Origin of the sequence: Enterococcus sp. AZ071, assembly GCF_050499065.1 — a bacterium.
GTDB lineage: Bacteria > Bacillota > Bacilli > Lactobacillales > Enterococcaceae > Enterococcus_A > Enterococcus_A ferrettii.
This window is the reverse complement of the sequence record NZ_JBIPAS010000001.1, coordinates 173014-634386: the sequence shown is the minus strand read 5'-3', so window position 1 is coordinate 634386 and position 461373 is coordinate 173014. Positions and strand designations below refer to the sequence as shown.

The following is a 461373-nucleotide window of genomic DNA, read 5'->3' as shown; positions in this document are numbered from 1 at the left end:
ACACAAGCGCTCGTAACCAAAAAGACGGCTGAATAGCCTAAAGAATGCGCTACAGTTGATCCAATCATCGGACCTAATACTTGTCCAAAATTGTTAAACATCTGATTATAGCTATATATACGGCTAACTCCTTCAGGTGGACTGATTTTGCCGATTAACGTATTAATAGACGGCATCAAAGCGCCTGTTGAGAATCCTAAGAAGAAACGAAGCACTCCTAATTGAAAGGGGGTTTTTACAAAAGCCATTGGAATAAAGCAGATGAAGGATAAAAACAACCCAAACAAAAGAATTTTATGATTTCCTATCTTGTCACCAATCTTACCTAGAGTCGGTGAAGAAATGACCGCTGAGACCCCTGCTGCCGAAATAATAAATCCACTAATCATCAACGCATTATTGCTGTTTCCACTTAATTGACGAATATATAGAGTTAAAATTGGGCTAATGCTTGTTGCTCCTAATTGTAGAATCAACGTACTTACAAACAAACCTACCAAGATTGACAGATAGTTTATTTTCTTCGTAAGTCCTCTCATACTGACCATATCCTGCTTTTCGATCGGCTGAAAATTTTCCTGGACCATAAAGATAGTTAAAATTGTACAGATCAACAAAATAATTCCAGTAATTATAAAAACGTTCTCTAAACCGAACCATTGAGCCAACACACCACCGATTGATGGTCCGATTAAATTGCCAGCAACTGCTCCCGTTGACAATGTTCCTAACGCCCATCCACTCTTTTCGCGAGGTGCCTGTGAAGCGATCATCGCAGTAGCATTGGGAATATAACCAGAAAGAACTCCTGTCATAAACCGCATGCCTAACAACCAATACACATTTGGAACAAACGCTAAAGATCCCATTGTGATAGTCATTCCAGCAGCTGCGCGAACCATCATTAGCTTTCTTCCTTTGCGATCAGCAAGATTACCCCAAATAGGTGAGACAATAGCTGCTGCAAAAGCCGTGACCGAAATTGCCAAACCAGCAAACATCTCTACTTGAGGTACCGGGGTTCCCATTTGTTCAATATATACCGGCAAGAAAGGCATGACCAAACTAAAACTTGCTCCTGTGAAGAAACAACCAATCCAGGATACGAACAGGTTTCTTCGCCAATTGATTTTCATTTTTTTCAGCTCTCTTTTTTACATTTTTCTTCAACTACTACTATAACAAAGATTGTCAAGCTTTGTAGTCATAAACAATTTTATCATTTACTAAATTTATTACTAGTTGGTTGCGTTTTTTATAAGATATGCTAGACTGAAACAAATTGAGACAAGGATGATTACTATGAAAAAGATGATTGCCATCGATCTGGATGGGACGACACTAAACGAAGAATCTAAAATATCTGAACGAACAGCAAAAACTTTAAAACGGGCAATGGAGGACGGCCATTCTGTCGTAATTGCTACAGGCAGACCTTACCGCATGAGTAGTGAATTTTATCGTGAACTGCAGCTAACTACACCGATGGTCAATTTTAATGGTGCCCTAGTTCATTTACCAGAAAAGCAATGGGATAATGAACTTGAAACTTCTTTTAACCGGAATATCGTCTTTGATATTATGCAAGAAAAGAAAAATTTGAAGCTGGACTTCATTGCAGCCGAAGACCGCAATACTTTCTTTATTGATGATTTGAATTTCTTTGACAAGCATATGTTTGCCAGTAAAGCAACAGCCGACAACTTGTTAACGACCGATTCATTAGTTAAAGATCCAACTTCTGTGATTGTACGCAGCCAGCCACAAAACTTAAAGAGTGTTGCCGAAGAACTAAAACAGCAATATGGCGCTTCTGTTGAAGTTAATACTTGGGGTGGACCTAACTCAATCTTAGAGATCGTGGCTAAAGGCATCCAAAAGGCTCACGGGTTAGCTCATATCGTTAAGGTTTTCGACATGAATAAAGAAGATATTATTGCATTCGGTGACGAACACAACGATGTGGATATGCTAGCTTACGCTGGCTGGGGGGTTGCTATGGCCAACGGAACTGAACAAGTGAAATCAGTGGCAAACGATATTACCGCCAAGCCAAACTCTGAGGATGGATTAGCTGATTACTTAGAAAAATATTTGGATCTATAAGTTGATGAATTTTTCGTCAGCTTTTTTCAGCAAAAAGACTTGTCATCTACAACTACAGAAGATGGCAAGTCTTTCTTTTAAAGTTCATCACAGATCAACGAATTTATCGTAAAACTCTTCCCCGAGTCACTCCTAACGCCTTTTTAGTCATTAGGATCCACAAGTGCTCAATAGCTATTATAGGTGTCATCATATTTTCCACAGCTATTTCTTTCGAATAATACTTTGTTAATAGCTGTTGCTTAATTTCTGCAAAAAAAGGAACCGTTTTTGAGTAAGAATCACAAAAAACTGGAACAGTGACAGGTATTAAATTACCTCAGCATTCCAGCTCTTTAGAAGATAAGATATAAGGAAGGTACGGGATTTGAACCCGTGCACCACATTACTGCGGCTCGCCGGATTTCGAGTCCGGTGCATTACCACTCTGCCAACCTTCCGCAAAATTCATCTTACCTTTTTTCTTTCAAAAGTCAAGCTTTTTTAGAGTTTATCTAAAACTGCTGTATCCTCTGTACTCAAAATACTGTCGATCGCACGATTAATTAGATGAACAATGTCTTCTTCAGTGGGTTCAATAATACCTGAAGACATCAACGTAGCAATCCCTGTAACAGTGATCCAAGTACCCACGTGTAAAGCATTAATATGCTCATCATCTAAGTTTTTATACTTCGGATGCTTTTTGATTAATTCATAGAAATATTTATAAGAAAAATCATGCATTTTTTGTCCGCCGCCGTATTCTTGTACGTATAAAGCATTGTATAAATTGCTTCTTTCTTTCGCAAAATACACATAATTTAATCCCAAATCAATGATTGTATCCCCAGTGCGCACTTCCGGGAAAATATCATAATACAAATGGTTGCAAATTTCATCCAGCAATGTATCCTTCAAATCTTGCATATTCTTGAATTCTAAATAAATTGGTTGTGTACTAATTCCCATCTTTTTAGCAATGTTCCGAGCAGTGAAACCAGAAAACCCCTCATTTTCCACAACTTCATAAGCAGCCTTTAGAATTTGATCCTTCGTGTACACTTTTCTTCTCATACTTTTTTCCTCCCAAGATGTTATTATTTTTCTTGTTAATTCATTTTAATCAAAAAGTGAACAGTTTTGCAACCCTAATATGTTACGTTATCTAAATTAGAGCAAAAATTCTTGAAAAACTTGTATTATTGCAGTGCAATTCCATATACTAACATCTGGAATCGTTTTATCACCCAGTGTTTTGATAACATGTGTTTTCCTAACACAGAAATACGTTATACTTAAAAGAAAAAAATTGCAAGAGTATTTTTTCAAAAGAAATGAATTTTTTTGTTCATCTGTTACTTTATCTCATATTATAGCAGGAAACCTTCGCTTTTTCTTGCCTATTTGACTTCTTTTTTTTAAGATGAGAGAGTTAATACTAAAAGGTGGTGTTTATTTGGCTCAACAAAGTTACGCTCAACTAGTCTTGATTACTTGCCTGAAGGCTGGGAAAATAATGATGGAATCGGGATCCGAGGTCTATCGGGTAGAAGACACTATGAAACGGATTGCGAAAAATGCAGGTCTTGAGGATATTCAAACCTATGTAACTGCTACAGGATTGATTGTCGGTTCACCCTCAGAAGAAAACAGTCAAGTTATTCAAATTACCCAACAATCCATCAATTTAGAAAAAGTTGCAGCTGTGAATCGTGGTTCTCGTTTATTTGCTGAAGGGCAACTGTCGCTTCCAGACTTTTATAATCATTTGAATGAGATTGATCATATTACTCCTGATTTCCCTTACACTTGGAAGATTTTAGCTTCCGGAGTTGTCAGCAGTACCTTAATGATTATTTTACGAGGCGACTGGCAGGATTTTATCGCTACATTTATCATCGGCATGCTGGGTTTTTCGGTCCATACCTTTTTTGGAAAAAAACTTGAAATGAAATTCCTAAATGACTTCTTAGCAGCTTTGCTAATCGGAGTTTTAGCTATCTGCTCCGTGCATTTATCACTAGCAAGAGAGATCAACAATATTATTATCGGCTCAATCATGCCACTAGTCCCTGGACTAGCAATCACTAACTCTTTTCGTGATATTATGGCTGGCCACTTAATTAGCGGAGTGGCTAGAGCTACTGAAGCCCTATTCGTTGCTGGAGCTATTGGCGGTGGAATTATTGTGGCATTCAATTTCTTTTAGGAGGAACCTAAATTGGTTTTTTTAATTAATTTTATTTTTAGTATGCTTAGCACGATTACTTTTGGTATCATAACTAACATTCCTCGTAAAGCCTTCATAACTTGCGGGCTAACTGGTGCGATGGGGTGGATGACTTTTTGGACTTGCCAAACGTACCTTGACCAAAATATTGGTTTCTCTAACTTTTTGGCTGCAATGGTGATTGGTTTAATGAGTATTTTTTTCTCTCGCAGAAAGCAAATGCCGGTAATCGTATTTAATATTCCCAGTTTGGTTCCTTTGGTACCCGGTGGGCCCGCTTATTTAGCGGTAAGAGAAATGATGGATCAGAATTTTGATGCTTCCATGCAATATATTGCGATCGTATTAGTAACTTCTGGAGCAATCGCTTTAGGATTTATGTTCACTAACGTAATTGAACGTTTCTTAAAACGGACGACGGCGACATTAAAACGTGATAGAAGACGTTAATGCTAAAGATACCCAAATACTGATATTTATTCCGCATTTGGGTAAGCATTTTACTATTACTTTTTCGCTATAAACACAGAACAAGCTGAATTTTGAACCATGTAATCGGCTTCCTCACCCAATAAACTTCTGTGCTTCTTTTTAATTGACGATCCACAAATTAATAAACACAAATTAATAAATCAGGCCGGTAGGTGGGCAGAACTTTTTTAATAATTACCTTTGTTGGGCCTCCCTCATCTACAAAGGCTTCTGGTGCAGGAAGTCCTTTCCCCTCTGCTTTTCGAACATCTTCTTTTGCAAGATTTATAGCCTTGTCTTTCTGCTTGCGCAATACATCTGGATTCAAATATTCGTAGACGTTTAACTGGTCAATTTCAAAAATGGTCGCTACCACTATTTAAGCATTTATCAGCTGAGCGAACTCAACTGCGTAGTTAAAAACTGCAATAGATGAAGAAGAATTACTAACAGCAACTAATATCTTCTGAAAATCCATTTACTTCATCTCCTTAATTAGTAGCTGTTAATGTACTGTAAATCAAAAACAAATTCAAAATGGTCAGGATTATTGTAATCACCCAAGCTAAATATTTTTCCCAACGTGGATTAACAAATTTACCCATCAAACGTTTATCACTTGTAAATAAAGTCAATGGAATAATTGAAATCGGCAAAGCAACGCTTAAAAAAACTTGAGTATATAACAATAGGTCCTCTACAGCATTCTCATTTCCGCCGTATAAGATGACACAGATAATTACTGGAATAATCGCTAGTAGACGAGTAACCACCCGACGCATCCATAAAGGCATCCTTAAGCGAATGAATCCTTCCATCACAATCTGTCCAGAAAGTGTCCCTGTAATAGTAGAATTTTGCCCGGAAGCCAATAGAGCAACAGCAAATAAGGTGCTTAGAAGTGGGCTTGCAATATTACTGACAATCTTCGGGTCTTTTAGTGCATCGTAGAGATCAACAAATTTGCCAAGATCACTGTTGCTTCCATAAAAAAGCGCTCCACCTAAGATCAACAATAAACAGTTAACAATAAAAGCAACACTCAATTGAATATTTGAATCCCACGTTGTAAATCGCACTGCCTCAGCTATTTCTTGCTCGTTTTCCCGATCAAAATCTCTAGATTGTGCAATAGATGAATGAAGATACAAATTGTGAGGCATAACAGTAGCTCCAACAATTCCTAATGCTAATAAAAGCATTGAACGGTCAGTAGTAATCTCAACCGTCGGAATAAATCCACTAAATACCTCTCCCCAGTAAGGATCTGCCAAAGCGACTTCATAGCCAAAAACGCAGAAAATAACCGTAATCAGCACAGCAACAATCGCTTCGATTTTACGAAAGCCTAATTTAGTCAGCAAAAGAAGCAGTAATACATCAAAGGTAGTGATAAGTACACCAATCAATAGTGGCAAACCAAACAACAGCTGCAAGGCCACCGCTCCGCCAATTACCTCAGCTATGTCAGTTGCCATAATTGCCATTTCATTGACTACCCACAATGCAAAGCCTAACCCTTTACTCGTTTTTGAACGAGTCATTTGAGCCAAATCTTTTCCTGTAACAATACCAAGCTTAGCAGCCATGCTTTGGAGAAGCATGGCAATTAAACTTGATAGCAAAACTACGCTCAACAGACTGTATTTATACTCTGCTCCGCCTGCGATTGAAGTGATCCAGTTCCCAGGATCCATGTACCCAACAGCGACTAAAGCTCCTGGACCACTATATAAGGCCATCTTCTTCCAGAAGCTAGCATCTTTGGGGATTTTTACCGTACCATTTATTTCTTCAAGGCTCACTCCATCTGATTCATGGATTAGACCTTTATTCTTATTCACAAAGAACCCCTCATTTCACTTAGCAATAATCATCCTTCACAATTAGGATAGCCTATAATAAAAAAAGTGTAAAATATTTTAAAGTTTCTATCTTTTTGTCAAAAATCCGACGCAAGACCTATGCAGAAGATTGAAATCTGTCATATACTCCATGTAAGATGATCAATACTAAGGAGATGAGTTAATGAGTATCGCACAGTCACGAAGATTGCTTAATGCAATTTCTTTTGCCGGGTTGGCCTTTTCTATTGGTTTAGCTATCTATTTTTACCATCTAGGTGTTTTCAAGGATATGAATTCCTTGCAAAGCTTAGTTGGCCAATCGGTAATCGTCGGACCGCTCCTTTTTATCTTAATTCAAATGATTCAAGTGATCATTCCTATTTTACCAGGTGGAATTAGTTTAGCTGCAGGGGTCTTGATTTTCGGACCATTTTGGGGCTTTGTATATAATTATGTTGGAATTTGCGCAGGTTCAATTGTACTTTTTCTTTTAGGAAGGCATTACGGCAGACCGCTCATTAGTCATCTAGTTAGTGATAAAGTTTATCAAAAGTACAGTCACTGGCTGGAAAATGATAAACGCTTTGAAAAACTCTTTGCTCTAGCCATTTTTTTACCCGTCGCACCCGATGACGCTCTGTGCTTGATGGCAAGTGTCACAAATATGTCTTTAAAAAAATATACCGCGATTATTTTAATTGCTAAACCAGCTTCGATTTTCTTATATAGTTTAGCTTTGCTTCACGGTGGCAGCTGGCTTACAGGATTGCTGACTCACTAATACAGTGAGTCTTTTTTTATGTCTGAATTAATTAACTAAAACAGATATTTCGCACAACGAACTTACCGTTATTCTTTAATCGTAAAAGTATAAAGAAACTGTTTTTCTATTTAAATAAACAAGGAAGCATCGTTTTGCTTCCTTGTTTATTTAAATGTTGAATTCAATCACAATTGTTTGTTTTTTAAGCTGGGTGATCCAGTTCTATCTGGTTAGAAATCTCCTCATATTTCACTAATAAGCGATTTTGTAATTCAATCACTTTCGCTCGATCAATGGGATCATAAGTTACCACATTAATCATCGCAGTGTTGATATACAGCTGTTCTACAACCCCTACTACTTCCTTTTCCAAACCAATTGCACGACATAAATAAGTTCTACCAATCTCAATATTTTCCATTTACATCCTCCTCTTCCCATGTTCTTATAATAACATAATCATTTTCTAATGAAAATGAAATTCGACTAATTTTTTCTAAAATATATTTTCCCACACTGTAAAATATTTGATATATAAAAACCAGGAAGATTAATTACGTTCGTTATTTATACAACAACAGAATAATAACTCTTGTTCATCATCCACTTATTTCATATAAGTATTCAGAAGATATGTATAAGCATATAGTATTGTAATTTTTATCAGATATCTTTTATCTTATAAAAAAGCACATTAAGTATCTTCTATAAACAGAAGGTACTTAATGTGCTTAATAATAAATATTATAGACGTTCGTTCAATTCTTTAGCTAAATCTTCAAAACCAGGTTTGCCAAGTAGTGCAAACATGTTTTTCTTGTAAGCTTCCACGCCTGGTTGGTCAAATGGATTAACACCTAATAGGTAACCAGAAACACCTACAGCAATTTCGAAGAAGTACATAGCATAACCTAAAGTATAAGCATCCATTGTTGGGATGTTTAATACTAAGTTTGGCACTCCTCCATCAGTATGAGCTAACAATGTTCCTTCGTAAGCTTTAGTGTTTACAAAGTCAACATTTTTACCTTCCAAGTAACCTAGTCCATCAAGATCAGACTCTTGGCTTGGAATTGAAACAGATTTGCGAGGTTTTTGTACCTTCACGATTGTTTCGAAGATATTCCGACGGCCTTCTTGGATATACTGACCAAACGAATGCAAATCAGTTGAGAAGTTAGCACTTGAAGGGTAAATACCTTTCAAGTCTTTCCCTTCTGATTCGCCATATAATTGTTTCCACCATTCATTGAAGTATTGCATGCCTGGTTCGTAATTTACTAAAATTTCGGTTACCTTACCTTTACGGTATAGCAAGTTACGCATTGCTGCATATTGGTAAGCTTCATTTTCTTCCAATTTGTCACTCGAATAAGCATCACGAGCATCGGCAGCCCCTTGCATCAAGGCATCAATGTCTGCGCCACTTGCAGCAATTGGCAATAAACCAACGGCAGTAAGAACAGAAAAACGTCCGCCAACATCATCAGGGATAACAAAAGTTTCCCAGCCAGCCGCATCTGCTTCAGTTTTAACAGCTCCACGAGCTTTATCAGTAGTAGCATAAATACGTTTGTTTGCTTCTTCTTCCCCGTATTTCTTCACTAACAGTTCTTTAAAAACACGGAAAGCAATTGCCGGTTCAGTTGTAGTACCAGATTTAGAAATGACATTGACTGAGAAATCACGGTCACCAATAACTTCAATTAAATCAGCAATGTAAGTTGAGCTGATTGAATTACCTGCGAAAAATACTTGTGGTGCCTTGCGGTCTTGTTTATCCAAAACGTTAAAGAATGATTGGTGTAAAAATTCGATTGCGGCACGAGCTCCTAAATAAGATCCTCCGATTCCGATAACAACCAGTACTTCAGAATCCGATTGAATTTTTTCTGCAGCTTTTTTGATGCGAGCAAATTCGGCCTTGTCGTAGTTAACTGGCAAATCGATCCAACCTAGATAATCGTTCCCAGCACCAGTTCCTTCACGTAATTCTTTGTGTGCTAAGGCAACCTGACCTTTGATATACTCCATTTCATGTTCATTGACAAATGGAGCGACTTTCGAATAATCGAAATGAATGTGTGACATGCTTTTTTCCTCCTTGAAAATCACTTCGTACAGGTTATACTTTACGTTTCTTTTGCTTTTTTTTCAAGCCTCAGCCATCAATTTTTGCGATTAAACCAAACCTTGAGCAATCATTGCGTCAGCAACCTTAGCAAAGCCAGCAATATTAGCGCCTGCAGCGTAGTTATCCTTTTCAGAATATTTTTCAGCTGTGTCACGACACGTTTCATAAATATTTTTCATGATTCCATCTAGTTTTTGATCTACTTCGTCTTTTGACCAAGCTAAACGTTGAGAGTTTTGACTCATTTCCAAAGCAGAAACGGCAACGCCACCAGCGTTAGCTGCTTTACCTGGTCCGTAAAGAACGCCTTTTTCATGGTAAACCTTCACTGCATCCATCGTACTTGGCATGTTAGCACCTTCAGCGACTACCTTTACACCGTTAGCCGCTAAACGTTCAGCCTTGGCTTGATCAATTTCATTTTGAGTTGCACATGGTAAAGCAATGTCTGCTGATTGCTCCAAATCCCAAACAGAGCCTTCATGGTATTCGGCATTGCTGCGCTCCTTCACATATTCAGTTAAACGGGCGCGACGAACTTCTTTAATGTCCTTCAGTAAATCAAGATCAATACCATCTTTATCATAAACATAACCGTTTGAATCAGAACAAGTAACTGCCTTGCCGCCAAGCTCATGGACTTTTTCAATTGCATAGATAGCTACATTTCCGCTACCGGAAACTAGAACCGTTTTTTCTTTGAAAGAATCGTTTCTATCTTCCAATAAATGCTTAACAAAGTAAACAGCACCGTAACCGGTAGCTTCAGTACGTCCTAAGCTACCGTTAAATCCTAATGGTTTACCAGTTAAAACGCCTGCATCGTATTCACGTAATCGTTTATATTGGCCAAATAAATAACCGATTTCACGACCGCCAACACCAATGTCTCCAGCAGGAACATCCAGATTAGGACCGATATGTTTAGATAATTCAGTCATAAAACTTTGGCAGAAACGCATAATTTCAGCATCTGATTTTTCTTTTGGATCAAAATCAGAGCCACCTTTACCGCCGCCGATTGGCAGGCCAGTTAAACTGTTTTTGAAAATTTGCTCAAAGCCTAAAAACTTCAAGATACTTAAATTCACGCTTGGGTGGAAACGTAAACCACCTTTATATGGTCCAATAGCAGAATTGAATTGAACACGGTAACCACGGTTAACGCGCCAATTTCCTTCATCGTCCTGCCAAGGTACACGAAATTGAATCATCCGCTCTGGTTCTGTGATGATTCCTAAAATATTATGCTCAATGTATTCAGGATGTTCTTCTAAAAAAGGCACAATTGTAGGCAAAAACTCTTCCACAGCTTGCAGAAATTCCGACTGATTTGGATCTTTTTCCTCTAGATACTGTTGAATCTGTTCGACATATTGCTTTGCTTCCATAAAACTCCTCCTCACATTTGATACTCATAGTTTACATCATTTTCTAATAGAAGTGTTGAAAAATTCATGATAAACTTTGCAACGAGGTGAAAAAAATGGAAAAACAAGTGGATGTAATCGTAGTCGGCGCAGGTCCGTCAGGTATGATGGCGGCTATTGCGGCGGCATCTAACGGCTCTAAGGTTGCGCTCTTCGATAAAAATAAACGGCTGGGAAAAAAATTGCTGATGACTGGCGGCGGTCGCTGCAATGTTACCAATAATCGTCCGGTTGAGGACTTAATTCGACATATTCCTGGAAATGGCCGTTTTCTTTACAGTACCTTTTCACAATTTGATAATGAGGATATTATGAGTTTTTTTGCTGAACGAGATATCCCTTTGAAGGAGGAGGATCATGGTCGGATTTTCCCAACAACCGATAAGTCAAAAACGATCGTAGACGGTCTAAGAAATGAATTGGAACAATTAGGCGTTACTATTATTTATCAGTCAACTGTTGAGAAGCTTATCCATGATCAGGAAAAAGTTACTGGTATCCGAACTTCTGATGGGGACTATTCGGCTAAAAGTGTAGTTTTAGCTACGGGCGGGTTAACTTACCCTTCTACGGGTGCTACGGGCGATGGCTACCGCTTGGCCAAACACGTGGGTCATCATGTGACTCCATTGTACCCAACGGAATCACCGGTTTTGTTAGATGAGGCTTTTATCCAGAAGAAGGAATTGCAAGGACTTTCCTTACGCGACATTGGTTTAAGTGTCCTGGATGAAAAAGGAAAGACCGTTACTTCCCATGAAATGGATGTATTATTTACCCATTTCGGCTTATCTGGTCCGGCAGCGTTGCGCTGTTCTAGTTTTATTAATCAACTGCTGAAGCAGCAGGATCGGGTTACCTTGACCCTCGACTGTTTCCCGAATACTAGTAAGCAAGAGTTAATTCAGCAATTAGAGAATCAGCTGCAGCCTTCAACCAGACAAGTGAAAAATGCGCTGAATGGCTTTTTACCAGAACGACTTCTGAAGTATTTCTTAGAAAAGTTAGACATTGACGATTTAGGTGCGAATCAAATGAAAAAAACAAAAGTGGAAGCTTTAGCGGAACTATGCAAGAACTGGAAATTATTAGCTAAAGGAACTTTTGGCCTAGAAAAATCTTTTGTTACTGGTGGTGGCGTTGACCTAAAGGAGATATCTCCAAAAACGATGGAGAGCAAAAAAATCACCGGTTTATTTATCGCTGGTGAATTACTAGATATTAACGGGTATACTGGCGGTTTCAACATAACCAGCGCTTTTTGTACTGGTTATGTCGCTGGAACCCATGCAGCCTACCACTCATTTGCTTAACTATTTACCAACGATGCGAACTGCCCTTTTGTCAATAGTAAAATTGATGAAGGGGACAGCTCCATCTGCAAGCCGCGACGACCAGCAGATACAGCAATTTTCGCAAAATCTTTTGCTGATTCGTCTAAAAAGGTTGGGAACAACTTTTTCATTCCAATTGGTGAACAGCCCCCACGAACATAACCAGTGGTTGCTTCTAACTCCTTTAGATGCAACATTTCAACTTTTTTATTACCGCTTACTTTGGCGATCTTTTTTAAATTCAGCTCATGGTTGCTGGGAATAACCGCTACCACTGGGCCAGTCTTATTCCCAACAGCTACCAGTGTTTTGAAAATTCGTTCTGGTTCTATCTCGACCTGCTCGCTCACATGCCCAGCTCCTAAATCATCTTCGCTCCACTGATATTCGTGTTCAACATACTCAAGCTTTTTTTTTTCAACTAAACGAATTGCATTGGTTTTCGTAATTTTTTTCTTTGCCATTTCTCCCACCTCATTAAATGCACATCAAAGAACCTCAGGTCAGATAATTAACAAAAAGAACGTCATGCTTATCGTACACAAAACGTCCTTAATTGATTAACTAAGTTCCTCTAATATTGCTACTAGTTTCTCTACCTCAATCTGCCCCTCTGCAGAAGAATGACCTGGAAGGCATCCATAAGTCATACAAGAACCGTCCAAATAACCTGCTAATCTTGAAAGCTTGCCCAGCTTACCAATCGATACTGTGATAGTTGGTAATGTTACAAAGGTTTGCGCCTTCATGGTCATTTCCATTAAACGAATGACATCCCCTTCGTTCTCTGGAACAACCACAATTTTAGCAATATCTGCTCCCCAATGCTCCATCATATTTAAGCGAAAAAGCAATACAGCATTTTCTGGAGTTCCTTCATAATTGTGATCACTCAAAATCACTTTAGTATCCAAAGCTTGCATCCATTTAATGAAAGTTGAGCCCAATTTATCGACATGACTTAACTCGATATCAGCAATGTCAATAGCTCGAGAAGAAACAGCGAATTCATTAATACGGCGATAATCTCGCAGAGTCAGCTCAACTTGTCCACCTTCTAGTTTAGTCCGCAGATTAAAGATTAGTGGAATCTCTCGTAGCTCATCACGTAAGGCCAGCAAAGTAATCAGTAATTCTTCATCATCTAAGAGATCTTTATAATAATCCGCCCGCCATTCAATCACATCTGCATATTTTTTTGCTAGGCTGGCCTGTTCCATAATTTCTTCAAAGGTAATACCAATCAGCGGTACACAAATTTTCGGTTTCCCCGCATCAAAGCGCATATTTCTCACTTGTACATCCATCATTGTCATCGTCTCCATCACCGTTTTTGAATTTCGTATACTAAGACTTTTAAATAATTGCTTTCGGCTAGCTGTTCAATTACAGGAAAATCCGCTGGCAAGCGATAGCTATCATTTAAGCTATAGCTGACTTTTTGGTCCTTAAGTACTTGCTCGATTGCTGTTTGAAATTTTTCAATGGCATAATTTGAAGCATTCGTAGAAGCAACAATTGTCCCCTTAGAAGATAAAATGTTTAAACTGCCTTCAATTAACCGTCCATAATCTTTTAACACAGAAAAAGTTTTCTTTTTATTTCTGGCAAAGCTTGGTGGGTCTAAAACAATCAGATCATATTTCAGATTCTTTCTGGCAGCATAGCGGAAATACTCGAATGTATCCATTACAACGATTCTGTTCTGTTCCAACGATAGGCCATTTACCTCAAACTGTTCCTTAGTTTTAGGCAGGCTGCGTTGAGCCAAATCAACACTAGTTGTTTCTACAGCACCACCATAAGCAGCAGCTACGGAGAAAGCTCCCGTGTAACTAAACATATTGAGCACTCTTTTTCCTAAAGCAGCACCTTCAGTTAAACGACCTCTAACCTCTTTTTGATCCAAAAATATTCCGGTCATATACCCCTCATCTAGATAGGTAGCATAACTAACACCATTTTCTAAAATTATCAAAGGTTCGTGAGGCTTTTCACCAGAAACCCAGTTACTTTCAGGCAACTCACTAGAGAAACGAATTTTCTCGACGATTCCTTTGGGGTGAAGTATCTTCTGCAAACAGTCCGTAAGCATCCGGCGAAAGTGATGAATGGTTTCGTTGTACCAAGAAACAACTAAATAACCATCGTAATAATCCACAGTTATTCCGCCCAAACCATCCCCTTCTCCATTAAACAAGCGAAAAGCGGTGGTATTATTATCCGATAAGAAAAACTGACGCTGGTCAATAGCCTTTTGAAACAGTTGATCAAAAAAGACCGGTTCCATTGATGCTTGCGAGCGATCTACTACCCAGCCAACACCCTTATTTTGTTTACCCAGGTATCCGGTTGCTATATATTTTCCTTGTTTATCGATAAACTCTACCCATTCTCTGGGTAGTTTTTCATCGTTTTTCTTCAAGTCTTCTTTTTGAATTAACGGAATTCCGCGGCGAATTTTCTTCGCTGCCTGATCTTTTATTTCTATGCGCACAATTAATCCCTGCTTTCTTACTTAATAGTATAGCAAAGAAATCGCTGTTGTTGTGCTTATAAAGTTTTTTTAAATATCATTTCTTCAGCTTTGGGAAAGATTGACGTACCCCCTTTGAGCAGGTAGAATGACAAGGAGTGAACATAATTCACATTCTGACACTTCTTCTATAGAAAGGAAGTCATTCATTGAAAAATTTAAAATCACCCACTTTTTTGAACAAGCGTCTCGGCTTTTACGCTTTATTAACATTTCTTCTGTGGGCGAAAAGCATCTTTGCTTACTTATTTGAATTTAACTTAGGAATTGAAAGTCTTCGTCAATACTTCATTTTATTTCTAAATCCAATCGCTACGACAATGTTCTTATTGTCGATTGCTTTATATGTTAGAAGACCTAAAGCAGCCTATCGAACCATGCTGTTCATCTATGCTTTAGCAACTATTCTGCTTTTCTCTAATGTTGTTTATTATCGAGAATTTACGGACTTTATTACAGTTAACACCCTGTTAGGTACAGGGAAAGTTGCCAGTGGTTTGGGAGAAAGTGCGATTCGCCTTTTCCGTCCTTATGACCTACTGTTTGTTCTGGATTTAATAGTTCTTCCATTTTTACTTTGGAAAAAAGTGATCAAACGAGAAGAACGCCCAGTTAGAGCAAGAATGGCCTTTGCTATGACAGCATTATCTGTAATGGTTTTCTCAGCTAACCTATTCCTAGCAGAAGCAGATCGTCCAGAATTGTTAACTCGGACCTTCTCACGGGATTACTTGATTAAATATTTAGGAGTTAACGCCTTCACAGCCTATGATGGCATTCAAACTTACAAGACTAATCAGGTTCGAGCAGAAGCCAGTCCCAATGATCTAACGGAAGTAGAAGCTTATGTAAAAGACCATTATGCTGCTCCTAACGATGACTTGTATGGTATTGCTAAGGATAAAAATGTTATTTATATCCATTTAGAAAGCTTGCAACAATTTCTAATTGATTACAAACTGACCGATGAAAATGGCCAAGAGCATGAAGTAACTCCATTTATTAATAGTATTTTCCATGAAAACAGCACCTTCAGCTTTGATAACTTTTTCCATCAAGTAAAAGCAGGAAAAACTTCTGATGCTGAAACTTTATTAGAAAATTCATTGTTCGGACTAAATCAAGGATCTTTATTTACCCAATTAGGGGGTAAAAATACCTTTCAGGCAGCTCCAGATATTTTAAAACAGGAAGCTGGCTATACCAGTGCCGCTTTCCACGGGAACTCTGGGAACTTCTGGAATCGTACAGAAACTTATAAACGTTTTGGCTATGACTACTTCTTTGATTCATCTTATTATGACGTCAATGAAGATAATTCATTTCAGTATGGTTTGCATGACAAACCTTTCTTCCAGCAATCAGTGAAGTACTTGGAACATTTGCAACAGCCTTTCTACTCTAAGTTTATTGCGGTATCTAACCACTATCCATATAGTGAATTTCAAAATGACGAAGCTGGTTTCCCCATGGCTAAAACGAGTGATGAAACCATTAACGGCTATTTTGCAACAGCAAATTACTTAGACAAAGCTGTTGAAGAATTTTTTAATTACTTAAAAGCTAGTGGATTGTATGATAATTCAGTTATCGTGATGTACGGTGACCACTACGGAATTTCGACTTCTAGAAATCCTGAATTGGCACCACTACTTGGAAAAACTAAAGAATCTTGGACGAACTTTGACAATGCACAAATGCAGCGAGTTCCTTATATGATTCATGTACCTGGACAAGAAAATGGTGGTATTAACCATACTTATGGTGGTGAGGTGGATGCCTTACCGACACTGTTGCATTTACTGGGAATTGATTCAAGCAAATACATTCAGCTGGGACAAGATTTATTATCACCGGAAAACGATCAGCTGGTTGCTTTCCGCAGCGGTGACTATGTAACACCAGACTATACTTACTATGGTGGCAGTCTTTACGATAACCACACTGGTTTTATGGTTACTGCCCCTGATGAAAACCTGCAAGCGAAGGCTGACGGTTGGAAGCAAGCTGTAAGTGATCAATTAAGCACCTCTGATGATATAAATAATGGGGATCTGTTACGCTTCTACACCGGAAGCGGCATGAAAACTATTGATCCAAGTGACTATGACTATAAAAATGGATTGCAACAGCTTCAGAAAACCGAAAGCAAACTGGGAGAGAAATCAACCAGTGTTTACAGTAGGTTAGGAACCTCAACCGAGGATATGTACAACACCCAAACCTACAAGCAGTACCACGGTACTGAAGAACCCGCTCCCACTCCTGTTCCAGAGTAATTTTAGGCCATCTAGTGAACTCACTAGATGGTTTCTTTATGTTTAGAAATAGCTGTTTCTTTCACGAACAAAAAAAGTACTGCTTTTTCTTAGAGACTTCATACTTCTTTCAAATTCACTTTCTATACTAGTAGTGTGAGGTGAGATGGATGAATTCCATACAAACAGCTTTGAGTGGTCTTACTAAAAGTAAAGTCTTCTTTTATTTTTCCTTTGCTTTTGCCAGCATTGCTCTATTTACGTTAACAACATTGCTTTTACTGTATTCAATGATTTCACAATTACATTCTAGTTTGATAACCTATGATATTCAATTTTTTACGTCCGGTGAGGTCCAAGAGATCCAGTCTTTTTATGTGAACTGGTTTATGTACAGCTGTCTTGGCATACTGATTGTCCTGTTTTTCAGCTTCATGTTTCTTTTACTTAAGCGAAAGAATGTTTTTAGCTACTTGACGTTGAACCCCCTTAGCTTTAGTCTTCGTCTGTTGTTTATTCTTTTGTTATCTTTTGTCTTTTTGATGGCTTTGTTTGTAGTGTTCGAATCAACTTATCAGCAATTTTTGCAACGCTTTTACCAGTACAGCTTAGATAAATTTAATGATCTGCCGAATTTTGTATTAAGCAATGGAGACAGTGGTTTTGCTTTTTCCGTTAGGTGGCCTCTTTCATTAGATATTTCTTCTAAAACTTTTTTCCAGCTGTTTATGAGTTCCTTAGTTAAAGCCGTTAGTCTGTTGGCCGTTTTAGTTCTCCCCATCAGTCTTTTCTTCCGATTATTGATCAAAAAACAGTCTCTTAGGAGTGTTCGCGAGTAAAACACGAACATTCTTATTTTTTTTATCCGTTTCATTCTACTTTCCATTGAATTACTAAGCCAGATTTCATATAATCGGAAAGTATTCATTATTACTAATTAATTTTAAGGAGCGTTTATTCTGATGGAAAAGTTTTTCAAGTTGAAGGAACACGGAACCACAGTTTCAACTGAGATAATGGCTGGAGTCACTACCTTCTTCGCCATGAGTTACATTTTATTTGTTAATCCTTCTATACTATCTGCCTCTGGTATGCCGTTTCAAGCGGTCTTCTTGGCAACAATTATTGCTTCAGTAATCGGTACTTTAGTTATGGGCTTATTCGCCAATGTTCCTTATGCGCAAGCGCCAGGAATGGGACTGAATGCTTTTTTTACTTATACAGTAGTATTCGGTTTGGGATATTCTTGGCAGCAGGCATTAGCGATGGTTTTTCTTTGCGGAATTATTAATATCCTAATTACCGTAACAAAGATTCGTAAACTGATTATTCACGCTATTCCAGAAAGCATGCAACATGCGATTGGTGGCGGGATTGGTATTTTTGTTGCTTATGTAGGAATTAAAAATGCTGGATTATTGGCTTTCTCAGCTGATTCAGCGACTATTACTAGTAGTGTAGTGGAAAATGGTAAAGCGACTAACGTTGCTATGAACAGCGGTGTTGTTCCCGCTTTGGCAAATTTCAATAATGCACCAATTATTTTAGCAGTGATTGGCTTAGTGCTGACCACGATCTTAGTAGTAAAAAACGTGCGGGGGGCAATCCTAATCGGAATTGTGACAACGACTGTGATTGGTATTCTGATGGGTGTTGTTCAATTAGGTTCAATTGATTTCCAAAGCAATTCATTAGGCAGCTCAATTCAGGAGCTGGGAACAACTTTTGGTGCGGCTTTTGGTTCTGAAGGAATGGGTTCTTTATTCTCGGATTCTTCCAAATTACCACAGGTATTAATGACTATCCTAGCCTTCAGCCTATCCGATACCTTCGATACAATCGGTACCTTTATTGGAACAGGACGTCGAACCGGGATTTTCTCTAAGGAAGATGAACTTGCTCTAGAAGCGGCGAATACGAAAGGTTTCAAAACCAAGATGGATCGTGCTTTATTTGCAGATGCAATTGCTACATCCATCGGCGCAATTTTCGGAACTTCTAATACCACAACTTATGTAGAATCAGCTGCCGGGATTGGTGCTGGCGGACGAACAGGTCTAACTTCAGTGGTAGTTGCTGTTTTCTTTGCTTTAAGTAGTTTATTCTCTCCACTGATTGCGATTGTTCCAAGTCAGGCAACTGCACCAGCTCTAATTTTGGTAGGGGTAATGATGATGGCCTCTTTTGCTGATATTAACTGGTTGGATTTGGAAGACGCTGTTCCTGCTTTCTTTGCAAGTATCTTTATGGGACTATGCTACAGCATTTCTTACGGGATTGCTGCTGGCTTTATCTTCTACGCTATTGTGAAAGTAGTTAAAGGCAAAGCCAATGAAGTTTCACCAGTATTATGGGTGGTAAATCTACTCTTCATTTTAAACTTTATCATTTTAGCAATTCTATAAAAAAAGCGGAGCAGCCATTATGGTCGCTCCGTTTCCTTTTGTGCTTCTACTTCCTCGTCGGGAAAACTAACAGTAAACGTTGTGCCCTTTTCAAGCTCACTTTCAACTTGAATACTTCCCTTATGCAGTCGAACCAGTTCTTGAACAATTGACAATCCTAGTCCAGATTCCCCATATTTCGTGTTCTTCCGAGAAGGATCTACCTTGTAGTAACGGTCCCAAATATTTTTGATCTGGTCCTCACTCATGCCAATTCCTGTATCCGATATTTGAACTACTGTCCTCTTCTCTTCTTTATGCACACCAATGGCAATCGTTCCATCAGTAGTAAACTGAATTGCATTTTGGATAATGTTCACCATGATTTGAATGAAGCGATCATAATCAGCGTAAACATCAATGGATTCATCTGTATTTAAAATTAATTGATCGCCAGAGGCTTTTGCTTTAGCCTCTAACTGAGTTAAGAGACCACGTAAAGCTTTTGTGGCATCGAACTTTTTAACGACCATGCTGATTTGGTTGGTTCGGATTTTTTCGTAATCTAGATTCTCATTCACTAAACGAATTAAACGTGCTGTTTCGTTCTGCATTAGACTAATCGCTTTACTTCGCTGGTCCTCTGGAATAGCGTTGTACTGCAATCCCTCCAGCAATCCATTGATGGTCGTTAGTGGTGTACGCATTTCATGAGCAGCATCCGCCATAAATTGGCGCCGACGCTCTTCCTGTCGTTCGATTTCCTCTTGCGATTCACTTAACGAGATAGCCATGCTGTTAAAATCAGCTGCTAAGTCATCAAACTCATCCTTACCATTATCAGGAATTGTTACATCAAAATCACCACTAGCAATTTTTTTTGTGGCTGAGCGCATCCGATTGATTCGTTTCACCTGTCGTGTTGCAAAAAAGTAACTAACAAAGATAGCTACTACCGAAGCCACAATAAAGCCTTTGAATAGATCGCTAGTGACTGATGCCACACTATCACTAACGTTTCCTGCTGGTTGTGTTACGATCAAAACACCGTAAAACTGTTTCTTTAAAAAGAAAGGAGCCATTGCATAGGAAGTCGATCTTTCGTTACCAAGAATATCCTTCGAACGAGTCATTTTTTGTTCTTCCCCTTTGCTCAAGGATTCCCATTGACTCTTTGTAATCAAGGTTTGTTCTGCAACCTTTGTATTACTAGGATATTGAATTATTTGGTCACTGCTAATAAATACAAATTTAACATTTTGTGGTTCCAGCATACTTTCGGTCAACGCAATAGCTGCCAAAAAAGCTTCATCCTGCGTTCGATAATAATAAGGATTATCTTCTAACAGACGGGATGTTGTTTCTTGAATCGAACGAGTATAGCCAATGAGTTGATTGTAATTACTTTCTTCCATCGAGTGCCGAGTAAACTGAGTAAAGGTAACTCCTAAAGTCAACAGTATTAACAAAATCAACCCACCAAAGGCTAACAGCTGTTGGTAGAGGTATTTCATTTATCGACTCCAGAGTCATCAAATTTATACCCGACCCCCCAAACAGTTTGGATCACCTGTGGTCCTACTTTTTCAATTTTTTGACGCAATTTTTTAATGTGGGCATCTACGGTTCGTTCGTCACCAAAGTATTGATAGTCCCAAACTAATTCCAGCAGTTGTTCACGAGTAAAAACCTGACGCGGCTTTTTCGCCATAGTGTACAGCAAATCAAACTCCTTAGGTGTTAAACCATCAATAGGTTGATTTTCTAAGTAAGCTTCCCGCGTTTTTAAATTCATCTTGAAATGCTGTGTTTGAATATCAAAGGTTCCTTCAGCAGCTCCCCCGTTTTGTTGTTCGTTCGCTAATTCACTACGACGGTGCAGAGCTTTGATTCGAGCAATTAACGTTAACGGTGAGAATGGCTTAGTCACATAATCGTCAGCTCCCATTTCCAAACCAATTACTTGATCACTTTCCGAATCTCTAGCGGTTAACATGATAATTGGAACGGTGCTTGAAAGTTTTCTAATTTCCCGGCCAACTTCCATGCCATCCATACTGGGCAGGTTCAAATCAAGTGTAATCATGTCCCATTTTTCCGGATCTTCCTTAAAAGCGTCCAGCCCTTCTTTACCATCATACTTGAATGTTGCCTCCCAACCTTCGTTTAAAAAGAACATTTGCATCATTTCTGATACAGATTCATTATCTTCAATCATCAGTATATTCATGTCATTTCCTCCAATGTCCGTATTTCTCTCTTAAATAGTATACTCTAAATCAGTCTTTTCAACCATTACCTTACCAGTATATTCAATAAGTATTTGTTTTTTCTTCAATAATTGCTAAGATAAGGGAAAAGGGATAAAGGGGATTTTTCATGTACGAAGGAATTGCTTTTTTTGATTTAGATGGTACGTTATTAGATGGCAAGTCGCAAATCACTCCTGAGATTAGTGAAGCGATGAGTCAATTAAAGCAAAACAATATTTTGCCAATTATCGCCACTGGTCGCAATGAGCGAGAAATCCAGAAGATTAAGCAGGCGGCTAACGTTTCCTCCTGCATCACAATGAACGGCATGCTGGTAAAAGTAGAAGAAACTATTGTTGAAGCCAATGAAATCGACTCCAATGATTGTGCGACTATGCTGGACTTTGCTCGCGAGTTGAAGGATGAGCTGGCCTTTCACTCAACTAATCAACTATTCATTTCTGGAGTAAATGATTATGTGAGAAAATCCTACAATTTTTTTCATTTAGATTTACCACCTGTTCACCCGACCGCTTATCACGAATATGTCACTCATATGATTCTGGTTTTATCCGAAGGCAATGATTCAATTTATCGGGAAGCTTTTCCAAAATATACTTTTTACCGGAATGGACCATTTTGTATTGATGTGGTGAATAAGGGTATTTCAAAAGGAACGGGTGTCCAATCGATTAAGAATTATTTGCAGCTTCAGGAAATTCCGACCTTTGCGTTTGGTGATGGTATCAACGATTTGGATTTATTAGACGCCTGTGATCACAAAATTGCAATGGGAAATGCCTTACCAGAAGTCATGGAACGGGCCGACTATATTACCGACAAAAATACCAATGGTGGAATTATCAAAGCTTTAAAGCATTATGATTTGATCTAAACATAAGGATCCCTTTTTGCTTTTTTACTACAAAAATGGTATACTCATTTTTGCAGTAAAATTCAATAAAGGGGACGTTACGGATTCGACAGGCATAGTTTGAGCCCGAATTGCGCTTCGTAGGTTACGTCTACGTAAAAACGTTACAGTTAAATATAACTGCTAAAAACAATAACAACTCTTACGCTTTAGCTGCCTAAAAACAGTTAGCGTAGATCCTCCCGGTATCGCCCATGTGCTCGGGTAAGGGTCTCAAAATTAGTGGGATACGTTTTAACTTTCCGTCTGTAAGTTAAAAAAGAGAACATCAGACTAGCAATGCCTGCGGCCTGTCATGCGGCAGAAGGCAACGCGAAATTTAAATAGTATGACTATGAGTGTAGATTTTTGGGTAGTCAATATGTTTGGACGCGGGTTCAACTCCCGCCGTCTCCATCGCTTTAAAAGCAAAATCCATTTGGGTTTTGCTTTTTTGCTTACTTAAAATCATGCCTCCGAAAAGTGTATTCACTAGTTTTATTACTCATTTTTTATTGTCCTCATTTCTCTCAGCGATTTTTAGTTTTTTTATTAAAACAGTAACTTCCACTAAATACTACCCTTTTTACAGTATCTAAAAACGGCAGGTAAACTCTTTCTTTCAAGTCTTGACTTGTCCTCAAGGTGAAGGTCTATACTTTGGATAGAACTTTTAAAAGAGGACATTATTTTATTGCACGGTGCTACCCTGGGTGGAACTGGCAAGTAGTGAGTATACCAGCACAGATTGTGCGTATCTACCAATCTGCTGCCGATAAATTCATAAAAAGGTTATTCTCACTGGATCTACCTCAGCCAAGTAATGCTAAAAGAACGAAAATTCCACCAGATATTGTCTGAAAGAGTAGAGTATCCAATAAACCTTTTTGATACAAACGAATGAATGCACTCTCCGCCACTGAAACTCATTACAATATTTAACTCGTTACACATTTTGGCTCGAATAAAATAAAGCTTCTGATTGTTTTCTTCCTAGTATATCTATATAGGGCCCAAAATTTTTCTATCCAAAGATACTAACCAGTTTTGACTAACAGGCAAAGCATTGACAGTTCACTTCCAACATTCTTTTTCTCCACGGTAAGACTTTACCTAGATGTTAAATCAATGCCCATTCACAAATTCAAGAAAATTGCATTTTTCAATTGACTTAACCTGAACTTTAAGTGTTAAAGTGACTTTATCCTATAGGATGACCCATGCTAAAGAAGGAAGAAATGCCCCATTCAATCAGAGAGTTGGCGAAAATTTTAGAGTCCAATGAGCAAAATTTGCATTTCTACGAAATAATCAAGACGGCTTTAGACACTACACTACGAATATTCGACTAGGGCTAGCATTTCTCTTGCTACTAAAGGGTTCGTTTCTGTCTATTTTGGAGCTGCAGCACTCTACTCAAAAAAGGAATCCCAACAAGATCTATTATTGCCATCCTGCTACATCCGTCAAGAGTGGTGATAGTTGCTTGCGTATTAGCAAGCAATAGTGCAAAAGCTGGAAGAATCCTAGCAATTACAAACTTAACTAGAAAAAGGAAATGAGGAGAACTATGAAAACTACTATTGATCAACAACACTTAACTGGAGAACGAGCATTATTTGGAAGTGATGGCCTGACCATTAAAAATTCTGTCTTTGAAGATGGTGAATCACCATTAAAAGAAAGTCGTAATCTTGATATTAGTGACAGCATTTTCCGCTGGAAATACCCTCTGTGGTATTGCGAAAATATTAACGTTACAGACACCACCCTTTTGGAAACGGCTCGCTCAGGAATTTGGTACACCAACAATATTGCAATTAAAGACAGCATAATCCAAGCACCAAAAACCTTTCGTCGGGGTCAGGACATCCAATTAACTAATGTGCATCTGCCTAAAGCGGAAGAAACCTTCTGGAACTGCGAAAACATTATCTTAAACAATGTACAGGCGGAAGGAAATTACTTTGCTATGAACAGCAAAAATATCACTGCTCACGATTTTTCTCTAAGTGGAAACTATGCCTTTGACGGAGCATCCAACCTTGAAATCTATCATTCCAAATTAATTTCAAAGGATGCCTTTTGGAATTGTCAGGATGTGACTGTCTATGATTCCGTGATCATTGGCGAATATTTAGGCTGGAATTCAACTAACCTGCGTTTTATTAACTGCTATATTGAGAGTGAACAAGGGCTATGCTACGTGGAAAATCTAGTGATTGAACATGGCAAAATCGTCAATACTGACTTAGCATTCGAGTATTCGACAATAGATGTCAAGATCTCCACTACCATTGACAGTGTAAAAAATCCGATTTCTGGCCATATCCAAGCCAAAAATATCGGTGAATTAATTATGGAAGCCAGTGAAATTAATCCAGAAAAAACTCGAATTTGCCTGACCGATGCCTGTACAAAAATACTGGCACTGGATGAACAAATCCGATAAATACAAAATAAAGGAGCGAAAATAACCGAGTGAACATTTTATCACGAATAAACGGTCCCCAAGAATTAAAAAACTTAAATCCGCAGGAGCTTGCAGCTTTAGCTGACGAACTTCGTGCAGCCGTCTTGAATCGAGTCAGCAAGGTTGGTGTTCATGTTGGTCCCAACCTCGGCATTACTGAACTGACTATCGCCTTTCATTACGTTTTTCAATCACCAGTGGACAAAATTATTTGGAATGTCTCCCACCAATCTTATCCTCATAAAATCCTTACTGGCGTAAAAGTGGCTATTTAGAGGATGATGCCTTTGATGACATCTCTGGGTATACATCTCAGAATGAAAGTGCTCATGATTTCTTTAAAATCGGTCACATTTCAACATCCATCCGCTTAGTACCTGGATTAGCCAAAGCGCGTGACTTGAAACAGAAAAAGAGGAATGTGATTGCTTTGGTTCTCTCTGCAGCGGTTTAGCCCTTAAAGTACTAAACAACAGATCGGAATTGAACTCTAACCTCATTATTACATTAAATGATAATGAAATGTCGATTGATGATAATTTTGGTGGACTGTACCGTACTCTAACTGAACTGCGGAAAACCAAGGGTAAGTCTTCCAAAAATTTATTTAAAGGTATAGGCTTTGATTACCAATATATAGAACAGGGCAATGATGTAGCTGCGATGATCAAAGCCTTTGAAGCAATCAAGGATATTGACCATCCTATTGTACTGCACGTTCATACAGAAAAAGGACATGGTTATTCGCCGGCTGTTGAAGAGAAAAGCTTGTTTCACTGGCGACCACCCTTCGATTTAGCAACCGGCGAAAGTTTGTCCCCTAACAATCAGCCAACATATAGTGAACTAATTGTTGAAACACTGCTGAAAAAAATAGACAGCGGTACTAAGAATTTAGTCGCAATTACTGCAGTAATTCCAGGGATGTTTGATTTGGCACCCCTTAAAACACAACAGCCAACTCATTATTTTGATATAGGGATTGCAGAAGGGCATTCAATTAGCTAAGTGTCAGCTGGATTAGCGAAAAATGGGCTTCGACCAGTATTGTTTCATTCTAGTTATTTCTCGCCGCGAGCTTACGATCAGCGGTCTCATGTCTTGACGGTTAACCAGCTGCCAGCAGTAATTATTGTAGGAAACGGACACCTAACAGAAAGTGATAGTACTGATCAAGGTATTTTAGATATTTCAATGATCAACAGCATACTAATATTAAATACTTGGCACCAAGCAGTAAAGAAGAATCATTGACAATACTCGATTGGTCCTTAATTCAAACACAAGGACCCGTAGTCATTCTCTTGCCGGCTGGACCGGTCGTTTCCCGACCAGCAGCCTATCAGGATCATTCTCAGCCTCACTATGAAATCTGTTATCAAGGACAATCGGCTGTCATTCTAGCCTTAGGGAATTTCAATTCCTTAGGAGAGGCGGTACGTCAGCAACTAGAAAGACACCTGGGAGTCTCCCCCCTTAGATCAATTCGCTGATGATTACAAAGCTAGACTAGGACTGTTTATCGTAGCTTAAGGCAAACCATTCAATTATTATTACTTTAGAAGATGACCGTTTAACCGGTGGATTTGGTGAAAAGGTAGCAGCTTATTATGGCGATTCTTCCATAAAGATTTCAAATTTTGGCGCTTTAAACGAGTTTACAGATAATGTAGTGCTGAATGAATGAGTGGAACGTTATCAGTTGCATCCAGAAGTAATTGTAGCAAAGGTACTAGATGCGATTAACTAGAAATTAGCAAAATAAAGCCGAATGACTGAACCTCTGCCTTAATCAATAGAGGTCTAGTCATTCGACTGTTTAATGATTGTTAAAGTAGTCTTCGGCACTTATCCAATTAGCTCATCGCTTCTTTTGTCGTCCAGTTTGGCAGCCGTTTTTCTGCTTCCTGGAACTTACCATTTTCATAATCTTCAATTTTACCGTTTAGCCGTTGAATTGTCGCACCAATTTCTTCGTACTTGGCTACTAGCTGATTTCGCTCTTCCTGTAGCAGGCGTTTACGTTCCTCCAAGGTAGCATCCCCCTGCTGATACAACGTTGTATATTCAATTAATGATTCTACCGAGAGTCCTGAGCTGCGCATGCACTTGATAAATTCAATCCAGTTCAAATCTTCTTGCTGAAAATCTCTAACCCCACCGTTTTTTCTAGTGACCGGAGGAATCAGCCCAACTCGTTCATAGTAACGTAACGTGACCGCTGTAACACCCATTAATTTCGCAGCTTCTGATATGTTCATCTGCTTCACCTCAAGCTCTTTCTACTTATACTATAGCATGTATTTTAACTTCTAACGACTTTCTCGACAGCTTCACTGACTTTTAAATCCCTGCACTCCGTGAAGAAGGCGGTCCAGGCCATCCTTCACTTTCTCTTTAGTTGTAGCATAATTTAATCGGATAAAGGCCTGACTATTCGCTCCAAAAATAGCACCAGCTGTCACATATAATCCGGTTTTTTTGCGAATAAATTGACATAATTCCTCGGCATTATCGGTCAGCTGCGAACAATCTAACCATGCCAGATATGTGGCTTCACTGGAAACCACCTTGATTTCTGGCAGCTGTTCGGTAACGAAAGCTTCGACTGATTGACGGTTTTCATAAAGATAGTGATTCAGCTCGGTGAGCCAAGTCTCCCCCTCATTAAACGCCGCTATCGCAGCCTGAATTGCAAAGCTGTTCGGTTCCGCTACTTCATCCGTATTGATTCCTCGACTAACTAGCTTGCGTAATTTTTCATTTTTCACGACAATTGCCGCTGTCTGCAGCCCCGCGATATTAAACGTCTTTGTGGGAGCGCAGCACATAATCACATTTTCTGTTACCTCAGCGGAAGCCGCATAAAAGGGATGATACTGTTTTCCTGGAAAGGTCAAATCACAATGGATTTCATCACTAATAATCACCACTCCATGCTTCAAGCACAATTGTCCCACCTTTTCTAAAACTGCTGGTTCCCAAATTTTCCCAATCGGATTATGAGGGTTGCAGAAAATCAGTAGCGATGTATTCTCGAGAGCCAGCTTGTTCTCCAAGTCGGCAAAATCAATAGCATATTGCCCTGCTTCATATTGTAAATCACTGGATAAAACAATGCGGTGATTATTAACAATCGAGTTATAAAAAATATTGTACACTGGTGAAAAAATCAGTACCTGATCACCGACCTTGGTCAATTTGCGCACAATAGAAGAAATCGCCGGAACTACACCTGTACAATACATAATCCATTCTTCTTGGAGCATAACACCGTGCCGCCGCTTCCACCAATTGGCAACCGCTCGGTTAAACGTCGGCGGTACCGTGTTGTAACCAAATACTCCATGGGCTGCTCGCTGATTAATCGCATCAATTACTGCTGGTGCTGTTTGAAAATCCATATCTGCTACCCACATCGGCAGTTCATCTTTTGCAATACCCCACTTATACGAATGGGTATCAAAACGATCAATTGCCTGATCAAAATTTGCCATAAAAAGCCTCCTTGTTCTCCGTGATTTCAGATCAAGTATAGACCTTAACCTTAACTTTAAGTCAAGGGAAAATAAAAAAGTTGTTTATCATTTTCAGACAAACAACCCATGTAATAGAAAGCTCTCGGTATTTCTATTTAATGTACGCCAAACACAACCCTCTACTTTTTTAACAAGACGGTTGTAAGGTGTTGGAACTATGGATACGAATTTCAGCTAGTAAAAAAATACCCACACAGTAATTAACACGCCTGAAAAATTTTTCATCGGTCAATCGCTGTCCCAGCATATTTCTAAGCCACAACATGTCGAAACGGTGATTACATGTCCAAATGATCGATTTTGGCTTAGCTTCTTCCACCGATCAATTGCAGAAATTTCCAGCTTAAGGGAAGACTTTGCAATTTTGCTCAGCTTCAGAGCGTCGCCTTTGTTCTGTTCATCATCAGCTTGAAGAAAACTCCCTTTTTGGACGCAACAAACTAACGATTCTTTTTGCCTCGTTTTTTCTTGCCTGATCCGGTATTTCTCAGCTGACTCTTCAAGCGTTCCAGCTGAGGACTGCTTTCCTTAGACGACGCACGCAAATCTTCGATGTTGAAATTCGTCAAGACCATTCCCTTTGGCAATTGAGAAGTGACAAAAGCTATCAGCTCCTGATCGCTCATCGCTGCTACCGTTTCTTCTGGCAGCAGGATTTCCATCAAACCTTGATCGCGCTCGCTTTTTGGCGGTGTGATCACTGGTCGATTCATAGATGTATGCTGGTTTAAAGTGATTTGTGATTGGATATTTTTAGGTTTTGCGGCTGCTAAGACTTCACTTAATTGCATCGCTTGGACTGCCGGGTTTAAAAGTATATTAGACGCTTGATGAACTGCTGATTTGCCAACTGTCTTTGGTACTTTTACAGCAGATTTAGCTGGGACAACTGGATTCAACACAGTCTTTAGCTTTTGATCAGATTTGGTCATTGCCGAAAAAGAGCATTGTTCTTGATCAATCATCGCTTCAAAAGATTTTTTAGGTACTTGAACCGAAGCAACCACGGATTGAGGCGATTTGGTTGTTGGTTTATTGGTTTGAACAGTCTCTACTGCTGGTTTAGCTGTAGTAACTGTTTCTTTGATAGTTTTCATTGTGGATTTAACTGGAGCTACCACCCTTTGAGCAGCTTTCCCCATTGAGGATTCCGCAGATTCAAGCGATTTGGTGGTTGTATTTGACGGAACAGATTGCTCCATTTGCATCGCTTTAAGATCAACTTTGCCTTTGCTGAAATCAAACAGTGGACGTTCAATGGTTTCAACGAATTTTGCGCTGATGACTTTGGTGAACAGACGAACACCATCTTTCTCAAATAAAGGCAAATTTGCCATCGCTTCTAAAGCAGCCCGAATTTCTGCTGCTGGTTTATTGGGATCAGGATTTTTAAAGGTCCAGTTCTGACGACTGCCATCACTATTTTCAAAAGTTGCTACTAAACTTAACATATCTCTTTTCTCTCTTTCACTCAGTTTTATGTTTGCGGTTTCATTTATTCACCAGAATCCTGCAAAAGTCAAAAACGGTATCTGGATATTTTGGGTTCTGATTTTTCATGTATCGACGCCTATAGAGTATCGAAACATGAAAAGGCTGTCAATAGTTTTTTTTCAAAGAAGAGAAGTAACCTGTGAAAAAAAGCGCCAGATTAGTTTTTGGAGAACGATAATTTTTTTCAAGTTCCGATAGAGTTTAACTCCTTGAAAGACGAAAATACCAAAAATTGTTAGGTACAAGGTCATATCTTTCATTTAATCTTGTACCTTGTATTTTCGCCTTCACCTGTAGGATCACCATGCTAATTATACAGATTGTTATTTTTCCACGTGTTTCCAATTTTTTCAATATTTCCAAAGTATAGTCTATCCCATTTACTTTAGACTATACTTGAAATTATTACCAACATTTCCCCACTTAAACTCTTCTTTATTACTCTGCTAACTCAACGGAGATTTCCACGCTGCACTGCCCCAAAGCCTGTGTTAAGTCAAGCAAATCATTCCTCGCAATTGTCAAGGACAGGACTGCTTTGAAGGCTTTCGCAGTTTCCATATTAACTAACATTTCGCGAAAAATTTACTTACCAACAATAATTAGTAAATGGTTCATAGCTGTTCCTTCCTCATTTTCGATTACTTGACTAGTCATCGCTGTTTCGGCACTAAAAGGAGTTTGAATTATTTGACTGAATTCTGCTTCTGTTTTCATGTTATAAACGTTATTTTCATAATTACTTTCCTGTGTGTTTCTACATCCGCTTAGCAGCAAAGTCAACAACAAAATCAATTCATTTACTTGTCTTATATCATTACTCTTAGTCTTAAAGTAAAGTTAATAGAAAAAACTTTTTCGATAAGAGTTTTTCATCTTTAGAAAACAAACCACAATAGAGGAAGAGGTGCCTCGTGACACTTCCTCCTCTACTCCAGTTTTTGTCGATCTCCCATTATATAATCTGCATCCTTTGCCAGTTGAAAGTTCCCTTCCAACCCCTTTGTTGCATAAATCTGATTGTCCTTGCTAACAAAAATGGCATCAGTATTCTCATCGGTTTCTTTTTCGACATAGTTCAGTCCTGCCTTGATACCTTTGCTATAAACTAATGTTGACAGAGCGTCCCCATCAATCGATTGGTTGGTGATAATCGACACACCGGCTAGGTCATTGTCGTAAGGATAGCCGGTAGTAGAATCAAAAATATGGTGATATATCTGATCGTCCATCTCCAGCTTGCGTTCGTAAATCCCTGATGTCACAATGGTTTGATTGGTGGTACGGAGGGTTCCAATTGTTACGCCCCGTGCCAAATTAGGGTCCTGAACCCCCACTGTCCAACGGCCATCCTCCTGATTAGGATTCTTCCCCAGCACATAAATATTGCCGCCTAAATCCAGAATAGCCGAGGTCACGCCTTCTTGCTTTAAGGTCTTCGCAACCTCATCAGTAATATATCCTTTGGCAATTGCCCCTAAATCAATTTGCATACCGGCTTCCTGCAGAAAAACAGTTTGTGCCTCATCAGAAAAGGTAACCTTGTGATAATCAACTTTTTTTACTGCCACCTCAATTTCTGACTGCTCTGGTTTGCGGGCATCTTCACGACCGATACACCATAATTGGGTAATAGCACCAATCGTATAATTGAACCCTCCCGCCGATTCTTCACTATACTCAGCTGCCTTCTTAATTAGTTGATAAGCATCTGATGAAACCTTGACCGGATGAATTCCAGCCTGTGCATTGATTTTTTCTATTTCCGAGGTATGTTCTTCTGAGTCAGTAGTCAGCTGCGCCTCCAATTGGTCAATCCGTTGAAAGGCTGGCTCCAGTGCAGCTTCTTTGTCTTCATCATAAATTCGAATCCGAATATACGTGCCTAGCGAAAAACTTTCCTTTGAATAAGGCTCTTCTCGCAAATCGTTTTGTCGACTGCAGCCAGCTAAAAAAAACATGCATAGCAATAGGCTGAGCAAACTGCTCCTTCTTTTCATTTCCTTCACCTTTTGTTTTCTATTCTCGTTTTACTTATGATACAGTAAAAGTATAACTTACTCTGAGAAGAAAAAGCAGCTTTTTACTTAGAAAAGGAGGCGACAGCCATCAAACTAAACCATTTTTTTGATAAAAGTTTATGGCGGCCCTGGGATAGCATTATCATCAGACTGCTGCTAGTCGGTTCTTTGCTTCCTTTATTGTTTTTTTCCATTTATCAAAAACAAGCCGCAGCCAATAGTCTGGAAGCTGTTCTGCGCATTGACGGTGAAGAGATTCGCCGCTTCGATCTGGTTGAGGATCAAAAGACGTTTACCTATCAATATGAGGACACAGATGGTGATTACAATATCATTGAAGTAACCGATCAGAAAATCCGAGTAAAAGAAGCCAGCTGCCGCGATCAAGTCTGTGTTCGTCGAGGATGGATTGAAAAAAAAGGGGAAACGATTGTCTGCCTGCCCCATAAACTAGTGATTGAAATTGTCTAGCAGAAAGGAGCTCAGCATGGCAAAAACTAAAAAAATGCTCTTTATTTCATTACTGGTAGCCCAAGGAGTTGTTTTAGGGCTACTGGAAAATATGCTTCCGTATCCCTTTGCTTTTGCACCAGGAGCTAAGCTGGGATTAGCCAATCTGATCACCGTCATCTCCTTATTTACCATGCGCAACCGAGACAGCTTTTTCTTGATTTGGTTGCGACTGCTGCTGACTACCTTGCTAGGAGGAACCGTTTCAACATTTCTTTACAGTGCCAGTGGGGCTATGCTCAGCTACGGTGGAATGTTAGGAGTAAAAAAGCTAGGGCCTCAACGAGTAAGCATTGTTGGGATTAGCGCTGCCGGCGGCTTTTTGCACAATATTGGACAGCTGATTGTTGCTGCTATGATTGCACAATCCTGGTCAGTCATGCTCTACCTGCCAATCCTCTTGTCTTTAGGTGTTTTATCCGGTATTTTTATTGGTATGGCCTCAAATTACTTGCTGCAACGGGTTAAAACCTTGCAGGAATTTCAATTGGCTTATGAACGAAGAAATCTTACCAAATAACATCAAAACATTAGAAAAAGAGAAAGAATCGGTGCTTTAAAGCAGGATTCTTTCTTTTTTTTAGTGCTTTCTATATCATTTCCCTTAATCATTATTTAAGCAAAATACGGTAATTGTTTTATTCTTTCCAAAACATTTGGCCGCTACTATGACAAATACTATTTTTTGAGTGGTCAAATGCTCAAGACTCAGAGGTGCCAATAACTAATGAAGGAGCATTGACCGATGGAACATGCTGTATCCCATAAATTTGATTTATCCGCCAACTTTCTTAAGTATCTGGCAATCGCTGCAATGTTTTTAGATCATTTCGCCAGTGTCTTTATTCCTAGCGACCAACCAATTTGGTTCGTTATGCGGGTTTTCGGTCGTTTGTGTGCGCCGATTATGTGTTACTTCGTGGCTGAAGGGGAGTTTTTTACCTCGAATCGAAAAAAATATTTACAACGCTTAGTTCTTTTTGCTTTGCTGGCACATTTTCCCTATGTCATTTATTTTAATCTACCGCTGTTCGACGCCACCAGCGTTTTGTGGGGATTAGCACTTGGATTAATGGCCTTAATTTTCGTCAAACACTCAGCAGCTAATCTCGGGATAAAGATTGCTTTTGTAGGATTATGCTGCTTGCTAGCTATTTGGGCGGATTGGAATTTCGTCTCTGTACTTTGGATTCTTGGCTTTGGACTATTTCGCGGCAACTTCAAAAAACAAATGCTCAGTTTTCTGTTGATAGGAATCGTCTTTCATTTATACCCACTGTTGCGGGATTACGGAACAGCTGATTTGTATCAAATCGGAATCGTACTGGCTATTCCGGTGCTGGCCTTATATCATGGAAGAAAAGGACGCGGCGGTAAATGGATGAAATGGGGCTTTTACTTGTTTTACCCAGGACATTTACTCCTGCTTGAGCTGCTAAAAATATTGATCAGATAGGAGTCAACATGAAATCAATTGCATTACTAGTTACTACTGGTGTTCTATTATTGACAATGGCCGGTTGCCAGCAAAACAACGAAACTTCTGAATCCGGCAGTAGTCAAACAACAGAAACAGCCGTCCCCTCTAAAGAGTCATCTTCAATTAGCCAAGAGACTGCTTCAACCGAGGAAACTCCGGAGCTTACGGGTGAAGTTTACCAGGGACAATACGAATTACCACTGCAGGGTGCAACCGGTTATGTGTCTATCACCCTTCCATTGAGAGAGGCCAATACTATTCAAAGCACTGAGCTAAGACGTTTAGAGCCAGGAACTGGTTTTACCATTTTAAAGGAAGAGAATGGCTGGCTGCAGGTAAACGTCGAGGGCCAAACGGGGTGGCTGGATAGTAATTATTGTATGGTGAATTTGCCGGATTTGATTCCTTCGATCCAATACAACATCACGAATAATACTAAATCATTATTCACTTCCTCTGGACACACTATTCCTAATGTTACTGGACAGGTGTTGTATGAAAGCCGAGATTTAAATGACCGGTTGGGTAAGGAAGAATACATTGTACCCGTCTTATACAATATGGCTGGAAAAATTATGCAAGCTCAAACAGCGGCCTTGTCGGAGGGTAATACCTTAGTCATTTATGAAGGTTTTCGCCCATTACCAGTACAGTTAAATGTTGCAAATCAGCTGATGCAGCTAGCACAAGCGACACCAGAAATTATGGCAGGTATCGCTTCACAGCCCTGGCAAATCGATTGGTTCATTTCTACTAAAGTGTCTAACCACCAAGTAGGCTATGCAATTGATGTAACGGTTGCCAAAATTGACACTTCCAAGCAGAAGAAAGTTGGCAAGTATTTAATCACGGAGGTAGAAAACTCCACTGAGTATCCGATGCACACAGCTATGCACGAATTGAGTACACAATCAGCTATCTACACTCAGCCGGTGGCCGCCAATGATCGCACCGCTTGGCAAAGTGCTGTTGCAAATCCTAATAACAGCGGCAATGTTGCCTTACTTCAGCACTACCTAATCACTATCGGCGGATTAACGCCATTGGCTTCGGAATGGTGGCATTTCAACGATCTTGATGCCTTAGATGTTTTACAAAATCAAAAAGGAAACGGCGATTTTGTATTGTCTTCTACCTACAGCGAAATACCCGAATAATCACTACAAGGAGATAAACCGGTTGGCTTATCTCCCTGTTTCTGTTGCATTAGACTACCTGTAATTCTGTTGTCGCCTTGGTCTCCGCCAACAAAATACGATCAATCAGCTCCATTACTCTGTGTACCTCATGATTTTTCACAATCGGTTCTGCTTGATGACGAACTACTTCATAAAAATTGTGATAAAAGGACACATATTCAGCTTTAGGCTTTGTAAACGGTAGCTTAATAGTTGAATCCTCAGAAGGTGGTGCCATGGTCTTCGTTAATCCGACACCAGCTTGAATCGGCTGCGGTGCGGATAAGATCTCATTTTTTGAAGCAACGACCATTTCGCCAGACAAATCCCAATCCTCAATTTTAGCCGTGCCTTCAGTTCCTTTCACATACCAACGCGGTAATTTTGTGTAGTTGGTGGTGCCTACCTCCACTACAGCCCGCAATCCATTTTCAAAAGTCAGGACACAGCTGAAGCCATCATCCACTTCATCACCTAAAATATAACTCAAATCAGTAGATACTTTTTGGATAGGATAATCTACTAAAAACAATAATTGGTCAAAAAGATGAACGCCCCAGTCCAACACCATTCCACCACCATGAGCCTTCAAGTGACGCCAATCACCTGGGATTCCATTGGCGCCCTGTACTCGCGATTCAATTTGGAAGATATCACCCATTTTCCGATTTTTGTAGAGCTCACGAATAATAAGAAAATCCGGGTCCCAGCGACGATTTTGATGCACCATAAAAACGCAATCGGTCTCATGGGCAACCGCCAGTATTTCATCAAACTCTTTTGTTGTCAACGTCACCGGTTTTTCACAAACCACATGTTTCCCAGCCTGTAAAGCCTGGATCGTTAATTCCTTATGCACATCATTGGGAGTGGCAATTAGTACTGCTTCAACTTGTTTATCTAATAATACTGCTTCATAACTAGGATAAAGTATATGCCCATTTTCTGCGGAAACAGCTTGACGTTCCTCGGACACATCATAGGTTCCGATCACTTGAACACGTTCTTGTTCTTTTGGCATGATAGTATGCACATGATAGCTGCCCATACCGCCATACCCGATAACCGCAAAATTGATTGGTTTCATTTATTTCCTCCCTATGCCCACCACATATCAGCTGGCTGATCCTTGATCATAATACCTTTTAGGTTTGTAACTGCTCGCGTTAGCCCTTCATCAATTGACATAATTGGGTCTTCATGCTCGATACTTAATACATAATCGTAGCCATACAAACGCAATGCCGAAATAATATCTGACCAAACCTTCAAGTCATGGCCACAACCAACAGTCCGGAAAGTCCACGCCCTAGTTTGTACATTGTTATATGGCTGCATATCTGTTAAACCGTACATATTGATATTGTCTTGATCCAAGTAGGTATCTTTGGCGTGGAAATGATGGATGGCGCCTTCTTTACCCAGAATTTTTACCGCGGCTACTGGATCAATCCCCTGCCACCACAAGTGACTCGGGTCTAAATTACAACCGATTGCTTTTCCGGTTGCTTCTCGCAGCTTCAACATCGTATAAGGCGTATGACATAAGAATCCACCATGCAATTCGATCCCTATTTTTACACCCGCAGCTTCAGCAATCGTATTGATTTCTTGCCAATAAGGAATTAGCTTTTGTTCCCATTGGTAATTGTAATTATCATTATAAGCAGTCGGCCACGGCAATACCGGCCAGTTTACCTGCGTGTCAGATGGATTGCCGCCGGAAACACCTGAGAAACCATTGACTACAGAAACATTCATTAAGCTTGCTAATTTAATTGTTTTGCGCAGTAGCTCATCGGCTTCCTGAGCCGTTTCTTTTACTGGTGAAATCGGATTGTGATGACAGCTTAAAGCAGAAATACTTAATCCTTTATCAGCTAATTTTGCCAAATACTCCTGACGCGCTTCCCTGCTGTTTAACAGCTTGTCAATATCCAAATGAGCATTTCCTGGCGATCCGCCTGTTCCGATCTCAACAGCCTGTAAACCTTGTTTAGCTACTGCATCAATCATTTCCTCAAAGCTTAAATTGTTAAATAGTGGGGTAAATACACCTAATTTCATCGCTTGTTCCTCCTATAAAAAGACTGGCTGACCAGTGGTTGATGATTCGTAAATGGCCTCTAATATTTCTGTTACGACTAGCGCCTGCTCCGGCTTCACTATCGGCTCTTGATCTTCTAAAATTGCAGTAATCCAAGACTGAGCCTCTGTCAACGCCGGGTCGTCTCCTTCACCATCGTAAAAATCGACACCGCCTGTTTCTAATTCGATTTTCTTTTCAAACAATAAACTATGATCTTCACCATTCAAGGTCAATCCAGCATTCATATCTGCTCCACCCTTAGTTCCGCAAAGTGTCGTCTTCGCTTCCTTCACACCTAAGCTGTTTAACGCCCAGCTGGATTCTAGGAAGATACTGGCCCCATTCTCCATCACAATAAAACCAAAAGCTGAATCCTCCACCTTGAACTTTTCCGGGTCCCATGATCCCCAGGCATTAGCCGCATTCTCCGTATCAGCTAGCTTATGATAAGCTTTGCCGACTACATATTTAGGCTGATAATTATTCATCATCCACAAAGTCAAATCTAATGCATGTGTACCAATATCAATTAATGGCCCACCTCCCTGCGCTTCTTCATCAAGGAAAACACCCCAAGTAGGAACTGCTCGGCGACGAATCGCATGCGCTTTACCAAAATATATATCTCCTAATGCACCTTCTTGACAAACCTCTTGCAAATATCGTGAATCTGTCCGGAAACGGTTTTGGTAGCCAATGGTCAATTTTTTGCCGGTTCTTTCAGCAGCTTCGATCATCTGCTTCGCCTCAGCCGAGGTTTTAGCCATGGGTTTCTCACACATTACATGACAATCTGCCTCTAAAGCAGCAATCGTTAATTCTGCATGAGAAGAGTTAGGGGTGCACACATGCACTACATCCAATGACAATTCTGCCAGCATTTCCTTGTAATCAGTAAAAACCTTAGCATCCTCGGTTCCAAAGATTACCTGTGCATTAACCGCACGTTCCAAAATAACATCGCAAAAAGCTACTAATTCGACTTCCTTAATTTGCTCTAAAGCCGGAAGATGCTTTCCTTTAGCAATTCCACCGCACCCGATAATTCCAATCTTCAGCTTCATAAATTCCTCCATATTCTTTATTTACCTATAGTATAGTGAAACCAATCTAGGATTTCTTCCTTTATTCCTAACCAAAAGTTCCCGAATTTTGCGTTTTTTTACTCGATGCTAAACATTTATAATTCTCTCAAAAAAAGTTAAGATAACAAAAAACCAGCATCCTCCGTGAGATACTGGAATGAAACTACTGATCTATTTGTTTCTGAAATTGCTTTGGCGAGATGCCAACCTGAGCTTTAAACACATGGTGAAATGTCTTTACACTGGCAAAACCTGATTGACTGGCAACTTCAGTTAAGGGCTGCTCGGAGGTGCCTAAGATGTATTTGGCAATATTAATTCGATATTCAGTCAAATACTGAATAAAAGAAGTCCCTACATGCTTTTTGAAAAAGCGAGAAAAGTACGAGGGGCTAAAGCCCACATAATTTGCGACCTCCTCCATGGTAATTGCCGTCAAAAAATTACTTTCCACATAGGTGAAAACTGAATTCAAGCAAGCCATCACTTCCTGATTTTTCATAGCTTGACGCGACTGGTTAACTGACTTTTCGATCGTCGGAAGCTTGTAAAAATATGCAATCAGTTGATTCAGCAAGCCAGCCATTTCATATTCAGTTCCTTCTTCCGTTTGAGTCGACCAATGAAACAGCTTCAGCAAAAGATCGGTGATCTTTTCTTTAATTGACTGTGGCCAGATCATGCTATAACTGGGAATGCTGCCAAATAAATCATACAAGGATCGGTTGGAGATCATCAGATTCTCTATGTTATGAAAGAGTTTTAAGTCAAATTGATAAACAATTCGCTCGCTATCAGGCGAAGCCAAAAAGAAGTGAGCCTCGCCACTAGGGAAAACATAGGCATCCCCTTCCTTCAGTTTAAGTACCTGCTCGTTGACACCCAAGTTGACCGTCCCCTTTAAGCAATAAATAATTTCGACTTCCTTGTGCCAATGAGGATAGGTAATATCCCAGCCATAGGAAATAAACGTACGAAAGGGAAACAGTGGATTTAGCTGCGGCGTTTCAATATATTTACTCATAGAACTCCTTGTTCTGCTTAAGGCATGGTAATAACTTCTTCGGTTTCTGTATCGAAAAAGTGTGATTTATTTAGATTGAAGGCCAACTGGATTTTTTGCCCTGGCTGATAGACCTCACGAGCATCTACTTTAGACACGAATTCTGTGTTTCCGCTCTTAGAATACAGCATGATTTCTGCTCCTAGCAGTTCAGATACTTCAATCTGCGCTTTTACTGTCGTTTCTGGTGAAGATTCCAAAACAATTTGTTCATTATGAATATCCTCCGGACGAATCCCTAAAATGACTTCTTTGCCTTCATAACCTTTTTGCAGCAATACTTTATTTTTTCCTTCTGGTACTTTCAATTCTAACCCTTGTCCATCACGAATAACACCCTTATTTAGAGTAACATGGAAGAAATTCATAGCCGGTGATCCAATAAAACCCGCTACAAAAACATTTCTAGGAGAATTGTAGACCTCTTTTGGTGAACCAATCTGCTGAATAAATCCATCCTTCATAATGACGATTCGATCTGCCATAGTCATTGCTTCTGTTTGGTCATGAGTGACATAAATTGTAGTAGTTTCCAAACGTTGATGCAGCTTGGCGATTTCCGCTCGCATCGCTACCCGTAATTTGGCATCTAGATTGGATAGAGGCTCATCCATTAGGAATACCTTCGCATCTCGTACAATTGCCCTGCCCAATGCGACCCGTTGTCGTTGTCCACCTGACATCGCGGCCGGCTTCCGATCCAAATACTCAGTTAAGCCTAAGATACTTGCAGCATTTTCTACTCGTTTTTGAATATCTTCCTTTTGGTATTTGCGTAATTTCAACCCAAAAGCCATGTTGTCAAAAACTGTCATATGAGGATACAATGCATAGTTCTGGAAAACCATAGCAATGTCTCGATCCTTTGGTGCCACATCATTCATCAGGACGCCACCAATCAATAATTCTCCTTCAGAAATATCCTCTAAGCCCGCAATCATTCGTAAGGTTGTCGATTTTCCACAACCAGAAGGGCCAACAAAGACAATAAACTCCTGATCCTTAATTTCAAGATTGAAATCCGTTACTGAATACTTGTCATTATTACCATATTTTTTATGCACACCTCTTAAAGCTATATCTACCATAAATGCACCTCTTTTATTTATTGTCGACTATTACTTGGTCATTTTCCACGATGCGAAAGTTCTTATTCTCTAAATTTGCTTCCAGACGGGCGGCTGTCTGCCCATCCTGACTGGTTCTAACAATGATAATCTCTTGTGCAGAAGGTGTTTCCACGTTAATTTCTCCTTCTAAGTCAAAAGCAGCTGAAGTATTTCTAAAACGTAGCAAGTCGAACAATGCCTGAACGACCGGACGCTGGACTTCTACTTCAATTTCTTCTATTGAATAGTAATGACGATTAATGTTGCGACCCTCTTGTGTTCGTTCTAAGAGTTCAATATCATTTCTACCAGCAAATAGACCTACATAATAAATTTGGGGAATTCCCGGAGCAAAACATTGGAGTGCTCTGGCTAACAAATAGCTGTTGTCATTGTCCCCTAGTGCACTGTAATAAGTGCTATTAATTTGATAAATATCCAAATTATTGTAGCTTTCAGAAGAGTAAATCTTCTTCACGTTGGCTCCAACTTTATATAGCTCTTCTGAAGTATAATTTAATTCTTCGTCAGTCAATAAATCCTTTGCATCCACTACTCCGATGCCATCGTGGGTATCTAAGGTAGTAAACTGTCTCATAGGACTCATACGCAACCAAGCTGCCAGCCGCTCGCTTTTCCCGCTGTATAAAGAATACAAGGTAAGCATCGGCAAAGCAAAATCGTACACATAATAATTATGATCAGAAATTTTCATTTGAATCGAGTAATGCTCATGGATTTCAGGCAGTAGCTCCACTTGATGTTCCGCTGCTTCTTCACGAATGTCATCTAATAATTGCCATATTTCCGGTTCTACAAAAAAATCATCGGTGTCCAGCTTTTTAATTGCATAAGCGAAGGCATCTAAACGGATCAGAGAACAGCCATGTTTAGCCATGTCCGCAATAGTTTCTCGAATAAAAGTTTTGGTTATTTCCTTAGTTACATCCAAATCTATTTGTTCTTCCCCAAAGGTATTCCAAACCTGTTCAGTTTCACCATCAGCAAAAGTTATCTTCTGAAAGGGCGCCTTATCCTTACGCTTATAAATCAAATCAATGTCTTCAGCCGTCGGACGATTCTTCGGGAAAAACTTATGAATGCGAATGAACATCTCTTTATAAAGAGAGTTCTCATGCTTTGCCTTGAAGTCTTGAAAGAACTTCGACTCCCGCGAGATATGATTGACCATAAAATCAAACATCAAATAATAACTTTCTCCTAGAGCTTCTACATCCTGCCAATTGCCAAAAGCAGCATCTACCACAGTATAGTCGCTGGGGGCAAAGCCACGGTCGCCAGTAGAGGGAAAGAAAGGCAGCAAATGTACACCACCAACGACTCCTGTTAACTGACTGTTTAGGATCTGTTTTAGCTCCTTTAAATTGCTGCCCATGCTGTCCGCATAGGTAATTAGCATTGCTTCATTTTTAACCTTCACATTCTCACTCCTTTTAAAAATTAGCTAACACGACGCTTTCGTACGGGCGCAAGTTAAGCTGAACTCCCACTTGGTATGGCTGATCGTAGTTCCCTAATAGATACTGATCAAATTCAGTTGAAATCTCAGTTGATTGAGATTGATTTGTATAGTTGATAGCTACAAGAACTTTTTTCCCATCTAGGATTCTTTGGTAGATGATCGTTCCATTCTCTTGCTCATTCGTTGGAAAAAACTTTCCATAAACCAATGTATCTTGATAACGGTTGTCTCTTCTCAATTGAATCAACTGACGATAGTAGTGAAAGACCGAATCAGCTTTGACTAATTCAGCTTCTGCATTGATCGTATGATAATTCGGATTCACCTTCATCCAAGTCTTTTCAGCTTGAGAGAAACCACTATTCTTTGAAGTATTCCACTGCATCGGAGTTCGGGAATTGTCGCGACTTCGGCGATTCATCGCAGCTAAGGCTTCCACGGGTGAAAAACCTGATAGAACCGCTCGACTGTATTGATCATGAGTTGCAATATCATCATATTCATCCATACTGTCCATTTGAATATTGGTCATACCCAACTCCTGCCCTTGATAGATAAACGGTGTCCCCCGCAGGAGCATGAACAAAGTTGCCAGCATTTTTTTGCTGTAGTCATTGATATCTGCAGCCGGAATATATTTATCAATTGAACGAGGCTGGTCGTGGTTTTCCAGGTAAAGAGCCCCCCAACCGTTTTCTTGAGTCACCAGCTGATTGGTAAAGATATGCTTTTTCATCAGCTCCCAGGTCCAGCCGCTGAACTTAAACCACTCACCTGTACTGGGTACATCAATATCGGTATAGCTGAAATCAAAAACCATCGAGAAAAATCCTTGCGATCCAATGTATTCCTTCAATCGCTCACTAGGAACATTAGCCTCAGCTACTGTCATGCTATTGTGAGGTCGGAAAGTTCGGTCATTCATTTCCTTCAACCAAACTTCAATCCCTGGTTGATTCAAAATCCAATGGCCAATAAAAACTAATCCATCTTCCCCATCTGGTTCAAAGAAGCCTTTTTCAATTCTCTTTTTGATATTTAAAATGGCATCAATCCGAAAACCACCCAGGCCTTTATCTAGCCAATAATTAATCATCTGATAAATTTCTTCCCTCACCTGTTGATTTTCCCAGTTTAAATCGGGCTGTTTCTTAGTAAAGGCATGTAAATAGTACATATTGTCTTCCTTGGGAACCGGCTCCCAGGCTGATTCACCAAAGTAGGTGCGCCAATTGTTTGGCGGCTGTCCATCAATCCCTTCACTAAAAATATAATAATCCCGATATTTACTCTCAGGATCCCGCAAGGCTTCTTGGAACCAAGCATGTTCATCAGAAGTATGGTTGACTACTAAATCCATTAAAACCTTCATACCTAGCATCTCAGCTTTTTCAAGTAACTCATCAAAATCTTTATTAGTTCCAAACATATTGTCAATGGTATAATAATCAGCAATGTCGTAGCCGCCATCATCCATTGGTGATTTATAAATTGGACAGATCCAGACTACATCAACACCAAGCTCCTTCAAGTAATCCAGCCGCCGGATAATTCCTTGGATATCTCCAATACCGTCACCGTCACTATCCTGAAAACTTTTGGGATATACTTGATAAACGACGGACTCTTTCCACCATTCCCTATTTTCCATTTACAGAACTCGCTTCTTCCAAAATAATTCCTTGGTAAGGTAATAATGTTAACTGTCCAGTTTGACAGTCAAGCTCAGCATAATTGTTTAATAAGACTTCAAACTCAGCATCGTAATCTACCGCTATAGTTTGATTTGTTAAGTTGCATAAAGCACTGATTGTTTGTTCCTCTAATTTTCTTTGATACGTAACTATTCCAGATGCCTCCACGAAACCAGGAACCGCTCTTCCATAAACAAGCAATTCTTGATAGGTCGGATTCTTTCGCAGCTGAATCATTTCTTTATAAAAGCTCAACAAGGAATGTGGATCCTCTTTTTGCTGCTGATAATTCAGTCCGGGATAATTTGGATTCACCGCAAACCATGGAATTCCTTTTGTAAAACCCGCATTAGTCTGAGAATTCCATTGCATTGGTGTCCGACTGTTTTCCCGATTTTCAATGTTTATTTGCGCTAAGGCTTCTGTTTCACTTAACCCATTTAATAGATAATCTTGATAGTTATTGTGAGTGGCCAAATCAATATATCCGTCGATGGTTTCCTTTGGATAATCCACCATTCCAATTTCCTGCCCCTGATAAATTACTGGAATTCCTCGCATAAAGAAGTAAAACATCCCTAATACAGAAGCACTATGGAAACCAATCTCTTCTTTTGGAATGAAACGATTCAATGCTCGCGGCAAATCATGATTTTCGATAAAGTTGGTAAAGAAGACTCGACCGTTGGCTAATTCCTGTTTTTTATATACTAGCGGTTTTAAAAATTCGATAAACTTCTCAGAATCATTGGCAAATTCCTTTCCTTGAATCGAGTACGCCGTGTGGTAAAAATCAAAGATCGAAGAAAAGTAGCCATTGTCGCCAAAGTATTCTTCCCATTTTTCCGGATCCACTACATCCATTTCAGCAATTGTCAAAATATCCTGCTTACTGAATACTCTGTCCCGTAATTCACCCAAAAATTCTCCAATTCCCAGAGCATCGCGGTAGTTTCCCCAAACCGTCACCAGTCCATCTGGTCCGTCAGAAGGTAAATTTTCTTCGTCATAAATTTTTTTAATGTGAGAAATCGCATCAACTCGGAAGCCTGCCAGCCCTTTTGTCAGCCAAAACTCGATAATTTCATAAAGCTCCTGCCGCAGCTCTGGATTTTCCCAATTTAAGTCTGGCTGATCAACTGTAAACAAATGCAGATAGTATTTATTGGTTCCAGGGATTTTTTCCCAAGCACTGCCGCCAAACATCGAACGCCAATTATTGGGCGGCTCTTCACCACGACCCTCCCGAATGACGTAGTAATCGGCATACTTACTGTCCAAATCTGCCATTGCTTGCTTAAACCATTCATGCTGAGAGGAAGTATGGTTAATTACTAAGTCCATTAAGACTTTAATTCCCCGCTTTTCCGCTTCTTGAATGAGCAATTCAAAATCCTCGTTTGTACCAAAGGAAGGATCTATTTGTAAATAATCGCTGATATCATAGCCATGATCAACCATCGGAGACAAATTAATTGGGCTGATCCAAATCACATTAATACCTAAGTCACTTAAATCATCTAAATGTTCAATCATCCCAGGGATATCGCCAATCCCATCGTTATTCGTATCTTGAAAACTCTTGGGATAAATTTGATATCCAATTGCTTCGTGCCACCATTTTTTATTTTGTACAACCATTTTTTTCCATCATCCTTTAACAGAACCACCAGTGATTCCTTCTACATAGTATTTTTGTAAGAATATAAACAAGAGTGTAATAGGGATTGCGATAATCACACAACCAGCCGTAAAGGCCATATACAGATTATCAGCGTTGTCCCGAGTCATCATTGAATACAGTCCAATCGCGACTGTGTATTTTTCTACTTTGTCTCCCATGATTACTTTGGCAAAAATAAAGTCCATCCAAGGCATCATGAAGGCCTGCAACGCTGTGTAAACGATGATCGGTTTAGAAAGTGGTATCGTTATCTTAGTAAAGATCTCGAATTTCGTTGCGCCATCAATCATAGCTGACTCATCTAGTGACGTCGGAATTGTGTCAAAAAAGCCTTTGGCTATATAAAAGGCTAATGCTGCTCCTGAAGAATAGATCAAAACTAATGCCAACAAACTTTGAGTCAGGTTCAGTGCCTTCAGAATGTAATAAACAGCAATCATACTCATGAAACCGGGAAACATGTTCAAAACCAACGCTACCTTCAAAAATTCTTTTCGCAAACGGAAACGTAAGCGAGACAGTACGTAGGCCATCGAAATTGTAATTGCCGTGCTTAGTAAACAAGAAGCAACTGCTACAATCAGTGTATTCCAAAACCATTTGAGGAAAGGATAACTGGAATTATTTGTGAATAAGAACTTGTAATGGTCCAGCGTAAATTGTTTGGGAATAATATACGAAACAAACTGGCCACCCTCTGCTCGAAACGAAGTTAAAAATATCCAAAGAATCGGGAAGACCCAGATTGCTGCCAAGAAAATCAGCGCTGCATAAATTACTATCTTTGAGCTTTTGCGATTTTTTTCCATTTAAAATGCCCCTTCTTTTTTGTATGATCCTGAGCGGGTGTACGCAAATAGTGAAAAGACTGCACTAAGCACAAACGTAATAATTCCGATAACAGAAGCAATGTTGTAGTCTGCCACCTCAACTGTCAGCTTATATAACCAAGTAACTAATAAATCAGTTTCTCCAGCATTATAGAAATCACTGTTTAATGGTCCACCACCTGTCAGCAGATAAATCACATTGAAATTATTTATGTTTCCAATAAACTGCTGAATCAGACTCGGTGCCATAACAAACAAAATTTGAGGAAAGGTTATATAACGAAAAACCTGAAGCTTATTTGCGCCATCCATGTGAGCTGCTTCAATTTGATCTTCTGGCAAATTCATGATGATCCCAGTAGTTACAAGCATGGACACAGGAATACCAATCCACATATTTACTACAATTACTGAGATTTTCGCTATCAATCCACTAGTTAGAAACGGAATCGGATGGTCAATCAGGTGAATCTGCTGCAAGAAGGCATTGATCGGTCCAGAAGCGTGCAGCATGTTTTGCATGATCAATAGTGAAATGAACTGTGGGACTGCCATTGTTAATACAAACAGAGTTCGAAAAACTTTTTTCCCTTTAATTCCTTTTGAATTAATCAACAAAGCCAACAGCACTCCGAAAAAGAAACTAGTTGCTGTGGCGCATAAGGCCCAAATTAACGTCCATCCCAGAAGTGGGAAAAAAGTTCCAGAAATACGGCCACTTAGGACATTACCAAAATTTGCCAAGCCTACCCAGTCAAATAAGCTTTTTGGCGGCAAATGATTATGATCATAACTGGTGAAAGCTAACGAGATCATATACATCAAAGGCAGCACAGTAAAAATAATTACGCCAACCATTGGTATAGACATCAACGTAAGATGGAAACGTTCATCTAGCAATGAACGTATATCCTGCATAAACGTAGGAATTGCTAAATCATGACTTCTTAAGTAGTAAAGTTGTTTCGTACTTTTTAAATTGGTTTTATACAATAGGATAAAAATGATAAGTGCAATAATTGTAGCAATTCCATAAATCAATAGCAGCATGGAATTATCGCCAGTCACTTGTACATTGATACCCAGTGTTTCATCAAATATCCAGCCTTGCTGGTTTGTCCCCAAAGTAATCAATCCATGAAGATTACTAATTCCCTTCATAAAAAACCAGACCAGAAAACCGATCTCACTAATTAGAAACAGCAGCCCTTTAATAATTTGTTTGTCGGCAAGATTTCCTGCCCCCATAATCACAAAGGCAACCTTCTCCCCCAGATTGCCATTAGAAAGAATTTGCTTGTAAGAGGTTTGCTGCAATGCTTTATTTTCTTCCATTTTTCCACCTCATTTTAATGATCGCAGGATACCTGCAAAAGCATCCTGCGAAGTGAATTAATCTTTAGTTGCAGATGTGTCATCAACTAATTGTGTCAATTTCTTTTCCATTTGATCCTCTGGAATTTTGCCTTTGTAGCTGTCACTTATAACTGATAAAGCACCTGGCCAAAAGCTGACCATTTCGGGAATTTTAGGCATCAATTCAGTAAATTCTGGCTGAGCCATTTTTACAACCGTACTTGCTAAAGGATCATTGACAACTTTTTCAGACTGCTGCAATTCCTTATTAGAAGGAATGGTATTCATTTTTTCGAAGGCTTGCTCCTGTGCAGTTTTGCTGGAAAGATAATTGGCTAATTCCATCGCTTCTAACGGATGCTTCGTATTCGCATTTACACTGTAAAGTTTCACTCCTAAGAAAGCTTTCATTTGAACGGTGCCATCGCCAAAATCATTCGTGGGATAAGTAGTAATTCCCATATTATCCCCTAAAATTTTTTCGATGTTCTCACGTCCCCACGGTCCACTAACCAAAGCCGCGATTGAACCGTTCTCCAGTTGACTCATTAAATCAGCATTGGCTTGAACAACATTCGGATTTTTGCCTTGAGCAGCAATCCATTTTAAGGTGTTAACGCCTTTAGCATCATTGAATGTGGTTCCTGAAGCATCTTCCCCATCTTCTCCATACAGCTTCGACCCATTTGATACAAAGAATGGAACGGCAAAGTAGTCCGCGCCAGCCTCCTCAAAATTTAATCCAATTTTTTCTTTAGCGACAATCCCTTCATAAGTTTTAACATCTTCTTCGGTTAATTTAGATTTATCGTAATAAAGCATCATGCTTTCTACCCCATAAGGATAGCCATATAGTTTGTCTTGATAAGTAGCACCGTTGACAGCCTGTTCAGTATTGTTTTTGTTTACATCATCTGCATACTTCGTGTTCTCATAAACCACCCCAGCATCTACTAGCTGACCAAGCTGATCATGAGGCATACTGAATACATCGGCAGCAGCATCCGGGTCCTTCTTAACGAATTCCTGAGCCTTTCCAGTGTCAGACTCAATCACATCAATCGTGTAGTCAATTCCATTGCTCGCTTTGTAATCCTTTACGACATCCTTATAGAAATCACCTGTACCAGGATCTACCCAGACCTTTAAGTTCACATCGTCTGAATCTGTTTGGCTGTTAGAGTTGTCTTCTCCTCCACCGCACCCTGTTAACAGTAACGCTGCAAAAATCGTAACAATACTTAAACCTACTTTTTTCTTCATGGCTATTCTCCTTTAATTTTAATAAATTGTGAAAACGATACCTCATCATTTAACAGCAACCAATAGAAGGCGTTTTCTTTATAGATCGAGTATATGTCAATCGTTTTCATATGTCAATCGTTTTCATAATATTTTTTTGTTGCTATATAGGCATTTTAGTCTATAATGAGTATAAGAATTCATAAAAAATAAGGAGTAAATTAGATGGCAAGTATCGAAGATGTAGCTAAAAAAGCCAAGGTTTCAGTCACCACTGTTTCTCGGGCTCTCAATAATCATCCCTATGTGTCAGACAAAACTAAAAAGAAAATTTATAAAGCCATGGAAGAGTTAAACTATTATCCAAATAACGTTGCTCAACAACTGAGAGGCAAAGGCTCTAAAATGATTGGTGTGATTATCTCATACATTACGAATCCTTTTTTTGCTTATTTGGTTGATGCGATTGAAACGACGGCTTTAGATTTGGGATATCACCTGGTAGTCATGCAAACCCGCGGCAATCCTACTATGGAAAAGTTTTATATCGAAATGGTTCAGAAGAAGCAGTTAGATGGCATAATCATGACCAATTTAGAAACTGCGACTAAAGAGGTAACCGCTTTAATTGAAGAAGGAAAAATTGTCCTATGCAATCGTTACATTGGCAACGAGAGATTACCCGTTATTCACATTGATGAAGCAGAAGCAAGCTACAAAGGAACCGACTATTTAATCAGACAAGGTCACAGAAAAATTGCTTTTTGTACTGGTAATGTGATGAATCCTCATGATCATCGCTTTAAGGGATACCTGCAAGCATTGCGAGATAACAACTTGACGTTTGATGAAAACTGGTTCTTCAATGATACTTTAGGCATTGAAGGCGGAAAAAAATTCCTGAGATGGTTGGTAGAACATCCGGAAACCGGAATAACTGCTGTTTTCTCTAATGGAGATGAAGTTGCGGCTGGAATTATTAGCGAAGCTCGCAAATATCAAGTTAATGTTCCTGAAGACTTAGCTGTTTTAGGCTTCGATGATCAACCAATGGCACTGTTAACCTCACCAGAAATCACAACAATTCGCCAGCCAATTAAAAAAATGGGTGAATACACGACGAAAGTCCTAATCGCTAAGATAGAAAAAAGGAAACTCTCTCTTATTGAGAAACCTGACCTAAAAACTGAATTAATCATTCGCGAATCCGTTTAGTATCAAACGTCACAATGAATTAAGCATTGCGGCGTTTTTTTATGTATTCAATCACATACTAGATGTTTAAGAAAATCAGTAACTTTTTTTTAACTGCAAAATTGTTCTACTTTACTAATTAAAGCAGAATATAACTTTCTATTCTCATTAGAAACCACAACTTTCTCAATCAACAGAACGATATTTAATAAAAAACTGTTCTCATTAAGCAAAAAAAATAACGTTGGGAAATGGTTTACAAAGCGGACTTCCTCCACTTTTTTTGAAAAGATTGAAAAAAAATTCAGATTTTTGATAATTATTCTTAATTAGGTCTGAGTTTTCTGGTATAATCTTCTTGAGAACGGTCACATTTATCTCTTGTTTGTAAAGAAGACAGGTTGATAAACGTCTCATCGTGCTCAAGGAATAGTTAAACCCGCGGTTTTAACCAACTGCACTTTATTGTCCGTCACTATTATTGTGAAAAAACAAGCAAAGATTCTATCTACTATTTGAAAGAGAGGTTTTTTGATGTCTAAAACAGTAATTATTGGAGCTAATCATGCAGGAATCGCTGCAGCAAACACGTTATTGGATACTTACAAAGATCAGGAAGTTGTGATGATTGACCGCAACACCAACTTAAGCTATTTAGGTTGCGGAACCGCACTTTGGGTGGGACGCCAAATCGATTCATATGAAGGGTTATTCTATACGAAAAAAGAGGATTTTGAAGCAAAGGGCGCTAAAATCTCTATGGAAACAACAGTTGATCGTATTGATTTCGCAAAAAAAGAAGTTTACGCGGTCAAAAAAGATGGCGAAAGCTATGTTGAATCCTACGACAAATTAATTCTTGCTACTGGTTCTGTACCTATTTCGCCAAACGTACCAGGTCGTGACTTGAGCAACATCCATTTCTTGAAACGATTCCAAGACGGCCAAGCCGTGGATGAAATCCTTTCTAAAGACACTATTGAAACAGTTGCTGTAATCGGTGCCGGCTACATTGGTGTCGAAATTGCTGAAGCAGCAAAACGGCGTGGTAAAAACGTACTATTGTTTGATGCTGCAGGACGTTCTCTGCCAAATTACTATGATAAATGGTTTACAGATGATATGGATAAAGTACTAGCTGATCATGGTATTGAATTGCACTTTAATGAGCTTGCTCGCGAATACAAAGGTCACGATACAGTTGAAGCCATTGTTACTGATAAAGGGGAATATCCAGTTGACTTAGTAATAAATGCGATCGGCTTCCTGCCAAACAATGCACTTGGTAAAGAACATTTAGAATTGTTTGCTAATGGTGCTTACTTGGTTGACCTGCATCAAAAGACCAGTGATGATTCAGTTTATGCTGTAGGAGACTGTGCAACAATTTACTCAAACGCATTGAAGAAAACCACTTATATTGCCTTAGCAACTAATGCCGTTCGTTCCGGAATTGTGGCAGCTCACAATATCGGTGGCACTCCTTTGGAATCGACCGGGGTTCAAGGTTCAAACGGTATCTCAATCTTTGGCTATAATATGGTATCAACTGGTCTTTCAGTGGAAGCTGCTGAGAAAAATGGTCTGAAAGTAAAATATACAGATTTCCAAGACTCTCAAAAACCTGGATTTATGAAAGAAAACGACGATGTGAAGATTCGTATCGTTTACGAAGAAGATTCTCGCCGGGTTGTGGGTGCACAATTAGCATCTACCACAGCAGAAATTGCTATGGGCATTCATATGTTCTCCCTAGCAATTGAAGAAGGCGTAACTATCGACAAAATGAAACTATTGGACATTTTCTTCTTGCCTCACTTCAACCAACCTTATAATTACATCACTATGGCGGCATTAAGCGCTGAATAATTTAAAAAGCGATCTGTTCAAATTTCGAACAGGTCGCTCTTTTTTTACTATTAAAATTATAGTGAAAAATGTAGATTAACTTTTTAACGATCAATAATTGTGGTGTAATCCATCTCCGTCGAAACTTCCATATAAGCTGGACGAATAATTTTTTGAACATTAATCAGCTCTTCTATTCGATGGGCAGACCAACCGACAATTCTGGCAATTGCAAACATTGGCGTGTACAATTCTTGAGGCAAATCTAACATGTGGTAAACAAATCCGCTAAAGAAGTCAATGTTAGCACTAACCCCCTTATATACTTTGCGTCGTTTAGAGATAACCTCTGGAGCTATTCGTTCCACTTTACGATAAAGATTGAAATCCGCTTCAGCACAGGCACCCTTCTCACTTGCCAGCTTTTCGACATAACGTTTAAAAATTTCGGCACGCGGATCAGACTCTGCGTAAATCGCATGCCCCATACCGTAAATCAATCCTTGTTTGTCAAAAGCTTTCTTACTCAAAATCTTTTCTAAGTAAGCAGCAATTTCTTCGTCGTCCTCAGGATCTTTAAGATTATCCTTCAAATCATCCATCATTTGCGTTACTTTGATATTCGCACCACCATGTTTAGGTCCTTTTAGCGAGCCTAAAGCTGCTGCTATGGTTGAATATGTATCCGTTCCACTTGAAGTAACTACCCGTGTTGTAAAGGTGGAGTTGTTACCGCCTCCGTGTTCCATATGTAGAACGAGTGCCATATCTAAAGTCTGTGCCTCTTGGAAGGTATACTTCTTATCCGGCCGCAACATTGTCAAAATTGCTTCCGCCGTGCTCAAAGATGCATCTGGGCGATGAATATACATACTTTCTCCTTTTGCATAATGATTGTAGGCATGATAAGAGTACACAGCAATCATCGGAAAGATACTAATTAATGACAGGCTTTGATCCAAAACATTTTCAATACTGATATCGTCCGTTTTATCGTCATAACATCCCAGTGTCAGGATACTGCGAGACATCATATTCATAATGTTGTGAGAAGGAGCCTTCATAATAACATCCCGTACAAAGTTTGTTGGAAGTGTTCGTCTTTTAGCAATTGTCTCAGTAAAGTCGTGTAGTTGTTTTTTGGTAGGAAGATCTCCAAATAATAACAGATAACTGACTTCTTCAAATCCTAGACGCTCTTCTGAAACAAACCCCTTCACCAAGTCGTTCACGTCAATCCCCCGGTAACGCAATTCCCCACGATTAGAAACCACTTGATCTCCTACCATTTTTTGGGGATGAATCGTCGATATATTGGTTAATCCAGCTAGCACACCTTTACCATCTAAGTCACGCAAACCCCTTTTCACATTATGTTTCGTGAACAAGGAAGCATCCAAATGATCCTTTTGACGGCATACCTCCGCCATTAACTCTAAATCTAACATGTTGATGTCCTCCTAACTTTCCACTTCTGGTGTTTTTCATTCAAGAAACATTATAACACCATTATTTTAAAATGAAATAGTTTTAATAAAGACATTTACTTTCTTTTTCTTTCTTCGTATAATATACCAACAAGCAAGTATCAATAACAGAAGGGAAGGATTATCAAAATGAACTGGACAAAGCAATTAACCATCAACAACGAACAATATACCTATCTTGATCTTTCATCGGTCGCTTCCTCCTATAGTAAGGAGCTATCAAATTATCCCTTTAGCATCCGTGTTTTGCTGGAGAGTTTAGCCCGTCATAAAGAACTGGAAGCCTTGGAAGAGCTGATTGAATACGATGCACAGAATCCTGAGGGAGTTATTCCTTTCCGACCATCACGTGTAATACTCCAGGATTTCACTGGCGTACCTGCCGTTGTTGATCTAGCAGCTATGCGGGATGCTGTGGTAAAGCTTGGCGGAAAAGCCGAGTATATCAATCCAGAAATTCCTGTGACTTTAGTCGTGGATCACTCGGTACAGGTTGATTGTGCCGGGACTCAAGACAGTTTAACCTACAATACCGAAAAAGAATTTGAACGGAACCATGAACGTTACCAATTTTTAAAATGGGCACAACAAGCCTTTGACAATTTCGATGTCGTTCCACCAGAAACCGGAATTATCCATCAAGTAAACTTAGAATTTCTTTCTGATGTCATCCTAAAACAATTAAAAGACGGACAAAACTGGCTATTTCCAGATTCATTAGAAGGAACAGACTCTCATACAACCATGATTAATGGATTAGGTGTACTAGGATGGGGAGTTGGCGGGATCGAAGCAGAAGCCGCTATCTTAGGTGAAGCATCTTTCTTTCCTACACCAGAAGTCATCGGAGTCCAACTAACTGGTGCTTTGTCACCAACAGCTACTGCTACTGATTTAGCTTTACACTTAACACAGCTGTTAAGAAGTGAAAAAGTAGTAGGTAAATTTGTAGAGTATTTCGGTGAGGGGTATCAAAAATTAAGTCTATCAGATCGAGCAACCATTGCTAACATGGCACCAGAATACGGTGCAACTTGTGGTTACTGTCCAATTGACCAAGAAACCTTAAATTATTTGCGGGTTACTGGACGAACACCTGATCAAATTAAACTAGTTGAAACCTACGCTAAGGAAAATCACCTATTCTATGATGGAACAGAAACACCCAGTTATACGCGAATTATTCAGCTGGACTTAGGCGAAATTAATTCCTCACTAGCGGGACCAAAACGTCCACAGGATCGAATTCCTCTAGGCCAAGTTGCAGAAAATTTTACTGCCTCTTTGACTAATCCAAGCGGTCCTCAAGGTTTTGGCTTGTCTAAGCATGAGATAAATAAAAAAGTGGCGGTTACCAACAAGGATGACAAACTGCAAACAGGCGACTTAGCTTTAGCTGCTATTACCAGCTGTACCAACACTAGTAATCCAAGTGTAATGGTCGCCGCTGGACTATTAGCTAAAAAAGCTGTTGAAAAGGGCCTTCAGGTTCCTTCAACCATCAAAACCTCCTTGGCACCAGGTTCAAAAATTGTAACCTCCTATTTGGAAAAAGGACAATTACTGGAGCCTTTGGCATCGTTAGGTTTTGATATTGTTGGTTACGGTTGTACTACCTGCATAGGGAACTCTGGTCCCCTATCTGACGAAATTGAACAAATCTTGAAGGAAAATGATTTAGTTGTATCAGCTGTTCTGTCAGGGAATCGTAACTTTGAAGGTAGAATTCATCCATTGATTAAAGCCAATTATCTAGCTTCGCCACCACTAGTTATCGCTTATGCTTTAGCTGGTACAGTAACAAAGGATTTAACTACTGAGCCGATTGCTGAGACAGCAGATGGTCCAGTTTACTTAGAGGATCTATGGCCAAGTAAAGAGGAAATTGATGCATATATTCATGCTCATCTAGATCCAGATGATTACCAAGCCGCTTACGAAGATGTGTATCAATCCAATGAACGCTGGAATCAAATCCAAACTTCAGAAGGCGCCACATATGGCTGGGATGAAGCATCAACTTATATTGCAAACCCGCCATTCTTTGAAACCCTTAGCAAGACTTTGGACGCTCCTCCTTCACTAACTGGATTAAAGGTTTTAGCAAAATTTGGAGACTCTGTAACGACCGACCATATTTCCCCAGCCGGAAATATTTCTCTTAATTCACCGGCCGGACAATACCTTAAGGACCGTGGATTGGCTTATAAGGACTATAATTCTTATGGTTCACGTCGTGGAAATCACGAAGTTATGATGCGAGGAACCTTCGGAAATATTCGCATTCAAAATCAGTTAACTCCTGATGTTACCGGTGGATACACACGTTCAGCATTAACAGGTGAAGAAATGAGTATTTACGATGCGGCCATGGACTATCAAAAAAATGGGATTGGCACAGTTATCTTGACTGGCAAAGACTACGGTATGGGCTCGTCTCGTGACTGGGCTGCCAAAGGAACTTCATTACTTGGTGTTAAAGCCGTTATTGCCGAAAGCTACGAAAGAATTCACCGTAGCAACTTGGTAATGATGGGCATTGTGCCTTTGGAATATCTAGAGGGGGAAACAGCAGAAACCTTAGGCTTAGACGGTTCGGAAACCTTTACCATTGATATGCCGGAAGAACCAGTTATTAATCAACTGGTGGACGTAACGGCGGAAAAAGATAAAACAATTACCTTTCAAGCGAAACTGCGTTTTGATTCCAAAGCAGATGTAGACTACTGGAAAAACCAAGGGATCTTGCCATTGGTTATTCGTAAAAAGATGAGTGAGGAGATAAAATAAATGACAAACACTCCAATTATTCCTTACATTGAAGGCGACGGTATTGGACCTGAAATCTGGGCGGCAACGCAAGCGGTTATAGATACCTCTTTAGAAATTTGCTATGGTTCAGATAAAAAAATTCAATGGTTAGAAGTTTTAGCTGGTGAAAAAGCCTTCAACCAAACCGGCGAATGGCTTCCTGATGCGACTGTTGCTGCAATTCAAGAACATAAATTAGCTATCAAAGGTCCTTTAACCACTCCAATTGGTGGTGGTATTCGTTCGCTAAATGTGGCATTGAGACAAACACTCGATTTGTATGCTTGTGTACGCCCCGTCCGCTATTTTAAAGGGGTTCCTTCTCCTTTAAAAGAACCTGAAAAAACTAATATGACTATTTTCCGTGAAAATACCGAGGACGTCTATGCGGGTATAGAATTTGCGTCCGGCTCGGACGAAGCAAAAAAATTACTCGCTTTCCTTAGAGACACTTTATCGGTCAACAAAATCCGATTTCCAGAAACCAGCTCCCTGGGAATTAAACCAATCTCAAAAGAAGGCAGTGAGCGATTGGTCAGTTCCGCAATGGATTATGCAGTGGAAAACAAACTGACTCGTCTGACTTTAGTACACAAGGGTAATATTATGAAATTTACTGAAGGCGGCTTTAAAGCTTGGGGATATGATTTACTGGAAAAAAAATATCCTCAAGCATTCACAATGAACCAATATAAAAAAATTGCTGCTGAGAATAGTGTTGAGGCAGCAGATGCTGCCTTAGCAGCAGCCAAAGAAGAAAAAAAAGTAATCGTGGATGATGTGATCGCAGATAATTTGCTGCAGCAAATTCTTTTGTACCCTGAGAAGTTTCAAGTGATTGCTACGACTAACCTAAATGGTGATTATATTTCGGATGCACTAGCAGCTCAAGTTGGCGGTATCGGCATCTCACCTGGTGCCAATATCAATTATCAATCTGGCCATGCAATTTTTGAAGCGACTCATGGTACAGCGCCTGATATTGCGGGCAAGGGCTATGCTAATCCTTGTTCGCTTTTGCTCTCAGCAACTATGCTTCTAGATCATTTAGGCTGGTACGAAGCAAGTCGAAAAATCACTGTGGCAATTGAAACAGCTCTTGAACAAAAAGTTGTTACTAAGGATTTTGCTCAGGCATTAAACATTCCAGAAGTTTCAACTAGTGAGTTTGCAAAAGAATTAATTAAACTGATGAAATAAAGAAATGACTCTTTAGGGATGTCCTAAGGAGTCATTTTTTAATGGGAACTTTTTGGGGTTCTCTACATGCTTTTGACTCCAATCATACCAGCCACCGTCAAATAGTCGTACTTTTTGCCACCCAAGCTCTTTAGCAATAAAGAAAGCCACCGACGCTCGCCAGCCGGTTCCGCAATAAAAAACCACTTCTTTTTCTCTAGTAATCCCATTTGCTTTCCAAGCTTTTGCAATGTCGACTAGAGGTTTAATTTTCTTTTCTAAAGTCAGTAAATCAGCGACATCATTCTTGCCACAACTTGCTTTAGCCCATACTGCTCCAGCTGGCTCACCCGCTTGCTCAATATATGCGTAGCAACTGGTAGTACCTTGATATTCTGTGAGACTTCTTACACTGGCTAAAACCAGCTCAGGGTTGTCTTTTTGGGCCTTCAGCAAATCCTCCGAAGTAGAAATAAGAATTTCTGACCTTTTAGGATCATGCAATCCAAACGAACTCGCTTTTTCGCAAGATGTCCAGTCGCTTTCCAATGGATAGTTTAACTTTTGCCAAGAAGCTAAGCCGTCCTCCAAGATTTTTATATCTGTAAGTCCCAGCCAATAAGCAATAAAAGCAATACGACAAGCAGCACTTAAACTAGATGAATAAATTAATAAAGAGGTGCTACTGGTGATCCCCTTATCACTCAACACACGCATACAGAATTCCGCCGATAAAATGTTCCAGCCGTTCTCCTCGGATTCAATTTCATTTGTATTTAGATAATAAGAACCTGGTAAATGGTCGAGTCCCGCTATCCGTGAGTGACTTCCCACCTCAAGAGCTTGATATCCCATCTGCAGCAGCTGGTAAGCCACGTTAGCATCAGTAAAAAAATGAGTATCAGATTTCGTTATTAACACCTCCTATTTTGATCATACCCCGCTTTTCTTTGTGGAGCAACTTGCTGAATCGTTTATTTTTTTTTACAATAGAGAGGGAGGAATAATTATGAACTATTACGATTCTATTAGCGACTTAATGTTAGATTTAAGAGGTGACCTAGATGAGATCGGAAACGAAGATATTTGGGTTTATTATGATGAAAAAGGCAATATAACAGATTATCGTTATAAAAATACGCCTGATGAAGCTAGACCAAAAGAGCGGGAAAATCAAGTAATCAAAGAAATGCCTGCACTAAAGCTTTTAAATGATTTGTCTATTTAAAAAAACGAGTGTTTCTGCTTGATAGTCAAGACTAGAAACACTCGTTTTGTGTCATCTATTTAACTGAAAAAACACTTAGAAGAGACAATTCCTGCTACTTCGTTGTATCTAATTAAAACTTTACCGTCAACCTCGTCAATTTTGTCTGCATCTAATCCGTAAAACCGCTCCACATTTACGATACAGCCTTCATCGGTCTTCTGTAAAACTTCCCCAATAATCGGGCGGGCAAAATCTTGTTTTCGACACTCATAATTTTCTCCAACAATAATCGCTTCTTTATTCATTTAATCACCTCAATGGACGTATTTACTACACATTAATAGTACCATTAATCTGATTAAAAGACTACATTAATCCTTTTTTTCCTCAAAAAGTGATTATATCTGAACATTACTCAACATTTTGCAGCAATAACGTGACGTATTGTTCTAAGTAAAACTGATCAATCTGATCATACATACCAATTTCCGAACTATCTAAATCCAAAACTCCAATCAGCTGGCTGCTTTTTTTCATGGGTACGACAATTTCCGATTTTGCTTTCGAATCACAAGCAATGTAATTGGGGTGATTAGTCACATCCTCAACAATCAGTGTTTGATTTTTTTCAGCAGCTTCTCCGCAAACACCTTTTCCTAACGGAATGTGTACACAAGATACACCTCCCTGAAAAGGGCCTAAAATGAGTTCACCATCTTTAAAAAGATAGTAACCGGAGAATATCGTATCTTTTAAAGTTAGTTTCAGCAAGGCTGAAGAATTGGCTAAATTAGCAATTAAATCTGTTTCTCCTTCCAGCAATGCTTTTTGCTGTTCTAGCATTAACTGATAGGCTGCTTCTTTTTCCTCTTGACTACTCCAAGTCATAAATAAATTCCTCCTTTTTCCTAACTTATATTTTACTGTAAGAACTACCATAACACCATTTATATAAATAGAACAATTTTCATTAATCTTCATAGAGTTCTAATAGCTTTATCATCAAACCAAAATAAAGTCAATAGGAATTTTACGCTTTTTCCTGAAATCCATATTTCAATTTCTTTACAAACTATACGGTTACATAAAAGTTTAATCTTTCTCAACTTTTTCTTCATATTTTCTTATATAATCAAAACGTTGATAATAATTAGAATCTATAAGTATAAGTGAGGAACGAAATGATCAAGTTGAAAAAATACACAGCACTAGCTTTATGTGCTGTCACTCTGGGTGCGCCATTGAGTGCGAGTGCAACTGAATTTGACCAAAAAATCGCCGATCAAGATAAAATAATTGAGGGCCTACAACAAACAGCGCAATCTGCTGAAGCACAAAAAGCAGCATTAGAGCAAGAAGTTGCAGCCGTTGAAAAAGAAGTCAAAGATGTGTTGACTAAAAAAACGCAAGAAGAACAAAAGTTAAGCGAATTAACTGCTAAGATTCAAGATCTTCAAGCAAAAATTCAAAAACGTGAATTACAGTTGAAAGAACAAGCAAGAAACGTTCAAACCAACAACAGTGCAGTAGCATTAGTAAATACTGTAATGGAAGCTAAATCGATTAGTGAAGCTGTTGAGAAAACCATGGCTGTATCCACTATTCTGTCTGCTAACAAAGAAGCTATGGAACAGCAAACCCGTGATAAAGCTGAGCTTGAAAAACTACAGCAAGAAGCACAACAACGTTTGGCAGTTGTTACTAAAAAAACAGAAGAACTAAAGGTGAAGCAAGAGCAACTAGTTGAAGCCAAGCTAGACCAACAAGTAAAAGTAAATGAGATCCAAGCAAGTATAGCTTCTGAAACAGCACAAAAGGATAAATTCCAGCAACAAAAGGAAGACGCTGAAAAGAAACGTCAAGAAGCATTAAAAGCTTTGGAAGAACAAAAGAAAAAAGAAGCCGAAGCTCGTGAAAAAGCGCAAGCTGAAGCTGAAAAGCAAGCAAAAATTGCCGCTGAACAAGCTCAAAAAGCTTTGGAAGAAGCGGCAGCTGAACAGGCGGCGGCTGAGAATGCGCAGCAAAAATCGCAAGCTGAAATTGCAGCCTTGGAAGCAAAACAACAAGAAGAACAAGCTAAGCAACAGGCTCAGCAAGTTCAAACTGTTACAAATCCCGAAGCGGCTCAAGTGCCCTCAGCTCCAACTAATGAAACAAGCACTCCTGCTACTAATAGTGGCGGCTGGGCTTCTCCACTTTCAATTGGTTTAGTTGTAACTAGTCCGTTCGGTCCACGAGTTGATCCTACTGGCTTGTCCGGTTCACAACATGATGGCATCGATTTTGCTGGCGCTGCGGGTACATCCATCCATGCAGCAAAAGCTGGAACAGTTGTCGAGGCTGGTTTCCATTGGTCAGCTGGTAACTATGTTATCATTCAACATTCTGATGGCTACTATTCATACTACATGCATATGATTTCTACACCGAACTGCAGTGTCGGTCAGCAAGTAAGCCAAGGCCAAGTTATTGGCGGTATGGGAACTACTGGTAACTCAACTGGTGTTCATTTACACTTCGGTGTATCTACAGCTGTTTGGTCTGGATTTGTTAATCCAGCACCACTGTTAGGCATATAATTCAAAAGCCATCCAACATTGGATGGCTTTTTTTATTCTGCCTCAGCGATATCCTTTGCAATTTCGTCACTATTGATCTTGTGTTCTAAGAATTCCTTGTTGTGGATCGGAAAATGTTGACGAAATTCTTCAATTTCCATCCATTCAGCAGTACCCTCTTTCAAGATATAATCCATTACATGTCCACCAAAAGTTCGATCCTTACTAATGAAATGTAAATGAAAGCCTGCTTGGGCAGCTCCTTGGAACAATTCAGGAGTAAAAAGACCAACGATTGTTCCCTCAACCTTTTCCTCAGAAAACTCTGGTTGGTTGCGCGCTGCCTCAACAAATTTTGGATAAGGTTTTTCTTGTTTAGGAGAGACTCTCACATGCATAGAAGAAAAGACACCTGAAATTTTCACTGCTGCAAAAAGATTATTACTCATTTTCGCTAACAATCGATTAATCATTTCTTCCGCTTTCATTGGTCTGTCAATTACTACTTTTTGAAGAGAATTAAATTCTGTAACTGCTGCATAAGGTGTCCATTCATTGCCAGTCAGAATAGTAACATTTCCTGATTCGTTGACATGATACATCGTATGGTCCAAAATAATTACTTCCCCATTTGAACCTGACAAAGTGCCTAAACCAAAATCACCGTATTTGCCTAATTCACCGATCTTCTCAGTACCATCCATTAGATCACTCATGAGTGCGCCTAGAGTGCCATGTTGATATAAGTAACTCATTCTCCCCACCCCTTAATAAAATTGATCAGGTAATACAATTTTACCCAATTCCTTATTGTCTCGATAATCAATTGGAATATCAATAATCACAGGACCTTCTGTTTCCATGCCTTCTGTTAAGGCAAATTCTAATTCTTTTGGGTTCGTCGCTCTTAATCCTTTTGCTCCAAAGGCTTCAGCGTATTTTACAAAATCAACCGGACCAAAGCTAACTCCTGCTGAGCGATTGTACTTCAGCTCTTCTTGAAAACCGACCATATTGTAGCTGCCGTCATTCCAAACTAAATGCACAATTTTTTGTTTTAAGCGGACCGCGGTTTCTAGCTCTTGTCCTGAGAATAAAAATCCACCATCGCCGGATACTGAAATAATTTGAGTATTTGGACGAACAAGGCCAGATGCAATTGCCCCACCTAACGTCTGCATTCCGTTACTGAACAACAAATGACGTGGTTCATAGCTTCTAAAATGACGAGCCATCCAAATATAATGACTCCCTACATCCACTGTTACCGTCATCTCATCTGTTACTTTTTTCTGCAAGGTATGAATCACATCTAAGGGATGAATTCGACCATTTACTCCGTTCGTGACAGGCTCACTAATTTCTTTTATTTTTTCGTGCAGTGTTGCTAAGTACTTTAGCGCATCTTCAGGCAGCTGATACCCTTTAAGTACAGCTTTTAATGAACCGATATTAATAGCAATGTCACCAATTAATTCTTCCTCCGGCTGCAAATAAGGATCAATCTCAGCCGAAACCTCATCCAACACAGTAATCCGAGCATCCTTTTCTGCATTCCAATTTCGCGCTTCATACTCGATCGGATCGTAACCCACTGCTATAACCAAATCACTGCGTTTTAACAGCATATCCCCTGGCTGATTTCGGAACAAGCCTACTCGACCGAAAAAATGCTTCTCCAGCTTGCGTGAGATTATCCCCGCCCCTTGGAATGTTTCTACAACTGGCAATTCGGTTTCCTCAATTAACTCCCGAATTGCTTCAGTTGGTGCTTCTGCTGAAGCTCGCATGCCTACTAACAACACAGGCAGCTTCGCTTGATTAATTTTATCAGCTAAAATTTGGATGTCTTTTTGAGCTGCTCCTCCTAATTTAGGAACGGATAAAGGGCCAATTACCTCGCCCGCTACTTGACCGTCTGTTACATCTTGAGGAATTGACAAAAAGCTTGCACCCATTTTAGCTGTTTTAGCCATTCGGTAAGCATTCGCAATATTTTCAGAAATTGTTTCAGGGTCTTGAATTTCAGTACTAAATTTCGTAATCGGACTAAACAAAGCCGCATTGTTCATACTTTGGTGAGTTAACTTAGACAAATCAGATCGTTTCACTTGTCCAGCAATAGCTAGGACAGGATCACTTTCAGCTGTCGCAGTTACCAGTCCAGTAGCAAGATTGCTTGCACCTGGTCCACTGGTAGCAATTACCACACCTGGCTCACCAGTCAGTCTACCAATAGCCTGTGCCATAAAAGCCGCATTTTGTTCATGTCTTGCAATGATTAGTTTCGGGCCTTTATCCTCTAACGCATCAAATACACCATCAATTTTAGCACCAGGAATTCCAAATACAAATGGTACTTGATGGTTAATCAAACTCTCTATAATAACTTTTGATCCTTTTTTACTCACTGTTATACACCTTCTGCTTTTCTGTATTACCAACAACAAGAAATATAGCACCGATATCTGATTTTATCAAACAAGTAACACTTTTATAAACTGTATTACAATAAACTTTTATTTTAGAAAAAACTCAAGTGAAATTTCTTTCACCTGAGTTTTTTCTACTATGCTTCAAAATTGAATTCCCGCGACCAATCAAATGATCCTGAATCTTCGTAGCTTTGCGGCCAATGAGAACACCATTCAGGACTACGATAACTCGTGACAATTTCAGAGCTGGGTGTGTAGGGTTTGATATCCAACAGTGGACTACTATCCTCGGCATCCAAATAATCCAAAGTAATAATTCCTTTTTCCTGATCGAATGCAATAATTCCAGCAACTGAAACTGCGATTGGGTTAGGTCTGACAGGTCCTCTTGTAGCAAATATACCCAATGTTTCAGGACCATTAACATAAGGTTTTTCTATTAACCGTTCTTCTCTAAGCTCTGGAACATCCAGCTGATCAAACCAGTATAGAATCATAACATGACTGAATTCACTCAGTCCAGTTAAACCAGCCCTCATTTCCTCCTCCAGTACCAGTGTGGTCTCTCCTGCTTGTTGCGCTACTTTGCCAATTGCCTGTAATTTCATTTTGACATCCCTCCTGTAATAAGAGGATAATCCCTCACGTAGTGTGAGAGTCAAGGGCAATTAACGGAATTTGCAATTCGGTGATATATTCTTCTGAATCCTCGGTTTCATCAGGGCCAATATGACAAACTTGGCGTGTTGTCTTGATCATTTGATATTCTGGATGTTGGTCTAACCAACAAGCAAAGCTTTGATAAACAATTGGTAATTGATGATAATTTCCTTTAACAATAATGCTAGCAGCCAAAGGTATTTTGGGCATTAAGTAGCTTACCAGTGGTGAAGATACCGGAACAATCTCCTTGGTTTTCAAAACTATTTCAATATCATTGTTCTGCTCTTTGTATTCCTGATCATAGAAAATTGTAGTACTTCCCATGTCCTCCAGAGCAACAGCAAGCTTTTGCTGAGCCATTTCTTCATAAAAATCGCGCCAAAGCTGACCTTCGTGATAAAAGCTTGGAATAACTTTACGCAAGCCAATTACCGGAAAGCCGGGGATTCCACATAGCCTTATCGGATAGGAAACTGGTTTATCAATTTGATCAACTTTCCGTTGGATCGCTTCAACCCGAAGCTGATCTTGAGCAATTTCTGCTTCAATCTCCATCTGCTTACTTAACAATTGCTTCTTTAAAACGATTGATTCCGCTGACAAAAGTTCCTTTATCTCCTGCAAAGAAAATTTCAATTCTTTCAATAATAAGATGGTATGCAGTTGTCCAAGCTGTCTTACCGAATAATAGCGATACCTAGATTCTTGATCAATTTTTTTAGGCCGTAAAAGTCCGATGTCATCGTAATACCTCAACATGCGAATTGAAACGTGGCCTAATTGAGAAAATTCTCCAATTTTTAGCATAGCTTTCCTCCTCCAACTTCTTCATTATACTGGTACTTTTCCTTGTTGTCAGGAGGATTTTGTGGGATAATCAAAGAGAACAAATGTTCTGGAACAAGGAGGGCTCTTATGCACTATTCCAGCTATAAAACGATTCTTTCCCCAAATAATAATATGAATCTTTTTCGCGGCTGTACGCATGGTTGTATTTATTGTGACAGCCGAAGCGACTGCTATCAGATCAATCATCCTTTTGAAGACATTGAAGTAAAAGAGGATGCCCTTGAAATTTTAGAAAGGCAATTGATGCGAAAACGCAAACCTTGTATGGTCACTACTGGCGCTATGACTGATCCTTACATTCAACTGGAAGAACGTTTGAACATCACGCGAGATTCACTAGCTCTACTTAATAAGTATGGCTTTGGCGTCTCGATTCAAACAAAATCGACGCGTATCTTAAGAGACCTCGATCTGCTAAAACAAATTAACAAAAAAACTAAGGCTGTCGTACAAATGACATTGACTACTTATGATGAAGAACTTTGCAAAATTCTGGAGCCTTATGTTTCTACCACTTATGAACGGTTCGAAACACTGCAGGTATTCCAAAAGGAGCAAATTCCGACAATTGTCTGGTTATCCCCAGTTCTACCCTTTATTAACGATAGTGAAGAGAATCTGGCTGGGGTACTTAATTATTGTTTGAAAGCTGACGTTAAGGGGATTATGTGCTTTGGTTTTGGGATGACTTTGCGGGAAGGCAATCGTGAATACTTTTATCAAAAACTGGAACATCATTTTCCTGGCATAAAGGAAAAGTACCAGCGAGCATTTGGTAATCAATATATTTGCAACAGTCCTAACCATAGTAAACTTATGAAGCAATTCATAAACTTTTGTCAAAAGCATCAAATCATGTGGCGAACCGATGAGATTTTTGCCTATTTAAATAAATTTGAACAAAAAGAACAACAGTTAACACTATTTTAAAAAGGCTGAAATCCTGTTATGTAACCAGGATTTCAGCCTTCTATTTTTAGAGTGTAGGTGATTTCAATTCCAGATAAGCAATTTCTTCTGATGCTAAGTGAACGTTTTGTGCTTTCAAACTAGAAAGCAGTTCTTTTTTATTCCGAGGTCCAATCGAAGCAAAAACATCAAAGCGGTCATTCAATACATAGGCTAACGCTATATTGATTGGCTCTACACCCCGTATTTTCGCAACTTCTTCCACTCGAGCAAGCTTTTTAAAATTATTTTCAGTGAAGAATGCCTCTTTAATATCTTTAGGAGCATCGGCATCCATATCTTTCCATAATGGTACGAAGAATCCAGCGCCTTGAGCACCCCAGCTCATAACGGTAATACCCATTTCATTGTTCTTTTTCACATAGTCGGCATCCACATATACTGATCGATACCAGCGTGGTTTATTGATGTCAGCTAATGTAAAAGACGGACTATTTATGCTTAATCCTAAATAACCCTTTTCTTTACAATAGTCATCTGCTTCCTTAATCCGGTTCACTGACCAGTTACTGACACCATAGGTTACAATTTTTCCTTCTAGACGATGCTGTTCAAAGCAATCCATTAATTCCTCAACTGGCACTTCCTCATTATCTCGGTGCATAATATACATGTCAAAATGGTCAACGCTCATATTTTTCAAGCTATATTCTAAATCCTCAGTGATGTAATCCGCACCAACCCGACTCTCATCTGGAAACTGTACATTATTTTCATCTACGTAATGGTGACAGGCTTTATTTACTAGCAGCAATTGATCTCGATTGCCTCGTTTCTTTAACCATTTGGTAATCACTATTTCAGCTTTACCACCATTGTAAAAACGCCCTGTATCAATTACGTTCCCACCGTTTGCTACATATGCATCCAGCAATTCGAAGATTACTTCTTCATTATCTGGACCAAACCAACCGGTTCCTAAAGCGATTCGTGCAACTTTTGCATCCAATCCTTTAATCTGACAATATTCCATTTTTTCCCTCCTGCTTTTTTATTTAAACAAAATTTAGTCCCTGCTCATTTATTCTATCCAAAAGGTTGATTGTTCTTTGAACTAAAAATAAATCAGCACAAATTCAGTAATTCACAATTTCTTTATATTCCCTATTCTAAGGTATTTCCTTAGTAAGATTCAATAGCACTTTCTTCTATTATTCATAGCACTAAAGTTATCAGTTTATATAACCTCTCGACGTATTTTGATTTCTGCAAAAAAAAGATGCATTTTTTTGATCTTATTGATAAAATAAATTTATAGATGAGGTGAAAGCAATGAATCTGCGACAACTTGAATTTTTCTTAGCTTTAGCTGAAACTGAACATATGACTAAAGCAGCTAAGCAGCTCCAAACTTCCCAACCAAATGTTAGTCATGCTATGTCAACCTTGGAACAAGAACTAGGTGTTCCCTTGTTTAAGAAAAACGGACGAAATATAAGTTTGACAAGGTACGGACGACTATTCTACAGTTATATCTCTCCTTCCTTGAAAGAAATTTATAAGGGACAAAAAATATTAAGCGACATGGCTAACCCCATATCCGGGGAAGTTCGTTTTGGTTTCATTTATACAGTAGGATCAGTTATCGCTCCAAGAATTACACAACAATTTCTTAGTCAAAAAGAGCACCGAAATGTTCATTTTGATTTCCATCAGGGAAACTCCAATCGAATTGTTGAATTGTTAAAAGATGATCTGATTGATGTAGGGATTTGTTCGAAGGTAAAAAATGTTCCTGAAATTCAGTTTTCCGTTCTTTCACGAGAAGAAATGGTGGTTGTAGTTCCTGAAGATCACCCTTTAGCTGCCGAGGACGCGATCTATTTAGAAAGGATCATTCGCTATCCGGTGGTTTATTACCGGAAGCAAAGCGGCTTGCGCCCTTATCTGGATGAGATTATGGCAGACTTAGCCATTCATCCACGTATCGCCTTGGAATTAGATGAAGATCATAGTGTCTTAGGATTTGTAGGACATGGTTTTGGCCTGGCTTTAATGCCAAATATTCCATCCATCTCTTCCTATCCAGTTAAGAAGATTAAGATTTTAGATCGCTTGCCTGATCGTAATCTCTATTTAGCAATTAAACGAAATCATTTGCACACGGCATTGGTTCGAGACTTTTGGAATTTCTGTCAAAACAAATTTGTATTAAACGAAGAATAAAAATAGATCTTGACCAATGATGGTCAAGATCTATTTTTATATATTTATTCTGCTTCAGATCCATAGTAAACTTCTAAATGTTGAGGCAAAATCTTGAAATGTAATGGCAAACCCGGACCTTCATCACCATCCACACTCGGATGCAACTCTACTTTTTCTTTCACTGCCAGACTTCCTTCAGTGAAAGTCTCATAACCAATGTAATCCGTAGAATGATCAATCCCCTTTAAAATATCAGGCACACTTTTAAGCATATCCGCAACATTATGATTCTTTAAATATAGCAAGTACATTTTACCATCGTCAGGTTTAGCTTCTGGTACAATATGGCTGTAGCCACCAATGGTTTGAGTTAGGACGACTACAACTGCACTGCTTTCCACACTTCGCTTTTCCCCTTCAATGTCCAGGTCGAAATGATAACTTTCATCCTTTATTACTTGCTTGAATCCTGATGTAAAATAAGCTAATTTGCCGAACTTGGTTTTTTCTTCAACATCTACATCACTAATAGCTTCAGGAATTCCACCTACAGCAACAATATTCATGAAATAGTCTTCATTGACTTTTCCGATATCTAAAGACATTCGGCGATTTAAATCCAATTCTGCAATTGCTTCTACAGGATCCATCGAAATATGCAGTGAACGAGCTAAATCATTTACCGTACCTAAAGGAAAGAAACCAAATCTCGGTCGATACTCCTGCTCAGCCAACCCACTGATTACCTCATTCACCGTACCGTCACCACCCATTGCAAATACACTGTCCACTTTACTTTCAACTGCCTGTTGAGCAAACTTAGTAGCATCGCCAGCATCTTCCGTATGCCGCACCTCTACTTCGTCAAATATGTTGACTAATTTTTCTTTAGCCAGTTTTTCGTATTCTTGTGCATCCTCATTACCCGAGCTAGGGTTTACAATCAATACTGCTTTTTTCATTATTGCTCACTTCCTTCCTGATTCTTACTCTTTTCAGTATAGCAGTAATAACCTTTTTTCACGTGTTCTGAGGATTGGCCTATTAAGAATATTTTGTTTATTTTTATATTCTGGTGAGAATCACTAGTCCCAAAATTTTTCTTTGTACTTTCGAAATCACTTGAGCATCATTTTTTTACGTGTTTCACTTAAATTATAAACTCTAAAGACAAAAAAAAGCCCTTAAAACAAGGGCTTTACTACCATTCGATAACGATAAATTAACGACGGATTTCTTTGATTATTGCGAAAGTCGTTTTATTGTTGTTATATCAACGTTTTCAATCAGATTGACTACATTCTGACTACATTTCATTGATATAGTGGTGTAGTTGAATAAGGGAATCTAGCTTTCCAAATCAATAAATGCTTGTAATGGTTTTAGCCGTTCGTCAGCTGTTAAGTGACGATAAATTTCTGAGGTCGATTTATCTGCATGACCTAGTCGAGCTTTTAAAACGTCCCAGCTACAATGTTCTGCTACCAAGCTTGCCATTGTATGTCTTGTTAGGTGAGTATGAAACGGTTTTGTAATGCCACACCTCGCAACACAGGTTTTGATATGATCATTGACGTACTCTCTTCTAAAAGGTAGGCCCCGTTTGGAAGGATCTAGGTAGACAAACAAATAAGGATCTTCAATGACAAAATCTAAATTAGCTCTCATTTCATCAAGAACATTGATCAAGTGTTGAAGCTTCTCCATCACAAGAGGAGTAACAACAACTCTTCTTGCCGAACTCACACTTTTGGTAGTCTCAATCCGAAAATCAATTTGCCGTCCACTTACAGCAGTTTGCTTGAAAAAGAGAATTTCATTTTTTCGAAAGTCAACATCTTCAGGCTGCAAAGCCAATGCTTCACTAATCCGGCATCCAGTATAAAACAAAACATGAAATAAGGTAGAAAGGGTTAGCTCTTCGTGTATGACAGAATAATTTAAAAGGGTTCTCAATTCATCAATCGTCAAATATTTCTGATCTAAACTTTCCAAAGAATTTTTCAAGTCTTGTACACTTTTCTGGTACTTCGGAAGGGTTACACCAACCAAAGGGTTCTCGTTCAGCAGATTGTTTTTTACACAAAATTTGAGAATTAGATTAAGCGTTTGTTTAAAGCTATAAAGGGAATTTTTGGCATAACCTTTATCTTTTAGGTCAAAGAAAAGACTAACTAAGAATTCAGAATCTATATCTTTCAATTCTTTATCACCAATCCACATTGAAAGAGTTCTTACAGATTCTTTTCTCTTATCATAGGTACTTTGCTTTTGTTCTTTCAACTCTCGATAGTGATCAAACCACATCTCTGCAACAACAGCAAATTTTTCATTACTACCTACAAGCTTTTTTCTTTTTTTGTTTTGCTTTTCAAGTTCTAGATAAGCAAGCTGTGCTTCGCGTTTTGTTTTGAATCCTCTTCTAGTTGTACGAAATGCCTGGAAATACCAAGTGACCTGCCCAGAAGCAGTGACTTTTCTTTTGAATCTATCTTTTGTCTTCATCGTTTCCTCCTAATATAAGGAGGAGGCGAGGTTACCTAAGACTTTACCGAAGTTTTCTATACTAATCATTATACTATGATCGCCTCCGAAAATAAATTCTACAACGAGCGAAGAGCTCGCATTTTTTCTATGAATAAGTCATAATTTTTATTCCGGTACCATTCTAGGATGTCCTCTCTAGAATAATGTCCGCGTATTCCATACCAGCAGGTAGGAAAGTCAGCTAAATTGATCAAACGATTAAGTGTACTATCACTGATTTGAAACTCCCTTTTTAAATCTTCATTCGTTAGAACTAAAGGTAATTGTTCAATTTTTAGTAGTTGGGAAGTATATTCCTCCATTAACTCTTGAATGATCGGGAAAATTTCATTTTTGAAAAAAGACTCAAAATCTTTGTTAGACATACTTTCACTTCTTTGTTTGTAAATTTTGGGTAGTAAATGCTTTAAAATCGATTAACTGATCTAAAGAAAAGATAGGTTTAGTAGCAAGAAAACACTGATTTAGCAGCTTTCCAAGCGAATTTTGACTAAATTGTCGACCTCTCCCCTATTTTTTATAATATTTTACCAGAGACCACTACAGTACCTTGAAAAATTGCGTTTTGACCACTCTAGTGGTATCATGATTAAAAAATCGGAGGGAGTTCAATCACGCATGAATACTGGGATTGCCAATATTGACATAATCACGAGAATTTTGAAGCAGAACACTGCAAAAGACATCGCTGAAGGTACCGGAATAAAGATTGGCACGATAAAAAAACTGAAAAGCGGCGAGCGTTCTGTTGACCGAATGAATCTGTCAGATGCTATTAAGCTGACTGAATATGGAAAGAGTAGTTTATCGGCCAAGATCACCATTTGGAGAGAGTAAATTGGGTTTCTAATTTGCTCTCTTATTTTTTTGTTGGTAAAGTTCTTTTTTAGCCTTGCTTAGATCGTACTCAAGATACCTATCATCTGAGTTTGAGCTAACCTGAAATAGGCACATAAATGTTACTCCGACAAATCCACCTAGCATAAAAAGTGAAAAGCCAATGACTATGCTCATAAAGCTACCTCCATTTTTTTAAATTAACTGCTAGGTATTCCATCTACTACAATGGAATCATAGGGATTTCACCTCTCCGCTGTTTATGCCGAGCTTCACAGAAGTATCATTATCATTTCAAGTGTCATAGCAAATACGGTAGAGACATATTTAAGTAACGCCTTCTTTTCCGCTCAGTTCTTAATTAAACATCTTGGCGAAAGACTTACTTCGGCTCTACTTGAAAATAAACGTACCTAGCAGTTTGTATTTACTTTTCAAAGAACACTGCTCTAAGATTTACTTCTAGAGACTTTTTGACCTTTACACTAAATAAACATCCATCGGGTGAAAAAAATGAAACTCAATAATGAATTTTCGAAATTTTTTTATCAAACCAGAGTTTATTATTTATGAGCAAAGAAGCTTGAATCAGCTTCAATTGATTGAAACCATTTGACCAGATTTTTTTGTATATTTAATTTGATATGGCTCTTAAAAGCAACATCAAGAATCTCTTCAATCGCAACCTCGCTTAGATGGAAACCAAAATATTTTGCCATACTGTGGTCATCATAATCACAAAAAAGGTTCCAACCTATATGCTTCAACCATTCCTCATCTAGCACCAACGGCGTATAGTTCGACAATTCTAGGCCTTACCAATACCAAATTTGAAGAAAGTCGATAAAACTAGGCTTTGCAGTAGACTGAACGTACCCTTTCTATGAAAAAAGACAGAAACGATTGACAGTATATAGATGATGATCTATATTATGTACATAGATGAACTTCTATGTAAGGAGGAAAACCAATGAATTACGATGAAATGTCGGTCATGCTTAAAGCCCTGGCTGATCCTAAACGATTGAAAATTATTGATATGCTGTCTTGCGGCAGCTTATGTGCATGTGATATCTTAGCTCACTTTGACTTTACTCAACCAACGCTTTCCCACCATATGAAGGTTTTGGAAAAAGCAGGTGTTGTCTTGGTGACTAAAGAAGGTCAATGGCACCACTATCAATTAACCGAAAGCTTTGTAGATCAATTTATGGGTACAATGATGCAATTATTTTCTGACGAAGAGGATTGCGTTTGCCACAATAAAAACTGTAGTTGTAAAGGAGAAAAGAATGATGAAAAAATTGGAACTATTTGAACCAGCTATGTGTTGTTCAACCGGCGTTTGCGGACCATCTGTTGATGAGGAATTATTAATGGTCACATCCGTCTTTGAAACGTTTGAGGGATTAGACTCGATTGAAGCGTCACGTCACAACTTAACCAGTGACCCAGATGCCTTTGTTAACGACCCCACCATCTTGAAACTACTTCAAGAAAAGGGCAACGATATTTTGCCGGTTACTCTATTAGATGGTGAAGTTGTAAAAGAAGCTGCTTATCCTACCCTAGAAGAGTTCGGTAAATATGCAGAAGTGCAATTTGTCACACAAGCTGCCAACAATTCTGGCGGATGCTGCGGAGGCGAAGGCTGTTGCTAAACAGCCTTTTCCTAAGCCAAGATTTATACAAGGAGGAAACAAAATGATCCAATACCTTCCCGAACGCATGGGACTAACCAAATATCTGTTCTTTACCGGAAAAGGCGGTGTGGGTAAAACAACAACCGCTTGTGCTACAGCCACTTCGTTGGCTCAAGATGATAAAAAAGTTATGCTGGTAAGTACTGATCCGGCTTCTAATTTACAAGATGTTTTCCAAACAACGTTAACCAATAAGCCAACACCGATTGAAGGGATCGACAATCTTCAAGTAGCTAACTTTGATCCGATTACGGCTGCGGCAGAATATAAAGAAAGTATCGTTGGACCTTACCGTGGAATACTTCCAGACAGCGCGTTAGCGAACATGGAAGAGCAGCTATCTGGCTCCTGTACAGTAGAAATTGCGGCATTCAATGAGTTTGCCAATTTTTTGACTGATCCTGAAGTTGCTGATCAGTTTGATTATGTCATTTTTGATACTGCACCGACGGGGCACACATTACGTATGCTACAGCTGCCTTCTGCTTGGAACAATTACCTGGATGAAAATACCACCGGCGTTTCTTGTCTCGGTCAGTTATCAGGACTTGGCGATAAGAAGGATATGTACGAAAAAGCAGTAGAAACCTTAACAGATGCTGAACAAACAACCTTAATTCTAGTTACTCGCCCACAAAAAGCACCGTTGATTGAAGCCGAACGTGCGTCAGAAGAGCTGAGAAAATTAGGGATTCAAAATCAAAAATTGGTTGTGAATGGGTTGCTGGAAGTCCATGATGACGAAATTTCCCAACTTATCTATCAAGAACAAACCCATGATTTAGAAAATATGCCGGAACCTTTGAAGGACTTTGAAACATTTTACATTCCGCTTCGTCCGTATAATGTGACGGGGATTGATAAGCTGCAAATTTTATTGAAGGATCAGCAGCCAGCCTTTGAGGAACAGACAAAGGAAGTGACTGATTTTCCTCATTTGGATAAGGTAGTTGAAGAATTTATCCGCACTAACAAAAAGATCATTTTTACCATGGGCAAAGGCGGCGTTGGCAAAACGACGGTTGCTATCAAAATTGCTAAAAAACTAGCCCAAGCTGGTAAAAAAGTGCACCTGGCAACCACTGATCCAGCTGACCACTTGAATCTGTTTATCGCAGGAGACCTGCACATTTCGGTTAGTCATATCGATGAAGAAAAAGAATTAGCTGATTACAAAGAAGAAGTCTTGTCCAAAGCAAGAGCTACTATGAATGACGATGATGTAGCTTACGTGGAAGAAGATTTGCGCTCTCCTTGTACCCAAGAAATCGCAGTATTCCGCGCCTTTGCGGAAATTGTTGACAAGTCTGAGGATGAGATTGTCGTGATTGATACAGCACCGACAGGTCATACCTTATTGTTACTGGATTCTACTCAAAGCTATGCTCGTGAAGTGGAAAGAAGCTCTGGTGAAGTACCCGTTTCGATTCAAAAACTCTTGCCACGCCTACAAAATTCTGATGATACGGAAGTGTTGATGGTTACTCTACCTGAAACAACACCGGTTTATGAATCCATGCGTCTAGATGAAGATTTGGACCGGGCAAAGATTTCCCATACCTGGTGGCTGGTTAACCAAAGCATGTATGCAGCTGATACGCAAAATGATGTCTTAAAGGCTCGTTCCTTCAATGAATTGGAGTGGATTGAAAAGGTTGCTGAGCTGTCCAATGGCAATTTCGCCGTGGAAGAATGGCAAGCCGACTTTAGTCCTGTTGGAGTATAAAATTTTTTTAACTGATACATAGATGGATATCTATGTATCAGTTAATATTGATGATGGAGGATTCAAATGGAAAACACAGAGAAACAAGGATTAGGTGTTTTTGAGAAGTATTTAACCTTGTGGGTAGTCACATGTATGGCACTAGGAATTTCAGTCGGAAAGTTTTTACCAGTAATTCCCGCAACACTTAGCCAGTTCGAATATTACAACGTTTCGATTCCCACTGCTATTCTAATTTGGTTAATGATTTTTCCTATGATGTTGAAAATCGATTTTAGCAGTATTGTCAACGTATCGAAAAAGCCAAAAGGTTTAATTGTGACCTGTGTGACAAACTGGTTAATCAAGCCATTTACTATGTATGCAATTGCTGCATTTTTCTTTTACGTAGTATTTAAAAGTTGGATACCTTTAGATTTGGCAAAAGAGTATGTAGCTGGAGCAGTAATTCTAGGAGCAGCCCCATGTACGGCAATGGTTTTTGTTTGGAGTCACCTCACCAAAGGCGACGCTGCTTACACGCTTGTTCAAGTGGCTGTTAACGATCTGATTATTCTAGTCTTGTTTGCACCAATTGTTGCCTTCCTTTTAGGCGTCGACAATGTCGTAGTTCCTATGGCAACGTTACTGCTATCAACGGTTCTTTTCGTAGTTGTGCCCCTGTTCTTAGGTTTCTTAACACGTACCTTAATTATTAAAAGCAAAGGATTAGCTTATTTTGAAACGGTCTTTTTGAAAAAATTTGATTCGGTAACGATTATTGGATTGTTGCTGACACTGATTATCATTTTTTCTTTCCAAGGAGAAAAAATACTAACTAACCCACTGCACATTTTGTTAATCGCTATTCCATTGACGATTCAAACACTACTCATTTTTACTATTGCTTATAGTTGGGCTCGGATCTGGAAGCTCCCTCATTCGATTGCTTCACCAGCTGGAATGATTGGGGCGAGTAATTTCTTTGAACTAGCTGTAGCCGTGGCTATTTCTCTATTTGGTCTGCAGTCGGGTGCGACATTAGCCACTGTTGTTGGTGTTTTGGTAGAAGTACCAGTAATGCTTTTATTAGTTAAAATCGCTAATAATACCAAGTATTGGTTTCCTGGCGAAAATAAAGAAACAAGACGAATCGGAGGGAATGAAGTGTGAAAAAAATCTATTTTCTTTGTACTGGCAACTCTTGTCGCAGCCAAATGGCAGAAGGTTACGGACGTGGATTATTGCCACAAGAGCAGTTTGAAATCAGAAGTGCTGGCATTGAAACGCATGGCCTCAATCCAAGAGCTGTCAAAGTAATGAGTGAAGACGGTATCGATATTTCTCAACAAACTTCTGACTTACTCGATATCGATTATTTTAATGAAGCGGACTTGATTATCACACTTTGCGGTGATGCAAAAGATAAATGTCCAGTAATCCCAAAAGGAAAAGAACACCTTCATTGGGACCTATCAGACCCTGCGAAAGCAACCGGTAGTGAAGAACAAATTTTAGCAGAATTTAGAAAAACTAGAGACTTAATTAAAAAAAGTGTACTAGCTATTAAATAGTAGCGTAGAATACAAAAAGAAGTTTGGAAGCTTAAAATCAGCCTTCCAAACTTCTTTTTTGTATTTTTTTGGACAGAAAATCTATTGGACTTGCTGCCTTTTTCCTAATCTTAACAAAATGCTCGATACGATTCCCAAAACCGGCAACTCGATCAGTGGGCCAATTACAAGTGCAAGAGATATCAGTGGGCGATCAGGAAAAGCCGCTACTGCAATCGCTAGCGATAAAGGAGAGTTTCTAGCTAAAGTAGTTATAATTAGAGGTACCGTATCGTAAAAGCTCATCCTTAGCCGCTTGGCAATTGCGTAAACTAGTAAAAAATTAATAGTAAAGAAACAGGCCAGTGGTGCCAACATCTGAACCAATAATAATGGATTGCTTAATAATGCCTTTCCTTCTGAAGCGAACATGGCAATAACTGCAATACAAAGGAAAACAAGCTGTAAATTATCGCTGCGATCAAGCAATCCTTGAACAACTGCTTTCAAGCGATTCATTTTTCGAGCTGCCAGTTTGACTAGTTGGGCTAGCACCATCGGTATCACTAGTACAATGATAATACTCCAAAGAACATCGGCACCATCCATGCCAACTTTGCTGCCATAAAAAGTAAATAGGTATATTGGAAGTAGCGCTACTTGCAAAATGAGGTTGAGGGGTAGTACTGCTGTGGCCAGCGCCACATTCCCTTTTGATAGTCCCGTAAAAACCAAATACCAATCCGTACACGGAGTCACTAACAGCATAAGGAAACCTACTTGCAAGTCAAGAGAATCATGCAAAAAAATCATTCCCAGAAGTACCGCAAAAATCGGTGTCCAAACAAAATTAACCAACAATGAGGTTACTGTAAATTTGTAATTAGTGAAGGCTTCTTTGATACTTTTCAAGTCCACTGACAAGAAGACCATGAAAAGTAGTGCCATCAAAAAAGGTTCTACTAATCCAACCGAGTAATCGCCAAAGGAAGTTCCACCACCTAGTAATAGACCAATTAGAGCAGCACTGATGATAAAGACAGGTTGCAGCTTTGTACTTAGGTTCATTCTATATCTCCTTTTCATAAAGAAAAGCAAGCTAGAGCTTCTCGTTTTGTTATCGTGATTTATCACTGTCATTTAGTATAGCACGAGTAAATGACACTTACTATATTGTTAGAGATAAACATGGATGCTTACAGAACATTTTCAGAGATAGAATATATTTGTATAGGTAGACGGAAAATAGAAAATTCACCCCATGGGCATAGGTCCAAGATAGATTAGAATTAGCCATTATTTAGTTTTTCCAAAATGATTGTTAAAGCTCGTTACAATATGAACAATGCCCAATAGAAACCAACCTTCTAGAAATAGAAAGAAAATTATACTTATTTTTTTGCAATCAACTTTTCGTTGAGCATGGATTATTTCTCTAAGCAACCGTCATTTAGTCATAAAAAAAGCCAAACAACTTCTAGTTACTTGACGAAAAAAAGTATATGATTGATGATTTTCCTTTTTTGTGTTGCTAGTCGTCTAGATTACTAAGAATAATGGTTTAGTCTTTCCGCTTTTATTCAAAATAAAAAGCAATTCACTTTGATATGCTCGTTTCTTCAATGGTACATTAATTATCACCATTGATATCTAAAACAATACTTTCTGAATCCCATTTTTCCAATTTTCTTAACTGCTCCTCATTCAAAATGTTTGTGACAAAAGAGCCAAAATACTCCTTTTTAATTTTTATCTCAAGTTTGCATCGTTCTTTTTCTAAGTGTGACAATTCTTCATGTTCCATAGTTAGTCCTCCTATACCAAAAATTCTATTTGATAACTATTTTGAGGTATAACTTTGAGTATAAATGCTGAACTGTACTCCATGTCAAGGAGATTCCTTCATAAATTTAAAGGGTTCAAATTTTCCATAAAACGTTATCAATTTACCGTCGTTTTACGAAAATCTATTTGACTATCATTGATATTTTATTTAAAATAGTAATCATATGATAGAGAAGAAAATAAAAAGGCACTTGGAAGATTAGCGCCAACTAATCATCCAAGCCCTGATTAAGTCACATCACTGACCAATCAAGTTGCCCTTAGTCAATGTGAATCATTGACAATAAACATTTTACTCAATTTCACGGGAAATTTCTAGCTTTTTTCTTGAATTTCCATAATTTGTGAAAATAGGTAAAGGTACATGCTTATTTAGTGTGTTCTGTTATTGAAGGCTAAGCAACAGTATTGGTGATAGTTTGCCAATACTGTTTTTTTATTGTCTTCCCTATCATAAAATTTGTGAACAGAATCATTCTACGATTGTTTGTATTTTGCTCCACAACTTATGGACATAATCGAATTTCAATTCTGTTCTGTTTTATTCGCATGAAATGGATATTTTACAATTTATAACCTTGAAAGGTACAACTGTTGATTGTACCTTTCAAGAAGCACTTGCTCATTAATGAAAATTAATTTGCATCGAATTTTTTTACTGCTTTGATAAATCTTTCTGCCAAAGTTTGATAACAATCTTCATCAATAGATCCATTATCGTTACGTGACAATTTTTTTAGTAGATTATCAAATGTGGCAATCAATTCAGACATTGACTCCTCATCTCCTTCTTGTGCACGAAGGATGAGAGGAACTAAACTTGTAAAATTATCCATTTCATCTCCTCCAATGTTAGTTTTTTTTGCTAACTTGGAGGAGCTCTTATATTAATGCCGATTTCAGCTATTCTTTTCTGACCTGTAGTTTGAGTTTTTTTAAAATCCCAAGTTTCCTTTTTGATACTGCTTGGCTTGATATTCCGAATTCTTTTGAAATTTCTGTATCCTTTTTCCCTTCGACATATTTCATAAATAGAATCAATTTTTCTTTACTTGTCAATTTTTTGATGGCAGCCGCTAAATCTTCATCTGAAATATAGTCTTCAAGATTCTCATAATCATACTTTTCCTCTAAAGCATCGGTATTGTAAACTGGTGAAATATCCTTTGCATCTTCATCTGAGTAAACAAGGTCTTGAATTAAAGTTTCATCATTAATGACTTTAATACCATTCCTAGCATGTCTTTTTTTATCCGATTTTTGAATGTATTTTATCTTTTCATGAATCATTGCTTGATTGATATAACTTATAAATTCATAGGTGATTTTCTTCTCATTTTGCATATTATTCAATACCTCTTCTTCGATACTGATAGAAACCTCTTGTTGCTTTTTCGATAGAATACTTATCAAGATCAATCATTTTCCTTAAAATATTATTTGTTAAGTTTGCGTAACCTACATAGACTTCATAATCACTTTGCAGTTTCTCATGAATTACTTTACTGCTAAGAGGAATCCCTTCTTTTCTCAACATTTCAATTACATAACCGGCTACTCTCTCGAAAGGATAGCTTTTCCGTTTTCTTGTAATAGGTATTAATGACTCATAATGTTTTCTGACTTCAGAACGCTGTTCTTTGGTTTTTTCTACCAAGTCATGCTTCAAATCTTTTTGAGCATTTAAAATCGTTGATCCTTGCTCATTAAGAGAATTTAGTTGCTCCTTTAAATCAAAGTAAGCTTTGCTAATTTCTCTTCTCTCTTCGATTAGTTGCTTCATTAATCCATAAATTAGTCTTTTTTCTTCCTCAATTTCCAAAAAGATTCACTCCTCTTTATTGCCGTTTATAAGTAAGCATCCTTTGGAACAAAAAAATGAAACCAAATGCAAAAAAAAAGTGACAATTCATAGAATCATCACTTTTCTTAATATATAGACAATAAAGTCAGATTCCTGCTATATCAAACTTCATTCCTTTTAATCAGCTCAACAAACCTTGTGCTTCTAAGTTTTCTTTAGTAACAGTTTTAAGTGTATCATTCTCAAAATAATTGAAAATAGACTCACTCCAAATTGACCCTTGAGTCACCCTACTATCGATTAATAATTGATCGTAATCATTAAAAAAATCAGATGGAATAGTATTATAATTTTCTTCAAACACATTTAACGCTTTAGGTAGTCTTGGACTTTTAGTTGGGTTATCCAGAGGCTTACCAATTGATAATCCGAATAGTGGATAGGTAAATTTAGGCAAGTTAAAAAGTTGAATTGTTTCTTTTGCATGATACCTTACTCCACCAACAATTACGCAGCCAAGTTCTAAGCTTTCAATGGTATTTACGGCATTCATCGCAGCTAATCCTGCATCAATTCCTGCCACAAACAAGTTGTCAATATTTTTTCCAAAATCATGTTGGGTATCATTGGATTCCATAATAATTCTAGACCGGTTAAAATCCGCAATAAAGAGTAAAAATACAGATGACTTCAGTATATGTCCATTTAATGGATTAAGTTCAACAAGTCTTTTCCTTTTTTTTAAATCTCTTACTACTATTACACTATAAAATTGACCGTTAATATGTGTTGGAGCTTTTTTCAAACAATCAATAATTGTCTGTATTGTTCTATCATCAATCTCAAAATTTTTATCAAATATTCTATGCGTTACGTGATTTAGCATTGTATCAGTTACTTGATTCATTCTAGTTTGTTCCTCTTTCTTTAATATCTTTTTCTTTTTGATTAAATATTCCACTTGATTTGTAAATTATTAATACGATTAAATAAGTAAGAATAGTGAAAAAAGCTATCCCAAAAAAACCGGTGAACCTTGTGAACAGAATTCCACCAACAATTCCACCAATTGTAGTACCGGTATACATGGCTGCATTAGACAATGACGACACGGTACTCCTTGCGGTAGTTGTAGTACTTTGTAAAGTAGTCATAAAAATTGGGAAGATAAATCCATTAGCTATAAAAGCCAGAGTAAGCAATACTTCTGCTACATATAACGAGCTTGAAAACGGAGTAGCAAAGTATAATACGCAAAGTAATATTATTCCAATCAACAGTGACTTTGAAAGCCCCCATTTAGCTATAAGTTTGTTACCAAACAATGTACCGAATAAATTACCTGCTCCTATTGCTATCATTGCTGTACCAACTCCAGATACACTCAAATAAAAGTCTCTGGTCAGCCAAGAACCGATGAATGTCATCATACAAAAATTTCCTGTTTGGAATACTAAATAAGCAAATAAGTATTTTAATGCCAATCTGTTTTTTAGCAATGCCCCATATATTTTTCCAATTGTGGCATTATGATCAATTTGACTCTGAATATTTAGAGAAGGCAAAAGTATACTCACCACAAGTACCATAACTAGTGAAACAATTGAAATAGCAAAAAATGGTGCTCTCCAAGATATCACAGCTAGATAACTACCGATAGGCACTCCAATTAATTGAGAAACTGCAAGCCCAGCACTAGCCATACCCATCATTTTCACAATTTTTTCTTTTGGAGCAATAACAGGTATTGATGCCCAAACTTGTGGGGTTACAAAAGAAGCACTAACACCAGCTAAAAATCTAAATAATATCATTAGTTGAAAACTTGTTGCGAATCCACATAAAAAAGTAGCTAATGCAAATCCGATAAATCCAAAAATCATTACTTTCTTTCGATCTCTTCCATCTGAGAATGGCCCACTTATCAAAGCAAACAGTGCATATCCTAAAGCATATGCACTTACCATCCATCCAGAAATACTTGAAGAAATTCCATATAGTTCTGAAAGCGTTGGTAAAAGCGGTGATACTAAGAAAGTATCTGTTCCAATAAGAAACATGACAAGAAAAAAAATGATTGAATATTTTTTCATAAAAAGCAACTCCTAACATAAATTTGTTTTATTGTTGTGGAACTATCGAAATTTAGATGATAACAATTCGATTGTTCTACAATTATGAATATATCGTATAGAAAGAAACCCAGATTCTATAAAGAATCTAGGAATCCCGGAAGATATTTATCAAAGGTATCTTTATTTAAGGTGACGAATTTTTCTCTAGATTCTTTTCTAGTTGATGTTAATCCGGCCTCTCTAAGAGCTTTAAAGTGATAAGAAACAGTTGATTTACTTAGTTTAATATTTTCACCAACCTCTCCACAACCAACTTCTTTGTCACTATTTTTTAGTAACCTGATGATCTCTAATCTAGCAGGTTCAGCTAAAGCTTTTAAGATTTTCACTCTGATTTCATCTTCTTGCTGTTGCGATTGTTTTATATTCATGAAACTATCATAGTACTAAATGGTTCGTTTGGCAAGAATAAACAATATTTGTTCATTCGTTTTTTTCTAACGATACTGTTCAATATCGTATAATGGAATAATTTTGATACTTCTATTACTTTAGAAATATAGAAACGAGGTGACAATACATGGATACGAAGTTGAGTAAACAGATTCTCTTGGACAAAAATGTACGTATTGACAATTCAAGTTTAGGAAACTTTATTTGGATTAGAACAGGTACAACCATCAACAACTCTTTTATCGGAGATGATGTTTTCATTGGTTTCAGATGCAAAGTTAATAACTCTTTTAAATAGATTCAATATAATTTTTTACCATCGTTCTTCCCTTTCTTATTGAATTGTTTTTAAAGCTTGATCAAGGTCTTGAATCAAATCTTGAACATTCTCGATTCCTACAGAGAACCGAATTAACCCTTTTGAAATACCACGACTCATCTTCTCTGATGAAGGCATTCCGCCATGAGACATTGACCAAGGATAAGAAAGTATGGACTCTACTCCACCTAGACTTACCGCAACAAGTGGATAGTTGATTGCACTAAACAGTTGTAAAACTTGCTCTTGATTTTTCAGCTCAAAGGATAAAACACTACCGAACCCACTGGCTTGATTTAATTGAATTTCTCGACCTACATGCGAATTCAAGGATGGATGGTAGACCCTAGAGATTTTAGGATGGGTTATTAAATATTCAGCGATCTTCTTGGCATTTTCTTCTGATTTTTCCATTCTGATAGCGAGTGTTTTTAAGCCACGCATCAATAACCACCCATCTTCCACGCTAAGAATGCCACCCAAATTGATTTGTTGAGATTTAATTCTTGTTTGAAGCTGCTGATTGTTTGTCACTACTAATCCGGCTACTACATCACTGTGCCCATTCAAAAATTTCGTTGCACTATGAATAACAACATCTATCCCCAAATTAAGGGGATTCTGAAAATACGGAGTCATAAAAGTGTTGTCACAAATTGAAATTAGATTGTTTTGCTTAGCGATTTCACTAACCTTCTTAATATCAGTGATTTTCAGCAATGGATTTGAAGGTGTTTCGATGTAAATCATCTTGGTGTTTTTTCTGATTTCTTTTTCCCATGCGGTACTATCCTCTTCATCGACAAAAGAAACCTCTATTGAGAACTTCTCCAAAATATCTTTCACAATGGCATAAGTTCCTCCATAAATGTCATTACACATAATGATGTGGTCTCCCGATGAGAGCAATAACAAGACACTACTGATTGCTGCTACCCCCGATGAAAAGGCAATACCGTATCTCCCGTCTTCTAAACTTGCAACTGCTTTCTCCACTGATGAAATAGTTGGATTACCAAAACGAGAATAGACAAATTCCTGATTTGCGAGTATTTTTTCTTGATGAAATGTCGATACCTGATACTTCGGTATTGATGACGCTCCCGTCATTTTGTCCTTCATTTCATAACCGTGTAAAACTTTTGTATCTTTTTCCAAGTAATCTCCTCCAAAAAAATTTTGATATTAGTGAAAATACCTTTTAGTAATCAAACATATGCGAAGTTATTTAACAAAAGACTCCTCGAATTGTTTTTGACAATGTAACAACCGGATATTTTTGTAACTTGTTGAATTTTTTGAAAAACATTTTTTATCGAATACAATAAGAAGTTTTTTTGAATTTCTTCTATGTTGATTTATATAACAGTGAGGAAAAATGAGTATCAAAATCCAAGTGCACAAAAACGACTTTATATATTTTTTTGTTATTTAAAAGGCGTGTACCATTATGATATTTTTTTTAATTCGATTCGAAACAGCATTAGCACAAGGATACAGAGCAGGAAAAGTATAGTTCTTCTCTGAAAAGATTGTGTTTGACGCTTGTTTCCTGTTATGGTAAATTATGATAAATGCTGGACTATACTCAATGTCAAGGAGGAATTTTAATGGTTTACAATATAGGCAAGTTTTCTGTTTTATCCGGATTTTCAATTGACACACTAAGGTATTATGAAAAACAAGGTCTGATTATTCCTGAACGAGATCACAATAACCGACGAATTTTTACTGAACGTGACATTGCGTGGATTGAATTTATCAAAAAGTTGAAACTAACTGGAATGACATTGAGGGACATAAGATTATATGCCCAACTACGTTATGAAGGTGACCAAACTATTCAGCAAAGATTAGATTTACTTTACGACCAATCAGAAAAATTGGATGAACAAAAGAAGGAGATTGAGGATAATATAGAATTTCTTCAAAATAAAATAGGTATTTACAAGCAAATGCTCAAAGAACAAAAGGAAAAACCTTCCGAGGTCTGTGTTTAACCTCCCTTTCAAAATTAAAAGGTAGAAGAAATCGTTTGATGATTTCTTCTACCTTTTTTTCAATGATTTAATTTAGGAGCTTGACATTGAGTATAGTCCAGCATGTAAATTCATAGTCATACCTTAAGGAGGTGATAACAATGACAAATAGAAAATATACTGTTGTAACTGGAGCCAGCTCTGGGATTGGTTACGAGACAGCCAAAGCTTTCGCTGCAAGAGACAAAAATCTGATTCTTGTCGCTCGACGTAAGAACAATCTGACTCAGCTTAAGAAAGAAATTCTTACTCTCAACGAAAATGTGGATGTGCTTATTTTTCCAAATGATCTTTCTGTTAGAGAAAATGTACTTCAACTTTTTGATGACTTGGAACCGTATGAACTTGAAACTTGGATTAATAATGCTGGCTTTGGAATGTATGGAGATTTAGAAAACAATGACCTTGCAAAAGTTGAAGAGATCGTCCAGTTGAATGTTGAAGCATTAACGTTACTTTCCACCTTGTTTGTAAAAAAATATCGGTACGTAGCAGGCACACAGTTAATAAACATATCATCGGCAGGTGGCTACACAATCGTGCCAACTGCAGTAGTCTATTGTGCAACAAAGTTTTATGTTAGTGCATTTACAGAAGGATTGGCTCATGAATTGATTCAATCTAAATCTGAAATGAGAGCTAAAGTGTTAGCACCAGCTGCAACAAAAACAGAATTTGGGCAAAAGGCAAATGATCTTGATACTTATGACTATGATCAAGCCTTTGGTATTTATCATACGAGTCAACAAATGGCACAGTTTCTTCTGAGTCTTTATGATAGCGACTTATCTGTTGGGCACGTAAATCGGGAAACATTCAAATTTGAATTATCCGACACACTTTTGCCTTACGCTGGACAATCAAAGAGAAATCAAAATCAAGTTCTGGATTCAAGTGGAGATAAAGAATGACAACTTATTACAGTGTAAGCAACTATTTACCTAACCAAGACGATTGGACAACAAATCAATATCAGATATTAAGCGAACTTGTTCATGGGAATGGTGATACTCTATTTGAACGTGAAGACGATCATCAAGTTTTAGCATTTCCTCAATACAAGATTAATGATGTTAAACAACTCACGGGATTGGATTTTGAGGATGATTCTTTTTCTTCCTTGATTGATTATCTCAACGAAATGGATAACTTGGGATTGTACAGAGATTCAGTTATTGGACATGGAAATTCTCACGGAATTAGAGTTGCGTGGTTATGCAAAGTAGTTGCGACAATGGATCGCTTGCCGCTTAACCTAACTTTGATATTAGTTATCGCTGGTTTGTTTCATGATGTGGGGAGAACGTGGCAAAACTTAGATGATCAATTTCATGGCGAGAAGAGCTATTCAAGACTTGCAAAAGCTCTTGACTCCAAGGAAGATGATTATCTTGGAATCACAGCAAAGCTAAACCTTATTCTTTACAATGCTTTGGAGCTCTCCTCTCCCCTCAGTTTGAAAGATATTAAGTTGTTGCGACATATCATCAGCGTTCATTCGTTGGATCAGCATCAAAAAGAGAGTTATCAAAAAAGTCATTCTCTCTCAAAGAACAATAGTTTTAATAGACTGACACAGATTTTTGATGATTGTGATGCCTTAGATCGAGTAAGATTTGATGGGAATTTAGATATTCATTTTTTGAATACTAAACATGCAAAATCATTGATTTATTACGCGAAACAAATACAAAAAATACTCTAATTTCAAAAGGATGGTATAGATGGGGATTTCTGAAAGCAAAACAAGAGAGCAAATCGGGTTTGATATTCTACTAGATATTGATGGCGAAGATGGGAAAAAGGTAATCGAATCATTACAAGACATCGCGCCAGATTTAGGTAAGTTCATTTTAGAATTTACTTTTGCAGATATTTACCGAAGAGACGTACTAGACTGGAAGCAGCGAGAAATTATCACTATCACCTCGCTACTAACACTTGGCGGAACAGAGAAACAATTAGACGTTCATATTAATGCCGCATTGAATGTTGGTGTTACAGAACAGGAAATTGTTGAAACTTTTATTCAATGCAGCCCTTATGTTGGATTTCCACGCGTGCTAAATGCAATATTCGTGGCAAAAGAAGTTTTCAGCCGAAGAAAAGAAGCCTAATCTATTTAGGAGGTTACCATCATTCACTATTATGAAAAAATCGAAACATTTGCACAGTTAGTTCGCAATAGCACAAAAATTACTGCTTTTACAGGAGCTGGAATTTCAACAGATAGCGGTATCCCTGATTTAGCAAGAATGTCACTTGTTTTGGGAGAGGAGAAAGGTTTCAATGGTGGAATTTTCAGGATGTTAAACTCGACATTTGCTAAAAAAAATCCAGAACTATTTTACCGACTGTATAGAAAGACATTTTTTCACCCAGATGCTGAACCAAATGCTTGTCACCTTTTTCTTGCTGATCTAGAAAAACAGGAAAAGTTGCTAGGTATTGCCACAATGAATATCGACTGTCTACACCAAAAAGCTGGTAACAAGAAAGTTCATGAGTACTGGGGAAACATGAGATTGAATCACTGTTCCCATTGCAATAAATCTTTTGATTGGGATATTGCTCAAGAGAATAATATTCCAATGTGTGACGTATGTGGACACTTAATTTTACCTGATTTTGTTCTAAGAAATCTTGGTACTTACCCAGATAATATTCGCAATGGTTCAAAAATAATCAGCGAGGCTGACCTACTGATTATTGCAGGAACTAAGAACTCTTGGAGAAGTTTTCCTGAAAGCATTCCCAAAGTGATTGTGAATCTAGAACTACCGCAAATCAACGATTCTAATAGTATCTATATCCAAGAAAATATTGCCAAAGTTTTTGCAGATGTAAAAAAAGTTCTACATCATATTTCAACAGTTTAAGTCTTTAGGAGGTAACCGAACAGTGAAAAAAAGAATAGGTATCACCTCTAATTATTTTTCAAACAAAATAAATCTCTTTAGAAATGAGAATCACTTCTATGTTATGGAAGGCTATGTAAACTCCGTAAGAAAATGTGGAGCTACCCCTTTCATCATTCCTTATGGAACCACCGAAAATATTGATGACTACATTGATTCATTCGATAGCTTCATCTTTTCTGGAGGACAAGATGTAACGCCATATCTGTATGGACAAGAAATTGCGAACGTTACTAGAACACCACAGATAGATAGAGATTTATTCGAAATCGAATTGATAAAAAAAGCCATTTCAAATGACAAAGCAATTTTAGGAATTTGCCGAGGGAGCCAGTTAATTAATGTGGCACTTGGGGGAACCCTTTATCAAGACTTATCTTTATATGGCGCTTCTGTCACTCATGAGCAACCTGAAGATATCAACAACGCTATACCTACCCATAGAATTCAAATTGACCCAAAATCAATTTTTTATCAGTATCTTGGTGAAAGCTGTGAAGTTAATTCAATCCATCATCAAGGCATAGATTTATTAGCTGAAAAACTTAAGCCATCAGCAATCAGTGAAGATTGTGTCATTGAAGCATTTGAATCTAAACTTCAGGATAAGAGGATATTTGGTGTTCAATGGCATCCTGAAATGATGGCAAGAAAAAATCCTGATATGAATAAACTTTTTGAACTAGTTTTGTAAAGGAGGATGAAAAATATGAGAACTGTGGTAATAAGTGGCGGAGCTGGCGGTATTGGAAGTGAGGTTGCAAGGCGATTCCTAGAATTGAATGACCATGTAATTCTACTCGATATCAATAAATCTAAATTGGCAGAATTAAAACAAAGAAACCCTGCTATTGATTACTTTATTTGTGACGTGACAGACACAGTGAGCATAAGATCTGTAGTTCGTGACATTGAAAAAGCTATTGGAAAGATTGATGTTTTAATTAATACTGCTGGCGGTGGTCCTGTTGGAGACTTTACAGATATAAGCGACGAACAATGGATAAGCAATATAATGCTAAAGCAAATAGGTTATGTGCGAATGTGTCGAGAATTTTTAGAATTAATCAAAAAAAGTGAACATGGAAAAATTATCAATGTTATCGGAACATTTGGTAAGCAGCCCTCTGCCGATTTCATTATTGGAAGTATGACAAATGCAGCGCTCCTATCGTTCACAAAAGCAATCGCAGACGATCTTTCACAAATTGGAATCAATGTAAATGCTATTAACCCAGGAGCAGTAGATACAGAACTTTGGTCTAAGACCTTACAAGGACTAGAAGTACGATATCCCGGAAAAACCAAAGAAACAATCGATAAAGAAATGCGTGCAATTAGCGGATTTAATCGCATAACTTTACCCTCGGATGTTGCAAATGCCGCAGAATTTTTGGCCTCTGAAAAGTCGAACTTTATGAGTGGTACTTCTATCAACATTGACGGAGGCATCTATGCTGGGATCTCCTAAAATAAGCGATGTTAACTCAAACGATATTCAATTAAAAATTGGCCAAGTCTCTCAAAAAATGAATATTTCCGCCGATACTCTTAGGTTTTACGAAAAGATGGATTTGATTATTCCTAATCGTGACGAAAGTGGTAGAAGAACTTATAGCGCAGAAGATTTAGAAAAACTAAATTTGGTTATTTGCCTTTTAGAGACTGATTTGAGTATCAAAGAAGCACAAGAATTTTTAGAATTATATGATCACGGTGAAAATACAGTGAAGCAAAGAGTTGATTTCTATTCAGAATTGATCCGTAAGATTGGATTGGATATCGAAAAAAAGATAAAACAGGTTCAATACTTCGCAACTAAAATTCAAAAAACACAGGAATACCTATAACGAATTAAGCAAAAAAGAGAAGTTGGACTAATCCATCTTCTCTTTTTCGGTTATGGAGCAATCGGGACTTGTTATTCCTACTGTGTCGGTGTCTCGATCATTTCTTGTTTTAGAGTTATCGTTTGGAAATAGTGCGATACTCATAATCATCAAAGCAAATACAAAAAAGATAGAAAATACGGTTCCGAAATCTGAAATTTTTTTCAACGTCTCTCCTCCTCATACGCTTATACTAGTTGCTGGAGTATGGTCAACGTCAAGGAGGTTGTTTTAACTGCTCCTTTTTTCCTAAATCAATCCATTATGTCAAGTGAAGCAACCAACTGAGCTAACTTGCCTGTGAATTGAGCTAATCTACATGTTTTTGGGATTTTCATGAAAATCCATTTGCTATATAATAGAGTTATCAAAAACAACGAGGTAGAGAATGATTCATGCACTAATCCATAAATTTATGTTTTCATCATTACAGCTTGAGGAAAGCCTAGATAATCTATATTTTGCCTATTGCATTGAATGCTATATTATTAATTTTATGAAAGCCTGTACCGTGTATCTTACTGCGTTATTTCTTTTTGATTGGAAACTAACTCTGATTACCCATCTTTCTTTTTTAGCAATCAGAAAAAATTCCTTTGGATGGCACTCTGAGAATAGTTTTTTGTGCAGCCTAGTTTCCGTTCTATTTTTTTCAATAGCACCAAATTATCTAGAAATTTTTCCAGCATATGAAAATGATATTTGGGCCATTTCGCTAATTTTGATACTTTTACTTGCACCAGGTTCAACAGCAAGTAATCCAATTATTAGTAAGAGTGATCGAAAACAATACAAAGCAAAGTCTTTGATAGGGTACTTTTTTCTATTCCTTCTAAGCATTCTAATTCCTGAATATAAAAATCAGTATCTTTTGGGGATGATGATTGCTTGTTTTCTTTTACTTCTATTATATATAAAAAATTTCAGGAGGTTATTGGGACATGAACCAAAAACTTAAACAGACTCTAAGATCTCGAATTGAACATGTAGCAAAAAAACACCCTAAGAAACAGGAAGGCATTTGTAGTCTGTTTGCTTATGAACCAAAGAATCCACTAAAATTTATCCGAGAAAAAGATAAATGATTTTTTCTACTTCATTCTATTTTCAAGCTCTTTGCTTACTAGTTTTCTTCTATTATATAAACGATTTTACTATAAGCTTCAAATTGGTTTTCGCACATTCAGTTTTAGTGTTTAGTGGTGCTTGTTTACTCACTTATTTTCTGCCTCTAAATATTGCATACTATACAGTTTTACCAATCTATATTTTTGTTTCCTTAAAGACTAAAAATCATTCTGTAATGTTTAGTCTTTTTTCTATGGTTGTTTCCCTTTTAACATTTTCACTATTTGCATTATTGATTAACTTTTTATTTTTCTCGATATCATTACTTTTCTCGATTTCCTATTCAGAGAATATTCTACTTTTTTTTGAAAGTTTATCTTGTTTGATCACGACTTTTATAGGATGCAAACTTTCACCTAAAATAGAACTGAACTACCTTTATACTACGCTTTTGGCGCCTTTTACATCTAAAAAAATTGTTTTAATAAGACCCTTTGTATTTAGCGCATTGCTACTCCTAGCGATTTTATACAAAATAATATATTTGAGTAATCTGACAGATTCAAACATGGTTTCCCTTTTCTTATTCATTGTTACCTTAGTTACATTGCTCCTTTTTTATACTTCATATAAAGCAATAAACGCCAAAAGAGAAATTGAGAATGAGCGTCTGATTCGTCAAACCGAAATTAACGGACTGCATCAATATACTAAGGAATTAGAGAATACTATATCGACCTTGAGAGAATTTAGACACGATTATATCAACATCTTAACAACGTTAGAATACGGCATAAAAAATAACGACATGCAAACTATCAAAACAGTTTTTGAAAGAACCATTAGCCCCACTAAAGAAATCTTATCAAAAACGAATATTAACCTATTTAAACTAGATATATTAGAGCCAGAACTGAAGTCAATTTTAGCATCGAAGTTCATACAGATATCATCTAAAAATATTCCTTTTGATTTTTATATAACAGATTCTCTTAAAGAAACTGGAATTGATTATATTGATCTTGTTAGGATTCTTTCGATTCTGCTTGATAATGCTTTCGAAGAAACAATCACGCAAGAAAACCCACAAATTCAAGTTGGAATCATAAAAGTCGATTCGGCTTGTGAAATTATAATACAAAATACAATAGATGATGCTGTCTCAGTGGATGAGATTTTTCAGAAGAATTATTCTACCAAACACGCCCATTACGGAATCGGTCTGTATAGTGTCGCAGATATTATTTCCAAGTATCATCATGTTACTTTAGAAACTATGAGTGATGAAAAATTATTTACTCAGAAAATAGTAATTATGAACGGAGAATAGTATGGACGTTTTAATTCTTGAAGACTCAAAAACAGATTTACAAAGACTCCTTACAATACTTGATAATATACGAGAAGCTTGTAAGATAGAGAATATCTACGGAACATCTCATGGTGAAGAGATTCTATTAAAAGCTAAAACTGCATCAAGTTCTGACATATTCATACTTGATATTGAAAATAGTTCTGATTCTTTTTTTGGTTTAAAAATCGCTAGGAGAATAAATGAACTGGGCAATAGACCCAATATTATTTTCTTTACTTCGCATTCTTCAATGACAGCAAAAGCTTTTGAATTTAATACTGGAGCACTTGATTTTTTAGACAAGGCTGGTACAGATGAAACGATTGGTTCAAGATTAAAGGATACTATTCATTTTATTCAGAAAAATATTTCCCCTTCGAATACTAGAGAAATTCTTTCATTCTCTGGAAGATACTATCATTTTGAAGTTTTCAAAGATGATATTTATTACTTTGAAACCACTGGGGCTAAACATAAGATAAAACTTGTTTCAAAAAACAAATCTATTGAGTTTACCTCTACCTTAAAAGAAGTTGAGCAATTGAATCATTCATTTTTAAGAACACATCAGGGATATATTGTAAATTGGGACAACGTCATAGGATTGGATAAAAAGAGGAGAGAGCTCTTTCTTATTGATGAAAAAAAATGTCCGGTTTCAAGATCGTATTATGCATCATTAAAGAAGAAAATATCAGAGATTAATGAGCCAATACAATAAGCAATCGCCCGCTATGTTTTTTCATAGCTGGATAGGAATAGAACAAATTCAGGAAAATCTTCCCTTGACCAAATTCCACAAAAAAGCAAAGCTCTAATTTGAACTTTGCTTTTTTTGTTTTTATCCTTTTTAAGCTTACGGTTCCAATAGGATCTTGCCCATGCTTTTTCCAGACTCCAGAAAATCATGGGCTTTCTTTCCTTGAGCTAACGGAAATATGGTTGGTTCACTAATTTAGATTTTGCCAGATTTAAGTTAGCTAAGAATCCTCTCACTTCTGCTGGTTCTCAGACCTGAATTGGTTAAATGGTTCCACAAATTACCAATCAGTATACTTATAGGTTGAGAAACTGATTTTACGTAGTCAATAATTGGTGAATTACTGCAACCAAAGTCTAAAAGAATAATGACACATCAAACAAACAGCTAGACAAAAGGAGCCACCTAGCTGTTTGTATTTCTAGTTCATTTGGTTTAGTCCGCTACTTCAGCATCAGTTGATTAGTTCAGTCGCAAGAAATATAACTAATTTTCAAAATTGAAAGAGTAATCTCACGATTTGTACTTCGCTAAAAATTCTTCCCGATCTGAGCTGTAGCGATGATATTTGCCATCTTCGTCTACCGACAGCAGCAACAGCAGCATATCAATAATCGCTAAATGAGCCATTCTAGTTGAACTGACTGCTTCGAAATAGGTTTTCTCACTGGTATAGCTTAACAGTAAGTGGTCGACTAAATTGACTAATGGAGATTTTTCATAGCTGGTGATAGCAATCGAAGGAGTGTTGCGTTCCTTCGCAATCGTCGCTATATCCAAGATCATATTGGTACTGCCTGAGTTAGAGATCAGCAAGCACGCATCCTTTTCCGTCATTCGAAAAGCAGCATTCGTCTGCATTTCCGGTCCGATATCCACATTTGTACGAATGCCGTATTGGGTAAATTGATATCCGGCATAGACTGCGATGGGATTGGTGTTTCCTGCGCCAAAAATGTAGAGCGTATCACAGGTCTTAATTAATTCCAGTGATTTTTTTACCGTCTCGCGATTAATTAATTCATCGCCCTTTTTCAGCTCTTCACATTTGAACTGAAAAATATTGTGAATGGAGGTATTAAAATCATTCAAATCGATTTCATAACTCTGGTCAGTATTTTCATCTTGAATATTTCTAGCTAAGGAAATTTTAAAATGATAAAAGCCTTTGCATCCAGCTTTTTTCGACAGCCGCATAATCGTTGCTTCACTGACGTTTGAATGCTCTGCCAGTTCAGTTACACTCATATTGGTTACCTCGCTGGGATGCTCTAAAACAAAGTCTGCGACCTTTTTCTCTTGTTCAAAGAGATCATCATAAATGGCTTTCAATGATTGTAAAACATTCGTATCGTTCATAATTCACACCTCGCACTATCCGACTTTTATTCATTATAAACGATAGCGGCTGTATAACCAAATTTAATTTAGTTCAACCGTTGCTACAAGATTATGCTTTTGACCATTATCATTTCCAATAACATCAATCTCTTTAACTGCTGCCATATTAGTAATCACAACAACCATTTCATCTGACTTGCCTGCAGCAGTGATTTTTGCTAAATCTACTTTAGCAATTGGCGTTTGCTCAGTAACTTTATCGCCCACTTTAACTAAGAGATCGAAAGGCTCGCCTTTTAATGCTACTGTGTCAATTCCCATATGAACCAATACTTCTAATCCATTGTAGGTTTCAATTCCGATAGCATGCTTGGTTTCAAAGATGGTTTTAATGGTTCCTGAAACGGGTGCATACATAGTTGAGTCTGTTGGTTTGACAGCATAGCCGTCACCCATCATTTTTTGTGAGAAGACTGCATCAGAGACTTCTTCCATTTTCAATACTTTTCCATCACAGATTTGGAACATATCCACTTCCTTGATGTTTTCAGCGATACCAGGTCCGTCAGCAGTTTCAGGTAGATCAGCAACTGCCACTACTTCATCTGGTTCGCCATCGTATTGGCGTTTGTCTTTGGCGCTAAAGATATACGTCATGGCAAATCCGGCAATGGCCGAAACGCCGATGGTTACTAAACAGAAAATAAAGTTGGTCATGCTGCCATCTGGTGAAATATACACTGGTGAAGTCACAAGTCCTGGACCTGCATATACGTATTGCTTCAAATCGACTAAACCAGCAAACACTGACCCGATTGCGGCACCCGTCATAGCACCCAACAATGGTGTTCTGAAGTTTACACAGATACCATACAAGGCAGGCTCTGTGATCCCGATGATTGCCGTAACCCCTGAAGAAGCACCAATTGCTTTCGTATCAACATTTTTACTCAAATACCAAACAGCTAGCGCTGCACCACCGATGGCTGAGTTCCCTGCAAGTCCCCCAGGCAAGAAGATATTGTCAAAGCCGACTGCATTCAAGTGTTCCATATTAATGAAGTAAACGGCTTTGTCCATCCCAGTAATGATACTTAGCGGTGTGAAGAAGCCCCAAATAGCTAAGGCACCTAGTTTAAATTGACCAGCAATCATGTTCAAGAAAGCCATCAATTGAGTTCCGGCCACGTAACCGATTGGTCCTAAGATGACTAAAGTAACTGGAATCGAAATTACTAAGGTTACTAACGGCAGCAAGAAGTAACGTCCAGCTTGCGGAATCTTGTCTTTGAAGAAGCGATAAACCATCGCCATGAAGGCTGCACCCAACAGCATTGGCAAAAATGAGCCATTGTACTGAACCGCAGTCACTGGCAAGCCTAAGAAATCAAGTCCAGTCGCGTTGTTGATTTCAGGAGCTAACAAAGCCATCCCAAGTAAAGCACCTAACGCTGGATCGGCTTTTAGTTTTGCCATGGCTGACCAACCTAAAACGATTGGCATGAAGTAGAAACCAGCACCAGCCGCGCCATTCAAGATCACAACCACGCCGCTATCCGCATCTAAGCCTAAGAAATTGGTACAAATTGTCAGAAATGCCAACAGCATCCCACAACCAAGGTAAATCGGAATTACCGGAGCAACAGTTCCACTAAGATACTCAACCACCATCGCGCCGGCACCTTTTAAGGTTAACTTGCCTTTTTTAGCCGGAGCTGAGCTGCCGCCGCCGGTTCCTTTAAAGCCAGTGATATCCATAAACTCTTCATAAACAGTACTCACATCGGTCCCGATGATGATCTGGATCTCGTTACCTTCCATAACGCGGACGCCCATCACGCTTTTGGTCTTTTTCAAACCAGCCTCATTCAGCTTGTCCATATCTCCCAACTTGAAACGCAGTCTAGTTGCACAATGCGCTGCGCTTTCAAGATTACTGATACCACCGATATTCGTTACAATTCCGTCCACAGTAGCTTCATATTTCATATTGAATACCTCCCTTTTTTCTTCACCACATTTTTTTAACTCTTCTGACGGCAATAATCGTCTTATTCGCTGTTCATCTTGTATTTACTATATAACGTAACTTCCATAAGTGCATGATTTATTATCAATTACTTGCAGCGTAGTAAGAACCATATTGCTGTAGATTGCGAGCTGTTCCTTAAAATCCTTTTGCAAACGTGCTAGTTTGAATGGCTGGTTGCTTCAAGAACGCGGCAATTCAACTTCGTCCCTGGCTTACCAGCATTCAATTGAGTCCCTCCTTATTTGATTTTTATCGCGGATGATAATCAAAAGTCTCTAGGATTGTCACCCATAACAGGCCAAGTACTGGCACTTCGTTGATTAAAACGAAGGGATCAGAACGACCAAGCTCATCTGCCGTAAATTTAGAAGTTTTTATATTGATGTTTGTTTGATCGACCTGTTTTAGGAAGCGGTTACAGGATTGCTATATTTTGACTTCAGGCATTTATATGAACCCTGAATATCAAATTATTTATTTATAAGTTCTGAAAATTTTCTCAATCCCTTAGCTTTCTGAAATCAATCAGTGAGAAGCCATAAGACATGCTGTATTGCATGCCTTATGATTTTCTCAAAGCTTCTTCTGAATAACACTTTTGCATTTACTTACTGAGCTTAGTCCTACTTAGACTTATTACCCAGTTTACTTATAAGCTTTTAGCAGCCTCAACAATTTTCTCAACGGTTAAGCCGTACATTTCAAACAATTTGTCTGGGTTACCAGATTTACCAAATTTGTCTTGAACGCCCACCATCTTGATTTTCTTCGGTTCGTTTTGAGCCAACAATTCGCTGACTGCGCCACCTAGACCACCGATAACGTTGTGTTCTTCAACAGTAACAAAGCCTTTAACTTCTTTGGCTGTTGCTAAAAGTAATTCTTCATCTAAAGGTTTGATAGTTGGGATGTTGATGACTTTGGCATCGATCCCAGCTTCGGCTAATTGCTCAGCCGCTTCCTTCGCTTTGGCAACCATTAAACCAGTTGCGACAATTGCGATATCTTTACCTTCTCGCATCACTTCGCCTTTACCGATTTCGAATTTGTAATCTTCATCGTGTAAAGTTGGTGTTGCAACCCGGCTCATACGCAAGTATACAGGTCCTTGGAATTTAGCTGCGGCAAGCACGGCTTGTCTTGCTTCTACATCATCACACGGATGGATAATAGTCATGTTTGGCAGGCTGCGCATAATCGCTATATCTTCAATCGCTTGGTGAGTCCCGCCATCTTCCCCAACACTGATCCCAGCGTGAGTACCAACGATTTTTACGTTAGCTCTAGGGTAACAAACTGAGTTTCTGATTTGGTCAAACGCTCTACCTGTCGCAAACACTGCGAAAGTGCTGGCAAAAGGAATTTTGCCGCTTAATGCTAATCCGGCAGCAGTTCCGATCATATCTGCTTCTGCGATCCCCATATTGAAGAATCGTTCTGGGCATTTATCGGCGAACATCATTGATTTAGTGGCATGCGCTAAGTCGGCATCCAAGACGACAACATCTTCATTGTCGATTAATTCTACTAAGGTTTTTCCAAAAGCTTCTCTAGTTGGTGCGTTCATTATTCGTTACCTCTCAATTCTTTGATTGCAGCATCATGTTGTTCAGCATTTGGAACAACTCCATGCCAGCTTCCATCATTTTCCATGAATGATACGCCTTTGCCTTTAGCAGTTGCGGCGATAATTACAGTTGGTTTGCCTTCAACTTTTTTCGCTTGGTCGATGGCATCTGATATTTGGTCGATATCGTGGCCGTCGATTTTGATGACTTCCCAGTTGAATGCAGCAAATTTTTCGTCGATTGGATTGACAGTCATGACTTCGTCGTTGGTTCCATCGATTTGTAACCCGTTGTGGTCAACAAAAGCAATCACGTTGTCTAAGTTGTAGTGAGCAGAACTCATGGCTGCTTCCCAAACTTGACCTTCTTGTAATTCACCATCACCGAAAATCGCGTAAATTGTGTGATCTTGTTTGTTTAATTTCGCAGCTAACGCCATGCCGTTCGCAATACTTAAGCCTTGTCCTAATGAACCAGTTGATGCATCCACACCAGGCGTTGATTTCATGTCTGGGTGTCCTTGCAGCATTTCGCCGGCTTTACGAAGCTTCATTAATTCATCTTTCGGGAAGTAGCCTTTGTTCGCCAATGTTGCGTAAAGGGCTGGAGCTACGTGTCCTTTTGAAAGAACTAAGCGATCGCGGTTTTCCATTTTAGGATTCTTCGGATCGATGTTCATTTTGTCGTAGAACAATACGGTTACGATGTCGATGATTGACAATGAACCGCCTGGATGTCCAGAACCTGCTTCGGTAAGCATGTCGATGATGTCAATTCTCGCTGAATTGGCGATTTGTTTCAGTTCTTCTGTTCTTGCTGTAGTCATTTTTAATCCTCCAAGTTTATTCTAAGTTTGAGTGTTTTTTGAACATTTCTTCGTTTTCTTTATCTGATTTTTCCATTAATCCTAAGACAATTGAATCGCCTAGCAGCAGTACTGATTGTTCATAAAGGGATGCCATCGGTTGAGCTGACGTGAAGCTGCTTTCTTCCACATTTTTACTTGGTGCTGGAATCACTACTTTTGCATCTGCCAGATTAGCTAATGTTGAATTGCCATTTCCAGTAAACGCTAATACCTTACCGCCAAAGCCTTGTGCCTTTTCTGCCATCTGCAAAAATTGTTTCGTCTCACCTGATCCAGAAGCAATGACTAACAGATCATCCTTTTCAAAATTTGGTGTGATTGTTTCACCAATTACATAAGAATCTTTACCCATGTGCATTAAACGCATCGCGAAGGATTTAATCGCAAATCCTGCTCTACCCAGCGCCAATACAAAAATTTTAGGTGACGCTTCAATTAGCTCTAACGCTTGATTAAACTCTTCATCAGAAATTTTAGCTAATGATTGTGAAATCTCTCCTACAATTTGTTCTTCATACTTATTCAAACTCAATGGATCTTCCTCCTATACGAAATATATTTCGTTTACAAATAGAAGTATAAGCGGTTCCAGCTCAATAGTCAAGACTTTTCGCAAAATTTCTTTCGTCTAAAGTGTATTAACGGTCGAATATATCGTTTATAGAGAAAATTTATGTTGCGTGCGCGAAATTATTTTCTTTAGATATAAAGTGAATATGTGAACAAAAAAGGCGAAATACAAGCATTTATCTCTGTTTTATGCTTGAACGCCTCCGCGAAATCACCCAAAAAGGCCACCGGATATCTTCAATCAGAAAATATCCGGTGGCCGAAATGATTTAAACTATACTATAGAAGAACGTTCGCATGTGTCCCAGTTATTACCGTTGTGTCACTGGTACTTTCACTGCTTCCCATTTCCAGTTCTCAACTTCAGGAATATCGGTTCCTTCGGTTCTGATAAAGTCATGGTGGAAACTTAAGGTTTCGTCCATCTTGTTAGAGAATTCCGCAGCCTTTTCACCTAATGCAGCATTTGCCCCGTCTTGTGCTAAGTGGAAACGATCCATTTCGCTAAATACCCGCATATCAAACGGAGTAGTGATATCGCCATTTTCCCGGTAGCCATGAATATGGATGTTGTGATTGCTGCGATCAAAGAAGATGTCGCGAACCATTCCTTCATACCCGTGGAAAGCAAAGACAATTGGTTTATCAGTCGTAAACAAAGCATCAAATTCATCATCGCTTAACCCACGAGGGTCTACATCTGGGTGACGCAGCTTCAAAATATCGACAATGTTGATGAAGCGGATTTTTAACTCAGGGAACTGCTTGTTCAAAATTGACACGGCAGCTAAAGCTTCTAAGTTTGGTTCTGTACCCGCTGCTGCGATCACTAAGTCAGGTTCGCCGCCATTATCAGTACTTGCCCAATCAATCACCTTCAAGCCCTTTTCCACTAATTCTTCCGCTTCATCAATTGAATAAAATTGCGGACGTGGATGTTTGCTGGAAACAATCAAGTTAATGACTTGTTCGTCTTGCATTGCTTTATCCATAACCGCCATCAGGCTGTTAGCATCTGCTGGTAGGTATTCACGAATAAATTCAGGTTTCTTTTCTGCTAAGTGAGTTAACACACCTGGATCTTGGTGTGTGTATCCGTTATGGTCTTGCTGGAAAACAGTTGAAGTAGCAATAACATTCAAGGCTGGATACTTTTTACGCCAAGCATGGGCACTAGCTTTACGCATCCATTTAAAATGCTGTGTCAACATTGAATCAACTACACGCAAGAAAGATTCGTAGCTGGCGAAGAAACCATGACGTCCTGTTAGTACATAGCCTTCCAAGAATCCTTCAGCTTGATGCTCTGATAATTGACCATCGATTACCCGACCGACAGAAGATTGCCATTCGTCGGTGCTGTTTTTAGGTTCTAGCCATTGGCGATCAGTGACTTCAAAGACTTTATTCAAACGATTAGATTTAGTTTCATCTGGACCAAAAATACGGAAGTTATCAGGATTTTCAGTAATCATATCACGAGCTTGTTGACCAAAGATAATCATATCTTGAGCCATTACCGCACCTGGAGTTGTCGTATCGATTGCATATTGTTTCCAATCTGGCATCTTCATCGGTTTTGGATCAATACCGCCGTTAGTAATCGGGTTGGTCGACATACGTTTGTCACCTTTAGGAGAAATTGCTTTTAGTTCCTCAACAATTTTGCCATTTTCATCAAATAATTCTTCAGGACGGTAAGATTTCAACCATTCTACGAATTTGTCAATGTGTTCCATATGTTCAGAATCCACTGGGATTGGTACTTGGTGAGCTCTGAAGGTACCGGCAATTTGTTCGCCATCCCAAGTTTCAGGGCCAGTCCAGCCTTTTGGTGTGCGGAAAATGATCACTGGCCATTTTGGCATATCAGCATCCTTAGCGTCACCTTTACGTGCTTCCGCTTGGATCGCTTTAATTTCTTCAATCACGGCATCCAAAGTTTCTGCCATCATTGGGTGAACTTTTTCCGGATCAGTTCCTTCCACAAAATATGGCTTCCAGCCCATTCCTGCAAAGTATTGGGTTAATTCCTCATTGGTTTTACGAGAAAGAATCGTTGGATTTGAGATTTTTCCACCGTTTAAGTAAAGAATCGGTAAAACAGCGCCATCGTTAACTGGATTAATAAATACATTCGAAAACCAGCCAGCTACTAATGGACCAGTTTCAGCTTCGCCATCGCCGACTACTGTAGCTGCAATTACATCAGGGTTATCTAAAATAGCGCCGGTTGCGTGTGACAATGCATAACCTAGTTCGCCACCTTCATGGATGGAACCGGGTGTTTCAGGAGCAGCATGTGAAGCAATACCTCCTGGAAAAGAGAAAACTTTACATAACTGTTTCAAACCAGCTTCATCTTCTGTGATCTCAGGATAAATTTCTGTGTAGCTTCCGTCAATATATGAGTTCGAAACCATTACTTGCCCGCCATGTCCAGGCCCTTCGATATAAAACATATTTAGATCAAATTTATTAATTGCTCGATTTAAATGCGCGTACAAAAAGTTTTGTCCAGCAATCGTGCCCCAGTGTCCAATTGGATGAGTCTTCACGTCTTCTTTTTGGATCGGTTTTCTTAGTAAAGGGTTATCTTTTAGATACATCTGAGCTACTGAAATGTAGTTTGCTGCCCGCCACCAAGCATCAACTTTTGCTAAATAATCTTCTGAATCAAATTGGGTTGTCATATAAAAACTCCTTTTTAAATTTTTATTACCAGATGACTATATCGTGAAAACATGAACAAGTAAAGGGGTTTTTGGTATTTTTTACATATTTAATCGATTCAAACGTTTTCAAATTGTTTTTTATCGAAATTGAGATATATCAATCAATATCCGGTTTTTTCAGGCTTCGTTCAACAGCAAGAGCAATTGTTTGTTATTGATTCCGATATATAACGATAGTCGAAATTCTTTCTGAAAAAATCCCAAAAGGTATAATTGAAAACTGAATAATCCGTTTAAAATTTATATTCCTTAATAAACAATGATGCTGCTCAAAAAGATTGGTTATTGTTTTCCCATCCTTGAAATATTTTGGTAGCAACCTACATAGCATTTCGGTATTTTGTTATTAAAATTCAGCAACACGCTTTCTTTTAGATTAATAGGATACTCGGCTTCTTTGACCGCCGACGCTATTGTCCGACATCTGTTCTCGGAGAAATAAACTTCGAATCGCAGTGTCTCACGACAAAAAAGAAGAGACCAATCGCCTCTCCTTAATTGATAGATATTTATATTTACAAAACAGTGGTTTATCGCTCAAAAGAACGAAGGCGTCATTTCGACTTTCTACCCAACAAGAACAATAGATTTTTTGCCGTGATTGCAGCTTTTTCTAAATTACTGTGAGCCTGTGAAAGAGCAGTTTCTAAGGTGGTTATTTTAGAAATGATCGAAACTACAGCATCGATACCAGCTTCCTTGAATAAACTTAAATCGCCATCAAACATTCCGACAAAAGCAACTACAGGAGTGCTTCGCTGTTTTGCAAGCATACTGATTCCGACAGGAACTTTGCCTTGTAAACTTTGTGCGTCCATTTTCCCTTCACCGGTTATCACTAAATCTGCGTTTTCCAATTCTTTCGTAAGCCCAGAATACTCAGAGATGATTTTAAAACCCGATAAAACTTCAGCATTGAGTAATACACGCAACCCAATTCCAAGACCACCAGCTGCGCCATCTCCGGCAACTTTACCTTTGCCACTACTTCTTAAAAGTATTTTCTCATAGTGACTCATCATTGCTTCGTAAGAATCTTGCTCGTTCACATGAATGCCTTTTTGCTTGCCAAACATTTTTACAGCACCAGAATCACCGGTCAGGTAACTATTAACGTCAGTTGCTAGCAGGAACTCTACACCATTTATTAGAGGACTAACTCCCGCATAAGATATTTCAGCTACCTTACCAATATTCTTTCCTATTGGTTCAAGATGTTGCCCATCAGAATCAATAAAAATTACACCTAGAGCAGCCATCGCGCCGATCCCGCCATCAACGGTTCCAGTTCCACCTAACCCAATGATTACTTTTTTAGCACCTTTATGCAAAGCTGCTAAAATGGTTTCGCCAACGCCAAAAGTATTCGTATTGCTCGGATGTGTGGTGCTTTCCTCCGTCAAAAACTGGATGCCCGCAGTGTCAGCAGATTCAATAACAGCCAGCTTCTCACTCGCTATCCATACGTAAGAAGCCGTTAGCTCATTTCCAGATAAATCATGGGCAGGTATTTGCTCTAGCTTTCCCTTGTAGTTCTCCAGAAATGCTGCTAATGTTCCTTCGCCGCCATCAGCAATCGCAATCTTTTTTACCTCAGTGTTTTCATCAGCAAAAACCTTTTCAATAATGTTATTCGCCTCAATACTCGTCATCGACCCTTTCATTGAGTCAATCGCAGTTACAATTTTCACTTTTCACCCCTTAGTGGAAACTATATATGGCTACTCGTTGCCAGCTTCCTGGTTTACTGATTCAAAAATGAACAAATAGCTCCGTAAGAATCTTTTGCATGCTGTTCTCCAGAAATTGTTTTTGAAGTAATTTCTTTAAACTCTGAATCTGGAATATATTCATGCAGCAGTTCAGCATAGCTATAAGGATGTAATGGATCTAAATGACTACCCAAAATTAGCGTTGGCATAGAAAGCTTGCGCCACTCATTCCTATCAGTATTTGGAGAATCTCCAGGCATACAGATTAATTTTGGCGATGCCTCGCTAGCGTAAGCATAATCAAATTGGCTTAACAGGGTCTCACCAGCATAGCTAGATAAATTGTTCATTTTTTGATAGATGCCGCTTTTCTTGTACTCAGCCTTCTTATCCTTTATTTCCGGGTTATTTAACAGCTGATAAATCACTTTAAATGCCTCACGAATATCTGCTGGCTGCGGACAATCTTCCCAAGCTGGTCGCGAAAGAACGAGACGCTTCACTCTTTCTGGATATCTTAGAGCGAAGTTTAACGAAACTCCAGCTCCTGTTGAGATTCCTCCCAAAAAGAACTGATCTAGCTTTAGATAATCAGCTAACGCTTTGACATCATCAGCAAATTGATTGAAGCTAAGCAGCGACTCGTCACCAAAATATCTGGTTTTACCATGACCTCTGAAATCCATCACAATTCTTCTGATGCCGGCTGTTTTCTTCATTAATCCAGATGTTTGCCCCGTATCGCCACCTAATCCGTGTAAAAAGATAAAAGGAGTTCCTGAATTCGCATCGTCTTCAAAGTAAAAATCAATGTCGTCTTTTTTAAAAAAAGCCATTTTACTCCTCCTATAACTCTCCTGAAACAGAATCAACATAGACCTTTTGGCCAGTTTTTACAGACTCTTGCACTGCTTGCATCACTTTCATTGCTTCGATTCCATCCTTAACAGTTGCGCCTCTACCGGCTTTTCCTGTCAAAATAGCCTGAGCGAAATCTTCAATTTGACGGCGATAAAAATGTCCATCTACTGCAATTGGGCGGTGGAAACTATCGTCAGCAACTTTGAAAATCTCTACATCGCTACTTCTGAAGGTCCAAGGATTATACGTTTTAGCCAATATTGATCCATTTTCTCCATAGACTTCAAAGCCTTCGTGCCAATCCATTCTAACCTGCAATGTTAAATCTAACTGCGCAACAAAACCATTTTCAAATTCTGCCGTAACAAACCAAGAATAAGAACCGTATTTTTCAGTTAGCCAAGCCGTTACAGCTATAATGTTTCCGCCAAGATATCTTGCCGTATCAAACAAATGACTTCCGTGACCTCTCATATAATAGCGACGCTTATCCGCTTTTGGATCTCCAGCAGGTTTTTTCGCATTAGGACCTGTAAGAATCACTGGTTGGACATTGTCAGTAGTTGTGTAGCGATACGTATTATCACAGTACCAAGCTTTTAATGCCAGCATTTCTCCCATTTCATTGTCAATAAAGTCTTTTGCTGCTTCAATACCTGGATCAAAGCGTTTCATGTTTCCTACCTGTACATGAACCTTTGCTTGCTCTACAATTTTACCAAGGTTTTCCACTTCTTCAATAGACATGCCTAAAGGTTTTTCAACTAATACGTGCTTTCCAGCTTCGATTGCTTTGATTGACATTGGCACGTGGAAATTATCTGCGATCCCAATAACCACTGCGTCAACTTCTGGATCTTTTAGCATTTCATCAAAGTCTCTGTACAATTTCGTTGGGTGATAGATACTATTCATTTCATTCAGTAAGTACTCATCTACATCACAGATTGCATACAATTCAGCATTTTTAGATCGTCTAATTGAATCAAAGTGGGCAGCCTGTGAAATTTGTCCCGCTCCAAGTACCCCAATTTTCACTAATTTGTCATCTTTTTTTATATTTGTCATCTTACTTTTCCTCCATTAATCCTAAATTTTCTAGTGCATATTCAATGTCTTCTTCTTCTAATCCATGCATAATAATTGGCCCGTCATAAAACTTAGTTAGTTTCCTTAAGTATTCCACCAATGGAATGGTACCTTTTCCAACGGGAGCAAATTTGATTTCTTTATCAGTCACAAGAGCGTCTTTGCAGTGAGCTAGCGAGATTACATCTTTGAGTTGCTCAAGTGTACGTTCTATTTTTTCTAATTGATTGTCAGCATCTTTTATTGTCACGATGTTAGCCGGATCATACAGCACTCTTAGATGTTTAGAGTCGAATAGATTAATCAAGCGCAAAGAATCTTCTGCTGAGCTAACGACATTTGCCTGCTCTGGTTCAAAAACGATGGTGACGTTGTTTTCTTCAGCTACTTTGAGCATAGCTTCGATAGACTTGCTAAGTACCTCCCAAGCTTTCTCAGTATGATTATCAGGATGAGGACTCCAAAAGTCTTCTTGATTAAAGCTACCTGTTGATATAGAAACAAAAGGAACGCCTAGCATTTTTGCAGATTTTACAACCGTTTCAAATCCAGCTAAATTTTCTTTCCTTTTGGTCTCATCTAACTCTAAAGTGTTAAACGTACCGGATATGACGGCAATATCAACCCCATTTTTTTCACAAGAGTCCTTAATATTCTCTAAAATATGTTTCTCTACAGACTGTGGTAAACTAGGTAGACCAACATTAGCAAAATTAAATTGAATGCTCTCAAAACCCAAACCAGCAATTTTCTTCAAAGCGTCGTCCAACGGGTACTTCAGAAAAACTTTTGAAAATATTCCAAACTTCATAACTGCATCATCCTCCAAGTTGATTTCTTTTAAGCGCTAACATTAGGTGTACAACAAAAGAAATATGGATTAAAATAGCACGTGTCAGTAATTAATCGATTTCTTTATGCTATCATTATACAATGGAAAACGATAAATATCAATAAATTTCGATTAAAGGAGAAAATAATGTTAAAAAGCGAACGCCACAAATATATTTTGAGCAAAATAGAGGCAGAAGGTAAAGTTTTAGTAAACGATCTCACCAAAGAATTAGAGGTAACGGAAGATACAATTCGAAAAGATCTTCAAGAACTAGCTAAGCTTGGACTTGTCCAACGCGTTCACGGTGGCGCGCTAAGATTGGATAACACCAACCTGCCATTTGAGCACCGAATTGATCAACACTCAGTCAGCAAAAAAATGCTAGCCAAAAAAGCAGCATCACTAATTGATGGAAAAAAAGTAATCTACATTGATAGTGGTACAACGAATCTTTTTTTCGCAGAGAACATTCCTAACGATTATAGTGGGATAGTTATCACCAATAGCCCTACGATTGCATTAGCATTATGCGATCATGAGCATATTACCATCAATTTGTTGCCTGGTGAGTTGGATAAACATTCTAAAGTATTAAAAGGCTCTGCTACATTAAAAGCAATTGAAGGTATCAATATCGAGCTGTGTATACTGGGTATCTCTTCAATCGATATTGAAAAAGGGATCACTGTCCCATCATTTGAAGAAGCTGCAATAAAAAAACAATTGCTTCAACAAAGTTCTCATAAAATCGGTATTGTAACGAAAGAAAAAATTGGCACAACTTCAACTTTCTTTGTTGATAGTGCTACTTCTTTAGATACTATTGTTACGGAAAAAGGAATTAATAATGCTATCTTGGAACCTTATTACAATCTAGATCTAGACATTCATCAAGTATAAAACAAAAATGATTAAAACCCGTTTATCGTTTTTAATCGTTTTTTGTTTTACTGATTTTCAAAAGTATGTTGACGAACAAATCAAAGAAATGTATTATTAAAAACAATTAAATAAAGATGCAGGGGGACGCACAAGCGTTGAGAAGGTTAAAAACCTGACCCTTTGAACCTGTTGGTTAAGACCAGCGTAGGGAGCATGTCAAAAAAAAAGAATCATTTTTGGTTATTTTAGGCATTTTCTCTATTGGGGAAAATGCCTTTTTATTTTAATTAATTTCAAGAAAAGAGGAAGAAAAATGGAAGCAGGTATCGCAATTCAAGTACTACCAAAAGTAGAAGGTGAATCAGAAGTTGTTCGTGTTGTTGATGAAGTAATCGCTTATATAGCAAGCACAGGATTGACTTATCAGGTTGGGGCGTTTGAAACAAGTATTGAGGGAAATTATGATGAATTGATGGAGATCGTCAAAAACTGTCAACTGATTGCAATTAAAGCGGGATCTCAAGGCGTATCTGCTTATGTAAAAATCACTTACAAACCTGAAGGAGATGTGTTTGGGATTGAAGAAAAGACGAAAAAGCACCAGCATTAACCTCTACTCTGGTGTTTCGGTACTCGTCCTTCTTATGGTGTGGCAAGGTGTTAGTTCGTTAGGATGGATTCCAACGTTCATGCTCCCTTCTCCTTTACAGGTTGGTCAGGCCTTTATCAATGATTTTGATTTACTATTGTTCCATTCCAGAATCACATTGATCGAAGCGTTATTAGGTTTATTTTTAGGAATGTCACTGGGGATCGCAGTTGCAATTTTTATGGATAACTTCGAAAGAGTGAAAAAAGCTATCTATCCCCTGCTGATTTTAACGCAAACTGTTCCCACTGTTGCTATTGCACCCTTATTGACAATCTGGTTTGGTTTTGGCGTTTTACCAAAGGTTGTTTTGATTGTCATCACTGTGTTTTTCCCAGTATCCGTTGCTATGTTGAATGGCTTTTCTTCTGTTGATCAGGATGAATTGCGGCTATTACGTTCGATGGGAGCAAATCGCAGACAAATTTTCTGGCATATCAAGATTCCCGCAAGTCTTGGTGATTTTTTTTCTGCTCTAAAAATCGCTGTGACTTATGCAGTAATTGGTGCGGTTATCTCAGAATGGCTGGGCGGCTTTGAAGGATTAGGTGTCTATATGACACGAGTACGAAAATCTTATGATTTTGACAAGATGTTTGCAGTAATTTTTTTGATTTCATTAATTAGTTTATTACTGATGGCATTGGTCAATTTGGCAGAAAAATTGGCTATGCCCTGGAAAAAAGAAGTATAGGAGGAGTAAAAATGAAGGTAAAGTGGAGAGCATTAGTTGCTTTGAGTAGTTTATTGGTTCTAGGAGCATGTAGCAATGAGCAAAGCGCAACAGAAAACAAAGAGTTGGAAAAAATTACGTTTGTGTTAGATTGGACACCTAATACCAACCATACAGGACTATACGTAGCACAACAAAAAGGTTATTTTGAAGAAGAAGGATTGGATGTTGAAATTGTGCAACCCTCTGATGGAGATGCCTCCGCAATCGTAGCGAGTGGCAAAGCTCAATTTGGAATTAGCGCTCAAGATTCGCTAGCACCGAACTATGCTTCAGATGATTCACTACCAATCACAGCTGTAGCGACTATTTTACAGCATAATACGTCTGGTATCATGTCTCTTAAGGGTGAAGGTATTGACCGACCTAAAGGATTGGAAGGCAAAACCTATGCTACATGGGATTCACCTGTTGAGCAAGCCACTATCGCCAACGTAATGGAAAAAGACGGCGGTGATTTTGAAAAAGTTAATTTGATTCCGAATAATATTGTGGATGAACCGATGGCATTGAAGGAAAAACAAGCGGATGCTATCTGGGTTTTCTACGGCTGGGGTGGCGTTTCTGCTGAAAGCGAAGGTGTCCCAATTGATTACTTTTATTTTAAGGATTTGAATCCGGTGTTTGACTATTATACGCCTGTAATTATCTCAAACGACAACTTCTTAAAGGAGCATGGAGATGTGGCGAAGAAATTCCTAAAAGCCGCTGAAAAAGGTTACGAGTTCGCCATTGAGTCGCCCGAGGAAGCTGCCGATATTTTAGTCGAAGAGGCACCTGAGTTGAACAAAGACCTAGTTCTGGCAAGTCAAAAATGGTTGTCCGAACAATATCGTGCCGACGAAGATAGATGGGGATATATTGATTCGCAGCGCTGGAATGATTTTTATACCTGGTTAGGAAAAACCAACTAATTGATAAAGAAATTCCTGAAAATACAGGATTTACCAATGATTATCTACCGAGTGAGCAGAATGATTAAGCTAGAAGTCAAAGATGTGTCAAAATATTTTTCAGAAAAACTAGTCTTGCACCATTTGAATCTCCATGTGCTCGATCATGAAATCATCAGTATCATCGGTCCGAGCGGAGTTGGAAAGTCAACGCTTTTTAACATTATTGCCGGTCTTTTAACCCCCAGTAGCGGTGAGGTCTTGTTAGATGGAGAATCCGTCATTGATATGCCAGGAAAGGTTTCCTATATGCTCCAAAAAGATTTACTTCTTCCATACAAAACAATCGAAGAAAACATCACTTTGCCATTGATTTTACAGGGAGTCAAAAAGAAGGAAGCCCTTCAAAGGGCCAACCAACTTCTGGAAGAATTTAACATGGCAAGTGTGAGTAAATCTTATCCGAAAGATCTTTCCGGTGGAATGCGTCAGCGAATCGCTTTACTAAGAACCTATTTATTTTCGTCTAATTTGATTTTACTAGATGAACCGTTTAGTGCCTTAGATAGCTTTACTAAATCTGAAATTCATGAGTGGTACCTCAATATCCACAAAAAATTATCATTAACGACACTATTTATTACCCATGATATTGATGAAGCTATTAAATTGTCTGATCGAATCTATATCTTGAAAAATCAGAGCGATGACCAGCTAGACATGATCGAGTTGAGCAAAGAAAAAAATGCGGATTTTCAGCTTACAAAAGAATTTCTTGATTATAAAAAGCAAGTAATCGAGAATCTGAATACTAAGTTTGAGCCCTAAGTCACCACCATATAGTATATGGTTTCCAATACAAAAAAAGCATCACGTCTGCTAGGTGAACAATTTACATCTCAGCAAAATATGCCAATTTCTACCTGAGAGTTTTAATCAGCATTTTCAGCAGAATTCTTTTTCGTAAGTCTTAACATCAACGATAAATTTGGTCTAATACAACAAATTAATAATGTTTTTAAGAAGGAAGAAATCGCCGAATCAACTTTTTGCTAGCATACTTTCAACCGATAAAAAGCCTTGTCATTGCTTTAAGACACTGTGGTGATTCCACACTCGGCACATCTTAAAGCGGCTAAGATAAAAACTGCGGTAAGCCTTAAATTGGACTAGGTCATCGATAAAAATGCTCAGACTGTTTTGCCATTAGCGATCAACGATCATGATCATACCCAATCCTTCAGCATTAAAGAAGCGAGTATCTCTTTGTTTGACAACGTCAATATATCTCAAGAACTACTGGGGATGAAAATCTTTGAAGAATTCCTCTAGTGTGTTTTTGCGAAATTCTCCACCTACTAAAAACTCCCCATACATCCTGCGAAACAAGGTTGTATGGGGAGCATTTTGCTTGGTCAACTTTTGTTTCCTGGAGATAACATCACAATAAGGATAAAGGAACAAAGCAATAAAGCGATTTTCGAAAGGGTAAAGTTAGGAGTGACAATCGCAAATAAGGCAAGCGCTATTATTATAAGATACAACCAAACAAATGTGCGTGCATTTTTTACCAAAGGTCTCACCTCCTTGATTTTCACTGTAGTAAGTACTAACTAGTCGATGATTTTCCATTTTATAACTTTCGTCCGATGAATGGAAATTTTTATAAAAAAATTCGAAAAAAGACATCAGCTGGTAACGATAAAATCAACTATGGCCTAGCGTATACAAATTAAAGTCTTATCACAAAAAAATAACTGATCGAACTCAATTCACTTTATAATAAACCTCAAAATGATAAACGATCCGATACAAAAAACAAGTGAAAGAAACAGAATTAATCCGTTTACCAGTAACCATAATAATGTACTTTTAGTTCTTTTCATTATCTTATAAAGGACAAAATCGATAATCCCGACTAGTAGCCATCCGATACAAAAAGAAATAGTCATCTTTTAATCACTCCTTTGTTTTCTTTCTATTTTATCAGGACTAAAATAAGTTGTAAGCCTAAATCCCATCTAAAATAACCCAATTCTTTTGATTCTTTTTCAAGACTAACTCATAATCAAAAACTAGTGTAGCCTTTGTATCGGGTGACAAGTAGGAAACGGCCGTTTTCACTTTCACGCCCTCTTCATCCTCAAAATAATTAATCGATTTTAGTTCAGAGAAGACATAGTTCTTGTTGATTCCTTGGATGTTTGTATCTTCAACATAATAGAGTAATTCTGTTTCACTAGCAGACGGATAAGCAATAAATAAAGTGGTCAAGAATGTTTTGATTTCTTCTTTTGTTTCTTGCGTGATGGTTGAGTCATCTTGTAATGGATCATTTTTGACTTCTAATTTTGATGGAAGAGAAGCCATTACTGGATTTGTAAGTAGGACTAATTGGTTTTGTTTGTTGATGCGTACTGTTACTGAGAATGCAGATTCTACGCCGCGTCTTTCTACTTCCTCTCCAATACTTTCTTCAATCACTTGGTTTACAGAGTACAACACTTTATAGTATGATTCGTTGATTGCTCCCACTTCCCAAATTTGAACCTTGTTTACAGTAGACTTCGTAGGGATATCGGAACGAATCATTTCTTGATTCATTTGTTGTAGATTCTCAGGCAAATAGTTTTTCAATCTTTCCATTCGTGCGTCCAGCTGCTCTTGATTCGGTTCCCAAGTGTAAAATTCCTGCGCAAAGTTTTGGACAAAACTTTCAATTTTATTGGTGTCCACTAGCTTCATTTCGATGACTTTTTCTTCGTGAACCGTGTGTTGATCAATTGCAGTGAAATTCTTGTAGACACCAAAAAGGACACTACCAATTAGGAGTGCCCACAGAAAAATGGTTGTATTCTTTCTTAAACCAACGTGTTTTACTTTTTCTTTCATCGTTTTCATTTCCTCTCAAATTTATTGTACTCTTCCAGCACCAATTAAATGTGCTTGCCAATAAGCTTCCGTTAAGTCTGTATAACCAATGGGATCTCCGGCATGATACATGCGATTATTTCCGACATAGATACCAATATGTGTCACGTAGTCTGATGTAGCATAGGTGGAATGGAAAAAGACTAAGTCACCAGGTTTTGCTTCACTTAATGAGATGTGTTGCGTTACGCCGTACTGTGCTTGAGCCGTCCGTGGTAAGTTGATACCAACCTTGGCAAAACACCATTGTGTAAGTCCGCTACAGTCGAAAGACGTTTGAGGATTGCTGCCACCGAATACATACGGGTAACCTTGGTATTTTAATGCTTCATCCATGATCATTTGAACGGTTGCGTCATCGAACGTGGCGCTGATTAAATATTGTTCCACCAATTTCACATAAAATTGATTGCCATAGTTGTAGCGCCAACCACCATTAATCGGTATGGCAATCGGATTCGTGTACGTCACACGTTGTCCCCCTGATTTCTCATTTGAAAAACTTTCAGCCAATTCGTAACTGTAGTTTTTCCCTCGTGTAGCCACATACCCAATAAAGCCTCCACCATAGTTGTAGGACTGGATGGCCGTATTCAAATCACAGCCTTGTGCTTCGATGCTTCGGATTAATTCAGAGAAGTATTTACACCCTTGTCGTATCGACTCTTCCGTACTCAATGAGTTTGGTGGCAGTCCTAAACTTTCTGAGCTCTGCATGACATCTTCTGCTTTGCCCCCACTTTCGACTTGCATGATGGCAAGAATGGTTTTGACGTGATCAGGTATATCAAATTCCTTACAATACTTTTCGACCAACGATTGGTAGCGCAAAACTTCTGGCGATAGGTTCAAACCAATTTCTCCAATCGAAGAAGAGTTACTGTCTTCTTCCCCCATAACGATGACACCAAAAAGCAAAAAGAAAAAAAGGCAAAAAAATGCCAATAACGGGGCCGTGAACTTTAGGATGCTCTTCATCGGCGTTTCGTTCCTTTGCCACTTAATTTCTTGGTTTCTTTGACTTTGCTAGTCACAGTTGTCTTTTGTTTTGTCTTCAATACGCGTTGATGCGCACGTCCTCTTGGTACCGATTCGTTTTGTGGTCCTTTCTTAGTTACAGGCGATGGATCTTGACGTTTCACTGTCTTGGATTGATTCAAATCAGATGGTACTCGTTGGGGCTTTTTATTGTTATTGACTGCTTTATTGGACGAATCAACTAACACCTTGTTTGTTGGTGTCGCTTTTCGATTGGGTGCCGCAAGACTTCGTGTTTTTGCCATCCTCCGCTGCGATTGCTTTTGATTTTCTCGTTGTTTCTCATTTAGTGGCTGTGAGTTACTTCTTCTCTGTGTTTTGGGTGGAGTTAATTCTGGTCCTTTTCTATTTTTTGAATTTGTTTGTTTTTGCTGCTGGACATTTGACGTTGAGTCATTGTTATATCTTCGTATTGGGTAGCCTGTTTTCTGTTTCGTTTGTTCTGTCTGGTTTTGCGTATTGGTTCGTGTATTACTTCGTTGCTGGTTCGAACTATTCCGATTAGAACGATTTTCGGAATTCTCCTTGTTTTCAGGATTATTGGTTGGCTTGTTCTTCTTCTCATTTCTCATGGAACCCAAACCCTTAAGTGCCAATCCTCCGATAGCCAATTTCCGAAACACTCTTCTTGCGGTTTGTTTGGGTCGACGCATGACGCGACTACCGGTCCCTTGCGAATCCGCACTACTCAACGCCATCATGCCCATTAAGTCATTCAATTTGAAGTAGATACCGGCAAAGATGACAATTTGCATAAAAGCGACAATAAAGAACGGTTGGGAAGCCGTTAAGGAATAAACCATTGAGGATAACGAAAAAGCAACGGTTAAGACCAAGGTGATGCCAGCTCGCATCATGATGACATTGAATAGACGCATAATGGTCGTCTTCATCAAATGATTAAAGCTTGGGATCATAGATAATAAGAAGCTGATGGGTAGAAAAAGCGCAAAAATGATAAACAACAGCTGCGAGAAAATCATGATCCCCGTTAAGATGAAGACAAACACCGATATCAAGAGATTGAAGAGAAAGATAAAGACTGTGACTCCCAAACGATTTACTGTTTTGGTAATGGTCATATTGTCGTTTTCCAACTCATTGATCTCGGTTTTTATAATCTCGGTACGGTCTTTCCCTTTGTTTTGAAAAGGACTGGTTGCCTCTAATTCCGCCACACGATCCGCACCCACTGTTTCAAGATTGGAATCCCCATATTGTAGAATCATCCAAGGCTGTTTCACTTGAATATCAAACAAAGAATCACGAATCGCATCCACACTACTTTTGCCAGATGCGTTAGTACTTGGTGTGGTCATTCTTGACCCAACATCTAAGGCCGCATTACTGATATCGGCACTGAATTCATTGATTCGGGCAATGTAACTGCTGGAGTAGGCAATAAAAGAAGCCGACAAAACGAAAATGGTTATGAAACTGACCATTGCTCCCACTGCTCGTGTCGTTTCTCGCTTGATTAAGCCAGTATAAGTTACATAAATCCCCATAATAAGGATTAACAACAGGATCAATCCAGGATAGAAACCAGTTGCCATAAAGCCATTTTCATTGATTCCTGCTAAGGTTTGAATGTTTCGACCAATTGCTTCGGTTGTATCGCTGATAAAATCTAACGAATAGGCTTCCCCAACCAAGTATCCTGTGGCATTTGATAAGTAGATACTGATCAACCAAACAAAATTGGTCAACGAATAGAGTCCAAACATGACAGACTTTCCAATCCCATCTCCCCAATTCCACGGCAACCAGTCCCAACTAGAATCTACAAAGTAATCCAATTGGTAATTGTCGATTGGATAGCGAGAGTAGTTGTTTGCCGTATCAATCGTGTCATCAATCAATCCAGTGGCATGAGCTGAAATAGAAAGAACAGCCAAAAGAAAGAAGACACCGATGATTCCAATCAGTATCTTCACGATTTTTTTCTTCTTCACTTACTCACCCCCAGTGATGGGCGGTCTTGTATCAAAGGCGTCAAACAGGTGTTCAAAAATATAGTCAAATTGAATCACGTCTGTATGTCCCCAAATGTCTTGGAATAGTGCTTGTCCGTTTTCGAGGTTACGCAAGCGATTCTGGTTACCTTCATCTTCTTTATCCAAGCTGAAAAACTCCAAGGTGTTCTTGATCTCATTGATATCCGTTGAACGAAAAGCAAACTTCATGCCGATATTGTTCTTCATCTTTTCGTCCAGTAAGTCATTGGCATTTTGAGTGACAAAATAAACGCCGGCGTTCATTGCTCGACCTTCACGAACCAACTTCATGGACAAAGTTTTTCCTTGTGCCACTTGTAGGAAACTCCAGGCTTCATCCAAATCGACAATTTTAAAGATCGAAGTGTCGGAATGGATAAAGTCTAATGCAAAGGTGCTGATGACCATCAACATTGAGACACTTAACATTTCCATCGTCGTGTATTCTTCCATCGTTGTATTGGCATCCGGCAACACCAAATCCGCTACTTGAATGACGTTTAATAGCTTGTCCAAGCTAATGGTATTCTCCACATTGCCATCACTGAACAGGAGCTGGGCAAAATCATAATCGACAAAAGATTCAATATGATCCGCAATGCCATTGGCAATCAGCGAATTCTCATTTCTTAATTCATTAATCACACAAAGCAACCCACGCTGATCTGATTGCGCCACCGTCCGAATCGCTTTACGAAGAGTGGGGAATCGCTCACCATCTCGTGAAGAAATACCAGTTAAAAAGGTCAAGGTATCAATCGCTAAACTTTCGGAGTCTTTAACGTTTTCTAGAATGACAAAGGGATCGAGTAAACCACGGTTTTTCTCCTCACTAGTCAGGTTGATGATGTTGACTTCATCGGCAATATGCACCAAGTCATCTTTCCAATTGCCACGTTCGGATTTTGGATCAAGAATAACCGCTTTACCCCCAAACAATACTGCGTAGTAAACGAGTAAATTGTTGGAGAAGGATTTCCCACCACCAAGACTGCCTAAAAAAGCCGCAGCTAATGCATTCGTCGTTGTCCCTTTGATCCCTTGTGCGGCCAAGTCGGGTTTGATAAAGACATTCCGTCCAGTATCCACATTGAATCCGACATAAATGCCTTCTCGTTCTCCTAAACTTTGGGTCGCACCAAAACCTAAAGAAGAAATGAAATCACTGGTGACATATTGGATATAGTCATTCATAAAACGTTTGGCAGACGGAATGAATTCTCCGTGTAGTCCAAGCATATCGCCAAAAGGCCGCACCAACTTCACGTTGAAATCATCGTAGAAATCTCGCACTTCATTACAACGCTTCTTGAGTTCATCTAATGTTGGGGCAGAAACACGAATCACATAGCTTAGTTTGTACATCGATTCTTTGGTTTGGTCTAAGGTGTTTTCTAGTTCATTAACCGAATCCAAGGCTTCCACCACATTATTGGCTGTTTCATTGTCACTTTCCCAGGCATGGTTATCCAAATCTTTTAGTTCTTTCTTCTTATTACGAACCGTAGACAAGGCTTTACGATTTGGCACCACTTCAATATTCATGGAGGTGTCGATGGGAAAAGAAAATTGTTGTTGCTGGTAGTAAAACAGTTCGCTATGGGGAAAATCTAACTCACCAACAATTGAATTAATCGTAAAGTAAGACACATAGAGTTCAGTATCTTCATTGGTTAATTTTAAGTACCGTTGTTTTTGTTCAATCAGGCAGCGAGTGGGTTTGATTAGGTCATACCGCTTGATTCGTCTTTGTCCATCGGTTTCTTCACTAGGTAGATGATAGCTGTATTCCTCATAGGCCAAGCCATCATTGCCATGTAAGTGTTCGAGAATATAGCCGAAGTCATCTTTGTCTAATGGGCGAAACTGAAACCGGCGTAACAATTTGTTTTCCAGTAGTTGTTCAATTTTTTGGAAACGTGCGACTTCATTTGCGGGCATCTGGACAAAATCACCCATCAATTGATGATTGACTCCATGAACAAAATCTTGGATACCTAACACAAACTCATTCCAGATATTTTTCAAATTGACTTCTTGATCCGTTAAAATCAGCTTGAAGCCAATAAAAAAGCGATAATCGACTTGATGTTCCCCAATCAAATCAATCAGCGCTTCGGTCTGTCCATCAATATGTTGAAGAGCCGCCTCTTTTAGTTTCCCTTTTACCACCGCCTTTGAACGTTCTTGCACTTCTTTGATACTCGACTCCGCACTTAGCTGTAGCGCGTGGATTTTTCCTTCTCGATACTGCGCAACCAATTGGCGAAAGTTGTCGTTTACTTTGTATTTCTCATCAGGACTTAGAAAAGAATAGTTAAAAGGAACCAGCTCATAGTAAGCAAAGCATTCCCCGTCTTCATTAAAAACCAAGTTATTTTCTAAGTATTTAATTGGAAAGCTCAATCGCTTCACTCCTTACATAGGTAATACTTTCTTGAATCGTTACTGTTTGCTTGTTGACCTTTTTCTCTGCATAGGTAACTTTTGGTGCGGAATAGTAACGGAAAATGGATCGAATAAAGCCCACTGGTTTCTTGCCGTCAAAAGATTTTTGTGACATGAACCAAGCCACAAATCCAGGAATTCCGAGGTATTTCAATAGCGCACCGTCAATCCACAGTAAAGGTGGTAGCTTTGCAAAGAAAATGACAAAGAAGAAAGTGAGAACAAACCAAGTCATTTGGTTAAAGGTGATCGGAAACGGCAGCTTCAAATCATTGATGGCATAAATGACTTTTTCGACATTCCAAATACTCGTATAGCTACGAATTTTTTTCATGATGTACCTCCTATTCTAGTGTGATAAGAATCTCTTGTCGGTTATCCGCCAACACACAACGATAGATAATAAAGGTGTCATAGCGCGCAATGTTCTTCTTGAACTCCGGATAGTTGACCGTATGAAACCAAACCCCGTATTCCTTTTCTTCAAACAGCTTTTCAGGTGTTAAGTACTCACAGTTCTCTTTGGCATCTGAAACAATGGTTTCAAAGAGCTTTTGCTTGATTTGTTCTTTTAACAATGGGAAAGAAAGTAAATTATCAATTTCTTCGGTCAGTCGTTCGTTGTTCATTATTTTGTACTGATACATGTTGTCCTCCTTGTAAAAAAGGCAGACCGATAATCGATCTGCCTAGTGTTTAATTATTGTATTCAAATATGCCATGAGAGGTAACGAGATAGTTGCCCTCAATTTCCATATCCCGACCAAGTGCTTGGTAGTCGAAATAGTAGCGCAAATTTTCAGGCAAGGCACTCAGCGCACCCGTTTCTTCGATGTATTGCTGCGCCACCTCACTCATGGAATCACAATCGGCATAGTGGATGATGTCGTCACTATGCTCAACCAATTCATCAATATCTGAAAACCAGCTACGTTGAATTTCTTTTAATTCCTCATAGAGAGGTGTGCCTTCAATCTCTTGGAGCTTTTCATAAAGATGGTTCAAGCGATCAATCGAAGCGTAGTCATTAATAGGAAACGGCAACTCGTAATCATGAATCGCATATTCTTCGTATTCCGCATTCAGGCCAATTTTTTCTTGAACTTCTTCTTCATCAATGGGAAAGGAGAACCAGGCGCCAACCAGTTCTCCTTCTTTGTATTTGCCAAGATTGGCAATGTAGACTTTCATTTCATCGGTACTAATTGCCATGTTAACCACCAATCACCGTGTTAAAGATGTTTAATAAGACATCCTTGACACCAGCCGTATTGAATACTAACCCTACAGCAATTGCAGCGACAATCAAAAAGCCAATCAGTTTTGAGAATTCACGTTTGAAGCCTAAATACACACCAATCACGGCAATCGCTAGTAATACCAATGACTGGGCATTGGTGGCAAACCAGTTAAATAAATTTTGACCAAAATTCATCTTGTTCCTTCTTTCATCAATTTTTTGTGTTTGTTTTCCTTTCCTAGAGTTTGATTTTTCTGCTCAGGTAAACCAATGACCTGTCTTGTTTTTGTTGTCTTTCAGATACAAAGCATAGGAATCAACCCGCCGAACAACCGTGAGGATATCCACGCGGTCACAATAGACTTTGATACTCGATTTTCCATTAGGAAAGATACGCATTTTGTAAAAGCTGTAAACAATCTTCTTGGTAGTTTCATCCTTTTCACCTTCAACATAGAGCGTAGTGAAATGACCAATGGTACGGTAATAAACATAGCTTTCAATCCCACATAAGAAACCGCATTTCTTTAATCGACGTGTTAAGTTACTTTCCCGCACGATTGTGCCACTTTCGAATCGGTATGTTTTCTGCTTGTGCGACCTCACTCAAATAGCCGCGATAAAACTTGAATCGCGGCTGATCTTTGAGCAGTGGTTTTCCATGGATATCTAGTAGACTACCAAAACCTGTTTGTGTTTGACGCCAGTTGAAATAATCGGTCGGTGTACCATAGGGAGTCATTTCTGACAGTTGTCGGTATTTGTAATCTTCTTCGATGCCGATCAATACGTCATCGTAAAGGTAGATATTGAATACATAAGGACTCTCCTTTTCTTCAAACCTTCTAAGAAGCAAGTCAATCACCTTCCTTTGCAATGAGTTCTTGGATCAAGGTGGTGTGCTGTTCAATTAGTTTTTCATGCTTTTTTGATAAGCTAGTCGCATTCAATAAGTCATTGATCTTGCTGGTCTCATTTTCACGATCGATCAGTAACAACATCTTCAAAGTGGGAGCAACTTGGCGTTGTAGCCAAAGCAAGGTTCGGCTAAGTTCGACAGGTTTTGGTTGTGTCGTCAATTTGATTTTCTCTCGATTCTTCCCAATGAAGACTTGCCAAGAAGCATCTATCGGCCAGTTGGATTTCTTTTTCGTTTTGTTCGGTTCTAGGAATGTGAGGTAGGACGTCATGATATTAAAAATGGTTCGCTCACAATCTCGATAAATGAGTAGGTCTTGCATTGCGTGATAGGCACGATCATTTTTCAAGCGAATCTCGTATCGATTTTTAATCACTGCTTCTTCGATTGGTACCCCACGTTTGATCATTTGTTCGATGTCTTTTTCGTAAAAGCAAAAGTAGATGTCACTTTTCAACGAACCGAGATACAACGTGTTCCCAACAAAGGAAGATTCTTCTTCACTCGTAAATTTTCCTGAACCCAACGCTTGAAAAGAACGGAACTTGGATGTCATTTCCCTCCGCTTACACTTTTTAGCTAAATTGGGAATCGATAAAAGCCCGACTCGATCATTAATTGCCAAATCAATTCGCTTATAGTGCACTTTTTCCTTTTCGCAACGCATAAAGAAATCAAACCAAGAGCGATTTTGCGCCAAAAGAAGGCTCTCGAATTCACGACAGCCTTGACCTTTTAATTCAATTAATGTTCCTTTGTCATCTTCTTCCGGAGAGATCATCACTTGGATATGACCAAAGACGTACTTGGCAATGTATCCATAGAAGGCGTAATCTTCATACAGCATATACTTCATTTTAATTTTTAGTACATTCTCGATGATATGTTTTTCATCATGGGTATCAAAGCGTAAGCGAACATAGTCAAAAACTAAAGACAACTCATTGTCAGGGTTTAATTGTTCCAACGCTTGGAGCAACACTTTTTTCGTTGTATCGGACGGTTCATATTGTCCGTTTTCAATCATACTGATATAACGTCTTGATTTTTGACTAGCCACCGCTAAACGTTGTTGGGATACTTCATATAGTTCTCGTTTCTCACGTAGAATATTTCCAAAGTTCAATGTTTCCCTCCAAATAAAAAAGATGAGAAATAAATGATTCTATTTCCCATCTGTAAAAAGTAGCTGAAAGTCTTGGTAACCCTAACTTTCAAGCGATTATTCAATTGTTTGTATTGTCTTTACTACCCCCCTAGTTAGATACTGGGGGTTTTTACTTTGCGGCGCGCAAGCGCGCCACAAAGGCAAGCTTCCAGCTCGCCGCTTAGCACTGGGGTGCAGCGGCGGCTGTTGCTTGCTTAGGGGGATGTTATTACGTAAATATTATGAATTTAAATAAATATAGAGAGTTAGACATCGTCAATTAGTCCATTTTGCCCATTAGACGAAAACTCTAAAATAATGTCTTCTTGTGGTAAGAAGTCTGGATAACCATTATTGATAACAATCAATTGAATTTGCTCTGCAAACTCCTTATCTAATTGTATAAAGTATCTAATAATAGAGTTGTAAATTTCCTCATCCTGAAATTCTTCACTAGACGATGAAATTCCTAAATTCTTTCTTGGAGTATCTATCATCAATAGATTCAGATGATTACCTTGGTAATTCGTGTTTTCAACTAGTATTGAAAGGTAATAAGCCATAGTTATTAAAGTGACGGCTCCTAAACTGCCTAATTCATTGTACTTTCGCCCTCTAACATAAGGTAAATAATTCTTTGTATTAATGTAGGCACCTTCCAATTTAGGAAATTTGAAAATTTGTAAAATTTCTTCAAATTTACTAGATAAACTTTTCATGACGACAGATTTATCATTTAGAACAGATTGTTCTTCAACTTGCTCTCTCAAGCTGCTTACTTCTCTTTCTTTAGCTACTAGAAGTACAGCCAAACGATTTAGTTCCTTAATAAATCTTAGACTATCGTCAAGTTCATCCATTTCTTTGTATAGTTTCCCTAGTTCCATATTACTTAGACTTATTTCTGATACGAAAGGGTTCACATATTTCTCAGTTAATTCATTTAATAATCTTTCATCTTGAAGGATGCTACTTGCTAATGAATGACTCCTTTTATATATCTGTGTTCTTCTTTCCATTTCTAACAGTATGTGTTTGTCAAGTTCATTTCTTTTACGAACGATACTCCTTCGCTCATTTTTCAAAATCAGAGTATTTTCAACTAAATCATCCATACTATTTCCACAAAGGCTACAGCTGTCTAATCCAACATGATCTTCTATAGGCTTTAAACAGTTAGGACATAAAATAAACTCAAACTTATTAATCTCTTTTATGCCCATAATCGCAGCATCAATTTTTTCTATGTCATTCTCATATTGGTTAAAAAGCATGCGTAGTTTTTGAATATATTGATCTTGATCTTGTAATTCTGTTGTAAGCCTTTTCTGTGTTTGCTTTTTCTCCATCGTAGATTTGCTGAGAGCATAGACTTCACTTTTAGACGATTGTTCTCCTATCTTCTCTTTAGTCTCTAACAAAAAACTATCTAACTCTGAAATCCGTTCTCTAATTTCTGCTTGTCGTAGTCTAACAGATTCAAAGTTTTCAATCCCAGAGCTTTTTAGAAAATCCTCAATGCCAAAATACTTTAATCTTTCTTCTTTTAATTCCTCTCTTTTCTTTTTTAGAGTAGCTTTCAACTCCCCTAGCAAAGTATCGTAGAAATTAAAAATTATTTCAAAGGTTGCCTTTTCTTTATTAAATTTTGCCCAATTACTTTCAGAAAGCATGTCTTCACTATCAATTTTCGTCTGCTTTAAATAAGAAAATTTGAATAAATCTCGAAAACTGAAGGTTTGATTTGAGATTTTAACTCCGCTTAAACCTAATTTTGATAAAAGAAAATTTGAAAGTGAATTTTCGTTACTGGGGTTTTCAACATCAAATATCCCAAACTGCACAAATCTTTGGCTCTCATCATCGAAAATTTCCACTAAAACTGGCAAACTGAACTCGAACAGAGTTCTCTTGATTTTATAAAGAGTATCTTCTAAGATGATTTCTAGCTCAATATCAGAGCATTTATTTCCAACTTCAATGTATAACTTGTGTTTTTCAGCACCAAAAGCGTAATCAATAAGCTCTAGGATTGTAGTCTTACCAGTAGATGTTGGTCCAGAAATAAAGTTCAGGCCAGGTTTAAAATCAAATTCATAATTTTTTTCTGCACCAATCAATCTAAAAGTCTTTAAAAATAACTTCATATCAAAGAACTCCTTTTCTTTAAGAGTGTTTTATCTATATCTGATACAATCGCTTTTTCGCTGAGTTTACAAATGTTTTTTATAACATACTTACTTAACTCAGTAACAGTTTCGATGTAGGTAGTGTTTAATTCAGACACGAAAACCCTACCTGCATCAGTAATATAATAACACTTACTAGCATCAGAATAAGTAATCAAACCTCTACCTAATAAATCTGCGAGAACAGCAGAATATAGTTTGTAATTAGGCTTCCAATGAAAATACGAGTACTTTGTATCAAAGTCAAATTTAGGATTATCTTGACTCGTTAATTCTGGGTATTTTAGATAAAAATCATAGAGTACCAATCTGTTTTCAGAAGTATTTTTTTTGTGTTCCAAACCTAAAGAATCCAAAAATATTGATAACCGAATAATTGTCAAGTAGTATTCTTGGAAAGTGATGCCTTTAATGATTTCTTTCATTCCGCATTCCCCATGTATTCAGTAAGTTTTGTCAGATAATCTTCAATCCATCCGATTTTTTTGTCATTGGCTAAATGATGAAGTATACCTTTTTTTGATAAAAGAGTATATTCACTAGTTGAAGCTAAGGTTGTAGACTCTAAATCTTCCACTCTAAGGTACATTTTGTTTAATAAGTTATTACCATCTGATGGATGCTTATGTTCACGATATTGTGTTTGCCAGAGTGAAAATATTTTTGATTTTAGATTATTGTATACTCTTAATCCCGCAACTTCATCTTTACTAATACTTTCTTGCCTTGATATTTCGGCATTAAAAAATTCTATTTTGCGATCGTTAATCTCAGTAATATTAGCACTTTCAAGCATTTTAACAAATATAAAATCATTGTATTCTTCATCCAAATTTTCAATATCATCTATTCCGTAAAGAATCTCTTCCATAATTTTTTGTCTCTGTGTGATTAGCTCTGAGAGAATCAAATCTAATTGAGTTCTTATATCATCATCGAAGATTTCAGTATATAGCTCATGCTTTTTCAGGTTATTAATTAGATAGCTACCATCACAAAGTTCTATTTTTATGCCCGTTTCATTTTCTCTATCGTTTTTCCATTTCGACCACCAAAGTAGCTCTTTTTCAGTTAAAATGGTTGGAAGACATAAATACCATTCAGAAACATCATATTTCTCTGTAACGGTCTTAAAAGATTCTCTTATTTGTTGCTTTTGGGAATCACCAATTTTTTTCAGGAAAAACTTACACTGGTAAACTTTTTCAGTTTTCGGAAGATCTCCAACAAGTACATCTAATCCGCCATCTCCCTGTGATGGTTTTACAGTTTTGCTTTTTGGGCCATATAGACATTGGAATAGACTAACACATATTTTCTCAAAAATGTCTCGTGCACCCGCTTCGCCATATTTACCAACAAGATATTCAAAGTCACGTTCCATTATCACACCACTTTTCTAACTCATTCGTCATTAGATTTACTTTATTTTATCATACTATTCTGCTACAAATGAACAAAAACTAGTTTTTCATATGTAACACACAGGCAGGCGCTCGACCTTCTTTACGTTTTGACTCTAGTTAAGCATGTTTTGCCTATTTAATATCCATGTTCAAAATTTAGTGTATTTACTTACTATTTTATAAAACCATCAATCCCATCCGAAACCAAAGTATTCCTAAGGCCATCAATTTTCATTTTATCCGACTTGTTTTTCGCAATATCTGACATTGTCTGTAATTTACTAATCAAGTCATCAAAATGAATCTCATCTTCAGGATCAATATTGGGGTCATCAACCAAACCTCGGATGCCATTCTTTTTCACTAAGAATCCGACATCCAATAACCATCCCTGTAATTCTTCATCATTGGTTTCTCTAGCGAGTTTGTATAGCGTATAAATCAATTCATCATAACTCATTTGATTCCACTCTTTCCTAATTAAATGCGTGCAAAGCAATCTGATAAACAACTTCCTGTGCAACACTATTACCAGCTTGTTTGTATAATTGACTAGCAGAGACGACTTTTTCCGCTCGTTCAAATGCCCAATCTGGAAAACTCTGCAACCGCCAACATTCCTGTGGTGTTAGCTTTCGTATTCGCATTTCGTTTGTCACTACTCCTTGAGAATCATTTGTAACAATGGTGTTGGCAAGTTGCTTACCAACCCGACCACGACGGTTCTTAGATGTGGGAAAAGCGATGTTGACACTGTCACCAGGTTGCGCTTCGGCATAACCCTTCTTAGTTGCCTCTTTAACAAAAAGAGACTGCCTCTCTTTTGATGACAAGGCAGTCGCTACTTTTGGATGATTATTCAATTTTTTCAAGTCGTCTGAGGATAAGAGGATTTTAGGCCCCTCTCCTGTTCCGGCGGTGAGGGTGGGGCTAAGGCCCTCGCTACGATAAACTTTCCCACTCATTCCGCGTTCGCTAGGATTGAGGTTCCCAACCACCAGTATTTTTGGTTCTTCTCGGGTCGTAAGGGTCGGGGAAATACCCGAAACATCATAAAATCGTTTCGTCGTGTCATAACCAGGAAGCTCTTTTGCTTTCTTCGCAGTATTGACACGTTTTATATCGTTCTCAACAGCTGCCGGGTCTTTTCGTTGGACAGGAAATATTTCGGATCGACCACTTCCTCTAAGACGTGCGATAATGAAGGTACGTTCTCGGTTTTGCGGAATTCCAAACCACTTATTGTTACATACACACCATTCGACATCATACCCCAGTTCATCAAGCGTGGAGAGGATTGTACGAAACGTGTTCCCTTTGTTGTGATTGAGTAACCCTTTGACGTTTTCAAGGAACAGAAATTGTGGTTGGATTTGTTGGGTGGCACGGGCAATTTCGAAAAACATTGTTCCTCGAGTGTCCTCAAATCCTTTTCTTTTTCCGGCGATACTAAATGCCTGACACGGGAAGCCTCCGCAGATGATATCAACTCTTCCATGTAATTCCTTCCATTCTTCATTTGTAATTTTAGTAATGTCATGCCGCGTCCATTCATCTTTGACTTGATGGATTGCTTCATAACTTTTTCGGGCAAATTTGTCCCATTCTACATAACCAACACAAGTGTGTCCAGCGCGCTCCATCCCGAAGCGAAATCCACCGACACCTGCAAATAAATCAATAAATCTTATCGTTCGTTCTCCTGTTCTTCATGTTGAAACATGAGGGTATTTTTTTGTTCGTAAATGTTTTGGATCGTTTGAATAAAGTCATGGCCTTTCGGTACTAAAGGTGTGTAAAATTCGCTAATAACACTATTACCAGAATCGACATAACCGCGTCCTCGGATTCGTTTTTGAAAGAAGTCCTTGTTGGTCTCACCAAACATCATGCTGTAACCCAGCTCACTCATTCGTCCCAATGCGACGCGAAACATAAATTGATCACGAATCCCATCACCTAGATATTTCGCATCGGGTCGCTGACAAGATAGGATAATAAAGAAGCCCATTTGCCGACCCAGCATCACAATTTGCTTGATTTTATTCATCACTTCATTGCTTTCGCGACCCAACATATCCATAAAAGCCACGTACTCATCAAAGATAAGGAAATGTGGCTGAAGACCTAAGTAGGCATAGTTTTCACCTGTCTTGTAGCCGTCCATTTGTTTCATGGTTTCTGTTCGAGCCATCATCTTTTCGTAGAATTCATTAAGAGCTGCTAACATTTCTTCTTTGCGGTAATAAACATGTGGTAAAACAATCGAAAGGTCAGCTAAATCGGAATTTTTCGGGTCCAAAATATACAACTTCGCATTCGTTTGTAAGAGTGTCTCAATGAGTGTGAGGATGAAATAGGACTTCCCGCCACCCGTTCCACCAGCTATCAACATATGCGGCAATTGGTCATAACCCCAATAGACATTCTTCATCAGACGCAAGCGGCCATTCTCCGATTTGACCTCATCAATACTGATGCGATTGGCTATTGTGTCATAGAGTAAGGTATAAACAACAAAGGATTCTTCCAGTTCCTTATCCACCAGTTCGCAGTACAAGCCACTTTCCAGCTTCTTTTCTAAATGAAGCAATTGATCTTGATAGCTGTTCAGTGAAATCTCAACGGAAATAATCAAATAGCCGCGTTCCATCCGATAAAAGATTTTAGGAAAGTAAGTAATCTTTTCTTTGCTTTTTGTTGAAGAGAGGTCTTTAAAGAACCCTTCCTGCTGCACGGTTTCGACCTCATACCAATGATTTTGTAAAATCATTCGAGCAAGTTTTTGTCGATGCTTCAACTGCCGATACCAGTCTGGAAATAAGAGAAATAAGAAATAAGCGACTAGTAGGCAAAATATTACAGCGATCCCACTCACTAGAAGTAGTTTTTGCCAATGTACTTGTTGGATCGCTTCATTAATCCGCTCGAATAACGGTAACGAACTGCTGAAAAATCTGAGTACTTGTTTTTGATAAACAAGAATTAGTTCCCCAACAAATAGTGGTCCTAAGATACTGATAAATGTGGAGAAAACTAGATTCTTATCTTTGGGACGAATTCTTTTTCCACGATTTTTTATATAGAGAAATGGATTGATCCATTTTAACCACTTAGACATCTATCCAACCGTCATACTGCATAGCGTCTTGTTGGTCATCTTTGACAAGATAAAAGCGAAACATTCGAGCTTGACCATCTACAGTTAATTCTTCAGCAACTGAAAGGACGAAAAATTCAACGTTATCATCTAGCTCACTGAATTTTTCTAAAATCTCTGTTTCACTTTTTTGATATTCTGGCTTAGTATAGCGCCTGTAATCATCTAGAAATTGATCAAACCAAATAATAGTTACTTGTCTCATAAATCACGCAAAAAGGGCGTAGATTTTACACTACGCTCACGGTCCTTTCTTTTATGCATTTTTTTGATTCGGTTGTTGGTTCGGTTTCTTTGCAGGAACAATATTTGCACACTTGATATACCAGTCGACATCAGCCCCTCGAAATGTAGGATTTGCTACTGTATCGATAATAGGATCTACCAGCAAGACTTCTTCATTGTAAGCAAATTCCTTTAATGGAATATCGGAAGGTACACTCACCTGGATCATTTGTTTCTGACCTGAACTCTTTAAGTCATACGTCCGTTCTTTGACTTGCTCGGTGACTTCACCATCCGATCCGCGTTCAAATACTTCCCGACGTAACGCGGAAAACTTCAACGTGCCAAATGTTTTTTCGTTATCAACAATAATTCCTTCTGCTAATCTCATTCTTTTTCCTTCTTTCTTTTAGGCTTTCACAATGTTTTCGGCGGTTAAAACATAATTCGTAAAGGCACTTTCACCAATTTTATAGCCAACCGCTGAAATCTTGGGTTCAACTAGTCGTACCTTGGTTTCGTAATCAAAATCGATCTCTCCGGCAATCGCTGGTATAGTCACTGTTACTTGATCGGCTTTTTGTACTGATGAGTACAGGTGATAAGTGCGAGATAAGACTTTTAAGCGTCCGTCTTCTCGGCGACTTTCGACAGAAGCTTCCCCTGCAAATTCTAATGTGCCGAATGTCTTTTCCATGTTAGGAATGATGTATTTTAGTTCCATAGTAATCTCCTTGTTTTATAATTGATTCAAATCGAACCATTGTTTGGATTGTTCATATGTGGGGTGGACCACTAAGATCATCTTGTTCTTTCGATGATAGCGTTGCTTCACTAAGAAACTTCGAAAGGCAGTTCGATGATTCTTGGTTTTCTCCGGGCAATAATAGGCCCACAGTAGATCATTTTCTTGTACTTGAATGACCTGGTGTTCTTTGAAAATGTGATTGGTTAAGCGCCGCCGCTCTTGAACTTGGTAGGCAGCGACTAACAGTGCTTTTCTTGTTTCTTGAATGACATCAATAGAATTTTCTAGTAAGTTCGCTAGTTCTTGCTGAACACTGACTTCATCAATAAATTGTATTTCATAGAGTTTGGTCACGGGCTTTCCTCCCAGTTAAGGCAACTTTTCGATGATAATCCGCCATGACTGTTTCTAATAAACGTTGGTAGAAGTTTTGTTGTATAGGATGCACCACACGTAGATTATTCATCGTTGGAAATTGCAAGTAGTATCGGTCATATTTGGAGCGACACAAAGCCACTTCTTTGATGACTAATTGGTGATCCAGTACCAATTCTCCCGTCATTAAGACAGGAGAATCGACCGTTTCCACTAAATGCATCGATAGTTGTGTGACTTCCATATTAATTAGTTTTGGCTTTTTTCTTGTAGCGATACAACGTTCCGGCAAAAGCTAGTGTACCCAAGCCAAGAAGTACAAGGATGATTGATTGTTTTTCACCGGTTTGTGGCAATGTTTTCTCTGGTTCAATTTTTTGATTGGTTAGTTCTGCTTTCACGATTTCACCGTCCTCTTTGATTTCAAATTGATGAAGAGACTCATCTAGTTGATAACCTTCTGGTGCATCGAACTCTCTAAAGTAATAAGTTCCTTTCGGTAAGTTCTCGAAAGTGAAGACGCCTTGTTCATTGGTTCGACCTTCCGTAGCGATTGTTTGATTTTGATCTAGAATTTGAATACCTGTGTTTGGCAATAGTTCACCCGTACTCACATCCTTTTTCGTCAATTCCAAAGTGCCTTTTGCAAGATGGTTCTTCACTTCAAATAGCAAATTATTCTCTGAATCAGTCGGTAATGATGCATCCTCCTCATCAAATGCTTGGACACCGTCTTTCGTAGAAACCAAGCGAATCACTTGATCAGAAAGAACAAAGGAATCACTGGAAGCTTGTTTCTCTTTCAAATAGAAAGTACCAACGGGTAGATTCTTCACGGTTCCAATAGAGTCTTTGTCGATGGTAATGGTTTGAAGGATTGCACCTTCTTCATCTTCCAAGGTGAATACTGCTCCTTCGGCAGGATCGGTATACTCAAACAGATAGCCATTTTTCTCTTCTAATGTGGCTTTTTCGTTCACTTTCTTGAATTGGAACTCGTTCAAATGTAACTGGTTAAGAATTGCTGTCCGAGTGATTTTCGTGTTAATTTGTTTTTGACCGTAAAATACTCGGTCTTTCCAAATCTCGATTTCTTGGACCGATTGATTATCCTTCGCTGTAAAAGTAAAATCATATTCTGTTTCATCTAGCACATGGTTTTCGCCTGCATCTAGTTCTTTTGCATAGTAGTTTCCTTCAGGAAGTTGTACATCAAAGGTAGCTACTCCTTTTTCAACTGTAGCAAATCCAACCAACGCATTAGCAGGTACTGTTAAAACTTCGCTTAAGACTTTTTCTTCACGAGTGAAGAGTCCAAAGACCTGATCATTACCATCTTCCAAACTAATTTCTGGCTTGTTCTCATCCCAAGAATCAATCGATTCTTGACTCTTATAGAGTTTAATTAGTAGCGATTGAAATTCATTGTAAGCAGTGATAGTCGTAGAAGTCAGATCTACTTGTTGTCCGGCATAGGTTAATTCAAACGGAATCGGTGTTGCATCAATCACTAATCCACTTGGAGCGGATTTCTCAATCGCTTGGTATTTTCCTAAATAAAGAAGTGGTGTTGTTAGCTCGCCTTTTTCATCCGTCGTTAATGTAGCGACTACTTCGCCTTTTTTCGCACGAATCGTTCCGTCATTGGTGATAATATCTTCCGCCGCTTCAATATCAAAAGTGACACCCGCTGCTAGTTGATCATCAAAAACAAAGGAGTATAGATCACCATAATCCGAATCCGTTTTTTCAGTGCCTAATGGGGTTTTGGCATGTTTCGTTAAAACGGCTACCCCTTTTTGTGATTTGTCTTTAAATTTGATTTCGATCAAACCATCATGGGAGCCATCGACTTTAAATGGCAGTGGGTCTTTTGCTAGAACATAGCCGTTAGGTGCTTGAACTTCGATCAGTTCGTAATCGCCATAGGCTAAGGCTTCAGAAAGGATCAAAAATCCTTTTTCATTGGTAAAGAACGTATCTGTCATGCCTTCATCATTGAGATTTGGCATGATCACAAACTCACCCGTTTGTTTGTCTTTGATTTTAAAGGCTGCGTCACTACGAGGAATCGTTTTACCCGTTTCAGCATCCACTTTGACGACTTTGAGTTTTTCTTCGATGACTTTGTTTTCTAGTGCATAGTGATGGGTTTCATTTTGCGTACGAATCGTTACCTTAAAAGATTCAATCGGTTCATAACCTTCAGGTGTTTTGATTTCTTTTACGGTATAGGTGTCATAAGGTAGAGCAGTAAACTTCAGATAGCCTTCCTTATCTGTTTTACCAGTGGCAACAACTTTTTTAGTGGTGTCGCTTGTAACCGAAAATTCTACGTTTTCTAAAGGTTTGATTTTCCCTTTTTTATCTTTCCAATCATAGTTACCAAATTTGATAAGGTCGAACCCACCTGTGATGACCTTTTCTTTCGCCGTAACAGTTTCTGTGGTAGTTTCCACCGTTTGACCAGCATAAGTTAATTGGAAAGGAAGTTTTGTTCTGTCCAATTGATAGCCTTCTGGCGCTGTTTTTTCCATCCAGTAGTAATCGTCTAGCAGCAAATTATCCACTTGAGCTTTTCCGTTTTTGATGGTGACTGTTGCGATTCGTTCATCATTCGACACACGATAAAGTTCATAAACCGCGCCATCTAATGAAGCAGCCCCCTGTGGTTTTGTGCCAGTTTTTTCATCTTCTTTTTTCAAGATGGCTGAGCCTTTTTGTTCTTGGTCTGTCGCATCGATGTTTGTATGCGTGATTTCAACGGCTTGACCCGCATAAGTCAATTCGAAAGGAATTTTTTCTTCATTCAGTAAGTAACCTTCTGGTGCTTTTTCTTCTACTGCATAATAAGAACCTAACTTTAAGTTGCCAAGTTGGGCTTTTCCGGCAGTATCAGTCGTCATTGTACCAACCTTGGCGCCATCTTTTGTGTAGACACCATAGACCGCTCCATCTAAGTGATAATACTGATTAAACATAGAGGAACCGAATTCACGACCCACCTTGCTTAGGTTGACTTGGCCGAGTTGTTCTTTGTTGTTCAGAATGACTTCAAGGGTTTGATTTGGCTTGATGATCACTTCTTTGAGTTCACCTTTGTTCACATAACCGTTTGGCGCAGTGACTTCGGTGATTTTGACTTTGGTGCTAGCTTTGATGTCATTCAATTGAGCAAGACCATCATCGCCAGTTGTGATTTCTTTGGACTGACCATTGTATTCAAACTTCAGTTTGGCATTAGGTAGGGCTGCACCTGTATCTTGATCAATCTTTTTAGCTCTAACGTTTCCGTTGAGATTCACTTTGATGTTCAGGCTGAAGGTTCCACCATTCGCCAATTTGAAGGTAGCGACTTTTTGTTGACCAGCCTTGTTATAGACAAAGCTTTGACCAATATTTTCATTACTTGCAATCGCATACTCTAACTTCCCTGTTTCTTTCGAATTTTCTTGAGCCGTTAGTTTTAGCGTATTGCCATTTTTTTCTACTTTTAGGTTTGCAGAATTCTCTACTAAGTTGCGGTAATTACTTAACACACCGGCATTATCAGTCAGCGTAATAGAATCACCAACGTTGAGTTCAACTGTTTGCCCATTGAAGGTTGGTTTGAGGTTGTGGCGATTGACCTTCGCCAGCACTTCATTTTTCCTTGCTTCATAGTTTGGTAAGTTTGTCGAGATGAGTTGATCCCCGAGCTCTTGCCAAACCATAAATTGTGTCATCCCATAATTATCATTGGTTGGATTCTGTTGATAGCCGTAATAAGCAATTAGTGACAAACGATCCTTTTCAGCAATAGTTAATTCCGATGGTTGAAAGTCTGAACCAGGTGTTAGACTCACTCCATGCTCGATACAAAAAGCTGGAACACCATCGACTCGTTTCATCCAAACAGATTCATCTGTCCAATGCAGGCCACCAAAACGACTGAGATACCAAGAAGAGGAATAATTTGCGACGGGTTGATCGGTGACAGTAGCAGCGAGCGTCAATACTGGATTAATAAAAAAAGCAACCACGATTGTTGTTAGGGTGAACAACGTGGTTGCCTTGCGTACTATTCTATTCATATTTTTTCTCCATTCCCTCAAATTTTTCTAAAATGACTGTTGTTGGACTACGATTCTTTCCCTTCATAAAACCTCCTTCAAAGGATTTCATTCTCAGCACAGGATTATCAAAATTAGTTGTGATATTGAAATGCTGACTAGTGATAATTGTGTTATTTTCAAAGCATTAAGTCAACTTGGTGGTAGTGTAAAAGCAATTCACTAATTATGATAACGTCGTTGAGTATTTGAAAACGAAAAGCCTTTCGACATTTTGATGCAAATTGGAACCTTCACCTATGTTTCTAGTAGAAAAATTACTGTATAATCTGAATAAGACTAAAACTTTTTAAGGAGATCCTATGTTTAATAACTATGCTAAAAGACCTACTGTTTTTGTTAGCTCAACTTGTTACGACTTAAAGCAAATTAGAGTTGATATCAGAAAAACTCTTGAGGATGAAATGGGACTCGAAGCGCTTCTTTCTGAATTTGAATCCTTTCCTCTTGATCCTGCACTAGGAACTGTCGATAATTGTTTAAGAGTAGTGAAGGAACGAGCGGACATTCTTATTCTGATTATTGGTGGTAAATATGGCTATATTACAGAAAATGGAAAATCCGTTACAAATCTAGAATATTTACAAGCAAAAGAAAAGGGAATCCCCATCTATACATTTGTTGACAAGAGGATTATTTCTACTCTTCCAATTTGGAGAGATAATCCCGATGGGAACTATTCATCTATGGTCGATACCAATGAGCTCTTTACTTTTGTTGATGAATTGATGAATAAGGAGAATGTCTGGGTCTATGGATATGAAACTGCTCAAGAGATTTGTAGTCAGATAAAATATCAATTCTCATATCTGTTTCAGGACTCGTTAATGATTAGGAACAAATTTACGGAATCAAGACTACCTCCTCGTGTTCTAAACCAAAGTGCAGCTGCTGTTAAGCTAGCATTAGAACAGACCGAACCGTTGTGGGAGTACCAATTCTTCTTTCAAGTATTACGAGATAAATTCGAACAATTATCAGATAGAAGAAGAGATTTGGAGTATAAAATTTTCATTGATCCTACAGATTCCTTAGATGAACCTTTAGATATTTTTACTTGGATTACAAATAAGAATACGAAGCTGATGCAAATTGTTGATTCTCTTGGAGTACTGATTAATAAGACCTTACCTCATGCTCTTGCGGAAGATGGACAAGATTCAGATTTAGATTTCTTGGTTTATGTCGCGACGCGTATTTCTGAAATTTATCAAAAAGCATTGGATTGGGAGATAGATTTACATTCAAAGGTTGTGCCTGAAGACGCAGAAGCTATGGTTAGGTCTCTAGCGGTTTCAAGTCAGGTAGTGATCCAAGAGTTTGATCGGATACTTTTGAATTCAAAAGTAAAATTAGCTAACCTTCCAAAAGTAGTACCAGAAGGTGAAACATATGAAATCGATTTAAGTATGACTTTTGGAAATCCCGATTTTACAGATTTTCAAATCGAGCTTCAAAATTATCAGACACAAATATTGCTCGAATTAATGAGTGAATAACTGTTAGAAACAAAAAAAGGGCTAGATATTTTTATCTAGCCCCCAGATTGTAGAGAAATAGGAATTGAGGACATTTTCTCCTCAATTCCTATTTTTATTCTCATCTTTTTACTCTAGCCAAAAATAAAGGCTACTGGTCTTCACCATAATCAAGCGTTTTTTGGAATCAGAGAAAACAAGTGACAAATTCCTTTTTTTATTCCGCCACTTTATAACGAAGTTGTTGGAATAATGTAATGTCGCCTTCTTCAGTGTCATCTGAATATTGAACAAACTGAACTCTAGGCTGATAATCAGTTAAATGTGCATCGTCAATTTCAGTGATATCTAAAGAATATTCTTTGCCGTTTCTTATTTTTTCTTCAAAAACTTTTTGATTCGCTACATAGACAAAGGTTGTTTTACTCTCATCAAAGTCTTCAGCAACAAATTGTAACTCATTATCATCAACATTTATAGTTGAATTTACCAATTCAACAGTTCCGTCACCAAAATCTTCTTTACTAGCAATTTGCATGTAAGCTTTATCACTTGAATCAAGTACAGAATTCACCTCAGATTCAACTGTTGATTTCACTTCTTCATTTGTGTCTCCACAAGCTGTCAATAACACTCCAAAAACCAAAACAAATGTCCCCAATAGAATTTTTTTCAATTTACTCACTCCTTGTTCTTTTTTATAAATTAATCTTATCAGTTAGTTCTATACGCCACATCCGACTATAGGATGATAAGTTAGTAAGACTTTAAGCAGTTGGTGAAAATTTAAAAGACCATAAATTTTTGAACTCAATAAAAACAGAATTTTAGGGAACTAATCCTTCCAAAACCTGAGGGTTAGATAGTTTCATCTAGCCTCAATAAAAATCATTTCTTATTCTGTTTTAGGTTCTTTGTTAATCGCTCGGCCTTTATTTTTCGATAATCGAATCCAATCTCTTCCATTAATTCTTCCCAAGTCTTTCCAGTTCTTCGGATGATGGTAGAAGGGGATGGGATAAGTGAGCGATTATAATTTTTTTCAAACTCAGTTCTTGATAGAGAAGCTTCTAAATCAAGTCGTTTAATCTCTGACTTTAGCAAGTTTAGCATTTCAAAACTATTCATGGTTTCAGATTTTTTAGTAACAAAGAAAAACTTCACGTCTCCAAATCTTTTTTTTAAAGTCGATAGTGAGGGTACATTTTGACCAACACTCTTTTCTTCGTACTTACGTTGAGAGCGAAGGTTGTTCGTTTTGATGAAGTCTTTAACGATTTTTTTAAGCTCTTTATCAGAGTAGTTGTTCCATTTGTATCGTTCATAAGGCTTCTTACCAAGAGTCAAAAGCATTTTATCCCACGAACCAAACCGGTCATTTATTAACCATAAACTAGGTGCTTTACCAGGATTCGTTAGTAGCATTTCTTGGTAATCTCTTACTGTATCAATTTTATGTGTATTAATAAACCCACTAATCAAAACTAGTAATTCTAAATCGTTTTTGTCTTTCCAAATGATTCTTTTATCGGTCGTTTTCATCTAAAACATCCTCTCGAAGTTTTATAGAAACTGCACCAATCGCTCTTTTGTTCGCCAGTAGTAAGTGCATTGTCTTTTTTTACCAACGAGTGCAAACCCCGCCTCAAGGCTGCACAATTCGGTAATCGTTTTGGTAGTTTCCAGATGAAAAATGTCGTCAGTGACGCACCTTGAATTTCACCAGTTTTGACTACATAGGTAGTCAAAGTGAGAAAATCTAGGAAAAACTAGGGAAAACAGCACTCAAAAAGGATTACATCGTCAAAAGAGCAAAAGAAAAAGCCCTTGATAGACAAGGACTTTCGCAGTTTTTCACTTCGGTAAAGAATCTCAGAAAACCTATCTCCGAATTTCTTTGATACGAGCTGCTTTTCCGTGTAATGCACGTAGGTAGTACAATTTTGCACGACGTACTTTACCATAACGAACTACTTCGATTTTAGCAACACGTGGTGTGTGCAATGGGAAGGTACGTTCCACACCGACACCGTTAGAGATTTTACGTACTGTATAAGTTTCGCTAATACCAGCTCCACGACGTTTGATTACTACGCCTTCGAACAACTGAATACGTTCGCGAGTACCTTCGACAACTTTCGCGTGAACACGAACTGTGTCCCCAGGACGAAATGCCGGAATATCTTGACGTAATTGGTCTTGTGTTAGTTCTTGAATCAATGGATTCATTTTTATCATTCTCCTTATTCCCAAACATTCTTAAGGCCTATGCCCCAGCGGAACATCGTAATAGTTGAGAGCTTTACGCTCACCAAGATATTGTAGCACAAATAAAATCTATCTGTAAAGATAATTTTCTTGTCATCTTCATTTTTTTCACATTGATCTTATAGTATCACCAAAATTTCCCGACTAAATCTACCCAAAAATATATTGACTTCACCTTAACATTAACTGGTAAAGTAGTTAGCAAATGCCAAACCAATTAAAAAAAGAGATCATAATGGAGTATTTCTTAAAATGCTCACTTTTACTTGTAATATTCTTACTTATTACTAGATACAGTAATACACAGATATCACAAAACAAGAGCGGACAAACCGTCCAAATAGAAAGACAGGAGAGCAACAATAAGGAATCTTCAAAAGAAGATCGTCAAATTCGCCTTAAAACGACGGAAACAGAAATCATTTTTGAAATAAACAACAGTATCGCCGCAACTGAATCATATCGGCAATTACCCTTAATTGTTGAATTAAAAAAATTCGGCAGTAATGAAAAAAATCTTTTACCCATCGCACAAACTAAATACCTCTCATACACCTAGAGCCAAAAGTGAAATTGGAAAATTAGCTTATTATGAACCTTGAGAAGATGTAGTCATTTTTTTGATATCTTTTCATCTTCTGGAAGTCTCTATGGTTTAGGTGAAGCGATTACTGGAATAGGACAGCTTGCTGACTTGTCAGGAACTGCTAGAATTGGAGCTGCAGAATAAATAGATAGATGATTTCACTTAAAAAAAGATCAAATGACTAATCGCTAGTCATCTAATCTTTTTGATTCTTCCACTTTTATTTCGGCTAACAACTTGCTCATTTCATCATTCATTTCCAATGTTTCCAACATATCAGGACGTCGCAAATAGGTGCGCCTTAAGGACTCCTTTAGCTGCCACTTCTCAATTAAGCGATGATTCCCATTCATTAAAACCTCTGGTACTTGCATACCATTAAATTCCGCTGGCCGCGTATATTGGGGATGTTCCAATAAACCAGTCGAATGAGAATCAGTTTTCGCTGAAGATTGATTACCTAAAACTTCCGGTAGTAAACGAACTGTTGCATCAATCATTACCATAGCGCCTAGTTCTCCACCCGTTAGAACATAGTCTCCCAACGAAACTTCATCTGTTACCATCGAACGAATCCGCTCATCATAGCCTTCGTAATGACCACAAATAAAGACCAAATGATCCTCATTCGCAAATTCTTCTGCCATTTTTTGATTAAAAGGTTTGCCCGCCGGATCTAGCAAAATTACTCGTTTCTCTTGATTGCCAGCTGCTCCTTCGATGGCTTTCAAATTATCATAAATTGGTTGAACCTTCAGAAGCATGCCGGCTCCACCACCATAAGGATAGTCGTCTACCTGCTGATGCTTGTTTTCTGAGTAATCACGAAAATTATGAACGTTGATTTCCAACAAATTCTTCTCTACAGCTTTACCGATGATTGATTCACTCATAGGACCTTCAAACATACGAGGAAAAAGCGTTAATACATCAATCCGCATCGTCCAACAGCCCTTCTGGAATTTCGACATACACCTTGCCATCTTCTAGATTGATTTCTTTGACAACTGATTCAATGTAAGGAATCAACGCGTCTTTTTTTCCTTTACGCTTAACTACCCACACATCATTGGCACCTGTAGCGAGAATTTCAGTGATTTCTCCTAACGCACGATTATTGTCATCAATCACAGTTAGACCAATAATTTCATGATAATAGTACTCGTCATCATCCAGTTCACTCATTTGGTATTCAGATACCTTTAATGTCCCATCACGGAAAGGTTCTACCATATTGATATTGTAATATCCTTCAAAGGTCAACAAATCAAAATTTTTGTGTTTGCGGTGGCTAGCTACCGTCAGCTTTACTGGCGATTTCCCTTCTTGAAATAAATACAATGTTGCTCCTACTTGGTAACGTTCTTCAGGAAAGTCAGTTTGAGAAATCACACGAACTTCGCCTTGAATTCCGTGAGTATTTACGATCTTTCCCACTTTATAATAATTTGTCACTTCGGTTCCTCATCTTTCTTATTTTTTCATGGAAACAGCCATTTGTAAACTACTCAATGCGTCAGTGTGCATCGTTTTATATACAGTGTTATTTACTTGCCAAGCTACTACGTTACTTTCAAAACCTCCGCCGGTTACTGATAAACTAATTTGACCAGCATCTTTAGGAATTGGTAAAAAGGCGGTTTCTAGATATTCCACAATTTCTTGAGCTAAAGGTACTGGGTCTTCCCCATTTATGTTAATCGCTTGAACGGTTAGGTTCCAATTACCTTCCTGCCAGCTTAAATAGCTTGAACCGGCTCCAGATTGCTGATAACCAGTAATATTATAGCCTAGATCAATTGCTTGTCCCCCACCATCAAAGGAGGGTGCTACAGCATCTCGCGCTTCTTCAGGTGAATTATAAGTAATTCGTTGAAATTGAGCAACAGGTGTTTGATTTTCTAATTGCGGGTCGTTCAACGGTAATTTACTTTCTGTATTATAGTAAGAAATCGTTAACGTGTTATTCGCTTCTCTGGCAGCAATTGAAATTGCTTGAGCATTTCCTACCGATGAAACAGCGGGTGTCTGTTCATTTGGATATGCTTGCTGCAGTTCATTGTCTCCTGTTGCTTCCTGAGAGTTCGTGGTTGTCGAACTGCTAGTCGATTGCTTGGTTGATTCTGACTGCTTGCTAGATTCTTTTACTTTGCTAGTGCTACTTGAAACGATTTTACTGCTCTCTTGTGATGACGATGAATCATCAGAGGCAGTGTTTCCTCCACAGGCAGCCAAAAAGAGTAAGGCACTGGCTAACACTAAATATTTTTTCATGTTATGATCCTCCTTTGGTTTCTTCTATCGTACTACAAAAAGAAAAAACACTCGAATCCTAAGACACGAGTGTTGTGTAAATTATTTGCCATCTACAATATTGAGACGAACTTTTTTGGGTCCCTCAGTCCGAACACTATAAACGATTGTTCGAATCGCTTTAGCTACTCGGCCTTGTTTCCCAATAATGCGACCGATATCTTCAGGAGCAACAGCTAAGTTGTACTCAAAGAAATCTTTCGACTCGTTGATTTCTAATTTCACTTCATCTGGTTTGGTAACCAAAGGACGAACAATGGTTAACACAAGTTTTGACAAATCTTGCATAATTGTCCACCTTATTTCTTAGTGAATTTAGCTTCATGATGTTTTTGCATGATTCCTTCTTTAGAAAGAATGTTGCGAACTGTATCAGAAGGTTGAGCACCTTTTTGTAACCAGCTTAAAACATCTTCTTCTTTCAAAACGACTTCTGCAGGATCTTTCAAAGGATTGTAAGTACCTACAGTTTCGATAAAACGTCCATCACGAGGAGAACGAGAATCAGCAACAACGATACGGTAAAAAGGTTTCTTTTTAGAACCCATACGTTTCAAGCGAATTTTAACTGCCATTTATTTGTTACACCTCCATATAATTAATCACAAGACGTAGTTTATCACGCTTTTGACTACCTGTAAAGAGTTTTTTCTTTACAGACTAAAAAGGCATTATTACTGGGGCCAAATTTAGAAACTCTATCAGATAATTTTATATAAATTGCTCCTTATCTACTCAAAGACTAATTAATGCTTGTAAATTCAATTTGTGAATACAGACCGTTAAATCCTTGCTACCAAGACTTATTACCTTGTGAATGATGCAATTAGTCTATTTAAAAAATCTTAAAACATATTATTTGCTAGTTTTACTTATTTTTTGTAAGATAATCTTGTAACCAAATAAAGGAGGATTTATTTATGACAAAAAAAATCGGTATTTTAGTGGGTAGTTTGCGGAAAGATTCTTACAACAAAATGATTGCCAAAAAATTTGCAGAATTATTACCAGAAGGCTATGAGGCAGTATTTTTAAAAATTGATGATCTACCATTGTACAATGAAGACTTGGACGTCGAAGGTCAAGTTCCTAACGAATGGGCTCGCTTTCGTAATGAAATGAATGACGTGGATGGCGTTTATTTTGTAACTCCTGAATACAATCGTTCTGTACCAGCTGCATTGAAAAATGCGTTAGATGTTGGCTCCCGTCCAATGGGCAGCAGCGTCTGGGGCGGCAAGCCTGGTTTAGTCGTGACTGCATCACCTGGTGGTCCTGGCGGATTTGGTGCTAACCATCATTTGCGTCAATCACTAGTCTTTTTAGATGTACCTACGTTGCAACAACCAGAAGCTTATATTGGCGGCGTAATGAATTTAGTGGACAACGATGGCAATGTGGTTGATGACACTGTTAAGTTCTTCCAATTAATCACTGATAAATATATTGAGTTTTTTGAAAAACTAGCTAACTAATTTTTTCATAAGCCAGATTGCGATAAGTCATCGTATTCTGGTTTTTTTCTTGTATAATAGAAGATAACTAGGAGGGATTCTATGAACGGAGTTATATTTGATTTTAACGGAACATTATTTCGGGATTCTGCCTATCATGAAACAGCTTGGCATACCTTTATCGCCCAAGAAACTGACCGAGTGGTTGCTAAAGAAGAATTTGAGCACCACGTTCACGGTGTAAACAACCATGAAGCTTTAGAGTATATTTTTAAAAAGAAATTAGGCAAAGAAACGGCAGATGAATTAGCGGAACGTAAAGAAAAAATTTATCGTGAGATGATTTTAGCTCTAGACAGTGGGAATCAGCTTGTGGCTGGCGCTGAAGAATATTTAGATTTCTTAAAGGAACGCAACATTCCTATAACCATCGCTACGGCTTCTATGAAGAACAATGTTGATTTCTATTTTGACTTCTTTCGTCTGGATCGCTGGTTTGACTACGATAAGGTTATCTATAATGACGGCAACATTCCCAGCAAACCAGCACCTGATTTTTATCTAAAAGCTGCCGAAGAGATTCAATGTCCACCCGCTGAAGTCATTGTTTTTGAAGATTCTGTTTCAGGTATTCGCTCAGCCTTTAATGCTAAAGCTGGAGCTATTTGGGGTGTTTCCACTGAAGGAAACAATCAAATGCTGTTGCAAAGCGGTGTCTTGACGGGTGTAATTGATGACTACCTTGATTCTCGTATCTATGAACAATTTTAGGCATTGATCAAGTGATCAATGCCCTTTTTTTACTTGCTCATACCGAAAACAAGTCATCTGGTGATCGTTAAACATTCCGACGGCCTGCATAAAAGCATAAATAGTCGTACTACCAACGAACTTGAAACCTCGTTTTTTTAAATCCTTAGCTACAGCATCTGACAATTCGTTGTTTGCTGGAATCTCCTCAGCGTTTTTTCGCTGACCATCAACCGGCTTTCCGTCAACAAAACTCCATAAGTAATTTGAAAAACTACCCTTTTCCTCCTGAATCTTCAATACCTGCTGAGCATTTACAATTGCCGCTTCAATTTTACGGCGATTTCGAATAATTCCAACATCTTCCACTAAAACTTCGATTTTCTCCTGATCAAAAGCAGCGACTTTTTGAATATCGAAGTTTTCATAGGCTTGGTCAAAAGCGTCTGACTTATTCAAAATAGTTTGCCAGCTAAGTCCTGCCTGGTTAATATCCAGCATAAGCTTGCGGAATAATCGCTGATCATCATATTCAGGAACCCCCCATACAGTATCATGATACACTTGCATTCGCTCATTTGATTGTGCCCATAAGCAACGTTCCATTTTCTCACCTCATTTTGTTTAGTGTATCAGAAAACACTGAAAAAAGATTGCATTTTCAAAGTGTACTATGTATACTAGTACACACAGAATATGCTAGGGAGGTTCCTTATGGTTACAATTAATAAAAGTGGTAATAAGGCTTATTATGAACAGCTTGTTTTAAGCATTAAAGAAGATATTCTGCAAGGAATACTACAACCTGGCGACCGCATCCCTTCTGTACGAGAGATGGCAAAGCTATTACTGATGAACCCTAATACCGTAAGCAAAGCCTACAAGGTATTAGAAGCTGAACAAGTCTTAGTTACTGTTAAAGGGAAAGGCACTTTTGTACGCGAAAGCGGTGAGCTTCCTCGTAATGAGTTAAAAATTCAACAACTCAGAGAACAGTTAAATGATTTGGTGGTAGAAGCCAGACACTTACAAGTCACCTCAGATGAACTAATCAGCTGGGTACATTCTGCAGAAAAAAAGCTAGGAGGTCAGAATAAATGATCGTACAAGGATTAACCAAAACAATTGACCAGCAAACTGTCTTAGAAGATATCACCTTCGAACTGGTGAAAAATGAGATTATTGGTCTAATTGGGCGCAATGGCTCAGGAAAAACCAGTTTGTTCCGAATAATAGCTGGTCATTATCTGCCTGATGCGGGAGATATTTTGATTGAAGACCAATCGATTTATCAGCATAGTGCGATCAAGGAACAAATTTTCTTTATTGATGAGAAGGAAAATTTCTTAAAAAGCTATTCCCTGAAAAAGATTAATGCTTTCTACCAATTAAACTATTCAGCCTTTGATCAAGATTTATTTTTACAATTAATGCAACAACATGAACTGAACTTACAAGCAAGTTACCGTCAGTTGTCTAAAGGAATGCAAGGTTTGTTTCAAATGATTTTAGCGATTTCTTCAAATGCTACTTACTTATTACTGGATGAACCCTTTGATGGGTTGGATGTGATTGTTCGCAAACAGGTCATTGGGTTATTACTGGAGCATTTAAGTGAAAACAACCGCACAGCTCTAATTGCTTCACATAATCTCAATGAACTGGAAAGTTTAATTGATCGTGCTTTGTTGCTAAAGGATAACAAAATCAACAAGGATTATCGTTTGGAAAGTATGCGGGAGAATGCAAAGAAGATACAGCTAGTATTTAAAACTAAAAAAATTCCAGCAATTGTTAAAGAAAATTCTAAATTGATTGATTTCCAAGGTCGCGTAATTACAGCAGTTTTTGAAAACTTTACCCCAGAGCTGGCCGCCAAAATTCAAGAACATAACCCGCTCGTTTTTGAAGAACTACCTTTATCCTTGGAAGATTTATTTGAAGCAAATTTAAAACAAAAACGAAAAATACTGTAGAAAGGAATTGATCCAATGATTAAGGCTATTTATTTTGAACGCTACAAAAAACCACTGATTGCTTTTTGTCTGCTGATCATCGGAATCTGTCTACTAAATGCAAAATTCCAGAGCGACTCCTGGCATCAGATCGCTTCTTACTACCAAGAGGATGAAATTGGAAGAGAGAATTTTGAGAAAAACAAAAAAGATTACATGTACTGGGATGATGCTTCACAAGAGAATAAATCCTATAAAAATTATCAAGAATACACGGATGTCAATCTATATGTCTATCAAACATTATTTGCGTCTTCAAATCCTGAACTCATTCCAAAAACCAAAGAGTATAATCAAAAGGAAACCTATATTACAACTAACTCAGATTATTCTTTAGTGTTGCTTCTATTGGTTCCTTTAGCAGGCTTTTTGCTCTTTTTCATTGATGCAAAAACTGGTTTTAACCAATTTCTGTTTTCTTTGCCAGTAACTAAAAAAGAACTATTTACAAAAAAGCTCTTTTATATTGGTGGACCAATCTTATTTACAGTTTTGATTGGTCAGGCATTGTATGCTACCCTTTTTCACAGCTTAATTCCTGCAACTTATATGAATGCAACCTTAGGTCAGATGTTTGTTTCGATTATCAATTACTTTTTCTTAGTAGTATTGATGTTTAGTGCAAGTGCTTTTGTTGGTTCGATGGTTGGCAATCTAATCTTTGGCCCATTAACGTGGTTTGTTTTCTGGATTTTCATGCTGTTTGTTCCAAGCTCTATTTATACCACTTTAGAAATTAGCGGTTTTAAAGAAAAGAATGCTACATCTATTCTTCATAATCTATTCATTACTAGTATTGGAAAAACGGGTGGACATTGGTGGATGAGTCTGATCTTTGTCTTGCTTAGTGCTATTTTACTATTTTGGGCTTATAAAAAATATCAGTCCATCAGTTTGGAAAATGATGGCCAGTACTTGCTGAACAAAGAATCTCGTTGGCCAGTATGGGCTCTTATGACCAGCTTCTCCTCATTGATATTGGGAACATACTTTTTTAGACCTTGGTATATCTATTACATGAACCTCTCTGTTAAAGGATCACCCTCAATTTGGGAGCCCATTAGCGAAAGCCTACTTATTCTATTTTTTGTCGCAGCCATCTGTTATGTGTTAGTTTTCTTTTCAGCCATCAAGAAAAGATTGAGTCGAAGAAATACACAGAATGATCCTAATCAAATTTAGGAGGAAACCTATATGGTCTTACAAGTATTTTTTACCTTATACCAGGTACTTTGTGTCTTTCTTCCTTGTCTAATTTATCAATGGTTCAATTTAAGAAGAAAAACAGAACATATTCCTTTATCTAATTTAGTTTGGCGTTTTTTGTTCATTTTGTACCTTTACATGGTTATTTATGTCACCGGTGTCGGAACACTTTGGGATATTTTCAGCTATCCAGAAATCATTCGTTTAGAGGAAATTAGTTTAATTCCTTTTCAGGCAGGCAGCTTTCTCACAAACCTGTTAAATACGTTTATGTTTATTCCTTTTGGTTTTTTACTACCGTTAATTTGGAGAAAATACCGCAATTTTTCCTCCACTGTACTTTTAGGAGCTGGTTTCTCTATGATGATTGAATTGTTGCAGCTATTCAATCGAAGAGTAAGCGATATCGATGATTTTATGATGAATACATTAGGTGCCTTCTTGGGCTTTCTAGTTTGGCGTTCGTGGCAATTACTGGTAAGAAAAGATAGCAAAGAAATTGTTGCTTTAGGAAAAAACGAAGCGGTCTGTTACGTTTTACTTAGTCTAGGTGGTACTTTCTTTTTTTACAATTGGCGTTTTTTCCTGCGATTCTTATAAAAGGGGTTAAAGCTCATGAAAACTCAAAAGAGAGCATATTTTTTGTTGGTGATCTATTTATTGATACTCATTTGGATTTTACTGTTCAAAGTCACCCTGTCATTAAGTGATTTGGCCCATTCGTTAAATCTGAGCAGAAGTATTAATTTAATCCCTTTTCAAGCTTCTACAATCATTAACGGAAAAATCGGTTTGATGGAAATCGTTTATAACTTCTTGATCTTTGTTCCATTTGGCGGCTTGCTAGCAATTGCTAATAAAGAAAACTCGTTTTTAATAAAGGGATTATTTATTGCCAGCTTTAGCTTAGGTATTGAAATTTTTCAGTTTATTTTAGGTGTGGGTGCTTCGGATATTACTGACTTACTGATGAACACAGCTGGTGGAATGACTGGTTTGCTTGTTTATCATTTACTGAGAAAAGCAGTGACTGAAAAGAAACTGGATAAATTTCTGACTATTTTAGGAGGGATTTTATTAATCGTTTGTTTGAGTTTTGTCGTATTTTTACTGATTTACAATAGATAAAAAAAATAGCGTCACATCCTTTTTTTCGGATGCGGCGCTATTTTTAATTTTATTTGCGGCGCTTTTTCTTGCGATTCTTAGTTTTCTTCATCATGCGGTTCATGGCCATTTTGCCCATTTTCCCTTTGATGCCATTGCCAAACATTTGATCCATTCCAGCTGGCATAGATCCTTTACTCATTTGTTGCATCATTTTACGAGATTCCTTAAATTGTTTGATCATGCGATTTACTTCAACCACTGAGTTGCCAGAACCAGCCGCAATCCGACGACGACGACTAGGATTCAATAAGTCTGGATCTTCTCGTTCAGCAGGTGTCATCGAATAAACCATCGCTTTTTTACGTTCCACATCTTTCGGATCGACTTTAACGTTTTCAATACCTGGAACCTGACTCATCCCTGGAATCATTTTTAGGAGATCTTCAAGTGGTCCCATTCCCATTACTTGATCCAACTGTTCAATAAAGTCATTGAAGTCAAAAGAATTTTCCTTCATCTTACGAGCCAGCTCTTCAGCTTTTTGCTCATCGTAATCCTGCTGTGCCTTTTCAATTAGCGTCAGCATATCCCCCATGCCTAAAATTCGGCTGGACATCCGATCTGGATGGAATACTTCTAAATCAGTTAGTTTTTCTCCTGTACCAGTAAACTTAATTGGTGCTCCGGTAACTTGTCGAATGGACAACGCTGCACCACCACGGGTATCCCCATCAAGTTTAGTGATGATTACCCCAGTAATTCCTAGCTGGTCATTGAAGCTTTGGGCTACATTGACTGCATCTTGACCAGTCATGGCATCCACAACCAATAGAATTTCATTTGGTTGAGCGATTTCCTTGATCTGAGACAATTCCTCCATCAAGCCTTCATCAATGTGCAAACGACCAGCCGTATCAATCAGAACATAGTCATTCTTCTTCTCACGGGCAACTTCCATCCCTTGACGAACAATTTCTACTGGACTAACATCTGTTCCCATATCAAAGACAGGAACGTCTAATTGTTGACCTAATACCTTCAATTGATCAATCGCAGCTGGACGATAAACATCTCCTGCAATCATCATTGGACGAGCTTTTTCTGTTTTGATTAGGTGGTTGGCCAATTTACCAGCAAAGGTCGTTTTACCGGCCCCTTGCAAACCAACCATCATAATAACCGTAGGAATTTTGGGTGATTTTTCAATGCCAACTGTTTCAGAGCCTAAGGTTTTCGTCAGCTCTTCGTCAACAATTTTTACAATTTGTTGTGCAGGTGATAAGCTGTCAAGAACCTCTGTTCCTAATGCACGTTCTCGAACTTGCTTAGTAAAATGCTTCACCACTTGCAGGTTAACGTCGGCTTCCAACAAGGCCAATCGGATCTCCCGCATCATTTCAGTCACATCAGCTTCGGTAATTTTTCCCTTTTTACGTAATTTACTCATTGCCGCCTGAAGGCGTTCTGTTAAGCTTTCAAATGCCATGTTTGTCTATTCGTCCCTTTCCTATTCATCTAGATCTTGCAATTCTTTAATTGTTGAAGCAAGCGCCTCATCTTTTGGGTAGTGTTCTTTGACATAGTGCTCTAATTTTTCCAATTGTTCTTCTCGGACAATATAGTCGGAAACTAAATGCAGTTTACGTTCGTACTCTTCCAAAATTTTTTCGGTTCGCTTTATATTATCATAAACGGCTTGGCGACTCACATTATATTCTTCCGCAATTTCTCCCAATGAAAAATCGTCTGCATAATAAAGTTCCATATAGTTCATTTGTTTTTCAGTTAAGAGTGTCGCATAAAATTCAAACAATGCGTTCATACGATTCGTTTTTTCAATCTCCATGCGTTCCCTCCTCTGCTTGCCAATTCTCTTCAGAAAATACCGTAATTCCTTGATTGATGAAATAAGCGGTCGCTACTCCCACACCTGCTATTCGAGTACCTGAAAAGCTGCCATCATAAATTAGTTGGCTGCCGCAGGACGGGCTGCGTTCTTTTAAAATCAATTGGGTCACATCTAATTTTTTAAATTCCTGATAAGCGTTTATGGCTCCTTGTTTAAACAGCTCAGTCACATTTTCCCCAGTCTGATCCACAACAATTGCCTGTTCCTGCCAAACATCAAAACCATCCCCACCAACAATTTCAGCCGGAGTACGAGGAGTTGGCAGTCCACCTAAAACTTCTGGACAGACAATTACTGCTTTCTTTTGTTCTACTAATTGCTTCAGCGGATCGATCTGATTATGGTTGCCGTCATAGCGACAACAGACACCAGCTAAGCATGCACTGATCCCTATCATGTAACAATCTCCATTTCTTTGTAAAAAACAAGTGACAAAACTGCTTTCCCATTATACCATTTATTTATAGTTGGAAATAGTCCAACTATCTAGTTAATTACGAATAAAAGGAGAAGCTTATGAAGCGAGTGCTCGTTGTAGATGATGAACCATCAATTGTTACATTATTGACCTTTAATTTAGAAAAGGAAGGGTATGCTGTTACCTCAGCAGCAGACGGTAAAGAAGGGTACGAATTGGCCTTAAGCGATTCTTACGATTTTATTATTTTAGATGTCATGCTGCCCTCTATGGATGGGTTGGACATTGCAAAAAAACTTCGCCAGGAAAAGGTAGAGACCCCGATTCTTATGCTGACTGCAAAAGACGATGCCATTGATCGTATTCTGGGTTTGGAAATTGGTGCGGATGATTATCTGACTAAACCTTTTTCTCCTAGAGAAGTACTTGCAAGAATGAAAGCCATTTTCCGTCGGATTGAACCTCGCAAGGAGGAAACAGTGCATGAAATATTAACCACTGGAGAAATTGTGGCTGATTTGACTAACTATCAGGTTTCCGTTCGTGGCAAAGCAATTGAACTAACGCCAAAAGAATTTGAATTACTAGTCTATTTCATGAAACGCAAAGATCGAGTGATTGATCGTGACACATTATTAGATCGAATTTGGCATTATGATTTTTCTGTTCAAAGTCGAATCGTTGATGTCCATGTATCACATTTGCGGGAAAAAATCGAAATGGATCCGAAGCATCCAAAATATTTATTAACTGTTCGAGGATTTGGTTATAAGTTTCAGGTGCCTAATCAATGAGAAAGCCGAAATTCGATTACCTCTTGCTATTTATCGTCGTTGCCGGATTGTTTTTTGGAACATGGCGTTTAGCTGATTACTTCTATAACAAGGAGTTGATCAACCAGCAGGAAGAATTTCTTACTGACAACGGAAAATTACTTTTAAGCCAGCTTGATCTAAGCGATCTGGGAGCAAAAAATAATTTAGAAATTATGCAGCAATATGGAGAAGAATTGGATGAGCGGATTACTATCATGGACAATGAAGGCTCCGTTCTTTATGATTCCGTTTATCCTCATTTAGCAGGCAGCCGTGATAATCGGCCCGAAGTCAAAACTGTACTAAGTAGTAATACGGTTGGCACTTCGGTTCGTTATAGTGACACCTTAAAGGAAGAATTGCTATATACTGCGCAACCAATTCAGCAAGAGACACGATTAATCGGCGTGCTGCGTATTGCCAAAAGTACTGCAGCCTTTGCACAGCAAACGACGAATTTTAGAAGGTCTATGTTCGTTGTCCTGCTTTTATTCTATTTAGTATTATATGGGAGCATTGCTTATCTCATTTATCAGCGAAACCGTCCTTTAGAAACTGTACTACCCGTCTTGAAGAGGATGGTTGCCGAGCCTGAGAAAAGCAACTATGTCGTTCAGAATTCTAACAGCTGGCAAGAACTGTATGTAACAATTAATCAGCTAAGCGAGCAATTAAATCAGACCTATGCTGCCTTTATTGCCACAGAAGAGCAATTTAAAACACTCTTTCATGAATTAATGATTGGTGTCTTTATTATTGATGAACAAGGAAAATTTTTTATGATTAATCCTACTATGGAGGAAATTTTGCAGGTTGGTGCTGCTAATCAGCATTATTATTGGGAAGTCATTGAGGATCATAAGTTAATTCAATTGATTCAACAAATTATGTTAGAGAAAAACCAAGTTCATCAGGAAATCGGTTTGAAGCAGCCAGATAAGCGCGATTTGGATGTGCGTTTGCGTTATTTGGAAAATACTGCAACTGGCGATCAGGTAATGGGAACAGTCTATGACTTGACTCATGTTCGTCATTTAGAGAAAATTCAACGGGATTTTGTAGGTAATGTTTCTCATGAACTAAAGACGCCAGTCACATCCTTAATCGGCTTCACTGAAACCCTACTAGATGGTGCCAAGGAAGATCCAGCGTTAACAACTGAATTTTTGACAATAATGCAAAAGGACGCTTTACGATTACAGCGATTAATTCAAGATATTATCGAGCTTTCCAAGGACAGTGAACATATTCCTGAAGAGCTTCAAACAATTGAATTGTCTGATTTCATTCACCAACAAATTGAGATGTATCAGCATTTGTTGGATAAAAAGCAATTAGAGGTCAGAATTCATGGGCCCGAGAACAGTTTCTTCCTTACTCGGATAATTTTCTTCCAGCCAGTTATTAAAAATCTACTGGAAAATGCTATTCAGTATTCGCCCGAAAAAGGAACGATCACAATTAATTATCAAATGGATAATCAAAATTTGATTTTTTCAGTTACAGATGTTGGTATTGGTATTGCAAAAGACGATCAGGAAAGAATTTTTGAGCGCTTTTATCGGGTGGATCGTGCACGCAGTCGTCATTCTGGAGGCACTGGACTTGGTTTGGCGATTGTCCGTGAGTATAGCCAAATTTTAGGCGGTACTGTCACGGTAGAAAGCCATCCTCAGTTAGGTTCGACTTTCACTCTGACTCTGCCACTTCAATAACACAATTTTTGCACGACAAAAAGCATTCGTATCAAAAATTTTCCGATACGAATGCTTTTTTGTCTATTTTACGTTTCCTTCTGCATCTCGTTCAATTTTCATTGAAGTAATTGGTAGATAACCTAATTCCTTAACCGGACCTGATTGAACGTCTTCAGAAACCATGTATTCTAAGAATTTCGCTAATTCGCCCTTAGGTTCGCCATTCGTGTACATATGTTCATACGACCAGATTGGCCAGTCATTATTAGCAATAGTTTTCTCGTTTGCTTCCACACCATCCAATTTCAACGCCTGTAAGCTGTCATCCAAGTAAGAAAGTGCTAAATAACTGACCGCTCCAGGTGTATCCGCAACAATCTTCTTCACTGTTCCTGAAGAATCCTGCTCTTGTGATTGTACTGGTTCAGCACCATCCAAGCCCCATTTTTCAAAAGTTGCTCGTGTTCCGCTTCCGCTGGCACGATTCACTACTGCTATCTCTTGGTCTTTACCACCAACATCTTTCCAGTTAGTAATTTTACCAGTGAAAATATCAACCAGCTGTTCTTTGGTAATGTCCTTCACACCAACATCCTTATTAACAACTGGTGCAAAGCCAACAACTGCTACACGATGATCAACTAATTTTTCAGCATCAATTCCATCTTTCTCTTCCGCAAAGACATCGGAGTTACCAATCTCAACTGCGCCTCCTGATACTTGACTTAAACCAGTTCCGCTTCCACCACCTTGGACAGAAATTTGAACTGTAGGATTTTCTTGTGTAAAGCTTTCTTGGGCTGCATCCACTAAAGGCTGCAAAGCAGTAGAACCAACTGCTGTAATTTTTGCACCATCTGAAGCACTTGAACCACTTTCTGATGATTCATTAGTATTTCCGCCTGAACCGCAGCCGGCTAATAAAATGCTGGATACAAATAATGCTGCTAATAATTTTTTCATTTCACACGCTCCTTTGTTTTTGGTACATTTCGACTTTAACAAGTGAACGTTAAGGCAAGATGGAGTTCGTGTAAATGAATTGTTAAGGACTGTAAATTTTTAGTAAAGCAGATGAATTTCTGTTTCCCAACTTTTGACGAAAAACTTCAGCGGCATAAAGAAATTGTTGACTATTCCTTATCACAGCAACGAGCAAATCAATTAAAACTCTTCTCAAGATCCTAAAGCCTTTTTGACTGCTCAATTAATAGAAATTCCTGATTTGCCTCATTTGGAATAAGCTTGGTTGGACGACAAAAAGATTTCGTTGACTTTTTCTACCATCGCTGGTATTTATACCTACTTACATATAATAGAAAAAGAGACTTCCGTAGCAAACTCCTACTACAGAAGCCTCTTTCTTAGAAAGATGAATTGGGTTCTTTTAGAAAGGACAACTCTTCTTGCGTCGAAGGACGATTCAGCACAGCATTTCGATGAGGATAACGGCCAAAGCGTTCAATAATATCACGATGACGTTTTTCAAAATCTAAACTATTTTCCATTCCCGTTTCTGAGAATAATATCATCGCTTGGTCATGAATGGCTAGTGACTCTGAATGCATAAAAGGCATATAAACAAACGAGCGCTCTTCAATAGTCAACTCTATTAGTTCCTCTTTAACGATTGCTTCTTGTGCTAATACTAGAGCCATGCCATCGTAAGCAAAAGCTCGGGGATCCTCACGGAACAAGTTTCGTGAAAATTGATCTAAAACCAGAATTTCAGCTAATCTTCCTTGAATAGTTTCGCGCCAGAATGCCTTCTCACCTTGCGATACCTGTCTATGCAAGAGTGCAAAACGTTCACAAATCTTTTGATCAAAGCTTTCATCTTTAGCAAACCATTGCTTCGGCATTGACTCTGTAAACCAAAAATCTAATACTGCTTGACTTTCCAATAGTGTCGTCCCCTTTATTTAAGTGAAAAAAGAAGCAGGGAAACCCTGCTTCTACTTACCTTCTACATAAGCCCTTAATCGCTTCGTCGCTTCTTCTAAGTCTTCTAAAGAAGCAGCATAGCTAAGACGAATATATCCCTCACCTTCTTCGCCAAAGGCAATACCAGGAATAACCGCTAGCTGGTTCTTTTCTGCCAAATCTAAACAGAAGGCCATTGAATCTGTGCCAAATTGTTCCGGAATTTTAGCAAAAAGATAGAAAGCTCCCGATGGACGAGCAACTTGAAAGCCCAGATCCGTCATTTCTTTGTATAAGTAATCCCGACGCTTGCGATATTCTTCCCGCATCACTTCTCCGTCAGACATTCCTTGAATCAAGGCGCGTACTGCAGCCTTTTGAGAAATAGTAGAGGCTGCAGTTACTAGATATTGATGAACTTTGATAATCTGTGCCGTTAAACTTTCCGGAGCAAAGATAAATCCAATTCTCCAGCCAGTCATCGCATGTGATTTTGATAAACCGTTGATTAAAATGGTTTGTTCTCTTAAGTATTTGGCAAAGGATATATGTTTCATCTCATAATTTAATTCACTGTATATTTCATCACTAATAACAAACACATCATATTTAGCCAAAGTGTCAGCCAATGCTTCAACTTCTGTTTCATTATAAGCTACACCTGTAGGATTTGATGGGGAAGTAATGATAATTGCCTTAACAGCATCACCATGCTCCTCCATTGCTTGGTCCACTTGTTCTGGTGTTAATACAAAATCACTGTCCCGTGTGTCAATATATACTGGCTCAGCGTCTGCTAACAGAATTAAAGGCTCGTAGCCAGGATAAGTAGGCGCCGGCAATAGAACCTTGTCTCCAGGTTCTAAAATCGCTAATAGACTCGCTGAAATGGCTTCAGTGGCTCCTACTGTGACTAAAACCTCAGTTTGACTGTTGTAAGCTACATCGTATTTTTGAGCAACAAACTGACTAGCCGCATCACGAACATCTAGTAAACCAGACATACCTGTATAGTGACTATAATTTTCTTTAATAGCTTCTTCACCCGCGGTCTTTATATGCTCAGGTGTATTGAAATCCGGTTCTCCCAAAGTCAATTTCAGCACATTTGGAATACCAGAAACCTGCTCGTCAAATTGACGTATCAAAGAGACCGCAATCTTGTATACATTTGGATTAAATCGTTTGTCTAATTTGTTCATACTACCCCTCCATTTCTAATCATATTATCATAATAAGAAATTTAGTAAAGTCCTATACTGATTTATTTCTTAGACAAATATTGAACGTAAAGTATAAAACCACCGAAATTACTAAAGAAAACAACGCTATCATATAACTTGGTTCAATCGATAAAAGCAGTGCTTTTAAGTAAAAATCAACATCACTCATTCCGGATTGAGCGAGACCAGTTGGTCCGATTATTATACGCGGCAACATAAAAAAAATTGTTGAAAACATAATTTGAAGTCCAATGATAACTACTTGAAGAACATCATTCTTTTGGAAAAATTCTGAAACCAACATCGCGGCCAGTAATAAAAAATAGAAAACAGCTAATGTTCCAAAATTTTTAGCTACAAGAATACCCGTTCCATCTATTGGTCGAAAGATTTCAACATCTTGAACAATCGAGCTGAACCACTGAAACGGAGACACGACTAACGGAACTAACCAAAATAATAAATAGAGACGCGATAAGTTCTTTTTCATTGTGGCATACTTCCTTCTAATTCATGGAATTGTGGTACTGTTTGAATTTTCTCACAAACTGCTTACGTTTTCTTGATAACTAGCTAAATTATTTTTCATTATAGTACAAAAAAGAAGAAATAGCATTGAAATAACGCTGAAAAAAACATAAAATAACCAAACATACTATAAAAGGAGCTACTCTATGAACAATTGCTACATACAAAAAATTCCTTTCCTTTATTTACTGCTTCCTTACGTCCACCTATCACTAATTGTTGATTATTACTTGGATTCTCTGACTGGAATTATCGTATCAGTTATGATAACTGCTTTCTTGGGATTTTATTCCATAAATACTAGGCAGCTTCCAGTTTTAGTTATCTCAAATCTTTTAAATTTTGTCATCTCTTTTGTACTGACTAGAGTAAAAGGACTGTTTCAAACACCACACACCCTCCACTCGCCTTACTTAACTATTACCTTGCTCTTATTTCTTTTCTTATTAGCACAAGGTATTGGAATTTTTTGGGGAAGTTTCTTCTTTAAGAAATAGTTAGCCTCAATGAATTAAGTCTCATGCTGCCTTTCATTATTGATTCAAAAAAGAACCTCCCTGAGAGCAGGAAGGTTCTTTAAGCATTGATAATTCAATACTTTTGGTTTTTGTCTTATTCTCCAGCGTTTGCGTCTTTGAGACCGTATTTCTTGTTGAAACGGTCGACACGTCCATCTGCTTGAGTAAATTTTTGACGTCCAGTGTAGAATGGATGAGAGTCAGAAGTAACTTCGACACGGATTACTGGATATGTGTTTCCATCTTCCCACTCAACTGTTTCTTGAGAGTTCTTAGTAGAACCTGACAAGAATTTGAAACCAGTTGTTGAATCCATAAATACTACTGGATGGTAATTTGGATGAATTTCTTGTTTCATAGTTTTTTTCGCTCCTTTGCCCTGAAACATTTGCTGAATCAGAGTTTGTTTGCAATAAGCAACAGATATATACTATCATGAAAGATTCATGAATGCAATTATCTTTTTAGATTTTTTCGCGGTGTCCGATTACCAAATGACACATCTTTGAAAGCATCGAAAAAGGCTTGGTTGTTTTTGGATTTTTTCAAGAAGGTAATAAACTGATTAGTGTATTCCAGAGAGTCTCCCACCATGTTCTTACGTATTTTCCAAATTTCTTCCAATTTTTCAGGTGCCATTAGTAATTCTTCTTTTCGTGTTCCTGATTTCTTGATGTCAATAGCCGGGAAGACGCGACGTTCAGACAGTTCCCGAGAAAGCTGAAGCTCTAGATTACCTGTTCCTTTGAACTCTTCGTAAATTACATCGTCCATACGACTACCTGTATCGACTAAGGCAGTTGCTAAAATCGTCAGACTTCCACCTTCTTCAATATTTCGAGCTGCACCAAAAAATTTCTTCGGTTTATACAAAGCGGCAGGATCAATACCACCACTTAACGTACGTCCGCTTGGTGGAACCACCAAATTGTAGGCACGTGCTAAGCGGGTGATACTATCCATCAAAATAACTACATCGCGTTTATCTTCCACTAGTCGCATCGCGCGTTCTAAAACAAGTTCAGACACTCTAGTATGATTTTGTGGTTGTTGATCAAATGTTGAATACACAACATCCCCTTTAACACTACGTTCAAGATCTGTTACTTCCTCTGGTCTTTCATCAACCAAAAGAACGATTAATTCTACATCAGGGTAATTATCAGTAATTCCGTTGGCAATTTCTTTAATAATGGAAGTTTTACCGGCCTTCGGAGGTGCAACAATCAATCCACGTTGGCCAAAACCGACAGGAGAAAAAATGTCGATCATTCGTGTTGAGAGACGTCCTGGAGTAGTTTCTAAGGTTATTTGTCTATCAGGATATAAAGCTGTTAGCGCTGGAAAATGCGGGCGTTCCTTGGCCTCTTCTGGATCTTTACCATTAACGCTTTCCACATGCATTAGTCCATAATAACGTTCAGACTCTTTAGGTGGTCGTGCCTTACCAGCAACTTTGTCCCCATTACGTAAACCGAAGCGACGAATCTGAGAGGATGAAATATAAATGTCCTCAGCACTTGAACCGTAGTTAATCGGACGTAAGAAGCCATAACCATCTTGACCGACAATGTCCAAGACCCCTTCCATAATAAAGAAGCCTTGCTTTTCTGCCTGCGCACGGATTACCGCTAGCGCCAATTCCTTTTTGTTCATTTGGCTGTAGTAAGGAATCTTGAAGCCTCGCGCATAAGTGTAAATTTCCTTAAGCGTTTTGTTTTCAAGCTCAGCCATTGTTAAGTAATCGCTCATTATTTTTCCTCTTCCTCAATCATTTCAATCGTAGCTCCAAGTGAAGTTAACTTATCAATAATATGATCATAACCACGCAAAATATATTCAACGTTATAAATAGTAGTGGTTCCTTCTGCCATTAATCCAGCAATCACTAAACAAGCCCCAGCCCGCAAATCCGAAGCAACCACTTCTGCACCATGTAATTTGCTAGGTCCGTTTAGGACAATCATATTTCCTTCGACAGTCGCGTCTGCGCCCATTCTAACAAGCTCCGGAATATGATTGATCCGTTTTGAATAAATTGTATCAATTATTTCAGCAGTACCTCCAGTTGTTAATAGCAAAGGAGTAATTGGCTGCTGTAAATCAGTCGCAAAACCTGGATATGGTGATGTAGTAATATCAACGGCTCTTAAACCTTCTGATGGAAGTACATCAATACTGTCTTCAGAAATATTCATCTTAACACCCATCTCTTCTAGTTTAGCAATAAAGCTCTCAATATGCTCATAAATGACATTATTGATTTTTATGCCTTGTCCCAAAGATGCTGCCAATGACAAATAAGTTCCAGCTTCAATCCGGTCAGGAATAATCGAATGAATACAGCCATGTAATTCATCGACTCCCTCGATTCGAATTTCATCTGTACCAGCTCCACGAATCTTCGCACCCATGTTGTTCAGTAAAGTAGCGACATCAATAATTTCAGGTTCACGCGCTGCATTTTCAATAATCGTTCTACCTTTGGCTTTTACTGCTGCCAACATAACGTTTATTGTAGCACCTATGGATACTACATCCATAAAGATACGATCGCCTTTCATTCCTTCTTCATCCGTACGCAAATAAATTACTCCATGCTCATTGGAAACATCTGCACCTAAACTCTCAAAACCTTTTATGTGCAAATCAATTGGACGAGGGCCTAAAAAACAGCCGCCGGGCAAACCAACGACAGCCTCACCAAATTTACCTAATAATGCACCCATAAAATAGTATGAGGCGCGCAAAGAATTGATCTTTCCGCTAGGCATTGGAATTGATACGATCTTGCTTGGATCAATTTCCATTCGATTGTCTTCAAATTTTACTGTTGCACCCATGATTTCCAAAATCTCAATCAGTGAATGCACGTCTTGAATGTCTGGTACACCTTCCAACACGACAGGAGAATCCGCCATGATTGCTGCTGGAATTAAAGCAACGGCACTATTTTTTGCCCCGCTGATTGTTACTTCGCCTTTTAATGGCTTTCCGCCATGAATTACAATTTTTTTCATCTATATTCACCTATTAAGTTATTTACATTTTACATGTAGACCATCTTTCATTTTAGCACATAATAGTTAAGTAAAAAAGATAGTACTCATAAATTAACGGATGAATTACTAAAGGATTTATAAATAGTAGTATTATTCTCCGAAACAAACAGGTATTTTCCTTCATACGAAAGAGAACTTTAACTCATTTCTGTTAAAGTATGTCACAAAAAGATATTTTAACAGATCTTATGCTTTTAGAGTAAAAGAAAAACCTCAGATAAAATATCCGAGGTTTAATACTTAAGCAAAATTAAGCTTTGTTTGCAGAACCGAACCAGTCAATGTGTTCTTCAGCATCTTTAACGATTGCTGCAACACCTGGTGCCAATAATTTACGAGGGTCGAATCCTTTTCCTTCTTTATCTTTGCCAGCTTCGATATATTCACGAGTTGCTTTAGCAAATGATAATTGGAATTCAGTGTTAACATTCACTTTAGAAACACCCATTGAGATAGCTTTTTGGATTTGTTCTTGAGGAATACCAGAACCACCATGTAATACTAATGGTACATCAGAACCTACAGCATCAGCAATTGCTTGTAAATGATCGAATGCTAGGCCTTTCCAGTTTTCAGGGTATACACCGTGAATATTACCGATACCACATGCTAGGTAGTCGATACCAGTTCCAACCATTTGTACACATTCGTCAATGTCAGCTAATTCACCAGCACCGATGATTCCGTCTTCTTCTCCACCAATTGAACCAACTTCACATTCAACTGAAACACCTTTAGCATGAGCTTTTGCTACAACGTCTTTAGCCAATTTCAAGTTTTCTTCGAATGGCAAATGAGAACCATCGAACATAACTGAAGTGTAACCAACTTCAATACATTCTAAAGCAGCTTCGTAAGAACCGTGGTCTAAGTGAATTGCAACTGGAACAGTGATATTCATAGACTCTACTAAATCGCAAACAATATCTTTTGCAATTTTATAACCGCCCATGTATTTAGCAGCGCCCATTGAAGTTTGGATAAGAACGGGTGCTTTTTTAGCTTCAGCCGCGCGCAAGATTGCTTGCGTCCATTCTAAATTGTTTGTGTTGAATCCACCGACTGCGTATCCGCCTTCACGTGCAGCTTTTAAAAATTCAGCTCCTGATACTACTGGCATAAAAAATTCCTCCTAAGTAATCTTTTTGGCTAAGACATCGTCTTAACTAACGATCTAATTCTAACAAAGATTGCCCCATATTGCTACTACAATCCTTTCTTAAAAGCCTTTACATTCGATAAAACTTACGTCTTGGCACTTTTTTTAGTAAAAAAGACTGAAACAGCCCTAGCTATTTCAGTCAGATACTTACTTTTCTTCTTTGTTTTTTAATGAAGCCCCAACAAAGGCTTTAATTAATGGTTGCGGACGATTAGGACGAGAAATTAATTCTGGATGGAATTGACATCCTACAAAGAATTTTTTCTCTGGTAATTCTACGATTTCTACCAAACGATTGTCCGGGGATACCCCAGAGAATACCATTCCTTGATCTTCAAACAATTCACGGTAGCCGTTGTTGAATTCATAACGATGACGATGACGTTCTTGGATTACCTCAGTATTGTTATAAGCTTCTGCTGTTTTTGTACCCTTTTTCAATTTACATGGGTACAAGCCTAAACGCAAGGTTCCGCCCAAATTCTCTACGTTTTCTTGATCCGCCATCAAGTCAATAATATTATTGGGTGTATCAGGAGCTGTCTCAGCTGAGTTAGCATCCTGTAAATCCACTACGTTACGTGCAAACTCTACACAAGCCATTTGCATACCTAAGCATATACCCAAAAATGGGATATCATTTTCACGAGCATAGCGAATCGCTTCAATTTTCCCTTCAATTCCACGATCACCAAAACCACCAGGAACTAAAATTCCGTCTGCATCGCTTAGCTCTTCTGCTACATTTTCTTTTGACAATTCTTGCGATTTTACCCATTTAATTTCAATGTCAGAATCAAAAGAAAAACCAGAATGTTTCAATGCTTCAACTACCGAGATGTAGGCATCTGGCAGCTCAACATATTTGCCAACTAAAGCAATCTTAGTTTTCTTCTTAAGGTTAAGCACTTTTTCTTCTAATGAACGCCATTCTGACATGTCAGCTTCAGGGGCTTCTAATTTCAAATGATCCAATACGAATTGATCCATTCCTTGTGCTTGCAATGCCAAAGGAATGGAGTATAGAGTTTCGACATCACGAGACTCGATAACTGCTTCAGGTGCAACATCACAGAACTGAGCTAGTTTGTTTTTAGTTCCTTGAGAAACCGGCAGTTCAGTCCGGACAACTAAAATATTTGGTTGAATACCCAGTCCACGCAATTCCTTTACACTATGCTGCGTTGGCTTAGTTTTCATTTCACCAGCAGCCTTCAAGTAAGGAATCAGCGTAGTGTGGATATACATAACATTATCAGAACCAACATCTGCCTTCATTTGACGCAAAGCCTCTAAGAATGGTAGTGACTCGATATCCCCAACTGTTCCACCAACCTCAGTAATGATAATATCTGAATCAGTCATTTTTGCGGCTCTCATAATTTTAGATTTAATTTCGTTAGTAATATGAGGAATTACTTGGACTGTCGCCCCCAAGTATTCTCCTTTTCTTTCTTTACGAATAACCTCTGAATAGATTTTTCCTGTTGTCACATTGGAGTATTGATTCAAATTGATATCAATGAATCGTTCATAGTGTCCTAAATCTAAATCAGTTTCCGCACCATCATCTGTTACGAATACCTCTCCATGTTGATACGGACTCATCGTACCTGGATCTACGTTGATATAAGGATCAAATTTTTGAATCGTTACCTTTAATCCACGATTTTTCAATAAGCGTCCCAGTGAAGCTGCCACGATCCCTTTTCCAATAGAAGACACAACGCCGCCAGTTACAAAAATATACTTTGTCATAAATGAAAAAACTCCTTCATTATAGTTTGCAGGAAAAGCCTAGAAAATAAAGAAAAGCTCCCTATCCATATGAATAGGGAGCGGAATTTCACTAAACTTCTGACCCTTTTAAAAGGGTGCCCAAGCAGTATAATACCCACTATAGATCGAAAAGTCAACACCTTAAAATGCCTAATAAAGAATTTCTTATTTAAACAAGCGATTCCAAAAGCTTGATTTCTCTTTTGGTTTTTCCTCTTTGGCAGTCTCGTGCAATTTTGGGTATTTCTTTTCAACATCAATAACTGGTATATCGACTGCATAGTCTGCCACTACTAGCAGACCTATTTTTGAGTCATCATCTGCTATTGCATCACTTACAACTGTAAAATCAATTTTCTCTTTCACAGCAATAGTTATGTACCGTTGCTGAAGTACAGTAGATACTGCTCCATTAATCAATATCCGTGCTGAAGGTTCCTTTTTGATTTCCATCAACAAACCTGCTTCATTCCCTTTGTCCTGCATTTCCCCAATTGTCATGCTCAATAAGCAACGTTCTCTAAAGGTCCCTAAATATTCTTTTTGTTCATCAGGATTAATTTTTGGGGTTCCATATCGTCCAGTATCCAAATGCTTCTGCAAATTATCCTCTGCCATCTTTTCACTTCCTCAAAATATGCTATTTATACTAAGTATATCAAAAAATTCTCTTCAATAGAAAAATGCTAACTGTTAAAGTAATAGACAAATTCGGATTGCCTAATCCAAGAGTATGTTAACTGGACTTAATCCACTTGTAATAAGGATGGGGTCTTTTTTACTTCATAGAAAAATTTGGAGTAAAAAGCCTGCATGCTATTTTAACCATGTACTTTGTTACCGACTATGCCCGACAGAAAATATTATCTAAATATTTAACGAGTAGAAAAAGGTTTTATCGGTATCACTTCAAAATCGGTCGAATCCACTTTTTAGGTAAACAGCGATTTTATGGCTTCTAACAACAGTTTTTTAATAGTTATAGAGATCCTTCATCTTTGAATTTAGAAATAGGAGGGATAAACAGGGGCAATAAAAGTAGTTAATTGGCATTTTGCTAAACCATTTCTCTTAGGTATATTATATTTTCTTCAATTATTTTTCCTTACTTTGCTTTTTTTATCTTTTATTTTCTTACCAATTGCATTTCAGTCCACTGATTTTCTTCTCAGAACTTTACAAACTTATTTATCTTGCGCTTTTCTTGCTCATTTATATTTTCTTTATCTATTTGACGACAGATTAAAGATTTTTTGCAATGACCTTAACCAATAAATTCGATGGTCTTCGCTATGTCTTATATCCCAATAGTTCCCATTAATTGTGATCACTCTGCCTGTCTGTAGAATCTAAGTTATCTAATTTTAATCTTTTATAGTAAAAGACCGAAGTCTTATAAGCGACTTCGGTCTTGCTTTTATTATTCTCCTAAAAACATTTTCTTAGGCATTTGTAAGTTAGCAGAAGTGTATGCACACATAAAGGCTGTTCCATTAGGATATTCTTCCGGTACCATTGATTCAAAGATATTCTTTAATGGTGTGTATTGATCTTCCCAAGTTTTCACTTGAATATCTCCTGCTTTGTCAATTAATTCCTGCTTTGTCACAGGAAAACGTACATCAAGTTGATTGAAAGCTTTTACAAAATAATGCATTCCGATATTTGGAAATCCCATTTTTTTACCCCCTTATTTGTCTTCTAAATAGCTGTACATGGTTGAATCACTGCCTGTTCCGTAAGTATCTGGAGAAGCCGCTCCTCGATGATTTCTCAACCATAGCAAGTCACCCATTAACGCCTGCTTTTGAATAGCATCGCATAAGCCTGGATACAAATCGGCTTTAAAGATATATGGAATGCCGACTGGTGCTTGAGCAATAATATCTCCTTCAGGGTTTACCACCATGCTACGACCAAATAAGGAATAACACTCGTCCATCTCGGAAGTATTAGCTGCTACTACATATACCTTATTAAAGTAAGCTCCTGCCCGATTGGTAATTTCATACTGATTCTCAAAAGGTGTCATATAAGTGGTTAGGCGCAAAACAACGTTTGCTCCTTTTGACGCTGCCTCTCGCCAGTTATCTTGATAATCGCCATCTGAGCATATAATCGAAGCAATTCGTGAACCCTTTGGCCCTTCAAAGACGCGAATTTCATCTCCTGGGCTAGAAGGTTCAACGGGATTCCAAGGTGTTACTTTACGATAAATATCAACAATTTCCCCTTTATCATTGATAGTAATCGCACAGTTTTTATAAAAGTTGCCGTCTTGCTCATCAACGCAGGCACCTACTGCCAGCCAAATTTGATATTCTTTGCAGACAGCTTTTAATTTTGCTAATTCTGGACCATCCAAGGTAACACAGCATAACGAGGCGTGCGGGCCCACACCATTCAAGGATGCCTCAGGAGTTACGATCATGTCAATCCCAGGGAATCCAGTAATCGCCCGATCAATCCATTCAATGATCTTATCTACATTCTGCATAACTTCTTCACGAGTTTTAGGTACCACCGCAAGTTTCATTTGAAAAAGTGCTACGCTTAGACATTCTGTTTCAATTTTTCCGTTAATTGGGAAACAATTTCCTACATTCATTGATTGTCCTCCTTTTATACTACAAGTTCTTTTGATGTCACAATTGTTTGCAATAGGCGCTTTGGAGATAAGTGGGTAAAAAACTGAAATTCATGAATCAAATGTGCTTGATCATAGTAACCTAATTGGTGAGCTACCTTTGCTAAAGTCAACTCATTGTCCGCATATATCGACTTAATTGCATTCTGAAATCGAATAATTCGACTATATAATTTGGGCGTAATCCCAATTTCTTTTCTGAATAGTCGTTGCGTATATCGTTGAGAATATCCTGTTTCTCGACAAATCTTTTCCATCGAAAAGGCTGTTGTTTCTGTGCATAATAAAACAGATAAATACTCCGCCAGTACTGAACGTTGATTCTCATCTAAAAAAAGATCGCGATGGCGAGCCAACAACAGTTTTTTCCTCTCATGAACCGTCTGAGTATCGTAAAGTTTCGTAAATAAGCTTTCTGTATGTGCAAACTGTTCACTAATTGGATAGATTTGATCTATCAAATAGCTTTGATCATTACCAAAGCATCGCAAACCAACATTTGTATAAGGTTTTATTCCAAAGTAGCAAGTATCTGTTTCAAAGGTTAACTTGCAGGTCTGTGTCGCTATCCCCATAAAATATCCTTTTACCTCTTTGCGATCTACCGAGAATAATAAGTTTACACAGGCATCTGGCAAATAAACCGTTTCCATTCTTTCTTTTACTTGAAAAGTATAGAATAACGCTTCTGTCTTCAGATGTTCTCTTGACCAAACAACAATCTCTTCGTGATAATCTTGCAAACGTTCATCATGAGGGAACAGTTGAAAAGGTGTCGCTTCAATCATTTTATTCTTCGTTTCCAATACTCTCATACTGTTCACCTCATAGTTTCTAATCAGATGCAGTTGGACAAGAATCCTTCGTCAAATAAATTGCCGTTTTTAACGCCAAAGGAAAACTTAGGAAAAGAGTGATGTAGCCTAAAACCAACAATACAGGATAATTGGTAAACCAAATTTGAAGAAGCATAGGATGGGGACCTACACCTACATAGGTACTTAAAAAGCTAATTGGTGTCACCATACAAAAAGCTAAAACTATAGTAGAAACTAGATGCTGAGAAAAATTTCTATTTTTTAATCCGATTTTCGCGGCTAGAGCATCACCCCAAGCTTTTCCTGGAATCAAATCTCCAATTACATAACTGACAAAGAAGCTGCTGACAAATCCGTGAAAAATTAACTCTGGCGTAAAAGCCTTATTTACATATTGGATATACAATCCTAGCACCAAGCATACTGCGACACCTACAAATATGTTAATGATTGTCCCAAATCGTTCCATCCTGATCATAGTTAGCCCTCCTAACTATTGAATGACAGTAAATAATTTAGAAATAATCCACCATCTAGTGCCGTCATCAATCAAATGAAAATGATCTTCTAATTTTAAAGAGCCGCGGAAACCACTTTCTCGAATGGTTACGTCTGCTATGTTTCCAACAATTACTTTGGAAACAACTTCTGCCTCGTATGGGTCTCCATTGCTTTCCATCGATGCCTGCGAACCAATATCTTCAATAAACGGCTGCGGATCACCAATTAATAATTGATCTCCTAAATAGCCAGTCATTCGTGCCTTTTCATGGAAAACTGATTGGAGTAATTCCGTGTCACCTGTAAAGGTTCCTTTGATATATGCATTTACCACTTTATCAACAGTGTTCATTCCATATCCTCCTTTATTTTCGCTTCGAAAAGTACATGCGCATGTCTTTCTTGTAATTAAATCTAACACATATTTTTAGTAATGAATTGTAAAAAATGTACCAACTTTACTTATCCCTATCATACCTTATTTCAAAGAATATTCTTGTCATTTTTATTAAACTATTTAAAGAGACTTATTTGGTTAACCTTCACTCACTATACTTTTGAACAATCTAGTTATTTATAAAACACCTAGAAACCGCTTACCTATTTTTCGGTGAAAATTATTCTGTAATATAAGCTTCACAAAGCAGAAACCTTAGATGTTACATTTTTTAACACGCAGCATCTGACTTATTGACTTTATGCAGAGTCACTCGGCTCGTTTAACAAAGAGAATGCAAAAAGACCTGCATGTCCAAATATGAACAACATGCAGGTCTCCATTCAACCTAATACCAATAAAAATTATTTACCGATAAATGGGTTATTTTTTAAGTTGTAGAAAGATTTGATTCCTTGGTATTCAGCGATATCGCCTAATTGGTCTTCAATACGTAGTAATTGGTTGTATTTTGCAATACGGTCAGTACGTGAAAGAGAACCAGTTTTGATTTGACCAGCATTAGTTGCAACTGCAATGTCAGAAATTGTTGAGTCTTCTGTTTCACCAGAACGGTGAGAGACAACCGCAGTATAGCTAGCTTTTTTAGCCATTTCAATTGCATCGAAAGTTTCTGTCAAAGTACCGATTTGATTAACTTTGATTAGGATTGAGTTAGATACACCTTTTTCGATACCTTCAGCTAATTTTTCAGTGTTTGTAACGAATAAATCGTCACCAACTAATTGAACTTTATCGCCTAAAGCATCAGTTAATTTCTTAGTACCTTCCCAGTCGTTTTCATCTAAACCGTCTTCGATTGAGATGATTGGGTATTTAGCAACTAATTCTTCATAGAATGCAATCATTTCATCAGTAGTTTTTTCGCCTTCGCCTGAGTCAGCTAAAACATAAACACCTTTTTCTTTATCAAAGAATTCTGAAGAAGCAGCATCCATAGCAAGAACGATATCTTTACCAGGTACATAGCCAGCTTTTTCAATAGCTTCAATAATTACTTCAAAACCTTCTTCGTTAGAACCAAGGTTAGGAGCAAATCCACCTTCGTCACCAACTGAAGTTGCCAAGCCTTTAGCTTTCAAAATAGAAGCCAATGCGTGGAATACTTCTGCACCGTAACGTAGAGCTTCTTTAAATGTAGGAGCTCCAACAGGCATGATCATGAATTCTTGGAAATCAATAGAGTTATCAGCATGTGATCCGCCATTGATGATATTCATCATAGGAGTAGGCAAAACTTTTGTATTGAATCCGCCAAGGTAGTTGTACAATGGGATTTCTAGGTAGTCAGCGGCAGCACGTGCAGCTGCAATAGAAACACCAAGAATCGCGTTCGCACCCAATTTACCTTTGTTAGGAGTGCCGTCTAATTCGATCATTGCATGGTCGATAGCTGCTTGGTCGCGTACATCATAGCCAATGATTGCTTCAGCAATAATGTTATTCACATTATCAACAGCTTTAGTAACACCTTTACCTAAGTAGCGAGATTTGTCGCCATCACGTAATTCAACTGCTTCATATTCACCAGTTGAAGCACCTGAAGGAACCATTCCACGGCCAAAAGCACCGCTTTCTGTGTAAACTTCTACTTCGATTGTTGGGTTACCACGAGAGTCTAAGACTTCGCGTGCGTAAACATCTGAAATAATTGACATGTTTTGTCTCTCCTTTAAGTTTGTTTTATTAATAGGGTATAAAACCCTCATAACCAATATTAGTAAAAAACGATTGTAGTTGCAATTAAAAGTGCCTTAATTGACGAAATTATTTTGCACCTTCAAGTAAAGCTAAGAAAGAATCAGCTTGTAAGCTAGCTCCGCCAACTAAAGCTCCATCAACATTTTCTTTAGCCATGTATTCAGCAATATTTTCAGGTTTTACAGAACCGCCGTATTGGATACGTACAGCTTCTGAAACTTCCTTACCAAAAATGCCTGCAACAGTTGAGCGAACAACTCCGCAAATTTCATCAGCAATTTGTGCATCAGCAGATTTACCAGTACCGATTGCCCAGATTGGTTCGTAAGCAATAACCATGCTTGATACTTGTTCAGCTGTTAAACCGTCCAAGCCAGCTTTGATTTGTCCTTCAATCCATTCAGCTGTTTTGCTTGCTTCATAAGTTTCCAAAGATTCACCACAGCAAAGAATTGGTGTCATACCATTAGCAAAAATAGCTTTTGCTTTTTTGTTGATTTCTTCATCTGTTTCATGGAAGTATTCACGACGCTCCGAATGGCCGATAATCACATATTCCACACCAAGATCAGCTAATGCAGCAGGTGAAGTTTCACCAGTGAATGCACCAGCATTTTCCCAGTAGCAGTTTTGTGCTGAGATTTTCAATTCAGTCCCTTTAGCAGCTTCAACTAATTCTTGCAGGAACAAAGCAGGTGATCCGATTACTGAATCTACTTGATCGTTTGCAGGAATTTTGTTTTTTACTGCTTCAGCAAAATCTTTAGCTTCAGAGGCAGTTAGATTCATTTTCCAGTTTCCAGCGATGATTGGTTTACGCATGTATTGCACTCCCTTTTCATTTTTAAATACTAATGTTATGTAAAGAATCTAGGGCAAAGCCCCAGTTCATTACATAACTAATTATTTGTCGTTGATTGCAGCAAGCCCAGGTAATTCCTTACCTTCTAATAATTCAAGACTTGCACCGCCACCAGTTGAGATGTGCGTGAACTTGTCAGCAAAACCTAATTGTTCAGCTGCAGCTGCAGAGTCTCCACCACCGATGATAGTAGTTGCATCTTCTAAATTAGCAATCGCTTCGCAAACACCGATAGTTCCGCGTGCAAAGTTGCTCATTTCGAATACGCCCATAGGTCCGTTCCATACAACTGTTTTAGCACCTTTTAACGTTTCAGCGAATAAAGCAATTGATTCAGGTCCAATGTCAAGACCCATTTGTCCTACTGGAACATCACCAGCATGTTCTTCAGTTGGTACATCATTAGAGAATTCAGCGGCTGTAATTGAGTCTACTGGTAAAACTAATTTGTCACCAGCTGCTTCAATTAATTCTTTCGCCAATTCAACTTTATCTGCTTCAACTAAAGAGTTACCAATTTCCATACCTTTAGCTTTATAGAACGTATAAGTCATTCCGCCGCCGATCAAGATTTTGTCAGCTTTAGGAATTAGATTTTTGATTACGCCAATTTTATCAGAAACTTTTGCTCCACCTAAAATTGCGATCATTGGACGTTTTGGTTCTTCGACCGCTTCGCCGATGAATTTAATTTCTTTTTCCATTAAGAAGCCAGCAACTGTAGGAATGCCAGTTGAAGCAATCCCAACGTTTGAAGCGTGGGCACGGTGAGCAGTACCAAATGCATCATTTACAAATACGTCGCCTAGAGAAGCCCAATATTTACCAAGTTCAGCATCATTGCCGCTTTCTTTTTTACCATCAATGTCTTCAAAACGAGTATTTTCGAAAACAACAACGTCGCCGTCTTTCATGTTGTTGATCGCAGCTTCCAAATCAGCGCCACGAGTTTCAGGTACAAAAGTTACTTCTTTACCCAAAAGTTCGCCTAAGCGTTTAGCAACTGGTGCTAAAGATTTGCCAGCTTTGTCTTCTTCCGTTTTCACACGTCCTAGGTGAGAGAACAAAATTGCTTTTCCACCGTTATCAATAACGTAGTTAATAGTAGGCAGCGCTGCTTTGATACGAGTATCATCACCGATCACGCCGTCTTTTAAAGGAACATTAAAGTCTACACGTACCAAGACTTTTTTATCTTTTAAATCAATATCTTTAACAGTCATTTTTGCCATGAAAAAAGACCTCCTAAATTTTTTTGACACTTCGTCTATTATATACCTCTTCGGTTGAAAAAGGTAACGATAACCTATTAAAAAAACGGAGAAGCGCGTTGCTTCCCCGCCTTTTTCAGACAATGTTTAAATCTTATAAGTTAGCAAAGTATGCTAAAGTACGTACTAATTGTGCAGTGTATGACATTTCATTGTCGTACCAAGCAACAGTTTTAACTAATTGTTTGTCGCCAACAGTCATAACTTTAGTTTGTGTAGCATCAAATAATGAACCATAAGTCATACCAACGATATCAGAAGAAACGATTTCGTCTGTGTTGTAACCATAAGATTCGTTTGCTGCTGCTTCCATAGCTGCATTGATTTCATCAGCAGTAACTTCTTTTTCAAGAACAGTTACTAATTCAGTTAATGAACCAGTTGCAACAGGAACACGTTGAGCAGCACCATCTAATTTACCATTCAACTCAGGAATTACTAAGCCGATAGCTTTAGCAGCACCAGTTGAGTTAGGAACGATGTTTGCAGCAGCTGCGCGTGCACGACGGAAGTCACCTTTAGGATGAGGTCCATCAAGAGTCATTTGGTCACCTGTGTAAGCATGGATAGTTGTCATAATTCCTTCAACAATACCAAATTTATCGTTCAAAGTTTTAGCCATAGGAGCTAAACAGTTAGTTGTACATGAAGCACCAGAGATAACTGTTTCTTTACCAGTTAAAATGTCATGGTTTGTGTTGTAAACGATTGTTGGAACGTCGCTTCCACCAGGAGCAGTAATGATAACGCGTTTAGCGCCACCTTTCAAGTGCAATTCAGCTTTTTCTTTAGAAGTGAAGAATCCAGTACTTTCAAGAACGATATCTACACCTAGATCGCCCCAAGGAATTTCTTCAGGGTTACGGTGAGAAGTAACTTTAACTTCTTTTCCGTTAACGTCAAAAGATCCTTCGTGAACTTCAACTGTTCCATCGAAACGGCCTTGTGTTGTATCATATTTTAACAAGTGAGCTAACATTTTAGCATCTGTTAAATCATTGATAGCAACTACTTCTAGTCCTTCTACATTTTGGATACGACGGAAAGCCAAGCGTCCAATACGTCCAAATCCGTTAATTCCAACTTTTACTGTCATTTAAAAATTCCTCCTTATGGAATTAGAAAAATATTTATTTTAAAGGGTTGCCCCTTTTAAAATCTCGTTTGCTGCGGCTTCATCGGTGATGAACCACGTTTGTTTTGGAGCATTTTTCATATAAGCCATAATTGCTTTGGCTTTAGATTTCCCTCCAGCAACTGCTAAAACAATTGGAATCTTCTGGACATCTTCAAGTGTTAACCCAATCCGGGAAGCTCGATAAACGATCTGTCCACTTTCATCAAAAAAGTAACCAAATGATTCCGCTACTGCTTTATGTTGTCTTAAAGAGACAATCTCTTCTTCCAGCATTTTTCGTCGGGCTGCCATATGCAGGGCTCGTCCAATACTGTGAACGACACAATTTGCCTGCTTAATTGTTGCGAGAACATCCATAATAGATGGTTCTTTCAACAAAGTGTGATACGCTTCCTGACTTAGCTGTTCTGGTACATACAACACTCGATGATTGCCTTTTGCATTAGCCGCCATAACCGCACTGATTGAGTTGGCTTGAATGGAAACTGACTCTCCAATCCCACCTCGCGCAGGTACGAATAAATTCTTACGGTTATTTGTTTCAAGTGGCGTAATATGTCGAGCAATCTCAGCCATTGTTGTACCACCCATAACGGCAATAACATTTCTACCATCAGGTAATTGACGATGCAAGGCTTCGTTGACAAGTTCTCCGAAATCTCCATTGACTTTCGGTTGTTCATCACTGTCACCAGAAACGATGAGACATCGATCAATGTTGAACATCGAGGCTAGCTGCTTCTCTAACTGGTCCATCCCAGTAAATTGGTCCATTAACAGATCCAACTGCTGTAAGATGTCTTTCCCTCTTTCCGTTAAGGACATTCCGCTTTTGTTGGTTTCAATTAAACGCTGATCTCTTAAAAAATCAGTCTCCCCACGCAACACACGTTCTGTTAAGCTTAACGACTCAGCAAGGTTTCTTCGCCCAATTGGTTGCATCCAGAAAATATTCTGTAATACCCGATATCTTCTTTTCACCGTATTCAACACATCAGGGGCAATAGCTTCAAGAACTCTGATTTCAGATAACAAAGGATTCCCTCCATTGGACTCCTTAAGTCCCTCATAGACTTTTAGCGACCCATGAATAGTAAAAAAAAGTAAGTTCTATACTTGATTTTTTCAATCTCAAACCTTACATTGCAAATTTTACCAGTTTTATGCCTAACAAGCAAGGGAAAAGCCAAGATTTTTTTCTTGGCTTAGTCAAATCGTTTTCGTTTAGATGAACTTGCGATTCCTAGTGCTTCTCGGTATTTAGCAACTGTTCTTCGGGACACTTTCTGTCCATTCGTTTTTAACATATCAGCAATTTTTTGGTCGGACAAAGGTTTATTTTTGTTCTCATCATCAATAAATTGTTTGATTAACTGCTTTACCTCATCAGCCGAAGTATCTTCGTCACTGATTTTATTCACAAAAAAGCCTCTTAGTTCAAATACACCGAAATCAGTTTCAATGTACTTTCCATTTACAGCTCTGCTAATAGTTGACTCATGTACTTCCAGTTCTTTGGCTATATCCTTCAACATCAATGGTTTAAGTGCACCCTTCTTCTCTAAAAAGAAAGGTTTCTGATATTTCACAATTAGTCTGCCTACTTCTAAAATGGTATCCTTACGCTGGCCAATAGTGCGCTTCAACCATTCATATTGCTGCAGCTTTTCTTTTAAATAGTCTTTGGTTTCAGAATCAGCTTGTTTTTCTAAACGAGTAAAATAATTCTCGTTAAAATTTAGTCGCAGCTGCCCTCTTTTATTGGAAAGAACGTCCAATTTATCCTCTTTACGTATTAATGTAAGATCAGGAATAATAAAGTCTGGAACACTTTCCCCAAAACCAGCACCAGGAAATGGGTTCAAAGACCGGATGTAGTCGATAATTTCCTGCACCTGAACCATCGTTAAATTATATTCCTTGCCCAACTGCTCAAAACGGTGGTTTGCGATTTTTTCAAAAGCTTCTTCTAATAGTAGGTAAGCCAAGTCTGGAGCATAATCATCTCGTTCGGTCTGAAGCATCAAACATTCTCTTAGGTCTCTAGAACCTACGCCAGGCGGGTCCAACTGCTGAAGCAGTGTCAGAGCATCTAAGAACTGGATATCGGTCGCTCCCATTTCTTGCTTAATTTCTTCTTCATCAACCTTCAAGTAGCCGTTTATATCTACATACTCAACTAACACCAGTATAATTCTCCGTAAAAAAGTATCACGATAGTTAAGATGCACTTGATTAATTAAATATTCAAACAGTGATTCGTACTGATCAGGAATTTGCCCAATAAAATCAGATTTGTCAGAACGATCACCCATCATAGTCAGATCACTGCGGATTTTTGGTGCTACTACCTCAATTAATGGATTTTCTAAAGAAATCGTCTCAACGTAGTCCCGCAGCTCTTCGGTATTGAATTGTAGCATTTGAATAGCTTGTTGAAGCTTTTGCGTCATAGCCAGCTTCTGTGTCTGTTGTTGCGCTTGCGAATAACCTTGTTGAAACTTCATTGTAATTTCCCCTTGTTTTTTTTAGATAATGTGCTAAACTAATAATCGTTGCTGCGCCCTTAGTGTAGTGGATATCACGTAAGATTCCGGTTCTTGAGACGGGGGTTCGATTCCCTCAGGGCGCGTCTTTTAAGCAGTTTTAAGTATACATGAATTTACAAGTTTTGACAAAATGCTTTTGTTTAACAAGCAGCATATAATTGAATACTAATTTGGAGAGAGCTGGATAGCTCTTTTTTTATTCCTAAAATTATAAATCCGACTAAAAAAGAGCAGGCTCTAAGCCTACTCTTCATCATCGTCGTCATCATCAAAATCATCATCGTCGTCATCAATAACGCTTAGATCATCTTCGATTCCGCCAGGAACAACTTCTTCGTCGTCGGTGTTTTCATCGGCACCAATTTCTTGTAGATCAGAATTGTATGCTGCGATTTCATCATCGTCATCGTCGTCATCATCATCAATATCTTCTTCATCGTCATCGATCAAATCAGTATCTTCAGGATCGTCGTCGTTGTAATCAATTGCATCTTCATCACCATTAATGAAGGCGTTGACTCTTTTACGTTTCTTACGACGTGGTGTTTCTTCGTCTTCTTCATCTAATCCGTGATTTACTTCTTCATCGATTGAATCGATAGCGTACCATGAACGCAATCCCCAACGATTATCTCCAAGAGAAATGAAGCTTCCATCAATATTCAAATCTGTATAAAATTGGGCTAATGCATCACGAATCTCGCTGTCTGACTTGCCAAGGTATGTTTGGATTTGATTTACTAAATCTGAAAAATCCATTACCTCGCCGCGTTCTTCCAGGATTGCGTGTGCCACTTCAATCATTGACAATTCATCTTTAATTAAACCATCAAAAACACTAAGTTCCAAGTATGACACGTCCTTTCAAAGTCTACTCCTTATCATACAAAATCACTGACTAAAAAGCAAACCTTTCTTCATTTTAAGTAGTAAATTCTAAAATCAAATTGTAATCACCAACTTTTTCATTATGCATTGAAAGAGAGTAATCAATCGTTACAATTCCAGAAAAAGGTCGATCTTTTAGACTGACGTGCAATTTGTGTGTATCAGTCGTAATTGCGATCATGCCGTAGGGTGTCTTATAACTAGTTTCTATTTTTTCACGATACCCAAATTTCATTCGCAAACGCATCTCGCCTGAACGTATTAATTGTATGCGGGAATCGGGTGTGATCTTCATTGTTACTGGCACCTCACTGCCATCAGACTGTACTTCTTTATAACGTATGTACAATGTGCTCCCCATCTGAACAACCTGACCGAACAAATCAAAGACAAATTCTTCGACCTCATTGTTCTGTGTTACTTTCGTTTGCAATTTTATCTTAGCTGGAAATCCGCCTTTAATATTCACAGAGTCTCGCCCCTTTCACTTCTATTTTTCACGGTTTTATTTTTTTTGTCAACTACTTGCTTTATTTTGGTAGCTTACACTACGCGAAACGAACTTTTTTGTTTATACTTGTATCAGATACTGTTTGAAAGGAAGATTTGATGAAAACTGCCCTGATGTTCGATCAACAGATGATTTCCCACGAGAATCATTTCAGCCCTTTTGCCTTAACCGATGTTCTGACTACCTATTCTGGTGAGAATAATCAGCCGATTATCCATTTTTGGCAGCTTTCACAAACCCTCATCTTAGGAATGAAAGATAGTCGAGTATCGCATCTCGACCAGGGGCTAAAGAGCATCCGAGAAGCTGGCTATTACCCTTTGTTACGAAATTCTGGGGGATTAGGTGTTGTGAGCGATTCAGGTGTCTTGAATGTTTCCTTAATTCTCCCAAAACAAACGATCAACTCTTTGTCAATTGATGACGGCTATCAAACAATGCTTGATTGGTTAAATCGTACCGTTTATGGAAAATCTGCCAAGATTATAGCTGGAGAAGTTTCCGATTCTTATTGTCCTGGAAAATTTGATCTCTCAATAGAAAACAAAAAGATTGCAGGTATTGCACAGCGCAGGGTAAAAGAGGGTGTTGCAATTATGATGTATCTAAGTATTTCCGGTGATCAAATACAGCGAGGAGAATTAGTTCGATCGTTCTACCAAGCTGGGCTAGATGAATTTGGCACCTTAGGTTACCCTGCCGTTAATCCTTACAGTATGACCACTCTTGCCGATGTATTTAATGAAGAGTTAACTATCAGCGAAGTTAAACAGCAGTTACTAAAGGGTATTGATTTCAACAATGAAACCAATCGTCTTACAGCATTTTATCAAACGGATGAATATCAACAGCGATTAAAAAATATGCACCAAAGAAACCTTAACATTCAGGAGGATTTTCATGACGAGTTATAAAAATCAATTATTACCTATGGAAAAAGTTTTCCGTGATCCTGTCCATAATTACATTCATGTTCAGCATCAAGTTATTTTAGACTTAATCAATTCTCGTGAAGTACAAAGACTGCGACGAATCAAGCAGCTGGGAACCTCTTCCTATACTTTTCACGGAGCTGAACATAGTCGCTTTTCACATTCGTTAGGTGTCTATGAGATTACTCGCAGAATTTGCGATATTTTCAAACGGAATTATCCAATTGAAAAATTAGGCAAGGATGGTTGGGATGACTCTCATCGCATAGTTGCTCTATGTGCAGCCTTACTCCATGATATTGGACACGGCCCTTATTCTCACACCTTTGAACACATTTTTCATACAGATCACGAAGCCTTGACTGTTGCTATTATTACTTCCCCAGAAACGGAAGTTTTCCAAATTTTGAATAATGTGGAAGAAGGTTTCCCAGAGAAAGTTGCAAGTGTCATTACCAAAACCTATAGTAATCCACAGGTAGTTCAAATGATTTCCAGCCAAATTGATGCTGATCGGATGGATTATTTACTGCGAGACGCTTATTATACAGGTACGGAGTATGGAACCTTCGATCTAACCCGTATTCTACGAGTGATTCGTCCTTATGAGGGGGGAATTGCTTTTTCAATGAATGGAATGCATGCGGTTGAAGATTATATTGTCAGTCGCTATCAAATGTATGTACAGGTCTATTTTCATAGCGTTTCGCGAGGTATGGAAGTCATTTTAGAGCATTTGCTGGATCGTGCCCATGAATTAAGTCAGAATACTCCTGAGATTTTCGCTTATCATTCGCAATTATTGCTTCCCTTTTTGAATCAATCTTTTACACTAGAGGATTATTTGAAACTTGATGATGGAGTTTTGAATACTTACTTTGCTCAGTGGAGTGATGAGAAGGATGTCATTTTGAGTGATTTAGCCCAGCGCTTTTTAAATAGAAAACCTTTGAAATCCGTAGCTATTGACACACCTGATAATCCACTGTTAAGTAAAATGCGCGAACTCGTTGAAAAAGTGGGTTTTAATGCAAGATACTACACAGCGATTAATTCCAGTTATGACTTACCTTACGATTTTTACCGACCTGAGCTTGACCACCATCGTACACAAATAGAAATCATGCAGTCTGATGGTACATTAGTAGAATTATCTCAGGCCAGCCATTTGGTGGCTGCCTTAGCAGGTCAAGGTCAGGGGGATGCGCGTTTTTATTATCCTAAGGAAATGACTCAGGTTAGTCCTAATAACGCTAATCTTTTTGATGATGATTATACCGAGTTCGCTAGTTACATTCATAATGGCAAATTATTAAATATGAAAAAACGCTAGTACAATTTTTGGTACTAGCGCTTTTCTATTTAGTCAGATGATCTAAAGCAATCTCATTTAAAAAATGCGTGACCTGTGAAGCGTAGGCCGCGTGAAAGAAAAAGTCATGAGTAGCTAGTTCTTCAACTGTCATTTTACCACGAACGATTACTGAAAAAAGATTAGCAAACGAACTGATATCTGCTTCTGAAGCCGCTTGTATACCTAAAATTTCATTAGTGTCTTCATGAACAAAAATGACAGTATAAATCTTCGCAGAGCCTTCATTGTGCAATGAGTAAACACCACTAGACTTGTTAATACTATACGTAATAAACCGTTCGTTACGTGTTTGAGCGCCACTACGAACAATCGTCAGACCAAAGGCTGTAAAAACATTTGTTTTTGTACTTTCGAATTTCAAGATGCTTTTTCCACTGATGTCATGAGCTGCAACCATAGCCGTTCGAACTGAGTTATTAATCAACGGCATATAAAATTTCTCACTTATTGGCATTAAAGGTAAGCGGAGAAGATCACCTAGTACATAAATTGAATTTCCAGCCTGAAAGCGTTCGTTTACTAAACTACTGCCATCAATGTCGAGAGCAATCGTTTCCTCAAGGATTTTATGATTAGGTTCAAGATTAGGTGCCTTGATGATCATGTCATACTCAAAAATCCCTTGGTTCGTACACATGCAAGCAGCCCCCGTGTTCCCTTGGATGGCTTCAACATCTATCCCTGTGTAGAACTTAATATTATTCTTACTCATCTTGTTAACAATAGCTTCTGTGATCACTTCATCAACTGCCAATTCTAATAAGTGATCAAATTCTTCTAAAATAGTAATTTGAAGCTCTGGTTTATACTGTCGAAGTGCGGAAGCCAATTCAATACCTATAATTCCGCCTCCTAGAATAGCAACTGAAAGAATATCTTCTTGCAGCTTCTCTAATGTATGTTGTGCGTCCTTAAGTGTTTTGGTTTGATAGACAAGATTTGCTCCTTGCTCAACTGCTAACGGACGTTGAATAGAGCCAATCGCAATAACTAAGTGATCATAAGCAATCGTCTTAGTATATTCATGTTGCTGAATAATAACTTGTTTTGATATAGGGTTGATCCGTAAACATTCACTTTCTAAATGGACATCTATTTGCTGCAACTTTAAGGTTTCTTCATCGTATAGAATGGCTTCCTTCAATGAATCTATTTGCCCTTTTAACAATTGGTTCAAACCATTTGGAACATAACCTAAATACTTTTCTTTTTCATAAATAGTAATCTCTTGCTGTTTATCCAATTTCCGGATCTCTAGAGCAGCCTGTACCCCAGCAAAGGAGCCTCCAATAATTACAATCATAGCGTATATTCCCCTGTCCCATTTGCTAATTCATTTAGAATTTCTTTTATAGCGTTGATATCGTACTCACTACCTATCTCAGAAATCGTGTAGTACCTTTCCACCTTACAATCTTGTTCCATTCTATGGTCACTGATGACCAGATGATAGTATTTTCCAGGAATGTAATCTTCAAATTCGACTGGATAATTACTAGTTAACGCTTCAACGAGGAGTAATTGATTTGCTCGATTGCTTATGCGATTGAAAGAAAAGGATAGACCCACATTGACTTCCCTAACGTTTCTACGGGAGATAAGCAATAATATGTCCATATAGACCCCAAATAAAACGTATTCAGGAATTAGTATTTTGCGATATTTTTTTGCGAATTTTTGAACTCGTCGAACCATTTCTTCAGCATGCGGTTGATAAAAATCCATTTCAGGAATTCCTTCTCCAGCACTAGCAGCATGTTCATAGTATTCCTCAAACCACCCAGAAAACTTAAATACATTAAAATGAATACGAAAAAGAAACATGGTAATCTCTAACCATAATCCCGGATTTTTCTTTTGATAAAAAAAATCATGTTCATTTAAATAGTCAAAAATAATGTCATTCATTTTAATAACTGGTGTCTGCTCTTGGAAATTCTTTTCATAGATATGGTAGCTGACATCATCAGTCGCAGAAAAAATATTGATGTTGCATAAAAAAAAGTAAAAACTTTTTAACTCGAATGTTTCTATCGTAATCGCATAACGTTCTGAATAAATTGACAAGGACGCTTTTACTAATTTTAAAACATCCGCTGAAATAGTTGCCTCTTCTGCTCTAGTAAGATGGAGTTGAAACTGCTCTTGCTTTTTGCGCCTTTTGCCAAAAATTTCCAGATATAAAGCAATTTTCTGTCGAATATCTTCTGAAAATTTCTTTTTAAAAGTAGACTCTAAGTGTTCAATAACTATTTCACGCATGGAAAGATCAATCTCAGAGATTACACGGGATTCTGTGTACCACAATAATTGGAAATAAAAATAGCGAATTTGAAGTTCATCTCCTTGTATTTCTCCATTTTCCAAAGTTAATTTAAACTCTTTTAATGCTTCATTTAACTCTTTGATTTTTCTAAAAAAGGAAGCCCGGCTGATTTGGAATTTCTGAGTAAAATAAGTAATTTCTTTCTTAAACCCATTTAAATGTTCTACTAGCAATTGATATTTAATCGAATCCCTCAATCGATCAATCATTAATTCATGAAGGGTGAATTCAGGAGCAAGCTTTATAAATAACTCTGGTCCATCAAAAATAATCCTTATTTTTCCGTCCTGCGCTTCAAGTGAGGCATTAATTTCATCTAAATATTTATGCAAGGTTGGTAAAGAAATTTTAAACTCTTGCATCAATTCTTCTTTTGTTCCAATTCCTCCATTACGATAAAGCTGACGAATAATTCGTATCTGCAAGTCAGATGATCGATCAAGTAGATGATGGATATTCATTTTCTTCACCTCCTAAAACAAGGATAAATGAGAAAAGAAGAAATTACAATTTTGAGATTTTTTAAAAACAGATGATAACTTATTACAACTTTAATCTCCCCAACAACAGTTATACATGCATATAAAAACTCGATGCATGTCTTGGGTAGCATCAAGTTTTATTTTATTGTGCAGGTTCACTTACCAAAGCCCATTCAATTTCAGTTTGATAGGGTTCCTCCGTTTTTACTTGGCCTTTAGGAATAGTTAAACTCACGTCTTCTGCTTTCCACTGCAAAGTAGAAATTTCTTTACCTGATTCGGTCATATTATATGCACCAAAAATTGTTTGTCCCTGGGTTTCACCGGAGAGAACAATTTCTTTGGCAAACATTGTTTTTTCAGCAATTTCAGGCGACATTTTACTATTTCTAGCAATACCTCTTGGAATAATTAATTCTGCTCCTTTAATTTCATGGCCGTTCGTCGAGCGAAATGGCTTGATTTGCTGAACCTTTAGTTGCCAACCACTTTCTTCAAGACGTGCATCCGAAACCTGTACCCACTGTTTATCTAATAGGTTTCCTGTAGTGGAAAGTGCGGGTAACGCCTGGTAGGTTTTGGTGTCAAATTGTAGCGGTACACTACCAAATCGAAAGTCATTAGGAATATAGTCTATCCGTAATTCCCCAGTTTTTGCAGTTCCTTCATTTTCTTGTCCATTCTCTGGTCGAGAGCCTGGTTGTGGATCATCAGGATTAACAACCTCCGGAGGTCGACTGGCGTCAATACGAATCTCAACCTCCTGTGACAATCCTGATTCAATCTGAGCGTGTTCAGGAGCAACCGTTAAGACTACTGTATAGATTCCTGGCCTATTTTCCAATTCTGAGAAGTCATACTTGATATGCTCTGTTAATAAGATCTGTTCAAAATCTTGCAGACGATAACTAATAGCTTGAATAGAGTCTTTCACTAATTGCTCGAAGTCATTGTGATTAAGTTCTTCAATCTCAAAATAAGAAAGCTTTACGTCATTCCCCATTAACAAATGACCAACATCATGAACGATCAACTGACTCTCAACCACTAGTTGATTCCCCGCATCGTCTCTTAACAAGACAGATATGTCATATTCTCCAAATTGGTGCATATATTGCTGTAGTTGAGCAATTAGTTCAACAAATTCGCTATGGATGGCCGTACCGGGATTCAAATCACTTCGATTTGCAGTAAAGTGTTCAACTCCTGGCAGTTCATCTCCCACCACAGCATGAACTTTTACTGCTTCACCTTCTGGAGCGGTAGTATCCAATACTGTTACCTGATTGGTGTCAGATTTTCCGTCCTTAAAAGCATACGCATGGATAATATTTCCAGCAGTAAAAGTGGGGGATTCTTCGGAAATAGTGAATTCAAAATTCCCAGTTTCATCTGCCTGAACCGTATATGGAAGAGTCATCTCATCCAACGTTTCTCCTGCTTCCACCTCCACTGGGCTCTCTACTAAATTCTTATCAGCAGGAAAGCTTATCTGGCCGTTTGAAACAATTGTTTCGCTCATCCGAACAAATGCATTTGGATTAGTTTGCCCTTTAATAACTTTTGAATTTTCATCACTAGGATTATCAACCGGCTGATTAGAAATTACTGCATCTACATCAGGAATAAATTCGAATAATAAACGTTGAAATCCTGTAGTCTGTCCCGTATCAAAATTTTCTAAAAATTCCTGACGAATTGCCGAGTTAACCGAACGACCTTGAAGGTTACTTCGATCCACATTATTCGTTCGATAAGGAATTTGCATATCAAACATTGGAAACCAATCATAACTCGGTTCTCCTTGTTTACCTCGTTCCCAGGCTTTAACCCGTTGCACGTCCACCTCGAATACACCATTATTGCCACCCATATTAATTAATGCTCGATTATTTGCTGGAATAGATAAGAATTCCAGATCTACACTTTTTGCATCACTAAATATAAATTCTGAGTTTGTACCAAAGTTTAATAAGTAATGTGCTCGACTACCAACACCGTCAGCTCTAAGATTGAATGTCCCTAAGCGCCCCACCTTAAATTTAGCATAATTTCCAGTACTAAAAATGTTAGTAGCAGCTGAACCACGATTTGTTGAGACAATGTCAACGACCCCACCTTCTAGACCACGGTTTGGGTCTTCTTCCTTAACCTCAAAAGTTACTGGATTTGATGAACTACCTCTGTCTAAGTCAACCATTGTTCCGGTTAAGCCATCAGCCTGAATGGTTAATTCTGCCGCCGCACCAATCAAAAACTGACTTTGATCACCAGCACTTATTGCTTTTGCTGCTGCATTACCCTGCAAATTCATATTTACCTTAGATTGCGGCTTCAAATCAAAAAGACTATAATTCCCTGTAGAAATTACGGAATTTGTTCCTTGGATATTTTTAATATCGAAATTAATTTCTGCTCGTTCTCCTAGGTTAAAGGTACTGGAATTTCCAATGCTGATAATATCTCTCAAACCAGAATGACTGTCTTTGTAAACGCTCATTTTACTTTCTTCGTCCATAATAAACTCATTATTACTTGACATGTTTAAAATACCGTATTGATCTCGTTCACTTCTATCTGAGTGGTAACGATAAGAATAATTAACAGTCGAATGTTTCTTCATATGAAAAGTCCCATTTAAATCAATACCGTAGCCACTTGCCTCACCTGCTACCGTACTAGATTCATGTTTTGCCTCTAAAATAACATCCGCATGTTCGCCAATAACAACATTCCCACCATTCGAAACTGCTATATTTCCTGAATTTTGAGTACTTCCCAAAAAAGTAGAACCATTTAACATTTCGAAATTTTTTATTTGTAAATTTGCTTGCCCACTGTAGTTCGTCGTGTGTTTTTCATTATCAACAGGTGAGACGTAAGAAGTTACTATATCGTTGACTACGTCTCCTGAAAATTTCACATCCGTACTAACTGCGTAAAGCATTTGACTACCGATGTTAGAATAGTTATGAAAAACTTGAGTTGATCCATTTCCAGCAGTTCGGGCAGTTAATGGACCATAATAATTTCTCGAGTAAGCAGTTAAATTCTGGACTGCCATATGCCAAGTTCCTCCACCAAGCCTAAATGATGTTCCTCGAAAATCAATGGTATGCCCATTCCCTTCAATCACAACTTCTCTATTTCCATTATTAGAATTTTGCAGAGGATTATGATTGTTACTAGTACTAAAATCGACCACAAAATCATTCATTATATTAAAGACAACGATATTAGGGTTGTCCCAGGCAGCTTGAAAGTCTTCTTTATTGTAAATTAGTTTAATTTGTTCACGGGAATAATTTCTTAGATCTTTTTCGCCAGTTTGGAAGTTTGACAACTCTGATTTACTAGAAGGGCTTGGGTATTGATACGTAGCAAAGTATTCGTCTAAAGCATTAACTTGATCTGTTTCTACTTCTTCATTAACAGCTTCAAATGGTACAGGTGCTTTTCGTTCTTTCAGCGGACTCATTTCGAGTTCATTCACTACTTTTTCATCTTCACTTATTACTGGTTCCTCATCAACTAAAGCATCTTGTGTCTGTTTTCTAATAGTTAATGGATGTGAAAATAACGGCAGCTCACCACTTTTTTCCATTTGTAAATCAAAAGTCGTTCCTTCATCTATTTTAGGATGCAAACGAAACTGCAACTCGCCTGAAATATTTTCTTTATTTAAACCAGTGAATACAATTTCCTGATCTTGCTGAACTACTTCTAGTTCTGATGAAGCTCCTTGATATATAATACCTTCAGGCACCACCATGCGATAACTGCTCTCTTTGGGCAATGCTTCGACTGCTTGATCAGTGACTACTAAAGAAAATTCATCAACTACCCAGGAATCTGCTTTTCCTGCTAACGTAATAGTTAATGTATCTATAGTCTCGCCTATTCCTTTTAAAGGCAAAAAAAGAAAAGCAGGTAAGAGCAGGATAAAAGTAAAAAAAAGTGCACTTTTATGTTTCAATTTTTTTCCTCCTCTTTTCTTTTTCCAGTAGTAATAGACTAAGTAAAAGTAATAGTCCTCCCCAATGCCAATGATTCCGAGCAAAATTTGTTTGTGGATAAAAAGAGGCAGTTTTATCACTTTTTTGATTTTGTGTTTGTGTTGTTCTGTTATACTCTGTTTTTTGTTCCTTTAAACTAGATTCACCTTGCGGTCCCACTGGTTGATTAGGCTGTGGTGGTTCAAGATCAGCCCAACCTTCCAATCGAATAGCTCCTTGCGTTTCTGCAGCATGTGTCTGAGAAACACTTACAGAAAAAAAGCAAGCAAAGAGACAAAATATTAAAATTTTTACTGTTTTCATTGCTTGACCTTCCTTTTAAAACGAACAATTTTCTAAGCAGTATGTTTTCGTTTACGAATTAATAGAACCAGTAAAATCAGAATTAGAATTGCTAAAGCAAGGATGACATATAACAACCAGTTGGTTGGCTGCTCAGGGTCATTGAGAGCTTCTTCATTTAATTTCTGAGCATCATTTGCAGTTATTGTAAAATCTTCGTTCCACTCCCACCTTTGACTGGTCCATTTAGGGTCATCACTTGTGGCAGTTAATCGCATCGTATAGTTACCTGGTTTTAACGGTTGCTCGTTGAGAAAAACGGGATAAGCAAAATTTGAGTTAGGTGCCATAATCATTCCGTCAGACTGATTTTCATACAACACATCGAATTTTTCTTTTTCAGTGATCTTTGCTGTAACGGATAAACTTCCTACAATAGCTGGACGATCATTTTGCAAGTTGGCATTAATTACTTTGCGATAATTGTTTAATCCGGTAGTAACAGTCAGTAAATTCATATTGGGTTCTTCAATTTCTTGTTGAACAGTCATTTTAATGGCCATGGCATAACTATATTTATTATTGATGACAATGCCTTTTTCGTCACTGTCAGTGCTTTGACCTTCCTTTTCAAAATACCATGAACCTAGCAAGACACCTGATTCTACGTCTTGCGGAATATTGATAGTAGCACGCACCAGCTTTTCCGATTGGGGAGCAATTTCAGTTTTAGTATCTGAAGCGGCTACTTCAACCAATTCCGAAACAGAGTGCTTTAAACTACGATCAAGCTCCACCGGTTGCATCGTATAGTTAATTTCTCCATTACTATTGGTAGAGGCTGTAAATATTTTGGAAACGACAACGATGGGCTCGTTAGTGGGGTTTACTAATTTTGCTTCAATTGTTCGTTCTTCGCCTGGTGCTACAGACAAATCATAAAATGAGCTGGTGCTGTCTACCTCGTTTCCCGGGCTCACCTTTTGTACACTGTAACCCACACCTTTATTAGGGCTTTCTTCTGCATAAACATTTGTTGGCAAAATGATAGCTCCTATCAAAGCAAACAGCAAAGCAACAAACCCTACACTATTTTTTTTACCCATCGTTATCTCATCCTTTTATTTTATTATTGTTCTGGCATTGCAGAAAGTGTCCAATTTACAGTTGATGTGAAGTTACCAGTTTTGGCGGCTCCTTTACCAATCGTCAGTTTTTCTTGACTAGCATCCCAAACATAAGTAGATGTGGCCTTACCATTATTTTCTTCCGCACTAAAGATGGATACTGCTCCACTGCCATCCTCAGCTGCAACTGGGATTTCAAATTCTGTATCACTATGTGTTAACGTATCTGTAGCGTCTGCTCCGAGCATGCTATTACGTGCAGTACCAATTGGTAATGTCAAAGTTGCAGCAAGTTTTCTTTCTGCTGCTGCTGAAGTATCTTCAAACTCGGTACGACTTACACTTACATTCCATCCATGGATATCACTACGGTTATCAGTGATTTGTAAATAGTGTATACCGGTTAGTGTTGAGTCATATTCTCCACCCATCATGTCTACCTTATGGGTACCGAAATCAAAACGTGCTGGATATACATCCAATGAGAGTGGTCCTAAATTTTCTGTATCTTCGTTATCTGGTTCATCTACGGGAACTTGAGGATCAAGTGGTTTTTCTGGATCTAGCGGATCAACAATTTCTGGCTTCTCATTGTTTTCCGTAAATTCAATTGAAGCCGTTCCGTTTTCTGTATTGATTACTTCTTCAGCAAAAGAGGTTACGCTGCCTGCAGCTACTATGCTCCCTAGTAACACTGTACTGATCAATAATTTTGTTTTCTTCATGTTTATTCTCCTCCAATTAATAAACTGCATCAGCAGTTAATGTCCAAAGTATCGTATTTTTATAATTTCCTTGTTTGGCCTGCTTGGCTGGAATTGTTAAGGCGACGTCATTGGACCGCCATTTTAAGATAGATGTTCCTTTTCCAGCAACTGGACTATTTGGATAAAATATCTTTTCTTCTTCTAAACCAATTTCCACAGCTTTACCTGTCAATGTTGGATCAATCTTTGTTGTATCATGGTTCAGAGTGTTTCGTGCTTCACCAGTCGGAATATGTATCAGTGACCCTTCCAAAACATTATTCTCACTAGTCAAATAGCCTATTTGCCTGACACTGACTACCCAACCAACTACATGCGCATCTCGATTATCGGTTACTTGGATATATTGGTCCGAATTTTCTGCACCCACCCCCTGGTAAATGTGAGCCGTTTGATACATTTCCTGTTGCCCAAAGTCAAAGGTCTCTGGTGCAACATCGAGCGACAACGGTCCTATGTTTCCAGTCACCATGTGATCTTTCTCAAATTCACTTGATGGATAGAGTGGGTTGGTCGGATTATCTGGATCTTTAGGTTCGATAGGGTTTGTATTCTCTACTAATTCCAAATAACCTGTTGTCTTGCTAATGGATTGTATTTCAGCATATCCAAGACTTACACCAAAGTTTCCAATTAGCAAGATACTAACGCATATACTTGCTAACATTCTTTTCACATATTATCCTCCTTTATGCATATTTCTTTGATATATTATTAGAATAGCAAGTAATACTTTTTTTAAGTCTCACTATTTTTAGAGTTTAATATGATCTAGAAAATTCTTGAGATTCTAAAGCTATTTGCCACAAAAAAAAGTTGTTAAGTGATGATAAAGCTCACTTAACAACTTTTTTTATTTTGTTAGCCATTTTTTTACAGCCCACTGATGACTACCCCGCTTTAGAAGATCAAGCCCTTTTTCAGGAGTAGTCCAGATACTGCGACTTTCTTTTTCTAATGGTTCTCCCACCTTTTTCCATTCACTAGCGACAAAAAAATAGCCTGGATTATAAAAGTAAGTATCTCGATGTCTAGAATAAAAGAATTCACAAGCTTCGCCTAAATAATCTGACAAGACAACCTGGAAACCCAGCTCCTCTAACATCTCCCGGTCAATGGCTTCTTCCTTGGTTTCATCACCTTCTATCTCTCCACCAGGTAAAAAATAAGCACCATTAGGAGCCTGGACGAGGGCAATTTCATTCTTCTGATTATAGATAATAGCGTAGGCTGCATAACGAGCCTGATACTCCTTTTCAGCTTCCTTTACACCGAAAATTGGGGTCATTGTTTTCGCTCCTTAGATTGATTTAAAATTAGTTTACATTAAAAAAATCTCATAAACAACACTTAAGCAAAAACAAGGCATCTTTGCCAATTTATGTTATGATAAATTTAACTTATTAGGAAAGGTTGGATTTTTTTATGAAAATGGCTCACACTTGCGTTCGCGTGAAAGATCTAGACGCGTCTGTTAAATTTTACCAAGAAGCGTTTGGTTTTGAGGAAAGTCGTCGTCGTGATTTCCCTGAAGCTGAATTCACTTTACTCTACCTAACCCTACCAGGAGATGATTATGAGTTGGAGTTAACTTACAACTACAACCATGAGTCTTACGATCTTGGAAATGGTTATGGGCATATTGCGATTAGCTCCGATGACATTCAAAGCTTGCATGAAAAACATCAACTAGCAGGTTTTAATGTAACTGATATGAAGGGGTTGCCTGGCACAGAACCCTCATATTATTTTATTACTGATCCCGACGGTTATAAAATTGAAGTAATTCGAGGGTAACAAAAAAGGAAGTGACTCCAGAATGGTTCACTTCCTTTTTCTTATCCCACAATAACCGTCTCTTCCGGGTATTTGTAAGTGCCATGTGTCTTATCTTGAGCCAGCCGCATAGAAATAGAGAAGCCAACAGTCAGAATCCCGACACGCCCAACATACATCAGAAAAATGATCAGCAGTTTGCCGAACAATGTTAAATCAGGTGTTAAGCCCATTGTCAGACCAACTGTTGCAAAAGCTGAAATTACTTCAAACGCAATGTACTCAATCCCTGAGGTTTCTGGAATCCCTTCAGTAATTGATAAAATCATTGTCGAAGCAACACATAAAGACAGGGTGATGAAAAACAGGGACATTGCTCGGAAAACAGTTGCGGAACGAATTGTTCTGCCACCCAATTCTGCATGCTGTCGTCCCTTGAGCATAGATATTGTTTGAATAATCAATACTGCTAAAGTGGTTGTTTTCAATCCACCTGCGGTTGAACCTGAGGTCCCGCCAATAAACATTAAAATGATCGTTAGTAAAAGTCCGGCCTGGCTCATTCCCAAATAATTAATTGAGAAATAGCCTGCAGTACGAGGTGTCACCGCCATAAAAATTGTATTGGCAAAGCGCTCCATCCCGTTACTTCCCGCTGCCACAGAAGACGCATTATGTTCAGTAAGATAAAACAGCAATGTACCACCGACTAATAAAATAAAGGTCATACCCAGTGCAATTTTGCTGTGTAAGCTTAACTTTCTTCGCTTTGGAAAGCTAATTACATCTTTCCAAACATAAAAGCCTAATCCTCCAGCAATAATTAAACTAGAAATAACCAATAATACATATGAATTTGATTGAAAACTAACTAAGCTGTCTCCAAATAGATCGAATCCTGCATTACAAAAAGCCGATACAGAATGAAACACTGCATACCAAATTCCCGAAAGCCAGCCATATTCTGGAATAAAATTGATGGCTAATAATACTGCACCCACAAACTGAATGATGGCAGCCAGCCGCAAAATGTGCACCATCAGATTCATAACCCCAGACATTGCTTCCAGATTCAATGCTTCTTGAAGCACAATTCGAGTCTTTAAACCAACTTTCCTACGAAAAACCGTAAAGAACAGAATTGGCATCATCATAAAACCAAGACCACCCAATTCAATCATCGTTAAAATGACCACTTGACCAAAGAAATTCCAATGGTCGATCGTAGTTAACGTAGTGAGTCCAGTCACACAAGTTGCTGAAGTTGCTGTAAATAGCGCATCAATAAAGTTGGTTGCTTCACCAGAATTACTGCTAATGGGTAATGATAATAATAAAGCCCCTGCTAAAATTATCAGCATAAACCCTACTGCCAAAAATTGTAATGGATGCAGTCTAAATTTTGTCAATTTATTTTTTATTTCCATGATTTCTTCCTAAAAAAGGGCACCACTAGGTGGCACCCATATTTTTTACCTTAATCATGCGAGTCACTTCCGCACGTTCGTTTTCTTCTAATTTCATCTTAATAAAGTAGATGGTCTCTTCCAATTGAGGAATAGTCATATACTCTAAAGCATTCACTCGTCGACGCGTCTTCTCGATCTCCTTTGCCATTAACTGACAAGTTTTTTCAATCTCGGTCAACTCCAAAAGCTTCGGCAAAATGCCTGTAAAACGATCAATTGACTGATCCAATTCTTCATTTGAATTCAAAAATCCATACTCCAAAGGATCTTCAGATAAATTAGTGTCATGTTGGAAATTCATCACTGGCACCTTTACGCTCATGACGTCTTTTTCAATCACATCCAAATCAACTTTTTCCTTTGGTACAGCTAATAGTTCGTCAATATATTTATCGTTAAGCATGGCATCTGCTAGAACAAAGGCACCCATTGCTGATTGCAGCTCCTCTTCAACCTCCGAGCGAAGAATATCATTCTTCTTAATCAGTAAAATAAATCGGCGCATCAATTCATCTTGTTTGTCTTTTAAGAGTTTGTGTCCCCTAGCAGCTGTTGTCAACTGTTTTTTTAAACGAGTAAGCTCCATTCGAGTTGGATTAACATTTAATTTTGCCATGAATCAGATCAGACTCCTTTTGATAAATGTTCATCCAGCATATCGTCTTTGATTCGCTTCAATTCCGTTCGTGGAAGCATCGACAATAGTTCCCAGCCTAAGTCCAAGGTTTCGAAAATAGTCCGGTTGGTATAAAAGCCTTGATTAACATATTCATTTTCAAAACGATCTGCAAACTTGGCATATATTTTATCCACATCAGACAAAGCAGAATCCCCTAAAACGACCGCCAGTTCTTTTGCCTGTTTTCCTTGCGCATACGCAGAGAACAGTTGGTTCATTGTTGGTGCATGGTCATTACGAGTTTTTCCTTCACCCGTACCTTTATCCTTAAGACGGGATAACGAAGGCAATACATCAATTGGTGGTTGAATCCCACTTTTATCTAAGCTGCGAGACAAAATAATTTGTCCTTCAGTGATGTATCCTGTCAAATCGGGAATTGGATGAGTGATATCTCCTTCCGGCATGGTAAGAATCGGAATTTGAGTAACAGAGCCTTTTAATCCGCGAATTCTTCCCGCACGTTCATACAAAGTAGCCAGATTTGTATACAAGTATCCTGGATAACCACGACGACCTGGAACTTCGCGACGAGCAGCAGAAATTTCACGTAAGGCTTCACAATAGTTAGTCATATCAGTCATAATAACTAACACATGCATGCCTTTTTCATAAGCCAAATATTCTGCAGCCGTTAAAGCCATTCGCGGAGTTGCAATTCGTTCAATTGCAGGATCATTAGCCAAATTCATGAAAACAACTGAGCGATCAATCGCTCCAGTTTGTCGGAAATCTTCCATAAAAAACTCAGCTTCTTCAAAAGTAATACCGATTCCTGCAAAGACAACTGCAAAGTCATCGTCGGAGTTTAGTACGTTAGCTTGACGAGCAATTTGGGCTGCCAATTCTTTATGAGGCAAACCAGAGCCAGAGAACACTGGTAATTTTTGTCCCCGGACTAAAGTATTCAAATGATCAATTGCTGAAATTCCAGTTTGAATAAACTCATCTGGATAGTCTCTAGAAACTGGGTTGATTACTTCACCGTTAATATCAACCTTTTTCTCAGCCAAAATTTCTGGTCCATTGTCTTTAGGACGTCCTAAACCATCAAACACTCGACCAATCATATCTTCAGAAACACCAAGCTCTAATGGATGCCCCAAAAAACGTGCTGTAGAATCTCTTAAATTGATTCCGCTAGTACCTTCAAAGATTTGTACCAATGCTTTATCTTCGTTAACTTCCAAAACTTGACCACGACGAATTTCACCGTTGCTCATGCGAACTTCCAATAGTTCTTCGTACTTAATACCTTGTACTTTATCCACTGCCATCAAAGGACCGACCACTTCACTGATCGTACGATACTCCTTAATCATTGGTCATTCCTCCTTCAGCAATGATTGATTGAATTTCAACTGTAATATCTTGATTAATTTGATCCAAAATCTCTAATTCAGCTTCTGCAATGTACTTGCTTCGCGCAATTCTATCTCGTAGAGTAACTGTTCCGTCAATAATTTCTTTCAGGTAAGCTCCAAGCTCCAAAGCTCGCTGTCCTTCTTTATTGAAGGTCAAGATATTATTCAGCATTTTGAATTGCTTTTCTCTTGAAGTGAAGGTATCCACATCATCAAAAGCATTTTGCTGCAAATAGTCTTCACGAATTTGTTTGGCAACCTCAAGAGTTAAACGATCTTTTTCCGATAAGGAATCAATCCCGACTAAACGTACAATCTCGCTTAACTGTGATTCTTCTTGTAAAATGCGCATGCCATCAGATACCATTGCTGACCAGTCACCTTGCATTGCATTATCCAAATATTTTCCTACCTCAGAAGAATACAATGAATAGCTGGCAATCCAATCGACTGATGGAAAATGGCGTTGCTGCGCCAAGGTGGCACTAAGACCCCAGTACACTTTAACCACACGTAAAGTATTTTGCGTTACTGGTTCAGAAGTATCCCCACCGGATGGTGATACCGCACTAATAGCTGTAATTGATCCTTCACGACTTCCTGCACCTAAAGTTAGCACCCGGCCTGCTCGTTCATAATACTCAGCTAATCGACTACCTAAATAGGCTGGATAACCTTCATCCCCTGGCATTTCCTCCAAACGTCCGCTCATTTCCCGTAAAGCTTCTGCCCAACGTGAAGTAGAATCAGCCATAATCGCAATGTTGTAGCCCATATCACGGAAGTACTCCGCAATCGTAATCCCTGTATAAATAGAAGCCTCACGAGCTGCTACTGGCATATTAGAAGTGTTTGCAATCAGAATAGTCCGTTCCATCAAGGATTCTCCCGTTTTGGGGTCAATCAGTTCTGGGAATTCATTCAAAACATCTGTCATTTCGTTGCCGCGTTCACCACATCCTACATACACAACAAGATCAACGTCGGCCCATTTAGCGATTTGATGCTGCACAACTGTCTTGCCAGCTCCAAAAGGTCCCGGCACAGCTGCTGCTCCCCCTTTTACTACTGGGAAAAAGGTATCAATAACCCGTTGACCAGTAATCATCGGGGCTTCTGGATTTAATTTTTCTTTTACTGGACGACCACGACGAACTGGCCATTTTTGCAGCATAGTAAACTCTTTGTCACCTTCACCTGTTTCTAAAACATAAAGCGTTTCATCAATTGTAAATTCACCTGAAGCGACTTTTTTAACTTTTCCGCTGACACCAACAGGGACCATAATTTTATGATTGATCAATTTAGTTTCTTGAACAGTCCCAATAATGTCACCAGCTGCAACTTCTTTACCGACCTCAACGACTGCCTCAAACCACCATTTTTTTTCATGATTCAATGGTGGAAGCTGTACGCCACGAGCTAAAAAATTGCTGTTAGTTATCTCTTTGAAAGTATCCAATGGTCGTTGAATACCATCAAACATTTGCGAAACAATCCCTGGTGCTAACTCAACGGATAAAGCTTCTCCAGTCGTTTTTACTGGTTCACCAGGTCCAATCCCGGCTGTTTCTTCGTATACCTGAATCGAAGCAACATCACCGCGCATCTCAATAATTTCACCGATAACCCCCAAATCACCGACATAACAAATATCTTGAATGGCAGCTTCAGCCATGTTTTCGGCCATAACTAGGGGTCCGGAAACTTTGATAATTTTTCCTTCTTGCAAATTGATTGCTCCTTTATAAAATATTCTGTCCAACTGCTCGTTCTACCTGATCTTGAATCATTTGCTTGCCAATACCCAACGTCCCTTGATGATTAGGAATAAGGACAATTGCCGGAATGAGCGCTTCTTCGTATCGCTTAATTGTATCTGGAACAAGCTGTGCGTATTGCTCGGTAATGTAGATAACGCCGTACTTTTCACGAGCCATTTCTTCAATGATTCGACGAATTTCGTTCGCCTGCTTCGTTACTCGAACATCGAAATTAAAGAGTTTAAAAGGAAGGACAGAATCCTTATCTCCGATCGCACCAATTTTATGCGTCATAAGTCTCTCTCATCCTCTCTCTTAGGTGTTCTTCAGAAATCCCAACGCGCTTTCCTACTATAACCAAACGTAAATTTTTGATCTCAACTTCTTTAGCATTCAACAAAGCTAATAGCGGTAATGGACCAAAGGCCTGCACCTGTGCCAGATCGAAGCGTCGGGTTAAATAATTATCGCGAATTTTCTCTAATTGAGCCAAGTCAATTGTTCCATCTTGAACCAAAGGCGCAATAACTTCCGTATAGTCTGTCGTAAGTAGAAACTCTGTAAAACGCCCCATAGATTCTTCGATTACATCCAGCAAATCCTCTTTAGGAATGCTTCCTTGGCTTGAAAGAACCGTAGACATAAAGCCTTTACTGCGCTTTTGCTTAATTCCACGACCCATCATAACAATATTAGTAAAATCAATAAAGCTGATGATTTCATTCAACAAATCCGTCGAATTCAATTCTTCTCCTAGCGAACGCATGCACCGTAGATAATCCCGATCAAAAATAATATCAATCCCCTGCAGGCTGTTAGATTCAGTAAAATGCTCTTTAACTTCTTGCACACTTGCTAAAATAGCTGCCGGCATTTCACTGGCTGTACCAGTCTTTACAGCACTTTTGATCTGATCTAATGAATAAAAGCCATCATAAATATATATATCATCAAAATTTTCATCTAATAGCTCGGCTTTAGTCATCGCCTTCAGATTATGGAAGGTAAAACGCATCGTATACGCCCAAACAATTTTTGGTTCAGGTGCAATAACTACTAATTCTTCAATCAGTTTATGTTGCTCATTAGCCAAACCTGCCTCAAAGTTATCTTCGAAATTATCATTGATGTATTCAGCATAAACTGTTGTTTTCAACAATTCGCCTACTTCTTGAATATTTTTAGCTTGAATCATACGTTCCATTAACTCAGTAGGAATCAATTCCATCTCTTTTAAACGAATCAGCGGATTTAACTCATGATAACTATATGGTTTCATCTAAATCCCCCTATGCGAAAAATTCCTGTGCCAGTTCATAACTCATCTCAGACTGAATATCCTGCACTAGAGTGCGGAACAAGAAGTTATATTGCACGCCATGATCATTAATGACAAATCCAGCTTGATTTTTCAGTAAATCATCACTTACAACCAGCTGAAAGGGCAAGACTTTATTCTGTTCAGCAATCCATTCCTTAGAAAAAGCAGCCTGCGATTTCTCGCCGCAGATAAATAGTACCTTTCCGTCAAGTCCGGTTAAGTTAACTAGTGCTTGCTGCCCAAATGTCTGCTGTTTTTCTACGTCCCATTGCTCCATTGCTTCAATTGCATCTTCAAATAGAAGCTCCAAAAAGGTTTGCTTCTGATTCAAGATAGCCTGTTTTGTTTCGACTTGTTGACGATTCGCCTGTTGCTTATATTTTTGATTCAACGTCTTCAAACTTTTTTCCAGACGTTTCTCATGATCCATTTTTATTTCTGTTAAACTCGCTTGATACTCTTGTTCAATTCGTTGCTGTTCATTTGCTTTTAGCGTTTGTCGTTCAGCCGCAGCTTGCTCATCCAGTTGCTGAATGATTTTTTCAATTGCATCCATAGTCAACGACTCCTTATACTTGACCAACAAGTAAGAATGAAATAACGAAGCCTAAGATGGCATAGGTTTCAACCATCGCAGCAAAAATGATCCCTTTTGTTGCATGCTCAGGTTTTTTTGCTAAGATCTGAATACCAGCAGCAGCAACTTTTCCTTGGGCAATTCCTGAAAATAAACCCGTGAAAGCAATTGGTAATGAAGCGCCTAAGTAGCCTAAGCCGTCAATCATTGATAGATCACCTGACGACATATTAGTAAAGATCAAGAAAGCAATAACGAAGCCGTACAGCCCTTGGGTACCAGGCAGCAATTGCAAAATCAAGGCTTGACCAAATTTATCAGGTTGACTGGTGGTTAAAGCTGCAGCCGCTTCCCCCGTCATCCCAACACCCTTTGAAGAACCGATTCCTGAAAAGATTGTTGCTGTTGCCATTCCTAGAATTGCAAAAATAATACCGCCATTATTGTTGATTAAGTAATCGATCATCGTAAAAAATCCTCCAATTATTTTTCTTTTTGTTCAATGTTTACATACTTCTCTTCTGTTTTCAAAGGTGCAAACGGGCGTCCGCCCCCTTGATAAAACTTGCCAAAAAATTCGACATATTGCAAACGGGCTCCATGCACGTAAGCAGACAATAAGGATAAGAATATATTCAATCCATGCAGTGCAAGCATCAATAGAATACCAACTGAGAATCGAGCGATCGGTGGCATAAAGCCAACCAGCATATTAAAAGCTGCTGCGATACTTCCACCAGATATCCCTAAAGCCATCAGACGCGTATAACTAACTAAATCACCAATGTATCCGGTTATACCATAGAGATTGTAAGCACCTCTAGCTAAACCTTTTACTTTCGAAGCAGATCGCATCATAGGAACAAAAACAATCGCCAAGGCACTTAAGACAGCAATTACTACACCCGTAGTCATCAAGCCTTGATTTCCTAGTAGCATTTGACCACCAGCAGCCATGATAATTCCAATAAAAATACCCTGCCAAGCAAATCCATCTGAAATCGCGCTGAGGTAATCCTTGGCTTTAATATTCTCAGCAGCAGCTAATCCTAAGCCAACAAAGATTTGAATCACTCCGAAGACAATTGATAAAATCAAAATTGTGATAACATCCTCGCCAGTGGACAAAATCGGCTTATAAGGCAATGCAAAGCCGAAATATGAATTATAAACTAAACCCCAGAGAATCGTCGGAATCGATAAGATTTGGAAGAACTGCATAAAGCGGGTCATTCCACGGGGCAATATTTTTGTTTTTAGCACAATCGTCGTAACCAAAAACATCAAAGCGCCATATCCAGCATCTGCTACCATCATGCCAAAGAAAACGAAGTAAAAAGGAACAAACCATGGGGTCGGATCTATCTCGTGATACGTCGGCAAACTATACATTTCTGTTAACATTTCAAAAGGCTGAACCAGTTTATTATTTTTTAACTTAATGGGAATTTCCGTCGCAATTTCGTCTACTGTTGGTTCTTCCAGCTCCAAATAAATATTTTCCTGTCCAACTAATTCAGCAATAAACTGCTGAAAATTCTTACTAGAATCCTCAGACACCCAGCCTTGTAAAACAAACAACTGATGAGTTTGAATGTAAGAATCCTGTACCATTAGCCGATTTTTTCGAGCCAACAACGTTTCCTCTGCCCATTCCAGCTGCTCAATATTTACTCGTTTTTGACCAATTCGCTTAGCCATTTTCTTTTGATCGTCATATAGGTTGTGCAATTCTTTAGAAATAGCTTGCAGGCGGACCTTAGGTAATTCCTTATAAGGATATTGATAACGAACAATCCCATAACTATGGATTCGTTCACTGATAAGCGAGTGGTCCGCATTCAAGTAGATCAAGCTGAAACAAATTTCCGATTCTCCACGATACAGCTCTTCTAAATAAATTGCCTCCTGCTGCTGCATCGATGCTTTGAAATCCTCCCAAACAACTTCATCAATCGCTCCCAGCAAAACATTCGTCAAGCTGGATTTGTAGTCACTTGGAATGACATCTAAATACTGCCAACGAGAGAGTTTACTTTCCTCATCCGTCAGCTCACGAATTTTTTCTAAGTTCCGGTTAAAACGATCCTCTAAAATTCGGATCTCACGTAGCTCTCTATCCAACTCTGCTTCATCGAACTTCTCTTCCAATTGCTGTAAAGTCAAAATTTTTCGTTTTAAATGGAATCCTTTATCCTTACTGCTGCCATGATGATCAATAAAACGGATGGCGTTGGTCAGTTCTTCAATCCTAAAATTAATTGCTTGAACCTTATCTTGATGACTCTCGGGTTGGTAATCGCCGAAAAAAGCTTCAACCCATTGATTATTTTCCGTTGCTTGAAAAACATCACGGACTTCTACTTCTTGAAATCCTTGAACAGCCTTCAAAATTTCATCGCTTCGACTGGCCTCGGCAATCAAGGTCAGTTTTTTCATTTTACTGACTGCCATACTGTGCAATCACCCTCTCGATAATTTTTTGCATGGCGTTTTTTTTCAAGCGCTCATAGTTTGCCTGCATTTGCTCTTTTGCTGCTGCAGCATCCTTTTTCAAGGCTGCATTCTCTTGCTCCAACTGTACACGTAAAAAGTCTTCACGTTCAGTAATGATTTTGGCAGATTCACTTTGAAGCTCTTTTTTCTTTTCTTGAACAATCTGGCCTTTTTCGCTTTCTTTACGCTGCAGCCTTTCTTGCAAGTCTTGCTTCAATTGTTCGTTCTTCGTTTCAGCTTCTTTAATTCGCTGCAAAGCCTCTAACATTCAAGCTCCTCCTTTAATTCAAAACAAAAAATGGGCGCAAACATCCAAAGCGTTCTTCTCACCCCTTGAAGAACAGATCCTTGAAGCTTGCGCCCAACCATTTTAAAAAAATATACAATTTTAAGTATACCAGAAATTCAGATTGAGTAAAAGTCAGTTCCAAAAAGAAAGTCGATTTCTTGCTTTCCACTTAGGGTTATGTTAAGAATTAATTATTACAAAAAAGGAGTTGCATATATGATCAAACCGATCGTTGGTATTGCTGCCAATAAACATTATTTAAGTAATCAAGATTTTTTTAATCAACCATTTACATATAGTCCACAGGGCTTTGTTGACGGGATTCATCAGGCAGGCGGTTTACCTCTTCTATTGCCAATTGGAAGTCCAGAATTCGCCGCTGACTATGTTGAAAAAATTGATAAGCTGTTACTTCCAGGCGGACAGGATGTAAGTCCTTGTTTATATGAGCAAGAACCTCGTCCAAAGTTAGGTGTCACCAGTATTGAACGGGATAGCTTTGAAACCGCCTTAATTAAAGAAGCCATTAAACAAGGCAAACCTATTTTTGCAATTTGTCGCGGTTTTCAATTAGTGAACGTTGCTTTAGGTGGTACGTTGTATCAGGATCTTTCAGAATACACTGACTGGCAGGTGAAGCATGATATGTATCCAACTCCTCCTGCCTTTGCTTTACACTCCATCACAGTCAAAGGAGATTCTTTTCTGGCAACGCTCTTTGGTGAAAAGGCTCAAGTAAATTCCTACCATCATCAAGCAATTGATCGTTTAGCTGAAAGCCTAGTTCCAATTGCTTGGTCGGAGGATCAAATTATTGAAGCAGTGGAAAGTCGCGAAGCAAACACTAAAATTTTAGGTGTTCAATGGCATCCGGAACTAACACATACCACTGATCCAAAAGAGCAAGGTTTGTTTGATTACTTTGTTCAATCTTTTGAATAAACAGAGGCCGCCAGCTGATTAACCAGCTGGCGTCTTCCTTTTTAAGACCGAGAAAAAGATACAACTTTTGTCCCATTCTATTTCCTCTTCACTATGGGAAAATCTTTTTATAACTATTGTTATGAGATAAAAGGAGGAAATGGATTGAAGGTTATTGAAGCAGTAAATGTAAAAAAAACATATGGTTCGGGAGAATCAGCGTTCCATGCTTTAAAAGGGGTTAGTTTTAGTGTAGAGAAAGGTGAGTCGGTCGCGATTGTCGGAAAAAGTGGGTCTGGAAAATCTACCTTAATGCATATTTTAGCATTATTGGATCATCCAACTTCGGGAGATATTTTCTTAGTTAATCAAGATCCTAACAAAATGAAAAAGTCTGCTCTTAATACAATGCGGAATCAAACCTATGGATTTGTCTTTCAGCAATTCTTTATGAATCCCAAGGACACAGTGCTAGCGAATGTATTGCTCCCTTTAAAAATTGCTGGTATAAATACTCGGCAACGAAAGCAAATGGCAATGGATGCTTTGAAAGCTGTTGATTTGGCGGATAAATGTAATAATAAGGCGAATGATCTGTCTGGTGGACAAAAGCAGCGCGTTTGTATTGCTCGTGCTTTGGTTAACCAGCCTGAAATCATCTTTGCAGATGAACCTACTGGGAATTTAGATTCGACGACAGGGGAAAAGATTGAGGAATTACTATTCAATTTAAACCGAGACAAAAATATCACCTTGATTATTGTCACCCATGATTCGGAACTAGCAACAAGGTGCGATCGCCAAATTCATATTAAAGATGGCCTAATCGTCGGGGAGGCCTCTTAACATGAAATTATTTGATATTATCCAATCAGCAAGCTCAAACTTATGGCGCAATAAAGGGCGAACGATTCTTACAATCGTCGCCATTTTCATTGGTGCCTTTACCATTTCCCTCACTAGTGGTGTAAATGCCGGAGTTAATGACTACATTGATAAACAAATTGATGGTGTTGGTGGTGAAGATCAGCTGATGATATCACCTAGTCCTCAATCGATGGGAATGTCCAATAATGAACCACAGGAATACGATCCAGAGGGAACTAGCAATAGTGATGGCGATTATATGACCGATAAAGATATGGAAATAATTCGTGGCATGTCGAACATTAGTAAAGTCGAACCCTTTCATTTTCTAGCAACTGATTACGTGGAAGGCCCCAACGGTAATAAATTGATTTTTTCAGCTGCCAGCCAATCAGACATTCATATTGATTTAGAGGCTGGTCGACAGGTCAGTGGGAATGCCAACGATTATGAAATTAATTTGGCCCCTGAATTTGTTAAAGCTTTAGGCTTTTCTTCAGCTAAGGATGCTTTGAACAAAAAAGTGACACTTGCTGTTAGCAGTCAAGCAACTGGAAAACAGCAATTGATTGAAGCAACGATTGTCGGTGTACGAAACGTTAGCTTGGTCCAACAAGGACAATCCATCACTAGTAAAGCTTTATCTGACAAGATTGTTGCGACTAACGAAGACGGTTTACCAGATTCAATGAAAAATAACTACACCATGTCTTTTGCAACCATGAAGAAAAACCTGTCTGAAAAACAAATAACAGCTCTAAAAGATCAGCTAGAGGATAAAGGGTATGGATCAATGACTGTTGAAGATGAGATTGGAATGATCCGTCAAGTTGTTAATGCTATTACTGGTGTTCTCACTATGTTCGGTGCAATCGCCTTGCTGGCAGCAAGCTTTGGAATTATTAACACCTTGTATATGTCTGTCCAAGATCGAACCCGAGAAATCGGCTTGATGAAAGCCATGGGAATGAGCGGCTTCAAAGTATTTTTAACCTTTAGTATTGAAGCTTTGCTAATTGGTTTTTGGGGTGGCCTATTAGGCATCGGTGGCGCTGTAACCGCAGGACATTTCCTAAATGAGTTGGCTGTCAGTACTTTTCTAGATGGCTTAACTGGCTTTACTTTGATTCAATTTTCCGTACCAAGTATGGTAATTATTATTTTAGTGATTATGCTGATTGCCTTTCTGGCTGGGACTTTCCCAGCAAATAGAGCAGCACGCTTAGATCCAATCAATGCTTTGCGTTATGAATAAAAAGAATAGGCTGTCAGCAAAATTGCTGACAGCCTTAATTGCGATTTAAAAATCAAAATTGTCTGGATCTCCACCGAGACGTTCATCAATGTTCATTTCATCAATTTGTTTCATTTCTTCATCAGTTAGTTCGAAATCAAAAACATTGAAGTTTTGTTGAATGCGATCTTCATGAACCGATTTTGGAATAACAACAATATCATTTTGCAAATGCCAGCGTATAATTACTTGTGCCGCTGATTTGTCGTGTTTTTTACCAATTGATACAAGGGTTTCATTTTCTAAAATTTTTCCTTGTCCTAGTGGTGACCATGCTTCAATCGCAATACCCTCTTGTGCTAAGTATTTCCGAAGAGGAACTTGTGTTAAGGTTGGATGCAATTCAATCTGGTCAACCATTGGTTTGATCTTGGCAGTTTTCATTAATTCCTCAATATGGTGTTGATGGAAATTAGAAACACCGATAGCTTTTGCCCGGCCACTCTCATAAATTTCTTCCATCGCCCGCCAAGAATCGCTGAACTTGCCTTCAACTGGCCAGTGGATCAAATACAAATCAACATAGTCTAAGCCCAAGCGTTCTAAGCTGTCATTGAAAGCTTGGTGAGCCGATTCATAGCCTTGATCGCTGTTCCAAAGCTTAGTAGTAATGAATAAGTCTTTGCGGTCAACACCAGATTCTTTAATTCCTTTACCAACGCCTACTTCATTTTTATAAATAGCGGCTGTATCGATCAAATGGTACCCAGCTTCAATTGCCCATTTTACAGCATCAGTTGCTACATTATCTTCTACACGCCACACACCTAAACCTAAACGAGGCATTTCAGTACCGTTAGCAAGTTGCTTCATTTTATCCATGTTCATTCCTCCTCTTTCTTTTCTCATTCTGGAACTGTTTAGCTCATAGGTCAACTATTTTGTTTATTATTTTCGACGTTCATTACGCATAATTGACAGGGATTGCTTCAAGGCGCTGAAGGTCCCACCTTCACTGTAGACCAAGACATTCGATTTATACAATTGGGCTGAGAATAATGTTAATACAACGGTAGTCACTAACAAAATTCCTAGCGACACTATAGCTCCAGAAAATTGAACAGTATTCGTTGCTAATCTTAATGGCATGCAATAAGAAGAAATGAATGGAATATAGGAAGCAATTTTAATAATTATATTATTTGGACTTGCAGCTCCCAAAACCAATCCAAGTATATAGCCAATCATAGACAAGTACATAACTGGCTGAATTGCTTTTGCTGTATCTTCAGCTTTATTCACTAATGATCCGCATAGTGCGGACAATACAGCATAAATAAATATGCCCACAAGCATAAAACCGACAATCACAAGAATATTTTTACCTAATAAACTTTTGATAGATACATTACTCAAGAAAGACTCGACCATGGGAGTATTTTTAAATTGCTGATACGCTACAACTAATGCTATCCCGTATATAGCTAATTGAGTAAACGCAACAAGTAAAATACCTAACAGCTTTCCGTAATAATGCGTCTTGGCTTTCATACTCGAAAGCAACACTTCCATGATACGAGTTCCCTTTTCAGAAGCAATTTCCTGCGAAATAATCGATGAGTAGGTCATAATAAAGACAAACATGATAATTGTTGTCAGGAAGCTCAAAATCATTTGAACACCTGCATCCCCTTCATCATTCTTCATCTGACCGTTCTCAAAGCTAACTTTAGCAGCTTTAAACTTAGCGGGTTCTACCACTTTTTGTACCTGTTCAGTTGTTAGAGAAAGATTCGAAGCTCGTACACCTGATTGGATTTGATTCAAGACTTGTTGAATTCCCAGTTCAGTAGAGGACCCTAGTGACGAAGTACTATACAATTTTCCAGAAACATTTCCATCATTTAAATCCAGCTGTAAATAGGCATCAATTTTCTCGTCTTCCAATTGTTTTTGTGCTTCTTTTTCGTTATCAATTGAAGAAAATGTATACTCCCCAGAATCACCTTGTTCAAATTGCTGAGCCACTGCTGGTTGATTGGCTACCACGCCAATCTTATTGATATCTGTCATATCGCCAAAGAAATATTGGGCCAAAAAGAAAATGCCCATCACAAGAAAAGGTGCCAAAATCATAATAACAAAGGCGGCTGACTTCACATTTTTCTTATACACGTCTTTGACGATAATTCCTAATTTACTCATTTGGTTCACCTGCTTTCCATTTGAAAATCTCTTCCAGAGTAGGTGGTTGCTGATTAAACATCGGGATATAACCATCTTTAGTTGCCAATGTAAATATTTTTTCGCCAACTGTCGGATTAGCCAAAGTTAAGTCGAAGCTACCATCTTCGCGTTGATGAATATCTCTGATTCCATCAAAGCTACTTAGCTGTTCTTCTGTTAATGGTGAGGACAGATAGAGCTTCGTCCGTCCGAACGAAGCGCGGATGTCACTAACTTTACCATTTAGCACCGTTCTCCCGTCCCGCAACATAATTAGATGGTCACATATTTTCTCAACATTATCCATGTTGTGACTAGAAAAAATGACACAAGAACCTTTTTTCTTTAATTCTAGAATACCATTTTTCAACAACTCAGCATTAACTGGATCGAGTCCACTAAATGGTTCATCTAAGATAACCAGCTTTGGCTCATGAATTAAGGTAGCAATCAACTGAACCTTTTGCTGATTTCCTTTCGACAACGATTTTACTTTATCGGACTTTTTCCCTTTTACTTGAAATTTTTCCATCCATTCGTCGATTTTTGGTGCGATTTCTTTCCGGCTTTTACCACGTAGTGAGGCAAAGAATAATAACTGTTCTTCGATTGTGACTTTGGGATACAGTCCCCGTTCTTCAGGTAAATACCCAATAATATCGTAATCTTTTTCTTTAATTGGCTGTCCATTCCATAGCACGGTCCCGGTATCATTTGTTAAGAAATCCAAAATCAGACGGAAAGTTGTCGTTTTTCCTGCTCCATTTTGACCAATTAGCCCCAAAATTTTCCCATCTTCAATCGTGAAAGATAAGTCCTCAAGAGCTTTATAGTTTCCAAAGCTCTTACTTAAATTACTTACGGTTAACATTTCTTCACTCCTCTAATTTTCTTTTAATTAACTTTTTTTTCGATAATACAGATAGGCAATTAAATACGCTGCAAAGAAAAGAAACAGCAAACTAACTGCTATCTGCGTCATAAGCGGATGTACAAAGCTTCCAACGACACTCAGAATGATAATACTCACGATTAAAGTATAGGTTCCTAATCGATATGCTTGGTTGATAATCTCTTGATTTCGTTCATCCATGACTACAATCCGCTGTTTACGCAAAAGCTTTGGATCGTTCATCGTTCGTCGATTTTTCATAATATACAAAACGAGAATCAACGTCAGTGAACTAAACATACCAGTCAAAAAATCAACCGTATGGCCACTTACTTTGATCTCCAGCCAATTGGTACCGACATATAAAAATAGTGTACACAGAATAACAAAAACAATAGCTGCTAGATACCAAAAATTTTTTTGGCGTAAACGATTCATGTATTGCTTATCTGCTTTGGATAAAGTTTCCATCTATTTATTCTCCTTATCTACTGATTCAAATACCGCTTCATAATAAATTGGTTTCTAACGATATAGACTACTAAAACCAACGTTAGTGAACTAAACAGGCCAGAAAAGAAATCTATGAAGTTACGATTAATTGTTAATCCTAACCAATTAGTTGCGCTATAGTAAAACATCGTACAAAAAAATATGAAAAAAATTACTTGTAAACAACGATGATTTTTACTTTGCAAATGGCTCGCATTTTGTTGGTTTACTTTTGGTACCTTACTCATTCTTCATCCTCCTCATCAAAAATGAAAATTTCTTCGATCGTTGACTCGAAAAATTGCGCGATTTTATGAGCTAAGAGCAAGGAAGCATTATACCGTCCACTTTCCAAGGAAATAATCGTTTGGCGAGTTACCTCGAGATGATCAGCTAGTTCACTTTGGGTCATTTTATGTGCTTTACGCAATTGCTGAATTCGATTTTGCAAATGATCCCCTCCAATGTATAGTTCCCTTTACATTCATTAACAAAAATATAGCACGCTTTACATGTCGTGTAAAGCGTGCTATACATTTTTTTCTTCATGTAATTGTTGATAAACATTTTCAGCTACATTTTTTGGTATACCAATACCTTGCAGTTCTTCTACCGAGGCTGCTTGAATATTTTTAAGTGACTTAAATTCTTTCAACAGCAGTTTCTTTCGCTTAGGACCTAATCCTTCAATTTTATCCAGTTTAGAAGCAAAACTATTTTTGCTGCGCAACTGTCGATGAAAGGTAATCGCAAAACGGTGGACTTCATCCTGAATACGCTGCAGCAGGAAAAATTCCTGAGAATTCCGTTCTAACGGAATACGTGATAAATCCGGTCCAAACAGCAGCTCGCTGGTTTTGTGCTTGTCATCTTTTGCCAATCCAGCAATCGGAATGTCCAAGCCTAACTGATTATCTAAAACGTCCCTTGCAGCATCTACTTGCCCCTTTCCACCATCAATAACGATTAAATCAGGAAACGGCAGATTTTCTTTCAGAACTCGAGAATAACGACGGTAAATAACCTCTCGCATTGAAGCATAATCATCCGGTCCCTTGACTGTTTTGATTTTATACTTGCGATATTCTTTCTTAGCTGGTTTCCCATCAATAAATACTACCATAGCAGAAACCGGATCGGTCCCCATGATATTGGAATTGTCGAAGGCTTCAATTCGAATCGGTTCGGGAATATTCATGGCATTGCCTAAGCGTTCGACAGCACCGATTGTTCGAGCTTCGTTTCGTTCAATTAAATTAAACTTCTCATTTAAGGCTACATGCGCATTCTTATCCGCTAGCTTTACCAATTTCTTTTTCTCGCCTCGTTGAGGCTGTAAAACCTTGGTTTTCAGCATTGCTTCCACACTTGACTTATCAATAGCATCAGGAATTAGAACTTCCTTAGGGATAAAGTGTTCATTTTCTTGGTAAAACTGTCCAATATAGGTCAAGAAATCCTCTTCAGCCTGATTGTAAAATGGAAACATCGAGACATCTCGTTCAATCAGTTTTCCTTGCCGTACAAAGAAAACCTGTACACACATCCAGCCCTTATCAGTAGCATAGCCAAATATATCGCGATCCACCAAATCAGCATTGGTCATCTTCTGCTTAGTCATAACGGTTTCAATCGCTTTAATTTGATCTCGGTATTCCGCGGCTTTTTCAAATTCCATATTTTCGGCGGCATCTGCCATTTTCTTTTCCAAAACTTCTTGAACTTCCATATGCCCACCATTTAAAAAACGCTTGATTTCATTTACCATGATTTTATAACGCACTTGAGGAATATCAAATACACAAGGTGCCAAGCATTGCCCCATATGATAGTATAGGCAGACTTCCTTAGGCAGAACTTTGCATTTTCTCAATGGAAACAAACGGTCCAATAAGCGTTTCGTTTCATTGGCTGCTCGAACATCCGGATAAGGTCCAAAATACAAGGCTTTGTCTTTCAAAACCTTTCGAGTAATCAATAAACGTGGGAATTTTTCATTGGTAATCTTAATAAAAGGATAGGTTTTATCATCCTTCAGCATAATATTATATTTGGGGTCGTTTTTCTTAATCAGGTTGATTTCTAATAGCAGGGCTTCAATATTGGATTCGGTAACAATATATTCGAAGTCTTCAATCTCACTTACCAGTCGTTCGGTTTTGGTGTCGTGACTTCCTGTAAAATAAGAACGTACACGGTTTTTTAAAACCTTCGCTTTGCCGACGTAGATGATTGTCCCATTTTTGTCCTTCATTAGGTAACAGCCTGGTTGATCAGGAAGCAAGGCCAACTTATTTTTTATTCGTTCATTCATTCTAAGTTTCCCTTCCAAATAGTTTCAAAACAGACAAAAAGCTGGACAATAATGCCCAGCTCCGTTGCTTACATATGAGCGCTAATTAATTCTTGTAATTGATCTTTCGTATGAACACCGATTACTTTATCTACCACTTGACCGTCTTTTTTCAACACAAGTGTTGGGATGCTCATGATACCAAATGATGCTGGTGTTTCTGGATTTTCGTCAACATCCATTTTTACAATTTTTAATTGGTCTTCATCATATTCTTCGCTTAATTGTTCTAAAATTGGTGCTTGCATCCGACAAGGACCACACCAAGTTGCCCAAAAGTCAATCAGGACCAGGCCGTTGTCAGTTTCTTCATTAAATGTTGTATCAGTTACTACTTGTGACATGATATCCCTCCTCAAATTTGTATTCACATTATAGCATGCAATTTGCCCCTATGCTATTGTTCTGCTTACAGTTGTAAACATTACTTAAAAGTTACCACCGTTGCGCCATCTCCGCCTTCGCTGGCCGGCGCAAATTCAAAGCTTTTGACATTGCGGTGATTTTTTAAGTAATCTGTAATTCCTTTTCGTAATGCGCCAGTACCTTTACCATGGATAATTCGAACTTGTGCATAATTTGCTAATAAAGCAGCGTCAATATATTGATCCACTTCCGCCAGAGCAGCTTCATATCGCATGCCTCGTACATCCAATTCGGTTTTCACCCGTGAGCCTGCTCCTCGTTGAACCCCTGTTATAACTCTTTGCTGTGGTTCCTCAATCGGTGTTGTTAATGTCATATCATCTTCAGAAATTGTCATCTTCAAAATACCGATCTGTACCTGCCAATCATTGTTGCCCATTCTCTTTAACAAAGTTCCTCGTTGGCCATAGGCTTCGACTAATACTTCGTCGCCTTCTTTAAATTGCTTCTTGGCCTTCGCCTTTTGCAAAACTTTATTTTTCTTCAACTGTTCATCTTGTTTCAGATCCTCCAGCTGAGTTCGAGCATCAATCAACTGATGTTCTTTTACATTTCCCTGACCAGACAGCTGCAGTTGCCGAATATCCTTGATAATCTTCTCAGCATCTTCTTGAGCTTGTTGAACCAATTCATTGGCCTGTTTCCGAGCCTTTTCCATTTCCTTTTCACGTTCATCAAAGAAATAGCTGTAGGCATTCTTCAAGTCGCGGTACAAGATTTCAGACTCCTCTACATAATGGCGAACTTCATGATACTCCGTTTCTGTCATTTTACGCTGATTTTCTAGATCAGCGATCATGTCGTTCAAGTCTTGACTTTCATCATCAATAATCTGTTTAGCACTTTCGATAATTCCTGCATCCAGACCTAAACGACGAGAAATCTCAAAAGCATTACTACGGCCTGGAACACCAATCAGTAAACGATAGGTTGGACTTAAAGTATCTACATCGAATTCCATGCTGGCATTGATCGTATTAGGACGGTTATAGCCGTAAATTTTCAATTCAGGATAATGGGTCGTTGCCATTACATAAGACGACTTAGCACCGACTGCATCCAATATCGCTATTGCCAAAGCAGCACCTTCTTGAGGGTCGGTGCCAGCTCCCAACTCATCGAACAGAACCAAACTGCGTTCATTAATCTTCTCCAAGATCGAAACAATTGTTGTCATATGAGAAGAGAAAGTAGATAAGCTTTGTTCAATCGACTGCTCATCACCAATGTCCGCAAAGACCTCTTCGAAGATCCCCATCCGGCTTTCTTCGCCAACTGGCAATGGTAACCCAGCTTGCCCCATTAGCTGCAAAAGTCCTAACGTTTTCAAGGTGACTGTCTTACCACCCGTATTGGGACCTGTAATAACGATTGCCTGATAGTTTTCACCGATCGTGATGTCATTCGCCACTGCCGTATTTGGATCCAATAATGGATGTCTTGCTTGTTTAAAGAATACATGGTTTTCTTCACTAAGCTCTGGAACGACTGCCTTGAGCTCCTTGGCCAAGCGGGCCTTAGCATTCATCAAATCAAAACGACCTAAAACATAGGCGTTATGAATGATTTCACGACGATAAGGAACTAGTTCAGCAGAGAGTTCAGATAAAATCCGTTCAATCTCTGTACGTTCAGAAATTTGCTGCTGACGCAGACGGTTATTCAATTCTACCACTTGCTTGGGTTCAATGAATAATGTTTGACCTGAAGCGCTTTGGTCATGAACTACTCCGCCGAAGGTTCCACGGTATTCTTGTTTTACCGGAATAACATAGCGGTCATTACGCATTGTAATAATTGCGTCGCTTAGATATTTAGCATTCTTACCACGAACCAAGCCATCCAACTGTTCTCGGATGTTTTGTTCACTGCGACGGATTTGACTGCGAATCGTCCGTAATTCAGGTGATGCTTCGTCTCTAATCCGCCCATCTTCTTCAACTGAACGTCGGAGACGACCACTTAATTCCGGCAAGGTCACTAATTGATCCGCCCAGAAATATAAACGAGCGAAATCCAATTCACTATCTTGTAAATCTTCAATAAAACGCGTCATTTCACTAGTTGTTGATAGTATTCGTGCTACCTCGGCCAATTCCAAGCCATTAAGATTTGCACCAATTTCAATTCGTTTCATATGAGGACTGATGTTCATCAGTTTAGGGACCGGCAGGCCACCCCGCAGACGCAGTACCTTCATTCCATCCTCTGATTCTTCCAACCAGGCACGAATGGTATGACTATCACTAGAAGGCACTAACTGATTTAATTCATCAGTTCCTTGTGCGGTTGCCAAGTACTGAGCAACCTTCATTTTTACATCATCAAATCCTAAGGTTGTTAGAATTCGTTCATTCATTGCATTCACCTTCTACAATAAGAAATAAACCGAAACCCTAAAGTTCCGGTTTTTAAATTTGTCCAATAATTCTCGTTACCCACAAATTATCAAAGGCACCACTTAAAAATAGCGAATAATCAATGATAAAACGTGCAAGAAAACTTCCCGAAATAGCATTTTGGACCAATGCCATCGGTACGAAGCTTGCCAGCTTCAGCAGAAGAAAGACAGCAACATAGGCTAGCACTAACGAAACCACTCCAGCAACTATTCCATCATATTGCGGCATCAACACTTGATACAACAAGTTTCGGCAAAAGATCGAGAACAAATGTGTAATCAGCCAGCCGATAAACAGGATCATCACAAAGGCAAAGCCGGCATAAAAGGCTTGATCTAGATTAAATCCCTGTTCGATAGAATAGTAAACCATATTGGACTCGCTGGTAACCGAAGGATAGGGAACGAATAATTCCAGTTTCTCTCCCACTCCCTTGTAGAATACCAAAGCCGCGATAAATGAAAGCACGTATCCTACTGTGAAAAATAGTTGATACGCTGTTCCTCTACGGTAACCGGTATAAAAAGAAAGAATAAAAACAATTAAGATAAATAGCGTTAGCATGGTTTTCCTCACTTATTAGCAGCACGTTTTTGAATTTCACGCTTGCGATTTTCGTTTACAACTTGTTGCGCTTCTACATGATTGCGGATTTGCGCATTATTCTGTCCATTTTTTTGCATAATTGACTTTGCTTCTGCTTCAATCGCTTCGATCTTTTTTATTTTATTTTCAAGCTCCACTGACCGAGCAGCCCGGCGCTTCAAATCAGCCTGATGCTTCTTTAGCTGCAGCAGTTCCTCTTGCTTCTTGACTTGATCGGATACCGCATTGATTGCTAATAAGATCGCAGCCTTCTCCGCTGTAATCTCCGGTGACAAGTTTTTTATTTCATTCAACTGTTCATTTACCAATGCTAAAACCATGTCCATGTGTTGCTTGGATTCCTGACCAATGATAGTATATGTCTGTCCAGCTACGGTTGCTTTGTATCTATTTTGAGCCATGCGGATTTTCCCTCCTCGCAATATTGTCGAAAAAACACTAGTTTATTATATGCTATAAGAGGGCGTTTTTACAACTTTCATCAAAGAAAAGTCTGCGAAATTAAAGAAAAGAGAAAACTTTATGCGCTTAAATGTATTGAAATTATCGAGAAGTAAGTTGTTAGAGCTCGAAGAATACTACTGCAATGATCTGACTAAAAAAAACATCCCTTATACTGAATTCACGGCTAAAAAAAACGGAATTAGCATTACCGCTTATACTTCTGGTACAGTAACCTTTCAGGGAAATAACGCTAATGTTGAGGCTAGTAAATGGGGAACTATTGAAAGCTCAACTCGAAAAGCAGCAGGTTCTTCAACTGCCACACTACCTGATGGTTTTGCTCAATTATCAGTTATTGGTAGTGATGAAGTGGGGAATGGCAGCTATTTCGGTCCTTTATGTGTCTGTGCTGCCTCCGCAGATAGAGAAAAATTACCTGAGTTAAGGCATCTCGGTGTAAAAGACTCCAAGATGCTGACTGATTTGCAAATCCGTGAAATGGCCGTAAAAATAAAGGATTTGATTCCTTATAAATTATTGGTTCTAATGCCTAAAAAATACAACGAGATCCAACCTAAATACAACGCGGTTCGGATGAAGGTCGCTCTGCACAATCAAGCAATCGCCTTGTTATTAGAGCAAATATTTCCTCAAAAACCGGATGCTATTCTAATTGATCAATTTACTCCACCAGCGAACTATAAAAAGCACGTAAAAGGCGAGAAACGCCAAATAGACGAGCAAATCTACTTTATAACTAAGGGTGAACACTATCATTTGGCTGTAGCAGCTGCCTCCATTATTAGTCGAGCTAGGTTCCTAGAAGGACTGGATGAAGCATCTGAAGAGGTAGGAATCGTGATTCCCTCAGGTGCGGGGAAACCCTCTGATCAGGCCGCAGCTATTTTACTTAAACGAGGTGGCAGCGAATTGTTGACAAACTATGCGAAACTGCATTTTGCCAATACAGAAAAAGCGCAAAATTTATTAAAATAATAGAAGAAAAAAGAGCATCAAAGACACTAAATAGTCTTTTGATACTCTTTTATACTGTCTTACATGTAATAGTTTCTTCTTAATTTCGTTTGAGTAATATCAGAGATTGTTTGAGCTCCTGCTAATTGCATAACCATTTCCAGTTCTCTTTGGAAAAATTCAAAAACTTGCTGAACGCCAGTTGCACCACCTAAAGCGAGACCATATATTGCTGGTCGTCCAATTGCCACCAGATCTGCGCCAGAGGCGATGGCTTTAAAGACATGCTGACCACGGCGGACCCCACTGTCGAAAATAATCGGTACACGTTTGTTCACCGCTTTTGACACATACTGCAAGGAATCAAAAGTTGCAGGGCCGCCATCTAACTGTCGACCACCATGATTGGATACCCATATACCATTAGCACCCGCATCTAATGCCCGCTCAACATCCTCTTCTGACTGGATTCCTTTTACAAAGACTGGCAGCGAAGAATTTTTCGCAATAAAGGTCACGTCTTTTGGACTAAGCTTTTGCTTAGATGAACCATAAACAGCATCCATCGTTTGACCGACACCTGATTGGTATGCTCGTACGATTGGCATTGGCAACGGGAAAGTAAAGCCATTTCGTTTATCCGTTTCTCGGTTACCACCAACTGTTGCATCAGCAGTTAAGATAATCGCTTTTGCTCCACTTTCCTTAGCTTTAGATAATATGTCGATATTGACGCCATCATCCTTGCTCATATACAGTTGGAACCACTGACAGGCTTCGGGACCGGCAGCTTGCCGAATTTGTTCAATCGTGCGAGAGGCGTACGAACTGATTGAGAAAATTGAGCCATAATCAGCTACCCCTTTTGCAGTTGCTTCTTCTCCTTGCATGTTAGCCAAACCATGGGCAGCGATTGGTGCCATAATGATGGGCGCCCGCAGCTTTTCATCCATAAAGGTAACTTCCGTTGTTGGCAACTCTATATCCTTCAACACATGAGGGATTATCAACTGATGTTCAAAAGCCCTCTCATTTTCACGATAAGTAAAAATATCACCTGCACCACTACTTATGTAGCCATATCCACCTTTGGGAATTACTTCTTTTGCCTGTTCTTCTAAATCATGAGTGTTGATAAAGTCGATTGGCCCCTCAGCATTACTTGTCTGATAATTTATTGTCATTTTAATCATCCTTTCACTATAACGCTTACAAAGCCATCCTACTCTTTCTTGTAATCCTAAACAACTAATCTGTTTCAGTCATTATTGACAAAAAGTAAGCGAAATCATCTATAAAACTGCTTAAGTTTAAGAAAGTATTAAACCAGAAAAAATACAATTCTCGCATAATCTTATTTATTTCACAATTCAATTCATTTTTCTCATTAATCAGGTGGAGCTAAAACAACTCTTTTAGCACTTTCGTAGTATTCGCAAAAAAATAAAATGAGAACGAACAACTTTTACTCTTAGAAATAACAGAGTATTTCATAATCTGATTGATTGTCTATCCTCTTTATTGAGCATATCATCAATGGTGTAATGAAAAAACGACGAGGAGATGGATGAAGTATGTTGAAGAAAGCATTAATTGGAGGATTCACAGTAGCTACATTAACCTTAATATTAGGTGCGTGTGGTTCAGGAAGCACCGATAATAGTCAGAGCAGTTCAAGTATGAGTAGCTCGAGCATGTCTAGTTCAAGCATGAGCAGTTCAGAAACAAGTGATTCAACAAGCGGGTCAATGAACAGTGGCAATGAGAGTATGGGCATGTCCAGCGTAGGACAAATCGTCGGCAGTTATGATAGCTCTGATGGTAAAGTAATGGGTGCTACTAAGCCTGGCGAAAAAGTAAAATTTGAAGTTCCTGCTAAAGATGGCGATGAATACCTTCACCTAGCATTTATGCATGCTGCTTCTGGTGATAAAGGTTGGTATTTTGCACCTGAATCTGAAGATGGTATTGCTCTTTCTAAATCAATGTTTGATGGGAACAGCTCTGTAGATATCACTGATAAAATGGGCTTGTTCGCTGCTCCAAATGAAACAACTTCTGAAGCAGTAACTGCTGATGATGGTGATTTGAAATATGCAGACACTAGCGAATTTATGAAAGCAACTGTTACTATGGAAAATGATATGTATGTAGTAACTATCGAAAATATGTCTTCTGGTGACCATGAAACTCCATTCTCATCAGGTGTATGGGAAATTACCGATACTAAAGGTAAAGGCTTTGATCACACCGCTTCTAAAGAACTTTCTGCTTTAGCAACTATGGGTCACAGAGAAGACCTTTACAAGATGGTAGAAAAAGAAGCAAAATAAATTTTAATTAATGTCGCTATTTTTGCTTTAACTAAAAAGTAAATTCCCTATAGCGGACCGCATGAGAATTTAACAGTCTCATGCGGTTTTTTTGTGTTTTCTTCTATATTAGTCAAGCATTAGCTGTAAAAGAACTTGCCAATTCTATTAGATGAATTTATAGTGAAGAAAAAGATTGCAAAGGAGACAAAATGAAACTGGGAATAATTTACTATACACATGGCGGTCATACGCATGAAATGGCTGAATGTATTGCGGAAGGAATACAATCTAAAGATGTGGAAGTTCGTTTATTTTCACTTAACGAACAGTTGGATGAAAACTATTTAAATGAGTGTGCAGGTATCATCTTCGGTACTCCAACTTATGTAGCAACCTCCCATTGGCGGGTCATTGAATGGCTGACTAAAGACCGTACCATTAAGCTAGGTGGAAAGCTAGGTGGTTGTTTTGCCACTGCTCATTATGCCCAAGGCGGCAGCGATTCAGCTATCATGTCCTTAGTGGGAATTTTGGTGACTAAAGGAATGCTGGTCTATTCAGGTGGCTCAGCGTTAGGCAAACCCTTTATTCACCATGGACCCGTTGCACTAGATGCTGTTGGAAACCATTTTGAAGAATCCAAAGAATTGTTTAAAACTTTCGGGCAACGATTTGCTGATAAAGCGCTGGAATTATTTTAGTTAGCCAACAAAAAAATGAGATCAGAATACCTAGCTAGCATTTTGATCTCATTTACTTTTATTTTTTTGTTTGATTGCGTTTTGCTTCCTTAATAATTTTTAACGCCCTTTTGCGCGTTTTAATATTGGGACTTCTTAAACGTCGGTATGCACTAGATACATCTGATTTTTCCATAAAAATAGGCCTCCTTTCAAACTATATCCGTTGAATCTTATTGAATGCTTTGCCAATAGTCTTCTGATCCAAGTTTTTTCCAATTATAACTATTTCATTCACCTTATCTTTAGCCTTGCGATTTGTCGGATTAAACTGAATCACCTGATTCACTCCTTGAATCTCCGTCAAATAATCGTTTTCAGCTAATTGTACAAATCCTTTAATTCGAAAGATATTATCAGGATTATTCAGTAGCAACCAATCAATCCACCTTACTAAAAGTTTTTCAGGAATTTCGGCCTGCCCTTGTAATTTCAAGGCTTCAAAATTATGCCTCAACTCCTGATGATGGTGTTCCTTGTGAGCATGGTGTGCGTGCTCCTCCGTCTTATCTGATTGCAACTGTTGATGAAAACGAGCAATTCCTAAAACCTGTGCAGCAAGCAGCGACTCCTTCATTGACAGAGAAAACGTATGAAAATCAGTTAGTGGATTCATCGTTTCTATTTCCTGAACAACTTTAGGGATTTTTGAAGCATCGGTTTCTGATTTTTCCGAAATGAAGATCCGATCAGCAATTGCTAGCTGCTTAAGTGCCTCTGGATAGAGAAAATTTCGTTCGAATTGATCACTATCGACCACTGTAATTACACTGTCCAAATAGAAATGGGAGCAGATCCCCGGCGTTGCCACAATCGTTTGCATGATTGGTTGAGGATCAGAAATGCCACTGGTTTCAATGATAATCTGTTTAATCGGATAACCTTGATCAACAAACACCTCGAGAACAGCTGACAAGGCATTAATCAAATCCGTTCGCAAACTGCAGCAGATGCAGCCACCATTCATTTGAAAAATTCGTTCTTGGGAATGCAGCAGCAGTTCGTGATCAATCCCAGTCTCACCAAACTCATTTTCGATAATTACTATCTCTTCAGAAGCCAGATTAGTGCCTTTTAATACCTGATTGATCAAGGTCGTTTTCCCTGAACCTAAAAAACCAGAAATAATGGTGATTGGAATACCCATCTTGCTTCCTCCCACTCTAAACTATTTTGTTTCTCGAAAAATCGCCTTACGCCGTAGTTTAGGAGAGTACTTTTTCAGCTCCAGTCGTTCGGGAGTATTGCGTTTATTTTTGCTAGTCAGATACAAGCGTTCTCCAGTCTCTACACATTCCAAAATAATAGTTTGTCTCATATCTTTCTCCTTTTTATCGATCTGTTAAGTATTCTTTGAGCTGAAGTTCTTCATCATAATTAAAGATTTCCTCTGACAACTGTTGTAAAATCTGTTGCTTCAGACTAAGAGGAATTTCCCAGAAACCATTAATTTGCTGAAACTGATTAAGATCATACCGTTGAAATACTGGATAGAGTTTTAAAAAATTTTCAAGGCTGAGACCTTCTGCTTCATCAAAAACCTTGATCCAGCCTTGTTCAATTGCATAATCAGTCGGTTCCCCTGTTTCTGAAATCATCCTTTTTTTCACCATCGATCGATAAAATTCAGCCTTGCTGCCAACTTCCTGTTTTTGTCCCAGTAAATAGCTGAATCCTTCTTCAACTAACGGCGGGTAGATTATTTCCATCACGATCAGCTCCTAATCGATTACTTTCTTCCCTTTGTAGTACCCCTTCAACGAAACATGATGACTTCGGCGATATTCACCCATAGCTTCGTCAAAAGATATTTCAGGTCGAGAAACCTTTTGATGGGTTCGTCTTAATTTCTTCTTCGTCTTAGATGTTCTTCTTGCTGGTACTGCCATTCCAATTCCTCCTATTACCAACTAGCTTTTTTGACACCAGGAATCTTTCCTTGATGTGCTAGTCTTCTAAAATTAATCCGTGACATTCCAAATTTGCTCATATAAGCTCTAGGTCTGCCATCGACTAAATCACGATTTTTATAACGATTAGGGTTGGAATCCTTTGGTAACTTTGCTAAAGCCTGGTAATCACCAGCGGCCTTTAATTCTCGGCGAATCTCAGCATAACGATCGATCAATTCTCGCTGTTTGCGAGCTTTCGCAATTTTTGATTTTTTAGCCATTTAATCTTCCTTTCAGCATTACTATTTACGGCAGACAAAACGTAATGTTTACGATTTGATAAAATGAATTTACCACTAGTTAGAAAATGTGTCAAGGAAAAATAACATGAAATTTTGTTCAGATGAATGAAAAAGCATTTGTTAACCAAAAAATCACTAAAAAAACTGCACCTATTCTCGCTCTGGGTGCAGCCATGCTATCCTTATCAATTCTCACTTGTTGCCAAATCGCTTGAATAATTCAGTACGGACTGATAAACAGCCAGTAATTCCTTGCCAATGGACTCGATACTTCTCTTTTTAGCTGTCTGATAGCCATTTCTGGTTACATCTGGTGCTTGATTTCCAACAATTTGCTTAATTTTCCTTTTGAAACTCTTGTTATCGACTTCCATAAAACAATTCTTACCGCTTTCCAGCCACTCTTTATATACGGGAATATCTCGAACTAAAACATTCTGCTTACTAGCTAAAGCTTCTAATACTACAATTCCCTCAGTCTCTTCATAGGAAGGAAAAAAGAACAAATCAGCTGCAGAATAAGCGCCTTGAATAATATCTCCCTTGATATATCCAGGAAAAAGTACATTGCTAGGATGGTTGGTTTTCACTATTTTTCGGATTTCTTTAGGTATGCTGTACAATGGAACATATCCGAACCAGATAAATTTGTATTCCGGCATTTGTCGAGCAATTTCTACAAAGTCATAGATGCCTTTCCGTTTGAAATACAATCCCACACAAATGATCACTTTTTCGCCCGGTTTTAAGTCGAAGTACTGACGAAATTTTTGTTCCTTCTCACTATTCGGCTGATAATTCTTCATTTTGATTCCGTTAGAAACAACTTTAATTGGCATTTTGAGACCATAATTTTCTAAGAGCTCTTTAGAATAGTCAGTCGGTGTAATCAAGCAATCAGCCTTCGAATAAAGACGGACCAGATAATTTCTAAATAAAGGAGCCAATTGATTTGAACCAACAAACGAATTCCGAAAATCCTCCTCAGTAGAATGTGCATGATAAATTACCTTTTTCCCCAATCGCCGCGCCTTAGCAATCATGCGTTGGCTGTTGGGACCATAAGTATTGATATGAAGGATGTCATAATCTGTGCTGGCAGGATCTAACGTGTATTCAATGCCTACAGTAGAAAGAGCCTCCATTTGATGCTCTAACGCTCGACCAATACCAGATTTTGCTAAAACTTTTTTGCCTTCAAAATAGAGCAAAACTTTCAACCTGATCCCTCCTTCTTATGCTAAATTTATTTACTCGGTAATCAGTCTGTTTCTTCAATATACTTGTTGACGATCACCAATGAAGCTGCGATTGCTATAGCAACTAAAATAGTCAGATACAGGGCAAATGGAATCGTCGTCAAGACTCCTTGAAACAACTCTTGAATGTACAAGAAAGCCAGTACTAAAACCACGAATAGCAACGGCACCCATGCTTTAGAAATCTTAGAGGACCAACGCTGCCAGATTGCTTGAGTTGACAAGATAAAAAATTGCAAAAGAATATAAAAACCTAATAAACTTAAGCTATTCCATAAATCTCCCAAGTGCATAAAGTCAAAGTTAGGAACATTTAGACTATGAGATAAATCACTAAATGAGCTAGGCTGCAAATTACACCGTTAATTAGAGTAAAAAACACGAAATTACAAAGAGACAATAAAATATTTATTAAATACAGCTGACTGATCCTTAGAGGCAGTAAGCGAACTGTTCTTTTCGAAAAAAAGTTACCAAAGCGTGTTGTATCGCCAATTATGAATCCCCACGTCAGCAATCCGGCCACTAAAGGCAACACGCCAGGAGTATGGATATCTTTTGCTAAGTAAAAGTAGATACTTAAGCAGGTGTAGAAGAGACTCAGCACCGTACTTAATAAGTAAAGCTTTCTGGTATTATGGTCATTTAAAAGTGCTAGCCATTTCATTGTGTTAACGCCTCCCGATAAAGATTTTCCAAACCAATTCCTCTAGTTTCCCGAAGTAGTTCCATATCTTGATGCTGGATAATCTGGCGATTTTTCAAAATCATCACTTCATCAACAATATTTTCGATTTCAGTCATTTGATGCGTGGTAAGTAAAATCAAACTTTTTTCATCAAACCAACGAATTAAGGATTGAATTATTTTTTCTCTAGTCAACAAATCAATCCCACTCAGAGGTTCGTCCAAAAGATAGATTTCAGTCTTTCTAGCTAAGGTAGCGACTAAAGCCGCTTTCTCCAATTGACCACGGGATAGAGTTTTTAATTTAGATTGAGGGTTTATTTCCATGAAGTTCAATAATTCTTCAGCTCGTTCTGAGGAATAATCTGCATAAAAACGTCGATAAAAATCTAAAACCTTGCTAATGGTAAAGTCCTTAGGAAAATCATTTAAATTAACAATATAGGACACCTTGGATTTAGTTTCATCTCCGATAATTGTTCCATCAATACTCATCTGGCCTTTCCAATTAAGCGCCAACCCCGAAAGAAGTCGCATGATGGTCGTTTTTCCTGAGCCATTCTCACCTAACAGGGCTACGATCCTGCCTTTCCCTAATGAAAAATTCAAATCAGAAAATATTTCATGACTGTTTTTTCTATAATGTACGTTTTTTACTTCTATAAAACTCATTCCTGATCCTCCTCAATAAAGTGCTGCAGTTTTTCTAAGGCTTCTGTTGTGGAAAACCCCAAATGCTTCATATTACTCAAATAATCGTTCATCACTTGAGCAACCTTCTCTTGATTTAAATTTTCCAAAACTGTTTGATTTGAAGTTACGAACCGTCCTTTGCCTCGTTCCGAGTAAAGAATATTCATCCGTTCCAGCTCCTGCAGCGAGCGTTGGACAGTATTGGGATTCGTTGATAATTGGACCGCCATTTCTCGGACTGCTGATATTTTTTCACCTGGTTTAAGCTTGCCAGCAATAATTTGTTGGATGATTTCATCCATAATTTGCAAATAGATTGGTCGATCTTCCGCGAAGTTCATCTGATGCCTCCAATAGTGTACTAATACAATAGTACACTACAAAACAAAATTGTCAATAGTATGGCAGTGGAATTGTTGTACACAAAAAAACTGACTCTTCAATCAAAAGTCAGGTGGGTAAGTTCTATCAAAGTATTAGGGAGCTTCTGGATCAAGCAGCTTTTTTATAGTAAATCGACGTTTTTACTTTCGATTGATTGTTGTACATGTTGATGACAATTACCGCAACAATGATCATCATCAATAATGAAATTATCCCAGTCTCGCCTACTAGATAAGGACTCAGCGGACCTCCAAAAGATTGATCTAACAGCAGCTGACTGACAAAATTATCTAAAAAATGTAAAAAGACTGCTGGCCAAACACTTTTCGATTTCAAAATAAGGTAAAACATTGTATAGGACACAACAACCATTTGTAAAACATAAATTGGAACTTGATATCCTAACGAAATCGTTGATACATAGCCACTTAAAATTATCGGCGCATGCCATAATGCCCAGACAAATCCACTAATCAATGCACCCTTCTAAAAGCCATATAGTTCATTTAACTTAGGTACCATGTACCCTCGCCAGCCAAGTTCTTCTCCTAACGCAGTAACAAAATAAATTACCAGCATTATAAACAGCATCATTGGATTTTTGACCAACTCAAGTGGCATATTTGCCACAATGACATCTCTTCCATATATCAAGAAATAGATACCATATGAAATACCCCAATACAAGAAAGTCAGCAAAAATGTAATGGCGATATACTTTAGATGTGTTCGATTGATATGCAGTGCATTTTCTTTACGATGGTAAATCAAACTAGTAACAATCGCTGCAATTCCCGGACACCACATAAGAAGATAACTAAATTCCAGTATTTGTTTAGCAATTATTAAATAGTAAAAGATGAAGCTAATTGAAAAACATAAGATGAGAAATGTAAGTAAAGATTTTTTAGTTTTTGACATTCAAGTATCCACCCTTCAGTTATTATTTGGCTTTACTATACGTAAAAGTACCTTGAATGAACCTTGAATGGTTAGAACTTCTGAATAAGATGATTCGATAGTCAGCATGCGTTTTAAAGTTCTCGGTGGTAGCGAACAAAAAAAGGCTAAATCCTTTTTTGAGGATTTAGCCATAAGGTCTTATTTCTATTCTTCTTCTTCAGCCATGAACGTGTTGAAGACTTCTTCAATCATGTCCCATTCAGCATCCGTTTCAATTTGCAGCAATTCACCTTCGCTGCCATCTTCGTTTTCTACGTATGCGTAAGCTTGCAATTCAACATCTTCGTCCTCTGGGGCACCCGCAGGATAAAGCAATACATAATTACGGTTAAATTCTTCTTGTCCGTCAATTGTTAGTAAGATTTCATACAGGGTTTCATTTCCTTCATCATCCACCAATGTAATCATTTCATGTTCGTGATCGTGATCATGGTCATGAGTGTGTTCGTGTGCCATTTACTTTCCTCTTTTCTAAAATTTATTGCTGGTTCGATCGAGATAATTTTGTAAAATCATCACTGCAGCAACTTTATCAATCACTTTTTTTCGTTTGGAACGTGATGCATCAGCTTGCTCGACCAACATACGTTCAGCTTGAACGGTCGTTAAGCGCTCATCTTGATACTCAACAGGCAGATCAAAAAGTTCTTTGATCTTTTCGCCATATTCCATCGAAGCCTCAGCACGAGGTCCGATGGAATTATTCATATTTTTGGGCAGGCCCACTACAAATCGGTCAACGTTGTATTCCTTAACCAATTCCTTTAATCGTTCAAAACCGAATTCACCTTTGTGTTCGTTAATTCGGATGATCTCAATTCCTTGTGCGGTCCATCCAAATGGGTCGCTTACTGCAACACCCACCGTTTTGGAACCAACGTCTAATCCCATGATTCTCATGGAAGATCGATACCGTGGTTAGATAGATAGTATTTCACTAATACTTCCATCACTTCATCACGCTCGTGACGGCGAATCAGGTTACGCGCATCTTGGTAACGTGGAATATACGCCGGATCTCCTGATAATAAATACCCAACGATTTGGTTGATTGGGTTGTATCCTTTTTCTGCTAAAGCATTATAGACGATCGTTAACGTCTCGCTGATTTCTTTCTTGCGATTGTCATCAAAATCAAAACGGACTGTTTCATCTGTATATCCCATAAAGCTACACCTCTTTCTCAAAGTTTTCACACTTACCATTTTACTAAAAGAAGCACCAACTTACAAATATTGAATTCATTTATCCCGGACTTTCCACCTTTTTCTTCAGGATTCCATTAAAACCTGCTTGATAAGCTAAGCTTTTTGCTCGAACATGACTGAATGAATAAATTTTTTTAACAACTATTTTGGAAAAAGATTTTCCGGTCTTTATCCATTCTTTTCTGCTATGAGAAGGTTCACATAAGTCTATTCAGTTAGCAAAATTGATGATAAAATTTACTCATAATCAACGGAAAGAAGGAAAAATGATGAAAAAGCTGGGGAGCGTTTGTTTCGTATTAGTGATTACTTTTTTGCTCGCAGGCTGCAGCAGTAAAGTGACTGTAGAAGATTTAAAAGCACATGACTGGCAATTGGATATCAAAAAGAATGATGAGTCCATCAATTACTTGGCTACTTTCAGCAACGAGATAATGACACTGTCCTTTGATACTTCGGATATGGAGTCTGAATCCTCCAACGAGTGGGAAAAAATGGGGGAAGATTTCGGGAAGCAGTTGTTAGAAAACATGAAATTTAAAGTTCAATACTCCTTAAAAGGTAACAGTATCCACCTTAAAAACAAGGACCTTGACCTAGATAATGATTATACCATTAAAAAGGACAATAAAAATTTAGTGCTGACTCCTGAAAAAACGGGGGAAAAACTTATTTTGAAACCCTATAAAAAAACTAAAAGCAGCTCAAAGACAACTGACACTACAACAACAACGACTAAAACTTCCAGTTCGACTTCTTCCAGCAGTTTAGAGTCGTCTTCTACTGAAAATACTTATCAACAGTCAATTGATGAACAAAATGCTTCCTTAGAAGCCTTCCTTAGTGAACAGCAAGCCTCTCAAGAAGCGGAAGCTTCACGAGAATACGCTGAAGCTAGAGCCTCAATTGATGCTGACAATGCTAGTTGGGAGGCAGAGTCTCAGCGCCGAGCGGCGGAACAACAGGCTTCAGCTGATGCTGAAAACGCTCGTTACGCAGATGAAGAGGAAGCCGAACGTTTACGGATGCAAGCCGAAGTAGATGCGCAGAATGCTTCGATCGATGCTGAGAATGCCCGCCAAGCTGAATGATCAGCCGTCACTTATATATTTAAACTTCTTCAACAACAAAAAGCAGCGGACTCGTGCCACTGCTTTTTGTCTGTTCTTTAATTGATAAATTTTTCGACTAGTGAAAGCAATATTTCCAGCATTTGATGTAAATCTGCTTCAGCAATACTTTCATCTGTCGAATGAATATTTTTCATATTTGTCGACAGGTTGACAGCATTTATTCCCCTCATGCGATACACATTGGTATTGCTTCCGCCGCCACAGGCCGCTCCTTGATAGCTGACACCTTGTTTTTTACAGGCCTTTTGAAAAGATACAATTAAGGCATTTTGATCATCGATGGTATAGCCTGGTGTTCCATAACTTAGTGTCTCTTCAAAAATAGCTCCGTTGGCCTGACAAACTGTTTGGAATTCAGTTTTCACCTGCTCGATCAATTTTTCTAATTTTTAACCGATCAAAACTGCGGGCCTCAAATTGCATCTCGACCTCGCCCATCACTACATTTGTGGCACTGCCGCCTTGTACGACTCCGATATTACAGGTCGTTTCTTCATCGACTCTTCCCATCGGCAGTTGGGTGATCACTTTTGCAGCAACCGTTAAAGCATTAATCCCTTTTTCTTGGCAAACACCGGCATGGCTTTTTTTCCAACAACTCGCAGAGTTCCTTTACAGCCATGGGGTTGTTTTGACTACTTTGGAAACGAAAAAAAGACCTAGTGAAGAGGGATTCTTCACTAGGTCTTTCCGTAAGTTAGGGATTAATATAATTCTAGGTACTGCTCACGTTCCCACTCAGACACCGTTTGACGGAACGCTGCCCATTCAATCTTCTTCGCTTCCGAGAAGTTGTTGTAGATGTGTGAACCTAAAGCATCCATCATTACTTGGTTTTCACGCAAAGCTTTAATTGCGTTGTGGATAGTTGAAGGTAAATCAAGGATTTGTGCTTCTTTACGTTCTTCTTCTGTCATTACATAAATGTTGCGGTCAACAGCTGCTGGCGGTGTTAATTTGTTGCGGATACCGTCTAAGCCGGCTTCCAATAATACTGCCATTGTCATATAAGGATTTGCAGCTGGGTCAACAGAACGCAATTCTAATCGAGTAGAAAGTCCGCGAGATTCAGGTACACGGATCAATGGTGAACGGTTACGACCGCTCCATGCTACGTATACAGGTGCTTCAAATCCTGGTACTAAGCGCTTGTAAGAGTTAACAATTGGATTACATACTGCTGTGTAAGCACGAGCGTGTTTCAATAGACCAGCTAAAAACTGGTAAGCAATGTCGCTTAATTGCATTGGACCATCTTCATCATAAAAGACATTGCCTTCGTCGTTAAACAATGACATGTTGCAATGCATACCTGAACCATTGATTCCGTATAAAGGTTTTGGCATGAAGGTTGCGTGCAGACCATGTTTGCGAGCAATTGTTTTAACAACCAGCTTGAAGGTTTGGATATTGTCACAAGCTTCGATTGCATCGGCATATTTGAAATCAATTTCGTGTTGACCAGGAGCTACCTCGTGGTGAGAGGCTTCTACTTCAAAGCCTAGGCTTTCTAATTCTAACACGATATCGCGTCGGCAGTTTTCGCCAAGGTCAGTCGGAGCAAAATCGAAGTATCCACCTTTATCATTCAAGTCTAATGTAGGATCGCCACATTCATCTAATTTGAATAAGAAGAATTCAGGTTCTGGTCCTAAGTTGAAAGAGGTAAAGCCAAATTCATCCATACCAGCCAATACACGTTTTAGGTTTCCGCGAGGATCTCCTGCAAATGGTGAACCGTCTGGATTGTAGATGTCACAGATCAAACGTCCAACCTTGCCGTGTTCGCTTTCCCATGGGAAGATCATCCAAGTAGTCAAGTCTGGATATAGATACATATCACTTTCTTCGATCCGAACGAATCCTTCAATAGAAGAACCGTCAAACATCATTTTGTTGCTTAACACTTTTTCTAATTGGCTTACTGGTACTTCTACGTTTTTAATTGTTCCTAAAATATCGGTGAACATTAAACGTAAAAAGCGGACGTTCTCTTCCTCAACGATTTTTTTAATGTCCTCAACTGATAAATCTCTCTTTGGCATAGTATCCCTTCCTTACGCTTCATTTTTTTATTATTCCACAACCACTAAAGCTTTGGCCCTTGCGATTGATATGGATGTTGTTGACTTAACCCGCTTTGGGTCAGCATTTCATCATAGAAGATTCGACGAACATCTTTGTCGGTCAACGGCGGCTTTTCTCTGGCCGCTTTTTCTTCGTCCTGGCGCATTTGATACACTCGTTTAATTCCAGCCATATTCAGACCGTCTGATAAATAATCCTTAATTTCCAGAAGCACATCAATGTCATTCAGAGAATACATTCTGCGGTTGCCTTCGCTCCGCTCTGGATGGATTAATTCTTGTTCTTCGTAATAACGGATCTGCCTAGCAGTTAAATCAGTTAATTTCATAACTGTACCAATTGGAAAAACAGCTAATGAACGACGCAATTCTTTCTCCCGCATCAAATATCCTCCTTGTTTCTTAATGTTGAAAATAGGATACCAAGCATTAGACCAGTTGTCAACCGCAAATGTTAGATTTTCTTACATAGACGCAAATAATTTTCTAACATGACTCTTTGAACGACATAAAAATAGACGTCTCCCGATAGGAAACGCCTGTTTTTCAGTAAATTTTATTCAGCCTTAGACTGATGATAAACATCATTCACTGCATTTGAAACGGCTACCTTCACATGCTCAAAAGTTAAACCGCCCTGCAGGTAAAGAGAATACGGTTCACGTAAAGGCCCATCCGCACTTAATTCAATGCTGGCACCTTGAACAAAAGTTCCAGCTGCCATAATAATATCATCCTCATAGCCCGCCATGTAAGAAGGAATCGGCGCTACATAAGCATCAATCGGTGAGAATTTTTGAATAGACTGACAAAAGCGAATCATGGCATCTCGCTCCTTTAACTCTACCAATTGAATCAAATCGGTGCGGGGATCGTCCCACTTAGGGGTGGATTCAATTTGATATTCTGCTAACAGTGCTGAAGAAAAGATCGCTCCTTGAATCGCTTGACCAACTACGTGAGGGGCTAAGAAAAACCCTTGCAGCATATCATAAACATTGCCTAGCATCGCTCCACCTTCCGCACCAACTCCTGGCGTAGTTAAGCGATAAGCACAACGTTCAACGATCTCTTTTTTACCGGCAAGGTAGCCGCCGGTTTTAGCAATACCACCACCAGGATTCTTAATCAAGGAACCAGCCATCAAGTCAGCCCCAACTTGAGTTGGTTCCAGCAATTCCGCAAACTCCCCATAACAATTATCGACAAAAATAACTGCTTCAGGTGCGACTGTTTTAACAAAGTCGCACATCTCTTTGATCTTATTGATCGTAAAAGAAGGACGAGCGGCATAGCCGCGCGAACGCTGAATCGCTATCACTTTAGTATTCTCAGTTAATTTTTGCTTCACGCCCTCAAAATCCACTGATCCATCTTCTAATAAGGCAACTTCATCATAGCCAATTTGATACTCTTTCATTGAGCCAATCCCATTGCCTTGGGTTCCAATAACTTCCAGCAATGTGTCGTAAGGTGTCCCAGTAATATAAAGCAGATCATCTCCAGGACGCAAAACACCAAACAAAGCAGTCGAAATAGCATGAGTTCCCGAAACAAGCTGAGGACGTACTAATGCCGCTTCAGCACCAAAAGTTTGGGCATAAACTGCTTCTAACGTATCCCGACCTAAATCGTCATTGCCATAACCGGTTGATGGCAAAAAATGACTTTCTGACACGTGCTGTTCCCGAAAGGCGGCTAAAACCTTTGCTTGATTGGAGAGCGCCGTTTCTCTCACTTTTTTTAAAGCCGGTTCAATTTTTTGATCAACTTTATCAATTGTTTTTACTAACTCAGGGGCTAAATTAGCCGTCCAACTCATCATCCATTCTCCTTATCCAAACGGAACTCCGCTTCGCAAAGCCACGAACTTGATAAACTTCTTTTTCTTCTTCAAATGTTTCACTCAATACTAAGCTTTCTCGTCGAACTGCATTTAGAGACTGCCCATCTTCGGCCTTAATTGTTAATAAATAAGGTTCCAGCAGTTCCATGATTTCTTTTTTGATTGCTTCAGCCAAGACTTCTTTACCTTTACTGGACTTAGCCGAAATCAAAGTATTAGGAAACAAGGTTGGCGTAAAACTAAAAGGATCAATCCGGTCGGCTTTATTGTAAATGGTTAAAATTGGGATATCATCCATTTCCAAATCCTTCAGCAAAGTCATAACTGTTTGCTCTTGCTGCAGGCGGTCCTCTGAACTAGCATCCACTACGTGCAGCAGCAAGTCCATCCCCTTACTCTCTTCAAGAGTAGAGTGAAAGGCGTCAATCAATTGCGTTGGCAAATCTTGAATGAAGCCAACAGTATCAGTAATGGTAGTTTGCATTCCTTGCGGCAATTGCCATTTCTTAGTCAACGGATCCAGGGTCGCAAATAACTGATCCTTAGAGTACGTCTCCGCATTGGTCAATAAATTCAAGATCGTCGACTTGCCAGCATTGGTGTACCCTATCAAGCCCATTTGAAAAATATTTGACTGTTGCCGCTTTTGGCGACTGCGTTCACGATGAGCTTCGACATTCTTCAATTCTTTTTTGATTGCAGAAATACGGTTACGGATATGACGACGGTCCGTTTCCAGCTTGGTTTCCCCAGGACCCCTTGTTCCAATCCCTCCGCCAAGTCGTGACAAACTATGGCCCTGTCCCATAAGACGAGGCAGCAGGTAGCTTAACTGAGCCAGCTCTACCTGCAGCTTGCCCTCTTTGGAACGCGCTCGCTGCGCAAAAATATCCAAAATCAGTTGAATCCGGTCAATTACTGGCACACCAACAATGTCTTCTACGGTTTGACTTTGTCTGGGGGTCATCGCATGGTTGAAAATAACCAGCTCAGCTTCGTGGGCATCCACTAATTGAGTCAGCTCTTCTACTTTCCCCTTACCAATGATTGTTTGACGATCTACTCTGGGACGTTTTTGCGTCATAGAAAAAACAATCTCTCCATGAGCGGTCTTGGTCAACCCAGCTAATTCCTGCATGGATTCCAGATAATTCTGTTTATTTTCTTCTGTTTCTACTCCGACAAGAATAACTCTCTCTGACATGACTTATCCCTCCTCGAGCCATTGCGCAATGGCTGATTCTATTTTTACGGTCTCATCCGAGTGCTGAACTAAATCAAACCAGTAGACCGGCATCCGATTACGAAACCAAGTCAGCTGGCGTTTAGCGTATCGTCTGGACTGTTGCTTCACATCTTCAACAGCCTGCTCTAACGATAGCTCCCCTTCGAAAAAGGGAAAGAATTCTTTATAGCCAATGCCTTGAGCAGCTTGCTGATCCTTGAAAGGGAACAGCTTCTCGGCTTCTTCCAGTACACCCTGTTGCATCATTAAATCCACCCGTTGATTAATTCTCTGATACAAGACCGTACGATCCGTATCAAGTCCGATCAAATACGCATCATACAATAATTTCGGTGTTTCTTTCGGAGTTAAAATTGAATGTCCAGTAAGCTGATAAACTTCTAAAGCTCGAATAACCTTTTTCAAATTATTAAAATGGATTTTCTCAGCTGCCAAAGGATCCAGTGCTGCCAGCTTCTCCCACAAGGCTTGCTTGCCATGCTCTTCAGCAAAAGCGGCATATTTTTCCCGCAATGAAGGATCTTCCTGCTGGTTCTCATTGCCCAGCTTATAATCCCACAATAAAGATTGAATATAAAGTCCAGTGCCGCCTACAACAATTGGCAACTTCCCCCGTTGGTAAATCTCTTCAATTTTTTGTCTCGCAGCAACTTGAAAATCAGCTGCAGAATAGCTTTCAGTGATGTCGCGCACATCAATTAGATGATGAGGAACCCCTTCCATCTCTTCTGAGGTTACCTTGGCCGTACCTATATCCAAGGTACGATATACCTGCATCGAATCACCGCTGATGATTTCTCCATTAAAACGCTTAGCAAGTTCAATACTTAAGCTAGTCTTGCCAACAGCTGTCGGACCAACAATTGCGATTACTTTCTTCATCGCTTGATCCTGCTTCGTACTCGATGTGCCTTTTCCGGAAAGTCGGTAAACATCCCATCCACATTCAGATCCATACATTCAATCATCGATTGATAGAGATTGACTGTCCATGGACGAATCGGCTTCGGATAGCTCCCCACCATCGCTAAATTCTCTTGTACCCACTCATAGCTGGGATGAATGCCTTCGATAAAATCAATTTCTAAAGCCGCTTCAACCTTTGCCCGAGATTTCTTTAAAATCAAATCCAGCTGAGCCTCGGCTTCAATCTCGTGCATAATTCGCAAAGATTCCAGATTGAAGCTGGAATACCAGTAAGTAAACGGCCAATCACGACTCTGCATGACCTCTGACAATGCGGCTTCAATATTAGGATAATGGTACTTATCAGTTTTAATTTCAATGTTCAAAATTCCACGATATTGCATTTGCAGCAACAGGTTCAATACCTCCTGCAAAGTCGAAATTTTAGTAGCTTGATACTTTTTCGCAAACCAGCTGCCCGCGTCCAACTTCTTGATTTCCTCCAAAGTCAATTCGCGAACCAGCCCTTTACCATTAGTTGTTCGTTCCACACTTTCATCGTGAATCACGACCAGGTGCTTGTCTTTTGTCAAATGAACATCCAGCTCAATGCAATCTGCTCCTGCCCGTACAGCTTCTGCAAAGGCCGGCAAAGTGTTTTCTGGATGTGTTCCGCTGCTTCCACGGTGGGCCATAATTAAGGTCACGTAGTCTCACCTCTTACTTTTTACTTTACGTCAAAATAATGGAGTGGTTTTTTCGTCAGCTTACTTAACTGATTTTTCTTTTCATTAATGATTCCCACCAATTCGTCAGAAAAGGATTCCATCACGACACGACCACCCTTATAGGTGTAGCCTCCCATTTTTACGGTTTCTTCCGGCGACAAAATAGACTTCCGCTGCGAAATATTTTTGAAGAACTCTTCAATTAAATAGTTTGGCAAGTAAAAATTATTTTGTGCTGCAAATGAGTGAAGATAGATGAAGTCATCAATAGTAATATAACAATCATCAAAAGAATTGAAACGGGCATAGTCTTCCATTAAAACATTCCGTTTTCCTAGCACTTCATTTATTTTTTTATTCAGAAGATTCAATGTTTCAATTTCTTTCACCCGATGTTCCAGATCTCTTTTACGAATATCTTTTCTTTCTATATATCTGAAAAAAATAACAGCAGCAATTCCGACAATAGCTGCTCCGACCAATACGCCCAATAAGCCGATCAACGCTGTTTTCATTTTGTTCCTCCTCATTGTTTATGCGTTATTAATAGTAACATATTTTCCACTATCTGCGATAGCATTCAAACGTCAAAAAACAAAACTAAAATATTTGACCAAAACTGACCATTGGTGTATACTTTCTTTTAGGATTTAGCCTTTGAATGTGCTAAACTAATATATGACTACATTTTACAAGGAGGATTCACTATGAATTTAGTCCCTACAGTTATCGAACAATCATCCCGCGGTGAACGGGCCTATGACATTTATTCACGTCTATTAAAAGACCGCATCATCATGCTAAGCGGACAAGTAAATGACGATATGGCAAACTCAATTATCGCTCAATTACTTTTCTTGGATGCTCAAGACTCTGAAAAAGACATCTACCTTTACATCAACTCTCCAGGAGGAAGCGTATCTGCTGGTTTAGCGATCTTTGATACGATGAACTTTGTGAAAGCTGATGTTCAAACTATCGTTTTAGGTATGGCTGCATCAATGGGAAGCTTCTTATTGACTGCTGGTACCAAAGGTAAACGGTTTGCATTGCCAAACGCTGAGATCATGATTCACCAACCACTTGGCGGTGCACAAGGTCAAGCGACTGAAATCGAAATTGCGGCTCGTCACATTTTGAAGACCCGCGAACGTTTAAACAACATTTTGGCTGAACGTACTGGCCAACCAATCGAAATCATCGAAAAAGATACTGACCGTGACAACTTCATGACTGCTGAAGAAGCAAAAGCTTACGGCTTGATTGATGAAGTTATGGAAAACAAAGGTTCATTAAAGGGATAAACTGATTAAGGCCGAGACGTTTTGTCTCGGTTTTTTGTTTTGCACAAAAAAGTGAGTAGTCAGCCTACTCACTTTTCTGTGAACGTCCCGTTTGGTAATCAATCGTTACGCTCTCTTGGATATTATAAATGAAGACGTTATATGAAACCTCATCATCCTCGATACTCTGTGCTTCCAACTGAACCCCGCGGGCAACTAATTCATCCCCCTCAAAATAGGGAGTCACCCGATAGCGTACATGATTTCCAGTCTTCTTTAGGTAGTCGGCTACTTGATTCTCATAGACCGTCATTCCCGGTGAATTCAGGCTGCTGGTTGCAGTCATTAAATTCTTCAGATTATTATTCTCCCCAGTTAGCCGAAAAGCAATTAAGTGCGCACGGTTGTATAAAGGCTGATCCTGATAAAACTTCTGTTGCCACCCCGTCGGCTTCACATATAGCCGCTCCCGTTCTTCTTTAGGAAATAAACTCTTATGCAGCATACCATCTGCTCGACCCACCCGGTTCAAGCTGTCTAAATCCGAAAACTGAGTACCCAGCGGCATTTTCAATTCTTCTTCAGTAAAATTCGGCTGATTATGATTCAGCTGAATGATCTGATGTTCTCCGTCATACGCAGGTATCTCAGCTAATTGTGCAAGTTCAACATTTTTTACCGAAGTATCTTCGGTGTGTTCCTGTGTATATAAGCCATATAAAGCAGCTATAAGCAATACGACACTGGTTAGAATCGTTACAGGAGTCTGCTTTTTACGTTTCTTTGCGATGGTGCTTCAACTCCTATTTGGTTTTTTGCCAAATTTCTTTGATTGCTGGCACATTCCCCAATTCAGTTAAATTGCTAGGCATAATAACGGTGTTGCTATTGTTTTCAACTACGTGTTTGAAGGCTTCAATACCTAGGTAGGCAATCATTTCTTCTGTCAATCCACTTTCAGAAATCGCTTGGTTGATTTCCTTGATCTTTAATTTTTCTGCTTCAGTAATCAACTTGATTCTTTCTGCCTCTGCAACAGCATCCATTTTAGTCCGTTCTGCCCTTGCCTGAGCGTCAATCTTCGTTTGCTTAGCCCGTGCTTCAGCATCAATTTGCATTTCTGAGGCTTTCGCTTCGGATTCTAAAATCACTGACTGCTTTTTACCTTCTGAAATTGTAATCAAGGATTCCTTGTCACGACTGGCGGTAATTAATTTGTTCATAGAATTGATGATTTCATTAGAAACCGAGATTTCTCCAATATTAATCCGGTCAATCGATAAGCCGTAACCAGCAGTGATGTGCTTCACACTTTCATACAAGCTCATGTTGATTTCTTCCGTTCCATTTAACACTTCATTCAATTCCATTTTCCCAATAATTCCCCGCAGGTTCGATTGACAATCCTGAATCATGGAAGTAACTGCATCCTCATTATCATAAACAAATGCACGTGCATCTGTTACATGATATTTAATAGCTTCATCAATCTCAACAATTACGTTATCCCGCGTAATCACACTTTGCGGTTCAATCTGGATCGGTGTCTGCTTCAAAGAAACACGGCGACGTACATGATACAATACTGGTATTAAGAAATGCAAGCCTGGATCCAAAGACCGCACATATTTCCCAAAGCTTTCAACAACCTTCACTTCCCCCTGATGAACAATGACCACCATTCTGGAAATCACAAACAACACAACAACGACTAAGAATAAAAACAAGATGATATTAAAAATTATCAATGTAGTTCACTTCACTTTCTGTTTTTTCATTATTAACGACGACCAATAGTTCTCGACTAGTAAAATCAATCACCTCTAACATGCTTCCAGCCTCCGGTATCCCTTCAACTACTTTGTAATCGTACCAGCTGCCTAATATCTGAATGATACCAGTCTGCCTGTTGGTCTTACTGCGAAAAAGAGCACCTATTGCCTTTTGCATTTGATAATCCGCCACTATTCATCGACTCCTTTTTACTAGTATACCAAAGAAGTTTTATTAAACAGGTCATTTTTTGAAAAATTGCATATAGCTTTACATATTTCTGGAAATTTCTTACTATTAGGAAAATAAGGAGGAACAGCATGGAACAATCGAAAAAACAATGGTGGGCCTTATTAATTATTCCCATCGAATTACTTATAGGCGATTATATTTTTCCCCTCTTTTCTATTACGAGCAAACCGATTCCTGCTCTGATTCTCACTACATTACTCTTTGGTACCGGCTTTGCCGTAATGATTTATATTTTTAAGGACTTTTTAAAAGCACAATGGCGGTTGTATCGCCACAAACTATTTTGGAAGCTGCTAATCAGTATTTTTCTGGTTGCCGGAGCCTTTCTGCTCTTGCATCTGGTTCGAGAACTAATCCCTGCGCATCTGCTAACAGTTAAAAGTGATTCTTCTGATACTGGTGCTCAATTATCCGCAGGATGGGCACTTTTGGCAGCTTTAATCCCCTTTATCGCACCATTCGCTGAAGAACTAACCTTCCGTTACCTATTATTAGGAAAGTTCACTAGCCGGGCAGTTAGGGGTGTTATGCTGATAGTACAAGGCATTCTTTTTGGCTTGATACATATCAGCAACTTTAACGGCAATATCTATGGAACGATTCCTTATATGGTAATTGGGATTTACTTTGGCGTAATTTACCTAGTATTTAACAACATCTGGGGGTCAATTATGGTTCACTGGATGTTCAACTCGATGAATTCGATTTTCCCTGCATTACTACTGTTTATCTTAAGCTTTTTTGGCGTTTAAGATAAACGAATAAACCCGGTATCCTGATTACGTGATTGCAATCAGGATACCGGGCTTTTTTTAGATTTTAAATCAATACTCTTCTATAGCTACTTCTTTCAATTCTTCTACATTTCTCATTTCATTAACCCTATTTATTTCTTCCAAAATATCCGGTGACAAACGGTAACCATATCCCCAGATCGTTTCAATAGCCTCTTCCTCAAATCCACCTTTCTCTAATTTGTGTTTTACACGCTTAATCAACAACGACAGCTGGGATAAATGAGAGTTATTAGGCACATCGTTCCACAAAGCCTCACACATCTCTTGGCGAGAAACAGATTCACCCTGTGACTCGGTTAGACGCTGCAGCGTTTTTTTCTCCATTTTTGAGAACTTAATTTTAATGTCCCTTAAGTTCCTCTTTTTCATTTGATGAATGAGGTCTGTTTTGTGTGGATAACAACCTACTGTCCCCAGTTTTTCAACAAGCTGCTCCCTGAGTTGGTCCAACGTGTTTCCCTCGACTAGATAATCATGTATCCCAATTAACTTTAATTGTTCTTTTTCTTTAGCAGAAGGATCGCTGGCAAATTTACGCAACACCGCTCGGTTTTGACTCAAGAGATGTTCCAGAATTTGTTGAATCTCTTGGTTCGATATCGTTTCACTTAAAATAACCGCTTGATAAATAGGAAAGATAGGATCAATCGCATTGCCCATTAATAACTGATCCAAAAATTCAGTAGAGCAATAGACCTCATAGTTTAATCGTTGCAGCTGCTCCTGTAACTGTTGCTCAACCAGTAGATTTTTTGTTAAAACTAGAATTGAGCCCATAGTAGTTCCCCCTCGTAATAGTGATACTTTCATTCTTCGACCAGACAGCCTTCTTTTTAAAAGTAGCTGTCCTCCTCATGATGCCAGTAATAAATAGTTAATGCTTAATACTTCTTACCTTGAATTTTTTTCGGAAGGAAAGAAAGAAAAAAAGACCAACAAAGTTTGAAATCAAGCAGATTTTTTGTTAATTTATTAGTTGAGAAGAAATTAGTTTTATGAATTTTGAATTACATTCACCTGAATAATCTACCAATCTTTGAAACATGGATAGTTGTTTTTCTTTCAATCTCCCCGATCAAAATTAGTATAATTCTTTTTTTTAAAAAATGTGTATCCTGTTTTTGAAGAAAAGAGAATAAAAAGGAGAATACCCATGATTAACACACTATTATCAGAAAACAAATTTTTCAAACTCTGTATCCTTTACCGTTTTTATCAAAAAAGTAATGAACTACATACCATAAGCGATATTCAAGATAATTTAGGTGTCTACTTAGGAGTAACAGCGAAGACCACGCTCCGATATATTCATGAATTAAATGAAGAAATAGATCATCTGACGGGGCTTGACTCTTTCATCTACAAAACGGCAACCCATACTTATCAAATCAACCCAGCGTTTCTGGAGAAATCCTGTATGGTATTCAATACCATTCGATATTGCTATTTCAAGGAGTCGATCCCTTTCCAGGCTTGTTTGCAGCTCGTTATTGAAGGTGATCTTAGTATTAACGATCTCTGCGACTCCTTAGCAGTCAGTAGATCTTATGCTTACAAAGTCATACGAAACTTAAATAAATCACTAAAAAAATTCGATATAGCAATCACACAGGGCAACGATAAAAAACTAACTTTTGAAGGCAACGAAGTAAATATTCGATTGTATGTATATAATTTTTTTATCTCTTGTGTTCCAAATTCTATCTGGTTGTTTCCAGTTGAAAAAGAAACGATTCAGAGACAGGTCCAAAAAATAGCCGCTAACCGGAAACTGTCAGAGTATTCCTTGAACAATTTATTGATTTTGTTTGGGATTTTGCATTGTCGTCTATCCAATGGGTTCTTGTTAAACAATCAAGAATTCGAAGTTTTGAGAAATTACTTTGAGCTCTCCCGTTTAGATTCCTTTGATTGTACTGACTACTTTTCTACTTACTGCAATGACCAGTTGAAAATAGCAAATGAGGAATTGGCTTTTAGCTTTTTTGTTCAGATTTTTCTAAATGATATTGTTTCAATTGATAAGATCTATCAAATAGCGGATCGGATTATCGCTGAAGACTCCACCATATATCAATTCATTGGACAGTTTATCAGCGATTATTCTGCCGACTTAAAAATTAGTCTGACCCAGCAGCAGTACAGACAGATTATTTATTACTATTATCTATTTTTTACCTTTTCCATTTCAGCTACTCGTGTGTATCTTTTAGATATTTGGAATCTGAATACGTTGGATTTTGAGCAATTACCTTACGTAAACGAACCCGTCCAACTTTTAGAGGCCGACGATAAAAAACAAAAGGAAATTGAACAAATATACACTAAGTTAATAAATGACCCGCGATTCACTAGTATCCGTGAATTACTATTGGATAATAGTAATGTTAAGTACTTTATCAGCCTAACCTATATTCAATTAAGTATTCTTGATACTTCTCAAGTATCTATCTACCTGCATTTTATAAAGAACTATATCACTAAAAAATTTCTCAAAGAAAAATTACAGCTGATTTATCAAAATGGCCTGCTAAATTTTGTTGACGACTACGAAAATGCTGACATCATTATTACTGACAATCCAGAATATCTTAATGGTGACTATCGGATTGTTTTAGTCAATAACATCTTTGATCCGGTACAGTTTCTTCATATAATGAATGCTGTTAATAACGAAATACTCACTATTCTCAAGTAACATCTTAGCGTTTCTAAAGCTAAAATCCCTAGCCAATCATCGTCAGTAAAGATAGCTGGGGATTTTACTTATCACTTTATTGTTTTACATTCAGTTGCCGTTTCTCTTAAGTTTTTTTAACATTTAGATTCAAAACGAACAATTTTGTCACATAGAAGCAAATCAATGTATTTTATTTAAACGTACTGATATGTTTGATAGTATCATTTTAGTATAAGTAAAATCTCAGGAGGTTAGATCATGAAGCGAGAGGAAAAGGTTACGCAAATGATGGATCAGATTAGTGCTGCTTATGCAGATGAAGCAGTCAAGCAAAGACCTGAGCTGCAGGATATTCTATTAGAAAATGCAGCGCTATTAGAAAAGAATGGCGAATACCAGCTGGTCGCCACTAAACTTTGCAAAGCTATCTCGTGGTATTATCTTTCCTACCGACAAGATTTTCCTAAGGCTATCGGCATTCTTTATAATCAAGTAAAAGGCGAAGCAGTGAAATATGATGCAGTTGCCATTAGTGCATTGATGATGCCGCTCTGGTTTTAGTTTATATATAAAGCAAGAACATGTTGCCGATTGTGGCACCATGTTTTTTAATTTCTACAGCTTAAAACAACTCAAATAGCCGACAAAAAAAGCGAGATCGGCTATTCTTATTTTATCAAATTAGCATGCTATCCTGCTTACGATGATCCCGAATAAATTCAGGATAGCTCTCTTACACGAACTATTCTTACTCTTTCATAATTCTAACAAAGACTGAATTAGCAGGCACTGCTCAAAATCATTCCTTCTATCTATAAGAGCTTATTGAAACTCGCTCTTATCCAAACTATGAACACTTATCAAAAAATCAGATTGTTGTCTGATATCGTGTTTCTCATAAAAACACTATGTACTTATTCTAATTCTGCCTGTATCAAACCAAATTTTTATACTGCATCTCTTTCACGCAATTTTTGAAACGTTTCGCTTTTTAAGTAATTGCACGCTTACAAAGAAAGTCGTGGATAATAAACCAATTACTCCAAGTGTTAGGTTTATTCTAACTTTTGAAAACTGGTAAACCATCCACGGCTTTTTTCGATATTGAAATAATTTACTACGAATATAGATTCCATTTTAAATATTGCCAGGGACTATTACTTTTGTGAATAAGATTTTTTATGTCTCCTTCAAATTGTTTTCTACTAAATCCCGTATTAAACTTTACTATTGCTTCTTGATCCAACAACCGAGTGCCATAGTGCTCCCAGCCCTCGAATTTTTCTTGAACTTTTGGTATTAGTTCCTCAAAAATCGCTAACACTTGATCTTTTTGAAGCAGACTAGTATCCACAGCAGAAACTAAAGCCATTGCCGCTATTCCAATTTCCAAGGCCGTAAAATTTATCTTCGAGTGGGCGGCTTCAGAAGACTCGCTAACTTCTCGCAGTGAAAGTAATTGAATATCCGCAGCTTGTAAACTAGCTTTGGCAACAATTAATGCTTCTTCACCCGAAAAAATATTAAAACTCGTTTCTTGTTGCACTTTCAAACTCCGAATATCTTCCTCATTTAAATTAGCAGTTTCCCCAAAACAAAGTAAATGTAAAATCGGTTGATCCTCAAAGTCAACCTCTTCTTTTTTGAATAAACTAAACCAGTCTAAAAAAAGCACTGCACGAAATGGTGCCGCAAGACACGCAGCAAACATTTCTGTGTACGTTAGATCAGCTATAGTATCTCTGGTTCTTTGGTCTTGCTCTCGTTTTTCTTGTTCAACTTCTTTCCTAGCTTCTTCTTTACCTTCTTTGAACGGCTTGATGATGTATTCTTTGATAATTTCAAACAAAAATCCCTGCCCCTTTCACTTTGTTACGCTGCTAAATCATTGGTATTAAATAACCTAAAAACAAATGAAAGCTTGAATATTTACGTGGCATTCTTAATTCAATCTTACCATAAACAGGATTCAGCCTCGACCTAGCTATTGAACTAGTACAGTCCGATAACTATTTCTGTCAAATATAAGTCGTCGATAGTATACATCAATTCTAACAACGAGATTTTTTTCTCTAGCCACTTTACTATCTCACTGTTACATTCTTTTTTTATCAAATCAGCATACTATCCTGCTTACGATGATCCCGAATAAATTCAGGATAGCTCTCTTCTGCTTGATCAGTACTTAAATAAGTATAAAAATCAGGATTCAGCCCATATCCTTGGCCCCACTTGGTGATAATCGTGTCTCCTTGATAACCAGCTGCCTTGAACTTATTCTTAATCTTCGTAGTGATACAAGAAAGCTGACTGCGATTCGAATCCGTCTCTCCTTCAGACCACAGCACTGCACAAATATCACTGCGAGGGATTAATATTCCTTTCGCTTCCAACAACATCTTGAACAGCCGTTCTTCCTTCTTAGAAAAATAAATTCGACCTGCCGAAGTTTCCATGGTTCGATTCTCAATTTTATCAATCGCTGGAGATTCCAGCTTTTTATTTTCGTGTAGCTCTTTGTAAAAGGCATTTTGCAACCGGACTAATTCTTCCCGGAATCCATCAAAGGAAAGGGATTTTGCCAGTCCACCAGTGACCCCCAACTCCTGCCAAACTCTTAGTTCTTCTTCATTCGGTTCATCCATCACCAAACGAACCACGAGACTATTGGTTTGATCAATGTAAGGGAGAAACTTCTCGATCTCTAAGTTGCTGATGGTTTCACTTAACATAATAACCGGGAAAAAATCGGTGATTGACAATAATTTTAGATTTCTGAAACTCTCTTTTGAACAAAACACTTCATAGTCCAACAGTTGAAGCTGCTTTTGAAGCTGTTGTTCAGCTAAAATATTCTTGGTGAGAATCAGTACTTTATACACTTGTTCACACTCCTCGTTAGTCTCTGACTGTACAAATAGCTACTCTTGGTTTTCCGGATTCGCTTTACTAAAGCTTCCGTCTCTTGCCAGTCCATTTATTTTTAGTACCTCAGTGAACTTCTCCTTATCTGAAGCAGTCACTATATACTTATCTTCTAAATAGGTTAAGAATTCTTGTAAAGTTGTCGCTTCTGATTCCAGCATCAGGGTATACAGAATACCGAAGTTTACTTGATGCATCGCTTGTTCCGATCGCTCTTCATCTAAGTAGCGTTCAGAAATATGAAAAGCTTCATCCGTCGATCCGGTGTCTAACAAGTCATAGAGAACCTGTTGAACGGTGAGATTGGTTGATTTCCCAAATAACCGATTCACTCCCTGATGATCATCCTCCTGCACTAACGTATCCCTTTCTGCGAGACTCTCAGGAGCCGCAAAAAACTCACCTGCAAATAACGCCCAGCCCTCCTTATAACTAATCTTTGGATCTGAATTGACCCCATAATGACTATCATACTCGCCGCCAGGCATTGCGAAGGTTGTATACATAGTCCAATGCGTCCACTCGTGCATAATATTGTGCATCAGCTTCTTTGTCTCAAAGTTCTTGTCACTGCGGTCACCCATCACAATGTCGGGAATTGCACGATTATCATGCCCATTGCGAGAAAAAGCATTGCTCTTATCAAGATATTTTCCCTGTTCAAAATTGATATTGATCGGTTTTATTGTGAACTTGGCAGTGTCAGGAAGTAATTTGCGTGCCTGCTTTACGGCATTCGCTTGCGCCTGAACAGCTTGATCAAAATAGTCATTGATTCGGGCAGCTTGGAAATTATAGAAAAAGGTCTCTTCCTGTTTCTCTTTTCCAAACAACACCTGATGATTGGAATAATTAATTGTATTATCGCTACCTAATCTCAGTGTAAAAACAAAGCTGTAGGGCTTTTTATTATATTTTTGCACGTAGCCTCTTTGATCATTGCCTAAGATATAGCCTATTTTCAATGAAGCTCCTTCTAAAGGAATCTTGCGCAGTGCTACATCCTTTATTTCTCCCTGGTTATTGGTTACCCCTTCGTGCAAAAACACTTCTTGCTCTTTCGTGACTAAACGAATAGTGTACCGGGTATTAGGTAACGGAACTGGAACAGAGTCCTCTGCACCATCTGTCACCCTCAGATAAAACCGTTTGAGCTGAACGGTCCGTGTTTTTTTTCTCTTTTTTCTTTTAGTACTGGTTTCTTCTGGATAATCGGCTGCGGCTTCGCCTGTTATGTCTACTGGGTCAAGGCAATCGGCGTCTTTTGCTTGCGTTATCAGTTGAAAGGCAAAGAAAAAAATGAGCAGCAGTAGGATGGATATTCCCTTCTTTTTCACAGGATCCTCTTTCCTATTCTTCAGCAGCCTTCAGAAAATCATCAATTGTCGTTACGGTTGGCGTAAAGGGTTTTACTTGCTGCTGATCAATTAATTGTTTCACCTTACTGATAAAATCTTCGATCGATTCGTCTCCCCGGATCGTCGAAAACTGGCCAAAATCATACTGCCACCACTTTAATTGAAGCAGCTGCTGAATACATTCAGGCGAAAAACGGAAGTTGATGATTTTTGCCGGACATCCTGCAACAATTGCATAAGGCGGGACATTCTTTGTAACAATTGCATGCGCAGCAATCACTGCCCCATCGTGAACCTTAATCCCTTTTGAACTAAACGTAACGTTCTCACCGATCCAAACATCATTGCCAATGTCAATTGGCTGACGTCGTAACTGATTCGGTGAAGGTTCAAATTGATTGGTCCATTTTTCCTTATAGGTATTCAGAGAAATGTTCTTGGTTTCATACGTAATCTGTGAGGTGGTGAAGCGATCCATTGGATGATTCGGCCCCATCCGGCTTACACCCGGGGCAATCGAAGAGTAACGGCCAACGATTGTGTCCACTGGCAGATTACTGCGACTGTAACTGAAAGCTCCCATGGTGTGCAGATAAGTGCCCTTAACAAAGATTGAAAAGGGCTCAATCGCCACTGTACTATTCACAAACATCGGATCCTTCCCATGTACAAACCGGTTTTCTCGTGTGGTTAGTTTGGTAAAAATATCTCGTTCTACCAAAAGTCGATCCAACCCTTTGGAAAAAATAAATTTGTGGGTTCTCTGACGTTTTTTTATTACAACAACCTCCTTTCCCACTGACTACTAATCAGGACCAGCGCCCCCGTTTTGGCCCCGCATTGTGAATGTATTTCTTCGCATCTTTTGGAATCCTCTGGGGAGAATCATCAGTATCCGCCTCCCAAGGATAAAGACCATTTTCATCCTTTTGGTAGCTATCTTCCACTGCATCCAATTCATCATAGGAGCGATGCTTTTTTAGTCGTTGCTTTAAAAAGGTAATAAAGGTTACTGTGATGAAAAGAATCAAGATCAGCTTTCGCATCCCTAAATTTTTTATCACTTCAAGAATGAGTTGTCCAAGCTCTGCCATTTCAATCCCTCTTTTCACGGCCTGTCTGTATGCGTCTACTATTGAACGTCATATTTTCCACTGTATAAGTCATTGATAAACTGCTTGGCTTCCGTATCCAAATAGGTACTTCTTTTGAGGAAGTAGAGCGAATAGCCTGTCTGGTCGAATAGCCGGGTCGGCGCATACCTTCCACGTTTGATCATGGCCGCATAGCGATTCAGATAAATCGCTAAAATGTCTTCTTTGCGCTTTTGCGGCACTTCTTCCAAACTAAAAACAAAACGAAAGACCTCTGCATAAATTTTCATCGCATCTCGTGGGGGTGTGCCGATTTTCGAAAGGGAAACCGTATCCCACTCGCCGCAGAAATAGTAGTCCTTCATATTCCCTAAAAACGCAATCTTGCGAACCACCGCATAAAGCTTCATTGAAAACCAATTGTCTTCACGTACCCTAATCTTGGTTGGGAATTCCAACTGATACCGATCCACAACTTCTTTACGCATCAGCTTGCCAACGATGTTCAAGCTGTTGTACAGCTTAGTATCAAGGAAATCCACTCCTTTGATAGCTGTAGGTGATTGGAAGCACGAACGACCAAGTGCGCGACGACTGCCCTCTGCTCGGAAATAAGGCATACAAACCAAATCCGTTTCTTCCTCCTCGATTGCCAATTGGTACGCATCCTCCAAGGCATGAGGGGTAAGGTAATCATCCGAGTCCACGAAGACCACCCATTTCCCTTTGGATTGCTTCAATCCTAGGTTTCTAGGCACAGACGCACCGCCAGAGTTTTCCGCTAAACGCAGCACCCGCAAATGGTCAAAGTGTTCCTGGAATTCCTCAACCACCTTCACCGTCTGATCCGTCGAAGCATCATCGACCACAATCACTTCAAACTGTGAGTGATCAAGGGTTGAGTGCGCCAATTGAGTCAAACAATTGGCCAGTTCTTTTTCCCGATTGTAAACCGGAATAACCACAGAAATAGCCAGTGACTCTTCCTCTGAATTCTCAATAACTTCTAAATCCTCATCCGCTTCGTTAATCACTGCCTCAGTAACTTCTTCTGTTGAACTGTACACCTGATAATTAATCAACCCCGATAAGAAATGTTCCGCATCATCAATCCGCATTCGGCACCGATCATGACGCACATAAAAACCGCCAACAATCGTTTCCGGCTGGGCAAAGAACATCGCAAGCTCCGGCCACATTGTTCCCGTTCTTAATTCATGGATGGCTCGCTTCTCCATCACGCTCTTTAGCCAAGTGAATTCTTCAGAGCTAAACAGCGGCTCTTCAAAAGCAATCTCTTGAATCCGATCGAACATTTTAACTGCCGCCACCACCAGTTCCAACATCGTTGGATAAGCGGTATCTCTTTTCTCAATAAAGGCTAAATTCTCCAAGGCATTCCGAATCCCAAACTCAAAATACTTTCGTTTCGGTAGGTAAGTCGTCAGTTCATTGACTGAATAACTCAGCCAATGATCATGGTATCGTTCATACCTTTTTTGAATAAAGTGATTCATTAACAGCTCCGCCAGGTCCAGCCATTCTTTTTTACCGACTAATGGGTAGGCCCGCATAATCGCAAACAACGCTTCCCCATCGTAATAAATAATCCTGAAGGCTTCGCTCTCTGTTAACTCTTCATTCAAAACGTGAGCGGTCGCTCCATCTTCTGCAATAAACGACTTCATCCCATTCAAGAACTGTTTAATGGAAGGTAAAAACTGTTGATTGCCAGTGACTGTCTGATACTTGGTCAAAGCCAAAATGACCATCGCCTGAGCCCCCAGCTTTAATTCCTCGCCATCAACTACATAGTAGGCATCCTCTGTCACCTTGGTCAGATGCATAAGTCCCCATTGCAGACCTTGCTCGATCTTTTCTAGGAAATCAGCACTAGCCAATTCCTGCTCTTGCAAATAGTCATAGGCCTCCAGCAGCGCATATAGGCTGGAATAATGTCGGACACTGTTGTAGCTGTTAATCGTTCTACCACGTACCGGAAAGTACCCATAGATAAACTTCCCCGTTTCGGTAATCTGATCCACCAAGTATTGAGCCCCACGCCGAATGCCCTGCTCCAAGATGGTCCACTGATTGTCTGCATCAATTTTCCGTACACCCTGTCCATAGCCCTCCATTTCCATGGAATAAATGTTTTCATTTTCAATGAAGACGCCCTTCTTTGTGAAAAATGTCCACTCTTCCCCAAAATGAATCTGTGGATTCACGTCATCCTTCTGATCGCGGTAGTGGTTATATTTTTGGATATTCTCTTCACTACTCATTAAACGCGCATCTCTTCTAGCTATTCGATGCTCTGGATGAGGAACCAGCAGCGCATTCCCAGTAATTTCTTCAGGTAAAAAGATTGAACAAGGATCTTCATTGAAGGACACACCATAAGGAAAATAATTATTCCGCTGTGTTTGAAAGATGGCCTGTTGTCCTTCTTTTGCACTCACCTTCTTCACTGTGTTCAGTCTTTCAATTTTTACCCATTTGGGAAAAATTGAAAAGGCATCTAAATACTTTTCTATTTTTAGCCAGCCCTGTTCAAAATTATCGCTGCTAGTCTGCCAAACCTGTCCCCGTTTATTTTCCGAACAGGTAGTCACAAAGAAATGAACCGGTTCATTTTTGGCTTGGTCAAACAATTTTTTTCTTGCTTCTGCTAACTCTTTTCTCACACCATCACCTTACTTCTTTTTTTAAGATTGCCGCTGGTTTAATTTACTCTATAAGTTCCAGTGAAAACTCAGGCGTTAAGCAATACCCGCTGCCCCAAATGGTCCGCAGTAAGTCTTCGCTAAACCCTGATTCTTTCAGTTTTTGCTTAATTTTTTTCACTAACACGGACAACTGTGACATGCGAGAATGATTAAGCTCTTCTTTCCATAAGTAGTCGCACAGCTCCTCGCGGGAAACAATTTCACCATTGGCTTCCTGCAAATAAAGAAATACCTTCTTTTCCTTTTTCGTTAATGTCTTCAGAAAATGTTCCAGCAGCTTTTCCGTCATAACGAAATGCTGCTGGTGAGAAGCACGTTCCTGCTCTTCGGTTTGCTGCAGCAGCTCCATCTTCTCAGCCAAGCGCTCCCTCAGCTGGTCACAAGGAATATCGCCTGAAATCCATTCCTTCAATCCTAACTTCCTCAGTTGTTCCTGTTCCTCTAAAGAGGGCGCCACACTGAATTTGCGAAAGATCACAAGGTTCCCTGAGACCATTTTCGGTAAGAGTTCCGCAATTTCTCGATTGGTGATGGTTTCACTGAAGATGATCACCTGGTGGTCCACCATTACATACCCTTCTTTTCTCAATTGGTGAAAGGCTTGAACCGAGCACAGCACTTCATAATTCAACTGCTGCAATTGTTCCTGTAACTGTTGTTCTACTAAAATATTCTTGGTTAATAGTAAGATTAGCCGCATACCATTCATTCCCTCTCTTCCACATAAGCCATCTGCTGGTCCTTCAATACGATTGAATCGGAAGCTGAAAGGCTTGGGCAGCTGCTTCTGACAGCTGCTTCATCGGTGTCACTTCAATTAATTCTGCCTGAACCACCAACCGATTCGTTGCATATAAGTCCCCGCAAGTAATCAGTGTCAACAGCTTTTTCTCTGGTACGACATCCAATACCTCTGCTTTAGTTGGCACAACCTTTTCCTTTTCAATTACTTCGTATGTATACACATGGGAAAGGTCGGTTAAATAAATGAGGTCACCCAGCATGATATTCTCTAATGGCGTAAACAATAAATCCGGCTGATCCGACCGATGACTGGCTAAGGCATAATTGCCTGCACCCATCTCCTGATCAGGCGAAAGTGTACCTGCACCATAAAGCAAGGCCTCATTCGATAATCCCTTAAAAATCGGCAGCCGAATCTTCACACTTGGAATCGCAATACTGGCAATCACTGGCAGTTCTTTTTTTTCTCCAGCCAGCTGAGATTTTACCACTGCTTCTGAAGAGAGAGACTTCACTTGGTCGAAATCGAAAGTTTCTTCTTTCTGCTTGTTCTTTTCTAAGTCCCGCTTAGAAAGCTGACTAATGTCATAAACAGCACCCGTGTGACGTATGAAAAAATTGATTAGCGGTTTATTAAATAGAAGAAACAGACCCACAACGATCAGTAAAAAAGAACAAAATCGCAAAACTTTTTTCTTCATATTTTCCCTTTCTGTTAAAAAGAAGCTTGTAAGGGTAAAAAAACGAACGATCCGTCTAAAAAGATTAATTCTTTGTTCTAGAGAGATCGTTCGTTTCCTTATTACTTCCTACTCCTCTTTATCGAAAAACTCATCAATCGTGTCTTTGGTCCTGCTTTTTTTTCGTTTAAGTTTATCTTTTAGTCCCAATAATCCAAGACCTAGCAAGCCGAGCCCAGCTGCTGGATAAGCAGCTTCCTTCACATCGGCCCCTGTCTTAGGTAATGCCCCTGTCTTCGTAGTTCGACCGGTTGTCTTTTTCAGGTTTGAACTTACCTTAGGTTTACCATCGGAATCTGAATCGCTATCCGAGTCCGAATCACTGTCTGAATCTGAGTCGCTATCCGTATCTGAATCACTGTCTGAGTCTGAGTCACTGTCCGAATCTGAATCACTATCAGAATCTGAGTCACTATCCGTGTCTGAATCACTATCCGTATCTGAGTCACTGTCAGTGTCTGAATCACTGTCTGAGTCCGAATCGCTGTCAGTGTCTGAATCACTATCGGAATCTGAGTCGCTGTCCGAATCTGAATCACTGTCTGAGTCCGAATCGCTGTCAGTGTCTGAGTCACTGTCTGAGTCCGAATCGCTGTCTGATTCATTATCACCACTCACGACATCCTTAACCTTTTCACTTTCTTTCTCAGCTTCTCCAAGTTGATGTCCTTTTAGAACAACTTCGACCACATCGCCCTCTTCTAAGGTTATGCCTGCCATTCGAGCTAAGGTCTGAATGTAATCATTTAAGTCAATAGAGTAGTCGCCACCAGGAGTTACGGCATAATCAGTAATAAATAATTGACCATTAATGTAAACATCCATAGTATAGTAGCGTCCTAAATCCGTATCCTGATCTGGAATATGCCCAGTAATTACCGAGCCACCTACATAATTTGGGTTCAAGGTCGGTGGAACAACTTCCCAATCATCATAATCAACAACATCAGAATCTGAGTCGCTATCCGAATCTGAGTCGCTATCGGAATCTGAGTCACTGTCTGAATCTGAATCACTATCAGAATCTGAGTCGCTGTCCGAGTCTGAATCGCTATCCGAATCTGAGTCACTATCTGAGTCCGAATCACTATCCGAATCTGAGTCACTGTCTGAGTCCGAATCACTATCTGAGTCTGAGTCGCTGTCCGAATCTGAGTCACTATCCGAGTCTGAATCGCTGTCTGAGTCTGAATCGCTATCAGAATCTGAATCACTGTCTGAGTCCGAGTCGCTATCTGAGTCACTGTCCGAGTCTGAATCACTATCAGAATCTGAGTCGCTGTCTGAGTCTGAATCGCTATCAGAATCTGAATCACTGTCTGAGTCCGAGTCGCTATCTGAGTCACTGTCTGAGTCTGAATCACTATCAGAATCTGAATCGCTATCAGAATCTGAGTCGCTATCTGAGTCTGAATCGCTGTCCGAATCTGAGTCACTATCCGAGTCTGAATCGCTGTCCGAATCTGAGTCGCTATCTGAGTCCGAATCACTATCAGAATCTGAGTCACTATCTGAGTCTGAATCGCTGTCCGAATCTGAGTCGCTATCTGAGTCCGAATCACTATCAGAATCTGAGTCACTGTCTGAGTCCGAATCACTATCTGAGTCTGAATCGCTGTCCGAATCTGAGTCACTATCAGAATCTGAGTCGCTATCTGAGTCTGAATCGCTGTCTGAGTCCGAATCACTGTCTGAATCTGAGTCACTATCCGAGTCTGAGTCGCTATCTGAGTCTGAATCGCTGTCTGAGTCTGAATCACTGTCTGAATCTGAGTCACTATCCGAGTCTGAATCGCTATCCGAATCTGAGTCACTATCTGAGTCTGAATCACTATCAGAATCTGAATCGCTGTCCGAATCTGAGTCACTATCTGAGTCTGAATCGCTGTCCGAATCTGAATCGCTGTCTGAGTCCGAGTCACTGTCTGAATCTGAGTCACTATCCGAGTCTGAATCACTATCTGAGTCTGAATCACTATCAGAATCTGAGTCGCTATCCGAGTCTGAATCGCTGTCCGAATCTGAGTCGCTATCTGAGTCTGAATCGCTATCGGAATCTGAATCGCTGTCCGAATCTGAGTCTGAATCGCTATCCGAGTCCGAGTCGCTATCCGAGTCTGAATCGCTGTCCGAGTCTGAGTCACTATCCGAATCTGAGTCGCTATCCGAGTCTGAATCGCTGTCCGAGTCTGAGTCACTGTCTGAATCCGAATCGCTATCCGAATCTGAGTCACTTTCTGAATCCGAATCGCTATCCGAGTCTGAGTCACTGTCTGAATCTGAGTCACTGTCCGAGTCCGAATCACTGTCCGAGTCTGAATCGCTATCTGAGTCCGAATCGCTATCCGAATCTGAGTCACTATCTGAGTCCGAGTCACTATCCGAGTCCGAATCACTGTCCGAATCTGAATCGCTATCCGAATCTGAGTCACTATCTGAGTCCGAGTCACTATCCGAGTCCGAATCACTGTCCGAATCTGAATCGCTATCCGAATCTGAGTCACTATCCGAGTCTGAGTCGCTGTCTGAATCCGAATCACTGTCCGAGTCTGAGTCGCTATCTGAATCCGAATCACTGTCCGAATCTGAATCGCTATCTGAGTCCGAATCGCTATCCGAATCTGAGTCACTATCTGAGTCCGAGTCACTGTCTGAATCTGAGTCACTATCCGAGTCTGAATCGCTATCTGAATCCGAGTCACTATCCGAGTCCGAATCACTGTCCGAATCTGAATCGCTATCTGAATCTGAGTCACTATCCGAGTCTGAGTCGCTGTCTGAATCCGAATCACTGTCCGAGTCTGAGTCGCTATCTGAATCCGAATCACTGTCCGAATCTGAATCGCTATCCGAATCTGAGTCACTGTCCGAGTCTGAATCACTATCTGAGTCTGAATCCGAATCGCTATCTGAATCTGAGTCGCTATCCGAGTCTGAATCACTGTCCGAATCTGAGTCACTATCAGAATCTGAGTCACTATCCGAGTCTGAATCGCTGTCCGAGTCTGAATCGCTGTCCGAGTCCGAATCGCTATCCGAATCTGAGTCACTATCCGAGTCCGAATCACTATCCGAGTCCGAATCACTGTCCGAATCCGAATCACTATCGGAATCCGAATCACTATCGGAATCTGAGTCACTATCGGAATCCGAATCTGAGTCACTATCTGAGTCCGAGTCACTGTCTGAATCGCTATCAGAATCTGAGTCACTATCCGAGTCCGAATCACTGTCCGAATCCGAATCGCTATCCGAGTCCGAATCACTATCCGAGTCCGAATCGCTATCGGAATCTGAGTCACTATCCGAGTCCGAATCGCTGTCTGAGTCTGAATCACTATCGGAATCCGAATCACTATCTGAGTCTGAGTCACTGTCTGAATCCGAATCACTATCGGAATCTGAGTCGCTGTCTGAATCCGAGTCGCTATCTGAGTCTGAATCGCTGTCCGAATCCGAATCACTATCGGAATCTGAATCGCTGTCCGAGTCTGAGTCACTATCCGAGTCCGAATCGCTATCGGAATCTGAGTCGCTGTCCGAATCTGAATCGCTGTCTGAGTCTGAATCACTATCGGAATCTGAGTCGCTGTCTGAGTCTGAATCGCTGTCTGAGTCCGAATCACTATCGGAATCTGAGTCGCTGTCCGAATCCGAGTCACTATCGGAATCTGAATCGCTGTCCGAATCCGAATCACTATCTGAGTCCGAATCGCTATCGGAATCTGAGTCGCTGTCCGAATCCGAGTCACTATCGGAATCTGAATCGCTATCGGAATCTGAGTCACTGTCTGAGTCTGAATCGCTGTCTGAGTCCGAATCACTATCGGAATCTGAATCACTATCGGAATCTGAATCACTATCTGAGTCCGAATCACTATCGGAATCTGAATCACTGTCTGAATCTGAGTCGCTATCTGAGTCTGAGTCACTGTCTGAATCTGAGTCACTATCCGAGTCTGAATCGCTATCAGAATCTGAATCACTATCAGATTCATCATCGTCTTTTACGTATTTTATAACTGTATTTTCTGTTTGATCTTTATAGCCAGGAGGTTTATATCCTTTTTTAGGATTGTCTGGATCGACTAATTCTAAAGGGTTCCCCTCTGCATCAGTTGCTATATAGCCGTCAAAATAAGGAACTACCTGCTTGTTACTTGGGTCATCAGGAGAAAGTGCCTTTGTAGGATCATCTGGATCATTCCAATAAAGTTGTGCAGAACGATCCGGATCAATATCAACCTCGTCATCATTCGAAAACTCCCAAACATACCCTCCCATTGAGTGATAGATATAAGTCACTTCAGATAAGCCATTTCTGTCAACAATCATGTCAGAGTCTGAACTCTCGGCTTTTCCTACGTAGTAGTTCCCTTTGACAACCTCAATTTTCTCTGGAATTACAGCATCTACTTTGGTATCAACCGTTACTGAATGGCTGGTTTGATTACCAGAGTCAGGATCAATATACACATAGTGGTAAATAACTTGTGCATCCTTCGCTTCATAGACATAGTAAATGACTGAGCTACCATCCGCATTGACCTTCATGTCTTCATCGGATTCTTGACCAAGCTCAACAAAATCATAACCTTCTATTTCAATATTCTTACTAGCAATCGTTGAACCCACAGCCAATTGCTCTTGTTGTTCATCCGCGATTTCCACACCATTTTGATTAACGAAGCGATGGGTAACAGTTGCTTTGTTTGCTTGGTAAATATACGTCACAACCGATTGACCACTACGGTCCACGATCATATCTGAATCTGAAGTACTTTCATCCTTTTCTACAAATTCATACCCTTCTATTTCAATAATCTTTTCATCAATTGCTGCATCAACTTTTGTTGGTACCACATCAGATGTTATTAATTGTTGATTCCCATCCTCATCGATAGATACATAATTGTAAGTAATGGCTGCATCTTTCGCTCGATACACATACGTAGCAACAGAAGTGTTATCTTCTGACACCATATCATCTGAAAGACTCCAATTTATTTTGAAAAATTCATACCCTTCTATCGGTTCATTTCTTGCTGGATGGAGTGGTATATCTTCGTTAAATGAAGCGGCTATTGTTTCATCCGGAATGATGGATTGTCCTTTTTCATTTACATATTTAGCAGTATAGCTGGATTGCATGTATTGATCGGATAAGGGTCCGGGTATTCCTTGCAGCTCAAACGCTTCGGTACGAACGTCATTCGCTAATTGTTCATACTCTGCAGCCAGTGCTGTAACTTCTGCCGTCGTAACTGTTCCCGGTGATGAAGCGGCACCACTGATACCTGCTTGTAATCGACTATAAGGTTCATCTAATTGGTTATGATAGGTTATGCCAAATAAGCCGGAAATGCCATTTCGATAATCCTTTTGATTCCGGATAGTTATTGCTTGATTGACTGCTTCTGTTCTCGCTGCAATTGCCGGTGTAGTGGCTGCTTTTAACGCATCTGCAGCAACCTGAACGCCTCCATAGTAATTCGTAGTATCGTCTCGTTGCGCCTGCAATAATGCTTCAATTAATTGAGCAATCTCTGGTTCATTTTGAACCTGTTGAGCTAATCGTATCGCAGGTTCAACGATCTCCACTCTGACTTGCTCTTCTCGAGGTGTTTCTCTTGTCAATCCATTGGAAGCAAGATTCGTTACCCCATCGTCAATTGGATTGGTCCTTATTGTATCCACACTGGATTCCGTTACTTCTACTGTGGTTGCCACATCTTCTGCTCCTGCGACACTAGGTCCCAAGAACATCGCACCAACAATCCCACTTTTGACTACCCAATGTTTTTTAACCTTGTGTAGTCGATATCTTTTGTGAACATTCTGATTTTTCTTTACAACATACACATTTTCCTTCAACCCTAAACCTCCTCTTTAGAAAAAGGCTGCACTAATAAAGATACGTACAGCCTTTTCAAGTTTAGCTACTTCTTAGATTCTATTGTCACCTTTTTTTCTTTTCTTTGAGGTGCCGTAAAAAGCAATTCCCATCGAAACAAGTCCTAATCCAGCTACAGAATAGAGAATTTGCTCGTCCTCTGTTCCGGTGCTAGGCAGTAATTTTTTAGTTGCAGAAGTACCTGAGCTGTTATTGCCTTTTGTATTAGTAGTAGGAAGTGTCGGACGATCAGAATCCGAATCACTATCGGAATCTGAATCGCTATCTGAGTCCGAATCACTGTCTGAATCTGAATCGCTATCTGAGTCCGAATCACTGTCTGAATCTGAATCGCTATCTGAGTCTGAATCACTATCCGAATCACTGTCGCTATCCGAGTCTGAATCACTATCCGAATCACTGTCGCTATCCGAGTCTGAATCACTATCCGAATCACTGTCGCTATCCGAGTCTGAATCACTATCCGAATCACTGTCGCTATCCGAGTCTGAATCACTATCCGAATCACTGTCGCTATCTGAGTCCGAATCATTGTCACCTTGAACAACCGTACTTACACTTTGACTTACTTTGTCCTCTTTACCCTCTTGGTGACCTTTGACTAAGGCAGTAATAAGATCACCTTCTTCAAGCACTCTTCCAGTTAGTCTTGCATATTCATTGGCAATTTCGGCTAAGTCATATTGGAAAGTGCCACCAGGGTCAACTTCTATTCCACTAATAATCAGTTGACCATTCACATAAAGATCCACTGTATAGGTTCTATCATGATCCATATTTTGACTAGGAACTCTTCCAGAAATAACTGTATCACCAGCCGTGTTAGGATTTAAGGTCGGCGGATTAACAAACCAATTATCATAATCAGCATCTGCATCACTGTCCGAGTCTGAATCACTGTCTGAATCTGAGTCGCTATCCGAATCTGAATCGCTATCTGAGTCTGAGTCGCTGTCCGAGTCTGAGTCGCTATCCGAATCTGAGTCGCTATCCGAATCTGAATCACTGTCCGAATCTGAGTCGCTGTCTGAATCCGAATCGCTATCGGAATCTGAGTCGCTGTCCGAGTCTGAGTCACTGTCTGAGTCTGAATCACTATCGGAATCTGAGTCGCTGTCCGAGTCTGAGTCACTGTCTGAGTCTGAATCACTATCGGAATCTGAGTCGCTGTCCGAGTCTGAATCACTATCGGAATCTGAATCGCTGTCCGAGTCTGAGTCACTGTCTGAGTCTGAATCACTATCGGAATCTGAGTCACTGTCTGAGTCTGAATCACTATCGGAATCTGAGTCGCTGTCCGAGTCTGAATCACTATCGGAATCTGAATCGCTGTCCGAGTCTGAGTCACTGTCTGAGTCTGAATCACTATCGGAATCTGAGTCGCTGTCCGAGTCTGAATCACTATCGGAATCTGAATCACTATCCGAGTCTGAGTCGCTATCGGAATCTGAATCGCTATCCGAGTCCGAATCACTATCGGAATCTGAGTCGCTATCCGAGTCTGAGTCGCTGTCCGAATCTGAATCGCTATCGGAATCTGAGTCGCTGTCCGAGTCCGAATCACTATCGGAATCTGAATCGCTGTCTGAGTCTGAATCACTATCGGAATCTGAGTCGTTATCGGAATCTGAATCGCTATCCGAGTCTGAGTCGCTATCGGAATCTGAGTCGCTGTCCGAATCTGAATCGCTATCGGAATCTGAGTCGCTGTCCGAGTCTGAGTCACTGTCTGAGTCTGAATCGCTATCGGAATCTGAGTCGCTGTCCGAGTCCGAATCACTATCGGAATCTGAATCGCTGTCTGAGTCTGAATCACTATCGGAATCTGAGTCGCTGTCCGAATCTGAGTCACTATCGGAATCTGAGTCGCTGTCCGAATCTGAGTCACTATCGGAATCTGAGTCGCTGTCCGAGTCCGAATCACTATCGGAATCTGAATCGCTGTCTGAGTCTGAATCACTATCGGAATCTGAGTCGCTGTCCGAATCTGAGTCACTATCGGAATCTGAGTCGCTGTCCGAATCTGAGTCACTATCGGAATCTGAGTCGCTGTCCGAATCTGAATCGCTATCCGAGTCCGAATCACTGTCTGAATCTGAGTCACTGTCCGAATCTGAGTCACTATCCGAGTCTGAATCGCTGTCCGAGTCTGAATCACTATCAGAATCTGAGTCGCTGTCTGAATCTGAGTCACTGTCCGAATCTGAGTCACTATCCGAGTCTGAATCGCTGTCCGAGTCTGAATCACTATCAGAATCTGAGTCGCTGTCTGAATCTGAGTCGCTGTCCGAGTCTGAATCACTGTCCGAATCTGAATCGCTATCCGAGTCCGAATCACTATCGGAATCTGAGTCACTGTCCGAATCTGAGTCACTATCCGAGTCTGAATCGCTATCGGAATCTGAATCGCTGTCCGAGTCTGAATCACTATCGGAATCTGAGTCGCTGTCTGAATCTGAGTCGCTGTCCGAGTCTGAATCACTATCCGAATCTGAATCGCTATCTGAGTCCGAGTCACTATCGGAATCTGAATCACTATCCGAGTCTGAGTCACTATCAGAATCTGAATCACTGTCTGAATCTGAATCACTGTCTGAATCGCTATCCGAGTCTGAGTCACTGTCTGAATCCGAGTCGCTATCTGAGTCTGAGTCACTATCCGAATCTGAATCGCTATCTGAGTCCGAATCACTGTCTGAATCCGAGTCTGAATCACTGTCCGAATCTGAATCGCTATCCGAGTCCGAATCACTATCGGAATCTGAGTCACTGTCCGAATCTGAGTCGCTATCCGAGTCTGAATCGCTATCGGAATCTGAGTCGCTGTCCGAGTCTGAATCACTATCCGAATCTGAATCGCTATCTGAGTCCGAGTCACTATCAGAATCTGAATCACTATCCGAGTCTGAGTCACTATCCGAATCTGAATCACTGTCTGAATCTGAATCACTGTCTGAGTCTGAGTCACTGTCCGAATCTGAGTCACTGTCTGAATCCGAGTCGCTATCTGAGTCACTATCGGAATCTGAATCGCTATCAGAATCTGAGTCACTATCTGAGTCTGAATCGCTGTCCGAATCCGAATCACTATCGGAATCTGAATCACTGTCCGAATCTGAGTCGCTATCGGAATCTGAGTCACTATCCGAGTCTGAGTCACTGTCCGAATCTGAGTCGCTATCTGAGTCTGAATCGCTATCGGAATCTGAGTCGCTGTCCGAGTCTGAGTCGCTATCTGAGTCTGAATCACTATCCGAATCTGAGTCACTGTCCGAGTCTGAATCACTATCCGAATCTGAATCGCTATCCGAGTCTGAATCACTATCCGAATCTGAGTCACTGTCTGAGTCCGAATCACTGTCCGAATCTGAGTCACTATCCGAATCTGAGTCGCTATCTGAATCTGAGTCGCTGTCCGAGTCTGAATCACTATCCGAATCTGAATCGCTATCTGAGTCCGAATCACTATCCGAGTCCGAGTCACTATCGGAATCTGAGTCGCTGTCTGAATCTGAATCACTATCGGAATCTGAGTCGCTGTCCGAGTCTGAATCACTATCCGAATCTGAATCGCTATCTGAGTCCGAGTCACTATCCGAGTCTGAGTCACTATCGGAATCTGAATCACTGTCTGAATCTGAATCACTGTCTGAGTCTGAGTCGCTATCCGAGTCTGAGTCACTGTCTGAATCCGAGTCACTATCGGAATCTGAATCACTATCTGAGTCTGAATCGCTGTCCGAATCCGAATCACTATCGGAATCTGAATCACTGTCCGAATCTGAGTCGCTATCGGAATCTGAATCACTGTCTGAGTCTGAATCACTGTCTGAGTCTGAATCGCTATCGGAATCTGAGTCACTGTCCGAGTCCGAATCACTATCCGAGTCCGAATCACTATCCGAGTCCGAATCGCTATCGGAATCCGAGTCACTATCTGAGTCTGAATCGCTATCGGAATCCGAATCGCTGTCTGAATCGGAATCTGAGTCACTGTCCGAATCCGAATCGCTATCCGAGTCTGAATCACTATCGGAATCTGAGTCGCTGTCCGAATCTGAATCGCTATCGGAATCTGAATCACTGTCCGAATCTGAGTCACTATCCGAATCTGAATCGCTGTCCGAGTCTGAATCGCTATCGGAGTCTGAATCACTGTCTGAATCTGAGTCACTATCGGAATCTGAGTCACTGTCTGAGTCCGAATCACTGTCTGAATCTGAGTCACTATCGGAATCTGAGTCACTGTCTGAGTCCGAATCACTGTCTGAATCTGAGTCGCTATCGGAATCTGAATCGCTGTCCGAATCTGAGTCGCTATCGGAGTCTGAATCACTATCGGAATCTGAGTCACTGTCCGAGTCTGAGTCACTATCCGAATCACTGTCGCTTTCGTCATCTTCACCGTATATTACAGTTGTATCTTCTCCTGGGTCAGAAACTGCTGGTGGCTTATAACCCTTCTCTGGATCTTCTTGATCAACTAATTCCAATTTATTCCCCTCTTCATCGGTTGGGGTATATCCTGGAACATAAGGAATGACTGGATAGTTAGGGTCATCCGGGTCTAATGCTTTGCTAGGATCATTTGGATCGTTTGGATATTTAATAGTAATGGTTTCGCCAGTATCTGGATTCGTCCACGTAAATCCACCCATTGGTCTGTAAACATAGGTTACATTGGCTCCATTTGGACCAACCGAGGTAGGATTTCCTGCATCAGCTTCTACATATAGATAACCTTCCACAACATTTATTTTGTCTTGAATGGATGCACCTACCATGGTATCTTCCATAATATCTGATGCAATTGTTTCCCCAGCTTCATTCACATAATGGTAAGTCACGGTTGTTTCATTAGGTACTAAACGCCAAGTCGTATCTCCCATCTTAGTTGTCGGCTGCATGGTATCTCCCGGTGTTAATGTTTCTCCAGCTTCATTTATATAATGGTATCCTGCTGGTGGTTCTGGAACTTCCAAATCTCTTAGGTTCAAATTATCAGTAAGAATTGAGTAACGCGTAGTAGAACCAGTTTCATTGTTATCATAAGCAGTAGTATCAATAATCAGGCTACCTACTTCTTGGTAAACAAAAACCACATCTGGCGTTGGATCTCCATACTTCCCAGATCTATTAGCTGGCATTTCATGAAGCACATAGTTTTTACTTCTATAGTTTCTTACTTGAGCAAAATAGTCTTCATTGTATTTTCCAGGTATTGTTTGATCGTCTGCCCCAGCATTAATTGACTCATCACCAACACCATCACCATCTATATCTAGCATGTACTTAACAGTTACTGATGAATCTTTTGCTGTGTAATAATAGTCATAAGAAGTCGTTTGTCCTTGCTCAGGAAAAGTAATATCTAACTCACCCGTTAATGGATCGGCACCAATAGGTAACTTTCCTGCTCCTTTGTTTAGTTCGTACCCTTCGATTTCCAAATCTTCTGCTGTAACGCGGCCAGTATCGTCTGGCCAACCATTAATTGTTTTTGTACCGATCGGACCATTTTCATCGCGCAAATTTAATTGGACATAGCTTTGACCTTGTACAGATATTGCTGCAGGGGTTGTACTTGCAGATGACAGGTAAGTTTCTCCATGTAACATATCCAAACTAAGTGAATCTGCAGAGTTAATTATCGAATTATCTCTAAAATAAATATTAAAATCGTTATATGAACTGAAACCCATTGTTGCGTAAACTCTATCTACTAAATCCACAACATCTTCATTAATAGGGAAGCCTTGCATTCCAAAAAATTCTGAGGGGCTTGTAGCTCCGCTGTTTCGATATATATCCGTCTCTGTGATTTTTGGTGCATCAAAAATGCTGCCGATATTACGTGCAAAGACTACATTCCCTTCAGGAGTTTCAAATGAAGTATACGAATATGGTCCAGCAGCAATTAAAGCTTCTTTAATTTGTTCATCAGATGAATCTTGAGAAACTGTAATGTATCGCAGCGTGTATTTAGATGAAAATTCTTCACTAATACGTGGAAACATTCCTGTTTGGTATAAACCGTTAGCATCTGGTCTAGGAGCTGCCAGATTGATGGCAAGTTCACTAGAAGATAAGTCTCCGGTTGTGAATTCCGCAACTTCACCTGTTTTTATTTCAACACGGTTAATTTGTACTAAATTATCTGAAGAAACTTCTCTCGGCATCCCTAAAAGCTCCAAGTATAAATCTCGGGTATTATCTGAGTATATTGAACTATACATATGACTAGACCCACCTGCGGTTAACGGTCCTGTAATAGAAAGAGCTCCTGCATATGTTGGTACATCCGAATTATCTGCAGTAGTTAATTCCTGTGTCATACCAGCAAGAATATAAGTTACTTTTGAATCTCTATAGCTACCATTCACTGCCTGAAATGTTGGTCTAGCAATACCAGCAGCACCGGGTGCATTAAATATGAACTTTTTGTTACCTGAAATTTCATTAGTAATCTCTATTTCTAAGCCACCAGCAACAGTATTAACAATACCTATGTCAGTTAGTTCCATCCCTTTTACGGGAACTAATGCTTTTATTCCATCCCTAATTCCAGAAGTACTAACTGGAATAAACAATTTATCTCCCACCTGGATGGTTTTTGCTGAATTATCTAATATTGCTTCAAAATATATTCCGTTTTCTGCACTTAGATCAGGCATTACTAGAGAAGTTAACTTTTCGCCCGCTGAATTTAATATTTCAAAATTGCTGACAACAAATTCTACATCCTCATTAGCGGCCCAAGTCTTCGTCCCATCAGGATTCTCAGTCGCTCTTGGCGTAGGAGCCGCTGCAGGTGCTGCTGATCCATTCGTCGCTCCCGCTGCCGGAATCTCCGTCCCCGTCTCTAGCTGCTTCTCGGCTTCACTTTCATCCACCATTTCATTCTCAGCTGCATAGCTAACTTGATTAGCTAGTGGTGTACCAACTGTGCTGACCAGCATTGCCCCAGCAATACCGCCCTTGACTACCCAGTTCTTCTTCACCTTGTGCATCTTGTATTTCTTGATGGCTTCCTGTCGATAAACAATCTTTCGGTTGTTTCTCATGCTGTTATAACCCCTTTTCTCCTAATAATCCTTTTGTGCTCTCCAACCTAATCGCGATAAAAATACTCGTAAAAATGAATCAATCCACTTAAAAAGTGTTCCTGATCATCAATTCGCATTCGGAATTTGTCGTGCCGCGTATAGAAGCCGCAAACAACTTTCTCTGGCCGTTTTAAAAACATCGCCATTTCCGGATACATCACACCTTTTTCGATTTCGACTTCCGCTCGTTTCCGAGCAACTTCCCTTAGTCGCCAAAAGTCTTCTTTCGAAACAAAACGATCGAATGCCTTGGTTTTGTAATACTCTGTCGCCTTCACCTTGTCTGTCATCTTGATCGCTGCCATAAGCAGCTCCAACAAGGTTGGATAGGCGGTATCCCGCTGTTCGATAAAGCGTAAATTTTCAAATGCATTCTTCAAGCCGAATTCGTAGTATTTCTTCTCGTCTAAATAAAGCAATAATTCATTGGTAGCATAGCTTAACCAATGATCGTGGTACCGTTCGTAGTTTTTCGCCACAAATCGGTCAAATAATTTTTGCGCTAAGGCTAAATGTGCTGGATTCTTCGTAATCGCGTAGCCCCGCAACACACTGAAAACCGCTTCGCCATCGTAATAGATGATCTCGAATTTCTTCTTCGTCTCCAGCTGTTCATCCAAAATGTGGGTGGTCTCACCTGTTGAAGAAACAAACTTGGTTTCGATTCCTTTAATGATTCGATTAATCGCTGCTTCGTATTTGTCATTGCCGGTAATCGTCTGGAATTTAGCCAGAGCTAAAATTGCCAAGCCCTGTGCACCTAGCTTTAATGAAGTCCCCGAAGCTGTCTGCTCCTGTATGAACAGAGCCCCGTCTTTTTCTAAGGTTAGATGATCTAACCCCCAATCCAAAGCCCGTTCCGAACCCTTGAGTTCTTCCTTTAATCCTAAATACTCTTGGGCTTCCAGTAAGGCATAGACACTGGAAAAGTGCCGCACCGAATTGTAGCCTTTGATCTGATAATCATAGGTCGGATAATAGCCATAAATGAACTGACCGGATGCCTGAATCTGTCGCTGCAAAAAGGCTTCGCCATTCGTAATCGCTTCATCCACCTGCTGGGGTAACCGATGCAAATCAGTTGCTCGCATGCCTGCTTGTTGTGGCTGGATGGATAAAGGTAACCACTCCTCCTGCTCAAAATAGAAGCCTTGCGTATCAAAAACGTAAAATTTACGCTGAGGAATTTTGCTTTTCAATGATTCACCGTACTTGCGCATCATATAGCCATCTACGTTTTTTTGATCAAAGGATAACTCTGGTGAATTGAAGCCAACCTTATGCTTCTCTGAAGGCTTTAATAAAGCATTTCCCATCAGCTCTTCGGCTAAAAAGGCGACATTGAATTTCTTATCAAAGGCAATCCCTCGTCGAAAATAATTGTTTCTCGGAACATTTGCCAGCTTTCGCATGAGTTCGAGGTAAGTACATTCCTCCATCGTGCGAACAATATCCACACGAATCATGGTGCCTTTAGCCGTAGTTAATTCTTTCTTTAACCAGTCAATTCCGCCCTCTAATGTGTCTGTTCGACTATTCCTTATTTTCGCTCGTTCATCTCCGCTAGATACGGATAAAAATAGATACTTTTCCGCCGTATCAACGGGTACCTGCTTAAGCAATCGTTCCAACTTCTTTACTTCCACTACCTGTCGTGCTCCTTCTCCAACAATCTGCTCATTTCCTTTCCAGGTAATTATCGCCACCTGCCGCGTTTGGGTCCCCATGAGTTAATCATGGGTTTACTTTCTGGTGTGACGCGATTCGGACTGTCATCGGTATCTGCCTCCCAAGGGTAAAGTCCGTTCTCGTCCTTCTCAAACTGTGCTTCAATCCATTTGTTATCTTTCTACGTGATGACCTATCATAATGAAATTAATCCAACTAGATTACTCTGCAACAGAAATAAGTTCATTTCCTCAGCTCCTTCACCTTTTCCGCCAACACTAAGATCTCCTTCAGCGTCTTGTATTCCTTGAAGTCATAGAGAAAGATTACCTTTTGACTAAACTTCTTTTCCAACGTCAAGTACCGCAGGACAAAGGGATCATAGATCGACGCCGTCTCTGCTTTCTTCCCCACTTACATGACCTCTTTCTCCTGTGTCAGTACCAGGGTTGGTGGTTCTTGTGGTGTGCTGCTTGTTTGTGTCTTTTGACGAACGGCTTCGTTCTGCTTCGTTAAGGTTTCGATGCTGTTCACGTATTCTTGACTGATTTCTTGACGAGTCGCTGCCATCATGCCTGCGAAGGTTTGGACTTCTTCACATATTCGCGTTCTCAGCTGAAGCAGCTCTTGCCGTTTTTGTTCTAAGTTTGCTTTTTCAGCTAAGAGTTCATTGGCCTGTTGATCCTGCTCCTTCTGCAGGGTGCTAATTTCCAGCTTGGCATCGAAGAGGTACTGCAGACGCTCTTCTTCTGCCGCGTTTAGTAAGCTGGTCTTCTGTTGCTCCACCTCAGAAAGCAAGGTGGCTTTCTTTTTCTCAGCTTCCTCTAACAATCGGTTGGCTGCTTTTTCCGCTGCCTGCAGGGTCTTTTGAGCGATGCGCTTCATCTTATTGAGATCCTCGTACTCAATCTGAAGCTCCTGGAAGCGTTCCAGCGGTTCTTTTTGAAGCGCCAGCTGTTTCTTTTCCTGTTCCAGCTGCTGGATTTTTCGTAGGAGTTCATTTTTTTCATTTTCCAGCTTAGTTGTGAAAACTGTTTGACCGGATTGTTGCTTAGAAAGTTCCGTATCCAAGCGATCCTTTTCTTCGACTAAGCGGCGATTACGTTCGTCGTAGGTTTCATAGTCATCCGCCACATTCCGCAGAAAATCATTAACGTCCAGCTGACGAAAGCCGCCTAAAACATTTTTCTTAAAGGTCAGCTTCCTGATCTCAATGGCTTCAAAATTCATTCACATTGTTCCTTTCTTACGCATGGATTTTTTGCACTTCTTCCTGATAGGCCGTGGCCCAGTGTTCCCACTTCTCATCATTGACCCGAGCCAGAGCGGCTTTGTAGTCATAAATCAGCGTGTCGCGGAAGTTGATTTCTTCTCGCTTGGCTAATTCCAGCTCTTTTTTGGTGTGTTCCATCTGTTCGGCCAATTGTGCCAATTCATTCTTGGCTTCCTCCAGCATGACAGCTTTTTCCTGTTCCAGCTTCATCAGCTCTTGTTGGCGAGTCTGTTCCATTTCCTGCTTCTTGGCTTCCATTTGTTCAATCAGGCGAGCCATTTCCTGCTGTAATACTTCCCGTTTTGCTTGGGCTTCTCGCATCAGCTGTGCTTGTTCTTCTTTGGCTTCTTTGATGATGCGTCCTCGTTCCACGTGGGCTTCTTCAATAATTTTGGCGCCTTCTTTTTCGGCACTGCGCTCGATTTCCAACGCAGCTTCCTGAGAAATCAGAATAGCTTCCTGGAAGGTGCTGCCGGTTGGCTTAATCGGCTCTTGTTTTTGCTTGAATTGCAAGTCCCGCAGCTGACATTCCAGCTCCTCAATTTGTTTCTTCTGTTCATGAATAGTGACCACATATTCCGAACGTTCCTTGCTCATCTCTTCAGCTTGTTTCTTCTGATGCGTGGTCAACATCTCAATCTCTTCCTTTAGATCTTCCTTGTCTTGTTCAAAGCGCCGATAATCCTTAGCGACGTAATACAAGAAGTCATCCACGTCGTATTTCCGATAGCCCGAAAAGGAAGCTACTGGAAACGTGGTTTTCTTAATCTTTTCTGCATCAAATTTCATTCAATTCCCCCTCCTAAAACAATACTGTTGCTGGATCAACCAGTCGCTCCACTGCTAAGGTTGAATCTAAGCACAATTCAAAGTGCAAATGGCTGCCGGTACTATTCCCGGTTGAACCAACAAAGCCGATCGTTTGTCCTTGTTCCACTCGTTCGCCTGCATTGACGGCAAAGTTACGTTGGTGGGCATACAAGGTGGTTTCACCATTCTCATGCTGGATCACGACATAATTGCCCCATGAGTAGTGGTACTCTGCAATCAATACTGTTCCTGATTTACTAGCGAAGATTGGCATCCCTTCACCTGCAGCTAGATCAACCCCGCGATGGAACTCACTGCCGCGCATCCCAAAGGAACTGGAGACAACAAAATCATTTAAGGGAAGTAAATACCCTGATGAAGCGACTTGGTTAGTGGCTTCAGCTTCTTCCTTTGGATGATCGTATTGCGTTAAGTTATAGGTTTCGATTAAGCCATTCAACTTCTTGTTGTAAGAAGTGTCTGTTGCATACTTGCCAGTCAAGAAAGCCGTAGCTTCTTCGTAATTCTCTGTGGTAGTTTTCCAAGCCCCTTTATAAAAATCAGGGTTGCCGGAAAGCCCTTCTTTCAATAGCTTGGCGTAATCTTCAAAGCAATCTTCATAATCATCATAGGCTCTGAAGCTGGCTTGAATGGTAGTCATATTCCCACCACCCGTGTCTTCTTGAGTGGCAAAGCTGACACTCTTGCCCTCGTGCTCACCCTTAATACCAAATAAGTTATAGTTCGGTGCTTGTGCCAACTGACTGCCGCCAGACCCGGATTCTAAAATGGCTTGGGCAATCATGACTGAAGCGTATAACTCTTGTTCCTGCCCGGTTTTTCGTGCAGGTTCGCCAATTTCTTCAATAAACTCTGCTGTCGTCACATTCCGATTAAACTTAATTGAGCCATGACTGGGGGTAGTCTGTTGAGGTCCAACGGGCACTATATTTTCAGGTGAATGAATGACAATCGGTTCAGTTACTGGTTCTTGAACTGATTGTTGTTCAGGCTGTTGCACATAAATTACTTCAAACTCCGATTCAGGAATGGGTACTTCCTTTTCTGGTTCAGCTGATTTTGGCTGTTCTGATACCGGAGCTTCCGGTTTCTCTGGTTCTGGTGTTTCTTTTTTGGGTTCTTGTTTTGGTTTCTCTGGTTCTGGTGTAGGTGCTGGCTTCTCTTTTTCTGGTTCGGGCGTAGGAAGTGGTGCTGTTTCTTCATCCTCAGCCTCCATCTCTGGAGTAGAAGCTTCTTCATCTGTTTCAGTATCTTGAGCCAGCCCCTTCTGCTCGCTTGAATTAGTTGTTGGTATTTCTTTATCTGCATTAACATTTGAACTAGAGATTGATGCTTTATTTTCTTCTTCAGGTTGAACGAGTATTGGTGTGCTCTCGTTAATTTGTTCATTTATAGTTGATTGGTTACTGGTTTCTGCATTTGCTTCCGGTCTCGGTTCATTTTCTTTTCCGTTAGTATTCACTTCTACTTCAGATGTTACAGGTTCTAGTTTTTTAGTTGCTTCTGCTTGAGTAGCAACAGTTGAAGACTCAAAAGTGATAGAACCATTGTTTGGTGCCGTGTCACTCGCGACTTTATTTTCAGTCGATACGGTCTCTTCTGCTGCATGGGCAAAAACAGAGGTACTGTTTAATACAATCGAAGCCGAACCTAGCAGCGTAGTAGTGCCAATAATCCCTTTCTTTAATGTTGGATGCTTACTTCGTGAACGAAACACTTCTTGTTCCCACATTCGCTGATATTTTTTTTTCAAGTTATTTTTCTCCTATCCCGTTACTTTTTGCTATAATCGAATCAGGTCGTTTCTTGAACAACACCTGTAGTTGCAGATACTTTATTCATTCATAAGGGACTAGAACCATTCACTTGATTAAAATCTAAAAAGGTTCCTGGCTCATTTAGAGCGATTTCACTCGTTTCGTATGTTAAGCGCTGCACAATTTCTAATAAGGGGGTGACTAATTCCGTAATTTCAGACTCTGTGAGATCGTCTTGGGATTCAACCAGCTTATTTTTAATATGGTTGATTTGGCTAATGCCACCTGAAACCTTAAATTGCTTAACCGTTAATGAAAAATCTAGCCGCGTTCCAATCGTACAGGTTTGCTGTTCTAAAGATTCTGGCTGTTCGGTATCCAGTGGAAGGATACTTAAATTAAGCAGTTGCTGCTCCGTCGTATCTTGTATTCGATCGTAATGAAACGATTCCACTAGCGGGTTTCGTCTGTGAATGTCCATAACATTCCCTCCTGACAGTTAATTTCTATGCGATTAAACGTTGTGTTTAATCATTTATTTATGATTAAACATGCACGATTTCCCGTTTTACCTTCTATAAAATGGGAGAATTTATGTCCTGGTCTTCTCAAGACTAAGACACACACTAAAAAACCTCTAAAGCCAACAAAAAAGCCATCACCTGACGGCCTTTGACGGCTTAAAGAGAGTTAAAAAAATTTTATGCTCAGATTTTTTAAATTTTTCTAAAGCTCAAATGACTAATTTTTCGGGATTTTTAGACACAACGAACTGAATTTTCGAAGAAATTGATTAGCCAATTCGAGTAAGCGTTTTCCTTAAAAAATGCAAAAAAAGCCACCCTGTTGTTCCAATCAACACTTTTCGATAATGATTATTATCTAGTGTTCATTTTCAACTGATGGCTTTTTCCATTTGTTTTACTACTTGAACCTTTTGTTCCATAAAGGAAGACGTGTAGGTATCCAGCGTTAATTGCGTCGAGCTATGCCCCATCATTTGACTAACACTCTTAATATCCCCTTGGCTTTCAATGCAGCGCGTCGCAAAGGTATGGCGCAGTTGATGGAAATGAATCTGCTCAAGGTTCGCCTTCTTACGAATCTTATGAAAATGATAGGTCAGTAAGCGTGGCTCTGAAGGGTTTTCTGCGGTCGAAAAGATAAATCTCCCACTGGATTTTGCCTTATGCTTCAGTAATACCTTTTTTAGTAACTTGCTCATCGGAATAGACCGAATAGAGGAAGCTGTTTTCGAGCTTGTATAGATCAGCTTGGTTTTTTGTTCTTCCAATAGAGAAAATACTCGTTGAAAGGTTGACCGGACATGAATGGTGTTTGTCTTAAAGTTGATGTCTTCCCACGATAAGGCTGCTGCTTCACCAATTCGTAACCCAGCATGTAGAGCTAATAATGTCGGCAAGCCTTTACTTGTCTCTTCCTCAATAGCTATCTCTTCCAAGTTTTTTTGTTCAACTTTAGTAAGTGCCTGCTGCTGCCGCTTTTCTACTTTAGGTAGTTTGACTGATGTAAAAGGATTCACATGTAATAATTCCTGATTGATGGCTTGATTCATGCACTGCTTTACAATACGGAAGACCACTTGGATCGTTGAAGCTTTCAGACCCCGTTGCTGTAAGGAGTTCAATAGTTCTATCCCTGTTTCCTTATCTAATTCATTGAGACTATACTCCCCAATTACCGACAGAACATAATGACATAATTTGTGTTCATAGTTCGCGTATGTCGATTCCTTTACATCTTGCTTCACTTGCTGTAACCACTGCATGCCCCACTCTTGAAAGGAAAAGCAAGCTGTGCCTTGTTTTTCTTGGAGCAATTGATACTTCATTTTTAATGGATATAGCTTCTTACGAACGCCTTGAAGCGTCCTAGAGTACACAGATCTGTACTTCGTTTTTCCATCCGCCCGCTTTCCAATAGGATAACGTCCCTCCCAACGTTTATCTTTTCGTTTATATATATTCTCGCCTCTGCGCATAATTCATTTTCCTTTCATTAAATGACGGTATTTTTGACGGCAAATAGAAAGTATCCTTTATTCTGCCATTTGTAGTCGCTCTACTTAATAGGAATAAATAAAAAAAATCACAATAATTATTTTTTTAAAAGATATTGCGTATTCAAACCGCTTATTCTATAATTAATTCAGTTAACAATAATCTTTTAGGCCAAACCTCTTTCAAAATTTTACAAGTTCTTAGTCTTGAGAAGACCAGGACATAAATTTTACAACAGAACCCCTTCAAATTAACCATTATGTTCATTTCGATACCCCCAAAGGTTAAATAGAACTTCCCTTAAAATCATTTCTATATATTTATTATATTACACAAATGGCCAAAAAGTTAAAATTACATAAATTATTTTATAGTTATTTCAGATAAAAATTCGAATAACCACTTTTTTGCACCTATTCCAAAATTTAATTTTTATAGTATTATTATTATATGGCTGTGATTCGTTGGTAAGAATCAAAGAAATCAGCCACCATTAATTAAATTATTTTTTTGAGAAGAATTGGAGTGAAAAAAATGAAAAAGAAAAAAGGAAAAGATTCACGGGGAAATGAAAGCGTTAAATACTTAGACTGCACGAAATGGTCGCCTGAATGGGAGGAATTGCTTGAAGAAGCCTATACCAGCTACCCACGCTTAGGGATTCAAACCATTCACATGGTCTTACCCATTCCTGGAAAAAGAGGCACCCTTGTCTTCCATGACACTAATCAATGGTATCATTCAACGTTCCACACCTTGACTACCCTACTTCGCAAACAGGAGTCTTCAACATTCTATAATTACTATTTAACTTCTAACGTTTTAAAACAAATTAAAGGGTTTCAAAAACGGCTATTACCCATGATTAATGCCAAATTTGTTCTATTCTCATTAGCTTCACCTAAAAATTCCATCTGGCTTAATCCTTTGTCGATGAATAAAGTTCGGGAAGAATCTGAACGAACATTCATCAAAATGGCGACTGGTCCAGGTCTGGTGGTTCACACCAGCAAACAAGCGATTGACAAGTATGCGGCGAATGCACTATTGAGCTTGACATGTTCCAAGCGGGATATGTCTTGGGTTACTGGTATTTCTCCAGACATGCACCCCTTAGATTACCTAGAGTTACCAGATACTCCATTTATTGATCAATTGAGCCATCGCCACCAGGATATACTGCAGGACTTCCCCATTACATATGGTGAATTTTCCCAACACTATTCACTTCACTATGCCTTGGCTCAACTCTTAGAAAAGAATCCATTTATCACTTTTGATGACCTTTCTTTTTAGCTTTTACCTAATCAACGATCGATATAAATAACAATTAAAAGAAGTTCGTTCCACCTAAGTTCAGGTGGAGCGGGCTTCTTTTTTGGGTCTTTTTGTCCTTCCTTCTGTTCTTTTTTGGCTAGCAGAAAATAAATCTCGAATTAGCTTTTTGACAAGAATACTGTTATAGCAGTCTTTATCGCCATTTCCAATCAAAAAATTCTCAAATAAGTTAAAAAAATTTTTTATACGTTATACACAGGTTTTTGGGTCTTTTTCGCTTCTCAAAAAAATAGAATCCTTTATTATCAACCTTTCTATTTTTCAAATCGGCGTATAACTCACTTTTTTTGTCTATAACTGCTCTAGCTTTTTTTTGAAAAATTCTATATCTTTTAGTCACCGGCCGGAACAAAAACAAAATAACGACAAACAAACCTTTACAGAAAACGGAGGAATCGGAACGATTCAAAAACTGGGTACCAAATTACAAGTACAAATCGAACAAGCAGGCGAAGACAAACAGAAAAAAGTGAATTTCTCAAACGTAATTGATAATCCACCTGAAGCAGATGTAGTCAAATTAGGAGAGATCATGGCAGAACTATCCCAGCAAGGTAGTTCATTGGATAGTGTGATCCTGACTGTGCAATCTCGAATTACCAAGGAGGTTGAATAAGTATGAAACGAGTCGTTAAATTAGTTTCCATCTTTAGAAATGGCGCAGGCAAAAACCAAACTTGGAGTATGACCAATCCTGATACAACCAAGACGCCGACACAAATCAAAGTATTATTGGAACAATTGACTAAATTGAATCTTTTCCAGAAGGATGGCATTCGTCAATATGAAACTGTCGTAAGTGCGAAATATGTAGAAACAATTGAAACAACGATATTTGAAGAAGTTCCTGTCACACGTTAATTACTGTTGAGAAGCCGCGGCAGACGTGCCGCCCTTTTCTTATCTTGTTCACTCAAGCTAGGGTTTCGAGGAATCTGGCTTGAGTGATACGTGTCAATTTATTTACTAATGAAAAGAAAGTGGGAATATATTATGCTAGAGCAGCCCTTCACTCACCAACAATTATTTAACCTCAAACGCGAGACAATCGAGGAAAAAGTCATGGAATACTATCAAGAAACTCAGAATGGCACGATGACCATTAAATTATTACTTGCTTTGCGTGTCCGATATCAGCTTGGTGCGAAGGAGTTCGCTCTGGTATTGCAAGATTTAGTTCATTACTTATTTAAGAACACGAAAGCAACCAAAACGATGAAGCGATTTTTCTGGTACTTTGCGGATTACTTTGAAACCAGTGAATTACGAATTTTAGCCTTGAAGCTCGACCCTATTCGTAATTTTTTTGAAGCCACTAAGTCTCTTATCAAGTCACAGCTAGCCAAGATTTTCCAAATCGAAACTGACACTGAAGCCACCTGATAAAAAATAATTATTGTTTGTCACCTACGCAAATAGACTATGAAAGGAGCAGAAAATGATCAAACTAGTTTCCACCTTCCTTAACAGTGAAGGCAAGAGGCATAACTTTACTTTTAAAGATCCAGACACTACTAAGAGTCCCGAAGAAATCAAGGAGTCCTTGGAGCTTTTGAGCAGCTTAGCCCTGTTTGAAAAAGACGGTGTTGGTTTGTTCCAACAAGTGGTTAAAGCGAAATATGTAGAAACGATTGAACGTCCGATTTTTGAAGGCGATGAGTTATTTGGTGATCCTCAAACAGAGGAAAAACCGGAAGTGATTGAAGAAAATGGTAATGCGGAACAATTAATGGCGCTTCGCTGCACTTGGCAGGAAAAGCCTCAGGTTCCTGCAGTAACCTTGGAATCACCCATCAGAAGTGAGGTGCATGACACGCTGCGTTCTGTAGCTAATACCTCTACGGACAGTGAAGGTATCCCAAGCAATTCTCCTTCTAATGAAATAAATACTGGACTAAATACGAAAGAAGCTCCTCCTTCTGCTGGCAGCCCATATGATGTCGTCAAGGAATTAGTAAGTCGAAGAAGACGGAGGAAAGCTAAGGAAAAGGAACGGCGGAAACGACAGCTTCCTCCTGAATCTCCCTCTTGATCGTTTGATCATTTACCAGCGTAGGTAAGACAAGATCCCATGTCTGGATCATGGGTATGCGCTTGAGAGGAGGTGATGCATTTGCAATCTCTCGTGCAGTACATCTTAGCCCCGATTTTTGTCGGATTGGTTATCGCTTTGGTTAACCATTGGCTAGATGATCATGATCCATGACAAATTGAAAACTACTGACACTTGCGAATCGGGCCCATTCGCAGGTTGTCTCGTTTTTCACTACGGTGCTTTGCCCTTTGACAATTACATATTTTCTTTTGTGCTGGAACTCTATTTATAAGGGAAACATTCGCAACTTTACTTACTTCATTCCGATTCCTTTAGCAGGAAGACTGGAATTTTATATATAGAAAAAGGCCAAGCTTCTTTTACAGAAAGAGCTTGACTGCTTCATTTGATATTGTTTAACTATTTATAAGAGCTAATTTGATGATACTTGGTTAGTTTCTGCGAATTCTCCGGCTGGCGAAGGATCTAAATAGCGATTCATTCTGCTCAACAGATCATCATTGGTGCAATTCTTTGCACTTTGCAGATTCACATTGATTTCGCCAAAGCCCATAGCAACATTGGCACTGATTGCTTTTTTCTGAAAAGTGGATAATTGAGATAAGATTGGATCTGGCTCCTTTAGATAAGCAGAAACAAAGGTCTGACCTGCCATACTTTTATTCTCAATCTTTTCGATGCCGCTCCAAGGAATTAGACGATCCTTTGTTGCAAGGGCACTACTATAATCGTAGAAACCTTCACTGGTTAAAACAACCAGCTTCTTGCCTACAAAAACTTGTTTCAAAATAAATATCTCACAGGCACCAAAGAATAATCCGCCGATTAGACCAATCCCGATCATTAGATACTGTGTTTCCACTACTCCAGCAAGTAAAACAAATAGGCAGACTATCACCATTAACAATCCTAAAAAGGATAACCCGATTTGTTTGATTTTGCTTTGATAAACAATGTACTCTTCTTTCATACACATACCTCCATGTAGAAGTATACCAGAAGCTTTTACTCAAGTGGATAGAGTATTTAAATTGTTTAAATGCTTAGTTATAACTATATCAAGGTGTCAGTCTGCTAATTCTTTTTATATGCTGTTCATTTGGTTAGTTCACGTACTCTTGAAAAAATAGTGCGGGTAAGTTCTTATTCTGCTATGTACTTGACCAATTAAGCCAAAATAATACTTTTCCGCTGGTGTTCATTTTTAATCATCAAGAGTATCCCTGCGCTATAATCCCAATTTAGGAAGATAATATACTGCGTTTTCCGAACCAGAAACTACTCTCCGTAAAAGTAACGAGAACTACTCCCTTCTCCAAAAAGAAACATTCTTCTGAGCCTTTCTGCTTCTTCGCTAACTGTCTTTGAAGGGAATTCCTGTTTCTGAGCGGGCGTTATCTGATTCAGCATAGATTTTCGGTTAATGTTTACTTTTGGCTGATTCTTTTTAGCGCTCTCGATTATTTGTCTTACTCGCTCACTGCTTTTACCTAGTTCTTTCGCAATCTCTTTAAAAGATTTGCCTGCTCTGCGCATTATGACAGCTTTCTTGTGTTCATCACTTAAGTCTTCTAGATTAACAGCAGCTAAATCACTTATAATTTTATTCAATTTCTTTTGTTTGTTTCTTAAAATTTTTTGTTCTCTTTGCTGCTTCATTCTGCAGGCAATACAGCTGTTCCTATTGTTCATGGTCTCGCCACAGGCAGAGCACTTAACTCGTCTTTGCTTCAGGTCTTCCATTTTTCTTTTTCGCGAAAGGCTGCCATCATCCCACATTAAGTTTTCGACTTTAAAGTCTTGTGGATTCCCATTTTTGAATAGTACAAATTTCTTTTGTTCAGGATTCGGAAGAAAGGCTTCAGCCATCAATCGATGAACGTATAAACAACCTGTCTTGCCTTCTTTTGTCTTGTTACTGACTACTGGATATTTCTTGTTTCCAGACTTGAAATAGCGAATAAAAGGTACCACTTTAGTTCCGTCCTGCTTTATTTTGAGGATTGTTCCATCCTCATGTACTTCAAAGTTTCCATCGCCTACTATCGCACGTCTCATGTCTCCACTCATTTCTTCAATAATTTAGCTTTTATTTAATTGCACCTGTCATGCGGCTACGAAGTATCTATCCAAATGCACTTTCAGTTATACGTACACCACACGCACAATTTATTTTTGCCTATAATATGCTCATCCCTTTAAATAAGAAAATTAAGATTCGAGAATTCGATCCACAATGAATTATACTAAAATATTTCATTTAATAAAACTAAATACTGAAATTTTATTACGATTCTCAATAGAGAAATTGAGTTAGCTATAATTGGAAGATTTTTTTTACTTGTTAAACTTGTTGATTAAAGAAGACGACTTGTTCTTCTGTTGGATAGATGCGGTACTTGTATGCTTTTAGTTGTTCCATAAGGTCAACCCCCTCGTCAGTTTTGAAGACACGAACATTTGTTCTTCGGATGATTATATCATGCGGAAAATAGCGTAGCAATAGCTTTTTTTCATTTTTTAGTTGCACCGTCCCCCTAAAAAAAACGGCATTCATCACCCACCTATAGAGGATGGGCGACTTCTGCCTGAAATTCTGTTAAATCAGAAGACTATTTGAAGTACTATGTAATAAAAAACTTTTTAATATACTCATTTGGAGAAGTGTATGGATTTGATAAAATATGATGCAGTTTAAGGAAATAGAAAAAAGACCAGCATTCATTAGAAATGCTGGACTAAAATGATCTTCTTATAAGAATCGAACTCGCGACGGAAGCTTCTATATTTCATATAGACCGTAGTAGCATCGTATTTTAAACGATTTTACATAGAGGTTGGGGCTCTCACTGAATTGACTCCTCGAATAAACAATAATTCTTTAGAAGGGTAAATCCGTGCTAACTGCATCATATCTATTTTGATAAATTTTAATGTCATCTAAATAAACATTTACTTCATAATGTTGCAAGTTTTCCTTAGATAAATCAATAATAGGCATATCTGTGAGTTTTATTCTTTTTGGTCCCCAAAAATAACCACCCTTTTCAGAATCAAAAATTTCCATTCTTACTTCAAATTCAGGATCGCTATTTCCAGGATTGAATTTTAAAGTAATGCTTTTTGAATCAATCGTGCTGTCTATGAGATATGCTCGAGATCCATAGAAATAATTTTTCTTATTATCCACTAAAATTATATCTTCATATAGGATTCTGATTTCAGGATCGAGCATCGCTAATAGAAACTCTTTCTCAGGTAGACTTCTTACATAGATATACTTCAATTTATCAATAGTAAACTCATCTTTTACAACTAGTTCAGCTTGTCGATGAGATATTATTGCCGATTTTTTGGGATTATTGTACAAAGATCGATTATGGAGTATCAAATCAAAAGGTAATTGTTTAAATTCTGCTACGCTATTATACAATTCAACATTATAGCGTTTGGCTAAAGTTTCTCGACTAAAATAAACTTCTTTCAACCCTAAAATTTCCCATGAATTAAATAAAAAAAACACTGGTACTGGACAATGAGCTTTGAAATCTGAATTTTCAATTTCTGTTTTGCTCATAATCCCCTCATTCCTATATTGAGTAGGAGTCTTAGGCCTAAAATAGAATCTGACATAGTCCTTTACATAAAAACCAGTTCCTGAAATTACACTTTCTGATGCATTATCATTTAACATCAAATTCAGTTCTTTAGCTTTATTTCTAGATAAAATTTTGCCAGTATTAAGAATCGAAGCAGCATTTCTTATATCAGTAAAATGGTAAACATATTCAGCATAGGCTCTTTCTTTCTCACTCAAGTCCTGTGAATCATTGCTCCATATTAAAGTATTTATCGCATCATAAAACTCCTGTTCCCTAGTGAAGTTCATTATTTACCAACTCCTCTTGGAGAGAATTAGAAGCTAATTCTATTCTATTATGAGTCAATAGTCTTTCAAGATAATTAGAATTTTCTTCTTTTGTATAAATAACGGAAACATACGGAAGTAAATCAAGAATTGCAATTACTTCTCTTGACATATTTTCTCGCTCTTCAGATATCTCACCCTCTAAAACAAATCCATTATCTCTTAATAAACTCCAAATATTGAAAAGTTCCTCAAAATAGATTGCATGATAGTTTTCAGAGTTTGAATAGCGTAAGACTATAGCTACTGAGTCACTTTCATCTGTGTTTAACAGAATAGATAATTCGACTTTTTCATCATTCAAGAATATGTTGTTAATTTCAAAATTTATGATTCGCTCTAGATCTTCTTGAACTTCAGCAAAGCTTAAAAGTTTAGGATTACTATTCAACCATTCTTTTATTTTCTTCTGATCTTCATACTCCGGTTTATTACTTTTATTACTATACAAATGAATAAAAACATCTATGGGCAAGTCTTCCAAATATTTCTCCATCAAGGGTTTTACTTGCTGTTCCCAGTTCAACCCTCCGTTCCCAACTCCAAGCTGTGGGAAAGAGATTGATTTGATTCCCTTTTCTTTATAGGTATCAACAAATTTTTTTAAACCAGATTCTATATATTCCAACCTTGATGGATTTCTCCAGTGTTTCTTTGTAGGAAAATTTAATACCCATTTATTTGGTGTTTTGTACAACCACAACTTTCCAACTTCTAATGCACCGATTTCACAATAGCGTTGATATTCTTTAAACATTTCAGGATAGTATTTTTTAAAGTCTTTGGCTATCCCTTTGCCCATTACACCAACTGTATTTACCGTATTCACAATAACCTGAGCAGGACTTTCAAAAATATTTTGTTCAACATAGCGTATCATTGAATTCCCCTCCTTTGAATTAATCTTTAAGATTTCTATTATGTGATCTATAGAAAGTACGGTCTACCGTGATAGTAGTATATCAGAAAAAACTATAGTATCACTAAAAATCCGAATAATATTTTAGCGAAATCTTAAGTTGCTCTATATTCTAATATACGCAAAACAAAAAAATTTTACTTGCAAATATAAAAATTCTGAAGATGTTTAGATTTTTACTAAATGTACATTAAAAAAGACCAGCATCCATTACAAATAAGCTGGTCTAAAACTCTAATCTGACTAAGCGGGTGACGAGAATCGAACTCGCGACGGAAGCTTGGGAAGCTTCTGTTTTACCACTAAACTACACCCGCGTAACACTAAGAAGTATAACGCTGATTATTTAATCAAGCAAGTAAAACTATTACTGGAAACAGAACCGTTGACTTATCAGTGATTTTTTCTTACCTTTGAATAAAAGAGGTGATTGACATGGACACTCTTAAAACAGTTCTCAAAGCAATTGAAATGGAAACCAATGCCGTGGTATTCATCTCTACTAAAGATTGAGGAATCTGTCGGGTAGACGAACCTCGCGTGCGAGGAACTGCAGAGAAATACCAAATTCCATATTACCATTTAGATCTTACAGAAGAGCCTGAATTAGCGAGTTACTTTGAGGTATTGACTGTACCAGCGGTTATTGTTTATCACCATGGACAAGAGGCACTGCGGCAGGCACGCTTCATTGGGCATCGCCAGATTAAGGAGCTACTGGAAAAATTACCGTTGGATGATGGTCCGACTGATTATGATCGGATTTTTGATTAACACGCTGCGGCGTGTTTTTTCTTGAAGGACTCTCAATTAGCGATAATTATTTAACTAAGTGAATCCGGTCATTTATAAAATTCTTCTCTTTTTCAGTTCAGAGAGGAGCGAATGCAAAAAAAATAAGCAAGTCAAAAGACTCACTTATTTCAGACTGAAGAATCAGCAAACCTCATTTAGACGAAATGATGATTATTGATTAGAAAATTCAAACGATAAATCTCCAATAGTAGTTAGGCGCTTAAACTCACTATTATAAATACTAACATCCAACAGATAGTCTTGATCCTTATAAAGCTTATCGTAAGAGTCTTTATCAAGTACAAAAACTAAATACTTAGTTGCAGTACTCCCCTTTTCAACATTGCCTGCGTCCGCATCAACTTCCAACATATTTTCACTCATCATTTTGACACTATCCCCTATTGTCAGTGTAGCAGAGGTCCCGTCAACATTTAATGATTCGTCTCCCTCATTTTGCACATTGACTTTAACTGTCATAAGGACAACGCCAGATTCAAACTTACTAAATCTTGACGCTTGATCTTCATTTGGCACAAATGAAGAAATTTGATAGCCTTCTGCAGTAACATTTACATCTTCAAACTTTTCTGTTTGATTTAGTTCCTTTTCAACAAGCATCGTTTTTGTTCCCATATTGTCCTTCGTTGCCTTATCTTCATAGAACTTAGAGCTTTCATTCTTCGTTACTTCACCATCACCAGACAAAGCGATGATCTCTTTTTTAGGTTCGACAATCGCATCATCCTTACTAAAGCTATCCGCTTGGTTATAGAGTCCTGAGAGCTCAAACTCTGCTGTGCCAGCTGCTGCGATTTTTTCCATTGCAGCAGGTTTGATTGCTAAAGCCACATATCCTGAAAGTTCTTCATTCGGCTTAATTTCATTTTTCTTTTCAACCAGTTCACTAACTAAATCGTCTTCCAAAAGACTTTTATTGCGACTCACTGCAGCATCGTAACCAACAACATTCATTGTGAAACCTGGACCGGCAAAAATACTTTTATCACTCGTATTTTTGTAAGTGGCTGAAACTAAAAGTATGCCTCCTTCTTTGTTTTGGTCACCAAAAGGAATCCGTAAATCCCGAGAAAAATTTTCTGCCTTGATATATTGATAGCCATTTATAGTAAAACTGGCTTGATCGTTCCCATTGACAATAGGCTCAGTATTTTCGAAAATTGTCGTCAGCTTTTCAGCCTCCATATTTTCTTTCAATAACTCATGTGCTGCATCCCAGTCAATTTTACTTGCCTTATTTTTTTCTTCTTTTTTACTACTGCTAGTTTTAGTGGTGCTTTTACTGTCTTCCAGTGTAGAACTGCTAGCAGACTCTTTTGCTTTACTCGTTTCAGTAGTTCCCGTTTCTTGTTTACTGCAGCCACTGATTCCCAATAAAGCAGTTGCTGCCAAAGAAATTATTAACTTTCTTTTCATCTTACTCCTTCTTTCCATTAAAACATTTTATTAACACGCCCCATTATACCAAATTTTGTTTGTTAAAAACTACTCCTTTTTAATAATCAAAATCAAAAGTGGATTTTTTTGTTCTTGAAGTGCTCGTCCAACCCCTTGATAGGCAGAATCAACAAACCATTCACTCCTTGAATTAAGGATTGTGGTCGTGCGTTCTAACTATCGCTCTTCAGATAGTTTTAAAGCTTTGATTGGTGAACGCTTGGCGCGAGGCAATTGATAGTTTTCATGAGGATTATTTTGCAGCAGCCTGTATTTTACTACTTCTTTTAACTATTGATTTACCAAACGAAAAAGGATTTGAATTGTACTAGTAACTAAGTAGTTGAAGTTAGAAAAAACTATGCCTAGTATATTAATTAATGATTTGAGCAATCAAATCGTCAGAAAAATAGAACAAAACAAAAACCGTTAAGCCTTATATTCTGCTTAACAGTTTTTCTATGCGACTTTTTATGATCATGGTGTTCTCATTAGTTTTAGGTGTTCTGTATCGATTTTTAAACAAGGCATTTGACTATACCGTCACCACGGACAGTAGACGCGGTTTATTGAGCATCACCAGATCAAAGACCATACTTCAACTGATTCTGATCGAATTCTTGATTAATGCGCTCCAACATTTTTTCTTAAAGGATTCTCAATTAGCAACATTTATTAAGCTAATTGATTCATAAAGTTTGTGAAACTGTTCCTTTTAGACAGCTCAGAGGTACACGAAAGCAAAGAAAAATAAGCAAGTCAGCAGACTTACTTATTATCCTCGTAATTATGATGTAAGAAATAAATCAAGGTTTGCAGCTCGTTGGTTAAATCAACACTTTGAATAATGACATTATCAGGTGCAGACAAACGGGCAGCGGTGAAGTTCAAAATGCCTTTAATTCCAGCATCTACTAATTTATCCACTACCGGTTGTGCTTCCTGTGCCGGAATAGTTAAAATAGCAATTTCAATATGCTGCAATTTGATTTGTTCTACCATACTATCCATTGGATAAACTGGAATTCCATCTACGATGCGACCGACAATATCTTCTTTGATATCAAAGGCACAGCTGACACGAATACTATTGCTTTGGTGGAATTTGAATTTCAACAAAGCACTTCCTAAATTACCGACTCCGACTAATGCAACATTTGTTAATTGATCGTCGTTAAGGATTCTTCCGAAGAAGTGCATTAGATCTTCCACATCGTATCCATACCCACGTTTCCCTAATTCTCCAAAATATGAAAAGTCGCGGCGAATAGTTGCGCTATCGACTTGAATTGCTTCACTTAATTCTGTTGAGGAAACCTTCGTTTTTCCAGCAGTATTTAGAATACGCAGATAACGATAGTATAAGGGCAATCGTTTAACCGTCGCTTTTGGTATTGCTTGTTCTTTCACAATATCTCCCCTTTACATTAAACTTATTACTCTTTCCAGACCCTATCATATCAATAATTCATAAGTAATTGCAACGTCTCTGCTCAAATAATTGTGAAATAATCACGAATCTTTAAGAAAGGGGCTGCAAGCCTCACCAGAACGGTAAAAATATGGTAGACTAAAAGCACTCGAAGAATAAAAAATAAGGAAGATTTTATGCTATTATTACAAGCTAATCAAATCGCTCGCTATTTTGGTGCTGAGACGTTATTTGAAAATATTCACCTGGAGATTGATAGCCGCGCCCGCATTGGTTTAGTCGGACGTAACGGTGCTGGAAAATCAACATTATTGAAAATTATTGCCGGAATTGATTCACCTGACGCTGGCCAAATTACCAAAAATAAGCAGGCTACTTTAGGCTACCTGGCACAGGATACCGGCCTAGCCTCTTGTGAAACTGTTTGGAATGAAATGTTAAAAGCCTTTGACTCGGTCATTGCGATGGAAAATCGGATGCGGGAAGTAGAAAAGGCCATCAGCCAAGCTAGTGAATCGGACAACAACTACGATTCTTTAATGAAAGAATACGATCAGCTGCAGCATGACTTTAACGATTCTAACGGCTATGGCTACGAAAATGAGATTCGCAGCGTTCTTCACGGATTTAAATTTGATGAGAGCTTTTACGATAAGCCGATTGATACGTTATCCGGGGGTCAAAAAACCCGTCTTGCCTTGGCTCGGATGTTGCTGGTTCGACCAGACATTTTGATTCTGGATGAGCCCACCAACCACTTAGACATTGAGACCTTGGCATGGCTGGAAGATTATTTGCAGGGCTATACTGGTGCATTATTAATCGTTTCTCATGACCGATATTTCTTAGATCGAGTGGTTAACGAGACTTACGAGATTTCTCGCAGAAAGATGACCTATTACAAGGGAAACTACTCCCATTACCTTGATCAGAAGGCAGCTCAGTTGGCGAGCGACTGGAAGGCTTATGAAAAACAACAAGCTGAGATTGATAAGCTAGAAGATTTCGTGGCACGCAACTTGGTACGGGCCTCTACCACTAAACGGGCGCAAAGCCGTCGGAAAACCTTAGAAAAAATGGATCGTTTGGATCGTCCGGATGGCAAGGAAAAATCTGCACGCTTTATGTTTGCGATTGAGAAAGCTTCAGGTAATGTGGTTTTACAGTTGGAGGATGCTGCCATCGGTTATGATACTGCTCTTTCTGAGCCAGTGAATTTAGATGTTCGCCGCCAAGATGCCATTGCACTAGTTGGACCAAATGGAATCGGTAAGTCTACCTTGTTGAAATCCCTAATTGGTCAAATTCCTTTTATTAAAGGTGAAGCTCATTTTGGAACCAATGTCTCTATCGGTTATTATGACCAGACCCAGGCAGAGCTGAGTGGGAATAAAACCATTTTGGCTGAGCTATGGGATGAACATCCAACCACACCGGAGAAAGATATTCGTACCGTGTTAGGTGGTTTCTTGTTCAGTGGTGAGGATGTTGAAAAGACAATTCCTTTGTTAAGTGGTGGCGAAAAAGCCCGCGTTGCTTTGGCCAAGCTGTCGATGGATCGAGAAAACTTTTTGATACTGGATGAGCCAACGAACCACCTGGACATTGATAACAAAGAAGTTTTAGAAAATGCCTTGATTGATTATGAAGGTACTCTGCTTTTTGTTTCCCATGACCGCTACTTTATTAACCGGATTGCCACCAAGGTCATCGAATTGTCGCCAGAAGGCAGCAAACTTTACTTGGGCGATTATGATTATTATTTGGAGAAGAAACGGGAAGAAGAGGAAATTGCTGAGCTGTTAGCAGAGGAAACTGCAGAAGCTGCTCCACCTCCTAAAAATAAATTTTATCAGGATAAAGAAACCCAGAAGCTGGTTCGCAGTCTCCGGCGAAAGGTTGAAGCTGTAGAGGAAAACTTAGCTGCTTTGGATACCACGATTGCTCAGCTGGAGCAAGCTATGGTACAGCCAGATATATTAAATGATCATGTTCGCCTAATGGAGCTGACCCAAGAATTGGAACAACACAAGGCTGTTCAGGAGGAACAGATGGCTGCCTGGGAGGAATTGAGTTTGGAGTTAGAGGAAATGGACGAAGCTACATCTTAAGTCGGATGACACCTTTGGCCTGTTAGGGTTTAATAGGGTTAACGGAGGTGTACCTCGTGAAGAAAAAGAAGAGTGTGCTCCCTGTCTTATTGGGGAGCTTTTTAATTATTGCCAGTGCCTGCATTTTCGCTATAAGAGTACTGAGCGAACCCACGACAACGGTTTCGCCTGCCTTTGCCGATGACGCCAATCGTCATTTGAGTGAACGAGGGCAGGATATGACTCTGATGCTGCAGACTGACCCACAGTGGGCGGCAACTCCATATGGCAGTGGATCGGACCGAAATGATCTAGCCACCAACGGCTGCGCGATTACCTCGTTAGCGATGGTCTTGTCCTATTACCAAAAACGTGTGGTGACTCCCACCGAAATTCTCAGCTGGTCGCAGGACCGCTACTATGTCAGCGGACAAGGAACAGCCTGGTCGATTTTTTCAGACTTTGCTGCAAACTTTCAGCTGTCTTATGAAGAACTAGGCTTGGATGCCGGGCGAATTCAACAGCGGCTGCAGCAAAATCAACCGGTTATCATTTCAGTTAATCCCGGTGAATTTACTGGTGTCGGTCATATTATGGTCATCAAAAAAGATGCCGCTAGTGATCAAATTATTGTCTTTGATCCTAACGACACACCTGAAAAGCACCACTATCAAAACAGCTATGAACTAGATTATATTTTGAGTCAGAGTGCCAATGCTTGGGCCTTTGCTCCGCTATAAGAAAGGTTTTTCAGACAGGACTAGCTTGAGGAGCCAAATAAAAAACCTCTCACATTTTTTGTGGGAGGTTTTTTGAAAGGGGAAAAAGATTTGATCTAGGGATATCTATACTATAGCCTGCAGTCATGAACAATTATTGACCATTCTCAGAGATTTTGTGAGATATTTTTAAAGAAAGTTTGAAGATGCGATCTTTTCTGATCCTTAACTGGTCAAGAATTTTGGCCTCTACAAATATTTCTTCGGTGTCCTCAACATTCTCAGTGCATTCAGAATAACCGCAATTGTACTTCCCTCATGCAGAATAACACCTATCGTGATATCCATTTTTCCTAAGAAATTTAAGGTCACTAGAAATAGAACAACAAACATAGAAAACAAAATATTCTGCCAAGTGATACGGGTCATTTTTTTGCTTAATTGATGCGCATAGACCAGCTTCGACAAATCATTTTTCATCAAGACCAGATCCGCCACGTCCATTGCCACATCGGTCCCATCTCCCATTGCAACACCGACGTCAGCGGTAACTAGTGCAGGAGCATCGTTAATTCCATCCCCTAACATTCCAGTTGAGCCGTATTTTTGCTGCTGCTCTTGCACGATGCTCGCTTTGTCTTCTGGCATTACGTTAGCAATAACCTCGTCCACACCAATTTGCTTCCCAACTGCTTCACCAGTTAATTTTGCATCACCGGTAATCATGGTAGTATGCAGTCCCGCTTCCTTAAAATAAGCGATAGCGTTTTTGGCATATTGGTTAGGAACATCCATCAAAGCGATAAACCCAATTACTTCTTCGTCCTTAGCGACAAAGACTACCGTTTTTCCTTCGGCTGATAATTCTTGTGCCTGCGTTTTGTAGACAAATGAAGCATTCGCAAAGGATGATGGTTTGCCGATTCGATAGCTGTGGTTGTGGTATTCAGCCGACAAACCACGTCCTACTTCATTTTCGATGGTTACTGCTACCTCTTGGCGATCAGTAAATTTGTTAATGATCGCTGCAGCCAAAGGATGATTGGATTGTTTTTCCATAGCTACAACTAAATCGATTATTTCGTCTTCATTCAAATCATTTGCAATAGCATAATCCGTGACAACAGGTTTGCCGTTAGTTAAGGTTCCAGTTTTATCAAAAGAAATGGCCTTCAGCTCTTGCAATTTGGAAAGGTATGCCCCACCTTTAACTAATACACCTTTTTTCGAAAGGTTCGAAATTGTCGCTAAAGTAGTCGGTACGGCACTGGCTGCTAATGCACAAGGTGACACTGAGATTAGGTATACCATGCTACGATAGAGACTCATCTGCCAAGTCCAGCCAAACACATACGGACCTGCCAACAGCACCAATGGAAAAAGAAGTAAAACAATCGTTACATACTTAGGTTCTAGACGTTGGATCAAAGTAGCTGTCTTGGTTAAACTCTTTTGTGATTGATTAACCATCTGCAAAATCTTCGCAAAAACCGTCTCTGAGCTATCCTTAGTTACTTCCATTGTAAAAGTTCCTGAACCATTCATCGTACTACCATAAACTTCGTCGCCAACAGTTTTCTCTTTAGGCATGCTTTCACCATTAATTGAAGCTTCATCGATCGCTGTGGTTCCGCTAAGAATAATTCCGTCAGTAGGCACTTGCGCCCCATTCAATACTTGCAGCGTATCCCCTATTTTTACTTGATCTACTGGAACTACTTTGGCAGAACCATCCGCATAAAGAATTCGAGCTTCCGTTGGGTTCATATTAAGTAGATTCGTAATTTCCCGTTTACTCTTACCATCTACGTATTCTTCCAAGAAATGAGCCCCAGCGAAAATAACAATCAGCATCGCTGCCTCCTCAAAATTCCCAATCGCGATGGCCCCAACTGTCGCCAATGCCATTAAGAAATGAACATTCGGCTGAAACTTTTTGGCAGCCGCTGAATTTCGAATAGTGTCCCCAACACCCTCTAAAATAATATGATAACCAGCGGTGACCACAGCAATCAAGAAAGCTATATTAGCAAATTGTTCATTGCTTCCTTCTAATACAAATCCTCCAATAAATGCAGCTACACCAACAAAAAACATAATAATGGCAAACTTCCCACCATGGCTGTGCTCATGTTCATGATTATGCTCGTGGTTGTGGTCATGATCTTTTTCATGATTGTGGTGGTTAATTGTGGCTTTATCCATTTTTAACACCCTTTCTGACATGCGTTTACATGAATAGTAATTCATATGTTAATCACATTATACATGAACAAACAATCATATGTCAACAGCTTCAATTGTTTTATTTCCGAAAAAATAGACGCGGTTACTTCGGGGTCTTCTGATTACTCTTTTAACAAAAAAGGTTGCTAATTTTCGCAGCAAAATAAGAAATAATTCAGCTATCTATTACTTTCCTCCTCGTCTTAGAGTAACTTGTCATTTCTTTCCATAATGAAGCGATTATTTTTTACAATTTGGTCTATCCATGAGATAATCCTTTGATTAAGCAACAAATACAGCGAGATGGAGGGTTTAATATGGAAAAAGCTCTACCAGAACTACCAGCTTCTCTGAAAAATGTTGCAGTATTCCCTGAAGACAGTCGTTATGACAAAGTACGGTCAAATGATTATAAAGTTGGTCATCCGAAAGTGGTGATCTTGGCAGAAACAGAAGAACAAGTAATTGACGCAGTGAACTATGCAGCGAAAATTAATCAGGAACAACAGATGAATTTCCCCCTTTCTATAAAAAGTGGCGGGCATGGATTGTCCGCCACATCAGTGAACGACGAAGGAATGGTTTTAGATCTTTCGCAGATGAATCAAATTACTATCATTGATGAGGAAAAGAGGCTAGTCAAAATACAGGCAGGTGCTCTTTGGGGAGATGTCGCTCAAAAGCTGACTCCTCACCACCTAGTCATTTCCAGCGGCGATCATGGCGATACTGGTGTAGGTGGATTGGCTGTATCTGGTGGAATGGGCATCCTTTTGCGTTCCTTTGGGCTCACAATTGATAAAGTGGCTGGTGCCACAATAATTACAGCTGATGGGAAAAAACATTGGGTAGATAACGAGAACGAACCTGAGCTTTTTTGGGGCATCCGAGGCGGTGGTGGACAATTAGGTGTCGTCACCGAGTTTTTATTCCATGCAGATAAAGCGGTCCCAACAGATTCTGGTTTCTCTGTTCCGATTGTCGTGCAAACAGTTGATTACTCTATCGATCATTTGCCAGCATTTATTGAAGCCTGGCATCAATGGTTCGATACTTCCTCGACAAAATTAACCAGTATTTTACTGTTGAATGCTGGTGATGATGACACGATCGTTGCTCAGGGAAGAAATTTTTGGTATGGAGATGACTCTTCTCAATCTAGAGAGGTTTTTGAAAAAGCCAATAAGCTGGGTGAAGTGTTGGAGGAAAACCAAAAATCTATGGAATACTCAGATTTTGTTCGAGCTCAGCATACCCCTCTTGAAGGAAAGAATACTGCCTACGGAAGAAATATTTTGGTCAAGCATATTTCTGAAAATGTTGCGAAAGAAATTCAATATTTACTTGATAAACCCTTTGTCTATGGCGTGGAGCTTCGTTCTCTTGGTGGTGCTGTTAATCAGCCAACCTCTTATTTTAACGCCTGGTCCTACCGTCAAGAAGAGATTATGATTGCCTATTGGTTTGATAAGAATTATGCCGAAGAAGCTAATAATCTATTTCAACCGTTCCTTCAATTTGGTACAGGGATATACGGTGCTTATTCTAGTGATGAAAGCTCAACAGAGACTCATCATGTTTGGAAGGGTGAAGCTGCTGAAAAGTTAAGGGCTTTGAATAAAAGATATGATCCTAATCAACTATTTACTCAGAATCGAAAGCTGTAGAATCCAATTTGATCGTAATGTACGAACCTAAGGAAATTCCTTGGGTTCTTTTTGTCCTCTAGCATAAAAGACCTAGCAGCTGCTAAGTCCATTACAATGCCTATATTTAACCCTAAAATAAGAGACTGGGCACTATGCCCAGTCTCTTAGTCTTTCTGATTAATCTTTGTATTTTGGCAAATAATCGCCATGAGCTTCAATCAAATCATCCACCAGATTTTTGATATCTTCCAAGGATAGTTCAGAAGCCAAATGTGGATCAAGGTAAGCCGCCTGATAGATTTTTGATTTATCTAAGGTTAAGGCCGCTTCTACCGTTAACTCTTGCACGTTAATATTCGTTCGGTTCAATGCTGCCAACTGAGTTGGCAAGTCACCAACATAGGTAGGCTGCACGCCGTTTTTATCTACTAAGCAAGGTACCTCAACACAGGCATCCGCTGGTAAATTAGTGATAAGCCCTTTGTTCAGTACATTACCAGCAATAACCGATGGTGTTCCAGTGACGATAGAGTCCATAATATAAGACGCATATTCTCGACTTCTCGTATGTGTCAGATCGCCATTGTTTACGATATCCTCACGCATAGTTTCCCAATCAGCAATCTGCTGTTCGCAACGGCGCAGGTATTCATCCAGCGGAATCGCCAGCTCTTCGATTAGTTCTGGGTATTTAGACTTGATGAAATACGGATGGTACTCTGCATTGTGCTCGCTGGATTCAGTTATATAGTAGCCAAAGCGTTTCATTAATTCAAACCGGACTGAATCGGAATGAGGGTTCGCTTTTTCAGCAGCCAATTTACGAATAGTTGGATAGAAATCTTCTCCATTGTGTGTGATCTCCAACAGAAACGCCATATGGTTGATTCCAGCAATTTTCCATTGAAATTCATTTAAATCATATTGGTCAGTAATTCCTAAATGTTCAAACAGCTCTGGTACACAGACTTGAACGCTGTGGCACAAACCAACTGCTTTAATCTTCGTTTCCTTCAAAATCCCCATCGTCAGCATCGCCATTGGATTCGTATAATTCAGTAACCAAGCATCTGGACACAGCTCTTCCATTTCTTTAGCAAACTCAAGCATGACCGGTAAAGTCCGCAAGGTTCTGAAGATTCCACCGATTCCCATGGTATCGCCAATCGTTTGCTGAAGGCCATATTTTTGAGGAATCTCAAAGTCGATCACCGTTGAAGGTTTGTAGCCTCCCACCTGGATGGCATTAATTACAAAGTCCGCATCTTTTAGTGCTTCTCTGCGATCCTGATAAGAAACAATATCCGCTCGGTTGTCGTTGGCATTCTTGTTAATATTTTTAAGCATTAGTTCTGACTCATTTAGTCGTTTTTCATTAATATCATAAAGTGCAATGTGGGCATCTGACAAACTTGGTGTCAGCATAGCATCTCCTAAAACATTTTTCGCAAAAATTGTACTGCCTGCTCCGATAAAAGTAATTTTGACCATTTTGTTCGCTCCTTCGTTTATTGATACTCTTAGTATAAAAGAACAGGAGCTAAATGAAAGCGCCCTATTTCGGGAATAGGGTACATTTTCTTAGGTATCTATTTACGGTACTCTGAAGGAGATACCTGGAATTTCTGTTTAAAGGCTCGGGTAAAGGAGTGTCTGTTTTGGTACCCGACAGCTTGGGAAATCTCTTCAATGCTTGCATCTGTGGTCATTAGCAGCATGCTCGCCTTGTTCATGCGGTAGCTTTTTAAGTATTCCATTGCCGTTAACTGCAGCTCACTTTTGATAACCTGACTAAAGTAAGTAGGGTGCAGATACATGGATTTGGCAATCTCTTCAATCGTAAGATTTTCTCGGTAATAATTATTTTTAACATATAGAGCAAACAGCTCACTATACCTTTTTTCCAAAGTTCCGGCATGAGTAGCCTCATAGTCTGTGTCGCCTTTAAAAGAAGCAAAAATTTCTAAAAACTTAGCTTGATTAAACAGCTTTTGATTGTAGCGTGAAAAATCCAATTCCATGAAACCTTCAATTTTCTTTTGAATTTCTGTTGTTGCTGTAGCACTCCCTGTGTAATGATTGGGTTGCCAGCCATGAGCTTCCAAAATCTTTTCTACTTCACTTCCCCCAAATCCGAACCAATAGTATTCCCATGGGTCTACCAGATCGGCTTGGTAATCGATCAATTCGTTGGGGCGAATCAAGAAAAAATCCCCTTGGCCTAAATGATAAGTTTTTTGATCAACCTTATAACTGCCCTTCCCCCTCACGACAAAGTGAATCAGGTAGTTTTCCCGCAAGGATGGACCGAAGCGATGACCTCTGCTGCATACCTCATGACCGACATTGAAGCAAAAGAGGTCGGAGAAGCAATCTTCCTTAAAATAAATATCCTTAAAAGATTCTGAACTCATGTTTTGCCTCCAGTGGTTGTTATTGCTTACTGATTAATCCTTCTTACTGCATATTTCTGTCTAAAATTCACTAATACCAACAAACTACTAAGATGGTGATGATTCATCATTACAGACGATCAGCTGATCATCAGCCTTTCTAGCAGTTTCCTTTTTTACCTTAGTGAGTATTTCTTTTATAGTATTCATCTATTATATCAGTCACTTAGTCCCTAAACAAAAGCAGGAACAGTTTAACTACCGTCTGAAAAAAATAAAGAGCGACCAGTTGCAGTCGCTCACATTTTCGTTGATTAAATTTTTACAATACTTCTGCCTAAATGATTCCCCTGCTTCAACGCGTCAATCGTGTCAGACAGATTATCCAAATCAGTCTCTTGAAAAACTGCTTGATCAGCAATATTCCAGACAGACGCCATTTTGTTCCACATTTCAATTCGCTTTTCTCCAGAAATATTGACAGAATCAATCCCTAAAAGTTTCACTCCTCTTAAAATGAAAGGTAATACCGTTGTTGTCAGCTTAATCCCTCCAGCATTTCCGCAGAGTGACATTGCACCATCATAATAAATGTATGGAATCAACTTCGAAGCAACCTCTCCACCCACAGTATCTAACACAAAATGATACTGTTGTTTCTTTACAGGCCGCGGACTATCATCAATACTTTCGGATAAGATGACCTCAGAGGCTCCCAGCTTTTTAGCTACCTCGATCTGTCTTTCTTTTCTAACCAACGCAATAACATTTTTATATCCTGCTTTGACCAGCATTTGAAGGGCTAAACTTCCCACACCACCTGTTGAACCAGTGACTACTATCTTTTGCTCCAATGCGGAATTCATTCCATTGCTTTCCAATGCAGCAATAGATAAAGCTGCCGTCAAGCCAGCTGTTCCGAAGATCATAGCCTCTTTTAGGTTTAATCCTTTAGGCAAGGGAATAACCCATTCGCTAGGCACTCTGGCATACTGAGAAAAGCCGCCGGTATGTGTCATTCCCATTTCAAAGCCGGTAACTAATACCTCTTCCCCCTCTGAAAAACGAGTACCCTTCGCTTCCACCACTGTACCACTTAAATCAATGCCTGGAATCATTGGATAGTTGCGAATGACTCCACCTTTTGCTTGAACCGCCAGCATATCCTTGTAGTTAACGGAAGAATAGTTTACTTGAATGAGTACTTCTCCTGAAGATAAATCATCCAGAGTTACTTTTTCAACGCCAAAGCCTATACCTTGTTCTGTTTCATTTACGACTAATGCTTCAAATTTTTCCATTTCAATTTCACTTCCTAAACAAAATAGTTTTGTTACAAAAATATTTTCATTTAAAACTTATCATGCTAGTATGGTCTTGTCAATAAAAATCGAAGGAGCGCGTCAATGAAAATCGAAGAATGCATTAATTTCTTACTTAGTGTGAGTCAACACAAAGTATTCAAACATTATAGTCAGCTTTTAGAGGAACAAGGGGTTACTCCAGCTCAAGCTGGTATCCTAAGCTGCCTTTGGAATAAAGGACAACTCACGCCCAAAAAAATTGCCGAAGCTTTGCATTTAGAAGCTCCGACCATTTCTGGAATTCTTGATAAAATGCAAAAATTGGAATTAATTGAAAGAGAAGTTGATCCGAATAATCGACGAGTCGTGCTGGTCTCTACTACAAAGAAAGCTGACAACATGCAATCAGCTATTGAAAGTGTCACCCAAAGACTGAATGATGACGTACTTTCTGCCTTTTCTGATGAAGAGTCCCAACTATTAAAAAAGTTGCTGGAGAAGCTCATCTCTGTGGAACTGACGTCTTCTTAATTACCGGGTTGCTTCGTAGAAAAAAAATATCGGAAAAGAAGCCGCCTTCTTTTCTCCGATATAGTAAATTTTCGCGTGATTTTGTTTAGAAGTTCTATTGATAGTCCACTCAGCTTTGTCAGCAAGTTCATTTGAACTGATTTCATTTTTCTTAACGTTGCCATTAACTATGAAGAAAACGTGTTACCATAGCTCTGGCTTTATTTTTTCGTAACTAATCACAGGTGTAGATTTCTCATCCAATCACGTATTTTTTGATTGCGTCAGAAGCCCCATTGTGATTATTTGTCGTCGTTTCAACCTTTGCACTGTTTTTGACTTTTTCAGGTGCATTTCCCATTGCTACCCCTAGTCCAGCCAATAACAGCATTGGGATATCGTTATAATTGTCACCAATTGCCATTGTATTTTCTAAGGAAATTTGAAAGTAATTTGCTACTTCAATTAACGCTAATTCCTTTGATACTGCCTGGTGAGTAACCTCCAAATAGTTCTCTTTTGATAGATAAAAAGCACTTTCCTCCAGGTCAATTTCTTGGCAAAATTGCTGCAGTCGTTGAACATCTTTCGTTTCTCCTATCAACAAAAATTTGTGTATAGGTGTCTCTTTGTCATCAATCAGCTGTTTGAAACTCTTTTGAATCGGCTCTTCACCCGTTATGTCTGCTTCACTTCTTGACCATTTATCCAATGTCTCAACATACCAATTCTGATTGGAATATAAGCTGATAGATATTTGTGGAAAATTTTGCTTCACCGCTTTTACTAATCGGTGTACGTCCCGCTTATCTAAGCTATGTGTGAAAATTGGTACATAGCCTTTTTCGGGTTCATTTTTCATAATCAATGCGCCATTATAGCTGGCGATTGGATCGTCTGTTATCCCTAGCTGCTGAGCAAGTGGGATAATTCCTTTTGGAGATCGGGCAGAAGCTAGTACAAAGGGAATTCCTTCCTTCTTCAATTCACTGACCTGTCGCCTTAAATCACTGTCTATCTGATGATTGCTATTCAGAATTGTGCCATCAATATCACTGATAACTAGCTTGATTTTCTTACGATTCATTTTGTTCGCCTCCCGTTTTATACGATTATTTTCGACTGTTTTTTGAATAATGCTAACTGTTTTTCATCAGGCATTTTATCGGTAATAAAGTAATCAAAATCTTTTACTTTACCAATGGCATAGGTGGAAATCTGTTCAAATTTAGCTTGTTCTGCCAATAGAATCTTTGTTTCAGCATGTGGAAATACCTTCCTTTTCACCTGTGCATCCTCTTCATCTTCAAAGCGAACGTATCCATCCTTTAACCCGGCTGCTCCTATAAAAATGGCATCAAAATAGATATTTTCTAAAACACTTATTTCAGCTAAAGAATGAAAAAAACGATGCTTAGGAAAAAATTTTCCACCTAAAAGATGACAAGTGACTCTCGGATTAGTGCTTAAACTATTTGTAACATCGAGTGAATGCGTATAAATCACTACTTCTTTTTCAATTCGTTCAGCTAAATTCGAAGTAATACTAGAAACATCTAGAAAATACGTTCCACCTGTTTTGATCAATGCAGCGGCCTTTTTAGCGATGGCCTTTTTTTCTGGTCCAGATTCCTTAAGTCTTATACTTAGAGGAGAAATCTCATTTTCTTGGGTAGTCGACATAATGCCGCCATGGGTCCGCAATGCTTTCCCTTCACTCGCTAAGATACTGAAATCTCTGCGAATAGTATCTCTTGAAACGCCGAAATGAGTCATCATTTCTTTCGCAGATAAAGATTCCTTTTCCTTCAACAGCTGTTGAATTTCGCGTAACCGCTTTTCTTGATACATCTCCTCACCTCATTTATAGTTTAACACACAATAAGTGTTTATAATGTTTTGTATGTATTTATAAGTGATTTAATTGCCAAAAAAAAGGTAAGCCCTATTGACTTACCTAGCTGTCCATTCTGTTTCAATCAATCCATTTATCCAATCCATCCGAACCTCTTGCAGGCGTTGAATATTCCATCCTCCACATTGGCCTGAGTGACATAATCTGCCTTCTCCTTCAGCTCAGCCGTCGCATTGCCCATAGCAATATTAGTCCATTGAGGGTGGAACATTACTAAATCATTGGTATCATCACCAAAAACAACCACATCTTCGATATTCCCATTTATCTTCCTCATCATGTCAATAATTCCAGTGTATTTGTCATCATACTGGAACATCAAGTACTCAGGAACAAAGCGCAGATTGCCTAGGCTATCCTTTAAAGTCAATTTCTCTTCTTCCTCTTTAGGAATTGAAAGATAGATTTTATAAATCGTATCTAAGCTGTTGAAATTCAACTCCGGATCAATTACATACTCTGTTGGTTCTTGACGTTCTCCAACCTGCTCAACAAACCGGTTATCTTTAGCCCACACCTTAATAGAATCATCCAGCATCAGCAGCACACCATACCCTAATTCATCTGCCTGATTAACAATTGCTCGTGCTTTTTCTGTATCTAAGGGACGGTTATGCAACAATTCATGCTCATAAACCAATGCACCTCCACCCGCACAGACCATATTCTGCAGTTCCATTTCCTTCATAAAAGTGATTGCTTTATAATGAGCTCGTCCAGTAGCTATTGCGACAAAATGACCATTTTCCTGCAGCTGCTTTAGTGCTTCTGCCGCACTAGGAACTACTTGGTTAGTTTGTCGATCGGTTAATGTTCCATCAATATCGAAAAAAAAGTATTTCTTATTCAAAAAAATCCTCCTTCTGTGCTGTTTATTCAGCAACACTGCATCCCCGCTATTATAGCACGAAAGAGAGAGCAGATTCTCCGCCTCTTAACAGAATAGACAAGGAATTTCTATTGGTATCCAAAGTTCCTGTCGTTGTTTCAAATAAAAAAAGCTGAGAAAAAATAAACTCTTTTTCTCAGCCCCATTTTCAAAGGAACAACAGCTTTAGCTAAACGCTCAAGAATCAGACCACAAGCTTCTGGCGAACACTGATCCAGATTTCAGATACCTCTTGCGCATGTTCCAAGCCATCTCCTGGAAAAACCTCAAGCTGATAGTCATTATTCGGTTCATAATCCGAGGTGGGAAAAAACTCTGAATATATTTTTCTGAAAATTTCTTCATTAGCCTCACTCTCGCTTAAATCTACACACCGAAATATTATCCAGTCAGCAGCTGGAATTTCACGTAAAAGGTACCCATCGGGAATATGCTTTCCTTCATATGGCGTCCCTATATAATATAAATAACGGAAGCCGTCAAAAGAAGAACCATCTGCTAATCCTATAATGGGCCTTTCACTTATCGCAGAATATTCTTTGAGCTTGCTTATAGTACCATCACTATAGCTTTTATCCCAGAATTCAGAAACCTGAACATTGTCAGCTTTTTGATACTCAGCCCTAGAAAGAAGACAAAATGCTGGCTTCTTTTCAATTCGATAGTCCATTATGCTTCCGCCTTCCAATATTACCTTGATGTATAATTTGGAAAATGCTCTGAGATTGGCTCCCGGTTTACGTGCAGCGGAGGGGGTAATTCCATGAAATTGCTTGAAAGCGCGAGAAAAGCTCTCTGGTGTATCATATCCGTATTTCAAAGCCATATCGATAACTTTACATGCATCCGTTTGTAATTCATTTGCTGCTAACGTAAGCCGACGGTAGCGAATATATTCAGAAATAGTATGACCACTTAAAATATGGAATACTCGTTGAAAGTGAAAGGCAGAAGAGTTTGCAACCTTTGAAAGTTCAATTATGTCCATATCGTCTAAGAGATTCTGTTCGATGTAGTCAATCGTTCGCTGTATCCTAGTAATCCAATCCATCATCTCAACTCCTCGTAAATCAAGTATAAGTGACGAATTAGGAGAATTCACGACATTTTATGCTTTTTACTGTTCGTTTTTAAACACCCAATAATTAGAAATGGATCCAGCTGGAATTCTTGCACGCTCCACAAAGGAAAATTCAAAAAAATATAGATGAATAAATGCCGGATATATCAAATGAACACTTAAAAATTACTCGCTTATTTTTCTTCATTAAAAAGCCGTTAAAATCTAAAAAAGATTTTAACAGCTTTTTTGTTTTATTGAAGAGTCCTTTGATTCAGCCTCTTATTTGCCTTTATTTATGCATCTTCCCAAACTTCTTTAGCTACTTCAATCACTAAAGCAAGCTTCGCCCATTGATCTTCTTCTGTCACTTTATTCCCTTCATGAGTCGACGAAAAACCACATTGAGGACTTAAACACAACTGATTAAGAGGCACATACTGAGTGGCTTCTTTAATTCGCAGCTTTAGTTGTTCTTTGTCCTCTAGCTTTGGCGTTTTTGTTGTAATTAACCCCAGCACCAAATACTGTTCTCCAATATTTGCCATCGGCTCAAAGCTGCCAGAACGTTCATCATCGAATTCTAAAAAGAATCCATTAAATTGAGAAATGCCTAATAAACGCTTAGCAATTTTATCGTAGGATCCATTGTATAACCAGTGAGATTGAAAGTTTCCTTTACAAAAGTGGAAGGTCACTGCTAAATCCTCAGGTTTTTTGGAAAGAACGGCTTCCGTAATATCACCAAATTTTTGAATTAATTCATCTGGATCGTATCCATTTTGAGTGATCATTCCTCTGAATCGCTCATCAAATAATCCACCCCAACTAGTATCGTCCAATTGCAAATAACGACATCCTGCATCATAGAATGCTTGAATTGCTTCTTGATACGTATGAATCAAATCTTTCTCAAATTCTTCAACCGTTTGATAGACAGGGTTCTCATTGTATTGCTTAGATAGAATGAATGAATCCAAGAAAATCATATTTGGTCCAGGAATTGTTTGCTTAGCAATTGCTTCTCCTGCATGAACATTTGTAAATTTGAAATGCTCCAAAAATGGGTGGTTCTTGTCAAACGATAATTTATCACTCACGTAGGTTCCCTGGGCTTCAGTTGTCACACCAAAAGCCGTCGTTGTAAAATCATAAACAGTAATGCCGTTCAAACCGGCAATAAAATCAAGATGCCACCAACGACGACGAAACTCTCCATCAGTTACTGCTTTTAATCCAACCTTTTTTTGCTTTTCAATCACTTTAATAATTTCAGTGTCTTCTACCTGAGTAAGCTCTGCCTTTGTGATTTCCCCATTTTTAAATTTCTCTCTCGCTTCTTTTAACGCCTTCGGTCGAAGCAAACTTCCTACTTGATCAAATCGAAACGGTATTTTTGCCATTTTTTGTAACACTCCCTTTTTTGTTTTTTGTGATTATTGACGTTGTCGCTAATTTTTGAGTGGCGAACTACTTGCATCCTTAAACCTTGTCAACCTACGAAAATCAGGAATGACAAAAGCCCTTAGACATCTTAAAGACATCTAAGGGCAAATTAGCTGCGTTACCACCTTATATTGCAGTGCTTTCGCAAGTCACTGCCTCGATCAGTACCCAATTTATGGAGACTGCTTGCCTTTTAACGGGGCATCCCGTACCTTCTTACTTATCAGAAGATCCACTCAAAAGCCATTTTCAAATTAAATTCTTTACGTCTCTTTTCAGCAGCCGAGACTCTCTGTTGCAAAAGGATTTAACTTTACTTTCTTTTTCATCGTGTTTATTTATTTTTTAATACCATAGCAAATACTTCTCATGATTGTCAATTATTATTTTAAAAGAAGCTCTTTTCTTTTGCTTAAAATCCTTCTGCTATCTAAAAAAAGGGAACAACTACTAACACTATTCCTAACAGATCTAGCATAAAATTCCTCGTATTATTAGCTTTCCTACATCTTTTTGCATCCGTTTGTTTAAATGCTTTTAAGAAGTATCTCAGCAATATTTGCACCTCTTATTAAAATTATAATATCCAGCAATTCTAACTCCATATCCGTGTCCTATCCTTTTACTGAACCACTTGCCAAACCTGCAATAAAATATCTTTGTAAAAATAGAAATAAAACAGTTACTGGAATTAATGCAATTACAGAAGCTGCCATAAGCGCTCCCCAATCGACAGTATTAGTTCCTTTAAACAGCATTATTGCTGGAGTCAATGTACGATATTGTTCCCTTGAGATAAAAATATACCCAAACATAAACTCGTTCCATGCATTAATAAACGCGTATAACCCGGTTGAGATAATTGTTGGGAGTGAGATTGGTAAAATTATCTTAAACAAAATTTGAATTCTGTTATAGCCATCTATTTCTGCTGCTTCTTCTAATGCTTTTGGTACTGAATCAAAAAAACTACTCATCATAAACGTACACATTGGAATAACGAATGTCGTGTATGCTAGTATCAACGAGATATAAGAATCTAATACTCTTAAATTGCGCATGATAATATACAATGGTACTAACAATAAAACTCCTGGAATCATTTGTGACAAGAGCATAAACAAATTAGCAAATTTCACAATTCTCAGTCTAAAAAATCTACTAAAAACATAACCTGCACATATAGAAATCACTAAAGAAATTAGACAAGAAATGGTTGACACAATTAAACTATTTTTTATATATGTTACAAATCCCGCATCAAAAAGTACTCTTTGAAAATTTTCAAATGTTGGGCTTTTTATAATAAAAGTGGGCACTGTCGCTCGAATTTCGTTAATCGGCTTTAATGATGAAATTAGCATCCACAAGAACGGGAACAAGCAATAAATTGAAAGTAGTATCGCTAATAGATATATACCTACTTTGCTTTTTTTCATAATCATTCTCCTAACTAATGATTTAGGCATTGTCGTCGCTTTTATTTTTGATTTTTAAATATATGACAAAACATATCGTCATTGAAATCATCAATAATGTGGACAATGCGGACGCTGCACCAACATCAAATTTTTGCATAGAATATCTATATATCAGAAGTGGGAGAGTTTGTGTAGCATAATTTGGTCCCCCTTGTGTCATCACCCAAATAAAGTCAAAATTGATTGCCGTCCAAATTAAATGCATAAAAATGATTATTATCGAAGTAGATTTTAGTTGTGGCAGTGTCACATGAAGAAACTGCCTCACCTTTCCTCCTCCATCAATTGAAACTGCTTCATAGAGTGACTCTGGGATTGTTTGAAGCGCCGCGAGAAATGAGATAGTAAAATATGGAAAGGATCTCCAAATGTTCACAAATATTACGGTACCCAAAGCATATTTGGGGTCTCCTAAAAAATTTATTGGTGATTCGATAATTCCTATCTTACTTAGAGCATAATTAACGATTCCGTAATCAGGATTCAACATCCAACTCCAAGTCATACCTGCAACAATAATGGGTACTAACCAAGGAATAAACGTGGCTATTCTAAAAAAAGTACGTCCATAAAATTTTTTATTAAGAAGTATTGCACTACCTAATCCAATAATATATTCCCCGCAAACTGAAGCAATAGTCCATATACAGGTATTTATTAATGCGGGTAAAAACCTTTCATCTCTCATAACTTTAGAAAAATTATCAAAATAGGCGAAACCTGATATTTCATCATTTATTAAGTGTACATTGAAAAAAGAATCATAAATTACTTTTCCTAGTGGGTATCCAATTAATACAAAAAGAAAGAGTAAGGCTGGGAGTAACATCAACAACGAAAATCTGAACTCTTGTTTTGAATTTTTCTTACTATCTAATTTTTTTTTCGTCTCCATAAAATATAATTCTCCTTACCTATTAGTCGCCATACTCTCCATTCTCTTTTAATGACTGATTGATTTCGTGTGATAACCATCTTACAACTTCTTTAGAACTCATATCTTCCTGCAACGCTTTTGCTAAAGCATCAATCATATTTTGCGATATATTACTTAACGTGACAGGTGGAAATGAAATACTATTATCCATCAGTTTTTTATACTCTGTATCCCATTTAGTATCTGTAAACACATCATTTCTTGGCGAACGATCTTGAAATGCTTGAGATTGATAGCTTTTTGACGCGAGTACTTTTGCTAATTCAATTGCTCCCTTCCTGTTTTTTGCTCCTTTTAAAACTAATAATGGTTTAGCTTCAAGATAGGTTGCATTCTTCCCTTTTTCTGGGCGAGGAATTGGTTGAATACTCACATCTTGCATTTCTTTTGTGTTTGATTTTTCTCTTTCCTGTAACCAATTTCCAGTTACATAAGAGCTGCTGATTCCAGTTGCAAAGTTCTCATCCGTTTCTTCCCAGCCCCAATTTGCCGAATGTGGACTTACAATACCTTTACGAACCAATTGTTTATAAAATTCAAATACTTTTATTGCTTTATTAGTATCATCATCACTTTCCAACCAAGTATTTTTGAACTTTCCATCACCTTGATCTTCTGCAATTTCCAATCCATATTGTGCGAAATACACAATCATTTCTTGCGGACAACGTACGCCCTTTCCAGCAATAGAATATGGATACTTTCCAGATTCATTTTTGAAATCCGACATCTTCAATAGATCTTCCCATGTTTCAGGAATCTGGTAGCTACCGTCCTCAAACGCTTTATCATGTACTAAATAAGCCCTTACTGTTGCCTCATAGGGGATTCCTACAACTTTATCACCTACTGTCATAGCGTCAACAACGGATTGAGCAAAATATTTCTTTTCAGACCAGTTATCAAATTCGTCTGTAATATCATCAAGAATATTCATGCTGTTAAATTCACCCACGAACTCTGGCAATCCCCAAACAAGGTCAGGAACATTTCTTCCAGCTGCACTTGCTAAAATTTTGTCGTGCATCATATCATAAGTAAAATTTGTATGATTAACTACATAGCCTGTTTCCTTTTCAAATTCTTTAATAAACTTCTTTGTGATTTTTTCGGTTGGCTGCCCTTCAGTATAAGCTGTCCACATTTCAATAGTCTTTTTATCTTTCGAAGTATCGTTGGAAAAAGAACATGAGGAACAAAAAAATAGAAATGTGCCTAATAGCATGCTTAGTAAGAATTTTTTTTTCTTGTTCATAAGAAATCCTCCTGATTCCTAATACTAAAAACGACATTACAAAATAGAACTATTTCTTTAAATCTGAAAGGCATTCAAATCCTAAAAGAAAAATTCTAATTTGTAATGTCATAAACAATAGCATTATGGTGTCCGACTCAAAACATAAATTGATGCTAGTTCGACCTATTTATTAACCTTATAAAGCCTAGCCATTTTGTCATTTGAAAATAGAACATTCAATTTATGTTTTGAAAATTCAAAATCAGAATTATCATCGTTTTCAGGATATGGGTACAATACTTCAACTGAAGAAATTTCATCTTCAAAATCAATCGTAAATTGATTACTCAAACTTTCAGTTCTCCATACACCTAAATAATAGGATTCATCAGTCTCTAAGGCAAAAGTGAACCATGGATCATCTAGTTTAGGTATTCCTGTCAACCATCTTGGCAATGCTTTGGGTATCACATTCCGAATATCTTTGTATACATCCAATCCTTGTTTAACTAATTCTAATCGTTTTGGACTCAACTCAGCCAAATGCCCGCTTTGATGAATTCTAAACAGCATCGCGTTCACCATGTTAAAGATAACTTCTTCACTGTCACCTTCAGAAAGCGGATAAGACCAAATTGCAGCTTGTTCTGGTGTTACACCACTGCTTGAAATGGCGGCGATTGCACCATTTCTTAAATAATCAGTCTGATCAGTCACAGACTGAATGCTGTGTCTAGATAACATCATGTAATCATGACGCATACCACCACTTCCGCAGTTCTCAATAATCAAGTCAGGATATTTTTCAAACACTTTATCTAACCATTTAATATATGCACGATTATGTTGAAGCAAACCATCACTTGGACTGTCCGCGTTTAAATCAGTTCCAATTCCTGCTGTGATATTGTAGTCCATTTTTATATATCCAACTTTATAATCACTAATTAATCGATCAATTACTGAGCTTGCGTACTCTCTTACTTTCGGATTTCTAAAATCCAAATGATAACGACTATGGTCCTTTACTCTAATACCATGTCGACAGATAAACCAATCATCAGGTAGTGAATTCGCAAGATCACTATTGATTCCCATTACTTCGATTTCTAACCATAACCCTGGAACCATTCCTTTATCCCTAATATATTGGATCACTTCTTCAATTCCTCCGGGAAAACGTTCTTTAGAAGGCAACCATTCTCCAACATTGTCCCACCAAAAACCGTCTGAATACCATCCACAATCTATTACATAATATTCACAACCAACTTCAGCAGCTTTATCAATCAATGGTTTCTCTACTTCTGTTGTAGGATCACCCATCAGACAATTCATGTAATCATTGAAAATGATTGCACACTTTTCATTATCCTCATTTGGACGTCGAATAGCTCTTCGATAACTCGTTAACTCTTTCATAGCCTCATTAAAATCTCCAATAACTGATCCGTAAGCTACTGTTACTGTTTCAAACGAATCGCCATTATCTAACGATTTCCACCAGTGATTTGTAGGTTCTGTTGGACCAAAACCTCTAAACTGTAAAGTATTTCCATTCCCACAATCGCCTAATTCCCAGTACCACTCGCCATTATTTTCAATTTGCCAAAAGCTAACCATATTCGTAAATGGATTATGGATAACCGCTTGAGGACTGTATTGAGAACATGAGAACGAACAATTACTCAAAGCGGAAATAACTTTTGTGGAATTTTGAATATGTTCTCCATCAAGACGATACTCTAACCCAAATTCTTTTAAAGTTCCCTTTTCCCATTGAAGCTCACCTTGCCATGAATTATGTGGTAAAAATAGAATATTGTCAGTATAAGGTTGAAACACTTCGCCATGATTAAGATTGTTGATGTTGATCGAACTAATGTACTCTACACCAATTTTATTCCCAATATTTTCTAGTTTTGTTTTCCATTTAAATACATTCGTGCCTATAACATTACTGATTGTAGTAACCGTTTTTAAATGAGTTTTTCCATCATTATACACTTGAGTAACAAAAATTAAATTTTCCTTCCGCTCAATAGATTCAAATTCCAAAGCAGCTCCAATTTCACTATTGCCGATTCTGTTCCCTTTGTGTTCAGGTTGATTGTAACCCGTGATTTGAACTTCAACAATGTTCCCCATTTCAGTTACTACAGGATCAAGTTTTGATATTTCTGGGTTTTCTTTCGCGGAAAAATTAACCAATCGCAACTTGTTTTCGCTAGTTAAGACAAACATAATATTAGTATCTTCAAAAATAAAAGTGTATGTTTTTTCGATATTCATAACTATCCTCCATTAAAGTGTTATAGTATTAATTTTGAGAAACTATGCTTCTTTAGAATTAGATTTTCTACTTTGTAAATCAGCAATTATTGATGGGTATAATTTATCAAGCTTGTAAATTCCTAGTACCAATAGGCTTACAACTCCGGCAATAGCTGGCATTCCAATAAACAAGAACTTAATTGCTGAAACTGCAGAATCTGGTTGAATATCACTAAATCCTAATGCCCCATTATATTTACTAGCACTTAATACCCCGCCAATTATTGCTGTTACAACTCCAGCACCAACTGTTCCTGTAAATCCTTGCATACTGAATGTTAGTCCCTCAAAACGCGTATGAGAAGTCCATTCTCCGTATTCAACAGTATCACCAAGCATCGCGTAATATACTGCAATTTGACAGCCGTAGCCAATACCACGTAGTATGGAAGTTAAAATTAACATAGTTGTGTTCTCAGTAAATGGTAATAAAATTGCATAACTTGCTAGGATAATTACCCAACCTAACAAGGTAGTATAGCGTTTTCCTAATCTTTTTACGATAAATGGCATGATGAAGAACGAAGCAATACAAGGAATAATGTAAGCAGAGTTCATAATTCCAATCATGTCACTTCTGTGTAGAACAGCTTTACAATAATAAGTATTTACTGTACTGATGGCTTGAAAGAAAACATTGGTTGTAATTCCCAATACAACAACAAAATACCAATATTTATTCTTTAGGATAGATTTAATCCCATCCATCAAATTAACTTTCTCTTGCTTTTCTTCTTCCGTCTGTACAACCCGCTCTTTAGTTCCTAAGAAACAAAGGAAGAATAGTAATCCTGCGATAGCTCCAAATATAGCATAAACTATTCCCCAAGCTGCTCTTTCTCCAAACCTATTTCCGAAAAAGCCAACCAATGGTAAGGTGCATGCTGTAATAATTAAACTAGCTATCTGTGCGAATAATTGTCTAAAAATATTCAACAGAGTTCTTTGATATTGATCTTGAGTCATTAATGTACTCAATGCTCCATACGGTAAATTTATAAATGCGTAAACTGTCATCAATATATTATAGCTAACAAAAATATAAACAATTCTAGCTTTCTCCGAAAAATCCGGTACTGCAAATAATGCAAAAATCGCGATTGCAAATGGAATTGCTAAATTAAGCATCCATGGTCTAGCTTTTCCGTATTTTGATTTAGTCTTGTCAACTAGACCACCAACGATTAAATATACAATTGCATTTATCACTCGAGAAATTAAAAATATAGTCCCAATTACTGCCGCATTTACCTGAACAATATCTGTGTAATAATACATAATAAAAGCACCCATAGACGCCCACACTACATTACTGGCTGCATCACCAAAACCATAAGCAACCTTTTCTTTAAAATCGAGATTTTCCCCAATCATTTTTACTTTCTTTTCCGAGATTTCCACACTAATTCCACCTTTCGTTCCATAAAAACCTTTTCATTTGTAACAACTAAGTAATGATTGATCTCCCTTCTTGATATTTGAATAAACCAGTATTTATGATAAAATAAAATCAATCCAGTTAGTTAATATACTTTACTAACTATAGTCGTATAGTAATCCACCAAGTTTAGTTTGTCAAGCGCTTTCTAAAAGTTTATACTAATTATTCGAGGTGTTGAAAATGCATAAAACTAATTTAGACATAAAAGAAAATAATGAAGCTGTAATTATCAAAGCTATTATAGAATCAAAATCGATTTCTAGAGCACAACTTTCTGTATTAACTGGACTTACTAAACCATCAGTCACTACAATTACTAAACGACTTTTGGATTCTTCGTTAATTGAGGAACACGAAATTGGTACCCCTAGTTCTCTTGGAGGACGCAAGCCCATCATGCTAAAATTCAATCCGAAATCTGCTCTTAGTATTGGTATTAATATTAGAGAGGATGGATTCGACGGAACTCTTAACTTTCTTGATGGCGCTGTTATTGATCATTTTAGCAAAAATAAAATTACTATTTCTGAAGAGAACACATTACAAGAACTTGTCGCAATGCTAAATATGTTCTTCTTGAATCTACCAAGTACTCCACACGGTGTAATCGGAATTACTATCAGTATTCATGGAACAGTAGAAAATAATAAAATAATTTTTGTACCACATTATAGTCTGGATTCCATTGATCTTGTTGAGGAAATTTCTAAAATTTTTATGGTTCCAGTTTATCTAGAAAATGGCGCGAATCTTGCTGCCTTGGCTGAATATGCTTTCTCCACAAAATATGACAATTTGATCAGCTTAAATGTTTATGGAGGTATCGGTGCAGGAATTATAGAGAAAGGTGAATTATTGATCGGCCACAACGGACAAGGTGGAGAAGTTGGACATACAACACTGTACCCTAATGGGAAGCTCTGTCCTTGTGGAAACCATGGATGTTTAGAACAATACGCAGCTAATGATATTGTTATTAGTACGATAGAAAAAAAACTACAACGAAAGTCTATTTCACTTTCGGAAGTGAAAGATTTATACTACCAGAATAATCAAATCGTGGTAAATAGTATTAATGAAATGGCTTATCATTTAAGTATCGGTGTACAATCCTTGGTTGCTATTATTGCTCCAGATATCATTTTCTTAAATAATCCTCTCAGCAAAGAAATACCTGAGATTTTAAAGATTTTAAATGATCATCTATCTAGTCGATTTTCAAAAGACACAACAGTTTTAAATAGCCCTTTAGGATATAATGCTATTCAATTAGGCACTACAATAAATAACACACAAAGATTTCTTAATGTAAAGAATCTTAAGTTTATTTAATACTGAAGTATATTATTTTCACTAGTAGTGCAAAGATCAAAAACCACCAAAATCCTTAGCTATCTAGACAAAAAAAGACCTTTCCATGAATAAATATAGTTCAAAAAACGTCACTTCAGGAATAGATTTCTTCCATCAATTTTAATGAATTGCCAGAAGAAATCAAAAAAAGAGCACATTCATTATTTGAATGTACTCTCCTTTAAGTGATATTCAATTTTTAGCTAATAGCAGTTAAAATGGTAACTTTTCTTACTTTGTATCAATGATTTTAAGCCATTTTTACTGAGTTTTGCCATTATTTCCGATACATCTTAAATTCTAAATACAAATCATTATAGATCTGCAAGTATTCTGGTCCTAAATCTTTATATACCTCTAAATGACTGATGGTTTCATCATCAGGATAGAATTGCTTGTCCTCGGAAATTTCTTTAGGCAGCATGCCCATAGCTACTTTGTTCGGTGTTGAATAGCCGATGTATTCTGCATTTGCTTTAGCATTTTCTGGGCGCAGCATGAAATTGATGAAGTCATAGGCTCCCTGTTGATTCTTCGATGTTTTGGGAATGACAATATTATCAAACCAAAGATTCGATCCTTCAGGTGGAATGATATAATGCAAATGCTCATTTTGCCCCATCATATCGGCAGCTTCTCCCGAAAAAGTTACCGCGACGGCACTCTCTTCATTGGCCATATACATTTTAATTTCATCAGCAACAATCGCTTTAACATTTGGTGTAAGCTGGTTCAGCTTATTAGTTGCTTGCTGCAGCTGTTCCATATTTTTACTATTGATAGAGTAGCCAAAGGTAGTCAAAGACAAACCCATAACTTCTCGGGCCCCGTCAATCAGCATGATATTGTTTTGCAGCTCGGGGCGCCACAAATCTTCCCAATGCTTAATTTTATCCCCATCAATAAACTTATCATTGTAAACAATACCCAACGTTCCCCAGAAATAGGGGATCGAATACTGGTTATTCTTGTCAAAATCCAAGTCTAAAAATCGGGGATCAATGTTTTCCAGCCCTTTAATCTTACTGTGATCCAATGGCAGCAGCAGCTTTTCTTTTTTCATCTTTTGAATCATGTATTCACTAGGAATCGTGATATCGTAGGAAGTACCACCTTGTTTAATCTTGGCTTCCATCGCTTCATTAGAGTCAAAGGTTTCGTAATTTACTTTATAGCCATACTCCTTTTCGAACTGTTTTAACAAATCAGGGTCAATATAATCCCCCCAATTATAAATATTCAGCACATTGGAGCTAGCGTTGCTGGCCCGATTTAAGCGAAAATCGAAGAAGGTCAGCAGTAAAATAATGGCAATAACGCCGATAAAGAGTGATTGCAGCTTTCTCATTTCAGTACTGCCACCTCCTCAAATTCTCGTTTACGTTTTTTGCCTTTCTTAGTGTTGTCGCGGCTGATAAAGTAATAGCCAATCACTAAGATTAACGAGAAGATAAAGACTAAGGTCGATAACGCATTAATTTCTAGGCTAATTCCCTGACGTGCACGAGAATAAATTTCCACAGATAAAGTAGAAAATCCATTACCGGTAACGAAAAAGGTAACAGCAAAGTCATCCAACGAATAAGTAAAAGCCATAAAGTAGCCGGCAATAATACCCGGTGTCAAGAAAGGCAGCACGATATTACTGAGTACTTGCAGATTGTTCGCGCCTAAGTCACGGGCCGCGTCAATCATTGAATCATTCATTTCCTGAAGCTTTGGCAGCACCATCAATACAACAATCGGAATACTGAAGGCAACGTGAGACAACAACACACTGATAAAGCCTAACTGAAAGCTGCGAAGATACCCTCCCAGCATAGTAAATAAAATCAAAAAGCTGGCCCCGATGATAACATCGGGAGAAACCATCAAGATATTATTTAAGCCCATCAGCGCATTCCTTGAACCACGTTTACGCGTATAGTAAATTGACATGGCGCCAAAGGTTCCAATCGCTGTCGCAATTAAAGCAGAAAGAAATGCCAAAACAAATGTTTGCAGCACAATACTAATTAAACGTGTATCGGAAAATAAAGTTTCATAATGTTCCCAAGTAAATCCAGTAAAGCTGGTCATAGTTCCACCAGCGTTAAAGGAATAAAAAATCAAATAGAAAATTGGCACATAGAGCAAGACGAACACCAAAACTAAATAGAGGTTCGACCATGAGAAACGTCTTTTTTTCATCAGGCACGCCCTCCTTTTCTGCGTTCACCCGTTAGCATCATGACAATAAACATTGCAAAAATCAAAATCACACCGATCGTTGATCCCATCCCCCAGTTTTGTGTAACCAGAAAGTGTTCTTCAATCGCCGTCCCCAGTGTAATTACTCGATTTCCTCCAATCAAACGTGTCAACATGAATAAGGAAAGAGAAGGAATAAAGACTGCTTGTACGCCACTTTTTACTCCGTTCATTGACAAAGGCAGAATTACCCGGCGGAAAGTCTCCACACTATTAGCACCCAAATCACGACTAGCACTAATCAAGGAAGGATTAATCTCCTCCAGCGCATTAAAAATGGGCATAATCATAAAAGGCAGCTCTATATAAGCCGCTACAAACATAAAGCTGAAATCAGTAAACAACAACTGTTTAGGCCCAATTCCAATAAAGGATAGAAATTCATTGATTGATCCATTCGTACTGAAAATACCAATAAAGGCATAGGCCTTCAGCAATAGATTAATCCATGTAGGCAAAACCACCAACAGCAGCAGCAATTGACGATGCTTCAGCTTAGAGAGGAAATAAGCAGTCGGATAACTAATCAGCAATGTCATTAAAGTAATCAAAAAAGCAAATAAAACAGAATTTAAAGTCATACCTAAATAAGTTTTTGAAGTTAAATAAGTATGGTAATTGCTTAAAGTAAAATTGCCATCCATATCAAAAAAAGATTGATAAATAATTAGAATCACTGGTGCAATAACAAAAAACAGCAACCAAAAATAGTAAGGGATCGAGTAAATTCGCCGCATGCTTCTCATAAATAGTCCCCCCTACTCTTCATAGCTTTCTAAACGAGCATCAAATTCTTCTTCCGTTTCATTAAAACGCATAACATGAATATCTTCTGGTTCGAAAGCTAGGCCGACTTTAGTACCCTCTTTGGCTTTACGGGTAGAGTGTACCGTCCATTCATTGCCATCTTGGTCAATACCGACAATTTCGTAGTGAACGCCACGGAAGAGTTGAGTATTGACTGTTACTACCAGCTTCCCTTTTTCTGGTGAAGTGATGTTTAAATCTTCAGGACGTAAAACCACTTCCACTGGCTCATTAGGACGCATACCGCTATCAACACATTCAAATTCTTTGCCAACGAATTTTACCAAGTTGTCCTCAATCATTTCACCTGAAACAATATTACTTTCTCCCACAAAATCAGCTACAAAGTGATTAATCGGCTCATCATAAATATCCACTGGGGTACCGCTTTGAACAATTTCCCCTTTGTTCATCACAAAGATTTCATCGCTCATTGCTAAGGCCTCTTCTTGGTCATGCGTAACAAATATAAAGGTAATACCCAATCGTTTTTGTAACTCACGCAATTCATATTGCATATCCGTTCGCAACTTCAAATCCAAAGCGGACAACGGCTCATCCAATAAAAGGATTTTCGGCTCATTGACAATCGCGCGTGCAATCGCCACCCGTTGACGCTGGCCCCCAGACATTTCTGTAATTTCGCGGTTTTCATATCCCGGCAGTTGAACTACTCGTAAGGCGTCTTTGACTTTCTTTTCAATTTCACTTTTTGGCAGCTTCTTGATCTTCAGACCAAAGGCAACATTGTCAAAAACGTTCATATGAGGAAACAACGCATAATCCTGAAATACAGTATTCACCTGACGTTTGTTGGCTGGCACATCGTTCATTCGTTTACCTTCTAAATAAATGTCTCCTGCAGTTGCATCGGTAAACCCAGCAATGATGCGCAAAATAGTGGTTTTTCCGCAACCAGAAGGACCTAATAAGGTATAAAAGCGTCCCTCTTCTATATCAAAACTAACATTTTTCAATACTGTTTCATCATCGTATTCTTTTACGATATCGTTAAAAGAAATAATTATGTTTGCCATGACTCGCTCCTTTTCATCAACGAAGGGCTTCCTGAAAAAACTTCTGCTCTTCGCCTTTTATTAGTTAATTTATAAATACGACTCTGTCGCTACGATTAATACTTTAGTTGGTTTGTTGCCATGGTTTTGCAACCGATGCGGTTTGCTGGCCTCATAATAAATACTTTCACCGGCATTGGCGACAAAATAGTCGTCGCCAAACTGCAGCCCTATCGTTCCTTCTAAAATATAAATAAAGGTTTCTGATAAGGACGGAGAGAATTGCTTGTATTGACCGGCCTTCTCCAAAGTCAGCAAGATCGGTTCCATTTCTTTCTCATTAGACTCCGGGATCAGCCACTTAATGTGATACCCGTTGGTTTCGTCACTGTATGAAGTGGTGTCTTCTTCTTTATAAAGAATCTTTTGTTCACCGATTTTTTGACTGAAAAATTGTTCCGGTGTAACTCCTAAAACTGCTAAAATATCAAAAAAAGTTTCCATTGAGGGCGAGCTTAGGTTCCGCTCCAGCTGAGATATGTATCCCCTTGGACAAATCTGTCCGTTCCCCCAGCTCTTCTTGCGTTAAATTCTTTTGAATCCGTAAATTCTTCAGCTTCTCGCCTATTTCCATTAAGCCTCGCCCCCTTGTTTGGTAAAAGTAAACTTCTTGTTTAATAGCACCACTATAGTATACGAACTTTTTGATAAAAAGCAAGACAGAGCAAAGGTTTTCTTAGAATTCTCTAACCTGAATAATTTGTTGAAAAAAGAACATAGAAAGTTGCTTTTTCCGTGGTTTCCGCTAAGATGGAAGTAACAAACTTTTCTTAGTAAAGGAGTAATTACATGACCATTTATCGGCGGTTACGGGTAATAAAAGAGGAAACCATTACGACTGAAATTGAGAATTTTGAAGCCCCTGAGTTGCAGCCTGGTGAAGTATTGATTGCTGTCAGCTACTCAGGTATCAATTACAAAGATGCTCTTGCTACACAACCTAATACTGGAGTATTGAGAAGCTATCCTTTAACACCTGGAATCGATATGGCAGGTACTATTGCTGCTACCAACGATGACCGTTTCACTGTGGGTGATGAAGTTTTAGCAACCAGCTATGGCATTGGCGTTAGTCAAAATGGTGGGTTGAGTGAAGTGCAAGTTGTTCCTGCAGATTGGGTCGTGAAGCTGCCACAAGGACTCACTACAAAGCAAGCCATGACCTATGGAACTGCTGGATTCACTGCTGCCCTTGCAATTGATTCACTGGTACAGCAAGGTTTAACTAAAAAGAGCCGAGTACTGGTAACTGGTGCAACAGGTGGTGTGGGCGGCTTTGCCCTGCAATTTTTACAAACAATCGGTTGTCAGGAAATTGTTGCTCTATCTAGAAAAACGGATCAAAAGGATTACTTGACTCAGCTGGGAGCTACGACTGTAATAACCCCAGATGAATTCTTCCCAGAAAACAATAAACCTTTGAATAAACAGGTAATTGATTATGTAGTGGATACGGTTGGTGGCGAACAATTAGGCAAATTAATTCCTTTTGTTAATTATGGCGGCAGTATGGCGCTTTGCGGAAATGCAGGTGGACTGAAGCTAACGATGACTGTGCTGCCGTTTATCTTACGAGGAGTCAATCTATTAGGAATTGATTCAGTCGAAACACCCATGAAAAAAAGGGCAGCGATTTGGCAGAAAATGTCGAATGAATGGCGAGTACCTGATAGCATTAAAGTCCAAGAAATATCTTTAGAGCAAGTTCCAGAAACTGCCAAATCCATTTTAACTGGTAAACACATTGGCCGCACTTTAGTCCGTCCCGGGGAGTTAAAATCATGAGAATTCTAATTACAGCTGGCGGCACTACAGAGAAAATTGATGATGTGCGTGCGATAACGAACCATTCCAGTGGTCGCCTAGGAAAAACTATTGCTGAAGCTTTTTTGTCTGAGAATGCAACAATTGACTATATTACAACAAAACAGGCAGTTAAGCCCGACGATCAACGAGTAGCTCTCCACTTAGTTGAATCCACCAGTGAGCTCGCGGATAAATTGAATGAATTAATGACTGTCAACTGCTATACTGCAGTGATTCATAGTATGGCTGTGAGTGATTTTACGCCAGAAAGTTCCGTTACGATGGAAGATTTGCAGCAAACCATTGCCACTCATCCTGCTGATTTAGCCGCCTCTTTAAAGGCTAAAGATCAAGAGCGCACAGAGAAAAAGATTTCTTCCGACACCGATCATTTAGTGATCGTTCTGAAAAAGAACCCTAAGGTCATCCAGCAAATTAAAGAGCTGCAGCCAGAAACGATTCTAGTTGGCTTCAAGCTGTTAGTCGATGTCCCTATGATTCACTTGCTGGATGTTGCGAAAAAGAGCCTAGAGAAGAATCAAGCTGATTTCATTTTAGCGAACGACTTAGCGGAAATTAGTGGTGAGACCCATCATGGTTATCTAATCAATCAGCAGCATAAAGTAAAAGAAGCTCATACCAAGTCGGATATCGCTCAATTGATTAAGGAAGCAGTTTTAGAAAGGAAGAACGCGTAATGAAAACTATTCTTTTAGGAGTCAGCGGCAGTATTTCAGCCTACAAAGCAGCCGATCTGACCAATCAACTGACAAAACTTGGCTACCAAGTAGATGTAGTTATGACCCAAAGCAGTCAAGAATTTATCACGCCATTGACTATCCAGTCTCTTTCTCACCGTTTGGTTCACACGGACGTCATGGCTGAACCTGACCCAGCTAAAATTAACCATATTGAGTTAGCGAAGCGGGCTGACTTATTTTTAGTCGCTCCTGCTTCAGCCAACATCATTGGCAAACTGGCAAATGGCCTTGCGGATGATTTATTATCTACCGTAGCTTTAGCATTACTGCCAGAAACTAAAAAAATTATTGCTCCAGCAATGAATACCTATATGTATCAAAATCCGATCGTTCAAAGAAACTTAACCACTTTGCAAGAAGTCGGTTATGAAGAAATCCAACCCCGGGAAGCATTGCTGGCCTGCGGCGATTATGGCCGTGGTGCGTTAGCCAATGTTTCAGAAATCGTTGATCGAGTGATGAATTTGTTGAAGGAGTAGCACGGTGAAAAATATAAATATTAAAAGTTTTACTTTAACCGCTATGTTTTTAGCGATTATGATTATTTTGGCGATCACCCCGTTAGGTTTTATACCAATCGGGCCGATCAATGCCACTACTATGCATATTCCAGTCATTATTGCGTCAATTATTTTGGGTCCAAAAATTGGTGCTGGATTAGGCGGGATTTTTGGAATTCTTAGTCTAGCTCGTTCAACTATCGTTATTACTCCAATGTCCTTTGTTTTCTCACCTTTTATTGCGAATCCGCTAACAGGTCAGGGAGACTGGCGGGCTGTAATTGTAGCCATCGTTCCACGTATATTAATCGGCATTGTTCCCTATTTCGTTTACATTGGAATTAATCGTTTAATGAAAACAAAAGCACAACCGGTGAGTTTGTTCGTCGCTGGCCTAATGGGGTCCATGACCAACACCATCTTGGTAATGAACCTGATTTTCTTCTTTTTCAAAGACAGCTATGCAAACGTTGCTCAAGTCGCAGCAGATGCTGTTTATGGTGTCATTTTAGGAATTATTTTTGGCAGCGGACTCGTCGAAGCAATTGTGGCCGGAATTGCTACAGCAGCTGTTTGTGCGGTTCTTTTAAAACTAATGAAACAACCTAAATAAGAGGGTAGAGCCAGGCTCTACCCTCTTTTAACGCCCTTCTTATTGAGGATCTTCTCCAATAATTCGAACTTCAGTTTCTAATGTTACTTCGAACTTTTCTTTAATCACTTGCTGAATATGAGCAATCAATTCAATATAATCCGTTGCCGTCGCCTGATCAACATTTACAATAAACCCGGCATGCTTCATTGAAATTTGAGCCCCGCCCCATTTTAATCCTTGCAAACCGGCATCTTGAATCAGCTTACCGGTAAAATGACCTGCTGGGCGCTTAAATACACTCCCACAAGACGGATATTCCAGCGGTTGTTTTAATTGACGAAGCTCTGTCAATTCAGTCATACGTTTTTGGATACTATCATAATCTCCATGAGTCAGCTTAAACCGAGCATTTAAAACGATAGCGGGTTGGTCTTGGATCGCTGAATGACGGTAGCTAAAGTCCATCTGCTCTGATTTCCAAGTTTCAAAAGTTCCATCTGCCAGCAACACATCGACTGATTCGAAAACATCCTGCAGCTGTCCATCATAAGCGCCTGCATTCATAAAGACTGCTCCACCAATACTGCCAGGAATTCCGCAAGCAAATTCAAAGCCTGTTAACGAATGCTCTAGGGCAACATAGGTGGTATCAATCAGCTTAGCTCCTGCTTCAGCAGTGATTGTATCTCCTTCCACAGCAACCTTTGTCATGTCAGTAAGCATCATGACTACTCCTCGAATTCCGCCATCCTTCACAATTAGATTGCTGGCGTTTCCTAAAACCAACCAAGGGATTCGATTTTCACGGCAATAATCAACTAATTGTTTAATCTCTTTTTTATTTTTCGGAAATGCTAACACATCAGCTGGCCCACCAGTTTTAGTATACGTATAATCCATCAAAGGTTTATTTAGTAAAATGGTCATTGCAGGCATTGCCTCTACTAATTTTTTTCTATCCACATCATTTGTTCCTTTCTTGTGACATCCTTGTTATTTTAGCATGCAGATAACAATCTTACCAGCCCATTATAGTTGATGACGGATATGTCGATTAATCATCTCTTGGCACAAGCGATGACTTAACAATACATGTTCCTGTTTCAGGTCGACAGACTTATCCCCTTTTAATGCTGATAAGAATGCCAGTACCATTTGCTCAAAGCCGCGTTTCTCTAGAGCAGACGTCCAGTCACCAAAACGTTGCGTCGATTCTGTCGTATCTTCTCGAATAGTTAACTCGCTTAATTGATCCAGCACTAAGGTTTTGTCTGGACTGGTTACTTGATATTGCTCTGCTTTAGCACCACTTTTTAGATCCATGGTTAAGTAAGCTTCTGTTGTGGCATTAGTCAACAACATTCGAGCATAGGTCATCTTACCAGCTTCTTCGTAAATTTTGGTATGAATTTCACCTACATTTCCGTTTAGTAAATAAACACCTGTATCTACTAAATGAATAAACAAATCGTAAATGCCATAACCTATATCTAAAGGATGTTCTACCTCATTTTTTTCTAGTCGAATCGTTCGTTTATCTGCCAAACCATGTAACTGTTCCACCATCGGCGCAAATCGTCGATTAAAGCCCACCATAAAAAGCAGCTTTTTTTCCTCGGCTAACGCCATCAAATGTTTCACTTCTTCGTAGTTTTCACTGACTGGTTTATCAATAAAAACGGCTACATTTTCTTCTAAACATCGCTTTGCTAATGCGTAATGGGCACTGGTAGCCGCATGAATAAAGCATGCATCAAGTTTTTTAGCGAGCAATTCATCTACATTAGGCACTGTTTCTTGAAAGCGATATTTTTGTGAAACTTTTTTCCGCACCTCTTCCCGCCTTGTGGAAAAGATGAACGTTGCCTGATCACTCAGCTTGGCATAAGTAGGAAGATAGGCTTTCTGAGCAATGTCTCCTAAACCAATTATACCGATTCTCATATCACTGCCTCCTCGTCGATTTTTCGTGCATCTTTATTTTACCATTGGAAAGAGGATTCACAACCATTGCTTCTTTTATAATTGTTTCCCATCGGCTTTTTCGTTAGAATAAGGGAAAGGGAGGAATCATCTTGAAACTGATCTCATGGAATGTTAACGGACTGCGGGCCGTAATGAAAAAGAACTTTATGGATGTATTCAACGAATTAGATGCTGATTTTTTCTGTTTGCAGGAAACTAAGCTGCAGGAAGGGCAAATTGAAATGGATCTGCCTGGGTATTATCAATACTGGAATTATGCTGAGAAAAAGGGTTATTCTGGCACAGCCATTTTTACTAAACACGAACCGATAGCGGTCACTTATGGTATGAATCAAGAGGTCCACGATAATGAAGGACGACTGATTACATTAGAGTATGCGGATTATTATGTTATCACCTGCTATACTCCTAATTCCCAAAACGAATTGAAACGATTGGATTACCGGATGGAGTGGGAAGAAAGCTTCCTAGCTTATTTAAATGAACTAAAAACTAAAAAAGCAGTCATTTTCTGTGGTGATCTAAACGTTGCCCATCAAAATATCGACTTGAAAAATTGGAAAACGAATCAAAAAAATGCCGGCTTCACACCACAAGAACGAGAAAAGTTTACAAATCTGCTAGAAAATGGCTATATTGATACTTTCCGATACTTCTATCCAGAATTAACTGGTGTCTATTCTTGGTGGAGCTATCGTTTTAATGCTCGCAAGAATAATGCCGGGTGGCGGATTGACTATTTTGTTGTTTCTGATGATTTGAAAGAAAAGTTAACCGATGCCAAAATTTGGACTGAAATTACTGGCAGTGACCACTGTCCCGTAGAATTAGATATCAGCCTTTAAGATTTTTTTGAAAAAATGCACGCCTGCTACTCAATTGCTGCCTTTTGTGGTACAACTGAGTGGGAGGTTTTTTTGATGAACTTTATCGCAATGGATTTTGAGACTGCTAACTACCAAACTCATAGTGCCTGTTCGTTGGCATTGGTTATGGTAAAAAATAGTCAGATTATCGGAGAATATTATTCGTTGATTCAACCGGAAACGGATTTTTTCTGGAAAAACATTCAAATCCACGGCATTCATCCCGAAGACGTAGCTGAGGCACCTAAGTTTCCAGCGGTCTGGGACGAAATTCAGAAATACTATCAAGAAAATCGATTAATTGTCGCTCACAATGCCGGCTTTGACACCAAGGTCTTAGCAGGCTGCTTGGATTATTATCAAATTCCTCAGCCAAATTATTTATCTTTGTGTACCGTACAAACAAGTCGTAAGCTGTTCCCTGAGATGCACAACCATCGCTTGAATACGGTCTGCAGCGAATTATCGATTCCTTTGGAAAACCATCATGACGCTTTAGAAGACAGTCGTGCCTGTGCAAAAATTCTCCTTTACCAAGAAGAACACTTTGGTACTGATCCCCTGAAAAAATTAGTCAAAGCTTTATAATATATGACATACGAAAAAACCGAACAACTAGCAAATTTGCTTCTTGTTCGGTTTTTTATTTTTAAGTCTAGTCAATCAACAAGCTCATTAAATAAACATCCAGAAATTCTCCATGGTTACTACGAGCACCGCGAATCATCGTTGCTTCCTGTTGAAAGCCGAATTTCTGATACAATTGAACCGCTCGTGCATTTTGGGTCTGAACCGTTAACTCGAGCCTTCTAATGACTTGGCTCTCTTGCGCCCAATAAAGAATTTCTTCCATCAGCAATGAACCCAATCCAAGTCCCCAAAATTCCTTCAAAATACTAATCCCAATTTCACCGATGTGAGCTACCCGGTATTCAGCCGAAGCCTTCACTGAAGCATTACCCACCAGCTGATCATCCACAAAAACTACCAACAGCAAATTATTGGGGCTTTCATATAAGCTTTCCAAATGCACCGCCAGCATTTCTGGTGTCAAAGCCATCCCGGTTTCATCCATTACTAGGTATTCGGTTTCTTGAGCTACCTGCTGACTCAGCTGCAGCAAAGCTTCTGCATCATCAGGAATTGCTTCCCGAATCACAACATCCAAGGCTTCACTCATTTTCTTGCTCCCACACTTCCTGAATCCGTTCTTTTAATGCACTTCCCTGTTCACCATGTGCTATCAGTTCTGCTTTTCGTCTTTGATCATTCTCAATATCTTTATGTAACAGCAGCTCCAAAAAGTCTTCTGGCTGATAGTCTCCCAACTGGCGGCCCCACTCAATGACTGAAAGACCCTCACCTTCAAAATATTCATCTAAGCCTAAGTCATCAGCACCACTATCAATACGATAAACGTCCATATGGTATAACGGAATTTTCCCCTGTTGATATTCACGAATAATCGTATAGGTAGGGCTCTTAATCATTTGGACAATGGCCAATCCTTTAGCAATCCCTTTAGTTAAGGTGGTCTTCCCTGCGCCAAGATCCCCCGTTAAAATTAAATTATCCCCCGGCTCAGCAACTTCACCAATTATGATGCCTAAGCGTTCAGTTGCTTGTGTATCCTTTAAAATAATCACTCTGCGTAGCTCCTTTTTCCAATGATCTCTACCAGACAGTATACCGATTTACGGCAGGAAAGTAAAAAGAGAAACGGTGAGAATCCATTCTCCTTACTTCAGATCGAATTTGCTGTCTTACTCATCGAAAAGAACAAATTCCCGATATTTACGAGCTAAAATAGTCAAAATGATATTTAAACCCACCATCGAATTGCCACCACCAACTACTGGACTTGGTAAGTCCGAGGTTTCATAATATAGCTGAAAATCAGCTGCCTCACTAAGAAAGCTTTTACCAAACGAAGTGATGCTGCAAATTGGAACTTTGTTTAATTCCAAATTTCGAATGGTATCCTTAATCGCTGGTGTTTCCCCACTTAGCGATGTCACAATCACCAAATCTTCTTTAGTTAACGTGTGACTAATCATTTCGAAATTAGTTTCACCGGAAATTAAAAAGTTGGGTCGATTAGATAAAAATAGATCGTTGGCAAAATCTTTAGTGTAATTATTTTGAGTAAAACCTGTAGCATAGAGATGCAGTTGGTTTGCTTGTTTAATTTTATCCAACAGTGGTTGAAAATTGGTTTGTTCAGCATATTGAAATGTCTGCTCAACCTCTTTCTTCAAAGCAGCAACTAAATCGGTTGGCGCAATGGCTTTTTCTGAAAGAGACTGTTCAATGGCATATTTCATGTCAGAAAAGCCTCGGAAGCCTAATTTTTTGGCTAATCGCAGAACAGAGCTCTTAGAAGACAATAGCTTATCACCCAACTCGATAATCGAAAGCTTGATCACCTCCTGTCGATGGTTGCGAATATAATAAATCATTTCCTGTTCATTTTCGGATAAAGACTCGTAATTCACTTTAATATGCTGGTCAAAATTCATCAGTACACAGGCTCCTCTCTTCCTTATACTAGGAAAAAACCTGCGAGAAATCAAGTAGATCCTCGCAGGCTTCTAAGAATTAGTGTAAGTGATAAACGATTGCTTCATACGGTCGCAATGGCATTGTAGCAATCGGCTTGGCAGCGGTCTCTGTATAATTACTTAACAGTAAACTTGCTTCTTTTTTTAATAAATCTTGTGGCACACTGACATTTACCTTATCCTTACTGAAGGAACAAATAACTAATAACGTCTCATCTTGATACGTTCGCAGATAGCTATAAACAGCTGAATCCTCTTCATTGATCAAATGGTACTCTCCTAGTTGAATAATCGGATAGTCTTTCCGCAACGCAATCAATTTTTGGTAATAATAAAAAGTTGAATCAGGATCTGCTAGTGCAGCCTCTACATTAATCCAACGATTATCTGGTGAGTAAGCAATCCATGGCTTTGCCTCGGAAAAGCCGCTATTATCCTCACCGTTCCAAGGCATGGGTGTACGAGCATTATCACGAGATTTTAAATACACGGCTCTTTTTATATCTTCTGGTTTTTCTCCCGCTTCAGTCATTTCATGATAAAAATACTTCGTTTCAATATCTTGATAGTCCGTAATATCTGTGAAAGGTACATTCTTCATCCCCAATTCTTCCCCTTGAAAAATAAACGGTGTACCCTTCATCATATGCAAGAGAGTTGCCAGCATTTTGGCAGAGACTTCACGGTACTCTCCATCATCACCGAATCGAGTTACTGCACGAGGCTGATCATGATTGCTCCAATAGAGAGAATTCCACCCCCGGGCCAATTTATTCTGCCATTCGGTTAATGTGTTGCGCAAATCACTAAGCTTAAATCGAATATCTGAGAATTTGCCATATTTACCATAATCTAGGTGCATATGATCAAAGTGAAAAAGCATATTTAATTCTTTTCGCTCAGGAAAAGTATACAGCTGAGCTTGAGTGCTGTTGGTATTAGGTGTTTCCCCCACTGTCATCACATCGTAATGACGAAGAACTTCCTGGTTCATTTCTTGAAGAAATTCATGAACACGAGGACCATTTGAAGCTCCGGCATAATAAGATTTCGTGTAAGCCAAGGTATCCGGTGCTTCAGGGTAGTTAGGATCTTTACTAATTAAGCTGATGACATCCATCCGAAAACCATCAATTCCCAAATCAAACCATTTACGCATCATTTGGTAGATTTCTTGACGAAGAGCCTCATTCTCCCAATTCAAATCGGGTTGTTCCTTTGCGAAACAATGCAAATAATATTGATTGCGACTTTCAACATATTCCCAAGCAGGGCCGCCAAAGGTTGATCCCCAGTTGTTTGGCGCAGATCCATCCGGCTTTGGATCCTTCCAAATATAGTAATCAGCATATGGATTTTCTCGATCCTTTTTAGAAGCTGTAAACCATTTATGCAGATCGCTTGTATGATTGACAACTAAGTCTAAAATAATCCGAATATTTAATTGATGAGCTTTTGTCAATAATGCTTGAAAATCTTCCATGGTCCCATATTGAGGCAAAATTTTCTCATAGTCAGCAATATCATAGCCATTATCTATTAACGGTGAATCAAAAATGGGATTCAGCCAAATAACATCGATACCTAGTTTAGCTAGATAAGGTAATTTTTCAATGATCCCTTGAAAATCGCCAATGCCATCATTGTTGCTATCCTTAAAGCTTTGAGGATACACTTGGTAAACGACACTATTTTTCCACCATTCGGCTGTCATTATTCATCCTCCTCATCAAGGGTTTGTTGAGCTAAATAGTCATTCACATATACAATCTGCTGCTGTCCTTCCTGAATAGCCAGTCGCAGTTGTTCAGGTTCAATAGCCGCATCGCCTAATGGCAGCAAGCACGACATGATTACAGGTAGATTCATCCCGGCAATTAAATGAACATTGGGATAGGTCAAATATTTAGTAAAGTTTTGATTAACTGAACCACCTAATAAATCTGTGAAAATAATTGCTTCATCTTTTTCCGTTATATCTGCTAAAGCTGCCTCAATTTCTTCGTTCACAGGCATATTGGTGGTGTATGCGGCAATGGCTGTAATGTCCCCAACAGTTGGTATGATATATTCTAAGGTATCTTTCATGCCAATCGCTAAATTGTGATGGCTGGCTAAAATAATTTTTCGCATAAGCTGCTCCTTTTTTATCAGACTGAATATAGGCACTATCCAGTTCTTTTTATTAAACGGTCAACACACCAAAGAACGACAGGACTAACGCTAAGAGAATTACACCGAAAATAATTTGGATAACACTCATTTTTTTAGCTGCAATTAACTTGTAAACGGCTAATGTCAGTAATGCTGGAAGCAGTGCCGGCATGATACTGTCTAAAATTTGCGTTTGGATAGGTAATTTAACCTTTCCAGATTGAAATACTAAGCCAACATTGATCTTAACAACAGAAGGAATCAACGCCCCAACTACCGTCAAACCCATGATAGAAGCTGCCTCAGTAAAAACAGAAATTTTTGCACCTAAAACCGTTACTAGCTTAATTCCTGACGTATAACCAATTGAAAATAATTTGAATCGGAAAAATAGAAAGAAAATATTCAGTACTAGCCAGATAATGGCTCCTGTAGGATTTCCTTCAAGTCCCATATACGCAGCAATCGATCCCATAATGGTCGGATACAGCACCCAGACCAATGTATCACCTACCCCAGCTAAGGGTCCCATCATACCGGTCTTGAAGTTTTGTACCGCTTCTAAAGAATTTACTCCGTCCTTTTCTTCCATTGCTAAGCTGGCACCTAACAATAGATTTGCCATCCAAGTTGTCGTATTGAAATATTTGAATTGATTATTTAAAGAAGCTAGATAATCCTCATCGTTGGGATGTATCTTACGCAACGCTTTTTCTAGTCCATATACTACTGCTGGTCCCTGCTGATTTTCATAGTTGAAAATATTACAGGCCATAAACATATAACGGAACGCCGCTTGATTAATATCTTTTTTGGTCAATTTCGTTTCGGGATTATTCATCAAAGTCATCTCCTTCATCCACAATGCCTGTTTCTGTTGGTGCTTCTGGTGTGCTCTTTTTCATTTCAGTCGTAAAGAAGTAATAAGCTAAGGCAAAGCCAACAATTGAAACACCTAGTATTGGCAAATTGAGATAGGCCGCCAAGACAAAACCGATTAAAAGCATAGTCAAATATTTTTTAACTGGCATTACTTGCAGTAATAAAGCAATCCCGACTACCGGCAACATACTTCCAGCGATGGATAATCCATCAGTAAACCATTTCGGTACAAAATTCAAAATCAAATTAACAATCCGATCACCGAAAATCACGCACAAAGCCGTTGGTATTGCTGTGGACAAACCAAAAATGGCTGGTCCGATCCATAAAATACGATTCATCTTTTTGAAATTCATCTTATTTGCTGCATTTTGAGCAGCATGGGTTACATAAGTGTTCAAAATTTTTGCCAATACATCTAGCTGAATTCCCAACATTCCAACTGGCACACCGACTGCTAAAGCAACCGCTTTGGCTTCTTCAATGTTATTAGTTGTACGAATGGCCACATAGATACCAACTAAAGCAGCCAATCCCCAGTTCGGTACGGAAGAACCACCGATGTTAGCTACTCCTAACGCCATCAGCTGGAAGGTTCCGCCAATGACCATTGCTGTTGTCATGTCTCCCATAATAATTCCAGCAAAAAGTGCGACCATAATCGGAAACCAGGTTGTTACAACTAAACCCTGCTGATCCCAAACCATCCAAACGGATAGTGCAATGATTAATATTCCTTGAATAATTTCCATGAGATTGCCACCTTACTATTTAATGTATGTTGCTAAACTTTCTTCTTGATCGCCTGGGACAAAGTGAAAGGTTACAGGAATGCCCATTGCTTCCAGCTTTTTCAAGTCGTCTATTTCTTTTTGATCAACTGAAACCATTTTTTTAACTGTTTCTTTGCCTTCACCATCAAACATGATGCCAATGTTAACCTTTGGTATTTTGACACCGCCTTCAACTAAGCGAATAAGTGTTTCTGGTTCACGCACAATCATAAAAACATTGTGACTATCGTATTTGCCATTGTTGAAATTAGTAATTGCTGTGTCAACATCAATAATTGACATTCCTGTTCCCGCTGGCTTACTCATCCGCATAGCTGCTTTTTGAACTTCATCTTTGCTGACTTCATCATCCACTACCATTAAACGTTTGGCTTTCGTTGCTCCTGCCCATTGTGTTACGACGATTCCATGAATTAATCGTTGATCGATTCTTGCTAATACTAATCCCATATTATGTATCTCCCTTTTCTTGAAATTTGCCTATTATTATTTAAGCAACTTTCTTTTTTGTGATCGTTTACAAGTTGTAGTATAGGATCAAAAAGTATCTGAAACAATAGTTTGCTGCCTTTCTGGGAAAGGACTATTTTTCTTGGTATAAGTGTCATCATCGCGGGAAATTTCCCTAAAACCAGCACCTAATTTATTTATGCACAACTTTTCAATTTTTCAGTTGCTTAAATAAGAATCTTATATCGATCAAAGTGATCTCAATCTTTGCATTTTTCAACACCTCTCATTTGAAAGGTGCCCTTTCATTCAAATACAAAAATCACCGAAAAATACTTTTTCCGGTGATTATCATATATTGTATGTTTAATTAACTACTAGTTCCAAATTATGCTTCCTAAGTATTCTCACAATATTTTAGATGCCTTTTACCTGAATAATAAACCAAGATATACTAGTCAACGCAGCTTCACTATCACTGCTTAACAGACACCAACAGACTTAGGCAAACATTTCTTAAATCAGTAAACTGCATCAAAAAAGGCTGCCAAATGACACTTTAGCAGCCGGTAAATTTATCCTATTTCATTAATGTTTGAGCCGCGGTAATGATTGACAGCTTATAAACATCTTCTTCATTTGCTCCACGAGAAAGGTCAGAAACTGGTTTGTTTAAGCCCTGCAGGATTGGACCAATTGCCTCAAAGTTTCCTAAGCGCTGCGCAATTTTGTAGCCAATATTTCCAGATTGTAATTCTGGAAAGACGAATACAGTAGCCTGACCAGCAACATTTGAATCCGGTGCCTTTAATTGAGCAACACTTGATACGTATGAAGCATCAAATTGCAACTCACCATCAATAACAAAGTCTGGTGCCAATTCTTGCGCAATCTTAGTTGCTTCAACCACTTTATCTACTTCTGGAGCTTTAGCCGAACCCTTAGTAGAGAAGCTCATCATAGCAACTTTTGGTTCGATATCAAATAGTTCAGCTGTTCTAGCAGATTCTACAGCAATTTCAGCTAATTCTTGTGCATTAGGATTTACGTTAATGGCACAATCTGAGAACAAATATTTTTCTTGGTCCCTACCACGCAGCATAATCATTGCTCCGCTGGTACGGCTAACACCTGGACGAGTTTTAATGATTTGCAAAGCCGGACGGACAGTATCTCCGGTTGAGTGAATCGCACCAGAAACCATTCCTTCAGTAATACCCATATACGTTAGCATTGTGCCAAAGTAATTTTCATCTTTAAGGATTTTTTCAGCATCTTCTTTTGATACTTTTCCTTTACGACGTTCGACGAAAGCCTCAACCATTTCATCCCAGCGATCAAAAGATGCAGGATCAATCACTTCAAAATTATCTGCTTGCAATCCACGAGCCATTGCTGCTTTTGCAATTTCATCACGATTACCAACTAATACCGGTTCCAACAACTCTTCTGCTTTCAAACGAGCTGCTGCGCCTAAGATACGGGCATCTGTAGCCTCAGGAAAAACAATTTTAATCTGACGACGAACAATCTTAAATTTTAAGCTATCAAATAGTTCCACTTATAAAACCCTCCACATATTATTTACTTTCACATGATACACTACTTTTCAAAAAAAATACAGAAAAATTTTGCTGTATTACCAAAAAAACTTAGGAAACACTAAGAAAAAGCTGTTTTACTCTATTTGTATCTGTAACAGCAACCGTTGTCATACTACACTGTTTCAGGAAGCTGCCAGTTGATTGGTTCTTCACCCCAACCGATCAGTAATTCATTGGTTTGAGAAAAAGGCTTAGAACCTAAAAATCCCCGACTGGCAGATAATGGTGATGGATGTACCGACTTGATAATGGCATGTCGGCTAGTATCAATCATTGCACTTTTTTCCTGAGCCGGTTTCCCCCACAAAATAAATACAATCGGTTCTTCACGTTCATTCAGTTTTTTAATGACGGCATCTGTCAGCTGCTCCCAGCCCTTTCCTCGATGAGAATAGGCTTGTCCTTCTCTAACAGTTAAAACGGTATTCAACAGCAGGACTCCTTGTTTAGCCCAGCTGACCAAATTTCCATGATTAACGGGTGGAATTCCTAAATCACTTTGCATCTCTTTATAAATATTACGTAAAGAAGGCGGAATAGCTACTCCAGGTTGCACTGAGAACGACAGTCCATGTGCCTGATTGATACCATGATAAGGATCCTGACCCAAAATGACAACCTTGACTGATTCATAAGGAGTTAATTCCAAGGCCTCAAAAATGTGAAACATATCTGGGTGAATCTTTTGTGAACGATATTCTTCTTTTAAAAATTCGCGTAATTCCAAATAATAAGGTTTCTGAAATTCTTCCTCTAATACGTCCTGCCAAGAATTGTGAATGATTTTTTTCATACGATTCCCTTCTTCCTACAAAATTCTGTTAAAGATATTAATTCAGATGGTTATCCTCTCTTGGAATATGTTACACTAACTACGTATGATAAGAAAGTCAGGTGAATAATTTTGATCAAATTGATTGCTTCTGATATGGATGGTACTTTATTGAATAACCACATGGAGGTACCTGAAGAAAACGTCAAAGCCATCTCCAAAGCCCAAAAAGCCGGAGTAGAATTTATTGCTGCTACTGGACGCGGGATTGGTCACGCACTTGCTTCATTAGACGAAGCCAACATCCATGTTCCTATGATTCTATTAAATGGCGCCTTAGTGCTGGACGCCAATCGAGACGTTTTATTTTCGGTACCGATTCCTCGCGAAAAAGCTTTTCAAATCATGGATATGCTTGAAGAAGCTGGAATCTATTTTGAAATTTTTACAGCTAAGCACGTATATTCCGAAAATAAAGTTTATCGGATTGATTTCTTTTCTAGTCATTTAGCAGAAATGGCGCCAGAGCTTTCACCAAAAATGGCGATTGCAGCTACCGCTGAGCGTTTAACCATTTTACCGATTACGTACGTTAAAGACATGCGTCAAACGGTGATTGACAATAACGAGGAAATCTTGAAGGTTATTGCCTTTGACAAAAATGGTCCGATTAAGCTGCAAGCAATGACAGAGAAATTGAGCACATTAGGTGAGCTTGCAATTGCGGCCTCTGAAGCCAGCAATATTGAGATTAATCATGAAAATGCCCAAAAAGGCATCGCACTTGCTCAATACGCTGAATCAAAAGGGATCACTGCTGATGAAGTAATGTCGATTGGTGATAACTTCAATGATATCAGTATGTTAAAATATGCCGGCACCAGCTTTGCAATGGGCAATGCTGAACCAGCAGTTAAATCCTATGCCAAATTCGTAACTGACACAAATGTAGAAAACGGTGTCGCAAAAGCAATTGAACAGGTCCTTGAGTGAACAATTACCAAAAGTGGTGAAAAAAATGACGGAATACCTTATTCAAGAAAAACATCTAAGTTCAGCGACACGTACCATCGTCAAAGATATAGATGGCAAAGCAGTCTACTTGATGGTTGGTCAATGGGGGCGAAAGGGCAATGTCCTTTCCCTCTATGCGATGAACGGACAGATGGTTGCATATATTAAACAAGCCAGCGTGGTTTTTGGTCGTAAATTTGAAATCTACCAAAATTTTACCAAGGTTGGTACCTTACATAAAATTTTCAATTGGCCAGGAGATTTTTACTACATCAAGCAGTTGAACTGGGCTGTTTATGGGAATATTTACAACCATCATTACGCAATCAATCATTTCAACCGTCGCATTATGACCATGAATAAAGCCAGCTTCTTAACTGGTGATTATTATGTATTAGACATCAACCACCCTAAAAATGCGCCTGTCGCTATTTGTGTGGCAGCCATTATGGACTACTGGTTATACAACCGCAGTAAATCTAATGCAAAAGAAAGAGCAGCTTCAAAAACTGCTCTTTGCTCGATTAACAGCTGACCTTTTCACGGACAGCTGTTTTTATTTTGCGTTGCATATGATCGTATAGATGACCGCTGATGGTATGTTGTCCCACCTCTTCAAATCCTTCTCGCAGATACAATTTCTTTGCACCAGGATTCAAGCGATCTACACTTAAACCGACAATCTCTTCGTCATCTCGAATGGCGATTAGATCCACAGCCTCTAATAAGCTTGAACCAATTCCTTGTCCACGAAAAGCTTCATCCACCGCAATTGAATCTAAGTACCATTCATTGGGGAAGGCTTCCGAATCAATAAACATCTCAATGTCCTCCGGCAATCCTTTAGAGACAAGATATTTTTTTAATGGTCGATCAATTATTGGTTCGTCCTTTGCCGGATAGCCAAAAGCAGCTCCTGCAATTTTTCCATCCACCTCCGCTACCAATCCTCGCTGATAACCAAAGCGATAGGTTGGATCGTCGTAGGCCGTGATGATTGCTTCTTTCGTTGCTGCTTCACCGAAGTCTTCGACAAATGGCAGCTCCATGTCCTTTAAAATAACCAGGATTAATTCAGCAATAGCAGGTCCATCTTGTTTTTCGGCAAATCTTATCATAGTAAAACTCCTTTTTTATAACATTGTTGCTTTATTATTGTATCATGACTTGAATAGAAACAAAAGATAGACACCCTTTTTCTAATAAAGCAATTTCTGTTATGATAGTAGTAAGGAGGAGAAATTTATGGCAAAAAAAATTAGTAAAGTGCTGCTGGCACTTTTGTTCCTTATACTTTTAGTTTTAGGCGCTTATGTTGGTTATCTGTATATAGCCTATGATCGTTTACCAGATAAACAAAAGCTGACTATCGAACAGGAATCTGATGCCCACTTGAAGGCTGACATTTCTTATCGTGCGATGACTTACAACATCGGATATGGTTCCTATCCATCCAGCTACAGCTTCTTTATGGACGGAGGCAAAAAGTCTAGAGCCGATAGTAAAGCAAGTGTTGAGAAGAATTTACGTGGTGTGGTAGAAACTACTGAAAAAATCGATCCTTCATTAGCTTTTTATCAAGAAGTTGATGAGGACGGTGATCGTTCTCATCATGTGAATGAAGTGAATTGGCTTAGAAACTATTTATTAGGTTACAACAGTCTTTACGGTCAAAATTACGATTCACCTTACCTGTTTTATCCATTTAATCAGCCCATCGGTAAAGCTAAATCAGGCTTAATTACCATGAGTAAAGCCGAAATGACTGATGCCGAGCGTTATTCTTTACCGATCGAAACCAACTATAACAAGTTTTTAGATTTAGATCGGGCCTTCACCACCACCAAAATCCCGGTAGAAGGCAGCAACGACTTGATCGCCATCAATGTCCATCTGTCAGCTTATACAAAAGACAAATCTGTTCAAGAAGCTCAACTAAGCAAACTCTTCAATTACATGGAGGACCAATACAAGAAAGGGAACTATGTCATTGTAGGCGGTGATTTTAACCACGATGTCTTAGGCAATAGTCCTGAGGTTTTTGGTACTAGTAAAAAGCGTGAAAGCTGGAATCAACCCTTTCCTAAAGAAGATTTGCCGAAAGGCTTTGAAATACCTGTCGATGGTCTAGCAAAGGCTAAGATTCCTTCTTCACGTAAACTAGACGCACCTTATGATAAGGAGACTGCGAAAGTAACCCTGATTGATGGATTTATCGTTTCTGATAATGTTTCGGTTGAAAAAGTTCAAGTAGAAGATAATGAATTCAAGTATTCCGATCACCAACCGGTATATTTAGACTTCAAATTAAAAAAATAAAAAGTTCTGAAGCTGCTCAAAATGAACGAGGCAGTCTTCAGAACTTTTTTATTAGATTTAAGTTGCACGTAGCTGTGTCAGAATTTTTTCAGCGGCTGCCAGATTCATTTGAGGTGCTTGTCTTAATAATTGGACAACCTGGGGAATTTCATTTTCCTGGGCTCCAGCAGTTATTGCCAAAGAACGACTCTGTAAAGCCATGTGTCCCTTTTGAATCCCTTCGGATACCAATGCCTTCAAAGCTGCAAAATTTTGGGCCAAACCTACAGCCGCAATAATTTCAGATAAAGTCACCGCCGAATCGGCACCTAATAACTTAAGATTCAGCTGTGCTTTAGGTAATACCTTGGTTGCACCACCGACAGTTCCAATCGCCATTGGCAAAACCAAACGACCAATCAACTGATCGTCTTCAATAGCCCAATCGGTTAATCCTTGATAACTGCCAGTTCTCGCCGCATAGGCATGAACTGCTGCCGAAACAGCACGGGTATCATTACCTGTTGCTAAAACAACAGCTTCTACCCCATTCATGATTCCTTTATTGTGAGTAGCTGCTCGATAAGGATCTAATTTCGCGTAGGTTGCTGCCGATGCGAGATTTTCAGCTATCTCCTGTCCGATTGAAGCAATTGGCAGTCGGCAGACAGCTTCCACTAAGGAATGGGTTGCATAATTACTTAAAATACTAAATAGTACATTTACTCCAGGAATTTCATTACGAATCTCCTGAGCAACACCCTCAAGTATGGTATTTAGTATATTCGCACCCATAGCGTCCTTAACATCAACAATTAAATCAATCGAAACATAACCCTGTTCAGGAAAAGAACGGAATTGAATGTCCTTCAAACCACCGCCTCTTTGATAAATAGAAGGGTAAACCTGTTGAGCTACTTCAAAAATCCGTGCTTCCTTCTCTCTCAACCATTGTTGAAAATAATGGGGATCGCTAACCTCCTGTAACACAATTTGTCCTACCATGGCCCGTTCCAATACATGCGCTTCAATCCCGCCAAATTCGCCAATAATTTTAGCCGCATTACTGGCTGCAGCAATAACTGAGGGTTCTTCTGTAGCCATTGGAATATCTTTTACTTGTCCGTTAATAACAAAATTGCGAGCTAACCCCAGAGGAATTGCTACCTCACTGATTTGGTTCTCAATTAGATTGTTGGCAATTTTTTCCGGCAGTACAGTATCTTCTGATAGCTGAGCAGCTTCTTCTGCTGTTATTTTTTCTTCCGCAGCTAACTGAGCTAAACGTTCCGCTCTAGTCAGCTGATAAAACTTTTTTTTTTGCGCTACAGCCTCATCATTTTTACGGATCATTAATGCCAAGCCGATGCCGCCGCCAACGCAGAGACTAGCAATCCCACGCACTTTATCCTCTTGAATTAATTCATGCAGCAGGGTAGTAACGATACGAGCACCGCTGGCTCCAATTGGATGTCCCAAGGCAATCCCGCCGCCTCGAATGTTCAATTTCTCCTCCGACAGCTGCAATTCCTTTTGAACTGCTACAGAAGCTGCCGCAAAGGCTTCATTAATTTCAAATAAATCAATAGCCTCTTGGGTCATGTTTTGCTTTTCTAGTAATTTTTCAATCGCTGAAACAGGAGCAACTCCCATGATATTTGGGTCAATTCCCACTTCACTGTAGCCTTCAATTGTGGCTAGATAAGGTAAATTATTCATTTCGGCATAGGATTTTGAAGCCAAAACCAGTGCTGACGCTCCGTCGTTCAAGGTTGAAGCATTTCCCGCCGTTACAACTCCATCTTCTTTAAAAGCTGCCTTCAAGCTGGCAATTTTTTCTAAAGTTGTCTCTTCCCTAATGCCTTCATCAATACTAAATACAGTTCCATCAGCTAAAGTAACTGGAACTATCTCCATTTCAAAGTCCCCATTACTACGCGCTTTACCTGCCTTCTGCTGAGAAGCATAAGCAAAATCATCCTGATCCTGGCGCGAAACTTGATACACCTCTGAAACCTTCTCTGCAGTCAACCCCATGTGTCGACCACTAAAGGCATCTGTCAGACCATCGTAAATCATGCTGGAGAAAGGCTCTTGCCAATCATTATCGATGAAATCGTACTTGGTTAGCTTCGGTGCCTGTGACATGTTTTCAGTTCCACCGGCAACTACAACCTCTGCTTCCCCTAATTGAATTTGCTGCATTGCTAAAATAATTGCTTTGATTCCCGAACCGCAAACTTCATTAATCGTGGTTGCTGGTACTTCATAAGGAACCCCCGCCTTAACAGCCGATTGACGTGCGACATTTTGACCATTGCCTGCCTGCAATACATTTCCTAAAAAGACTTGACCAACAGCAGCTTCAGAAACCCGTGCGCGTTTGATTGCTTCCTTGATCGCAGCAGCGCCTAAATCAACAGCAGATGTTGCTGACAGGCTTCCTTTATACTTTCCGATCGGTGTTCGAACAGCGCTTAAAATCACTATTTCTTTCAAGGTGCACCTCCAAAAAAAGTTTTATCTATATAAAATTGTTATGCCAAAAGTTTTAGCTTCTCTGACTTTACCGTATCCATGTGAGCTTTTCAAGGCAGCGATGTATTTCTTAAAAATAGTTGAAAGATTGTCAGACCTCTATTTATGAATCAGAATTCCATATTTTTTAACTTTTCTTAAGAATGAATCTGCCCAACTTCTAGCATTTCTATGATATATTACAAAGGGAAGAAAAGGAGGGGCAACATGAAAATAGGGATTGATAAAATCAGTTTTCACGTACCAAATGATTATCTTGACATGACGGATTTAGCTGTCGCAAGAAACACTGATCCAAATAAGTTTCATATTGGGTTAGGACAAGACAAAATGGCGGTTATTCCAAAAACACAGGATATCGTTACTCTCGGTGCTGCTGCTGCAGAAAAAATAGTATCCGAGGAAGACAAACAAGTCATTGATCTGGTAATTGTTGGGACGGAATCAAGCAACGATTTCTCAAAATCTGCTGCCGTTATTATTCACGGCCTACTAGGTATACAACCGTTCGCCCGTTCTTATGAAGTAAAACATGCCTGTTATGCTGGAACTGCCGCCTTACAACAGGCAAGGGATTATGTCGCAGCTCATCCAACACGAAAAGCGCTCGTAATCGCTGCTGACATCGCAAAATATGGTCTAAATACAGGTGGCGAGCCAACCCAAGGATGCGGTGCAGTAGCCATGTTGGTATCTGCAGATCCAAAAATTCTTGCAATTAACGATGATAGTGTCTTTTATTCGGAAGATGTCTATGACTTTTGGCGTCCATCCAATCACGAATACCCATTAGTTGATGGACATTTATCAAATGAAATTTACATTAACTCGTTTGTACGTGTTTGGGAACAAAGCTTAAAAGCGAATCAAACGACTTCAGAAAATTATGCCGCCGTTACATTCCATTTGCCTTATACTAAAATGGGACGTAAAGCCTTAAGAGCTGTTTTTCCTAGTATGCCTGAAGAGGAACAGGCCCGCTTAGAAGCCCGCTATGACGAAGCTGTGGTGTACAGTCGAGAAGTCGGCAACCTTTATACCGGCTCGTTATATTTAGGATTAATTTCTCTGCTCGACAACAGCCAATCTTTAAATGCAGGTGATCGCATCGGCATGTTTAGTTACGGATCTGGTGCCGTCAGCGAATTTTTCTCTTTAGAATTAATGCCTGAGTACAAAGAACGTTTGACAGCAGAAGCTAACCAATCGTTATTAAACGCTCGGACACAATTATCAATTGAAGCTTATGAAGCAATGTTTGAAGACAAATTACCGTTAGGCGATGATGAACATGACTTCAATGATAAAACATCCTTTGCCATTAACAAGCTTAAGGGTGGTATTCGCTATTACAATCATTAAGCAAAAGAGATCTCAAAATTGAGATCTCTTTTGCTATTCAAATAAAAAAGAGAAGCAACTGAGAGCTTCCCTAAAAATAGACAAAAAAAAGAAAGTCTAACAAGTTTAATGGATGTGCTTTTTCTTTTCATTCCTTAGTCATTCTGGAATATTTGCACTCTTTTTGACTTAGTTTATTTCACTAAATACAACCATTAAATTGAGGAAATATTTTACGTTCCTCTACTTGCTAGACTCGATACATTTGGTAAGGAGTGAACAAAAATCCCTACTTCCTTTCTGCCATTGGCATTTCATTTGAACTGAGTCAACTTCACTCATTCCATGCTGCAATAAATTACAACTGAGGGATTACTTCCCCTTACATTTATTTTATATCATATTTCGATATTTTTTGCAACCGTTTACATTCTTTTTTGATTTTTTCTATTGCAGCTTGATCTGATAGTTTCTTTATTCGTGCTATAATAATTTTCTAGGAGGAATGGTTAATGAAACTTTTATATATCTCAATTTCTGGTAATACAAAGTCGTTTGTAGAACGTATCGCAGCTTTTTCACAAGAACAACATAAACTAGACACCACACTTCCCGTTTTTGACATTCAGGAGATTTCTGAGAATTCTCCATTCGAAGTCGAAGAAAATCCTTTTGTTACCTTTGTACCCACCTATCTGGAAGGTGGAAACGGTGTAGACAATGGCGACACGGAAATTTTAACCGAGGTAATGCGCGAGTACTTAGAATACAGTGAAAATTATAAACGTTGCTTAGGAGTAATCGGTAGTGGTAACAAGAATTTTAACTACCAATATTGTTTAACTGCTAAACAATATAGTGAAGCTTTTGGCTTTCCATTATTAGCTGATTTTGAACTGCGCGGTACTGACGTGGATCTTAAACGTATTTATGCCGTCTTAAGTGGATTGTCCGCTTAATCATTTTCACATAATGCTCTTGACTTTTTCTCATAATAGAGGCATTCTTTTTATCAGAAGGAGTGAAATTTATTGAAAAAAGCAGCGATTATTGGTGTAGGTCACGTGGGGAGCACTTTGGCTTATACTCTGATTACTAGAAATATTATAGATGAGCTAGTACTTTTTGATACAAAAGAAGATCAGCTTCTTTCAGAGTACAATGATTTATTTGATGGGCAAGTCGATCGATACAGCTATGTAAAACTAATCGAGCCAGATTTAGCTGAATTAGCTGATACCGACGTGCTAATTTTTTCAGCTGGCGATATTACCATTTTTGAAGGAAATTCTGATCGCTTTGCAGAATTGTACTTAACAAAAGAAATAGTTGAAGAATGGGCACCTAAAATCAAAGCATCTGGTTTCAAGGGTATTCTTATTAATATCACGAATCCATGTGATGTAGTAACCCAAAGACTTCAGGAATTAACTGGACTTCCTAAAGAACGTGTATTTGGAACTGGAACCACTTTAGACAGCGCAAGAATGAAACATGCTGTAAGTAAAAAGTTCAATGTGCATCCATCTTCGGTTGAAGGATATGTACTGGGTGAACATGGTGAATCCCAATTTGTTGCTTGGTCAAGTGTAAGAATTGGTGGTGTTCCTATCACTGAAATGCTTTCACCTGATGAACTAGAAGAGTTAGAGGGCGTTGCCAGAGCCGGTGGCTGGATTACTATGCGCGGAAAAGGATATACCTCTTTTGGCATTGCAAACCAAGCGGCTTTAGTTGTTGAGGCTGTCTTGAACAACAACTATAAAATTCTACCTGTATCCAGCTATAGCGAAAAGGATCAATGCTATGTTGGGCATCCAGCAAAGGTGGCTGTTTCAGGAATCATTAATGACTATCACTTTACTTTGTCTGATCGTGAAAATCAAAAATGGAGAAAATCCATAGAAACCATTAAATTTATGCATAGCACAGCACTTTAACATCTGATTTTGTATTCTAAAATAAACAGGCTACTCGGTTCAAATTTAGCCCTAATCCCTCTATCTAGGAAAAGGAAACAATCAAATCCTAGATAGGGGTATTTGTTGTGATAAAAGAATCATAAAGCTTAGTCTAGAAAAAACTATATATGTACATTATCTTTTCTATCTAATTGTGAAAATTACTGGCATGATACAGAGTAGGAAAATTTATTGGTCCTATCCCTGTATAAGTTTTATTGTAAATGCTTAACACTATCATCACCAAAAGTTTAGCTATGTTGAGGGATTTTCCTGTTTAGGACTTACTTTTTATTATTAAAAATAAAAAAGACCATCCAAAGATTGAATGATCTAACTTGCGTGGCGGCGTCCTACTCTCACAAAGGGAAACCCTTCACTACAATCGGCGCTAAGAAGCTTAACTTCTGTGTTCGGCATGGGAACAGGTGTATCCTTCTTGCCATCGCCACCACACTATTTACTTGAGTAAACTTCGCTCACTCAAAACTGGATCAGAAAATAAACTCTTCCGAGTTTTTTTGGTTAAGTCCTCGATCGATTAGTATCAGTCCGCTCCATACATCACTGCACTTCCACTTCTGACCTATCTACCTGATCTTCTCTCAGGGATCTTACTTTCTTAAAGAAATGGGAAATCTCATCTTGAGGTGGGCTTCACACTTAGATGCTTTCAGCGTTTATCCCTTCCCTACATAGCTACCCAGCGATGCCTCTGGCGAGACAACTGGTACACCAGCGGTAAGTCCATCCCGGTCCTCTCGTACTAAGCACAGATCCTCTCAAATTTCCAACGCCCGCGACGGATAGGGACCGAACTGTCTCACGACGTTCTGAACCCAGCTCGCGTGCCGCTTTAATGGGCGAACAGCCCAACCCTTGGGACCGACTACAGCCCCAGGATGCGACGAGCCGACATCGAGGTGCCAAACCTCCCCGTCGATGTGGACTCTTGGGGGAGATAAGCCTGTTATCCCCAGGGTAGCTTTTATCCGTTGAGCGATGGCCCTTCCATGCGGAACCACCGGATCACTAAGCCCGACTTTCGTCCCTGCTCGAGTTGTAGCTCTCGCAGTCAAGCTCCCTTGTGCCTTTACACTCTGCGAATGATTTCCAACCATTCTGAGGGAACCTTTGGGCGCCTCCGTTACTCTTTAGGAGGCGACCGCCCCAGTCAAACTGCCCATCTGACACTGTCTCCCAGCCCGTTTAGGGCTGTGGGTTAGAGTGGCCATAACACAGGGGTAGTATCCCACCATTGCCTCAGCCGAAACTGGCGTCCCGGCGTCTAAGGCTCCTACCTATCCTGTACATGTGGTACAGACACTCAATATCAAACTGCAGTAAAGCTCCATGGGGTCTTTCCGTCCTGTCGCGGGTAACCTGCATCTTCACAGGTACTAAAATTTCACCGAGTCTCTCGTTGAGACAGTGCCCAAATCGTTACGCCTTTCGTGCGGGTCGGAACTTACCCGACAAGGAATTTCGCTACCTTAGGACCGTTATAGTTACGGCCGCCGTTTACTGGGGCTTCAATTCGTACCTTCGCTTACGCTAAGCACTCCTCTTAACCTTCCAGCACCGGGCAGGCGTCAGCCCCTATACGTCATCTTTCGATTTTGCAGAGACCTGTGTTTTTGATAAACAGTCGCTTGGGCCTATTCACTGCGGCTGATCGTTAGATCAGCACCCCTTCTCCCGAAGTTACGGGGTCATTTTGCCGAGTTCCTTAACGAGAGTTCGCTCGCTCACCTTAGGATGCTCTCCTCGACTACCTGTGTCGGTTTACGGTACGGGCCGTTGTTTTCTCACTAGAAGCTTTTCTTGGCAGTGTGACATCAGGAACTTCGGTACTGTTATTTCCCTCCCCGTCACAACTTGTCCTTAAAGAAGTAAGCATTTGACTCACCTCAAGACTCATTGCTTGGACAGACATTTCCGATCGTCTGATTCCTTAGCCTACTGCGTCCCTCCATTGCTCAAACAAAAACAACGGGTACAGGAATATCAACCTGTTATCCATCGCCTACGCCTTTCGGCCTCGGCTTAGGTCCCGACTAACCCTGGGCGGACGAGCCTTCCCCAGGAAACCTTAGTCATACGGTGGACAGGATTCTCACCTGTCTTTCGCTACTCATACCGGCATTCTCACTTCTAAGCGCTCCAGCAGTCCTCACGATCTACCTTCAACGCCCTTAGAACGCTCTCCTACCATCGTACCATTGGTACGATCCACAGCTTCGGTAGTATGTTTAGCCCCGGTACATTTTCGGCGCAGGGTCACTCGACTAGTGAGCTATTACGCACTCTTTAAATGGTGGCTGCTTCTAAGCCAACATCCTAGTTGTCTGTGCAACCCCACATCCTTTTCCACTTAACATACATTTTGGGACCTTAGCTGGTGGTCTGGGCTGTTTCCCTTTCGACTATGGATCTTATCACTCACAGTCTGACTCCCAGAGATGAATGAATGGCATTCGGAGTTTATCTGAATTCGGTAACCCGAGATGGGCCCCTAGTCCAAACAGTGCTCTACCTCCATCATTCTCACTCTGAGGCTAGCCCTAAAGCTATTTCGGAGAGAACCAGCTATCTCCAAGTTCGTTTGGAATTTCTCCGCTACCCACACCTCATCCCCGCACTTTTCAACGTACGTGGGTTCGGTCCTCCAGTGCGTTTTACCGCACCTTCAACCTGGACATGGGTAGATCACATGGTTTCGGGTCTACGACCACTTACTCATTCGCCCATTTCAGACTCGCTTTCGCTGCGGCTCCGTCTTTTCGACTTAACCTCGCAAGTAATCGTAACTCGCCGGTTCATTCTACAAAAGGCACGCCATCACCCATTAACGGGCTTTGACTTGTTGTAGGCACACGGTTTCAGGATCTATTTCACTCCCCTTCCGGGGTGCTTTTCACCTTTCCCTCACGGTACTGGTTCACTATCGGTCACTAGGGAGTATTTAGCCTTGGGAGATGGTCCTCCCGGATTCCGACGGAATTCCTCGTGTTCCGCCGTACTCAGGATCCTCCTAGGTGCTATCCAAATTTCATCTACGGGGCTTTTACCCTCTCTCGCAGACTTTTCCAAGTCCTTCGATTATTTGAATAAACTACCATATCGGAGTCCTACAACCCCAAGATGCAAGCATCTTGGTTTGGGCTTTTCCCGTTTCGCTCGCCGCTACTCAGGGAATCGAATTTTCTTTCTCTTCCTGCAGGTACTTAGATGTTTCAGTTCTCTGCGTCTACCTCTAATCAGCTATGTATTCACTGAAAAGTAACATCCTATCAAAGATGTTGGGTTTCCCCATTCGGAAATCTCCGGATCAAAGCTTACTTACAGCTCCCCGAAGCATATCGGTGTTAGTCCCGTCCTTCATCGGCTCCTAGTGCCAAGGCATCCACCGTGCGCCCTTATTCACTTAACCTTATCAACCTTACGGTTGGTTCTTGATCTTCTCTTCTAGCGATAGAAGTCCGATCAATAAAAAAGCAATTGAACGATTAAAAACTCATTCAACGCGGTGTTTTTTCTCGGTTTGTTTGTTTATTTTCTGTATCCAGTTTTCAATGAACGAAATGTTTTGAGAGTAAACCTCTCAAAACTGAACGAATAAAAACAAGCCTGTGTAGTCTTCCGTAACGCTAGGCTGGCATTGCTGCATCCTAGCTTATCCTTAGAAAGGAGGTGATCCAGCCGCACCTTCCGATACGGCTACCTTGTTACGACTTCACCCCAATCATCTATCCCACCTTAGGCGGCTGGCTCCAAAAGGTTACCTCACCGACTTCGGGTGTTACAAACTCTCGTGGTGTGACGGGCGGTGTGTACAAGGCCCGGGAACGTATTCACCGCGGCGTGCTGATCCGCGATTACTAGCGATTCCGGCTTCATGTAGGCGAGTTGCAGCCTACAATCCGAACTGAGAGAAGCTTTAAGAGATTAGCTTAGCCTCGCGACTTCGCGACTCGTTGTACTTCCCATTGTAGCACGTGTGTAGCCCAGGTCATAAGGGGCATGATGATTTGACGTCATCCCCACCTTCCTCCGGTTTGTCACCGGCAGTCTCGCTAGAGTGCCCAACTAAATGATGGCAACTAACAATAAGGGTTGCGCTCGTTGCGGGACTTAACCCAACATCTCACGACACGAGCTGACGACAACCATGCACCACCTGTCACTTTGCCCCCGAAGGGGAAGCTCTATCTCTAGAGTGGTCAAAGGATGTCAAGACCTGGTAAGGTTCTTCGCGTTGCTTCGAATTAAACCACATGCTCCACCGCTTGTGCGGGCCCCCGTCAATTCCTTTGAGTTTCAACCTTGCGGTCGTACTCCCCAGGCGGAGTGCTTAATGCGTTAGCTGCAGCACTGAAGGGCGGAAACCCTCCAACACTTAGCACTCATCGTTTACGGCGTGGACTACCAGGGTATCTAATCCTGTTTGCTCCCCACGCTTTCGAGCCTCAGCGTCAGTTACAGACCAGAGAGCCGCCTTCGCCACTGGTGTTCCTCCATATATCTACGCATTTCACCGCTACACATGGAATTCCACTCTCCTCTTCTGCACTCAAGTTTCCCAGTTTCCAATGACCCTCCCCGGTTGAGCCGGGGGCTTTCACATCAGACTTAAGAAACCGCCTGCGCTCGCTTTACGCCCAATAAATCCGGACAACGCTTGCCACCTACGTATTACCGCGGCTGCTGGCACGTAGTTAGCCGTGGCTTTCTGGTTAGATACCGTCAAGGGGTGAACTTTTTACTCTCACCCTTGTTCTTCTCTAACAACAGAGTTTTACGATCCGAAAACCTTCTTCACTCACGCGGCGTTGCTCGGTCAGACTTTCGTCCATTGCCGAAGATTCCCTACTGCTGCCTCCCGTAGGAGTTTGGGCCGTGTCTCAGTCCCAATGTGGCCGATCACCCTCTCAGGTCGGCTATGCATCGTTGCCTTGGTGAGCCGTTACCTCACCAACTAGCTAATGCACCGCGGGTCCATCCTCGAGTGACGCAAAAGCGCCTTTCAAAAGAAAACCATGCGGTTTTCTTTGTTATGCGGTATTAGCACCTGTTTCCAAGTGTTATCCCCCCGCTCGAGGGTAGGTTACCCACGTGTTACTCACCCGTTCGCCACTCCTTTTCTTCCGGTGGAGCAAGCTCCGGTGGAAGAAAAAGCGTTCGACTTGCATGTATTAGGCACGCCGCCAGCGTTCGTCCTGAGCCAGGATCAAACTCTCATAAAAAGTGTTTGAAACAGTCTTGCGACTGTTAAGCTCAATTTAAAAATTGATTCGCTAGCAATTGCTTGCTATGTTGTTTGCTTCTATATAATAGAAGCGCCCTACACATTTGGTTTGTTTTATTCGTTCAGTTTTCAAAGGTCTACTTTTGATAATACATTGTGAAAGCTTGTCGCTTCAACAACTTTTATATCATATCAGTTGCTTTACAGATAGTCAAGAACTTTTTTCATCTTTTTTCTGAAAAAATGAAATCTTCAATCAGCAACTTTCATATCATATCTTTTATCAAAGCGTTTGTCAACAAAAAGATTTACGAATATTTTCGTGAAATTTTCTTTTTGCAGCAACGTTTTGTATCATATCATATACAGCGGAAATGTCAACAGCTTGGTCTAGTTATTTTCACAAAAAAACTGGCCCCTCTATTTAAGACCAGTTAAAATCTACTTCTATTCCTAAGTGATCACTTATTTGCGGCAATTGTTTACCGTTAAATAAAGTCCGATAAGTCTGCGCCTTTAGTTGTGCCTGACTAAAAATATAATCTATCCTAATACTTTTTTGATTATCTTGCCAGCCATCAATTGCTTTCTCAACAGTTCCTCTTCCTTGCCTAATTTCAGCTTCCTCATAACTATCAAGAAACCTAAAAGAGCTATCCTTTACTAATTGATACCCTTGATTAGACCTATTATCAGAATTATTGAAGTCTCCCATAACTAAAATCGGAAAAGAAAGCCAATTTACTAATTTCTTCTCCAACGTTTTCCATTCATAGGCAAAACCTTCTGATGAAGAAAGCCACCACGAAAAATGTCCGTTAACAACCACGAAATTTCTTTCTTGATATTTTGTACAACATATTAGGACATTTCTTGTACGATAATCTTTGGGGTCAGTATTTTCAGAAACAGTAAGAGCATATGAAGTGAGTGGGCTTTTTGACAAAAGCCCTACTCCTTCATGATATATATCATATCCAATATGGTTATAGACCCAACTCCAATAATAATGACAGCCCAGCTCTTTTAAGCGCTGAATTAACAGAAGCATAAAGTTATCTTTCTTAACTGCTTTTTGATTTTTTACAGACTGAAAATATCCATCCAAAGCCGCTTCAGTACTGTCTCGATGCTGATTCACTTCTTGTAAACCGACAAGTTGATACCCATTATTTAGGATTGCCTGCGCCAGTACCTCGATTTGTTGTTCAACATTTTCTTCCATATAGCTGTGTGTGTTTAATGTCAATACTTTCATATTAGAGCCGCCCTTTTAACTATCTATACTACCAATCGCTTCACCTTTTTTCACTTTTCCGATTTTATCAAAGTGATATTTCTCTATTTTATCTCCATTGGTAAAGATAACAATCATTGTGGTCATTTTTCCAGCTTCCTTAATTTTAGTCAAATCAACTTGAGCAACAGGTGTCCCTGCTTCAACAGTTTGACCTTCAACAACGGAAATCTTGAACGGACCGCCGTTTAAATCCACTGTATCAATTCCCATGTGTAATAATACTTCAATACCCTCCGCTGTTTCTATGCCGATCGCATGTTTTGTCGGGAAAACTGAGGTTATTTTTCCGACTAATGGACTAACGATCTCTCCATCTTCTGGGATGACTGCAAAGCCTTCACCCATCATTTTTTGCGAAAATACATCATCTTCAACCTGATCAATAGCAATCAGTTCTCCCTTGGCTGGTGCAACTAACTGCGTAGTTTTTCCAAAAAAGTTCGCTCTCGGTTTTTCAATAGTTTCTGAAGCTGCCTCACTTACCGCAATTGTAGGAATTTCTGTGCCTGAATCTAATAAATCTTGAATATCTGATTTAAGAATATCTGCTTTTGGTCCGTAAACTGCCTGTACGCCATTATCCTTAACTAATAATCCTATGGCACCAGCCTTTTTCCATTGTGCCTCACTGCCAACCTTTTGATTGTCATTTACCGAAACACGTAAGCGTGTCATACAAGCATCTACATATGAAATATTTTTTGGTCCGCCCAACAGGTTGATGATTTGGACAATTTGAGAGTTGGCAGCCGCCGTTTCACCATTACTTGATACTGCCTCCTCTGCCCCATCATTTTCATAGTTGCCGTTTCTTCCTGGAGTTGCATAATTAAACTTCTTAATCATAAAGTTCGCAACAAAATAAGTGAACACTCCAAAAACGATGGTAACAATAACAAAGTTTAAGAAATCACCGCCAATTCCGGCATTTAATCCCATTGGTAAACGTGTTAGCAATTCAATATTGCCAAATGAATGAACCCGTAAGTTAATGACATCAGCCATTGCAAACGCAGCTCCTTGAATAACTGAATAAACAGCATACAGTGGTGCAGCCACAAACATAAACATATATTCTAATGGTTCAGTCACACCAGTTAAAAATACTGCAGCTGCTGCCGAGATATACATAGATTTGTATTGTTTCACCTTGTCTTTGTCAACATTGCGATACATGGCAACAGTCAATCCCATTAGAATACCTGATGAACCGATCATTTGCCCCACCTTGAAGCGCGCAGGGGTCCACTGTTCTAAAGCCTGTGCGTATTGCGCTGTATCTCCAGCACCACGTAAGTTTACCAAGTCTGTCGCCCATGCTAGCCACAATGGATCTTGACCAAATACTTGTTGACCTGCTTGAGCACCTGTCAAGATTTCGTAAGTTCCGCCAAGAGCCGTATAGTTAATTGGAATAGTTAATATATGGTGTAAACCAAATGGCAAAAGCAAACGCTCCAAAGTACCAAATAGGAATGGTGCGAGAATTGGTGCAGTATCTTGCGACTCAGCAATCCATTTACCAAATTCATTAATTCCAGTCTGAATAACTGGCCAAATCAAAGCTAAAATCAAAGAAACAATTACTGACCGCAAAATGACTACGAATGGAACAAATCGTTTCCCATTGAAGAATGTCAATACTTCTGGAAGCTTTCTGAAATTGTAGTACTTATTATAGGCTGTTGCACCGACAAATCCTGCAATAATTCCGACGAAAACTCCCATGTTTAGTGCTGGAGCTTCCAATACGCTTGTGAAATAACCGTCTACCACAATTTCCTGACCCAAAAGAGTATGAGTAATGGCTTCAGGATTCGCTAACATTTCACTCGTTACACCAAAAATGGCACCAGTGATGCGGTTAATTAAAATAAATGCTAGACCCGCGGCAAATGCCCCACCAGCCTTTTCCTTCGCCCAACTTCCACCAATTGCCAAAGCGAATAATAAATGCAGGTTTCCTATAACTGCCCAACCAATATTCTCAATTACACTACCCGTTGTTATAAGCCAACCCAAATTCTCACTGATCATCGGTAATGACTTCCCTATACTGATCATCAGTCCAGCAGCAGGCATTACCGCAATAACTACCATTAATGCTTTACCAAATTTTTGCCAAAACTCGAAACTAAAAATACCTTTGATCCCTTTCATAGTACCTCTCCTTAAAAAAAATATTAATGCAATCGGTTGCGCTGTTTCGTATTATATACCGCATCCGTTTTTTTGTAAACTCTTTCAGACAAATTAATTATTCACCTTTTTGATGGTATCTGTCAAGATTCACGCTTTTTCTTGACTAACGCAACCGATTGCGTTTATTATTAAAGAAAAGAAATCATAAGGAGGATACACATGAACCAAATTCAACGATTATTTGACATTGATCCTTGGAAAATCCGCACAACCACATTAGATAAACAAAACCGACGCCTACAAGAATCTCTTACTAGTATCGGTAACGGGTATATGGGTATGCGAGGAAACTTTGAGGAGACTTACAGCGGAGATCATCACAAAGGTACTTATTTAGCTGGTATCTGGTACCCTGATAAAACTCGAGTCGGTTGGTGGAAAAATGGTTATCCCGACTATTTCGGAAAAGTAATCAACGCGATCGACTTTTTACAGATGAAAATTTTTATCAATGAGATCGAGGTTGATTTAGCTAAACAAGGAATGATAGATTTCGATTTAGAACTAAATATGCAAAATGGGGTTTTGTCCCGTTCTTTCACTGTAGTATTAGGTGATGCTAAAGTTCGCTTCTCCTTTGAACGTTTCTTGAGTATCGTTAAAAAGGAATTGGCCGTAATCAAACTTACTGCTGAGTGCCTATCCGGAAAAGCAGACATACAGGTGGTTTCCAGCTTAGATAACAACGTCCAAAACGAGGACAGTAATTATGAAGAAATGTTCTGGATCGAAAAGGAACGCGGTCATAAGGAGGATATCAGCTTTCTAACAACGCAAACTATTCCAAACAACTTTGGAATTGAACAGTTCTCAATTACTGCCGCCATGAAACATAGCGGAAATCTTGAAGCAAGTGTTCAGCATGATGATCAATTGATAGTTTCCGAGCAGTTTAGATGGAGCTTAACTGCTGGCGAAACCGGGCAAGTTGAAAAACGAGTTGTTATCGTGACCAGCCGTGATCTTCCTGAAGCTGAACAACGAGAGGCAGCAGTGGGATTGTTAGCTGATTATGCTCAATCTTACGAAGATTTATACCAAGAGCAAAGTGCTGCATGGGCCAAACGTTGGGAACTGGCCGATGTTTTGATCGAAGGCGATGATGAGGCTCAACAAGGGATTCGCTACAATATTTTTCAACTCTTCTCTACTTATTATGGGGATGATGAACGGTTGAATATCGGACCTAAAGGCTTCACTGGTGAAAAATATGGCGGTGCAACCTATTGGGATACCGAAGCTTATGCAGTCCCAATGTACTTGGCATTAGCTAAACCAAAAGTTTCCAAGAATCTGTTGAAGTACCGCCACAATCAATTACCACAAGCAAAAATTAATGCTCAAAAACAGGGTCTAAAAGGCGCACTGTATCCCATGGTTACATTCACAGGAATTGAGTGCCATAATGAATGGGAAATCACCTTTGAAGAAATTCATCGTAATGGAGCAATTGCTTATGCGATCTACAATTACACAAATTATACAGGTGATGACAGCTATCTGAAGCATGAAGGACTAGAAGTACTTACCGAAATTGCTCGTTTTTGGGCAGATCGCGTTCACTATTCTAAACGCAACCAAAAATATATGATTCATGGTGTAACTGGTCCTAACGAATATGAAAATAATGTCAACAATAACTGGTACACAAATACTATTGCTGCATGGATCTTGAAATATACTTTAGAAAACTATTTACGCTATCAAGGCCATGTTTCAGTAACTATTACCGCTGAAGAACAAGCGAAATGGCGGGATATTATTGAGAAGATGTACTTACCGGAAGACAAGGAGCTGGGTGTATTCGTTCAGCATGATACCTTCTTAGACAAAGACTTAATGCCGGCAAGTGATCTTTCTTCTGAAGATCGACCACTAAACCAAAAATGGTCGTGGGATAAAATTTTACGTTCTTGCTTCATTAAGCAAGCTGATGTCCTGCAGGGTATCTATTTCTTTAACAATCAATTTAGTTTAGAAGAAAAAAAGCGAAACTTTGAATTTTACGAACCGATGACTGTCCATGAATCCTCTTTATCTCCTTCTGTTCATGCCGTTTTAGCTGCAGAATTAGGAAAAGAAGAAAAATCAGTTGAAATGTATCAACGTACTGCTCGCTTAGACTTGGATAATTACAATAACGACACTCAAGATGGCTTGCATATTACTTCTATGACGGGCAGTTGGTTAGCAATCGTACAAGGTTTCGCTCAAATGAAAACATTCGATAATGCTTTAAGCTTTGCTCCCTTTTTACCAAGCAAATGGAAGCAATATTCTTTCCACATCAATTATCGCGGACGTTTGATTGCTGTAGCTGTCAATGAAAATGAAGTATCATTAAGCTTGAAAGAAGGCTCCCCAGTTAAGGTGCACATTTATAACCAAACGGTTGAACTAGGTTCAGAAATTACTGTTCCTTTGAATAAGGAGGAGAAACATGTTTAAAGGTGTACTCTTTGATTTAGATGGCGTAATTACTGATACAGCAGAATATCATTACCAAGCTTGGAAGAAATTAGGCTCTGAAATAGGTATTTCTATTGATCGTCAGTTCAATGAACAATTAAAGGGTGTCAGTCGGGAAGATTCTCTTAATCGTATGCTTGAACATGGCGGCAAATCTTCCACTTATACTCCAGAGGAACTAGCAGAATTGGCTGCTCGTAAAAATGAAAATTATGTCAAAATGATTCAAAAAGTCTCGCCAAAGGATGTCTATCCTGGTATTTTAGACTTATTAGAAAATCTAAGGCAAGCCGGGATTAAAATTTCTTTGGCATCCGCTAGCAAAAACGGACCCTTTCTACTAAAACAGATGGCCTTAACAGATTATTTTGATGGGGTTGCGGATCCAGCTAAACTACAAGCTGGTAAACCGGCACCAGATATTTTTATAGAAGCTGCTGAAATTGTCGGATTGTCGCCAAATGAATGCATTGGAATTGAAGATGCACAGGCTGGCATTACTGCTATTAAAGCTAGCGGAGCATTACCTATTGGTATAGGACAACCTGAACAACTGGGCTATGATATTCCACTTGTAGCTTCTACTAAAGAATTAACATTGGAATTTTTAACCAACTGCTGGAAGAATTAAGCAGCAAACAGAAAGGAGAGAAAAACAAAAATGACTGTTACCGTAAAAGATGTTGCAAAAAAGGCAGGAGTCTCTCCTTCTACCGTTTCACGCGTAATCAATGATCATCCAAGCATTTCCAATGAAACAAAAAAGAAAATTCGATATATTATGGACGAAATGGGCTATTTTCCAAATATAACTGCTCGAAATTTGGGAAAGCAACGAGCAAATTCTTTAGGCGTAATCCTGCCGCCTTTAGATTCCAACGAACGAATCGGAAACCCATTATACTTGGAGCTGATTAATGCTATTAACGAAACTGCACATGAATTTCAAGTGACCACCGCAGTGGCTTCAGCTACAACAGCAGAAAGTTTATTGGAGAACGTCATAAGAATGCATCGGCAAAAACAAGTTGACGGATTTATCTTAACCTATTCTGAGAAGGACGATCCAATAACACAGTATCTGTATGAAAATAGTGTTCCTTTCACTTTGATTGGACGCCCCGCAGAAAAGGAAGCTGAGATTATTTACGTTGATAATGACAATCAACTGCTTGGCAAACAAGCCACAGAATTTTTATTATCAAAAGGACATAAAAATATTTTGTTTGCTTCAAATGTAAACCAGCAAATCGTTTTCTTCGAACGCTATTTCGGATATCAGGAGGCTCTCATGCTAGCTAGTCTACCCACGCATTCGCCGATCACGTTGACTAAACCAGAAGACTACGCAGCCTTTCCTGAAATTATTGAACAAACTAATGCAACAGCCCTAGTCGTTATTGATGACATCTTTGCTCTGCGAATTATTCAATTAGCTAATTTTTACGGCTATCAGGTACCCGATGATCTATCCATCATCAGCTTCAATAATTCTATTTTTGCAACCTTAGTACATCCTTATCTAACAACCATCGATATCGATATTACTGATTTAGGACGACTAGGAACTCAGAAATTAATGGAGCAAATGGACAACCAACCAAGCAACGGAGTTCAGCTGGTTGTTCCACATCAATTGATTCAAAGGGAAACAGTCATTAAAAATCCTAAGAATCAATAAAAAGCTGAAGGCGCAACTTGTGGCCTTCAGTCTTTTTTCGCTATACTGCACAAATAGAGAGAAGGAACAACCATGCAGATCATTCTATTAAGTATAGTGATTTTTGTATTATACGCGAGCTATGAAACGTTTCGTCTAAAAGAAAAGCATTTTAGTTTAAAAAAGGAAAACCATATAAAAATCGAAGAAGGCCATACAGGCTCTTTCACGATTGCTCATATTAGTGATATTCATTTTTCGCGTTTTTATTCTCCGAAACGTTTTTCGAAAATTGTCGCTGCAATCAACTTGCAGGTACCAGAGGTAATTATTTTTACTGGCGACTTGGTGGAGGACTTTCGTTATTGGCGAAAAAGAGATTGTTCCGAGATAATTAGGCAGCTAGCTGCTTTACAAGCAGTTAAAGGTAAATTCGCTATATTAGGAAACCATGATTATCAATCTGAAGGCCAGCAGCAAGTACAAGATATTTTAGTCAAAGGTGGTTTTACTCTTTTGGACAATCAAACTCAGGTAATAGAAACGATCAGTCTATCTGGGATCGAAGATAATCAAGGAGGTATTCCTGATTACTCAATCACTCCTTTACCAGCTGATTTTTCAATCTTATTAATTCATGAACCTGACCAAGTAGATGAAATCAAAGCACTATCCTCCTTCGATTTAGTCTTAGCTGGACACAGTCATGGCGGTCAACTCCACTTACCCGGGCTGCCATATCGAAATCACGGGTCGAAAAAATATTGGGCAGGAATCTATCATTTATCTGAACACTCATTGCTAATAGTAAACACAGGCCTTGGAACCACTGGACCTCCTCTACGTTTTCGAGTAATACCTGAAATTCTTTATTTGCATTTATAAAAGGAAAATCCCCCTCATGTTTGTGGTTTTAGCGACCGATTCAAAACAAACGACAGAACAAAAGGCAAAAAATTATAGCTATTAGTCACAATTCATTAAAATTTGGGGAGTTGTTCTTCAAAAAAAATGATATAATAAAGAAAAAACGGAAAAGAGGTAGACTATGAGTGTTCTTTCCCATATGGACAGCATGAAGAAGGATATGTCTGCTGCTGAAAAGAAAATTTATCGTTTCATCTGCGACAACAAGGAAACTATTCCTACTATGACAGCGAGTGAAATTGCTGCCGGTGCTGGATCTAGCGCACCAACGGTTGTACGTTTTTCAAAAAAAATGGGGTTTAATAGCTTAACAGCTTTTAAAATCAGTCTTTCAGCGGAAACAAGACAAGCAGTAGAAATTACTGGTTACAGCGATGTCGGTCCTAACGAACCCTTTCAAACATTGAAAAACAAGTTAGCAAACAACGCGCAATTTACGATTAGTGAAACATCAGAGCTCTTCAATGAGAAAATTTTCAATGAAGCTTGTCACTTACTTGAGTCCACCAATTTTTGTTTCGTCTCAGGTGTTGGTGCTTCTCGCCTAGCCGCAGATGATATTACGCAAAAATGGACGCGTCTTGGTAAAAACATTGTTTACGAAACCGACTACAACTTACTCTTGCCGCAATTAGTTACTAACGCGAAACAAAGTGTTCTGTTTCTAATTTCAAATTCAGGAAAAACACCTGAATTAATCGCACTCGCTGAAACAGCGAAAAGCTTAGATATACCAATTATTGCTTTGACACAATTCGGTCAAAATCGTTTATCAAAATTAGCTGATATCCATTTGCAGACTTCAAGACCTATGGAAGCTGAAATTCGGAGTGCGGCAACCAATTCGATTATTGCACAATTCATTACTATTGATTTATTGTTCTATTTATACATTAGCAGAAATCAAAAATACGCTAAAAAGATCTTTAATACTCGTCAAGCGATTGATCAATATCGGCAAAAGTATTTCTAATTTAAGCATCGGAGTCCTTGGCTTACCCGCCGACAACTTCGATGTTTTTTTATCAAATATTTACTTTAAAAATTAATCTTTCTTTAACTTTATTATCAAGTTTGTTAAAAATTATATTATGTCTTTATGTGATTATTTTTGTTGAAATCCCCCTAACATATAGTAATTGTGTGATGATTAGCTAATGATAAAAAACTTTCAATAACATGCTTAATAAATTAAAAAAATATTTGATTACAACGCAAAAAATGCTGCATAAAATAATTTTTGTTTAAAAAAACTGAGAGTAAACGCTTTCTTAGTTTAAAATACCTAATGAATCCACTAAAATCTACTATCTTATTTACTTAATACAAGGTAAACTATAGATATAAAATGTAGGATTTACTATTTATACGGAGGGCGAGATTAGCAATGAAAGCGAAGAAAAAAAAACAGTTAAAAGCACAGTTTTTAAAAGAATCTCCTTTATTCCACTTAAAAAAGGAAACTAAGACGCTAATAAAAAAGGGAGAGAACCCTTATTTCCTTGCCTTAGACTGTTTGTATCACCGTTACCATATCACACATTTCGATAAATCTGATGAGCAATTAATGAATTTTCTTGAACGTTACTTGTTAGAATTAATTGAACCCGTTAACTATCATGTCGGCCAAGAACAGCTGCTGCATGACATGGGTAAATATCAACACTTGCTGGAAACTTATCATTTATTAAAATATGATCCATCCGCATTTAAGCAAAGTATGGATTGGTTTCAAGAGCTCTTTTCAGATCAGCTGGAAACTATCAGGCAATGGCCAAAGCAGTTCATACTTAGCATTTTTTCTGTAATAAAAGAGGATGACACGTTCTATTTTATGGATGAAAGAGATCAGCAAAAATATTTAATCAAAAATTTCAAAACATTAAATCTGAAAGGTTTGGCGGCAAAGCAGTTACGGGTATTGGCTCTGATCGTTCCGATTGGCGAAAACTATATTTCTACTCCACCAATTGTTAGCGAACCTGATCAGATTATTTTAGGAGCTTTAAGAAAAGAGTCTGCAGAAGAAGCAGCCAAAGATTCTATTTTATGGTATACCAGCTTCCTGCATGACCAGATTGGCGAAGATATTGATGATGTTTTCGAAAGGTTGGAGCAGAATTTAGAGGAAGAATTAGGCGAGCATCCTGATTGGGTTGAGGAAGCAGATATGGAAGATCCGCCATTTTATCCAGCACAAAAACAACCCCTTGAAACTCCAGAAGGGTTCGCACGCAGACTACTGGCTCAGGACGAAACACTGAACGAGTTTATTTATAGTGAGCAAATGACTGCCTTCTTAGCGCAGGTAATTGAACGTTTCCCACAAATGTTCTTTGCAAAATCCAATGCTTTCTCTTTATTAGAGGCTGTGAGAGATATTTTTACGGACGAAGAGGTTGACGACGAACAATTTGAAATGTATAGCAATTTTGCTTCAATTTTTTGGTATGGTTTCTTGCGAGAAAATATGTCTGATGAAATTAAAAACATTGAGCAATACCAAGTTTCTAAAGATTATTGGTATGAAAAATTTGTGTCTTATTAACAGTAATGAATACTTCATACCGCAGGTCGAAAAATAGTTAAATCCTAACTACCGTAGTTGTAAAGTCTACTTTAAAACTCTCTTTTTTACGGATATTTAACTAACGATAGTTTGGATTTTCTTTTTAGCTGTTTATTCATAACTCTATCCTTTCTTTTGATGCAATTTAAGGTGTACACTCTAATATCCTTAGTATATGTTACCAAATGAAAAGTTCCCATCCTTCTAAAAATCAACTCCACCCTGAAAAAGCTCATTTTAAGCACCAATGTAACAATACAATTCCTCTTTTGTTCCCTTTTTTTGAAAAGTTAATCCAAAAGAAGCTCGAAACGTCTTGAATCAAACGCTTCGAGCTTTTATTTTTGTATTATCCGACTGACCCTTCCATTTCAAATTGGATCAACCGGTTTAATTCTACTGCATATTCCATCGGTAACTCTTTAGTAAAGGGCTCAACAAATCCCATAACGATCATTTCTGTTGCTTCTTGCTCTGAAATACCACGACTCATTAAATAATACAATTGTTCTTCTGAAATCTTCGAAACCTTTGCTTCGTGTTCAAGAGAAACATTACCATTCATAATTTCGTTATAAGGTATCGTATCTGAACGAGAAATATCATCCATAATAATCGTATCGCACTCAATATGGCTGAATGACCCTTCGCTATCACGAGTAAAACGAACAGTTCCGCGATAGTCTACTGCCCCACCGTCCTTAGCGATTGATTTAGAAACAATTGTACTCGACGTGTTTGGCGCATTATGAATCATGCGAGCGCCATTATCCAAAACAATGTTTTTACCAGCCACTGCGATCGACAGCATTGTACCACGAGCACCTCTACCATTCATATAGACACTTGGGTACTTCATTGTAACCTTAGAACCTAAATTACCATCTACCCACTCCATTGTAGCATTTTCTTGAGCTTGGCCTCGTTTAGTTTCCAAACTATAAACATTGTTAGACCAGTTTTGAATTGTTGTATAGCGGCAATAACCATCCTTTTTTACAAACACTTCTACTACAGCAGCATGCAAGCTGTCTGATGAGTAGGTAGGGGCCGTACAGCCCTCTACGTAATTAATACTGGCACCTTCATCGACAATAATCAGCGTACGCTCAAATTGCCCAGTGTTAGCAGCATTAATCCGGAAGTATGATTGAATTGGAATATCCGTTTGAACACCTTTTGGCACATAGATAAAGGTTCCACCTGACCAAGCAGCAGAGTTTAGAGCTGCCAACTTATTATCAGATGGCGGCACTAAGGTTCCAAAGTATTCCTTAAATAGTTCTGGATACTCCTTCAAGGCAGAATCAGTATCCGTAAAGACGATTCCTAATTTTTCAAACTCATCCTTCATATTATGATAGACAACTTCTGACTCATATTGAGCAGAAGCTCCCGCTAAATATGCACGTTCTGCTTCAGGAATACCTAAACGCTCAAAGGTTGTTTTAATCTCTTCAGGAACATCCTCCCAGTCACGAGCCGGTTTATTACTGGATTTAATATAATAATTAATCTTGTTAAAGTCCAAATCAGTTAAATCCGGACCATAATCAGGCATATTTAATTTATAGAATGTTTCAAGAGATTTCAAACGAAACTCCAACATCCATTCTGGTTCCCCTTTAACGCGGGAGATTTCGCGAATAACTTCTTCAGATAAGCCTTCCCCAGTCGTAAAGACAGGTTTTACATCATCGTGGAAGCCAAATTGATACTCATCTTGCAGTTCAGGTACAGTCATAGTTCCCGCTCCTATTCTTTATGAAATTGACCAGCTGTTGCTTTTCCCTCATCATCTGTTAAAGCTTTTCCTAATGCCTTCCAGGCTAAGGTAGAACATTTAATACGTGCCGGAAACTTAGCAACTCCGCTAAGCATTGCAGCTTCTCCCAGCGCATTACTGTCTTCATCAGATAATTGGTTGCCTTGAACCATTTGGGCAAAGCTGACAGCCAGATGTTCTGCTTCTTCAACACTTTTTCCAATCACCGCATCTGTCATCATTGATGCACTGGCTGTGCTAATTGAACAACCACTGCCAGAAAATGCAATGTCATCAATCACACCGTCTTTTACCGACAATTCCAATTCAATGATATCACCACAGGTCGGATTGTTCATTTCAATCGTACGGGTAGATTCATTCAACTTTCCAAAATGATGAGGACGAGAAGAATGATCCAAAATAACTTGACGATACAAATTGTCTAATCTAGATAGCGCCATTTTTGAAAAACTCCTTTGTGGCTTCCAAAGCAAAAATCAAACGATCCGCATCAGCTTTCGTATTATAGAAATAAAAACTAGCCCGTGCAGTCGCAGGAAGATCCAAATATTTCATCAACGGTTGCGCACAATGATGACCTGCACGCACTGCAACTCCCTCCATATCCAGGGCAGTTGCTAGATCATGAGGATGTACTCCTTCTAAATTAAAGGATAAAACGCCTGTATGATTTTCCACATCTTTAGGGCCGTAAACCGTCAAACCATCAATCGATTGCAATTTAGGTAATACATATGCAACTAAATTCTGTTCATACTGATGAATATTCTCCATACCAACAGCAGTTAAATAGTCGATTGCTGCACCTAGAGCAATTGCTCCGGCGATGTTCGGTGTACCTGCTTCAAATTTCCAAGGCAGTTCTTTCCACGTACTATCATATAAGTTGACAAAATCAATCATTTCTCCGCCGAACTCGATCGGTTCCATTTGCTCCAAAAACGGTCTTTTGCCATATAATACACCAATTCCAGTCGGTCCGCACATCTTATGTCCACTAAAAGCAAAGAAATCGCAATCTAATGCTTGTACATCTACCTTCATGTGTGGACTAGACTGCGCACCATCTACTATCATTACTGCGCCATTGTCATGAGCCAGCTTAGCTAACTCATTAATCGGATTGACTACCCCTAAAACATTGGAAACATGAGCAATTGACACAATCGCTGTCTTATCATTGATCACTTGCTTAGCTTCTTCCATATCAATAAAGCCTTCTTGATTCATAGAAAGATAGCGTAACTTCGCTCCCTTACGATCAGCCAGCTGCTGCCATGGAATAATATTCGAGTGATGCTCCATGAAGGAGATAACAATTTCATCGCCTTCATTGACAAATGCATCTCCGTAGCTCCGAGATAACCAGTTTAGTCCAGTTGTTGTACCTCGTGTAAATAATACTTCAGCCGATTCGTTGGCGTTGATAAATGCGCGGACTTTTTCACGGGCACCTTCGTACTTTACCGTTGCTCGTTCTGCTAATGTATGAACACCGCGATGTACATTGGCATTATCATTTTCATAATAATAGCGTAAAGCATCTAATACTTGCTTAGGTTTTTGTGTCGTAGCTGCATTGTCAAGGTACACCAACGGTTCATCGTTCACTTCTTGAAAAAGAATGGGGAAATCTTCCCGCAACTCCGAAAAATTGATCATTATTTTTTCAACTTCCCTTCGATCATATCGATCAGTTGGTCTTGAGCAGCTTTTACAGGAATGGCAGTTAATACAGGTCCTAAAAATCCGCGAATAACTAAACGCTCTGCTTCATCTTTAGCCAACCCGCGACTCATTAAATAGAAGAGCTCCTCAGGATCAACTCGTCCAACACTTGCAGCATGTCCAGCAGTTACCTCGTTTTCTTCAATTAGTAAGATTGGATTAGCATCTCCGCGCGATTTAGTAGACAGCATTAATACCCTACTTTCTTGCTGTGCATCTGCCCCTTTGGCTCCTCGCAAAATATGCCCGATTCCATTAAAGGTTAACGTAGATTTTTCCAAAATCACACCATGTTGCAAAATGTGTCCGATTGTATGCGGTGCTTTATTGGTCACACGCGTGTCAATCCCTTGAATTTGCTTGCCTGTACTAATAGCAACAATTTTCACTTCGGAGTGTGCGCCATCACCAACCAGATCAGAATCAAAGTCAGCTATTACATTGCCGTCATTCATAATACCTATCGCCCAATCAATCATAGAATCACGCATTAAATAACCGCGACGATTCATGTAGGTAGCTATGTTATTGCCTAAAGTATCGATTGCAGAAAACTTAATTCTTGCACCTGGCTTAGCAATAACCTCCACTACAACATTACCTGATAACTTTTTAGCATCAGCACCTTGAGAATCAAATCGTTCTAAGTAAGAGAACTCACTGTTTTCTTCAGCAACAATCAATATGTGCTTAAAGAAGTGAGTATTGTCATTGCCGTTATGGATAAACAAAGACTCCATGGCTTGTTCAATCACTACGTTTTTAGGAACATACAGGAAAACACCATTATTCATAAAAGCCGCATGTAAAGCTGTCAATGAATTTTCATCCATTGGTACCGCTTTTTGCATATAATATTCTTTTACTAACTCCGGATACTCTTTTACAGCAGTCATTAGATCAGTAAAAATGACTCCTTTTTCTGCTAACTCTGGAGAAATCTGTTCAAAGACAGTATCATCTCCGATTTGAGCCACCATCGGATTGTCCGGCATTTGATCGAATCCTGGAACAGTTCCAGTTTCTAATTGACGTTCCGGTTTTACATTATATAAATGCCAACGGGCAAATTTCACTTTTTCAATCACAGGAAGCGGCAGTTCTTCAATTTTTTCCAAAGCTGAAAGTCTAAAATCAGTCATCCATTGAGGTTCTTCCCATGAAGCGGAATAAGTCTTCACGGCATCAAGATAATCCATCCATTTTGTCATTTATCTTGCCTCCTACACTTCTTCTTTGTAATCAATACCTAATTCAGCTGAGATACCAGCATAACCCTCAGATTCTAAACGTTTAGCCAATTCCGAGTTACCAGTTAAGACTACCCGTCCATCCATCATGATATGAACCACATCAGGCACAATATAATTTAACAAACGTTGATAGTGAGTGATGATTAACGCTCCGAAATTATCTCCACGCATAGCATTAATTCCTTTTGAGACAACTTTCAAGGCATCAATATCTAATCCCGAATCAATTTCATCTAAAATAGCAAAGGTTGGTTCAATCATCAATAATTGAAGAATTTCATTCCGTTTCTTTTCTCCACCAGAAAATCCTTCATTCAAGTAACGCTCCGCCATTTCTTCCGGCATATTCAATAAGGCCATTTTCTCGTCTAATTTTTTTAAGAAATTCATTACTGAAATCTTGTCTTCCTCTTTGCGACCTGCGTTCATAGCTGCTCGCATAAATTCTGCGTTACTAATACCAGGAATCTCACTTGGGTATTGCATTGCCAAAAACAGGCCTAATCGAGCACGCTCATCAACTTCTAAATCTAATACGTTGGTTCCATCAAATAAGATTTCTCCTTGAGTAACTTCATAATTGGGATTTCCCATGATCGCCGCAGAAAGGGTTGATTTTCCCGTTCCATTTGGTCCCATAATCGCATGGATTTCTCCCGTTTTCATAGTTAAGTTTACGCCTTTTAAAATCTCTTTATCTTCAATGGATACATGCAAATCTTTAATCTCTAAAACAGACATGAATTTCCCTCCAAAATATTTTTTCGTTCTCACATATTTTAGACTAATTGAGAATGTAATTCAAATGAATTCAGCACTTTTCTAAAGAAAACTACTGTTTATTTAGAATTATTCTTGGTTTAGTCAAAAAATCAGATCTCGCCTAATTTATTCAGTAAATTACTCAATACAAACACTTTATATGATGATTAGCCAGTTTCTCTATTTTTTCCCCTGTTATTGGCTGATCTGTAATCAGATAATCAATCTCATGACAAGCAATTCCCTGATACATGTATTTGTGATCTAACTTATCAGAAGTTGCTAATACTATTAACTGATTTGCTTGTCGGCGGAAGGCTTTCTTCATTTGCGCCTCACCTTCATGCGTTTCCGTAACTCCATGTTCAAAATCCAAGCCGCGACAGCCAATAAAGGCCAGATCAGCATTATAAGTTAGGCTATCATTATAAGCCTTTGATCCATTGATTGTTGCTCGTTTAGGTACAATTGATCCGCCTAATATAGAAACATGAGCTGAAGTAAACTCGCTTAACATGACCGCAGTAAGTACGCCATTAGTAATAATTTGTAACCCATCAAATTTGCTTAAATTTTTAATTAGATGCAGGCATGTGGTGCTAGAATCTAAAAAGATAACCATATCATCCTTGATTAATGTTTCCGCAACGTTTGCAATGTACTGCTTATTATTCTCCTCATCAAGATGTGTCACTTTCATCAAAAATGGCACATCAATTTTTTTATTATCCACGAGCATAGCTCCGCCACGAGTGCGGCGGATTAAACCAGTCTTTTCCAGCATAATCAAATCTCTCTTAACGGTAGCCTCGCTGTAATTAACTAGTTCAATCAAATCAGCCACACGAGCAAATTGATTCACCTTTAAGTAATTGACAATCTGCTGCTGCCGATCTTCAATAACACTTAGCATAGAATATTTCTCCTTCATCATAGTGGTTATTTCAATTTTAGCGTTAAGTGAAAAAAAAAGACAACCCTTTTTATTTTAAATAAAGGGTTGTCGATAGAAAGATTCGTTAATACAAATCAGCTTTGCCAATGGTTTGAAGCACGGCCATTTTATGGCGTACAACAGCTTTTACTTTTTCATTTGCTTCTGGGAAAACATCTCCTGGTTCCAGCATATAAGGATTCTCTGTTAGAATTTCTCGCAAAGCGTCAAAGAAAACACTTTTTAAATCCGAACTTAAATTTACTTTAGCTACTCCATATTTTACAGCTTCACTTACTTCCGAATCTGGATTTCCTGAACCACCATGAAGAACAAAAGGAATCTCAATTCGTTTGTTTAACTCTTTAAGCAATTCAATATTCAGCTTAGGTGTCATATTTTTGGGGTAAAGTCCGTGAGCCGTCCCAATTGCAACAGCCAATGTGTCAATTCCTGTTTCTCTTACAAAGGTCTCCGCCTGATCCGGATCAGTGTAAATAATATTGGCTGAACCACCTTCCGCTGAACCATTGTTACCAATTGTTCCAAGCTCCGCTTCTACCGAGACGTTTACACTATGCGCCAAATCGACGACTTGTTTAGTTATAGCTGAGTTGTCCTCATATGATTGAGCTGAAGCATCAATCATCACTGAGGTGTATCCATTACGGATCGCTCGCATAACATCCTTGATAGTACCGCCATGGTCCATATGAATTACTACAGGAACACTGCTGTTGTGTGCATACTCTCGAACTGCGGCTACGAATTCATTATTTAAATAAGCGATTTCGTCAGGATGAATTTCTAAGATAACTGGCGCATTTTGAACCTCAGCTTCTTCCATAATCGCCTTCATCATATCGTAACTACAAATGTTAAATGCAGGTACTGCAAACTTATTTTCTAGGGCAACAGCTAGTAAATCCTTCATTGTATACAACATTACACTTCCACCTCGTTAGTTAATTTTTCTTCTGGTTCTTCCATTGGTACAGTTTTCTTTAACAATCCGATTAATAAAGCAGTTACGACTGTTCCTGCCACCAAAGCCAAAAAGTACATCGGCAGATTATTCATTACATTAGGAATCAGCATTACCCAAATACCGCCATGAGGAGCCATTGAAGTTACACCAGCAGACATGGAAATACCCGCAGCCGTAGCTGAGCCTAGCATAAGACTTGGAATGACACGAAAAGGGTCGGCTACTGCAAAGGGAATTGCTCCTTCGGTAATATAAGAAGCACCCAATATCCAGCATGATTGTCCAGAGGTCCGTTCTTCTTTAGTAAATTTGTCCTTGAATATAATCGTCGCTAAGGCCAATCCTAAAGGTGGTGTCATTCCTGCTGCCATACAAGCAGCGATCGGTGCATTAACCCCCGCCGACATTAGGCCAATTGAAAAGGTTGAGATAGACTTGTTAATCGGACCTCCCATGTCTGCGGCCATCATAACACCAATTAACAGACCAAACAGTAGTCCAGAAGTATTACCAAGTCCATTTAACCAAGCAGTCAATCCATTCAAGACCCAAGCAATAGGCTGATCAATTAGAAATACCATTGCTAATCCGATTACTAGGATAGAAACTAAAGGAACAACAATTAGTTGATAGATAGCTGCAAACTGTTTTTTAACAGAAACCTTGTTAGCTATAAGGTTAGTTACATAACCAGCTAATAGTCCACCAATCATCCCACCTAAAAAGCCCGAACCACCGTTTGCTGCAAGTAAACCAGCGACAATCCCTGGAGCAAACCCCGGCTTTCCAGCTATCGAGCTTGCAATTCCAGCTCCTAATGCAGGTACCATCATGGCAAATGCTGCGCCTCCACCGATAGTTGAAAGCGCACCTGCCAGCACATTATAATCAGCTGACTTAGGATCTGAAGCAGTAATGCCAAATGCAAAACTTAGAGCAATAATAATTCCGCCAGCAATGACAAATGGCAGCATATAATTGACACCGTTCATAAAGTGATTATAAATTCCGGCTTTTTGTTGGTTGGCTTCGACTTTTTCCGTTGAAGAGATCCGCATGGTTCCTTGATTGCTTAACGCTTCTTCGATAACTATCTCCGGCTCTTTGATGGCTCTGCCAGTTGAAACTCGTTTGACCTCTCTACCAACAAATCTAGACATATCAATATTCTTATCAACAGCAACAATAATTGCATCTGCGTCTTCAATCTCCGCTTTTGTCAATTCATTCTCAACTTTGGCTCCTTGAGTTTCAAACTTCGCCTGATGCCCCAAACTAGCAGCGGTTAATTCTAACTTTTCCGCTGACATATACGTATGGGCGATTCCTGTGGGACAAGCGGTAATTCCTACGATTTTCATAATAATTCCTCCCATTTTCTTATGGTAATGCAGAATCAATCTAATAGAATCCCTTTAAAATTCGTTAATGACAAATACCTTTTGACCTTCTCCTATAGCTAAATATGATTAAGTCCCTTACACCAAGCACTATTGAACTGTAGTAGCTATTCCATCGTGCTTCTTTGCTAAGCTTTTCTTTCTAAACAATGTGTATTTTCAAGTGCGTAAACTTTTTAGTTAGAATTCCCCATAGAATTATTTAAGTTGTTTTTCTTGACTAATTTAATAAGCAGTTTTAGCTTTGTTCTCGATGATGCTCACAATTTCTTTTGAGTCAGCAGCAGCCTTCAATCGGTTTCTAAACTCCTTATTCATCAGTTTTCGTGACAAATTACTCAAAATATCTAAATGCATGGTAGAATCCTTTTTAGGAACCAAAATAGCAAATACACATTCAACAGGCTGATCATCAAGCCCACGGTAATCTGTCATGCTACCCCCGTGAATGAAACACACAGTCGGTTTTAAAACATGCTTGCTTTTGGCATGCGGAATTCCAAACCCATCCTCGATTCCAGTTGACATTTCAGCCTCTCGGTTATATAAATCCTTTACAATCTTTTTAGCCTTAGTGGCCCGACCATTCTTTTCTAACACTTGTCCAATTCGCTCAAACAAGTCTTCCTTTGAACGAATTGACTCATCAAAAATAACTAAATCATTCATCATCATCCTAGATAGATCCATTAAAACTACCTCCCCACTAGTTATGTTAACGGTTTCTTTTATCTGTGATTACTATAGCATCGCTATTTAAATCGTTCAATGCTTTGACTGTTTTTAGGTAAACAAGTCTTTTACAGCTCTTTTAGCTCAAATCCAATGAACGATATCATTCATCTATGTTTTGTTTTTTTAAACAAATAAAAAGTTGAAATGATTTTTACAGGCCAAATAAAAAAACACCCTTGACTGTTAGATCACTCTAACTTGCCAAGGGTGCTTAATCACTTTGTCTCTTAATTATTTACTGGTTTTACGGAACCATCCCATTTTTCAAGAATCCAATCCTGTACATCTTTACTATGCAGAACTTCTAATAATTTTTGGATACGTTCGTCATCTTTATCTTCTGAACGAGTAGCAACAATGTTTACATATGGTGAATTGTCACTTTCCAATAAAACAGAATCCTTAATTGGATTTAGACCCGCACCATATGCAAAGTTGGCATTGATTGCAACTAAATCCCCTTCGTCATTGTTGTAGGTAGAGGCCAATAATTCTGGGTTTACTTCATAATTAAATTTTAGATTTTTAGGATTATCCTTAATATCATCAAAAGTTGCGGTCTCGATGTCTACTCCATCCTTCACTGTAACTAAATCCGCTGCTTCCAAAATAGAAATAACACGGCCCCAATCAGATTCAGAATTTGAACAAATAACTGTCGATCCATCTTTCAAATCTTTGATGTCAGTAATTTTTTTAGAGTACAAGCCCATTGGTTCAATATGAATCGCTCCTACATCGGCAAAATCATAATCATTTTCTGCTACTGCTTTTTCATAGAAAGGCCTGTGCTGGAAGTAGTTGGCGTCTAATTCACCTTCAGCTAATGACTTGTTAGGTAAAATATAGTCATCAAATTTCTTTATTTCCAAATCAATTCCTTCTTTTTCCAATAGCGGCTTAACATGTTCTAAAATTTCTGCATGAGGAGTCGGTGATGCTCCCACAACTAATGTTTTGTTGCTCTTATCATTTCCGTTACTGCCATCCGTTGTATTATTGCTTCCACCACCACAAGCTGCTAAACCAACTGTCACTAACGCAATTGCTGCTAAACCTAATAATTTCTTTTTCATTTCATTTTCCTCCAATATTTTTATCGTTTATCCGTTTTCTTCGCTAAGAAGTCGCCAACTCCTTGAACGATAAACACAATAATTAATATGATAACTGTCGCTAAAAGAGTTACGGTATAGTTGCCTCGTTGATACCCTTCTTGCCACGCTAACGCACCTAACCCACCTGCACCAATCGCACCGGCCATAGCAGTGAAACCGATCATGGTAATAGTTGTAACCGTGATCCCTGAAATCAAGGCAGGCAAGCTTTCTGGAATAAGCACTTTATAAATAATTTCCAAGTAGCTAGCTCCCATTGAGTCTGCAGCTTCCAGCACACCACTATCCACTTCACGAAAAGCAATTTCTACTAAGCGAGCATAAAATGGTGCTGCTGAAAGAACTAGCGCTGGAATTGCTGCCTTGGCCCCTAGCATTGTCCCGACTAACAATTTGGTAAATGGAATAATCAGTACCATTAAGATCATAAATGGTGTGGATCGAAAAATATTACCGATAATAGAAACAATCCCGTATAACAAACTTTTCCCGTTCGTTTTATTTCTGCCCAGTGTATAGAGAGCTAATCCTAAGAGCAAACCAATAATGAACACTAATATCATGGAAGTGATTGTCATAAACAATGTATCGATAATGGCTTGGCGGAATGTTTCTGGATCAAGCTGATCAAAATTCAAATAAGTTTCACTAAAACTTTTATCCACGATGAATCACCTCCACATCTACCTGTTGGCTGCGAATAAATGCAAGTGCTTGGTCAACTTCTTTTTCGTCACCTGTCACTTGAACAGTTAATGTACCAAACGAATTACCATCAGCGCGTTCAATATTCCCATAAACAATACTTATATCCACTTGAAATTTTCGAATTGCTTGAGAAACCACTGGTTCTCCAGCATTATTTTCCACAAAGTGTAAAGTAACTAAAGTACCTTGAGGATTTTCTTTAAGAAATTCTTTAACTAACTCTGTAGAATCTGCCTTTGGTTCTAGCTCTTGTTGAACAAACAGCTTGGTTACTTCCTGTTGCGGATGCCGGAAGACATCCTTAACCAATCCTTCTTCAACAATTTTTCCTTGTTCCATTACAGCAACTTTATTACAAATCTTTCGAATAACATTCATTTCATGCGTAATCAGCACAATTGTTAACCCTAATTTTTCATTGATATCTGCTAGTAAATCTAAAACTTCTTCTGTTGTTTGAGGATCTAACGCACTGGTTGCTTCATCACAAAGTAAGATGTCGGGATCATTGGCTAAAGCTCGGGCTATCCCTACACGCTGTTTTTGCCCCCCAGATAACTGGGCAGGATAAGCATCTCCTCGACCTTCAAGTCCCACCAGCTTCAACAACTCTTCAGATTTTTGTTTTCTTTGTTCTTTCGCTACACCAGCTAATTCTAAGGGCAATTGGATATTTTCTCTTACAGTTCGAGACCACAACAAATTAAAATGTTGAAAAATCATCCCAACCTTCTTACGGAAATTACGCAAATCTGCTCCCTGCAGCTTCGCTACATCTTCGCCCTTGATCGTCACTTCACCTTTTGTTGCGTTTTCTAACCCATTTAATAATCGTACCAAAGTACTCTTGCCAGCACCTGAATAACCAACAATGCCATAAACGTCTCGTGGTTCCACTGTTAGATCAACACCATTTACAGCGTATATTTCTCCCCCCTTGCCAGAAAAGGTTTTTTCAACCTGGCGTAATTCGATTAATGCCATCGTTTCTTCCCCCTTTGAAAAAATAAAAAAGCTTCCGTCTTAAATGTACCTGTGTACACTTAGGACGAAAGCTCAACTTTCGTGTTACCACCTATGTTTGTAATAGCCTCACGACAATTACCTCATCCAGTACTTGAACGTGCTCATCCGCATACTGTGGTGCTATAACGGGCACTCCCGTAACTGACTCACTGCTGCTCGTCAATTCTGCTCAAAGACCATCTTCCATCTCATGCTCGTTATCCCTTCTCAGCTTGGTGGGACTCTCTTAAAACGCTTATCAGATGTACTCTTCTTTTCATTGCTTTCTCATATGATATGAGAGGATTATAACAAATTTGAAATTTGTCTGTCAATTCATTTTGCTGTTTTTCTTAAAGTGTTTCGAATTCTTCAATATCTACTTGTCTGAAAGATAGTACCCAAGCATCCAATTCATCTTCTGTACTCAATGCAGCGGGATCCTTTTCAGCCTTTTCATTGATCGAAGAAACTACACCTGTTACCGGACTTTTGAATTCACTCACTGCTTTTTCCGCTTCAACTTCTAAAAATGGTTCGCCAGCTTTTACCATTTGACCAATTTTTGGAAAAGAGACAAATGAAACTTCGCCTAATTCATCTTGCACTTCTTTTGTTAATCCCATACAAAAATCCTTATCATTGTGCAAAACCCATAATCCATCTTTTTTCTTTAAATGTGTCATTTTATTTAAATACTCCTTCATATACGTCTTCATTGAAACCATTAATCAAAAACTTTCCGTCTTTGACAATCATCGGCCGTTTGATCAACATGCCGTCGCTAGACAATATACGACTTGCTTCTTGAATCGTCAAGTCATTTATTTGATCCTTAAGATTTAGTTCACGATATTTCATACCACTTGTATTAAAAAAGCGACGTAAAGGCAAATCTGATGCTTCAATCAAAACTTCAAGTTCTTCCGCTGAAGGAGTCTGCGTAATCAAATCAATTACTTCAAAATCAACATCTTGCTGAGTCAACCATGCTTTGGCCTTCTTACAAGTTGAACATTTAGCATATTCATAAAACTTATACACGACGAGTCCTCCTATTTTCCAGCTTCTTCGCAGTTTGATAGCGCATTGACAAAATCAGACCAATCCCCATCATATTCCCTAAAATAGATGAGCCTCCTTGGCTGATGAACGGCAACGGGATACCTGTTAAAGGCAGCAATCCTATATTCGCACCAATATTTTCAAATACGTGGAACAAAATCATCATAATAATACCTGTTGCGATATAAGCGTAGAATTCATTATTCATATCAAAGCATACACGAATCATGCGATAAATCAATATGAAATACAATAGAATCACAAATGCTCCACCAATAAAACCAAAGTTCTCGCCAATAACACTAAAAATCATATCCGATTCACGAACTGGCACATAAACGTTGCTCACATTGTAGCCTGTTCCAAACATTCCACCGGAGCCAATGGCCATCAGAGCATGAGCCAATTGAAAACTTTGCCCCTGCGGATCATGAAACGGATCCAACCAGGAATCAATCCGGGCAAATTGATAGCTTTTGAATCCAACATGCGTCAACAATTCTCGACCAAAATCCGTTGTTACTAATAAAATGATGGACGTTCCTAACACAGCTACAATTAAAATACTTGGAACCACAATCAACCAAGAAATGCCGGACATTAAAAACATTCCTGCAAAAATCGCCAAGAAAACCAGCATCGTCCCGAAGTCTTTTTGCATCATTACTAGCACTAGTACAGGAATGGTGACTAAGAACAGCTTACCGATTAAAAAAAGATCAGTCTTCAATGTACGAAGGTGGTTTTTCAAATTGTGTTGAGTAATAATCAGTGCCATCATTAAAATATAGGCAACTTTCATCAATTCAGAAGGCTGGAAGGTCATTGTACCAACTCTAAACCAGTTTTTTGAGCCAGTTGAGTTTGCCAACTCTGGATCAAAATATCGCAGCAATGCCAACATTACTGCTAAACCAATAACATACAAGAACGGCGTTATCCGCCATAACCACTTTGCATCCAAATGCATAATAATTACTACTACTAAAGCACCCAATGCATACCATAGACCTTGCATAGCGATGCCGCGAAAAATATTTGGATCTCTCGGGTCGTGTGTCAACGCCACATAGAGGGAAAGTAAACCAACTAGACAAAGTAGGAAAACCGGTAAGATAACTCCGTAATCAATACGATTGTCTTTATTTCTTTTTAGCGTATCCATATCTCATCCCTTTTCCAACAATATACTTGCTTATTATAGACGCTTCTTGTCATAAATAAAAGTCAGCTCAGCTGACTTTGTAAAAAATTTAGTCTTCTTTTTTGTTTTGTATAACTTCCTTCAGTAATAGCCAAATCACCAGCTGGATTATAATAAATACAAGAACAAATTGCAGCTTTCCTGTTCCCCAGTTCCCTAATAATAAATTCAATGTCGACAAGGGATGGATGATTAAATCTATAGAATGGATACGGTCAAATCGTCCGATGTAAATAGCAAGTGCCGTCAAAGCTGCTAAAATAGTCAGATAAAACCAAAAATATTTTTTACTGTTTGATAATTGGTTTATCACCTGTATAGCCTGACTCATACCCACAGTGACCATAATTAAGATCGGCACAACTAACAAAAGAAACAGCAGCCAATCCTTAGGAATATTTTGAAATAAGCCTCCACTTTGATAGATATTTAGTACTTCTAAGTGCAGCAAATCAGTCAACAAATAAGGGATGTTGGGAAAAAATAGGAGCCAAAAGCCTCCAAAAACATATTTCCATTTTGTATGCATACGTATTACTAAATTGCCAAATTCAATTGGCAGCCATGCTAAAAAAATATTTAAAGACATAAATGAAAATGGATTAGCAAAAACGGTCATAGCAATCATATAGGCCAAAATAACTAATCGATAAATAGCCGGTTTACTTAGCATCACTTTCATTAGTAAAGTCCTCTCTAATTAGTTAAACAATGGCGTAAACAAAGTCGATAACCCTGTAAAAAGGATTATCGACTAATTTTGATTGAAGCAATTACGCAACAACTATTTATTCTTTTGTGAAAAACCATAGAAAATCGTCGTCATTATTCAAGCGAAAAGACTAATATGACGGCGTTTTCCGCATATGCCAGCTGCAGGGATCGAACCTGTGACCTGCGCGTTACGAGTGCGCTGCTCTACCAACTGAGCTAAGCTGGCTCAATGAATACAACTGAAATTATAGAAAACTTTTAACAAAATGTAAAGCCCAAACTTCTTCGAAAAGCGGTTACATGAAAATTTCTAAAAAAAGTGGTATAATTAAGGGGTACAAGAAAAGGGGGAATTTTTTACATGGCAACATTTGGTAAAATGATAACGCAGATTGACCCTTCAGAAGCAGGAAAAGATTTTCCTGTTGAGACACACGTAATGTTCACTATTCGCAATCAACCTCAAACGGGTGTTATTACAAAGCAGCTAAAAAACGCTGCTGTAGTGGAGTTAGATGAAAATGCCAAAAACGGTGAATTAATCAATCACTCCAATGGGGTTGTAGTAATTAACTATAAACAAATGAAAAAAATTCAGTGATCCTTAAAGGATCACTGAATTTTTTTATTTAGTGCCAAATAACCTGTCACCCGCATCGCCCAAACCAGGAACGATATAGCCGTGTTCGTTTAAATGATCGTCTAAGGAAGCAGTATAAATATCCACATCAGGATGCGCTTCTTGCAATGCTTTCACACCTTCTGGAGCTGCTACTAAACAAACAAACTTCATATTTGAAGCTCCACGTTTTTTCAAAGAATCAATCGCCATGATGGCTGACCCGCCAGTTGCCAGCATTGGGTCAACAATAAATAATTGACGACTGTCAATATCATCAGGCATTTTGAAGAAATATTCATGAGGCTCCAATGTTTCTTCATCACGAAACATACCGATATGGCCAACTTTAGCAGCAGGAATCAATTCTAGAATTCCATCAACCATCCCAATTCCAGCACGCAGAATCGGAACAATGGCTACTTTTTTACCTGACAATGTTTTTTGAACTGATTTTTCAATTGGTGTTTCAATTTCAATATCCTCTAAAGGCATATCGCGTGATACTTCATAAGCCATTAAATTGGCAATTTCACCAACTACCTCACGAAATACCTTTGTTCCACATTCCTTGTCCCGGATAATAGTCAATTTGTGTTGAATTAATGGATGATCAATTACTTGAAACTTTCCCATAATGAATAGCTCCTCATCTATAATTTACTCTTATTATAAGGTAATCTTTGCTTAAAAACTAGTCATAATGCTAGTCAATAATTGGATGTTTATCAGTTAACTCCAAAACAGCTGCTTTTACTGCATCCAAACGGCTTTCGTCACCTTTTGAACGCAAGGTTTCAACAATGAGCTCAGCAATTTTCTTTACATCCTCTTCTTTGAATCCACGGCTGGTAATGGCCGGTGTGCCGATACGAATACCACTTGTTTGGAAAGGACTCTTCGTTTCGAATGGAATCGAGTTTTTATTAACAGTAATATGAACCGAATCCAGCAAGTGTTCTGCCTCTTTACCAGTCATTTCAAACTCAGTAACATCTACTAAAATTAGATGGTTATCACTGCCACCAGAAATTACACGACTTTCTGGTGCCTGGTTAAAGACCTTCACCATCGCTTGAATATTTTCCAAAACTTGTTTTGAATAGTCTTTGAAATCATCTGACATAGCTTCTTTCAAAGCAATCGCTTTAGCAGCTATTACGTGTTCTAATGGTCCACCTTGAATACCAGGGAAGACTGCACTATTGATTTTTTTAGCCAAATCTTCATCATTGGTCAAAATCAATCCGCCTCTTGGACCGCGTAAAGTTTTGTGTGTCGTCGTCGTTACCACGTCAGCATAAGGAACAGGACTTGGATGCAATCCAGCAGCTACTAGACCAGCAATATGCGCCATATCAACCATTAATTTTGCTCCTACCTCGTCGGCAATTTCACGAAAACGAGCAAAATCAATCGTCCGGCTATAAGCACTTGCACCTGCAATAATCAGTTTAGGCTGATGTTTACGCGCTAAAATACGCACAACTTCATAATCAATAACTTCAGTTGATGGATCGACGCCATAAGCAACAAAATGATAAGTTTTCCCGCTAAAGTTTACAGGAGAGCCATGTGTTAAGTGTCCGCCAGCTGCCAAATCCATTCCCAAAACAGTATCACCAGCTTCGATCAATGAAAGGTAAGCAGCTTGATTCGCCTGTGAACCAGAATGTGGTTGAACATTAGCAAATTTTGCTCCAAATAACTCTTTAGCTCGATCAATCGCTAGATTTTCCACGATATCAACAAATTCGCAGCCTCCGTAATATCGACGTCCAGGATAACCTTCTGCATACTTATTCGTTAAAATACTGCCTTGTGCTGCACGAACCGCTCCAGAAACAATGTTCTCAGAAGCAATCAGCTCCAAATTGTTTTGCTGCCTTTGCGTTTCTTTCTCTATGGCTTCCCATAAATCGGGATCTAATGCTTGATAATTCAAATCCATCCTCACCTTTCCTGATTGTTGTATCTAGTATACGAAAAGATTACTACATAATCGAATGTTTTGGCTAATTTTTGTCAAAATAATTTTGAGCAGCGGCTTTTTTCAGCCGATTCATATATGCTGCACCTAATTCGTTTTCCGTAAAAACCTGAGCCAAAATCACATCACTGCCATCAGCTTCATCTAGCGCCCGCAACCCACTATATAACCCGTGAGTTGCTGCTTCAACAGTATCATCCATGAATACATAACGGTCAGCAACCTGATATTTAGCTGCAATTGAGGGTCCTGCCAGTAATGCCATTCTTTTTCGATTTTTCTGTCCCCATTTAATTGCTTGGTCCCAATCTTCGTCTTTAACCATTAAGACTGGAGTATCTGGCGCATAGTGTTTATACTTCATGCCCGGTGCCTTAGGCGTCTCGCTTTCCTTGACTAGATGTTTATCTAGGAATATTTTTGTTTGGAGCACTTTCTCCAATTTTTCTTTGGTAACAGCTCCTGGACGTAAAATGACTGGGGTTTCTCCACTTAAGTCCAATACGGTGGATTCCACACCAATTTGTGTTGCACCGTCATCTAAAATCCCAGCTATTTTCCCTTTTAGGTCATGAAAAACATGCTCTGCAGTTGTAGGACTAGGTTTACCAGAGGTATTTGCACTAGGCCCCACCAGTGGTGCTTCAGTCTTTTGGATCAATTCGAGTGTTTTTTTATTGTCGGGCATTCGAAAGGCAGCTGTGGATAAACCGCCAGTTACTATAGGACTCAGACTGTTTTTTTTAATTGGAAAAATTAAAGTTAATGGACCTGGCCAAAAATACTGTACAATTTTTTCGGTCAGAGGATGATACTTTTCCACAAATGGTTTTGTCATCTCAAAATCAGCAACATGAACAATCAAAGGATTATCACTGGGACGTCCCTTGACCTGAAATACCTGCTTGACAGATTCCGGCAAAAGCGCATCAGCTCCCAATCCATAGACCGTTTCTGTTGGAAAAGCTACTAATGCCCCGTTCTTCAACAGTTTTGCTGCATAGTCCAATTCTTCTGATTGAAATATTTTTGTTTCCACAGTTTATCCACAGCTCCCTTTTTCTTTTTTCCTACTCTATCAAGCGTTCTATTATGACTATCCACGAACTGTGGAAATGAGTTTTGTCAAGTGTGTATAACTCTGTTGATAACTTTTCGGCTGCTCGATTACTTGGTAAATCAGTGTTTTTTTATGAATTATCCTTTTAAAAAAATTTTTTTCCACATGATCTTCCTTTAAGAAACAACGACTATCCGATCATTCCTTGCTAAATCTTTTTTTACCTCAACCAGCTTACTTGGAAAAGCCTTTTGCATCATTTCTTTTACCACCGGTCCTTGTTTAAATCCAATTTCCATTAACAGCATTCCCTCCGGTTTTAAAACTATCGGAGCTTCTTCAGCAATTTTTTGATAGATGGCCAGACCATCATTCTCAGCAAATAATGCTTTTTTAGGCTCGTAGGTTCGAACACTTTCATCCATCAATGACCATTCAGACTGACCAATATAGGGTGGGTTACTGATTATTATGTCTTGAGGTTCATCTATCGCCGATAGAACATCACTTCTCTCATATACGATATTCGCTCCTAGATGATCCGCATTTTCTTTAGCCGTATTTAATGCTTCTTCAGATATATCAACAGCTCGAACCTGCCAATCTGGTCTTGCCAGCTTCAAACTAATTGCAATAGCCCCAGTTCCAGTACCAATATCTACTATTTTCAAATTGTCTCGCTGCCGATTTCGTTCTAGACATAGCATGACTAGCTCTTCGGTTTCCGGTCGGGGAATCAAGGTATTCTTGGTCACTTTGAATCGATGGCCTAAAAAATCACTGTAACCTAAGATATATTGAGCAGGAACATGGTCAAGCAGCAACCGAGTATCCGCCTGAATAAGCATCTCTTCTTCAGCAGAGATTGCTTCTCGCATATGCAAAAGCCACTGCGTTTTGCTCCAGCCTTTACGCTCCAAGAAAAGATATTCGATAGCATAACCTTCTAAGCCGGACTCTTCTAAAAAAGAAGAAGCCCTTGATAGGACTTCTACGTAGGTTTTAACCATTTTGCATCTCTTCCAGTTTCTTCGTTTGATCATATAGGATCAATGCATCAATGATTTCATCAAGCTTTCCGGTTAAGATTTGGTCTAACTTTTGAATAGTCAAGCCAATCCGGTGATCCGTTACCCGGTTCTGTGGAAAATTATAGGTCCGGATACGTTCAGAACGATCTCCAGTACCCACTGCTGATTTACGACTTGCATCATATTCAGATTGTGCTTCCTGTGAAATTTTATCGTATACCCGCGCACGCAAGACTTTCATCGCCTTTTCACGGTTTTTCAGCTGTGAGCGTTCGTCTTGCATTGCTACAACTACGCCTGTTGGAATATGGGTTAGACGTACAGCTGAAGCTGTCTTATTGACGTGCTGTCCACCGGCACCAGAAGCGTGGTAAATATCTGTGCGAATGTCTTTTTCAGCAATGTCAATTTCAACTTCTTCTGCTTCTGGCATAACAACAACGGTCGCTGTAGATGTATGAATCCGTCCTTGTGATTCAGTTGAAGGTACCCGTTGTACACGGTGAGCGCCACTTTCATATTTCAATTTAGAGAAGACATTGTCCCCGGTAATCATCATAATTACTTCTTTGTAACCACCGATACCAGTAACATTGGCATCCATTACTTCAGTTTTCCAGCCTTGTGCTTCTGCATAGCGCTGGTACATATTGAACAAATCACCAGCGAAAAGGGCTGCTTCATCGCCACCAGCTGCTCCACGAATTTCCATGATGATATTTTTGTCATCATTTGGATCCTTAGGCAGCAGTAAAATTTTAATATCTTCTTCTAAAACTTCTTTTTCTTTCTTTAGCTCAGACAGTTCTTCTTTTGCCATCTCAGCCATATCGGCTTCTAAGTTTTCGCCCAGTAGTTCTTCTGCTTCGCTGATTCCCTCGATTACTTTTTTGTAGCGACGGTAAGTTTCAACTGTTTCACGAATACTTGCTTCCTCTTTAGAAAGCTTCATAAAACGTTGGGTATCTGTAACAACCTCAGGATCACTTAATAATTCCCCAAGCTCCTCATAACGATCTTCCATGCTCTGTAACTGATCGTACATCTATTCTTCCTCCTTAATTTCCGGGTGCAGGTAGTGATTGCGGCAAACTGGATAATAAGCCTCATTGCCGCCAATCTGCACTTGATCACCTTCGTAAACTGGTTTGCCATCAATAAAATGCAAATTCATTGTGGCTTTTTTGTGACAGAACCAGCAAATCGTTTTTAATTCTTCTAATTTATCTGCATACAATAATAAATACTTCGAGCCTTCGAACAATTCATTTCGAAAATCATTTTTTAGCCCAAAAGCCATTACCGGTATCCCCAATTCATCAACAACTTGAGCAAATTCCAATACATGGTGCTTTTGCAAAAACTGTGATTCATCAACTAAAATACAGTAAGGTTTATAGTCCAATTCCTTAATGTATTGATAAACATTGGTTTCAGTAAAAATCGGAGTTGCTGGACGCTTTAGGCCAATTCGGCTAGCAATCATGCCGACACCGTCCCGTGTATCCAATCCACTGGTCATCAATACAACCGGTTTATTTTGTTCTTCATAATTGTGAGCAACCTTTAAAATCTCTATGGTCTTCCCACTGTTCATTGCGCCGTATTTAAAAAAAAGCTGTGCCATCTCTTGTCACCTTTCACTTCATTCCTATCGTATTATAGCTGAAAAGCAGTATTTTTTACAGTCATAATTTCTATTCTCTCCTTATTCTCTAAAAGAAGAAGAAATTTTTCGTGATTTTTGGCATTTTAGTAAAGAAATTGATCCTTCATCTAAGAACTGAGGAATTCTTCTTTCTTCTATTTGCAAGCATGATATACTAGTGATAATTATTGATAGAAGGAGTCAATTGTCCCCATGAATTTTTCACGTCGACTAAACTTTTTAAAACGAAGTTTACGCAAATTGGACAATCGGTTCTCATCGATTCAAATTATTGTTTTCTACTATTTGATCATGACCCTGTTGTCTTTACTTCTTTTCTATTTACCCGTTTTTCGGTTGCCTGATGCCCATGTCCCATTTTTGGATATGGTATTTATGGCTATTTCGACTGTCTCAGTCACCGGCCTGACTACTTTCGATATTAATTCTGTGTTTAATGAAGCTGGCGTGGTCATGCTGGAGGTCTTATTCCACGTAGGTGGACTGGGTATTATGATGATTAGTACCTTCTTTTTTATTGTCTCCAAACGGAGAATCTCTCTGAAACAGCGGCAATTGATTATGACTGACATGAATCAGCCGCGCTTAAGCGGAGTAGTTTTGTTAATCAAAATTACCTTGACCATGATTTTATGTACAGAATTGATTTTTGGTACCCTTTTTTCTGTCTATTTTTATATGATGGGCTATTATACGAAAATTAGTGAAGCCATCTTTTATGGATTTTATCAATCCATCTCTGCCGTAACTAATTCTGGATTTGATGTTACAGGATACTCAATTATCCCGTTAGCAAATGACCATTTATTCTTAATTGTCATTATGTTCCTTATTTTTATTGGCGGAATTGGTTTTCCAGTATTGATGGACTTTCATGGCTGGATTAATCACCGTCGTTCAAGCTCAAAGATTCCTTTCCGATTTAGTTTGTTTTCCAAAATTGCACTTTTGGCATTTATCATTTTATTTGTTGGTGGAACAATCATTATTTGGCTGCTGGAAAAAAATCACAGCTTTGGTCAGCTCTCTTTTGGCGATCAGTGGTTGAACTCTGCCTTCTATTCCATGACTACCCGAAATGCGGGTTTACAGATTCACGATTTGAATCAGTTTCAGAACACTACCCTAATCATTTTCTCTATGTTGATGTTTATTGGTGCTTCTCCCAGCTCAGTCGGCGGCGGAATTCGAACCACAACGATTGCTATTATTGGATTGTATCTATACTCATTCTTGAAAAATGAAGAAGATATCAATATTTTCAATCGACGAATTCCTCAAAATGATGTTCGGAAATCGGTGGTGGTCTTCATGCTTTCCATGGGAATGTGCTTTTTCAGTATTTTGTTTCTGACAGCCACAGAAGAACACTCCTTAATTTCCATTATTGTAGAAGTAACTTCGGCATTCGGAACGACAGGTCTTTCCTTAGGCATCACTGATGATTTATCGGCAACCGGAAAGATTATGATTGCTATCTTGATGTTCATTGGACGGATCGGTATGCTGTACACTTTATTGTTATTTGTTCCAAAAGAAACTCGTGACTTAGGGTATGAATATCCAGAAGAAAAGATTATTATTGGGTAGGAGCTTGCTCCTGCCTTTTTTGTAGAAAAGTTAAGAATAAGAAAAGCTATTTAAACTTTTTTTTCAAGTATGATAAGATAAACTAAATTTGTTCAAAGACATGGAGGATGTACAATGGGGTTACGAAGTCATCTGGCAATTGCGGCCGGCAAGACCTCCCAGTGGGTATTAAAAACATTTTTTAAAGGCGGTTCAAGTTATCCAGGTCAATTGGCCTTAAAGTTGGATCCACATATTTTAGATACATTAGCAAAAGACTACAGCGTTGTCGTAGTGACTGGTACCAATGGAAAAACCTTAACAACGGCATTAACAGTTAATATTTTAAAACAAGAATTTGATCAAGTATTGACTAATCCTACTGGCGCAAACATGGCTCAAGGAATTGTCTCTACTTTCCTTCAAGCCAAAGGAAAAAAAGGGTCTAAGAAATTTGCGGTCCTTGAAATTGATGAAGCCAGCTTAAGTAAAGTAACCGAATATATTAAACCTGAATTGTTCTTGTTCACAAATATTTTCCGTGATCAAATGGACCGTTATGGGGAAATTTATACTACCTACAAAATGATTGTTGAAGGAGCCGCAAAATCTCCGAATGCACCAATTATTTGTAACGGTGATTCGCCTATATTTAATTCACTGGATACTGTAAATCCAAGAAAGTATTATGGGTTTGATCATTTACCTGATGAGGAACAAGAAGCGCATTATAATACAGATGGACTATTGTGCCCAAGATGCCAACATATCTTACGCTATCAAATGATTACCTACGCAAATCTAGGAAAATATTTCTGTCCTAACTGCGGTTTCCATCGTCCCGAGCTAGACTACAAACTAACTAAGATGTTAGATATGGACAATACTTCTTCAAGCTTTGTCATTGATGATCAGGAATACAAGATTGAAGTTGGCGGAATGTACAATGTTTACAATGCGCTAGCCGCAACCGCTGTAGCAGAACATTTCAGTGTTGCTCCCGAAAAGATTAGACAAGGCTTGGGCTATGATGAAAAAGTCTTTGGTCGCCAAGAAGAATTTTCAATTAACGGCAAAAAATGTACGCTAGTTTTAGTCAAAAATCCGGTTGGTTTAAATCAGGTGATCGATATGATAGGCTTAGCCCCTTATCCGTTCTCATTAGTTTCTCTACTAAATGCTAACTATGCTGATGGCATTGACGTCAGTTGGATTTGGGATGGTAATCACGAAGCTTTCGCAAATATGAATATTCCCGTAGTAATTGCTGGTGGCGATCGTCACAAAGATATGGCACTTCGATTAAAGGTTGCAGGTATTCCACCAGAACGCTTATCAGAAAAGGAAAATCTTTCTGATGTAATTGAAGCAATTAAAACCGTTCCAACAGAACATGTTTACATTTTAGCTACTTATACTGCTGTATTACAATTGCGTAAGGAACTAGCGCAAAAAGGCTATATCGATGGAGGAATGGATCGTGGCTAATTATCAATTAACAATGGCACATTTATACGGAAATCTTTTGAACACTTATGGTGATAATGGTAATTTATTGATGCTTCAGTATTATGCTAAACAAATGGGTATTGAATTAACCACAGAAATTGTCAGCATCCATCAAAGCTTTGACTTTCAAAAATATGATTTAGTCTTTATCGGTGGTGGTCAAGACTATGAACAAGTGATTGTCTCTAAAGACATTCAAGAAAAGAAAGAAGCACTAACTGAATATATTGAAAACGATGGAGTTATTTTGGCTGTTTGTGGAGGATATCAATTACTCGGCCATTATTATATCGGTGCCAATGGTGAAAAAATTGACGGAATAGGTGCACTGGATCATTATACATTAAGTCAGGATAATAATCGTTTTATCGGGGACATTATTATTCATAATGAAGAATTCGATGAAACCTACTATGGCTTTGAAAACCATAATGGCCGAACGTTCTTAGGTGAAGGTGAACGCCCTTTAGGCAAAGTTGTGCAGGGTCAAGGGAATAACGGTGAAGATGAAGGTGAAGGAGTCATTTACAAAAATGTTTATGGTACTTACTTCCACGGACCGATTCTTTCTCGTAATAAAGCTTTAGCAGTAAGACTTTTACATACTGCTTTAAAAAATAAGTACGGCGAAACGGTAGTTCTTCCTGAGCTTCCTTCAGAATAAAAAACAGCTTGATCCACAATCTCACGGATCAAGCTGTTTTTCTATTTACCAGGTGTAGAAGCGATAACTTTTAACTCGCCTTCTAACGCCCACTTTTGAATGGCTGATGGAAGGATACAACTAGTTCCTGGCTGTAACTCATAGCTTTGTTCATCAATGATTAAATTGCCATATCCCTCTACCACTGTCATTAAAGTATATAAACCTTTCTTAGCTACTGAAAGGTGGCCTGCAACATCCCATTCATACACATTGAAGAATTCTGTCTCCAAATAATTGATGATCGAAGAATTGCCGTGCTTATCCTCTTTAACTTGTAGTTCAGGGCTAATTGCGGGAACTGTAGTGACATCAATTGATTGTTGAATGTGCAATTCACGCTTTTTACCATGGTCATCCTTTCGATCATAGTCATAAACACGATAAGTAGTATCGGAGCTTTGTTGTGTTTCCAGAATCATAATCCCGCGACCAATCGCATGAATCGTTCCACTAGGCACGTAGAAAAAGTCTCCTTTTTTCACTGGTACCCGACGTAATAAACGTTCAAATTGACCTTCTTTGATCCATTCAGCTAATTCTTGACGGGTTTTAGCATTATGACCATACACAATTTCAGCACCTGGTTTAGCATCAATAATGTACCAACATTCAGTTTTCCCTAATTCACCCTCATGCTTTAATCCATAAGCATCATCAGGATGAACCTGTACAGACAAATCATCTTCAGCATCCAAAATTTTAGTCAACAAAGGAAATACCTCTCCCGAAGAATTCCCGAACAACTCACGGTGTTCTGCCCACAGTTTATCTAATTTCCAACCTTCATACGGGCCGTTTTCTACAACACTTACTCCATGGGGATGGCCACTAATTGCCCAATCCTCACCAATACTGTTGTTCGGTAAATCAAAACCGAAAACCGTATGAAGCTGATTGCCTCCCCAAATTTTTTCTTGAAACACAGGTTTTAAAAATAATGGTTCCACATCAATTACTCCTCTATTTTTGGTATAGTCCTGCACGTTCTGCTAAATAAGTTGCTAATATATCATCTCGATGACGTAAGTATTCACTTCGATAGTCTTGCGGATGTACCCGATTAGATAAAAAGAGAAAAGCAGATTGCTTCAACGGATCAATCAACATAAATGTCCCCGTATAGCCTGTATGAAAAAGTAGCGGCTGCTGATCCAAAGGACTAGCTTTTAAATCCCAACCAATACTTCGCTCTTTTTTACCTGATGGAGTTCGGTCAGACAATAAAAAAGTGATGGTACTTTCGTGCAAGTAAATCTTACCGTTAACACTGCCAAAATTCAAATACATTTGGGTAAATTTCTTCAAATCTTCCATATTAGTGAACAAACCCGCATTTCCAGCATGCTCTGCCAAAACCCTAGCCTTAGGATCGTGGGTTACACCTTGAAGTATTTTATCGGCAGCAATTTTTTCAGTGGGTACAAATCGATCATCGATGACTTCAGGTAAGAAATAGCTGTTCTCCATAGCCAGTGGTTTCAATATTTCTTTTTGAAAAATGTCCACTACATTTTCTTGATACAAGTGCTCCAAGAGAAATCCTAAAAGAATTGTCCCAGCATCCGTATATTTTACTTGCTTCCCAAGGTTTTCTCCAGATCGTAAAGTCAGGTAAGAAACCCGTAATTCTTGAGCATTCAATTGATCACGGTTGGGAATATACGTTTGAATGTCTGAGGTATGGGTTAACAAATGTCTCAATGTAATGTGCGGATCTTGAAAAGACGGTAGTAAAGACTGCAGTGTTTGATCCCATTCAAATTCCCCTTGCTCCCATAACTTTAACATCATAGTCGTTGTACAGATAACCTTGGTTAATGAGGCTACATCAAACACCGCATTTTCTTTCATCGGCCGACAAACAGGCTCAATTTGAGCCAATCCGATTGTCGAGGTGCTGCTCTCTTCCCCCTCAATAAAGGAATAAACGGCCCCGGGGAATGCTTTTAACTTCATTTTTTCTTTAATTTTTTTGGTTGTCTCAGGATACATTGCTTTCTCCTATCAAAAAAACCGCGTTTCCACGCGGCAAACTTACTATTTTAAAACGAACCACCATTCGATGCCAACTGAGTCGTAAATGGTAATCAATGATTGTTTCTGGTCCACAAAGAATTCTTTGTCATTTTCATTTAAATGTTCTACAAGCGCTAGCAGATCATCTTCCGTAATGATAAATTGCAAGAAATCTAAGCCCAAGACTTTGTCTGTAGGTTCATCAATCGTCCCACCACTGGCTTGCGTTAAGCCAACATGAAAATCTCCACGATCTAATACTCTTAAATGCCCAGCTTCTTCCTGAACCTTTAACCCTAAAATGTCAGATAAAAAAGCTTCTTCTTTTCCTAAATCGCTTACGTTTAAATGGACACGACCAAAATAAGATTGATGAATCTTTTCTTTTTCTGTCGATTTTGCTGCTAATGCGTCCAAATTGAAACTATTTGCTTGCTCAGTTGAGCTTTTTTCATCTGGCGCATAAAAAACTTCGATCTCATTTCCTTCTGGATCTGTTAATAGAATACCTTTTTCTTTTTCTGTCTTTAAAGCGTCATTAATCAGGTAATCATTTTTTCTTGCACGATACACCACATTGGCCAACTCTTCTTCATTGGGCACTGCCAATGAAAAGCGCTGCATTTTTTTTATTTCACCTTTATGATCATTTGCTCGTGGACTTTCTTCTAACCAAAGTAATTCTGTCATTGGCTCCTTATAGCCTAAAATTGCTAATTCATTTTCTTCCCGCAATAAATGAAATCCTATAATATCCCGGTAAAAATGAATCATCAAATCACGATCTTTCACTCTAACCGCAATGGTTTTAAGTGCCAGATCACCCAAATTGAATTTCCCCATTTTATTAATCCCTCCATATTCATATTAATTTTACCTATAGCACGTAAATACCGCAAGTGATAGCCTCTCAAAAAGGAGGATTACTCAAAAGTTGCTCCCCTTCTATGATCAATCAAGTCGTGCCCTTAAAAAAATGACTATCTTACTGATTCGCGCAAAACCTTTTTACTCATTGGCTCTTGAACAAAATCATTGAAAAAGTCATAAAGCACATTAGATGAATAAAAACCATTTAACGTTTGTATCTAAATATTAGAGTCATTTCCAGATTTCCGTATTATAAGCCAATCATTTGACTAATTTTTTGTTTAAAGAGAGACTAATGATGAGGAGTGAGAACGATGATTCAAGCCTACAAAGAATATTGGAAAAACATTACTGTTATGAACGCCCGTGCTACACGAAGCCAATACTGGTGGCCACAACTAGCCAACTATTTAGTTTTATTCTTGTATAGCTGGTTAACCAACCTGACAAGATATTATGATTTTACAACCGAATCAGTCAAAGAATTAAATATCCGTGTATTGATCTTTTTAGTTCTTTCGTTTCTAATTTGGTTAGCAAACTTTACTGTCCGTGCAAGAAGGTTGCATGACACTAACAAAAGCAACTGGTGGATTTTGCTTTATATCATTCCTATTTTGGGACCAATTATCATGTTTGTTTTGCTGATTTTGCCAGGTACACCTTTCTCTCGTTGGACGATTAACCAATCAGAACTGTCATGAGTATTTAGAACCAGAGTCTTTCTGGTTCTTTTTTTGTATCATTTTTTCGTTTTAACTGTCATATTTGTCGAAATTGTGAATCTTTATTTAAAGATGCTTATTCTATTTAAAGAAGTTTCTAATAGTACTTGTTTTCACATGATATCTATATTACTATCGGAAATTATATTAAATAAAGTAGAGGTGTTAATATGAATCACTCAATTACGATCCAAGAATTTTTAGCACTCGCAAATAAGCAGAACGTCCATATCCTTGATCTCAGAGATCCAACTATTTATGATACAACGGATTTAACAAGTTTTACTCGGGTTGAAAGGATTCCTTTAACACAATTAGTAAATCAATTTACTGAATTGGATAAAGCAAAAACTTATTATCTGTTCAGCCAATTTGGTGATGATTCAGATACTATGACCAGCTTCTTGGAAAAAAGAGGCTATCATGTGGTCAATGTTATTGGTGGAGCAACTGCTTTTTGTCACTATCTAGCAAGTTAAAAAAACACTAATACACCTGAAATATCTGTTCTATAAGATATTTCAGGTGTATTACATTTTATTAGTACTTTTTGTAAGCAAATAAATTGAGAATTTTGAAGTTTTCCGATAGTATTAAGATACACTGAAAGAAAGGGAGTATATTAATGGCAAAAGTATTAGTTGTGAAAGCGCACCCGCTCACAAACGATGATTCACAAACACTTACTGTGTTAGATGCATTTATTTCAACTTATCAATCAAAACATCCGGAGGACGTTGTTGAGATTGTTGATTTATTCCAAGTAAATTTACCAGAAATCGATCAAGATTTATTAATAGCCTGGAAGGAATTGAGTCAAGGCAAGGAATTCACTGATTTAAGTTCTGATCAACAAGAAAAGGTTCGTTTATTCAATGATTTTACTGAACAATTTCTAGCTAGCGACAAAATTGTTATTGCTAACGCATTATGGAACTTGAATATTCCAACTCGTTTAAAAGCATGGTTTGATACTGTCAATGTAGCAGGCAAAACCTTTAAATATACAGTTGAAGGCCCTGTTGGATTAACAGAAGGTAAAAAGGCAATGCATATCCAATCAAGTGGCGGTGTTTATGATGGGAAAGATTTTTCAGCAATGTATGTAAGAGAAATGCTGAAATTTGTTGGAATTACTGATTTCTCATCTGTTTATATCGAAGGAGCAGATTATGATCCTAATCAACGGACTGCTATAGTTGATGCAGCAAAAGAAAAAGCCGTTGAAATTGCTAAAAACTTTTAATAATTCTCAGCTGAAGGCTGGTTGAAATAAAAAAGGTCATTAGAACCAACTCTTAGGAGTGGCTCTAGTGACCTTTTTTCTTAAGAATCAGCAGGTTCTTCTACCGCTTCTTCATCTTTGTATAGCGTTGAAACACTCTTATACCATTCAAAAACATGTGTCGCAATAACTTTAGCTACTGCATAAAACGGAATCCCTAAAATAATCCCTGCCAATCCAAAAATCTTCCCAGCTGTTAGCAAGACAAACATAATCGTTACCGGATGAATTTCCAACTGACTCCCCAAAACTAAAGGCGAAACGATTCTACCTTCAATTGTCTGTTCAATCGCAAATACAATAATTACTTTTACCAGCATAACTGGTCCGGTAACAATGGCAATGAATATAACAGGAACCATAGCCAAGAACGATCCTAAATAAGGAATCAGATTTAGAAAACCTGCTAACACCCCTAATAGAATGCCATAATTCAATCCAACGATAGAAAACCCGATCATAAACATTACTGCTACTGCAAAAGCAACTGTCAGCTGTCCACGAATATAAGAAGCCAACTGTTGATTCATTTCGCTCAGTACATGATACGTCGGACGGCGCATTCTGTTAGGCAGAAAGGAAACCAAATAAGGTCCCAAACGCTTGCCGTCTTTTAATAAAAAGAACAAAATGATCGGTGCTGTAAACAAGGCAATTACGATGTTAGTTACTACAGATACTACGCTGCCTAATCCCTGCAAAGTAACCCGGGAAAGATTTTGAGTCAAGTCAGTAATTGACTCTAATATCTTTTGTGCACTATTCTCAATGTAATCCTGAACTGAGCGGAAAGAAGGATCTTTGAAAAGCTGATCCGCCTTTTCACCAATTGTATTAATGTAGCCAGGGAAACTTTTAACCAGAGATTGGATCTGCTCTCTAATCTCAGGCACAATTACCACAATTCCCCAGATCAACAAGAGTAGAACAAAAATGAACAGCAGGATAATACCGTATTGTCTTTTTATACCCTTTTTTTCTAAATAGTTCACAACTGGATTCATCAAATAAAAAAGAATCCCCGCTAACACCATCGGCAATCCCACAATAGCAAAAAACTGTCCGACGGGTTCAAATAAGTAGGAAACTTTGGTAAACACCAGCAAAATCAAAAGTAAGAGCAAGACAACAACCAAGCCGACTACTACTTGATTATTTAAAAACCACTTCCAAAACCAAGAAGTTTTTTCTGAAAATTTCTTTTTATCCAAACTATTCACTCCTACAAGAAGCTAATTTCCATTCCTGCTTCAATATTTGGTAAAACTTCTGGTTCCAAATATATACCATTCGCACTTTCGTTCTCACTTTTCTTAAAGAATAAAGTCGCATGACCAATTTCGTTTAAGTTTTGATTGGCTAAATGTCCAAGTGCTGTTACATGGTATACTTGATCCCCAAAGCGAATTTCACTGCCAACGTTTAAATCAATGGATTGGCCTTCTTCCTTACGCTGAACGATCGAATGGATCGCCAGTTCAGGTGTAACGGATTCCCCAAAAAGAATCAGAAGGGGTTCTTCATTGATTGCTTGTTCTCCAATTTGAATAATCTCTGTTTTTGTCATCATTCACGCTCTTTTCTAGTTTCTTTTTTAATTATATCATAAACTTGTAGCTATCCAAGTCCCTTACATACTGGTAAAATATAGACATCAAATAAAGGAGGACACTATGATTAAAACAATTCTTTTAGGAACTTATACTCGAAATAAAAGCGAAGGCATTTATCAAATTCAGCTGGATACGCAAAAGGAAACGCTAGATAATTTAAAACTCGTAACCGAAGAAGTCAGTCCTACTTATCTAACAAAGAGCCAAGCAGGTAATCTCTATTCCGTAACGACCAGAGACGAAAAGGGTGGAGCCTCCAGCTATGACAAGCAAATTAACTTCCTAAATGCTGTAACTGAAGACGGTGCACCGTTATGTTATGTCGGGGTAGACGAAGATCGTCAATTACTTTACGGAGCCAATTATCATAAAGGAGAGGTTAACGTTTATCGTATTGAAAAAGATGGTTCTCTGACTGCAGCTGCTTCTGTTTTCCACGATGAAGAAACCGGTCCTCATAAAAACCAAAATACAGCTCATGTTCATTATACTGATTTAACACCAGATAAACGTTTAGTAGTATGTGACCTAGGTACTGATCGCGTTTATACCTATGACGTTGATCAAGAAGGTCAATTAACTGAACTATCTACTTATATTAGCCAAACTGGCAGCGGCCCGCGCCACATTGTTTTTCATCCTGAGAAGGATTTAGCTTATCTTTTTGGTGAACTGGATAATACGGTTACTGTTCTAGCTTATAATCGTGGAGACGGTAGTTTTAAGGCTCTTCAAACACTTTCTACCTTGCCTGAAGGCTTTTATGGCGAAAGTGCTGGTGCAGCTATTCGCATTTCAAACGATGGAAAGTTCTTGTACGCTTCAAATCGAGGGCATAATTCTATTGCGGTTTACAGTATCTCCGAAGATGGTCAAACACTGGAAGCTATTCAATTCATTTCTACTGAAGGTGACGGACCTCGTGATTTTAATTTAGATCAAGAAAATCAATATCTTGTCTGTGGTAATCAAAATACTGACAATCTGACTCTATATCGCCGTGATCCAGAAACAGGACTTTTAGAATTGCTGCAAAAGGATATCTATGCTCCCGAATGTGTTTGTGTCTACTTTGACTAGAATGGAGTTTAAATGATGACTAAAGAAGAAGTTTTGGAACGTCTTAGTAAAGACTTGAAGATCCCACGATTCACTGGAAAAGTCGAAGACAAAGAATATTCCGAAGAAGATTACCAAAAGCTAAAAAACGATTTAAATGATTACTTTGAAAACTACGTACGCAATATAGAAAACTAATGAAAAAGCCGTGGAAAATTGATTGATCAGTTTCCATGGCTTTTTTTCAAACACAAAAAAAACCACCGACTGGGGATCGGTGGAAAAGGAGTAAATATTTTAAGGAGAAAATACTTACGTAATGAAAAGAAAAGGTTGTTTAGGTTATGAATATAATATAACCTAAACAGCCTCTTCTGTATTTAAAATGTAGTTATATTAAAATTAGAAAACACTCGTTTTATTACCCATTTTTCTTATTTTAGTAAAAGGTTCGTAATTTTTTGGATCGTTTTATAGATCGTATCTGTCGCAAAATCCTGCTTCTGCTCGGCAGCATTAAAGGCCTTAACGTTGATTTCAGGCACTAAACTATCTGTCATTTCTTTACAGCCTGCTACATAATCTACATAGGCTTTTTCAAAACTTTTGTGATTTCCCATTACTTTTGCAGGTGGCTTCAACAATTGAATTTTTTTAAGGTTCAATTGATAAAATTCAGTCCCTTCCAAAAATAGTTCATGAATTTCAGAAACTTTCTTAGGATCAAGTTCTTTTTTCTGATCAATTGCCTTACGAATTTTTTCATAGTTTGGATGAAGCTTTTCACCCATCTCTTCAGTATTTTTTATGATTTCGTTGATTTCACGTGCATAAAATCCTACGTTCGGACGCATACTATCTCTCCTCTTACAAATGAATTCTTTGAAAAAGCTGCCGCAGAAGCGACAGCTTTCTATTAACTATTATACCTTAATTCATCGCTTTGCGTTGAAAGAACTTCACAATTTCTACAATTGGAATAATCGCAAAGGATGCGCCTAAAACAATTCCCCATTGATATAAATCGAGATGGGCTACCCGGAATACATCATTTAATCCAGGAACAATGATGATTACCATCATTAAAGCAAAGGACAGCAAAATCGCCCAGTTGAACGTACGATTGCGGAACGGTCCCACCTTGAAAATCGATTGATGAACTGATTTTACGTTAAAAGCATGGAACAACTGCATTAAACCTAAAGTAGCAAAAGCCATCGTTAAGGCATCTGAATGAATCGCATCGTACGTGCTATGAACAGGCCATTGAATGGCTGACCAATAAACAAACAACACTGTAGCTCCCTCTAGAATACCTTGGTAGATAATACTAGATAATACACCGCCTGAGAAAAGATTAGAGTTTCGACCACGCGGTTTATGGGACATTAAATCTTTCTCAGCAGGCTCCATGCCTAGAGCAATCGCTGGGAAAGTATCTGTTACTAAGTTGATCCATAATAAGTGAATTGGCAATAAAGTATCCCAGCCAAATAATGTAGCTAAGAATAGTGTCAGCACTTCACCTAAGTTAGCAGCTAATAGATATTGAACTGATTTTTGGATATTAGAAAAGACCTTACGACCTTCTTCAACAGCAACAACAATTGTCGCAAAGTTGTCATCAGCTAATACCATATCAGAAGCACCCTTAGATACTTCAGTACCTGTGATACCCATTCCAATACCAATATCTGCTTGCTTCAAAGCAGGAGCATCATTCACTCCGTCACCTGTCATGGCAACAACTTTACCTTCTTTTTGCCAAGCCTTTACAATACGTACTTTATGTTCAGGAGAAACACGAGCGTATACAGAGTACTCAGAAACTTTTTGAGCAAATTCCTCGTCACTCATCTCGTTAAGCTGAGCGCCGGTTAATACTGCATCATCGTCTCCTTTATCAACGATACCTAAACGAACCGCAATTGCTTCTGCCGTGTCTTTATGATCTCCAGTAATCATAATTGGACGAACGCCCGCTTCTTTGGCTACACGTACTGCTTCAGCTGCTTCTGCCCGTTCAGGATCAATCATTCCCACAAGTCCGGCAAAAATCAGATCATTCTCAACAATTTCTGATTCCATTTCTGCTGGAATCGCATCTACTATTTTATAGGCCATTCCTAAAACACGTAGAGCTTGTTGTGCCATATCGGTATTATTAGCTAAAATATCACTTTTTTCTTTGTCAGTCATCGGAACAACAGTGTCATCTAATAAAACTTTATTTGTACGGTTCAATAAAACATCTGGTGCACCCTTAACTGCCACCAAGTATTTACCGTCAGCTTGTTCATGGATAGTACTCATAAGCTTGCGATCTGAATCAAAAGGCAGTTCAGCCACCCGGGTCTCTTTTTGTACTTCCTGACGTACATCAAAGCCTTTATCAAGTCCAAATTGTACTAAAGCCGTTTCTGTTGGATCACCAATCAAGCCGCCTTCTTGACTGAATTTTGTATCATTGGCAAAGTTCATGACTTTTACTGCCATTAAATCATTTGGTATCTCTTCTTTGGCACCAATTTGCTGATTGTTCACGTAAAGCTTTTCAACCGTCATTTGGTTTAATGTCAGGGTTCCCGTTTTATCTGAAGCAATGATATCCGTAGAACCCAGTGTTTCAACTGCTGGTAATTTACGGATGACAGAATTACGCTTCGCCATAACTTGAGTACCTAAAGCCAGAATAATTGTTACAATCGCTGGCAAGCCTTCTGGTATAGCCGCTACAGCTAGAGAAATCGATGTTAAGAACATTTCATCCCAAGAAGTTCCGTTAATTGCAATACCAACTACAAACATAATTGCAGCAATTACAATAATTGCAATCGTCAAGAATTTACCCAGCTGATTCAGATTGTTTTTCAATGGTGTTTCAGTTTCATCTGCTTGAGCAAGCATCCCAGCAATCTTACCAACCTCAGTACTCATACCGGTGCTAACGACAACGCCCCGACCTCGTCCATAAGTAACATTACTATTCGAAAAAGCCATGTTTACTCGGTCACCAATACCTACATCCTGCTCATCAATGACAACCATTTCTTTTTCCACTGGAACAGATTCCCCAGTCAACGCTGCTTCCTCAATCTTTAATGAAGCAGCTTCTAATAAACGCAAATCAGCAGGAACTACATCACCAGCCTCCAGCATTACGATGTCGCCAGGTACTAATTCTGTTGATTTAATTGATTTTACATGATTATCTCGCAACACATTGGCATTAGGAGTAGACATTTCCCGCAATGCTTCAATCGCTTGTTCAGCCTTAGATTCTTGCAGCACACCCATAACCGCATTAATAATGACAACTGCTAAAATAATGATTGAATCCACGACTTCATGGGAAACCACGGCTGAAATAATCGCCGCGAATATCAACACAATAATCATCATGTCTTTAAACTGTTCGAAGAAGCGAGCAATCATGCTCTTTTTTTCACCTTCATCTAGTTCATTGGGGCCAAATTCATTGATTCTTTTTTGCGCCTCACTTGAAGACAGACCTTCCTGTGTTGACTGCATCTTTTCTAAAACTGTTTCAGTTTCTTCAGCATAAAAAGAATGCGATAATTGTTGCTTTTTCTCCTCTGACATGTTCTTCCTCCTTTGTTATTCTGCACCACCAAGTCTACTCTACTTCCTAAGAAAAAGGAAAAAAAATAGACTTGTGTATGCTTAAAGAACATACATAAGTCTCACTATTTAAGACAACACCAGAAATTTCTTTCTTGCTGGTGGCGTTGCCACAGCTTCAGCTGCTAGTTACTCCCTCATGAATAATACAAGAAGAATTATACCATGAGGAAATACTAGAATTCAATCGGTCGCAAAGGATTCTTTTAAGATAAAAGGCTTTCATCCAAACTTTTTGTCCAAAAATCTTGTTCCGTTCCCTGTTCCATTCCCATAATAAACTTTTCACGGATGTCACGATAGTCTTGAGAAAGTGTTGTAACTAAGTGTTTCATTTCTTCCCGTTTCGTTTGTTTATCTACTGGACAAGGATTGAACACAACTGGTAATTCTTCCCGCGTAACAAAACGTATAATCTGCTTTTCTTCAATATAAATCAACGGACGAATTAAAGTCACACCCGTTTTAGTTAGATAGCTTTTTGGCTCAAAGCTGTTCAACCGACCATGAAAAAGAAAATTCATGAAATACGTTTCAATGGCATCGTCCAAATGGTGGCCTAAAGCTACTTTTTTGCAACCTAGCTCCTTGGCACGATTATAAAGAATACCTCGACGTAATTTGGCACACAAAGAACATGGCGAGCGTTCTTGCCTGATATCGAAAACTACCTTAGCAATATTGGTGGGAACAATCTCTAACTGATAGCCCAATTTTTCTACAAATTCTTTTAAAGGAGAAATGTCGCACCCCTCAAATCCCATATCCAAACAAATTGGAACCAATTCGAAGTCAAAGTCCAGCCGACCTTGACGACGAATTTGATCCAATAAATAAAACAAAGAGGTACTATCCTTGCCGCCGCTCATACCGACAGCTACCTTGTCACCAGCCTCAATCATTTGATGATTCAGGATCGCCCGACGCATTGGATTATAGTAATGTTGATTATCTTTTTTCTTAAAACTCATATTTACTCCTCAAAAAAATTTTCCTGCAGACTATACTGTTTGCCGGTCGTAATATCGTATTGGATCATTTGATAATCCTGATAGATAGTTTCCTGTTTTTTATTTAACCGAACGCTTTCTCCCCATTGGCCATTTTGATAATACATGCCTTTCTCAAAAGCTGGAATTTCCTCCTGTAAAGCTAGCAGCAATTGGTGAAACCCAGTTGTCTGAACACCTGCTTGACGAAGCAAATCTGGCGTAAAGTAAAAGGGACTAGTAATAACATTCTTTTGATCTTGGTTTTTCAATTGATGGTGATTGTCATACAGGAAAAACTCCGTTTCATGCAAAGCATGTCCAGCGTTTGCTTGTTGGATTTCATCACTGTAAATTCCAGGTAGATGGTCTCCCCAGAATACTACCAGTGTTCGTTGATCTAAACTATCTAGTTTTTCCAGAAAGTTCTGTAAGGATTTACTGGCATAATAAATATCTTGCAAATAATTGTTAACAGACGATGTATTATTGCCATAGGCCTGAAAATCAGTTTTACTGTATTTTCCATTGTAAGGCAAGTGAGTCTGCATGGTTACTAGATGGATGAACTGCGGATCACCTTTAGCCAACAGATCCCAGATTTCTTCATATGCTGACGCGTCAGAAATATATGGATTGTTTTCCTGCGTTTCTGTATGCTTCATGGTGTCTTCATCTAAAAACTGATCAAAGCCCATAACTTCATAGACATCTTTTCGCTTATACATTGAAGTGTTATAGGGATGAATCGCTGTTGTTTCATAATTGCGTTCTTTTAACAGCGAAACCAAGGAAGGCAATTGATCCATTTTAGGCACTAGCATCGTATACGGCGTTGTCATTTGCGGATTAAACAGTTCCATCGAAAAACTGGTAAGAGCTTCAAATTCAATATTGGCTGTTCCTCCACCATAGTTTTGGGAAAGCATCTGACCACTATAAGTATTATTTGCTATTGTATGATAATCAGCCAAAGGATCTCCGCCATTAATTCGAATCCCTTTCAAACGGCTAGGATCTGAAAAGCTTTCGTTCATGATATAAACAATATTCGGTGTTTCAGCAGATTCTTCTTTTGGTACTTCTGAAGTATATTTTTCCGTGATCTTCTTAATGGCTGCTTGGGAATAGCCTTCTGGCTCATCCATTGGCTCCACTCGCAAATTGTACAAAAAGCCCCCCATAAAGCCGGTATTATAATAATTCATTTCTTGACTATAAGGGATCCACAGCGCTGTCTTATTGTAGGCTTTGCGAAGCAAGTTATTTGGGTTATTAAAATGACTGACATACATCAGTCCAAAGCTGCTGATGACTAGCGCTGCCAACCGAATGACCTGCTTTTTCTTTGACAGTTTTCGACTTCTATAAATGCTAAAACCAGTAATCGCAATTCCCAATAGAAGCAATAAAATAAACCCAAGAAACAATGGCCAACCGACAATATCCCGAATCATGCCAAATTCCTTAATCATTTTTAAATCATCTGGATAGATGGGTTCTGTACGGTATTTCATTTTTAGAAAATCAGCAATTCCTATTCCAAGAATCAGAAAAGTATAGAACAAACTACCAAATAGAAAAGATCCCATTACACTAGTTAGAAACATGTATAAAATCAACAATACTAGACAGCCTAAGAAAAATTTTTCAGTATGCCAAGAAAAAGCAAATTTAAAAGCCAGATCAAAAGAAAAACCATTTTGGGCTAATTGTAAAAATAGATTAGAACCAATAATCAGCAAAATGATGCCTACGATTACTGCCACTGTTTTCAATACTTTTTTATGTTCTCGTAATTTATTTATGTTAGTCAACTCCTACTAATCAATCATTGGTTATTTTAGCGAGAAATCAACTAAAAGTAAAGATGGTCCTACTGATGCGGCTGAGTTAGTACCCGTATGCGCTTCATCGCCTCAAGTTGCTGCAGCGCTTCAGCTGCTCGCGTTAGCTTCTCTTTGTCGGCTGCCTCCACATCCATAATAACGTAAATAAACTCTCCTTTACGGTTACTGATCATATCCACAATTTCAAGCTGCAAATTCGATACTGCTTCGATGATTTTTTGCCACATTTTTGGTTGATTTTCATAAAAGAACGTAAAGCGATGTTCTCCTCTAAATGGTAATTTAGCTGCAGGAAAATTGACTGAGTCCTTCACCGTACCATATAACAAAAAAGCTTTCAGTGCTTTAGCAGCGGCAGCTCCACTATCGCTTAGCGCTTCTTCAGTGGTACCGCCGATATGGGGAAGCTGCAGGATTTTTTTCTGCCCCTGTAGTTCACTTTCTGGAAAATCGGTAATATACCCTGCCAGCTGTTCCTTTTCTATTGCCTCCAAAACAGCCAGACTGTCAACAATTTCTCCCCGACCAAAATTTAAGACATACGCGGTTGATTTCATCCGCTGAAATTCCTTCTTGGAAAGCAGATGTTCAGTGTTCTCTGACAATGGCAGCAATACTACAATAAAATCAGCTTCATCTAAAATGGTTTCTAAGGAAGCAAAACGCATAATTTCACTTTCAGGATCGTTGCGGGCATAACCTAAGACATCCATTCCTAATTCATAGCAGGCTTCTGCCACTAAAGAACCAATTGCTCCAATCCCTAAAAGTCCAACCGTTTTTCCCTGCAATTCTTGACCAATGAAATCAGCCCGTTTTTCTTCAGCTGTGGTTAGCAGGTCGCTGCTTTCTAAGCCCTCAACCATCTCAGCAGCTTGAAAAATAGGTCGAGCGGTTAGAAATAAGCTAGCTAAAACTAATTCCTTTACCGCATTAGCATTTTGGCCGGGTGTATTCATAACAATCGTCCCATTTTGAGTAGCCGCCTCAACATCAATTGTATTTACTCCCACACCAGCTCGAGCAATAGCCAACAATGAATTTGTTAGAGCATTGGCTTCAATCTCGCCACTGCGGATCATTAATGCGTCTGCCGCCTCCTTAGCTATCTCAAAATGCTTCTTGTCCAATGGTTTGAGCTGATTTTGATCAAAATCAGCCAATAATTGAATCTTATACATCTCTTTCACCTCTTTAAAAAAAGAAACTGGAAGTAGGTTCTTCCAGTTTTCTCAAATTATCGTTTCCAAAAATCATCAAAAACCGTAATTGGTAAATGACGTTTGTGTTCCGTTTTGTTCCACCAATTTTCAATGGTTTCACGAGCTTCTTCGTTGATTTCTTTGCCCTCTACATAGTCGTCAATGTCATCATAAGTTACACCTAGAGCAACTTCGTCAGCAACTAAAGGTTTGCCATCCTCCAGGTCAGCCGTTGGAACTTTCATATAAATAGCTTCGTCAGCGCCTAATTCTTTCAAAAGCATTTTACCTTGACGTTTGTTCAGGCGGAATAACGGTAAAATATCTGCACCGCCATCACCAAACTTAGTAAAGAAGCCGGTAATATTCTCAGCCGCATGATCTGTACCAATTACCGCACCGCTTTTTCCGCCAGCAATTCCATACTGAGTAATCATCCGCTGCCGTGCTTTAATGTTTCCTTTGTTAAAATCACTAACGGATATTCCTGCCTCTTCTAATGCTGCTACTTGAGCATCTACAGCAGGTTTTATATTTACTCGTAAACTTATATCTGGTTGAATAAAATCAAGAGCACGCTGTGCATCTGCTTCGTCGAACTGTTCACCATAAGGTAAGCGGACAGCGACAAACTGGTAGCTGTCGTCTCCTGTTTCCTCACGCATTTGCTCCATTGCTAATTGCGCAAGGCGGCCTGCTAATGACGAGTCTTGACCACCACTAATTCCTAAAACGAATGTTTTTAAGAAGGGATAGGTTTTTAAGTACTCTTTCAAAAAGTCAATGCTGCGCAAAATTTCAGCTTTCGGATCAATCGTTGGTTTTACACCTAATTCCTTGATGATCTCATTTTGCAGTGTCATTGTATCGCTCCTTCATTTTTGCTATAGATTTTCGAACTTCATCCATGATTCTGTTCTTATGATCCCAGCAATCTTGAGACAAGTCAACTGGATACTTCTGAGGATTTAAATCACGCTTATACTCTTCCCATAAAGAATCCAAATTGTCTTTAGCCGTTTGCTTCACTTCTTCAATTGTCGGTACTTGATAAACCCGCTTACCCTCTATAAAAATATCTTTTAAAATAGGTCGAGCAGTAAAATTGCGAACCGTCTTATTAATATACGTATAAACTGGATGGAACATAAAAATTTCTTCTGCTTCACGAGGGTCTTCATCCCACAAAGTAACATAATCACCTTCAGATTTCCCATCAGAATTACGAGTAATTCGCCAGACTTGTTTTTTCCCAGGCGTTGTTACTTTTTCAGCATTACTCGATAGCTTAATGGTATCAATCATTTTGCCTTCTCCATCTTCAATTGATACTAGCTTGAAGACTGCACCTAAGGCCGGTTGATCGTAAGCCGTTATTAATTTTGTTCCTACACCCCAAACATCAATTTTCGCATGCTGCATCTTCAAATTCTGAATCGTACTTTCGTCCAAATCATTAGACGCATAGATTTTGGCATCCGGGAAGCCCGCTTCATCCAGCTGCTGGCGAACTCTTTTAGAAATGTATGCCATGTCACCACTGTCAATTCGTACACCCATGAAATTGATTTTATCCCCCATTTCGCGAGCAACTCGAATCGCATTTGGTACGCCAGAGTTTAGCGTATCATACGTATCTACTAAGAAAACGCACTCTCTGTGGGTTTGAGCATAAGCCAAAAATGCTTCATAGTCATTTCCATAAGATTGGACTAATGAATGGGCATGCGTTCCACTGTCAGGAATACCAAAGATTTTTCCAGCCCGAACATTGCTGGTGGCATCTGCCCCACCAATATAAGCTGCTCGAGTTCCCCAAATAGCTGCGTCCATCTCTTGCGCTCGCCGTGTGCCAAATTCTAGTAAAGGATCATCACCAATTACTGATTTAATTCTAGCCGCTTTGGTAGCAATCAAGGTCTGGAAATTTACAATGTTTAATAATGCTGTTTCCACTAACTGGCAGTGGAGCAATGGTCCTTCTACTTGAATAATTGGTTCGTTGTTAAAGACCAATTCACCTTCTACTGCTGAACGGACAGTACAAGCAAATTTAAAGTCGCGCAAATAATCAATAAATTCAAGTGGGTATTCTTCTACTTCAGCTAAATAAGCAAGATCACTTTCACTAAAGGTCAGTTCTTCTAAGTATTTTACTAAACGTTCCAATCCCGCAAAGATGACATACCCGTTTTCAAAGGGCATTGTGCGGAAGTAGCACTCAAAGACAGCATGTAAATCTGCCCGCCCGGTTTCCCAATATGTTTTCATCATATTGATTTGATACAAATCTGTATGAAGCGTTAAACTGTCATCCTCATATAGCTTTTTCATAATCATGCTCCTTTTAGTAATTTCAATGGTTCTATTATATCAAAAAAAAGGAAAAGCGTACGGCTTTTCCTCTTTTATCACAAATTCTATTTCACGTTTTGTTCAATCAAAATAATATCCTTGTAGTTGTGGCGAGGACGAATCCCCATTTCCATGATCTGTTTTTTATAACCTACATTGACGGTGACATCCTTACGATCAACTTTCAGAATGCGGTGGATGATCGTATCCACCTCGTCATGTTTTATTTTTCGCTGACGATTTAATAGCAGCAAAGTGATGGTATCAAAGCGGTCCAAATAAATAATTTTTGTACGGTCATAAGCATACAATTTATATAGCTTAACGGCTTGCTGTTTAGCAAATGTCAGCTTGGATAATTCTGGGTACATAGCTTCAAGATTTACATTACTGGTAATTGGGGTTTCAATTAATTTCATCGTTCACACTCCTTTTTGCTACTCTATTGTATCACAAGAATGTAAATAAATTGATTCGCTGAATCGACCAATCGCTAAAATTTCATGAAAAAAGGCTAAATCTCTCTAATTCTTATTCAAATTTCTTCTATATTATATCGTGAAACCACAAAAGCATTAAAAAAAGCCACAGATAAAAAATTCTGTGACTTCATAGATCGTTTATTCAGCTACTTTTTTACCAGCATTTTCAGCTGCTAATTTACCTGAAGTTAATGCCCATGCATTATTTGCTCCGGAAGGTGAATCTGTTCCCATTACACCACCGACTACTTCTCCAGCAGCATAAAGTCCTTGGATTGGTTCACCTGATTTATTGATTACTTCTAGATGATCATTTGCAACAAGTCCACCCATCGTGGTTGCGAAACGTGGTTTTTGTTCAATCAAATAGTAAGGACCATCGCCTACAGGTTTTTGCAGGAATTCAGGTTGACGACCAAACTCCTCATCTTCACCTTTAGCAACATACTCGTTATAAAGGGCAACTGTCTCTGCCAAGCTGTTACCTGGCATACCTGCTTTAGCTGCTAGTTCATTTAAAGACTCAGCTCGGAAAGCTTTCGGAGTTCCCATACCATTATTGGAAATCCAGCGTTCTAGATCTTCACGGGCAATTCCACCCTCGGCAACCGCATCACTGAATTTTTCAAAATGCTCTTGATCCAACAAAATGTAAAGCATTTGAGGATTTTGCTCTAGCAATTTCTCTAATACTTCCTTGTTGCTGGCACGTTCATTGACTACACGCTTACCATCAATGTTGACTAACAAGCCATTTTCCTTCAATACAGCGATATTTCCGCCTATTGTGGATTTAGCATATCCTTTAGATACTTCGACTCCATTCGGATAAATTTTACCGTATTCCATTAAACGAGTATCTGCATCGATGCCTGGTGCAGTCGCCATTAGCAGCCCATCACCTGTAGATGATTTAGTTCCGTAGAACAATACTTTGTTCAACTCTTTGCTTAACAGGTTAGGATTATTTCCGTAGCCGCCTGTTGTTAGGATGACTGCTTCAGCAGTAATGTTATGAGTTTTCCCAGTTTCTTCAATTGCTTTAAGTCCAATAATTTTGCCGGATTCATCAGCAATTAATTCTTCAGCTTTTGTTTGTAAATAAATGGTTACATTGCTGCTGTCTAATGCCTTACGAGCACTTGCTGCAAAACCGTGTCCGCCATCTTCATAAGCAAGCTCACGATTTTTACGATACTCAGCTAGTACATGCAGACCGCCCTTCATGTCATATTCTACACCCATATATTCATGAACCCAATCAGTTGCTTGTCCAACATTTTGAGCCAACAAATTCACTAACTCAGGAACATTCTTACCACTACCATTTTTTAGGAAGTCTTCCACCATTAACTCTGCGGTATCATCAGTAACACCTGCTTCAGCCTGCAGTTTAGAACCCATCACTACTTGGTTCCCACCACTAATTGAAATAGCGCCTCCGACAAAACTCATTTTTTCTAGTAAAATTGTTTTTAATCCTAATTGATCTGCCCGTAGTGCGGCAGATATTCCAGCTGCTCCAGAACCTACAATAACTACATCGGCTGTTTCTTCAACCACTTCTTTCGACCACTGTACTGTTGGTTTTGGTCGGGCCATTAAGACTTCTGAGCTTGCTCCAGCCAATTCAACTGCCTCAGCAATACCGTCGATAACCCCTTGGCTTGAAGCTGAAGCTCCCGAGATAACATCAACATTCAAGGTTTGGCCTTCAATAATTTGTTGTGGCAAACGCTCAAATACTTGGTCAGACAATCCCTCTGATTCTTCACCTGAATCAATCGCAATGCTTTCAATCCGTTCCTTAGAGAAAGTAACTTTCATTTCAATCTCACTGTTGTGCCCTTTTGCAGCAACTGTATAAGTGCCTGGCTTGAACTCCAGCTTCATCTTTTGCAGTTCTTTCAAGCGTTCGTATTTGCGCTTTTCCTCTTCTGGATCTTTTACCATTACCATGGAATCCATGAAATCCCAAAGTGGTGTCGGAATTAGAAGATCTTTTTGTTTAGCAATATGGGCATATTCTGGCACCGCTTGATCGTCTTTGATCATTTGCACCCAGGTAGGTTCTACTAAGAAACCTTTACCAACCGCTAGCAGGTCATAGCCTAATTGCAATGCATCATCTGCATCTTTGCGTTGCAAAATTCCACCAACACCCATAACTGGAACGTCAGCCAGCTCAGGTGAACGTTGCGCAAGATATTTGGTAATCAATGGTTCTGGATCATTTGATTCAACAATTGATGGACGTGTATAAGCACCCATTGAAAAATGGAAATAGTCAGGTTTTAATGTAGCTAGTGTATTCAATAGATACATGGTATCTTCAAAACGAATCCCAGGTTCTTCAAGCTCTTCTGGAGAAAAACGGTACCCTACGATAAAGTTTTCAGCACCTTGCTCTTTGATAACACGTTGTACTTCCTTCATTACCTCCATTGAGAAAAGAGCGCGTTTTTCACGGCTTCCTCCCCATTTATCCTGGCGGCGATTCGAATGTGGAGAAAAGAATTGTTGTAGCAAGAATGTGTTTGCTCCATGGATTTCAACACCGTCAAATCCAGCTTCAATCGCTCGACGAGTTGCATCTCCGAATAGTGTAATCATTTCTTCGATCTGCTCTTCGGTCATTTCTCTTGGTACTGGCGCTCCTGGTCGCAAAGCAGCTACTGGACTCGCTGAAACAGGAACTGCGCCACCATTTAATTCAGGCCATGCCATCCGACCTGCATGATAAATCTGCATGATTGCTTGCGAACCTTTATCCTTAATTGCTGAAGCTAATTCAGACAAGCCAGCAATTTTTTTATCTGTATCTACGCCGACTGCTCCGGGGAAGCCACGGCCTTTATCCTCGACAAAGCAGCTTTCTACGATAATTGCTGCTGCCTCTCCCGAACGGAATTTGTAGTAATCAATAATGTGTTGTGTGACCTCACCATCATAAAATGCTGATTGAGTAGTCATCGGTGACATGAATAAACGATTTTTGAATGTAGCACCTGAATTTAAAGTGACTGCATCGAATAAACTTCTTGCCATTGTTGTTTTTCCTCCTAGTAAATCTATTAATTTAATTTTTCCAGTTAAGTAAAAATTTTATTCCAATAAAACGACATGGGGTTTCAGTTTGTCTGAAACATATAGTTCATTTGTGCGGCTAATAACCATTCCTTCAATCTGAGGCATTTGATTAAGCCAATTAAGTGCTTTACCTGGCGATTCATGAAATAATATCGTTGTCCAAAACTCACCATCAAGGGACTGATCTGAAACAATAGTTAAACTGGCAATATCATTGTCTACAGGATAGCCTGTTACCGAGTCAAAAATGTGGTGGTATTTCTTCTCCCCTGATTTCAGTACCCGTTCATAAATTCCAGAGGTTACAACAGATTGATCTTTACTTTTTATGACTGCAACCAGATTCCCTCGTTCCTCCATCGGATTTTGGATTCCAATCTGCCAAACTCCTTCTGGATTTTTCGTGGATTCTCCGATAGTCAAAACATTCCCACCTAAATCAATGATTCCTGATTGAACACCTTTGGTTTGAAAATAATTTTTGAGTTGATCAGCAAAGTATCCTTTCGCTAGGGCTCCTAAATCAATCTCCATCCCTTTTTGTCTCAGAAATACCGTTTGATCTGCTTCATTCAATTCGATATCTTCCAGGTGAACAAGTGCTAATTTTTCTTCAATCTCTTGTACAGTTGGTACTCGAGCGTCATTGAAGCCGATATGCCAAAGTTTTATTAACGGTCCAATAGCAATATTCAGCTTGGAATGTGAAGAAATTCCCATGTCACGGCCTTTTTTGATTAAATTGAACAAATCAGATGGAACTTTCACGGGTTTTATACCTGCTTGTGCATTAACCTTCATTAACTCTGAATCCTCTTGGTTTGCACTAAAACGTTGCTGAAAATCTTCCAACATTTTTTGTGCATGCTCTAAAAGCAATTGGGCTTCGGAATGCTCAATCGATAAGGTAATTACTGTACCCATCATTTCCAGTACACGAGTTTCCAATGGCAAAAAACAGCCTCCTTTATCGAAAGTTTGTTATTCTGTGAGCATTGTATAATAAAATAAACCCATTACTTTTAATACCACAAATTTTAAACAAATACTTCATTTAGCTATGCCGTATTTGATTCACATTCTCTGTTGATGCTTAACTTACATAGATACTACTTTTGAGAAAAATAGTCCCACTGTTTCATGACTATTGTAAGAGAGAGAAACTATAAAATCTAATACTTTATTTGGATTATATCTATAAAAAACGTTTATCAATCAAGTATCAAGGTTAGCGCTTACACTTTTTGATCTGTAAATTAACCGATAGAAGAATAAAAATAGAATGACGCCTTTTAAATACCAGCAAATTTCTTAACTAAATTTTATCATTTATCGCAACTTATTGTAGTAAGAAATTCTATTTTTAATAAAAAAAAGAGACCTTGTTTTAACAAGGTCCCTGAAATATTCTTGCTTACATCATGCCGCCCATCATTGATGGATCCATTGCTGGAGCAGCAGGTCCATTTTCGGAAGGTTTATCGGCAACAACTGCTTCAGTTGTTAATAGCAAAGCAGATACAGACGCTGCATTTTGTAATGCTGAGCGAGTTACTTTTGTTGGGTCAACGATACCTGTTTCAACCATGTTTACCCATTCGCCAGTTGCTGCATTAAAACCAACACCTTGGTCAGCATTTTTCAATTTATCGATAACCACTGATCCTTCGTATCCAGCATTTTCAGCGATTTGACGAACTGGTTCTTCTAGCGCACGAACTACAATGTTAATTCCGGTAGCAGCATCGCCCTCCGCTTCCAGTTCAGCAACTTTCTTGATTACGTTTACTAACGCTGTTCCTCCACCTGAAACGATTCCTTCTTCAACCGCTGCACGTGTAGAGTTCAAGGCATCTTCAATGCGTAGTTTCAATTCTTTTAGTTCAGTTTCAGTAGCAGCACCAACTTTAACAACTGCTACACCACCAGCTAATTTAGCCAAACGTTCTTGTAGTTTTTCACGATCAAAATCAGAAGTTGTTTCATCAATTTGACGTTTAATTAATTCTACACGTTCTTGTAATTTTTCTCTGTTGCCAGCACCTTCAACGATTGTTGTATTGTCTTTATCAACAACTACTTTGCCAGCAGATCCTAAGTTTTCCACTGTTGCATCTTTCAATTCTAAACCAAGATCTTCAGTAATAACAGTAGCACCAGTAAGAACTGCAATATCTTCCAACATTGCCTTACGACGATCGCCAAAGCCAGGAGCTTTAACCGCTACAACGTTAAATGTTCCACGGATTTTGTTCAATACTAAAGTAGGTAGAGCTTCTCCATCCACATCATCAGCAATAATCAACAATGAACGTGATTGTTGCAATACTTGTTCTAGCAGTGGCAAGATATCTTGGATATTAGAGATTTTTTTGTCAGTAATCAAGATATAAGGATTTTCCAGAGCAGCTTCCATTTTATCGTTGTCAGTTACCATGTATTGAGACAAGTAACCACGGTCAAATTGCATACCTTCAACAACATCTAATTCTGTATCGATTCCTTTAGATTCTTCAATGGTGATAACACCGTCGTTGCCAACTCTTTCCATTGCTTCAGCGATTAACTTTCCTACTTCTTCGCTGCCAGAAGAAACAGCAGCTACTTGAGCAATCGCATCTTTAGAATCAACCTCTTTAGAAATGCTGTGTAATTCTTCAACTGCCGTTTTTGTTGCTAATTCAATTCCGCGGCGAATGCCCATTGGATTTGCACCAGCGGTAACATTCTTCAAGCCTTCGCGGACAATTGCTTGCGTCAATACAGTCGCAGTCGTTGTACCGTCACCAGCAATATCATTTGTTTTAGAAGCAACTTCAGATACAAGTTTTGCTCCCATGTTTTCAAAATGATCTTCTAATTCAATATCTTTAGCAATAGTAACACCATCATTAGTAATTAGTGGTGAACCATATGATTTTTCTAATACAACGTTACGACCCTTTGGTCCTAAAGTTACTTTTACTGTATCAGCTAATTTATCAACCCCACGTAGCATAGCTGCGCGTGCATCTTCTGAAAATTTAATTTCTTTTGTCATTATTTCTCCACCTCATTTTTTTATTCTACAATGGCCATAATATCTTTGGCAGAAAGAATTAAGTATTCTGTTCCGTCATATTTTACTTCTGTACCAGAATATTTTTCAAACATTACTGTGTCGCCAACCGCTACGGGTATTGGACTTTTTTCACCGTTATCTAACACGTTGCCTTCGCCTACTGCAACAACTTTTGCTGTTTGTGGCTTTTCTTTGGCAGCAGAGGCTAAAACAATGCCGCCTACTGTTTTTTCTTCTTCTTGAGCGACTTCAAGAATGACGCGATCACCTAATGGTTTTAACACGATAAATCCCTCCAAAATAGTAATGATGTTAAAGTTATTAGCACTCGCAACTTTAGAGTGCTAACTTACAGTTATTATCATACCCATTTTTACTTTCTTTTGCAAGTCATACCGTCTCTTTTTTTTAAATTTTCTAAACCAGACTTTTTCTTCATCTGTGCTATAATTGCTAACAAATCTACTAATTAGAAAGGACTGGCTATGACAACTAAAAAATATCTTTTTCTGACTATTTTCACTTACGGACTTGTCTTGTTTTCACCACTCGTTTTTGCACCATTAATTGGTTCAGATGTACAACAATTAATTCAAATTACTACCTATTCCTATATTGTCGGTGCTGTTTTACTACTATTTTATTGGAGGAAAAGCCAAACATTAAGTATTGAAAAAAATAGTAGAAGCTGGAAAACCGCAATTATTTTTGGTTTGTCAGGTATCTTCTTATCTATGCTTTTACAGATGGTTTTACTGCAGATTGAAACCCGACTAACAAATCAATCGGTGGCTTCTCAAAATACTCAAAACATTGTTCAGTTAATCAAAGAAAATTCAGTATTTATTATTGCTACTACAATTGCTGGCCCTATTATGGAAGAACTAGTCTTTCGCAGGGCAATTTTTGGCAGTTTGAATCAACGTTACGGTTTTCTTGTTCCGGCAATAATCAGTTCCCTTCTATTTGCCTTTGCTCATCAGGATGGCCATTACTTATTATATGGTGGATTAGGTCTTTTCTTTTGCTGGTTATTCCAACATACAGGAAAAATTTGGACCTCCATGCTTACTCATGTAGGCATGAACTTAATTGTCATTTTAGCTCAGTTAGCTATACAGTAAACTAGCTGAAAGCCTAACTTTTGCCTTTTTGCACGTTTCCTCCTACACTAAAATTAGTTTAGTTAGGAGGAATTTTTTATGAAATTAGCAATTATTGGTGCCACTGGTCATGCCGGATCTTTGATTCTAAATGAAGCTTTAGAACGACAGATTGACGTAACGGCAATTGTTCGTCATCCTGAGAAGTTAGTGGTGGATGTTCCTTACTTAAAGAAAGCTTTGTATGACTTAACACAAGATGATTTATCTAAGTTCGACGTGGTCATTGATGCTTTTCGTCCTCCCATGGGAAAAGAGGAGCTGCATCAAAGTTCTTTACAACACCTGATCGATATCTTATCAGGAACAGCTACTCGTTTATTAGTTGTTGGTGGTGCTTCTTCTCTTTATTTAGATGACGAAAGAACCAAACGGATGATTGATGTTTCCGATCCAAATGCTCCATATTACCCAACAGCTTATAATATGTATCAAGCCTATTTAGAATTACCAAAGGCCAAAGATTTGCAGTGGAGTTACTTAAGCCCGGCTGCTAATTTTGTTCCCGACGGTTCTCGAACAGGAAACTACCAGTTAAGTGATAATCGTTTGAAAAAAAACGCCGAGGGGCAAAGTGACATTAGTATGGCGGACTATGCGATTGCCATGGTGGATGAAGCCTTGAAGAATCAACATGGGAATCAACATTTTAGCGTTGTCAGTCTTTAACATAGGAAAACGACCGAGCAGTCAAATGGCTCGGTCGTTTCGTTTACTTAATTACCAAATTCTGCAACTGTGCTCTAATCTCCGCTTCAGGCGCTCCCGCTGTTAGCAACGCACTAGCGGTATACGCACCTTCTACAAAGGCTGCGTCAAAAAGCTCAATTTTTTTGTCAGTCATTTCTATCGCCATTTCTAGATTCATTTTAGCACTCCCTAAATCATAAAAGGCAAATAACTCTGCGGCCTCATTTTCTTCAATAGCTCGGGTAATTTTTTCCATTGATGTTCCTATTGAACCATCCTCTAAACCACCAGCAGTCGTGATTGATACTCCTTTAGCTACTTCACTTAGTAAACGTTTGAGACCCTCGGGCATTTCAACTGTATGGGACACTAACAAAATACCTTTAGTCATCAAATACACCTGCCTCTAAAAATGATTCAAAAAGATAGGCTGAGGACATCGCTCCAGGGTCAATATGACCAATTGAACGCTCTCCTACATATGAAGCTCGGCCTTTAGCAGCTTTTAACTCTCTGGTTTTCTCAGCTAACTCCTGCAGCTTCGCTTCCGTCAAATGATCTTCTTTTAGCAAGTCAACGGCAGGAAACCACAAATCCAACATCGTTTTTTCACCTACTGTTGAATTACCGCGTTTTGCGATTCCTTCTGCTGCAGCGGTTAACAATGTGACTGGATCAGCCGAAGTTTTACTGGCCTTCATCATTTCCATCATAGCTGTTCCATATAACGGCCCTGAAGCACCTCCAACTTTACTAATGAGAGCCATTGCGGCAGCTTTAAAAATAGCTGGCAAATCACCTTCTAGGTTTGCGGCCATTACTGCATCCATTCCACGCCCCATATTATTTCCATGATCGCCATCACCAATTGGCGTATCTAATTCACTCAAATAGTCTTTCTTCGCTTGAATTTTTCCATTGAACAATTGTAAAGCAGTCCTCAGGTTATCCGGCGTAAACATCTTCATCCTCCTACTTTCCTTTCAATTGAATTCCAGCTATTACCAAGATATCGTATGGACAGGTTCGTTTAGCAAGCGTAGACGTTCATCATCCAATTTAATCATCGTTACTGAAGCCCCAGACATATCCAAAGAAGTCATATAATTACCTACCTTAGAGAAATCTACTTTAATTCCATCAGCTGCCAATAACGCTTTGACATCATTGAAGTAAATGAACAATTCCATTAGAGGTGTTGCCCCCATACCATTGACGAACAGTCCATAACTCTCACCAGATTGCCAATTAAATTCTGCTTTCAACTTGCCCACTACTTCTTCCGCCATTTTGCTAGAGGTTTTAATTTTTTCCCGACGATATCCAGGCTCACCGTGGATTCCCACACCATATTCCATCTCATCGTCGGCTAAAACAAAGCCAGGCTTACCAACCTCTGGCACAGTCGCTCCAGATAAAGCGATTCCAATAGTTTTAATGTCGGAAACTAACTCTTTGCCATATTCAGCCAAGTCGTTGAGCTCCTTACCTTGCCTTGCTAAAGCTCCCAAAATTTTGTGAACCAAAACAGTTCCAGCTACCCCTCGTCGCCCTTGTGTGTAGGTGCTATTTTCTACAGCAATATCATCATCTACTAATACAGATGCGACTTCAATCTCCTCCATGTCAGCCATTTCTTTTGCCATATCAAAATTCATGACATCTCCAGAATAATTCTTTACAATCAGTAATGTTCCCTTGCCTTTATTTGTACCCTTTATCGCCTCAAAAATTTGGTCTGGTGTTGGCGAAGTAAAGACCTGCCCGCAAACTGCTGCACTCAGCATACCATCTCCTACAAATCCAGCATGAGAAGGTTCATGCCCACTTCCACCTCCACTAACTAGAGCAACTTGATCAAAATCATCTGTACGCGCTATCACTAATGTTTCTGGAATTTGCTTTACATAGTCCGGGTATGCACTTACTAGTCCAGCAACCATTTCCTCGACAACGTTCTTTGGCTGGTTAATAATTTTCTTCAATCTGATTCCTCCTCTTTTTATCTTGCTTCTTTTATTTTATCACTTAGCTGTATAAACGAGAAATTGATAGAATTCATTGAACAAAAGTTCATTCCTAAAAAAGTTGTTATCGCCAAAAAAAGCCAGAGAAAATGAGTAAGTATCATTTTCTCTGGCTTTTAGATTAAATTGCGAACAACTCAGTTGAACACTCAGGATCGGTATCATAAATATTGAATTGATAGTTGACTCCTAAATCGTAACGAGTCAGCGTCTCTTCCATTGTCATATGTGCCAATTCTTTCATGTTGTTTTCCTTACTTAAATGTCCTAGATATATTCGTTTGGTATTATCGCCAATAATATCAGTCATTACTAAAGCTCCGTCTTCATTGGATAAGTGTCCGCGATCTCCTAGAATGCGTTGTTTCAGGCTCCAAGGATAAGGCCCCATACGCAACATTTCTAGATCATGGTTGCTCTCTACCAAATAGGCATCAGCGTTGCGAATCGTTCCTCTCACATGATCACTAGCATATCCCGTATCCGTTAACATGACGAAAGAACGACCGTCTTTATAAAAACGATAAAATTGGGGAGCTGCAGCATCATGGGAAACGCCAAAACTTTCGATATCCATGTCACCAAAGGTTAAGACTTTACCCATTTCAAAAATTTGTCGTTGCTCCAGAGCAACATTTCCGATTAAAGGTGCCATCGCATCCCACGTTTTCTCATTTGCATATACAGGCACTTTATATTTTCTTGCTAGAACCCCTACACCATGGATATGATCACGATGCTCATGGGTTACTAGGATAGCATCTAAATCTTCTGGCTTACGATTCACTTCCGCTAGTAATGAGGTTATTTTCTTCCCGCTTAATCCAGCATCTACTAAAACTTTCTTTTCAGCACTTTCTAGATATAAGGAATTCCCAGTGCTGCCGCTGGCTAAAACACTGATTTGAAAGGCGTGATTCATTTCCAACATAAGTGATTGTCCTCTCTTTGTAAAAACTTCTCTTAGTATACAACCCTTTTTATGGATTTTCCACCTTTGATACCGAATTATTAGAAATAACCTGATTACTGATTGCATTAACTTTTTCTATTTGAACAACTTTGTCGGCATTTTCAATTCGTACGAACCAAACAGGTACATATACGTTTTTTTCTCGTACCTCCAGTGTTCGAAAATAGCCCAAATAGATTTCTTGAATAGTTGAACCTGGCGGAATGTTATTATTGATATACAACGTGTTCAAGATTTCTTTTTCCGAGTATAAGCTCATTTTTTCTCGTAAAGGTTCAATATCCTTTAGCAAAGTTTGAGTATATCCCGTTATGTGTGACGTTTCATCACTCGAGGCTTCAACACTTAAGGTTACCCGCGAAGTTTCATCAATAAAAGGAATATCTTCATAGGATTGAGCCCCCACTATTTTAGAGCCTTCATCATCTTTTTTCGAGATGCTGGAAACGTACATATATTGATCCCCAGCTAAAATAAACTGAGGGTCTCGCATTACTTCGTTGAAGCTCTTCTTTGTCTCTTTTAAGTCAAATTTAATATTTTCCAAAGGCGTACTTGTTAAAACTTTATCAGATACATATGAAGAACTACGAACAGAAGCGTTAACTTCCTCATCTAAAAGTCCAAATAAATCATCTTGTTCGGCACTTAAATAGTACCCTTCAAAATGCTGATCGGAAATAGTTCCTTTGTAATGAATGTCGTCATTTTGCAGACGCTGCGAGATATCTTCTCGTTGATCAGAGTTCGTCACTAAGCTTTGTTCGTGGCGGCCGCTCCAATAAATACTGAACAAGAAAATATTAATTCCAAAAAAGGCAATAAAGAAAATCCATTCGATTTTGCGAAAATCCACTTAGTTCGCCTCCGTTTCTACTAAGTTTCCGTTCACCAGTGTATACCACTTATTATCGTATTTTATATACCATTCTGGAGTTAAGGCTACTACTCGACCGACACTATCCACATCTTGCCAGTTATAGCCAATAATATAGCTTTGCACTAAATTAAGATCGTATCCACCGTAGGATAAAGTTTCCGCTATTGTGGTTGAACTTGGTAATTCAACCTCTTCTTCTGCAGGTATGGGTACCTGAACAGTGTCCATACTGGTTTGGATTTTGACCTGATTGGATTGGTTGTTGGGTTCAATATTGACGCTCATTTTCCCTTTAGAGGTCTGACTGAAAATGGGATAGCCTTCCACAAAGATCCGATAGTTTACCTGATTGTTTTGTCGGTCAAAATACCGTAGATTTCCAACCGCAGTACCCAAGCGACTAACATAACTGAAAGTCTGAGTATATAGGCTTTGATCCTTTAACTCCTCAGGTAACTCTCCTGAAAAACTTACTAATCGATCAACTTCATTCATGGTTAACTCTTCATGTCCACTAACGAAAGAACGCGATTTATCTTCCTCCTCTTCTCCTTTAGCCTGTTCTGGATCTTGGAAAAAGGCGTTCCGGAATAATGAATAGGATTGTGTCGTCAAAATATAACTGTACTTTTTCAGGTGGACATTTCCTTCAGTTTGCAATAAACGTGGCACCAATTGATTCTCTGGCGTCATTGCTAAAAAGCGTTCTTCGTTTTCTCGATAAATTGCTTCGATTTTATCAAAATCAGTTGAAATAGAGGCTTCGTAAACAATGTGTTTTTGATAATTTAAAAACCGAATTTTTTGTCGATCGAAGTCTAACTGAATTTTGCCGAAAAGAATACTTTCTTCGTCATCAAGCCCATTTAAATTTAAGGGAATATCGAAAACTTTAACATATTCAGCTAATGAAAAAGGCCCCTCATAATTTAGTTCAACACCATTCGCCAATTGGTAATAATTTGCAATTTCCTCTTCCGTATTGGCAACAATTTCTAGTTGCCCATAGTTACTCTCAGTCAACCGAGCTTGAAGCGTAGCCAATAGGTTCTCACTATTTGTTTGGAAATGTTTTCCATCTAAATCCCAAATACCTCTTAAAGGTAAAAACGCATCGGTTGCTTTGGTATAGTTTTGTTCATTATTAACTACCTGCGTATTGGAATTAACATCAGGAGTTCGACCAGCTGGGCTCACCCAAATAGAATAGGTGAAAAATAAGCTTAGTAAAATCAGGCAAATCAGAAGTCCGCGCATAACTTTTTCAGAAAATCTCATTCCCACCAATCCTCCTCGTACGGTTCATAAGGTAAGGAGAAGGAGAAGGTTGAACCTTTGCCCTCAATACTATCGACCCAAATGGTTCCTTTATGGGCTTTAATTACTTCTTTAGATATAGCCAATCCTAGTCCCGTTCCACCTTGTTTCCGGGCCCGCGCCTTGTCCACACGGTAAAATCGTTCAAAGACTTTTTCCAAATCTTTTTTCGGAATTCCTAAGCCTTCATCTGTAACACTTAGTACCACATTATTATGGGTCTCCAGCAGGTGGACCGTAATCTTTCCGCCATCTGGTGAATATTTGATAGCATTGTTCATGATATTGTCAATCACTTGCATAATTTTATCAGTATCAACCTCTACCCATAAATCACGCTCTGTAAAATCTCGAACAATCGTATATTTTTTGTTCTGATTATTAACCATCATATCAAAGCGATCTAACACATAATCTGCTAGTTCATTGAAATTAACAAACTCTAAATCCAGCTGCTGATTACCCGAATCCATTCTGGACAAATTTAACAGGTCATTAATCATTCGTATCATGCGATCCGTTTCACCTAAAGTTACCTGAATAAATTCTGGAGCAACCTCTTTGTCTTCCCAGGCACCTTCATCAAGCGCCTCTAAGTAACTGCGTACGCTTGTTAATGGTGTACGTAGTTCATGTGACACGTTAGAAACGAATTGTCGACGTTCTTCAGCAGTTTTTTCTTGTTCAGTTACATCGTGCAATACAACAACTAACCCACTGATAAATCCGGACTCACGACGAATCATAGCGAAGTCCGCTCTCAAAATCATCCGATCTTCTTCTTGATCCGATTTCGAGCGGTCCAATAGTAATTCTTCCTGCGCTTCCAACAACTTACGCAAGGTATATTCTTCCTCTAAGTCTAAAAGGGTCAAAATTGACTCACCAATTGCATCTTCATTTTTGACATCTAGCAGTGACAAAGCCATCTCATTAATAGTAATGACCTTCCCACGACGATCCGTTGCAATTACACCATCTGTCATGTGGGTCAAAACGCTGTCCAAGCGATTCCGTTCAGCCTCCATTGTATCTTGAGCGTCCTCGATCCGGTCAGACAACTTATTGAAGGTTTCCGCAAGCTGACTCAGTTCGTCATGCCCATGGACCTCAACTTTATCAGAGTAATCTCCTTGAGCAATCTTTATAGCCTGCTGCCGCATTTCCTCAATCGGCTTGGTGATGGAACGAGCAACTAGCAAAGCAACAACCATTGAAATAACGCCCGCGATTAAGGAGGCGGTGAAAAAAATGATTGCTGTATCGCTGATTTCGGTATACTTCTGTTCAATGTTACTTTTAACATAAAGAGCCCCCAGCACGGCTGAATCGCCTGTCGGGGACTGAATTGGTTGAACATTAATATATACCCGTTTATTATTATCATCGAGTGCAACAAATTGCTTCATAGTTAAGTCGTCAATATCACTGTATTCGTTCTTTTTCCCTACGATAGAATCTTTGCGGCCTACGTCGTTAGTCGCCAGTACAATTCCCTTATCATCAACAATCCACATCTCCTGAATATCAGAAGCATTATTGTTTTCCAATAAACGTTGTAGAGCATTGTTATCCGAACCTTGAGACATTGTAGTCCCTAATGAGTTCGCCAAATAAGAGACCCGCTGATTCATATCTTTCGTAAAGTTATTGACTGTTTCTTTTTCTAATCCACGAATAAAGTATGCCCCAATAATTTCAATCGAAATCAATAGAATCAAGATAAATGAAAAAGCAATCTTGAAATTTACTGATTGAAAAAAACGGACTTTATTTTTCATTTAGTTCATTACTCCTGTTCAGGGTTGCGCAGGTAATAACCTACACCTCTTCTAGTCACTAAATAGTTTGGATGACTAGGGTTATCTTCAATCTTTTCTCTTAAGCGACGAACAGTCACATCCACTGTACGCACATCACCAAAATAGTCATAGCCCCAAACCGTTTGCAATAAATGTTCACGAGTCATTACTTGACCAATATGTTTAGCTAAATAATGCAGCAATTCAAATTCGCGGTGGGTCAATTCAATCGTTCCTCCGCGTTTGGTTACCATATAGGCATCCGGATGAATGGTTAGATCACCAATAGTTAAATCACCTTGTGTTGTATCGTCTTCTTCTTTAGGTGCTTGGCCGCCTCGGCGCAGATTGGCCTTCACTCGTGCAACTAGCTCACGATTAGAGAAAGGTTTCGTAACATAATCATCTGCACCTAACTCCAGCCCTAAAACCTTATCAATTTCAGAGTCTTTTGCGGTTACCATAATAATTGGCATATCATGAGTTTTACGAACCTCACGAGCCACTTCTAAACCATCTTTTTTTGGCAACATTAAATCAAGCAAAATCAAATCCGGCTGGACTTCTTCAACCTTCTCAATTGCTTCTTCGCCATCATAAGCGGTAAACACCTCATATCCTTCTTTCGTTAGGTTAAATTTAACGATATCAGAAATCGGCTTTTCATCATCTACAACTAAAATTTTCTTCACTAAGAGTCACCTCAAACTTTTTCATCTAAATTATATGCTTCTCCATTATACCTTATTTCGAAGAGTGTTTCACCCTCTCAAGGTTCTCAGGCTTTTTCTTGTCAAACTTTTACGAAACCATGAAAAGCTGCAAAGCTCATTGTGACCTAAGAGTCTATCTTCTACTAAGAAATTAAAAGGAGACAAAACAACCATACCATACTTCTAAAACAAAAAAAGAGAATGCGTACTCCATCTTCTAAACGTCCAAAGACGCCGACAGAATACCATTCTCGTGGGTTTGGCACCCAATGGGCCGTGAGGGGCTCGAACCCGCGACCCGCTGATTAAGAGTCAGCTGCTCTACCAACTGAGCTAACGGCCCAAATAAGCTACTTCAATATGTTAGCATTGGTGATTTAAAATTGCAAGAAGAAAGAAGAAAAAAATTATGAAATATTCATGTGATAATTCAACCTAGTTTTGATAACCATATTGTATAATCTTGCTGATTTTGTTAAAATAAATTTAGAAGGGAGCAAAGCCTAGATGGAAGCAAATGAAGAATTAAAACAATGGTCCGCAGCACTAAAAGAAGTTCGTTTACCTCGTTGGGAAGAACTCCCCGAGTTAGAGCTGTACATGGATCAAGTAATTACCTTAATCGACCGTTACTTATCACCTATCATTGAACCAGAAAAGCACCATCTACTTTCCAGTGCTATGGTGAATAACTATGTAAAACATAAATTGGTACCGCCACCACTTAAAAAGCGCTACAACAAAAATCATTTGGCTTATTTGATTGCCATTACCTTGATCAAACAGGTCCTAACGATTACAGATATTAAAGAACTAATCGTCATGCAATTAGCCATTGATGAACCAAAACAAGCCTATAATAATTTCTGTCAAATACAAGAAGAATCTCTGAGATATGTTGCCGGCTTAGTTTTAGCTGAAGAAAATGACCCGACGCTCGTCAGACAATCAGATTATCGATACTTAGCGGTAGAAAATGCCGCTGCCTCATTTGCAAGTAAGTTGCTGGTAGAAAAAATTATTGAATTGGAGAAAACGGATGACTAAAGAAAAAATTGCAATTTTAGTAGACTCTGGAACAGATACGCCTCAAGAAGTGGTAGACAACTCACCGATTTTTATGGTTCCATTGCGTATTATCTTTAAGGATAAGGAATTACTAGACCGTTTGGAAGTTAGCTCAGATAATATTTTCCCTCTTCTAAAAGAAGAATTACCAAAAACTTCGTTACCAAATGGTGAAATGATCATAAAAGTTTTTGATGAAATCAAGGATCAAGGCTTTACACATGTAGTCATCATTACTATTTCCAGCGGATTAAGCGGAACCTTCAATGCGTTGCGATTGTTGTCTGAAGATTACACAGGACTAACTTTTCATGGGATTGATACCAAAAACATTGGAATTGCTGCCGGCTTCTCCGTCATTCTAGCCGCTGAATTAGTTAAACAAGGAAAATCGTTTAATGAAGTTATCGCAGGTGTTGAAGCCTGTTTACCTAAGACTAAAGTTTTTTTTAATGTGGATACATTGGAATATTTACAGCGTGGTGGACGAATTGGATTAGTTGCCTCTTTGTTAGGAAGTGCCTTGAAATTAAAGCCGATAATTTCCTGTAATGAGGAAGGTATCTACTATACAGTGGCAAAAATTCGCGGCCTCAATAAAAGCTTTGATAAAACAATCCAAATTGTTGGAGATTTGCTCAATGGTCACAATCGGTTTAATTTGGCGGTAGCTCATGCTGATGCGATGGAAAATGCGATTAAGATGAAAAAACGTCTAAAAGAAACCTTTCCAAAGGTGGAAAACATTTATTTTGGACCGATTTCGCCGGCCTTGTCTGTACACACAGGACCTAACACTTTAGGTGTTGCAGTTCAGATTTTGGATTAAAATTAACGATTAAAAGGAAACACAAGTCTTTAAAAGATTTGTGTTTCCTTTTCTTATGTCGACTAACTCTCATTCTGTTTAAGGGTCATTTTACTTTTCCAAATTCCCGTCCTCTCCTCCATTTCATCTACATTTTAAAAAATTAAATTGTAAGGTCTACTGCACTAAGCACTTCTCTTTCACAGCGAATAATTGAAAAAAAGCTAGGCAACAAAAAATTTCGAAAAAAGGACAAAATATTACTTTACAAAAAGATTTCTTGTGTTACAATAATATTGCAGAAAGATTACAAGGAGTGATTGAGATGAAAAAAGTTGTTTTGTTCAGTTTGTTGGTATTAACCTTCCCAATTGCAGCGTTCGCTGAAACTACCGAGTCCGTCCCTAATGCAACGATATCTACCCAAGAACAGACTATTGAAAGTGTTCCTGCAGCGGAAGAAGTGATTGATTCTGGTTCAACAATTGACAGTAATACAGCTGATTCAGATGAACAGGATAAAGCAACCTATTCTTCTACCACTGACCTTGAGAAAAAAGAGAACGTTGAAACAAAAGAATCCCCTATTCAATCATCAGAAACGAAAGAGTCTGATGAACCAGTCAAGGAAGAAACGAAGGATTCTGAAACAGGTAAAGAAGAGGAGAACAAAGAGTATACTCCCGCAATTATCCGAGATCAATTGAAAGATACAGCCTATGGAGTTAGCCAAGTTGAATTAGACAGCTATACAGATCAACAGTTAACGACTGCATGGAAAATTTTTGAACGTTATAATTATGATATTACTGGTATGGATTTTGGCAGCTATGTAAGAGTATTACGTAAAGTTTACAAAGATAATGTGATTTCTGCAGCAGACGCTGAAAAAGCTTTGGCTTTTAATCCTAGTCAGTATAAGACCACAGATGAACTCATTCAAAATATTGATCCATTGTACAATTATATTCAGGCTCTTTATCCTAAAGGAAATGGTTTTATTGAGCTTAGTCATCTTTCCAAAGAAGAACTGATCCATATCCTCAATCATCTTGCCCCAGTTCAAGATAAAATTGCCGCTATAAACGGCAATCTATTCTCTGGAGTAGTTAACTGGATTCAATCTTCTTCGCTAGGCAACGCACCTATTGACAATGGGCCTAGAAAAAATGACCAACCAACTAATGTAGCAACCAATGTTAATCAGAACAAAGAAACACCTACAAAAGCTGAACAGATAGTAGATCAGCAAGCTACTGCACAAAAACAGTACCCAAAAACTGGGGAACAAAAAACAATTATCTTAACAATTGCGGGAATTGTACTAGTTGCTGCTGCCGCTTTTATCGGCTTAAGAAAAAAACAGGTCCACTAATCAACTACTGCTAAGTAACCATTTAGACTACACCTGTTTTTTCTAAAATAATACTATTTAGAGATTCCTTTTATATCAACGACTTTCTAAGTCAAAAAACACGAATCAGCTGCCCGCTGATTCGTGTTTCTTCTATTATAATAGTTCTTGGTATTTATTCATGTAGATATGCTTGATCACTGTGACAAGCAACAAATAGCAAACAATCGTTACCATTAACCATAGCCAGTAGTTGGCTGGTAAAGCACTAAGACCGAAACTGCGTCCCAAGCTAGTAGCCGGCAGGATCGAGCCCACAGCAATCCCAAAACCTGTTACAGTAGTTAAAATAAAGGATGCTCTGCTTTGCAAAAATGGTACTTTTGGGGTCCGTAAAGCATGCAAAACTAAGGTTTGAGTCCATAGTGATTCAACAAACCAACCAGCATTGAATAAAGCTATGAAAGCGACCTGCTGCTCCGGAGACAAGCTATGATAGCTGCCGCCAACCACTGCTGGACAAATAAAGAAGTACAACAGCAGATAGGTAGTAATGTCAAAAACAGAACTCGTTGGTCCTAGCCAAACCATAAATTTTCCAATGCTTGAAGCTTCCCAACGTTTTGGTTCATCCAAATATTCTTTGTCCATCCGATCCCAAGGAATCGACATACAAGAAACATCATAAATTAAGTTAAGAATCAGCAATTGCAATGGCAGCATTGGTAAAAATGGCAGGAAAGTACTAGCGACCAATACTGAAAACATGTTCCCAAAATTTGAGCTGGCAGTTGCTTTGATATACTTCATAATATTCCCAAAGGTTTCTCGACCTGCTACAATCCCACGTTCTAATACCATTAAATCTTTTTCTAATAAAATGACGTCAGCAGATTCTTTGGCAATATCCACTGCTGTATCAACGGAAATACCGACATCCGAAGCTTTCATCGCAGGTGCATCGTTTATCCCATCCCCTAAGAATCCAACTGTGTGCCCATTTTCTCTCAAAAGACGGGTAATTCGTGCTTTCTGCTGTGGATTTAGCTTAACAAAGATATTGTATTCTTCAATTACTCTCGCTAGATTTTCGTCTGAAAGCTTGGCAAGTTCTTCCCCGCTGATTAATACTTCAGCGGAAAGACCTACTTGTTTGCAGACTGATTCGGTCACTAACGCGTTATCTCCGGTAAGTACTTTAACACCTACTCCATGTTTCTTCAACGCTTCCAGTGCTTGTTTAGTCGTTTCCTTTGGTGGATCTAAAAAGGCTAGATAACCAATCAAGACCATCTCTTGTTCATCCTTAACTGAAAATTCGCCAACTACGCTAGGATTTGTCTTTTGTGCAACCCCTAATACGCGCAATCCATCTTCGTTCAGTTCTTTTACTTTTGCCAAAATCTCCTCGCGAATCTTTCCAGTTAATGGAATAACTTCTTTATGGAAATCCACATAGCTGGAAATCGCCAGCATTTCTTCGATAGCACCCTTGGTAATCATCTGTGTCTTCCCTAAATTATCTTCTACCACGACGCTCATACGGCGACGTTCGAAATCGAAAGGAATTTCATCCACTTTTTGATACTGAATTTTGTCAGTTTCAAGCGTTTCTTTTGACGCATCAATAATGGCAATGTCCAATAGATTTTTTAAGCCAGTTTGATAATAGCTGTTTAAATAGGCATGTCGCAATACGCGATCATTTTCTTTACCATCACAATCAAGATGGTATTCCAAAATAATTTTATCTTGAGTTAGTGTTCCCGTTTTATCCGTACACAAAACATCAATTGCACCAAAATTTTGAATAGCATTTAAATTCTTAATAATCGTTCCTTTTTTGGCCATTGCTGAAGCACCCTTAACCAAGTTTGTTGTCACAATCATTGGCAGCATTTCGGGAGTCAATCCCACAGCAACCGAAAGTCCGAACAAACAGGCTTCCATCCAATCACCTTTAGTTAATCCATTGATTATGATGACAGTTGGAGCCATTAAGGACATAAATTTAATCAGCAGGAAGGAGGTTTTTTGAATCCCTAATTCAAAACTGGTTTTAACTGGTTTGGCTGCCAAGTCTCGGGCAACGTGTCCGAATAATGTGCGATTCCCTGTAGAAATAACTACACCCTCTGCGGTACCACTAATCACATTGCTTCCCATAAAAACCAAATTCTCATAGCTGGTCTCTGTATCATGATGATTAGTTGTTCGGCCAGCCGTTTTCTCCACGGGGTAGCTTTCACCAGTCAGCGCAGATTGAGAAATAAATAAATCCTTCGCATGGATTAAACGGATATCTGCCGGGATCATATCCCCTGCAGAAAGCTTCACCACATCTCCACAAACAATGTCTTCCATTGGAATTTCAACAAAGTGATTATTTCTTTTCACAGTCGCTGTAACGGTGACTAATGATTTTAATTTTTCAGCTGCTTGATTGGATCTTACTGATTGGATCAACGTCATACTGCCGCTAATAATTACCATGATAGCAATAACACTGACACCAAATAAGTCTTTCTCTCCAGGCGCAGCTAATACATATTCGGTTATAAATGATACAATTCCTAAAGCAATTAAAACGAGTGTAAATGGTGTAATATAGGCTTTAAACACTTCGAATATAAGGGGAGTTTTTTTTCCGTAGGTAATCTTATTGTTTCCGTATTCTTCTCTTAAAAGGCCAGCCTGTCCTTCTGTCAGACCTCTCCTGGGCGTTTTAAATAATTCCATAATTGTTTCAGCTGTACTTTTCGCCATTTGTTCATAGTTCACAAACGACATATTTTTAATGTTCTTTTCCATTATACGTACCTTCTTTCCGATCATCACATACCAAATTGCTAGTCCGGCTAAGAAATAGCCCACAATTTCTAGGATGAGTTCCATCATGTTTCACCTCCGAAGAGATTTTGAAAAGAAGGTCAACAAACGAGCTATCTGAAAACAAATAGACAATAGTCTTTTGCCTTCAGCGGGCGTTTTTCTTTCCAAAACCTCTGTTGTTCCGAACTACTGTCGTCCATGTGTTTTCATCTCCTTTGTTTGGGTCACTACTAGGTTCTTCTTAAATATCTTTAACTCTACTTCATGATCAACGTAGGTTTCTGCAAAGCTTTCATAGGCTAGCTTTTCATAAAAATACCAAGCTTGTTTACGTCCTGTCAGAAAGACTAATTCAAAGCCTAAATTTTGCGCAACATTTTCCGCATATGCAATTAGTTTTTTTCCTAAGCCCATTCCTTGGCAGTTTTGAGACACAGCTACCTGTTTGATCTGCGCAATTTGACTATTTATAGGATGAAGAAGCAAGGTTGCCACAACTTCATGGTCTACACGCACAACTAAATGCCAATCATTTCTCTCTTCTGTTGGAGCAAAAGTGATAGGGGGCTTGCCCGCACTTTCCATCAATAAATTATTTCTTAGCTTAATTCCTTTCCAATAATCTGAACTGTTCCAACGCGTTAATGTGAACACTGTTTTACCATGATTGTTCCTCCTCAATAAATTATTCCTTGATGCGCAAAAAGACCTTTCGCCAAAAACTCAGCGAAAGGCCTGAAATAAGCACATCAAAAAGAAGCTCATTGCGATCTAGTCGTTGAGTTTTGGCACTATACAACGTAAAAAGCAGAGCTTTTAGCTACCTTAAGAAGAGCCTTGTAATCGACAATTCCTGTTCTACCCATTGGCGTCTCTCGACATTTTTGGGCAGTAGCCTGTGTTTGTATAGGAGCCTCACCTAACAAATCAAGTTATTCGTATTTCCGAGGTAAGAATACCACCTGATTAATTCCTTTGTCAACACTAAAAAAATAAAAAAACAGACAAGTTAAAAATAACGATTGTTTTTTATTGTCTTTCACTTTTTCATTTTTTTAGAAAAAACCATCTGTAAAGCAGCCTTAAAAAACTAAAAGAAATCGACAGAAAACCTTCAAAAACTACTACAACTTCAGTTGATCCCCCTGCTTTTTTAAGCGCGATCTTCTAATCATGAAGAATCGTTACTCTCTGCTGATCATATCTCACTAACATAAAATAACGATTAGAATACTCTAATTTCGATTATCTGGACTTAAGTGAGTAGCAGAAAACAGAGCACGAACAATTAAAGGTGTAATAATTCCTGCACCAATCATTTCAGTTATTCCATTGGTGAAAATCAAAGTTCCAAGGACTTTGAATAAACCGGATGGATTTACCCCATAGGCATCAGCTACACCAGTAGTGTATAATAATCCCATAAGCGATAAGACTAAAACTGTATTAGTTAATGAGCCAAAGACGGCAGCAATTACCGTAGCCATTGTTAGCTTGTGATACCTTTTGTACAACCAAGTGAATAGCAGACCAGCTACTAATCCCACTAAAATTCGCGGCAATACCGAAACAATTGGATTAGTAAACACCAATGTATCTAAAGGATTGGTTGGAGAGGTAAATGCTCGGATGACCGTAAAGATTCCCCAAACCATTCCAATAAACATCCCATCCTTGGTCCCTAAAACTACAGCAGCGATAATGACAGTAATATGGATAATGGTTAAATCAGTAATACCTAAAGGAATAAAACCTAAAAAAGGAACCATCGCCTGCAAAATAATTAACGCGGTTAGGATCGCTCGGATCGTTAAGCGATATGTTTTATTTTTTGTATTCATTATTTGCAACTCCTATACATTCATTTTGATGACACACATGTCATTGGGATGATTATACATAAAAATGACACTTGTGTCATTAATTTATTTCTGAGGTGACTTATGAAAAACATTTCAAATGAGGAACGTAAGCGGCAAAAGCGAGAAGCTATCTTGGAAAGTGCTCGCAGAGTATTCGCTAAAAAGGGCTTGATTGATGTTACTATGAAGGATATCATTGATGCTTGTGGAATCAGCCGTGGTGGAATTTATTTGTATTTTGATTCCGTAGATGAAATTTTTATCGAGACCGTAAAACGTCGCAACAGCCGTAAATTTGATTCAATCCGTTCAGCTATCAAAGAAAATCAAGCTTTTGATGAACTACTAGATACTTATTTTAACAGCCATAAGGAGCGTCTGTTAAATACAATCAACGATAGTATGCTGCGGGCTATGTATGAGTATTACTTTACTCATAAATCGGAAGAAGACCAAGAGTTTCAACAGGCTCAAATGGCTGCTACTAAACAAACCATTTCCGAGATCCTAGAGCTCGGGATTAAGCAGCGGGTCTTAGCTGCACAATCTTTGGATACCCTAGCTGAAAATTTTATGTTCGTCATTGAAGGGTTAAGTGTACTCGCACTGATTGGCGATATCACTGAAGCCCAAATTGATGGTCAATTTTCATTGATGAAGTCTTTACTGCCCGGAATCTAACCACCTTCTCTTTCTTTTAGAAAGAGGGGGTTATTTTTGCTTTTCACCTTTACTTTGCCGGTACCAATCAGCTACACTTAACTTGTGATTATTTGAACATTCGATGGTCTTTTGATGAAAATAAGGAGGTGGGGAAAATGAAGAAGTCTATTGATACCTTTACTTGAGTGTGAGTGAACATTCACTTAGAAGTTTCTAAGAAGCATTGTTTCCCACTTAGTCTTTGTATCATGCAAAGAAATTTTCACACAAGGAGAAATGAACGATGATTTATTTGGACAACTCCGCTACTACACTGAAAAAACCAGATGCTGTCATCGAGGCAGTAACCGATGCACTCATGCAACTTGGCAACTCTGGTCGAGGGGTTCATGAGGACTCCTTAAAATCCTCTGAGGTACTCTTTCATGCGCGTCAAGTTTTGTGTCAGCTTTTTAATGGGGAACTAACCAAACAGTTGGTTTTTACTTCCGGAGCAACGGAAAGCTTAAACTTAGCAATCGATGGGTTGCACACCGGTAAGGATCATGTGATTACTACTGCGTTGGAGCATAACTCAGTTTTGCGTCCCCTCTATCGTTTGCAGTCTGAAAAAGGCTTAGAGCTGACAGTTATTCCTGCCGACAAACAGGGAAAACTAGACTATACTGATTTTGAAAAAGCCGTTCAATGCAACACTAAATCCATTATTGTGACTCACGCATCAAATGTAACTGGAAATGTAATGGATTTAGCCAAAGTTCGCGACGTTTGTCAAAATTACGGACTTTATTTTGTAGTGGATGCTTCTCAATCCGCTGGTATTCTGCCGATTGATGTTCAAAAAATGGGAATTGATCTTTTGTGCTTCACAGGTCACAAAGGGCTTTACGGTCCTCAAGGAACTGGCGGCTTATATGTTCGTCCAGGTATTTCTTTGCGTCCTTTAAAGGTTGGAGGCAGCGGGATTGATACCTTCAATCCACAGCACCCAGCACTCTTTCCAACTGCACTGGAAGCGGGAACCTTAAACAGTCATGGAATTGCTGGCTTAGCAGCCGGTGTTGATTATCTCTTAGCGGAGACCCTTGAAAAATTAAATCAAAAAATAAGTGCGTTGACACGCCTCTTTTATCAAGAAGCGGCAAAACTTGATGAGGTCATTTTGTATGGTGATTTCTCTGATAAACAGCGTTGCCCAATTGTTGCATTGAACATTGGACAAAGAGATTCAGCTGAAATCAGCGATTTACTTGCCTACGAATATAGCATTGCAACTCGTTCTGGCGGCCACTGTGCCCCACTGATGCATGAAGCCCTTGGAACAAAGGAACAAGGTATCGTGCGCTTCAGTTTTTCCTCCTTTACAACTGAGACTGAGATTAGGGAAGCCTTGGATGCTTTACAAAAAATTAGTCAAAAGGAGTAATAAGAGATGGAAAGTAAAAAATTGTATGTTGGTGTTGGTTTAGGATTCGGTTTAGTAGCGGTATTACTAACATATTTTGGTAATCCTGCAAATATGGCCATTTGTGTTGCCTGCTTTATTCGCGATATTGCTGGATCAACCAAGCTTCATATGGCTCCTCCAGTTCAATATTTACGACCTGAAATTATTGGTATTATTTTTGGGGCTATGCTGATGGCGATTCCTAGAAAAGAATTTGCTGCCAGAAGCGGTTCTTCTACAGCTACGCGTTTTTTATTAGGCTTTATGATGATGATCGGAGCTTTGATGTTCCTAGGCTGTCCTTTACGGATGATTTTACGTATGGGTGGCGGTGATCTGAACGCTTATGTTGGATTAATTGGTTTTGTAGGCGGCGTCCTTACTGGGAGTCTTTTCTTAAAAAAAGGCTACACTTTAGGCAAAGCTAAAGAAACGAAAACATCCAGCGGGTTCATGATTCCTGGCTTCTTCCTAGTTTTATTTGTTCTATTTTTACTAGTACCGACTTTGTTCATAGTCAGTGCAGAAGGGCCTGGAAGCTTTCATGCACCCGTAATTATTTCTCTAATTGGCGGCTTGGTTTTCGGAGGCCTGGCTCAGCTTTCCGCGATTTGTTTCTCTGGCAGTATTCGTGATATCTTTTTGATGAAGAATTTTAATCGAATTACTGGTGTGCTTACACTATTCGTTGTCGTTTTGATTTATAATTTAGCTACTGGGAGTTTCCATTTGAGCTTTGCAGACCAGCCGATTGCCCACACGGAACATTTGTGGAATATTCTAGGATTGTATGTTGTCGGTTTTGCTGGCGTTCTTTTAAGCGGCTGTCCTCTCCGTCAGCTTATTTTAACTGGTCAAGGCTCTTCTGATGCCGGCATTACAGTCATCGGGATGCTGGTCGGAGCTGCTTTTGCTCATAACTTCGGCTTGGCTTCATCAGGGGAAGGAACAACTAGCTTTGGTCGAATTTCTGTCATTTTATGTATTGTTTTACTATTTATTATTGCTTTTACCAACCGCGAAAAAAGAGCGAGAGCTTCTCGTTAAAACTTAGGAGTACTCAATGAAGAAATGGTTGATTGTCACTTTCGAAACAGAACATGCAGCTCTGTATTTTTCAACATTATGCAAAGAAGCTACTATTGCTGGACGGTTGATGCCGATTCCACGAAAGCTATCAGCCGGCTGCGGTATCTCCTGGCGTTCTGAAACAGCTTGGGAGGAACAAATTCGAACTCTGATTCAGGAGAACTCAGCTGAATTGGATTGTCAGCTTGTTCATGTAGAGCTGTAGGATTGTATAAAAATAAACGTCACGAAAAAATGGTGCGCACCCCGTCAATAGGACAGTGAAATAGTATAAAATTTTTGTGGACTACTCATCAAAAATAGATGAGTAGTTTTTTTGAATATACCTTGGTGATTTATGCAGCTTTGTAGTAATTGTTGTGAAATTCCATCGGCGTCATTACTTGTAATTTTCGTTGGTAACGTCCAGTATTGTAGTACTTCATGTAGTCAGTAATCATTGTGACGAGTTCTTCGCGACTGGTAAACTTTCGTCCATAATAGTTTTCTCGCTTAAGCATTCCCCAGAAACCTTCCATAGGTCCATTATCAGTACATTTCCCTACACGAGACATACTCTGAATCATATCGGCTTTTACGATGCGGCGGAAGAAGTTCACATGGGTATATTGAAGCCCTTGATCACTGTGGAAAATTGGATGAGCCTCTGGCTCCAATTCGACTGCTTGATCAAACGTATCAAAGACCAAGTCTAAATCATTGGTATCACTCAGTACATACGTGACAATGCGGTGATCGTAAAGATCTAGAATCGCACTCAAATAGAGTTTTTTGACTATTGGTCCAATAAAATACTTGAATTCTGAAACATCTGTCACCCATTTCTGATTCGGCGCCTCTGCATGAAACTGGCCACGCAAAACGTTCTTTGCTTTGTAGTACGGAGCATAAGCACACCTTGTAATGCAATTTGCTGGATGTTTTATCCTCGATTGGATTTGTTCATGACGACAGATGCGTAAGACTCGTTTATCGTTAACATTTATCTTATAGGCCCGCTTCAATTCATCTTTGATTCGACGATACCCCATATCTGGATGCTTCTCATGAATTGTTCGAATGTCTTTTGTGATTTGACGATTGATTTGTTCACGTACACTCTCTGGATGTTTCAACCAGCGATAATAGGCAGAGCGTGTTATCCGCAAGAGTTCGCACAAGGGTTTTATCGGGTAGTCCATTTCTTCGTGCAAGAATTTGATTGCTTGGTAAGCAGCCACGTTTCGAAATTGCCCTAACGATTCCTCCTTTCCAATTCCCTCACTTTTTTTAACAGGTCATTTTCCATTCTCAATTGTCTAATCTCACTCTTCAATTTGGCTAGCTCAATTGCTTGTTCTTCTTCTGGTGTTCGGCCGACTTGTTTCGCTTTGCGTCGGCCTCGCCGATCTTGAAGCCCGTCATAGCCTCGCTGCTCATACTTCTTCACCCAGTTATAGACGTTCTGATAGGACACTCGATACTTGATTGCCATCGCTCCATAATCCTTATTATTGGCTAGACACTCTAATACAATCTTCAGACGTTCCTCTTGACTGGTTTCACGGGTTTGACTCATTCTACTTCCACCACTTTCTGATTTGAAGTCTTTATGAGTAGTATAAACCTTGATCCAGTCCTGTAGTTGCCTCTTGCTTCTTAATCCATACTTTTTGGCGATATAAACTTGGCTGCCTCCACCAGTAAAGTAATCTTGAACGGCTGTCAGCTTCAAATCCTTCGAATAATTGTTATTCTTTCTTGAAGCAATCAAACCTGTGGCTCCTTCATTTTCATACAAATTACACCATCGTTTGATTGTTTCTGTGGAAACTTGTGCTTCCTTGGTAGCTCCCTTCAAACTGATCTCATGTCTAAGATAACTCTCGACAATCTTTAGACGTTCTTCTGGACTCAGCTTCATCCTTCTTTTTCCCATAACAAATACCCCTATCTAGGATTTAATTATTTCCTTGTCCTAGATAGGGGTAGCATATCAAAATCGTGACGTTTATTTGTTTTAGCAGCAGCCTTTACGGCAAGCCAGCTGTCGAGAAATTTCCAATCCGGTTTTCGTTTGCGCTAAACCAGCTAACCCGGTGCAACGTAATTCTGGTGGAATCATACGACCAACTTTATCAAAGCTATCAATGGTCTCATCTAATGGAATGACCACATCGAACCCAGCGATTGCCATGTTAGCAGCCCCTAAGGCGTTCATGCCGCACATCATATTTTTTCCTAAACAAGGAACCTCAACTCGTACATCAACCGGATCACAAACCATACCAAAAATATTTTGCAATGCCATCGAAGCAGCATTGGCCGCTGTTCTGGCAGAACCACCCATTAACTGTACTAGGGCAGCTGCGGTCATTCCCGATCCTGCACCGCACTCAGCCTGACAACCGGCAACCTCCGCGGCAAAAGTGGCATACTCCGCGATGAAGACACCAATAATTCCTGCTGCCAGCATTGCTTTTATGATTTCATCGTTTGATTTGTTGTATTCTTTAGCAACAGCAAAAACTGTTCCTGGTAACGCGCCGCAAGACCCGGCAGTAGGCGCAGCAACAAAGACGTTCATCGAACTTTTTACTTCCATCATGGCAGTAATGAAAGCGACAATGTCCGCAGTCAACGTTCCGCCAATCATTTGCGCTTGATGTTCTCCAACTTTATAGGATTGATAGCCTAGTATCCGATCTGCATATTCTGTCCCTTTTAGCCCTACTTCGATCCCTTTACCCATGATAGCAACAATATCCGACATCTTGTCATATACTTGCTGCTCAGAAATGTTTCCCCGAACACTCTCGTACATTGTGGCCAACTGCCATAGCTCCAACTGATCCCTTTCAGCAATTTGCAGCATTTCTTCTGCTGTTTTAAAAGGAACGTTTTTTTCCTTTTGTGACATTACTGGTAAAACCGGGTCAAAAGCAATTACTTCGTCTATCTGGAAAAATTGTTTAAAACCAGCTAGAACTTCTTCAGTAATCGGCTGATGAGACTTAATATTTAAAAAGACCTTCTCGTCCGCTACCCGCTGTTCAATTTGGCAAAAGCCTGGTACTTTTGCCTCGGCATAGGCTGTGACATCTGAAATTGCTGAGGTAGGTGATTTTCCATAGATCAGCGTTTCATAAAAGCCGCCAGAGATTGTCACTGGTTCGCCTTGAATTTCAGTAAAAGCAATCATACCGCCGCCAACAGATAATGCGGTGGCCGTTACTTCTTCCATCTGATCGCTGCGAATAATCATTCGGTAAGTATTGGGATGCTCCGCTTCGTAAGGGATAATTCGAAAATTGATGGTCATCCCACCCGCTTCAGCTAACTCAATGGATCGCAGCAGGTCTTCATGGGTCGGTTCCATTCCCAAAAGACCGCCGACTAAACCAACATCAGAGCATTGAGTAATGTAACTGGCCGCCAGAGAACCTTTCGGATCAAAGTCAGCTTGGAAATAAGTAACGTTTCCTTTGACCATTTGACACAACGCTTTACCAATTCGGACAGATGCGGCTGTATGGGAACTAGACGGACCTACCATCACTGGACCAAGAACATCATTGAAAATACTTGCATATTCTGCCATTAGAATTCCTCCTTGAGCACTTATTCCCAGACGGTTCCAACACCCTTTTCAGAAGCTTTATCGTAAATAGCTTTAGCAGTTACTAAATCCTGTGTGCCGATGCCGACAGTTTCAAATACAATAATTTCTTCATCGTTCTCACGGCCAACCAAATTTCCTAAAATTACTTCTCCAATGTCACCAGTGAAATCTTCTTTAGTAATTGTTCCTTCTTCTAAGGGAATCAGAATATCGCCAGATTCAGATAGTACCGCCTCTTCTGAATCAAAATAAATTTTGTCTGCGCGAGTTAAAATAACCGGGTCCATCTCCTGCATGTCGTGTTGATAAGCTCCCACACAACTGACTGTCGCTCCCTTTTTCACTTTATTTCCATCAAAAACAGGTTTCTTAGAAGGAGTAACGGTGATAATCACATCTGCATCCTCGATCGCTTCATCAGAGCTTTTAGCTGCTAAAATTTGTGTCCCGTAGCTGCCTAGCTGTTGGTTCATTTGCTGTACGAAGTCAGCTGTTCGCTCAGGATTCATATCAAAGACCTTCACTTCATCTAAGTCTCGAGCACAAATCATTGCTTCTAATTGACAGGCTGCTTGTCCTCCAGTACCAATCAAGGCGCCTTTTTTTGCATCTTTTTTTGCCAGCACATCAAACGCTGTACCCGAAGCAGCACCCGTTCGCATTTGCGTAACAAAGGTTCCATCTAAAACGGAGGTAACAAAGCCAGTCTCTCCATCAATTAATAAGACTTGTGCCGGAGCTGAAGGCAACCCTTTATCAATGTTGTTAGGGAAAATATTAACCACTTTTATTCCCGCTGCTTTCATAGTTGGTACGTAAGCTGGCATGAACAGGAAGGTTCCTGATTGATCCTCGCTAACAATTTGGGTACGTAAAGGTACTTCACTTTTTCCAGCTGAAAATAACGAAAAGGCTTCTTTTACCGCTTCGATTGCCTCCTTCATTGTAAAAATCTGTTGAATATCTTTTTTTGACAATAACAGCATTTTATCCACTCTCCTTTAGTTGTAAACGACTCCATTGATCAAAGTATAAGCCTTTTATTTAAAGCTTGTAAATAGTATGCACAAAGTTTCACTCATTTCCCAGATTTTTTTCTCTTTCAAATAAAATCTTTTAACCATCCATCTTTAATCTTTTTTTCATAAATCTATTGACTTTGTCTGAAATCTTTTATATGCTTTTATCAACAAAAAATTCTGACAATTGATAGGTGAATACCATGACATATACAACCAACAGCTTCAACAACTTATTATTATAACAGGGACTCTTTAAGCAATTAAAAGAGAGTCCCTATTCGCATTGCATCGAGAAGAAAAATGGTTCTTCTTAGATGGGATGCTTTTTTTATACCTATTTTTTGTTAAGAGGAGCGGATGAAAATGAGAAAGATTCAATTTTTTGATACCACCCTGCGTGATGGTGAACAAACCCCTGGCGTTAATTTTAATACAAAAGAAAAAATTCAGATTGCTATGCAGTTGGAGAAATGGGGCATTGATGTCATCGAAGCCGGTTTTCCAATCGCCTCTCAAGGAGATTTTGAAGCAGTTAAGGGAATCGCTGAAAATGCTAAACGCATGACCGTGGTTGGCTTGGCTCGCTGCCAAAAAAAGGATATTGATCGGGCTTATGAAGCGCTAAAGGATGCGGTAGACCCACAAATTCATACCTTCCTAGCAACCAGTAATGTCCACATGGAATACAAATTGAAAATGACCAAAGTTGAGGTCCTTGCATCCATTAAGGAACATGTCAGTTATGCTCGGACACTTTTTGAAAAGGTACAATTCTCACCTGAGGATGCTTCCCGAACAGAGAGGAACTTTTTGCTGGAAGCTGTGCAAACAGCAATTGACGCTGGGGCTACGATCATTAATGTACCCGACACCGTCGGCTATTCTAATCCAACCGAATATGGCGGTATTTTTAAATACTTGATTGATAACATTAAAAGCGATCAGGAAATCACCTTTTCTTCTCATTGTCATGATGACCTGGGCATGGCAACGGCAAATGCTTTGGCCGCCATTGAAAATGGGGCAAACCGTGTAGAAGGTGCGATAAACGGAATTGGCGAGCGTGCGGGGAACACTGCTTTAGAAGAGGTTGCTCTGGCCTTGCATATTCGTAAAGATTTCTATGGCTGCGAATCAAATATTGTGTTGAATGAAACGAAACGTACCAGCGATCTCGTCTCAAGACTATCTGGTATCCCAGTTCCTAGAAACAAGGCGATCATCGGTGACAATGCCTATGCTCATGAATCGGGTATTCATCAGGATGGCGTGCTGAAAAATCCCGAAACGTATGAAATTATTACACCAACTTTGGTGGGTGTCAGCCAAAACTCTCTACCACTAGGCAAATTGTCTGGGCGACATGCTTTTGTAACTAAAGTAGAAGAATTGGGCTACCAGTTGAATGAAGAGGAAACAAAAACAGCCTTCAAGCGTTTCAAAGACCTGGCAGATAAGAAGAAGCAAATCACTGATCAGGATTTGATCGCTCTCTTGACAGACCAGTCACGAGAAGAAAGTGAACGCTGCAAGTTGGCGAATGTACAGGTACAATACAGCTCAAGCGGATATCAAGGCGCTATTGTTTCTATTATAAATGAAGCTGGAGAAACAAAAGTGGCTTCTACCATCGGCTCAGGAAGTATTCAGGCGATTTATAATTCAATTGATGAGCTGTTCCAACAAGAACCGGAATTATCCGAATATGAAATCCAAGCAATTACTGGTGGTGAGGATGCTCAGGCTGAGGTTCGCGTGACTTTACATGATTCCGCAACCAAGCAAGATTTCCGTGGTATCGGAATTGATTTTGATGTACTGCAGGCTTCGGCTAAAGCGTATATCCAAGCAAGTAACCAAATGAAAGAACAGGAGTAAGGAAATGACGAAAAAAATTGTTGCTTTAGCCGGTGACGGCATTGGACCAGAAATTATGAACAGCGGCTTACAGGTTTTAGCGGCTGCTGAGACTTTAACAGGAGAAACCTTCGAAATTGTAGAACAACCTTTCGGCGGGGCTGCAATTGACTTAACTGGTCAACCATTACCTGAAACTACCTTGAAGTCTTGTGAAGAAGCTGATGCAATTTTATTAGGTGCAATTGGCGGACCTAAGTGGGAAAAAGGACCGGAAACACCAGAAAAGGGCTTGCTGGCTTTACGCAAAGCATTAAATCTTTTTGCCAATATCCGTCCAGTCACTGTGTCGGAGGCTTTGCTTCACCTGTCCCCTTTAAAACCAGAAATTATTAATGGCACTGATTTGGTGATCGTTCGGGAGTTAACTAGTGGTATCTATTTTGGAGAACCCAGAGAACTAGGTATAGAGGAAGCCTATGACACCAACCGATATCAAAAATTTGAAATCGAACGGATTTTGCGTAAAGGCTTTGAAATTGCACAAACACGTGGTAAGAAAGTGACGTCGGTGGATAAAGCCAACGTACTGGCTACTAGTAAGTTATGGCGTTCAGTGGCTGAAGAAGTGGCGAAAGAATACCCAGATTGTACATTGGAGCATCAATACGTCGACTCAGCAGCAATGAAGCTGATTCAAGCACCAAGCAGTTTTGATGTTATTGTTACTGAAAACTTATTCGGCGACATTTTAAGTGATGAAGCTTCAGTATTACCTGGTTCACTAGGTGTACTGCCAAGTGCCAGTCATAGTTCTGAGGGACCATCACTTTACGAACCAATTCACGGTTCAGCACCAGATATCGCAGGTAAAGGGATTGCCAATCCAATCTCAATGATTTTATCTGTAGCCTTGATGCTGCGGCAATCATTTAATGAAGAAAAAGCGGCACAAGCAATTGAAACAGCGTGCGATACTGTCTTGAAGAAAGGCATTCTTACTGGTGACTTAGGGGGAACTGCTTCAACAGAAAAATTCACTCAAGCCGTACTGACAGAAATGAAGGGAGCATAACCAATGGCACAAACACTTTTTGATAAACTATGGAACCGTCATGTGGTGCAAGGAGAAGAAGGCGCACCACAGCTGCTTTACATTGATCTACATTTGATTCACGAGGTAACTTCTCCTCAAGCCTTTGCAGGTATTCGCGAAGCTGGCCGGAAATTGCGGCGCCCTGAACGTACCTTTGCAACGATGGATCACAATACCCCAACAGTTGATATTTTCAATTTCACCGATCTAGTAGCGAAAAAGCAAATTGATACTTTGCGAGAAAACTGTGAGGAATTTGGCGTTACTCTTTGCGATAACGGCAGCGACCGGCAAGGCATTGTCCATATGGTTGGTCCAGAAACAGGATTGACTCAGCCAGGCAAAACGATTGTCTGTGGAGATTCTCACACTGCGACTCACGGAGCTTTTGGTGCTCTAGCTTTTGGAATTGGAACTAGTGAAGTGGAACATGTTTTTGCTACCCAATGTTTGTGGCAAAATAAACCCAAGAATATGGGAGTTAAGGTGACTGGCGAACTGCCGAAGGGTGTTTATGCTAAAGATATTATTTTGGCTTTGATTGCGAAATATGGTACAGATTTCGGTGTTGGTTATGCGGCTGAATTCTGTGGTGATACGATTCGTTCCCTTTCAATGGAAGAACGGATGACCATCTGTAACATGTCCATTGAAGGCGGCGCAAAAATCGGCTTGATCGCTCCAGATGAAAAAACTTTTGCTTATGTTGAAGGCCGCGAATATGCACCGAAAAACATGGAAGCAGCCATTAACGACTGGAAAGAATTGTATACCGACGAAGATGCTAAGTATGACACTATTCTAACTTTGGATGCCAATGAATTAGTACCCTTTGTTACTTGGGGAACCAATCCGGAAATGGGTGTGCCAGTGGATGGCACCTTCCCAGAGCCTGAAACAGAAGAATACAAAAAGGCCTATGAATACATGGATTTGAAGCCAGGTCAAAAACCAACCGATATTAACATTGGCTATGTCTTCATTGGTTCTTGTACCAATGGACGTCTTTCCGATCTGCAGGAAGCTGCACGTATGATTGAGGGTAAAAAGGTGAATGAAAATGTAACTGCGATCGTGGTACCCGGCTCACGTCCGGTGCGCAAGGCAGCAGAAAAAATCGGGTTGGACAAGATCTTTAAAGAGGCCGGCTTTGAGTGGCGGGAGCCAGGTTGCTCTATGTGCCTAGGAATGAACCCTGACCGGGTACCACCAGGCGTACATTGCGCATCAACGTCGAACCGTAATTTCAAAGGACGCCAAGGAAAAGACGCGCGGACTCACCTATGCAGTCCAGCAATGGCGGCATTGGCTGCTCTAAACGGAACCTTTGTTGACATTCGCAAGGAGGCAATCTAATGGAAAAATTTACGGTTTATACTGGAACCACGGTTCCCTTTATGCAGGATAATATTGATACCGATCAAATTATTCCCAAAAACTTTTTGAAACAGGTCGATAAAAAAGGCTTCGGCAAGCACTTGTTTGATGAATGGCGCTACTTGGAAGATCGGTCACCGAATCCAGATTTCATTTTAAATGCACCCGAACGTCAAGCAGCGACCATCTTAGTTTCTGGCGAAAACTTCGGTTCAGGGTCCTCTCGTGAACACGCCGCTTGGGCTTTGCAGGATTATGGTTTTCATGCAGTCATTGCCGGCAGCTACAGTGATATTTTTTACATGAATGCACTGAAAAATGGGTTATTGCCGATCCGGATGCCCGCAGATGTTCGTAAAGAACTAAGTGAACTGCCAGCAGATGCTGAAGTAACGATTGATTTACCGAATCAAACAATTGTTACACCAAACGCTCGCTATGAATTTCCAATTGATGCGACTTGGAAAGACAAACTGGTTAAGGGCTTGGATGATATCGCTATTACTTTGGAACACGAATCAGATATTACGGCTTACGAAGAAAAAATGCCTACCTATTAATTTATTCATTACAGCAACAGGACCCATCGTATTGATGCGTCCTGTTTTTTGTATGCAATGCAATCGATTCAATAATTAAGATAGCTACGATCACGATGATTTTAAGAACAGCTCGATTGAGCAGACTCATTTGAAGGAAAAATTCTTTTTCTGCATATAGCCCGTTTTCCCTGCATATTGTACCTTTGCAACTTTGTAATAATAGGACCCGTCGATTACTTCCACAGTACTATTCTTTTTCACTTGGAAATACAGAGAAGCCTTGTCGCAGGACGAATCTGAATAGAAACCAGTGTGCTGCTTTTTCGTTTTTACAAAAATACCGCTATTTTTTACTTCGGCAGTAGGATCACTAACAATCGGTTCACCCTTTTTATCATAGCTTATTTCCATACCAGCAAAATCAGCGTCTTTGAATTCATTGCTGAATTTTTCTGACAATGCTGCTTTCATTTCAGCTTTGGCTTTAGCGTCTGGTTCAAAGTTTGTTGCCCCATTTGCCGGAATGCTAACAGCCGTAGTTCCACAAATTACCAACACTAAACATCCCGCTAAAAAGCTCCGACTATACCCACTTTTTTTGCTCTCAACAATAAATGAAAGCCGCTGCTTCATTTCACGCTTGCTGCTGGATAGTAACGTTGACAGCATACTTTGTTTCGATTGTCTTCTAACTGTTCTGAGGATTATATTGGCATATTTATACCGTTCAGCCTGACTCAAATTTTTAGTTACTTGTTCATCACAAGAAATTTCACACCACTTCGTCATCTGTCGCGCCAAAACATAGATGAACGGATTAAACCAATGAAGTGCTACGGCAAAAAGCATGAATCCTCTCAACAGCCAATCCTTTCTCAAGAAATGAACCTGTTCATGCTGAATAATCATCGCCAATTCATCTAGCGAATAGGTTTCATTAGGTAACAAGATCGTTGGCTGATCCAATTGAACAAGCATTGGGCTGGCAATACATTTGCAGCGAGCAATTTTTAAATCCGTTGGAATAATTAACTCTGAAAATAATTGCTCATCCGATTCTATCCAACGTGTGAGTGTCCGGGTGAACTTCACATGCTGTACTGCATAATAAATCAAGATTGTCACCGCAACCATCAGCCAGATCATAAATACTAGCTCAACTACGGAAAACCACCTACTGCTTTCCAACACCGTATTTTGCTGCACCGCTGTCGCAATAGTCTCTTGGAAAGAAACAACTTTTGAAGGGGTGACAGTCTTTCCGCCCCAAAAAGGGTGCAGCTTCACCCGAAACGGAATCGCAAATCCTAAGAGCAGCACCACCGAAAGATAATAAAAAAATCTAGGGGAGTACCTTTGCTGAAAAAAATGCACCAAAACCAAAAACATTGCCATCATAAGACTCATCCCAACTGAACAACTAACCAGTGTTACCATAAAATTATTCATCCTGTTTACCCCGTTCGTTTAACCACTCCTGCAATTCATCCAACTCTTTTTCTGCCAAGTTTTCCCCTTGGTACATGGCGTTTACCAAATTCAGAAGTGAACCTTGATAATGAGACTTCACAAAATTTTGCGCCTCATACTGCAAGTAATCCTCCTCTGCAACCAAGGGAGTAAAAAAACGCTGTTTTCCATTCTTATCAGATTGTAAAAAACCACGTTCCTCCAAGCGGGACAATAGCTTATGAACCGTCTGCAGCTTCCAAACCTTTTGTGTGTCCAGCTCCAACTTTTCTACAATTGTGTTGCCAACAATCGGTATCTCTGAATGCCAAATTACCTTCATTACTTCAAATTCTGTATCTGGCAGCTTTTTAATGTTTTCCAAAGAAGTTCACCTCTTTCCATTATCGACAAATGTCTAAAATAATTGTATAAGTATTTAAAGTGAAAGTCAAAGTTTTTCTCGTAAAAAAATCCCTTTGATTATCTATTCTGCCATAAACACTTCAGCATTTTCTTCGCACCACATACTTACAGTTTCGTAAACTGGCATCAACCCTATACCGGATTTCGTCAATTGAAATTCTACCCGCGGTGGAATTTCTGGATATTCGATTCGCTGAATTAATCGATTCTTTTCCAGATCTTTTAATTGAGCGGATAACATTTTGTGACTAATCTCTGGCAAAAGTCTTTTCAATTCTCCGTATCGTAGTGTGTGCTTTTGACCCAAATGATAAATAATTTGTATTTTCCACTTACCGCCAATAACAGATAAGATTTTTTCCAGTTTTTCAAAACCATAATCCTCTACGATACAGTACTTATTGTTTGTTGTCCCCATCTGCTTACCTCCTGGTGAGTATCTTACTTATTTGTGCGTAATTGTTCTCAGTTTTTATCTATTATATACTGAAAAAAACGTTAAAGGAGTAAAAAAGTTATGTTGGAAGTTTTTTGTTTTATTGCAGCGATTGGCTTCTTCGCTAATGCGTTGCTGCATCTATTGTTAATCGCTGGATTTCCATTAGGTGAATATGTGCTGGGCGGCAAGTATGTGATACTCCCTTATTTTATGAGAGTATTCAGTGTGCTATTTTTGATTGTTTGGAGCAGTGTTGGCATCTGCTATCTGAATTATGGAGGATTTCTAGACTTACCAAGCTGGAGAGCTTAGATAGAATAGTTATACTCGCAGCAACTGTCTTTCTACTGTTTGCGATTTTTTCAAATGCCTTTTTAAGCGAAAGTAAACAGGAGCGACTAGTCATGACTCCTTTTTGTCTGATAACCTTCATTCTCAGCAGCAGCATCCTATTTTTACTTTAAAAAGCAAAAAATGGAACCCTCCAAAGAAAGTTCCATTTTGTAAATATGTCTATAGCTTTTCAGCATTTGATTCAATGACTTCTTTGTACCAGTCAAAGGAATCTTTTTTATACCGTTCCATTGTTCCATGGCCCTCATTGTCGCGATCGACATAAATCATTCCGTAGCGTTTTTTCATTTCGCCAGTGGTAAATGAAACTAAATCAATGATGCCCCAAGGTGTATAGCCTAACAGCTCAACCCCATCATAATCAACAGCCTTCTTCAAAGCTTCGATATGCTTAGTTAAATAATCAATCCGATCTTGATCATGAATCGATTGATCTTCCTCTAATTGATCAATTGCACCAAAACCGTTTTCGACAATAAATAATGGTAATTGATAACGATCATACAGACGGTTCATCGTATATCGCAGCCCTTCAGGATCGATCGCCCAGCCCCAGTCGCTGCTCTCAATATAAGGGTTCGCAACACTATTCGACAGCCCACCGTTGACTACGTTGCCTAAGTTGTCATTGTTCACATCAGCCTTCACAACCGTTGACATGTAATAACTAAAGCCGATGTAATCTACAGTTCCTTCTTTTAATACCGCTAAATCTTCGTCACGAATATCAATTTGATATCCTTCACGTTCGAATTCTTTTAAAGCATACGTTGGATAGTAGCCACGAACATGTACATCCGCAAAGAAGAAACGCTGATGCATTGCTTCCTCCGCCGCCATAATGTCAGCTGGATTACATGAATAAGGATAAATTGGTACATGAGAAATCATACAGCCGATTTCAAACGCAGGATTAATCTTCTTGCCAGCAATCACCGCTTTTGCACTAGCAACCAATTCGTTGTGGGCAACTTGGTACATGACTTCTTTTTTATTTTCACCTTCTTCAACCAATACACCAGAGTTGGTCCATAAGAAAATTGGATTGTTGGTATCCATTTGGTTATTGATCTCATTGAAAGTCATCCAGTACTTTACTTTATCCTTGTAACGGTCAAAACAGGTAATCGCAAATTTTTCAAAGAAGTCAATCACTTTACGGTTGCGGAAACCGCCGTATTCTCTTGCCAAATGTAACGGCATTTCAAAGTGAGAAAGCGTAATCACTGGTTCAATGTTATGAGCTAATAACTCATCAAATAAATCATCATAAAACTTCAAACCAGCTTCATTTGGCGTTTCTTCATCACCCTTGGGGAAAATACGCGTCCATGCAATTGAGGTACGCAGACATTTCAGTCCCATTTCTGCAAAAAGCTTTACGTCCTCTTTGTAGCGATGGTAGAAATCAATCGCTTCATGGTTCGGATAAAATTTGTCCGCTTCAATCGTTTCAGTAATTTCTCGTGGTACACCGTGAGCACCTGCAGTCATGACATCAATCACACTAGGTCCTTTACCTTCAGCATCCCAACCGCCTTCGAATTGGTGAGCAGCTAAGGCGCCGCCCCATAAAAAGTTGTCGTTCATTTTGTTGTCCTCCTAATTAATTTTTAAAACTGCATCATCTGGGCAAACCGCACCCAGTTTTTCTTCTTCAACTGAATCATAGGTTAAGGTGTTGGTTACGATGATCGGTGTGATTGTTGAGTATCCAGCTTTTTCAATTGCTGCTAAATCAATCTCCATCAACACATCGCCTTTTTTCACCTTTTGGTCTTGTACAACCAAGCAAGTAAAGGGTTTTCCTTCAAGATTTACTGTATCCAACCCTACATGAATTAACACTTCTACTCCTTCGTCAGAGGTTATACCGATAGCATGTTTTGATGCAAACAAGCTGGTGATCACACCATCAAAAGGTGCATGAACTTTATTGTCAGTAGGTTGAATCGCAATTCCTGAGCCCATAGCTCCACTGGCAAATACTTCATCAGGTACCTCAGTTAAATGAATTGCTTCTCCTTCCAGCGGAGAACTAATAAAATGAGAGACCAGTGTTTTAGGAACAGAAACCTCTTTATCAATTTCTTGACTCATTTTAACATCTTCCTCTATCGTTTCGCCAAAACCAAAAATTTGGGTCAATACAACAGGTCCTACGATTGCAATTACACAACCAATGACGATTCCGATAAATGAGGTGGGTACACTGCTGTCAATCCCATTGACAATCGTTAACAAGCCTGGCAGACCAGCATAAGCAAAGTAGTAAGGTTGGAAGAAGCTAGCTACAATCGCGCCAATTCCCCCTGAAATACACCCGTAAATAAATGGTTTTTTGAAACGGAGGGTCACACCGTAAATAGCTGGCTCAGTAATGCCAAAGATTCCAGTGATAAATGCTGAAAGAGAAACATTTTTTAATTCTTTACTTTTAGCCTTCAAAAAGACGCCCAGAACAGCACCCACCTGAGCAACTACTGCAATTGTTTGGAAGGCTTGGAAAGAATCGCGGCCATACATTTCAAAGTTTGCCAAGACCATTGGGGTAACGCCCCAGTGAACACCGAAGATAACCACTACCTGCCAAAAACCACCGATGATCGCGCCTGCCAATGGTGGAGCAACCGATACTAGGAAATTATAGCCGTTAGCAATCGCTGTAGCGGTAATCGATGACGCCGGTCCCAAAACCAAAATAGTTACTGGAACCATAATCACTAAGCACAGCAATGGGGTAAATAATGGTTTAACCACGCTAGGCAAGATTTTTTCAATCCCTTTTTCTACGTAAGACAGCAACCATACTAAGATAAGTGGCGGTAATACGGAAGAAGTGTAGGTTGTTTCAGACAACGGAATACCAAAGAAGGCTAAACTTTGTCCACCAGCAATCTCAGCGGCCATGGCTGCCCAATCAGGTGAAACTAAGGCCATCGCACATGCCACTGCAATATACATATTGACTTTAAAGTGTTTAGATGCCGTAATAGCAATGAAAATAGGTAAGAAGGTAAACGGTGCCCACGAAATGAAACTGAACACACGATACGTATCGGTAGTTGAAAAAGCTGGAAAAGCTAAATTAATAAGAATAAGTGCGCCTTGCAAAATTCCAGCTGCAGCCAAAATATAAATAAATGGCGCGAACACCGCAGACATGGTTGCAATAATTCGATTGATGATACTTCCCTTTGGTTCTTCAATTTCTGAATTTGCATCAACATTTACCAGTTTAGCGAAAGCATCATAGACCTCGCCTACATGAGTACCGATCACGATCTGAAATTGACCATTATTAATAACTACTGAAATAACCCCAGGCAGCTGTGAAATTCTCTCTTTCGCATCAGCTGGTACCTCTGTTAGAACTAAACGCAATCGTGTTGCACATCGGGTAACGTTTGCAATCTTGTCTGCACCGATGATATCCAAAATATCTTGGGCTAGCTTGGAATAATCTCTTACTTTGCTCATTTTATAACCCCCGTCTTTTATTGTACCTACACATAATAATTGTGAATGCACAATTTGTCAAGACCTGTATAATTATTTTGAGTTGTGTTATGATAATGGCGAGAATAACACAAAGGGGAAACGATATGCTGAAATATATGGAAATCGCAGCGGATATTGAACAAACAATTGTCGATAATGATTTAGAGCAAGGAACCAAATTGCCAAAGTTTGAAGAATTAATCAAAAAATATGGCGTAAGTAAAAGTACAATTGTGAAGGCGTTAAATATTCTTGAAGGCCGTGGAGCAATCTATCAAATCCAAGGCAGTGGTGTTTTTGTTCGTCGTCGCAGTCGTCTAGGCTATATCAATATGATTGAGAACCAAGGTTTTACTACTAACTTGGATCATTTTGACATTACCGCAAAGGTACTTTCTTTGGAGAAAATTGTTCCTGATCTGGTCGTCCGTGAAAATTTGTTGTGTCAGGAAAATGAGGAAGTGTATCGGGTAAAACGAATCCGCTATATTAACGGACAAGTTCTTTGTATCGAGGAATCCTTTTTCAAAATGACGATTGTTCCCTTTTTAAATCTGGAAATTGTTGGTGGATCAATTTTCAACTATTTAGAAACAGCTTTAAAATTGACCATCGGCTTCTCAGATAAATATTTGCATGTTATTAAAGTAGATCAGCAAAACAGTGAACTATTGGGGGTATCTGCAGAAGACCCAGCATTATTTATCGAAGAGCTGTTTTATCTATCCTCAGGAGCGCCCTTCGATTTTTCACGCACCATTTACCATTATGAACATTCCCAATTTTTTGTTCAAAGCAGCAACCTAAATCACTAATTTTTTATCCCAGCACAAAAAAGAGCAGCAAACCAATGGTTCGGTTTGCTGCTCCCTTATTAATCTACAGTGCCCATTTTATTAATCGGCCAAAAAACGACCTTGGCATTGGCGAAAATTTCCTCTTCGTCAATTGCCCCCAGCATCCGACTGTCTTTCGAGTTCTGACGGTTGTCTCCCATTACAAAATATGTCCCTTTAGGAACCGTATAGACAAAGTCGTTAGTTAACAACATCCCTTCAGGAAGTGCCTTCTTGTTTTCAGCTAAATAGGGCTCATCAATTTTTTCACCATCAATGTACAGCTGATCATCCTCATACAAGACTTCTTCTCCTGGCAGACCAATCACCCGTTTGATATAATCCTTATCCTCAACATCCGGCGCCGCAAAGGATACAACGTCCAGGCGTTTAATTTCTCCCACCTTCAAACCAAATAGTCGTTCACTATCTTGTAATGTTGGGTTCATAGAAGCGCCAATTACTTCAATTGGGGTGAAAATAAAATGACGGGCTAACAACATTGTCACCAACGCACAAGCGAAAAAGACAATGTCAGATACCTTAATCCAGGGTTCTTTCTTCAAACAACAACCTCCTAAAAATCTTTTCTTTATTATAGCAAGAAAGATTTATAAAAAACAGGTGTTTTTATTTAAATATATTTCATGTAAGAATGAGCGATACTTGGGAAAATGTAAATCAACTCCTCCTGATCAGGAGCTTTAAGTTTGGCATTCATTACGTCCAGCAACCCATCCACCGTTTCCACCGCATCATTCCCCACGTTCGTTACACCGACCATATAGTCCTCCTGATCATAGACGAAAGTAATTTTATTGATGTCGTCATTTCCTACCTGATGGAACCAATCCTTGCCAGCATAATCCACCGCAGTAATCTTATATTTTTCTGGAGATTGCTCTGCTTCCTCCACTGTTATGCCTGCCGAAGCAATTCGTGGAGAAGTAAAAACAGTGTAGGCAATCGGTGGATAAACGATCGGCTGATCGGTATCTCCTGCAAATAAATGAGCCAAATATTGTGATTCATAGGCAGCCACAGGTGTAATTTTCGGCTGCTTCTTATCTAAAATATCGCCGGTAGCATAGACACCAGGAAGATTGGTTTCTAAATACTCGTTCACCGGGATTCCTTTTGCTGCATCGAATGCCAAGCCAATACCTTCAAAGTTCATATTTTGCGTTTGCGGTACTCTACCTGTGGCATCCAGCACATAATCCGTTGTATGCTGGTAGCCTTCTTTTCCACGCAAGACAATACCTTTTTCGGTTTGCTCAGCGGATTCCAAAGCAACATTCATTTGAAATTTGACACCGCGTTGTTTTAGATCCTTCACGACTTCTTCGACGTATGGCTGGTGGAAATCTTTTAGAATACTGGTTCCTCGCAAAATAACCGTAACATCACTGCCAAAAGCATTTGCTACCGTAGCAAATTCCATTGCGATATAGCCCCCACCGATAAGGGTCATCCGTTCAGGCATTTCCTCCATCACTAGGAAATCGGTACTGTCGTGAAACAACTCGCTGCCTGGAATAGTCAAACGGTGAGGCAAACGCCCACTAACAATTACCACTTTTTCAGCAGTGTAGTTTTTACCGGCTACCTCAATTGTATGGCTGTCAACAAAAGTTCCGTGACCAATAATCGTTTGCACTCCGGCATTTTCCAGCTTTTGCTTGTTGCTGTCTGCTAAACTGTCAATCACCTCATGCTTATGAGCCATCAAGTCAGGCCAATTTAAGGCTGGCAGGCTATCAAAGCCCCGTCCTTGCAGCTGCTCTACCTGACGCAAAATTTCAACTGGACGATCCAGTGTAATTTTGGCATTACAGCCGCGATTGGTACAAACACCGCCAAACAAGGCCTCTTCAATTACCCCAACCTTTAATCCTGCTTTTGCCATCGGAATCGCACCATTCCATGCTCCCTGTCCACTACCTAGAAACAATACATCAAACTCCATCAAACCGCTCCTTCACTTTTCTTTTAATCTTACCATTGATTTCATGACAAAACAGAGCATTTGCTCATGATATAATGGATACATCAAATTCTTTTGGTCCTTTTGATTGTTGAAAGCAGGCCAAGTAAGAAATGAGGAAATTTATGTTAACCATTAGTCAATTCTCCAAAATCGCTCAGGTGACAACAAAAACCTTACGCTATTACGACGAAATTAATTTGTTAAAACCTGCTGTTACCGATCCCTCCAACGGTTATCGTTATTATCAAAGCCACCAAATGGCTACTGTTTTTCTGATTCAAAAATTGCGCAGCTATGAATGCTCATTGAGTGAAATAAAAAAGGTCTTGGCTGATCATCGTCTGTTAGCTCCTTTATTAGAGGAAAAACAAGCAGAAATTGATGCCAAGCTGGCCAATTATTCGTCATTGCAAGCTTCAATTGGCAAGGATTTGACAGCATTAACTGAGGGTGATTTATTTATGGAGCATCAAGAAAATATTGAGATTGTCAAAACGCCGGAATTAACTATTTTCTCGCTTCGGCGAGTGATGAATGTTAAGGATAGCGGGGATCTCATAAATGAAGTCTTTGAGCTGATAACTCAGAAGGGCTTGTCTCCAGAAGGTGCACCTCTGTTTATTTACCACAGTTCAGAATACACGCCCGAAAATTATGATATGGAATTTGCCGTTCCGGTTTCTGAGGCTACGGAGGACACCCGTACCCTTACTCCTGTTTCTGCAGCAAGAATGTACTATGCAGGCTTTTATCAGGGGTTAACCCAAGCCTATATGCAATTAAGCCAGTGGATCGAAAAAGAGCACTATCAGGTCATTGGACCCGCAATTGAAATGTACCTGACCGATCCTACTACGACTGACCCTGCTAAAAATGAAGTGTTGATCTATTTGCAGATTGATCAGTAAACCTGCCAAGAAGCTAGCAGCAAGAGGAATACCAGCAGCAATTCAAAAATCAAGTTATCGCGGCGCTTTTTAAAGATACCAAAGTTTTCTTCAGCATGATAATTCAAAATCGCCAACAGCAGCATATACACTACAAACAGCATTCCATTAACAAAAATAGATGTAGTTTGCGGCAGTATGAAAATGGCTAAAACCATCAGAAGGAATAAGAAGCCTTTGAAGAATCTCACTCGTTTTTTATCAAGCATTGGATTTCTCCTTCCCGCTTTTTCTACTATTATATAGTAACTCAATAGTAACTCACCAAAAAGCCACAAAAGAATTTTTTCTTCTGCGGCTCTACTTTTTATTTTTCTTGTTCATGTTTTACTGGGCAGCTGCAGTTGCATTCCTCGCAGGAGCTGCCGTTTTTTATTTTTCGGTACACAATCACACCGGCACTGCCAAAGATCAAAACAGATAAAACTATGGTTGCCATTCTTTCACCTCTTTGATATGTTCAATCGTAACTGACGGCGTACGTTTCGCTGGTCTTCTTACTAAGAAGTATACCATTACTGCAATTAAGGCAACAGCCAAAACCATTCCCAAGCCAATAGTGCCGCCTTCAAAAGCGACATGTCCGATTTGATAAATGATAAAGCTGACTACATAAGCCAAGCCGCACTGATAACCAATTGCTCTGAAGGTCCACTTCGTATCGCCCATCTCCCGATGAATCGCGCCTATCGCTGCAAAACATGGTGCACAGAGCAGGTTGAATACTAAGAAGGAATATCCGGCAACAGGTGTATAAGCTGCTCTTAATGCCTGCCAGATTTCCACACCATCTTCAGCTACTTCTGCATGACGATACAAAATACCAAAGGTTCCAATAACATTTTCCTTCGCAACTAAACCAGTAATAGCCGCTACTGCACCACGCCAGTCGCCCCAGCCTAAAGGTGCAAAGATTGGTGCAATCAAACCACCTAAGAAGGCTAACATACTGTCATTTTCATTCACTGATTGCAGTGAGAAGTTGTAGCTGGAAATAAACCAGATAATGATACTGGAAACAAAAATAATTGTTCCAGCGCGTTTTACAAAGGCTTTACTATGGTCATACGTATATCGTAAGGTATTACCAATTCTAGGTACATGATACAGCGGAAGCTCCATAATAAACGGTGCTGGATCCCCAGCAAACAATTTGGTTTTCTTCAAAGCAATTCCTGAAAGGACAATTGCGCCCATTCCAATAAAGTAAGCGGATGGAGCAACCCAACTACTGTTAGGGAAAAACGCTCCTGCTACCAATGCAATAATCGGTAACTTAGCGGAACAAGGCATAAAGGTCGTTAACATCGCTGTCATACGACGATCTTTTTCGTTTTCGATGGTTCGGCTGGCCATTACCCCAGGGACTCCACAGCCAGTCGCAATCAGCATAGGAATAAATGATTTCCCTGACAATCCAAATTTACGAAAAATCCGGTCCATCACAAACGCAATACGAGCCATATAGCCGCAATCTTCTAATAAGGCTAAACAGAAGAATAGAACCATTAATTGTGGTAAGAACCCTAAAACTGCTCCAACACCAGCAATAATTCCATCCAAAATCAAGCTCTGCATCCAATCTGCCACATTCCATGAAGCCAAGGCATTCCCTACAAAATTAGGCACTGCCTCACCAAAAAGAACATCGTTTACCCAGTCAGTACCCATTACCCCAATTGTCTGAATTGAAATATAGTAAACGAGCCACATGACAAGAGCAAAAATAGGTAAAGCCAAAAACCGATTGGTAACAACACGGTCTATTTTATCAGAAACAGATAATTTGAATTCATCATGATCAACAATACATAGTGTGCGCAAATTGGTGATGAATTCATAACGCTCATTAATAATGATCGTTTCCGCATCATCACCCAAAATTTTCTCAGTAATTTTGATGGTTTCTTCAATCTCTTTTTGCTGAATACTGCTTAATTTCAACTGCTCCTGCGCCCGCATGTCGCGTTCAAACAACTTTACACTGTACCAGCGACTATATTTTTCTAACACAGTGTTGCCTAAAACTGCTGTAATTTCACTAAGAGCAGCTTCAATTCGCTTGTCATAATGAGGATAGCTGATTTCTTCAGGCGTTCCTTTTTTCGCAAGCTCTATCGCTTGTTCGACAGCCTTATCAACGCCCCAATTTTTCAAAGCACTGATACCAATAACGGGCACACCTAATGCATAAGACAATTTTTCTAAGTTAATTTGTTTCCCGTCTTTTTTGATCAAATCCATCATGTTGACTGCTGCTACCACAGGGATTCCTGTTTCAATTAATTGCGTTGTCAAATAGAGGTTCCGTTCCAAATTCGTACCATCGATAATATTCAAAATGACATCAGGAATATCTGACAATAAATAATCCCTAGCTACCACTTCTTCTGGAGAATAGGGGGACAATGAATAAATGCCGGGTAGATCATCAATAATTACGTCATGCTGTTTTTTGTATTTTCCTTCTTTACGCTCAACTGTTACACCTGGCCAATTCCCGACAAATTGATTGGTTCCGGTCAGTACATTAAAGGTACTGGTTTTCCCACTATTGGGGTTTCCTGCCAAAGCAATATGCAATTCTGCCATTTATTCCGCCTCCTTGGCCACAACAACCATCTCTGATTCACTTTTTCTCAAGCTTAATTCATATCCACGAACCCGAATTTCCATCGGATCACCTAAAGGAGCCAGCTTCACAACCATTACGTTGGTTCCTTTAGTCAGGCCCATATCCATTAAACGGCGTTTCACCGCACCACTGCCATGAACATTGACAATTTGGCCTTCTTCTCCCACAGCCAACTGATCCAGTGAAGACCACGCCTGTTGATCTTCTGTTACTTCTTTCACGAGTATACTCATTAACAAAGACTTATCCAAAGCTACCCGGGTATTATGTAATAAAACAATGCTATTGTCGCCGGAATGATTCACTACAGCTACCTTCGTTCCAACTGTCATCCCTAAATCCTGCATACGACGCTTCAATTCACTATCCAATTGAATGGATTCAATTTGCACCACTTGATTTAATGGCGTTTCTGCTAATGTAGTCATGGCTCCTCCACCTGCTTTTCACTCTCATTAATAATGATAATCTTTCTCATTTAGAATACATTTATTGTCATTAGAAGTCAATAAAATCTTGAGCATTTCAGTTGACAAATCACTAGTTTTATAGTTTTAATCCTGTTAAAAAAGTTATTCTAAATTTTTTTATTTGCTAAAAAAAACGTTGACTAACATTGTTCTTTCTTTAAAGACGCTAAAATCTGTGTAATGGTGAGTTTTCACAGTTTTCCAAAAAACACAAACTATTGTGTATGCACTTTCTTGCAGCACAAGATGTAGTATCTTGTAATTGACTTTTCTCCTATATCTTTTATACTAGGTAATGTAAAGAAAAAGGAGGCCTTTTTATGGTTAAAGTATATTCAAAAGACAACTGCATGCAATGCAAAATGACAAAACGTTATTTATCAGATAATAGTATTCCCTTTGAAGAAGTGAATATCGACAACGAGCCTGAAGCACTAGATTTCTTGAAGAACCAAGGATTCCAAAGTGTCCCAGTAATTTTCGGTGGCCAATCTGCGATTATCGGTTTTAGACCTGATCAATTAAAAGCATTAGCTTAACCTGAAGCTTTGCAGTCGAAGGATTGCAAAGTTTCTTCTTTATAATAGCATTATGATCTGTGGACTAATTTTTCAATTGAAGAATTAGTCCAAAACTATGAATAAGGAAAGATGTGACGATATGAGCCTAAAAGACTTAGGAGACGTAAGCTACTTTAAACTAAACAATGAAATCAATCGTCCAGTTAATGGACAAATCCCTTTGAATAAAGATAAAGACGCTCTAGAAGCATTCTTTAAAGAAAACGCGGAGCCAAATACCCGTAAGTTCGCGACTGTCCAGGAAAAAATTGCTTATTTGGTAGAGCATGACTATTTAGAAGAAGCATTCATTGCGAACTATTCCCCAGAATTTATTGATCGGTTATTTACCTTTTTAGATGAACAAAACTTCACCTTCAAATCATTCATGGCGGCTTACAAGTTTTACTCACAATACGCGTTGAAAAACAATGAAGGAACTGAATATTTAGAGAGCTATGAAGACCGGGTAGCTTACAACGCCCTTTACTTTGCCAATGGTGATGAAGAATTGGCTCTACGTTTAGCTGATGAAATGATTCATCAGCGTTACCAACCAGCTACACCCTCCTTTTTGAATGCTGGCCGCAAAAGACGTGGGGAGCTCGTATCTTGTTTCCTAATCCAAGTGACTGACGACATGAACAGCATTGGACGTTCAATCAATTCAGCGTTGCAATTGTCTCGAATCGGCGGCGGCGTTGGAATCAACCTGTCGAACCTGCGTGAAGCGGGCGCGCCAATTAAGGGCTATGATGGGGCTGCCAGCGGCGTCGTTCCTGTAATGAAATTGTTTGAAGACAGCTTTTCGTACTCTAATCAGCTAGGTCAACGTCAAGGTGCCGGTGTTGTTTACTTGGATGTTTTCCATCCAGATATTGAAGTTTTCTTGTCTGCAAAAAAAGAAAATGCAGACGAAAAAATCCGGGTAAAAAATTTATCCTTAGGGGTAACTGTACCGGATAAATTTTACGAATTGGCTCGCAAAAATGAGGATATGTATTTATTCAGTCCTTACGGTATCGAACGTGAATACGGTGTTCCCTATTCTTACGTTGATATCACTAAAGAATACGACAACATGGTCGCTAACCCAAACATTCGCAAGAAAAAAATTCGTGCCCGCGATTTAGAAAATGAATTATCTAAGCTGCAGCAGGAATCTGGTTATCCGTATATCATTAACATCGATACAGCGAATAAGGCCAACCCTGTTGATGGCAAAATCGTTATGAGTAACCTTTGTTCAGAAATTCTGCAGGTTCAAACACCTTCAGCAATTAACGATCGTCAGGAGTATGATGATTTAGGAACTGATATTTCATGTAACTTAGGTTCTACCAATATCGTTAACTTGATGGAAAGTCCAGACTTTGGTCAATCGGTTCGTACGATGGTTCGTGGATTAACTTATATTACAGATGCTTCAAATATTGATGTGGTTCCTTCTATTCAAAATGGTAATAACCTTAACCACACGATTGGTTTAGGGGCGATGGGGCTACACAGCTTCTTTGCTAAAAACTTGATGGTATACGGCTCAGAAGAATCCATTGATTTCACTAATATTTACTTTACCTTGTTAAATTACTGGACGTTAATGGAAAGCAACCAAATCGCCAAGGAGCGTAAACAAGTTTTCCATAACTTTGAAAAGTCTAAGTACGCAGATGGAACCTATTTTGATAAGTATTTGTCAGATGAATTCTTACCTAAAACAGATAAAGTCAAAGAAATTTTTAAAGACATTTTCGTTCCAACAAAAGAAGATTGGCAAGCATTAAAAGAAGCCATTCAAAAAGACGGCTTGTACCACCAAAACCGTTTAGCTGTTGCTCCAAATGGCTCAATTTCATACATCAATGATACTAGTGCCAGCTTACACCCAATCACTCGTTTAATCGAAGAACGTCAAGAAAAGAAAATTGGTAAAATTTACTATCCAGCTCCTTACTTGAACAATGAAACCTTGCCTTACTACACTTCTGCTTATGATATGGATATGCGTAAGGTGATCGATGTCTATGCAACGGCGCAACAACATATTGACCAAGGTATGAGCTTAACCTTATTTATGCGTTCAGAAATTCCACGAGGCTTGTATGAATGGAAACATGAAACCAAGCAAACAACCCGTGATTTGAATATCTTGCGAAACTACGCCTTCTACAAAGGCTGTAAATCAATCTATTACGTTCGTACCTTCACTGAGGATGCCGAAGAGATCGGTTCAAACCAATGTGAAAGTTGCGTAATTTAGCTGTCAGCTGCCAATCCTGCTTTTGCCAGTCCTGCTTTTCGCAGTATATTAGGTAATCGCGCAACATAACAGGAACTCAACCAATTATCAAACTAAGCAGTTTAGCAGGATGGTATGCGTACGACGATCCGAATGATTTTTCAGAGAAAAATCAATTCCTTTATATGGAGCTAGCTGACAGTCACTTATTACTACACAACAACCAGACATCACGAATCTACTCAGGTTCGTGATGTTTGACAGTATTAAAGCAAGACCAAGGAGGAAACTACATGGCAGAGACTTATTACAAAGCCATTAACTGGAATGAAATTGAAGATGTCATTGATAAATCAACGTGGGAAAAGCTAACCGAACAATTTTGGCTGGATACCCGTATTCCTTTATCCAATGACTTAGATGACTGGCGGAAGCTGTCTGATTTAGAGAAAAAAGTTGTTGGTTATGTATTTGGCGGACTAACGCTTTTAGACACTGTTCAATCAGAAAGTGGTATGGAACAATTGCGTGCTGATGTGCGTACGCCTCATGAAGAAGCAGTATTGAACAATATTCAATTCATGGAATCAGTCCACGCCAAAAGCTATTCTTCTATTTTTAGTACGTTAAATACTAAGGCAGAAATCAACGAAATCTTTGAATGGACAAACACCAATGTGTACCTGCAAAAGAAAGCTGAACGAGTGAATGAAATTTATAAAAATGGCACACCGTTAGAGAAGAAAATTGCCAGCGTCTTTTTAGAAACCTTCCTATTCTACTCTGGTTTCTATACACCTTTGTATTATTTAGGCAATAATAAATTGGCTAACGTTGCAGAGATTATTAAACTAATTATTCGTGATGAATCGGTTCATGGCACTTATATCGGCTACAAATTCCAACGGGGATTTAACGAGCAAACGAAAGAAGAGCAAGAACGTTTGAAAGAATGGATGTACAACTTACTTTATGAATTGTACGAAAATGAAGAACGATACACCGAGGAATTGTACGATGAAATTGGTTGGACTGAGGAAGTCAAAACTTTCTTACGTTATAATGCCAATAAAGCGTTAATGAACTTGGGAATGGATCCGTTGTTCCCAGACACGGCTGACGATGTGAATCCGATCGTAATGAACGGTATTTCTACTGGCACTAGCAACCATGACTTCTTCTCCCAAGTTGGGAATGGTTATCTGTTAGGTCAAGTGGAAGCGATGAACGATGACGATTACCTGATTGGTATGGAATAGAAAAGAACCTTTATGGCTGCGAGCAACAGTAGCAGTCATAAAGGTTTTTTTATACGTTGATTAATCGCAGCTTCGTAATATTTTTGTACATGGACAAATCTTCAATGACCTCGGTGTAGGATAACCCTTTTGGCAAATCAATCGTGTACACATTGGTATAAATTCGGTAATCATTGCGAAAGTCCACATTGAAATCGACATTTTCCACTTCAATCTTTTTACTTTCGAAGTAATTCATGATGAATTCCTTCGTTTCTTCTCGGTGAACAAAGCGAATCTCTAATTTTTTAATGGCGTGAACCTTGATGATTTTCTTCACCACCGTCAAAGCTAGCATGATCCCTACAAAGCTGGCCAGCGCAATATCGTAATAGCCCATTCCGATTGCCAAGCCCAATCCAGCCCCCGCCCAAATTGAAGCTGCCGTGGTTAATCCGGTAATCGACCGATTCGTAACAATAATCGTTCCTGCTCCTAGAAAGCCGACCCCACTGACCACTTGCGCGATTAAGCGCGCTTCATCTGACCGAACGACACCCGCTAAGCTGGGGTTTTCAATCGCATAGCGCAGGGATGAACTGGCAATTTCCGTTTGAATCAAGGCAATAATCGTTGCTCCCATACAAACCAATATGTGTGTTCGAATACCTGCCGGACGATTGCGGTATTCCCGCTCAATGCCAATTGCTCCGCCCATCACCATCGCGATTAGCAAACGAATCATAATCTCTGTGATAGACAAATCCATTTCCATTCCAATCACCTCTATTTAAGTATAGCACTTCGCTGAAGGAACAATTATTCAGAACTCTTCAGTTGTGCCAGTTCTTCTCGACTTAGCTCACGATACGCACCCTTTGCCAATTCGTTTGGTAAAGACAGTCTCCCCATTCGAATACGTTTCAAATAGACTACTTCTTTACCACAGGCTTTCACCATCCGTTTTACCTGATGAAATTTACCTTCCTGCAAAATAATTCTCACGGTAGAAGTTTGCCTTTCTTCATCAATGGCATCAATCATTAATTCAGCCGGCAAAGTCAGCTCTCCATCCAGTGAAATCCCTTCACGAAAGCGCTGCTGATCTGACCGATCCATCACTCCTGCTACTAGTGCCAAATATTCCTTGTCCACATGCTTTTTCGGTGACAGCAATTCATGTGCCAGCTGGCCATCATTAGTAATAAGAAGAAGACCTTCAGTGTCCTTGTCTAAACGTCCAACAGGAAATAAATCATTGCGATAATCCTGTGATTTGAATAAATCCATTACCGTACGATCTTTTTTGTCTTCTGTTGCACTGATTGTACCCGCTGGTTTATGCAGCAAGTAATAGTAATATTTTTGATAATGCAGGATCTCTCCAGCATAAGCTACCGTATCTGACTCAGGTTCAACCTGAGTCTTATCCTTTTTCTCAACCTGAGCATTAACCGTTATTACGCCCTTTTTGATCAGCTGTTTCACTTCCTTGCGGCTGCCAAGACCAGCTTCAGCTAAAAATTTGTCTAAACGCATATTTTTCTCCCTATGTTTTCTCCTATTATGCCATAGAAAAGGACCACCATAAAAGAAAAAAACCGACGATCGCAGCGATAATCGGTTTCTGGCAGCTATTCAGATGCTTGAATTCGTTTAATGACTGGTTCTTTGTTGACTATTGTTGTCGTCGCAATTGTCAAAAGTAGTTGAACGACAATTATTATTAAGATGAGTAACCCTACCTGAATAAACGGATAATAATAATTTTGAATTTGCATCAAAGCATTAGCTGCAGCATAGCGGTAAATTAAATAGCCAACAATACTGCCGATACCAACGGACATGAAGATAATTCCTCCAGCATAAAACAGACTTTCCAATTGAAGCATCTTTCTCATTTGTTTATTTGACATGCCGATTGCCTGCATTACACCTAGTTCCTTTTTACGACTTAAAATACTATCAATAGTTGTGTTTACCAAATTCATGATGCCTACAACTGCTAGAACTAAAAGGATACTATAACCAGCACCAACGGTCATCATAGTAGCTGACTCCCATGTTTTTAAAGTATCTTCGTAGCTTTCCAGTTCGTAAAATTCGCTTTCTCCCTTAATAGCCTCCAATTCTTTTTTTACTTCAGATATTCGTTGACTATCTGCTTTAATATCCAAAAACTTAATCAAATTGTTATCAGATAGCGCCTGAATAGTTTCATCAGAAGCAATGAAGCTAGCACTATGATCAATCTTTTCAGGTAAGCGGCCAGCCGCAACAATCGTCATTTGTTTGATATAGCTTCTGTCTCCATCAAAGATTTTCACATCAATAGGTTTCCCCATTGCCAAATCAGGGTAATTTTTAAAAATATAGTCACTGGCAATTAAGTACTCCCCTCCTGCCAATTTTTCATAATCAGCACTGCCCTTTTTGATATGCTTTGCTACTTCCTTCATTTGCTTTTTTCTAATACTTGCAATGGAGACAGCTAAAGGCTTGTCTGAATCGGGCTCTTTGATTGAAACAAGTTCTCCGCTAATAACTCGTTGCGTATCTACTCTTTCAACCCCAGAAATCTGCTCAATCTCTTTGATCTTGTCAGATGTGAGCGGATTATTTTGCTGAAGCTTTTGCCATTCTCGTTCTGGGTTCATTAGATCTCCACTCCAGGTTTCCAGCCCAAGACGAAAATCTTCAGCAATCGCCTGATGGGCAATTTCTTCAGGCTGCATACAATTAAACACTGTAGATACAGCAACGAATAGCGTCCCGATTAATCCTAAAGAAACAATGGTAATTACCGTTCGTTTCTTATTTCTTGATACGTTTGCTTTGGTTAAACGTTCAAGAGTAAGATTCATGAAGCCTCTGCGCTTCTTCTGTTTGGTTTCATTCTGTCCGGTATAGCGCATTGCTTCAATCGGCATAATTTTACTAGCCAAATGCATTGGTTTTAATGATGCAATCAAAACAGTTATTAAGGCAATCCCAATGGATAGGGCTATTACCCAAGGAATAATTAATTGAACCTCATTGTTTTGAACAACTTGCTGCATCGTGGCAGTTAATACTGAACCTTCCTGCAAGAGTTCGACAATTCTGCCAAAAAATAGTTTTGCTGCGATAATCCCAATCGCCAAGCCAATCGGAATAGCGATGCTGGCAACCAATAGATTTTCCCGTAAAACAATTTGACGAACTTGCTGCTCTGTTGCTCCTAAAGCTTTCAGCTTGCCAAACTCCTGAACTTTACTAATCAAGGACACATAATAGATACTATAGATTGTTAATGCCCCTGCTGCTGATACAATTATTATTATAATTATCATGCCACTATAAAAAGCTGGATCAGAATAGTTAGCGAATAGATATTCTTTGTTCACTACCACATCACTTTCAAGAACATTGAAGTTTTGGCCGATTTTTTTGGTTTCTTTTTCAACTTCAGTCGTAGTGGCAGCTTCCTCAGGTGCTAATCGAATCATCATGCGATAGCTTCTTTGGTCTAACGGACTATTGGATTCCATAAACTCCTTGGAAACCATCATCGAATACTTATCTTTCTCGTTAATTTCCTCGGTGTCATCCATCAATCCAACAATTTTGAAAGTAGTTGACTCGGCCAATCCTAATACGTCTTTTGTATAGGGCTGAAATGGAATCGTGACTGCATCACCCAGCTTTGCCTGAATATAGCCGAGCTTTTTTAAGGTATTCAGTGAAAAAACAGCTTCGTTTCCACTTTTTGGCTCCCTTCCTTTATCAATTTCAACTTTATTCAAATATTGAGCGGTTTTATCCATATAAAGCAAGATAACTGAACCCTCGTCCAAAGTGACTTGGCCGATATCTTGTCGCAACCCATACGTTTCAATAGCTGCATGCTGTGCAATTTTATCCTTATCTTCTTCAGAAACATTCCGATACATAGTATGCCAAGTTGGATAAATTTTATTGACTGCTGCATTTTGCGTATTGACTGATCCTAACCCCATTGTAATAGTTAGAAATACTAGAACCGATGTCAGAATAATTGCCACACCAGACAAGATATTTTTTCTACGATGAAATTTGGTATTAGCCCAAGCGACAGTATTGATCATCTTCATCCTAGACCACCCGCCCATCTTCAATATGAACAATCCGATCAGCCGTTTGTGCAATCCCTTCGTCATGAGTAATCATAATCAATGTTTGTCCAAATTTTTCTACTGAATTTTTCAACAAAGACATTACTTCTAGCTCAGTTTTTGTGTCCAAATTGCCTGTCGGTTCATCAGCTAAAATAATTGCAGGCTCTGCTGCAATCGCTCGAGCAATGGCTACCCGCTGCTGTTGTCCGCCAGAAAGCATCCCTGGTAAGGCGTTCATACGATCATCTAAGCCAATTGTAGTTAATAGATCTTGAATAAAACGGACATTCACCTTACGATTATCTAAACCAATTGGCAGAACAACATTCTCCCAAATATTTAGTGAAGGAATCAAATTATAATTTTGAAAAATAAAGCCAATTTTCTGACGACGAAAGATCGCTAATGACTCATCCTTCATCTGATAAATATTTTTGCCCTCAACCAAAACCTCACCAGAATCCGGACGATCCAAACCGCCAATTAAATTCAATAAAGTACTCTTCCCTGAACCAGATTTCCCAACAACCGCAATAAATTCACCCTTATGCACATCTAAGTTGATCTGGTTAACCGCCTTTACAATGCTGCCCCCATCGTCGTAATACTTCATTAGATCTCTAATTCTTAAGATCATAGTTGTTTCCCCCTCTTGGCTTTATCTTACTTTTAGTTTAAAGTTTGAACCTTGCAGTTCTCTCGCAGGAAACGTTACAAAATTGTAAGAAAGGAAAATTATTAGACTAACGGAAGTGTTAATTGAAAATTCGCGCCCTGATCTACTCGGTTTTTAACCAAAATGGTCCCGCCTTGCTCTTCGATGATTTTTCTAGTTAAATATAACCCAACACCTGACCCCTCCACCTCATTACTATTTTTACCACGATAAAAACGTTGATAGATCAAGGTTTGTTCTTGCTTAGGAATACCAGGACCTTCATCAAGGATTTCTAAAACCACATAAGTGACTAACGGTTGACTATGCACCTGAATCTTCGTATGCACTGGAGAGTACTTAATCGCGTTTTCTAACACATTGCTAAGTGCTTCTAAGGTCCATTTGTAGTCAACAAAAATAGTGCTCTCATCAATCGACGATAGCTCAATGTCGATATCTCTTTCAAGCGCTTTGATGATTACACTATTGATTGCTTCACTAACTAATTTTCTTAATGAATATTTTTGCGGATTGATCTGAATTAGGTCGGTTTCCATTTGTGAAATTTTCGCTAGTCCATCAAGCATCAAATTCAATTTATTGATCTGAAGAACTGCTTGATCACTGAATTCCTGACGTTCAGCTGGAGAATACGCCTCTGATAGTGCAATATCCATACTCAGCTTCAAGGAAGCCACCGGTGTTTTTAACTGATGGGCAATATCAGTGATGCTTGATTTAATTTGACTATCCTCCTGTCGAGTGCGCTGCAACAGAATAGAATACTGGCTTTTTTCAGTGTGGTATTTATTTTCTAGACTTTCCAATTCTTCCATCAGCAGCTTCTGCTCTCTCAGGTTCCAAAAAAACAAAAGGAGGACTAACAAAATAGTTACGAGCAAAATCAGCGTATTCCGCACCAAAAAAGGCTGAACTAGATAGTCATACTTAGTTTCTCGCGTGTCCATTCCATACTTTGCTTCTAATTCGGAGCCCTTGGCGTAATAAGTTTCGTTGCCCTCTTGATTGAAAGCCTCGATCAATTGAGCTTCAGAAAGGGCTTCATTTTCACTCAGTCTTCCCAAGGCAGTTGTTCGATCATATTCTAATGCTGTCCGCATTTCGGAATAATTCCAGCTGATTAAGCCTACGCTGACAATAATGATTGATAGAATGAATCCAATTATTTTTGCACGTCGGAAACCCATAAATAGCCCACTCCTCTGACTGTTTTAATCTTCTCTTTACCGATCTTTTGTCTCAACCGGCTAATATTCACCGAAACAATATTGCTGTCAATATAGTCTCCCTTGGTATCCCATATCTGTTCTAGCAGCTGATCAACAGAAAGAATTTGTTTAGGGTTCTTCATAAAGATTGTAAGCAGCTGCAGCTCCGTCTTACTAAGGAGTAAAGTTTCATTATTTTTAGCAGCTTTCATTTCTGATAACGACAGGCTCAGTTCATTAGAGATTAGCCGCTGTCCGTTAGGCTCCGCAATTCGTTTTACCAGTGCATTAATCTTAGAAACTAATACCATCAGGCTGAAAGGCTTGGTAACATAATCATCTGCCCCATGTTCATAGCCAGCAACAATGTCATATTCTTGATTATAGGAAGTCAGCATAACAATCCTCACGCCAGATTGACGGCGAATCTCTTGGCAAAAATCCAAACCATTCCCATCCGGCAAAGAAATATCGCTAATAATCAAATCAATTTCATTTTGTTCAAACGCCGCTTTAGCTGAGGCGACATCTAAACAGGATACTACCTCGTATCCTTCTTTAGTCAAGCAAAGATTAATTCCCCTATTCAAATTTTTATCATCCTCGAGCAATAAAATTCTTCGCATCGGACTTCCCCGTTTCAGTTAATATAGTTCTACTTTAGCAAGGAATTCCTCTGGATACAATCGTAGATGGCGAAGTAGCGATAAAAAGCTTTGACTAAATTCTTATTAATAAGAGATTTGTAGAACCTGCCTTTAGAAAACGAGCACAGGTTTAAATAAAAAACCATTTTTCTTATAAAATGTAAAAAAAAAGATAAATAACAACGGTTTTTAGAGAAATGTAATTTCACATTACAAAATCCTTTACCGATACCTATGTTCATACTTTTTAACAAGTTTTTAAAATACAAATAGGTAAATAAAATGGCATTACTATTAAAAAGAAACAAATATTTAGTGGGAAAAGCTATTGAAATCCTTTGCAAGAAATTTTAGAATGGGAATTGCGGATCACCCAAAAAGAATTATAAGGAGATGTCTCAATGTCTAAAAATACCAACTCAACAGTAAAACTACAAAATCGCCAGCTTTTCTCTATAAAAAGAAAAGAAACCCTAGATGCCCGTTTTAATCAACATTACGATGAAAATGCTAACGCATTACATATCATTCAATCAGCAGTAATTGTTCTAGTACGCAATTTTTTCAGTGAACACGATTTCTCCAACGTAGCCAAAAATTTAGTTCGTTCACTGTTTCTAACAAGTGATGCGGACCTCACCTCTGTACGCCATTTATGTATTTATTTTCAACCCTATTTCAGTCAACAAGAGTGGCAAATCGTTATTTCCCGTTTATTTAAAAATCAGCAAGAATTTTTGCAGGTGACCAAGCAAGCGCGAGTACACATCGATACTTTAGGCCCAGTTCTCCATTCTAAAGAGCAAACAACTGATAAAAAACGAATTCTAAAAGCAGTGTTTGAAGATGAAACCGGCAAGCTGCACAACTGGAGTCTGGGTAATGTGGTACGACCTCTGACCACACAAGATCGTAAAGCTGTCTTGGATATTTTAGGCGAAGTAACCATTTTACAAAAGGATGATGGAACTCGTAAATTTGTTCGAGTAGTGAAGATGTATTTTGCAGTGGATGAGCGGGAGCATGATTTTAATACTCGTGACGAAGAAGATCCAATGTTTGAACCACGCGATGCTGATCAGCAGCCAGTCCAGCAAGCTACAGCTGAAAATACTGCACCAGAAAATACTATAGCAACTCCCAAAAAATCAAACAACACTACGAAAACGTCAAACAACACTGTTGGATCAACACCCGACAAAGATTTATCACTGAATGATGCAGTCCCTGCCTTTAAATCTCAGTCTGAGCTTGCCCGAGAGAAGCTGGGAAGATTACCTTCAGATCATGCAAAAAAATATCAGGAACCCCATTCGCTGTTCAATAAGCCAAAACCAGAAAAGAATACGAAAATCGAGAAAGCGTTGAAGAAGAAGAGTAAAAGCAAGAGCAAGAACCGCAAACGAAACAGGCGAAAATAGTCTGACAAATATACTGGCTCATTCTGCCCCAAGAATACTGGTTAAAGTAAAAAAGCCGACAAACTCTCAAGGAGTTTGCCGACCTATCGCTTGTCTATTAACTTTTACAGTTTGCTAGCTGCTTCTTCATCGATAATTACGATTACGTCAGAATGGTTTTGCAATGCACTTGCAGGCAGGTCTTCAGTGACTGGACCTTCGATCATGCCTTTAATTGCATCCGCTTTTGCTTCGCCAAAAGCTAACAATAAAATCTTTTTACTTTGCATGATTGAACCAATACCCATAGATAAGGCATGAGTAGGTACATCTTCAACTTTATCAAAGTAACGTTTGTTTGCTTCAATTGTTGATTCAGTCAATTCAACTACATGAGTTGTTTCATCAAATGGTGTGCCAGGTTCATTAAACCCAATATGTCCATTGCGTCCAATTCCTAGTACTTGAATGTCAATTGGATGCTCAGCAATGATTTCATCGTAGTGTTTGCCTTCAGCTTCTAAGTCTTCTGCTTTACCATTTGGCACGAAGGTTTCTTTAAAAGGTTTTTTGTTGAATAAACGATCGTTCATAAAGTAGCGATAACTTTGTGTATCTTCGCCACCTAAGCCTACGTATTCGTCTAAATTAACAGAAGTTATATTAGAGAAATCTAAGTCACTGCTTGTCATTTCTTGATATAAAGTTTCAGGAGTGCTGCCAGTTGCTAAGCCTAATACTTTTGCACCATTAGCCATACCGTCTTTGATCAGTTCAAATGCTTTTTTTCCGCCTTCTTGGGCATCTTTTACGCGAATTACTTCCATTGTAAACGCTCCTTTGTCTATTTGGTATACACCAATTTTAACACTATCCAGTCAAAGAAGCAATGTAAATGTCTAGACCAAATTTTAAGAAATTGCTAAGCGCTTCTTCTACTATTCTCATAAGACTTAAAAAAAGACCCTGAATAATCAGGATCTACTTGTTGTATTCTACTGCAATTTCAGTGATTAAAGTATCATCATTTAAACTTGTCACTTCGGCAATCACTGTTTCTAAAGGCTGGTCCTTTAGCATTGCTTGAAGCTGAACACTTTGCTCATCTTTTGGATCTTGGTATTTCAAAATCATTGCTACAACTTCAATTAAATGCATGTATCCTAATTCACGTTTCTTCAGCTCACGAATCGGACGAATAAAGCGTTCGTCATAGCCTAACTTACGAATTGGTGTACGAGCTACCCGGTCAATACTGTCAGAAATATGCGGATTTTCAAAACGGCTCACAATTTTGTTGATATAGGCTTGATGCTGCCCTCGATCAAAGCCCCATTTAGCAATTAACAAGCTGCCGGTTTCTTCCAGCACCGCCCGTAATTGATCCAAGACCTCTTGATGACCAATCGCTTCATCAATTGTTTGATAGCCGGCATATGCTCCGGTGTACGCGACTGTTGCATGCCCCGTATTTACTGAAAATAATTTGCGCTCAATGTAGGGTTCTAGATCCTCAACATACGTTACATCACTCAACTGTAATTCCTTATTTTTGCATTGTGTTTGATCCACTACCCACTCGCTGAAAGGTTCCACCGATACAAACAAAGGATCCTCATGGTGTTGAATAGGCACAATCCGATCAACTGCAGCATTTGGAAACCCTACATAGGCTTCAACATACGCCATATCTTCATCAGTCAAATACTCCTTAACCTTCTCGAATAAGAACTGACTGCCGCCAATCATATTTTCACAGGCGATTACATCTACTGGTACTGTGCTATTTTCAGCCTTTCGTTTTTGAATCCCTTTGGCAATAAGTTCAGCAATAAAAGGTAACACATTGGGACCAATGGCAGTAGTCACAATATCCGCAGCTGCTACTGAATCTACCACTGCTTCAGGATTAGTTTGATTGTTAAGTCCATCCACATTGGCTACATGAATTTGTTCTTTGTTTTCATCAGCCAATTCAATCGTGTATTCTTTCCGCTCATTTAAAGCATCAATAATTGTGGCATTGATATCAACAAAATCAATCGAAAAGCCATTCTTGGCTAAAATTTCCCCAATAAATCCACGGCCGATATTGCCGGCACCAAAGTGCGTTGCGCGCATTCTATTCAACCTCCTGCAAATAACCGATGATTTCTTCTTTTGATTTCGCATCGGCAAGCTTCACAACATTTTCAACATCTGAACAGAAAATTGCAATTTTTTGCAATAAATCCAAATGTTCATTTTCTACTCCTGCAATTCCAAATAAAACCATTGCCACATCTTCAGTATCATCATTACCAAATTGTACGCCTGCTGGTGCTTGTACAATGGATATTCCACTCTTTTTCACAAACCGTTTTGCTTCATCTGTTCCATGAGGGATAGCAATAAAGTTTCCCATGTAAGTGGATACTAGCTGGTTGCGCTCAATCATAGCCTCAATATATTCTTCATCCACACATCCATTTTCCACAAGTAAACGTCCACATGCGCGAATCGCTTCCTCTTTGTCTCCAAAGGACTGATCCAATAAAATCATTTCTGGTTGTAAATCCATTTGTAATTCCTCCTTAGTTCTCTTTAATCTCTTTAATGAACAGTGAACTGAGTAATTGATATACCAGCTCATGATTACCAAACTTATAAATTTCAGTGTTCAGATCGTTCTCAATAACTGAACTGCTGATTTTTCCCAGCAATCCTTTTTGTGCTTCCTGCAACGGATCGGGTGCCAACAGCAGCAATACACGGGTTAGCTTGATGCTCTTTTTATCCATCCCCAAAATCGAAAAGGCTTTGTCCAAATCATAAATAGCAAAATAAGGCTGCAGCACATGCTTATTGGCACTATGAAACAAGGCAAAATTTGTATTAGGCACACCAATTGGCGCAACGATATAGCGATCGATTACCTTTTGAGTGACATACTCTGCATTCGTAACTACTAATCCTTCTAATTCGCCAATCATCTTTTCCAAAGTCAGCTCAATTGTTTCCTCCGCTGCAAAGGGTCGGACTTCAAATTGGTTTAGTAGATGATTCGCTGTACGCATTGTTTCATAAAGATTATTGAAATCCTCCCCCGGCTCTTGAACCGTTTCTTCAATTACCATACGTTCTGTTTCCGGACGCAGGTCGTGAATATAGGTCCGCAAATCCTGAATTTCTTCGTCTAAAAGCAACGGTGAAATGACTTTGTACGGTAACGTGAATTCAGGTAGAAAAACAGTGGCTAGGATTAAATCATACTGTTTGAAGTTCAAGCGATTCATCTCAGAAATTTTGGCTACTTGAATTTGTTGAATTTCCGGCATATATTTCTTAATTCGACTCTCTAATATCCGGGCAGTTCCAATCCCGCTGGAACACAGAACTAAAACAAATAGTCCCTTACTGGAGGGATTGCGCTCCAAGGAGGTAGCAAAGTGGATAACTACATAGCCCAGCTCATCATGAGTAAATTGATGATCCGGAAAAATGACTGCTAACTGATTCGTTACTGCTTGAGTCAGAGTATTGTATTTTTCCTGAATTTTCTGCAGCAATGGGTTTACCATATTGGGTAAGACTGTCATGCTTCTTTTCAAAGCTGCCGACATATGCGTAAGCAGATCGTTGAACAATTGCTCATCTTTACGAAATTCCAACCCACTGTCTTCTGAAACCAAACGAATCAGTTCCTTAATCTGGTAAGAAAGCTCAACATCAAAATGATCAATAAAAATATTTTGCGGTTTCTTATAGTTAATTCCCTCCAGCTGGTAAGCAAAGAAGCGAACCTCTTGTGCTGGAATTGAATGCCCCCAGTAAGTAGCAACTTTAATCATAATCTGACTGGCAATTTGCATGCTTTCTGGTTTTGGACTGCTGTCTTGTTCTTCTTCCACAAACTTATTTTGACGAATTCGATCAATTGAGAGAGCCAGCAAAATCAGAATACGCTGTAGCTGATTGTCTGTGACTTCTTTTACTGAGTATTGTGGAATATGGTAAAGGATATCCTTAGCCAAATATAGTCCTCGCGGAGTTAATTGCTTCAGGAAAAAATTGTCCGTCTCAGCTTCGGTTGTCTCCTCATTCAATTGATCAATGAATTGGAAAAACTCGTATTCATTTACCCCATTGAAAATCAGATTACCTAAAATTTGTCGTTTTTCTTTTTCTCTGCCAGCAATCTTTATTCCCCGGCCCTTTAGCCGCAAGAGCTGCAAGCGATAATCCTCCAGGCTTTGTTCAATCGCCTGCAAATCAGAAACAATTGTCGAAGGACTGACTTGAAAATCAATCGACAGTCCTTCAATTGTTTCCTCTTCATCCAGCATCAGCAAGCTGGTAACAATCGCACTTTGCCTTTGGACATTATCCGTAAAAAGCTCTTCTTTATTTTCTTCTAACTGATCCTTTAGTTTGTCTAAATTAATACTCTCCCCCACGATTCGGTATCCTTCACCACGGGGTTTGATAATTTGAACATCTAACGGTTTAATCGTTTTTTCTATACTGGAAACCTCGCGATAAATTGTCCGTTTGCTGACGTTCAGCTCATGCTGCAGCTGATCCAGCTGGACTCCAGTCGGGTAAGCTAACAAAAGCGCTAAAATCTTTTTTTCTCGAACCGAAAAGTACACTAGTACCTCCTCCAAATAGTAAAAGGGTAAAAGCAGTGAATACTCACTGCTTTAAGGGTAATACGATTCTGCAAAAAAGACTACTTATTTTTTAACTGAGCAACAATTTTATCATATTTTTCTGAAGTTACCATGTCAGCTACAGGCACGTGAACTGCACTTGGTGCTTGTTGTTCAGCATGAACTGTTTCAGTTTGCATAGTAACGATCATAGCTGAAGGTTCATCCTTCAATTCCCCGATCATTGCTGCAGTCACTGGCAAATTGACACCTTGTTCCTTCAAGACCTTCTTCATAACGGTTGCGCCCATATTAGCAGAACCTTTTCCTTTTTCGTAGGCAAAGACAATGTGGTCTACTCTATCGTAATCCGCAACTCCCTCAACAACATCGTCACTCAACTTTTTTCCATCAGCACCTGCTGTTGGACCATCAGACAAACGTTCCACGATTTCATCGTAACGTGGGGAATTCATAAAGTTCTCTACCTGAACAAAGGTTGCACTTGGTGCTTTTTGACTTGCCCGATCGTACAATTCTTCTTGTGTCACCACTAACGCATTTGCATCATCGGACAAATTATTAATCGCTGAGTTCGATACCGGGATATTAATACCAGCTTTTTTCACTTTGTCGCGTAATACTGACGCACCCATTGCACTTGAACCCATACCAGCATCACAAGCAAAGATGATTTTGTTTACATTGCCAAACATTTCTTGGTTGCCGTTTTGACCACCAGCTTGACCTTTACTTGCTGATTTTGCTTCTTGCACCGCTGCCTGAGTAGCTGCTAAATCGTCTTCTTCATTGTTGTCTGCTTTGATAATGACCATCGCGATTAAGAACGAAACAACCGCACCAACGACAACCCCTGCGATAACAGCAAACATGCTGTCTGGTGGTGTCATTGCCAAGATTGCAATGATTGATCCTGGTGAAGCCGCTGCCCGTAAACCAGCACCTAGTAATTGGAAAGTGAAAGTTCCAGCAACCCCACCGCCGATAACTGCTAGGAACAACAATGGTTTCATCATTACATATGGGAAATAAATCTCATGAATACCACCTAAGAATTGAATGATAATCGCACCTGGTGCAGAGGATTTCGCTGATCCTTTACCAAACAAAGTGAAGGCTAACAGCACACCTAAACCTGGTCCAGGGTTTGCTTCTAGTAAGAACAGAATCGATTTCCCTGCTTCAGCGGCTTGATCTGCCCCCAAAGGTGTCAAAATTCCGTGGTTAATTGCATTGTTTAAGAATAGAATTTTCGCTGGTTCAATAAAGATATTTGCTAATGGCAGCAAACGCATGTTGATGATTGTTTCTACTCCAGCCGCCATCAATTCAGTAAGTGAAGATACCACCGGTCCAATTGCATAAAAGCCTAATACTGCTAGCGCAAAGCCAATCAATCCAGATGAGAAGTTGTTAACCAGCATTTCAAAACCGGCTTTAATTCTCGATTGGAACATGTCATCAAATTTCTTAATACACCAACCGCCAAGAGGCCCCATAATCATTGCCCCAATGAACATTGGAACTTCTGACCCTACGATAACCCCCATCGCTGCAATTGCCCCAACAACCGCACCACGTTGACCGTGTACCATGCTACCACCTGTGTAAGCAATCAATAATGG

At 39.0% G+C, this 461373-nt stretch carries 439 protein-coding genes, 5 tRNA genes, 3 rRNA genes, 1 other RNA gene, 5 pseudogenes, 2 riboswitches and 3 other annotated features (2 of these 458 cut by a window edge); of the genes and pseudogenes, 132 read left to right on the top strand and 321 right to left on the bottom strand.

Annotation, left to right across the window (positions count from 1 at the left end; genetic code table 11):
- A protein-coding gene (locus IGI49_RS03090; protein WP_429963318.1) for a multidrug efflux MFS transporter crosses the window boundary here: on the bottom strand, positions 1 to 1136 show its 5' portion. 67 nt of this gene lie to the left of the window's left edge; the window shows 1136 of its 1203 coding nt (coding positions 1–1136); the start codon lies at positions 1134 to 1136; the stop codon falls past the left edge of the window.
- A 166-nt stretch (positions 1137 to 1302) separates the two neighbouring features.
- On the opposite strand from IGI49_RS03090, the gene IGI49_RS03085 reads away from it, so the two are divergent.
- Positions 1303 to 2106 carry a Cof-type HAD-IIB family hydrolase gene (locus IGI49_RS03085; protein ID WP_429963317.1) on the top strand — a complete coding sequence of 268 codons (804 nt, stop codon included), beginning with the start codon at positions 1303 to 1305 and terminating at the stop codon, positions 2104 to 2106.
- Positions 2107 to 2458: 352 nt separating this feature from the next.
- On the opposite strand, the gene IGI49_RS03080 is transcribed toward IGI49_RS03085, so the two are convergent.
- Positions 2459 to 2546, bottom strand: a tRNA-Ser gene (locus tag IGI49_RS03080).
- A gap of 43 nt (positions 2547 to 2589) precedes the next feature.
- Entirely contained in the window at positions 2590 to 3162 is a 573-nt protein-coding gene (locus IGI49_RS03075) for a TetR/AcrR family transcriptional regulator (RefSeq protein ID WP_207702974.1), read from the bottom strand.
- A 382-nt stretch (positions 3163 to 3544) separates the two neighbouring features.
- Here IGI49_RS03075 and IGI49_RS03070 point away from each other — a divergent pair, with 382 nt between their 5' ends.
- Both IGI49_RS03070 and IGI49_RS03065 read left to right on the top strand, forming a co-directional pair.
- On the top strand, positions 3545 to 4297 hold the full coding sequence (locus tag IGI49_RS03070) for a threonine/serine exporter family protein (RefSeq protein WP_207702975.1): 753 nt from the start codon (positions 3545 to 3547) through the stop codon (positions 4295 to 4297).
- Positions 4298 to 4309: 12 nt separating this feature from the next.
- Complete coding sequence (locus IGI49_RS03065; RefSeq protein ID WP_429963316.1) at positions 4310 to 4768, top strand: threonine/serine exporter family protein; 459 nt, start codon at positions 4310 to 4312, stop codon at positions 4766 to 4768.
- Between the two features lie 160 nt (positions 4769 to 4928).
- On the opposite strand, the gene IGI49_RS03060 is transcribed toward IGI49_RS03065, so the two are convergent.
- Both IGI49_RS03060 and IGI49_RS03055 read right to left on the bottom strand, forming a co-directional pair.
- A complete protein-coding gene (locus IGI49_RS03060; protein WP_429963315.1) occupies positions 4929 to 5165 on the bottom strand; it encodes a hypothetical protein in 237 nt (78 codons plus the stop codon).
- A gap of 115 nt (positions 5166 to 5280) precedes the next feature.
- Positions 5281 to 6633, bottom strand: coding sequence for an Nramp family divalent metal transporter (locus IGI49_RS03055; RefSeq protein ID WP_429963314.1), 1353 nt, complete (start codon positions 6631 to 6633; stop codon positions 5281 to 5283).
- A gap of 184 nt (positions 6634 to 6817) precedes the next feature.
- Between IGI49_RS03055 and IGI49_RS03050 the strand changes: the two genes are divergently transcribed.
- Entirely contained in the window at positions 6818 to 7417 is a 600-nt protein-coding gene (locus IGI49_RS03050; protein WP_429963313.1) for a TVP38/TMEM64 family protein, read from the top strand.
- Positions 7418 to 7601: 184 nt separating this feature from the next.
- Here IGI49_RS03050 and IGI49_RS03045 read toward each other — a convergent pair whose 3' ends face one another.
- The 3 genes from IGI49_RS03045 to gdhA all read right to left on the bottom strand — a co-directional run bounded on the left by IGI49_RS03045 (position 7602) and on the right by gdhA (position 10924).
- On the bottom strand, positions 7602 to 7820 hold the full coding sequence (locus IGI49_RS03045) for a hypothetical protein (RefSeq protein WP_207704992.1): 219 nt from the start codon (positions 7818 to 7820) through the stop codon (positions 7602 to 7604).
- A 323-nt stretch (positions 7821 to 8143) separates the two neighbouring features.
- Positions 8144 to 9490: a glucose-6-phosphate isomerase gene (locus IGI49_RS03040; protein ID WP_429963312.1), complete on the bottom strand. Its 1347-nt coding sequence runs from the start codon at positions 9488 to 9490 to the stop codon at positions 8144 to 8146.
- A 90-nt stretch (positions 9491 to 9580) separates the two neighbouring features.
- Positions 9581 to 10924: an NADP-specific glutamate dehydrogenase gene (gene gdhA / locus IGI49_RS03035; protein ID WP_429963311.1), complete on the bottom strand. Its 1344-nt coding sequence runs from the start codon at positions 10922 to 10924 to the stop codon at positions 9581 to 9583.
- A 95-nt stretch (positions 10925 to 11019) separates the two neighbouring features.
- On the opposite strand from gdhA, the gene IGI49_RS03030 reads away from it, so the two are divergent.
- Positions 11020 to 12276, top strand: coding sequence for an NAD(P)/FAD-dependent oxidoreductase (locus tag IGI49_RS03030; protein ID WP_429963310.1), 1257 nt, complete (start codon positions 11020 to 11022; stop codon positions 12274 to 12276).
- Here IGI49_RS03030 and ybaK read toward each other — a convergent pair.
- The 3 genes from ybaK to IGI49_RS03015 form a co-directional block, all read right to left on the bottom strand.
- Complete coding sequence (gene ybaK, locus IGI49_RS03025) at positions 12273 to 12761, bottom strand: Cys-tRNA(Pro) deacylase (protein ID WP_429963309.1); 489 nt, start codon at positions 12759 to 12761, stop codon at positions 12273 to 12275. The two genes, IGI49_RS03030 and ybaK, sit on opposite strands and share 4 nt — an antisense overlap.
- Positions 12762 to 12857: 96 nt before the next feature.
- Positions 12858 to 13607 (bottom strand): type I 3-dehydroquinate dehydratase, encoded by a 750-nt coding sequence (gene aroD, locus IGI49_RS03020; RefSeq protein WP_429963308.1) that lies wholly within the window; start codon positions 13605 to 13607, stop codon positions 12858 to 12860.
- Between the two features lie 14 nt (positions 13608 to 13621).
- Positions 13622 to 14794 carry a class I SAM-dependent rRNA methyltransferase gene (locus IGI49_RS03015; RefSeq protein ID WP_429963307.1) on the bottom strand — a complete coding sequence of 391 codons (1173 nt, stop codon included), beginning with the start codon at positions 14792 to 14794 and terminating at the stop codon, positions 13622 to 13624.
- 188 nt (positions 14795 to 14982) lie between these two features.
- On the opposite strand from IGI49_RS03015, the gene IGI49_RS03010 reads away from it, so the two are divergent.
- The 3 genes from IGI49_RS03010 to IGI49_RS03000 all read left to right on the top strand — a co-directional run bounded on the left by IGI49_RS03010 (position 14983) and on the right by IGI49_RS03000 (position 19496).
- Entirely contained in the window at positions 14983 to 17112 is a 2130-nt protein-coding gene (locus IGI49_RS03010; RefSeq protein ID WP_429963306.1) for an LTA synthase family protein, read from the top strand.
- Between the two features lie 149 nt (positions 17113 to 17261).
- Positions 17262 to 17930: a hypothetical protein gene (locus tag IGI49_RS03005; protein WP_429963305.1), complete on the top strand. Its 669-nt coding sequence runs from the start codon at positions 17262 to 17264 to the stop codon at positions 17928 to 17930.
- Between the two features lie 123 nt (positions 17931 to 18053).
- Positions 18054 to 19496: an NCS2 family permease gene (locus IGI49_RS03000; protein ID WP_429963304.1), complete on the top strand. Its 1443-nt coding sequence runs from the start codon at positions 18054 to 18056 to the stop codon at positions 19494 to 19496.
- A gap of 17 nt (positions 19497 to 19513) precedes the next feature.
- On the opposite strand, the gene IGI49_RS02995 is transcribed toward IGI49_RS03000, so the two are convergent.
- Together IGI49_RS02995 and IGI49_RS02990 are read right to left on the bottom strand one after the other, a co-directional pair.
- A complete protein-coding gene (locus tag IGI49_RS02995) occupies positions 19514 to 20989 on the bottom strand; it encodes an ATP-binding protein (protein ID WP_429963303.1) in 1476 nt (491 codons plus the stop codon).
- Entirely contained in the window at positions 20986 to 21705 is a 720-nt protein-coding gene (locus IGI49_RS02990) for a response regulator transcription factor (RefSeq protein WP_207704981.1), read from the bottom strand. The genes IGI49_RS02995 and IGI49_RS02990 overlap by 4 nt, the downstream gene beginning before the upstream one ends.
- A gap of 149 nt (positions 21706 to 21854) precedes the next feature.
- On the opposite strand from IGI49_RS02990, the gene IGI49_RS02985 reads away from it, so the two are divergent.
- The 4 genes and pseudogenes from IGI49_RS02985 to IGI49_RS02970 all read left to right on the top strand — a co-directional run bounded on the left by IGI49_RS02985 (position 21855) and on the right by IGI49_RS02970 (position 26863).
- Positions 21855 to 22622 (top strand): Cof-type HAD-IIB family hydrolase, encoded by a 768-nt coding sequence (locus IGI49_RS02985; protein WP_429963302.1) that lies wholly within the window; start codon positions 21855 to 21857, stop codon positions 22620 to 22622.
- Positions 22623 to 22692: 70 nt separating this feature from the next.
- Positions 22693 to 23060, top strand: a transfer-messenger RNA (tmRNA) gene (gene ssrA / locus IGI49_RS02980).
- 1150 nt (positions 23061 to 24210) lie between these two features.
- Positions 24211 to 25092 carry a DUF3737 family protein gene (locus IGI49_RS02975; RefSeq protein ID WP_429963301.1) on the top strand — a complete coding sequence of 294 codons (882 nt, stop codon included), beginning with the start codon at positions 24211 to 24213 and terminating at the stop codon, positions 25090 to 25092.
- A 29-nt stretch (positions 25093 to 25121) separates the two neighbouring features.
- Positions 25122 to 26863, top strand: a pseudogene (locus IGI49_RS02970) (1-deoxy-D-xylulose-5-phosphate synthase).
- Between the two features lie 106 nt (positions 26864 to 26969).
- Here the strand turns inward: IGI49_RS02970 and IGI49_RS02965 are convergent.
- The 5 genes from IGI49_RS02965 to IGI49_RS02945 all read right to left on the bottom strand — a co-directional run bounded on the left by IGI49_RS02965 (position 26970) and on the right by IGI49_RS02945 (position 32146).
- Positions 26970 to 27374, bottom strand: coding sequence for a MerR family transcriptional regulator (locus IGI49_RS02965; protein WP_429963297.1), 405 nt, complete (start codon positions 27372 to 27374; stop codon positions 26970 to 26972).
- A 72-nt stretch (positions 27375 to 27446) separates the two neighbouring features.
- Positions 27447 to 28610 (bottom strand): MalY/PatB family protein, encoded by a 1164-nt coding sequence (locus tag IGI49_RS02960; RefSeq protein WP_429963296.1) that lies wholly within the window; start codon positions 28608 to 28610, stop codon positions 27447 to 27449.
- A 482-nt stretch (positions 28611 to 29092) separates the two neighbouring features.
- Positions 29093 to 30103 carry a DUF2922 domain-containing protein gene (locus IGI49_RS02955; protein WP_429963295.1) on the bottom strand — a complete coding sequence of 337 codons (1011 nt, stop codon included), beginning with the start codon at positions 30101 to 30103 and terminating at the stop codon, positions 29093 to 29095.
- Between the two features lie 628 nt (positions 30104 to 30731).
- Complete coding sequence (locus IGI49_RS02950; protein ID WP_429963294.1) at positions 30732 to 30863, bottom strand: hypothetical protein; 132 nt, start codon at positions 30861 to 30863, stop codon at positions 30732 to 30734.
- 212 nt (positions 30864 to 31075) lie between these two features.
- Complete coding sequence (locus IGI49_RS02945) at positions 31076 to 32146, bottom strand: FAD:protein FMN transferase (protein ID WP_429963293.1); 1071 nt, start codon at positions 32144 to 32146, stop codon at positions 31076 to 31078.
- A 108-nt stretch (positions 32147 to 32254) separates the two neighbouring features.
- On the opposite strand from IGI49_RS02945, the gene IGI49_RS02940 reads away from it, so the two are divergent.
- The 4 genes from IGI49_RS02940 to IGI49_RS02925 all read left to right on the top strand — a co-directional run bounded on the left by IGI49_RS02940 (position 32255) and on the right by IGI49_RS02925 (position 35314).
- Positions 32255 to 32638, top strand: a complete 384-nt coding sequence (locus tag IGI49_RS02940; RefSeq protein ID WP_429964959.1) for a NusG domain II-containing protein — start codon at positions 32255 to 32257, stop codon at positions 32636 to 32638.
- 16 nt (positions 32639 to 32654) lie between these two features.
- A complete protein-coding gene (locus tag IGI49_RS02935; RefSeq protein ID WP_429963292.1) occupies positions 32655 to 33197 on the top strand; it encodes a Gx transporter family protein in 543 nt (180 codons plus the stop codon).
- 225 nt (positions 33198 to 33422) lie between these two features.
- Positions 33423 to 34133, top strand: a complete 711-nt coding sequence (locus IGI49_RS02930) for a TraX family protein (RefSeq protein ID WP_429963291.1) — start codon at positions 33423 to 33425, stop codon at positions 34131 to 34133.
- Positions 34134 to 34141: 8 nt separating this feature from the next.
- On the top strand, positions 34142 to 35314 hold the full coding sequence (locus IGI49_RS02925) for an SH3 domain-containing protein (RefSeq protein WP_429963290.1): 1173 nt from the start codon (positions 34142 to 34144) through the stop codon (positions 35312 to 35314).
- A gap of 49 nt (positions 35315 to 35363) precedes the next feature.
- Here the strand turns inward: IGI49_RS02925 and IGI49_RS02920 are convergent, their stop codons facing one another.
- The 11 genes from IGI49_RS02920 to IGI49_RS02870 all read right to left on the bottom strand — a co-directional run bounded on the left by IGI49_RS02920 (position 35364) and on the right by IGI49_RS02870 (position 48991).
- Complete coding sequence (locus IGI49_RS02920; protein ID WP_429963289.1) at positions 35364 to 36422, bottom strand: Gfo/Idh/MocA family protein; 1059 nt, start codon at positions 36420 to 36422, stop codon at positions 35364 to 35366.
- 11 nt (positions 36423 to 36433) lie between these two features.
- Positions 36434 to 37402: a sugar phosphate isomerase/epimerase family protein gene (locus IGI49_RS02915; protein ID WP_429963288.1), complete on the bottom strand. Its 969-nt coding sequence runs from the start codon at positions 37400 to 37402 to the stop codon at positions 36434 to 36436.
- Positions 37403 to 37414: 12 nt separating this feature from the next.
- The gene (locus IGI49_RS02910; RefSeq protein WP_429963287.1) at positions 37415 to 38488 is read right to left on the bottom strand and encodes a Gfo/Idh/MocA family protein; all 1074 of its coding nucleotides are present in this window, start codon (positions 38486 to 38488) and stop codon (positions 37415 to 37417) included.
- Positions 38489 to 38672: 184 nt separating this feature from the next.
- On the bottom strand, positions 38673 to 39533 hold the full coding sequence (locus IGI49_RS02905) for an AraC family transcriptional regulator (protein WP_429963286.1): 861 nt from the start codon (positions 39531 to 39533) through the stop codon (positions 38673 to 38675).
- Positions 39534 to 39550: 17 nt separating this feature from the next.
- Entirely contained in the window at positions 39551 to 40660 is a 1110-nt protein-coding gene (locus IGI49_RS02900; protein ID WP_429963285.1) for an ABC transporter ATP-binding protein, read from the bottom strand.
- Between the two features lie 13 nt (positions 40661 to 40673).
- Entirely contained in the window at positions 40674 to 42122 is a 1449-nt protein-coding gene (gene gtfA, locus IGI49_RS02895) for a sucrose phosphorylase (RefSeq protein ID WP_429963284.1), read from the bottom strand.
- Positions 42123 to 42135: 13 nt separating this feature from the next.
- Positions 42136 to 43815: a glycoside hydrolase family 13 protein gene (locus tag IGI49_RS02890; RefSeq protein ID WP_429963283.1), complete on the bottom strand. Its 1680-nt coding sequence runs from the start codon at positions 43813 to 43815 to the stop codon at positions 42136 to 42138.
- Positions 43805 to 45499, bottom strand: a complete 1695-nt coding sequence (locus IGI49_RS02885) for an alpha-glucosidase (protein ID WP_429963282.1) — start codon at positions 45497 to 45499, stop codon at positions 43805 to 43807. Before IGI49_RS02885 ends, IGI49_RS02890 begins: the two co-directional genes overlap by 11 nt.
- A 9-nt stretch (positions 45500 to 45508) precedes the next feature.
- Complete coding sequence (locus tag IGI49_RS02880) at positions 45509 to 46351, bottom strand: sugar ABC transporter permease (RefSeq protein ID WP_429963281.1); 843 nt, start codon at positions 46349 to 46351, stop codon at positions 45509 to 45511.
- Positions 46352 to 47707, bottom strand: a complete 1356-nt coding sequence (locus tag IGI49_RS02875) for a carbohydrate ABC transporter permease (protein ID WP_429963280.1) — start codon at positions 47705 to 47707, stop codon at positions 46352 to 46354.
- 57 nt (positions 47708 to 47764) lie between these two features.
- Positions 47765 to 48991 carry an extracellular solute-binding protein gene (locus tag IGI49_RS02870; protein ID WP_429963279.1) on the bottom strand — a complete coding sequence of 409 codons (1227 nt, stop codon included), beginning with the start codon at positions 48989 to 48991 and terminating at the stop codon, positions 47765 to 47767.
- A gap of 204 nt (positions 48992 to 49195) precedes the next feature.
- On the opposite strand from IGI49_RS02870, the gene IGI49_RS02865 reads away from it, so the two are divergent.
- Positions 49196 to 50185: a LacI family DNA-binding transcriptional regulator gene (locus IGI49_RS02865; protein WP_429963278.1), complete on the top strand. Its 990-nt coding sequence runs from the start codon at positions 49196 to 49198 to the stop codon at positions 50183 to 50185.
- A gap of 513 nt (positions 50186 to 50698) precedes the next feature.
- A complete protein-coding gene (nox, locus tag IGI49_RS02860; protein WP_429963277.1) occupies positions 50699 to 52033 on the top strand; it encodes a H2O-forming NADH oxidase in 1335 nt (444 codons plus the stop codon).
- Between the two features lie 83 nt (positions 52034 to 52116).
- On the opposite strand, the gene IGI49_RS02855 is transcribed toward nox, so the two are convergent.
- Positions 52117 to 53460, bottom strand: coding sequence for a citrate/2-methylcitrate synthase (locus IGI49_RS02855; RefSeq protein ID WP_429963276.1), 1344 nt, complete (start codon positions 53458 to 53460; stop codon positions 52117 to 52119).
- A gap of 168 nt (positions 53461 to 53628) precedes the next feature.
- On the opposite strand from IGI49_RS02855, the gene acnA reads away from it, so the two are divergent.
- Both acnA and icd read left to right on the top strand, forming a co-directional pair.
- Positions 53629 to 56289: an aconitate hydratase AcnA gene (acnA, locus tag IGI49_RS02850; RefSeq protein WP_429963275.1), complete on the top strand. Its 2661-nt coding sequence runs from the start codon at positions 53629 to 53631 to the stop codon at positions 56287 to 56289.
- A complete protein-coding gene (gene icd, locus IGI49_RS02845; protein WP_429963274.1) occupies positions 56290 to 57510 on the top strand; it encodes an NADP-dependent isocitrate dehydrogenase in 1221 nt (406 codons plus the stop codon).
- Between the two features lie 12 nt (positions 57511 to 57522).
- Here the strand turns inward: icd and IGI49_RS02840 are convergent, their stop codons facing one another.
- Positions 57523 to 58410, bottom strand: coding sequence for a sulfurtransferase (locus tag IGI49_RS02840; RefSeq protein ID WP_429963273.1), 888 nt, complete (start codon positions 58408 to 58410; stop codon positions 57523 to 57525).
- Positions 58411 to 58498: 88 nt separating this feature from the next.
- Between IGI49_RS02840 and IGI49_RS02835 the strand changes: the two genes are divergently transcribed.
- Positions 58499 to 58717, top strand: a complete 219-nt coding sequence (locus tag IGI49_RS02835; RefSeq protein ID WP_207704959.1) for a hypothetical protein — start codon at positions 58499 to 58501, stop codon at positions 58715 to 58717.
- 59 nt (positions 58718 to 58776) lie between these two features.
- On the opposite strand, the gene IGI49_RS02830 is transcribed toward IGI49_RS02835, so the two are convergent.
- Together IGI49_RS02830 and IGI49_RS02825 are read right to left on the bottom strand one after the other, a co-directional pair.
- On the bottom strand, positions 58777 to 59004 hold the full coding sequence (locus IGI49_RS02830) for a hypothetical protein (protein ID WP_207704958.1): 228 nt from the start codon (positions 59002 to 59004) through the stop codon (positions 58777 to 58779).
- Positions 59005 to 59110: 106 nt separating this feature from the next.
- Positions 59111 to 59587, bottom strand: a complete 477-nt coding sequence (locus IGI49_RS02825; RefSeq protein WP_429963272.1) for a GAF domain-containing protein — start codon at positions 59585 to 59587, stop codon at positions 59111 to 59113.
- A 293-nt stretch (positions 59588 to 59880) separates the two neighbouring features.
- Between IGI49_RS02825 and IGI49_RS02820 the strand changes: the two genes are divergently transcribed.
- Positions 59881 to 61278: a peptidoglycan DD-metalloendopeptidase family protein gene (locus tag IGI49_RS02820; RefSeq protein ID WP_429963271.1), complete on the top strand. Its 1398-nt coding sequence runs from the start codon at positions 59881 to 59883 to the stop codon at positions 61276 to 61278.
- Between the two features lie 32 nt (positions 61279 to 61310).
- Here IGI49_RS02820 and budA read toward each other — a convergent pair whose 3' ends face one another.
- The 4 genes from budA to IGI49_RS02800 all read right to left on the bottom strand — a co-directional run bounded on the left by budA (position 61311) and on the right by IGI49_RS02800 (position 65162).
- A complete protein-coding gene (gene budA, locus IGI49_RS02815; protein WP_429963270.1) occupies positions 61311 to 62012 on the bottom strand; it encodes an acetolactate decarboxylase in 702 nt (233 codons plus the stop codon).
- Positions 62013 to 62024: 12 nt separating this feature from the next.
- Entirely contained in the window at positions 62025 to 63668 is a 1644-nt protein-coding gene (gene alsS / locus IGI49_RS02810) for an acetolactate synthase AlsS (protein WP_429963269.1), read from the bottom strand.
- Between the two features lie 158 nt (positions 63669 to 63826).
- Positions 63827 to 64300, bottom strand: a complete 474-nt coding sequence (locus tag IGI49_RS02805; protein WP_429963268.1) for an SAM-dependent methyltransferase — start codon at positions 64298 to 64300, stop codon at positions 63827 to 63829.
- 34 nt (positions 64301 to 64334) lie between these two features.
- Entirely contained in the window at positions 64335 to 65162 is an 828-nt protein-coding gene (locus tag IGI49_RS02800) for a MerR family transcriptional regulator (RefSeq protein ID WP_429963267.1), read from the bottom strand.
- Positions 65163 to 65270: 108 nt separating this feature from the next.
- On the opposite strand from IGI49_RS02800, the gene IGI49_RS02795 reads away from it, so the two are divergent.
- Complete coding sequence (locus IGI49_RS02795; RefSeq protein ID WP_429963266.1) at positions 65271 to 66134, top strand: SPL family radical SAM protein; 864 nt, start codon at positions 65271 to 65273, stop codon at positions 66132 to 66134.
- A 46-nt stretch (positions 66135 to 66180) separates the two neighbouring features.
- On the opposite strand, the gene IGI49_RS02790 is transcribed toward IGI49_RS02795, so the two are convergent.
- A complete protein-coding gene (locus tag IGI49_RS02790) occupies positions 66181 to 67146 on the bottom strand; it encodes an aldo/keto reductase (protein WP_429963265.1) in 966 nt (321 codons plus the stop codon).
- 299 nt (positions 67147 to 67445) lie between these two features.
- Here IGI49_RS02790 and IGI49_RS02785 point away from each other — a divergent pair, with 299 nt between their 5' ends.
- Positions 67446 to 68339, top strand: a complete 894-nt coding sequence (locus tag IGI49_RS02785; RefSeq protein WP_207705386.1) for a LysR family transcriptional regulator — start codon at positions 67446 to 67448, stop codon at positions 68337 to 68339.
- 44 nt (positions 68340 to 68383) lie between these two features.
- On the opposite strand, the gene IGI49_RS02780 is transcribed toward IGI49_RS02785, so the two are convergent.
- From IGI49_RS02780 to IGI49_RS02770, 3 genes are all read right to left on the bottom strand, one after another.
- Positions 68384 to 69283: a diacylglycerol/lipid kinase family protein gene (locus IGI49_RS02780; protein ID WP_429963264.1), complete on the bottom strand. Its 900-nt coding sequence runs from the start codon at positions 69281 to 69283 to the stop codon at positions 68384 to 68386.
- A gap of 385 nt (positions 69284 to 69668) precedes the next feature.
- The gene (locus tag IGI49_RS02775; protein WP_429963263.1) at positions 69669 to 70826 is read right to left on the bottom strand and encodes a tyrosine-type recombinase/integrase; all 1158 of its coding nucleotides are present in this window, start codon (positions 70824 to 70826) and stop codon (positions 69669 to 69671) included.
- 98 nt (positions 70827 to 70924) lie between these two features.
- Positions 70925 to 71233 carry a DNA-binding protein gene (locus IGI49_RS02770; protein WP_429963262.1) on the bottom strand — a complete coding sequence of 103 codons (309 nt, stop codon included), beginning with the start codon at positions 71231 to 71233 and terminating at the stop codon, positions 70925 to 70927.
- Positions 71234 to 71486: 253 nt separating this feature from the next.
- Between IGI49_RS02770 and IGI49_RS02765 the strand changes: the two genes are divergently transcribed.
- On the top strand, positions 71487 to 71705 hold the full coding sequence (locus IGI49_RS02765; RefSeq protein WP_429963261.1) for a hypothetical protein: 219 nt from the start codon (positions 71487 to 71489) through the stop codon (positions 71703 to 71705).
- Between the two features lie 9 nt (positions 71706 to 71714).
- Here IGI49_RS02765 and IGI49_RS02760 read toward each other — a convergent pair whose 3' ends face one another.
- Together IGI49_RS02760 and IGI49_RS02755 are read right to left on the bottom strand one after the other, a co-directional pair.
- Positions 71715 to 71882 (bottom strand): DUF3789 domain-containing protein, encoded by a 168-nt coding sequence (locus IGI49_RS02760; protein ID WP_429963260.1) that lies wholly within the window; start codon positions 71880 to 71882, stop codon positions 71715 to 71717.
- A 386-nt stretch (positions 71883 to 72268) separates the two neighbouring features.
- On the bottom strand, positions 72269 to 72511 hold the full coding sequence (locus IGI49_RS02755) for a hypothetical protein (protein ID WP_429963259.1): 243 nt from the start codon (positions 72509 to 72511) through the stop codon (positions 72269 to 72271).
- 164 nt (positions 72512 to 72675) lie between these two features.
- Here IGI49_RS02755 and IGI49_RS02750 point away from each other — a divergent pair, with 164 nt between their 5' ends.
- The 5 genes from IGI49_RS02750 (at position 72676) to arsC (ending at position 76687) form a co-directional block, all read left to right on the top strand.
- A complete protein-coding gene (locus IGI49_RS02750; protein WP_429963258.1) occupies positions 72676 to 73023 on the top strand; it encodes an ArsR/SmtB family transcription factor in 348 nt (115 codons plus the stop codon).
- Positions 73001 to 73366, top strand: coding sequence for an arsenite efflux transporter metallochaperone ArsD (gene arsD / locus IGI49_RS02745; RefSeq protein WP_429964958.1), 366 nt, complete (start codon positions 73001 to 73003; stop codon positions 73364 to 73366). Before IGI49_RS02750 ends, arsD begins: the two co-directional genes overlap by 23 nt.
- Before the next feature lie 43 nt (positions 73367 to 73409).
- Entirely contained in the window at positions 73410 to 75134 is a 1725-nt protein-coding gene (arsA, locus tag IGI49_RS02740; protein WP_429963257.1) for an arsenical pump-driving ATPase, read from the top strand.
- A gap of 66 nt (positions 75135 to 75200) precedes the next feature.
- Entirely contained in the window at positions 75201 to 76286 is a 1086-nt protein-coding gene (arsB, locus tag IGI49_RS02735; protein WP_429963256.1) for an ACR3 family arsenite efflux transporter, read from the top strand.
- On the top strand, positions 76283 to 76687 hold the full coding sequence (gene arsC / locus IGI49_RS02730; RefSeq protein ID WP_429963255.1) for an arsenate reductase (thioredoxin): 405 nt from the start codon (positions 76283 to 76285) through the stop codon (positions 76685 to 76687). The genes arsB and arsC overlap by 4 nt, the downstream gene beginning before the upstream one ends.
- An 81-nt stretch (positions 76688 to 76768) precedes the next feature.
- Here the strand turns inward: arsC and IGI49_RS02725 are convergent, their stop codons facing one another.
- The 9 genes from IGI49_RS02725 to IGI49_RS02685 all read right to left on the bottom strand — a co-directional run bounded on the left by IGI49_RS02725 (position 76769) and on the right by IGI49_RS02685 (position 84320).
- Complete coding sequence (locus IGI49_RS02725) at positions 76769 to 77734, bottom strand: arsenic resistance protein (RefSeq protein WP_429963254.1); 966 nt, start codon at positions 77732 to 77734, stop codon at positions 76769 to 76771.
- Between the two features lie 562 nt (positions 77735 to 78296).
- Positions 78297 to 78470 (bottom strand): hypothetical protein, encoded by a 174-nt coding sequence (locus tag IGI49_RS02720; RefSeq protein WP_429963253.1) that lies wholly within the window; start codon positions 78468 to 78470, stop codon positions 78297 to 78299.
- 676 nt (positions 78471 to 79146) lie between these two features.
- The gene (locus IGI49_RS02715) at positions 79147 to 79347 is read right to left on the bottom strand and encodes a helix-turn-helix domain-containing protein (protein WP_429963252.1); all 201 of its coding nucleotides are present in this window, start codon (positions 79345 to 79347) and stop codon (positions 79147 to 79149) included.
- Between the two features lie 67 nt (positions 79348 to 79414).
- Positions 79415 to 79855 carry a sigma-70 family RNA polymerase sigma factor gene (locus IGI49_RS02710; protein ID WP_429963251.1) on the bottom strand — a complete coding sequence of 147 codons (441 nt, stop codon included), beginning with the start codon at positions 79853 to 79855 and terminating at the stop codon, positions 79415 to 79417.
- Between the two features lies 1 nt (position 79856).
- Positions 79857 to 80333, bottom strand: coding sequence for a hypothetical protein (locus IGI49_RS02705; RefSeq protein WP_429963250.1), 477 nt, complete (start codon positions 80331 to 80333; stop codon positions 79857 to 79859).
- Positions 80334 to 80496: 163 nt separating this feature from the next.
- Positions 80497 to 81222: a nitroreductase family protein gene (locus IGI49_RS02700; RefSeq protein ID WP_429963249.1), complete on the bottom strand. Its 726-nt coding sequence runs from the start codon at positions 81220 to 81222 to the stop codon at positions 80497 to 80499.
- A gap of 1 nt (position 81223) precedes the next feature.
- Positions 81224 to 82408 (bottom strand): MFS transporter, encoded by a 1185-nt coding sequence (locus tag IGI49_RS02695; RefSeq protein WP_429963248.1) that lies wholly within the window; start codon positions 82406 to 82408, stop codon positions 81224 to 81226.
- Positions 82409 to 82524: 116 nt separating this feature from the next.
- On the bottom strand, positions 82525 to 82821 hold the full coding sequence (locus IGI49_RS02690) for an ArsR/SmtB family transcription factor (RefSeq protein WP_429963247.1): 297 nt from the start codon (positions 82819 to 82821) through the stop codon (positions 82525 to 82527).
- A 356-nt stretch (positions 82822 to 83177) separates the two neighbouring features.
- On the bottom strand, positions 83178 to 84320 hold the full coding sequence (locus IGI49_RS02685) for a trans-sulfuration enzyme family protein (RefSeq protein ID WP_429963246.1): 1143 nt from the start codon (positions 84318 to 84320) through the stop codon (positions 83178 to 83180).
- 452 nt (positions 84321 to 84772) lie between these two features.
- On the opposite strand from IGI49_RS02685, the gene IGI49_RS02680 reads away from it, so the two are divergent.
- The 8 genes from IGI49_RS02680 to IGI49_RS02645 all read left to right on the top strand — a co-directional run bounded on the left by IGI49_RS02680 (position 84773) and on the right by IGI49_RS02645 (position 89969).
- Positions 84773 to 85162 carry a MerR family transcriptional regulator gene (locus tag IGI49_RS02680; RefSeq protein ID WP_429963245.1) on the top strand — a complete coding sequence of 130 codons (390 nt, stop codon included), beginning with the start codon at positions 84773 to 84775 and terminating at the stop codon, positions 85160 to 85162.
- A gap of 140 nt (positions 85163 to 85302) precedes the next feature.
- Positions 85303 to 86112: an SDR family NAD(P)-dependent oxidoreductase gene (locus IGI49_RS02675; protein ID WP_429963244.1), complete on the top strand. Its 810-nt coding sequence runs from the start codon at positions 85303 to 85305 to the stop codon at positions 86110 to 86112.
- On the top strand, positions 86109 to 86906 hold the full coding sequence (locus IGI49_RS02670) for a hypothetical protein (RefSeq protein ID WP_429963243.1): 798 nt from the start codon (positions 86109 to 86111) through the stop codon (positions 86904 to 86906). The genes IGI49_RS02675 and IGI49_RS02670 overlap by 4 nt, the downstream gene beginning before the upstream one ends.
- Before the next feature lie 19 nt (positions 86907 to 86925).
- A complete protein-coding gene (locus tag IGI49_RS02665) occupies positions 86926 to 87318 on the top strand; it encodes a carboxymuconolactone decarboxylase family protein (protein ID WP_429963242.1) in 393 nt (130 codons plus the stop codon).
- An 18-nt stretch (positions 87319 to 87336) separates the two neighbouring features.
- Positions 87337 to 88080, top strand: a complete 744-nt coding sequence (locus IGI49_RS02660; RefSeq protein WP_429964957.1) for an SIR2 family NAD-dependent protein deacylase — start codon at positions 87337 to 87339, stop codon at positions 88078 to 88080.
- Positions 88081 to 88102: 22 nt separating this feature from the next.
- Positions 88103 to 88813 (top strand): gamma-glutamyl-gamma-aminobutyrate hydrolase family protein, encoded by a 711-nt coding sequence (locus tag IGI49_RS02655; RefSeq protein WP_429963241.1) that lies wholly within the window; start codon positions 88103 to 88105, stop codon positions 88811 to 88813.
- Between the two features lie 15 nt (positions 88814 to 88828).
- Positions 88829 to 89590, top strand: coding sequence for an SDR family NAD(P)-dependent oxidoreductase (locus IGI49_RS02650; RefSeq protein WP_429963240.1), 762 nt, complete (start codon positions 88829 to 88831; stop codon positions 89588 to 89590).
- The gene (locus IGI49_RS02645; protein WP_429963239.1) at positions 89574 to 89969 is read left to right on the top strand and encodes a MerR family transcriptional regulator; all 396 of its coding nucleotides are present in this window, start codon (positions 89574 to 89576) and stop codon (positions 89967 to 89969) included. Before IGI49_RS02650 ends, IGI49_RS02645 begins: the two co-directional genes overlap by 17 nt.
- A 27-nt stretch (positions 89970 to 89996) precedes the next feature.
- Here the strand turns inward: IGI49_RS02645 and IGI49_RS02640 are convergent, their stop codons facing one another.
- Complete coding sequence (locus IGI49_RS02640; protein WP_429963238.1) at positions 89997 to 90176, bottom strand: hypothetical protein; 180 nt, start codon at positions 90174 to 90176, stop codon at positions 89997 to 89999.
- Positions 90177 to 90396: 220 nt separating this feature from the next.
- Between IGI49_RS02640 and IGI49_RS02635 the strand changes: the two genes are divergently transcribed.
- The 4 genes from IGI49_RS02635 (at position 90397) to IGI49_RS02620 (ending at position 93151) form a co-directional block, all read left to right on the top strand.
- Positions 90397 to 90966 (top strand): accessory gene regulator B family protein, encoded by a 570-nt coding sequence (locus IGI49_RS02635; RefSeq protein WP_429963237.1) that lies wholly within the window; start codon positions 90397 to 90399, stop codon positions 90964 to 90966.
- Positions 90950 to 91093, top strand: a complete 144-nt coding sequence (locus tag IGI49_RS02630; protein WP_429963236.1) for a hypothetical protein — start codon at positions 90950 to 90952, stop codon at positions 91091 to 91093. The genes IGI49_RS02635 and IGI49_RS02630 overlap by 17 nt, the downstream gene beginning before the upstream one ends.
- A gap of 365 nt (positions 91094 to 91458) precedes the next feature.
- Positions 91459 to 92406, top strand: a complete 948-nt coding sequence (locus IGI49_RS02625; protein ID WP_429963235.1) for a sensor histidine kinase — start codon at positions 91459 to 91461, stop codon at positions 92404 to 92406.
- Between the two features lies 1 nt (position 92407).
- Positions 92408 to 93151, top strand: coding sequence for a LytR/AlgR family response regulator transcription factor (locus IGI49_RS02620; RefSeq protein WP_429963234.1), 744 nt, complete (start codon positions 92408 to 92410; stop codon positions 93149 to 93151).
- 11 nt (positions 93152 to 93162) lie between these two features.
- On the opposite strand, the gene IGI49_RS02615 is transcribed toward IGI49_RS02620, so the two are convergent.
- The 11 genes from IGI49_RS02615 to IGI49_RS02565 all read right to left on the bottom strand — a co-directional run bounded on the left by IGI49_RS02615 (position 93163) and on the right by IGI49_RS02565 (position 106777).
- Positions 93163 to 93339: a hypothetical protein gene (locus IGI49_RS02615; protein WP_429963233.1), complete on the bottom strand. Its 177-nt coding sequence runs from the start codon at positions 93337 to 93339 to the stop codon at positions 93163 to 93165.
- Positions 93340 to 93703: 364 nt separating this feature from the next.
- Entirely contained in the window at positions 93704 to 94549 is an 846-nt protein-coding gene (locus IGI49_RS02610; protein ID WP_270660511.1) for a MurR/RpiR family transcriptional regulator, read from the bottom strand.
- A 63-nt stretch (positions 94550 to 94612) separates the two neighbouring features.
- Complete coding sequence (locus IGI49_RS02605) at positions 94613 to 96520, bottom strand: glucose PTS transporter subunit IIA (RefSeq protein ID WP_429963232.1); 1908 nt, start codon at positions 96518 to 96520, stop codon at positions 94613 to 94615.
- A gap of 692 nt (positions 96521 to 97212) precedes the next feature.
- Positions 97213 to 98130: a transketolase family protein gene (locus IGI49_RS02600; protein WP_429963231.1), complete on the bottom strand. Its 918-nt coding sequence runs from the start codon at positions 98128 to 98130 to the stop codon at positions 97213 to 97215.
- On the bottom strand, positions 98130 to 98957 hold the full coding sequence (locus IGI49_RS02595) for a transketolase (RefSeq protein ID WP_429963230.1): 828 nt from the start codon (positions 98955 to 98957) through the stop codon (positions 98130 to 98132). Before IGI49_RS02595 ends, IGI49_RS02600 begins: the two co-directional genes overlap by 1 nt.
- A 16-nt stretch (positions 98958 to 98973) precedes the next feature.
- The gene (gene hxlB / locus IGI49_RS02590) at positions 98974 to 99531 is read right to left on the bottom strand and encodes a 6-phospho-3-hexuloisomerase (RefSeq protein WP_429963229.1); all 558 of its coding nucleotides are present in this window, start codon (positions 99529 to 99531) and stop codon (positions 98974 to 98976) included.
- Positions 99532 to 99880: 349 nt separating this feature from the next.
- Positions 99881 to 102262, bottom strand: coding sequence for a phosphoketolase family protein (locus IGI49_RS02585; RefSeq protein WP_429963228.1), 2382 nt, complete (start codon positions 102260 to 102262; stop codon positions 99881 to 99883).
- A gap of 596 nt (positions 102263 to 102858) precedes the next feature.
- Positions 102859 to 103995 (bottom strand): glycerate kinase family protein, encoded by a 1137-nt coding sequence (locus IGI49_RS02580; RefSeq protein ID WP_270660502.1) that lies wholly within the window; start codon positions 103993 to 103995, stop codon positions 102859 to 102861.
- Between the two features lie 53 nt (positions 103996 to 104048).
- The gene (locus IGI49_RS02575; RefSeq protein ID WP_270660501.1) at positions 104049 to 104852 is read right to left on the bottom strand and encodes an alpha/beta fold hydrolase; all 804 of its coding nucleotides are present in this window, start codon (positions 104850 to 104852) and stop codon (positions 104049 to 104051) included.
- 10 nt (positions 104853 to 104862) lie between these two features.
- Positions 104863 to 105945: a Gfo/Idh/MocA family protein gene (locus IGI49_RS02570; protein ID WP_270660500.1), complete on the bottom strand. Its 1083-nt coding sequence runs from the start codon at positions 105943 to 105945 to the stop codon at positions 104863 to 104865.
- A gap of 1 nt (position 105946) precedes the next feature.
- Positions 105947 to 106777, bottom strand: coding sequence for a sugar phosphate isomerase/epimerase family protein (locus tag IGI49_RS02565; protein ID WP_429963227.1), 831 nt, complete (start codon positions 106775 to 106777; stop codon positions 105947 to 105949).
- A gap of 168 nt (positions 106778 to 106945) precedes the next feature.
- Here IGI49_RS02565 and IGI49_RS02560 point away from each other — a divergent pair, with 168 nt between their 5' ends.
- The 5 genes from IGI49_RS02560 (at position 106946) to IGI49_RS02540 (ending at position 110786) form a co-directional block, all read left to right on the top strand.
- Positions 106946 to 107701, top strand: coding sequence for a DeoR/GlpR family DNA-binding transcription regulator (locus IGI49_RS02560; protein WP_270660498.1), 756 nt, complete (start codon positions 106946 to 106948; stop codon positions 107699 to 107701).
- Between the two features lie 110 nt (positions 107702 to 107811).
- Positions 107812 to 107911: riboswitch (TPP riboswitch) on the top strand.
- Between the two features lie 85 nt (positions 107912 to 107996).
- A complete protein-coding gene (locus IGI49_RS02555; protein ID WP_270660497.1) occupies positions 107997 to 108293 on the top strand; it encodes a thiamine-binding protein in 297 nt (98 codons plus the stop codon).
- Positions 108262 to 109026 carry an ABC transporter permease gene (locus tag IGI49_RS02550; protein WP_333560022.1) on the top strand — a complete coding sequence of 255 codons (765 nt, stop codon included), beginning with the start codon at positions 108262 to 108264 and terminating at the stop codon, positions 109024 to 109026. The genes IGI49_RS02555 and IGI49_RS02550 overlap by 32 nt, the downstream gene beginning before the upstream one ends.
- 11 nt (positions 109027 to 109037) lie before the next feature.
- Positions 109038 to 109979 carry an ABC transporter substrate-binding protein gene (locus tag IGI49_RS02545; protein WP_429963226.1) on the top strand — a complete coding sequence of 314 codons (942 nt, stop codon included), beginning with the start codon at positions 109038 to 109040 and terminating at the stop codon, positions 109977 to 109979.
- A gap of 60 nt (positions 109980 to 110039) precedes the next feature.
- Positions 110040 to 110786, top strand: coding sequence for an ABC transporter ATP-binding protein (locus IGI49_RS02540; protein WP_270660493.1), 747 nt, complete (start codon positions 110040 to 110042; stop codon positions 110784 to 110786).
- A 1182-nt stretch (positions 110787 to 111968) separates the two neighbouring features.
- Here the strand turns inward: IGI49_RS02540 and IGI49_RS02535 are convergent.
- From IGI49_RS02535 to IGI49_RS02425, 23 genes are all read right to left on the bottom strand, one after another.
- Entirely contained in the window at positions 111969 to 112850 is an 882-nt protein-coding gene (locus tag IGI49_RS02535) for a conjugal transfer protein (protein WP_429963225.1), read from the bottom strand.
- A gap of 21 nt (positions 112851 to 112871) precedes the next feature.
- A complete protein-coding gene (locus IGI49_RS02530) occupies positions 112872 to 113867 on the bottom strand; it encodes a lysozyme family protein (RefSeq protein ID WP_429963224.1) in 996 nt (331 codons plus the stop codon).
- Positions 113864 to 115882, bottom strand: a complete 2019-nt coding sequence (locus IGI49_RS02525) for a CD3337/EF1877 family mobilome membrane protein (RefSeq protein WP_429963223.1) — start codon at positions 115880 to 115882, stop codon at positions 113864 to 113866. The genes IGI49_RS02530 and IGI49_RS02525 overlap by 4 nt, the downstream gene beginning before the upstream one ends.
- Complete coding sequence (locus IGI49_RS02520; RefSeq protein WP_429963222.1) at positions 115883 to 118330, bottom strand: ATP-binding protein; 2448 nt, start codon at positions 118328 to 118330, stop codon at positions 115883 to 115885.
- The gene (locus tag IGI49_RS02515; protein WP_429963221.1) at positions 118314 to 118706 is read right to left on the bottom strand and encodes a conjugal transfer protein; all 393 of its coding nucleotides are present in this window, start codon (positions 118704 to 118706) and stop codon (positions 118314 to 118316) included. Before IGI49_RS02515 ends, IGI49_RS02520 begins: the two co-directional genes overlap by 17 nt.
- Positions 118707 to 118716: 10 nt before the next feature.
- A complete protein-coding gene (locus tag IGI49_RS02510; RefSeq protein ID WP_429963220.1) occupies positions 118717 to 119019 on the bottom strand; it encodes a hypothetical protein in 303 nt (100 codons plus the stop codon).
- 49 nt (positions 119020 to 119068) lie between these two features.
- Positions 119069 to 119584, bottom strand: coding sequence for an antirestriction protein ArdA (locus IGI49_RS02505; RefSeq protein ID WP_429963219.1), 516 nt, complete (start codon positions 119582 to 119584; stop codon positions 119069 to 119071).
- A 1-nt stretch (position 119585) separates the two neighbouring features.
- Positions 119586 to 119807, bottom strand: coding sequence for a hypothetical protein (locus IGI49_RS02500; protein ID WP_174127516.1), 222 nt, complete (start codon positions 119805 to 119807; stop codon positions 119586 to 119588).
- Between the two features lie 63 nt (positions 119808 to 119870).
- Positions 119871 to 120170, bottom strand: coding sequence for a hypothetical protein (locus IGI49_RS02495; protein ID WP_429963218.1), 300 nt, complete (start codon positions 120168 to 120170; stop codon positions 119871 to 119873).
- Positions 120157 to 120477, bottom strand: a complete 321-nt coding sequence (locus IGI49_RS02490) for a hypothetical protein (RefSeq protein ID WP_429963217.1) — start codon at positions 120475 to 120477, stop codon at positions 120157 to 120159. The genes IGI49_RS02495 and IGI49_RS02490 overlap by 14 nt, the downstream gene beginning before the upstream one ends.
- The gene (locus IGI49_RS02485; RefSeq protein ID WP_429963216.1) at positions 120470 to 121657 is read right to left on the bottom strand and encodes a replication initiation factor domain-containing protein; all 1188 of its coding nucleotides are present in this window, start codon (positions 121655 to 121657) and stop codon (positions 120470 to 120472) included. The genes IGI49_RS02490 and IGI49_RS02485 overlap by 8 nt, the downstream gene beginning before the upstream one ends.
- A gap of 287 nt (positions 121658 to 121944) precedes the next feature.
- Positions 121945 to 123825, bottom strand: a complete 1881-nt coding sequence (locus IGI49_RS02480) for an AAA family ATPase (RefSeq protein ID WP_429963215.1) — start codon at positions 123823 to 123825, stop codon at positions 121945 to 121947.
- Positions 123822 to 124292, bottom strand: coding sequence for an ABC-three component system middle component 2 (locus IGI49_RS02475; RefSeq protein ID WP_429963214.1), 471 nt, complete (start codon positions 124290 to 124292; stop codon positions 123822 to 123824). Before IGI49_RS02475 ends, IGI49_RS02480 begins: the two co-directional genes overlap by 4 nt.
- On the bottom strand, positions 124289 to 125251 hold the full coding sequence (locus tag IGI49_RS02470) for an ABC-three component system protein (RefSeq protein ID WP_429963213.1): 963 nt from the start codon (positions 125249 to 125251) through the stop codon (positions 124289 to 124291). Before IGI49_RS02470 ends, IGI49_RS02475 begins: the two co-directional genes overlap by 4 nt.
- A gap of 194 nt (positions 125252 to 125445) precedes the next feature.
- The gene (locus IGI49_RS02465; protein WP_429963212.1) at positions 125446 to 125733 is read right to left on the bottom strand and encodes a hypothetical protein; all 288 of its coding nucleotides are present in this window, start codon (positions 125731 to 125733) and stop codon (positions 125446 to 125448) included.
- Between the two features lie 16 nt (positions 125734 to 125749).
- Positions 125750 to 126964: a DNA cytosine methyltransferase gene (locus IGI49_RS02460; RefSeq protein ID WP_429964956.1), complete on the bottom strand. Its 1215-nt coding sequence runs from the start codon at positions 126962 to 126964 to the stop codon at positions 125750 to 125752.
- Positions 126961 to 128355: an FtsK/SpoIIIE domain-containing protein gene (locus IGI49_RS02455; protein WP_429964955.1), complete on the bottom strand. Its 1395-nt coding sequence runs from the start codon at positions 128353 to 128355 to the stop codon at positions 126961 to 126963. The genes IGI49_RS02460 and IGI49_RS02455 overlap by 4 nt, the downstream gene beginning before the upstream one ends.
- 31 nt (positions 128356 to 128386) lie before the next feature.
- The gene (locus IGI49_RS02450; RefSeq protein ID WP_429963211.1) at positions 128387 to 128638 is read right to left on the bottom strand and encodes a hypothetical protein; all 252 of its coding nucleotides are present in this window, start codon (positions 128636 to 128638) and stop codon (positions 128387 to 128389) included.
- A 51-nt stretch (positions 128639 to 128689) separates the two neighbouring features.
- Positions 128690 to 129049, bottom strand: coding sequence for a YdcP family protein (locus IGI49_RS02445; RefSeq protein WP_429963210.1), 360 nt, complete (start codon positions 129047 to 129049; stop codon positions 128690 to 128692).
- An 18-nt stretch (positions 129050 to 129067) separates the two neighbouring features.
- Positions 129068 to 129382 carry a YdcP family protein gene (locus IGI49_RS02440; protein ID WP_429963209.1) on the bottom strand — a complete coding sequence of 105 codons (315 nt, stop codon included), beginning with the start codon at positions 129380 to 129382 and terminating at the stop codon, positions 129068 to 129070.
- A 15-nt stretch (positions 129383 to 129397) separates the two neighbouring features.
- Complete coding sequence (locus IGI49_RS02435) at positions 129398 to 129760, bottom strand: hypothetical protein (protein WP_429963208.1); 363 nt, start codon at positions 129758 to 129760, stop codon at positions 129398 to 129400.
- Complete coding sequence (locus IGI49_RS02430) at positions 129744 to 130025, bottom strand: hypothetical protein (protein ID WP_429969588.1); 282 nt, start codon at positions 130023 to 130025, stop codon at positions 129744 to 129746. Before IGI49_RS02430 ends, IGI49_RS02435 begins: the two co-directional genes overlap by 17 nt.
- A 1-nt stretch (position 130026) precedes the next feature.
- On the bottom strand, positions 130027 to 133854 hold the full coding sequence (locus IGI49_RS02425) for a SpaA isopeptide-forming pilin-related protein (RefSeq protein ID WP_429963206.1): 3828 nt from the start codon (positions 133852 to 133854) through the stop codon (positions 130027 to 130029).
- Between the two features lie 341 nt (positions 133855 to 134195).
- On the opposite strand from IGI49_RS02425, the gene IGI49_RS02420 reads away from it, so the two are divergent.
- Complete coding sequence (locus tag IGI49_RS02420) at positions 134196 to 135392, top strand: DUF4062 domain-containing protein (RefSeq protein WP_429963205.1); 1197 nt, start codon at positions 134196 to 134198, stop codon at positions 135390 to 135392.
- A gap of 196 nt (positions 135393 to 135588) precedes the next feature.
- On the opposite strand, the gene IGI49_RS02415 is transcribed toward IGI49_RS02420, so the two are convergent.
- From IGI49_RS02415 to rplS, 3 genes are all read right to left on the bottom strand, one after another.
- Positions 135589 to 136047, bottom strand: a complete 459-nt coding sequence (locus tag IGI49_RS02415) for a hypothetical protein (protein WP_429963204.1) — start codon at positions 136045 to 136047, stop codon at positions 135589 to 135591.
- Positions 136048 to 136259: 212 nt separating this feature from the next.
- Complete coding sequence (locus IGI49_RS02410) at positions 136260 to 136913, bottom strand: hypothetical protein (RefSeq protein ID WP_429963203.1); 654 nt, start codon at positions 136911 to 136913, stop codon at positions 136260 to 136262.
- A 339-nt stretch (positions 136914 to 137252) separates the two neighbouring features.
- Complete coding sequence (rplS, locus tag IGI49_RS02405) at positions 137253 to 137600, bottom strand: 50S ribosomal protein L19 (RefSeq protein WP_010756017.1); 348 nt, start codon at positions 137598 to 137600, stop codon at positions 137253 to 137255.
- Positions 137601 to 137844: 244 nt separating this feature from the next.
- Between rplS and IGI49_RS02400 the strand changes: the two genes are divergently transcribed.
- Complete coding sequence (locus IGI49_RS02400; protein ID WP_429963202.1) at positions 137845 to 138198, top strand: hypothetical protein; 354 nt, start codon at positions 137845 to 137847, stop codon at positions 138196 to 138198.
- A gap of 215 nt (positions 138199 to 138413) precedes the next feature.
- On the opposite strand, the gene trmD is transcribed toward IGI49_RS02400, so the two are convergent.
- The 5 genes from trmD to rpsP form a co-directional block, all read right to left on the bottom strand.
- A complete protein-coding gene (gene trmD / locus IGI49_RS02395; RefSeq protein ID WP_429964954.1) occupies positions 138414 to 139166 on the bottom strand; it encodes a tRNA (guanosine(37)-N1)-methyltransferase TrmD in 753 nt (250 codons plus the stop codon).
- A complete protein-coding gene (rimM, locus tag IGI49_RS02390) occupies positions 139156 to 139680 on the bottom strand; it encodes a ribosome maturation factor RimM (RefSeq protein WP_429963201.1) in 525 nt (174 codons plus the stop codon). Before rimM ends, trmD begins: the two co-directional genes overlap by 11 nt.
- Positions 139681 to 139698: 18 nt before the next feature.
- Positions 139699 to 140499, bottom strand: coding sequence for a hypothetical protein (locus IGI49_RS02385; protein WP_429963200.1), 801 nt, complete (start codon positions 140497 to 140499; stop codon positions 139699 to 139701).
- Between the two features lie 81 nt (positions 140500 to 140580).
- Entirely contained in the window at positions 140581 to 140826 is a 246-nt protein-coding gene (locus IGI49_RS02380) for a KH domain-containing protein (RefSeq protein ID WP_429963199.1), read from the bottom strand.
- Between the two features lie 11 nt (positions 140827 to 140837).
- Complete coding sequence (gene rpsP / locus IGI49_RS02375) at positions 140838 to 141113, bottom strand: 30S ribosomal protein S16 (protein WP_207703482.1); 276 nt, start codon at positions 141111 to 141113, stop codon at positions 140838 to 140840.
- A 345-nt stretch (positions 141114 to 141458) separates the two neighbouring features.
- Here rpsP and IGI49_RS02370 point away from each other — a divergent pair, with 345 nt between their 5' ends.
- Entirely contained in the window at positions 141459 to 142013 is a 555-nt protein-coding gene (locus IGI49_RS02370; RefSeq protein ID WP_429963198.1) for an NADPH-dependent FMN reductase, read from the top strand.
- 81 nt (positions 142014 to 142094) lie between these two features.
- The gene (locus tag IGI49_RS02365; protein ID WP_429963197.1) at positions 142095 to 142763 is read left to right on the top strand and encodes an HAD family hydrolase; all 669 of its coding nucleotides are present in this window, start codon (positions 142095 to 142097) and stop codon (positions 142761 to 142763) included.
- A 15-nt stretch (positions 142764 to 142778) separates the two neighbouring features.
- Here IGI49_RS02365 and IGI49_RS02360 read toward each other — a convergent pair whose 3' ends face one another.
- Positions 142779 to 143348 carry a DNA-3-methyladenine glycosylase I gene (locus IGI49_RS02360; protein WP_429963196.1) on the bottom strand — a complete coding sequence of 190 codons (570 nt, stop codon included), beginning with the start codon at positions 143346 to 143348 and terminating at the stop codon, positions 142779 to 142781.
- Between the two features lie 108 nt (positions 143349 to 143456).
- On the opposite strand from IGI49_RS02360, the gene IGI49_RS02355 reads away from it, so the two are divergent.
- The 5 genes from IGI49_RS02355 to IGI49_RS02335 are packed head-to-tail and all read left to right on the top strand — an operon-like array spanning position 143457 to position 147091.
- Positions 143457 to 143843 (top strand): GntR family transcriptional regulator, encoded by a 387-nt coding sequence (locus tag IGI49_RS02355; RefSeq protein ID WP_429963195.1) that lies wholly within the window; start codon positions 143457 to 143459, stop codon positions 143841 to 143843.
- On the top strand, positions 143840 to 144718 hold the full coding sequence (locus IGI49_RS02350) for an ATP-binding cassette domain-containing protein (RefSeq protein WP_429963194.1): 879 nt from the start codon (positions 143840 to 143842) through the stop codon (positions 144716 to 144718). The genes IGI49_RS02355 and IGI49_RS02350 overlap by 4 nt, the downstream gene beginning before the upstream one ends.
- A gap of 15 nt (positions 144719 to 144733) precedes the next feature.
- A complete protein-coding gene (locus IGI49_RS02345) occupies positions 144734 to 145939 on the top strand; it encodes an ABC transporter permease (RefSeq protein WP_429963193.1) in 1206 nt (401 codons plus the stop codon).
- 12 nt (positions 145940 to 145951) lie between these two features.
- On the top strand, positions 145952 to 146563 hold the full coding sequence (locus IGI49_RS02340) for a VanZ family protein (protein ID WP_429963192.1): 612 nt from the start codon (positions 145952 to 145954) through the stop codon (positions 146561 to 146563).
- A gap of 15 nt (positions 146564 to 146578) precedes the next feature.
- A complete protein-coding gene (locus tag IGI49_RS02335) occupies positions 146579 to 147091 on the top strand; it encodes a VanZ family protein (RefSeq protein WP_429963191.1) in 513 nt (170 codons plus the stop codon).
- 49 nt (positions 147092 to 147140) lie between these two features.
- On the opposite strand, the gene ffh is transcribed toward IGI49_RS02335, so the two are convergent.
- Genes ffh through IGI49_RS02320 form a run of 3 tightly spaced genes read right to left on the bottom strand, consistent with a single transcriptional unit; the run spans position 147141 to position 149379 of the window.
- Complete coding sequence (gene ffh / locus IGI49_RS02330) at positions 147141 to 148559, bottom strand: signal recognition particle protein (RefSeq protein WP_207703473.1); 1419 nt, start codon at positions 148557 to 148559, stop codon at positions 147141 to 147143.
- A gap of 21 nt (positions 148560 to 148580) precedes the next feature.
- Complete coding sequence (locus tag IGI49_RS02325; protein ID WP_429963190.1) at positions 148581 to 148919, bottom strand: putative DNA-binding protein; 339 nt, start codon at positions 148917 to 148919, stop codon at positions 148581 to 148583.
- On the bottom strand, positions 148909 to 149379 hold the full coding sequence (locus IGI49_RS02320) for a DUF523 domain-containing protein (RefSeq protein ID WP_207703471.1): 471 nt from the start codon (positions 149377 to 149379) through the stop codon (positions 148909 to 148911). The genes IGI49_RS02325 and IGI49_RS02320 overlap by 11 nt, the downstream gene beginning before the upstream one ends.
- Positions 149380 to 149498: 119 nt before the next feature.
- On the opposite strand from IGI49_RS02320, the gene IGI49_RS02315 reads away from it, so the two are divergent.
- Both IGI49_RS02315 and pnpS read left to right on the top strand, forming a co-directional pair.
- Positions 149499 to 150194, top strand: a complete 696-nt coding sequence (locus IGI49_RS02315) for a response regulator transcription factor (RefSeq protein WP_207703470.1) — start codon at positions 149499 to 149501, stop codon at positions 150192 to 150194.
- On the top strand, positions 150191 to 151930 hold the full coding sequence (gene pnpS, locus IGI49_RS02310; protein WP_429963189.1) for a two-component system histidine kinase PnpS: 1740 nt from the start codon (positions 150191 to 150193) through the stop codon (positions 151928 to 151930). The genes IGI49_RS02315 and pnpS overlap by 4 nt, the downstream gene beginning before the upstream one ends.
- 63 nt (positions 151931 to 151993) lie before the next feature.
- Here the strand turns inward: pnpS and IGI49_RS02305 are convergent, their stop codons facing one another.
- The 21 genes from IGI49_RS02305 to rpoN all read right to left on the bottom strand — a co-directional run bounded on the left by IGI49_RS02305 (position 151994) and on the right by rpoN (position 174009).
- Positions 151994 to 152875: a phosphate ABC transporter substrate-binding protein PstS family protein gene (locus IGI49_RS02305; protein WP_207703468.1), complete on the bottom strand. Its 882-nt coding sequence runs from the start codon at positions 152873 to 152875 to the stop codon at positions 151994 to 151996.
- A gap of 401 nt (positions 152876 to 153276) precedes the next feature.
- Positions 153277 to 153816, bottom strand: a complete 540-nt coding sequence (locus IGI49_RS02300; RefSeq protein WP_429963188.1) for a DUF924 family protein — start codon at positions 153814 to 153816, stop codon at positions 153277 to 153279.
- Positions 153817 to 153867: 51 nt separating this feature from the next.
- Complete coding sequence (locus tag IGI49_RS02295; protein ID WP_429963187.1) at positions 153868 to 155037, bottom strand: pyridoxal phosphate-dependent aminotransferase; 1170 nt, start codon at positions 155035 to 155037, stop codon at positions 153868 to 153870.
- Between the two features lie 52 nt (positions 155038 to 155089).
- The gene (locus IGI49_RS02290) at positions 155090 to 155548 is read right to left on the bottom strand and encodes a hypothetical protein (RefSeq protein WP_429963186.1); all 459 of its coding nucleotides are present in this window, start codon (positions 155546 to 155548) and stop codon (positions 155090 to 155092) included.
- Between the two features lie 650 nt (positions 155549 to 156198).
- On the bottom strand, positions 156199 to 156462 hold the full coding sequence (locus IGI49_RS02285) for a type B 50S ribosomal protein L31 (RefSeq protein WP_429963185.1): 264 nt from the start codon (positions 156460 to 156462) through the stop codon (positions 156199 to 156201).
- 98 nt (positions 156463 to 156560) lie between these two features.
- The gene (gene rho, locus IGI49_RS02280) at positions 156561 to 157856 is read right to left on the bottom strand and encodes a transcription termination factor Rho (protein WP_207703464.1); all 1296 of its coding nucleotides are present in this window, start codon (positions 157854 to 157856) and stop codon (positions 156561 to 156563) included.
- On the bottom strand, positions 157856 to 159124 hold the full coding sequence (locus IGI49_RS02275; protein WP_207703463.1) for a UDP-N-acetylglucosamine 1-carboxyvinyltransferase: 1269 nt from the start codon (positions 159122 to 159124) through the stop codon (positions 157856 to 157858). Before IGI49_RS02275 ends, rho begins: the two co-directional genes overlap by 1 nt.
- 292 nt (positions 159125 to 159416) lie before the next feature.
- Positions 159417 to 160286 (bottom strand): class II fructose-bisphosphate aldolase, encoded by an 870-nt coding sequence (locus IGI49_RS02270; RefSeq protein WP_207703462.1) that lies wholly within the window; start codon positions 160284 to 160286, stop codon positions 159417 to 159419.
- A 189-nt stretch (positions 160287 to 160475) separates the two neighbouring features.
- Positions 160476 to 162086: a CTP synthase gene (locus IGI49_RS02265; protein WP_429963184.1), complete on the bottom strand. Its 1611-nt coding sequence runs from the start codon at positions 162084 to 162086 to the stop codon at positions 160476 to 160478.
- 186 nt (positions 162087 to 162272) lie between these two features.
- Entirely contained in the window at positions 162273 to 162725 is a 453-nt protein-coding gene (locus tag IGI49_RS02260; RefSeq protein WP_207703460.1) for a YueI family protein, read from the bottom strand.
- Positions 162726 to 163527: 802 nt separating this feature from the next.
- On the bottom strand, positions 163528 to 163785 hold the full coding sequence (locus IGI49_RS02255; RefSeq protein ID WP_207703459.1) for a hypothetical protein: 258 nt from the start codon (positions 163783 to 163785) through the stop codon (positions 163528 to 163530).
- 12 nt (positions 163786 to 163797) lie between these two features.
- Positions 163798 to 164715 carry a nitrilase-related carbon-nitrogen hydrolase gene (locus IGI49_RS02250; protein WP_429963183.1) on the bottom strand — a complete coding sequence of 306 codons (918 nt, stop codon included), beginning with the start codon at positions 164713 to 164715 and terminating at the stop codon, positions 163798 to 163800.
- 14 nt (positions 164716 to 164729) lie between these two features.
- Positions 164730 to 165569: a helix-turn-helix domain-containing protein gene (locus IGI49_RS02245; protein WP_429963182.1), complete on the bottom strand. Its 840-nt coding sequence runs from the start codon at positions 165567 to 165569 to the stop codon at positions 164730 to 164732.
- Between the two features lie 19 nt (positions 165570 to 165588).
- Positions 165589 to 166050 (bottom strand): hypothetical protein, encoded by a 462-nt coding sequence (locus tag IGI49_RS02240; RefSeq protein ID WP_429963181.1) that lies wholly within the window; start codon positions 166048 to 166050, stop codon positions 165589 to 165591.
- 15 nt (positions 166051 to 166065) lie between these two features.
- A complete protein-coding gene (locus IGI49_RS02235) occupies positions 166066 to 166425 on the bottom strand; it encodes a nuclear transport factor 2 family protein (RefSeq protein ID WP_429963180.1) in 360 nt (119 codons plus the stop codon).
- A 449-nt stretch (positions 166426 to 166874) separates the two neighbouring features.
- Positions 166875 to 168188 carry a phosphopyruvate hydratase gene (gene eno / locus IGI49_RS02230; protein WP_207703454.1) on the bottom strand — a complete coding sequence of 438 codons (1314 nt, stop codon included), beginning with the start codon at positions 168186 to 168188 and terminating at the stop codon, positions 166875 to 166877.
- A gap of 109 nt (positions 168189 to 168297) precedes the next feature.
- Positions 168298 to 169053: a triose-phosphate isomerase gene (tpiA, locus tag IGI49_RS02225; RefSeq protein WP_429963179.1), complete on the bottom strand. Its 756-nt coding sequence runs from the start codon at positions 169051 to 169053 to the stop codon at positions 168298 to 168300.
- An 81-nt stretch (positions 169054 to 169134) separates the two neighbouring features.
- On the bottom strand, positions 169135 to 170325 hold the full coding sequence (locus tag IGI49_RS02220; RefSeq protein ID WP_207703452.1) for a phosphoglycerate kinase: 1191 nt from the start codon (positions 170323 to 170325) through the stop codon (positions 169135 to 169137).
- 133 nt (positions 170326 to 170458) lie between these two features.
- Positions 170459 to 171460 (bottom strand): type I glyceraldehyde-3-phosphate dehydrogenase, encoded by a 1002-nt coding sequence (gene gap / locus IGI49_RS02215; protein ID WP_207703451.1) that lies wholly within the window; start codon positions 171458 to 171460, stop codon positions 170459 to 170461.
- Positions 171461 to 171499: 39 nt separating this feature from the next.
- Positions 171500 to 172537, bottom strand: a complete 1038-nt coding sequence (locus IGI49_RS02210) for a sugar-binding transcriptional regulator (RefSeq protein WP_207703450.1) — start codon at positions 172535 to 172537, stop codon at positions 171500 to 171502.
- Between the two features lie 170 nt (positions 172538 to 172707).
- Positions 172708 to 174009 carry an RNA polymerase factor sigma-54 gene (rpoN, locus tag IGI49_RS02205; RefSeq protein ID WP_207703449.1) on the bottom strand — a complete coding sequence of 434 codons (1302 nt, stop codon included), beginning with the start codon at positions 174007 to 174009 and terminating at the stop codon, positions 172708 to 172710.
- Between the two features lie 53 nt (positions 174010 to 174062).
- Between rpoN and IGI49_RS02200 the strand changes: the two genes are divergently transcribed.
- Positions 174063 to 174134: transfer RNA gene (locus tag IGI49_RS02200), tRNA-Arg, on the top strand.
- A gap of 160 nt (positions 174135 to 174294) precedes the next feature.
- On the opposite strand, the gene rpoE is transcribed toward IGI49_RS02200, so the two are convergent.
- A complete protein-coding gene (rpoE, locus tag IGI49_RS02195; protein ID WP_429963178.1) occupies positions 174295 to 174900 on the bottom strand; it encodes a DNA-directed RNA polymerase subunit delta in 606 nt (201 codons plus the stop codon).
- Positions 174901 to 174973: 73 nt separating this feature from the next.
- Entirely contained in the window at positions 174974 to 175408 is a 435-nt protein-coding gene (locus IGI49_RS02190) for a DUF1934 family protein (protein WP_207703447.1), read from the bottom strand.
- A 140-nt stretch (positions 175409 to 175548) separates the two neighbouring features.
- On the opposite strand from IGI49_RS02190, the gene IGI49_RS02185 reads away from it, so the two are divergent.
- Both IGI49_RS02185 and IGI49_RS02180 read left to right on the top strand, forming a co-directional pair.
- Positions 175549 to 176364, top strand: a complete 816-nt coding sequence (locus IGI49_RS02185) for a lipoate--protein ligase family protein (RefSeq protein ID WP_429963177.1) — start codon at positions 175549 to 175551, stop codon at positions 176362 to 176364.
- The gene (locus IGI49_RS02180; RefSeq protein ID WP_429963176.1) at positions 176351 to 177715 is read left to right on the top strand and encodes an HD domain-containing protein; all 1365 of its coding nucleotides are present in this window, start codon (positions 176351 to 176353) and stop codon (positions 177713 to 177715) included. Before IGI49_RS02185 ends, IGI49_RS02180 begins: the two co-directional genes overlap by 14 nt.
- Positions 177716 to 177740: 25 nt before the next feature.
- Here IGI49_RS02180 and IGI49_RS02175 read toward each other — a convergent pair whose 3' ends face one another.
- The 8 genes from IGI49_RS02175 to IGI49_RS02140 form a co-directional block, all read right to left on the bottom strand.
- The gene (locus IGI49_RS02175; protein WP_429963175.1) at positions 177741 to 179060 is read right to left on the bottom strand and encodes an FAD-dependent oxidoreductase; all 1320 of its coding nucleotides are present in this window, start codon (positions 179058 to 179060) and stop codon (positions 177741 to 177743) included.
- A complete protein-coding gene (locus IGI49_RS02170; protein WP_429963174.1) occupies positions 179057 to 180544 on the bottom strand; it encodes a helix-turn-helix domain-containing protein in 1488 nt (495 codons plus the stop codon). The genes IGI49_RS02175 and IGI49_RS02170 overlap by 4 nt, the downstream gene beginning before the upstream one ends.
- 163 nt (positions 180545 to 180707) lie before the next feature.
- Entirely contained in the window at positions 180708 to 184541 is a 3834-nt protein-coding gene (locus tag IGI49_RS02165) for a WxL domain-containing protein (RefSeq protein ID WP_429963173.1), read from the bottom strand.
- Entirely contained in the window at positions 184531 to 184884 is a 354-nt protein-coding gene (locus IGI49_RS02160) for a hypothetical protein (RefSeq protein WP_429963172.1), read from the bottom strand. Before IGI49_RS02160 ends, IGI49_RS02165 begins: the two co-directional genes overlap by 11 nt.
- 32 nt (positions 184885 to 184916) lie before the next feature.
- Positions 184917 to 185969, bottom strand: coding sequence for a DUF916 and DUF3324 domain-containing protein (locus IGI49_RS02155; protein ID WP_429963171.1), 1053 nt, complete (start codon positions 185967 to 185969; stop codon positions 184917 to 184919).
- A 23-nt stretch (positions 185970 to 185992) separates the two neighbouring features.
- On the bottom strand, positions 185993 to 186715 hold the full coding sequence (locus IGI49_RS02150; RefSeq protein WP_429963170.1) for a WxL domain-containing protein: 723 nt from the start codon (positions 186713 to 186715) through the stop codon (positions 185993 to 185995).
- Positions 186716 to 186731: 16 nt separating this feature from the next.
- Positions 186732 to 187424, bottom strand: coding sequence for a WxL domain-containing protein (locus IGI49_RS02145; RefSeq protein WP_429964953.1), 693 nt, complete (start codon positions 187422 to 187424; stop codon positions 186732 to 186734).
- Between the two features lie 186 nt (positions 187425 to 187610).
- Positions 187611 to 188045 carry an NUDIX hydrolase gene (locus IGI49_RS02140; protein ID WP_429963169.1) on the bottom strand — a complete coding sequence of 145 codons (435 nt, stop codon included), beginning with the start codon at positions 188043 to 188045 and terminating at the stop codon, positions 187611 to 187613.
- A 137-nt stretch (positions 188046 to 188182) separates the two neighbouring features.
- Here IGI49_RS02140 and gloA point away from each other — a divergent pair, with 137 nt between their 5' ends.
- On the top strand, positions 188183 to 188554 hold the full coding sequence (gene gloA, locus IGI49_RS02135; RefSeq protein WP_207703436.1) for a lactoylglutathione lyase: 372 nt from the start codon (positions 188183 to 188185) through the stop codon (positions 188552 to 188554).
- A 41-nt stretch (positions 188555 to 188595) separates the two neighbouring features.
- Here the strand turns inward: gloA and IGI49_RS02130 are convergent, their stop codons facing one another.
- Genes IGI49_RS02130 through IGI49_RS02085 form a run of 10 tightly spaced genes read right to left on the bottom strand, consistent with a single transcriptional unit; the run spans position 188596 to position 198470 of the window.
- Positions 188596 to 189960 (bottom strand): TrkH family potassium uptake protein, encoded by a 1365-nt coding sequence (locus IGI49_RS02130; RefSeq protein ID WP_429963168.1) that lies wholly within the window; start codon positions 189958 to 189960, stop codon positions 188596 to 188598.
- 25 nt (positions 189961 to 189985) lie between these two features.
- A complete protein-coding gene (locus IGI49_RS02125) occupies positions 189986 to 190618 on the bottom strand; it encodes a V-type ATP synthase subunit D (protein ID WP_207703434.1) in 633 nt (210 codons plus the stop codon).
- Positions 190619 to 190626: 8 nt separating this feature from the next.
- Positions 190627 to 192003 (bottom strand): V-type ATP synthase subunit B, encoded by a 1377-nt coding sequence (locus IGI49_RS02120; RefSeq protein WP_010755955.1) that lies wholly within the window; start codon positions 192001 to 192003, stop codon positions 190627 to 190629.
- Positions 191996 to 193777, bottom strand: coding sequence for a V-type ATP synthase subunit A (locus IGI49_RS02115; RefSeq protein WP_429963167.1), 1782 nt, complete (start codon positions 193775 to 193777; stop codon positions 191996 to 191998). The genes IGI49_RS02120 and IGI49_RS02115 overlap by 8 nt, the downstream gene beginning before the upstream one ends.
- Before the next feature lie 13 nt (positions 193778 to 193790).
- A complete protein-coding gene (locus IGI49_RS02110; protein WP_207703432.1) occupies positions 193791 to 194102 on the bottom strand; it encodes a V-type ATP synthase subunit F in 312 nt (103 codons plus the stop codon).
- Positions 194092 to 195087: a V-type ATPase subunit gene (locus tag IGI49_RS02105; RefSeq protein ID WP_429963166.1), complete on the bottom strand. Its 996-nt coding sequence runs from the start codon at positions 195085 to 195087 to the stop codon at positions 194092 to 194094. Before IGI49_RS02105 ends, IGI49_RS02110 begins: the two co-directional genes overlap by 11 nt.
- 10 nt (positions 195088 to 195097) lie before the next feature.
- The gene (locus IGI49_RS02100; protein ID WP_429963165.1) at positions 195098 to 195685 is read right to left on the bottom strand and encodes a hypothetical protein; all 588 of its coding nucleotides are present in this window, start codon (positions 195683 to 195685) and stop codon (positions 195098 to 195100) included.
- Between the two features lie 13 nt (positions 195686 to 195698).
- Positions 195699 to 196172: a V-type ATP synthase subunit K gene (locus IGI49_RS02095; RefSeq protein ID WP_429963164.1), complete on the bottom strand. Its 474-nt coding sequence runs from the start codon at positions 196170 to 196172 to the stop codon at positions 195699 to 195701.
- 17 nt (positions 196173 to 196189) lie between these two features.
- The gene (locus tag IGI49_RS02090) at positions 196190 to 198160 is read right to left on the bottom strand and encodes a V-type ATP synthase subunit I (RefSeq protein ID WP_429963163.1); all 1971 of its coding nucleotides are present in this window, start codon (positions 198158 to 198160) and stop codon (positions 196190 to 196192) included.
- Positions 198147 to 198470 (bottom strand): hypothetical protein, encoded by a 324-nt coding sequence (locus tag IGI49_RS02085; protein WP_429963162.1) that lies wholly within the window; start codon positions 198468 to 198470, stop codon positions 198147 to 198149. Before IGI49_RS02085 ends, IGI49_RS02090 begins: the two co-directional genes overlap by 14 nt.
- 52 nt (positions 198471 to 198522) lie before the next feature.
- Positions 198523 to 198569: a sequence feature (sodium ion sensor (DUF1646 type); this cis-regulatory element may regulate processes involved in with the transportation of sodium ions), on the bottom strand.
- 138 nt (positions 198570 to 198707) lie between these two features.
- On the opposite strand from IGI49_RS02085, the gene IGI49_RS02080 reads away from it, so the two are divergent.
- From IGI49_RS02080 to IGI49_RS02070, 3 genes are all read left to right on the top strand, one after another.
- Complete coding sequence (locus IGI49_RS02080) at positions 198708 to 199433, top strand: gamma-glutamyl-gamma-aminobutyrate hydrolase family protein (protein WP_429963161.1); 726 nt, start codon at positions 198708 to 198710, stop codon at positions 199431 to 199433.
- A 144-nt stretch (positions 199434 to 199577) separates the two neighbouring features.
- Positions 199578 to 200258, top strand: coding sequence for an ABC transporter ATP-binding protein (locus IGI49_RS02075; protein ID WP_429963160.1), 681 nt, complete (start codon positions 199578 to 199580; stop codon positions 200256 to 200258).
- 1 nt (position 200259) lies between these two features.
- Complete coding sequence (locus tag IGI49_RS02070) at positions 200260 to 201534, top strand: ABC transporter permease (protein WP_429963159.1); 1275 nt, start codon at positions 200260 to 200262, stop codon at positions 201532 to 201534.
- Between the two features lie 45 nt (positions 201535 to 201579).
- On the opposite strand, the gene IGI49_RS02065 is transcribed toward IGI49_RS02070, so the two are convergent.
- From IGI49_RS02065 to zapA, 11 genes are all read right to left on the bottom strand, one after another.
- The gene (locus IGI49_RS02065; protein WP_429963158.1) at positions 201580 to 202401 is read right to left on the bottom strand and encodes an aldo/keto reductase; all 822 of its coding nucleotides are present in this window, start codon (positions 202399 to 202401) and stop codon (positions 201580 to 201582) included.
- A gap of 60 nt (positions 202402 to 202461) precedes the next feature.
- Positions 202462 to 203718 (bottom strand): ABC transporter permease, encoded by a 1257-nt coding sequence (locus tag IGI49_RS02060; RefSeq protein ID WP_429963157.1) that lies wholly within the window; start codon positions 203716 to 203718, stop codon positions 202462 to 202464.
- Positions 203711 to 204610 carry an ABC transporter ATP-binding protein gene (locus IGI49_RS02055; RefSeq protein ID WP_429963156.1) on the bottom strand — a complete coding sequence of 300 codons (900 nt, stop codon included), beginning with the start codon at positions 204608 to 204610 and terminating at the stop codon, positions 203711 to 203713. Before IGI49_RS02055 ends, IGI49_RS02060 begins: the two co-directional genes overlap by 8 nt.
- Before the next feature lie 27 nt (positions 204611 to 204637).
- The gene (locus IGI49_RS02050; RefSeq protein ID WP_429963155.1) at positions 204638 to 205102 is read right to left on the bottom strand and encodes a DUF6442 family protein; all 465 of its coding nucleotides are present in this window, start codon (positions 205100 to 205102) and stop codon (positions 204638 to 204640) included.
- Positions 205103 to 205119: 17 nt separating this feature from the next.
- The gene (locus tag IGI49_RS02045) at positions 205120 to 205371 is read right to left on the bottom strand and encodes a hypothetical protein (RefSeq protein WP_429963154.1); all 252 of its coding nucleotides are present in this window, start codon (positions 205369 to 205371) and stop codon (positions 205120 to 205122) included.
- A complete protein-coding gene (locus IGI49_RS02040) occupies positions 205368 to 205574 on the bottom strand; it encodes a helix-turn-helix transcriptional regulator (RefSeq protein WP_429963153.1) in 207 nt (68 codons plus the stop codon). Before IGI49_RS02040 ends, IGI49_RS02045 begins: the two co-directional genes overlap by 4 nt.
- Before the next feature lie 78 nt (positions 205575 to 205652).
- A complete protein-coding gene (gene uvrC / locus IGI49_RS02035; RefSeq protein ID WP_429963152.1) occupies positions 205653 to 207437 on the bottom strand; it encodes an excinuclease ABC subunit UvrC in 1785 nt (594 codons plus the stop codon).
- 68 nt (positions 207438 to 207505) lie between these two features.
- Positions 207506 to 207820 (bottom strand): thioredoxin, encoded by a 315-nt coding sequence (trxA, locus tag IGI49_RS02030; protein WP_207703416.1) that lies wholly within the window; start codon positions 207818 to 207820, stop codon positions 207506 to 207508.
- A gap of 80 nt (positions 207821 to 207900) precedes the next feature.
- The gene (locus tag IGI49_RS02025; RefSeq protein ID WP_429963151.1) at positions 207901 to 210261 is read right to left on the bottom strand and encodes an endonuclease MutS2; all 2361 of its coding nucleotides are present in this window, start codon (positions 210259 to 210261) and stop codon (positions 207901 to 207903) included.
- A 52-nt stretch (positions 210262 to 210313) separates the two neighbouring features.
- Positions 210314 to 210868: a CvpA family protein gene (locus IGI49_RS02020; protein ID WP_207703414.1), complete on the bottom strand. Its 555-nt coding sequence runs from the start codon at positions 210866 to 210868 to the stop codon at positions 210314 to 210316.
- Positions 210869 to 210876: 8 nt separating this feature from the next.
- The gene (zapA, locus tag IGI49_RS02015; RefSeq protein ID WP_010755934.1) at positions 210877 to 211311 is read right to left on the bottom strand and encodes a cell division protein ZapA; all 435 of its coding nucleotides are present in this window, start codon (positions 211309 to 211311) and stop codon (positions 210877 to 210879) included.
- 121 nt (positions 211312 to 211432) lie between these two features.
- Between zapA and rnhC the strand changes: the two genes are divergently transcribed.
- Complete coding sequence (gene rnhC / locus IGI49_RS02010) at positions 211433 to 212350, top strand: ribonuclease HIII (protein ID WP_429963150.1); 918 nt, start codon at positions 211433 to 211435, stop codon at positions 212348 to 212350.
- Between the two features lie 59 nt (positions 212351 to 212409).
- On the opposite strand, the gene IGI49_RS02005 is transcribed toward rnhC, so the two are convergent.
- Positions 212410 to 213513 carry an alpha-hydroxy-acid oxidizing protein gene (locus tag IGI49_RS02005; protein ID WP_207703413.1) on the bottom strand — a complete coding sequence of 368 codons (1104 nt, stop codon included), beginning with the start codon at positions 213511 to 213513 and terminating at the stop codon, positions 212410 to 212412.
- Between the two features lie 390 nt (positions 213514 to 213903).
- On the opposite strand from IGI49_RS02005, the gene IGI49_RS02000 reads away from it, so the two are divergent.
- On the top strand, positions 213904 to 214662 hold the full coding sequence (locus IGI49_RS02000; protein ID WP_207703412.1) for a hypothetical protein: 759 nt from the start codon (positions 213904 to 213906) through the stop codon (positions 214660 to 214662).
- A gap of 191 nt (positions 214663 to 214853) precedes the next feature.
- Positions 214854 to 215345: a flavodoxin family protein gene (locus IGI49_RS01995; protein ID WP_207703411.1), complete on the top strand. Its 492-nt coding sequence runs from the start codon at positions 214854 to 214856 to the stop codon at positions 215343 to 215345.
- A 58-nt stretch (positions 215346 to 215403) separates the two neighbouring features.
- Here IGI49_RS01995 and IGI49_RS01990 read toward each other — a convergent pair whose 3' ends face one another.
- The 15 genes and pseudogenes from IGI49_RS01990 to IGI49_RS01920 all read right to left on the bottom strand — a co-directional run bounded on the left by IGI49_RS01990 (position 215404) and on the right by IGI49_RS01920 (position 222730).
- The gene (locus IGI49_RS01990; RefSeq protein ID WP_207703410.1) at positions 215404 to 215520 is read right to left on the bottom strand and encodes a putative metal homeostasis protein; all 117 of its coding nucleotides are present in this window, start codon (positions 215518 to 215520) and stop codon (positions 215404 to 215406) included.
- Positions 215521 to 215541: 21 nt separating this feature from the next.
- Positions 215542 to 216531, bottom strand: a complete 990-nt coding sequence (locus IGI49_RS01985) for a CobW family GTP-binding protein (protein ID WP_207703409.1) — start codon at positions 216529 to 216531, stop codon at positions 215542 to 215544.
- A gap of 21 nt (positions 216532 to 216552) precedes the next feature.
- Complete coding sequence (gene rpmG, locus IGI49_RS01980) at positions 216553 to 216702, bottom strand: 50S ribosomal protein L33 (RefSeq protein ID WP_207703408.1); 150 nt, start codon at positions 216700 to 216702, stop codon at positions 216553 to 216555.
- A gap of 13 nt (positions 216703 to 216715) precedes the next feature.
- The gene (locus IGI49_RS01975; RefSeq protein WP_207703407.1) at positions 216716 to 217093 is read right to left on the bottom strand and encodes a hypothetical protein; all 378 of its coding nucleotides are present in this window, start codon (positions 217091 to 217093) and stop codon (positions 216716 to 216718) included.
- 12 nt (positions 217094 to 217105) lie between these two features.
- Positions 217106 to 217273, bottom strand: a complete 168-nt coding sequence (gene rpmF, locus IGI49_RS01970; protein WP_207703406.1) for a 50S ribosomal protein L32 — start codon at positions 217271 to 217273, stop codon at positions 217106 to 217108.
- A 14-nt stretch (positions 217274 to 217287) separates the two neighbouring features.
- A complete protein-coding gene (gene rpsN, locus IGI49_RS01965) occupies positions 217288 to 217557 on the bottom strand; it encodes a 30S ribosomal protein S14 (protein WP_207703405.1) in 270 nt (89 codons plus the stop codon).
- 206 nt (positions 217558 to 217763) lie between these two features.
- A complete protein-coding gene (locus tag IGI49_RS01960; protein WP_207703404.1) occupies positions 217764 to 218798 on the bottom strand; it encodes a glycosyltransferase in 1035 nt (344 codons plus the stop codon).
- Between the two features lie 41 nt (positions 218799 to 218839).
- Positions 218840 to 219076 (bottom strand): hypothetical protein, encoded by a 237-nt coding sequence (locus IGI49_RS01955; RefSeq protein WP_207703403.1) that lies wholly within the window; start codon positions 219074 to 219076, stop codon positions 218840 to 218842.
- 74 nt (positions 219077 to 219150) lie between these two features.
- Complete coding sequence (locus tag IGI49_RS01950) at positions 219151 to 219504, bottom strand: hypothetical protein (RefSeq protein ID WP_207703402.1); 354 nt, start codon at positions 219502 to 219504, stop codon at positions 219151 to 219153.
- On the bottom strand, positions 219501 to 220196 hold the full coding sequence (locus tag IGI49_RS01945; RefSeq protein ID WP_429963149.1) for an ATP-binding cassette domain-containing protein: 696 nt from the start codon (positions 220194 to 220196) through the stop codon (positions 219501 to 219503). Before IGI49_RS01945 ends, IGI49_RS01950 begins: the two co-directional genes overlap by 4 nt.
- Entirely contained in the window at positions 220193 to 220558 is a 366-nt protein-coding gene (locus IGI49_RS01940; RefSeq protein WP_207703400.1) for a GntR family transcriptional regulator, read from the bottom strand. The genes IGI49_RS01945 and IGI49_RS01940 overlap by 4 nt, the downstream gene beginning before the upstream one ends.
- Before the next feature lie 151 nt (positions 220559 to 220709).
- Positions 220710 to 221408: pseudogene (locus tag IGI49_RS01935) on the bottom strand (CPBP family intramembrane glutamic endopeptidase).
- Between the two features lie 300 nt (positions 221409 to 221708).
- Positions 221709 to 222020, bottom strand: a complete 312-nt coding sequence (locus tag IGI49_RS01930; RefSeq protein WP_207703397.1) for a DUF1292 domain-containing protein — start codon at positions 222018 to 222020, stop codon at positions 221709 to 221711.
- Between the two features lie 15 nt (positions 222021 to 222035).
- Entirely contained in the window at positions 222036 to 222464 is a 429-nt protein-coding gene (gene ruvX / locus IGI49_RS01925) for a Holliday junction resolvase RuvX (RefSeq protein ID WP_207703396.1), read from the bottom strand.
- Entirely contained in the window at positions 222461 to 222730 is a 270-nt protein-coding gene (locus IGI49_RS01920; RefSeq protein ID WP_010755917.1) for an IreB family regulatory phosphoprotein, read from the bottom strand. The genes ruvX and IGI49_RS01920 overlap by 4 nt, the downstream gene beginning before the upstream one ends.
- Positions 222731 to 223041: 311 nt before the next feature.
- Between IGI49_RS01920 and IGI49_RS01915 the strand changes: the two genes are divergently transcribed.
- Complete coding sequence (locus IGI49_RS01915; RefSeq protein ID WP_429963148.1) at positions 223042 to 223863, top strand: LysM peptidoglycan-binding domain-containing protein; 822 nt, start codon at positions 223042 to 223044, stop codon at positions 223861 to 223863.
- 77 nt (positions 223864 to 223940) lie between these two features.
- On the opposite strand, the gene IGI49_RS01910 is transcribed toward IGI49_RS01915, so the two are convergent.
- The 9 genes and pseudogenes from IGI49_RS01910 to IGI49_RS01870 all read right to left on the bottom strand — a co-directional run bounded on the left by IGI49_RS01910 (position 223941) and on the right by IGI49_RS01870 (position 231233).
- Positions 223941 to 224270 (bottom strand): hypothetical protein, encoded by a 330-nt coding sequence (locus IGI49_RS01910; protein ID WP_207703394.1) that lies wholly within the window; start codon positions 224268 to 224270, stop codon positions 223941 to 223943.
- Positions 224260 to 224484, bottom strand: a pseudogene (locus tag IGI49_RS01905) (peptidase dimerization domain-containing protein); the annotation flags it as partial. The gene IGI49_RS01910 and the pseudogene IGI49_RS01905, both read right to left, overlap by 11 nt.
- A 125-nt stretch (positions 224485 to 224609) precedes the next feature.
- Positions 224610 to 225950 (bottom strand): type I glutamate--ammonia ligase, encoded by a 1341-nt coding sequence (glnA, locus tag IGI49_RS01900; RefSeq protein WP_207703393.1) that lies wholly within the window; start codon positions 225948 to 225950, stop codon positions 224610 to 224612.
- A 44-nt stretch (positions 225951 to 225994) separates the two neighbouring features.
- Positions 225995 to 226375, bottom strand: a complete 381-nt coding sequence (locus IGI49_RS01895) for a MerR family transcriptional regulator (protein WP_010755909.1) — start codon at positions 226373 to 226375, stop codon at positions 225995 to 225997.
- A 173-nt stretch (positions 226376 to 226548) separates the two neighbouring features.
- Entirely contained in the window at positions 226549 to 227814 is a 1266-nt protein-coding gene (locus tag IGI49_RS01890; RefSeq protein WP_207703392.1) for an aminotransferase class I/II-fold pyridoxal phosphate-dependent enzyme, read from the bottom strand.
- Positions 227798 to 229042, bottom strand: coding sequence for a GTPase HflX (hflX, locus tag IGI49_RS01885; protein ID WP_207703391.1), 1245 nt, complete (start codon positions 229040 to 229042; stop codon positions 227798 to 227800). The genes IGI49_RS01890 and hflX overlap by 17 nt, the downstream gene beginning before the upstream one ends.
- Before the next feature lie 3 nt (positions 229043 to 229045).
- On the bottom strand, positions 229046 to 229966 hold the full coding sequence (gene miaA, locus IGI49_RS01880) for a tRNA (adenosine(37)-N6)-dimethylallyltransferase MiaA (RefSeq protein WP_207703390.1): 921 nt from the start codon (positions 229964 to 229966) through the stop codon (positions 229046 to 229048).
- Entirely contained in the window at positions 229963 to 230697 is a 735-nt protein-coding gene (locus tag IGI49_RS01875) for a glycerophosphodiester phosphodiesterase family protein (protein ID WP_207703389.1), read from the bottom strand. Before IGI49_RS01875 ends, miaA begins: the two co-directional genes overlap by 4 nt.
- Before the next feature lie 20 nt (positions 230698 to 230717).
- On the bottom strand, positions 230718 to 231233 hold the full coding sequence (locus IGI49_RS01870; RefSeq protein WP_207703388.1) for a hypothetical protein: 516 nt from the start codon (positions 231231 to 231233) through the stop codon (positions 230718 to 230720).
- 192 nt (positions 231234 to 231425) lie between these two features.
- On the opposite strand from IGI49_RS01870, the gene clpP reads away from it, so the two are divergent.
- Entirely contained in the window at positions 231426 to 232022 is a 597-nt protein-coding gene (gene clpP / locus IGI49_RS01865; RefSeq protein ID WP_207703387.1) for an ATP-dependent Clp endopeptidase proteolytic subunit ClpP, read from the top strand.
- A gap of 64 nt (positions 232023 to 232086) precedes the next feature.
- On the opposite strand, the gene IGI49_RS01860 is transcribed toward clpP, so the two are convergent.
- The 3 genes from IGI49_RS01860 to IGI49_RS01850 form a co-directional block, all read right to left on the bottom strand.
- Positions 232087 to 232731 (bottom strand): DNA/RNA non-specific endonuclease, encoded by a 645-nt coding sequence (locus IGI49_RS01860; protein ID WP_207703486.1) that lies wholly within the window; start codon positions 232729 to 232731, stop codon positions 232087 to 232089.
- 73 nt (positions 232732 to 232804) lie between these two features.
- Positions 232805 to 233749 carry an SPFH domain-containing protein gene (locus IGI49_RS01855; protein ID WP_207703386.1) on the bottom strand — a complete coding sequence of 315 codons (945 nt, stop codon included), beginning with the start codon at positions 233747 to 233749 and terminating at the stop codon, positions 232805 to 232807.
- Positions 233736 to 233966 (bottom strand): hypothetical protein, encoded by a 231-nt coding sequence (locus IGI49_RS01850; protein WP_207703385.1) that lies wholly within the window; start codon positions 233964 to 233966, stop codon positions 233736 to 233738. Before IGI49_RS01850 ends, IGI49_RS01855 begins: the two co-directional genes overlap by 14 nt.
- A 128-nt stretch (positions 233967 to 234094) precedes the next feature.
- Between IGI49_RS01850 and IGI49_RS01845 the strand changes: the two genes are divergently transcribed.
- Positions 234095 to 234778: a CPBP family intramembrane glutamic endopeptidase gene (locus IGI49_RS01845; RefSeq protein WP_207703384.1), complete on the top strand. Its 684-nt coding sequence runs from the start codon at positions 234095 to 234097 to the stop codon at positions 234776 to 234778.
- Between the two features lie 72 nt (positions 234779 to 234850).
- Here IGI49_RS01845 and IGI49_RS01840 read toward each other — a convergent pair whose 3' ends face one another.
- Positions 234851 to 235600 carry a winged helix-turn-helix domain-containing protein gene (locus IGI49_RS01840; protein ID WP_207703383.1) on the bottom strand — a complete coding sequence of 250 codons (750 nt, stop codon included), beginning with the start codon at positions 235598 to 235600 and terminating at the stop codon, positions 234851 to 234853.
- Between the two features lie 376 nt (positions 235601 to 235976).
- Here IGI49_RS01840 and IGI49_RS01835 point away from each other — a divergent pair, with 376 nt between their 5' ends.
- Together IGI49_RS01835 and IGI49_RS01830 are read left to right on the top strand one after the other, a co-directional pair.
- Positions 235977 to 237521: a helix-turn-helix domain-containing protein gene (locus tag IGI49_RS01835; protein ID WP_207703382.1), complete on the top strand. Its 1545-nt coding sequence runs from the start codon at positions 235977 to 235979 to the stop codon at positions 237519 to 237521.
- 240 nt (positions 237522 to 237761) lie between these two features.
- A complete protein-coding gene (locus tag IGI49_RS01830) occupies positions 237762 to 238064 on the top strand; it encodes a bacteriocin immunity protein (protein WP_207703381.1) in 303 nt (100 codons plus the stop codon).
- Between the two features lie 556 nt (positions 238065 to 238620).
- Here IGI49_RS01830 and IGI49_RS01825 read toward each other — a convergent pair.
- The 17 genes from IGI49_RS01825 to IGI49_RS01745 all read right to left on the bottom strand — a co-directional run bounded on the left by IGI49_RS01825 (position 238621) and on the right by IGI49_RS01745 (position 267644).
- Positions 238621 to 239352: a DUF1266 domain-containing protein gene (locus tag IGI49_RS01825; protein ID WP_207703380.1), complete on the bottom strand. Its 732-nt coding sequence runs from the start codon at positions 239350 to 239352 to the stop codon at positions 238621 to 238623.
- 262 nt (positions 239353 to 239614) lie between these two features.
- Positions 239615 to 240385, bottom strand: coding sequence for a winged helix-turn-helix domain-containing protein (locus IGI49_RS01820; protein WP_207703379.1), 771 nt, complete (start codon positions 240383 to 240385; stop codon positions 239615 to 239617).
- A 39-nt stretch (positions 240386 to 240424) separates the two neighbouring features.
- Positions 240425 to 241765, bottom strand: coding sequence for a hypothetical protein (locus IGI49_RS01815; RefSeq protein WP_207703378.1), 1341 nt, complete (start codon positions 241763 to 241765; stop codon positions 240425 to 240427).
- A gap of 13 nt (positions 241766 to 241778) precedes the next feature.
- Complete coding sequence (locus IGI49_RS01810) at positions 241779 to 242438, bottom strand: CatB-related O-acetyltransferase (RefSeq protein WP_278253117.1); 660 nt, start codon at positions 242436 to 242438, stop codon at positions 241779 to 241781.
- Between the two features lie 157 nt (positions 242439 to 242595).
- Positions 242596 to 242880, bottom strand: coding sequence for a hypothetical protein (locus IGI49_RS01805; protein WP_207703376.1), 285 nt, complete (start codon positions 242878 to 242880; stop codon positions 242596 to 242598).
- Positions 242881 to 242918: 38 nt separating this feature from the next.
- On the bottom strand, positions 242919 to 245567 hold the full coding sequence (locus IGI49_RS01800) for a glycosyltransferase (RefSeq protein WP_207703375.1): 2649 nt from the start codon (positions 245565 to 245567) through the stop codon (positions 242919 to 242921).
- A 43-nt stretch (positions 245568 to 245610) separates the two neighbouring features.
- A complete protein-coding gene (locus IGI49_RS01795) occupies positions 245611 to 246318 on the bottom strand; it encodes a winged helix-turn-helix domain-containing protein (protein ID WP_242704471.1) in 708 nt (235 codons plus the stop codon).
- Between the two features lie 34 nt (positions 246319 to 246352).
- Positions 246353 to 247054, bottom strand: coding sequence for a class A sortase (locus IGI49_RS01790; protein ID WP_207703374.1), 702 nt, complete (start codon positions 247052 to 247054; stop codon positions 246353 to 246355).
- A gap of 108 nt (positions 247055 to 247162) precedes the next feature.
- Positions 247163 to 252967: a MucBP domain-containing protein gene (locus tag IGI49_RS01785; RefSeq protein WP_429963147.1), complete on the bottom strand. Its 5805-nt coding sequence runs from the start codon at positions 252965 to 252967 to the stop codon at positions 247163 to 247165.
- A 72-nt stretch (positions 252968 to 253039) separates the two neighbouring features.
- The gene (locus tag IGI49_RS01780; protein WP_429963146.1) at positions 253040 to 260071 is read right to left on the bottom strand and encodes an LPXTG cell wall anchor domain-containing protein; all 7032 of its coding nucleotides are present in this window, start codon (positions 260069 to 260071) and stop codon (positions 253040 to 253042) included.
- A 47-nt stretch (positions 260072 to 260118) separates the two neighbouring features.
- Positions 260119 to 261840, bottom strand: a complete 1722-nt coding sequence (locus tag IGI49_RS01775) for a hypothetical protein (protein WP_242704685.1) — start codon at positions 261838 to 261840, stop codon at positions 260119 to 260121.
- A 184-nt stretch (positions 261841 to 262024) separates the two neighbouring features.
- Positions 262025 to 262195, bottom strand: coding sequence for a hypothetical protein (locus IGI49_RS01770; protein WP_010755877.1), 171 nt, complete (start codon positions 262193 to 262195; stop codon positions 262025 to 262027).
- The gene (locus IGI49_RS01765) at positions 262196 to 263011 is read right to left on the bottom strand and encodes a DivIVA domain-containing protein (RefSeq protein ID WP_429963145.1); all 816 of its coding nucleotides are present in this window, start codon (positions 263009 to 263011) and stop codon (positions 262196 to 262198) included.
- A gap of 16 nt (positions 263012 to 263027) precedes the next feature.
- Positions 263028 to 263843 carry a DivIVA domain-containing protein gene (locus IGI49_RS01760; protein WP_207705451.1) on the bottom strand — a complete coding sequence of 272 codons (816 nt, stop codon included), beginning with the start codon at positions 263841 to 263843 and terminating at the stop codon, positions 263028 to 263030.
- Between the two features lie 13 nt (positions 263844 to 263856).
- The gene (locus tag IGI49_RS01755) at positions 263857 to 265617 is read right to left on the bottom strand and encodes a glucosaminidase domain-containing protein (RefSeq protein WP_207705453.1); all 1761 of its coding nucleotides are present in this window, start codon (positions 265615 to 265617) and stop codon (positions 263857 to 263859) included.
- A 110-nt stretch (positions 265618 to 265727) separates the two neighbouring features.
- Positions 265728 to 266123, bottom strand: coding sequence for a DUF1149 family protein (locus tag IGI49_RS01750; RefSeq protein ID WP_207705450.1), 396 nt, complete (start codon positions 266121 to 266123; stop codon positions 265728 to 265730).
- A gap of 414 nt (positions 266124 to 266537) precedes the next feature.
- The gene (locus IGI49_RS01745) at positions 266538 to 267644 is read right to left on the bottom strand and encodes a tyrosine-type recombinase/integrase (RefSeq protein ID WP_347298900.1); all 1107 of its coding nucleotides are present in this window, start codon (positions 267642 to 267644) and stop codon (positions 266538 to 266540) included.
- 553 nt (positions 267645 to 268197) lie between these two features.
- On the opposite strand from IGI49_RS01745, the gene IGI49_RS01740 reads away from it, so the two are divergent.
- The 6 genes from IGI49_RS01740 to IGI49_RS01715 all read left to right on the top strand — a co-directional run bounded on the left by IGI49_RS01740 (position 268198) and on the right by IGI49_RS01715 (position 271207).
- The gene (locus IGI49_RS01740) at positions 268198 to 268959 is read left to right on the top strand and encodes a hypothetical protein (protein WP_429963144.1); all 762 of its coding nucleotides are present in this window, start codon (positions 268198 to 268200) and stop codon (positions 268957 to 268959) included.
- Between the two features lie 445 nt (positions 268960 to 269404).
- Positions 269405 to 269617 carry a hypothetical protein gene (locus IGI49_RS01735; RefSeq protein WP_429964952.1) on the top strand — a complete coding sequence of 71 codons (213 nt, stop codon included), beginning with the start codon at positions 269405 to 269407 and terminating at the stop codon, positions 269615 to 269617.
- 2 nt (positions 269618 to 269619) lie between these two features.
- Positions 269620 to 269862, top strand: coding sequence for a DUF2922 domain-containing protein (locus IGI49_RS01730; RefSeq protein ID WP_207702263.1), 243 nt, complete (start codon positions 269620 to 269622; stop codon positions 269860 to 269862).
- Between the two features lie 132 nt (positions 269863 to 269994).
- Positions 269995 to 270384 carry a hypothetical protein gene (locus tag IGI49_RS01725; protein ID WP_207702262.1) on the top strand — a complete coding sequence of 130 codons (390 nt, stop codon included), beginning with the start codon at positions 269995 to 269997 and terminating at the stop codon, positions 270382 to 270384.
- 55 nt (positions 270385 to 270439) lie between these two features.
- A complete protein-coding gene (locus IGI49_RS01720; protein ID WP_207702261.1) occupies positions 270440 to 271033 on the top strand; it encodes a DUF2922 family protein in 594 nt (197 codons plus the stop codon).
- An 81-nt stretch (positions 271034 to 271114) separates the two neighbouring features.
- Positions 271115 to 271207, top strand: coding sequence for a type I toxin-antitoxin system Fst family toxin (locus IGI49_RS01715; protein WP_242704318.1), 93 nt, complete (start codon positions 271115 to 271117; stop codon positions 271205 to 271207).
- A 262-nt stretch (positions 271208 to 271469) separates the two neighbouring features.
- Here IGI49_RS01715 and IGI49_RS01710 read toward each other — a convergent pair whose 3' ends face one another.
- The 6 genes from IGI49_RS01710 to IGI49_RS01685 all read right to left on the bottom strand — a co-directional run bounded on the left by IGI49_RS01710 (position 271470) and on the right by IGI49_RS01685 (position 276221).
- Entirely contained in the window at positions 271470 to 272027 is a 558-nt protein-coding gene (locus tag IGI49_RS01710; RefSeq protein ID WP_207702260.1) for an STM3941 family protein, read from the bottom strand.
- A 308-nt stretch (positions 272028 to 272335) separates the two neighbouring features.
- Positions 272336 to 273115 carry a sigma factor-like helix-turn-helix DNA-binding protein gene (locus IGI49_RS01705; RefSeq protein ID WP_207702259.1) on the bottom strand — a complete coding sequence of 260 codons (780 nt, stop codon included), beginning with the start codon at positions 273113 to 273115 and terminating at the stop codon, positions 272336 to 272338.
- Positions 273116 to 273401: 286 nt separating this feature from the next.
- Positions 273402 to 273479 carry a helix-turn-helix domain-containing protein gene (locus IGI49_RS01700; RefSeq protein ID WP_242704375.1) on the bottom strand — a complete coding sequence of 26 codons (78 nt, stop codon included), beginning with the start codon at positions 273477 to 273479 and terminating at the stop codon, positions 273402 to 273404.
- Between the two features lie 459 nt (positions 273480 to 273938).
- Entirely contained in the window at positions 273939 to 274946 is a 1008-nt protein-coding gene (locus IGI49_RS01695; protein WP_207702258.1) for a DarT ssDNA thymidine ADP-ribosyltransferase family protein, read from the bottom strand.
- Positions 274933 to 275865 (bottom strand): macro domain-containing protein, encoded by a 933-nt coding sequence (locus IGI49_RS01690; protein ID WP_207702257.1) that lies wholly within the window; start codon positions 275863 to 275865, stop codon positions 274933 to 274935. Before IGI49_RS01690 ends, IGI49_RS01695 begins: the two co-directional genes overlap by 14 nt.
- A gap of 285 nt (positions 275866 to 276150) precedes the next feature.
- Positions 276151 to 276221: transfer RNA gene (locus IGI49_RS01685), tRNA-Gly, on the bottom strand.
- A 199-nt stretch (positions 276222 to 276420) separates the two neighbouring features.
- Here IGI49_RS01685 and IGI49_RS01680 point away from each other — a divergent pair.
- The gene (locus IGI49_RS01680) at positions 276421 to 276678 is read left to right on the top strand and encodes a thioredoxin family protein (RefSeq protein WP_347298907.1); all 258 of its coding nucleotides are present in this window, start codon (positions 276421 to 276423) and stop codon (positions 276676 to 276678) included.
- Positions 276679 to 276870: 192 nt separating this feature from the next.
- Here the strand turns inward: IGI49_RS01680 and IGI49_RS01675 are convergent, their stop codons facing one another.
- Both IGI49_RS01675 and IGI49_RS01670 read right to left on the bottom strand, forming a co-directional pair.
- Positions 276871 to 278136 (bottom strand): DUF4352 domain-containing protein, encoded by a 1266-nt coding sequence (locus tag IGI49_RS01675; RefSeq protein ID WP_207702256.1) that lies wholly within the window; start codon positions 278134 to 278136, stop codon positions 276871 to 276873.
- A 789-nt stretch (positions 278137 to 278925) separates the two neighbouring features.
- Positions 278926 to 279567 (bottom strand): redox-sensing transcriptional repressor Rex, encoded by a 642-nt coding sequence (locus tag IGI49_RS01670; protein WP_207702255.1) that lies wholly within the window; start codon positions 279565 to 279567, stop codon positions 278926 to 278928.
- Between the two features lie 198 nt (positions 279568 to 279765).
- Here IGI49_RS01670 and IGI49_RS01665 point away from each other — a divergent pair, with 198 nt between their 5' ends.
- Both IGI49_RS01665 and IGI49_RS01660 read left to right on the top strand, forming a co-directional pair.
- Positions 279766 to 281700, top strand: a complete 1935-nt coding sequence (locus IGI49_RS01665) for an ABC-F family ATP-binding cassette domain-containing protein (protein ID WP_207702254.1) — start codon at positions 279766 to 279768, stop codon at positions 281698 to 281700.
- Positions 281701 to 281756: 56 nt separating this feature from the next.
- Positions 281757 to 282419 carry a C39 family peptidase gene (locus IGI49_RS01660; protein WP_207702253.1) on the top strand — a complete coding sequence of 221 codons (663 nt, stop codon included), beginning with the start codon at positions 281757 to 281759 and terminating at the stop codon, positions 282417 to 282419.
- A 228-nt stretch (positions 282420 to 282647) separates the two neighbouring features.
- Here IGI49_RS01660 and IGI49_RS01655 read toward each other — a convergent pair whose 3' ends face one another.
- On the bottom strand, positions 282648 to 284603 hold the full coding sequence (locus IGI49_RS01655; protein WP_207702252.1) for a heavy metal translocating P-type ATPase: 1956 nt from the start codon (positions 284601 to 284603) through the stop codon (positions 282648 to 282650).
- A gap of 338 nt (positions 284604 to 284941) precedes the next feature.
- Between IGI49_RS01655 and IGI49_RS01650 the strand changes: the two genes are divergently transcribed.
- Positions 284942 to 286291, top strand: coding sequence for an FAD-binding oxidoreductase (locus tag IGI49_RS01650; protein WP_207702251.1), 1350 nt, complete (start codon positions 284942 to 284944; stop codon positions 286289 to 286291).
- Positions 286292 to 286450: 159 nt separating this feature from the next.
- On the opposite strand, the gene IGI49_RS01645 is transcribed toward IGI49_RS01650, so the two are convergent.
- From IGI49_RS01645 to IGI49_RS01635, 3 genes are all read right to left on the bottom strand, one after another.
- On the bottom strand, positions 286451 to 287764 hold the full coding sequence (locus tag IGI49_RS01645; RefSeq protein ID WP_207702250.1) for an alpha-glucosidase/alpha-galactosidase: 1314 nt from the start codon (positions 287762 to 287764) through the stop codon (positions 286451 to 286453).
- Positions 287765 to 287862: 98 nt separating this feature from the next.
- A complete protein-coding gene (locus IGI49_RS01640; protein ID WP_207702249.1) occupies positions 287863 to 288687 on the bottom strand; it encodes an AraC family transcriptional regulator in 825 nt (274 codons plus the stop codon).
- Positions 288688 to 288980: 293 nt separating this feature from the next.
- Positions 288981 to 289967, bottom strand: coding sequence for a YhdH/YhfP family quinone oxidoreductase (locus IGI49_RS01635; protein WP_207702248.1), 987 nt, complete (start codon positions 289965 to 289967; stop codon positions 288981 to 288983).
- A 105-nt stretch (positions 289968 to 290072) separates the two neighbouring features.
- Here IGI49_RS01635 and IGI49_RS01630 point away from each other — a divergent pair, with 105 nt between their 5' ends.
- Complete coding sequence (locus IGI49_RS01630; RefSeq protein ID WP_207702247.1) at positions 290073 to 290501, top strand: MarR family winged helix-turn-helix transcriptional regulator; 429 nt, start codon at positions 290073 to 290075, stop codon at positions 290499 to 290501.
- Between the two features lie 235 nt (positions 290502 to 290736).
- Here IGI49_RS01630 and IGI49_RS01625 read toward each other — a convergent pair whose 3' ends face one another.
- The 10 genes from IGI49_RS01625 to IGI49_RS01580 form a co-directional block, all read right to left on the bottom strand.
- Positions 290737 to 291567: an HAD family hydrolase gene (locus IGI49_RS01625; RefSeq protein WP_207702246.1), complete on the bottom strand. Its 831-nt coding sequence runs from the start codon at positions 291565 to 291567 to the stop codon at positions 290737 to 290739.
- Positions 291568 to 291584: 17 nt separating this feature from the next.
- Positions 291585 to 292331, bottom strand: a complete 747-nt coding sequence (locus IGI49_RS01620; RefSeq protein WP_207702245.1) for a DeoR/GlpR family DNA-binding transcription regulator — start codon at positions 292329 to 292331, stop codon at positions 291585 to 291587.
- A 137-nt stretch (positions 292332 to 292468) separates the two neighbouring features.
- Positions 292469 to 293245: an HAD family hydrolase gene (locus IGI49_RS01615; protein ID WP_207702244.1), complete on the bottom strand. Its 777-nt coding sequence runs from the start codon at positions 293243 to 293245 to the stop codon at positions 292469 to 292471.
- Positions 293246 to 293468: 223 nt separating this feature from the next.
- The gene (locus IGI49_RS01610) at positions 293469 to 294335 is read right to left on the bottom strand and encodes a helix-turn-helix domain-containing protein (protein WP_207702243.1); all 867 of its coding nucleotides are present in this window, start codon (positions 294333 to 294335) and stop codon (positions 293469 to 293471) included.
- Positions 294336 to 294640: 305 nt separating this feature from the next.
- Positions 294641 to 295747, bottom strand: a complete 1107-nt coding sequence (locus IGI49_RS01605) for a 5-methyltetrahydropteroyltriglutamate--homocysteine S-methyltransferase (protein ID WP_207702242.1) — start codon at positions 295745 to 295747, stop codon at positions 294641 to 294643.
- A 140-nt stretch (positions 295748 to 295887) separates the two neighbouring features.
- Positions 295888 to 296128, bottom strand: a binding site (T-box leader).
- 276 nt (positions 296129 to 296404) lie between these two features.
- A complete protein-coding gene (locus tag IGI49_RS01600) occupies positions 296405 to 297229 on the bottom strand; it encodes a carbohydrate ABC transporter permease (RefSeq protein WP_242704368.1) in 825 nt (274 codons plus the stop codon).
- Between the two features lie 22 nt (positions 297230 to 297251).
- The gene (locus tag IGI49_RS01595) at positions 297252 to 298166 is read right to left on the bottom strand and encodes a carbohydrate ABC transporter permease (RefSeq protein WP_207702240.1); all 915 of its coding nucleotides are present in this window, start codon (positions 298164 to 298166) and stop codon (positions 297252 to 297254) included.
- Between the two features lie 22 nt (positions 298167 to 298188).
- Positions 298189 to 299463, bottom strand: a complete 1275-nt coding sequence (locus tag IGI49_RS01590; RefSeq protein WP_207702239.1) for an ABC transporter substrate-binding protein — start codon at positions 299461 to 299463, stop codon at positions 298189 to 298191.
- Positions 299464 to 299628: 165 nt separating this feature from the next.
- A complete protein-coding gene (locus IGI49_RS01585) occupies positions 299629 to 301737 on the bottom strand; it encodes a glycoside hydrolase family 36 protein (RefSeq protein ID WP_207702238.1) in 2109 nt (702 codons plus the stop codon).
- Positions 301738 to 301779: 42 nt separating this feature from the next.
- A complete protein-coding gene (locus IGI49_RS01580) occupies positions 301780 to 303180 on the bottom strand; it encodes a glycoside-pentoside-hexuronide (GPH):cation symporter (protein WP_207702237.1) in 1401 nt (466 codons plus the stop codon).
- A gap of 220 nt (positions 303181 to 303400) precedes the next feature.
- Here IGI49_RS01580 and IGI49_RS01575 point away from each other — a divergent pair, with 220 nt between their 5' ends.
- Positions 303401 to 304552, top strand: a complete 1152-nt coding sequence (locus tag IGI49_RS01575) for an ROK family transcriptional regulator (RefSeq protein ID WP_207702236.1) — start codon at positions 303401 to 303403, stop codon at positions 304550 to 304552.
- A 298-nt stretch (positions 304553 to 304850) separates the two neighbouring features.
- On the opposite strand, the gene IGI49_RS01570 is transcribed toward IGI49_RS01575, so the two are convergent.
- From IGI49_RS01570 to IGI49_RS01550, 5 genes and pseudogenes are all read right to left on the bottom strand, one after another.
- Complete coding sequence (locus IGI49_RS01570; protein WP_207702235.1) at positions 304851 to 305921, bottom strand: ABC transporter substrate-binding protein; 1071 nt, start codon at positions 305919 to 305921, stop codon at positions 304851 to 304853.
- Positions 305918 to 306763, bottom strand: coding sequence for an ABC transporter permease (locus tag IGI49_RS01565; RefSeq protein WP_207702234.1), 846 nt, complete (start codon positions 306761 to 306763; stop codon positions 305918 to 305920). The genes IGI49_RS01570 and IGI49_RS01565 overlap by 4 nt, the downstream gene beginning before the upstream one ends.
- Positions 306763 to 307569, bottom strand: a complete 807-nt coding sequence (locus IGI49_RS01560; RefSeq protein ID WP_207702233.1) for an ABC transporter permease — start codon at positions 307567 to 307569, stop codon at positions 306763 to 306765. Before IGI49_RS01560 ends, IGI49_RS01565 begins: the two co-directional genes overlap by 1 nt.
- A gap of 12 nt (positions 307570 to 307581) precedes the next feature.
- Positions 307582 to 308667: an ABC transporter ATP-binding protein gene (locus tag IGI49_RS01555; protein WP_207702232.1), complete on the bottom strand. Its 1086-nt coding sequence runs from the start codon at positions 308665 to 308667 to the stop codon at positions 307582 to 307584.
- A gap of 69 nt (positions 308668 to 308736) precedes the next feature.
- A pseudogene (locus IGI49_RS01550) lies at positions 308737 to 309280 on the bottom strand (helix-turn-helix domain-containing protein).
- Positions 309281 to 309495: 215 nt separating this feature from the next.
- Here IGI49_RS01550 and IGI49_RS01545 point away from each other — a divergent pair.
- The 4 genes from IGI49_RS01545 to IGI49_RS01530 are packed head-to-tail and all read left to right on the top strand — an operon-like array spanning position 309496 to position 312386.
- Entirely contained in the window at positions 309496 to 310491 is a 996-nt protein-coding gene (locus IGI49_RS01545; RefSeq protein ID WP_207702230.1) for a YhdH/YhfP family quinone oxidoreductase, read from the top strand.
- Positions 310488 to 311210, top strand: a complete 723-nt coding sequence (locus IGI49_RS01540; protein WP_429963143.1) for a phosphopantothenate--cysteine ligase — start codon at positions 310488 to 310490, stop codon at positions 311208 to 311210. The genes IGI49_RS01545 and IGI49_RS01540 overlap by 4 nt, the downstream gene beginning before the upstream one ends.
- A complete protein-coding gene (gene coaC, locus IGI49_RS01535; RefSeq protein ID WP_207702228.1) occupies positions 311210 to 311752 on the top strand; it encodes a phosphopantothenoylcysteine decarboxylase in 543 nt (180 codons plus the stop codon). Before IGI49_RS01540 ends, coaC begins: the two co-directional genes overlap by 1 nt.
- 43 nt (positions 311753 to 311795) lie before the next feature.
- Complete coding sequence (locus IGI49_RS01530) at positions 311796 to 312386, top strand: ECF transporter S component (protein ID WP_242704371.1); 591 nt, start codon at positions 311796 to 311798, stop codon at positions 312384 to 312386.
- 39 nt (positions 312387 to 312425) lie between these two features.
- Here IGI49_RS01530 and murB read toward each other — a convergent pair whose 3' ends face one another.
- Complete coding sequence (gene murB / locus IGI49_RS01525) at positions 312426 to 313304, bottom strand: UDP-N-acetylmuramate dehydrogenase (RefSeq protein WP_242704370.1); 879 nt, start codon at positions 313302 to 313304, stop codon at positions 312426 to 312428.
- 93 nt (positions 313305 to 313397) lie between these two features.
- On the bottom strand, positions 313398 to 314312 hold the full coding sequence (locus IGI49_RS01520; RefSeq protein ID WP_207702225.1) for a Gfo/Idh/MocA family protein: 915 nt from the start codon (positions 314310 to 314312) through the stop codon (positions 313398 to 313400).
- A gap of 131 nt (positions 314313 to 314443) precedes the next feature.
- Here IGI49_RS01520 and IGI49_RS01515 point away from each other — a divergent pair, with 131 nt between their 5' ends.
- Positions 314444 to 315199 carry an exodeoxyribonuclease III gene (locus IGI49_RS01515; RefSeq protein WP_207702224.1) on the top strand — a complete coding sequence of 252 codons (756 nt, stop codon included), beginning with the start codon at positions 314444 to 314446 and terminating at the stop codon, positions 315197 to 315199.
- Between the two features lie 75 nt (positions 315200 to 315274).
- A complete protein-coding gene (locus tag IGI49_RS01510; RefSeq protein WP_207702223.1) occupies positions 315275 to 315808 on the top strand; it encodes a 3'-5' exonuclease in 534 nt (177 codons plus the stop codon).
- A gap of 67 nt (positions 315809 to 315875) precedes the next feature.
- Here the strand turns inward: IGI49_RS01510 and IGI49_RS01505 are convergent, their stop codons facing one another.
- From IGI49_RS01505 to IGI49_RS01460, 10 genes are all read right to left on the bottom strand, one after another.
- Positions 315876 to 316400 carry a GNAT family N-acetyltransferase gene (locus IGI49_RS01505; RefSeq protein WP_207702222.1) on the bottom strand — a complete coding sequence of 175 codons (525 nt, stop codon included), beginning with the start codon at positions 316398 to 316400 and terminating at the stop codon, positions 315876 to 315878.
- Positions 316393 to 316866, bottom strand: a complete 474-nt coding sequence (gene tsaE / locus IGI49_RS01500; protein WP_207702221.1) for a tRNA (adenosine(37)-N6)-threonylcarbamoyltransferase complex ATPase subunit type 1 TsaE — start codon at positions 316864 to 316866, stop codon at positions 316393 to 316395. Before tsaE ends, IGI49_RS01505 begins: the two co-directional genes overlap by 8 nt.
- 117 nt (positions 316867 to 316983) lie before the next feature.
- Entirely contained in the window at positions 316984 to 317739 is a 756-nt protein-coding gene (locus IGI49_RS01495; protein WP_207702220.1) for a MurR/RpiR family transcriptional regulator, read from the bottom strand.
- A gap of 79 nt (positions 317740 to 317818) precedes the next feature.
- Entirely contained in the window at positions 317819 to 319495 is a 1677-nt protein-coding gene (locus IGI49_RS01490; protein ID WP_207702219.1) for a glycoside hydrolase family 13 protein, read from the bottom strand.
- Positions 319495 to 319914 carry a PTS sugar transporter subunit IIA gene (locus tag IGI49_RS01485; protein ID WP_429963142.1) on the bottom strand — a complete coding sequence of 140 codons (420 nt, stop codon included), beginning with the start codon at positions 319912 to 319914 and terminating at the stop codon, positions 319495 to 319497. Before IGI49_RS01485 ends, IGI49_RS01490 begins: the two co-directional genes overlap by 1 nt.
- A 52-nt stretch (positions 319915 to 319966) precedes the next feature.
- The gene (locus tag IGI49_RS01480) at positions 319967 to 320776 is read right to left on the bottom strand and encodes a PTS system mannose/fructose/sorbose family transporter subunit IID (RefSeq protein ID WP_207702217.1); all 810 of its coding nucleotides are present in this window, start codon (positions 320774 to 320776) and stop codon (positions 319967 to 319969) included.
- Complete coding sequence (locus tag IGI49_RS01475; protein ID WP_207702216.1) at positions 320769 to 321569, bottom strand: PTS mannose/fructose/sorbose/N-acetylgalactosamine transporter subunit IIC; 801 nt, start codon at positions 321567 to 321569, stop codon at positions 320769 to 320771. The genes IGI49_RS01480 and IGI49_RS01475 overlap by 8 nt, the downstream gene beginning before the upstream one ends.
- A gap of 15 nt (positions 321570 to 321584) precedes the next feature.
- Positions 321585 to 322061, bottom strand: a complete 477-nt coding sequence (locus tag IGI49_RS01470) for a PTS system mannose/fructose/N-acetylgalactosamine-transporter subunit IIB (RefSeq protein ID WP_429963141.1) — start codon at positions 322059 to 322061, stop codon at positions 321585 to 321587.
- 580 nt (positions 322062 to 322641) lie between these two features.
- Positions 322642 to 323622 (bottom strand): phosphate acetyltransferase, encoded by a 981-nt coding sequence (gene pta / locus IGI49_RS01465; protein ID WP_207702214.1) that lies wholly within the window; start codon positions 323620 to 323622, stop codon positions 322642 to 322644.
- A 155-nt stretch (positions 323623 to 323777) separates the two neighbouring features.
- Positions 323778 to 324458, bottom strand: coding sequence for a uracil-DNA glycosylase (locus tag IGI49_RS01460; protein ID WP_429963140.1), 681 nt, complete (start codon positions 324456 to 324458; stop codon positions 323778 to 323780).
- A 111-nt stretch (positions 324459 to 324569) separates the two neighbouring features.
- Between IGI49_RS01460 and IGI49_RS01455 the strand changes: the two genes are divergently transcribed.
- Positions 324570 to 325430: a Cof-type HAD-IIB family hydrolase gene (locus IGI49_RS01455; protein WP_429963139.1), complete on the top strand. Its 861-nt coding sequence runs from the start codon at positions 324570 to 324572 to the stop codon at positions 325428 to 325430.
- A 25-nt stretch (positions 325431 to 325455) separates the two neighbouring features.
- Positions 325456 to 325986: an LURP-one-related/scramblase family protein gene (locus IGI49_RS01450; RefSeq protein ID WP_207702211.1), complete on the top strand. Its 531-nt coding sequence runs from the start codon at positions 325456 to 325458 to the stop codon at positions 325984 to 325986.
- Here IGI49_RS01450 and IGI49_RS01445 read toward each other — a convergent pair.
- A complete protein-coding gene (locus IGI49_RS01445; protein ID WP_429963138.1) occupies positions 325976 to 326569 on the bottom strand; it encodes an N-acetyltransferase family protein in 594 nt (197 codons plus the stop codon). The two genes, IGI49_RS01450 and IGI49_RS01445, sit on opposite strands and share 11 nt — an antisense overlap.
- Positions 326570 to 326696: 127 nt before the next feature.
- Between IGI49_RS01445 and IGI49_RS01440 the strand changes: the two genes are divergently transcribed.
- Positions 326697 to 327770, top strand: coding sequence for an endonuclease/exonuclease/phosphatase family protein (locus IGI49_RS01440; protein ID WP_429963137.1), 1074 nt, complete (start codon positions 326697 to 326699; stop codon positions 327768 to 327770).
- Between the two features lie 57 nt (positions 327771 to 327827).
- Here IGI49_RS01440 and IGI49_RS01435 read toward each other — a convergent pair whose 3' ends face one another.
- The gene (locus IGI49_RS01435; RefSeq protein WP_429963136.1) at positions 327828 to 330248 is read right to left on the bottom strand and encodes a hydroxymethylglutaryl-CoA reductase, degradative; all 2421 of its coding nucleotides are present in this window, start codon (positions 330246 to 330248) and stop codon (positions 327828 to 327830) included.
- A gap of 246 nt (positions 330249 to 330494) precedes the next feature.
- Here IGI49_RS01435 and IGI49_RS01430 point away from each other — a divergent pair, with 246 nt between their 5' ends.
- The 3 genes from IGI49_RS01430 (at position 330495) to IGI49_RS01420 (ending at position 333568) form a co-directional block, all read left to right on the top strand.
- A complete protein-coding gene (locus tag IGI49_RS01430; RefSeq protein WP_429963135.1) occupies positions 330495 to 331649 on the top strand; it encodes a hydroxymethylglutaryl-CoA synthase in 1155 nt (384 codons plus the stop codon).
- 491 nt (positions 331650 to 332140) lie between these two features.
- The gene (gene nrdI / locus IGI49_RS01425) at positions 332141 to 332587 is read left to right on the top strand and encodes a class Ib ribonucleoside-diphosphate reductase assembly flavoprotein NrdI (protein ID WP_429963134.1); all 447 of its coding nucleotides are present in this window, start codon (positions 332141 to 332143) and stop codon (positions 332585 to 332587) included.
- 72 nt (positions 332588 to 332659) lie between these two features.
- The gene (locus IGI49_RS01420; RefSeq protein WP_429963133.1) at positions 332660 to 333568 is read left to right on the top strand and encodes a lactate/malate family dehydrogenase; all 909 of its coding nucleotides are present in this window, start codon (positions 332660 to 332662) and stop codon (positions 333566 to 333568) included.
- Between the two features lie 361 nt (positions 333569 to 333929).
- Here the strand turns inward: IGI49_RS01420 and rrf are convergent.
- From rrf to IGI49_RS01395, 5 genes are all read right to left on the bottom strand, one after another.
- Positions 333930 to 334045: ribosomal RNA gene (gene rrf / locus IGI49_RS01415) — 5S ribosomal RNA — on the bottom strand.
- A gap of 65 nt (positions 334046 to 334110) precedes the next feature.
- Positions 334111 to 337022: ribosomal RNA gene (locus IGI49_RS01410) — 23S ribosomal RNA — on the bottom strand.
- A gap of 253 nt (positions 337023 to 337275) precedes the next feature.
- A 16S ribosomal RNA gene (locus IGI49_RS01405) occupies positions 337276 to 338835 on the bottom strand.
- The 16S, 23S and 5S rRNA genes sit together here, the layout of an rRNA operon.
- A 426-nt stretch (positions 338836 to 339261) precedes the next feature.
- Positions 339262 to 340095, bottom strand: coding sequence for an endonuclease/exonuclease/phosphatase family protein (locus IGI49_RS01400; RefSeq protein ID WP_429963132.1), 834 nt, complete (start codon positions 340093 to 340095; stop codon positions 339262 to 339264).
- 15 nt (positions 340096 to 340110) lie between these two features.
- Positions 340111 to 342288, bottom strand: coding sequence for a PTS transporter subunit IIBC (locus tag IGI49_RS01395; RefSeq protein ID WP_429964951.1), 2178 nt, complete (start codon positions 342286 to 342288; stop codon positions 340111 to 340113).
- Positions 342289 to 342498: 210 nt separating this feature from the next.
- Here IGI49_RS01395 and IGI49_RS01390 point away from each other — a divergent pair, with 210 nt between their 5' ends.
- The 6 genes and pseudogenes from IGI49_RS01390 (at position 342499) to IGI49_RS01365 (ending at position 349943) form a co-directional block, all read left to right on the top strand.
- Positions 342499 to 344787: a glycoside hydrolase family 65 protein gene (locus tag IGI49_RS01390; RefSeq protein WP_429963131.1), complete on the top strand. Its 2289-nt coding sequence runs from the start codon at positions 342499 to 342501 to the stop codon at positions 344785 to 344787.
- The gene (gene pgmB / locus IGI49_RS01385) at positions 344780 to 345439 is read left to right on the top strand and encodes a beta-phosphoglucomutase (RefSeq protein WP_429963130.1); all 660 of its coding nucleotides are present in this window, start codon (positions 344780 to 344782) and stop codon (positions 345437 to 345439) included. Before IGI49_RS01390 ends, pgmB begins: the two co-directional genes overlap by 8 nt.
- A gap of 21 nt (positions 345440 to 345460) precedes the next feature.
- Positions 345461 to 346489, top strand: a pseudogene (locus IGI49_RS01380) (LacI family DNA-binding transcriptional regulator); the annotation flags it as partial.
- A 72-nt stretch (positions 346490 to 346561) separates the two neighbouring features.
- Entirely contained in the window at positions 346562 to 347353 is a 792-nt protein-coding gene (locus tag IGI49_RS01375; RefSeq protein ID WP_429963129.1) for a metallophosphoesterase, read from the top strand.
- A gap of 163 nt (positions 347354 to 347516) precedes the next feature.
- Positions 347517 to 348368, top strand: a complete 852-nt coding sequence (locus IGI49_RS01370) for a MurR/RpiR family transcriptional regulator (protein WP_207704400.1) — start codon at positions 347517 to 347519, stop codon at positions 348366 to 348368.
- Between the two features lie 414 nt (positions 348369 to 348782).
- A complete protein-coding gene (locus IGI49_RS01365; RefSeq protein ID WP_429963128.1) occupies positions 348783 to 349943 on the top strand; it encodes a hypothetical protein in 1161 nt (386 codons plus the stop codon).
- 370 nt (positions 349944 to 350313) lie between these two features.
- On the opposite strand, the gene sufB is transcribed toward IGI49_RS01365, so the two are convergent.
- The 17 genes from sufB to IGI49_RS01280 all read right to left on the bottom strand — a co-directional run bounded on the left by sufB (position 350314) and on the right by IGI49_RS01280 (position 365593).
- Complete coding sequence (gene sufB / locus IGI49_RS01360) at positions 350314 to 351708, bottom strand: Fe-S cluster assembly protein SufB (RefSeq protein WP_207704397.1); 1395 nt, start codon at positions 351706 to 351708, stop codon at positions 350314 to 350316.
- A gap of 11 nt (positions 351709 to 351719) precedes the next feature.
- Positions 351720 to 352193, bottom strand: coding sequence for a Fe-S cluster assembly sulfur transfer protein SufU (gene sufU, locus IGI49_RS01355; RefSeq protein WP_207704396.1), 474 nt, complete (start codon positions 352191 to 352193; stop codon positions 351720 to 351722).
- Positions 352180 to 353415, bottom strand: a complete 1236-nt coding sequence (locus IGI49_RS01350; RefSeq protein WP_429963127.1) for a cysteine desulfurase — start codon at positions 353413 to 353415, stop codon at positions 352180 to 352182. The genes sufU and IGI49_RS01350 overlap by 14 nt, the downstream gene beginning before the upstream one ends.
- Positions 353415 to 354692: a Fe-S cluster assembly protein SufD gene (gene sufD, locus IGI49_RS01345; RefSeq protein WP_429963126.1), complete on the bottom strand. Its 1278-nt coding sequence runs from the start codon at positions 354690 to 354692 to the stop codon at positions 353415 to 353417. Before sufD ends, IGI49_RS01350 begins: the two co-directional genes overlap by 1 nt.
- 12 nt (positions 354693 to 354704) lie before the next feature.
- Positions 354705 to 355475, bottom strand: a complete 771-nt coding sequence (sufC, locus tag IGI49_RS01340) for a Fe-S cluster assembly ATPase SufC (protein ID WP_207704394.1) — start codon at positions 355473 to 355475, stop codon at positions 354705 to 354707.
- Positions 355476 to 355638: 163 nt separating this feature from the next.
- Complete coding sequence (locus IGI49_RS01335) at positions 355639 to 356409, bottom strand: DeoR/GlpR family DNA-binding transcription regulator (RefSeq protein WP_429963125.1); 771 nt, start codon at positions 356407 to 356409, stop codon at positions 355639 to 355641.
- 106 nt (positions 356410 to 356515) lie between these two features.
- A complete protein-coding gene (locus IGI49_RS01330; protein WP_207704392.1) occupies positions 356516 to 357376 on the bottom strand; it encodes a ketose-bisphosphate aldolase in 861 nt (286 codons plus the stop codon).
- Complete coding sequence (locus tag IGI49_RS01325; RefSeq protein ID WP_429963124.1) at positions 357376 to 358779, bottom strand: PTS fructose transporter subunit IIC; 1404 nt, start codon at positions 358777 to 358779, stop codon at positions 357376 to 357378. Before IGI49_RS01325 ends, IGI49_RS01330 begins: the two co-directional genes overlap by 1 nt.
- Before the next feature lie 264 nt (positions 358780 to 359043).
- A complete protein-coding gene (locus IGI49_RS01320; RefSeq protein ID WP_429963123.1) occupies positions 359044 to 359508 on the bottom strand; it encodes a PTS sugar transporter subunit IIA in 465 nt (154 codons plus the stop codon).
- A 272-nt stretch (positions 359509 to 359780) separates the two neighbouring features.
- Positions 359781 to 360629, bottom strand: coding sequence for a MetQ/NlpA family ABC transporter substrate-binding protein (locus tag IGI49_RS01315; RefSeq protein ID WP_429963122.1), 849 nt, complete (start codon positions 360627 to 360629; stop codon positions 359781 to 359783).
- Positions 360630 to 360649: 20 nt separating this feature from the next.
- On the bottom strand, positions 360650 to 361336 hold the full coding sequence (locus IGI49_RS01310) for an ABC transporter permease subunit (protein WP_207704388.1): 687 nt from the start codon (positions 361334 to 361336) through the stop codon (positions 360650 to 360652).
- Complete coding sequence (locus tag IGI49_RS01305; RefSeq protein WP_429963121.1) at positions 361329 to 362363, bottom strand: methionine ABC transporter ATP-binding protein; 1035 nt, start codon at positions 362361 to 362363, stop codon at positions 361329 to 361331. Before IGI49_RS01305 ends, IGI49_RS01310 begins: the two co-directional genes overlap by 8 nt.
- Before the next feature lie 57 nt (positions 362364 to 362420).
- Positions 362421 to 362674, bottom strand: a binding site (T-box leader).
- A 63-nt stretch (positions 362675 to 362737) separates the two neighbouring features.
- Positions 362738 to 363070, bottom strand: a complete 333-nt coding sequence (locus IGI49_RS01300) for a glycine cleavage system protein H (protein WP_429963120.1) — start codon at positions 363068 to 363070, stop codon at positions 362738 to 362740.
- 1 nt (position 363071) lies between these two features.
- Positions 363072 to 363428, bottom strand: coding sequence for a Spx/MgsR family RNA polymerase-binding regulatory protein (locus IGI49_RS01295; RefSeq protein WP_207704385.1), 357 nt, complete (start codon positions 363426 to 363428; stop codon positions 363072 to 363074).
- A complete protein-coding gene (locus tag IGI49_RS01290; protein ID WP_429963119.1) occupies positions 363421 to 364614 on the bottom strand; it encodes an FtsW/RodA/SpoVE family cell cycle protein in 1194 nt (397 codons plus the stop codon). Before IGI49_RS01290 ends, IGI49_RS01295 begins: the two co-directional genes overlap by 8 nt.
- A gap of 88 nt (positions 364615 to 364702) precedes the next feature.
- Positions 364703 to 365335 carry a DUF1361 domain-containing protein gene (locus tag IGI49_RS01285; RefSeq protein ID WP_429963118.1) on the bottom strand — a complete coding sequence of 211 codons (633 nt, stop codon included), beginning with the start codon at positions 365333 to 365335 and terminating at the stop codon, positions 364703 to 364705.
- A gap of 185 nt (positions 365336 to 365520) precedes the next feature.
- A tRNA-Thr gene (locus IGI49_RS01280) sits at positions 365521 to 365593 on the bottom strand.
- Between the two features lie 135 nt (positions 365594 to 365728).
- Here IGI49_RS01280 and IGI49_RS01275 point away from each other — a divergent pair.
- Positions 365729 to 365968, top strand: coding sequence for a hypothetical protein (locus tag IGI49_RS01275; RefSeq protein ID WP_207704382.1), 240 nt, complete (start codon positions 365729 to 365731; stop codon positions 365966 to 365968).
- A 24-nt stretch (positions 365969 to 365992) separates the two neighbouring features.
- Here the strand turns inward: IGI49_RS01275 and upp are convergent, their stop codons facing one another.
- The 6 genes from upp to IGI49_RS01245 form a co-directional block, all read right to left on the bottom strand.
- Complete coding sequence (gene upp / locus IGI49_RS01270; RefSeq protein WP_207704381.1) at positions 365993 to 366622, bottom strand: uracil phosphoribosyltransferase; 630 nt, start codon at positions 366620 to 366622, stop codon at positions 365993 to 365995.
- Positions 366623 to 366692: 70 nt separating this feature from the next.
- A complete protein-coding gene (gene glyA / locus IGI49_RS01265; protein ID WP_429964950.1) occupies positions 366693 to 367931 on the bottom strand; it encodes a serine hydroxymethyltransferase in 1239 nt (412 codons plus the stop codon).
- A 70-nt stretch (positions 367932 to 368001) separates the two neighbouring features.
- Complete coding sequence (locus tag IGI49_RS01260; RefSeq protein WP_429963117.1) at positions 368002 to 369015, bottom strand: L-threonylcarbamoyladenylate synthase; 1014 nt, start codon at positions 369013 to 369015, stop codon at positions 368002 to 368004.
- 197 nt (positions 369016 to 369212) lie between these two features.
- A complete protein-coding gene (gene prmC / locus IGI49_RS01255; RefSeq protein ID WP_429963116.1) occupies positions 369213 to 370046 on the bottom strand; it encodes a peptide chain release factor N(5)-glutamine methyltransferase in 834 nt (277 codons plus the stop codon).
- Entirely contained in the window at positions 370039 to 371112 is a 1074-nt protein-coding gene (gene prfA, locus IGI49_RS01250) for a peptide chain release factor 1 (RefSeq protein ID WP_207704377.1), read from the bottom strand. Before prfA ends, prmC begins: the two co-directional genes overlap by 8 nt.
- Positions 371113 to 371694, bottom strand: coding sequence for a thymidine kinase (locus IGI49_RS01245; RefSeq protein WP_207704376.1), 582 nt, complete (start codon positions 371692 to 371694; stop codon positions 371113 to 371115).
- A 234-nt stretch (positions 371695 to 371928) separates the two neighbouring features.
- Here IGI49_RS01245 and IGI49_RS01240 point away from each other — a divergent pair, with 234 nt between their 5' ends.
- From IGI49_RS01240 to IGI49_RS01230, 3 genes are all read left to right on the top strand, one after another.
- Positions 371929 to 373326, top strand: coding sequence for a TrkH family potassium uptake protein (locus IGI49_RS01240; protein ID WP_207704375.1), 1398 nt, complete (start codon positions 371929 to 371931; stop codon positions 373324 to 373326).
- Between the two features lie 114 nt (positions 373327 to 373440).
- Positions 373441 to 374793: a MurT ligase domain-containing protein gene (locus IGI49_RS01235; protein ID WP_429963115.1), complete on the top strand. Its 1353-nt coding sequence runs from the start codon at positions 373441 to 373443 to the stop codon at positions 374791 to 374793.
- Positions 374786 to 375478 (top strand): type 1 glutamine amidotransferase, encoded by a 693-nt coding sequence (locus IGI49_RS01230; protein WP_429963114.1) that lies wholly within the window; start codon positions 374786 to 374788, stop codon positions 375476 to 375478. Before IGI49_RS01235 ends, IGI49_RS01230 begins: the two co-directional genes overlap by 8 nt.
- A gap of 41 nt (positions 375479 to 375519) precedes the next feature.
- Here the strand turns inward: IGI49_RS01230 and manA are convergent, their stop codons facing one another.
- The 3 genes from manA to IGI49_RS01215 are packed head-to-tail and all read right to left on the bottom strand — an operon-like array spanning position 375520 to position 378379.
- Positions 375520 to 376467 (bottom strand): mannose-6-phosphate isomerase, class I, encoded by a 948-nt coding sequence (gene manA, locus IGI49_RS01225; protein WP_207704372.1) that lies wholly within the window; start codon positions 376465 to 376467, stop codon positions 375520 to 375522.
- Positions 376468 to 376480: 13 nt separating this feature from the next.
- Positions 376481 to 377512 carry a serine hydrolase domain-containing protein gene (locus IGI49_RS01220; RefSeq protein ID WP_429963113.1) on the bottom strand — a complete coding sequence of 344 codons (1032 nt, stop codon included), beginning with the start codon at positions 377510 to 377512 and terminating at the stop codon, positions 376481 to 376483.
- A gap of 45 nt (positions 377513 to 377557) precedes the next feature.
- The gene (locus IGI49_RS01215) at positions 377558 to 378379 is read right to left on the bottom strand and encodes a VOC family protein (protein ID WP_207704370.1); all 822 of its coding nucleotides are present in this window, start codon (positions 378377 to 378379) and stop codon (positions 377558 to 377560) included.
- Positions 378380 to 378720: 341 nt separating this feature from the next.
- On the opposite strand from IGI49_RS01215, the gene IGI49_RS01210 reads away from it, so the two are divergent.
- The 3 genes from IGI49_RS01210 (at position 378721) to IGI49_RS01200 (ending at position 380377) form a co-directional block, all read left to right on the top strand.
- A complete protein-coding gene (locus IGI49_RS01210) occupies positions 378721 to 379110 on the top strand; it encodes a DUF805 domain-containing protein (protein WP_207704369.1) in 390 nt (129 codons plus the stop codon).
- A gap of 191 nt (positions 379111 to 379301) precedes the next feature.
- Complete coding sequence (locus IGI49_RS01205) at positions 379302 to 379610, top strand: rhodanese-like domain-containing protein (protein ID WP_429963112.1); 309 nt, start codon at positions 379302 to 379304, stop codon at positions 379608 to 379610.
- A gap of 146 nt (positions 379611 to 379756) precedes the next feature.
- The gene (locus tag IGI49_RS01200; RefSeq protein ID WP_207704367.1) at positions 379757 to 380377 is read left to right on the top strand and encodes an FMN-dependent NADH-azoreductase; all 621 of its coding nucleotides are present in this window, start codon (positions 379757 to 379759) and stop codon (positions 380375 to 380377) included.
- 80 nt (positions 380378 to 380457) lie between these two features.
- Here IGI49_RS01200 and IGI49_RS01195 read toward each other — a convergent pair whose 3' ends face one another.
- Positions 380458 to 381627: an AI-2E family transporter gene (locus IGI49_RS01195; RefSeq protein ID WP_429963111.1), complete on the bottom strand. Its 1170-nt coding sequence runs from the start codon at positions 381625 to 381627 to the stop codon at positions 380458 to 380460.
- A gap of 11 nt (positions 381628 to 381638) precedes the next feature.
- Positions 381639 to 381983 carry a PTS glucitol/sorbitol transporter subunit IIA gene (locus tag IGI49_RS01190; protein WP_207704365.1) on the bottom strand — a complete coding sequence of 115 codons (345 nt, stop codon included), beginning with the start codon at positions 381981 to 381983 and terminating at the stop codon, positions 381639 to 381641.
- A 106-nt stretch (positions 381984 to 382089) separates the two neighbouring features.
- Between IGI49_RS01190 and IGI49_RS01185 the strand changes: the two genes are divergently transcribed.
- Entirely contained in the window at positions 382090 to 383109 is a 1020-nt protein-coding gene (locus IGI49_RS01185; RefSeq protein WP_429963110.1) for a lactonase family protein, read from the top strand.
- Between the two features lie 15 nt (positions 383110 to 383124).
- Entirely contained in the window at positions 383125 to 383286 is a 162-nt protein-coding gene (locus IGI49_RS01180; RefSeq protein ID WP_207704363.1) for a hypothetical protein, read from the top strand.
- Positions 383287 to 383522: 236 nt separating this feature from the next.
- Here the strand turns inward: IGI49_RS01180 and IGI49_RS01175 are convergent, their stop codons facing one another.
- The 12 genes from IGI49_RS01175 to groES all read right to left on the bottom strand — a co-directional run bounded on the left by IGI49_RS01175 (position 383523) and on the right by groES (position 400043).
- Entirely contained in the window at positions 383523 to 383942 is a 420-nt protein-coding gene (locus tag IGI49_RS01175) for a hypothetical protein (RefSeq protein ID WP_207704362.1), read from the bottom strand.
- Between the two features lie 76 nt (positions 383943 to 384018).
- Positions 384019 to 386691 (bottom strand): cation-translocating P-type ATPase, encoded by a 2673-nt coding sequence (locus IGI49_RS01170; protein ID WP_429963109.1) that lies wholly within the window; start codon positions 386689 to 386691, stop codon positions 384019 to 384021.
- Positions 386692 to 386936: 245 nt separating this feature from the next.
- Complete coding sequence (locus IGI49_RS01165) at positions 386937 to 387701, bottom strand: tRNA 2-thiocytidine biosynthesis TtcA family protein (protein ID WP_429963108.1); 765 nt, start codon at positions 387699 to 387701, stop codon at positions 386937 to 386939.
- Between the two features lie 2 nt (positions 387702 to 387703).
- Entirely contained in the window at positions 387704 to 389488 is a 1785-nt protein-coding gene (locus tag IGI49_RS01160; protein WP_429963107.1) for an LTA synthase family protein, read from the bottom strand.
- Between the two features lie 107 nt (positions 389489 to 389595).
- The gene (locus tag IGI49_RS01155; RefSeq protein WP_429963106.1) at positions 389596 to 390750 is read right to left on the bottom strand and encodes an NAD(P)-dependent oxidoreductase; all 1155 of its coding nucleotides are present in this window, start codon (positions 390748 to 390750) and stop codon (positions 389596 to 389598) included.
- A gap of 56 nt (positions 390751 to 390806) precedes the next feature.
- On the bottom strand, positions 390807 to 391634 hold the full coding sequence (gene nadE, locus IGI49_RS01150) for an ammonia-dependent NAD(+) synthetase (protein ID WP_207704357.1): 828 nt from the start codon (positions 391632 to 391634) through the stop codon (positions 390807 to 390809).
- Positions 391618 to 393105 carry a nicotinate phosphoribosyltransferase gene (locus IGI49_RS01145; protein WP_429963105.1) on the bottom strand — a complete coding sequence of 496 codons (1488 nt, stop codon included), beginning with the start codon at positions 393103 to 393105 and terminating at the stop codon, positions 391618 to 391620. The genes nadE and IGI49_RS01145 overlap by 17 nt, the downstream gene beginning before the upstream one ends.
- Before the next feature lie 86 nt (positions 393106 to 393191).
- On the bottom strand, positions 393192 to 393545 hold the full coding sequence (locus IGI49_RS01140) for a DUF1827 family protein (protein ID WP_207704355.1): 354 nt from the start codon (positions 393543 to 393545) through the stop codon (positions 393192 to 393194).
- A gap of 201 nt (positions 393546 to 393746) precedes the next feature.
- Positions 393747 to 396656 carry an FAD-dependent oxidoreductase gene (locus IGI49_RS01135; protein ID WP_429963104.1) on the bottom strand — a complete coding sequence of 970 codons (2910 nt, stop codon included), beginning with the start codon at positions 396654 to 396656 and terminating at the stop codon, positions 393747 to 393749.
- 57 nt (positions 396657 to 396713) lie between these two features.
- The gene (locus IGI49_RS01130; RefSeq protein ID WP_429963103.1) at positions 396714 to 397652 is read right to left on the bottom strand and encodes an FAD:protein FMN transferase; all 939 of its coding nucleotides are present in this window, start codon (positions 397650 to 397652) and stop codon (positions 396714 to 396716) included.
- A gap of 460 nt (positions 397653 to 398112) precedes the next feature.
- A complete protein-coding gene (gene groL / locus IGI49_RS01125) occupies positions 398113 to 399738 on the bottom strand; it encodes a chaperonin GroEL (RefSeq protein WP_207704353.1) in 1626 nt (541 codons plus the stop codon).
- Positions 399739 to 399758: 20 nt separating this feature from the next.
- Positions 399759 to 400043 carry a co-chaperone GroES gene (gene groES, locus IGI49_RS01120; protein ID WP_429963102.1) on the bottom strand — a complete coding sequence of 95 codons (285 nt, stop codon included), beginning with the start codon at positions 400041 to 400043 and terminating at the stop codon, positions 399759 to 399761.
- 201 nt (positions 400044 to 400244) lie between these two features.
- On the opposite strand from groES, the gene IGI49_RS01115 reads away from it, so the two are divergent.
- Together IGI49_RS01115 and IGI49_RS01110 are read left to right on the top strand one after the other, a co-directional pair.
- A complete protein-coding gene (locus tag IGI49_RS01115; protein WP_429963101.1) occupies positions 400245 to 400883 on the top strand; it encodes a CPBP family intramembrane glutamic endopeptidase in 639 nt (212 codons plus the stop codon).
- A gap of 78 nt (positions 400884 to 400961) precedes the next feature.
- Positions 400962 to 401591: an NAD(P)-dependent oxidoreductase gene (locus tag IGI49_RS01110; RefSeq protein WP_429963100.1), complete on the top strand. Its 630-nt coding sequence runs from the start codon at positions 400962 to 400964 to the stop codon at positions 401589 to 401591.
- Positions 401592 to 401634: 43 nt separating this feature from the next.
- Here IGI49_RS01110 and dhaM read toward each other — a convergent pair whose 3' ends face one another.
- The 9 genes from dhaM to IGI49_RS01065 all read right to left on the bottom strand — a co-directional run bounded on the left by dhaM (position 401635) and on the right by IGI49_RS01065 (position 409667).
- Positions 401635 to 402003 (bottom strand): dihydroxyacetone kinase phosphoryl donor subunit DhaM, encoded by a 369-nt coding sequence (gene dhaM / locus IGI49_RS01105; RefSeq protein WP_429963099.1) that lies wholly within the window; start codon positions 402001 to 402003, stop codon positions 401635 to 401637.
- Positions 401996 to 402574 (bottom strand): dihydroxyacetone kinase subunit DhaL, encoded by a 579-nt coding sequence (gene dhaL, locus IGI49_RS01100; RefSeq protein ID WP_429963098.1) that lies wholly within the window; start codon positions 402572 to 402574, stop codon positions 401996 to 401998. The genes dhaM and dhaL overlap by 8 nt, the downstream gene beginning before the upstream one ends.
- Before the next feature lie 39 nt (positions 402575 to 402613).
- Positions 402614 to 403597, bottom strand: coding sequence for a dihydroxyacetone kinase subunit DhaK (gene dhaK, locus IGI49_RS01095; RefSeq protein ID WP_207704347.1), 984 nt, complete (start codon positions 403595 to 403597; stop codon positions 402614 to 402616).
- Positions 403598 to 403760: 163 nt separating this feature from the next.
- Positions 403761 to 404570: an MBL fold metallo-hydrolase gene (locus IGI49_RS01090; RefSeq protein ID WP_207704346.1), complete on the bottom strand. Its 810-nt coding sequence runs from the start codon at positions 404568 to 404570 to the stop codon at positions 403761 to 403763.
- Positions 404571 to 404619: 49 nt separating this feature from the next.
- Positions 404620 to 405468 (bottom strand): two-component system regulatory protein YycI, encoded by an 849-nt coding sequence (locus IGI49_RS01085; protein ID WP_207704345.1) that lies wholly within the window; start codon positions 405466 to 405468, stop codon positions 404620 to 404622.
- Complete coding sequence (locus IGI49_RS01080; protein ID WP_207704344.1) at positions 405469 to 406770, bottom strand: YycH family regulatory protein; 1302 nt, start codon at positions 406768 to 406770, stop codon at positions 405469 to 405471.
- Positions 406767 to 408590: a cell wall metabolism sensor histidine kinase WalK gene (walK, locus tag IGI49_RS01075; protein WP_207704343.1), complete on the bottom strand. Its 1824-nt coding sequence runs from the start codon at positions 408588 to 408590 to the stop codon at positions 406767 to 406769. Before walK ends, IGI49_RS01080 begins: the two co-directional genes overlap by 4 nt.
- A gap of 8 nt (positions 408591 to 408598) precedes the next feature.
- The gene (gene yycF / locus IGI49_RS01070; RefSeq protein WP_207704342.1) at positions 408599 to 409303 is read right to left on the bottom strand and encodes a response regulator YycF; all 705 of its coding nucleotides are present in this window, start codon (positions 409301 to 409303) and stop codon (positions 408599 to 408601) included.
- Between the two features lie 291 nt (positions 409304 to 409594).
- Positions 409595 to 409667, bottom strand: a tRNA-Lys gene (locus tag IGI49_RS01065).
- A 164-nt stretch (positions 409668 to 409831) separates the two neighbouring features.
- Here IGI49_RS01065 and IGI49_RS01060 point away from each other — a divergent pair.
- From IGI49_RS01060 to IGI49_RS01050, 3 genes are all read left to right on the top strand, one after another.
- On the top strand, positions 409832 to 410371 hold the full coding sequence (locus IGI49_RS01060) for a DUF1836 domain-containing protein (RefSeq protein ID WP_207704341.1): 540 nt from the start codon (positions 409832 to 409834) through the stop codon (positions 410369 to 410371).
- Entirely contained in the window at positions 410364 to 411221 is an 858-nt protein-coding gene (locus tag IGI49_RS01055) for a DegV family protein (RefSeq protein WP_429963097.1), read from the top strand. Before IGI49_RS01060 ends, IGI49_RS01055 begins: the two co-directional genes overlap by 8 nt.
- A 304-nt stretch (positions 411222 to 411525) precedes the next feature.
- A complete protein-coding gene (locus tag IGI49_RS01050) occupies positions 411526 to 412575 on the top strand; it encodes an LPXTG cell wall anchor domain-containing protein (RefSeq protein WP_429963096.1) in 1050 nt (349 codons plus the stop codon).
- 135 nt (positions 412576 to 412710) lie between these two features.
- On the opposite strand, the gene mgtA is transcribed toward IGI49_RS01050, so the two are convergent.
- From mgtA to IGI49_RS01035, 3 genes are all read right to left on the bottom strand, one after another.
- Positions 412711 to 415365 carry a magnesium-translocating P-type ATPase gene (mgtA, locus tag IGI49_RS01045; RefSeq protein WP_429964949.1) on the bottom strand — a complete coding sequence of 885 codons (2655 nt, stop codon included), beginning with the start codon at positions 415363 to 415365 and terminating at the stop codon, positions 412711 to 412713.
- A 207-nt stretch (positions 415366 to 415572) separates the two neighbouring features.
- Positions 415573 to 416067 (bottom strand): GNAT family N-acetyltransferase, encoded by a 495-nt coding sequence (locus IGI49_RS01040; protein WP_429963095.1) that lies wholly within the window; start codon positions 416065 to 416067, stop codon positions 415573 to 415575.
- A gap of 82 nt (positions 416068 to 416149) precedes the next feature.
- A riboswitch (M-box (ykoK) riboswitch) is annotated at positions 416150 to 416320 on the bottom strand.
- Between the two features lie 301 nt (positions 416321 to 416621).
- Positions 416622 to 417227 carry an ECF transporter S component gene (locus IGI49_RS01035; protein WP_207704338.1) on the bottom strand — a complete coding sequence of 202 codons (606 nt, stop codon included), beginning with the start codon at positions 417225 to 417227 and terminating at the stop codon, positions 416622 to 416624.
- A gap of 102 nt (positions 417228 to 417329) precedes the next feature.
- Here IGI49_RS01035 and IGI49_RS01030 point away from each other — a divergent pair, with 102 nt between their 5' ends.
- From IGI49_RS01030 to IGI49_RS01015, 4 genes are all read left to right on the top strand, one after another.
- Complete coding sequence (locus IGI49_RS01030; RefSeq protein ID WP_429963094.1) at positions 417330 to 417929, top strand: TetR/AcrR family transcriptional regulator; 600 nt, start codon at positions 417330 to 417332, stop codon at positions 417927 to 417929.
- Between the two features lie 265 nt (positions 417930 to 418194).
- Entirely contained in the window at positions 418195 to 419337 is a 1143-nt protein-coding gene (locus IGI49_RS01025) for an aminotransferase class V-fold PLP-dependent enzyme (RefSeq protein WP_429963093.1), read from the top strand.
- 6 nt (positions 419338 to 419343) lie between these two features.
- Positions 419344 to 420405, top strand: a complete 1062-nt coding sequence (yedE, locus tag IGI49_RS01020; RefSeq protein WP_429963092.1) for a YedE family putative selenium transporter — start codon at positions 419344 to 419346, stop codon at positions 420403 to 420405.
- Between the two features lie 16 nt (positions 420406 to 420421).
- Complete coding sequence (locus IGI49_RS01015) at positions 420422 to 420652, top strand: DUF3343 domain-containing protein (RefSeq protein ID WP_429963091.1); 231 nt, start codon at positions 420422 to 420424, stop codon at positions 420650 to 420652.
- Between the two features lie 130 nt (positions 420653 to 420782).
- Here the strand turns inward: IGI49_RS01015 and IGI49_RS01010 are convergent, their stop codons facing one another.
- The 4 genes from IGI49_RS01010 to IGI49_RS00995 all read right to left on the bottom strand — a co-directional run bounded on the left by IGI49_RS01010 (position 420783) and on the right by IGI49_RS00995 (position 425034).
- Complete coding sequence (locus IGI49_RS01010) at positions 420783 to 421667, bottom strand: IS3 family transposase (RefSeq protein ID WP_429963090.1); 885 nt, start codon at positions 421665 to 421667, stop codon at positions 420783 to 420785.
- Positions 421668 to 421681: 14 nt separating this feature from the next.
- Positions 421682 to 422365 (bottom strand): helix-turn-helix domain-containing protein, encoded by a 684-nt coding sequence (locus IGI49_RS01005; protein ID WP_429963089.1) that lies wholly within the window; start codon positions 422363 to 422365, stop codon positions 421682 to 421684.
- Between the two features lie 81 nt (positions 422366 to 422446).
- Positions 422447 to 424027, bottom strand: a complete 1581-nt coding sequence (locus IGI49_RS01000) for an L-serine ammonia-lyase, iron-sulfur-dependent, subunit alpha (protein WP_429963088.1) — start codon at positions 424025 to 424027, stop codon at positions 422447 to 422449.
- A 20-nt stretch (positions 424028 to 424047) separates the two neighbouring features.
- Entirely contained in the window at positions 424048 to 425034 is a 987-nt protein-coding gene (locus tag IGI49_RS00995; RefSeq protein WP_429963087.1) for an ornithine cyclodeaminase family protein, read from the bottom strand.
- A 399-nt stretch (positions 425035 to 425433) separates the two neighbouring features.
- Here IGI49_RS00995 and IGI49_RS00990 point away from each other — a divergent pair, with 399 nt between their 5' ends.
- The 4 genes from IGI49_RS00990 to leuD are packed head-to-tail and all read left to right on the top strand — an operon-like array spanning position 425434 to position 429960.
- On the top strand, positions 425434 to 426948 hold the full coding sequence (locus IGI49_RS00990; protein WP_429963086.1) for a 2-isopropylmalate synthase: 1515 nt from the start codon (positions 425434 to 425436) through the stop codon (positions 426946 to 426948).
- Positions 426949 to 426952: 4 nt separating this feature from the next.
- A complete protein-coding gene (gene leuB, locus IGI49_RS00985; RefSeq protein WP_429963085.1) occupies positions 426953 to 428002 on the top strand; it encodes a 3-isopropylmalate dehydrogenase in 1050 nt (349 codons plus the stop codon).
- Between the two features lie 3 nt (positions 428003 to 428005).
- Positions 428006 to 429379 (top strand): 3-isopropylmalate dehydratase large subunit, encoded by a 1374-nt coding sequence (leuC, locus tag IGI49_RS00980; protein WP_429963084.1) that lies wholly within the window; start codon positions 428006 to 428008, stop codon positions 429377 to 429379.
- Positions 429379 to 429960 (top strand): 3-isopropylmalate dehydratase small subunit, encoded by a 582-nt coding sequence (gene leuD, locus IGI49_RS00975; protein ID WP_429963083.1) that lies wholly within the window; start codon positions 429379 to 429381, stop codon positions 429958 to 429960. Before leuC ends, leuD begins: the two co-directional genes overlap by 1 nt.
- Before the next feature lie 126 nt (positions 429961 to 430086).
- On the opposite strand, the gene IGI49_RS00970 is transcribed toward leuD, so the two are convergent.
- The 3 genes from IGI49_RS00970 to IGI49_RS00960 all read right to left on the bottom strand — a co-directional run bounded on the left by IGI49_RS00970 (position 430087) and on the right by IGI49_RS00960 (position 432235).
- Positions 430087 to 431391, bottom strand: coding sequence for a M56 family metallopeptidase (locus tag IGI49_RS00970; protein ID WP_429963082.1), 1305 nt, complete (start codon positions 431389 to 431391; stop codon positions 430087 to 430089).
- Positions 431384 to 431776 (bottom strand): BlaI/MecI/CopY family transcriptional regulator, encoded by a 393-nt coding sequence (locus IGI49_RS00965; protein WP_429963081.1) that lies wholly within the window; start codon positions 431774 to 431776, stop codon positions 431384 to 431386. Before IGI49_RS00965 ends, IGI49_RS00970 begins: the two co-directional genes overlap by 8 nt.
- A 102-nt stretch (positions 431777 to 431878) precedes the next feature.
- The gene (locus tag IGI49_RS00960) at positions 431879 to 432235 is read right to left on the bottom strand and encodes a winged helix-turn-helix transcriptional regulator (RefSeq protein WP_429963080.1); all 357 of its coding nucleotides are present in this window, start codon (positions 432233 to 432235) and stop codon (positions 431879 to 431881) included.
- A gap of 99 nt (positions 432236 to 432334) precedes the next feature.
- Between IGI49_RS00960 and IGI49_RS00955 the strand changes: the two genes are divergently transcribed.
- Positions 432335 to 432568 (top strand): hypothetical protein, encoded by a 234-nt coding sequence (locus IGI49_RS00955; RefSeq protein ID WP_429963079.1) that lies wholly within the window; start codon positions 432335 to 432337, stop codon positions 432566 to 432568.
- A gap of 201 nt (positions 432569 to 432769) precedes the next feature.
- On the opposite strand, the gene IGI49_RS00950 is transcribed toward IGI49_RS00955, so the two are convergent.
- A complete protein-coding gene (locus IGI49_RS00950) occupies positions 432770 to 434200 on the bottom strand; it encodes a 6-phospho-beta-glucosidase (protein ID WP_429963078.1) in 1431 nt (476 codons plus the stop codon).
- A gap of 12 nt (positions 434201 to 434212) precedes the next feature.
- Entirely contained in the window at positions 434213 to 436090 is a 1878-nt protein-coding gene (locus IGI49_RS00945) for a beta-glucoside-specific PTS transporter subunit IIABC (protein WP_429963077.1), read from the bottom strand.
- Between the two features lie 125 nt (positions 436091 to 436215).
- Here IGI49_RS00945 and IGI49_RS00940 point away from each other — a divergent pair, with 125 nt between their 5' ends.
- Entirely contained in the window at positions 436216 to 436926 is a 711-nt protein-coding gene (locus tag IGI49_RS00940; protein WP_429963076.1) for a GntR family transcriptional regulator, read from the top strand.
- Between the two features lie 59 nt (positions 436927 to 436985).
- Here IGI49_RS00940 and lepB read toward each other — a convergent pair whose 3' ends face one another.
- Positions 436986 to 437513 carry a signal peptidase I gene (lepB, locus tag IGI49_RS00935; RefSeq protein WP_429963075.1) on the bottom strand — a complete coding sequence of 176 codons (528 nt, stop codon included), beginning with the start codon at positions 437511 to 437513 and terminating at the stop codon, positions 436986 to 436988.
- Between the two features lie 68 nt (positions 437514 to 437581).
- Positions 437582 to 438916, bottom strand: a complete 1335-nt coding sequence (locus IGI49_RS00930; RefSeq protein ID WP_429963074.1) for a dihydrolipoyl dehydrogenase family protein — start codon at positions 438914 to 438916, stop codon at positions 437582 to 437584.
- 143 nt (positions 438917 to 439059) lie between these two features.
- Here IGI49_RS00930 and IGI49_RS00925 point away from each other — a divergent pair, with 143 nt between their 5' ends.
- On the top strand, positions 439060 to 439845 hold the full coding sequence (locus IGI49_RS00925; protein ID WP_429963073.1) for a MerR family transcriptional regulator: 786 nt from the start codon (positions 439060 to 439062) through the stop codon (positions 439843 to 439845).
- On the opposite strand, the gene IGI49_RS00920 is transcribed toward IGI49_RS00925, so the two are convergent.
- From IGI49_RS00920 to IGI49_RS00905, 4 genes are all read right to left on the bottom strand, one after another.
- Positions 439839 to 440093 (bottom strand): hypothetical protein, encoded by a 255-nt coding sequence (locus IGI49_RS00920; RefSeq protein WP_429963072.1) that lies wholly within the window; start codon positions 440091 to 440093, stop codon positions 439839 to 439841. The two genes, IGI49_RS00925 and IGI49_RS00920, sit on opposite strands and share 7 nt — an antisense overlap.
- 98 nt (positions 440094 to 440191) lie before the next feature.
- Positions 440192 to 440323: a FeoB-associated Cys-rich membrane protein gene (locus IGI49_RS00915; protein WP_207704316.1), complete on the bottom strand. Its 132-nt coding sequence runs from the start codon at positions 440321 to 440323 to the stop codon at positions 440192 to 440194.
- Positions 440311 to 442476 (bottom strand): ferrous iron transport protein B, encoded by a 2166-nt coding sequence (gene feoB, locus IGI49_RS00910; RefSeq protein ID WP_429963071.1) that lies wholly within the window; start codon positions 442474 to 442476, stop codon positions 440311 to 440313. Before feoB ends, IGI49_RS00915 begins: the two co-directional genes overlap by 13 nt.
- On the bottom strand, positions 442477 to 442947 hold the full coding sequence (locus tag IGI49_RS00905) for a FeoA family protein (RefSeq protein ID WP_429963070.1): 471 nt from the start codon (positions 442945 to 442947) through the stop codon (positions 442477 to 442479).
- A gap of 362 nt (positions 442948 to 443309) precedes the next feature.
- Between IGI49_RS00905 and nrdH the strand changes: the two genes are divergently transcribed.
- From nrdH to nrdF, 3 genes are all read left to right on the top strand, one after another.
- Positions 443310 to 443528, top strand: coding sequence for a glutaredoxin-like protein NrdH (nrdH, locus tag IGI49_RS00900; protein WP_207704313.1), 219 nt, complete (start codon positions 443310 to 443312; stop codon positions 443526 to 443528).
- Between the two features lie 121 nt (positions 443529 to 443649).
- Positions 443650 to 445809: a class 1b ribonucleoside-diphosphate reductase subunit alpha gene (gene nrdE / locus IGI49_RS00895; RefSeq protein ID WP_429969587.1), complete on the top strand. Its 2160-nt coding sequence runs from the start codon at positions 443650 to 443652 to the stop codon at positions 445807 to 445809.
- A gap of 272 nt (positions 445810 to 446081) precedes the next feature.
- Positions 446082 to 447047, top strand: coding sequence for a class 1b ribonucleoside-diphosphate reductase subunit beta (nrdF, locus tag IGI49_RS00890; RefSeq protein WP_429963068.1), 966 nt, complete (start codon positions 446082 to 446084; stop codon positions 447045 to 447047).
- A 49-nt stretch (positions 447048 to 447096) separates the two neighbouring features.
- Here the strand turns inward: nrdF and IGI49_RS00885 are convergent, their stop codons facing one another.
- The 6 genes from IGI49_RS00885 to IGI49_RS00860 all read right to left on the bottom strand — a co-directional run bounded on the left by IGI49_RS00885 (position 447097) and on the right by IGI49_RS00860 (position 453675).
- Complete coding sequence (locus IGI49_RS00885; RefSeq protein WP_207704310.1) at positions 447097 to 447801, bottom strand: MgtC/SapB family protein; 705 nt, start codon at positions 447799 to 447801, stop codon at positions 447097 to 447099.
- 44 nt (positions 447802 to 447845) lie between these two features.
- Positions 447846 to 448565: a pseudouridine synthase gene (locus IGI49_RS00880; RefSeq protein ID WP_429963067.1), complete on the bottom strand. Its 720-nt coding sequence runs from the start codon at positions 448563 to 448565 to the stop codon at positions 447846 to 447848.
- Between the two features lie 95 nt (positions 448566 to 448660).
- Entirely contained in the window at positions 448661 to 451138 is a 2478-nt protein-coding gene (locus IGI49_RS00875; RefSeq protein WP_429963066.1) for an ABC transporter permease, read from the bottom strand.
- A 1-nt stretch (position 451139) separates the two neighbouring features.
- Positions 451140 to 451799, bottom strand: a complete 660-nt coding sequence (locus IGI49_RS00870; protein WP_429963065.1) for an ABC transporter ATP-binding protein — start codon at positions 451797 to 451799, stop codon at positions 451140 to 451142.
- Between the two features lie 101 nt (positions 451800 to 451900).
- Positions 451901 to 453028 carry a sensor histidine kinase gene (locus tag IGI49_RS00865; protein ID WP_429963064.1) on the bottom strand — a complete coding sequence of 376 codons (1128 nt, stop codon included), beginning with the start codon at positions 453026 to 453028 and terminating at the stop codon, positions 451901 to 451903.
- A complete protein-coding gene (locus IGI49_RS00860; protein WP_429963063.1) occupies positions 453004 to 453675 on the bottom strand; it encodes a response regulator transcription factor in 672 nt (223 codons plus the stop codon). The genes IGI49_RS00865 and IGI49_RS00860 overlap by 25 nt, the downstream gene beginning before the upstream one ends.
- Positions 453676 to 454097: 422 nt before the next feature.
- Between IGI49_RS00860 and IGI49_RS00855 the strand changes: the two genes are divergently transcribed.
- Entirely contained in the window at positions 454098 to 455117 is a 1020-nt protein-coding gene (locus tag IGI49_RS00855) for a hypothetical protein (RefSeq protein ID WP_429963062.1), read from the top strand.
- 104 nt (positions 455118 to 455221) lie between these two features.
- Here the strand turns inward: IGI49_RS00855 and nagB are convergent, their stop codons facing one another.
- The 5 genes from nagB to IGI49_RS00830 all read right to left on the bottom strand — a co-directional run.
- A complete protein-coding gene (gene nagB, locus IGI49_RS00850) occupies positions 455222 to 455923 on the bottom strand; it encodes a glucosamine-6-phosphate deaminase (RefSeq protein ID WP_429963061.1) in 702 nt (233 codons plus the stop codon).
- 154 nt (positions 455924 to 456077) lie between these two features.
- Positions 456078 to 457217, bottom strand: coding sequence for a mannitol-1-phosphate 5-dehydrogenase (locus IGI49_RS00845; protein ID WP_429963060.1), 1140 nt, complete (start codon positions 457215 to 457217; stop codon positions 456078 to 456080).
- A 1-nt stretch (position 457218) separates the two neighbouring features.
- A complete protein-coding gene (locus tag IGI49_RS00840; RefSeq protein ID WP_207704301.1) occupies positions 457219 to 457656 on the bottom strand; it encodes a PTS sugar transporter subunit IIA in 438 nt (145 codons plus the stop codon).
- Between the two features lie 13 nt (positions 457657 to 457669).
- The gene (locus IGI49_RS00835; RefSeq protein WP_429963059.1) at positions 457670 to 459727 is read right to left on the bottom strand and encodes a BglG family transcription antiterminator; all 2058 of its coding nucleotides are present in this window, start codon (positions 459725 to 459727) and stop codon (positions 457670 to 457672) included.
- A gap of 80 nt (positions 459728 to 459807) precedes the next feature.
- Positions 459808 to 461373, bottom strand: the 3' portion of a protein-coding gene (locus IGI49_RS00830; protein ID WP_429963058.1) for a PTS mannitol transporter subunit IICBA. Its footprint extends 195 nt past the window's final position; 1566 of the gene's 1761 nt are visible here — the last part of the coding sequence; its start codon lies off the right edge, out of view; the stop codon is at positions 459808 to 459810.

What these genes read in the sequence shown, in the direction of transcription:
- IGI49_RS02385 (WP_429963200.1), bottom strand. Translation starts at nt 140,499, where the DNA reads ATGAAAAAATATTTAGTGTTAGCCAGTGCCTTACTCTTTTTGGCTGCC.
- IGI49_RS02780 (WP_429963264.1), bottom strand. Translation starts at nt 69,283, where the DNA reads ATGAAAAAAGCAGTATTGATTGTAAACCCTAGCTCGGGTAATGAGGAT.
- IGI49_RS02690 (WP_429963247.1), bottom strand. Translation starts at nt 82,821, where the DNA reads ATGAATATAAAACAATCGCAACAGCAAGAAGATGAAATCAGAGTGAAA.
- rplS (WP_010756017.1), bottom strand. Translation starts at nt 137,600, where the DNA reads ATGAATCCATTGATTCAAGAACTAACACAAGACCAATTACGTCAAGAT.
- IGI49_RS01475 (WP_207702216.1), bottom strand. Translation starts at nt 321,569, where the DNA reads ATGGAAATTATTCAAGGAATATTAATCATTGCACTATCCGTTTGGATG.
- IGI49_RS02770 (WP_429963262.1), bottom strand. Translation starts at nt 71,233, where the DNA reads ATGTCTAACAAAGATTTTGAGTCTTTTTTCAAAAATGAAATTTTCCCG.
- IGI49_RS02595 (WP_429963230.1), bottom strand. Translation starts at nt 98,957, where the DNA reads ATGACTACAGCAAGAACAGAAGAACTGAAACAAATCGCCAATTCAGCG.
- gap (WP_207703451.1), bottom strand. Translation starts at nt 171,460, where the DNA reads ATGACAGTAAAAGTTGGAATTAACGGATTTGGACGTATTGGACGCTTG.
- nrdI (WP_429963134.1), top strand. Translation starts at nt 332,141, where the DNA reads ATGAAACTTTTATATATCTCAATTTCTGGTAATACAAAGTCGTTTGTA.
- IGI49_RS02855 (WP_429963276.1), bottom strand. Translation starts at nt 53,460, where the DNA reads ATGTTAGATTTAGAGTTAATGGCGGAGGTATGCCGTCAAAAGGATCAT.
- IGI49_RS02800 (WP_429963267.1), bottom strand. Translation starts at nt 65,162, where the DNA reads ATGCTAAAAATTGGAGAATTTTCTCAATTAGGCCACGTTTCAATTCGC.
- IGI49_RS01025 (WP_429963093.1), top strand. Translation starts at nt 418,195, where the DNA reads ATGATTTATTTGGACAACTCCGCTACTACACTGAAAAAACCAGATGCT.
- IGI49_RS02110 (WP_207703432.1), bottom strand. Translation starts at nt 194,102, where the DNA reads ATGACGCATAAAATTGGTGCGATCGGAGATAAGGATTCTGTCCTTCCT.
- IGI49_RS02915 (WP_429963288.1), bottom strand. Translation starts at nt 37,402, where the DNA reads ATGAAATTAGGTGTATTTACCCCACTATTTAACAATTTAAGCTTTGAG.
- dhaL (WP_429963098.1), bottom strand. Translation starts at nt 402,574, where the DNA reads ATGTTTACGCCGGATAACCTGAGGACTGCTTTACAATTGTTCAATGGA.
- IGI49_RS01330 (WP_207704392.1), bottom strand. Translation starts at nt 357,376, where the DNA reads ATGTTGTATACAATGAAGGATTTACTAGCTGTTGCCCTAGAAAATAAG.
- sufU (WP_207704396.1), bottom strand. Translation starts at nt 352,193, where the DNA reads ATGGCGCTATCTAGATTAGACAATTTGTATCGTCAAGTTATTTTGGAT.
- IGI49_RS01080 (WP_207704344.1), bottom strand. Translation starts at nt 406,770, where the DNA reads ATGAGATTTTCTGAAAAAGTTATGCGCGGACTTCTGATTTGCCTGATT.
- IGI49_RS01320 (WP_429963123.1), bottom strand. Translation starts at nt 359,508, where the DNA reads ATGGATCTATCTAGGATGATGATGAATGATTTAGTTATTTTTGATGAG.
- IGI49_RS00940 (WP_429963076.1), top strand. Translation starts at nt 436,216, where the DNA reads ATGCTGAAATATATGGAAATCGCAGCGGATATTGAACAAACAATTGTC.
- IGI49_RS02240 (WP_429963181.1), bottom strand. Translation starts at nt 166,050, where the DNA reads ATGATCAGGATGGAACGATTTGGGACAATCATTAACATATTTGTAGGT.
- IGI49_RS01540 (WP_429963143.1), top strand. Translation starts at nt 310,488, where the DNA reads ATGAGAATTCTAATTACAGCTGGCGGCACTACAGAGAAAATTGATGAT.
- IGI49_RS02160 (WP_429963172.1), bottom strand. Translation starts at nt 184,884, where the DNA reads ATGAAAACAGTAAAAATTTTAATATTTTGTCTCTTTGCTTGCTTTTTT.
- IGI49_RS02975 (WP_429963301.1), top strand. Translation starts at nt 24,211, where the DNA reads ATGAAAACTACTATTGATCAACAACACTTAACTGGAGAACGAGCATTA.
- IGI49_RS01945 (WP_429963149.1), bottom strand. Translation starts at nt 220,196, where the DNA reads ATGAGTTTTATAGAAGTAAAAAACGTACATTATAGAAAAAACAGTCAT.
- IGI49_RS02670 (WP_429963243.1), top strand. Translation starts at nt 86,109, where the DNA reads ATGACAACTTATTACAGTGTAAGCAACTATTTACCTAACCAAGACGAT.
- IGI49_RS02465 (WP_429963212.1), bottom strand. Translation starts at nt 125,733, where the DNA reads ATGAGTTATGATGAATTGATTTATACGCTATACAAACTCGCTAGAGAA.
- IGI49_RS02715 (WP_429963252.1), bottom strand. Translation starts at nt 79,347, where the DNA reads ATGGATAATTTTACAAGTTTAGTTCCTCTCATCCTTCGTGCACAAGAA.
- IGI49_RS01795 (WP_242704471.1), bottom strand. Translation starts at nt 246,318, where the DNA reads ATGAATGGTATGCGGCTAATCTTACTATTAACCAAGAATATTTTAGTA.
- IGI49_RS00955 (WP_429963079.1), top strand. Translation starts at nt 432,335, where the DNA reads ATGTTGGAAGTTTTTTGTTTTATTGCAGCGATTGGCTTCTTCGCTAAT.
- IGI49_RS01285 (WP_429963118.1), bottom strand. Translation starts at nt 365,335, where the DNA reads ATGAAAGTGATGCTAAGTAAACCGGCTATTTATCGATTAGTTATTTTG.
- arsA (WP_429963257.1), top strand. Translation starts at nt 73,410, where the DNA reads ATGATCCAATACCTTCCCGAACGCATGGGACTAACCAAATATCTGTTC.
- dhaM (WP_429963099.1), bottom strand. Translation starts at nt 402,003, where the DNA reads ATGACTAAAGGTATTTTGTTAGTGTCCCATACAGTTGAAATGCCCGAG.
- IGI49_RS02630 (WP_429963236.1), top strand. Translation starts at nt 90,950, where the DNA reads ATGAACCAAAAACTTAAACAGACTCTAAGATCTCGAATTGAACATGTA.
- IGI49_RS02565 (WP_429963227.1), bottom strand. Translation starts at nt 106,777, where the DNA reads ATGAAGTTTGGAATATTTTCAAAAGTTTTTCTGAAGTACCCGTTGGAC.
- IGI49_RS02555 (WP_270660497.1), top strand. Translation starts at nt 107,997, where the DNA reads ATGGAAGCAGGTATCGCAATTCAAGTACTACCAAAAGTAGAAGGTGAA.
- IGI49_RS02285 (WP_429963185.1), bottom strand. Translation starts at nt 156,462, where the DNA reads ATGAAACAAGAAATTCATCCAAATTACCATCCAGTAGTATTTATGGAT.
- IGI49_RS01220 (WP_429963113.1), bottom strand. Translation starts at nt 377,512, where the DNA reads ATGTATCCTGAGACAACCAAAAAAATTAAAGAAAAAATGAAGTTAAAA.
- IGI49_RS01835 (WP_207703382.1), top strand. Translation starts at nt 235,977, where the DNA reads ATGATTAACACACTATTATCAGAAAACAAATTTTTCAAACTCTGTATC.
- IGI49_RS02360 (WP_429963196.1), bottom strand. Translation starts at nt 143,348, where the DNA reads ATGGAACGTTGCTTATGGGCACAATCAAATGAGCGAATGCAAGTGTAT.
- nrdF (WP_429963068.1), top strand. Translation starts at nt 446,082, where the DNA reads ATGGCAGAGACTTATTACAAAGCCATTAACTGGAATGAAATTGAAGAT.
- IGI49_RS01115 (WP_429963101.1), top strand. Translation starts at nt 400,245, where the DNA reads ATGACAACTAAAAAATATCTTTTTCTGACTATTTTCACTTACGGACTT.
- ybaK (WP_429963309.1), bottom strand. Translation starts at nt 12,761, where the DNA reads ATGGCAAAGAAAAAAATTACGAAAACCAATGCAATTCGTTTAGTTGAA.
- IGI49_RS02540 (WP_270660493.1), top strand. Translation starts at nt 110,040, where the DNA reads ATGATTAAGCTAGAAGTCAAAGATGTGTCAAAATATTTTTCAGAAAAA.
- IGI49_RS01570 (WP_207702235.1), bottom strand. Translation starts at nt 305,921, where the DNA reads ATGAGAAAGCTGCAATCACTCTTTATCGGCGTTATTGCCATTATTTTA.
- IGI49_RS02095 (WP_429963164.1), bottom strand. Translation starts at nt 196,172, where the DNA reads ATGATCGATTACTTAATCAACAATAATGGCGGTATTATTTTTGCAATT.
- IGI49_RS02000 (WP_207703412.1), top strand. Translation starts at nt 213,904, where the DNA reads ATGTTGAAGAAAGCATTAATTGGAGGATTCACAGTAGCTACATTAACC.
- IGI49_RS02610 (WP_270660511.1), bottom strand. Translation starts at nt 94,549, where the DNA reads ATGAACGATACGAATGTTTTACAATCATTGAAAGCCATTTATGATGAT.
- IGI49_RS02920 (WP_429963289.1), bottom strand. Translation starts at nt 36,422, where the DNA reads ATGAAACCAATCAATTTTGCGGTTATCGGGTATGGCGGTATGGGCAGC.
- IGI49_RS02945 (WP_429963293.1), bottom strand. Translation starts at nt 32,146, where the DNA reads ATGAAAAGAAGGAGCAGTTTGCTCAGCCTATTGCTATGCATGTTTTTT.
- IGI49_RS01440 (WP_429963137.1), top strand. Translation starts at nt 326,697, where the DNA reads ATGGCAAAAAAAATTAGTAAAGTGCTGCTGGCACTTTTGTTCCTTATA.
- IGI49_RS01655 (WP_207702252.1), bottom strand. Translation starts at nt 284,603, where the DNA reads ATGGATAAAGCCACAATTAACCACCACAATCATGAAAAAGATCATGAC.
- IGI49_RS01845 (WP_207703384.1), top strand. Translation starts at nt 234,095, where the DNA reads ATGGAACAATCGAAAAAACAATGGTGGGCCTTATTAATTATTCCCATC.
- IGI49_RS01470 (WP_429963141.1), bottom strand. Translation starts at nt 322,061, where the DNA reads ATGGGATTAGTATTAGCAAGAATCGATCAACGATTAATTCATGGAATC.
- nagB (WP_429963061.1), bottom strand. Translation starts at nt 455,923, where the DNA reads ATGGAAGTAATTCGCGTAAAAGATGCCCAAGAAGGCGGAAAAAAAGCA.
- IGI49_RS00860 (WP_429963063.1), bottom strand. Translation starts at nt 453,675, where the DNA reads ATGCGAAGAATTTTATTGCTCGAGGATGATAAAAATTTGAATAGGGGA.
- IGI49_RS02325 (WP_429963190.1), bottom strand. Translation starts at nt 148,919, where the DNA reads ATGGAGATTGAAAAAACGAATCGTATGAACGCATTGTTTGAATTTTAT.
- IGI49_RS02305 (WP_207703468.1), bottom strand. Translation starts at nt 152,875, where the DNA reads ATGAAAAAATTATTAGCAGCATTATTTGTATCCAGCATTTTATTAGCC.
- IGI49_RS02600 (WP_429963231.1), bottom strand. Translation starts at nt 98,130, where the DNA reads ATGAACGCACCAACTAGAGAAGCTTTTGGAAAAACCTTAGTAGAATTA.
- rpoN (WP_207703449.1), bottom strand. Translation starts at nt 174,009, where the DNA reads ATGAAGTTTCAACAAGGTTATTCGCAAGCGCAACAACAGACACAGAAG.
- clpP (WP_207703387.1), top strand. Translation starts at nt 231,426, where the DNA reads ATGAATTTAGTCCCTACAGTTATCGAACAATCATCCCGCGGTGAACGG.
- IGI49_RS01055 (WP_429963097.1), top strand. Translation starts at nt 410,364, where the DNA reads ATGACTAAAGAAAAAATTGCAATTTTAGTAGACTCTGGAACAGATACG.
- nadE (WP_207704357.1), bottom strand. Translation starts at nt 391,634, where the DNA reads ATGACACTGCAAAATGAGATCATCAAGGAATTAGGTGTAAAACCAACG.
- IGI49_RS02900 (WP_429963285.1), bottom strand. Translation starts at nt 40,660, where the DNA reads ATGGTAGATATAGCTTTAAGAGGTGTGCATAAAAAATATGGTAATAAT.
- IGI49_RS01985 (WP_207703409.1), bottom strand. Translation starts at nt 216,531, where the DNA reads ATGGGTATTCCAATCACCATTATTTCTGGTTTTTTAGGTTCAGGGAAA.
- IGI49_RS01760 (WP_207705451.1), bottom strand. Translation starts at nt 263,843, where the DNA reads ATGAAATTTGATGCAGAAAAGATTAAGAAAACCACGTTTCCAGTAGCT.
- nrdE (WP_429969587.1), top strand. Translation starts at nt 443,650, where the DNA reads ATGAGCCTAAAAGACTTAGGAGACGTAAGCTACTTTAAACTAAACAAT.
- IGI49_RS01665 (WP_207702254.1), top strand. Translation starts at nt 279,766, where the DNA reads ATGCTATTATTACAAGCTAATCAAATCGCTCGCTATTTTGGTGCTGAG.
- IGI49_RS02965 (WP_429963297.1), bottom strand. Translation starts at nt 27,374, where the DNA reads ATGAACATATCAGAAGCTGCGAAATTAATGGGTGTTACAGCGGTCACG.
- IGI49_RS01290 (WP_429963119.1), bottom strand. Translation starts at nt 364,614, where the DNA reads ATGGATACGCTAAAAAGAAATAAAGACAATCGTATTGATTACGGAGTT.
- IGI49_RS00995 (WP_429963087.1), bottom strand. Translation starts at nt 425,034, where the DNA reads ATGCTGTTATTGTCAAAAAAAGATATTCAACAGATTTTTACAATGAAG.
- IGI49_RS02105 (WP_429963166.1), bottom strand. Translation starts at nt 195,087, where the DNA reads ATGAAACCATATAGTTATCATGAGTTAAATCCGCTGATTCGTTTAAAA.
- IGI49_RS01430 (WP_429963135.1), top strand. Translation starts at nt 330,495, where the DNA reads ATGAAAATAGGGATTGATAAAATCAGTTTTCACGTACCAAATGATTAT.
- IGI49_RS01630 (WP_207702247.1), top strand. Translation starts at nt 290,073, where the DNA reads ATGAAAATCGAAGAATGCATTAATTTCTTACTTAGTGTGAGTCAACAC.
- mgtA (WP_429964949.1), bottom strand. Translation starts at nt 415,365, where the DNA reads ATGGAAAAGAACATTAAAAATATGTCGTTTGTGAACTATGAACAAATG.
- feoB (WP_429963071.1), bottom strand. Translation starts at nt 442,476, where the DNA reads ATGGCAGAATTGCATATTGCTTTGGCAGGAAACCCCAATAGTGGGAAA.
- IGI49_RS02425 (WP_429963206.1), bottom strand. Translation starts at nt 133,854, where the DNA reads ATGAATAGAATAGTACGCAAGGCAACCACGTTGTTCACCCTAACAACA.
- IGI49_RS00845 (WP_429963060.1), bottom strand. Translation starts at nt 457,217, where the DNA reads ATGCGCGCAACGCACTTTGGTGCCGGCAATATCGGCCGTGGATTTATT.
- IGI49_RS01755 (WP_207705453.1), bottom strand. Translation starts at nt 265,617, where the DNA reads ATGTGGGAACAAGAAGTGTTTCGTTCACGAAGTAAGCATCCAACATTA.
- IGI49_RS02535 (WP_429963225.1), bottom strand. Translation starts at nt 112,850, where the DNA reads ATGAAAGAAAAAGTAAAACACGTTGGTTTAAGAAAGAATACAACCATT.
- IGI49_RS02150 (WP_429963170.1), bottom strand. Translation starts at nt 186,715, where the DNA reads ATGAAGAAAACAAAATTATTGATCAGTACAGTGTTACTAGGGAGCATA.
- IGI49_RS01930 (WP_207703397.1), bottom strand. Translation starts at nt 222,020, where the DNA reads ATGGCACACGAACACACTCATGACCATGATCACGATCACGAACATGAA.
- IGI49_RS02675 (WP_429963244.1), top strand. Translation starts at nt 85,303, where the DNA reads ATGACAAATAGAAAATATACTGTTGTAACTGGAGCCAGCTCTGGGATT.
- IGI49_RS03040 (WP_429963312.1), bottom strand. Translation starts at nt 9,490, where the DNA reads ATGTCACACATTCATTTCGATTATTCGAAAGTCGCTCCATTTGTCAAT.
- IGI49_RS01175 (WP_207704362.1), bottom strand. Translation starts at nt 383,942, where the DNA reads ATGCGTCCGAACGTAGGATTTTATGCACGTGAAATCAACGAAATCATA.
- IGI49_RS00990 (WP_429963086.1), top strand. Translation starts at nt 425,434, where the DNA reads ATGAGAAAGATTCAATTTTTTGATACCACCCTGCGTGATGGTGAACAA.
- IGI49_RS01365 (WP_429963128.1), top strand. Translation starts at nt 348,783, where the DNA reads ATGAAAGCGAAGAAAAAAAAACAGTTAAAAGCACAGTTTTTAAAAGAA.
- IGI49_RS01545 (WP_207702230.1), top strand. Translation starts at nt 309,496, where the DNA reads ATGACCATTTATCGGCGGTTACGGGTAATAAAAGAGGAAACCATTACG.
- leuD (WP_429963083.1), top strand. Translation starts at nt 429,379, where the DNA reads ATGGAAAAATTTACGGTTTATACTGGAACCACGGTTCCCTTTATGCAG.
- IGI49_RS01740 (WP_429963144.1), top strand. Translation starts at nt 268,198, where the DNA reads ATGAAAAAGAAAAAAGGAAAAGATTCACGGGGAAATGAAAGCGTTAAA.
- rpsN (WP_207703405.1), bottom strand. Translation starts at nt 217,557, where the DNA reads ATGGCTAAAAAATCAAAAATTGCGAAAGCTCGCAAACAGCGAGAATTG.
- IGI49_RS01325 (WP_429963124.1), bottom strand. Translation starts at nt 358,779, where the DNA reads ATGAAAATCGTAGGAATTACCGCTTGTCCCACAGGAATCGCCCATACG.
- IGI49_RS02795 (WP_429963266.1), top strand. Translation starts at nt 65,271, where the DNA reads ATGCACTATTCCAGCTATAAAACGATTCTTTCCCCAAATAATAATATG.
- IGI49_RS01305 (WP_429963121.1), bottom strand. Translation starts at nt 362,363, where the DNA reads ATGGCATTAATCGAATTACGCCAGGTTGAAAAAACCTTTTCTGGCAAG.
- rpsP (WP_207703482.1), bottom strand. Translation starts at nt 141,113, where the DNA reads ATGGCAGTTAAAATTCGCTTGAAACGTATGGGTTCTAAAAAGAAACCT.
- uvrC (WP_429963152.1), bottom strand. Translation starts at nt 207,437, where the DNA reads ATGAATGAACGAATAAAAAATAAGTTGGCCTTGCTTCCTGATCAACCA.
- IGI49_RS01705 (WP_207702259.1), bottom strand. Translation starts at nt 273,115, where the DNA reads ATGAGACGTGCGATAGTAGGCGATGGAAACTTTGAAGTACATGAGGAT.
- IGI49_RS01650 (WP_207702251.1), top strand. Translation starts at nt 284,942, where the DNA reads ATGGAAAAAGCTCTACCAGAACTACCAGCTTCTCTGAAAAATGTTGCA.
- IGI49_RS02785 (WP_207705386.1), top strand. Translation starts at nt 67,446, where the DNA reads ATGAATCTGCGACAACTTGAATTTTTCTTAGCTTTAGCTGAAACTGAA.
- IGI49_RS02480 (WP_429963215.1), bottom strand. Translation starts at nt 123,825, where the DNA reads ATGAAGTTATTTTTAAAGACTTTTAGATTGATTGGTGCAGAAAAAAAT.
- IGI49_RS01600 (WP_242704368.1), bottom strand. Translation starts at nt 297,229, where the DNA reads ATGAAAAAAAGCAAAGTAGGTATATATCTATTAGCGATACTACTTTCA.
- IGI49_RS02020 (WP_207703414.1), bottom strand. Translation starts at nt 210,868, where the DNA reads ATGCTAACGCTATTTATCTTAATTGTTTTTATTCTTTCTTTTTATACC.
- IGI49_RS02380 (WP_429963199.1), bottom strand. Translation starts at nt 140,826, where the DNA reads ATGCAAGATTTGTCAAAACTTGTGTTAACCATTGTTCGTCCTTTGGTT.
- coaC (WP_207702228.1), top strand. Translation starts at nt 311,210, where the DNA reads ATGAAAACTATTCTTTTAGGAGTCAGCGGCAGTATTTCAGCCTACAAA.
- IGI49_RS02090 (WP_429963163.1), bottom strand. Translation starts at nt 198,160, where the DNA reads ATGGCAGTCAGTAAAATGAAAAAACTGACCTTGATTGCCGAGGCCAGT.
- IGI49_RS02120 (WP_010755955.1), bottom strand. Translation starts at nt 192,003, where the DNA reads ATGATTAAGGAGTATCGTACGATCAGTGAAGTGGTCGGTCCTTTGATG.
- IGI49_RS01790 (WP_207703374.1), bottom strand. Translation starts at nt 247,054, where the DNA reads ATGAAGAAAAAAGTTTTGCGATTTTGTTCTTTTTTACTGATCGTTGTG.
- IGI49_RS01445 (WP_429963138.1), bottom strand. Translation starts at nt 326,569, where the DNA reads ATGATAAGATTTGCCGAAAAACAAGATGGACCTGCTATTGCTGAATTA.
- IGI49_RS01200 (WP_207704367.1), top strand. Translation starts at nt 379,757, where the DNA reads ATGGCAAAAGTATTAGTTGTGAAAGCGCACCCGCTCACAAACGATGAT.
- IGI49_RS00875 (WP_429963066.1), bottom strand. Translation starts at nt 451,138, where the DNA reads ATGAAGATGATCAATACTGTCGCTTGGGCTAATACCAAATTTCATCGT.
- nrdH (WP_207704313.1), top strand. Translation starts at nt 443,310, where the DNA reads ATGGTTAAAGTATATTCAAAAGACAACTGCATGCAATGCAAAATGACA.
- IGI49_RS01190 (WP_207704365.1), bottom strand. Translation starts at nt 381,983, where the DNA reads ATGACAAAAACAGAGATTATTCAAATTGGAGAACAAGCAATCAATGAA.
- IGI49_RS02470 (WP_429963213.1), bottom strand. Translation starts at nt 125,251, where the DNA reads ATGGAACGTGACTTTGAATATCTTGTTGGTAAATATGGCGAAGCGGGT.
- glnA (WP_207703393.1), bottom strand. Translation starts at nt 225,950, where the DNA reads ATGCCAAAGAGAGATTTATCAGTTGAGGACATTAAAAAAATCGTTGAG.
- IGI49_RS02885 (WP_429963282.1), bottom strand. Translation starts at nt 45,499, where the DNA reads ATGGTTGTACAAAATAAAAAATGGTGGCACGAAGCAATTGGATATCAA.
- IGI49_RS02255 (WP_207703459.1), bottom strand. Translation starts at nt 163,785, where the DNA reads ATGGGATTTCCAAATATCGGAATGCATTATTTTGTAAAAGCTTTCAAT.
- IGI49_RS01050 (WP_429963096.1), top strand. Translation starts at nt 411,526, where the DNA reads ATGAAAAAAGTTGTTTTGTTCAGTTTGTTGGTATTAACCTTCCCAATT.
- IGI49_RS02575 (WP_270660501.1), bottom strand. Translation starts at nt 104,852, where the DNA reads ATGGCTTTTTTTAAAAAAGACGACATTGATTTTTACTTTGAAGACGAT.
- IGI49_RS01730 (WP_207702263.1), top strand. Translation starts at nt 269,620, where the DNA reads ATGAAACGAGTCGTTAAATTAGTTTCCATCTTTAGAAATGGCGCAGGC.
- IGI49_RS01645 (WP_207702250.1), bottom strand. Translation starts at nt 287,764, where the DNA reads ATGGTCAAAATTACTTTTATCGGAGCAGGCAGTACAATTTTTGCGAAA.
- IGI49_RS01745 (WP_347298900.1), bottom strand. Translation starts at nt 267,644, where the DNA reads ATGCGCAGAGGCGAGAATATATATAAACGAAAAGATAAACGTTGGGAG.
- IGI49_RS03050 (WP_429963313.1), top strand. Translation starts at nt 6,818, where the DNA reads ATGAGTATCGCACAGTCACGAAGATTGCTTAATGCAATTTCTTTTGCC.
- IGI49_RS00920 (WP_429963072.1), bottom strand. Translation starts at nt 440,093, where the DNA reads ATGCTTGATAAAAAACGAGTGAGATTCTTCAAAGGCTTCTTATTCCTT.
- IGI49_RS02960 (WP_429963296.1), bottom strand. Translation starts at nt 28,610, where the DNA reads ATGGCAAATTTTGATCAGGCAATTGATCGTTTTGATACCCATTCGTAT.
- IGI49_RS02005 (WP_207703413.1), bottom strand. Translation starts at nt 213,513, where the DNA reads ATGACAATAAATTATCAGACAAGTAATGCTGAGGGGCCAATCGACTTT.
- IGI49_RS02045 (WP_429963154.1), bottom strand. Translation starts at nt 205,371, where the DNA reads ATGAGTAAGGTACCAAAAGTAAACCAACAAAATGCGAGCCATTTGCAA.
- IGI49_RS01400 (WP_429963132.1), bottom strand. Translation starts at nt 340,095, where the DNA reads ATGAAAGTATTGACATTAAACACACACAGCTATATGGAAGAAAATGTT.
- IGI49_RS02925 (WP_429963290.1), top strand. Translation starts at nt 34,142, where the DNA reads ATGAAATCAATTGCATTACTAGTTACTACTGGTGTTCTATTATTGACA.
- IGI49_RS02400 (WP_429963202.1), top strand. Translation starts at nt 137,845, where the DNA reads ATGCCAAACCAATTAAAAAAAGAGATCATAATGGAGTATTTCTTAAAA.
- IGI49_RS02350 (WP_429963194.1), top strand. Translation starts at nt 143,840, where the DNA reads ATGATCGTACAAGGATTAACCAAAACAATTGACCAGCAAACTGTCTTA.
- IGI49_RS02875 (WP_429963280.1), bottom strand. Translation starts at nt 47,707, where the DNA reads ATGGAAGAAAATAAAGCATTGCAGCAAACCTCTTACAAGCAAATTCTT.
- IGI49_RS01275 (WP_207704382.1), top strand. Translation starts at nt 365,729, where the DNA reads ATGGCAACATTTGGTAAAATGATAACGCAGATTGACCCTTCAGAAGCA.
- IGI49_RS01185 (WP_429963110.1), top strand. Translation starts at nt 382,090, where the DNA reads ATGATTAAAACAATTCTTTTAGGAACTTATACTCGAAATAAAAGCGAA.
- IGI49_RS01350 (WP_429963127.1), bottom strand. Translation starts at nt 353,415, where the DNA reads ATGATCAATTTTTCGGAGTTGCGGGAAGATTTCCCCATTCTTTTTCAA.
- IGI49_RS01710 (WP_207702260.1), bottom strand. Translation starts at nt 272,027, where the DNA reads ATGAAAGAAGAGTACATTGTTTATCAAAGCAAAATCAAACAAATCGGG.
- IGI49_RS01005 (WP_429963089.1), bottom strand. Translation starts at nt 422,365, where the DNA reads ATGGGAAAAAGAAGGATGAAGCTGAGTCCAGAAGAACGTCTAAAGATT.
- IGI49_RS01765 (WP_429963145.1), bottom strand. Translation starts at nt 263,011, where the DNA reads ATGAATTTTGAAGCCATTGAGATCAGGAAGCTGACCTTTAAGAAAAAT.
- IGI49_RS01750 (WP_207705450.1), bottom strand. Translation starts at nt 266,123, where the DNA reads ATGGACATTCACAGACGAAACCCGCTAGTGGAATCGTTTCATTACGAT.
- tpiA (WP_429963179.1), bottom strand. Translation starts at nt 169,053, where the DNA reads ATGCGTAAACCAATCATCGCTGGAAACTGGAAAATGAATCTAACTGCC.
- IGI49_RS01840 (WP_207703383.1), bottom strand. Translation starts at nt 235,600, where the DNA reads ATGGGCTCAATTCTAGTTTTAACAAAAAATCTACTGGTTGAGCAACAG.
- sufB (WP_207704397.1), bottom strand. Translation starts at nt 351,708, where the DNA reads ATGACTGTACCTGAACTGCAAGATGAGTATCAATTTGGCTTCCACGAT.
- arsD (WP_429964958.1), top strand. Translation starts at nt 73,001, where the DNA reads ATGAAAAAATTGGAACTATTTGAACCAGCTATGTGTTGTTCAACCGGC.
- IGI49_RS02880 (WP_429963281.1), bottom strand. Translation starts at nt 46,351, where the DNA reads ATGGAAAAAAATCGCAAAAGCTCAAAGATAGTAATTTATGCAGCGCTG.
- IGI49_RS01390 (WP_429963131.1), top strand. Translation starts at nt 342,499, where the DNA reads ATGAACCAAATTCAACGATTATTTGACATTGATCCTTGGAAAATCCGC.
- IGI49_RS01870 (WP_207703388.1), bottom strand. Translation starts at nt 231,233, where the DNA reads ATGAAAACAGCGTTGATCGGCTTATTGGGCGTATTGGTCGGAGCAGCT.
- IGI49_RS01245 (WP_207704376.1), bottom strand. Translation starts at nt 371,694, where the DNA reads ATGGCACAGCTTTTTTTTAAATACGGCGCAATGAACAGTGGGAAGACC.
- sufD (WP_429963126.1), bottom strand. Translation starts at nt 354,692, where the DNA reads ATGACAAAATGGATGGATTATCTTGATGCCGTGAAGACTTATTCCGCT.
- rho (WP_207703464.1), bottom strand. Translation starts at nt 157,856, where the DNA reads ATGAGCGATTACTTAACAATGGCTGAGCTTGAAAACAAAACGCTTAAG.
- IGI49_RS01490 (WP_207702219.1), bottom strand. Translation starts at nt 319,495, where the DNA reads ATGACAGCCGAATGGTGGAAAAATAGTGTCGTTTACCAAGTGTATCCT.
- IGI49_RS01155 (WP_429963106.1), bottom strand. Translation starts at nt 390,750, where the DNA reads ATGTATAAGATTCAATTATTGGCTGATTTTGATCAAAATCAGCTCAAA.
- eno (WP_207703454.1), bottom strand. Translation starts at nt 168,188, where the DNA reads ATGTCAATTATTTCAGATGTTTACGCACGCGAAGTCTTAGACTCTCGT.
- IGI49_RS01205 (WP_429963112.1), top strand. Translation starts at nt 379,302, where the DNA reads ATGAATCACTCAATTACGATCCAAGAATTTTTAGCACTCGCAAATAAG.
- IGI49_RS02750 (WP_429963258.1), top strand. Translation starts at nt 72,676, where the DNA reads ATGAATTACGATGAAATGTCGGTCATGCTTAAAGCCCTGGCTGATCCT.
- IGI49_RS02430 (WP_429969588.1), bottom strand. Translation starts at nt 130,025, where the DNA reads ATGGAAGTCACACAACTATCGATGCATTTAGTGGAAACGGTCGATTCT.
- IGI49_RS02985 (WP_429963302.1), top strand. Translation starts at nt 21,855, where the DNA reads ATGTACGAAGGAATTGCTTTTTTTGATTTAGATGGTACGTTATTAGAT.
- rnhC (WP_429963150.1), top strand. Translation starts at nt 211,433, where the DNA reads ATGCGCTTAAATGTATTGAAATTATCGAGAAGTAAGTTGTTAGAGCTC.
- hflX (WP_207703391.1), bottom strand. Translation starts at nt 229,042, where the DNA reads ATGTCAGAGAGAGTTATTCTTGTCGGAGTAGAAACAGAAGAAAATAAA.
- IGI49_RS02990 (WP_207704981.1), bottom strand. Translation starts at nt 21,705, where the DNA reads ATGAATATACTGATGATTGAAGATAATGAATCTGTATCAGAAATGATG.
- IGI49_RS02155 (WP_429963171.1), bottom strand. Translation starts at nt 185,969, where the DNA reads ATGGGTAAAAAAAATAGTGTAGGGTTTGTTGCTTTGCTGTTTGCTTTG.
- IGI49_RS01995 (WP_207703411.1), top strand. Translation starts at nt 214,854, where the DNA reads ATGAAACTGGGAATAATTTACTATACACATGGCGGTCATACGCATGAA.
- IGI49_RS02605 (WP_429963232.1), bottom strand. Translation starts at nt 96,520, where the DNA reads ATGAAATATGAAGCTACTGTGGACGGAATTGTAACGAATATCGGTGGT.
- IGI49_RS03075 (WP_207702974.1), bottom strand. Translation starts at nt 3,162, where the DNA reads ATGAGAAGAAAAGTGTACACGAAGGATCAAATTCTAAAGGCTGCTTAT.
- IGI49_RS01210 (WP_207704369.1), top strand. Translation starts at nt 378,721, where the DNA reads ATGATTCAAGCCTACAAAGAATATTGGAAAAACATTACTGTTATGAAC.
- IGI49_RS02065 (WP_429963158.1), bottom strand. Translation starts at nt 202,401, where the DNA reads ATGAACATGGATAAAATGAAGCAACTTGCTAACGGTACTGAAATGCCT.
- IGI49_RS01460 (WP_429963140.1), bottom strand. Translation starts at nt 324,458, where the DNA reads ATGAAAAAAATCATTCACAATTCTTGGCAGGACGTATTAGAGGAAGAA.
- IGI49_RS02185 (WP_429963177.1), top strand. Translation starts at nt 175,549, where the DNA reads ATGAAAACTGCCCTGATGTTCGATCAACAGATGATTTCCCACGAGAAT.
- walK (WP_207704343.1), bottom strand. Translation starts at nt 408,590, where the DNA reads ATGAAAAATAAAGTCCGTTTTTTTCAATCAGTAAATTTCAAGATTGCT.
- IGI49_RS03085 (WP_429963317.1), top strand. Translation starts at nt 1,303, where the DNA reads ATGAAAAAGATGATTGCCATCGATCTGGATGGGACGACACTAAACGAA.
- IGI49_RS03045 (WP_207704992.1), bottom strand. Translation starts at nt 7,820, where the DNA reads ATGGAAAATATTGAGATTGGTAGAACTTATTTATGTCGTGCAATTGGT.
- nox (WP_429963277.1), top strand. Translation starts at nt 50,699, where the DNA reads ATGTCTAAAACAGTAATTATTGGAGCTAATCATGCAGGAATCGCTGCA.
- IGI49_RS02790 (WP_429963265.1), bottom strand. Translation starts at nt 67,146, where the DNA reads ATGGAATATTGTCAGATTAAAGGATTGGATGCAAAAGTTGCACGAATC.
- IGI49_RS02680 (WP_429963245.1), top strand. Translation starts at nt 84,773, where the DNA reads ATGGTTTACAATATAGGCAAGTTTTCTGTTTTATCCGGATTTTCAATT.
- IGI49_RS02995 (WP_429963303.1), bottom strand. Translation starts at nt 20,989, where the DNA reads ATGAAATACCTCTACCAACAGCTGTTAGCCTTTGGTGGGTTGATTTTG.
- IGI49_RS02650 (WP_429963240.1), top strand. Translation starts at nt 88,829, where the DNA reads ATGAGAACTGTGGTAATAAGTGGCGGAGCTGGCGGTATTGGAAGTGAG.
- IGI49_RS01145 (WP_429963105.1), bottom strand. Translation starts at nt 393,105, where the DNA reads ATGAAAAAGCTATATGAGGATGACAGTTTAACGCTTCATACAGATTTG.
- IGI49_RS00950 (WP_429963078.1), bottom strand. Translation starts at nt 434,200, where the DNA reads ATGAACGACAACTTTTTATGGGGCGGCGCCTTAGCTGCTCACCAATTC.
- IGI49_RS02955 (WP_429963295.1), bottom strand. Translation starts at nt 30,103, where the DNA reads ATGTTAAGTTTAGTAGCAACTTTTGAAAATAGTGATGGCAGTCGTCAG.
- yedE (WP_429963092.1), top strand. Translation starts at nt 419,344, where the DNA reads ATGGAAAGTAAAAAATTGTATGTTGGTGTTGGTTTAGGATTCGGTTTA.
- upp (WP_207704381.1), bottom strand. Translation starts at nt 366,622, where the DNA reads ATGGGAAAGTTTCAAGTAATTGATCATCCATTAATTCAACACAAATTG.
- ruvX (WP_207703396.1), bottom strand. Translation starts at nt 222,464, where the DNA reads ATGAGAATCATGGGATTAGACGTTGGTTCCAAAACGGTGGGTGTTGCA.
- IGI49_RS01620 (WP_207702245.1), bottom strand. Translation starts at nt 292,331, where the DNA reads ATGTATCAAGAAAAGCGGTTACGCGAAATTCAACAGCTGTTGAAGGAA.
- IGI49_RS01485 (WP_429963142.1), bottom strand. Translation starts at nt 319,914, where the DNA reads ATGCGAAAAATTATTTTAGCCAGCCATCACAATTTAGCGATTGGCATG.
- IGI49_RS01450 (WP_207702211.1), top strand. Translation starts at nt 325,456, where the DNA reads ATGACGGAATACCTTATTCAAGAAAAACATCTAAGTTCAGCGACACGT.
- IGI49_RS02830 (WP_207704958.1), bottom strand. Translation starts at nt 59,004, where the DNA reads ATGAATAAAGAAGCGATTATTGTTGGAGAAAATTATGAGTGTCGAAAA.
- IGI49_RS01895 (WP_010755909.1), bottom strand. Translation starts at nt 226,375, where the DNA reads ATGCGGGAGAAAGAATTGCGTCGTTCATTAGCTGTTTTTCCAATTGGT.
- IGI49_RS02560 (WP_270660498.1), top strand. Translation starts at nt 106,946, where the DNA reads ATGTTAAAAAGCGAACGCCACAAATATATTTTGAGCAAAATAGAGGCA.
- IGI49_RS02545 (WP_429963226.1), top strand. Translation starts at nt 109,038, where the DNA reads ATGAAGGTAAAGTGGAGAGCATTAGTTGCTTTGAGTAGTTTATTGGTT.
- IGI49_RS00925 (WP_429963073.1), top strand. Translation starts at nt 439,060, where the DNA reads ATGTTAACCATTAGTCAATTCTCCAAAATCGCTCAGGTGACAACAAAA.
- IGI49_RS02235 (WP_429963180.1), bottom strand. Translation starts at nt 166,425, where the DNA reads ATGAACACTGTTGATAAAGTGGTAAATGCATATATCAAAGGAACCTTT.
- IGI49_RS01170 (WP_429963109.1), bottom strand. Translation starts at nt 386,691, where the DNA reads ATGTCAGAGGAGAAAAAGCAACAATTATCGCATTCTTTTTATGCTGAA.
- IGI49_RS02825 (WP_429963272.1), bottom strand. Translation starts at nt 59,587, where the DNA reads ATGACTTGGAGTAGTCAAGAGGAAAAAGAAGCAGCCTATCAGTTAATG.
- IGI49_RS01530 (WP_242704371.1), top strand. Translation starts at nt 311,796, where the DNA reads ATGTTTTTAGCGATTATGATTATTTTGGCGATCACCCCGTTAGGTTTT.
- IGI49_RS01090 (WP_207704346.1), bottom strand. Translation starts at nt 404,570, where the DNA reads ATGTTGGAAATGAATCACGCCTTTCAAATCAGTGTTTTAGCCAGCGGC.
- IGI49_RS02515 (WP_429963221.1), bottom strand. Translation starts at nt 118,706, where the DNA reads ATGAAAAAAATTCGTAGCTATACGAGTATTTGGAATGTCGAAAAAGTC.
- IGI49_RS02865 (WP_429963278.1), top strand. Translation starts at nt 49,196, where the DNA reads ATGGCAAGTATCGAAGATGTAGCTAAAAAAGCCAAGGTTTCAGTCACC.
- IGI49_RS01480 (WP_207702217.1), bottom strand. Translation starts at nt 320,776, where the DNA reads ATGAATAATCCCGAAACGAAATTGACCAAAAAAGATATTAATCAAGCG.
- IGI49_RS02420 (WP_429963205.1), top strand. Translation starts at nt 134,196, where the DNA reads ATGTTTAATAACTATGCTAAAAGACCTACTGTTTTTGTTAGCTCAACT.
- IGI49_RS00905 (WP_429963070.1), bottom strand. Translation starts at nt 442,947, where the DNA reads ATGACTACATTAGCAGAAACGCCATTAAATCAAGTGGTGCAAATTGAA.
- IGI49_RS02765 (WP_429963261.1), top strand. Translation starts at nt 71,487, where the DNA reads ATGAATACTGGGATTGCCAATATTGACATAATCACGAGAATTTTGAAG.
- IGI49_RS03005 (WP_429963305.1), top strand. Translation starts at nt 17,262, where the DNA reads ATGAATTCCATACAAACAGCTTTGAGTGGTCTTACTAAAAGTAAAGTC.
- sufC (WP_207704394.1), bottom strand. Translation starts at nt 355,475, where the DNA reads ATGTCTGTTTTAGAGATTAAAGATTTGCATGTATCCATTGAAGATAAA.
- ffh (WP_207703473.1), bottom strand. Translation starts at nt 148,559, where the DNA reads ATGGCATTTGAAAGCTTAACAGAACGCCTTCAGGCGGCAATGAGTAAA.
- IGI49_RS00885 (WP_207704310.1), bottom strand. Translation starts at nt 447,801, where the DNA reads ATGGAAATGGATTTGTCTATCACAGAGATTATGATTCGTTTGCTAATC.
- IGI49_RS01595 (WP_207702240.1), bottom strand. Translation starts at nt 298,166, where the DNA reads ATGGAGACGAAAAAAAAATTAGATAGTAAGAAAAATTCAAAACAAGAG.
- IGI49_RS01165 (WP_429963108.1), bottom strand. Translation starts at nt 387,701, where the DNA reads ATGAGTTTTAAGAAAAAAGATAATCAACATTACTATAATCCAATGCGT.
- prfA (WP_207704377.1), bottom strand. Translation starts at nt 371,112, where the DNA reads ATGTACGATCAGTTACAGAGCATGGAAGATCGTTATGAGGAGCTTGGG.
- IGI49_RS00970 (WP_429963082.1), bottom strand. Translation starts at nt 431,391, where the DNA reads ATGAATAATTTTATGGTAACACTGGTTAGTTGTTCAGTTGGGATGAGT.
- budA (WP_429963270.1), bottom strand. Translation starts at nt 62,012, where the DNA reads ATGAGTTACTTATATCAACATGGCACTCTAGGCGCACTCATGAGTGAT.
- IGI49_RS02585 (WP_429963228.1), bottom strand. Translation starts at nt 102,262, where the DNA reads ATGACAACCCAATTTGATTCAGAAGATTATTTAGCAAAAGTTGATGCT.
- trxA (WP_207703416.1), bottom strand. Translation starts at nt 207,820, where the DNA reads ATGTCACAAGTAGTAACTGATACAACATTTAATGAAGAAACTGACAAC.
- IGI49_RS02835 (WP_207704959.1), top strand. Translation starts at nt 58,499, where the DNA reads ATGAACTATTACGATTCTATTAGCGACTTAATGTTAGATTTAAGAGGT.
- IGI49_RS02935 (WP_429963292.1), top strand. Translation starts at nt 32,655, where the DNA reads ATGGCAAAAACTAAAAAAATGCTCTTTATTTCATTACTGGTAGCCCAA.
- IGI49_RS00880 (WP_429963067.1), bottom strand. Translation starts at nt 448,565, where the DNA reads ATGCGTTTAGACAAATTTTTAGCTGAAGCTGGTCTTGGCAGCCGCAAG.
- IGI49_RS01625 (WP_207702246.1), bottom strand. Translation starts at nt 291,567, where the DNA reads ATGAATCGTAAGAAAATCAAGCTAGTTATCAGTGATATTGATGGCACA.
- IGI49_RS02910 (WP_429963287.1), bottom strand. Translation starts at nt 38,488, where the DNA reads ATGAAGCTGAAGATTGGAATTATCGGGTGCGGTGGAATTGCTAAAGGA.
- IGI49_RS02130 (WP_429963168.1), bottom strand. Translation starts at nt 189,960, where the DNA reads ATGGAAATAAAAAATAAATTGACAAAATTTAGACTGCATCCATTACAA.
- IGI49_RS01060 (WP_207704341.1), top strand. Translation starts at nt 409,832, where the DNA reads ATGGAAGCAAATGAAGAATTAAAACAATGGTCCGCAGCACTAAAAGAA.
- IGI49_RS01585 (WP_207702238.1), bottom strand. Translation starts at nt 301,737, where the DNA reads ATGAATATCGAAAAAACATACACTTTTATTTTTGAAGATACTAATATT.
- IGI49_RS01180 (WP_207704363.1), top strand. Translation starts at nt 383,125, where the DNA reads ATGACTAAAGAAGAAGTTTTGGAACGTCTTAGTAAAGACTTGAAGATC.
- prmC (WP_429963116.1), bottom strand. Translation starts at nt 370,046, where the DNA reads ATGGTTAAAACCTACGTAGAAGTCCTATCAAGGGCTTCTTCTTTTTTA.
- IGI49_RS02445 (WP_429963210.1), bottom strand. Translation starts at nt 129,049, where the DNA reads ATGAGATTAGCAGAAGGAATTATTGTTGATAACGAAAAAACATTTGGC.
- IGI49_RS01640 (WP_207702249.1), bottom strand. Translation starts at nt 288,687, where the DNA reads ATGAGTTCAGAATCTTTTAAGGATATTTATTTTAAGGAAGATTGCTTC.
- IGI49_RS01590 (WP_207702239.1), bottom strand. Translation starts at nt 299,463, where the DNA reads ATGAACAAGAAAAAAAAATTCTTACTAAGCATGCTATTAGGCACATTT.
- IGI49_RS01215 (WP_207704370.1), bottom strand. Translation starts at nt 378,379, where the DNA reads ATGGGGAAATTCAATTTGGGTGATCTGGCACTTAAAACCATTGCGGTT.
- pgmB (WP_429963130.1), top strand. Translation starts at nt 344,780, where the DNA reads ATGTTTAAAGGTGTACTCTTTGATTTAGATGGCGTAATTACTGATACA.
- IGI49_RS02345 (WP_429963193.1), top strand. Translation starts at nt 144,734, where the DNA reads ATGATTAAGGCTATTTATTTTGAACGCTACAAAAAACCACTGATTGCT.
- IGI49_RS02335 (WP_429963191.1), top strand. Translation starts at nt 146,579, where the DNA reads ATGAAAACTCAAAAGAGAGCATATTTTTTGTTGGTGATCTATTTATTG.
- IGI49_RS01920 (WP_010755917.1), bottom strand. Translation starts at nt 222,730, where the DNA reads ATGGGATATACAGATGAAACAGTCCGTTTTGATTTTGATGACAATCGC.
- IGI49_RS02720 (WP_429963253.1), bottom strand. Translation starts at nt 78,470, where the DNA reads ATGGAACATGAAGAATTGTCACACTTAGAAAAAGAACGATGCAAACTT.
- IGI49_RS02635 (WP_429963237.1), top strand. Translation starts at nt 90,397, where the DNA reads ATGATTCATGCACTAATCCATAAATTTATGTTTTCATCATTACAGCTT.
- IGI49_RS02410 (WP_429963203.1), bottom strand. Translation starts at nt 136,913, where the DNA reads ATGAAAACGACCGATAAAAGAATCATTTGGAAAGACAAAAACGATTTA.
- leuC (WP_429963084.1), top strand. Translation starts at nt 428,006, where the DNA reads ATGGCACAAACACTTTTTGATAAACTATGGAACCGTCATGTGGTGCAA.
- IGI49_RS02340 (WP_429963192.1), top strand. Translation starts at nt 145,952, where the DNA reads ATGGTCTTACAAGTATTTTTTACCTTATACCAGGTACTTTGTGTCTTT.
- IGI49_RS00915 (WP_207704316.1), bottom strand. Translation starts at nt 440,323, where the DNA reads ATGGCAACCATAGTTTTATCTGTTTTGATCTTTGGCAGTGCCGGTGTG.
- IGI49_RS01300 (WP_429963120.1), bottom strand. Translation starts at nt 363,070, where the DNA reads ATGACACATTTAAAGAAAAAAGATGGATTATGGGTTTTGCACAATGAT.
- IGI49_RS01695 (WP_207702258.1), bottom strand. Translation starts at nt 274,946, where the DNA reads ATGAACTTCACTAGGGAACAGGAGTTTTATGATGCGATAAATACTTTA.
- IGI49_RS03000 (WP_429963304.1), top strand. Translation starts at nt 18,054, where the DNA reads ATGGAAAAGTTTTTCAAGTTGAAGGAACACGGAACCACAGTTTCAACT.
- IGI49_RS02070 (WP_429963159.1), top strand. Translation starts at nt 200,260, where the DNA reads ATGAAATTATTTGATATTATCCAATCAGCAAGCTCAAACTTATGGCGC.
- IGI49_RS02355 (WP_429963195.1), top strand. Translation starts at nt 143,457, where the DNA reads ATGGTTACAATTAATAAAAGTGGTAATAAGGCTTATTATGAACAGCTT.
- IGI49_RS00930 (WP_429963074.1), bottom strand. Translation starts at nt 438,916, where the DNA reads ATGGAGTTTGATGTATTGTTTCTAGGTAGTGGACAGGGAGCATGGAAT.
- IGI49_RS00840 (WP_207704301.1), bottom strand. Translation starts at nt 457,656, where the DNA reads ATGGATTTACAACCAGAAATGATTTTATTGGATCAGTCCTTTGGAGAC.
- IGI49_RS02930 (WP_429963291.1), top strand. Translation starts at nt 33,423, where the DNA reads ATGGAACATGCTGTATCCCATAAATTTGATTTATCCGCCAACTTTCTT.
- IGI49_RS00945 (WP_429963077.1), bottom strand. Translation starts at nt 436,090, where the DNA reads ATGAGCAAAGTAAGAGATTATTCCAAGCTAGCCCAAGATATTTTGGAT.
- IGI49_RS03030 (WP_429963310.1), top strand. Translation starts at nt 11,020, where the DNA reads ATGGAAAAACAAGTGGATGTAATCGTAGTCGGCGCAGGTCCGTCAGGT.
- IGI49_RS01035 (WP_207704338.1), bottom strand. Translation starts at nt 417,227, where the DNA reads ATGAATACAAAAAATAAAACATATCGCTTAACGATCCGAGCGATCCTA.
- IGI49_RS02775 (WP_429963263.1), bottom strand. Translation starts at nt 70,826, where the DNA reads ATGAAGACAAAAGATAGATTCAAAAGAAAAGTCACTGCTTCTGGGCAG.
- IGI49_RS02665 (WP_429963242.1), top strand. Translation starts at nt 86,926, where the DNA reads ATGGGGATTTCTGAAAGCAAAACAAGAGAGCAAATCGGGTTTGATATT.
- IGI49_RS02570 (WP_270660500.1), bottom strand. Translation starts at nt 105,945, where the DNA reads ATGACAAATATAAAAAAAGATGACAAATTAGTGAAAATTGGGGTACTT.
- IGI49_RS01140 (WP_207704355.1), bottom strand. Translation starts at nt 393,545, where the DNA reads ATGAAATTAATTGAAACCCCAATTACCAGTAATGTAAATCTTGAAGCT.
- IGI49_RS01830 (WP_207703381.1), top strand. Translation starts at nt 237,762, where the DNA reads ATGAAGCGAGAGGAAAAGGTTACGCAAATGATGGATCAGATTAGTGCT.
- IGI49_RS02025 (WP_429963151.1), bottom strand. Translation starts at nt 210,261, where the DNA reads ATGAATGAACGAATTCTAACAACCTTAGGATTTGATGATGTAAAAATG.
- IGI49_RS02450 (WP_429963211.1), bottom strand. Translation starts at nt 128,638, where the DNA reads ATGAGACAAGTAACTATTATTTGGTTTGATCAATTTCTAGATGATTAC.
- rpmF (WP_207703406.1), bottom strand. Translation starts at nt 217,273, where the DNA reads ATGGCAGTACCAGCAAGAAGAACATCTAAGACGAAGAAGAAATTAAGA.
- IGI49_RS02505 (WP_429963219.1), bottom strand. Translation starts at nt 119,584, where the DNA reads ATGGCAATTAGTACCGATGAAATGAAAGTCTACATTGCCAATCTTGGC.
- IGI49_RS02320 (WP_207703471.1), bottom strand. Translation starts at nt 149,379, where the DNA reads ATGATAGGGATCAGTGCATGCTTAGCTGGTGTCTGTTGTCGCTATGAC.
- IGI49_RS01030 (WP_429963094.1), top strand. Translation starts at nt 417,330, where the DNA reads ATGAAAAACATTTCAAATGAGGAACGTAAGCGGCAAAAGCGAGAAGCT.
- IGI49_RS02270 (WP_207703462.1), bottom strand. Translation starts at nt 160,286, where the DNA reads ATGCCAGTAGTATCAGGAGCTGAATTTTTAAAAGCTGCACGTGAAGGC.
- IGI49_RS02725 (WP_429963254.1), bottom strand. Translation starts at nt 77,734, where the DNA reads ATGAACCTAAGTACAAAGCTGCAACCTGTCTTTATCATCAGTGCTGCT.
- IGI49_RS01000 (WP_429963088.1), bottom strand. Translation starts at nt 424,027, where the DNA reads ATGGCAGAATATGCAAGTATTTTCAATGATGTTCTTGGTCCAGTGATG.
- IGI49_RS01015 (WP_429963091.1), top strand. Translation starts at nt 420,422, where the DNA reads ATGAAGAAATGGTTGATTGTCACTTTCGAAACAGAACATGCAGCTCTG.
- IGI49_RS01560 (WP_207702233.1), bottom strand. Translation starts at nt 307,569, where the DNA reads ATGAGAAGCATGCGGCGAATTTACTCGATCCCTTACTATTTTTGGTTG.
- IGI49_RS01315 (WP_429963122.1), bottom strand. Translation starts at nt 360,629, where the DNA reads ATGAAAAAGAAATTATTAGGTTTAGCAGCAATTGCGTTAGTGACAGTT.
- aroD (WP_429963308.1), bottom strand. Translation starts at nt 13,607, where the DNA reads ATGATGGATGTACAAGTGAGAAATATGCGCTTTGATGCGGGGAAACCG.
- groL (WP_207704353.1), bottom strand. Translation starts at nt 399,738, where the DNA reads ATGACAAAAGAAATTAAATTTTCAGAAGATGCACGCGCAGCTATGCTA.
- IGI49_RS00870 (WP_429963065.1), bottom strand. Translation starts at nt 451,799, where the DNA reads ATGATCTTAAGAATTAGAGATCTAATGAAGTATTACGACGATGGGGGC.
- IGI49_RS02365 (WP_429963197.1), top strand. Translation starts at nt 142,095, where the DNA reads ATGAACGGAGTTATATTTGATTTTAACGGAACATTATTTCGGGATTCT.
- IGI49_RS01565 (WP_207702234.1), bottom strand. Translation starts at nt 306,763, where the DNA reads ATGAAAAAAAGACGTTTCTCATGGTCGAACCTCTATTTAGTTTTGGTG.
- IGI49_RS01780 (WP_429963146.1), bottom strand. Translation starts at nt 260,071, where the DNA reads ATGAGAAACAACCGAAAGATTGTTTATCGACAGGAAGCCATCAAGAAA.
- IGI49_RS01720 (WP_207702261.1), top strand. Translation starts at nt 270,440, where the DNA reads ATGATCAAACTAGTTTCCACCTTCCTTAACAGTGAAGGCAAGAGGCAT.
- IGI49_RS02870 (WP_429963279.1), bottom strand. Translation starts at nt 48,991, where the DNA reads ATGAAGAAAAAAGTAGGTTTAAGTATTGTTACGATTTTTGCAGCGTTA.
- IGI49_RS02140 (WP_429963169.1), bottom strand. Translation starts at nt 188,045, where the DNA reads ATGACCCCAATTTTCGGTGTAAAGGAAGCTGAAAAGGAGTATCAGGCT.
- IGI49_RS02315 (WP_207703470.1), top strand. Translation starts at nt 149,499, where the DNA reads ATGAAGCGAGTGCTCGTTGTAGATGATGAACCATCAATTGTTACATTA.
- IGI49_RS01555 (WP_207702232.1), bottom strand. Translation starts at nt 308,667, where the DNA reads ATGGCAAACATAATTATTTCTTTTAACGATATCGTAAAAGAATACGAT.
- IGI49_RS02055 (WP_429963156.1), bottom strand. Translation starts at nt 204,610, where the DNA reads ATGTTAACCGTAAGTAATTTAAGTAAGAGCTTTGGAAACTATAAAGCT.
- IGI49_RS02175 (WP_429963175.1), bottom strand. Translation starts at nt 179,060, where the DNA reads ATGATTGTAATTATTGGAGGCTCCTTTGCTGGGGTACAGGCTGCTCTA.
- trmD (WP_429964954.1), bottom strand. Translation starts at nt 139,166, where the DNA reads ATGCGGATTGATGTATTAACGCTTTTTCCTCGTATGTTTGAAGGTCCT.
- zapA (WP_010755934.1), bottom strand. Translation starts at nt 211,311, where the DNA reads ATGGCTCAAAATAGATACAAAGCAACCGTAGCTGGACAGACATATACT.
- IGI49_RS01915 (WP_429963148.1), top strand. Translation starts at nt 223,042, where the DNA reads ATGAAAAAGCTGGGGAGCGTTTGTTTCGTATTAGTGATTACTTTTTTG.
- IGI49_RS01110 (WP_429963100.1), top strand. Translation starts at nt 400,962, where the DNA reads ATGAAATTAGCAATTATTGGTGCCACTGGTCATGCCGGATCTTTGATT.
- IGI49_RS01240 (WP_207704375.1), top strand. Translation starts at nt 371,929, where the DNA reads ATGAATTTTTCACGTCGACTAAACTTTTTAAAACGAAGTTTACGCAAA.
- IGI49_RS01505 (WP_207702222.1), bottom strand. Translation starts at nt 316,400, where the DNA reads ATGAGTGAAGCCTTGGATGTTGTGATTCGGGAAGCAATTCCTGATGAT.
- IGI49_RS01635 (WP_207702248.1), bottom strand. Translation starts at nt 289,967, where the DNA reads ATGGAAAAATTTGAAGCATTAGTCGTAAATGAAACAGAACAAGGTATA.
- IGI49_RS02080 (WP_429963161.1), top strand. Translation starts at nt 198,708, where the DNA reads ATGATCAAACCGATCGTTGGTATTGCTGCCAATAAACATTATTTAAGT.
- IGI49_RS02370 (WP_429963198.1), top strand. Translation starts at nt 141,459, where the DNA reads ATGACAAAAAAAATCGGTATTTTAGTGGGTAGTTTGCGGAAAGATTCT.
- IGI49_RS02245 (WP_429963182.1), bottom strand. Translation starts at nt 165,569, where the DNA reads ATGAGAGTATTGGAAACGAAGAATAAAATGATTGAAGCGACACCTTTT.
- IGI49_RS01810 (WP_278253117.1), bottom strand. Translation starts at nt 242,438, where the DNA reads ATGTTTGTGAATAGTACAGTGGCGATTGAGCCCTTTTCAATCTTTGTT.
- icd (WP_429963274.1), top strand. Translation starts at nt 56,290, where the DNA reads ATGACAAACACTCCAATTATTCCTTACATTGAAGGCGACGGTATTGGA.
- murB (WP_242704370.1), bottom strand. Translation starts at nt 313,304, where the DNA reads ATGCCTGCAATGACCATTTTACTAAATAAACCTTTGATGGATTATACG.
- IGI49_RS02510 (WP_429963220.1), bottom strand. Translation starts at nt 119,019, where the DNA reads ATGTATCAGTACAAAATAATGAACAACGAACGACTGACCGAAGAAATT.
- IGI49_RS01335 (WP_429963125.1), bottom strand. Translation starts at nt 356,409, where the DNA reads ATGCTAAGTGTTATTGAAGATCGGCAGCAGCAGATTGTCAATTACTTA.
- rpmG (WP_207703408.1), bottom strand. Translation starts at nt 216,702, where the DNA reads ATGAGACAAACTATTATTTTGGAATGTGTAGAGACTGGAGAACGCTTG.
- IGI49_RS01940 (WP_207703400.1), bottom strand. Translation starts at nt 220,558, where the DNA reads ATGAACTTCGCGGAAGATCGACCAATCTATTTGCAAATTATGGATGAA.
- IGI49_RS01510 (WP_207702223.1), top strand. Translation starts at nt 315,275, where the DNA reads ATGAACTTTATCGCAATGGATTTTGAGACTGCTAACTACCAAACTCAT.
- IGI49_RS02615 (WP_429963233.1), bottom strand. Translation starts at nt 93,339, where the DNA reads ATGATTTTCTGGAGTCTGGAAAAAGCATGGGCAAGATCCTATTGGAAC.
- IGI49_RS01520 (WP_207702225.1), bottom strand. Translation starts at nt 314,312, where the DNA reads ATGAGAATCGGTATAATTGGTTTAGGAGACATTGCTCAGAAAGCCTAT.
- IGI49_RS02760 (WP_429963260.1), bottom strand. Translation starts at nt 71,882, where the DNA reads ATGAGCATAGTCATTGGCTTTTCACTTTTTATGCTAGGTGGATTTGTC.
- gdhA (WP_429963311.1), bottom strand. Translation starts at nt 10,924, where the DNA reads ATGGAAGCAAAGCAATATGTCGAACAGATTCAACAGTATCTAGAGGAA.
- IGI49_RS02250 (WP_429963183.1), bottom strand. Translation starts at nt 164,715, where the DNA reads ATGAATGTAGGAAATTGTTTCCCAATTAACGGAAAAATTGAAACAGAA.
- IGI49_RS02050 (WP_429963155.1), bottom strand. Translation starts at nt 205,102, where the DNA reads ATGGAAACTTTATCCAAAGCAGATAAGCAATACATGAATCGTTTACGC.
- IGI49_RS01700 (WP_242704375.1), bottom strand. Translation starts at nt 273,479, where the DNA reads ATGGAACAACTAAAAGCATACAAGTACCGCATCTATCCAACAGAAGAA.
- IGI49_RS01675 (WP_207702256.1), bottom strand. Translation starts at nt 278,136, where the DNA reads ATGAAAAGAAAGTTAATAATTTCTTTGGCAGCAACTGCTTTATTGGGA.
- IGI49_RS00855 (WP_429963062.1), top strand. Translation starts at nt 454,098, where the DNA reads ATGTCTAAAAATACCAACTCAACAGTAAAACTACAAAATCGCCAGCTT.
- IGI49_RS02950 (WP_429963294.1), bottom strand. Translation starts at nt 30,863, where the DNA reads ATGAAAACAGAAGCAGAATTCAGTCAAATAATTCAAACTCCTTTTAGT.
- IGI49_RS02100 (WP_429963165.1), bottom strand. Translation starts at nt 195,685, where the DNA reads ATGGATGCAATTGAAAAAATCATTCAGCAACTGGATGAGCAAGCTGCG.
- IGI49_RS02125 (WP_207703434.1), bottom strand. Translation starts at nt 190,618, where the DNA reads ATGGCAAAATTAAATGTTAATCCAACTCGAATGGAGCTTACTCGTTTA.
- IGI49_RS02440 (WP_429963209.1), bottom strand. Translation starts at nt 129,382, where the DNA reads ATGGAACTAAAATACATCATTCCTAACATGGAAAAGACATTCGGCACA.
- IGI49_RS01725 (WP_207702262.1), top strand. Translation starts at nt 269,995, where the DNA reads ATGCTAGAGCAGCCCTTCACTCACCAACAATTATTTAACCTCAAACGC.
- IGI49_RS01375 (WP_429963129.1), top strand. Translation starts at nt 346,562, where the DNA reads ATGCAGATCATTCTATTAAGTATAGTGATTTTTGTATTATACGCGAGC.
- IGI49_RS02710 (WP_429963251.1), bottom strand. Translation starts at nt 79,855, where the DNA reads ATGCAAAATGAGAAGAAAATCACCTATGAATTTATAAGTTATATCAAT.
- IGI49_RS00865 (WP_429963064.1), bottom strand. Translation starts at nt 453,028, where the DNA reads ATGGGTTTCCGACGTGCAAAAATAATTGGATTCATTCTATCAATCATT.
- IGI49_RS01950 (WP_207703402.1), bottom strand. Translation starts at nt 219,504, where the DNA reads ATGAAATGGCTAGCACTTTTAAATGACCATAATACCAGAAAGCTTTAC.
- IGI49_RS02145 (WP_429964953.1), bottom strand. Translation starts at nt 187,424, where the DNA reads ATGTTAGCAAGTATATGCGTTAGTATCTTGCTAATTGGAAACTTTGGT.
- IGI49_RS02295 (WP_429963187.1), bottom strand. Translation starts at nt 155,037, where the DNA reads ATGAACAAATTAGACAAACGATTTAATCCAAATGTATACAAGATTGCG.
- IGI49_RS01805 (WP_207703376.1), bottom strand. Translation starts at nt 242,880, where the DNA reads ATGGCAGAGCTTGGACAACTCATTCTTGAAGTGATAAAAAATTTAGGG.
- IGI49_RS02645 (WP_429963239.1), top strand. Translation starts at nt 89,574, where the DNA reads ATGCTGGGATCTCCTAAAATAAGCGATGTTAACTCAAACGATATTCAA.
- IGI49_RS01690 (WP_207702257.1), bottom strand. Translation starts at nt 275,865, where the DNA reads ATGATACGCTATGTTGAACAAAATATTTTTGAAAGTCCTGCTCAGGTT.
- pnpS (WP_429963189.1), top strand. Translation starts at nt 150,191, where the DNA reads ATGAGAAAGCCGAAATTCGATTACCTCTTGCTATTTATCGTCGTTGCC.
- IGI49_RS02695 (WP_429963248.1), bottom strand. Translation starts at nt 82,408, where the DNA reads ATGAAAAAATATTCAATCATTTTTTTTCTTGTCATGTTTCTTATTGGA.
- IGI49_RS01890 (WP_207703392.1), bottom strand. Translation starts at nt 227,814, where the DNA reads ATGAGTTGGACGGCTAATTTAGCCCCTGAGTTAGTAAAAACAATTGAT.
- IGI49_RS01495 (WP_207702220.1), bottom strand. Translation starts at nt 317,739, where the DNA reads ATGAATTTTGACCAGCATATTAAAGTGAATTACGAGTCTTTATCCGAA.
- IGI49_RS02170 (WP_429963174.1), bottom strand. Translation starts at nt 180,544, where the DNA reads ATGAATATCCATCATCTACTTGATCGATCATCTGACTTGCAGATACGA.
- IGI49_RS01990 (WP_207703410.1), bottom strand. Translation starts at nt 215,520, where the DNA reads ATGGAAAAATCAGATGTATCTAGTGCATACCGACGTTTAAGAAGTCCC.
- IGI49_RS02085 (WP_429963162.1), bottom strand. Translation starts at nt 198,470, where the DNA reads ATGTTAGAGGCTTTGCAGCGAATTAAAGAAGCTGAAACGAAGAACGAA.
- arsB (WP_429963256.1), top strand. Translation starts at nt 75,201, where the DNA reads ATGGAAAACACAGAGAAACAAGGATTAGGTGTTTTTGAGAAGTATTTA.
- IGI49_RS01605 (WP_207702242.1), bottom strand. Translation starts at nt 295,747, where the DNA reads ATGGCAAAAATACCGTTTCGATTTGATCAAGTAGGAAGTTTGCTTCGA.
- IGI49_RS02500 (WP_174127516.1), bottom strand. Translation starts at nt 119,807, where the DNA reads ATGAATTTTGGTCAAAATTTATTTAACTGGTTTGCCACCAATGCCCAG.
- IGI49_RS02265 (WP_429963184.1), bottom strand. Translation starts at nt 162,086, where the DNA reads ATGACAAAGTATATTTTTGTAACTGGCGGCGTTGTGTCTTCTATTGGA.
- IGI49_RS01370 (WP_207704400.1), top strand. Translation starts at nt 347,517, where the DNA reads ATGAGTGTTCTTTCCCATATGGACAGCATGAAGAAGGATATGTCTGCT.
- IGI49_RS02700 (WP_429963249.1), bottom strand. Translation starts at nt 81,222, where the DNA reads ATGAATCAAGTAACTGATACAATGCTAAATCACGTAACGCATAGAATA.
- IGI49_RS02905 (WP_429963286.1), bottom strand. Translation starts at nt 39,533, where the DNA reads ATGAGTAAATATATTGAAACGCCGCAGCTAAATCCACTGTTTCCCTTT.
- IGI49_RS02805 (WP_429963268.1), bottom strand. Translation starts at nt 64,300, where the DNA reads ATGAAATTACAGGCAATTGGCAAAGTAGCGCAACAAGCAGGAGAGACC.
- IGI49_RS00960 (WP_429963080.1), bottom strand. Translation starts at nt 432,235, where the DNA reads ATGGGGACAACAAACAATAAGTACTGTATCGTAGAGGATTATGGTTTT.
- IGI49_RS02060 (WP_429963157.1), bottom strand. Translation starts at nt 203,718, where the DNA reads ATGAGTAAATTAGGAATTATCGTCAAAGACGTGTATAAGAAAAATGTG.
- IGI49_RS02620 (WP_429963234.1), top strand. Translation starts at nt 92,408, where the DNA reads ATGGACGTTTTAATTCTTGAAGACTCAAAAACAGATTTACAAAGACTC.
- IGI49_RS02220 (WP_207703452.1), bottom strand. Translation starts at nt 170,325, where the DNA reads ATGGCAAAAATGACTGTTAAAGATATTGATTTAAAAGATAAAAAAGTC.
- IGI49_RS01135 (WP_429963104.1), bottom strand. Translation starts at nt 396,656, where the DNA reads ATGGCAAGAAGTTTATTCGATGCAGTCACTTTAAATTCAGGTGCTACA.
- IGI49_RS02260 (WP_207703460.1), bottom strand. Translation starts at nt 162,725, where the DNA reads ATGGCAGAGGATAATTTGCAGAAGCATTTGGATACTGGACGATATGGA.
- IGI49_RS02475 (WP_429963214.1), bottom strand. Translation starts at nt 124,292, where the DNA reads ATGAAAGAAATCATTAAAGGCATCACTTTCCAAGAATACTACTTGACA.
- IGI49_RS01610 (WP_207702243.1), bottom strand. Translation starts at nt 294,335, where the DNA reads ATGGATTGGATTACTAGGATACAGCGAACGATTGACTACATCGAACAG.
- IGI49_RS02275 (WP_207703463.1), bottom strand. Translation starts at nt 159,124, where the DNA reads ATGAAAAAAATTGTAATTCATGGCGGAAAGCCATTAAAAGGCGAAGTA.
- IGI49_RS02820 (WP_429963271.1), top strand. Translation starts at nt 59,881, where the DNA reads ATGATCAAGTTGAAAAAATACACAGCACTAGCTTTATGTGCTGTCACT.
- IGI49_RS01235 (WP_429963115.1), top strand. Translation starts at nt 373,441, where the DNA reads ATGGGGTTACGAAGTCATCTGGCAATTGCGGCCGGCAAGACCTCCCAG.
- IGI49_RS02180 (WP_429963176.1), top strand. Translation starts at nt 176,351, where the DNA reads ATGACGAGTTATAAAAATCAATTATTACCTATGGAAAAAGTTTTCCGT.
- IGI49_RS02530 (WP_429963224.1), bottom strand. Translation starts at nt 113,867, where the DNA reads ATGAAGAGCATCCTAAAGTTCACGGCCCCGTTATTGGCATTTTTTTGC.
- acnA (WP_429963275.1), top strand. Translation starts at nt 53,629, where the DNA reads ATGAACTGGACAAAGCAATTAACCATCAACAACGAACAATATACCTAT.
- IGI49_RS02890 (WP_429963283.1), bottom strand. Translation starts at nt 43,815, where the DNA reads ATGGAAAATAGGGAATGGTGGAAAGAGTCCGTCGTTTATCAAGTATAT.
- leuB (WP_429963085.1), top strand. Translation starts at nt 426,953, where the DNA reads ATGACGAAAAAAATTGTTGCTTTAGCCGGTGACGGCATTGGACCAGAA.
- IGI49_RS02290 (WP_429963186.1), bottom strand. Translation starts at nt 155,548, where the DNA reads ATGAAAAAGAACTTATCGCGTCTCTATTTATTATTTTGGTTAGTTCCG.
- gloA (WP_207703436.1), top strand. Translation starts at nt 188,183, where the DNA reads ATGAAAATGGCTCACACTTGCGTTCGCGTGAAAGATCTAGACGCGTCT.
- miaA (WP_207703390.1), bottom strand. Translation starts at nt 229,966, where the DNA reads ATGAAGAAAGTAATCGCAATTGTTGGTCCGACAGCTGTTGGCAAGACT.
- IGI49_RS01975 (WP_207703407.1), bottom strand. Translation starts at nt 217,093, where the DNA reads ATGGAAATAATCTACCCGCCGTTAGTTGAAGAAGGATTCAGCTATTTA.
- IGI49_RS01775 (WP_242704685.1), bottom strand. Translation starts at nt 261,840, where the DNA reads ATGGGGACCCAAACGCGGCAGGTGGCGATAATTACCTGGAAAGGAAAT.
- IGI49_RS01575 (WP_207702236.1), top strand. Translation starts at nt 303,401, where the DNA reads ATGCATAAAACTAATTTAGACATAAAAGAAAATAATGAAGCTGTAATT.